Annotated in this window: 452 protein-coding genes, 3 pseudogenes, 3 riboswitches and 4 other annotated features (2 of these 462 cut by a window edge); of the genes and pseudogenes, 62 read left to right on the top strand and 393 right to left on the bottom strand. The window is 47.1% G+C overall.

Translation table 11 applies throughout. The annotated features are described in order from the left end of the window. Nucleotides 1-228: the 5' portion of an IclR family transcriptional regulator gene (locus K6T23_RS11190; RefSeq protein WP_056536679.1), read on the bottom strand. It extends 522 nt beyond the left edge of the window; only the first 228 of its 750 coding nucleotides appear in the window; it begins with the start codon at nt 226-228; its stop codon lies off the left edge, out of view. A 220-nt stretch (nt 229-448) separates the two neighbouring features. Then, nucleotides 449-702 (top strand) — a binding site (T-box leader). 66 nt (nt 703-768) lie between these two features. On the opposite strand from K6T23_RS11190, the gene lysS reads away from it, so the two are divergent. Next, nucleotides 769-2304, top strand: coding sequence for a lysine--tRNA ligase (gene lysS / locus K6T23_RS11185; RefSeq protein WP_238284353.1), 1536 nt, complete (start codon nt 769-771; stop codon nt 2302-2304). Between the two features lie 63 nt (nt 2305-2367). Here lysS and K6T23_RS11180 read toward each other — a convergent pair whose 3' ends face one another. The 7 genes from K6T23_RS11180 to K6T23_RS11150 form a co-directional block, all read right to left on the bottom strand. Further along, nucleotides 2368-3846, bottom strand: coding sequence for a glycoside hydrolase family 32 protein (locus K6T23_RS11180; RefSeq protein WP_238284352.1), 1479 nt, complete (start codon nt 3844-3846; stop codon nt 2368-2370). A gap of 20 nt (nt 3847-3866) precedes the next feature. After that, entirely contained in the window at nt 3867-5480 is a 1614-nt protein-coding gene (locus K6T23_RS11175; RefSeq protein ID WP_238284351.1) for an ABC transporter substrate-binding protein, read from the bottom strand. A gap of 20 nt (nt 5481-5500) precedes the next feature. Next, a complete protein-coding gene (locus K6T23_RS11170; RefSeq protein WP_079516063.1) occupies nt 5501-6379 on the bottom strand; it encodes a carbohydrate ABC transporter permease in 879 nt (292 codons plus the stop codon). A 16-nt stretch (nt 6380-6395) separates the two neighbouring features. After that, the gene (locus K6T23_RS11165; RefSeq protein ID WP_079516062.1) at nt 6396-7361 is read right to left on the bottom strand and encodes an ABC transporter permease; all 966 of its coding nucleotides are present in this window, start codon (nt 7359-7361) and stop codon (nt 6396-6398) included. Nucleotides 7362-7760: 399 nt separating this feature from the next. Then, nucleotides 7761-9089: an ABC transporter substrate-binding protein gene (locus tag K6T23_RS11160; protein ID WP_238284350.1), complete on the bottom strand. Its 1329-nt coding sequence runs from the start codon at nt 9087-9089 to the stop codon at nt 7761-7763. Next, nucleotides 9086-10657 carry a response regulator transcription factor gene (locus K6T23_RS11155; protein ID WP_238284349.1) on the bottom strand — a complete coding sequence of 524 codons (1572 nt, stop codon included), beginning with the start codon at nt 10655-10657 and terminating at the stop codon, nt 9086-9088. The genes K6T23_RS11160 and K6T23_RS11155 overlap by 4 nt, the downstream gene beginning before the upstream one ends. Next, nucleotides 10654-12411, bottom strand: a complete 1758-nt coding sequence (locus tag K6T23_RS11150; protein WP_238284348.1) for a sensor histidine kinase — start codon at nt 12409-12411, stop codon at nt 10654-10656. Before K6T23_RS11150 ends, K6T23_RS11155 begins: the two co-directional genes overlap by 4 nt. A gap of 154 nt (nt 12412-12565) precedes the next feature. Between K6T23_RS11150 and K6T23_RS11145 the strand changes: the two genes are divergently transcribed. After that, nucleotides 12566-12940, top strand: a complete 375-nt coding sequence (locus tag K6T23_RS11145) for a hypothetical protein (protein WP_179125803.1) — start codon at nt 12566-12568, stop codon at nt 12938-12940. 39 nt (nt 12941-12979) lie between these two features. Here the strand turns inward: K6T23_RS11145 and K6T23_RS11140 are convergent, their stop codons facing one another. From K6T23_RS11140 to K6T23_RS11130, 3 genes are all read right to left on the bottom strand, one after another. Then, a complete protein-coding gene (locus K6T23_RS11140) occupies nt 12980-13348 on the bottom strand; it encodes a nucleotide excision repair endonuclease (RefSeq protein WP_056536709.1) in 369 nt (122 codons plus the stop codon). Nucleotides 13349-13417: 69 nt separating this feature from the next. Then, complete coding sequence (locus K6T23_RS11135; RefSeq protein ID WP_079516057.1) at nt 13418-13729, bottom strand: iron-sulfur cluster biosynthesis family protein; 312 nt, start codon at nt 13727-13729, stop codon at nt 13418-13420. Then, nucleotides 13726-14613 (bottom strand): diacylglycerol/lipid kinase family protein, encoded by an 888-nt coding sequence (locus K6T23_RS11130; protein WP_079516056.1) that lies wholly within the window; start codon nt 14611-14613, stop codon nt 13726-13728. Before K6T23_RS11130 ends, K6T23_RS11135 begins: the two co-directional genes overlap by 4 nt. A gap of 182 nt (nt 14614-14795) precedes the next feature. Here K6T23_RS11130 and K6T23_RS11125 point away from each other — a divergent pair, with 182 nt between their 5' ends. Next, nucleotides 14796-15821, top strand: a complete 1026-nt coding sequence (locus K6T23_RS11125; protein ID WP_056536718.1) for an STAS domain-containing protein — start codon at nt 14796-14798, stop codon at nt 15819-15821. Nucleotides 15822-15836: 15 nt separating this feature from the next. Here K6T23_RS11125 and ileS (K6T23_RS11120) read toward each other — a convergent pair whose 3' ends face one another. After that, nucleotides 15837-18923 (bottom strand): isoleucine--tRNA ligase, encoded by a 3087-nt coding sequence (gene ileS / locus K6T23_RS11120; RefSeq protein WP_238284347.1) that lies wholly within the window; start codon nt 18921-18923, stop codon nt 15837-15839. Between the two features lie 51 nt (nt 18924-18974). Next, nucleotides 18975-19189 (bottom strand) — a binding site (T-box leader). A 63-nt stretch (nt 19190-19252) separates the two neighbouring features. Further along, nucleotides 19253-19660 carry a hypothetical protein gene (locus K6T23_RS11115; protein ID WP_238284346.1) on the bottom strand — a complete coding sequence of 136 codons (408 nt, stop codon included), beginning with the start codon at nt 19658-19660 and terminating at the stop codon, nt 19253-19255. Nucleotides 19661-19822: 162 nt separating this feature from the next. Here K6T23_RS11115 and K6T23_RS11110 point away from each other — a divergent pair, with 162 nt between their 5' ends. The 3 genes from K6T23_RS11110 (at nt 19823) to K6T23_RS11100 (ending at nt 22953) form a co-directional block, all read left to right on the top strand. After that, nucleotides 19823-20212, top strand: a complete 390-nt coding sequence (locus K6T23_RS11110) for a tautomerase family protein (protein ID WP_238284345.1) — start codon at nt 19823-19825, stop codon at nt 20210-20212. Between the two features lie 198 nt (nt 20213-20410). Beyond that, nucleotides 20411-21649, top strand: a complete 1239-nt coding sequence (locus K6T23_RS11105) for an MFS transporter (RefSeq protein ID WP_238284344.1) — start codon at nt 20411-20413, stop codon at nt 21647-21649. Further along, nucleotides 21646-22953: an amino acid permease gene (locus K6T23_RS11100; RefSeq protein ID WP_238284343.1), complete on the top strand. Its 1308-nt coding sequence runs from the start codon at nt 21646-21648 to the stop codon at nt 22951-22953. The genes K6T23_RS11105 and K6T23_RS11100 overlap by 4 nt, the downstream gene beginning before the upstream one ends. Here the strand turns inward: K6T23_RS11100 and hemG are convergent. Further along, nucleotides 22939-24327: a protoporphyrinogen oxidase gene (gene hemG, locus K6T23_RS11095; protein WP_238284342.1), complete on the bottom strand. Its 1389-nt coding sequence runs from the start codon at nt 24325-24327 to the stop codon at nt 22939-22941. The genes K6T23_RS11100 and hemG overlap by 15 nt on opposite strands. 154 nt (nt 24328-24481) lie before the next feature. Continuing rightward, a riboswitch (SAM riboswitch) is annotated at nt 24482-24586 on the top strand. Between the two features lie 79 nt (nt 24587-24665). Between hemG and fbpA the strand changes: the two genes are divergently transcribed. After that, the gene (fbpA, locus tag K6T23_RS11090; RefSeq protein ID WP_238284341.1) at nt 24666-24866 is read left to right on the top strand and encodes a Fur-regulated basic protein FbpA; all 201 of its coding nucleotides are present in this window, start codon (nt 24666-24668) and stop codon (nt 24864-24866) included. Between the two features lie 83 nt (nt 24867-24949). Here fbpA and K6T23_RS11085 read toward each other — a convergent pair whose 3' ends face one another. The 3 genes from K6T23_RS11085 to K6T23_RS11075 all read right to left on the bottom strand — a co-directional run bounded on the left by K6T23_RS11085 (nt 24950) and on the right by K6T23_RS11075 (nt 26925). Further along, nucleotides 24950-25411 carry a hypothetical protein gene (locus K6T23_RS11085; protein WP_056536742.1) on the bottom strand — a complete coding sequence of 154 codons (462 nt, stop codon included), beginning with the start codon at nt 25409-25411 and terminating at the stop codon, nt 24950-24952. Beyond that, nucleotides 25411-26199 carry a hypothetical protein gene (locus K6T23_RS11080; protein WP_238284340.1) on the bottom strand — a complete coding sequence of 263 codons (789 nt, stop codon included), beginning with the start codon at nt 26197-26199 and terminating at the stop codon, nt 25411-25413. The genes K6T23_RS11085 and K6T23_RS11080 overlap by 1 nt, the downstream gene beginning before the upstream one ends. A 144-nt stretch (nt 26200-26343) precedes the next feature. Next, nucleotides 26344-26925, bottom strand: coding sequence for a lysophospholipid acyltransferase family protein (locus tag K6T23_RS11075; protein ID WP_238284339.1), 582 nt, complete (start codon nt 26923-26925; stop codon nt 26344-26346). A gap of 153 nt (nt 26926-27078) precedes the next feature. Here K6T23_RS11075 and K6T23_RS11070 point away from each other — a divergent pair, with 153 nt between their 5' ends. After that, entirely contained in the window at nt 27079-27327 is a 249-nt protein-coding gene (locus tag K6T23_RS11070) for a hypothetical protein (protein ID WP_238284338.1), read from the top strand. Nucleotides 27328-27364: 37 nt separating this feature from the next. Here the strand turns inward: K6T23_RS11070 and K6T23_RS11065 are convergent, their stop codons facing one another. The 5 genes from K6T23_RS11065 to K6T23_RS11045 form a co-directional block, all read right to left on the bottom strand. Next, nucleotides 27365-27799, bottom strand: a complete 435-nt coding sequence (locus tag K6T23_RS11065; RefSeq protein ID WP_238284337.1) for a DUF2512 family protein — start codon at nt 27797-27799, stop codon at nt 27365-27367. Nucleotides 27800-27856: 57 nt separating this feature from the next. Beyond that, nucleotides 27857-28630 (bottom strand): aminoglycoside 6-adenylyltransferase, encoded by a 774-nt coding sequence (locus tag K6T23_RS11060; protein ID WP_238284336.1) that lies wholly within the window; start codon nt 28628-28630, stop codon nt 27857-27859. A 106-nt stretch (nt 28631-28736) separates the two neighbouring features. Further along, nucleotides 28737-29801: a stage II sporulation protein P gene (gene spoIIP / locus K6T23_RS11055; protein ID WP_238284335.1), complete on the bottom strand. Its 1065-nt coding sequence runs from the start codon at nt 29799-29801 to the stop codon at nt 28737-28739. 208 nt (nt 29802-30009) lie between these two features. Further along, nucleotides 30010-30378, bottom strand: a complete 369-nt coding sequence (locus K6T23_RS11050; RefSeq protein ID WP_142245921.1) for a CotD family spore coat protein — start codon at nt 30376-30378, stop codon at nt 30010-30012. A 100-nt stretch (nt 30379-30478) separates the two neighbouring features. After that, the gene (locus K6T23_RS11045) at nt 30479-31948 is read right to left on the bottom strand and encodes a flavin monoamine oxidase family protein (RefSeq protein ID WP_238284334.1); all 1470 of its coding nucleotides are present in this window, start codon (nt 31946-31948) and stop codon (nt 30479-30481) included. Nucleotides 31949-32113: 165 nt separating this feature from the next. On the opposite strand from K6T23_RS11045, the gene K6T23_RS11040 reads away from it, so the two are divergent. Together K6T23_RS11040 and K6T23_RS11035 are read left to right on the top strand one after the other, a co-directional pair. After that, entirely contained in the window at nt 32114-32335 is a 222-nt protein-coding gene (locus tag K6T23_RS11040) for a hypothetical protein (RefSeq protein WP_079516044.1), read from the top strand. A gap of 54 nt (nt 32336-32389) precedes the next feature. After that, nucleotides 32390-33139 carry an AAA family ATPase gene (locus K6T23_RS11035; RefSeq protein ID WP_238284333.1) on the top strand — a complete coding sequence of 250 codons (750 nt, stop codon included), beginning with the start codon at nt 32390-32392 and terminating at the stop codon, nt 33137-33139. A 270-nt stretch (nt 33140-33409) separates the two neighbouring features. Here K6T23_RS11035 and K6T23_RS11030 read toward each other — a convergent pair whose 3' ends face one another. The 7 genes and pseudogenes from K6T23_RS11030 to K6T23_RS11000 form a co-directional block, all read right to left on the bottom strand. Beyond that, entirely contained in the window at nt 33410-34855 is a 1446-nt protein-coding gene (locus K6T23_RS11030; RefSeq protein ID WP_238284332.1) for an N-acetylmuramoyl-L-alanine amidase, read from the bottom strand. Nucleotides 34856-35242: 387 nt separating this feature from the next. Continuing rightward, nucleotides 35243-36649: an MDR family MFS transporter gene (locus tag K6T23_RS11025; RefSeq protein ID WP_056536781.1), complete on the bottom strand. Its 1407-nt coding sequence runs from the start codon at nt 36647-36649 to the stop codon at nt 35243-35245. A gap of 47 nt (nt 36650-36696) precedes the next feature. Continuing rightward, nucleotides 36697-37284, bottom strand: coding sequence for a TetR/AcrR family transcriptional regulator (locus K6T23_RS11020; protein ID WP_238284331.1), 588 nt, complete (start codon nt 37282-37284; stop codon nt 36697-36699). A gap of 235 nt (nt 37285-37519) precedes the next feature. Further along, a pseudogene (locus tag K6T23_RS11015) lies at nt 37520-38390 on the bottom strand (sulfite exporter TauE/SafE family protein). A gap of 72 nt (nt 38391-38462) precedes the next feature. Beyond that, nucleotides 38463-39665: a glycosyltransferase family 4 protein gene (locus K6T23_RS11010; protein ID WP_238284330.1), complete on the bottom strand. Its 1203-nt coding sequence runs from the start codon at nt 39663-39665 to the stop codon at nt 38463-38465. Between the two features lie 31 nt (nt 39666-39696). Next, a complete protein-coding gene (locus K6T23_RS11005) occupies nt 39697-40437 on the bottom strand; it encodes a glycosyltransferase (RefSeq protein ID WP_079516039.1) in 741 nt (246 codons plus the stop codon). Nucleotides 40438-40576: 139 nt separating this feature from the next. After that, nucleotides 40577-40765: a hypothetical protein gene (locus K6T23_RS11000; RefSeq protein ID WP_056536796.1), complete on the bottom strand. Its 189-nt coding sequence runs from the start codon at nt 40763-40765 to the stop codon at nt 40577-40579. Between the two features lie 136 nt (nt 40766-40901). Between K6T23_RS11000 and K6T23_RS10995 the strand changes: the two genes are divergently transcribed. Continuing rightward, complete coding sequence (locus tag K6T23_RS10995; protein ID WP_079516038.1) at nt 40902-41402, top strand: DinB family protein; 501 nt, start codon at nt 40902-40904, stop codon at nt 41400-41402. Nucleotides 41403-41435: 33 nt separating this feature from the next. Here K6T23_RS10995 and K6T23_RS10990 read toward each other — a convergent pair whose 3' ends face one another. The 9 genes from K6T23_RS10990 to K6T23_RS10950 form a co-directional block, all read right to left on the bottom strand. Then, nucleotides 41436-44489, bottom strand: coding sequence for a DEAD/DEAH box helicase (locus K6T23_RS10990; protein ID WP_238284329.1), 3054 nt, complete (start codon nt 44487-44489; stop codon nt 41436-41438). A gap of 102 nt (nt 44490-44591) precedes the next feature. Next, entirely contained in the window at nt 44592-44876 is a 285-nt protein-coding gene (locus tag K6T23_RS10985) for a CotD family spore coat protein (protein ID WP_273546621.1), read from the bottom strand. A gap of 500 nt (nt 44877-45376) precedes the next feature. Next, on the bottom strand, nt 45377-45760 hold the full coding sequence (locus tag K6T23_RS10980) for a nuclear transport factor 2 family protein (protein ID WP_079516036.1): 384 nt from the start codon (nt 45758-45760) through the stop codon (nt 45377-45379). A gap of 70 nt (nt 45761-45830) precedes the next feature. Further along, complete coding sequence (locus K6T23_RS10975) at nt 45831-46130, bottom strand: putative quinol monooxygenase (RefSeq protein WP_048003552.1); 300 nt, start codon at nt 46128-46130, stop codon at nt 45831-45833. A gap of 37 nt (nt 46131-46167) precedes the next feature. Continuing rightward, the gene (locus K6T23_RS10970) at nt 46168-46806 is read right to left on the bottom strand and encodes a nitroreductase family protein (protein ID WP_235563647.1); all 639 of its coding nucleotides are present in this window, start codon (nt 46804-46806) and stop codon (nt 46168-46170) included. Between the two features lie 15 nt (nt 46807-46821). Further along, the gene (locus K6T23_RS10965; RefSeq protein WP_152915544.1) at nt 46822-47256 is read right to left on the bottom strand and encodes a MarR family winged helix-turn-helix transcriptional regulator; all 435 of its coding nucleotides are present in this window, start codon (nt 47254-47256) and stop codon (nt 46822-46824) included. A gap of 368 nt (nt 47257-47624) precedes the next feature. Then, on the bottom strand, nt 47625-48689 hold the full coding sequence (gene rlmN / locus K6T23_RS10960; protein ID WP_056536815.1) for a dual-specificity RNA methyltransferase RlmN: 1065 nt from the start codon (nt 48687-48689) through the stop codon (nt 47625-47627). A 97-nt stretch (nt 48690-48786) separates the two neighbouring features. Further along, complete coding sequence (locus tag K6T23_RS10955; protein WP_056536818.1) at nt 48787-49425, bottom strand: FusB/FusC family EF-G-binding protein; 639 nt, start codon at nt 49423-49425, stop codon at nt 48787-48789. A 299-nt stretch (nt 49426-49724) separates the two neighbouring features. Continuing rightward, nucleotides 49725-49991 (bottom strand): CD3324 family protein, encoded by a 267-nt coding sequence (locus K6T23_RS10950; RefSeq protein ID WP_142245919.1) that lies wholly within the window; start codon nt 49989-49991, stop codon nt 49725-49727. Nucleotides 49992-50538: 547 nt separating this feature from the next. Here K6T23_RS10950 and K6T23_RS10945 point away from each other — a divergent pair. Next, complete coding sequence (locus tag K6T23_RS10945; protein ID WP_056536821.1) at nt 50539-51732, top strand: S8 family peptidase; 1194 nt, start codon at nt 50539-50541, stop codon at nt 51730-51732. 50 nt (nt 51733-51782) lie between these two features. On the opposite strand, the gene K6T23_RS10940 is transcribed toward K6T23_RS10945, so the two are convergent. From K6T23_RS10940 to K6T23_RS22425, 3 genes and pseudogenes are all read right to left on the bottom strand, one after another. Beyond that, the gene (locus K6T23_RS10940; protein ID WP_238284328.1) at nt 51783-53228 is read right to left on the bottom strand and encodes an esterase/lipase family protein; all 1446 of its coding nucleotides are present in this window, start codon (nt 53226-53228) and stop codon (nt 51783-51785) included. Between the two features lie 178 nt (nt 53229-53406). Then, nucleotides 53407-56250, bottom strand: a pseudogene (locus K6T23_RS22385) (collagen-like domain-containing protein); the annotation flags it as partial. Beyond that, nucleotides 56226-56483, bottom strand: a complete 258-nt coding sequence (locus tag K6T23_RS22425) for a hypothetical protein (RefSeq protein WP_337946939.1) — start codon at nt 56481-56483, stop codon at nt 56226-56228. The pseudogene K6T23_RS22385 and the gene K6T23_RS22425, both read right to left, overlap by 25 nt. Nucleotides 56484-56585: 102 nt before the next feature. Here K6T23_RS22425 and K6T23_RS22420 point away from each other — a divergent pair, with 102 nt between their 5' ends. The 3 genes from K6T23_RS22420 to chrA all read left to right on the top strand — a co-directional run bounded on the left by K6T23_RS22420 (nt 56586) and on the right by chrA (nt 58682). Next, entirely contained in the window at nt 56586-56921 is a 336-nt protein-coding gene (locus K6T23_RS22420; RefSeq protein ID WP_222929150.1) for a hypothetical protein, read from the top strand. A gap of 257 nt (nt 56922-57178) precedes the next feature. Continuing rightward, on the top strand, nt 57179-57487 hold the full coding sequence (locus K6T23_RS10930; RefSeq protein WP_056536830.1) for a PadR family transcriptional regulator: 309 nt from the start codon (nt 57179-57181) through the stop codon (nt 57485-57487). Between the two features lie 16 nt (nt 57488-57503). Next, nucleotides 57504-58682: a chromate efflux transporter gene (chrA, locus tag K6T23_RS10925; RefSeq protein ID WP_238284327.1), complete on the top strand. Its 1179-nt coding sequence runs from the start codon at nt 57504-57506 to the stop codon at nt 58680-58682. Nucleotides 58683-58720: 38 nt separating this feature from the next. Here the strand turns inward: chrA and pssA are convergent, their stop codons facing one another. Continuing rightward, the gene (pssA, locus tag K6T23_RS10920) at nt 58721-59395 is read right to left on the bottom strand and encodes a CDP-diacylglycerol--serine O-phosphatidyltransferase (protein ID WP_056536837.1); all 675 of its coding nucleotides are present in this window, start codon (nt 59393-59395) and stop codon (nt 58721-58723) included. Between the two features lie 193 nt (nt 59396-59588). Here pssA and K6T23_RS10915 point away from each other — a divergent pair, with 193 nt between their 5' ends. Next, the gene (locus K6T23_RS10915) at nt 59589-59816 is read left to right on the top strand and encodes a hypothetical protein (protein WP_053427156.1); all 228 of its coding nucleotides are present in this window, start codon (nt 59589-59591) and stop codon (nt 59814-59816) included. 22 nt (nt 59817-59838) lie between these two features. Here the strand turns inward: K6T23_RS10915 and K6T23_RS10910 are convergent, their stop codons facing one another. The 12 genes from K6T23_RS10910 to K6T23_RS10860 form a co-directional block, all read right to left on the bottom strand. Continuing rightward, nucleotides 59839-60726, bottom strand: coding sequence for a GNAT family N-acetyltransferase (locus K6T23_RS10910; RefSeq protein WP_337946946.1), 888 nt, complete (start codon nt 60724-60726; stop codon nt 59839-59841). Nucleotides 60727-60846: 120 nt separating this feature from the next. Continuing rightward, nucleotides 60847-61665, bottom strand: coding sequence for an undecaprenyl-diphosphate phosphatase (locus K6T23_RS10905; RefSeq protein WP_238284325.1), 819 nt, complete (start codon nt 61663-61665; stop codon nt 60847-60849). A 99-nt stretch (nt 61666-61764) separates the two neighbouring features. After that, nucleotides 61765-62604, bottom strand: coding sequence for a YitT family protein (locus K6T23_RS10900; RefSeq protein WP_373921207.1), 840 nt, complete (start codon nt 62602-62604; stop codon nt 61765-61767). Nucleotides 62605-63128: 524 nt separating this feature from the next. Next, the gene (locus K6T23_RS10895; RefSeq protein WP_238284324.1) at nt 63129-64991 is read right to left on the bottom strand and encodes an LTA synthase family protein; all 1863 of its coding nucleotides are present in this window, start codon (nt 64989-64991) and stop codon (nt 63129-63131) included. Continuing rightward, a complete protein-coding gene (locus K6T23_RS10890; protein WP_148985316.1) occupies nt 64984-66594 on the bottom strand; it encodes a GNAT family N-acetyltransferase in 1611 nt (536 codons plus the stop codon). Before K6T23_RS10890 ends, K6T23_RS10895 begins: the two co-directional genes overlap by 8 nt. Nucleotides 66595-66606: 12 nt before the next feature. Beyond that, nucleotides 66607-67173 carry a glycerol-3-phosphate acyltransferase gene (locus K6T23_RS10885; RefSeq protein WP_148985317.1) on the bottom strand — a complete coding sequence of 189 codons (567 nt, stop codon included), beginning with the start codon at nt 67171-67173 and terminating at the stop codon, nt 66607-66609. 68 nt (nt 67174-67241) lie between these two features. Continuing rightward, the gene (locus tag K6T23_RS10880; RefSeq protein WP_238284323.1) at nt 67242-67934 is read right to left on the bottom strand and encodes a YwaF family protein; all 693 of its coding nucleotides are present in this window, start codon (nt 67932-67934) and stop codon (nt 67242-67244) included. Nucleotides 67935-68101: 167 nt separating this feature from the next. After that, nucleotides 68102-69085 (bottom strand): DUF3231 family protein, encoded by a 984-nt coding sequence (locus K6T23_RS10875; RefSeq protein WP_056536843.1) that lies wholly within the window; start codon nt 69083-69085, stop codon nt 68102-68104. 108 nt (nt 69086-69193) lie between these two features. Beyond that, on the bottom strand, nt 69194-69496 hold the full coding sequence (locus K6T23_RS22380) for a TIGR04104 family putative zinc finger protein (protein WP_148985319.1): 303 nt from the start codon (nt 69494-69496) through the stop codon (nt 69194-69196). An 88-nt stretch (nt 69497-69584) separates the two neighbouring features. Then, on the bottom strand, nt 69585-70196 hold the full coding sequence (locus K6T23_RS10870) for an alpha/beta hydrolase (protein WP_056536849.1): 612 nt from the start codon (nt 70194-70196) through the stop codon (nt 69585-69587). Between the two features lie 13 nt (nt 70197-70209). Next, nucleotides 70210-71181: a ring-cleaving dioxygenase gene (locus tag K6T23_RS10865; RefSeq protein ID WP_148985320.1), complete on the bottom strand. Its 972-nt coding sequence runs from the start codon at nt 71179-71181 to the stop codon at nt 70210-70212. Nucleotides 71182-71290: 109 nt separating this feature from the next. Next, nucleotides 71291-72124: an STAS domain-containing protein gene (locus K6T23_RS10860; RefSeq protein WP_148985321.1), complete on the bottom strand. Its 834-nt coding sequence runs from the start codon at nt 72122-72124 to the stop codon at nt 71291-71293. 398 nt (nt 72125-72522) lie between these two features. Between K6T23_RS10860 and K6T23_RS10855 the strand changes: the two genes are divergently transcribed. Then, entirely contained in the window at nt 72523-72741 is a 219-nt protein-coding gene (locus tag K6T23_RS10855) for a hypothetical protein (RefSeq protein ID WP_142245918.1), read from the top strand. A gap of 124 nt (nt 72742-72865) precedes the next feature. Continuing rightward, on the top strand, nt 72866-73672 hold the full coding sequence (locus K6T23_RS10850) for an STAS domain-containing protein (protein WP_238284322.1): 807 nt from the start codon (nt 72866-72868) through the stop codon (nt 73670-73672). Between the two features lie 19 nt (nt 73673-73691). On the opposite strand, the gene metH is transcribed toward K6T23_RS10850, so the two are convergent. Genes metH through K6T23_RS10830 form a run of 4 tightly spaced genes read right to left on the bottom strand, consistent with a single transcriptional unit; the run spans nt 73692 to nt 81286 of the window. Continuing rightward, nucleotides 73692-77138, bottom strand: coding sequence for a methionine synthase (gene metH / locus K6T23_RS10845; protein ID WP_238284321.1), 3447 nt, complete (start codon nt 77136-77138; stop codon nt 73692-73694). Continuing rightward, complete coding sequence (locus K6T23_RS10840) at nt 77119-78969, bottom strand: bifunctional homocysteine S-methyltransferase/methylenetetrahydrofolate reductase (RefSeq protein ID WP_238284320.1); 1851 nt, start codon at nt 78967-78969, stop codon at nt 77119-77121. The genes metH and K6T23_RS10840 overlap by 20 nt, the downstream gene beginning before the upstream one ends. A 15-nt stretch (nt 78970-78984) precedes the next feature. Further along, nucleotides 78985-80172, bottom strand: coding sequence for a cystathionine beta-lyase (gene metC / locus K6T23_RS10835; protein WP_056536870.1), 1188 nt, complete (start codon nt 80170-80172; stop codon nt 78985-78987). Continuing rightward, entirely contained in the window at nt 80165-81286 is a 1122-nt protein-coding gene (locus K6T23_RS10830) for a methionine biosynthesis PLP-dependent protein (protein WP_238284319.1), read from the bottom strand. The genes metC and K6T23_RS10830 overlap by 8 nt, the downstream gene beginning before the upstream one ends. Nucleotides 81287-81361: 75 nt before the next feature. Then, nucleotides 81362-81470, bottom strand: a riboswitch (SAM riboswitch). Nucleotides 81471-81716: 246 nt separating this feature from the next. Here K6T23_RS10830 and K6T23_RS10825 point away from each other — a divergent pair. After that, entirely contained in the window at nt 81717-82850 is a 1134-nt protein-coding gene (locus K6T23_RS10825) for an alcohol dehydrogenase catalytic domain-containing protein (RefSeq protein WP_056536876.1), read from the top strand. Nucleotides 82851-82940: 90 nt separating this feature from the next. Here K6T23_RS10825 and K6T23_RS10820 read toward each other — a convergent pair whose 3' ends face one another. From K6T23_RS10820 to K6T23_RS10760, 13 genes are all read right to left on the bottom strand, one after another. Beyond that, nucleotides 82941-83936 (bottom strand): tryptophan--tRNA ligase, encoded by a 996-nt coding sequence (locus tag K6T23_RS10820; RefSeq protein ID WP_238284318.1) that lies wholly within the window; start codon nt 83934-83936, stop codon nt 82941-82943. Between the two features lie 86 nt (nt 83937-84022). Continuing rightward, nucleotides 84023-84244: a binding site (T-box leader), on the bottom strand. Between the two features lie 55 nt (nt 84245-84299). Next, on the bottom strand, nt 84300-84908 hold the full coding sequence (locus K6T23_RS10815; protein ID WP_238284317.1) for a metal-dependent hydrolase: 609 nt from the start codon (nt 84906-84908) through the stop codon (nt 84300-84302). A gap of 53 nt (nt 84909-84961) precedes the next feature. Next, nucleotides 84962-85588, bottom strand: coding sequence for an NUDIX hydrolase (locus tag K6T23_RS10810; protein ID WP_079516025.1), 627 nt, complete (start codon nt 85586-85588; stop codon nt 84962-84964). Then, nucleotides 85554-85985 carry a hypothetical protein gene (locus K6T23_RS10805; RefSeq protein WP_238284316.1) on the bottom strand — a complete coding sequence of 144 codons (432 nt, stop codon included), beginning with the start codon at nt 85983-85985 and terminating at the stop codon, nt 85554-85556. The genes K6T23_RS10810 and K6T23_RS10805 overlap by 35 nt, the downstream gene beginning before the upstream one ends. A gap of 108 nt (nt 85986-86093) precedes the next feature. Beyond that, nucleotides 86094-87299, bottom strand: a complete 1206-nt coding sequence (locus K6T23_RS10800; RefSeq protein WP_238284315.1) for a phospholipase D-like domain-containing protein — start codon at nt 87297-87299, stop codon at nt 86094-86096. Nucleotides 87300-87373: 74 nt separating this feature from the next. Next, nucleotides 87374-87925 (bottom strand): VanZ family protein, encoded by a 552-nt coding sequence (locus tag K6T23_RS10795; RefSeq protein WP_082529712.1) that lies wholly within the window; start codon nt 87923-87925, stop codon nt 87374-87376. A gap of 535 nt (nt 87926-88460) precedes the next feature. Then, the gene (locus K6T23_RS10790; protein ID WP_238284314.1) at nt 88461-89054 is read right to left on the bottom strand and encodes an SCO family protein; all 594 of its coding nucleotides are present in this window, start codon (nt 89052-89054) and stop codon (nt 88461-88463) included. 81 nt (nt 89055-89135) lie between these two features. Beyond that, nucleotides 89136-89948 (bottom strand): acetate and sugar kinases/Hsc70/actin family protein, encoded by an 813-nt coding sequence (locus tag K6T23_RS10785; protein WP_238284313.1) that lies wholly within the window; start codon nt 89946-89948, stop codon nt 89136-89138. Nucleotides 89949-89956: 8 nt separating this feature from the next. Beyond that, nucleotides 89957-93088: an AAA family ATPase gene (locus tag K6T23_RS10780; protein WP_238284312.1), complete on the bottom strand. Its 3132-nt coding sequence runs from the start codon at nt 93086-93088 to the stop codon at nt 89957-89959. After that, nucleotides 93085-94227 carry an exonuclease SbcCD subunit D gene (locus K6T23_RS10775; protein WP_238284311.1) on the bottom strand — a complete coding sequence of 381 codons (1143 nt, stop codon included), beginning with the start codon at nt 94225-94227 and terminating at the stop codon, nt 93085-93087. The genes K6T23_RS10780 and K6T23_RS10775 overlap by 4 nt, the downstream gene beginning before the upstream one ends. A gap of 110 nt (nt 94228-94337) precedes the next feature. Further along, a complete protein-coding gene (locus K6T23_RS10770) occupies nt 94338-94475 on the bottom strand; it encodes a YvrJ family protein (RefSeq protein WP_048004508.1) in 138 nt (45 codons plus the stop codon). A 99-nt stretch (nt 94476-94574) separates the two neighbouring features. Then, nucleotides 94575-95090: a hypothetical protein gene (locus tag K6T23_RS10765; protein WP_238284310.1), complete on the bottom strand. Its 516-nt coding sequence runs from the start codon at nt 95088-95090 to the stop codon at nt 94575-94577. A 219-nt stretch (nt 95091-95309) separates the two neighbouring features. Then, a complete protein-coding gene (locus tag K6T23_RS10760; RefSeq protein WP_238284309.1) occupies nt 95310-96623 on the bottom strand; it encodes an ATP-binding protein in 1314 nt (437 codons plus the stop codon). A 225-nt stretch (nt 96624-96848) separates the two neighbouring features. On the opposite strand from K6T23_RS10760, the gene K6T23_RS10755 reads away from it, so the two are divergent. Then, nucleotides 96849-97274, top strand: coding sequence for a DUF2621 domain-containing protein (locus K6T23_RS10755; protein WP_053427186.1), 426 nt, complete (start codon nt 96849-96851; stop codon nt 97272-97274). A 139-nt stretch (nt 97275-97413) separates the two neighbouring features. On the opposite strand, the gene K6T23_RS10750 is transcribed toward K6T23_RS10755, so the two are convergent. The 3 genes from K6T23_RS10750 to K6T23_RS10740 form a co-directional block, all read right to left on the bottom strand. Then, the gene (locus K6T23_RS10750; protein WP_238284415.1) at nt 97414-97893 is read right to left on the bottom strand and encodes a CcdC family protein; all 480 of its coding nucleotides are present in this window, start codon (nt 97891-97893) and stop codon (nt 97414-97416) included. Nucleotides 97894-97987: 94 nt separating this feature from the next. Then, nucleotides 97988-98347 carry a response regulator gene (locus tag K6T23_RS10745; protein ID WP_056536912.1) on the bottom strand — a complete coding sequence of 120 codons (360 nt, stop codon included), beginning with the start codon at nt 98345-98347 and terminating at the stop codon, nt 97988-97990. An 86-nt stretch (nt 98348-98433) separates the two neighbouring features. Continuing rightward, nucleotides 98434-99138: a cytochrome c biogenesis CcdA family protein gene (locus K6T23_RS10740; protein ID WP_238284308.1), complete on the bottom strand. Its 705-nt coding sequence runs from the start codon at nt 99136-99138 to the stop codon at nt 98434-98436. Between the two features lie 267 nt (nt 99139-99405). Here K6T23_RS10740 and K6T23_RS10735 point away from each other — a divergent pair, with 267 nt between their 5' ends. Continuing rightward, nucleotides 99406-99579 (top strand): aspartyl-phosphate phosphatase Spo0E family protein, encoded by a 174-nt coding sequence (locus K6T23_RS10735; RefSeq protein ID WP_079516015.1) that lies wholly within the window; start codon nt 99406-99408, stop codon nt 99577-99579. A gap of 91 nt (nt 99580-99670) precedes the next feature. Here the strand turns inward: K6T23_RS10735 and K6T23_RS10730 are convergent, their stop codons facing one another. The 15 genes and pseudogenes from K6T23_RS10730 to yneA all read right to left on the bottom strand — a co-directional run bounded on the left by K6T23_RS10730 (nt 99671) and on the right by yneA (nt 112191). Further along, a complete protein-coding gene (locus tag K6T23_RS10730; protein WP_238284307.1) occupies nt 99671-101467 on the bottom strand; it encodes an ABC transporter ATP-binding protein in 1797 nt (598 codons plus the stop codon). Nucleotides 101468-101471: 4 nt separating this feature from the next. Further along, nucleotides 101472-103214: an ABC transporter transmembrane domain-containing protein gene (locus K6T23_RS10725; RefSeq protein WP_238284306.1), complete on the bottom strand. Its 1743-nt coding sequence runs from the start codon at nt 103212-103214 to the stop codon at nt 101472-101474. 133 nt (nt 103215-103347) lie between these two features. Continuing rightward, nucleotides 103348-104469, bottom strand: a complete 1122-nt coding sequence (locus K6T23_RS10720; RefSeq protein ID WP_238284305.1) for a CamS family sex pheromone protein — start codon at nt 104467-104469, stop codon at nt 103348-103350. Between the two features lie 250 nt (nt 104470-104719). Next, nucleotides 104720-104797: pseudogene (locus K6T23_RS10715) on the bottom strand (YneF family protein); the annotation flags it as partial. 185 nt (nt 104798-104982) lie between these two features. Then, the gene (locus K6T23_RS10710) at nt 104983-105195 is read right to left on the bottom strand and encodes a hypothetical protein (protein ID WP_238284304.1); all 213 of its coding nucleotides are present in this window, start codon (nt 105193-105195) and stop codon (nt 104983-104985) included. Next, nucleotides 105188-105373: a MerR family transcriptional regulator gene (locus K6T23_RS10705; protein WP_238284303.1), complete on the bottom strand. Its 186-nt coding sequence runs from the start codon at nt 105371-105373 to the stop codon at nt 105188-105190. Before K6T23_RS10705 ends, K6T23_RS10710 begins: the two co-directional genes overlap by 8 nt. 576 nt (nt 105374-105949) lie before the next feature. Beyond that, entirely contained in the window at nt 105950-106399 is a 450-nt protein-coding gene (locus K6T23_RS10695; protein ID WP_238284302.1) for a hypothetical protein, read from the bottom strand. A 371-nt stretch (nt 106400-106770) separates the two neighbouring features. Further along, on the bottom strand, nt 106771-107094 hold the full coding sequence (locus tag K6T23_RS10690) for a hypothetical protein (protein WP_337946937.1): 324 nt from the start codon (nt 107092-107094) through the stop codon (nt 106771-106773). Between the two features lie 253 nt (nt 107095-107347). Then, nucleotides 107348-107569 (bottom strand): YneF family protein, encoded by a 222-nt coding sequence (locus K6T23_RS10685; protein WP_048003937.1) that lies wholly within the window; start codon nt 107567-107569, stop codon nt 107348-107350. Between the two features lie 85 nt (nt 107570-107654). After that, a complete protein-coding gene (sirA, locus tag K6T23_RS10680; protein ID WP_238284300.1) occupies nt 107655-108092 on the bottom strand; it encodes a sporulation inhibitor of replication protein SirA in 438 nt (145 codons plus the stop codon). 102 nt (nt 108093-108194) lie between these two features. Continuing rightward, nucleotides 108195-108653, bottom strand: coding sequence for a GNAT family N-acetyltransferase (locus tag K6T23_RS10675; RefSeq protein WP_238284299.1), 459 nt, complete (start codon nt 108651-108653; stop codon nt 108195-108197). A gap of 51 nt (nt 108654-108704) precedes the next feature. Further along, nucleotides 108705-110711, bottom strand: a complete 2007-nt coding sequence (gene tkt, locus K6T23_RS10670; RefSeq protein WP_148985332.1) for a transketolase — start codon at nt 110709-110711, stop codon at nt 108705-108707. Between the two features lie 194 nt (nt 110712-110905). Further along, entirely contained in the window at nt 110906-111136 is a 231-nt protein-coding gene (locus K6T23_RS10665) for a DUF896 domain-containing protein (protein ID WP_053427194.1), read from the bottom strand. Nucleotides 111137-111205: 69 nt separating this feature from the next. After that, entirely contained in the window at nt 111206-111856 is a 651-nt protein-coding gene (locus tag K6T23_RS10660) for a YneB family resolvase-like protein (RefSeq protein WP_238284298.1), read from the bottom strand. Nucleotides 111857-111867: 11 nt separating this feature from the next. Beyond that, complete coding sequence (gene yneA / locus K6T23_RS10655) at nt 111868-112191, bottom strand: cell division suppressor protein YneA (RefSeq protein WP_238284297.1); 324 nt, start codon at nt 112189-112191, stop codon at nt 111868-111870. A 157-nt stretch (nt 112192-112348) separates the two neighbouring features. Between yneA and lexA the strand changes: the two genes are divergently transcribed. Next, nucleotides 112349-112969, top strand: coding sequence for a transcriptional repressor LexA (lexA, locus tag K6T23_RS10650; RefSeq protein WP_053427197.1), 621 nt, complete (start codon nt 112349-112351; stop codon nt 112967-112969). A gap of 52 nt (nt 112970-113021) precedes the next feature. Here the strand turns inward: lexA and K6T23_RS10645 are convergent, their stop codons facing one another. After that, complete coding sequence (locus tag K6T23_RS10645; RefSeq protein WP_238284296.1) at nt 113022-113564, bottom strand: recombinase family protein; 543 nt, start codon at nt 113562-113564, stop codon at nt 113022-113024. A 122-nt stretch (nt 113565-113686) separates the two neighbouring features. Between K6T23_RS10645 and K6T23_RS10640 the strand changes: the two genes are divergently transcribed. Next, entirely contained in the window at nt 113687-115144 is a 1458-nt protein-coding gene (locus tag K6T23_RS10640; protein ID WP_238284295.1) for a SulP family inorganic anion transporter, read from the top strand. A gap of 541 nt (nt 115145-115685) precedes the next feature. Then, the gene (locus K6T23_RS10635) at nt 115686-118088 is read left to right on the top strand and encodes a hypothetical protein (RefSeq protein ID WP_238284294.1); all 2403 of its coding nucleotides are present in this window, start codon (nt 115686-115688) and stop codon (nt 118086-118088) included. 23 nt (nt 118089-118111) lie between these two features. On the opposite strand, the gene K6T23_RS22375 is transcribed toward K6T23_RS10635, so the two are convergent. The 5 genes from K6T23_RS22375 to K6T23_RS10615 all read right to left on the bottom strand — a co-directional run bounded on the left by K6T23_RS22375 (nt 118112) and on the right by K6T23_RS10615 (nt 122761). Then, nucleotides 118112-118327: a helix-turn-helix domain-containing protein gene (locus tag K6T23_RS22375; RefSeq protein WP_420493507.1), complete on the bottom strand. Its 216-nt coding sequence runs from the start codon at nt 118325-118327 to the stop codon at nt 118112-118114. Nucleotides 118328-118529: 202 nt separating this feature from the next. Beyond that, a complete protein-coding gene (locus K6T23_RS10630; RefSeq protein ID WP_238284293.1) occupies nt 118530-118922 on the bottom strand; it encodes an S-Ena type endospore appendage in 393 nt (130 codons plus the stop codon). A 579-nt stretch (nt 118923-119501) separates the two neighbouring features. Then, nucleotides 119502-120836 carry a type I glutamate--ammonia ligase gene (glnA, locus tag K6T23_RS10625; protein WP_053427200.1) on the bottom strand — a complete coding sequence of 445 codons (1335 nt, stop codon included), beginning with the start codon at nt 120834-120836 and terminating at the stop codon, nt 119502-119504. Between the two features lie 39 nt (nt 120837-120875). Next, nucleotides 120876-121292 carry a MerR family transcriptional regulator gene (locus tag K6T23_RS10620; protein WP_056536955.1) on the bottom strand — a complete coding sequence of 139 codons (417 nt, stop codon included), beginning with the start codon at nt 121290-121292 and terminating at the stop codon, nt 120876-120878. 191 nt (nt 121293-121483) lie between these two features. Next, complete coding sequence (locus K6T23_RS10615) at nt 121484-122761, bottom strand: methionine gamma-lyase family protein (RefSeq protein ID WP_238284292.1); 1278 nt, start codon at nt 122759-122761, stop codon at nt 121484-121486. A gap of 190 nt (nt 122762-122951) precedes the next feature. On the opposite strand from K6T23_RS10615, the gene K6T23_RS10610 reads away from it, so the two are divergent. Continuing rightward, a complete protein-coding gene (locus K6T23_RS10610) occupies nt 122952-123560 on the top strand; it encodes a trimeric intracellular cation channel family protein (RefSeq protein WP_238284291.1) in 609 nt (202 codons plus the stop codon). 33 nt (nt 123561-123593) lie between these two features. On the opposite strand, the gene spoVK is transcribed toward K6T23_RS10610, so the two are convergent. From spoVK to K6T23_RS10580, 6 genes are all read right to left on the bottom strand, one after another. Beyond that, nucleotides 123594-124535 (bottom strand): stage V sporulation protein K, encoded by a 942-nt coding sequence (gene spoVK / locus K6T23_RS10605; RefSeq protein WP_053427805.1) that lies wholly within the window; start codon nt 124533-124535, stop codon nt 123594-123596. 334 nt (nt 124536-124869) lie between these two features. Continuing rightward, nucleotides 124870-125106, bottom strand: coding sequence for an RNA chaperone Hfq (hfq, locus tag K6T23_RS10600; protein WP_048003951.1), 237 nt, complete (start codon nt 125104-125106; stop codon nt 124870-124872). A gap of 28 nt (nt 125107-125134) precedes the next feature. After that, complete coding sequence (gene miaA, locus K6T23_RS10595; protein WP_238284290.1) at nt 125135-126085, bottom strand: tRNA (adenosine(37)-N6)-dimethylallyltransferase MiaA; 951 nt, start codon at nt 126083-126085, stop codon at nt 125135-125137. A 70-nt stretch (nt 126086-126155) separates the two neighbouring features. Next, nucleotides 126156-126947, bottom strand: coding sequence for an aminoglycoside adenylyltransferase domain-containing protein (locus K6T23_RS10590; RefSeq protein WP_238284289.1), 792 nt, complete (start codon nt 126945-126947; stop codon nt 126156-126158). 45 nt (nt 126948-126992) lie between these two features. Beyond that, the gene (locus tag K6T23_RS10585) at nt 126993-129368 is read right to left on the bottom strand and encodes a penicillin acylase family protein (RefSeq protein WP_420493499.1); all 2376 of its coding nucleotides are present in this window, start codon (nt 129366-129368) and stop codon (nt 126993-126995) included. Between the two features lie 12 nt (nt 129369-129380). Next, the gene (locus K6T23_RS10580; protein WP_056536970.1) at nt 129381-130391 is read right to left on the bottom strand and encodes a class I SAM-dependent methyltransferase; all 1011 of its coding nucleotides are present in this window, start codon (nt 130389-130391) and stop codon (nt 129381-129383) included. Nucleotides 130392-130540: 149 nt separating this feature from the next. Between K6T23_RS10580 and K6T23_RS10575 the strand changes: the two genes are divergently transcribed. Further along, entirely contained in the window at nt 130541-130987 is a 447-nt protein-coding gene (locus K6T23_RS10575; protein WP_079515996.1) for a DUF4385 domain-containing protein, read from the top strand. 41 nt (nt 130988-131028) lie between these two features. Here K6T23_RS10575 and mutL read toward each other — a convergent pair whose 3' ends face one another. The 3 genes from mutL to K6T23_RS10560 form a co-directional block, all read right to left on the bottom strand. After that, nucleotides 131029-132861 (bottom strand): DNA mismatch repair endonuclease MutL, encoded by a 1833-nt coding sequence (mutL, locus tag K6T23_RS10570; protein ID WP_238284412.1) that lies wholly within the window; start codon nt 132859-132861, stop codon nt 131029-131031. 9 nt (nt 132862-132870) lie between these two features. Further along, nucleotides 132871-135465, bottom strand: coding sequence for a DNA mismatch repair protein MutS (gene mutS, locus K6T23_RS10565; RefSeq protein ID WP_238284288.1), 2595 nt, complete (start codon nt 135463-135465; stop codon nt 132871-132873). A 128-nt stretch (nt 135466-135593) separates the two neighbouring features. Further along, complete coding sequence (locus tag K6T23_RS10560; protein ID WP_238284287.1) at nt 135594-136385, bottom strand: hypothetical protein; 792 nt, start codon at nt 136383-136385, stop codon at nt 135594-135596. 164 nt (nt 136386-136549) lie between these two features. On the opposite strand from K6T23_RS10560, the gene K6T23_RS10555 reads away from it, so the two are divergent. Then, nucleotides 136550-137443 (top strand): VanW family protein, encoded by an 894-nt coding sequence (locus K6T23_RS10555; protein ID WP_238284286.1) that lies wholly within the window; start codon nt 136550-136552, stop codon nt 137441-137443. 44 nt (nt 137444-137487) lie between these two features. On the opposite strand, the gene K6T23_RS10550 is transcribed toward K6T23_RS10555, so the two are convergent. From K6T23_RS10550 to miaB, 6 genes are all read right to left on the bottom strand, one after another. After that, entirely contained in the window at nt 137488-138828 is a 1341-nt protein-coding gene (locus tag K6T23_RS10550) for an aspartate aminotransferase family protein (RefSeq protein ID WP_238284285.1), read from the bottom strand. 168 nt (nt 138829-138996) lie between these two features. Further along, on the bottom strand, nt 138997-140439 hold the full coding sequence (locus K6T23_RS10545) for a carbon starvation CstA family protein (protein WP_148985340.1): 1443 nt from the start codon (nt 140437-140439) through the stop codon (nt 138997-138999). Between the two features lie 136 nt (nt 140440-140575). Then, nucleotides 140576-142738: a DNA topoisomerase III gene (locus tag K6T23_RS10540; protein WP_238284284.1), complete on the bottom strand. Its 2163-nt coding sequence runs from the start codon at nt 142736-142738 to the stop codon at nt 140576-140578. Nucleotides 142739-142882: 144 nt separating this feature from the next. Continuing rightward, nucleotides 142883-143419 (bottom strand): outer spore coat protein CotE, encoded by a 537-nt coding sequence (locus tag K6T23_RS10535; protein ID WP_048003961.1) that lies wholly within the window; start codon nt 143417-143419, stop codon nt 142883-142885. A 471-nt stretch (nt 143420-143890) separates the two neighbouring features. Beyond that, on the bottom strand, nt 143891-144322 hold the full coding sequence (locus tag K6T23_RS10530) for a YlbF/YmcA family competence regulator (RefSeq protein ID WP_079515990.1): 432 nt from the start codon (nt 144320-144322) through the stop codon (nt 143891-143893). Nucleotide 144323: 1 nt separating this feature from the next. Then, the gene (gene miaB / locus K6T23_RS10525) at nt 144324-145880 is read right to left on the bottom strand and encodes a tRNA (N6-isopentenyl adenosine(37)-C2)-methylthiotransferase MiaB (protein WP_238284283.1); all 1557 of its coding nucleotides are present in this window, start codon (nt 145878-145880) and stop codon (nt 144324-144326) included. A 303-nt stretch (nt 145881-146183) separates the two neighbouring features. Between miaB and K6T23_RS10520 the strand changes: the two genes are divergently transcribed. After that, entirely contained in the window at nt 146184-147146 is a 963-nt protein-coding gene (locus K6T23_RS10520; protein ID WP_238284282.1) for a coiled-coil domain-containing protein, read from the top strand. Between the two features lie 279 nt (nt 147147-147425). On the opposite strand, the gene K6T23_RS10515 is transcribed toward K6T23_RS10520, so the two are convergent. Beyond that, the gene (locus K6T23_RS10515) at nt 147426-148589 is read right to left on the bottom strand and encodes a hypothetical protein (protein ID WP_238284281.1); all 1164 of its coding nucleotides are present in this window, start codon (nt 148587-148589) and stop codon (nt 147426-147428) included. Between the two features lie 119 nt (nt 148590-148708). On the opposite strand from K6T23_RS10515, the gene K6T23_RS10510 reads away from it, so the two are divergent. Continuing rightward, complete coding sequence (locus K6T23_RS10510) at nt 148709-149590, top strand: glycosyltransferase family 2 protein (protein WP_238284280.1); 882 nt, start codon at nt 148709-148711, stop codon at nt 149588-149590. A gap of 34 nt (nt 149591-149624) precedes the next feature. On the opposite strand, the gene K6T23_RS10505 is transcribed toward K6T23_RS10510, so the two are convergent. The 8 genes from K6T23_RS10505 to K6T23_RS10470 all read right to left on the bottom strand — a co-directional run bounded on the left by K6T23_RS10505 (nt 149625) and on the right by K6T23_RS10470 (nt 156522). Beyond that, a complete protein-coding gene (locus K6T23_RS10505) occupies nt 149625-150506 on the bottom strand; it encodes an NAD-dependent epimerase/dehydratase family protein (protein ID WP_238284279.1) in 882 nt (293 codons plus the stop codon). Further along, entirely contained in the window at nt 150488-151303 is an 816-nt protein-coding gene (locus tag K6T23_RS10500) for an SDR family oxidoreductase (protein ID WP_056537013.1), read from the bottom strand. The genes K6T23_RS10505 and K6T23_RS10500 overlap by 19 nt, the downstream gene beginning before the upstream one ends. Beyond that, entirely contained in the window at nt 151300-152292 is a 993-nt protein-coding gene (locus tag K6T23_RS10495) for an SDR family NAD(P)-dependent oxidoreductase (protein ID WP_048003969.1), read from the bottom strand. Before K6T23_RS10495 ends, K6T23_RS10500 begins: the two co-directional genes overlap by 4 nt. Further along, nucleotides 152282-153376: a non-hydrolyzing UDP-N-acetylglucosamine 2-epimerase gene (gene wecB / locus K6T23_RS10490; protein WP_079515983.1), complete on the bottom strand. Its 1095-nt coding sequence runs from the start codon at nt 153374-153376 to the stop codon at nt 152282-152284. The genes K6T23_RS10495 and wecB overlap by 11 nt, the downstream gene beginning before the upstream one ends. A gap of 97 nt (nt 153377-153473) precedes the next feature. Then, on the bottom strand, nt 153474-154682 hold the full coding sequence (locus K6T23_RS10485) for a glycosyltransferase family 4 protein (RefSeq protein ID WP_238284278.1): 1209 nt from the start codon (nt 154680-154682) through the stop codon (nt 153474-153476). Between the two features lie 4 nt (nt 154683-154686). After that, nucleotides 154687-154845, bottom strand: a complete 159-nt coding sequence (locus K6T23_RS10480; protein WP_179125796.1) for a hypothetical protein — start codon at nt 154843-154845, stop codon at nt 154687-154689. A 19-nt stretch (nt 154846-154864) separates the two neighbouring features. After that, a complete protein-coding gene (locus K6T23_RS10475; RefSeq protein ID WP_238284277.1) occupies nt 154865-155824 on the bottom strand; it encodes a hypothetical protein in 960 nt (319 codons plus the stop codon). Further along, entirely contained in the window at nt 155821-156522 is a 702-nt protein-coding gene (locus tag K6T23_RS10470) for a glycosyltransferase family 2 protein (RefSeq protein WP_079515980.1), read from the bottom strand. Before K6T23_RS10470 ends, K6T23_RS10475 begins: the two co-directional genes overlap by 4 nt. 175 nt (nt 156523-156697) lie before the next feature. Between K6T23_RS10470 and K6T23_RS10465 the strand changes: the two genes are divergently transcribed. Further along, nucleotides 156698-157765: a glycosyltransferase family 4 protein gene (locus tag K6T23_RS10465; RefSeq protein WP_238284276.1), complete on the top strand. Its 1068-nt coding sequence runs from the start codon at nt 156698-156700 to the stop codon at nt 157763-157765. A 76-nt stretch (nt 157766-157841) separates the two neighbouring features. Then, a complete protein-coding gene (locus tag K6T23_RS10460; RefSeq protein ID WP_056537031.1) occupies nt 157842-158747 on the top strand; it encodes an NAD-dependent epimerase/dehydratase family protein in 906 nt (301 codons plus the stop codon). A 150-nt stretch (nt 158748-158897) separates the two neighbouring features. Here the strand turns inward: K6T23_RS10460 and K6T23_RS10455 are convergent, their stop codons facing one another. From K6T23_RS10455 to K6T23_RS10440, 5 genes are all read right to left on the bottom strand, one after another. Beyond that, nucleotides 158898-159596, bottom strand: coding sequence for a glycosyltransferase (locus tag K6T23_RS10455; RefSeq protein ID WP_238284275.1), 699 nt, complete (start codon nt 159594-159596; stop codon nt 158898-158900). Nucleotides 159597-159729: 133 nt separating this feature from the next. Beyond that, nucleotides 159730-160140, bottom strand: a complete 411-nt coding sequence (locus tag K6T23_RS10450; RefSeq protein WP_197082247.1) for a M67 family metallopeptidase — start codon at nt 160138-160140, stop codon at nt 159730-159732. Beyond that, nucleotides 160124-160258, bottom strand: a complete 135-nt coding sequence (locus K6T23_RS22190; RefSeq protein ID WP_258523385.1) for a hypothetical protein — start codon at nt 160256-160258, stop codon at nt 160124-160126. Before K6T23_RS22190 ends, K6T23_RS10450 begins: the two co-directional genes overlap by 17 nt. Before the next feature lie 23 nt (nt 160259-160281). Next, nucleotides 160282-161337, bottom strand: coding sequence for a hypothetical protein (locus K6T23_RS10445; RefSeq protein WP_238284274.1), 1056 nt, complete (start codon nt 161335-161337; stop codon nt 160282-160284). A gap of 96 nt (nt 161338-161433) precedes the next feature. After that, complete coding sequence (locus K6T23_RS10440) at nt 161434-162615, bottom strand: BMQ_0737 family morphogenetic spore coat protein (RefSeq protein WP_142245911.1); 1182 nt, start codon at nt 162613-162615, stop codon at nt 161434-161436. Between the two features lie 470 nt (nt 162616-163085). On the opposite strand from K6T23_RS10440, the gene K6T23_RS10435 reads away from it, so the two are divergent. Next, nucleotides 163086-163601 (top strand): hypothetical protein, encoded by a 516-nt coding sequence (locus K6T23_RS10435; protein WP_238284273.1) that lies wholly within the window; start codon nt 163086-163088, stop codon nt 163599-163601. A gap of 67 nt (nt 163602-163668) precedes the next feature. Here K6T23_RS10435 and K6T23_RS10430 read toward each other — a convergent pair whose 3' ends face one another. The 137 genes from K6T23_RS10430 to K6T23_RS09750 form a co-directional block, all read right to left on the bottom strand. Further along, nucleotides 163669-164535 carry a 2-oxoacid:ferredoxin oxidoreductase subunit beta gene (locus K6T23_RS10430; protein WP_238284272.1) on the bottom strand — a complete coding sequence of 289 codons (867 nt, stop codon included), beginning with the start codon at nt 164533-164535 and terminating at the stop codon, nt 163669-163671. Next, entirely contained in the window at nt 164522-166273 is a 1752-nt protein-coding gene (locus tag K6T23_RS10425) for a 2-oxoacid:acceptor oxidoreductase subunit alpha (RefSeq protein ID WP_238284271.1), read from the bottom strand. The genes K6T23_RS10430 and K6T23_RS10425 overlap by 14 nt, the downstream gene beginning before the upstream one ends. A gap of 129 nt (nt 166274-166402) precedes the next feature. Further along, nucleotides 166403-167332: a dipeptidase gene (locus K6T23_RS10420; RefSeq protein WP_238284270.1), complete on the bottom strand. Its 930-nt coding sequence runs from the start codon at nt 167330-167332 to the stop codon at nt 166403-166405. 81 nt (nt 167333-167413) lie between these two features. After that, on the bottom strand, nt 167414-167674 hold the full coding sequence (gene spoVS, locus K6T23_RS10415) for a stage V sporulation protein SpoVS (RefSeq protein WP_034760060.1): 261 nt from the start codon (nt 167672-167674) through the stop codon (nt 167414-167416). Nucleotides 167675-167807: 133 nt separating this feature from the next. Beyond that, nucleotides 167808-168611, bottom strand: a complete 804-nt coding sequence (locus K6T23_RS10410) for a TIGR00282 family metallophosphoesterase (protein ID WP_056537045.1) — start codon at nt 168609-168611, stop codon at nt 167808-167810. Between the two features lie 107 nt (nt 168612-168718). Next, nucleotides 168719-170278 carry a ribonuclease Y gene (rny, locus tag K6T23_RS10405; RefSeq protein ID WP_048003983.1) on the bottom strand — a complete coding sequence of 520 codons (1560 nt, stop codon included), beginning with the start codon at nt 170276-170278 and terminating at the stop codon, nt 168719-168721. A gap of 407 nt (nt 170279-170685) precedes the next feature. Continuing rightward, a complete protein-coding gene (recA, locus tag K6T23_RS10400; RefSeq protein ID WP_053427238.1) occupies nt 170686-171723 on the bottom strand; it encodes a recombinase RecA in 1038 nt (345 codons plus the stop codon). Between the two features lie 213 nt (nt 171724-171936). Next, on the bottom strand, nt 171937-173175 hold the full coding sequence (locus K6T23_RS10395; RefSeq protein WP_238284269.1) for a competence/damage-inducible protein A: 1239 nt from the start codon (nt 173173-173175) through the stop codon (nt 171937-171939). A gap of 63 nt (nt 173176-173238) precedes the next feature. Next, nucleotides 173239-173817 carry a CDP-diacylglycerol--glycerol-3-phosphate 3-phosphatidyltransferase gene (gene pgsA, locus K6T23_RS10390; RefSeq protein ID WP_053427240.1) on the bottom strand — a complete coding sequence of 193 codons (579 nt, stop codon included), beginning with the start codon at nt 173815-173817 and terminating at the stop codon, nt 173239-173241. Nucleotides 173818-173870: 53 nt separating this feature from the next. Further along, nucleotides 173871-174779, bottom strand: coding sequence for a helix-turn-helix domain-containing protein (locus K6T23_RS10385; protein ID WP_238284268.1), 909 nt, complete (start codon nt 174777-174779; stop codon nt 173871-173873). A gap of 19 nt (nt 174780-174798) precedes the next feature. Then, nucleotides 174799-175590, bottom strand: coding sequence for a DUF3388 domain-containing protein (locus K6T23_RS10380; protein WP_048003988.1), 792 nt, complete (start codon nt 175588-175590; stop codon nt 174799-174801). A gap of 172 nt (nt 175591-175762) precedes the next feature. Further along, the gene (locus K6T23_RS10375) at nt 175763-176020 is read right to left on the bottom strand and encodes a DUF3243 domain-containing protein (protein WP_048003989.1); all 258 of its coding nucleotides are present in this window, start codon (nt 176018-176020) and stop codon (nt 175763-175765) included. Nucleotides 176021-176391: 371 nt separating this feature from the next. Further along, on the bottom strand, nt 176392-177105 hold the full coding sequence (gene ymfI, locus K6T23_RS10370; RefSeq protein WP_056538572.1) for an elongation factor P 5-aminopentanone reductase: 714 nt from the start codon (nt 177103-177105) through the stop codon (nt 176392-176394). Nucleotides 177106-177163: 58 nt separating this feature from the next. After that, nucleotides 177164-178453 (bottom strand): EF-P 5-aminopentanol modification-associated protein YfmH, encoded by a 1290-nt coding sequence (gene yfmH / locus K6T23_RS10365; protein ID WP_238284267.1) that lies wholly within the window; start codon nt 178451-178453, stop codon nt 177164-177166. A 4-nt stretch (nt 178454-178457) separates the two neighbouring features. Further along, nucleotides 178458-179729: an EF-P 5-aminopentanol modification-associated protein YfmF gene (yfmF, locus tag K6T23_RS10360; protein WP_056537059.1), complete on the bottom strand. Its 1272-nt coding sequence runs from the start codon at nt 179727-179729 to the stop codon at nt 178458-178460. A 186-nt stretch (nt 179730-179915) separates the two neighbouring features. Beyond that, entirely contained in the window at nt 179916-180875 is a 960-nt protein-coding gene (locus K6T23_RS10355) for an ABC transporter permease (RefSeq protein ID WP_056537062.1), read from the bottom strand. Next, nucleotides 180876-181925, bottom strand: coding sequence for an ABC transporter permease (locus tag K6T23_RS10350; RefSeq protein ID WP_056537065.1), 1050 nt, complete (start codon nt 181923-181925; stop codon nt 180876-180878). Then, nucleotides 181918-183453 carry an ABC transporter ATP-binding protein gene (locus K6T23_RS10345; protein ID WP_056537068.1) on the bottom strand — a complete coding sequence of 512 codons (1536 nt, stop codon included), beginning with the start codon at nt 183451-183453 and terminating at the stop codon, nt 181918-181920. Before K6T23_RS10345 ends, K6T23_RS10350 begins: the two co-directional genes overlap by 8 nt. 206 nt (nt 183454-183659) lie before the next feature. Further along, the gene (locus tag K6T23_RS10340) at nt 183660-184751 is read right to left on the bottom strand and encodes a BMP family lipoprotein (RefSeq protein ID WP_056537071.1); all 1092 of its coding nucleotides are present in this window, start codon (nt 184749-184751) and stop codon (nt 183660-183662) included. A gap of 43 nt (nt 184752-184794) precedes the next feature. After that, on the bottom strand, nt 184795-185520 hold the full coding sequence (locus K6T23_RS10335) for a GntR family transcriptional regulator (RefSeq protein ID WP_048003997.1): 726 nt from the start codon (nt 185518-185520) through the stop codon (nt 184795-184797). A 394-nt stretch (nt 185521-185914) separates the two neighbouring features. Next, on the bottom strand, nt 185915-188260 hold the full coding sequence (locus tag K6T23_RS10330; RefSeq protein ID WP_238284266.1) for an FtsK/SpoIIIE family DNA translocase: 2346 nt from the start codon (nt 188258-188260) through the stop codon (nt 185915-185917). Nucleotides 188261-188438: 178 nt separating this feature from the next. Then, nucleotides 188439-188645 (bottom strand): YlzJ-like family protein, encoded by a 207-nt coding sequence (locus K6T23_RS10325; RefSeq protein WP_053427250.1) that lies wholly within the window; start codon nt 188643-188645, stop codon nt 188439-188441. Then, nucleotides 188642-189382 carry a ClpP family protease gene (locus K6T23_RS10320; RefSeq protein WP_148985356.1) on the bottom strand — a complete coding sequence of 247 codons (741 nt, stop codon included), beginning with the start codon at nt 189380-189382 and terminating at the stop codon, nt 188642-188644. Before K6T23_RS10320 ends, K6T23_RS10325 begins: the two co-directional genes overlap by 4 nt. Before the next feature lie 115 nt (nt 189383-189497). After that, on the bottom strand, nt 189498-191174 hold the full coding sequence (locus K6T23_RS10315) for a ribonuclease J (protein ID WP_056537079.1): 1677 nt from the start codon (nt 191172-191174) through the stop codon (nt 189498-189500). Nucleotides 191175-191710: 536 nt separating this feature from the next. Next, nucleotides 191711-192580 (bottom strand): 4-hydroxy-tetrahydrodipicolinate synthase, encoded by an 870-nt coding sequence (dapA, locus tag K6T23_RS10310; RefSeq protein WP_273546620.1) that lies wholly within the window; start codon nt 192578-192580, stop codon nt 191711-191713. After that, nucleotides 192577-193833: an aspartate kinase gene (gene dapG / locus K6T23_RS10305; RefSeq protein WP_056537082.1), complete on the bottom strand. Its 1257-nt coding sequence runs from the start codon at nt 193831-193833 to the stop codon at nt 192577-192579. Before dapG ends, dapA begins: the two co-directional genes overlap by 4 nt. 84 nt (nt 193834-193917) lie before the next feature. After that, entirely contained in the window at nt 193918-194964 is a 1047-nt protein-coding gene (asd, locus tag K6T23_RS10300; RefSeq protein WP_273546617.1) for an aspartate-semialdehyde dehydrogenase, read from the bottom strand. A 147-nt stretch (nt 194965-195111) separates the two neighbouring features. Then, nucleotides 195112-195705: a dipicolinate synthase subunit B gene (locus tag K6T23_RS10295; protein ID WP_048004004.1), complete on the bottom strand. Its 594-nt coding sequence runs from the start codon at nt 195703-195705 to the stop codon at nt 195112-195114. Beyond that, a complete protein-coding gene (gene dpaA / locus K6T23_RS10290; RefSeq protein ID WP_238284409.1) occupies nt 195702-196601 on the bottom strand; it encodes a dipicolinic acid synthetase subunit A in 900 nt (299 codons plus the stop codon). Before dpaA ends, K6T23_RS10295 begins: the two co-directional genes overlap by 4 nt. 171 nt (nt 196602-196772) lie before the next feature. Next, nucleotides 196773-197006, bottom strand: a complete 234-nt coding sequence (locus K6T23_RS10285; RefSeq protein ID WP_048004006.1) for a YlmC/YmxH family sporulation protein — start codon at nt 197004-197006, stop codon at nt 196773-196775. An 87-nt stretch (nt 197007-197093) separates the two neighbouring features. Further along, nucleotides 197094-198335: a M16 family metallopeptidase gene (locus K6T23_RS10280; protein WP_056537088.1), complete on the bottom strand. Its 1242-nt coding sequence runs from the start codon at nt 198333-198335 to the stop codon at nt 197094-197096. A 47-nt stretch (nt 198336-198382) separates the two neighbouring features. Beyond that, the gene (locus K6T23_RS10275; RefSeq protein ID WP_148985510.1) at nt 198383-199351 is read right to left on the bottom strand and encodes a polysaccharide deacetylase family protein; all 969 of its coding nucleotides are present in this window, start codon (nt 199349-199351) and stop codon (nt 198383-198385) included. Nucleotides 199352-199466: 115 nt separating this feature from the next. Then, on the bottom strand, nt 199467-201587 hold the full coding sequence (pnp, locus tag K6T23_RS10270; protein ID WP_056537091.1) for a polyribonucleotide nucleotidyltransferase: 2121 nt from the start codon (nt 201585-201587) through the stop codon (nt 199467-199469). Nucleotides 201588-201829: 242 nt separating this feature from the next. Then, complete coding sequence (gene rpsO, locus K6T23_RS10265; RefSeq protein ID WP_053427258.1) at nt 201830-202099, bottom strand: 30S ribosomal protein S15; 270 nt, start codon at nt 202097-202099, stop codon at nt 201830-201832. A 133-nt stretch (nt 202100-202232) separates the two neighbouring features. Continuing rightward, entirely contained in the window at nt 202233-203177 is a 945-nt protein-coding gene (gene ribF / locus K6T23_RS10260; RefSeq protein WP_079515966.1) for a bifunctional riboflavin kinase/FAD synthetase, read from the bottom strand. 18 nt (nt 203178-203195) lie between these two features. After that, the gene (gene truB, locus K6T23_RS10255) at nt 203196-204104 is read right to left on the bottom strand and encodes a tRNA pseudouridine(55) synthase TruB (protein WP_238284265.1); all 909 of its coding nucleotides are present in this window, start codon (nt 204102-204104) and stop codon (nt 203196-203198) included. 62 nt (nt 204105-204166) lie between these two features. Then, nucleotides 204167-204535: a 30S ribosome-binding factor RbfA gene (rbfA, locus tag K6T23_RS10250; RefSeq protein WP_048004012.1), complete on the bottom strand. Its 369-nt coding sequence runs from the start codon at nt 204533-204535 to the stop codon at nt 204167-204169. Nucleotides 204536-204575: 40 nt separating this feature from the next. Beyond that, nucleotides 204576-204854 (bottom strand): DUF503 domain-containing protein, encoded by a 279-nt coding sequence (locus tag K6T23_RS10245; protein WP_053427261.1) that lies wholly within the window; start codon nt 204852-204854, stop codon nt 204576-204578. Next, entirely contained in the window at nt 204851-207001 is a 2151-nt protein-coding gene (gene infB / locus K6T23_RS10240) for a translation initiation factor IF-2 (RefSeq protein ID WP_056537101.1), read from the bottom strand. The genes K6T23_RS10245 and infB overlap by 4 nt, the downstream gene beginning before the upstream one ends. Before the next feature lie 4 nt (nt 207002-207005). Continuing rightward, nucleotides 207006-207323, bottom strand: coding sequence for a YlxQ family RNA-binding protein (locus K6T23_RS10235; protein ID WP_056537104.1), 318 nt, complete (start codon nt 207321-207323; stop codon nt 207006-207008). Between the two features lie 10 nt (nt 207324-207333). Further along, on the bottom strand, nt 207334-207603 hold the full coding sequence (gene rnpM / locus K6T23_RS10230) for an RNase P modulator RnpM (protein WP_053427264.1): 270 nt from the start codon (nt 207601-207603) through the stop codon (nt 207334-207336). A gap of 11 nt (nt 207604-207614) precedes the next feature. Continuing rightward, entirely contained in the window at nt 207615-208745 is a 1131-nt protein-coding gene (nusA, locus tag K6T23_RS10225; protein ID WP_053427265.1) for a transcription termination factor NusA, read from the bottom strand. A 36-nt stretch (nt 208746-208781) separates the two neighbouring features. Beyond that, nucleotides 208782-209252: a ribosome maturation factor RimP gene (gene rimP, locus K6T23_RS10220; protein ID WP_048004018.1), complete on the bottom strand. Its 471-nt coding sequence runs from the start codon at nt 209250-209252 to the stop codon at nt 208782-208784. 185 nt (nt 209253-209437) lie between these two features. Beyond that, complete coding sequence (locus K6T23_RS10215; protein WP_238284264.1) at nt 209438-213757, bottom strand: PolC-type DNA polymerase III; 4320 nt, start codon at nt 213755-213757, stop codon at nt 209438-209440. 93 nt (nt 213758-213850) lie between these two features. Next, on the bottom strand, nt 213851-215557 hold the full coding sequence (locus K6T23_RS10210; protein ID WP_238284263.1) for a proline--tRNA ligase: 1707 nt from the start codon (nt 215555-215557) through the stop codon (nt 213851-213853). Between the two features lie 111 nt (nt 215558-215668). After that, entirely contained in the window at nt 215669-216934 is a 1266-nt protein-coding gene (gene rseP / locus K6T23_RS10205; RefSeq protein ID WP_056537114.1) for an RIP metalloprotease RseP, read from the bottom strand. A gap of 101 nt (nt 216935-217035) precedes the next feature. After that, nucleotides 217036-218178 (bottom strand): 1-deoxy-D-xylulose-5-phosphate reductoisomerase, encoded by a 1143-nt coding sequence (locus tag K6T23_RS10200; RefSeq protein ID WP_218245899.1) that lies wholly within the window; start codon nt 218176-218178, stop codon nt 217036-217038. Nucleotides 218179-218216: 38 nt separating this feature from the next. After that, nucleotides 218217-219005 (bottom strand): phosphatidate cytidylyltransferase, encoded by a 789-nt coding sequence (locus K6T23_RS10195; RefSeq protein WP_056537117.1) that lies wholly within the window; start codon nt 219003-219005, stop codon nt 218217-218219. Beyond that, a complete protein-coding gene (locus K6T23_RS10190; protein WP_056537118.1) occupies nt 219005-219796 on the bottom strand; it encodes an undecaprenyl pyrophosphate synthase in 792 nt (263 codons plus the stop codon). Before K6T23_RS10190 ends, K6T23_RS10195 begins: the two co-directional genes overlap by 1 nt. 222 nt (nt 219797-220018) lie before the next feature. Then, complete coding sequence (frr, locus tag K6T23_RS10185) at nt 220019-220576, bottom strand: ribosome recycling factor (RefSeq protein ID WP_048004025.1); 558 nt, start codon at nt 220574-220576, stop codon at nt 220019-220021. Next, a complete protein-coding gene (gene pyrH, locus K6T23_RS10180; protein WP_048004026.1) occupies nt 220576-221301 on the bottom strand; it encodes a UMP kinase in 726 nt (241 codons plus the stop codon). Before pyrH ends, frr begins: the two co-directional genes overlap by 1 nt. 78 nt (nt 221302-221379) lie before the next feature. Next, nucleotides 221380-222261 (bottom strand): translation elongation factor Ts, encoded by an 882-nt coding sequence (gene tsf, locus K6T23_RS10175; protein WP_056537119.1) that lies wholly within the window; start codon nt 222259-222261, stop codon nt 221380-221382. A 122-nt stretch (nt 222262-222383) separates the two neighbouring features. Next, nucleotides 222384-223091 carry a 30S ribosomal protein S2 gene (gene rpsB, locus K6T23_RS10170; protein ID WP_048004028.1) on the bottom strand — a complete coding sequence of 236 codons (708 nt, stop codon included), beginning with the start codon at nt 223089-223091 and terminating at the stop codon, nt 222384-222386. A 174-nt stretch (nt 223092-223265) separates the two neighbouring features. Further along, the gene (locus tag K6T23_RS10165; protein WP_148985360.1) at nt 223266-223715 is read right to left on the bottom strand and encodes a hypothetical protein; all 450 of its coding nucleotides are present in this window, start codon (nt 223713-223715) and stop codon (nt 223266-223268) included. A 93-nt stretch (nt 223716-223808) separates the two neighbouring features. Then, nucleotides 223809-224078 (bottom strand): hypothetical protein, encoded by a 270-nt coding sequence (locus tag K6T23_RS10160; RefSeq protein WP_079515960.1) that lies wholly within the window; start codon nt 224076-224078, stop codon nt 223809-223811. Between the two features lie 4 nt (nt 224079-224082). Beyond that, nucleotides 224083-224853 (bottom strand): FliA/WhiG family RNA polymerase sigma factor, encoded by a 771-nt coding sequence (locus K6T23_RS10155; protein ID WP_056537122.1) that lies wholly within the window; start codon nt 224851-224853, stop codon nt 224083-224085. A 34-nt stretch (nt 224854-224887) separates the two neighbouring features. Continuing rightward, nucleotides 224888-225385 (bottom strand): chemotaxis protein CheD, encoded by a 498-nt coding sequence (locus K6T23_RS10150; protein ID WP_056537123.1) that lies wholly within the window; start codon nt 225383-225385, stop codon nt 224888-224890. Next, entirely contained in the window at nt 225382-226005 is a 624-nt protein-coding gene (locus K6T23_RS10145) for a chemotaxis protein CheC (RefSeq protein WP_056537124.1), read from the bottom strand. Before K6T23_RS10145 ends, K6T23_RS10150 begins: the two co-directional genes overlap by 4 nt. Nucleotide 226006: 1 nt before the next feature. Continuing rightward, entirely contained in the window at nt 226007-226447 is a 441-nt protein-coding gene (locus K6T23_RS10140) for a chemotaxis protein CheW (RefSeq protein ID WP_056537127.1), read from the bottom strand. 13 nt (nt 226448-226460) lie between these two features. Then, complete coding sequence (locus K6T23_RS10135) at nt 226461-228503, bottom strand: chemotaxis protein CheA (protein ID WP_238284262.1); 2043 nt, start codon at nt 228501-228503, stop codon at nt 226461-226463. 15 nt (nt 228504-228518) lie between these two features. After that, on the bottom strand, nt 228519-229565 hold the full coding sequence (locus K6T23_RS10130; protein WP_273546616.1) for a protein-glutamate methylesterase/protein-glutamine glutaminase: 1047 nt from the start codon (nt 229563-229565) through the stop codon (nt 228519-228521). Then, a complete protein-coding gene (locus K6T23_RS10125; protein ID WP_238284260.1) occupies nt 229552-230406 on the bottom strand; it encodes a MinD/ParA family protein in 855 nt (284 codons plus the stop codon). The genes K6T23_RS10130 and K6T23_RS10125 overlap by 14 nt, the downstream gene beginning before the upstream one ends. Further along, nucleotides 230403-231473 (bottom strand): flagellar biosynthesis GTPase FlhF, encoded by a 1071-nt coding sequence (gene flhF / locus K6T23_RS10120; RefSeq protein ID WP_238284259.1) that lies wholly within the window; start codon nt 231471-231473, stop codon nt 230403-230405. The genes K6T23_RS10125 and flhF overlap by 4 nt, the downstream gene beginning before the upstream one ends. Then, a complete protein-coding gene (gene flhA, locus K6T23_RS10115) occupies nt 231470-233506 on the bottom strand; it encodes a flagellar biosynthesis protein FlhA (protein WP_056537138.1) in 2037 nt (678 codons plus the stop codon). Before flhA ends, flhF begins: the two co-directional genes overlap by 4 nt. A 5-nt stretch (nt 233507-233511) precedes the next feature. Beyond that, on the bottom strand, nt 233512-234609 hold the full coding sequence (flhB, locus tag K6T23_RS10110) for a flagellar biosynthesis protein FlhB (RefSeq protein ID WP_238284258.1): 1098 nt from the start codon (nt 234607-234609) through the stop codon (nt 233512-233514). 1 nt (nt 234610) lies between these two features. Continuing rightward, a complete protein-coding gene (gene fliR / locus K6T23_RS10105; protein WP_053427287.1) occupies nt 234611-235387 on the bottom strand; it encodes a flagellar biosynthetic protein FliR in 777 nt (258 codons plus the stop codon). 4 nt (nt 235388-235391) lie between these two features. Continuing rightward, nucleotides 235392-235661, bottom strand: a complete 270-nt coding sequence (gene fliQ / locus K6T23_RS10100; protein ID WP_056537141.1) for a flagellar biosynthesis protein FliQ — start codon at nt 235659-235661, stop codon at nt 235392-235394. Nucleotides 235662-235674: 13 nt separating this feature from the next. Beyond that, on the bottom strand, nt 235675-236340 hold the full coding sequence (gene fliP / locus K6T23_RS10095) for a flagellar type III secretion system pore protein FliP (protein WP_053427288.1): 666 nt from the start codon (nt 236338-236340) through the stop codon (nt 235675-235677). Further along, a complete protein-coding gene (locus K6T23_RS10090) occupies nt 236333-236932 on the bottom strand; it encodes a flagellar biosynthetic protein FliO (RefSeq protein WP_238284257.1) in 600 nt (199 codons plus the stop codon). Before K6T23_RS10090 ends, fliP begins: the two co-directional genes overlap by 8 nt. Before the next feature lie 26 nt (nt 236933-236958). Further along, nucleotides 236959-237321, bottom strand: a complete 363-nt coding sequence (locus tag K6T23_RS10085; RefSeq protein ID WP_048004044.1) for a response regulator — start codon at nt 237319-237321, stop codon at nt 236959-236961. Nucleotides 237322-237345: 24 nt separating this feature from the next. Beyond that, on the bottom strand, nt 237346-238455 hold the full coding sequence (gene fliY, locus K6T23_RS10080; protein ID WP_056537158.1) for a flagellar motor switch phosphatase FliY: 1110 nt from the start codon (nt 238453-238455) through the stop codon (nt 237346-237348). Further along, nucleotides 238448-239443 carry a flagellar motor switch protein FliM gene (gene fliM, locus K6T23_RS10075; RefSeq protein WP_238284256.1) on the bottom strand — a complete coding sequence of 332 codons (996 nt, stop codon included), beginning with the start codon at nt 239441-239443 and terminating at the stop codon, nt 238448-238450. Before fliM ends, fliY begins: the two co-directional genes overlap by 8 nt. A 36-nt stretch (nt 239444-239479) precedes the next feature. Next, complete coding sequence (fliL, locus tag K6T23_RS10070) at nt 239480-239905, bottom strand: flagellar basal body-associated protein FliL (RefSeq protein ID WP_056537162.1); 426 nt, start codon at nt 239903-239905, stop codon at nt 239480-239482. Then, complete coding sequence (locus K6T23_RS10065) at nt 239895-240116, bottom strand: flagellar FlbD family protein (protein WP_056537165.1); 222 nt, start codon at nt 240114-240116, stop codon at nt 239895-239897. Before K6T23_RS10065 ends, fliL begins: the two co-directional genes overlap by 11 nt. A 49-nt stretch (nt 240117-240165) precedes the next feature. Continuing rightward, entirely contained in the window at nt 240166-241392 is a 1227-nt protein-coding gene (locus tag K6T23_RS10060; RefSeq protein ID WP_238284255.1) for a flagellar hook protein FlgE, read from the bottom strand. Between the two features lie 25 nt (nt 241393-241417). Continuing rightward, complete coding sequence (gene flgD / locus K6T23_RS10055) at nt 241418-242053, bottom strand: flagellar hook assembly protein FlgD (protein WP_238284254.1); 636 nt, start codon at nt 242051-242053, stop codon at nt 241418-241420. Next, a complete protein-coding gene (locus tag K6T23_RS10050; protein WP_238284253.1) occupies nt 242050-243225 on the bottom strand; it encodes a flagellar hook-length control protein FliK in 1176 nt (391 codons plus the stop codon). Before K6T23_RS10050 ends, flgD begins: the two co-directional genes overlap by 4 nt. After that, nucleotides 243222-243812, bottom strand: a complete 591-nt coding sequence (locus K6T23_RS10045; RefSeq protein ID WP_056537179.1) for a MotE family protein — start codon at nt 243810-243812, stop codon at nt 243222-243224. The genes K6T23_RS10050 and K6T23_RS10045 overlap by 4 nt, the downstream gene beginning before the upstream one ends. 6 nt (nt 243813-243818) lie before the next feature. After that, entirely contained in the window at nt 243819-244277 is a 459-nt protein-coding gene (gene fliJ, locus K6T23_RS10040; protein WP_337946936.1) for a flagellar export protein FliJ, read from the bottom strand. Beyond that, nucleotides 244270-245589, bottom strand: a complete 1320-nt coding sequence (gene fliI, locus K6T23_RS10035) for a flagellar protein export ATPase FliI (RefSeq protein ID WP_238284252.1) — start codon at nt 245587-245589, stop codon at nt 244270-244272. Before fliI ends, fliJ begins: the two co-directional genes overlap by 8 nt. After that, the gene (fliH, locus tag K6T23_RS10030; protein WP_056537194.1) at nt 245586-246323 is read right to left on the bottom strand and encodes a flagellar assembly protein FliH; all 738 of its coding nucleotides are present in this window, start codon (nt 246321-246323) and stop codon (nt 245586-245588) included. The genes fliI and fliH overlap by 4 nt, the downstream gene beginning before the upstream one ends. Further along, a complete protein-coding gene (gene fliG / locus K6T23_RS10025) occupies nt 246316-247326 on the bottom strand; it encodes a flagellar motor switch protein FliG (RefSeq protein ID WP_053427301.1) in 1011 nt (336 codons plus the stop codon). Before fliG ends, fliH begins: the two co-directional genes overlap by 8 nt. A gap of 10 nt (nt 247327-247336) precedes the next feature. After that, nucleotides 247337-248932 carry a flagellar basal-body MS-ring/collar protein FliF gene (gene fliF / locus K6T23_RS10020; RefSeq protein ID WP_056537200.1) on the bottom strand — a complete coding sequence of 532 codons (1596 nt, stop codon included), beginning with the start codon at nt 248930-248932 and terminating at the stop codon, nt 247337-247339. Nucleotides 248933-248962: 30 nt separating this feature from the next. Next, nucleotides 248963-249223 carry a flagellar hook-basal body complex protein FliE gene (gene fliE, locus K6T23_RS10015; protein ID WP_048004520.1) on the bottom strand — a complete coding sequence of 87 codons (261 nt, stop codon included), beginning with the start codon at nt 249221-249223 and terminating at the stop codon, nt 248963-248965. Between the two features lie 53 nt (nt 249224-249276). Continuing rightward, complete coding sequence (flgC, locus tag K6T23_RS10010) at nt 249277-249732, bottom strand: flagellar basal body rod protein FlgC (RefSeq protein ID WP_056537203.1); 456 nt, start codon at nt 249730-249732, stop codon at nt 249277-249279. 2 nt (nt 249733-249734) lie between these two features. Continuing rightward, nucleotides 249735-250124, bottom strand: a complete 390-nt coding sequence (gene flgB / locus K6T23_RS10005) for a flagellar basal body rod protein FlgB (protein ID WP_056537206.1) — start codon at nt 250122-250124, stop codon at nt 249735-249737. Between the two features lie 589 nt (nt 250125-250713). Further along, nucleotides 250714-251493, bottom strand: coding sequence for a GTP-sensing pleiotropic transcriptional regulator CodY (gene codY, locus K6T23_RS10000; protein ID WP_048004060.1), 780 nt, complete (start codon nt 251491-251493; stop codon nt 250714-250716). Nucleotides 251494-251586: 93 nt separating this feature from the next. Continuing rightward, the gene (gene hslU, locus K6T23_RS09995; RefSeq protein ID WP_056537207.1) at nt 251587-252996 is read right to left on the bottom strand and encodes an ATP-dependent protease ATPase subunit HslU; all 1410 of its coding nucleotides are present in this window, start codon (nt 252994-252996) and stop codon (nt 251587-251589) included. A gap of 37 nt (nt 252997-253033) precedes the next feature. After that, the gene (hslV, locus tag K6T23_RS09990) at nt 253034-253576 is read right to left on the bottom strand and encodes an ATP-dependent protease subunit HslV (protein WP_053427813.1); all 543 of its coding nucleotides are present in this window, start codon (nt 253574-253576) and stop codon (nt 253034-253036) included. 20 nt (nt 253577-253596) lie between these two features. Continuing rightward, nucleotides 253597-254490, bottom strand: coding sequence for a tyrosine recombinase XerC (gene xerC, locus K6T23_RS09985; protein WP_238284251.1), 894 nt, complete (start codon nt 254488-254490; stop codon nt 253597-253599). Nucleotides 254491-254827: 337 nt separating this feature from the next. Then, nucleotides 254828-256906 carry a type I DNA topoisomerase gene (gene topA, locus K6T23_RS09980; protein WP_056537210.1) on the bottom strand — a complete coding sequence of 693 codons (2079 nt, stop codon included), beginning with the start codon at nt 256904-256906 and terminating at the stop codon, nt 254828-254830. A 249-nt stretch (nt 256907-257155) separates the two neighbouring features. Continuing rightward, nucleotides 257156-257965, bottom strand: coding sequence for a DNA-processing protein DprA (dprA, locus tag K6T23_RS09975; protein ID WP_187443096.1), 810 nt, complete (start codon nt 257963-257965; stop codon nt 257156-257158). A 125-nt stretch (nt 257966-258090) separates the two neighbouring features. Beyond that, the gene (sucD, locus tag K6T23_RS09970) at nt 258091-258993 is read right to left on the bottom strand and encodes a succinate--CoA ligase subunit alpha (RefSeq protein ID WP_053427309.1); all 903 of its coding nucleotides are present in this window, start codon (nt 258991-258993) and stop codon (nt 258091-258093) included. Nucleotides 258994-259009: 16 nt separating this feature from the next. Then, entirely contained in the window at nt 259010-260170 is a 1161-nt protein-coding gene (sucC, locus tag K6T23_RS09965; RefSeq protein WP_056537217.1) for an ADP-forming succinate--CoA ligase subunit beta, read from the bottom strand. Nucleotides 260171-260353: 183 nt separating this feature from the next. Further along, nucleotides 260354-260635, bottom strand: coding sequence for an EscU/YscU/HrcU family type III secretion system export apparatus switch protein (locus K6T23_RS09960; RefSeq protein ID WP_056537220.1), 282 nt, complete (start codon nt 260633-260635; stop codon nt 260354-260356). Next, nucleotides 260632-262293 (bottom strand): hypothetical protein, encoded by a 1662-nt coding sequence (locus tag K6T23_RS09955; protein ID WP_238284250.1) that lies wholly within the window; start codon nt 262291-262293, stop codon nt 260632-260634. Before K6T23_RS09955 ends, K6T23_RS09960 begins: the two co-directional genes overlap by 4 nt. A gap of 14 nt (nt 262294-262307) precedes the next feature. After that, the gene (locus K6T23_RS09950) at nt 262308-263081 is read right to left on the bottom strand and encodes a ribonuclease HII (RefSeq protein WP_238284249.1); all 774 of its coding nucleotides are present in this window, start codon (nt 263079-263081) and stop codon (nt 262308-262310) included. 85 nt (nt 263082-263166) lie between these two features. Further along, on the bottom strand, nt 263167-264027 hold the full coding sequence (gene ylqF, locus K6T23_RS09945; protein WP_159641275.1) for a ribosome biogenesis GTPase YlqF: 861 nt from the start codon (nt 264025-264027) through the stop codon (nt 263167-263169). Nucleotides 264028-264052: 25 nt separating this feature from the next. Beyond that, nucleotides 264053-264592 (bottom strand): signal peptidase I, encoded by a 540-nt coding sequence (lepB, locus tag K6T23_RS09940; protein WP_238284248.1) that lies wholly within the window; start codon nt 264590-264592, stop codon nt 264053-264055. Between the two features lie 204 nt (nt 264593-264796). Next, complete coding sequence (gene rplS, locus K6T23_RS09935) at nt 264797-265141, bottom strand: 50S ribosomal protein L19 (RefSeq protein WP_048004072.1); 345 nt, start codon at nt 265139-265141, stop codon at nt 264797-264799. A gap of 131 nt (nt 265142-265272) precedes the next feature. Beyond that, nucleotides 265273-266001 (bottom strand): tRNA (guanosine(37)-N1)-methyltransferase TrmD, encoded by a 729-nt coding sequence (gene trmD / locus K6T23_RS09930; protein ID WP_079516720.1) that lies wholly within the window; start codon nt 265999-266001, stop codon nt 265273-265275. Next, entirely contained in the window at nt 266001-266516 is a 516-nt protein-coding gene (gene rimM / locus K6T23_RS09925) for a ribosome maturation factor RimM (protein WP_056537234.1), read from the bottom strand. Before rimM ends, trmD begins: the two co-directional genes overlap by 1 nt. A gap of 19 nt (nt 266517-266535) precedes the next feature. After that, nucleotides 266536-266919: a YlqD family protein gene (locus K6T23_RS09920; RefSeq protein ID WP_079515937.1), complete on the bottom strand. Its 384-nt coding sequence runs from the start codon at nt 266917-266919 to the stop codon at nt 266536-266538. 144 nt (nt 266920-267063) lie between these two features. Then, a complete protein-coding gene (locus tag K6T23_RS09915; RefSeq protein WP_056538584.1) occupies nt 267064-267297 on the bottom strand; it encodes a KH domain-containing protein in 234 nt (77 codons plus the stop codon). Between the two features lie 12 nt (nt 267298-267309). Continuing rightward, complete coding sequence (gene rpsP, locus K6T23_RS09910) at nt 267310-267582, bottom strand: 30S ribosomal protein S16 (protein WP_048004076.1); 273 nt, start codon at nt 267580-267582, stop codon at nt 267310-267312. A 118-nt stretch (nt 267583-267700) separates the two neighbouring features. Continuing rightward, nucleotides 267701-269044, bottom strand: coding sequence for a signal recognition particle protein (ffh, locus tag K6T23_RS09905; protein ID WP_238284247.1), 1344 nt, complete (start codon nt 269042-269044; stop codon nt 267701-267703). A gap of 12 nt (nt 269045-269056) precedes the next feature. Beyond that, nucleotides 269057-269389, bottom strand: a complete 333-nt coding sequence (locus tag K6T23_RS09900) for a putative DNA-binding protein (RefSeq protein WP_048004078.1) — start codon at nt 269387-269389, stop codon at nt 269057-269059. Nucleotides 269390-269527: 138 nt separating this feature from the next. Beyond that, complete coding sequence (ftsY, locus tag K6T23_RS09895; RefSeq protein WP_053427321.1) at nt 269528-270517, bottom strand: signal recognition particle-docking protein FtsY; 990 nt, start codon at nt 270515-270517, stop codon at nt 269528-269530. A 57-nt stretch (nt 270518-270574) separates the two neighbouring features. After that, nucleotides 270575-274141 carry a chromosome segregation protein SMC gene (gene smc, locus K6T23_RS09890; protein ID WP_238284246.1) on the bottom strand — a complete coding sequence of 1189 codons (3567 nt, stop codon included), beginning with the start codon at nt 274139-274141 and terminating at the stop codon, nt 270575-270577. Nucleotides 274142-274152: 11 nt separating this feature from the next. Then, nucleotides 274153-274896 (bottom strand): ribonuclease III, encoded by a 744-nt coding sequence (gene rnc / locus K6T23_RS09885; RefSeq protein ID WP_053427323.1) that lies wholly within the window; start codon nt 274894-274896, stop codon nt 274153-274155. A 203-nt stretch (nt 274897-275099) separates the two neighbouring features. Next, a complete protein-coding gene (gene acpP, locus K6T23_RS09880) occupies nt 275100-275333 on the bottom strand; it encodes an acyl carrier protein (protein WP_048004082.1) in 234 nt (77 codons plus the stop codon). Nucleotides 275334-275408: 75 nt separating this feature from the next. Next, nucleotides 275409-276152, bottom strand: a complete 744-nt coding sequence (fabG, locus tag K6T23_RS09875; RefSeq protein ID WP_238284245.1) for a 3-oxoacyl-[acyl-carrier-protein] reductase — start codon at nt 276150-276152, stop codon at nt 275409-275411. Next, nucleotides 276149-277096 carry an ACP S-malonyltransferase gene (fabD, locus tag K6T23_RS09870; protein WP_238284244.1) on the bottom strand — a complete coding sequence of 316 codons (948 nt, stop codon included), beginning with the start codon at nt 277094-277096 and terminating at the stop codon, nt 276149-276151. Before fabD ends, fabG begins: the two co-directional genes overlap by 4 nt. Further along, a complete protein-coding gene (gene plsX / locus K6T23_RS09865; protein ID WP_238284243.1) occupies nt 277089-278087 on the bottom strand; it encodes a phosphate acyltransferase PlsX in 999 nt (332 codons plus the stop codon). Before plsX ends, fabD begins: the two co-directional genes overlap by 8 nt. A gap of 8 nt (nt 278088-278095) precedes the next feature. After that, the gene (gene fapR, locus K6T23_RS09860) at nt 278096-278671 is read right to left on the bottom strand and encodes a transcription factor FapR (protein WP_048004086.1); all 576 of its coding nucleotides are present in this window, start codon (nt 278669-278671) and stop codon (nt 278096-278098) included. Nucleotides 278672-278764: 93 nt separating this feature from the next. Further along, nucleotides 278765-280816 carry an ATP-dependent DNA helicase RecG gene (gene recG / locus K6T23_RS09855; protein ID WP_238284242.1) on the bottom strand — a complete coding sequence of 684 codons (2052 nt, stop codon included), beginning with the start codon at nt 280814-280816 and terminating at the stop codon, nt 278765-278767. Next, a complete protein-coding gene (gene sdaAA, locus K6T23_RS09850) occupies nt 280800-281696 on the bottom strand; it encodes an L-serine ammonia-lyase, iron-sulfur-dependent, subunit alpha (protein WP_053427328.1) in 897 nt (298 codons plus the stop codon). Before sdaAA ends, recG begins: the two co-directional genes overlap by 17 nt. Nucleotides 281697-281738: 42 nt before the next feature. Continuing rightward, nucleotides 281739-282401: an L-serine ammonia-lyase, iron-sulfur-dependent subunit beta gene (gene sdaAB / locus K6T23_RS09845; RefSeq protein ID WP_053427329.1), complete on the bottom strand. Its 663-nt coding sequence runs from the start codon at nt 282399-282401 to the stop codon at nt 281739-281741. A 71-nt stretch (nt 282402-282472) separates the two neighbouring features. Continuing rightward, on the bottom strand, nt 282473-284134 hold the full coding sequence (locus K6T23_RS09840) for a DAK2 domain-containing protein (RefSeq protein WP_159641304.1): 1662 nt from the start codon (nt 284132-284134) through the stop codon (nt 282473-282475). A gap of 15 nt (nt 284135-284149) precedes the next feature. Further along, nucleotides 284150-284512, bottom strand: a complete 363-nt coding sequence (locus K6T23_RS09835; RefSeq protein ID WP_048004090.1) for an Asp23/Gls24 family envelope stress response protein — start codon at nt 284510-284512, stop codon at nt 284150-284152. A gap of 185 nt (nt 284513-284697) precedes the next feature. Next, the gene (gene rpmB / locus K6T23_RS09830; RefSeq protein WP_048004091.1) at nt 284698-284886 is read right to left on the bottom strand and encodes a 50S ribosomal protein L28; all 189 of its coding nucleotides are present in this window, start codon (nt 284884-284886) and stop codon (nt 284698-284700) included. Between the two features lie 904 nt (nt 284887-285790). Continuing rightward, the gene (spoVM, locus tag K6T23_RS09825; protein ID WP_032088878.1) at nt 285791-285871 is read right to left on the bottom strand and encodes a stage V sporulation protein SpoVM; all 81 of its coding nucleotides are present in this window, start codon (nt 285869-285871) and stop codon (nt 285791-285793) included. Nucleotides 285872-285946: 75 nt separating this feature from the next. Beyond that, a complete protein-coding gene (locus tag K6T23_RS09820) occupies nt 285947-286594 on the bottom strand; it encodes a thiamine diphosphokinase (protein WP_238284241.1) in 648 nt (215 codons plus the stop codon). Nucleotides 286595-286618: 24 nt separating this feature from the next. Then, nucleotides 286619-287287: a ribulose-phosphate 3-epimerase gene (rpe, locus tag K6T23_RS09815; protein ID WP_238284240.1), complete on the bottom strand. Its 669-nt coding sequence runs from the start codon at nt 287285-287287 to the stop codon at nt 286619-286621. Then, complete coding sequence (rsgA, locus tag K6T23_RS09810; protein WP_053427333.1) at nt 287287-288168, bottom strand: ribosome small subunit-dependent GTPase A; 882 nt, start codon at nt 288166-288168, stop codon at nt 287287-287289. Before rsgA ends, rpe begins: the two co-directional genes overlap by 1 nt. A 96-nt stretch (nt 288169-288264) precedes the next feature. After that, on the bottom strand, nt 288265-290304 hold the full coding sequence (gene pknB / locus K6T23_RS09805) for a Stk1 family PASTA domain-containing Ser/Thr kinase (protein ID WP_238284239.1): 2040 nt from the start codon (nt 290302-290304) through the stop codon (nt 288265-288267). Nucleotides 290305-290308: 4 nt separating this feature from the next. Continuing rightward, nucleotides 290309-291058: a Stp1/IreP family PP2C-type Ser/Thr phosphatase gene (locus K6T23_RS09800; protein ID WP_056537263.1), complete on the bottom strand. Its 750-nt coding sequence runs from the start codon at nt 291056-291058 to the stop codon at nt 290309-290311. Between the two features lie 125 nt (nt 291059-291183). Further along, on the bottom strand, nt 291184-292521 hold the full coding sequence (rsmB, locus tag K6T23_RS09795) for a 16S rRNA (cytosine(967)-C(5))-methyltransferase RsmB (protein ID WP_238284238.1): 1338 nt from the start codon (nt 292519-292521) through the stop codon (nt 291184-291186). Beyond that, nucleotides 292514-293467 carry a methionyl-tRNA formyltransferase gene (gene fmt, locus K6T23_RS09790; protein WP_056537270.1) on the bottom strand — a complete coding sequence of 318 codons (954 nt, stop codon included), beginning with the start codon at nt 293465-293467 and terminating at the stop codon, nt 292514-292516. The genes rsmB and fmt overlap by 8 nt, the downstream gene beginning before the upstream one ends. Further along, nucleotides 293464-293949, bottom strand: coding sequence for a peptide deformylase (gene def, locus K6T23_RS09785; protein ID WP_053427338.1), 486 nt, complete (start codon nt 293947-293949; stop codon nt 293464-293466). Before def (K6T23_RS09785) ends, fmt begins: the two co-directional genes overlap by 4 nt. Before the next feature lie 38 nt (nt 293950-293987). Then, entirely contained in the window at nt 293988-296405 is a 2418-nt protein-coding gene (gene priA, locus K6T23_RS09780) for a primosomal protein N' (RefSeq protein WP_238284237.1), read from the bottom strand. Continuing rightward, nucleotides 296405-297598, bottom strand: a complete 1194-nt coding sequence (gene coaBC / locus K6T23_RS09775; protein ID WP_420493498.1) for a bifunctional phosphopantothenoylcysteine decarboxylase/phosphopantothenate--cysteine ligase CoaBC — start codon at nt 297596-297598, stop codon at nt 296405-296407. Before coaBC ends, priA begins: the two co-directional genes overlap by 1 nt. A 145-nt stretch (nt 297599-297743) precedes the next feature. Next, the gene (rpoZ, locus tag K6T23_RS09770; protein ID WP_056537277.1) at nt 297744-297965 is read right to left on the bottom strand and encodes a DNA-directed RNA polymerase subunit omega; all 222 of its coding nucleotides are present in this window, start codon (nt 297963-297965) and stop codon (nt 297744-297746) included. Further along, complete coding sequence (gmk, locus tag K6T23_RS09765) at nt 297966-298580, bottom strand: guanylate kinase (RefSeq protein ID WP_053427342.1); 615 nt, start codon at nt 298578-298580, stop codon at nt 297966-297968. Continuing rightward, nucleotides 298581-298853, bottom strand: a complete 273-nt coding sequence (remA, locus tag K6T23_RS09760; RefSeq protein ID WP_048004103.1) for an extracellular matrix/biofilm regulator RemA — start codon at nt 298851-298853, stop codon at nt 298581-298583. Nucleotides 298854-298909: 56 nt separating this feature from the next. Beyond that, nucleotides 298910-299785 carry a YicC/YloC family endoribonuclease gene (locus tag K6T23_RS09755; RefSeq protein WP_218245863.1) on the bottom strand — a complete coding sequence of 292 codons (876 nt, stop codon included), beginning with the start codon at nt 299783-299785 and terminating at the stop codon, nt 298910-298912. Nucleotides 299786-299915: 130 nt separating this feature from the next. Further along, complete coding sequence (locus K6T23_RS09750) at nt 299916-302597, bottom strand: cation-translocating P-type ATPase (RefSeq protein ID WP_238284236.1); 2682 nt, start codon at nt 302595-302597, stop codon at nt 299916-299918. A 187-nt stretch (nt 302598-302784) separates the two neighbouring features. On the opposite strand from K6T23_RS09750, the gene K6T23_RS09745 reads away from it, so the two are divergent. Next, on the top strand, nt 302785-304491 hold the full coding sequence (locus K6T23_RS09745) for an Rqc2 family fibronectin-binding protein (RefSeq protein WP_238284235.1): 1707 nt from the start codon (nt 302785-302787) through the stop codon (nt 304489-304491). Nucleotides 304492-304552: 61 nt separating this feature from the next. Here the strand turns inward: K6T23_RS09745 and pyrE are convergent, their stop codons facing one another. The 47 genes from pyrE to K6T23_RS09510 form a co-directional block, all read right to left on the bottom strand. Further along, on the bottom strand, nt 304553-305185 hold the full coding sequence (pyrE, locus tag K6T23_RS09740) for an orotate phosphoribosyltransferase (protein WP_238284234.1): 633 nt from the start codon (nt 305183-305185) through the stop codon (nt 304553-304555). Continuing rightward, nucleotides 305166-305879: an orotidine-5'-phosphate decarboxylase gene (gene pyrF, locus K6T23_RS09735; protein WP_238284233.1), complete on the bottom strand. Its 714-nt coding sequence runs from the start codon at nt 305877-305879 to the stop codon at nt 305166-305168. The genes pyrE and pyrF overlap by 20 nt, the downstream gene beginning before the upstream one ends. Beyond that, complete coding sequence (locus tag K6T23_RS09730; RefSeq protein WP_148985378.1) at nt 305854-306792, bottom strand: dihydroorotate dehydrogenase; 939 nt, start codon at nt 306790-306792, stop codon at nt 305854-305856. Before K6T23_RS09730 ends, pyrF begins: the two co-directional genes overlap by 26 nt. Continuing rightward, nucleotides 306789-307562 (bottom strand): dihydroorotate dehydrogenase electron transfer subunit, encoded by a 774-nt coding sequence (locus tag K6T23_RS09725; RefSeq protein ID WP_238284232.1) that lies wholly within the window; start codon nt 307560-307562, stop codon nt 306789-306791. Before K6T23_RS09725 ends, K6T23_RS09730 begins: the two co-directional genes overlap by 4 nt. Then, nucleotides 307559-310768, bottom strand: a complete 3210-nt coding sequence (gene carB / locus K6T23_RS09720; RefSeq protein WP_238284231.1) for a carbamoyl-phosphate synthase large subunit — start codon at nt 310766-310768, stop codon at nt 307559-307561. The genes K6T23_RS09725 and carB overlap by 4 nt, the downstream gene beginning before the upstream one ends. After that, the gene (locus K6T23_RS09715) at nt 310761-311852 is read right to left on the bottom strand and encodes a carbamoyl phosphate synthase small subunit (protein ID WP_056537302.1); all 1092 of its coding nucleotides are present in this window, start codon (nt 311850-311852) and stop codon (nt 310761-310763) included. The genes carB and K6T23_RS09715 overlap by 8 nt, the downstream gene beginning before the upstream one ends. Continuing rightward, a complete protein-coding gene (locus tag K6T23_RS09710; protein WP_056537304.1) occupies nt 311852-313132 on the bottom strand; it encodes a dihydroorotase in 1281 nt (426 codons plus the stop codon). The genes K6T23_RS09715 and K6T23_RS09710 overlap by 1 nt, the downstream gene beginning before the upstream one ends. After that, on the bottom strand, nt 313107-314021 hold the full coding sequence (locus K6T23_RS09705; RefSeq protein WP_238284230.1) for an aspartate carbamoyltransferase catalytic subunit: 915 nt from the start codon (nt 314019-314021) through the stop codon (nt 313107-313109). The genes K6T23_RS09710 and K6T23_RS09705 overlap by 26 nt, the downstream gene beginning before the upstream one ends. Nucleotides 314022-314162: 141 nt before the next feature. Beyond that, the gene (locus K6T23_RS09700; protein WP_218245852.1) at nt 314163-315488 is read right to left on the bottom strand and encodes a solute carrier family 23 protein; all 1326 of its coding nucleotides are present in this window, start codon (nt 315486-315488) and stop codon (nt 314163-314165) included. 130 nt (nt 315489-315618) lie between these two features. After that, nucleotides 315619-316164, bottom strand: a complete 546-nt coding sequence (gene pyrR / locus K6T23_RS09695; RefSeq protein ID WP_238284229.1) for a bifunctional pyr operon transcriptional regulator/uracil phosphoribosyltransferase PyrR — start codon at nt 316162-316164, stop codon at nt 315619-315621. Between the two features lie 178 nt (nt 316165-316342). Further along, nucleotides 316343-317254, bottom strand: coding sequence for an RluA family pseudouridine synthase (locus tag K6T23_RS09690; protein WP_056537311.1), 912 nt, complete (start codon nt 317252-317254; stop codon nt 316343-316345). Next, the gene (gene lspA / locus K6T23_RS09685; RefSeq protein WP_053427815.1) at nt 317229-317720 is read right to left on the bottom strand and encodes a signal peptidase II; all 492 of its coding nucleotides are present in this window, start codon (nt 317718-317720) and stop codon (nt 317229-317231) included. Before lspA ends, K6T23_RS09690 begins: the two co-directional genes overlap by 26 nt. Nucleotides 317721-317822: 102 nt before the next feature. After that, the gene (locus K6T23_RS09680) at nt 317823-318104 is read right to left on the bottom strand and encodes a hypothetical protein (RefSeq protein ID WP_238284228.1); all 282 of its coding nucleotides are present in this window, start codon (nt 318102-318104) and stop codon (nt 317823-317825) included. A 206-nt stretch (nt 318105-318310) separates the two neighbouring features. After that, the gene (gene ileS / locus K6T23_RS09675) at nt 318311-321082 is read right to left on the bottom strand and encodes an isoleucine--tRNA ligase (RefSeq protein ID WP_238284227.1); all 2772 of its coding nucleotides are present in this window, start codon (nt 321080-321082) and stop codon (nt 318311-318313) included. A 69-nt stretch (nt 321083-321151) separates the two neighbouring features. Continuing rightward, nucleotides 321152-321372, bottom strand: a binding site (T-box leader). Nucleotides 321373-321424: 52 nt separating this feature from the next. Then, nucleotides 321425-321940 carry a DivIVA domain-containing protein gene (locus tag K6T23_RS09670; protein WP_048004120.1) on the bottom strand — a complete coding sequence of 172 codons (516 nt, stop codon included), beginning with the start codon at nt 321938-321940 and terminating at the stop codon, nt 321425-321427. 87 nt (nt 321941-322027) lie between these two features. Continuing rightward, nucleotides 322028-322798, bottom strand: a complete 771-nt coding sequence (locus K6T23_RS09665; protein ID WP_238284226.1) for a YlmH family RNA-binding protein — start codon at nt 322796-322798, stop codon at nt 322028-322030. A gap of 63 nt (nt 322799-322861) precedes the next feature. Further along, nucleotides 322862-323125 (bottom strand): YggT family protein, encoded by a 264-nt coding sequence (locus K6T23_RS09660; RefSeq protein ID WP_159642172.1) that lies wholly within the window; start codon nt 323123-323125, stop codon nt 322862-322864. 8 nt (nt 323126-323133) lie between these two features. Next, nucleotides 323134-323580, bottom strand: coding sequence for a cell division protein SepF (locus K6T23_RS09655; RefSeq protein WP_053427360.1), 447 nt, complete (start codon nt 323578-323580; stop codon nt 323134-323136). A gap of 16 nt (nt 323581-323596) precedes the next feature. Next, complete coding sequence (locus K6T23_RS09650; protein ID WP_420493497.1) at nt 323597-324271, bottom strand: YggS family pyridoxal phosphate-dependent enzyme; 675 nt, start codon at nt 324269-324271, stop codon at nt 323597-323599. Continuing rightward, nucleotides 324261-325076 (bottom strand): peptidoglycan editing factor PgeF, encoded by an 816-nt coding sequence (gene pgeF, locus K6T23_RS09645; RefSeq protein WP_056537361.1) that lies wholly within the window; start codon nt 325074-325076, stop codon nt 324261-324263. Before pgeF ends, K6T23_RS09650 begins: the two co-directional genes overlap by 11 nt. Before the next feature lie 54 nt (nt 325077-325130). Continuing rightward, entirely contained in the window at nt 325131-325427 is a 297-nt protein-coding gene (locus K6T23_RS09640) for a YlmC/YmxH family sporulation protein (protein ID WP_056538588.1), read from the bottom strand. Between the two features lie 180 nt (nt 325428-325607). Continuing rightward, nucleotides 325608-326384 (bottom strand): RNA polymerase sporulation sigma factor SigG, encoded by a 777-nt coding sequence (sigG, locus tag K6T23_RS09635; protein WP_053427364.1) that lies wholly within the window; start codon nt 326382-326384, stop codon nt 325608-325610. Between the two features lie 224 nt (nt 326385-326608). Next, nucleotides 326609-327328, bottom strand: a complete 720-nt coding sequence (gene sigE / locus K6T23_RS09630) for an RNA polymerase sporulation sigma factor SigE (RefSeq protein WP_056537364.1) — start codon at nt 327326-327328, stop codon at nt 326609-326611. 44 nt (nt 327329-327372) lie between these two features. Next, entirely contained in the window at nt 327373-328296 is a 924-nt protein-coding gene (spoIIGA, locus tag K6T23_RS09625) for a sigma-E processing peptidase SpoIIGA (RefSeq protein WP_238284224.1), read from the bottom strand. A 210-nt stretch (nt 328297-328506) separates the two neighbouring features. Then, nucleotides 328507-329664 (bottom strand): cell division protein FtsZ, encoded by a 1158-nt coding sequence (ftsZ, locus tag K6T23_RS09620; RefSeq protein ID WP_053427367.1) that lies wholly within the window; start codon nt 329662-329664, stop codon nt 328507-328509. A gap of 82 nt (nt 329665-329746) precedes the next feature. Then, nucleotides 329747-331045, bottom strand: coding sequence for a cell division protein FtsA (ftsA, locus tag K6T23_RS09615; RefSeq protein ID WP_053427368.1), 1299 nt, complete (start codon nt 331043-331045; stop codon nt 329747-329749). Between the two features lie 114 nt (nt 331046-331159). Next, complete coding sequence (locus tag K6T23_RS09610; RefSeq protein ID WP_053427369.1) at nt 331160-331522, bottom strand: small basic family protein; 363 nt, start codon at nt 331520-331522, stop codon at nt 331160-331162. Nucleotides 331523-331524: 2 nt separating this feature from the next. Then, entirely contained in the window at nt 331525-332253 is a 729-nt protein-coding gene (locus tag K6T23_RS09605) for a DUF881 domain-containing protein (RefSeq protein WP_053427370.1), read from the bottom strand. Nucleotides 332254-332297: 44 nt separating this feature from the next. Next, the gene (locus K6T23_RS09600) at nt 332298-333008 is read right to left on the bottom strand and encodes a DUF881 domain-containing protein (RefSeq protein WP_235563579.1); all 711 of its coding nucleotides are present in this window, start codon (nt 333006-333008) and stop codon (nt 332298-332300) included. Next, a complete protein-coding gene (locus K6T23_RS09595) occupies nt 332983-333768 on the bottom strand; it encodes a cell division protein FtsQ/DivIB (RefSeq protein WP_238284223.1) in 786 nt (261 codons plus the stop codon). The genes K6T23_RS09600 and K6T23_RS09595 overlap by 26 nt, the downstream gene beginning before the upstream one ends. 738 nt (nt 333769-334506) lie before the next feature. Beyond that, nucleotides 334507-334701: a hypothetical protein gene (locus K6T23_RS09590; protein ID WP_238284222.1), complete on the bottom strand. Its 195-nt coding sequence runs from the start codon at nt 334699-334701 to the stop codon at nt 334507-334509. 281 nt (nt 334702-334982) lie between these two features. Beyond that, the gene (gene spoVE, locus K6T23_RS09585; RefSeq protein WP_056537375.1) at nt 334983-336083 is read right to left on the bottom strand and encodes a stage V sporulation protein E; all 1101 of its coding nucleotides are present in this window, start codon (nt 336081-336083) and stop codon (nt 334983-334985) included. Between the two features lie 97 nt (nt 336084-336180). Next, complete coding sequence (gene murD, locus K6T23_RS09580) at nt 336181-337533, bottom strand: UDP-N-acetylmuramoyl-L-alanine--D-glutamate ligase (RefSeq protein ID WP_238284221.1); 1353 nt, start codon at nt 337531-337533, stop codon at nt 336181-336183. Then, nucleotides 337534-338508: a phospho-N-acetylmuramoyl-pentapeptide-transferase gene (gene mraY / locus K6T23_RS09575; protein WP_053427375.1), complete on the bottom strand. Its 975-nt coding sequence runs from the start codon at nt 338506-338508 to the stop codon at nt 337534-337536. A 38-nt stretch (nt 338509-338546) separates the two neighbouring features. Next, a complete protein-coding gene (locus K6T23_RS09570; protein ID WP_056537391.1) occupies nt 338547-338873 on the bottom strand; it encodes a hypothetical protein in 327 nt (108 codons plus the stop codon). Nucleotides 338874-338875: 2 nt separating this feature from the next. Further along, entirely contained in the window at nt 338876-340336 is a 1461-nt protein-coding gene (locus K6T23_RS09565) for a UDP-N-acetylmuramoyl-L-alanyl-D-glutamate--2,6-diaminopimelate ligase (RefSeq protein WP_238284220.1), read from the bottom strand. 193 nt (nt 340337-340529) lie between these two features. Further along, on the bottom strand, nt 340530-342446 hold the full coding sequence (locus K6T23_RS09560) for a stage V sporulation protein D (RefSeq protein WP_235563581.1): 1917 nt from the start codon (nt 342444-342446) through the stop codon (nt 340530-340532). Between the two features lie 132 nt (nt 342447-342578). Next, nucleotides 342579-344741, bottom strand: coding sequence for a penicillin-binding protein (locus K6T23_RS09555; RefSeq protein ID WP_238284219.1), 2163 nt, complete (start codon nt 344739-344741; stop codon nt 342579-342581). A 17-nt stretch (nt 344742-344758) separates the two neighbouring features. Continuing rightward, the gene (gene ftsL / locus K6T23_RS09550; RefSeq protein WP_048004141.1) at nt 344759-345118 is read right to left on the bottom strand and encodes a cell division protein FtsL; all 360 of its coding nucleotides are present in this window, start codon (nt 345116-345118) and stop codon (nt 344759-344761) included. 37 nt (nt 345119-345155) lie between these two features. Further along, on the bottom strand, nt 345156-346091 hold the full coding sequence (gene rsmH, locus K6T23_RS09545; RefSeq protein WP_053427379.1) for a 16S rRNA (cytosine(1402)-N(4))-methyltransferase RsmH: 936 nt from the start codon (nt 346089-346091) through the stop codon (nt 345156-345158). Nucleotides 346092-346131: 40 nt separating this feature from the next. After that, complete coding sequence (gene mraZ / locus K6T23_RS09540) at nt 346132-346563, bottom strand: division/cell wall cluster transcriptional repressor MraZ (RefSeq protein WP_053427380.1); 432 nt, start codon at nt 346561-346563, stop codon at nt 346132-346134. Nucleotides 346564-346772: 209 nt separating this feature from the next. Further along, complete coding sequence (gene bshC, locus K6T23_RS09535; protein ID WP_238284218.1) at nt 346773-348392, bottom strand: bacillithiol biosynthesis cysteine-adding enzyme BshC; 1620 nt, start codon at nt 348390-348392, stop codon at nt 346773-346775. A 103-nt stretch (nt 348393-348495) separates the two neighbouring features. Further along, complete coding sequence (locus tag K6T23_RS09530) at nt 348496-348882, bottom strand: DUF3397 domain-containing protein (RefSeq protein ID WP_056537416.1); 387 nt, start codon at nt 348880-348882, stop codon at nt 348496-348498. Then, nucleotides 348883-349767: a ketopantoate reductase family protein gene (locus tag K6T23_RS09525; RefSeq protein ID WP_238284217.1), complete on the bottom strand. Its 885-nt coding sequence runs from the start codon at nt 349765-349767 to the stop codon at nt 348883-348885. Nucleotides 349768-349944: 177 nt separating this feature from the next. Further along, entirely contained in the window at nt 349945-351483 is a 1539-nt protein-coding gene (locus K6T23_RS09520) for an acyl-CoA carboxylase subunit beta (RefSeq protein WP_238284216.1), read from the bottom strand. Between the two features lie 22 nt (nt 351484-351505). Further along, nucleotides 351506-351721, bottom strand: coding sequence for a biotin/lipoyl-containing protein (locus K6T23_RS09515; protein ID WP_056537424.1), 216 nt, complete (start codon nt 351719-351721; stop codon nt 351506-351508). A 15-nt stretch (nt 351722-351736) separates the two neighbouring features. Then, nucleotides 351737-353092 carry an acetyl-CoA carboxylase biotin carboxylase subunit gene (locus K6T23_RS09510; protein WP_238284407.1) on the bottom strand — a complete coding sequence of 452 codons (1356 nt, stop codon included), beginning with the start codon at nt 353090-353092 and terminating at the stop codon, nt 351737-351739. Nucleotides 353093-353287: 195 nt separating this feature from the next. Here K6T23_RS09510 and K6T23_RS09505 point away from each other — a divergent pair, with 195 nt between their 5' ends. Then, on the top strand, nt 353288-353764 hold the full coding sequence (locus tag K6T23_RS09505; RefSeq protein WP_048004149.1) for an N-acetyltransferase: 477 nt from the start codon (nt 353288-353290) through the stop codon (nt 353762-353764). Nucleotides 353765-353813: 49 nt separating this feature from the next. Here K6T23_RS09505 and K6T23_RS09500 read toward each other — a convergent pair whose 3' ends face one another. From K6T23_RS09500 to K6T23_RS09485, 4 genes are all read right to left on the bottom strand, one after another. After that, entirely contained in the window at nt 353814-354410 is a 597-nt protein-coding gene (locus K6T23_RS09500) for an RsfA family transcriptional regulator (RefSeq protein WP_056537427.1), read from the bottom strand. 70 nt (nt 354411-354480) lie between these two features. Continuing rightward, entirely contained in the window at nt 354481-355224 is a 744-nt protein-coding gene (locus tag K6T23_RS09495; RefSeq protein WP_056537430.1) for an enoyl-CoA hydratase/isomerase family protein, read from the bottom strand. Nucleotides 355225-355325: 101 nt separating this feature from the next. Further along, on the bottom strand, nt 355326-355499 hold the full coding sequence (rpmF, locus tag K6T23_RS09490) for a 50S ribosomal protein L32 (protein WP_034755898.1): 174 nt from the start codon (nt 355497-355499) through the stop codon (nt 355326-355328). A gap of 60 nt (nt 355500-355559) precedes the next feature. Beyond that, the gene (locus K6T23_RS09485) at nt 355560-356102 is read right to left on the bottom strand and encodes a YceD family protein (protein ID WP_056537433.1); all 543 of its coding nucleotides are present in this window, start codon (nt 356100-356102) and stop codon (nt 355560-355562) included. 239 nt (nt 356103-356341) lie between these two features. Between K6T23_RS09485 and K6T23_RS09480 the strand changes: the two genes are divergently transcribed. After that, a complete protein-coding gene (locus K6T23_RS09480; protein WP_148985392.1) occupies nt 356342-357562 on the top strand; it encodes a nucleotidyltransferase in 1221 nt (406 codons plus the stop codon). 12 nt (nt 357563-357574) lie between these two features. On the opposite strand, the gene K6T23_RS09475 is transcribed toward K6T23_RS09480, so the two are convergent. Together K6T23_RS09475 and K6T23_RS09470 are read right to left on the bottom strand one after the other, a co-directional pair. After that, a complete protein-coding gene (locus tag K6T23_RS09475; protein ID WP_056537436.1) occupies nt 357575-358627 on the bottom strand; it encodes a SepM family pheromone-processing serine protease in 1053 nt (350 codons plus the stop codon). A 5-nt stretch (nt 358628-358632) separates the two neighbouring features. Continuing rightward, nucleotides 358633-359412, bottom strand: a complete 780-nt coding sequence (locus tag K6T23_RS09470; RefSeq protein ID WP_053427819.1) for a patatin-like phospholipase family protein — start codon at nt 359410-359412, stop codon at nt 358633-358635. 157 nt (nt 359413-359569) lie between these two features. Here K6T23_RS09470 and ylbJ point away from each other — a divergent pair, with 157 nt between their 5' ends. After that, nucleotides 359570-360784, top strand: a complete 1215-nt coding sequence (gene ylbJ / locus K6T23_RS09465; RefSeq protein ID WP_148985393.1) for a sporulation integral membrane protein YlbJ — start codon at nt 359570-359572, stop codon at nt 360782-360784. 85 nt (nt 360785-360869) lie between these two features. On the opposite strand, the gene coaD is transcribed toward ylbJ, so the two are convergent. Together coaD and rsmD are read right to left on the bottom strand one after the other, a co-directional pair. After that, nucleotides 360870-361358 carry a pantetheine-phosphate adenylyltransferase gene (gene coaD / locus K6T23_RS09460; RefSeq protein ID WP_053427391.1) on the bottom strand — a complete coding sequence of 163 codons (489 nt, stop codon included), beginning with the start codon at nt 361356-361358 and terminating at the stop codon, nt 360870-360872. A gap of 22 nt (nt 361359-361380) precedes the next feature. After that, the gene (rsmD, locus tag K6T23_RS09455) at nt 361381-361935 is read right to left on the bottom strand and encodes a 16S rRNA (guanine(966)-N(2))-methyltransferase RsmD (protein WP_238284215.1); all 555 of its coding nucleotides are present in this window, start codon (nt 361933-361935) and stop codon (nt 361381-361383) included. Between the two features lie 339 nt (nt 361936-362274). Between rsmD and K6T23_RS09450 the strand changes: the two genes are divergently transcribed. Further along, the gene (locus tag K6T23_RS09450; RefSeq protein ID WP_056537445.1) at nt 362275-362664 is read left to right on the top strand and encodes a DUF7147 family protein; all 390 of its coding nucleotides are present in this window, start codon (nt 362275-362277) and stop codon (nt 362662-362664) included. A gap of 27 nt (nt 362665-362691) precedes the next feature. On the opposite strand, the gene K6T23_RS09445 is transcribed toward K6T23_RS09450, so the two are convergent. Further along, nucleotides 362692-362967, bottom strand: a complete 276-nt coding sequence (locus tag K6T23_RS09445) for a YlbG family protein (protein WP_053427394.1) — start codon at nt 362965-362967, stop codon at nt 362692-362694. A gap of 66 nt (nt 362968-363033) precedes the next feature. Between K6T23_RS09445 and K6T23_RS09440 the strand changes: the two genes are divergently transcribed. Beyond that, nucleotides 363034-363384 carry a hypothetical protein gene (locus K6T23_RS09440; RefSeq protein ID WP_162244145.1) on the top strand — a complete coding sequence of 117 codons (351 nt, stop codon included), beginning with the start codon at nt 363034-363036 and terminating at the stop codon, nt 363382-363384. A gap of 41 nt (nt 363385-363425) precedes the next feature. Here the strand turns inward: K6T23_RS09440 and K6T23_RS09435 are convergent, their stop codons facing one another. From K6T23_RS09435 to K6T23_RS09420, 4 genes are all read right to left on the bottom strand, one after another. Then, complete coding sequence (locus K6T23_RS09435) at nt 363426-363875, bottom strand: YlbF/YmcA family competence regulator (protein ID WP_056537451.1); 450 nt, start codon at nt 363873-363875, stop codon at nt 363426-363428. 55 nt (nt 363876-363930) lie between these two features. Beyond that, the gene (locus tag K6T23_RS09430; RefSeq protein ID WP_056537455.1) at nt 363931-364311 is read right to left on the bottom strand and encodes a hypothetical protein; all 381 of its coding nucleotides are present in this window, start codon (nt 364309-364311) and stop codon (nt 363931-363933) included. A 63-nt stretch (nt 364312-364374) separates the two neighbouring features. Next, nucleotides 364375-364611 carry a YlbE-like family protein gene (locus K6T23_RS09425; protein ID WP_056537458.1) on the bottom strand — a complete coding sequence of 79 codons (237 nt, stop codon included), beginning with the start codon at nt 364609-364611 and terminating at the stop codon, nt 364375-364377. A 14-nt stretch (nt 364612-364625) separates the two neighbouring features. Then, nucleotides 364626-365030: a YlbD family protein gene (locus tag K6T23_RS09420; RefSeq protein WP_235563585.1), complete on the bottom strand. Its 405-nt coding sequence runs from the start codon at nt 365028-365030 to the stop codon at nt 364626-364628. 135 nt (nt 365031-365165) lie between these two features. Between K6T23_RS09420 and K6T23_RS09415 the strand changes: the two genes are divergently transcribed. Next, entirely contained in the window at nt 365166-365645 is a 480-nt protein-coding gene (locus tag K6T23_RS09415; protein WP_238284214.1) for a PaaI family thioesterase, read from the top strand. 29 nt (nt 365646-365674) lie between these two features. On the opposite strand, the gene K6T23_RS09410 is transcribed toward K6T23_RS09415, so the two are convergent. Next, entirely contained in the window at nt 365675-366727 is a 1053-nt protein-coding gene (locus K6T23_RS09410; protein WP_238284213.1) for a CAP domain-containing protein, read from the bottom strand. A 315-nt stretch (nt 366728-367042) separates the two neighbouring features. Between K6T23_RS09410 and K6T23_RS09405 the strand changes: the two genes are divergently transcribed. Beyond that, nucleotides 367043-367402, top strand: coding sequence for a YugN family protein (locus K6T23_RS09405; protein ID WP_056537465.1), 360 nt, complete (start codon nt 367043-367045; stop codon nt 367400-367402). 144 nt (nt 367403-367546) lie between these two features. Continuing rightward, entirely contained in the window at nt 367547-368605 is a 1059-nt protein-coding gene (gene ytvI, locus K6T23_RS09400) for a sporulation integral membrane protein YtvI (RefSeq protein ID WP_079515899.1), read from the top strand. A gap of 44 nt (nt 368606-368649) precedes the next feature. Here ytvI and K6T23_RS09395 read toward each other — a convergent pair whose 3' ends face one another. From K6T23_RS09395 to cyoE, 8 genes are all read right to left on the bottom strand, one after another. Next, nucleotides 368650-369771 (bottom strand): GNAT family N-acetyltransferase, encoded by a 1122-nt coding sequence (locus K6T23_RS09395; RefSeq protein WP_238284212.1) that lies wholly within the window; start codon nt 369769-369771, stop codon nt 368650-368652. Nucleotides 369772-369916: 145 nt separating this feature from the next. Then, nucleotides 369917-370378 (bottom strand): DUF420 domain-containing protein, encoded by a 462-nt coding sequence (locus K6T23_RS09390; RefSeq protein ID WP_048004168.1) that lies wholly within the window; start codon nt 370376-370378, stop codon nt 369917-369919. 40 nt (nt 370379-370418) lie between these two features. Continuing rightward, a complete protein-coding gene (gene ctaG / locus K6T23_RS09385; protein WP_056537474.1) occupies nt 370419-371327 on the bottom strand; it encodes a cytochrome c oxidase assembly factor CtaG in 909 nt (302 codons plus the stop codon). Between the two features lie 162 nt (nt 371328-371489). Continuing rightward, entirely contained in the window at nt 371490-371822 is a 333-nt protein-coding gene (gene ctaF / locus K6T23_RS09380; RefSeq protein WP_053427405.1) for a cytochrome c oxidase subunit IVB, read from the bottom strand. Nucleotides 371823-371826: 4 nt separating this feature from the next. Further along, nucleotides 371827-372456, bottom strand: a complete 630-nt coding sequence (locus K6T23_RS09375) for a cytochrome (ubi)quinol oxidase subunit III (RefSeq protein ID WP_053427406.1) — start codon at nt 372454-372456, stop codon at nt 371827-371829. After that, nucleotides 372456-374327, bottom strand: a complete 1872-nt coding sequence (ctaD, locus tag K6T23_RS09370; protein WP_053427407.1) for a cytochrome c oxidase subunit I — start codon at nt 374325-374327, stop codon at nt 372456-372458. The genes K6T23_RS09375 and ctaD overlap by 1 nt, the downstream gene beginning before the upstream one ends. 29 nt (nt 374328-374356) lie before the next feature. Next, entirely contained in the window at nt 374357-375433 is a 1077-nt protein-coding gene (coxB, locus tag K6T23_RS09365; RefSeq protein ID WP_056537477.1) for a cytochrome c oxidase subunit II, read from the bottom strand. A 98-nt stretch (nt 375434-375531) separates the two neighbouring features. Continuing rightward, nucleotides 375532-376440, bottom strand: coding sequence for a heme o synthase (gene cyoE / locus K6T23_RS09360; protein WP_056537480.1), 909 nt, complete (start codon nt 376438-376440; stop codon nt 375532-375534). A gap of 480 nt (nt 376441-376920) precedes the next feature. Here cyoE and K6T23_RS09355 point away from each other — a divergent pair, with 480 nt between their 5' ends. Beyond that, complete coding sequence (locus K6T23_RS09355) at nt 376921-377826, top strand: COX15/CtaA family protein (protein WP_056537483.1); 906 nt, start codon at nt 376921-376923, stop codon at nt 377824-377826. Between the two features lie 48 nt (nt 377827-377874). Here the strand turns inward: K6T23_RS09355 and pyc are convergent, their stop codons facing one another. From pyc to glsA, 4 genes are all read right to left on the bottom strand, one after another. Then, nucleotides 377875-381318, bottom strand: a complete 3444-nt coding sequence (gene pyc / locus K6T23_RS09350) for a pyruvate carboxylase (RefSeq protein WP_238284211.1) — start codon at nt 381316-381318, stop codon at nt 377875-377877. Between the two features lie 165 nt (nt 381319-381483). Beyond that, nucleotides 381484-382695 (bottom strand): FtsW/RodA/SpoVE family cell cycle protein, encoded by a 1212-nt coding sequence (locus tag K6T23_RS09345; RefSeq protein WP_056537489.1) that lies wholly within the window; start codon nt 382693-382695, stop codon nt 381484-381486. A gap of 98 nt (nt 382696-382793) precedes the next feature. Beyond that, entirely contained in the window at nt 382794-383075 is a 282-nt protein-coding gene (locus K6T23_RS09340) for an Fpa/YlaN family protein (RefSeq protein WP_056537492.1), read from the bottom strand. A gap of 139 nt (nt 383076-383214) precedes the next feature. Then, nucleotides 383215-384138 carry a glutaminase A gene (gene glsA, locus K6T23_RS09335; RefSeq protein WP_056537495.1) on the bottom strand — a complete coding sequence of 308 codons (924 nt, stop codon included), beginning with the start codon at nt 384136-384138 and terminating at the stop codon, nt 383215-383217. Between the two features lie 125 nt (nt 384139-384263). On the opposite strand from glsA, the gene K6T23_RS09330 reads away from it, so the two are divergent. Further along, nucleotides 384264-384761, top strand: a complete 498-nt coding sequence (locus tag K6T23_RS09330; protein WP_238284210.1) for a peptidyl-prolyl cis-trans isomerase — start codon at nt 384264-384266, stop codon at nt 384759-384761. Nucleotides 384762-384820: 59 nt separating this feature from the next. On the opposite strand, the gene K6T23_RS09325 is transcribed toward K6T23_RS09330, so the two are convergent. Continuing rightward, nucleotides 384821-386149, bottom strand: coding sequence for a PhoH family protein (locus K6T23_RS09325; RefSeq protein WP_056537501.1), 1329 nt, complete (start codon nt 386147-386149; stop codon nt 384821-384823). A gap of 174 nt (nt 386150-386323) precedes the next feature. Here K6T23_RS09325 and K6T23_RS09320 point away from each other — a divergent pair, with 174 nt between their 5' ends. Further along, nucleotides 386324-386920: a YhcN/YlaJ family sporulation lipoprotein gene (locus K6T23_RS09320; RefSeq protein ID WP_238284209.1), complete on the top strand. Its 597-nt coding sequence runs from the start codon at nt 386324-386326 to the stop codon at nt 386918-386920. A 24-nt stretch (nt 386921-386944) separates the two neighbouring features. Here K6T23_RS09320 and K6T23_RS09315 read toward each other — a convergent pair whose 3' ends face one another. Further along, entirely contained in the window at nt 386945-387400 is a 456-nt protein-coding gene (locus K6T23_RS09315) for a pyridoxamine 5'-phosphate oxidase family protein (RefSeq protein ID WP_238284208.1), read from the bottom strand. A gap of 173 nt (nt 387401-387573) precedes the next feature. Between K6T23_RS09315 and K6T23_RS09310 the strand changes: the two genes are divergently transcribed. Together K6T23_RS09310 and K6T23_RS09305 are read left to right on the top strand one after the other, a co-directional pair. After that, nucleotides 387574-387774, top strand: a complete 201-nt coding sequence (locus K6T23_RS09310; RefSeq protein WP_053427418.1) for a YlaI family protein — start codon at nt 387574-387576, stop codon at nt 387772-387774. Continuing rightward, the gene (locus K6T23_RS09305; protein WP_238284207.1) at nt 387774-388217 is read left to right on the top strand and encodes a hypothetical protein; all 444 of its coding nucleotides are present in this window, start codon (nt 387774-387776) and stop codon (nt 388215-388217) included. Before K6T23_RS09310 ends, K6T23_RS09305 begins: the two co-directional genes overlap by 1 nt. A gap of 74 nt (nt 388218-388291) precedes the next feature. Here the strand turns inward: K6T23_RS09305 and K6T23_RS09300 are convergent, their stop codons facing one another. Further along, nucleotides 388292-388600, bottom strand: a complete 309-nt coding sequence (locus K6T23_RS09300) for a YlaH-like family protein (RefSeq protein ID WP_048004185.1) — start codon at nt 388598-388600, stop codon at nt 388292-388294. A gap of 27 nt (nt 388601-388627) precedes the next feature. Further along, nucleotides 388628-390469: a translational GTPase TypA gene (typA, locus tag K6T23_RS09295; RefSeq protein ID WP_053427420.1), complete on the bottom strand. Its 1842-nt coding sequence runs from the start codon at nt 390467-390469 to the stop codon at nt 388628-388630. A 203-nt stretch (nt 390470-390672) separates the two neighbouring features. Between typA and K6T23_RS09290 the strand changes: the two genes are divergently transcribed. Next, the gene (locus tag K6T23_RS09290; protein ID WP_056537512.1) at nt 390673-390858 is read left to right on the top strand and encodes a YlaF family protein; all 186 of its coding nucleotides are present in this window, start codon (nt 390673-390675) and stop codon (nt 390856-390858) included. Between the two features lie 54 nt (nt 390859-390912). On the opposite strand, the gene K6T23_RS09285 is transcribed toward K6T23_RS09290, so the two are convergent. Continuing rightward, entirely contained in the window at nt 390913-391704 is a 792-nt protein-coding gene (locus K6T23_RS09285) for an inositol monophosphatase family protein (RefSeq protein WP_238284206.1), read from the bottom strand. A gap of 201 nt (nt 391705-391905) precedes the next feature. Next, the gene (locus tag K6T23_RS09280) at nt 391906-392100 is read right to left on the bottom strand and encodes a hypothetical protein (protein ID WP_053427423.1); all 195 of its coding nucleotides are present in this window, start codon (nt 392098-392100) and stop codon (nt 391906-391908) included. A 173-nt stretch (nt 392101-392273) separates the two neighbouring features. On the opposite strand from K6T23_RS09280, the gene K6T23_RS09275 reads away from it, so the two are divergent. Next, on the top strand, nt 392274-392894 hold the full coding sequence (locus K6T23_RS09275) for a YktB family protein (protein WP_056537518.1): 621 nt from the start codon (nt 392274-392276) through the stop codon (nt 392892-392894). Nucleotides 392895-392961: 67 nt separating this feature from the next. On the opposite strand, the gene K6T23_RS09270 is transcribed toward K6T23_RS09275, so the two are convergent. After that, nucleotides 392962-393231, bottom strand: coding sequence for a UPF0223 family protein (locus K6T23_RS09270; protein ID WP_079515892.1), 270 nt, complete (start codon nt 393229-393231; stop codon nt 392962-392964). Nucleotides 393232-393244: 13 nt separating this feature from the next. Beyond that, nucleotides 393245-394201, bottom strand: coding sequence for an NAD(P)H-dependent flavin oxidoreductase (locus K6T23_RS09265; protein WP_238284205.1), 957 nt, complete (start codon nt 394199-394201; stop codon nt 393245-393247). A gap of 200 nt (nt 394202-394401) precedes the next feature. Between K6T23_RS09265 and K6T23_RS09260 the strand changes: the two genes are divergently transcribed. Further along, the gene (locus tag K6T23_RS09260; protein WP_056537523.1) at nt 394402-395871 is read left to right on the top strand and encodes an aminotransferase class I/II-fold pyridoxal phosphate-dependent enzyme; all 1470 of its coding nucleotides are present in this window, start codon (nt 394402-394404) and stop codon (nt 395869-395871) included. Between the two features lie 55 nt (nt 395872-395926). On the opposite strand, the gene K6T23_RS09255 is transcribed toward K6T23_RS09260, so the two are convergent. From K6T23_RS09255 to K6T23_RS09245, 3 genes are all read right to left on the bottom strand, one after another. Beyond that, nucleotides 395927-396046, bottom strand: coding sequence for a GapA-binding peptide SR1P (locus tag K6T23_RS09255; RefSeq protein WP_079515891.1), 120 nt, complete (start codon nt 396044-396046; stop codon nt 395927-395929). A gap of 362 nt (nt 396047-396408) precedes the next feature. Next, nucleotides 396409-397236: a polysaccharide deacetylase family protein gene (locus K6T23_RS09250; RefSeq protein ID WP_056537526.1), complete on the bottom strand. Its 828-nt coding sequence runs from the start codon at nt 397234-397236 to the stop codon at nt 396409-396411. Nucleotides 397237-397328: 92 nt separating this feature from the next. Continuing rightward, nucleotides 397329-397577, bottom strand: a complete 249-nt coding sequence (locus tag K6T23_RS09245; protein ID WP_056537529.1) for a hypothetical protein — start codon at nt 397575-397577, stop codon at nt 397329-397331. A 230-nt stretch (nt 397578-397807) separates the two neighbouring features. Between K6T23_RS09245 and K6T23_RS09240 the strand changes: the two genes are divergently transcribed. Beyond that, a complete protein-coding gene (locus K6T23_RS09240; RefSeq protein ID WP_142245906.1) occupies nt 397808-398176 on the top strand; it encodes a hypothetical protein in 369 nt (122 codons plus the stop codon). 40 nt (nt 398177-398216) lie between these two features. Here K6T23_RS09240 and lpdA read toward each other — a convergent pair whose 3' ends face one another. From lpdA to K6T23_RS09215, 5 genes are all read right to left on the bottom strand, one after another. Further along, nucleotides 398217-399623: a dihydrolipoyl dehydrogenase gene (gene lpdA, locus K6T23_RS09235; protein ID WP_056537535.1), complete on the bottom strand. Its 1407-nt coding sequence runs from the start codon at nt 399621-399623 to the stop codon at nt 398217-398219. Nucleotides 399624-399627: 4 nt separating this feature from the next. After that, a complete protein-coding gene (locus K6T23_RS09230; protein ID WP_056537538.1) occupies nt 399628-400929 on the bottom strand; it encodes a dihydrolipoamide acetyltransferase family protein in 1302 nt (433 codons plus the stop codon). 123 nt (nt 400930-401052) lie between these two features. After that, nucleotides 401053-402030, bottom strand: a complete 978-nt coding sequence (locus K6T23_RS09225) for an alpha-ketoacid dehydrogenase subunit beta (protein ID WP_053427432.1) — start codon at nt 402028-402030, stop codon at nt 401053-401055. A 3-nt stretch (nt 402031-402033) separates the two neighbouring features. Further along, nucleotides 402034-403149 (bottom strand): pyruvate dehydrogenase (acetyl-transferring) E1 component subunit alpha, encoded by a 1116-nt coding sequence (pdhA, locus tag K6T23_RS09220; protein WP_053427433.1) that lies wholly within the window; start codon nt 403147-403149, stop codon nt 402034-402036. Nucleotides 403150-403577: 428 nt separating this feature from the next. Continuing rightward, nucleotides 403578-404234, bottom strand: coding sequence for a YkyA family protein (locus K6T23_RS09215; RefSeq protein ID WP_238284204.1), 657 nt, complete (start codon nt 404232-404234; stop codon nt 403578-403580). A gap of 287 nt (nt 404235-404521) precedes the next feature. Between K6T23_RS09215 and def (K6T23_RS09210) the strand changes: the two genes are divergently transcribed. Next, a complete protein-coding gene (gene def, locus K6T23_RS09210; protein WP_053427435.1) occupies nt 404522-405073 on the top strand; it encodes a peptide deformylase in 552 nt (183 codons plus the stop codon). A 50-nt stretch (nt 405074-405123) separates the two neighbouring features. Here the strand turns inward: def (K6T23_RS09210) and K6T23_RS09205 are convergent, their stop codons facing one another. Then, the gene (locus K6T23_RS09205) at nt 405124-405894 is read right to left on the bottom strand and encodes a Cof-type HAD-IIB family hydrolase (protein ID WP_056537544.1); all 771 of its coding nucleotides are present in this window, start codon (nt 405892-405894) and stop codon (nt 405124-405126) included. 611 nt (nt 405895-406505) lie between these two features. Here K6T23_RS09205 and K6T23_RS09200 point away from each other — a divergent pair. Then, nucleotides 406506-406712 (top strand): DNA-dependent RNA polymerase subunit epsilon, encoded by a 207-nt coding sequence (locus K6T23_RS09200; RefSeq protein WP_053427437.1) that lies wholly within the window; start codon nt 406506-406508, stop codon nt 406710-406712. Nucleotides 406713-406716: 4 nt separating this feature from the next. Then, complete coding sequence (rnjA, locus tag K6T23_RS09195; RefSeq protein ID WP_053427822.1) at nt 406717-408384, top strand: ribonuclease J1; 1668 nt, start codon at nt 406717-406719, stop codon at nt 408382-408384. Nucleotides 408385-408610: 226 nt separating this feature from the next. Here the strand turns inward: rnjA and K6T23_RS09190 are convergent, their stop codons facing one another. The 5 genes from K6T23_RS09190 to K6T23_RS09170 form a co-directional block, all read right to left on the bottom strand. Next, nucleotides 408611-409273 (bottom strand): potassium channel family protein, encoded by a 663-nt coding sequence (locus K6T23_RS09190; RefSeq protein ID WP_056537547.1) that lies wholly within the window; start codon nt 409271-409273, stop codon nt 408611-408613. Nucleotides 409274-409349: 76 nt separating this feature from the next. After that, complete coding sequence (locus K6T23_RS09185) at nt 409350-410363, bottom strand: cytochrome d ubiquinol oxidase subunit II (RefSeq protein ID WP_056537550.1); 1014 nt, start codon at nt 410361-410363, stop codon at nt 409350-409352. A gap of 3 nt (nt 410364-410366) precedes the next feature. Continuing rightward, nucleotides 410367-411692 (bottom strand): cytochrome ubiquinol oxidase subunit I, encoded by a 1326-nt coding sequence (locus tag K6T23_RS09180; RefSeq protein WP_238284203.1) that lies wholly within the window; start codon nt 411690-411692, stop codon nt 410367-410369. A 190-nt stretch (nt 411693-411882) separates the two neighbouring features. After that, nucleotides 411883-413694, bottom strand: a complete 1812-nt coding sequence (locus tag K6T23_RS09175; RefSeq protein ID WP_179125864.1) for an ABC transporter ATP-binding protein — start codon at nt 413692-413694, stop codon at nt 411883-411885. Nucleotides 413695-413710: 16 nt separating this feature from the next. Beyond that, nucleotides 413711-415465 carry an ABC transporter ATP-binding protein gene (locus K6T23_RS09170; RefSeq protein ID WP_238284202.1) on the bottom strand — a complete coding sequence of 585 codons (1755 nt, stop codon included), beginning with the start codon at nt 415463-415465 and terminating at the stop codon, nt 413711-413713. 320 nt (nt 415466-415785) lie between these two features. On the opposite strand from K6T23_RS09170, the gene K6T23_RS09165 reads away from it, so the two are divergent. Beyond that, entirely contained in the window at nt 415786-416610 is an 825-nt protein-coding gene (locus K6T23_RS09165; protein WP_056538608.1) for a mechanosensitive ion channel family protein, read from the top strand. Between the two features lie 41 nt (nt 416611-416651). Here the strand turns inward: K6T23_RS09165 and K6T23_RS09160 are convergent, their stop codons facing one another. The 14 genes from K6T23_RS09160 to K6T23_RS09095 all read right to left on the bottom strand — a co-directional run bounded on the left by K6T23_RS09160 (nt 416652) and on the right by K6T23_RS09095 (nt 433404). Further along, nucleotides 416652-419402, bottom strand: coding sequence for a VWA domain-containing protein (locus K6T23_RS09160; protein ID WP_238284201.1), 2751 nt, complete (start codon nt 419400-419402; stop codon nt 416652-416654). Then, nucleotides 419383-421122 carry a vWA domain-containing protein gene (locus tag K6T23_RS09155; RefSeq protein ID WP_056537563.1) on the bottom strand — a complete coding sequence of 580 codons (1740 nt, stop codon included), beginning with the start codon at nt 421120-421122 and terminating at the stop codon, nt 419383-419385. Before K6T23_RS09155 ends, K6T23_RS09160 begins: the two co-directional genes overlap by 20 nt. Nucleotides 421123-421126: 4 nt before the next feature. After that, complete coding sequence (locus K6T23_RS09150; protein WP_238284406.1) at nt 421127-421999, bottom strand: DUF58 domain-containing protein; 873 nt, start codon at nt 421997-421999, stop codon at nt 421127-421129. A 5-nt stretch (nt 422000-422004) separates the two neighbouring features. Further along, nucleotides 422005-422991 carry an AAA family ATPase gene (locus K6T23_RS09145; protein WP_238284200.1) on the bottom strand — a complete coding sequence of 329 codons (987 nt, stop codon included), beginning with the start codon at nt 422989-422991 and terminating at the stop codon, nt 422005-422007. 5 nt (nt 422992-422996) lie between these two features. After that, on the bottom strand, nt 422997-424514 hold the full coding sequence (locus tag K6T23_RS09140; RefSeq protein WP_238284199.1) for a DUF8809 domain-containing protein: 1518 nt from the start codon (nt 424512-424514) through the stop codon (nt 422997-422999). 4 nt (nt 424515-424518) lie between these two features. Beyond that, nucleotides 424519-425370 carry an ABC transporter permease gene (locus K6T23_RS09135; protein ID WP_238284198.1) on the bottom strand — a complete coding sequence of 284 codons (852 nt, stop codon included), beginning with the start codon at nt 425368-425370 and terminating at the stop codon, nt 424519-424521. Continuing rightward, nucleotides 425367-426302 carry an ABC transporter ATP-binding protein gene (locus K6T23_RS09130; protein ID WP_056537578.1) on the bottom strand — a complete coding sequence of 312 codons (936 nt, stop codon included), beginning with the start codon at nt 426300-426302 and terminating at the stop codon, nt 425367-425369. The genes K6T23_RS09135 and K6T23_RS09130 overlap by 4 nt, the downstream gene beginning before the upstream one ends. Beyond that, nucleotides 426299-428683, bottom strand: a complete 2385-nt coding sequence (locus K6T23_RS09125; RefSeq protein ID WP_238284197.1) for a DUF8725 domain-containing protein — start codon at nt 428681-428683, stop codon at nt 426299-426301. The genes K6T23_RS09130 and K6T23_RS09125 overlap by 4 nt, the downstream gene beginning before the upstream one ends. A gap of 388 nt (nt 428684-429071) precedes the next feature. Next, on the bottom strand, nt 429072-429476 hold the full coding sequence (locus K6T23_RS09120; protein ID WP_238284196.1) for a bleomycin resistance protein: 405 nt from the start codon (nt 429474-429476) through the stop codon (nt 429072-429074). Nucleotides 429477-429505: 29 nt separating this feature from the next. Continuing rightward, entirely contained in the window at nt 429506-430624 is a 1119-nt protein-coding gene (locus K6T23_RS09115) for an N-acetyldiaminopimelate deacetylase (protein WP_238284195.1), read from the bottom strand. Nucleotides 430625-430679: 55 nt separating this feature from the next. Beyond that, nucleotides 430680-431390 carry a 2,3,4,5-tetrahydropyridine-2,6-dicarboxylate N-acetyltransferase gene (dapD, locus tag K6T23_RS09110; RefSeq protein ID WP_053427452.1) on the bottom strand — a complete coding sequence of 237 codons (711 nt, stop codon included), beginning with the start codon at nt 431388-431390 and terminating at the stop codon, nt 430680-430682. Between the two features lie 80 nt (nt 431391-431470). Next, entirely contained in the window at nt 431471-432349 is an 879-nt protein-coding gene (locus K6T23_RS09105; protein WP_048004220.1) for a transcriptional regulator CcpC, read from the bottom strand. Between the two features lie 117 nt (nt 432350-432466). Next, nucleotides 432467-432916: a cyclic-di-AMP-binding protein CbpB gene (gene cbpB, locus K6T23_RS09100; RefSeq protein WP_238284194.1), complete on the bottom strand. Its 450-nt coding sequence runs from the start codon at nt 432914-432916 to the stop codon at nt 432467-432469. A 242-nt stretch (nt 432917-433158) separates the two neighbouring features. Continuing rightward, nucleotides 433159-433404, bottom strand: coding sequence for a YkuJ family protein (locus K6T23_RS09095; protein ID WP_053427455.1), 246 nt, complete (start codon nt 433402-433404; stop codon nt 433159-433161). 223 nt (nt 433405-433627) lie between these two features. Between K6T23_RS09095 and K6T23_RS09090 the strand changes: the two genes are divergently transcribed. Beyond that, complete coding sequence (locus K6T23_RS09090) at nt 433628-433900, top strand: glutaredoxin domain-containing protein (protein ID WP_309300046.1); 273 nt, start codon at nt 433628-433630, stop codon at nt 433898-433900. Between the two features lie 367 nt (nt 433901-434267). Here the strand turns inward: K6T23_RS09090 and K6T23_RS09085 are convergent, their stop codons facing one another. From K6T23_RS09085 to K6T23_RS09065, 5 genes are all read right to left on the bottom strand, one after another. After that, nucleotides 434268-434774, bottom strand: a complete 507-nt coding sequence (locus K6T23_RS09085; protein WP_238284192.1) for a DUF3993 domain-containing protein — start codon at nt 434772-434774, stop codon at nt 434268-434270. A gap of 329 nt (nt 434775-435103) precedes the next feature. Further along, complete coding sequence (locus K6T23_RS09080) at nt 435104-435346, bottom strand: hypothetical protein (protein ID WP_148985411.1); 243 nt, start codon at nt 435344-435346, stop codon at nt 435104-435106. Between the two features lie 510 nt (nt 435347-435856). Beyond that, complete coding sequence (locus tag K6T23_RS09075) at nt 435857-437080, bottom strand: EAL-associated domain-containing protein (RefSeq protein WP_238284191.1); 1224 nt, start codon at nt 437078-437080, stop codon at nt 435857-435859. A 204-nt stretch (nt 437081-437284) separates the two neighbouring features. Beyond that, a complete protein-coding gene (gene fadH / locus K6T23_RS09070; RefSeq protein WP_079515878.1) occupies nt 437285-438052 on the bottom strand; it encodes a 2,4-dienoyl-CoA reductase in 768 nt (255 codons plus the stop codon). Between the two features lie 133 nt (nt 438053-438185). Further along, entirely contained in the window at nt 438186-438404 is a 219-nt protein-coding gene (locus tag K6T23_RS09065) for a hypothetical protein (protein ID WP_079515877.1), read from the bottom strand. A gap of 177 nt (nt 438405-438581) precedes the next feature. Between K6T23_RS09065 and K6T23_RS09060 the strand changes: the two genes are divergently transcribed. Both K6T23_RS09060 and K6T23_RS09055 read left to right on the top strand, forming a co-directional pair. After that, nucleotides 438582-438884 (top strand): hypothetical protein, encoded by a 303-nt coding sequence (locus K6T23_RS09060; RefSeq protein ID WP_235563592.1) that lies wholly within the window; start codon nt 438582-438584, stop codon nt 438882-438884. A gap of 132 nt (nt 438885-439016) precedes the next feature. Then, nucleotides 439017-439478 (top strand): YkyB family protein, encoded by a 462-nt coding sequence (locus tag K6T23_RS09055; protein ID WP_056537609.1) that lies wholly within the window; start codon nt 439017-439019, stop codon nt 439476-439478. Nucleotides 439479-439556: 78 nt separating this feature from the next. Here the strand turns inward: K6T23_RS09055 and K6T23_RS09050 are convergent, their stop codons facing one another. Beyond that, nucleotides 439557-440462: a chemotaxis protein gene (locus K6T23_RS09050; RefSeq protein WP_148985515.1), complete on the bottom strand. Its 906-nt coding sequence runs from the start codon at nt 440460-440462 to the stop codon at nt 439557-439559. A gap of 140 nt (nt 440463-440602) precedes the next feature. Here K6T23_RS09050 and K6T23_RS09045 point away from each other — a divergent pair, with 140 nt between their 5' ends. Beyond that, nucleotides 440603-440767 (top strand): hypothetical protein, encoded by a 165-nt coding sequence (locus K6T23_RS09045; protein WP_179125792.1) that lies wholly within the window; start codon nt 440603-440605, stop codon nt 440765-440767. A 37-nt stretch (nt 440768-440804) separates the two neighbouring features. On the opposite strand, the gene queE is transcribed toward K6T23_RS09045, so the two are convergent. From queE to corA, 4 genes are all read right to left on the bottom strand, one after another. Continuing rightward, nucleotides 440805-441527 (bottom strand): 7-carboxy-7-deazaguanine synthase QueE, encoded by a 723-nt coding sequence (gene queE, locus K6T23_RS09040; protein ID WP_053427463.1) that lies wholly within the window; start codon nt 441525-441527, stop codon nt 440805-440807. Further along, nucleotides 441524-441952, bottom strand: coding sequence for a 6-carboxytetrahydropterin synthase QueD (queD, locus tag K6T23_RS09035; protein WP_056537612.1), 429 nt, complete (start codon nt 441950-441952; stop codon nt 441524-441526). The genes queE and queD overlap by 4 nt, the downstream gene beginning before the upstream one ends. Then, nucleotides 441949-442611: a 7-cyano-7-deazaguanine synthase QueC gene (gene queC, locus K6T23_RS09030; RefSeq protein ID WP_056537615.1), complete on the bottom strand. Its 663-nt coding sequence runs from the start codon at nt 442609-442611 to the stop codon at nt 441949-441951. Before queC ends, queD begins: the two co-directional genes overlap by 4 nt. Nucleotides 442612-442735: 124 nt before the next feature. After that, a riboswitch (PreQ1 riboswitch) is annotated at nt 442736-442780 on the bottom strand. A gap of 77 nt (nt 442781-442857) precedes the next feature. Next, nucleotides 442858-443853, bottom strand: a complete 996-nt coding sequence (gene corA / locus K6T23_RS09025; RefSeq protein ID WP_053427466.1) for a magnesium/cobalt transporter CorA — start codon at nt 443851-443853, stop codon at nt 442858-442860. A 199-nt stretch (nt 443854-444052) separates the two neighbouring features. Here corA and K6T23_RS09020 point away from each other — a divergent pair, with 199 nt between their 5' ends. Together K6T23_RS09020 and K6T23_RS09015 are read left to right on the top strand one after the other, a co-directional pair. After that, a complete protein-coding gene (locus K6T23_RS09020; protein ID WP_238284190.1) occupies nt 444053-445204 on the top strand; it encodes an aminotransferase A in 1152 nt (383 codons plus the stop codon). Between the two features lie 310 nt (nt 445205-445514). After that, the gene (locus K6T23_RS09015) at nt 445515-446192 is read left to right on the top strand and encodes a GNAT family N-acetyltransferase (RefSeq protein ID WP_238284189.1); all 678 of its coding nucleotides are present in this window, start codon (nt 445515-445517) and stop codon (nt 446190-446192) included. A gap of 106 nt (nt 446193-446298) precedes the next feature. Here K6T23_RS09015 and ptsP read toward each other — a convergent pair whose 3' ends face one another. From ptsP to K6T23_RS08975, 8 genes are all read right to left on the bottom strand, one after another. Next, nucleotides 446299-448020, bottom strand: a complete 1722-nt coding sequence (ptsP, locus tag K6T23_RS09010; RefSeq protein ID WP_053427469.1) for a phosphoenolpyruvate--protein phosphotransferase — start codon at nt 448018-448020, stop codon at nt 446299-446301. Further along, nucleotides 448020-448286, bottom strand: coding sequence for a phosphocarrier protein HPr (locus K6T23_RS09005; RefSeq protein ID WP_048004236.1), 267 nt, complete (start codon nt 448284-448286; stop codon nt 448020-448022). The genes ptsP and K6T23_RS09005 overlap by 1 nt, the downstream gene beginning before the upstream one ends. A 230-nt stretch (nt 448287-448516) precedes the next feature. Next, the gene (locus K6T23_RS09000) at nt 448517-448777 is read right to left on the bottom strand and encodes a hypothetical protein (RefSeq protein WP_079515872.1); all 261 of its coding nucleotides are present in this window, start codon (nt 448775-448777) and stop codon (nt 448517-448519) included. A gap of 80 nt (nt 448778-448857) precedes the next feature. Next, nucleotides 448858-450117, bottom strand: a complete 1260-nt coding sequence (locus tag K6T23_RS08995; protein WP_079515871.1) for a hypothetical protein — start codon at nt 450115-450117, stop codon at nt 448858-448860. Next, nucleotides 450069-451283, bottom strand: coding sequence for a DUF58 domain-containing protein (locus tag K6T23_RS08990; protein ID WP_238284188.1), 1215 nt, complete (start codon nt 451281-451283; stop codon nt 450069-450071). The genes K6T23_RS08995 and K6T23_RS08990 overlap by 49 nt, the downstream gene beginning before the upstream one ends. Nucleotides 451284-451288: 5 nt before the next feature. Beyond that, nucleotides 451289-452221: an AAA family ATPase gene (locus K6T23_RS08985; RefSeq protein ID WP_079515869.1), complete on the bottom strand. Its 933-nt coding sequence runs from the start codon at nt 452219-452221 to the stop codon at nt 451289-451291. Between the two features lie 438 nt (nt 452222-452659). Next, nucleotides 452660-453391 carry an SDR family NAD(P)-dependent oxidoreductase gene (locus K6T23_RS08980; protein ID WP_056537638.1) on the bottom strand — a complete coding sequence of 244 codons (732 nt, stop codon included), beginning with the start codon at nt 453389-453391 and terminating at the stop codon, nt 452660-452662. Nucleotides 453392-453480: 89 nt separating this feature from the next. Further along, complete coding sequence (locus K6T23_RS08975; protein WP_056537641.1) at nt 453481-453675, bottom strand: hypothetical protein; 195 nt, start codon at nt 453673-453675, stop codon at nt 453481-453483. A 164-nt stretch (nt 453676-453839) separates the two neighbouring features. Between K6T23_RS08975 and K6T23_RS08970 the strand changes: the two genes are divergently transcribed. After that, nucleotides 453840-454019, top strand: coding sequence for a YkvS family protein (locus K6T23_RS08970; protein ID WP_048004243.1), 180 nt, complete (start codon nt 453840-453842; stop codon nt 454017-454019). 52 nt (nt 454020-454071) lie between these two features. Here K6T23_RS08970 and K6T23_RS08965 read toward each other — a convergent pair whose 3' ends face one another. Next, a complete protein-coding gene (locus tag K6T23_RS08965; RefSeq protein WP_238284187.1) occupies nt 454072-455115 on the bottom strand; it encodes a YkvI family membrane protein in 1044 nt (347 codons plus the stop codon). A gap of 224 nt (nt 455116-455339) precedes the next feature. Here K6T23_RS08965 and K6T23_RS08960 point away from each other — a divergent pair, with 224 nt between their 5' ends. Then, nucleotides 455340-458363, top strand: a complete 3024-nt coding sequence (locus K6T23_RS08960; protein ID WP_079516712.1) for an efflux RND transporter permease subunit — start codon at nt 455340-455342, stop codon at nt 458361-458363. 50 nt (nt 458364-458413) lie between these two features. Here the strand turns inward: K6T23_RS08960 and K6T23_RS08955 are convergent, their stop codons facing one another. From K6T23_RS08955 to K6T23_RS08940, 4 genes are all read right to left on the bottom strand, one after another. Then, nucleotides 458414-460111 carry a M3 family oligoendopeptidase gene (locus tag K6T23_RS08955; RefSeq protein ID WP_238284186.1) on the bottom strand — a complete coding sequence of 566 codons (1698 nt, stop codon included), beginning with the start codon at nt 460109-460111 and terminating at the stop codon, nt 458414-458416. Nucleotides 460112-460228: 117 nt separating this feature from the next. Beyond that, entirely contained in the window at nt 460229-460678 is a 450-nt protein-coding gene (locus tag K6T23_RS08950) for a MarR family winged helix-turn-helix transcriptional regulator (RefSeq protein ID WP_079515865.1), read from the bottom strand. Nucleotides 460679-460873: 195 nt separating this feature from the next. Beyond that, nucleotides 460874-461098, bottom strand: a complete 225-nt coding sequence (locus K6T23_RS08945; RefSeq protein WP_056537650.1) for an aspartyl-phosphate phosphatase Spo0E family protein — start codon at nt 461096-461098, stop codon at nt 460874-460876. Between the two features lie 178 nt (nt 461099-461276). Next, nucleotides 461277-461373 carry the 3' end of a 1,2-dihydroxy-3-keto-5-methylthiopentene dioxygenase gene (locus K6T23_RS08940; RefSeq protein WP_238284185.1) on the bottom strand. The gene runs 416 nt beyond the window's last position, so only the last 97 of its 513 coding nucleotides appear in the window; its start codon lies off the right edge, out of view; it ends in the stop codon at nt 461277-461279.

Genomic DNA, 461373 nt, shown 5'->3' with positions numbered 1-461373 from the left:
GCTTTCCATCGCTACAGTACCCAGATTGATCAGTCTTGCTCCCAAGCGATATTTTTTCATCTCATCCTGATACAGGTATCCTTCTTGAGTAAGGGTCTTGATGAGATTAAATGTACTACTTTGAGGGAGCCCAAGTTTGAGACTTACCTCATTGATCGTTAAACCGCTTGGGAAATGAGATAGGATTTCCATAATATCCAGCGCCCTCTTTGCCGACTTGACAGACATATCTTTCACCTCTTAATCACATATGTGATTTCAAATTCTATTTGTGATTTTCATTGCCTTAACCTTAGCATTTGATAACGCTTTCGTCAATGAAAAATCTGAAAATTCCACTTGCATCCAGCTATGCATTGTATGAAATCGTCTCACCATGGATTCTCCTGCGAAAAAAATCCCTGCGGACCTTGTCATATCGGGAATATTCTGATATCATCAATTCAATCTAAAAGCGATGATGAGACGAGTAGCTAGGGTAAATACAGTAAAGAGACCTCCGGTAGCTGAAAAGGAGGCTGTGGAATCCTAATGAAAAAAACCTCTGAGCTCCACAAGGAATTGAGTTCTCAAGGATGATGTGGCGGATTCCACCGTTAAAAGGATAGGGTATCGCATAAAGCCGTACCTGATAAGGCCGTACAGGTGACTGTAACGGTAAACTGAGGTGGTACCGCGGATGTGTAAGCTTCCGCCCTCAAGATTTCGATCTTGGGGGTGGGAGCTTTTTTGTTGAAAGCAAGATCGTAGATAAAGGAGGATTTCATCATGCACTGGGCTTATGAAATAGCCAAAAGGATCATACTTACTGATCCTGATCTTGAAACCTATACACTCGCTTCAGGTATCAGCCCATCAGGAACCGTTCATATGGGGAATTTCAGGGAAGTAGTAACAACTCATTTTGTGGCACAAGCGTTGAAGGCTATGGGGAAAAACGTCCGTTTCATCTTCTCTTGGGATGATTATGATCGGTTAAGGAAGATCCCCGCCAACATTGATGTTGCCTTTTCTGAACACATAGGAAAGCCATACTCTGAAGTACCTAATCCATTTGGAGAGGGGTCATGGGCGGCTCATTTCGAAAACGAATTTGAAACATCCCTCGAAACGTTCAACATACACCCTGAGTTTATTTATCAACATAAGGAATATTCGTCCGGGAGATACCTTCCCTCGATTGTACGTGCATTGAAAAAACGGAAGGAAATCTACGATATTCTTATGGAGTTCAAGACGAATGAACCGTCCAGGGAAGAGCGCGATGCCTTTTACCCTGCGACTGTTTATTGCAAAACGTGCGGAAAGGACCACGTTCATATCGACTTATTTTCTGAAGAAGCTTTGACACTTACGTATCACTGCAGATGCGGAGTGAAAGAAACGGAAAAACTTGATTCAATTCTGCTTAAATTGAATTGGAAAGTGGATTGGGCAATGAGATGGTCTGTTGAAGGCGTGAAGTTCGAGCCTGGTGGAAGGGATCATTCCTCTGAAAACGGCAGCTTTGCGGCCTCGAAGGTGATTGCCGACAGAATCTTTGATTACAAGGCTCCCCTTTATACCTCATACGAGTTCATCACCCAGAAGGGATCACACAAGAAAATGTCAAGTTCTTCAGGACAGGTCTTAAAGGCTGAAGATCTATTGGATGTATACCCCCCGGAAGTGGTTCTGTTCCTGTTCGCCCGTCACCGCCCGGAATCTGCTTTTCATATAGGGTTGGATGATGATGTGATCAAAAACCACGCCGAGTTTGCAAGAGTTCTTACTGCCTATCAAGATGGTTCACTGTATGATCCTATCATGAAGCAAGTAGTGGACCTTACCTCTTCCAATGTAACGATGCCAATGGTCTCCTTCAATCAGATCGCTGGCCTGCTTCCCTTGATTTCATTCCGCACCGATCTACTTGCCTCCATATTGAGCGATCAGGGAATCGCGGTCCAATCTGAAGAACTTGAAGGGGTCTGCTCAAGGGTAAAGAACTGGATTCAGAAATGGAATCCAGATAAGGAATTCAAGGTAAATCCCGACAAGGATGTGGCATACTTCCTCACGCTCCCTGATGATGTAAAAAGGCAAGTTCAACTCTTCCGGTCCTCTATCGCAACTGGAGCCGACCCCATGCATTCTGTTTATGAAATCTGTCGTCAGGAAGATAAAAAGAAAATGAAATCAGCACAAAAAACGTTGTTCCAATCCATCTACATGCTTATCCTTGGAAAGAAAAATGGCCCCAGGCTGCCTCTTCTCCTTTCGGCTGTGGGAAAAAACCGGTTCATGGCATTGCTGACATTTTGAACGCATAAAAGACTGCAGGACACCTGCAGTCTTTTGTTTGCGAATGGTGATATACACACTCTCTTAAGACCAAATGGACTTGAGTGCAGAAGCCTTCCATTCTTTTAAAACGACTTTACCCGTCAAGCTCTTAAATTCAAAATCTAAGCTTTCACCTTCCGGGAATATCAGACTGGTTATCGCCAGTTCACCGTCTGTACTAAACACCTCGATCGATGAAGTATCAATGTAAAGATGGAAACCACCCCGTTCACTCCCTGCATATTCCGCCAGTTGTACTGCCGGAAATGACGTGGAGAATGCATGGATTCCTGATCGACGCCTGTCCAGGGTGAGGGTTCCTTCATCGACGTGACAGGTTAAGATTGACACTTCTTCCTTTCCATGACGGATTGTGAGGACCCAGACTGAATTTATATCTGACTCCGTTTCAAAATGGAGATGAGCAAGATTTGTCTGCATCTGTTCTTGATAAGTTTCTCCTTCATTTAATGAATGTGGCATCATCATCTCTTTTCCGGATCCTGAGATTACAGCCAGTTCACACACTGGATGCTGGACGAGCCGATATCCCGAAAGCGACCTCTTCAAACCAAGCTCCCTTGGCAGCGTCATGGCGCTCCTCCACCCTTGCGTGGGAACATCATTTGCATAACGCCAATTGCTCATCCATCCTATATAGATCTTCCTCTCATCCTGCAGGTCGGACCAGCTCACCCCTGCATAATTATCCCTGCCATGATCTAGCCATAAAATGAGATCGGCTGGATTTTCATTGATGAATGTCTTCCCATCAAAATCCCCTATGAAATACTGGGTCCTAGAACCTTCAATGGTATCTGGATGATCTCCTATGCTTACGAGCATAACCCATCGCTCTTTCCCATCACATTCAAGACGGAACAAGTCAGGACATTCCCACACCCCTGCATGGGACCCTTCTCCATGACCGAATGCGCTTGCATACGTCCACTGCAACAGATCAGGAGAATGATAGATGGTGATGGATTGACCGGTTGCCAGGACCATCACCCATTGTCCTGATTCCCCATGCCAGAACACTTTCGGGTCGCGGTAATCTGGTTCGCACGCATTTTCCAGAACAGGGTTCCCCTCATATTTTGACCAACTCCGTCCTTTATCTACACTATAGGCGATACTTTGCCGCTGTTTGACGTCTCCCGATATAGGATCGGTATCGTGATTGGTATAGATCGCGACGAGCCCCGGCTTACCATCCTGGAAAAAGCCAGAGGTATTGTGCCAATCCACCACCGCACTTCCGGAAAAGATCGTCCCGAGTTCGTCAGGATAAAGGGCGATGGGAAGTTCCTCCCAATGGACCAAGTCCTTACTGACTGCATGCCCCCAGTGCATCGGGCCCCATGTGTTTCCATCGGGATGATATTGAAAGAACAAGTGATACTCTCCTTCGAAATACACCATTCCATTTGGATCATTCATCCACTTTTCTCTAGGAGAAAAGTGGAATTGAGGACGGAATTTTTCAGTATAGACTTCCTTTTCAGTCTGATTTTTCATCTTCATGACTCTCCTTTATCTTATTCCTGATTTCGATCATACCCGGCCTGCTTGATTTCCAACCATTCTTGGAGTCCAAGCCGGTCCAATTCCTTCAGATACGCTTCCCACTCCTTATCGATCTTGCCGTTTGTAATCCATTCGGCTTTTTTACGGTTGATATAAGCAAAAAGATCAGTTTCAATCTTGGATAACTTATCGAGGTCCTCCAAGGAGAAAAATACTTTAGGGTAGATATTTTCTGCCTTCATATGAGGGACCATTACATCTTTCATAAGCCCCAGTCTCCATGCAGCATCATCCGGCTTGGTGGTCACAGGTCCATAATACTCATCCAATATGGCAAGAGGACCACCGATGGAGGTTTTCTCACGGAGCTCAACAGGGGCCGTCCCTTCCAAAGGAAGATGTTTCAATGCTTGATCAGCTTCATTGAATTCAAAGATATTCTGCTGTTTTTCATCACCATACGTTCCCCAATTATCCTGTACGGATTGGAGCGGGTCATACAATTGGTCGATCCATTTTGCGGTAAGCTCCAGATTTTTGTTGGCCGATGTGATGACCATTTTATTCCGGTCGAACCCCATATTATTTGTTCTTGTCACGTTTTTCTCCCCATCAGGCCCTTCTAGTGGAGGCAGAAGTTCATATGTGTCGTTCATCCCAGTGATGTTGGCCTTGTCCCAGGTGAAGTACATTCCATACCGCCCTTCTTTTCCTTTTGAAAGGTAGGTGTTCCAGTCTTGTTCAAATGCCTCTACATCCATCAGTCCTTCCTTGTAAAGCTCATTCAAATAACGGATTGCCTCCTTATAGCCGTCTTCAGAAGCCGTCATTTTGATTTCACCATCATCGGTCACTACAGTATGGTCCCCGTTCTCCCCAAGACCGAATGCACCGAAAAGATGTGATACATCTTCTCCTCCATGGTTGATAATGAACGACATCGGGATTTCATCTGCTTTTCCATTTCCATTTGGATCCTGTGTTTTAAACGCTTTTAAAACATTTTTAAGCTCTTCAGTATTTGTGGGCATATCGAGCCCCAACTTATCCAGCCACTCCACATTGATCCATGGGAAATCATCGACAGAGTGGATGCTTTCTTTTCCTGCACCAAGCTCCTCTATCCATGGGAACGAATAGATATGTCCATCCGGAGCTGTCATCATTGCTTTATATTCAGGGGCATCCTCAAGGACCTTTCTCAAGTTTGGCATATGTTTTTCAATCAGGTCTTCCACCGGTACTATCGCTCCGTCTTTTGCGAGTTTCAGGATTTCATAATCCCCGTACCCTGTGTTCATGATGGCGTCGGGCAAATCACCGCTTGCAACAGCAAGATTCCGTTTCTCATCGAAGGTTTCCCCTGCCGTATAATTGGTCCAATCGATTTCCACGCCTGTTTGCTTCTGCAGCCTCTTCAGGATCAATTTTTCATTTGGGTCATTCGGTGCCAGTGGCGAACTGGAGGTCATGATTTTCAGACTGACGTCTTCTTTCAAAGGAAATGTGACATCCTTCAGCTCGTAATCTTCGGACGATGCACTTTTACTGTTGTTGCTGCACCCGGCAGTAACAAGGATCCCTGTCAACACTGCAGCTGACATTGTTTTTGACCATTTCTTCATTTTACATTTCCCCCTTGAGATTATTTGAGTGAACCGACCATTACACCCTTTTCAAAGTACTTTTGGAAGAATGGATACATAATGATAAGCGGTAGACTCGCCAGTACGATGGATGAATATTTAATCATTTCTGAAATCCTCTGCAGCTCTGCGGCCGCCTGCTGATCCCCGATCATTCCAGGCTGTACTTCATTTTGTATAAGGATTGATCGCAGGACTAGTTGTAGTGGATAAAGGTCCCTGTCTTCGAGATAGATCATGGCATCGAAATAGGAATTCCACTGGCCGATGAACGCATACAGTGCAATAACAAAAATGATCGGTTTTGATAGCGGAAATACAATTTTCAGGAAGATTTTGAATTCAGAAGCTCCGTCGATCCTTGCCGCTTCCTTCAGTTCATTGGGTATTGATTTGAAATAGGTTCTCGATAGAATGATGAACCATACATTGATGGCGTTCGGGATGATGATGGCCCAAACGGTATTCAGCATGCCGAGGTTCTTGATCACAAGGTAGGTCGGAATCAGTCCACCATTGAAGAACATCGTAATCAAGAAGAAGATCATGATGAATCGCTTCCCGACCAATTCATCTGATGATAGAGAATAGCCTGCGAGAATGCAGACCGTCACTGTCACCAAGGTGAAACCCGCTGAATATAGCATGGAGTTTATGAATCCCCTTACAATGGACCCATCTTCGAAAATCTTCCGATATCCCTCAAGTGTCCAATCAGAAGAATTGAAGGACAATCCCTTACTCAGCAACACATTCGGTTCCAACAGGGAGGCCAGGAGCACATAGAGTAATGGAAACAGTACTACGACGACGATGCCGCATAACAGGATCTTATTAGTGAATAGAATGAATCGATCTGATTTTGAATAGTTGTTCATCTCAATGCTCCCCTTTCTAAAGGAGTCCTTCCCCCTCATTCAGCTTCTTGACGACGCCGTTGACGAAAACAAGGAGGATGACGTTTACCAGCGCATTGAATAACCCAACAGCCGTTGCAAAGGAATAATCCCCCGCCTGCAGTCCCCGCTTGTACACATAGGTTGAAATGATTTCAGAGGATGGGATATTCATAGACGTCTGCAGCAAGTATGCTTTCTCGAATCCGATGGCCATGATCCCGCCTGCAGCCAGAATGAACAGGACGGCCATTACCGGTTTTAGTGTTGGCAAATCGATATGCCAGATCCTCTGCAGAAGGGATGCTCCATCGACCGTTGCGGCATCATGGAGCTGCGGATCCACATTGGCCAATGCAGCCACATAGATAATCGACGCCCATCCCGCACCTTGCCATACACCTGACCATATATAGATGCTACGGAACGCATCGGGGTCTGACATGAATGAGACGGGCTTATCCATAAAGAAGGAAAGCATGGCGTTGATCGGGCCCGTTGGAGAAAGGAAAAGGAATACCATCCCTGATATGACCACCACCGAAATGAAATGGGGTGCATAGAGAACGAGCTGTATATTCTTCTTCACACCCGCCCTCCTGATCTGATTAAGCATCAAGGCAAGGATGATCGGAATCGGAAACCCGATCAACAGTTCAAACGAACTCAGTTTGATCGTGTTAAGGAGGATCTCCATGAAATTCGGGGAAGAAAGAAAACTAGTAAAATGCTTCAACCCTACCCATTCACTCCCCATGATCCCACGGATCGGGCTGAAGTCCTTAAAAGCGATGGATGCACCGTACATCGGTACGTATTTGAATACAATGGTTAACAAAATGGCCGGTGCCAATAACCAATAAAGAAGATGATTTCTCTTAATGGAAGACCACTTGACCTTCAAGCGGCTCTGAGGCTTTGCTGACACGGCAGGTTCGGTACCTGCCTTTGCTATTTCCTGCACATCGTTTCCCCCTTTTTCTCTATAATGTAAGCGATATCACCCTCTACAAATCTCACTTTAAAGGATACCCCACCTAAAAACGTCCACTATTTTCGGCTGATACATTACAAGATTTTCGGGTGTAAAGAAAAGTGAAGGGTGCTTGCCCTGAGGCGACAAGCATAAGGCGAAGATCTCGGAAAGGCGTCCCTGGCCTTTTTGAGATCTTTGACTTATGACCTCGAGCCTCAAGCACCCGGAGCTGGACATGAAGAAAAGTGGAGGAGGGTTGGGCTGACCCGACAAGCATAAGGCAAAGGCTCCGGAAAGGCGTTCTGTGCCTTTTTGAGGACTTGGACTAGAAAGCCCTGGACAAATAAAAAAAGAGACCATCCAGGTCCCTTCCCTCTATAGCTATCATCATTCTTCCATATCCTTGATGCCGTCCTCGATCTTCTTTACGGCTTCATCGGCCGCAGAACCAACATCTTTATTGGCGATTCCCACATCTTCAAACAAGATGCGCATGGCCTCACTCACTACAGGATAAGCGGCTGTAACTGGCCTGTTCCTAGAGTACTCCTGTGCCTGATGGACAAATATATTCTTGGGGTACTCTTTCAGCTCTGGAAAGCTTTTAGCAACAGAATACCTTGCCGGCACATCCCCTGTAATCTCAATATAGCGTCTTGAACCCTCATAGCTCGTCGCATAACGGATGAATTCCCAAGCTTCGTCGGGATGTGACGCCTTCGACGAAAGACCAAGGGCCCACCCGCCATTTGGCACGACCCGCTGAACTCCTTTTGGTAAGGATGTGATGCCATATTCTTTTCCAAGCTTGAATTTAGGGTTTTCCTGTTCATAGCTATCTGTCATCCACGATCCTTGTATGACCATACCCAACTGACCATTTTCAAATACATCCGGCGGCATTTCAACTTTCGCTATACCCCGTTTTTGATACATATCCTGATAAAACTGAAGTGCCTGCAGGCTTTCGGTCGAATTTAGATACCCTTCTACCGTATGGTTGTCAGGGTCCATGATTTCCCCGCCGAACTGCCAAATGAGCGGAATCTTGTAATATGCGGGGGATTCACCGTCGGGAAACCCTTGAGCAGGATCGATACCTATGATCTCATCTGATAGCGCAGAGATTCGTTCGGCGGCTTCGGCTACCTCATCCCATGTCATGGGATCCTCCGGGTCCTTCGAAGGAAGAGGAACGCCGGCTTTTTCAAATAGCCGGATGTTGTAGAACAATCCGACGCTGGACTCCGCGATGGGAGACAAGTAGATGTCCCCCTCATACATCAATCCTTTCAAAGTGGGCTCAGCCAGATCTTCCACCCGTCCCTCCTTTTTCATATAATCATCGATGGATGTAAGGGCACCGGCACTCGCATACAGGGCCAGCGTCGGCGTATCAATCGTCATGATATCCGGCGGACTCCCTGCAGCAATGGCCGTCCGGAGCTTTAGTTCATAATCTCCGTATGGGATCTGGGTCATCTTCACCTGAATAGTGGAGTGCTCTTCGTTAAACGTCTTGACCAGTTCTTCATACGCCTGATTTTCAAGAGCCGTCCCCTTATTCCTCCAGAAGTTCAGGGTGGTTTCAGGTGTATGCTTGGGGACGGTCGCCACTTCTTTTCCTCCCTCATTGAAAATCGGTTCAATGGAAAGATACCCGGCTGCCCCCAATACAAGGATGAGTACCAGTAGGATCGGAAGCTTCCATTTCACTTCTCTTCCCCTCCTTGAGTGCCCAGGCCTTTTCTGTAATCGATCGGTTTCACACCGAATTTCTTCTTAAACACCGTACTGAAATAACCTGAACTTGAAAATCCACAAATATGGGCGATATCAATGACTTTCAGCCCGGTATCAACAAGAAGTTCCTTGGCTTTTTTCATGCGCAGAGAAATCAGATAGTCCGTAAAATTTTGCCCTACCTGGGCCTTAAAGAGTTCCGATAAATAGGCTGCATTAATATGGAATTGACCTGCCAGTGTCGCAAGGGACATGTCAGTGGCATAGTGGATGTCCATATATGCTTTGACCTGGGAAACGACCTCTTCTCCGTTAGCCGGCGTCTTCAGCTTGCTGGCCATTCTCATGATACGGTTGGATAGCTCCGTCAATTGATGGATTACTTCCTGATATGAGGTCAACTCCCATATGCTTATCTGGCATTTCCAAACCTCTTCCCCTACCTCGGCCCTTTTGGGGTCATACTTTCCAGCAAGGAGATTGAGATGCAGGAGGATTCGATTCGCTGTCAGTGTAAAATCCATTACCGATGACTGTCTTTCAAGCAGATTTGTAAGAAACGACTGCAGAAGACTTTCATTACCCTGTTCAATATAAGCGTTAAGCACTTTTACAGCTTCATCGGGAAAATCGGGGTCATTTTCCCTCTTGTTATCATCGATTAATTGTGATTCTATATTGATCGAGCTTTGCCCCCATGCGAGGATGGATGATTCATAGCCAGATTTAAGAGCCATCGCCCCCCTCACCGGCTTCCCTAATCCTATCACTGATTCAAGCCCGAGAAATTCCTTTGCAGCTCGTTGTACATCTGTTGCCAGTGTGTTCACATCATCGATCCTGCTTATGTAATGAACCATATGGGGATAGCTCGCGTCTACAAATGAAAGGGCCCTTTCCTCGGCAAGTTCCCGACAGATCATCCGGAAAGGCAGGAAGAGGGCCCTAAGGTCGGACCTGGACATGCTTCCCCTGATCTCAACTGACAGGAACCTCACTTCCTGGTTGCAAAATGTTTCCAAACCCAGGTACATCAACTTCTCTTCACTGATGGAGAGGCCTGCCCATTCATCCCTCACAAGTTGTAGGAGATATTGCTCTCTTATATCCGCAAGCTGATCTTCCATCAATTTTTTTGCTCGTTCTTCCCTATATTCTTCAGCCTTTTCACGGATTAATTCGTCTTTAATATCCTTTAAGGCTGAAGATAATTCCTCGGGATCCACGGGCTTCAGCAAATATCGCTTGACTCCCTCATGCATTGAGGCTCTGACATATTCAAAGTCAGCATATCCCGAAAGGATGATGGTCCTGATCTTCGGATAGCTGCTGGCCAATTCTTTCACGAGCGCAATCCCGTCCATGATCGGCATCCTTACATCCGTCAAGACAATATCAGGCTCTTTTTCCTCCATGAGACGCAGAGCTTCTCTTCCGTTTGACGCCTCCCCGACAACCGTGAACCCCTCCTTCTCCCAATCAAGCTTCCATAGCAGCCCCTTTCGAACCTGAGCTTCATCATCGGTTATCAGCACCTTCATTCTTCACTCTCCTCCTTCTCCATTGCAATTATAAGGGTGATCCGAGTCCCACCGGGATCCTTATTTTCAATCGAATATGAAAAGCGGTTTCCATAGGAAAGCTTCAATCTTCCAAGCACGTTCTTCAGTCCTATGCTCTTGCCCCTGCTGTCCAGTACATTATTTTCGTTTCGATCAATCTTCGCAAGTTCCTTGATGACCGTTCCAGGTATGCCGACTCCATTATCCTCCACAATCAAAACCGCCTCATCTCTGACTTTTCGGGTGGAAATTCCGATGGAAGCCACATCGTTCCGTATAAAGCTATACTTTACTGCATTTTCGACGAGAGGTTGCAGGACGAACTTGATCATCGGTACATTATCGAGTGCTGGATCCTCCTCAATCTGTATATGTAGGGCATCTTCATGGCGAAGTTTCAATACTTCCGTATATCGGCGCATATAGTTTATTTCTTCCCTTATTGTGACAACATCCCTTTCAGTATCAAGGGAATACGAGAGCATCCTCCCCAAATGGACGGTCACATCAATGACTTTACGATTTTCCCCTTGAGCAGATAGTCCTCCTATCACTTCAAGCGTATTGTTCAGGAAGTGCGGATTGATCTGTAGCAGCAGTGCTTTGTACTCCGCGTCCTTCCTCCTGATCTTTTCCTGATACTCCGTTTTGATCAGTTGGTCCAATGTCTTGGTTGTATTCTTGAATGCCTTTACGGCATAACCGATTTCATCGTTCCTCGTGCGGATCGCCGGAAACCCTTTTTCAGCCTCTGAGAACTTTCCCTTTTCGACAAGTTTCATAGATTCCGTCAATTTCCATAGCGGCTTGACGATATTCGAAGACAGGATGTAAGAAATCAAGATTGTCAGTAAAAAGATCCAGCCGCTGATCAATAAAAGATTCCTTTGCAGTGAGTGGACAGGCGCGTAGAGATCGGATTTTTTTATTTCGCTCATCAGGATCCAACCGCCAACCCCCATTTTTTGATAAAAGACCAGATGCTTGGTTTCCCCCTTAGTCACTTCCACTACACCCGTCCTTCCAGAATGATCCTTCATCTCGTGCAGGCTCATCTTCACGATATCGGATGATATATCCGGATTCCCTCCCAACACGTCTCTCCCTTTAGCATCCAGCAATGATACGTGCCCCTCATCTCCAAGCTTTACTTTTTCAAGTGACTCCTCCAGCTGGATGGTAGGAAAATTCACTTTGATGACGCCGGAAAGGTCCATCGTATTCAAATCAAAAAGAGGGAGAAGGTAACTGTTGACTTCATCCTCATTCCACTCATGATGTGACCTCATCCAACGTTGATCATAGTCATAAAATTCCTTGAACCATACAATCTCCCTAAGAGGAGGAAGCGTCTGTGAAGTACCTGTTCCATCATTTAAATAGACAGATACAGACATTGATTTTGAATTATTCACCATCATCGAGGACAACTCTGTTTTCAGCTGATTCTTCATATAGAGAAGATCTGAATCGGACAACCCGTTCTCCTCTGATCGCACCCATTCCTGTGTAGCTGGATTCACCAGAACCTGTTTCCCAAGGTCTTCAACCTGAGAGGTCAGCGAATCGGAATATTGAGAAAATTGATCCATCATCTCTACGGTCGCTTCGGTCGTTTTCTTTTCCATGATGGTACCGAACCACTCAGGTACCAGAAGGGACAGGGTAAGGAAAGGAATGGTCAGGACAAGTGTAAAGATCAGTAATAGTCGAATTCTGAGTGATATGTACATGGCCGCTCCCTTTCAACGTTTCTGTCTACTAAATGTATCATAGATCAATAAATTCCAGTAGATACATTTACAGGGCTCGTTCTACCTCCGTGCTTCTCTACATAGGATGGGATAATTGATTTTACGGGGAGGGAAAAGGATGGAAGGCTGCGTCATGGCAATGGAAATCGGAGACGTATTTTATGAAGGCGGCTATACAGGCACCGTGGTGGGATATTGTTACGAGATGTCTCAAGCGGGAGCCCAACTATTTTATATGATTGAAAACAATGGCCGGCTACATATTAATGTGGCTTCCAGTGAATCTAACGGTGTGCCCCGTTTCTTTCAAACCCGATTTGACCTGCTTGATAGGGTACATCTGCATATGGCCGGAATGCTCAGGACAGCTCTCATTAAAGGAATGGCACTAACTTGGCATGACAACGGCACAAAGGTGACCTACCATGTAGAAGACGGGAATGGAACCCTCCATACCCATATTCCAGAGGAGGATCTCCTGAAATGGGACACATATCACTCGATATAAAAAAAGAAGCCCCCATCTTGAGGAGCTTCCGATCACGCATTAAAAGAATGCTTTTTCCACATTGTACCTTGCCCTAAGCGCATTGATGATATATGTTTCGTAGATTTCACGCTCCATTGCATCCTCTACAAACAAGACATCGATGCGATGAACTTCCTTCCTGTGTTCACGAAGGGGTGAAACTTTATCTTCCAGATGCTTTTTGACACGTTGTCTCAGCTTTCTTGCTTTTCCAACAAACAGGAGTTCGTCCTGGTTATCATAAAAGAGGATGATTCCTCCTTTATCACGTGGAATTTCATGAAGGTCGATAAAACCTTCGATCGGTTGGATTTTGATTTCTTCATTTTCGTTCTGCTTGCGTTCTGTAATGGATACATCCGCTTTTGGAATGGTAATATTGATCATTGAACGTCACGTCCTTTTTATACTGTAAGGGCTAATAGTATCATATAACGGGATAGAAAGCCATCTCATTCACAAAAAACGGAGGCCTACCCGATTGTTGAAGGTTTGATTCTTATTCTTGAAGACAAATGCATTTTTCTGAAAATCGATGGTGAGTTCATGATCGTAGGTATCTTCAAAATCATCGTCCACAATGAAAATGACACCTTTATATTCGATGCTGCGTTCATGGTCTTGAAGCTCTCTGGACGGGACCACTTTCATTTCGTATACATTATTCACAATATCACAGCTCCCCCGGTCGAGGGCAAGCTGCACCAAATGGTCAGGGGGTATGTCTGTCAGCTTATTTAATGCAGGCTCTGTCAAGGTTAAATTCATGCTGATCCTCCTTCTGGAATTCTTATCTTCACGTGACGGGGAAGACTTTTTACAGTCAACGGCAATGTACATCCTTCATCCCCATCAATATTCGCCTTCATATCGAATGATGAGGACGCCTGGATTTCCGATGCTTTCAGGTGGTGAACCTGAGGGCTTTCTGTCAGTTTACCCGCCAATATTTTGGGAAGTAATAAGAGGAACTTGGGTATCGGCATATCTTCGATGATGTAGACATGAAGTGATCCATCATCGACCTCCGCTTCCGGGGCGATGGATTCGAATCCCCCGATGGAATTCGTCATGGCGATGAGGGTCAATAAGGAATCCCCACTCCAGTTCTGCTCGCCTGACAGTTCTAAAGGAAATGGCTGTTTTTCCTTCATTTTTTTCATACCTTCCACAACATACGCGAGAGGACCGAGCTTTGATTTCTGCTCTGCAGTCGTAGAGAATGAAGCTTCAGCCAATGCACCCACGGCGATGATGTTAATGAAGTAGCGGTCATTCACTTTTCCTATGTCCGCTTCCCGGGTATTGGTTGATTTCAGAACCTCGAGGGCCTCCTCAGGTTCGAGCGGCAGTGATATCGCCCTCACAAAATCGTTCACCGTTCCAAGTGGCACCAAGGCAAGCTCTGGGCGATGGGGTTTCTCAGCCATGCCATTGATCACTTCGTTCACGGTTCCATCTCCCCCCATGCAAATGATGAGGTCAAAGCCCCTCTTGCATGCTTCCTCCGCAAACAATGTGGCATCCCCTTCTCCCTTCGTTTCACGCACGAAGACCTCATAGCCTTCGAGATTATGTATAGCTTTTTTCTTGTAGTCCACCGCTTCTTCTTTGCCCGAAGAAGGATTGATAATAATCATCGCCTCTTTCATGCTTTCTCCCCCTGACTGTCATTTCCCATACTATACCCCCTGCACCTATTGATAAATCCTTAAATAATCATTGGGAAGATGTTTACTCACATTAAAAGGAGGGTAATCATATTTAGGTTTGCAGATTTTTGCACTCTCTTCTATACATATGAAAAGAAATCATCTTGTTGGAGGCGTCAATCATGAAACATGCAATCGATATAAGCGGCTCTTTATTCGACTGGGACCTTGTAAACGGGGAAGTTCATTTTGAAAATGAACGGGTCGTATTGTTCTGGGTGGATACGGCTTTCAAAACCCTTTTTGATACGATCGAAGAGATAGCAGGCCATAAAGAGTCAAGACTTGTACTGGAAACTTCGGGATACAGGACCGGAACCATCGTAAGTGATTTTTACAAGCGCTCCCTCGGGAAAGTAGATGACATCCTCGGCAAGCTTCCGACCACTTATGTAACAGCGGGCTGGGGTGATACAGAGATCGTATCCTATTCAAAAGAAGAGCTTCATGCAGTGATTCGCGTCCGGAACAGCTGGGAATATCAGGTCAATAAAGAGCAAGGGAAAAATCAAGAAGGCACATTTCTTCCAGGTCACTGGGCCGGGGTCCTGACGGGCTTATTCGGGGAGAAAATGTGGTACAAGGTGAACAGGAGCCAACTGGAAGGCGATCAATATAGTGAGTATGAATTCAATCACTCTGACATCACACCTTCATTGAATGTCAGCGCGTTAATCGAAGAACAAACAAATGAAATGCAGCAAAAGATGGAGCTTGCAGCAGCCGAGAGAACACATACTCTTTCCAGTATCATCAAGGAGATTTCTTCTCCGATCATACCCGTCCTCGATTCCATCCTGGTAGTGCCATTGGTTGGTCGCTATGATGAGACGAGGGGTGAAGAGCTCCTTAACCGTACCCTCCTCAATCTCCCAGGGTATAAGGCGGATTACCTCATCCTCGACGCTACAAGCTTAATCGGTGTGGATGAATTCACTTTGAATTTCATTCAAAAATTTGTAGCAGCCACCTCCCTTCTCGGGACCCGCTGCCTACTGGTAGGGATTTCAGCTGAATTCAGTATCCAAATTGCACAAAGCGGACATGACATTAAGCGGATCCCATGTTTTTCTGTCCTTCAGCAAGGCATCCATTATGCCCTCGATCAAATGGGGCTGTTCATCACAAAGAAGAACCCCGTTTCTTGAACGGGGTTCTTCTTTTTAACCGATGTCGATGATCAATTTCCGGTCATTCAACGTTACTTCCTTTCCACCAGATAATGCTTCTATTTTCATCTCCTTCACCAAAACACTTTCACGTATCAGTGATTCATTGTTTTCGATCGCCTTCCGTATTTCCGGGTCTCCGTCCAACCGAAGGGAAATCCTAGCTTCAATTGGGAGATCGCGTTCTTTCCGCTCGGTCTGGATGGCCCGTATGACCTCACGAGCCAGACCTTCAAGCTTCAATTCCTCTGTGATTTCCGTATTGAGGATAACCTGATAAGAAGCATTTGCTCCCATGGAAAGCCCTTCATCTGCCACCCTCTCCACAAGAAGAAGCTCAAATGGAACAGTCAATTGCTCGCCTTCGATATCCAGATGTAACGTTTCCGCTTGGACAATCTGTTCTGCTTCACTTTGACTTAATTGATCTAAATATTTCTTGACTGCGCCGACTTTTTTTCCTAATACAGGACCGGCTTTTTTGAAATTAAGCTTGACTTCATACGATACAAGATCATTGGATGTTTCCTGCACAAGGACCCGTTTGACGTTGATCTCTTCTTGAATGATCCTTTGATGTTTTTTTAACGCTTCACCGTTATGTGGTTCGGTGGCAATGACGGTCATTTCCGATAGAGGTTGCTTCGTTTTGATCGATTTTGCATTTCTGACGCTCCGAGCGAGTTCAACCACCTGAAGGACGGCAGCCATTTCCCTCTCGATCGATGGATCACTGTAACCTGTTCCTCCTTTCGGATATTCGGCGAGATGTACGCTCTTGCCCGTGAGGTTAAGGTGGATATCTTCGGCAAGGAACGGGATGTAAGGCGCAGCCAATTTACTCGTTTCTACCAGCACATGATGGAGTGTGGAGAATGCAGCAAGTTTTGAATCTGATACGCCCTCCTCCCAGAAACGATCCCGAGAACGGCGGATATACCAGTTACTGATTTCCCCGATGAATACTTCAAGAGCCTGTGCTCCCTTGGTAAAGTCATAGCGATCCAGCGCTTCACTCATAGTTTGTGATACGCTGTCCAATCTTGAAAGGATCCACCTGTCCAGCAGAGTCCTTTGTCCTTGGCCTAGATCTGAATAGGTGAATGAATCGATTTTTGCATACATGGTGTAGAACGAATGAACATTAACCAGAGTGTCGACAACCTTCGATTTCGCTTCGAGCACTACTCTTTCAGAGAAACGTTTATTATTCCAAGGTGCGCTATCGGCAAGGAGAGACCATCTTAGAGCATCGGCACCGAACGTAGTGACAAAGTCCATCGGATTCAATGCATTCCCTTTACTCTTCGACATCTTCCTGCCCTCGCCGTCTAATATATGGCCTGTAGCAAGTACCCTCTTATAAGGAGCCTTACCCGTGAACAAGGTGGAAACAGCCAATAAGCTGTAGAACCAGCCCCTGGTCTGGTCGATCCCTTCACAGATAAAGTCTGCCGGGAATTGCTTTTCAAATCGTTTCTGATGCTCGAATGGATAATGCTGTTGTGCATAAGGCATGCTTCCACTGTCGAACCAAACATCAATCACCTCGGGTACCCGTGTCATGGAGCCTTCACATTGATCACAGGAGAGATGAATGTGATCGACAAATGGTTTATGCAGCTCAACGGAATCAATCTCTTCCACAGAGCGATTACGCAAGTCTTCGATGCTTGACGGTGCGTATTGATGACTGCAAGATTCGCAGATCCAGACAGGAAGTGGTGTGCCCCAATAGCGATTCCTGCCGATATTCCAATCCACCATATTTTCAAGGAAATGACCGAAACGACCTTCCTTAATATGCTCAGGGTACCATTCAACTTGTTCATTATTTTGGATGAACTGATCCTTCAAAGCCGTCGTGCGGATGAACCAGCTCTCAATTGCGTAGTAAAGAAGCGGTGAATCACAGCGCCAGCAATGGGGATAGCTATGCTCATATTTCTCTTTATGGAACAGGAGCCCTTCGGCTGCAAGATACTTCACGATATCCACGTCGCAGTCTTTGACAAACCGCCCTTGGAATGGGGGGACGGCATCCGTATACTTTCCTTGTCCATCTACGACATTCACAAATGAAAGTCCATGATCTTTCACCAGCTGGTAATCATCTTCTCCGTAAGCAGGAGCGATATGCACGATCCCTGTTCCACTATCGGCAGTGACAAATTCCCCTGAAACTACGATATGTCCTTTTTTAGGACTCACAAATGGAAAAGGTGGGACATAGGCAGTTCCCTCCAATTCACTGCCCTTGAATCGGGATACAATGGGTGCTTCTTCAGAAAAATGCTTGTTTTTCAGGCTTTCGGCAACGATGTACGTATCGCCGTCACTTTTTACTTTTACATATGTGAGCTCCGGATTAACAGCGAGGGCAATATTCGCCGGTAGCGTCCAAGGCGTGGTCGTCCAGCCGAGGATGAATTCATTATCGCTTCCCTCGATGCGGAATTTTGCGGTAGCAGAGAGATCCTTGACATCTTTATAGCCTTGAGCAACTTCATGGGAACTGAGGGTAGTCTGACAGCTCGGGCAATACGGCGTGACCCGATGACCTTTATAAAGGAGATCCCGTTTGTGAAGGTCGCTGAGGATATGCCACACACTCTCGATATAGTCGTTCTCCAAGGTTACATACGGATCATCCATATCTACCCAATATCCTATTGCCTCCGTGAACTCCCTCCACTGTTTCTCATAATGAAAGACGCTGTTCTTGCATTCATTGATGAACTTTTCCACTCCGTAGTCTTCGATCTGCTGTTTACCTGAGATGCCGAGCTGCTTTTCCACTTCCAGCTCAACCGGTAATCCATGGGTATCCCAGCCTGCCTTGCGATGCACCTGGTACCCTTGCATCGTTTTGTATCTTGCAACAAAATCTTTGATGACCCGTCCCAGAACATGACCGGCATGGGGCAGGCCGTTGGCTGTCGGTGGTCCCTCATAAAAAACAAATGTTTCTTTTCCTTCCCGCTCCGAAATTGACTTCTCAAACGTATTTGCTTCCTTCCAATAGTTCTGGATCCGCTCTTCACGCTTATGCGCTTTTTCTTTTACATCGACTGTTTTCATCTTTTACCCTCTTCCTCCTGGATAATGAAACAAAAAAATCCGCCCCTTATGAAAAGGGACGGATGTTATTCCGCGGTACCACCCATCTTCCGTACATCTGTACGGCACTCGGTCAACACAGTAACGGCTGTGCACCGATCCTGCCTATACTTCCTTCAGCAGGACTTCTCGGGGGTGATTTTCCGGAAGGTTCTCCACCGCTTCTCACCACACAGCGGCTCTCTTAAGAAGGTTTCCTTCTGTACTCTTCCCGTCATGGAATTTAAATATTTCCAAAAGAATACACCCTCGTCTTCTAAAAGTCAATCAATTTTTCCTTATTCATCCTTTCAGTATTTAAGAAAGGTGGTCACACTACGGTCTGTCAAATACCTTTTGGTGGCCAGGTCATTCAGCCATTTTTTTTGATTCAGCTTATAGGTCCCATGCTGATCCTGGTAGGTCTTTTGATGAAGATTCACCGTTACGGCTTCCTCTCTTCTATTCATGGCCACTCCTCCCTTTTTCCCTTCACAATATTCATACAGCTCGACTACATCACCTATTGTCATGAGCTCATTCAACAACATCAACAAAGGAAGATCATCATCATATGCCTCATAGAGATACGGCAAGGTGACAGGTACATCCTCCCTATATTGTTCCGCGGATGTCAAACCGACCCCGAACTCTTCTTCCCATCTGGCAGATTCGGCGTCGATATTCCTGATTGTGGCAATCAAAATGTGACAGGTCACACACATCTTCCTCTCAACAATTCTAAATATAAATGGATTTATTTCCATTATGTATGGAATGACCCGTAATTTTCAAGTAATTCGTGCCGTCATTCATTACCATGTTTAACGTTGCTCTAAAGTGGTATCTTATCGTTATCATCAAGAATAGGAGGCGATTGTATGCCATTGCTTACATTCGATATAATCGAGGGAAGAGACCCTTCGAAAGTAAAAAAAATCTTGGATAGTGCCCATCAAGCAGTCCTTGAGGCTTTTGGTGTTCCAGAAAGGGACCGCTATCAGATTGTCCACCAACATCCGAAGCATGAGATGATCATTGAAGATACGGGACTCGGTTTCAACAGAAGTGATGATGTGGTCGTCATCACCATCACGAGTAAACAACGGACCGATCAACAGAAAAAGAAATTGTATCAATTGTTGGCTGAAAAGCTTGAGAAGGATTGCGGCATCTCTCCAGACGATCTAATGGTCTCTCTCGTGACGAATCGTGATGCCGATTGGAGTTTCGGTAAAGGGGAAGCACAATTCCTTACAGGAAAGCTATAAGAACGATTGAAGAGGCTGCCCGGCTGCAGCCTCTTTTTTTTGTGCTCCTTTAGACGAAAAGGAAGACGATGGCTTCTACAAATCGATATCAAGATGCCACTTGGAATAATTTTCGACGGATTGCTCGTGAAGCCGTGCCGCATACTTGTAAGAAGGAACAGTATTTGTGATAAACCATAATGACTATGAGGTGTCAAAATGAACGATCAATCAAAAGTGAGTAACTGGTGTGTCGTCAGTATGGCCTCCATCCCGCTCGTCATGACGCTCGGGAACTCCATGTTGATACCAGTGCTTCCGATTTTTGAAAAGAAGGTTGGCATCTCATCCTTCCAAACCAGCATGATCATCACGAGTTACTCAATCGCTTCAATCTTCCTGATTCCCATTGCCGGCTATTTATCGGATCGATTCGGACGGAAAATGGTCATCCTCCCCAGTCTTGTGTTCTCTTTGATCGGAGGTCTGATTGCAGGGTACGCATCTTGGAAAATGAGTGATCCTTTCCTTTGGATCATTATCGGAAGGGTCCTGCAGGGAATCGGAGCTGCAGGAGCAGCCCCCATCATTCTTCCACTGGTGGGTGACCTGTACAAAGATGATGATGAGAAAACAAGCTCTTGCCTTGGCATTATTGAAACGTCCAATACTTTTGGCAAGGTGTTGAGTCCAATATTAGGAGCGGCTTTCGCGGCTTTCTTGTGGTTCCTGCCGTTTTTCTCCATCTCTTTTTTCAGTCTCATTTCCATCCTCCTTGTCATTTTTTTCATTAAAGTACCCAAGAAGAAGGATCCACCCATGGAACTTAAGGAGTTCATCCAGAAAACGAAAGGGATCTTCAAAGAGCATGGCAAATGGATTTTCACCGTATTTACCATTGGGGCGTATGTGATGCTGGTCCTATTCGGCATTCTTTTTTACTTAAGTGATTCATTCGAAAAGATTCACCACTTGTACGGTGTGAAGAAGGGATTCGTTCTGGCAATCCCTTTGCTCGCTCTTTGCATCGCTTCTTACATTTCAGGAAAAAACATCAAAGGAAATGTAAAAATCATGAAAGGCATTATCTTGGGTTGTCTTGCCATTTTGACTCTTTGCGTACCATTTGTCGGGTTTCTCAGGGATCAATTGGTCTTCCTTCTCTGCCTTACAGGTTTTATCGGAATTGCCATTGGGGCCCTACTGCCTACCTTGGATGCGTTGATCACAGAAAACATTGAAAAAGAGGAACGCGGGACTATTTCTTCCCTCTACAGTTCTTCCCGTTTTATTGGGGTGGCAGCTGGTCCCCCCCTGGTTTCGCTGGTTATGAAAAATGGATTGAATGTGAGTTTTATCGGGGCGGGACTGTTTGCTGTGGTCATCATAGCATTGGTTATGTTTTGGATCCACACAAGTGAAAAGAAGAAACCGCAGCCGGCTGAAGGTTCATCATGAAGCATTCTTCAGCAGAACCTGCACTTTCGTGGTGGCACCTATCCTTGATCGGTGCTGGGGGTACGGTAGGGACCGGGTATTTCCTGGGTACAGGCATAGCCCTTAAATCGTCGGGGGGCTTCATCATCCCTGCTTTCCTAATCGCAGCATTTGCAACATGGATTGTGTACAAGCGACTTGCCACGATGACCATGGCCGATCCTTGTGAAGGATCTTTCTGTACCTACGCTGGAAAAGCATATGGAAGTTGGGCTGCCTTCCTGTGCGGCTGGATTTACTGGATTTCTACGATTTTGATCATGGGAGGGCAGTTGACCGCCCTTGGGATTTTGTCCAGGTACTGGTTCCCTTCCATTCCGCTATGGGTTTTCACCCTTATCTTTGCGGTGCTATCCATTTCAGTCGTATTACTCGGAGCAAGGGGATTTGATATAGCGGAAGACTTTTTTTCCATCATCAAGCTCTCAGCGCTTGTGATCTTCCTATTCATCGGTGCAGCGTTGTTATCAGGGACCGGAAACCACTTCCATTTGAATAGTTCAATGCATTTTGATGAAGGATTCAATCGGATGAGAACTTCTCTGATCTTTGCCTTCTACTCCTTCGCCGGCATCGAAGTCATCGGTCTGATGGCTTCTAGGCTCTCCAATACTAAAGATATACTTAAAAGTGGAAGGGTACTGATCATGTGCCTTGGCTCATTGTATGTATTGGCACTTTGGATCACAATGAATCTGCAGGCGCCCAAACACTTTTCCAGTGAGGAAAGCCCCTTCATATCTGTCCTGAATCAGGGGAATGTTCCGATTGTCGCATCATGTTTTAACGGCGTGATTCTGTTTGCCGGTTTATCCGCATTGGCTGCAGCGTTATTCAGCGTCACCCGACTCCTACGGTCTATGGCGGATGAAGGTGAAGCCCCTGCAATCTTCAAAAAAAGATGGAAAAGGGATATCCCTCTTCCATCGCTTTTACTAGCCATTGCCGGCATGGCGTGTGCCATCATCGCTTCTCAACTATTGCCGGGAATCATTTTTGAAGCATTCATCACGGCCGCCGGTATCCTGTTGCTTTGTAATTGGGCATTCATTCTGCTTTCTTCCTTCAAGCTTCTTGACAGGGACGTCATGAGGAACGGAGTGAGCCTCGTTGCACTGGGAATCTTGGTGTTGGCCATCAGCGGAACGTTCACATTGAAGGAGAGCAGATACGGATTCTATCTGAGCATGGTGCTACTAATGGTGATCGGCCTGGCCTCCCTGTTGTTCAGGAGCATGACCTCGCACCGCTCAACGAAGTCGTGAAGACAGCTGCTCTGCTGTCTTCTTTCCATTTTGAATGCAGGCACCAATGCCCACACCGTAATAGGAAGCACCCGCTAACATGACCCCGGGGAATTCAACAGCCAGGCTTGATTCCAATTGTCTTACTGATTGTGCATGTTCCAGGTTGTAATTGGGCATCAGGCCGGACCAGTCTGTTACTTCTTTTCGAATAGGCTGTACCCCTTTGAGTCCCATCGTCGCTTCTATATCCCTAAGAGCTGTGTGAAGCAACTCTTCCTGGGTGAGATGTTTAATTTCTGCCCAGTGGGGATTGGAATCCTTATAGAAAAGCCTGACGAGGAGCTGACTATCAACAGACGTGTGTTTCCATTTTCTGCTTGTCCACGTGCAGGCGTCGCTTTTCACTCCACCTTGTTCTTTTGCGACGATGAACCCTGTACCATCTGCAGGCAATACGGTATCAGGAAAGTCGAATCCAAGGTAAATGCTTTTTAACGATTTCGTTTTAAGAAGGGAAAAGCCTTCATTCAGTTCCGGGTGGTTGAGAACTCCCCTTGCACGATTGTGTGGAATGGCAAGGACGGTTGCATCCGCGGATATGGTTTCACCATTGGTGAGTTCCAATGAATACATACGACCCGATTTTTTCAGGCTCTCGAGGCCGATCCCCTTGTATTTTTCTGCGTTCGGCGTGCATTCATCCAGCCGATTGATGATGGCTGATAATCCGGTTTTAAACGAAACAAATTTCTTGTTGGATTTCCCCTGATGTTTTTCACGGTTGATCCATAGCCCCTTCATGATACTGCCATAAGCATTCTTATAATCTAATAAGTATGGCAGTGTGGAAGACATGCTCAGTGTATGCAAGTCCCCTGAATATACCCCTGATAGAACAGGTGCAATCTGGTTTTGTACGAGCTCTTTTCCTAAGAAAAACTCCAGGAAATCCCCTATGGAATCTTCCTTTGTGAACGTGTCATTCTCCGTTTCATAATCCAGTAGTGCAGCCCTTTTTCCCGCGTCGGAAATCAGCGTACTCTCCATCAGGGAAGTTCTCGTCATGGGAATTCCAAACACTGAATCTGTTGGAATCTTATGTAGTGTGTCCTGCGTGTAGATGAACGATGTACCCGTTTCGTTATATACAAGTTCATCCATGAGCCCTAATTCCCCGATAAGCTCGAGGACCCCCGGGTGTCTTGACACAATTGAATCGGCACCGACTTCCATGATGAAGGGATCCGAAGAGATCGACTGGATTTTACCTCCAAGCATATCTTCTCCCTCAATCAATATCAGTCTTACGTCCTCACCTTTCAAGTATTCCTGAAGGTAGTATAGTGTCGTAAGGCCGGTGATACCTCCACCCACAACTGCCACTGTCTTCATCTCGTTCACTCCAAACCGCTTTATTCATTCTATACATACGGTACCATGATTGACCGGGTTATACGAGTGATTCACTTCATTTTGTGTGTCTGAAATCGCACATTAAACCAAGTTGACAACTTGGTATACTTGGTTTATACTATATTTCATATAACGCTTATCAAGAGAGGCAGAGGGAATGGCCCTATGAAGCCTCAGCAACAGGTTCCAAATCGGGATACTGTGCTAATTCCACAAGCAGGTGCTTGAAAGATGAGTCGAAGAGTCCGGGCAATCCTTCTTCTTATCCTGAAGAGGGATTTTTATATCCTCTTCCCAACCATTCATGAGGAGTGAGTATGATGGAAACCACGCAAAGAAGGAATGAATTGATCAATAAGTTGATCGTGCACAAAGTGTACAAAAAAGGAGAAAGACAGCTGTTCGAATTGACCCTCGAAGAATTGGAAGAAGAGTTTAGAAGCGTAAAAAAAGAATGCCATCCACATACGGAGTCGGGCTCCATCCATTGGATCAATTGCAACAAAGTAACCGTTTAGACCGACGATGTCTTCCACATAAAGTAAGGTTGAACCATTCAATGATGAGGCATTGAATGGTTTTTTATCGTTTGGTCCGTCTTTCACTCTTTTCCGACCGCGGCAATCCCCAATGCATGATGTTCCCATAGCGTCCTGGTCACCCATTCTTCATCCTTTGACCTACAGTTAATAATGAGGATGATTTCAGATGGTTGATGATGATCTGCCAAAATCTGATTCCTCTCTTTGATCTTCACCAGGAACAAGTCGATGAGGAAACCAAGGACCAATCCGCTCCCTGCCCCGATCAACCCCCAATAGATCGGCCCCCATTCCAAAGTAAACCCACGACTTGTGGCAATAACCGAAAAGATCACGGCAAGGAACATGCCTTTATTGAGAAGGGAATGACCATCTGAATAATGAATGGAGTCAAAGAGCCTTGTTTCTCTCTGCCTGCTTTCAAGTGGAATGGCATATAGATCATCCACCCCCTTCTCTTCAAGCTTGACGATGGTCATTTCGATGTAGGAAGAATGATTGAACGATGCGATGATTTGCACTATCTAACCCTCCATCCTTTGCCAATCAACAAGGATCCTTTTTGGTAATACTCTTTTAAAAGGGCAGACTGTTCCCTGTCAAAAAGTTTATTATTCTCTACGACCCCCACATACGCGTCATAAATAGTGAAAAAGTAAAAGGATGGCATGTACAATAACCATTGTTTATCGAGTACGTTCACAGAGGTTTCCAATCTTCCTAAGATAAGATAATGAATCCCTTCCAATATATGGGAATTATAGACATAAATAACAGTGGTCACAAGCGTGAAAAGCCCCGATATGATCCGGTGATTATAAAAATGTCCAACACTCGGTACGGCCATGGACCAAAAAAAAGCTGAAACAGGGCATCTCTTATCAAGATAGTTGATTTCAAGCGGTCGAATCACGAGCCTCCTGTTGACGGTCGACTTGTTTCCTTTATGGCTTAAATAAACTTTATTCAGGTCGACGGCGGTTCTGTGGCTATCCCATATGGCAAACAAGTACACCGGAATGTATAAATGCATGAACTGGATATCGAGAACGCTTTTTGCTGCGTCGATATCACCCATGAACGTGTAAACCATGGCTGTATTCAAGTGAATGGTCTGGTTGATATAGATCTCCCATATCACCAGGGCGAAACCTCTGAGGTATTTTGAAAGCAGAAGATGACCGAATCCTGGAAAGGCCATGGACCAGAGCGCAACAATCATGGGGTTCCTCAAATGAATCTGAGTGGTACCGAATATGCTGACGTACGCAAGATTCCCTTGTTCACCTGCATTATTCAACCGCCTCATAAGATCCCCTCCCTGCTTCATTCTTTGGTTAGTTTCTGCCATGGAAAAGGATTCATACCTAATCAAATGAAAATATGGTATGAATCCTTTTCAAAATAAAAAGCTGTCCGTACAGATCTATTGTCAAATCTGTACGGACAGCTTTCAGCTTATTTTTTGAGCTTCTTTGATCAACTCATTGATTTTCCCTGATAACACCTTTGTCTCTGCTGTCATTTGTTCCTTGTCCTTTGCACGTACGGTGTATGGTTGGCCGATGACGATAACGGCTTTATGACGGTTGCGCAATAATTCTTTAAACGATGTCGGCCCGTGATAGGCTGCCGGTACAATGGGCATCCGGGAGAGGTTTGCTATCGTAATGGCTCCACGTTTCGCTTCGACATCCTCATCTGAACGGGTCCCTCCAGGGAAGACTCCTACGATTGCCCCTCCCCTAAGTAGTTTAACAGGCTTTTTGATACTTGAAGGAGAAGGGTTCTCACGGTTCACAGGAAAGGCGTGAATCTTATGTAAAATAAAGGCGGGGATTCTCCGGTCGAATAGTTCCTTCTTTGCCATAAAGTGTACGGGTCCGGGCATACTGAAGCCAAGGGCGACGACATCAAGCCATGTTTTGTGTGAACAGGTCACAATGTAGCCTCCATCTTTTGGAAGGAGATGGGCATTGCGGATTTCCACTTTTCCAAAAATCAATTTTGCCAGATTGGCGAGAAATGAGTACATGAGATCACCCCATCATCTAGTTTTAATACCTGGTACTAATTATAGTGGAAATCCTCGACTTTACAACTACTAATTATATTTTCCGCTTTTATGGGCAATGAAGGTGGTACAATAAAAAGGCTTATCAAATCATGTACTCAAGGAGGACGTGTAATGGATTCACAAGGGCAAGAAAAATTTTTATCTTTCATTTTACAACGCGTTCAAGATGGCAAGGAAGAAGAGGCAAAACTAATTCTAATGGAGAACTTCAAAAAGCAACAAGAAGGAACCTTCTCAGAAGAAGACGCACTCTCTTTCCTCCCCAGGATCACGCCATTATTAAAAGATGAAAAAACACATGAGGTACACGCTGTAGTAAAACAGTTCTCGAAGACATTCAATCAAGGCGACTCACGCTGAAACATGCAAAAGGACGGTATGGGGGCATACCGTCCTTTTACCTTTCGTCCCGATCGAGGTCAGGTTGAAACTCTTCTGATGCCTCAGTTTGATAATCCTGCCGGTAAACGGGTGCAGAGGAATCAGGCAAAAAAACATTTTTCCTAAGATGATGGTGAAAAAACCACTCAAATGAGCTTACAGCCACTGCTGCCACAAAAGACCTTACAAGAAAGGTCTGAGAACCAGCCACCATGGCCGAACTGAGAAAATAAACCACAATCGAGCTCAACCCGAAGTCTGCAAGCACCGCCCAACCGTTCGTGGTCCTTGGCAGGAGATACAAATCACCAAGTAAATAACCGATCAGAACGAGCACACCAGTCAACGCAATGATGGAACCCATCGATAGACCTGTGACCCCTGCCAAAACCGTGTAGAGAATCAGGAATGTGACGACCAGTTTTAATAGAAATGCTGAAACATACTTCAAGAACATCCCTCCTGCCTTTAGGATTTGCAGGGACGAAGGGATTATGTATCCGACTTCCTACTTTATTTCGCCTTCCAATGTACTGAGCATGGTATCCAACAGTCTGTTTCCTTGTTCGTCTTTCCACTTTGACCTGATCCATCCCCTCTCAGCTTCAATCAACCGCACCATTTCACTGGCAGCCTGTTGATGAGTGAAGGGTCCTATGAGTCCCATGATTTCTTTCACATTCCCGACAAGTTGGCCTGGAAGACTCGCTTCAAGGGTTTTATAGCCAAGCTGTGCCCTCTCTGGCTTGTATCGTTGCAAAAGGACACTGGAGAAATTCCTCATTGTGTGCTGAAGCATTTCTGCTGCCCACAGATCATTTCCCCTTCGCATGGCTTTGAGGTATTGAAAGAGGAACCACCCGGTGTCACCAGCGAATTCATTGAATTCGGCATCGGATAATAAAAGGTTTTGACTTCTCGCGAATGGGCTCAATCTGTCTTCAGGATCATAAATGACCTTGAAATAATCTTTCTGCTTGAATGTCTTTTCCGTAACCGTGAAGAGATCGACATGAAGCAAATCCTCATAAACCGCGATGATCTGTGGTGCGATGATGAACAAGTCATCATGGAACAGGAGTTTCCCATAGGCTTCCAAATGTCGAATCCGGTCCTGGACGAAAGACTCCAGATCCCCTTCCTCGACAAGGCAATAAAGGTCCACATCGGAGAACTCATCTTCCTCTCCCCTCCCCATCGATCCCTTCAAAAAAATACTTTTCACCCTCTTATCTTTTTTCAAGCTTTCTGTGATGGCTTCGACAGCGATCCTTTGCTTCATCCTCGACACACTTCCTCTTTTTTGGATATTACGCCATTATATTCATTGTTTACGCTTTCTTCAATTCTTTTTTTTCACAAAAAAAGAACGAGCCAGTAAGGCCCGTTCAATTGTTTACTTCAACCGCATCTTTGTGATAATATTCTGCAAAGATTTCTGCAAAAGCCTCTGTAGAATTGTACAGTTCCACCAAGTTATTTTCAACCCCGCCGAATTCGAGTAGCAAAGCCCTTTCCGTCAGATCCTGATTGTAAACTCCATTCCCTTCTGCTTTTGTTTTGACGAATACCCCCCTACTGATACCCGGATACTCTTTTTCAAGCTTTGCGTGTAGGTCCCTGGCAATTTTCAAGTTCTTTTCATAATTCTTATTTTCCTTCCCGACGATAAAGAATAGGCGGGCGTATGCTTTTCCGTTAATGGTTTTAGTGGTTACTTTCTTCGGTTGTGAGTCGCGGTGTACATCGATGATATAATTTAGATCTTCGTCTTGGGCGATGGCTTCCTGGACGAGCCCTCTTGATAATTTATAGGATTCGTAATAGCTCCAACTCTTTTCTTTCAGTGCCTGGTTTACATCAGTTTTGTCTTGGATGGTCCCGATCCCTCTTGATTCCAATTCCTGTTTCAGCTTGGCGCCGACTGCGATGACGTTGACTTTTTCGTTCGTGCTGGCCGGGTCGCTCGATTGATTATTCTTTATGAGTGGGCTGAATGCTTCCCAGCTGTGGGAGTGATAGATGAACACTGACTTCTTGTCCACTTCCTTGACCCCGTCATCCTTCGAGTCATTCGCCTGATCAATCTGATCCTGATCAACTTCCTGATTGGTCAGCTGCTCATCGGTTGGGGCTGGTGATTCGTACGGTAGATTTGTAATATCTGTCCCTTTACCAGCTACCGCTATATGTGTATGATAATTTTCAATTCCGGGTATTTCCCTTCCGAATAAACTCCTGGGATCCAATAGGGATACATTCGTGACACTTTCAAGCCAATCGAAATCATGATTGAGCTGATCTTCATTGGCTATCCTCAGTCCCGTCATCTCTTGTGAAAGGAGCATAAGAAAGGTCTGTTTCGGAACCATTTCCGAGACAGAGGAGTACAGGAGGCTATCGACCTTAAGTTTGATGGCCATGGTGGAAATAAGCCAGATAGAGGCATACATCACGACGATTCCAATTATGACGACCCTTATGATTGCTTTCAATGAGACGGCAACGAGTGGAACTAAATTGTTTCGATTTCTAGGAAAATTCGGCATCATAAGATCTCCCATTTTTTAGTTTTACTAGTTCAATCTATGCTCCATTGATGAATAATAGAAGGGATAATTCCCAGCAAATGAAAAAAGCACCCCGAAGGATGCTTTTATACTAGAACCACCTGCAGCCACAACGGCGGTTGCGGTTCCCACATCGATGGCCGCCGCCATCATATCGATCGCGGTCATCATTTGCCGGACGGACCCAGCCGCTTCCAGGACTTACCCTTCTGCAGTCAGGACGATTGACATCTCTTCCACAGTCGTAGTTTTCAACCACTGTTTCGTTGACTTCCCTCGTACGTACAGGGTAGTAGTTTTCATTACGGATAATGGTACGGTTGACATTGATGATTTCAGTCGGGTGGATATTTTTGACGGTACGCGTTTTGGTACGGGTATTCACAACGCGCTGAGTAGGGTTGACGATTACTTCATCACGATCAGGTGAAACTCTTCTATTGTGTTGGTAATTTCCCACTTTTTTTCCCCCTTTCCTACGAAAATACCTTACATGATAGAGTATGCTTCATAGAAAGAAAGGTGTGGGATAAGCTCCTTTTTTCATAGATTTGGGCATGCTACCTCCCATTCAACTCGTAGGCAGCCCTGATTCCTGATTCGATAGCCCCCTCCATCCACCCATGGAAAGAAGAGGTGTGCTCCCCTGCAAAATGAAGCCTACCCTCAGGATGCTGGATATAGTCTGCAAAATCCGTTTCTTGCCCGGGAGTGAATAATGTAAAGCAACCCGCTGAAAATGGATTGACGCTCCAATTGTATACAGCATAAGAGCTGACTTCCGAATATACCCTCGGGCCATAGAACTTTTCAAGATCCTTCATGACATTGGCAAAGATCTCCTCTTTCGACATGGAGTTGAATAGAAGTGCATTCTGACCCCAGCTGTAACTGGCGAGGAGAACCCCCGGACGTCCACTTCCGATGCCGTTGCTCGGCACATAGGTGAATCTGGACGGGAGATCTGAGATGATATTGCCGATCTTCATTTCTTCCCAAAACCTGTTTTTGAACTCAATGCCGACCTTGACCGCTGGAACATTCGTCAGTTCCGTAATGGCTTGCCACTTTTTAAAAGAGATGGACGAATAGGGTTCAATATCGATGGACTGCAATACCGTGAAAGGAACGGTCACTAGGGCATAATCCCCCCGATAGATGCCAGGTTTGCCGTTTCGTGTATATACCTCAACCCCGTCCCGGTCCTGCACGATGCGGTAAACTTTCTGATTCATCAACAGGTTGTCTTTGAGCCCTTCTTTGAAGGCGTATGGAAGTCGATCATTCCCCCCTGTAATCTGATTGAATGTCGTTTCTTTCCTGAAAATCGGATAAATGATATCGGTCAAAATATCTGAGAAAGAAAACTCCGGAAATCCCTCTATCCCCTGTAGCACGCTAATCATTCTGATGGCATTGAGCGAAAGGGGATTTCCGTAAGGACTCTCTCTAAGGAACCTGCCCATTGAGTAATTCGAGAATTTCTCAATGAGTCGTTTCCGCTCCTCCTTGCTTCCACTCTGATAGGCATCGATGAAGGGTTTGGTTGTCTCCAGGAAAAGGTGTTCCGCCGTCTTACCCTTTTCGGATTGTGTCAGTGGAAACCCTAAAATATCCGGATTCCCTTCATATTCATCAACCGTTGTATAGACTCCATTCACATAAAGTTTATCGTATGGAGTGGTATTCAAAAAGGGATTGGTCGGCAGGTTGAACCTGCGGATGTACTCCATGACCAAACGGTGATTATCGGGAATTCTCATGGCTCCCATGTCAAGATAATTCCCTTCAGAGAATGGGGAACGTTTCGTATATACCCTTCCACCGATGCGATTATTGCCCTCTAATAACGTGACCTCATGGCCAGCTTTCTTCAATAATGTTGCCGATACCAGGCCACTGAGCCCTGCGCCGATGATCAAGATCTTTTTCTTTCCTTTTCCCTGCGGCAATCCGTCTTTTATGATAGCGATCATGTCGTCAGGATACTCCGGAGACGGTGTCCCTGTCCTGATTCCCCACTGATTCAAAGCCACTCCCCCTTTCCTTAACACATCATATGTGCATGCAGTCATCCCTATACGCAAGAGAACATGCGTTTCTTTTTGCAGGGATCTTTGTTATACTAAAGATAGTCATTGGGTCTAAGAGACTGTATTTAGTCAATCCCTTTAGTGAACAAAGGGGGGAAATCTATGACACGTGATGTTGTAGTAAAATTATTAAGAACGATGAAGGAGTTCGGTGAGAGTGAGATCACTCATACCTTTACGGGCAACGAACCGCATGAAATCTCCATTTCGTTTGACAGGGAAGGGCAGCTGTTCCTGCTGAAGACCGAATCCCATTCTGTAACCTATTATTCAGACATCGAGGACCTCACTTCCATGATCCTGGAATTGACGTCATCTTCATAAGAACCAGTGGGCATCATGCGAAATGATGCCTTTTTTTATTAGAAGGAGGATTTTATGGAGTCATTCCGCTACCTGAAAAGTATCATGTTAAAAAGAGAAGAAGTTCCTGCATTTGACCGGTACCCTTTTACCATCCCTAGCATCCGCACTCTCGACGAACTCCATCTGGACCGTGATGTGACCTTCATTGTGGGTGAAAATGGCATGGGGAAGTCCACCCTCCTCGAATCTGTAGCTGTGGCCCTTGGATTCAACCCTGAAGGCGGATCTCTAAATCTTCAGTTTTCAACTTATGATTCACACAGTGAACTTGATCAATACCTCCGCATCGTCCGTGCTCCAAAAAAACCAAACGATGGCTATTTTCTACGTGCTGAAAGTTTCTACAATGTAGCCACCCAAATCTCGAAACTCGACGAAGACACTTTCGGCCTACCGATCATTGATTCGTATGGCGGGACATCACTACATGAACAGTCCCACGGGGAAGCTTTCTTTTCCACCTTTATGAATCGTTTTCGCGGTAATGGAATCTACATACTGGATGAGCCTGAAGCAGCCCTCTCACCTTTGAGACAAATGGCGATGCTGACAAGGATCCATGAGCTCATCAGACAGAACTCACAGTTCATCATTGCTACCCACTCCCCCATTTTAATGGCTTATCCCTCCTCTACCATCATTGAGTTGTGCGAAGACGGTATGAAGAAGAGAGACCTTGAAGAAGTAGGACATTACCGTATCATGCAACAATTCTTCAATGATCACGAAAGAATGATCCACCATTTGTTGAAAGACGATTAATATTCTTCTAAACAAAGCTGAGACAAAACTAAAAAAGTACAGGTAGGGGTTCTTTAAACGGATTATGATTGCCACGCAAGGCTTCGCTTTCCGCGGGTAGCCCATGAGCCTCCTTGGGCTCGCAGCAGTCTAGTCATTCAACCACTGAAACAATAAAATGCAAATGGTCATGAAACAAATAGAAAACCCGAACTAACGTTGCCTCGTCTCCAGCAAGTAGTTCGGGTTTTACTATGACTAAGACATGTTTGTCCCAGCCCTTTTGTGCATTTATTTAATCATCAGCTGTTTCATCGCATCTTCCATCAACAAGATCTGCGCCTTTGCCGACGCAATGGCATCGCTCAAATTCCGTTCATGCAGAGCCAAAACCATTTGACCGTAAGTGGCTCCGGGCACGGCCCATTTACCGTTTAACTCTATCCAATCTCGGGCGATCCCCCTTTTAACAAGGTTAAAACGTGGATCTACTAGTTGAGTGCCCGCTGGCAATGGAGAGATGGTCGTATAAGCGAATAGATGCTGAAGGTGGGCGTGGACTCCTTCTTCGGCTGTTTTGAATTGAGCACCATCCACACCTGGACCAGTCGTCCCGATACCGGCATAATTATTTTGAGAAGCTTTGACTTGTCCAGTAAATCGGAAGAAGTTCGTCTCATGCAGAGCTTGGGCAAACGCTACATCACCCCGAATGCCATACAATCTTCCCAGGGTGATATAATAGGTTCCCAGAAGAGGTGCAGCCGGGTTCACCTTCCTTGCAAACTCATCAAGTTGATAACCTTTCAACACACTTTCACCCAGGATGGAATACCCCGGTTTTGAAGGAGACTGTGGCGGTGGGGTCGGTTTTGGGGTGGACGTTGGCGGAAAGGTCGGCTTCGGCGTATTTGTTGGTTTTGGTTGGGAGACGGGAGGAATGGATGAAACGGCTCCTTCAACAACCAAAAAGGCATCAATCTTATACCCCTTCAACGTTTGAACAAGATTTTCAGCATTCTGCCGATCGGCAAATGCCCCTGCTTGAACCCGGAAATATGTTTTTCCATCTAGAAGAAAAGACGTGATGAAAGAATCGATTTTTCTGTTCGAAAGCTCTTCCACCCTCTCTTCAGCGTTCTTCCGATCACCGAAGGACCCCGCAATCACTTTGAAGATGGCCTTTTGTACATCAGGCAGCGCCAAGGCTTTGGCAATCCCTTTTCCTAATCCGGAGACTACATCTGATCGGAATGCCGCTGACTGCATCAAAGCGACGTCGGTATCACGATCGATGAAGAGAATCTCCACTAATAGAGCATTCATGGTTGTTTCCCTCAATACATGAAAGTTCGCCCTTTTCTTTCCTCGGTCCACCACATTATATTTGCTGATTGATGAAACGATTTCATTGTGTATGGTTGATTGGAGGGATACCATGTCATTTGATACCTTTCCATCATAAATATAGCTTTCGAACCCTGTTCCTCCCCCTGCGTTATGGTGGATGGATAAAAAGAAATCAACGCCCCTGGCATTCGCAAGTCGGCTTCTTTCCTCCAAAGATAATTCCCGGTCGGATTCACGGGTCATGATCACGTTGACCTGATAATGTTTCAGCAGGAAATCTCTCAGTCCGAGAGCTATAAGCAGATTATAATATTTCTCTTCATGGCCTTTATAGCTTGCCCCGGGATCGCTTCCACCATGACCGGGATCAATCATTATGACCTTCACTTGTTATTTCCTCCTTTAATCGTTACTACTATAGTATATGCAGGATTATACCAGCTTGTTCGGACAAGCTGCCAATCATTTAGAAACGTAGAGGGCGTGTAGCGAAGCCGAAGTTTGCCATCCTCGGTATCTCCTTTGCCTTTTCCAGATCGTGCAGGGGATCTGGATTGGAGGAAAGCGGATTTCTTATGTGTTTCCAAAATGCTTTCACAAGTCTATCACCTCCTCCTATACCATATGAACCGGAGGAAGAGTTGGTGTGGATGATTGGATAGTTACTAGATTCGGAATACTTCGCGGTTTGGAAAAAAAGTAAAAATCCGAGCGACCATTCTCAAATGGCCGCTCGGATTAATGTGCTAGGTATTGGATTTCGTGTATTGTGTGTTACGCACTCCCCTTAATTCTTCTGGAACCTGGATTCCTCACAAAGAAAGATAGGATCAGTGCCAAGATTGCGGTGATGCCCGCCACCACGAAGGAGACGTTGACCCCGTGGATCATTCCCTCCAACCCTTTTGTTGGAATGGCGCTTGTGGTCATGACGGTCACGAGCATCGCCGTACCCATAGCGCCGGAAACCTGACGCATCGTGTTGTTCATGGCCGTACCATGAGGGATCAGATTAGAAGGCAGCTGATTGAGTCCTGCTGTTGTAACAGGCATCATCACCATGGCCACCCCGAACATCCTTACTGCATTCCATGTTGCCAAATAAGCAAATGTGGTTTCTGCAGATAAATTAGTGAACATGAATGTCGATAGAGATAAGATTGTAAGGCCAATGATCGCGAGCCACCTGGCTCCGAATTTATCGAATAATCGGCCGGTTATCGGGTTCATCAATCCCATGATCAAGGCACCCGGCAGGAGCATCAAACCGGATTCAAGCGCTGAAAATCCAAGCATATTCTGCATGTAGAGTGGAAGAACCGTGGCTGCACCGATCATGGCTATGAACACAATCATGCCTAAAGCTGTTGTCAGCGTGAACATTGAATTTTTAAATACTCGGAACTGAAGCATCGGCTCTTTCAACCGTAGCTGCCTAAGGATGAACCAAAGAAGTGATAATCCACCCACAATCATGGATAGGTCCACCTGGTAGCTTCCCCATCCCTTGGATCCTGCGATACTGAATCCATATAGCAAACCGCCAAACCCGAATGAAGACAAGATGACAGAAAGGATGTCCAATTTAGGGAATGTACGTTTTGTCACATTTTTCAATAGGAAATAGGCTACAATGAAATCCACGATTACGATCGGCAGGATCACATAAAACAGACTCCTCCAAGGCAGTTCTTCCACCATCCACCCTGAAAGGGATGGTCCGATAGCGGGCGCAAATGAGATAACAAGCCCGAACATCCCCATGGCCGCCCCTCTCTTTTCGACGGGATAAATCATGAACAGGATGGTCTGCATCAACGGAATGATGATACCTGCACCAGAGGCCTGGATGATTCTTCCTACCATCAAAAAGCCAAAGGAAGGCGCGACAGCACAGATGGCTGTACCAACCGCGAAGAGACCCATTGCACTTAGGAATAAAGCCCGTGTCGTAAAACGACCGATCAGGAATGCGGTAACCGGGATCATGATCCCATTGACCAGCATAAAGATCGATGTCAGCCACTGGGCTGTACTTTCATCAAGGTTTAAGTCTTTCATAATATGGGGCAAAGCCGTACCTAATAATGTTTGATTGAGAATGGCGGCAAACGCACCGGAAATCAAGACGATAAGAAGTGGTGTTTTGTTGAATGTTTGTGTTTGTTGCGAATCCTCCATTTTCGATTCTCCCTTCTTTCTTCTGGTCTTATTTCATAGGAGATACTTCACATGGAAACCCCTTTCCTTATCATGTGGATCTCCCTGTCATATTTATTCAGCGCTTCCTCTACAGTCAGTTCATCCGATATGCTTTTCACGAGGTTATGGAAGGTTATCGCAGTGTTGATCTGGAGGAGATGGTACAGATCCTCCCTCGTCTGGATGTTGAGAAGACTGCGATCTATCAGATGATACACTTCTGCATAGCGCTGATCCAACGTTTCTTTGGTCAAATGCTGGGTAAAGGTCTTTTCAATTTTATAATTCATGTTCAGGAGTACATTCCGCATGAAACGGTTTTGGTCACTTGCCCTGGAATGCTGCAAGACCATCCTGAATAATTCCCTGCTTGCTTCAAAAAGGTCGCCTTTATGTTCACGCAATAAGGATGTGAAGTGTTCGAACCTCTCCCTTGCATGTTCTCCCACCAGGAAGAAGAATGCGTCTTCCTTATCCTCAAAATACTGATAAAAGCTTCCCCTCGGTATGCCCGCCATTTTTAGGATATTTGAAATGGACGCTTCATAAAGAGATACCCGTGAAAACTCTTCACGAGCAGCATCGATCAATCTGCTCCGTTTCTCTTCACGCAAATTAAAAAAAGTCGGTTTGGGCAATTGAGACACTCCTTCTGTGACGGATGTTTGCCACGAAGAAAACTTCAATGGTCTATACCCGCAATGCAATAAAATTAAGACAAAACCCCTCAAGAACTTCCCAATACAAAATGACACGATGTCACATGGAACCTTATCCACTTTATGTGACATCGTGTCATATGTCAACAACTTTGCTCACTTATGAACAATGTTGTTGGATTTTTATGTTTTATTTTTTTACCTTTCCCTTCAGACAGTAAATGACCCCGATGATCCACGTGGCCAAGATGAATATGCAGACCCCAAGGATGACGGTGCCTGGTTGATTGAACACAGTGAGTAACGTATAGGAATTCGTAAGAATAATGAATCCACCTACAAGCACGCCCAAAAGAAACGAAGGAAGTTTCTTGACCAACAGTGCCGCAAGAGGTGCTGCTGCAACGCCACCTATGACGAATGCCGCCACCCACTGCCAATCAAAATTCTCCCACCCTAAAAATAGGACAAACCCTAATGTAGCGGATAACGTCACGGCAAACTCACTTGTATCCACAGTACCGATGACCTCCCGTGGTACAGCTTCCTTCCCCGACAACAAAACGGGTGTATTGATCGGCCCCCACCCACCTCCTCCTATTGCGTCAAAAAAGCCTGCAGTGGCTCCAAGAGGCAATAAGATCCGTTTTCGCACAGAAGGAGCAGGTTTCGCGCTGTGTTTATCATCAGATGGAGAAGGCCAAAAAAGAAATCGGACGAAGATATACAATCCCAATAAGCAAAAAGGAAGATATATAAGGTCTGATTGCCTCTCCTGGAATACTGCTTAAAAATGCTGCCCCGATAAAGGCACTGATACTACCAGGAATCATAAGAAGGAAGGCCATCCGTTTGTTGACATTACCGAACTTCCAATGTGCCATGCCTGAGGCAGCCGTCGTTGCGATCTCAGACATATGGATGGAAGCCGATGCAATAGCCGGGGCAACACCATAGGCAAGAAGCAGGGTGGAAGACGTCAGTCCGAACGCCATCCCCAGTGAACCATCTACAAGCTGTGCAAAAAAACCGACGATGGCAAAAATGATTAATTTACGCATGGCATTCACTTAACACTACAAAAGCACATACGGAAATACGGCACACGATTTCTCCAAAATAGCTCTTAGCGATCATGTCAAAGCTCTCTTATAAAGCGCCAATGTCTGAGAGACCATGGCATCCAATGTCCAACGCTCATTGGCCCATGCAATCGCGGCCTGCCCCATCCGGCAGCGTCGGTCATCATCATTCAGCAAGGCCTCTATTGCATTCTGTAGGGACTTTGCATCACCCGTCGGAACAATCAGTCCGTTCAATCCATCCTGAATCATCTCCGGAAGCCCGGCAGCATCACTGACGATCGCCGGCAATCCGGCAAACTGACCCTCCACAACCGAAAGGGGCTGTGTATCCTGAAGACTCGGCTGGATGAGAAGATCGCCTTGAGCAAGGATGTCTTCCATGTTCTGCTGATGTCCTAGGAATGACACGCGGTCATTCAATCGAAGCCGTTTTGCCAACGCCTTTGCCGCCGGTAGGTAATCCCCGTCCCCGACAATCAGGCATTCCCAGTCCTGACGGCCCAATTCGACCTGAGATAAGGCTTCAAGTAAAAATGTGATTCCCTTTAGATAAATAACCCTTCCAGAGAAAATGAGCACCTTTGACCGATCTTTCTTAGAAACCGGGGTGCCGGTTTGCTTGTTATGGATTCCCAATGGGTATGAGATGACCTTTATTGGATTCACACGGAAATCCGTCTCAATTTGGGACTTCATCCATTTTGATTGGGTATGGATATACTTGCTCTCCTTATATGCTTCTTTTTCAAGTCGTTTATAATAGTTGAAATCCCTTCCTGTCAGGATGGAATGATCAGATAGGTGGGGATAAACGGATTTTAATACAAGGAAGATTTCTTTGGTGAGACTGCCATGGGCACTTGTGACTAACGGAATATGAGCAGGCTTGATCGATCCGATGATTTGAGCAGCGGTAACATCTTGTGCATGAATGACATCATATGATTCCAATCCATACTCCCTTAATGTCATTTCAAAATTGAGGCGATAGATCTCTGCTTTCTGAATAATAGGATGCTGTTGGTGAAATGGTAGTTCTCTGTTTATTCTTGTCATGATCTTCGGGCGCATGGACTCGAGCATCATCCCATGATCAAGATGGTGCATGCGATACCCACTCAAGTCGGGCCGTTGGGAAAACAAATCAACCTGATGACCTAGTGAAAGTAGCTTTTGTTGAAGGTTCGAAACAACCGTCCAAATCCCCCCCGCATAAGGGAGAGGATAATAGGAAACCAATAGGATTTTCATTCGGATTCACCTTTCATGTCCGGGTTTGCCTTCATTCGAACACCACTCGCTTTAACCTGTTGCCTTGGAAGTTGAGGAAATTTTCAAGCCTAGGGATATAATGATGTTTGATCATAAAGATCTCTTTCTTGATTCCTTCCTGGTTTTTACTGGTACCTTGATTGGGGTGGGCGCGATAGTTCAACAGGACTTGGTCAAGATAGTAAAATGGAATGCCTTTCAGTAAGATGCGGTACCACATTTCATAATCCTGAGTATAGTTGAACTCCGTAGAAAAATAGCCTACGCGATCGAAGACTTCCCTGTGAAGGATAACGGTGCACCCGTTAATCGGGTTGGATGTCAAAAATGAGCGATATACTCCTTCTGCATGCTGGAATTGTTCTCCGCATTTAGGGATAAGGAGATTATTATCAGGCCCAATGTAGTCATAGTTGGTAAAGCTTGCCTTTGCATGGTGCTTCTTCATGAAGTGGATTTGCTGTTCTACCTTGTGCGGCAGGAAAACATCATCCGAACTCAACCAGGCGATATACTCCCCATTTGAATGGTGGATACCTGTGTTAATGGCAGATGCTGTCCCCCCATTTGCTTTCCTTACATAGTTAATCGAAGACAGATAAGGATGAATCCGTTCTACTTCTCGATCAGATCCATCGTCCACAAGAATAACCTCGATGTTCGGGTATGACTGTTGCAGGGCGCTCTCAATGGCTTGATCGACGAACGCACAGTTATAAAAAGGGATGATGATTGAAACCAAGGGCTGCATAAATTAATCCTCCTCATTCCGGACAAGTTTTTACATCCTATTCATCCAACGCATCATCTGATTAGACCTTTGCCCATAAGAAAAAAAACTGACCACTGTTGAATGGAAATCATTCAAAGTGGCCAGCAAAGGTACATATTCAGTTCGGCTTAAAATAGAAGTTTACCCTATCATAATGAGCGTGATAATAGACAATCACGTAATCATTCTTTAAAGGTTCATTTATTTTCCTGCCGTGGGGAAGGTATGGATATTCTTCGATGATAACATCTTCCCCGGAAAAGTGTTCAGCAATCCATTGTTCAATGTCGTTCTTGATCGTATCCATCCCTCCACCCCTTCAGCGTAATCTACATTCATATCATACATTACCCTCAAGAAACGCTCTGAAACCCATTTACTGTACGGATAAGGGTTGAAGGTCTACAATGAAGGTAGGCTACAAACCTATTGGAGGTCTAATAATGAAAGAATCCATTACGTTAATTACAGATATCCGTAAAGAACTTCTCGACGAAATACAAAATCTTACGGATGAAGAGCTTAACCGAACCATCCACCCAAATCGGTGGACGATCATGCAAGTTGTCGATCACCTCTATCTAATGGAAAAGGCTATTACAGCCTCATTGATTCAAACACTTGAACAGGGTGATGAACAAAGTGTCGACGATAAACCGGTGCATCTTACCGTCGACCGCTCGAAAAAAGTTCAAGCCCCCTCATATGTAGAACCTTCTGATGAAATGAAAACGCTCGAGGAGATGAAGGACAGACTTGAAAGCTCGCGCCTGGACCTTCTTCATTTCCTTGAATCAATCTCTTCAGAGGATGACTTGAAATCAAAGGCAAACCCTCACCCAGTATTCGGAATGGTACGATTGGATCAATGGGTGCCCTTTATCGGGTACCATGAAAAACGGCATATCGATCAGATTCGTGAATTAAAAGCAGATCTGATCTGATTGTAAAAGAGCGCCTGGCAGCCAGGCGCTCTTTTACTCTTCTACTAAGATCTTTAAATCCTCCAGACTCCAGCGGTAATCCTGATCGATCACCTCATGATATAACGCCTTCTTCTTCAACTGTAGTTCATTCATCTTTGCTTCGATTGTCCCTTTAGATAGTAGTCTGATGACTTGGACTTCTTTCGTTTGCCCCATCCGATGGGCACGGTCCATTGCTTGATTCTCTACTGCCGGATTCCACCATGTATCATATAAGATGACGGTATCGGCTCCTTGCAGATTCAAACCTGTGCCTCCCGCTTTCAGGGAAATCAAGAAGAAATCTCGTTCACCCTCATTAAAGCGCCTTGAGAGCTCAACCCTCTCTAGAGGATCGGTTTCACCGCTGAGGTAGAAATACGGCGTGCGTTGTTTCAGCAGCTCGCCCCCGATGATTCTCAGCATACTTGTGAATTGGGAAAAAATCAGGACCCTCCTTCCCTCCGCTTTGGCATCCTTAACGAGAGAAAGGAGATGAAGGAGTTTGGCAGATCCTCCCCGATAGCCCTCTACAAACAGACCCGGATGACAGCAAAGCTGGCGTAGCCTTGTAAGGCCCGAAAGGATCTTGATTCGATTCTTGTCCAATGTATGGCGGTCAAGATGCTTTAATTCATCGTGCTTCAGCTTTGCTAAGTAAGACGCATACAATGCCTTTTGTTCAGGTAATAGGTCAATCATTTCAACCGACTCATGTTTTTCTGGCAGCTGTGATAATACGTCCTTCTTCATTCGCCTCAAAATGAACGGGCGCACCTTCCTTGATGCTTCTTTAGGTTGCAGATGGCTAAAATTAGTAATCCCTCCCAAAACACCTGGTGAGATCACATGGAAAATCGACCATAGTTCTTCTAAAGTATTTTCAATCGGGGTGCCCGTCATGGCAAAGCTCCGCTGAGATCGGAGTTTCTTCACCGCCCTGCTGGTCTGAGTGAATGGATTTTTGAATGCTTGAGCTTCATCGAAAAATACTGTGTGAAATTCCATTTTTTCATACTGCCTATGGTCCATTCTTATGAGGGGGTAAGAAGTAATCCATACATCTGCCTCTGTATTCAACATGAGTTTTTTTCGATTTGTTGGTGTCCCTCCGATTACCTGCACCCTCAAAACGGGGGCGAATTTCTCAACTTCCCTTTTCCAGTTATGAACCAAAGAAGACGGGCACACCACTAGGATCGGACTTTTCGTTTCATTGGATCCTGTTTTTTCAGAGAGGATATAGGCGATTGCCTGCAAGGTTTTTCCAAGTCCCATATCATCAGCGAGCAAGCCACCAAATCGGAATGAAGCCAAATATTTTAACCAAGCAAAACCCGTTTCCTGATAGGGCATCAAAATCCCTTTCAATTCTTCGGGAACAGGATAATGCAATGTTTCAGGATGATGGATCCCTTGAATGAATGCAGCATATGATTCCTCCCGATGATAGAGGTCACTATCTTCTACGAGGTCAAGAAGTTCAGATGTTGGCGGGACGGCTATGCCTATTCCATTCAAGAGATCTTGACGATCGGCTTGGACGGTATGAAGAAACTTCTCCATGTCACGTATTTCTTTCGATTTCAAGGATAGGAGTGACCCGTTGTTCATCGGATAATAGGTGCGCTTCTCCTCTAATGCCTCCAGGATCCCTTCAATTTCTTTATGTGGGATCCCGTTCATATCAAATGAGAAATGAAGCCAGTTCCCCCGTTCCTTATTCACCTTCACTCGAAGCCTCGGTAATGCCTTGCGCTTATATAGTCGATTGCGGACTGCGGTGGTCGCAAAGATGTTCACATACCCTTTTAGGTCGTTCACCCCGTATGTCAAAAAATCAAATTCCAATTCTTCATTCTGAAGGTATAAACCTTCCTCTGTTCGCGTGAATGGGGTCTCATCGATTTTCTCGAGAATGCGCTGTTCCCGGACCCGATCTCTCAGGAATTTTCCATCCTCTTGATCAGGAGCAAGAGGATTAATGGAGAGGTGCCCATATTGAAATTCCAATCCAGCCAACAACCTATTCCCTACTCGATCAAGGTATAGCTTCGCTTCCAATGGGGTGCGAGAGAGCAAGGCCATCATCGTTTCAGAGAACGTGACTTCCCCCAGATCTTTCAAGCCTACTGCGACCTTATCAACGAACAGATTGATCTGAGTCTGAGGAATCCTGATCACATCAGAAGATGACGTAAGCAGTTTCTTCATCTCAATCAGTTTCCGTCCATTTTGTGCAGACAATGCCCTGAAGGTCCCGTGATCGATGGCCACTCCATAAGAAGGAATGATCTCCAAATCCCGTACACCCCTGATATGAAGGGTAAAGCCTAGATCTGATTGATCAAAATGAAAACCAATGTCCGGCAACTCATGGTTGATAATAAATTCTACACACTCTCCCTTTGGATATTCGAAGAAAACCTTAACTGCCTCTAAAAGAGGAAGAATGTCCCTCCATATAGGAACCGTAACCACAAGTGATCCCGCTTTTTGATTGCCTTCTCTCCCACGCTCTAAACAATTTAACAGTTTCATGTCTTCATGCTTTAAGCAATGGGAGGAAGGGAGATAATCGAAATCGTCTGAGATCCTGAAACACTTTCCCTCCTTAACTGCTTGAGTGAAGCCGTGGATGTCATGAACGGGCCTACCTTCGATTCCAAGAGATAGATATAAGATTTCTTCATACTTTATGTACCAAGACAACTGCAGAGTTTCCCTGGTTTCAAAATGCGACTTGACGGTGGGGACACTTGTATCCTCATTGAAGAGTGCGATCAGTTCTTCAGCTGCCGCCTCATCTTTCATGGTCAGCCACACCGCGGCAATGTGTTGGCATTCTTTTTTAAACGATGCCAGTTTGGGGCATGAACAAGATGCAGAGTCATTGCTCAGGTCGATCATCACAGAAAAGTCCTCATCGCCCTTCACCGTTGCGCTCACATGCCCATCCCCCATAGAGAGGATGGAGACGCGATTGCGTCTAACATACTCTTGCCCTTTTTTATATGATTGATCCCCACAACGATCTTTGATCTTGCGGTCTGTTATTCTGTACATATCCCGATTCCTTTCAACATTCTACTCCTCATAATACCAACTATCCGTTTGGAACGAAACCAAACAATAAAAAATGGTGCCCTTTTAGGACACCATCAAATTTCACCAGAAGAATCCTGGTCTAGGCCTTCCACATGGACGTGGTGGGCATGGACGAGGCGGGCATGGCGGTGGGCAGTGATGCATCGGCATCATTTGTTGCGGCTCTGCGCATACATGTTCTTCCGAAGCGGAATTGACCACCGATTGTGTGTGTGGATAAGAGTGTATATATTTATAATGTGTGTGATTCACCTGCGTCGTGTGGCTCGGGTGAACCATAGGGATTTGAACTTCCTGGTTTACATTTTCAGTGTATTGTTTTGTTGGGCTGGTCTGGGCAGGCATCATCTGTGTTGGTTTTGTTTGGGCTGGAGAAACCTGCGGATAGCCGCAGTTCATTGGTTGCTGTCCGCTTTGGGCACCTTGAACTCCTTTATTTCCTTTATACATAATCTGTATCCTCCTCTCTTTCTCTGGGTCTAAGATAGTATAAGCAGGACAAGCGTCCATTGTCTGTATGAATACCCATTTCCTAAAGATTTTCATAAAAAAAGCAGCGCTTCTCACTGCTTGATGATGAATACCCTTTTGCTTTCCACTCATGGACATGCTAATCCCTACCCCCGAAGAAAGACTGGATGCTCTCCAACGCCAAGGTGACTACGTATATGTCAGCTTTAGGATTTTTTTATTGCTACCGTAGTGGTCAACAGCTCATCCTATTCGATACACGGCAATAGACGTATGGAGATGGTTCAAACTTATAAAATATAGTAAAGGACAAAAAATTCCCTGCCCATTAAAAAAACACCTTCTTATTGTAGAAGGTGTCAATCCATGCCGCATTACTTCTTATAATCCGAGAACATGTCTGTGTTGTCAGGCACATTGGCAAGATACGTGATTTTCCCTGAAGTGTCTAGCTTGGCAAAATCTTTCCCTGTCTGGGTGTAGACTTCACCCGATTTACGTTTTCCACAAACCGCCCATGGTGTTACATACAGATCTTCTTTCTCATCGTATACCCAGCCTTCAAACATATGCTTGAGGTCGACATTTTCTTGGAACACCATCTTTACGAATTGATTCCATTGATCGATGCCATGTTTTTCATGCCCATTCAATACAAACATCATGTCTTCTGTAAATAGTCCGCTCAATTCCTCAAACGCTTTTTCACTTGTTCTGGATTGATCGAATAGATCAAAGTATTTTTGTAAATTTTCCATTTTGTACATCCTCCATTTTCCCAATAAGAAAAGCAGTCCCAAGTGGAACTGCTTCTTATTGATTCATCAATTAAGAAAGTTTCAATTCTTGTCCTTCGAACATGCGCACTGCAAGAGGGCCGGCAAGGAAAGCTTGTGCTTTCGCACCAAATGCCTTGAAGTGCTCACTATTGTTATGGCTTTGGACTGCGTCCATGTCTTTCCACATTTCGATCATAGTGAAATGATTTGGGTTTTCAACATCGCGTTTAAGTGAGTAGTCCACGTTTCCTTCTTCTTGTTTAGAAGCAGCGATGAGTGTGCGGATCTCAGCTAGGAATTCTTCTTCTTTTGCAGGGTTCACTTGTAGTTCAGCGTGTGTAATAATCATGGTTCATTCTCCTCTTATGGTTAGTGTTGGTTTTGTATTATTTCCATTCAGTGATTTCATCGATTGGAAGGCGGACTGATTGGTACCCGGCGTCTGCAGCTTTACCGATTGAAATCAACATAACTGGATAGTAGCGTTCTTTATCCATTCCATAGGCTTCGGCAATTTGATCTTTTTCATACCCACCGATTGGGTTGGTGTCATATCCGTGGTGACGTGCTGCAAGCATAAGTTGCATGGATACAAGACCGGCATCGATCAGGTTCATTTCACGCATTTCCTGAACAGGAACCTGACTTAACATTCCTTTAATCCCAGGAATCTGCCTGTCTCTTACTTCTGCAGGCATAAGGCCTTTTTCTACTGCATCGTTGTAGATGCGATCCGTGTAGTCAAGGCTGTTCATATCCACGAAAACAGCAATGACTGCTGAAGATGTATTAACCTGAGTTTGGTTGAATTTTGCAAGAGGTGCAAGAGTGGCTTTTCCTTCTTCACTATCAATGACAAGGAAGCGCCAAGGTTGAAGGTTCACAGAAGACGGAGCAAGTGTTGCTTCTGTTAAAATCTCCTTCATTTCTTCTTTGCTGATTTTCACACTCGGATCATAGTTCCTGATGGAACGGCGACCGGTAATGAGGTCTTGGAAGTCGTTATTGCGAACTGAATTCATGATGAAATTCCCCTTTTCTTAATAGTTGATTTTATTGACGTTGTCCTGAATCCTAGAAAGACTGTCGGAAAGATTCTTCATCTCGGCCTCTGAAAAACCGTCCAGGACCCTGCTGATAAATTGTTCTTTCTCCCGCTTAAAGGAATCGATTTTTTCTCTTCCTTCTTTCGTCAGACGGACAAATGTAAAACGATTGTCTGCAGGATTCTTCCTGCGTGAGACCATGCCTTGAGCTTCAAGCTGTTTCAAATGTCTTGTAACGGCCGCGCCATCTATACAAACCTCTTTTTGTAGCTGGGTCTGACTGATTTCGTCAACATCAAATAATTTATGGAGAAGTTCGAGACGTGACTGACTGATACCGGTACAGCGTTCGAACTTGGGACTCATTAATTTATAGATGTCATTCAGCTGATAGATGATCTTACCTTCTTCTGAACAGTGATTCGGCAAAGCATCCCCCTCCTTTAACAATTGATCACTCAATAGTTGATACATCAATTAATATACTATAAAGCGACCTGACTGTCAAGGGTGCAGCCTATATTACATGACCCGTCAACCATAGTGTGTAATCTCTTTAAAACAATGTTTTAAAAGGTTACAAGCATGATCATACTACGATATATTTGACGCGTCAACTAATAAGTTTCATCCAAATACTCAATCGTTGATGCATCAATTGTATTCTCATTTGGTGTGAGGCTTCTCCCTCATCTTCTGGAGTAATGTCACAGAAAAAAAACCGGACGATCTCGATATGAATCAACATATCAACTGATCGACCGGTCATGTATTGTATTTTCACGGCAGTCCTTCGATTACGCCATGGCTTTCTTAATTTGTTTACTGCGCAATTGACCGCATGCGGCATCAATATCTGAACCTTGTTCCACACGCACTCCGCAATTGATCCCATTATCCAGGAGAGTTCCGTAGAACTTCACGATGGCATCCTTCGTGCTCCTTTGATATTGATTGTGCTCATCAACCGGATTATATGGAATCAGATTGACGTATGACAGGTGTCGCTTGTCCTTCAGAAGCTTGGCAAGTTGCTTCGCTTCTTCGACATGATCATTCACGTCACTCAAGAGGATGTACTCAAACGTAATCCTTCTGTTTGTCTTCTCAAGGTAATAATCAATCGCCGGCATCAGTTTCTCTAGTGGATAGGCACGGTTGATCTTCATGATCCTGGTCCGTAGTTCGTTGTTTGGAGCATGAAGGGATACAGCCAGGTTGATCTGGATGTTTTCATCGGCAAACTTATAAATCTTATCAGCTAAACCACTTGTTGAAACGGTAATGTGACGTGCACCGATGGATAGGCCCTTCTGGTCATTCACGACCCGGAAGAAGTCCATCATATTGTCATAGTTATCAAACGGCTCGCCGATTCCCATAACCACAATATGACTGACCCTCTCATCCTTGCCGGCAGCATCAAGGTGATGCTGTACATTCATGATCTGCTCCACGATTTCACCACTGGATAGATCGCGGTTTTTCTTCAGCAAGCCGCTTGCGCAGAACGTACAACCGATGTTGCACCCTACCTGAGTGGTCACACATACGCTCAGACCATAATTAAAGCGCATAAGCACGGTCTCAATCAGGTTCCCATCCTGAAGCTTGAATAGAAATTTGATTGTTCCGTCCTTGGACTCCTGCTTGATTTCCTGTTGAAGGGTTTGAATGTGGAAATGGTTGTCCAACAGTTCGATGCAGGTACTATTCAGGTTTTTCATTTGAGAGAATTCCGTTACTCTCTTCTTATATAACCAGTCCCACACTTGGGCGGCACGGAATTTCTTCTGGCCGTGCTCGACTAGCCAATCTGTGAGCTGATCTATCGTTAATCCGTATATGGATGTTTTCTCCATTTTTATACCCTCATTTCAAAACATTACGATTTTCTACTTATCTATACTACTGAAAGTATCGCAATGTTTCAAGGGATTTATACACAGTCCCTGAGGATTACGACTTCATCCGCTCTTGAAAATCGTTTAGTCTTTCAAGACCTTTTATTCGAGTATTGCAAACCGTGCTATCCTGACAGACATAGTTCCCTCTGTTCACATAGGTTCCTTGTTGGGATTTTTTTGATTCTGACATGAACATTCCAATCTCACTGAATGAATGACAGATGGCACAGATCCCTTTTTTATTAGAAGGAGTAAATCTGCCTTTTAAACCTGTCAGCTTCCCCTCCCGTTCAATCACCAAATATTTGCGTTCCTGACCGTAATCATTCCACCCGAGATACGAAAGGTTCGTTTCGTTCAACTCCAAAAGATCCGGTATCTTCAGCTTCTTCACTTTTGGAAACAACTTCTTCAGTTTTGCCTCGGTCAGTGGTGGAAACGGGATCACATAGGGTTCAAGTCCTGAAAGAAAGTCCTCTGCCTGCTCAGGGTCCTTTACTGCCTCGATTGCTTCAAGCATTCCCTCCTGAGAAACGGTCAGATCCGTAAACAGCCCTGTCACTTTGTCTTTCACAAGTCCCCTTAGGGCGTGCAGAACATTCAGGTCATTCACAGTGGAATAACCATTCAGTAAGATTTGTGTTTGATTTGATATTTCATTATATTGATCATTTCGTATGAATCGTTCCATTACGACCTCTCCTTACGTCTTTTCACCTCTACTATATCCCATTCGTCCACATGTTCATAGGTAGAGAACAATGTTAGAAAGAACGTCACATATATGAAAAAAACGATTTCGGACTACATGAAAGGTGAGTCAAGTTGTCATGAATGATCTTCTGCTTTATGCACGAGGACCCAAGCACCATTTTCGCTCGTAGCCTAAGCCAGTAAAGGTTGTCTCATTTTAAAAAACAGCCTGCTCAGACCCCTTTAGGTCAAAGCAAGCTGTTTCTTATGAAAGCTTGATTATCCCGATGTATCGCCTCAGCGCTTACCGTAGACGATTTTCTTTATAGTCTCGATGGATAAAAAGTACCTATCTGAAATGGAAGCAATCGACTCTCCTCCAGTAAAGGCTTCAAGGATCGACGTGTTTCTCCGTTTAAGCGCTTCCCTTCCTCCTGACTTTGAGCCCCAGGCATTATACTCTTCTTTTCGCTTTGGGATATAAATGGTTTGGCCTTGAACATAGTTTTGTAATTCTCTCATTAAGTAATCAGGAATTTGATTTACTGCTTTCAATCGTGTCAGCTCCTTATCATTATTGGATCAATAAGGGACAAAGCCGACATATGAATGGCGATTCATCTATAACTACCGCCCCATGCAAAGGATCGCCGAATCATACAGGCTTTGCATGAGATGCTGCAGATTTCGGAAAACGGATTTCCATATGATCACCTCCTAGTATCAGTATACTGATACTAGCAGAAAGATTTCCATAAGTTTCTTATAATTACCATAATATTATTATAGAAACCTACTATATTTGATTTTCAATTTGAGAAAATAAGTGACCATTCACCTATCCTTAAAGTTGCTCAACCCCATACAATCATGAAACTTTTCATGCCAAACGTTCATTATGCGAAATCTATCAAAAACTGAGAGTGAATTCATTTTTTGATAGAAAATTAAAACTATTCAATATTTTGTCACAACCTGCTAGAATCCTAGGTAATAAGGGTCCCCTACATATCTATCATTCATCACAATGACCTTTGTTCATCTTGAATTCTGAAGGGAGGATCGACCTGCTAATTTGTCGTAAAAAAATAGAAAATGGAGGAATGCTTTTATGAAGTTCAAAAAAATAGCCGCTCTATCCTTAGCAACTTCCCTTGCTTTATTCCCTGCCTTCGGAGGTAGTTCACTGGCCAAGGAAGCACCGAAACCGTTCCAACCTATCAACAAAACAGTGGATAAAGGCGCTTTCGAATCCGGTGAAGTCATCGTCAAATTCAAAGATGGTGTATCCAAAAAGGCACAAGGTTCTGCTCTGAACAAAGCGGAGGCAAATGAACAGAAAGCATCAGCAAAAGATCCATTTCAGGTATTGGAAGTAGCGGACGTCGATCAAGCTGTTAAAGCACTGGAAAACAATCCGAATGTAGAATATGCTGAACCAAACTATACCTTCCAAGCGACTTGGTCACCGAATGACCCTTACTATTCTGCTTACCAGTATGGACCACAAAACACCTCAACCCCTGCTGCCTGGGATGTAACCCGTGGAAGCAGCACTCAAACGGTGGCGGTCCTTGATTCCGGAGTGGATTATAACCACCCTGATCTTGCAAGAAAAGTAATAAAAGGGTACGACTTTATCGACAGGGACAATAACCCAATGGATCTTAACGGACATGGTACCCATGTTGCCGGTACTGTTGCTGCTGATACGAACAATGGAATTGGCGTAGCCGGTATGGCACCAGATACGAAGATCCTTGCCGTACGGGTCCTTGATGCCAATGGAAGTGGCTCACTTGACAGCATTGCCTCAGGTATCCGCTATGCTGCTGATCAAGGGGCAAAGGTACTCAACCTCTCCCTTGGTTGCGAATGCAACTCCACAACTCTTAAGAGTGCCGTCGACTATGCATGGAACAAAGGAGCTGTAGTCGTTGCCGCTGCAGGGAATGACAATGTATCCCGTACATTCCAACCAGCTTCTTACCCTAATGCTATTGCAGTAGGTGCCATTGACTCCAATGATCGAAAAGCATCATTCTCCAATTACGGAACGTGGGTGGATGTCACTGCTCCAGGTGTGAACATAGCATCAACCGTTCCGAATAATGGCTACTCCTACATGTCTGGTACGTCCATGGCATCCCCTCACGTGGCCGGTTTGGCTGCTTTGTTGGCAAGTCAAGGTAAGAATAACGTACAAATCCGCCAGGCCATTGAGCAAACCGCCGATAAGATCTCTGGCACTGGAACAAACTTCAAGTATGGTAAAATCAACTCAAACAAAGCTGTAAGATACTAATAGATAAAACAAGAGCCCACCGTGAATGGTGGGCTCTTTCATTATGTTCACTACTGTTTTACGATCTGGCCGTTTTGGTTCAGGTAAACACTCTGGATGATGGTTCTATTAAACGGTTTCCCTTTATAATCAGACTTAATATCCGTTGTCAGGTTGTAGGTTCCTTCTCCTCCATTGAACACTGCACCACTCCCCTTGACAGACTGGGACAAAGGTTTCCCCTTAGGGTAGAACTCAAACCTTGTGTGCTCGGTGAATCCACTGACGATACTTGATTGCACGCTGACTCCCTTCTCAGTCGTCGTTACCACCAAGTCATCATTCAATGGACTTGTGAAACCAACATTCAGTAAATACGCCCCAGGTTCTTTTGACAAAGATGACACCTTCCACTCGCCTTCAATAGGGTTTTCAACCGTGCCCACATGATGAAACGCACCGTTGAAATAACTTTCCTGATCCTTTCCAGATGGTTTCAGTGCCGTTACCTTGTTATCTGGGCTTGTAAGGTAGACATCTTCCATCGAGTTCGAAGCCAACCAGTCAATCGTAATGCGTTTTGCCCCAACCTCTACCCAGAAAGTTTCATCCGCATGCTCTTTATACTCACCTCCGCGGATGAAGGATGAAGTATTGGTCTTGAGAGCAGATTCCTTTCTGGACATCGCATCATGAGTGGAGGATGACGATAATAATGACTGAAAAATAGAGAATGTCGAAGATCCCTCTTTGACTGTTTTATGATCCCACTTCCCTATGGCAACCTCCTGAGCATTCGGTAATCTTGAACTTGCTGTGGTCACAGCCCCATCGTTGCTTCCATATCCAGATAAGTACAGGCCTCCCCAGTATAGTGATCCCCCGAATCCTCCCCAGGAGGTTCCACCCATCGTATAAAAAGGTACCTTCCCACTACTTCCATCAGTTTGTGACCTGAACTGACTCATATATCCAGTCTGTAAAGATGCGGTCGCCTCATTCTTGCTTCCTATGATGGCTGCCAGCCAGCCGGCCCAATTGCTATAAGCCAAATCAGCCAGCTGTGACCCATGATGCGGACTCGATAGCGTGATCACTTTGGAGACATAGCGATCAGCACCAAAATGTACTAGAGCTGATTGAGTATCGATTCCTCCTTTACTATGAGCCACCACCACCACTTTTACCCCGAAATAATCATAGATCTCTTTTAGTTTCGAAGCTAACAATGCACCATTGGCCCACATATCTTTTTGTGGATATAAATCGATGAATGCGGTCTTATAACCGCTGCGATAAGCAACATCATACATATCATTCTCATTCCACCAAGTATTCGAGGAGCTATTCAATCCATGCACAAACAAAATCGGCTGCTTTGGTACAGCTGGATTCGTTCCGACATACCACTCACCGGGATTGCCCGAAGGATCATCTTTACCAAAGTCACCCGCCAACGTCCAAGAAGGAAACAGGAACATGAGAAGTAAACAGGAATAACCAATCTTTCTTTTCAACTTCCTCACCCCTTATTCTGACTATTGTGTCTACTTACTATTATCGTCTATTTTTTGCCAATATGTTGAGCGAATATAGAAAAGAGAAGAAAGAACTAGCCATTCTTGATCATTTCATCCCATGGACCTAATAAAGCCCCTACCTACAGGCAGGGGCTTTATTCGTATCCTTTCTACGTTATGCGATTCGATATACCGACCATACAATTCCTTGGCCAGCCCCAAGATTAAGGTTGACTGTTAGACCGTCGGATACATAAAACAATCCAATTGTATCGTTGGCATTCAGCTGAACATCTCCAGCAAGCGTAACAGTCCCATTTCCCAATATGGTCCTTAGGGTCAATACCAAAGCAATGTTTACGTTGAGCACCGGGAACAAACCTGATACGAGTGTCGTACTATCTGTAATCCTTCTTACCACGAATGATGGATTAATCCCCCCACCCAGAGTTACCGAAATGGCAGCTGTCGTCGTATAATTGATGGTCGCCTTTATTGAGTATCTTCCAGTTGCAGGTACTGTATAGGTCCCTGTTGTGGCGTTAAAGTTCGCGTTGCTATAATATGGTGCCGCTACCGAGAAGTTAGCAATCTGTTGGGACGCAGCTGTTGTAATGCCATCCGCTCTGCCTGAAAAACCTTCTGCCGCGAAAGCTGGACCCTGTGCGCCCTGCACACCTTGTGGCCCTTGAGTACCTTGAGGACCTTGTGCTCCGGTAGTGCCTTGCGGTCCCTGAGCTCCTGTTGCACCTTGGGTTCCTTGTGGACCTTGTGCTCCCGTTAAACCTTGAGTTCCTTGAGGTCCTTGAGCCCCGGTTGCACCTTGGGTTCCTTGTGGACCTTGTGCTCCCGTTAAACCTTGTGCTCCTGTTAAACCTTGAGTTCCTTGTGGACCTTGAGCTCCCGTTACACCCTGGTCCCCTTGAGGACCTTGAGCTCCCGTAACTCCTTGGTCTCCTTGTGGTCCCTGAGCTCCGGTTAAACCTTGAGTTCCTTGTGGACCTTGAGCTCCCGTTACACCCTGGTCCCCTTGAGGACCTTGAGCTCCCGTATCTCCTTGGTCTCCTTGTGGTCCCTGAGCTCCGGTTAAACCTTGAGTTCCTTGTGGACCTTGAGCTCCGGTTGCGCCTTGATCTCCTTGTGGTCCTTGAGCTCCCGTTACGCCTTGGTCTCCTTGTGGGCCTTGTGCCCCCGTAACACCTTGATCCCCTTGTGGTCCCTGTCCTCCGGTTGCACCTTGATCCCCTTGAGGACCTTGAGCTCCCGTTACCCCTTGCGTTCCTTGTGGGCCTTGAGCTCCGGTTGCGCCTTGATCTCCTTGTGGGCCTTGTGCCCCGGTTGCACCTTGATCCCCTTGAGGACCTTGAGCTCCCGTTACCCCTTGCGTTCCTTGTGGACCTTGAGCTCCGGTTGCGCCTTGGCCTCCCTGTGGACCTTGAGCTCCGGTTACGCCTTGGTCTCCTTGTGGACCTTGAGCTCCGGTTGCGCCTTGGTCTCCTTGTGGGCCTTGAACTCCGGTTGCGCCTTGGTCTCCTTGTGGACCTTGAACTCCGGTTGCGCCTTGGTCTCCTTGTGGACCTTGAACTCCCGTAACACCTTGGTCCCCTTGTGGACCTTGAACTCCCGTAACACCTTGGTCCCCTTGTGGACCTTGAACTCCCGTAACACCTTGGTCCCCTTGAGGTCCTTGAGCCCCCGTTACGCCCTGATCTCCTTGAGGTCCTTGAGCCCCGGTTGCACCTTGGTCTCCTTGTGGGCCTTGAACTCCGATTGCGCCTTGATCTCCTTGCGGTCCCTGAGCTCCTGTTGCGCCTTGATCTCCTTGCGGTCCCTGAGCTCCTGTTGCGCCTTGATCTCCTTGCGGTCCCTGAGCTCCCGTAACACCCTGGTCTCCTTGTGGTCCCTGAGCTCCCGTAACTCCTTGCGTTCCTTGTGGACCTTGAGCTCCTGTTGAGCCTTGATCTCCTTGCGGTCCCTGAGCTCCCGTAACTCCTTGCGTTCCTTGTGGACCTTGAGCTCCGGTTACGCCCTGGTCTCCTTGTGGACCTTGAACTCCGGTTGCGCCTTGGTCTCCTTGTGGACCCTGAACTCCCGTAACACCTTGGTCCCCTTGAGGTCCTTGAGCCCCGGTTGCGCCTTGATCTCCTTGCGGTCCTTGAGTTCCAGTTAACCCCTGCGTCCCTTGTGGTCCTTGAGCTCCGGTTACGCCTTGATCTCCTTGTGGTCCTTGTGCCCCCGTAACACCTTGATCCCCTTGTGGTCCCTGTCCTCCGGTTGCACCTTGATCCCCTTGTGGACCTTGAGCTCCCGTTAAACCTTGAGTTCCTTGTGGACCTTGAGCTCCCGTAACTCCTTGGTCTCCTTGTGGTCCTTGAGCTCCGGTTACACCTTGGTCTCCTTGTGGTCCCTGAGCTCCCGTAACTCCTTGCGTTCCTTGTGGTCCTTGAGCTCCGGTTACACCTTGGTCTCCTTGTGGTCCCTGAGCTCCCGTAACTCCTTGCGTTCCTTGTGGACCTTGAGCTCCAGTTGCGCCTTGATCTCCTTGCGGTCCCTGAGCTCCCGCAACACCTTGCGTTCCTTGTGGACCTTGAGCTCCGGTTACGCCTTGGTCTCCTTGTGGGCCTTGAACTCCGGTTGCGCCTTGGTCTCCTTGTGGGCCTTGAACTCCGGTTGCGCCTTGGTCTCCTTGTGGTCCCTGAGCTCCAGTTACACCTTGGTCCCCTTGAGGACCTTGAGCTCCCGTAACTCCTTGGTCTCCTTGTGGACCTTGAGCTCCCGTAACACCCTGGTCTCCTTGTGGTCCTTGAGCTCCTGTTAAACCTTGAGTTCCTTGTGGACCTTGTGCTCCTGTAGCGCCTTGGTCTCCTTGTGGACCTTGAGCTCCGGTTACGCCTTGGTCTCCTTGTGGGCCTTGAACTCCGGTTGCGCCTTGGTCTCCTTGTGGACCTTGAGCTCCCGTAACACCCTGATCTCCTTGTGGTCCTTGAGCTCCCGTTAAACCTTGCGTTCCTTGAGGACCTTGTGCTCCTGTAGCGCCTTGGTCTCCTTGTGGTCCTTGACCTCCGGTTGCGCCTTGGTCTCCTTGTGGGCCTTGACCTCCGGTTGCGCCTTGGTCTCCTTGTGGACCTTGAGCTCCCGTAACACCCTGATCTCCTTGTGGTCCTTGAGCTCCCGTAACTCCTTGGTCTCCTTGTGGACCTTGAGCTCCCGTAACACCCTGGTCTCCTTGTGGTCCTTGAGCTCCAGTAACACCTTGATCTCCTTGCGGTCCTTGGGATCCGGTTACTCCTTGAGCTCCAGTGACACCTTGATCCCCTTGTGGACCCTGTGTTCCAGTAACACCCTGGTCTCCTTGTGGTCCTTGTGCCCCCGAAACACCTTGATCCCCTTGTGGTCCCTGAGCTCCCGTTGCACCTTGGTCTCCTTGCGGTCCTTGAGCCCCTGCTGCGCCCTGATCCCCTTGCGAACCTTGAGCTCCTGTTAAACCCTGTTCTCCTTGGGGGCCTTGAGCTCCTGTTTCTCCCCGACTACCTTGTAGTCCCTGTGGCCCTTGTGCACCTTGTGGCCCCTGGGGTCCTGAAGGACATGGAGATGAACCTTTTGGAAAAATGGAAGGGCAGCCAGCTGGAACATGATACGGATCCAAATTTATCGATTTTACATAATCAAAACTTTCATTCACATCCATAGGACCGTTGTTTTTAAAATCACCATTAATTTTCATAAACAATACCCCACTAAACAGTTTCATTATCATATTCAATTCAAAAAAAATAGCTTGGATATCTGCCACAGGAGAATATTTTTTTGTCCGTCTTCTGAATTATGGATTGTTAAGATTGTGTAAAATTCCACAACCGAATAGAAAGGATCGATAATTCCTGATATTATTATTACGAAAACCGATATCGAATTTCGATTTCACCGACAATAAGGAGGTGTACAGTTTGGAAGATCGAGTACTCAGGAAGCTCTTTCTAGGATTCATTCATATACACATTCTTCACCATGCCAAAGAAGAGCCCCTATATGTAACGTGGATGCTTCATGAACTTCAGGAGCATGGCTATCAAATGAGCTCGGGAACGTTATACCCTATCTTCCATTCCATGGAAAAAGATGGGCTGTTGGAGCGTGAAGACAAAAAGGTGGAAGGTAAAATCAGAAAGTATTACAGCATCACCCTTAAAGGAATCATCGTGCTGGATGAAGCCAGAAATAAAGCTTTTGAACTCTTTAAAGAAATAAAGGATTAACGAGGTGATAAGGAAAATGAAATCTAAAATCGTGACTTGGCTTGAACTATTACTGATCTCTACCAGACTTGGTTTGACTTCATTTGGCGGTCCGATCGCCCATCTGGGTTATTTCCATGAAGAGTATGTGAGAAAAAAGAAATGGATCGATGAAAAAACGTATTCGGAACTAGTTGCCCTTTGTCAGTTCCTCCCCGGCCCCGCCAGCAGCCAGGTTGGGATCGGAATCGGAATTCTTAAAGGTGGGAAATTCGGGGGGATCATCTCCTTCATAGGATTCACACTTCCCTCTGTAATCGTTTTAACGCTATTTGCTATCTTCCTTGGAAACACGGGCGTAAGTGATGCGGGGTGGCTAAAAGGTCTTAAGATCGTTGCTGTGGCAGTTGTTGCTCATGCCATAATCGGAATGTCCTCTAAACTTACCCCTGACTTAACCAGGAAAGGGATTGCCCTTTTGGCTATTCTTTTCACTTTATTATGGGGATCAGCCTTTTCTCAGGTTACCGTCATCATCCTTGCCGGAGTATGTGGCTTCCTACTTTATAGGAAACACGACGAGCATACTAAACAGCACACACACTCACAGTTCCCCATCAGTAAAACATTCGGGACCGTATGCCTTGTTCTCTTCTTCGTATTATTGGCTGGGCTTCCACTATTAAAAGAAGCCACCTCAACCATGGCGGTGACGGTATTCGATAGCTTCTACCGTGCAGGAGCATTGGTATTCGGTGGGGGGCATGTTGTCCTTCCACTACTGGAAAGAGAATTGGTTCCATCCGGTCTCATATCCGGTCAGGAATTTTTGGCGGGGTATGGTGCTGCACAGGCAGTCCCAGGTCCTCTCTTTACATTTGCTGCGTTCCTTGGAGGAGCGATTGGCGGATGGGAATATGCTTTATTGGCGACAATCGCCATTTTCCTACCTGCTTTCCTTCTCATCTTCGGAGCCCTTCCCTTCTGGAATGCCCTAAGGAGAAGTCCCGGGATGAACGGAGTTTTAATGGGAGTAAATGCTGGTGTAGTCGGGATATTGATCTCTGCATTCTATGATCCCATTTGGACGAGTTCCATAACGTCTCCCTTTCATTTCGGCATGGCTGCCATTCTCTTCAGCATGCTTATGTTTTGGAAGCTTCCTCCATGGTTCATCGTTGTGACCGGAATTGTTGCCGGTTCACTATTTTTATAGAAAAAAGAGCATGATCCGGGGATCATGCTCTTTCTTCTTCATCTTTTTACAAATTTGTAGGCGAGATAGGCGATATAGAGTGGAGTCGCGATATAGATAAGGTAAGGGAATTGCTCATACGTACCTTTATAGATGACATATAGCATGGCTCCTAGAAAGATGGTTACAATCGTCCCGTACTTCGGCAGAGGAACCTCTTTTAAACTCGGGATGCGGATCCTGCTCACCATCAAGAAACACATGGCCGTGAAAATCACGGTAATGACGATATTCGGTATCATCGATCCGAACAATGTCAATATGGCCATGATTCCACCGGCAGCGGTGATCGGGACCCCGACAAAATAATGGAGAGATGCTTTTTTTGGACTGGTATTGAATCTGGCAAGGCGATATCCGCCAAACAAGGGGAACAATCCGGCAACAATGAAACCGAGCAACCCATAATGGTAAAAAGAAGTATAATACACAAGGAAAGAAGGAGCCACACCGAACGTCACGATATCCGCCAATGAGTCCAATTCTTTTCCTAGCTCACTGTCGGCGTTCAGCATCCTGGCAAGTCTTCCGTCCATACTGTCGAGCATCATGCCGATAATGATCAACACGGCGGCATTCTTAAACTGACCGCTGGCAGCAAAACCTATTGATAAAAAACCACAGTACAGATTCCCAAGGGTGAACATATTGGGTATCATTTTTTTCAATCGCATACATGTCCTCACTATTCTCTAATTTTTAGTACTAGCATATCATGAAATTAGCAGGAAAAGTTCAGGGTGACTTATAAATTATGAAACCAAGACTGCTTTTGATTCGTAGAAATACATGAAACCACTGTCTACTATACGGAGTAGTCTGGTATACTCTTGATAACGGAAGAAAAAGCCGAAAGGAGAAATGGATATGACCGGCACAATCGCAGTAATCATGGTGTTTGCCATACCGATCATTGCAATCATCTCAGATCATTTTACAAAACAAACAAAGTATAAACAAAAAATGCTTGAAGATCAGCTCAAGCTCGAACAAATGAAACATGAAAACTTTGTTCTTGAAACGGAGAAAATGAAGCTTGAGCTTCAAAAAATGGAATTGAACAGCCCGTCCTCCAAAAAGGATCAAATCATCTGATAAGCACTGTATCCTCCGGTGCTTATTTTTCTTTTATGAGGTACTCCTTTTCAAGTTTCTCATTTCTATACCTGGCCATACCTGTTTTCAGTGGGGACAGTCCTTGCTTTAAATAAAATCCTTCATTTCCTGTCGTCGCAATCAGATGAACACACGAAACGGGCGCAAGTTGGTCAAGCAAATCGTCCATTATGCGTGCTCCCAATCCCTGTTGTTGAACATCCATGTGGGTCACCACATCATAAATGGCTGCGTTGAAAACCCCGTCTGATAACGCTCTTCCCATGCCCCTTACCCGTCCGTCCACATACACCATACTGAAAACATTACTCTTTCGATAGATCTCAAGTATTACGTCCAAAGAATGCTTATTCCACCCGACGGAATGATATACTTCTTGAATTTCCATCAATCTTGATTGGTCAAAGTCCCTGGTTACTATAACTCCGGTATGGGGTGGCAAAATCATGTTGATAAACTCGTACTCTCCCCCGTTTGTTCTCTGAACAAAGCTTCCATTCAGTACAAAGCCAACATGAGAATAAAGGGATATGGCCCTTTGATTGAATGACGCCACCGAGAGGGTCAACGCATCAAACGTGTAGTGAGACTGGATAAACGAAATGGCGGACTGTAAAAATCCACGTCCTTTCCCTTTTCCTGTCCAATCCGGTTTAAGTCCAAGACCGATATCGATCATCCCATCCAGAACATCCAAGCTAAGAAATCCAATCAGCTCCCCATTTACATGCGAGGAAAAAACGTGCTCTCCCCTGGTGTGAGCATCTGTGAATTCGAGCAGGTCTTCTTCATCTTCTGTCATATCATAGAATGAATACATACCTTCGTACTTCCATGAATAAGCAATTTCCTCAGCCTCTTTCTGAGTCAACTGTTGAAATGTAATCATCATTCGTACCCCCTCATATCTATCAAACTAGTTTAAGGTAAAATAATCCAACTGTAAAGAGGATTACTGTATTCCCCTCTTTATAAAAAAAACTGCCTAGGCAGTTTTTTTGTTAAGTATTTACATGAAAAAAATCACAATGACCGCCACTAGGACCAACCTATAGATGGCGAAAGGAATAAGCTTGATACGGCTGATGACCGTTAAGAAGAATCTGATCGATAAGTAGGCAAAGATGAATGCACTAATGAATCCGGTGATGAGGAAAGGGGCAAATTCCGGCGTCATATACATCCAGTTCTTCAATAAGGAAATCCCGCTCGCTCCTGCCATGATTGGTACGGCCATGATGAACGTGAAGTCAGAAGCTGCCCTGTAGCTGAGACCGAAGAGGACTCCGGCAGAGATCGTTGAACCCGATCGTGAGAATCCAGGCCAAAGGGCGATGCACTGCATTAGGCCGACCAAGATTGCTTTTTTATAGGTCAGTTGGTCGACGGTCTCGATAACGGGAACCTTTGGGCGAAACATATCGGCGGCTATCATCAGGATTGATCCCGCTGCAAGGCCGATGAGAACCGTTTTAAGGGAAAATAAATGTTCATCGATAAAGTCGTCGAATAATAGACCGAGGACCATGGCTGGCAAAAGGCCAACGATGATGTGACTGAGCTTTAATGTATGTGTTTTTTCTTTTTTTCTTCTTAAACCGAGCATCTCGATGAATCGATCTCTGAATACAATCACAACGGCAAGGATGGATCCCAACTGCACTACGACTTTAAATGTATTAGCCGGATATTTGCCCAGTATCTCCTGTGATTTGATAATCAGGTCATCCACTACGATCAGGTGTCCAGTGGAAGAAACGGGGGCAAATTCGGTCAATCCCTCGACCATTCCAAGAATTAGAGCTTTCAACAGTGTCAACCATTCCATATGTCAGTTCTCCTCTATTACTACATAATAAGTAAGACTTATATAGTTTACGATTTAAGAGGGGCACTGGGCAATAAGAATTTTGGTCGAAGTTGTGAATTAATGAATCGCCTTCTTTTTGAATCTTCCACCCTTTACTTCTGCGATATCAGCGATGGCAAGGAACGCGGTGGGATCGTGTTCCGAAACGATATCTTTCAGTTTTGCCTCTTCAAGTCTTGTGATGACGCAGAAGATCACTTTTTTATCGTCACCTGAAAAGGCACCTTCCCCGGACAGATAGGTGACTCCCCTGCCAAGTCTTGAAAGGAGGGCATCACCGATTTTTTGATAATTATCGCTTATGATCCAAACGGATTTGGACTCATCGAGCCCTTTGATGGTGATGTCAATCATCTTGAAGGCTACAAAATACGCAAGGAGGGAATACATGGCCCGGTCCCAACTGAACACAAAGCCGGCACTGGCCAATATAAAGAGATTGATGAACATGATAATTTCACCGACTGAAAACGGTAGACGTTTTGTAAAGAGGATGGCGAGTATTTCTGTACCATCAAGGGATCCTCCATAGCGGATGACCATCCCGACACCGATTCCAAGAACGACTCCCCCGAATAAGGTAGCGAGCATTACATCGCTTGTCAGGGCGGGTACAGGATGAAGGAAGGTGGTAAATGCTGATAACACGGCAATGCCGTATAAGGTGGAGAGGGCAAACGTTTTACCGATTTGTTTGTATCCAACGAAGAAAAAGGGGATGTTCAGGATGAAGATAAATAGCCCCAACTTGAAGCCTGTAATATGGGCAAGCATAATGGATATGCCGACGATCCCTCCGTCTACGACCTGGTTTGGAACGAGGAAGATTTCCAGCCCTACAGCCATGATAATGGCACCAAGGGTAATGAAGATCCCCCGTTTGATGATTTCTTTCATTGGAATTTTTTTATGGTTTATTGGCAAATAGTCTACTGAATTTTCCATAGGACCTCCTGGTAAAGTTTAAGACTCGCTCTGTACGATGCGGGTTCTATTAATTAATCTATTCGTTGTGGCGCATGGAAATTCCTTCATTTTTCGACAAATCTCTTCCTAACCTCCCTGATCGTTAACAGAATGGCTGTATTTGATAGGTGAACGTTTCTTATTCTTGGGCATGTTCACCTTGGTAATAGGAAAGTCGACGGCTAAATACAGTGCCCGCTGTAAAAGCAGCGCTTTGCTTTCCGCGGAGAGCATGTCAAGCCTTCATTTTCCCAGGAATCAGATCCCTACCGCTCCAATCCAATCAATGCTATTCGACTTGGGTATGCAATCGTTTAACTATAAGGAGTAAAAGTCACGCTAACATGAAAACAAGATTGTGATGTTTTGCTTCGAATGAGCCACTTCCCCTATCATATGCACAAAGTCCAGTAATATAGTAAAAGCTCTCTCCACATTGGAAAGAGCTTTATACGTTATTCCGCTTTTATGAACCGCAGCAGATCACCATAGATAATATCATCAGATAGCCCAAGTTCCTTCCTTACAATTTCTTTGTAAGGATCACATTTGCTCGTGTTTTCGCTTTCTTCAGATTTCCTATTGTAGCAAACGTTGTTTTTGTAAAGGAATTTTTCAGTGATAAAATCACCATTCCTAAAGATCACCGGGTGATTTTCCACCCTGGTGAAGAGATTATGCCCGAAAGACAGATTCGACTGTGATTCGATCCCCATTAAATGAAGAATCGTCGGTCTGATATCGATTTCTCCCCCAAGCGTATCGATTGTTCGTCCTTCCTCACCCGAAACGTGGATGATGAGAGGCACCTGTTGAAGCTTCATATGATTGATGACGGTGTCCTCCATACCAAGGAGTTCGAAGGCACCCGTTTCATACTTTTCGGAGATTCCATAATGATCACCGTAAAAAACAAAGACTGTGTCATCGTAGAGTCCCTTCTTCTTGAAATCCTCAATGAGATTCTTGATCGCTTCGTCTTCATATCTTACGGTCGTCACATAGCGATTGACTACTCCTTCACTCGTATCCGCTTCTTCTATGAATTGATCCTCTTCATCAAGAAGAAACGGAAAGTGATTCGTGAGCATGAGGAACCTGGCGTAAAAAGGTTGAGGAAGATCTTCTACATAATCCATGGACTGTTGAAAGAATGGAATATCTTTGATGCCGTAATTCACGGAATTATCATCCGTTACTTCATATTCGTCTTTGGAATAGAATCGGTCATAACCCAGTGCTTCGTACATCTTGTCCCGATTCCAGAAAGTTTTATCGTTCCCGTGGAAAACAGCCGTGTAGTAATCCTCCTGTTCATCCAAAAGGTGCGATAGGGCCCTATAGGTATTTTCAGGTCGTTGCACGAAGGTAGACCCGCTGGCAAGGGGATATAATCCATTATCCACCATGAATTCTGAATCAGAGGTTTTTCCTTGGGCCGTTTGATCATAGATTTGACTGAAATAAAAGCTATCCTCGATCAACGAATTGAGAAAGGGAGTAATCTCTTTTCCATTAACCTTTTGACCGATCACGAAATTCTGGGTGGATTCCATACTGACCAGAACAAGATTTTTGCCTTTTGCAATTCCGAACAAGTCGGATTCTTCTTTGTCGGTGGAGTCGATGTAACGAATGGTTTCCTTTGTATCTGCCTTAGTGGCAAGTGTCCTTGAAAACGGCTTGCCTGCTGCGATGCCAATGTCATAAAGATGATAATTATAAGGGCCGATCGCCTTCACCATCTGCTCCCTATCATAGGATTCAGCGAACATATAGGGCGACTTCAGCAGACCGATTCCGATCGTGACAAGTAAAACGAGGACACTCCCAAGGATGTACCCTGCTTTTTGCTTCCTTTGAACATCCACCCTCATAGCCCGAGTCTTCCAGAGATAAACACCGACCACAATCAGATCCAGGAAGAAGAGGATGTCCCAGCCGCTGATCAATTCGAATGTACTGGGTCCGATGCCTCCAACGTTCTTGAACTGAAACAGGATAGGTACCGTCACATAATCGGAGTAAAATCGGTAATAAAGAAGGTCTCCATACAGAATTCCACTCGCAATGATCATGACGATAAAGATGGTGATGCGACTGATTTTTTTAGTGAAGTAAAAGCTTACTCCCAAGAGGAGGAGAATCGATGCGATCGGATTGATGAGCACAAGCAGTGCATCATGGAGATTGTCGATGTGCAGGGAAAAACCGACGAAAAGCACGATGACGGCCTTGATCCATAAAGCGAATCCCGGGATGAGAACCGGGATGAAGGTAAACTTCCAATCATTTATCGTACTCTTTCGATCACCCATGGGAAACAAACTCCCTGTGATACGTATCCATGCATGACTTGATCCGACCAAGAGCTTCGTTGATTTCAGATTCCTGATAACTTCCCATCAGGGCAAGCTGAATCCAATTCCGCTTCATGAGGTAGTCGCTTTCATAACTCAGGATCAACCCCCTCTTCCGGCATTTATCCCCAAATTCCCTTGAAGGGATTTCCGCTGGTAATGCCACCGTAACGATTCCCGGTGAATAGGTGTCTTCACCCATCACTTGGTAACCTTCGCTGATCAAATGGCGCCTCAGCTGTTCCATTCTTATTGGCCTGGAAGCTGTATCCACCCCATCCAGCGCCGTATTCAGGGCGTTCACCAGGTTGGAAGAGTGAGTAAAGGGGATGCTTGCATTCTTATCGTACTGGCCAATGTCCAGATAACGCGGGAGACGTTTGTCGGGTTCGATCGGGTCTCGGTGGAATACGATCGCAAGTCCTGGATAAGCCCCGATCCCCTTGCCGCTCACAGTGGTGGCAAGGTATGCACGGCCGAAATCCGAGGGAATGATTCCGACCGAACTGCACGCGTCGATGCACAGGTGTACACCATAACCCACCGACAGGTCAGAGAGACTCTCCACATCATAGACAAACCCTGTCGATGTTTCACAGTGTACCGTCCATATCCATTTGATTTCACTATTCTGCTTCAGAATCCCTTCCACTTCTTCAGACGAGATTGGTTGTCCCCACTCTTTCGAAATGGTGGTGTACTCCAGACCAAAGCGGTCTGCATGATCCTGAAGACGGTATCCAAATTCACCGTTCGATAAAATCAAACCTGGTCCGGGAAGGGTTGAAAGCTGGGCAGCTACCATATCATTAGACAGAGTGCCCGTACCTACCGCAACCTGTACATGGTTTGCATTTACAAGTTTCTTCAATTTCAAGCAGACTTCGTCCATGTTCTCAATGAATTCTATATTACGATGGGATACCGTCGCATCCTCGAAAGCATCCATAACCTTCTTTCTCATGGGCACAGGGCCAGGAAGAAATGACAGCTCCCTCACACGGTTCTTTCGTTCCATCATCCGGATGAATGCTTTTGTCGATGATTCAAAGCTTTCTTTAGTAAGATACATAGGCTGATAGACGGCATCCCCACTTCCAACCCGTTCACCAAAGGGAATGAATCCCATTCTCTTATAGAGTTTCAGCTGTCTCACGGTACCCGATATGAGGGCCATATCATATCCATGGTCGAGACAATGAGTTACGAGCTGATCGCAAAGGGAAAAGAAGACCCTTGTACTCCTGAATTCTTCTTTCACCGATAGAAGGCGGATTTCACAGGTGCTTGAACCCTTTGGTAAGAATCGATCTAGATCCTCGATCTTGCCGTCAAGGGAGTAAGGGCGATTGCTCCTAAGGGCGATCATGCCCACAACCTCACTGCCCCATTTGGCAATGATATATGTATTCTCGTCATGGAAACGGTCCACGAGGGCCTTCTCCTCATTGGATGTGTGCTGAGGAATTTCTTCTACGAATGTACGATAATTCAACCGGTTAATCTGCTCCATCTCTTCTTTTTCAGTTGCCACTTTATAGACGAGAGAATGGCTTTCCATTCTGATTACCTCCTACGCTTTTACATGATGTGATGGTTTCAAATGCATGAGCATTACCACTATGAATAGTCCTGCCAATGAGAGCGATATCTCTGTGGGGTCACCCTTCAAATAGGAAGTGACGGGTATGGAGGTCATGGCGATGAAGCCTGCGACCTTGTATTTCCTCAAAGCGAAATAGCCTATCCCCATCAACATGATGAAACCGGCAATGGCGAGAGGGGATAAAAATAAGGAGGCAGCCAAGTAGACGACCACCCCTTTCCCTCCGTGAAATCCCAGTTGAAAGGGGAACAAGTGACCGATTATTAAAAAGAATGACGAACCAATCAAATACATATTTCCGTCTGTCATTGCACTCACAATGAATAAGGTGGCAATTACTTTTGCGATATCCACGATCACAGCCAGGACAAATGCCTTTCTGCCTGAGACCCTTAGAGCATTGGTGGCCCCGACGTTTCCGCTTCCTTCCTGCCGAATATCAACGCCAGATCCCCGTACCGAATAGTGGGCACCCATGATCCCCCCTGCTAAGTAGGAAAGAACCACTACAGTGATTCCGATGATAAAATTCATGATTTAACGCCTTTCTTTACATAATAGTAGACGAAGAGTAAAAGAAAAAGTTTCCTATTTTAACAAATTCACCTTTTATTATAAAGAAAGAAAGGTTGGTACAAAAGCAGAAAAACAAAAAAAGAAACAAATTCCAAAGATAGGAGATACCACGGATACGGACCCAGGTAGTCGATCGGACTTAAATTGTATGGTTTATGCGCAAGGAACATATAATTGGCGCCCGTGACCCGATCGATGAAGTACACCACCACTGCGATGGCGTTGAGGGAAATAAACGCCCTTAAAACGGAAGTGAATCTGACGTGGAATCCTTCCATCCAGATCATGTAGAAGGCAGACAGAATGATTGCCGCATGGGCAATGAAGAATTGAAAGTACCTTATATGAGGAAAACCATAAAAAAGCTCGGGAGTAATCATGGCAATGAGCGCACCCGCCATGCTTGCAAAGTAGGTTACCTCAAATAGCCTGTAGCTTTTGGTCAATAGCATGATCACACAAAGGTAAATCGACAGAGAGCATAGCTGGAAAGGAAGATTCGTTTCAATTGTCCATTCCCCTTTGATGAGATACCACAATTGGAACGTCAATTCAGATAGGAATAGACTGGCGATAAGACAGATTTTAAGGACCCTTTTTCCTTTGTGTCCTATTTTGTTACGGACCAGGAATAGGAACAGGATTCCGACAAGTGTCAACAAGATCGCGGTGATATGGGAAACAGAGAATAATTTAAATGGATAGATGATTACCAGCATGACAGCTCCCCCAGATATGTATGATGTGCATCTGTCCAGCCTGATGCGAAATCTGAATGAGGCTCAATCACTCTGCGCATCAAGTAGGGTTTCAAGATGGACCGGATATATTTATAGTAGCATAAAACCCCCTTTCCACTGAAAGAGGGTTGAACCAATCATTCCGATTATTTTTTCTTTTGCGGCGGCTCTTCCATCCATCCTCTTCTTACGAATAGATCCAATCCAGTAGACCCAAACTTTAATATCTCGGTCACGAACATGGCGAATTGTACTCCGAGGTCCTTTCTTGTGGACATGGTAATGGCGTGACACATCGTACTTAGTCCCACTGCATTCGAGCTTGTAATGAAGAACACAAGAAGCTTATCGGAAAATGGTGATTCAGTGGAATTCGTTACTTCCATTGTTACCGGATACGTCGGGAATGCATCATCTTCCATAATGATCTTGTTGAACGCGGTGATCTGTTTTTCACTGAGCTTCTTCCCTTTTTTCAAATAGTCACTTACTTCCCGGTCCTTTACGACCTGCAGGAAACCCTTTAATAGGACAAGGCCGATGCAGTTACGCTCAATGATGAAAAACAGTTCGCTCAATTCGAGTACATTTAACGGCCGGTTTTCACCAAGAATCTGACCGATCAAGGAAGGGTTCTCTTTTACAAACCCAACACGATCCGGATAGGGGATCTTCGGAGGACGGTCATACACACCTTTTTCAAGCATAAGATTCAACGATGACTTATAGAGCTTCACACTTTTTGCCAACGAATTCTCAAAAAAGGACAGCACATCGGCTCGAGCCACGGTCTCTAGCAAGGAAGTGAAATGTTCGTTGGTCACTTGCCCTCCTCTGTACACAAAGCTCAATACGAAGATATCGGTGAAGAGAGGCGGGACAGTCAGATCTACATCACCAGATGAAAATCCCTTAGGCACAGGAAACCCTTCACATTCGAATATGGTCTTTAACTCCTGGATCCACCCTGTATTGGCCTCTGCGTGTTGAACGAGAATATCCCTTATGGCGTCATCCTCCATATGTATGAGGAAATGCTGGTAAAAGCAATCCATCGCCGTACATTTCATATATGTGGTCCAAAGGGCAGCAATCTCAGCCGTTGTGAGTTGAATATCTTTGATGCTCATGGGGAGTGCTCCTTTATCCTTTTTCTATAGTGTTATCTTTTTCCCTACATGTATTCGTATCAGTTACTTCAAATAAAAAAGGCGCTTCTCGTAAGAAGCACCTTGTTGCTATCGTTTAGTTGTGGGAACCTCGTAACGTACAAAGGTCGGAAGTGTGAAAGTGATACAGAAAACCACGACCAGTGCGACTCCGAATGTGGCTGGTTTTGACCAACCATTGGCGGGAGCCAAATAAAAAATGACCACCAGCGCCAGGAGCAGAACCATAAAGGAAACGATGAATTTCGAAGTGAAGTTGATAGTATGTTTGGTGTTGCAATGACTGCATGTAATCGGTTGATAGGATTGCCAAATGGAAAATAAAACATCTTTCCAACGGAATGACCGACCGCATTTTTCACATTTTTGCATATCTATTGAAGCCTCCTACAATGATACCCTCTTCTTAGATTGTACCACTACAATAGGCCGGGGGATAGATGGAATCCCGACTGTACTCCTATTTAACGAAATGGTCATGGAACCAACGGGATGCCTCTTCCACTTCATCTCTCCTAAGCTCATGACCGCCATTTGTCCAGTAGTCGGTTACATCTGCACCTGATTCCCTCAAGTTCCGGACCAGCTCTTCCGTTTCCGGCTTAGGGATGATCGGATCCACTGTGCCTGCGCCGATGAAGACTGGTAGTTTTTCAAGTGCGGGAATTGCTACTCCTCTTCTCGGTACCATGGCATGAAAAAGGATCGCGCCCGCAAGAGAATCTTCATGATGATAGATCATGCTTCCTGCGATGTTCGCTCCGTTCGAATATCCGATAGCGACCACCTGATTCCGATCGAACCCATACTCTTCCGCGCTATGATCAATAAAGTCTTTCAATTCCTTTGTCCTGAAAACGAGATCCTTTTCGTCAAAAACCCCCTCTGCGAGCCGTGCGAAGAATCTTGGCATCCCGTTTTCACTGACATTCCCCTTCACGCTGAGAACAGATGCGCCGGGGTCAATCATATCAGCGAGAGGCAATAAGTCCCGCTCGTCCCCTCCTGTTCCATGCAATAGCAGAAGTGTCGGTGCATTTTCTTTCGTCCCTTTTTGATAAATATGTTTCATGGTCTCATCCTCCTTAGGATAAAGGTTTTAATGACTGTTCAATCTCATTGCGTCTTGGTTCAAGATGCGGGGGAAGTGCCAGTGATTCCCCCAGCGATTCAAGTCCTTCGTCTTGGTCAAATCCCGGTCCGTCCGTCGCCAGTTCAAATAAGATCCCATTTGGATCACGGAAGTAAAGGGACTTGAAGTAGTACCTGTCAACGAATCCCGAGTTCGCATATCCAGACTTGTCGATGCGTTCCACCCATTTACGTAGTTCCGCTTCATCTTCCACCCTCAGTGCCAGATGGTGAACGCTGCCTCGCCCCGGTCTTTCACCTGGGAGGTCCTTACGTTCTTCCAGGAAAATTTCACTACCCGTTCCCCCTTCCCCTGTTTCGAATACCCTTATATCCTCTTGACCATCCACCGTGGAAGGAAATGACCTTGTTTCCCTATATCCAAGGATTTCGGTTAACACCCGGGCTGTCCGTTCACTCCTCGATACCGTCAGCTGGACCGGCCCGAGACCGGTGATGCCAAAGCGAGCAGGCACTGACGCCTTTTCCCATGGGATTCCTCCAGAGACACCCGTATTTTCTTCATCCGAAACGAGCATCAATCTCTGACCTTCGGGATCCCGAAAGGAAATCGACGCACGCCCGGTAAAGACTGAAATGCTTTCATGATCAACCCCAAGCTGTCTAAATCGATCTTCCCAATAAGCCAGCGCTTGATCATCCTTTACCCTAAGGGAGGTCATAGATATACTATTCGTGCCGTAATGGGTCCTGGCCGCAGGAGGTATTTCAAAAAAAGTAAAATCCGTACCGGGGTTCCCACGTTCATCTGCATAAAAAAGATGATACACCGATGGATCATCCTGATTTACTGTTTTCTTGACTAACCTCATGCCGAGAACACCAGTATAAAAATCCAGGTTTTTGCGCGCGTTCGCTGTGATGGCTGACACATGGTGATGTCCTTTGATTGCTTTTACCTCCATGTTGTCCCCTCCTTTTAGTAAAAGTATAACCGAAAATTATCTTTAATTCAAGATATCAGAAGTCAAAATAAAGAGAAAGCAGAATTGCTTTCTCTAATTTCAACCATTTTCAGAGCCTGTTTAGCGCTTGGGAAAGGGTGGAGGTGATGGTGAGATTATCAAATTTCAATCCCAACTGAACGGCTGTCTGGGCGATTTCAGGCCGGAGTCCGGACAGAATGGGTTTGACACCTATGAGCTGAAGAGCGTCCATGAGATTGAACAGCTGATGCGCCACCATCGTGTCGATCAGTACCACTCCCGATAAATCGATAAATAGTTGAGAGACACCCTTCTCGACGCATTGTTCAAGGGCACTTTCAAGAATATACTCAGCTCTCGTGGGTTCGATATTGCCCACAAGTGGAAGCAGGGCAGTCTGATCATTCAGCTTGATCACAGGAGAACTCAGCTCATTTATGACTTCCTGCTGAGCCTGGAGCTGTTTATTCACTACGGCCGTCTGCATTTCTACGAAGCGGACCATTGCGTGATCGAACGATTGAACCAACAGTTTCCACCATTCATTAAAAACATCAAATCCGTCTTCTTCAGAGGACCACCTATCTTTGAATTCTTGTAAAAAGCCGAGGTATTGCTCCCTTACCCTGACAAACTCTTTTAGGATATGATGATTCGGCGTGTCGATGTGTTCTTTGTCTTTTGCAATCGATAGAATCCATTCATCCAGATCGTGTTCGAACTCAAGTCGCTCTTTAATAAAAATACTGCAAAGAATTCCATGGAATTCGAAATTTTGATTTTTAAGATTTTCGATTACTTGCGGATTCGATGAGGAATACACCCCGGATGTATTGCTTTTATCAAGTGAATTATACCAGTCGTCCGTTAACTGTTTTGCCCTCTCGATTAAAAATTCGTAAAAATCCTGATTGCTTGGCATGGTGCTCCTCCTTTAAGGCAGCTCTTCCTGAAACCTTTTGCAGCGACCGGGGGATCTCCCTAATCGTGTATGTATGAACTATATAAGCATTGCGGCTTTTATCCTCTACCCTGCAGGTTCATTAAACTAACCGGTTTGATGATATTAGTATATCTGAAGTCTTTCACATTTTACCAGCATCAAACTCTTTAATACTAGCCTGACATTGAACTTTCGACAAATTTTTTTTAAAACCGAGAGAATTTGAAAATACTTCTCTACAATTCCAATTATAAAGTATATAATAGAGATAATAGATTGAATATTTAAACGAATCCCTGTATGGTGTTTGATGATACCTTTCCTTCCTGCATCGGGGTAGATCTCCATCCTGAAGACGGCCAATCCAATGAAGGGGGATGAAACAATTGAAAGAGAAGCTGTCGAGACACTATATCGAATTATTGGCCATCCAAAGCGCCTGCCGATTTTGTAAGTCGCTGGAATTAGCACCCACCCTTGAAAACCTCGCGATGATCAGCGGTTTTTCAGAAGAAAAAATTTTGATCATCATGGAATCATCGTATCAATCACCTGATTTTCTAAGACTTCCCAAAAAGAATCTGACATCCCACTGACCCCTATTTACCTTCACGAAAGACTATATTCCCTATTTAAAAATTACAATTATATTGTGTTTATTTATTCCCCCGACGGGTATAGATAACGAGAGATCGAACTCTATACGAAAGCGAGAGACATATGGACACAAACCTCATCCATCAACACCTCACCCTTGAATTGTGCGATCAGATCGCCGAGGAGTGGGCAAAAGGTTCACCTCAAAGCGACAAACTGAAGGAGGGACTGATCGAGTTCATCCTTCTTCTTCGTTCCACGCCTTTGCCGTCCGATGAGAAAATTATTGCTTGGGCTGAAAAAGCAGTCGATGAAAGACTGGGTCTCTTAAGGCCACACCGTTTGGAAATTCACGAGCTGAATAGGTTCAAGCGCAACTTTGTTGATAAGGTAAAGGAAACCCTACCTGATGCATTCGTAGCAGACCCTGTCTTCCTGGAATGGTTGATAGGGGTCAACCGAATATTCGACAAAGTGGCCGATGTGTTCCTCGGCACTTTTGAAATCCATTCCGACCGGATTTTGTCGGGTCAACAGGATTTGATCAGTGAGTTGAGCAGCCCGATCATTGAAGTAGCTCCAAAAGTCGGCATCCTCCCTTTGATCGGGGACATTGACACTCACCGGGCTAAAGCAATCCTCACCCATTCTCTCGAGGACAGTTTAAAAAAAGAGCTGGACCTTCTATTCATCGACTTATCAGGCGTAGCAATCGTTGACACAATGGTGGCTCAACAGCTTTTCCGGATCATTTCCGCACTCAACCTCATCGGTGTGGACATCGTTTTATCAGGAATCAGGCCGGAAGTCGCTCAAACAGCTGTTCAAATGGGCATTGATTTTTCATCGTTGGAAGTGAAGCCGACCATCGCCATCGCGCTTCAGGAAATGGGTTTTACATTTGTACATAAAACAACGGAAATCCTTTAAAGGATTTCCGTTGTTTTTTCTATAGGACATTAAAATATCGCGCTTCCGGATGGGCGAATACCATGGCAGTGACGGATGCTTCGGGTTCCATCATGCATCCATCGGTGAGGTGGATGCCGATGCGCTCGGGCTGGATCAGTTTGAAAAGCTTGCTCTGATCTTCCAGATCGGGACAAGCGGGATAACCAAAAGAAAATCTTTGTCCCTGATACTTTGTCCTGAATCGATCTTGCATGCTCATATCGACTGGGTCGGGGAACCCCCATCTGCTTCTCATCATTTCATGAACTCTCTCCGCCAAACCTTCAGCGGTTTCCAGTGCTAACGCTTGGAGGGCGTGGCTTTCGAGGAATCTTCCTTCCTCCTTTAGTTTTTTGGCCCACTTCCGGATTCCATATCCTGCTGTGACGGCAAAGAAGCCTACGTAGTCCATCTCTCCACTTTCAACCGGCCTCAAGTAATCTGAAAGGCAAAGATGCTGATTCCCTTTTTGTCTAGGGAAATGGAATGTTTCGATGACCTTCTGATGATCTTCGGGATCATAAATCAGAACGTCCTCCCCTGATGCCTGTGCCGGGAAGAACCGATAGAGAGCAGACGCTTGGATCAGTCCGTCCTCTTTCGCTTTTAAAAATAAATCATCAACCATTTTCTTAAGTCCAACCGTCCGCTCGTCTCCTTCAGCCAGAAGTCTTGTAATTTTCCCTTTAATTCCGAGGTGGTGGCCGAGAAGCATCTGCTCATTGATATATGGACGGATATGATCGAGTGAAAATTCCCGGATAATATGATCGTTATAGTCTGACGGGATGAAGACCTCGACGTCGGTTGATACCTCCGAACGGACCTTTATCGCGAGACCCCCGCCTTCCTCCTCTTTTATGGCAACCGGTTCAGTATGTGCAGCGAGGTCCAGTGACCGTTTTTGTTCCAGCTCTTTTCTTTTATCCACATCTTGAATACCATTCATGATGCTGAGACCATCCATGGCATCCTTGGCATATAACACCAGGCCGGCATATTCTTTGGCAATTTTCGTAGAGGTGAATTTGCGGGTAAGAGCGGCCCCTCCGACGACGATGGGAACATCGATTCCAGTTTGCATCATATCATGGGCAGTAATGACCATCTGCTGAGCTGATTTCACAAGGAGTCCCGATAAACCGACGATGTCGGGTTTTTCTTTTTTTATGACCTCAATGAGCTCCTGAGGCGCCACTTTGATCCCGAGGTCATGCACCTCATACCCGTTGTTACTGAGGATGATGTCAACAAGATTCTTACCAATATCATGTACATCCCCTTTCACAGTGGCAAGGATGACCTTTCCTTTAGAAGATGAAGATTCGCTTTGCTCCATGTGGGGTTCAAGGAAGGCTACAGATGCTTTCATCACTTCTGCACTCTGCAGGACTTCTGCAACTATGAGTTGATTGTCGTTGAAGAGCCTTCCCACTTCACTCATGCCTGCCATCAAAGGGCCATTTATGATGGATAGGGGCGAGTCATATGTTTGTAGTGCTTCTTCCAGATCCGGCAAAAGTCCTTCTTTTGTGCCCTCCACTACATAGTGTCCAAGCCTCTCTTCAAGGGTCATGGTATTGACGGGGACCTTCGATTCTTTCTTCTTACCTCGGTAGAAGGCAGTGAATTCTGCAAGGTTGGCATCGGTCGTATCAAAAAGCAACCGTTCCGCCATCTTCACCTCTTCTTCGGGAATGGATGCAAATCGTTCGAGTTTTTCCGTATTGACGATGGCGTAGTCCAGTCCTGCCTTCGTACAATGATAAAGATAAACAGCATTCAGGACTTCCCTCCCCACAGGCGGGAGCCCGAAGGACACATTGCTTACACCGAGAATATGGGGGCACTCAGGGAGCACTTCTTTGATCCTCCTGATCCCTTCGATCGTGGCTGAAGCAGAACCGATATACTGTTCGTCCCCTGTACCTACAGGGAATACGAGGGGATCGAATATAATATCTTCTGAACGGATACCGTATTTACCGGTCAAAAGCTTGTGTGAGCGCTGTGCAATCTCCACCTTGCGCTCTGCACTGACGGCCATGCCTTCCTCATCAATCGTTCCCACCACTATGGCTGCTCCGTATTTTTTCACAAGTCCAGCCACCTTTTCAAAACGCTCTTCCCCATCCTCAAGATTGACTGAATTGATGATCACCTTCCCTTGTATGAACCGGAGGGCGCCCTCTATCACTTCTTCATCCGTTGAATCGATAACGAGGGGAACCTTCACTTTTTTAACAGCTTCCTGGATGAAAATGTTCATATCTTCAGCTTCATCACGGTCAGGGTCGGCAAGACAAATATCGATTACCTGCGCCCCATTCTTCACCTGTGCACGGGCGACTTCCGATGCTTCTTCGATCTTCCCTTCTGAAATCAACCTTTTGAATTTTCTTGACCCGATAACATTGGTTCTTTCCCCTACCAAGATGGGGCGATTATCGGGATCGTCGTAGATAAATGGCTCGATGCCAGATACCGCGTGGGGATGGATCTCTTCCGGTAGTCGCGGTGGCAGATCCTTCACTGCTTCACGAATGGCACGGATGTGTTCTGGTGTCGTACCGCAACAACCTCCCACAAGATTCAACCAGCCTTTTTCTGCAAATCCTCTCATCTTGACGCTTAAAGATGCAGGAGTTTCGTTGTAATGGCCTTCTTCATCAGGAAGCCCTGCGTTTGGGTAGCAGCTCACATACGAGGATGAAAGTCCCGAGAGCGTCCTCAGGTGATCGGTCATGAATTCTGGTCCCGTTGCGCAATTCAAACCCACTACAAGGGGATTCAAATGCTCTAGTGATAAATAGAACGCTTCGATATTCTGACCCGCAAGCGTCGTGCCCATAGGCTCGATGGTACCGGAAAGAAGGATCGGGATTTCTCTACCTGCAGTGGAAAAGGCCTGTCTGATCCCTAAGTTTGCCGCCTTGACGTTCAGGGCGTCCTGACTCGTTTCGAGGAGAAGGACATCCACTCCACCAGCAAGTAGGCCTTCTGCCTGAACTTTGTAATCATCGGCCAGTTCATCGAATGTGATCCCGCCCGTGACAGATAACGTTTTCGTGGTCGGCCCCATCGCTCCGGCAACGAATCTTGGCCAATCTGGCGTGCTGAATGCGTCTACTGCCTTCCTTGCAAGTTCTGCAGCCACACGGTTGATCTCATACGCCTTATGTCCGATTCCGTATTCTTCCAAAACGACAGGGGTCCCTCCGAATGTATTGGTCTCTACAATATCCGCACCTGCACGCAAGTATTCAGAATGAATATGGGTGATGACGTCTGGTGCCGTCAATACCAGATGTTCATTACATCCGTCAAGATCTTCCCCACCGAAATCACCCGGAGAGAGATTCGCTTGCTGAAGCATCGTGCCCATCGCTCCGTCAAGAATCATGATATTCTTCTTGAGCTGTTGTTCAAACAATGTTGTGGTCATATGGTACTTCCCTCTTTTCCTTTTCAATCAAATTGGCATGCCTGATCAACTCAATGCTCATATCATAGCGCATGAACGGAGTGATGATGTACAAACCGTTGAACAGTTCCATTGCCGTTTCCACTAATTCCTTCGCAATTTCCATGCCCACCGCCCTGGATTGTAGCGGATCCCCCTCTGCTTCTTTCATCAATTTCCGTGCTTCATCCGGCACCTTGATCCCCGGGACCTCATGATGAAGGAATTCGGCATTGCGCGAACTGATTAATGGCATGATTCCGATGAATAATGGCGCTTGTAAATGACTGGTCGCTTCTGCAATTTGTACGAGGTGTTCACAACTGAAAACCGGTTGTGAAATGAAATAGTCCGCTCCGGCGTGCTGTTTTTTCTCGAGACGCTTTACGGAAGCATCCAAATGCCTGAAGTTAGGATTGAAGGCTGCACCGACAGAAAAATTCGTCCGTTGTCTCAGCGATTTACCAGAAAAAGATAATCCGTCATTATTTTGCTTGATGAGCTCGATCAGTTCGATCGAGGAAAGATCGTATACCGAGGCAGCACCTGGAAAATCACCAATCTTTGCGGGATCGCCCGTTATCGCCAGAATATTATGAATACCAAGGGTATGCAGGCCCATTAAGTGGGATTGCAGGCCGATGAGATTACGGTCACGGCAAGTGATATGCACAAGGGGATCAAGGCCAAATTTTTGTTGGACAAGGGTTCCCATTGCATCATTGCTGACCCTGGGGGAAGCAAGTGGATTATCCGCAAGGGTTATCGCATCGATTCCCTCTTCTTTTAACGCTTTTGCTCCTTGGAAGAACAATCCGGTGTCGAGATGCTTCGGGGGATCCAGTTCAACAATGAGCGTTTTTTTCTCCTTTACCTTTCTATGGAGGAGGTTTTTTTGAATATGGGGATCTTTGAGCTTAATCAGCTCTTGCGTTATCACCTTTTTTTCTTTTATCGGTTCTCTTGATATCAACCGTTCCTTTACGGCTTTTATATGGGCGGGTGTCGTTCCGCAACAGCCCCCGATGATTCTGGCACCCTGGAGGCGCAATTCATTGCTTATGTCTCCAAAGTAGTCAGGCTCTGCCGCATAGTAAAAACGACCTTCCTCATAGTTTGGAAGACTTGCGTTCGGATAGACCGACAAAAAGGACGACTTGGGCAAAGGAACTCCCTCCAGGGACTTTACCATATGGAAAGGACCCATCCGGCAGTTGATTCCGACAATATCGGCACCGAGGAGTTCCAATTCCCCAAGGGCGTCCTTTATATCCATCCCGTTTTGCAATACTCCGGTTTCATGCATGGATACCTGTGCGATGACCGGCAGATTGGTTTCTTTCTTCACGATTTGCAAAACAGTTTTGAGCTCTTCAAAGTCGTAATAGGTTTCGAGGAGGATCCCATCAACCCCTTCAAGGAGCAAGCAGTATAGTTGTTCTCTAAAGCCCCTTTTCACTTCTTCAATGCTGATATGCTGATTGATGGCCCGGATCCCCCCGATGGTCCCGAGGATATACGTTCCTTGCCCGGCTGCCTTTTTCGCCAGTCGTACGGCTGCTTCATTGATCTCTTTCACCTGATCTTGAAGACCGTATCTGGAAAGTTTCGCATAATTCGCACCATACGTATTGGTCTGGATAATATCGGCGCCTGCATCTATATATTGCTTATGCACATTGATGATTTCTTCAGGATGGGAAAGATTCAATTCTTCAAAACATCGGTCCACCCCATACGAGTATAGGAGGGTTCCGACCGCACCATCCGCAATCAGTATGTTTTCAGATAGTGCATCCAATAAAGCTCTCATTTTGTTCCATCCCTCCTATAAGTTAATGATCTTTGACGGTTTGTTTGATGCAATGGCATCCAGACCTTTGGAAAGATCCCCAATCAGTTCATCGACATTTTCCAGCCCTACCGAAAGTCTGAGAAGACCATCGGTGATCCCTCTTCTTTCCCTTTCTTCACGAGGCATGGAAGCATGCGACATCCTTGAAGGATAGGATAAAATCGACTCCACTGCCCCCAGGCTCACAGCAAATACCGGAATATGGATATGGTCGATGAGCTGCTTTACTTCATCTGCTCCCTTGAGCCGGAAGGAAAGCACCGCTCCGGGCCCTTCGGCCTGCCTTACTTGGATTTCATGACCCTGGTGATACGTGAGGCCCGGATAATATACATGCTCCACTTCACCCCTTTTCTCAAGGAATCTGGCAATCTTAAAGGCTGATTCGGACGACTCTTTCAATCTCACATGAAGAGTCTTCATCCCGCGAAGCAACAGCCAGCAGTCCTGGACACCAAGGACTGCCCCAAAGGAATTCTGCAAAAATGCGAGCTTTTTGGCAATCTCTTCATCTCCTGTGACGGCGAGTCCGGCCAAGACATCACTGTGGCCGGCAAGGAACTTTGTGGCACTGTGAAGGACCACATCCACTCCGAGACTGAGCGGTCTTTGGAGGAGGGGCGTCATGAATGTATTATCAAGGAACGTCATACACCCATGGGCTTTAGCAAGCTTGACGACCCCTTCAATATCGGTGATATTGAGCAGCGGATTGGAGGGGGTCTCCATATAGATCACCTTAGTATTCGGGCGAATGGCGCAGGCGACTTCGTGAAGATCTTTCATGTCGACGAATGAGTACTCGATCCCGAATTTGGTCAATACTTCCGTGATCATCCTATACGTGCCTCCGTACACCTCTTCAGATACCAGGACATGGTCTCCGCCTGATAACAAAAGGAAGCTAGTAGAAATGGCTGCCATACCCGATGAAAAAGCAAACCCTCTTACACCGCCCTCAAGTTCCGCGATGGCTTCTTCGACTTTCTCACGAGTGGGATTACCCGAACGGCTGTAATCATAGTTTCCATACTGATCAAAATCCGATTGGTGGAATGTGGTCGCATGATGAATCGGCGTACTGACGGCGCCGGTCTCTTTATCCACTCCATTACTGTGGATGAGGGATGTCTGGATGCTGAACTCCTTTTTATCACTCATATAAAAACACCTCTTTCTCCAGATTCGTCAAAACTTGCTCAAGGTCTTGAATCAGATCGTCTGCATTTTCGATTCCCACTGAAAATCGTAGTAGCCGGTTGCATATTCCGAGAGCGATCCGTTCTTCTTCGGGAATATCCGCGTGCGTCTGGGTAGCCGGGTATGTGATGAAACTCTCCACTCCCCCAAGACTTTCAGCGAATGTAATCAACTCCAGGCGCTCCAGGAACGGCCCGACCCACTCCTCTTTCCTCAGACGGAACGAAAGCATTCCGCCTTTCCCTGTATACAGGACATCAGTGATGGACGGGTGACTTTCAAGATACGAAGCAATTTGTTTCGCATTTGATTCGTGCTGTTTCATCCTCAAGCCAAGCGTCTTCATTCCTCTTATCAAGAGCCAACAGTCCAATGGTGCAAGAGTGGCACCGATAGAATTCTGAACCGTATAGATTCGGTCGGCCAGAGATTCTGAGTCGACCACCACTACACCGGCGAGGACATCGTTATGACCTCCAAGATACTTCGTTGCACTATGGACGACGATATGAGCACCCTCTTCAATCGGCCTCTGAATGACCGGGGTATAAAAGGTATTGTCCACAATGAGCAGGACATCATGTTTCCTTGCCACCCTGCTGATTTCCCGGATCGGTGCTTCATTCATCAGGGGATTCGTCGGAGTCTCTACGAATATCCCCTTCGTGGATGGCGTGACAGATGCTTCCACTTCTTCGATGCATGCTGTATCCACAAAGCGGAATTTCATCCCATACTGTGCTTCGTATTGCTTAAACAGCCTGTAGCTCCCCCCATAAAGATCTTTGGAAACGACCAGTTCGTCCCCGCTTTGAAATAGCGATAGAACGGCGTGGACCGCAGCCATGCCGGATGAGAAGGCATATGCTTTCTGTCCCCCTTCCAGTTGCGCAAGGATTTCTTCCAATGCACTTCTCGTTGGATTCCCCGTACGGGAATAATCGAAGCCCGTCGACTGCCCGATGCCCTTATGTTCATACGCTGTCGATAAGTGGATGGGGAGACTGACAGCACCTGTTCCTGCATCCTTTCTGTTCCCCGCCTGCACCAGTAATGTTTCAATATGTCGGCTCATCGTGACCTCTCCTTTAATCCTATTTACATCAAAAAACCTTCTTATACGAATAAGAAGGTTTGAATGGTTAAGTCCCTCTTATCGCCCAAGCCTGTATCAGCTTGCTGGAATTAGCACCATACCTTGTTCATGGCTGGTTGCTGAGGTGTCATCGGGCCAGTCCCTCTACCTCTCTTGATAAGAATTGCGTATATGATTGTTTAATGGCTTTCCCATAATTTATACCAGTAAAGGGAAAATGTCAATGCGAATTGACGAATTTTAACCAAAACTCAGACTTCTTTCATGGTCATAGATGCATTTTTCACCGCATTCACTTTTTTATGAAGAAAAGGTGGATGACGATGAAATGCAGTTCTTAGGTTTACCTCACCCCTATTACGTCTAAACAACTACAATAATCATACAAAATATGAATGGAGTGACATCGATGAAAGCAGTAACGTTCCAAGGCAAAGAAAACATGTCGGTGAAGGAAGTAGAGGCTCCTGATATCCAGGAAAGCACAGATATGATCGTAAGAATCACGGCAAGCGGAATTTGCGGATCGGACCTGCACTTATATAAGGCAGGAATCGAACCACCACGGGATTATGTGGTCGGTCACGAACCGATGGGAATCGTCGAGGAAGTGGGAGCAGACGTCAAGACATTGAAAAAAGGAGACCGTGTCGTGATCCCTTTCAATATCGGCTGCGGAGAATGCTTCTTCTGTCAGAACCAGATGGAAAGTCAATGTGATGAATCGAACCCCCATGGTGAAGTCGGCGGGCTTTTTGGTTTTACCGAAATGAACGGGAATTACCCTGGTGGACAAGCCGAATACCTGAGGGTCCCTTACGCAGATTTCACCTCGTTCAAAGTCCCCGAAGAAAGTGAACTTTCTGATGAGAGTGTGCTTTTCCTTTCAGATGTCATTCCTACTGCTTATTGGAGCGTTGAGAACAGCGGTGTGAAGGCTGGTGATACCGTCATCATCCTCGGCAGTGGTCCAATCGGACTCATGGCTCAAAAATTCGCCAAGTTAAAAGGGGCAAAAAGAGTCATTGCCGTTGATCAGGTAAGGCATCGCCTTGATCATGCCAAGAAAACGAATGGAGCAGAAATCTATGACTTTTCGGGAAATCCGGACATCGGACAGTTGTTGCACGAAGATACGAATGGAGGAGCAGACGTCGTGATCGACTGCGTCGGGATGGACGGGACTGTTGCTTCCGGTGAATCATTCGGATCTGATTTTGACAATCAGTTCGGCACGATCCGTCCTATCATCACTGCTTCTCAGGCGGTACGCAAGTTCGGTACTGTTCAGTTGACGGGCGTCTATGCGACTGAGGCAAATGGTTTTCCGATCGGTGACTTCTTCAGCAGGAACGTTTCCCTGAAAATGGGACAGGCTCCAGTGATTCATCTGATGCCAAAACTCTACAGCATGATTGAAGACGGAGCTTTTGACCCGACTGATATCATCACCCACTCGCTTCCTCTGGAACAGGCAAGCGAAGGGTATAAAATTTTCGACGAGAAATCCGATGGTAACATCAAAGTGATTCTGAAGCCGTAAAGAAGCTCACCCATTAAATCGACCAAGCCCGGACTTCCTGGTAATAAGGATGTCCGGGCTTTTGATTTAAGCTAAAGGGATGGGTTCGCGTTAAAGAATCCCTATTTTCTTCTTGATTTCTGTCAGAAAAGGAGCGGTTGTCTCCCTTGCCCGTTGTGCTCCGCGGGCCAGTACAGCCTCCATCTTTTCCGGAGAGTCCATCAGTTCCAAGTACCTTTCCCTCGGCCCGGTCATTTTTCCATTGATGGCGTGGAACAGTTCCGCTTTCGCCTCTCCCCAGCTGATTCCATCCCTGAACCGGTCCTTCATCACGATGACCTCTTCCGGAGAGGCGAATTCCCTGTACAAAGCGAAAATCACAGATTGATCATGGTCCTTAGGGTCTGTCGGAAGCGAAGAATCGGTCTTGATCTTATTGATCAACTTCTTCAGTTTGGCGGGTTCTTCGAAAAGGGGAATGGTATTATTGTATGATTTGCTCATTTTCCTTCCATCCAAACCAGGTACTACAGCCGACTGCTCCTGGATGAAATGTTCAGGAAGTTTGAAGATTTCTCCGTACTGCTTGTTGAAGTATCCGGCAATATCGCGGGCAATTTCGATATGCTGTAGCTGATCTTTTCCCACAGGGACCTTGTCTGCTTGGAATAACAGAATATCGGATGCCATGAGGACAGGGTATGTGTAGACACCCATGTTCACACCATGATCAACTTCCTGTCCAGCCCCCTTGTTGCCATCGGTCATGGCTTTATAGGCATGTGCGCGGTTCATGAGTCCTTTTGGCGTAATACAGGAGAGGATCCATGTGAGTTCAAAGATCTCCGGTACGTCAGACTGTCTATAAAACGTCACCTTTTCAGGGTCAAGACCCAGTGCTAGCCACGCTGCTGCAATCCCCCTTGTAAGGTTTCTCATCTCTTCCGCATCCTGTACCTTGGTCATCCCATGATAGTCGGCGATGAAGTAAGATGCCTGATATTCCTTAGATTCCGCCAGCTTCAGTGCAGGCTTGATGGCACCCACGTAGTTCCCTAAATGAATTCTCCCTGTAGGCTTGATACCTGTTAACACCCTTTGTTTCATTTTAGTCTTTCCCCCCTGTGATTGTCGGCTTCTCTAAATGCTGATGACATTGATTTCTCTATAAACAAAAAAGCCCCCCGTCCTCGGAAAAGGACGGGAGACCCGTGGTGCCACCTTCATTCATGCATCAAGCATGCGCTTATCGGCCAACGGTGACCATCCACCGCCGGACTCCCTTTTATCGGTGGGAAATCCGCCCATTTCGGGAAGCTCCAAAGTCCATTCAACGGCCATATGCACTGATTCACACCAACCATCAGCTCTCTGGGGCATCTGTTCCGTTTACTACTCTTCATCGACGCTCAACTATCGTTTTCATTATCATACAGAATCAGGATCGACCAGTCAATCTTTTCCATCATTTTAAATTTCTTTAGAAGAGAGGGGAAGAAAAAGTTTCACTCCCTTTTTATTGAATGGGAGAAACTTCATATCCCCGATCAGATGGCTGATATAGCCGATCATGGCTGCCTGAAACAAGCCATCCACCATCACAGCACCCTGAAATGCAAGAGCCACGAAATAAAAATAGATGATCCCCAGGATGGAATGGGTATACGTCCGGTGTGAAACCAACGAGGCGATGATCACGTAGATACCCATCAGCCACATCCATGATGTATCAAGCTGAAAACCGCAGGCAGCTATCCCAATGCCGGTGATGGTGAGCATCCTTCTTTGAGTGATGAATGTCGAGAAGATCAGGATGAGAACACCATACCCGATCCCAAGCCACCTTTCATTTCCCGTTCCTTCTAAGTAGCTGTATAGCATCACAAACAATGAAACCACCTGGACCGCAGACCTCACCATTTTGGAGGAGAAAGTCACTTTATTGCTGAGCTTGCCATTCACATCAAGATCCGGAATAAGCGCAGACACCCCTCCTGCAGCGACAAGTGAGGCAGTATCGACTGCATCCGCACCGTACGTTTGGGCAATGATGAAACCGACAGCCGCTCCCACTGTCATATGTGCCGTTCCATTCAAGTCATTTCCCTCTTTCTCTATAAAAATATGTAGGATTACTCTCTTAATCTATCACGTATGCGATCAATCACCTGCAGCATGTAAGAGGATTCGTGTGGAACAAATGCTTCCCACGCTACCTTTGAGCTGATGTATTCCTTCTTCCCTTTTCGAATCCTGAATCCGTCCACTGGGATGGAATCTTTCCCGCCTTTGATCAGACTCTCCACATCATCAAGACCGGCAGCAAATATCCCTACCACTTCCTCTTCTTGAAGATGAAATGCTTCAAATGGGACATGCTGTTCAAGAAGGAAAACATTCGTCCATTCCCTATCGATCAGTGGCCCATCGATCAATTCCTCTTTCAACGCTCCCAGAGGGTTAAGCTCTTCAAATGTAAGCGCAAGCCCAAGCTCCTCATAGACTTCCCTGATCCCATCCGAAACTTCCTCATGGTCCAAGAGATGCCCGGCTGCGGTTATATCGAGCAGACCAGGAAAGTCCCTCTTCCCCATGCTTCTCAGTTGAAAATAAACCATGTCCCTTCCTTGATCCCGGAAGGCAATCCAACAGTGAAACGTCTCATGCCAAAATCCTTTTGAGTGGATCTCTTCACGATCAGCGCTTCCGATACGATCGTATCGATCATTGAATATGGAGAGTATCTCCTTTTCTTTCATACTGTACCCCTTCCCTTATCGCCTCTAAGTAGGATTTGAGTTGTATCGGCCTTTCTAGAAAAACATCCGCCCCATCCTGTGAAGACAGATCCCCGATACAGATGGTCATACAGTCCATCTCTGAGAGCTTTGTTCCAGTTCCTCCCACAAGGATTCCTTTGGAAGAGTCCGTCAACTCTAAGGGAAGAGATGCATCCCTATCATAAAAATCACTTACATATTCCAGCAAGCCAAGTTCATGAAAATAATCCTTCGCCTGTTTCATCATCGGACAGTTCACGGCCAATATCCTATACCCGCTTGCGGATAGATAGTGAATAAGCTCTGGAGCTTCTTCTTTCCACACCTCTTTCATGTCGTCCTCTCTCATAAATGTTTCATTCATATCAAATATCACTGCCGAGTCCATTCATATTCTCCTTTTGTTGCGTTTCAATCTTCTTTCTGCTCCCGACAATTGATCACGGGCAGAAAAAACCATTTATACATTGTAACACATTCCCTTCTAAAAGTAGCGAAAAACCCACTTTGGTGTGTATTGGAGGCCTTTTTGCCACAGGGGAATTCTTTCAAAATCCTTGAATGACAGCCGGCGGCCATCCTCCATATCCTTCAGAACCAGCTGTTCGAGTTCTGCTGCCTTCTTCCCTTTGATTATACAGTTGCTTTCGTCATTCAGGAACAAGCTTCGCGGGTCCCAATTTGCTGTTCCAACGTCTGCCCACTGATGGTCGATGATCATGACCTTCCCATGAAAGAAGCCTTTCTCATACAGATATACACTTGCTCCTGCCTCCAGGAGCTCTTTTTCGATTTTATAACCTGGTGGCTTCGTGAACCAGGCATCAGTCTCATCCGGGACGAGGATGCTCACATCCACTCCCCTCGAAATGGCACGTTTCAGAGAGTGCATGAGGGAATCAGTCGGAATGAAATAGGGAGTGGCGACAATCAGGCTTTCCTCTGCGTCATCAATCCAATCAATCATCCGTCCTTCCAGATCCCCACCTGTACTGAATAGCAGAGAATAACGGGAATCCCCGGAACGTATGGTCGATTTCCCTTCTGTTAGTTGCTTTCCCTTGCCACCATCTTCTTTCCAATCACGATTAAATTGAAGGGAAGCTTCCCTGGAAACACCACCTTCGATCCGAAGATGATAATCCCTCCAGTAGCCAAGGTCGGGATCTTTCCCAATATACTCTTTACCCAGATTAAATCCACCTATATAGGTGATGGCATCATCAATGACGATAATGCGCCTATGGTTCCGGTGATGCAGCCGATAAAATATATGTTCCGGTTTGACGGATCGGCTTTTGAGGAATTTCACCCCGCTTGCTTTCAATCCTTCGATCGTCCTGCCTTTCATATCTGATCCGATCGCGTCCACCGATAACCGAATATCTACTCCTTCCTCTGCCTTTCTTTGTAGCAAAGAGAAGAAGGGGCGGGTCACTTCATCATCCCGTATGATGAAGAAATGAATGCTCACGGATTGACTGGCTTTCTCCACATCTGCTGTTAAGGAAGAGTAAAATGATTTTCCATCATTCAAAATGGATGCCTTACCATGATAAAAGGACGTCTGGACCGGTGGATGATTTTGTTCATATTCTGCCGCTCCTTTTTTCACATCCACATTCATCAGCCAGAGTAAATACGATAGGAACAGGCAGAGGCTCAGAATCCAAATCATCCATTTTTTCATTTTATCCCTCCTCCTTTTTCCTATAGCATTTGTCTTATGGAGGGGCGTGATACATAAGAAAGGAAGGCCGTAGTCTACGGCCTTCCCCTTCTCCAGTTGTTCTTTACTATTCTATATAGGCTCTTGCCGACCTGAAACAAGAGGACCCCCACCAAGGCACCCAGGGTGTTCATCATCCAATCATCGATATCTGTCGCCCTTCCGAGAGGGAACACATACTGACATACTTCAATGATCAAGGATAGAAGTGCTCCAGCACCCGTCACTTTCCACCACAATGCCTTTTTCCGTTTCATCCACCAGGCTGCGAAAAAACCGAACGGGACGAACAAAAGGACGTTAGCCAATAGATTCCGAATTGGAACTTCAATGTGCGCCCCATGGAGATTCAACTTCAAGTTTGAAAACGGCTCAAAATTGGTTTGTCCTTCCGATATATTCGGTCCATCCAGAGGGGTCAATGTCAGGAGGCAGACGGCACCGATTGAGAGAATCGTGAACACTTTCGGAAGAAGATCCCTCTTTCGGGATCGCCCTTGATTCGTGATGATGATCATGATCAAGGCGGTGGCGGCCGTAAGCAAGATCGGCACCGACCAGCCGAATGAACGCCAAAGCTCCATCATATTACTCCATCACCATCCTCATTTCTTCTGCCTGAAGCGAAAAAGGAACACTCCGGCCATGATGAGAAAACATAGTACAAACAAGCTCCCTTTAATGACTTCTCCATTCAAAAAAGCATTCAATCCCCAAAGTAGAATAAAGAATGTTATAAGACAATCCACAATAAATATACCATTATTCCTCATGTTCCTTCACCTGCGCTTTTCAAACTATCTTCATTACTCTATCATACCGAAACCGCAATCGGCCACTTTTACCACGTCGTCCACTATCCAGTCTATGACAGTCCACACCATGATAGAAATATCTTTCATGAGACAGATTTAAAAAGGTATCACTTCATGACGGACAGGATCCGTATAGGTACTTCCTATCGCTGATGTTTTCCGTTCAGGACTAAATCTTGCACATCGATCGAACGCTAGAAACGATGACACAGCATAATAAAAACCCGACCTATTCTGCTTTTTCTCAAGCAAATACAGTTCGGGTTTTACTATGTCTACTATGCATTTGTGTCGGCCTTAATCAGGCTTATTTTTTCCCTTCTTTTATAAGGGCTTTCATATCTGAAACCATTTCATCATATGGAACATCCGAATTCCCACTATAGGTTTTCACGACGGTCCCCTCTTGGTCAACCAGGTAGAAACTGGTCCCATGTATCTTTTGATCCGAATCTGATACATTGGCCACGACCGATTTGAAGGATTTCTCGGCCAGATTTTTAATATTGTCGAATTCATAGCCTGTAAGAAGATCCCATTTATCGGTATTTGCTTCAAAGTTGCCTATGTAATCCGTTAATTTCTCGGGCGTATCATTCTCGGGATCAACGCTGAAGGATACGATGCGATAATCCTCTACCCCTTCATCCTTCAGTTCCTTTTGAAGCTTGGTGAGATTGAATGTCATCGGTGGACAGACCGTTTCACAATTGGTGAAGATAAAATCAGCAATCCACACCTTTCCCTTCAGATCATCCAAGGACACGGTATCACCCTTTTGATTGATGAATGAAAAATTCCCCACTTTATAATTGGTATCTGCTTGGAAACCGCTGTTACTACAAGCTGACAGAAGGATCATGATAAGTCCGATTACCGATAAAAACGCTTTCCTTTTCAAAGCCATACCCCCTCTGATTCTGTTCTCCACATTCTATGTTAGTAAAGAATGGGTACAAATACAATCACCGCCAGCTGATTATCATTGACCATTTTGTGAATTCAACCCTTTGATATAGGATCCGATGGCTCCTGCATACCCACCGTTATCAGGGAATACAGGCTCATACCCTAACCATGCCTTGAAACTTCCCAAATCTGCTTGAAGCGCTGCATTTCCCTCCACACCATTTCCGACAAACACAAGTACGGGCTTGGGCAAATGGGTGGCGATGCTCATTGATAAAAGGATTAAGGTTTCCGCCATCATATTCGTTAACGATCTCAGTCGATCTCCCGGGCTTTCAGTGGAAGAAGGAGATTTCCCGAAATTTGCCGCCGTCAAATGCGGTGCGATGCCCACCTCTTCTTCCCTGTATATATCCCCGACGAGAAGGTCGGCATTATGCCGTGTACCTCCTCCGGCAAGTCTCGCCAGTTCCTGAAAGTCGGTCACCCCTGTTAACCTCGTGCCTAATCCCATGAACATCCCACCGCCGATCCCACTGCCTAACATCCGTTCATACTCGTCTTTTTTCACTTGGAAGAAGGATGTCCCTGTTCCGATATTCACCAATATGAACTCTTCCAGGGATTTCCCTTGAAGTTTCAGCAGCTCACGGGTTCCCTGTGTGACGGCATCAAATTCATGAAGAGGGACGCATTGCGCTTCCCTCCACAGGTCTGCCCTTCCACCTGTCACCACCACTGAATCAGCAGCACCAAGCTTAAGGAAATTCCGGATTGAAAGATGATCATACGTAGGGAATTTTTTGTAGTGCATTCTTCCATCCTCTTCATAAACAAGCTTGGTCAACGTACTGCCTGCATCTACTCCGATCACCCGCTTCATCATACATCCTCCTATCCTGAAATCCTGAATTCTGTGTGGCTCCCATTCTGGGAAGAAATGACCTCAAGTCTTGCATCGATGCGTTCCTTCAATTCAGGGACGTGTGATATGATCCCGACGAGTCTTCCGCTGCTTTGAATATCCATTAGAGCTTCGATGGCATGATCAAGTGATTCAGGGTCCAGGGTACCGAATCCTTCATCTATGAACATGGTCTCAAGGGACACTCCCCCTGCATGCTGTTGAACGATATCAGCAAGCCCCAACGCCAATGCGAGGGACGCTTTGAAACTCTCTCCACCAGATAAGGTCTTCACATGCCGCTCCTGTCCTGTGAACTGATCGAAAACCAGCAGCTCAAGCCCGCTCTGCACGTTCCCCTTACTTCTGTCATTTTTCCTGATCAACTCATATCTGCCCGAAGTCATCTTCCTCAGTCGGTCATTTGCCACCAATAAGATATCTTCAAGGAAAGAAGCGAGTACATACCGTTCAAACGTAATACGATTCGTGTTCTGTCCACGGGCGATTTCCGCCAGGTGACCCACGGTAAGATATTGTGCCTCAAGTTCCTTGATTCCTTCATTGATGTCATTGACCCTATGAAAGATTCCTTCATTCTGGGATATATCGGTCTGAATGCGATTAAGTTCTTGATTGGCCGTTTTCCATTCTTCGGTACAGAGGATGAGGCTTTGATTCAAGGACTCGAGGTCAGGACGTTCCCTCCCATCAAGATGCTTCATGAGGTCAGACAGACGATCATGGACCGACCGCATTTCTTCTCCGTGCTTTCTCACCTGATCAGTAAGATGAAGGATTTGTTCTTCATTTCTTTTGGCTTCTATATATGCACCATAGTCCTTGAAGCCTTGCTTATCCAACATATCTTTGAAATGTTGCCTTTCTTCCTTCATTTCTTCCTGCAAGGAAGTGAGCAATTGTTGTTTATCCGCAATCTGCCCTTGTTTGATCTGTTCTTCGTTTTGAAGTTTGTTAAAGGCTTCTTGGGCCAGCTCATGAGCGCGTTGCAGTTCTTCTTTTTGTTTTTTGGCTTTGGATAATTCGGTCCTGAATGCATCAGGGGAGCGAAGATTCTCCGGTATGGAGGAGGTGATCTCCACCAGTTTCGCATGAGAGGTAACATACGCAGATTTTGCGTTTTCCAGTTGATTCTCAGCGTCTAGGATCACCTTTTGGAGTTCTTCAAGCTTCACTCTCTGATGTTTCACTTCCTCTTTAAGGACCCTCACCCTCTCTTCACGTGATTTCAAGTGGTTCAGTTTTAAGCTGAGGTTAATGATTTCTTCACGATTCTCCTGTGATTTCACTTGGATTTCATCCCGTTCAAATGGACCCATCCGCTCTTTCAAGCGCTCAGACCTGTCCCGGCACTGATCCTGGATTCCTTGTAGCCTGCCTTCTTCCCGGCCGATTTCGATGGAGAGCCTCCCTTTCACTTCCTCGAGGGCTTCCTTTGCTTCCCTTGCTGCCTCCAACTCTGATTCTGAAGGTAATTCTGATTGACCTGTTGCAGGTTCAGGGTGGTGAAGGGACCCGCAGACCGGACAGGGCTGGTTCGTTTCCAGCAGAGCCGCGAGCCGGTCTGCATGAGCGGAATTACGTTTGTCCTCAAGGTAAAGGAAGGTGGACCGTGCATCGGACAAACGGGCATCATTAGAAGCCTCGTCCCTCCTGAGTGCCCTGACTGAATTCAATAGTGCTTCTTCCTTTTGAAAAAGGCTGGACAACTCTTCTAAAAGGTCCTGCTTTTCCTTCTTCTCACGGATAGTCTCTTCGACACCATGAATCTCTTTAAATAGTTCATCCTCCCTTTCAAGCTCAGCTTCCCGTTCTTTGATTCCTTCCCTGACACCGTCGGCCTGTTTTTTTGTGGTATGGACATTGTAATGGAACTGATCCTGTTCTTGCTTCAACTTGGCTGTGTTCCTTTGAAGGTCATCGATGGATTGGACCTGTTTTTCCATTCCTTCAAGTTCCAGCACATAACGTGCCACCTGATCACGCTCTTCCTGTCTTTTTGCCTCTTCTTCAAAATACGCTTTGGCCTTTACGAGACGGGCATCAATTTGTTTCTTCGCGTCCGTAAGCTGCTGGAGTATGTCTTCTTCCGCTTTCAGCTTTTTGTTCAGTTTTTTACAGTAATCATCCTGCTGTACAAGGAGAGCTGCATAGTTGGCCAGTTTGATTTCCCTTTCCAACTGCTCTATACGGGGTTTACCCCCTTCCAGTTCTCCTTTCTTCTCGAGGAGGGTTTCTTTTAAATTGAACTGCTCGTCCAGTGACTTGGCCTCGGCAAGTTCCCGTTGGAGGGCATCCCTTTTTTCTTGGATTCCCACCAGTTCCACTTCGATCTTACCCTTTGACTCGTTCAATGAATCGATGTGGGCCGGGAGAAGCTCCATAATGGCCTGATCCTTCAGGGGATCGGAGAGGAGCAGTTCTCGCATGCTTTCATTGTCAACAAAACGAATGTTCAATAACTCCCGGGTGCGATCCTCAACGGAGGAAGATACCCGATTCTTGAGGAGGTCGGCTTCTTCCTTCAGTTGTTCTTGGACAGCTCTGTACAATTCAGTATGGAAAAGCCTTTGAAGGATGATTTCTTTATCCTTACTGTCCGAAGTGAGAAGCTTCCTGAATTCTCCCTGTGGAATCATAAGGATTTGACGGAACTGGTTGGCATCGAGTTGAATCATACTGCGGATCTTTTCGTCTACCTCACGCACATTTGCCGCAAGCAGTTCATCTCCATCGCCACCGAGTCGATAAAGCTCCGAGCGTGCATTCATAGTCGTGAATCCTTCTCCTCTTGCCTTCTTTTTCTCTTGCTGCGGGGAACGCCATATTCTATAGGTTTCTCCACGCAGGGTGAATAGAAGCTCCACTTCCGTCAACTCTTCTTCCTTGGCAAATTGACTTCTCAGATCAACGGGATTGCGGTCTTCCCCACTTGCTTTTCCGTATATGGCATATGAAATCCCATCGAAGATCGTCGTCTTTCCTGCACCCGTCTTACCGGAGATGACAAACATCGTCCGATTCTCCAGTTCCCTGAAGTCGATGACTTCCCTGGATGCATATGGACCGAAAGCCTGCATGGTCAGCTGTAATGGCTTCATCGTGCTTCAACCTCCTTTGTGGCTTTCTCCAGGACCTTTTGGATGAGGACTTCTTTTTCATGAGTAAATTCACTGCTGGTCATTTCGTTATAAAAGTCTTTGAACAGGTCGATACCCGATGTCTGTTTATGTTGCTGTAGACGTACGAGTTGCTTCTTTTTTTCGTCTGTACGTTCAATCTTCCGTTCCAGATGAAGGACATTTGGATATACTTGACGCAATTTATTGATGGGGTCGATCAGGGCTCCCTGGTCTCTCAGAGTTATTTTGAGGTAATCCCCCACTTCCTGTTCTGTATAAAAAGCGGGATCGAGGAGCTCATCCAGATACCCTTCAATTTCCCTCATATCATTACGGGGTTTAAGGATCTTCTCTTTCAGTTGAAATTCCCCATCACGGTCCATCTCAACAATGGTGACGCATTTTCTTTGGGCCGCTTCGGAAAATGAATATTTCATCAAGGACCCCGAGTAGCGGATTTTATCATGCTTAATGGCATCAGGACTGTGAAGATGTCCCAAAGCCGTGTAATCGAAGGCATCAAATAATTCAGCCCCGACACACCCTGAACCTCCCACTGACAATATCCTTTCTGAATCAGTGGTTTGGCCGCCAAGTACAAAAGCATGTCCGACCAGTACATTGGGTCCATCCCCCAGATTTTCTTTGATGCGCGATACGATTGCTTCCATGGCCGTATGGTGAGAAGTGATACGTTCATCCTTGAGTTGATGTTTGACCGTACCAGGCTCACAGTAAGGTACACAGTGAAAATGCACTCCGTTGATCGTCACAGGGGTGAAATCGTCCGTCAGCTTCCCCTTCAAGTGAAAACCGCTATGTTTATACCACGAAGAACCGAATGACAGCCTTTCTGCACTATCGTGGTTACCTGAAATGGCCACAATGGGGGTATTCAGATCCACATTGATTTTGTATAAGGTTTGATCCAGCAGCTCGACTGCTTCTGTCGGAGGGACACTGCGGTCGTATAAATCACCGGCGATGACGACGGCATCCGGCTTCTCCCCCTCTACAAGCTCAACGAACCTGTCCAGGACGTAGCGCTGTTCTTCTGTCATATAGATACCGTGCACAAGCTTGCCGAGATGCCAGTCGGCAGTATGTATGAACTTCACATGATCTCTTCCTTTCTCGTAATCTGTTATCTCAAATTATATCAGACAGTACAAGCCCCTGTCCCACTATCAGCAGGAGGCCATAACAAAAAGGGGATCACTCCCCCTTTTCAATCCTTCATCCGGTCGGGCAGCGTCTGCAACGAGGTAATGACAGCATCTAGCTTGGTTTCGATCCGATACAGCAGATACATGGTTACGACGATGGGAAAACCGACTTCCGATATGAATGAAATGAACGCATCCATCTTGAGCACCTCCTTTCCTTTACTATAGGAAGCTTTGCAGATTGAAGGTACCCTTGAAACAAAAAAAGGACCTTCCTGTAATAGGAGGTCCCTTCTGTATTAACCGTTAAGATCAGTTGCAAGACTTGGGCTTGATAGTCCTTCATCTTCAAGGATCTTGGAAATTTGAGATTCTGCTTCCGTAAATTTCTTGTCGGCTTCTTCAGTGTTGGCATCATCTTTCGCCAATTCTTCCGACTTCATTTTGTATGATTCAGCTAGGGTAGATTGGAATTTCTCCAAGTCTGCCTTCTGGTCTTCCAGTCCTTTCGGGATGTCCATTCCCTCTACCGCTGTGGCTGTCTCTGTAGCCGATGCTGCAGCAGCGTCTTGAAGGGTTTTGAGCTCATCGCCTTTAGGTGGCTCTTCGCCTGCAATCGCACCCTCATACGCGTTCAAATCTCCATCCACACCATTTACAGTTGTGGTAAGGTTCAAGTAGTAATCCATTAGATCGCCTTTAGCGTCTGCTTTTTCTTCTGATTTGTTTGTGCTTTCCTTTTTGTCTTCATCGGCATTGGAACAACCGACAAGTGCAAGTGAAAGTCCCAATCCTGCAATCAACCATTTTTTCATGTTTGTTTCCCCTCTCGTACATTCATATGTAAGGTCTTACACCCTGATCATCCAATGCCTGATCCTGCACTGGAACATTGTGTAAACTCCACAAAATGTATAGTATCATGGGGTCAGAGCTGAAGTAAAGGAATATTTCCTAATTTCTCCAAAGTTATAATTTTAAGAATATTCAATTCATACCGGGGTTTAAGAGTGACCTTTTTCCTATGCTTATTTTCACCGCACAGATGCCTGAGCATCAGATTTTTCACGCTTTTTTCGAGTGGGAGGGCCTGCGGATTCAAAGGATAGGAAAAATTTTGTTCCTTCTCCCGGCTCACTGTTCACCCTGACATCAGCCCGGTGATCCCTCAAGATCCTGAGGCAGATCGTCAAACCCAGCCCAGTCCCCTTCGTTTTGGTTGTGAAAAAAGGTTCCCCGAGCTTATCGAGGATATCCCGCTTCATCCCCACACCCTGGTCCTCAAACGTCAATACGACCTTATTGTGTTTGTTCAGAAGCCCTTTAAGGGTTATGGTCCCTCCCCTGGGCATGGATTCAATCCCATTTTTTATCAGGTTGATGAACACTTGCTTCAACTGGTTTTCATCCCCTTTAATAAAGAGATCGTCAGGTGAAAATTCCGTTCGAATATCGATGTTATAGAGGATGGCATTGGTATTCAACAGTTTCTGCACATGCACAAGCGTTTCTTTGACATCAATATGGCGATATGAAACGGTCTGGGGCTTTGCGAGGATCAGTAACTCACTCAGGACCAATTCGATTCGCTTGATTTCCGAAAAGATGATTTCAAGATAATCTTTCGTCTTTTCATCTGCATCATCCCTTATAAGCTGTAGAAATCCGTTAATGGAAGTAAGGGGATTCCTCACTTCGTGGGCGATGCCCGCAGCAAGCTGACCGGCTACTGAAAGCTTTTGCGATTCAATGGCCAGTGTTTCATTCAGCTCCTTCAACTCTTCTTCCGTATGGATGCGATCTGTCACGTCGGAAATCGTTCCCACCGTCCCCACAAGCCTGCCTGCCTGATCATAGTTCAGCTTGATGTTCATTTCTCCCCAGCGTTGTGTTCCATCGCGCTTCTGATAGGAAAAATCCATTTTGAATTTTGGTTTGCCCTGATCGATATGCTGTCTGATCATTCGCAACACTTCATGTCTCTCATGCAAGGAAATAAAGTGAAGGGCATTTTTCTGTAGGCTTTCCTTCACCGAATATCCGCTGAATTCTGCCCAGGATCGGTTTAGGAATTGAAAGCACCCCTTTGCGTCTGTATGAAAAACAACTTCTTCAATGCTTTGAAGCACATGCTGCATCTCTTCATTGATGATCTTCATCTCATCTTTACTATCTTTATAGGATGCTATTTTCTCTGATTTCTTATCCAGATAACCTCCCACCCAATACAAGACGATTAATAAGATGCATGAGGACATGATATTCAATACCGCATCCATCTGCAGATTCATCTCGATATAGTAAACAATATCCCATATAAGAATGAAGATGATTCCGATCAATGTCATTGATACCCTTCCCCGATACCTCATCACAGAACGACCCCTTCTCCTAACACTTCGTAAATTAAAAAATGTCATTAATAGAAAGAATTTACATGAACGCTATCATCAGTATATCATTTCTTATTGAGAACATCATACAATTCGTCGAATTTTGCGCATCATCTTGTCACATTTCACCAGCTTGATTATAATAATGTAAGGGAATACACAAAATGTTGAGGTGATCACGTGCTTGAAGGATGGTTTCTCTACTTTATTTTGTTTTGGGTCGTATTTCTCACAGCCTCATTTGCCATCGGGGGATTCTTCATGTTCAGAAAATTCCTTAAACGTTTTCCTAAGGAAGATGGAAAGTCGGATATGGACTGGGAAGAGCATTATGTGAATGAAACGATTCATCTATGGAATGATGATGGGAAGAAAATGCTCAATGAACTCGTCACTCCGGTACCTGAGTTGTTCCGAGATGTGGCGAAGCATAAAATAGCTGGCAAGATCGGGGAACTAGCCGTTTCAGAACATGCAGAAGATATATCGGAGGATCTGATCATCAAGGGATATATTATGGCGACACCGAAAAGGGATCATAAATTCCTTCTGAAGAAACTGGATGAAATGGAAATCGATGCATCTCCATACAGGCATCTGTTTTGAATATAGGCCCGATCCTTCTACTACCGATTTTACTTTATTTGCTCATTCTCACTTCTGGTGGAATCTTCTTCTACCGAAAGATCAAGAAGGACAGAAAATGAAAAAAAGGCTGTCGCATCTGGTTGCGACAGCCTTTTTTTTAAATCGTTGAAAAGCTCTGGTGTTCCTGATGGATCTTCTTATATTGGATATACATCACTATGCGCCACGGCACGATCATTCCGAATGCGAGGATCCAGAACATACCGCTTAATTCCCCATAGTCGATGGAGGTGCTCAATAAGACTTTACCGACAATCCTGATAATCAGCAACCCGATTAAAATAAATGCGAATGCCTTTGACCGCTTAAGGTAAATATCATCATCCCTGATCTCAAATTTGGACGTTTTGATCAATAGGATGGAGAAAACCATTCCTACAAACAGCGCCTCTATGATTTGAGGAGGATGAACCCTGAAGAAGGGGGATATGAACATAAGGGCCCCTGTACTCATGAACACCGGAGGCAATATGATTTTTTTTGCGCTTACTGGTTTCTTTTGGGCTTTCGTGCGGATAAAGATCACCATGAACCCCATAATAATCGCTGCTATGGATGAAGCAATCACCATAACCATCATCATCCTTTATCTTCTACTTTCTAGCTTATCATCAGTATAACATGATTCTTCCATAAAACGAAAACACTTCAGCCGTATTTTATGTAAACCCTTACGAAAGTATGCGCCCTATTGCTTCTAAGACCCTGCTCTCTTCAAAGGGCTTGACGATGAAGTCTTTTGCCCCGGCCTCGATTGCGTCCATTACTACACGTTGTTGACCCATGGCAGAACACATGATAATCACAGCACCTGGATAGTCATCAATGATCCGTTTCACTGCTTGAATCCCGTCCATCTCCGGCATTGTGACATCCATGGTGACAAGATCGGGTTGAAGATCCTTGAACTTCTCTACCGCCTCGAGTCCGTTCTCTGCTTCCCCCACCACGACATGTCCTCCGGAGCGTACCATATTCCCCAAGGTGACCCTCATGAACTTTGCATCGTCCACAATCAGAATGCCCGCCACGTTTCGCCCCCCTCTCTTCCTTGTTCTATCTAAATGTGTAACTTATTGGAATTTATCGCTTTCACTATATCATAGATTGGAAAGGATTAGAAGCCTGTGAAATCAAAGACGTAAATCAGATATCCAAGAAGTCTGGTCATCCAATCGAAGAATAGCATGACCCCCACGACAATCATGATGTATCCGCCGATTTTCATAATCCGGCCGGTATTTCTTCTGATCCACTGCATTTTCCCCAAGAAGAATGATAAAACGAAGAACGGGATGGCAAAACCCAGAACGTAGGCCAGCATATAAATCATACCCGACCCAGGATTGCTCGACGCCAGCGCGATAACAGAAGCTAGGATTGGTCCCGTGCACGGTGTCCAGCCGGCAGCAAACGCCATCCCGATCAAGATCGACCCTAAAAAACCGGCAGGACGATTCTTGAATTCAAATCGTCTTTCCTTCATCAGACTCTCAGGCTTGAATACACCGATCACCATCAAACCGAAAATCACAATAAAGATCGCACCGATTTGCCGGATGAGGTCCTGATATTGAGTGAAGAAACCACTGACAAATGAAGAAGTGAATCCGATGGCGATGAAGATAACGGAAAAGCCGATCAAGAAGAACAGTGTATGGAGCAGGCTCCTTTTTTGAAGCATGGCGTTTTCGGCTTTCAGCTCGCTTACACTCATTCCGGTTATGTATGATAGAAAAGCCGGATAGAGCGGAAGGCAGCACGGGGAAATGAAGCTAAGGACCCCCGCGCCGAACGCAAGAAAAATATTTACATCAGACAAGTTGACATCCCCCTTATATTTATTTTATATTTCTATTCTATCAGACAAAAATGAACTTTATGAGAAATGTTCATGTGAAAGGTTTATGTCGGTATGATTACAGGGAACAAGCATTGTTAACAAAAACATTAAAGACTCTTATCTTTTTAATAAAAACGAATTTTTACTTTGAAAAAACTTCGTTTTTCGATATACTAATAAAAAAGTTACAGTTATTACTAGTTTTGTATAGACCTTGTCAGGTTATACAAAAGAAAGGAAACAGCCGTGTCTAAAAAAGAGCTACTTGATCGAATTGAACTCAAACGCGCCCAACTCATTGCCATCGTCGCCGAGAATGGATTGACGTCTCCTCAAGCCATCCAGTTCAGCCAGGAACTCGATCGCCTCTTGAACCGTTATAATGCGCAATACATAAAAAATGCTGTTGTCCTTCATTGAGCCGGCCATCCCTATTAAAATTTTTGATTAATAGTATTCTAATATACGAAAAAAACAGGCAGCCCCGAAAGGGCTGCCTGTTTGAATCCCATCAGATCATGGCATCTTCCATTCCTTCAACCATCCCATTCTGGAGCAGATACATTTTGTGATAGATTCCCCTGCGGTCCAGTAATTCCTTATGGGTACCCCTCTCGACGATCTCCCCTTTATGGAGGACAAGGATCAGATCGGCATCTTGAATAGTGGAGAGTCTGTGGGCAATGGCAATGGTCGTGCGTCCTTCTCTCATCTTGGAGAGTGCTCCCTGGATGGCTTCTTCCGTTTCCGTATCAATATTCGCCGTCGCTTCATCCAATATAAGGATTTTCGGTTTGGTGGCAATCGTGCGTGCAAAGGCGATAAGCTGCCGCTGACCGCTTGAGAACGTCGAGCCTCTTTCCACCACAGGATCATCATACCCCTGAGGTAGGTTTCGGATAAAGCTGTCTGCCTGGACGAATTCCGCTGCCGCTTTTACCTCTTCATCACTTAATTGCTCATTGTACAACCGGATATTCGTTTTCACATCACCATAGAATAGAAACGGATCTTGTAAGACGAGCCCGAGCTTTCTTCTTATTTCTTGAACGGGGTATGACTTGATGCTCTCTCCGTCAATCAAGATCCTTCCCCGCTCGAATTCATAGAATCTCATCAAAAGATTGATAATCGAGCTCTTTCCACTTCCCGTATGACCGACGAGGGCTACAGTTTCCCCAGGGTTTGCTGTAAACGAGATGTTCTTCAACACATCCTGCTTCCCGTCATACGAGAAAGATACGTTATCAAACACAATCTTCCCATCGCCGATTTTCAACGATTGCCCGTCTTTTCCCTGGGAAGGATTCAATTCTTGTTCATCCAGAAGGGTGAACACCCTGTTCGAGGCGATGATGGCCTGCTGGAACAGACTGAGCCTCATCATGATCTGGTTGACGGGTTCAAAGAAACGATCCAGATAGTTCACAAATGCATACAAAACCCCGATTTCAATCGGACGATCCCATGAGGCCACCCCGAAATAGGTCAATACCACCATCAGGGCCGCTGCATATACCAGGTCGATAGCCGGTCTCAGAAGAAGACCATCCACTTTGATATTTCTCATATTCGCATTGAAGTGCTGTTCATTGGTTTCTCCGAATTCTTCCCTCATCCGCTTTTCCTGCCTGAATATTTGAATGATGGACATCCCGGAGAGAGATTCACTCAGCTTTGCGTTCAACTGGCTCAGTCTCTCCCTCATATCTTGATAAAATACGGAGCTATACTTCCTGTACAGGCTCATGATCCAGATCAATACAGGGAGGATGAACAAACAAAAGACTGCGAGCTTTGCATTGAGGACAAACATGGCAATGAAGATACCGATGATCAAGAATCCTCCCTGGATGAAAGAAGCGAGGACGCTTACGAACATATCCTTTATCGCTTCCGTATCATTGGTGACCCTCGAGACAATGCTGCCTGCAGGAGTATGATCAAAATATCTCATCCCGAGGCCTTGGACTTTGGTGAACACATCGACCCTTAGCTGCTGGATGATCTTGAGGGCGATTTCTTGGAACTTCAGCAGTTGAAAGTAAGAGACCACGACGTTCCCCAGTTGAATGAGGAGATAACCCGTGCCCAGGGCTACTAGTGGGCCATATGGGAAAACTCCCGGTGTCAGATAGTCATCGATGAATACCTTTATGAGAATGGGACCGAACACATCCCCGATTGTTGTTAATAAGAGTAAAAAGAAAGCCAAATAAATCGTCTTTCGATGCGGCGTTGCATACCCCATCAGGCGGAAAAAGATCTTTCGCTGATCCTTGGGGCTAAGTGCAGGTATCGGTTCCATCTGCTCACCCTCCATATTCTACAATATCCTCTAATTGCTGACGGAGATACATCTCCTTGTACCAGCCGTCTTCCACCATCAGCTCTTCGTGTCTCCCCCTTTGGATCACCGCCCCTCCATCCATGACCAAAATCAGATCGGCATGAACGATGGCGCTCAGGCGATGGGAGGTGATGATGGTGGTCTTTCCTTCACGTTCTTTCCTCAGTGAAGTAAGGATGGCTTCTTCCGTCTTCGCATCGACAGCAGAGAGGGAATCGTCGAGTATCAACAATTCCGGTTCCATCAGCAACGCCCGGGCGATGGATATCCGCTGTTTTTGTCCTCCTGAAAGTGAGACTCCCCTTTCTCCGACAACGGTATCGTACCCTTGAGAGAACCCTTCTATATCATGATGGATCTGGGCAGACTCTGCGGCTCGTTTCACCTTATCCATGGATGACAGCGGATCAGTGAAGGCGATATTTTCCTTGATCGTCGCAGAGAACAAGAAGTGATCCTGAGGAACATATCCAATCGATTGCCGTAATGAGTCAAGCGTATACGCTGTAATTGGTAGACCTGCAAAGTGAACTTCTCCGGAATAGCCTTCGAATTCCCTGAGTAGAAGTTTCAGAAGAGATGTTTTTCCTGATCCGGTTTTTCCGACCACCCCGAGGGTTTCGCCCTTTGCCAAAGTAAAGTGGATATCTTTAAGAGCGGGGTGCTTTTCTCCTGGAAAAGCGAATGATCCGATGGTAAATTCGATATCACCTTTCGGCTGCTCCCTAACCGTTCCATCTGCAATTTCGACTTCTTCCCCCAATAATCTCGACACCCGGTCGTAGGAAGCCCTCCCACGCTCGACGATATTGAATAACCAACCAAATGCAAGCATCGGCCAAATGAGCAAACCAAGATAGGTTGTGAATGATATGAGCTCTCCTATCGTCAGTTCACCGCTCAGCACAAACCTCGATCCGAATACAATGGAAAGGAAAAACGAAAGACCTACAATGATGGAAATGGTGGGATCGAACAATGAGTCTACCCTTGCCACACTCATATTTTTTTGCACGACGTCTTCCGACTCACGCTTAAAGGATTGGATATCCTCTTTTTCTTGACCAAACGTCTTCAACACCTTGACTCCAGTCACACTTTCCTGAGTCTTATCATTCAGTGATGAGAACGCTTCCTGTGCCTTATGGAAGCGTTTATGAAGAAGCGTTCCATAGTAACTTGTCAATATGGCCATGAAGGGCATTGGGATCAATGCTATCAGCGTGAGTTTCCAACTGATCGTGAAGGCCATGGCGATGATGACGAATCCACCTGTTGACAAGGAATCAACCAGGGTCAATACGCCCGAACCGGCCGTTTGCTGGATGGCTTGCAAATCGTTGGTGGCATGAGCCATAAGGTCTCCAACACGCCTTTTCTGAAAAAACGAAGGAGCCATCCTCGTAAAATGGTGATAAAGCTTGTTCCTGAGAAGCTTTGAAAGTCGATTCGCTGAACCGAATATCATGATTCTCCACACATATCTCAACCCGTACATAGCCACTGCCGTTCCCGCAAGAAGCAGCATCCACCTTATCATATCGGAACGCGTCAGGGTACCGTCCTTGATCCCGTCCACGACGATCCCGACGACTTTGGGTGGGATCAACTGCAGGAAGGCTACCATCAAAAGGATCAAAATCCCGGTGATATATGACTTTTTCTCTTGGAGAAAAAACCACTTTAAATCTAAAAATACCCTCATATCTACTCCCCCATAATTTTCTTAAGACTCTTTATTTTACCAAATACTCAGGCAGTAATAAACGAAAAAAACAGCCATTTCAAAAGAAATCACCACGGATTACAGCGCAAAAAAAGCACCTCCGAAGAGATGCTCATTGAATGTCGACGAACGGTTCCTGGTCCACTTCTTTTACCATCGTGGCCTTGACCCCTTTAGGTGTTTTAACGTACACATACACAGGGATATTAGGGAAATAATCGACGATTTCAGTGCCGAACACTTGGGAAAATCCGATCAGTTCTGCCTCTTTGACCATACCTGTGTTCACCTCGATCACAAGCTTATTGATTGAATCATTGGAGTACAGGGCTTTACCGACAAGTTTGATATCTTGGTGCGAGAAGTACTTGGCTACCTCATCTTCAAGGTTCAACAGGTTCTTCGCCAGGTCCCGGTTTTTCTCTTCCCCTTTGTCACTTGGGAAGTAATAATATTCTTCATCGAGGTCACTCCACTTCTTGATGGAGTTGTCGTTGCCATCGATAAATGCCGTGGTGAAGTAATTTCCGGGCACGACGCTATTGGTCGGCTGGAGTTTATAAAGGGAAATCATAATAGGAACATCTTTTAGTTTCGAGTTTTTCCTGATTCGCTTCACGATCGTTTCGGCTGCCTTTTTCCCGTATGCAGCCATTTCTTTTGAACTGATTTGCTTTTCGTCAAAGTGCATAAGCTTTTGACTGTCCTGCACCCTGATATAATCGACCGAATTCATGGCTAGTCCCAAGGAAATCCCTTGAATCTTTCCATCAGAATCTACGTAGTTTTGTTCATGTATGTAAGCAAGATAGGCAGGATTGTCCTTTTCGAGCTTCACCTGCTCCTCCCATCCCATACCGTCCTTTATCTCCAATTCAGGATTCAAACCTGTTTTATTTGAAGAAGACTTACGTTTGATCCAATCCTTGATGCCGGTCAGGTATTGACCTTCCTGATAGTTCACTTTATCGGGGGGAAAGTATTTAATCGACTGAGACATCAAGCCCGTTTCAATTTCATCCATATCGCTGCGGTTATTCACCGTCTGCGTGATCAGTCCGCGATTGACGGACTTTTTTTCTTGATCAATTTTATAGGTTAAATATTCTCTCGCCTTACCGGCTGCCTTGCTTTGTGCTTCAAGTGTTTCATCATTAATAACTTCAGAAGGCTTATTCGCGCATCCTGATGCGAAGATCAATAGTGAAAGTGAAGCAATCATCCATTTTTTCATACAACAACCTCCGGACTATAGTTTACCACAAATCAAATTGGTTGAAGAATGATATTCATCCTAATTTGTGAAATCCATCATTTTAGAGAACCTTCACCTTTCCTTCCCTCAAAAAAGCCACTTCCCGATGGAAAGTGGCTTTTTGCGATAAAACGGATAAACCAATCTGACAGCAATTCCAGTAGAAAAGTCTTACTCTCCAATAAAACGTAGCGAAATGATTTATCTCAGTCCCATCGAACAGGGATGATTATTTCATGTTTTTGTTCATAGCATTCATCATTTGATTGATTTTTTTCTGAGACGGTTTCTGTCCCATTTGCATCAAATATTGTTAAATCAACATTAATAAGGAATCCAAAGTCACTTTTCCTATTTTAAAGAATATACCATGGAAGTAGGTAAGTGTCCATTAAGAATCAAGGTACTAGCTTTATTTCGGTTAATCTTTCTTCTATTAATATCTAGATTGCCTCTATATCCATTCCAAAAGAAACTCCCTTGTCTTTTCAGCTAGAACATCCACTTACCACCAAGTTTATATTTAGCGAAACCTTCTTCATCAAAGAATGTTTTTTGAATCGTACTTAGAGAAAATTTAGTTTGCCTTACTAGTTCCTTAGTATCCCAGAATATTGCCTCCTTCTCTGCTTCCTCAATAGCCTTCTTTAATTCATCTAGATAGATTTCTTTTACTTCTTCCTGGTTTACTTTTACATCAATCATTTGATTCACCTTCCAACCATTTAAGAAACACCAGTTTTGATACTTTATAAAGTCGTCCTGTTCTCGCTACATGAAACGGTGGTTTTTCCATGAAATCATAAGCACCACGCCTACTCATTCCTAATATCTCTTGTATATACTTGGTTGTTAATACTTCCGGTAAATCTTCAATTTTCATCTGATTCATTTTCCTTTCCATCCAACCAATCTAAGAATACTTTCTTTGACACTTTATATAGTTTGCCGACTTTAACTACAGGAAATGGTGCATCACCTATTAACTCATAAACCTGTCTCCTACCAATCCCCTGGACCTCTTGTACATGTTTGGGTATTAGCTCCTAAGGTAGATTCTCATCATTTCGTAAGTTTGCTTTTTTCCAATTCCCAGAAAGGATTTTACATGAATCGGTCCCATTACATCTGGGAGTTCTTTCCGTATCATTCTGTGCTCGCTTATGTTGTCGCCTCCATTACAAGACACGATTCTAGAATAATAAAGAAGTCAAAATGTTTTAATTATCAAAAATAAACTAATATAAATCAGCATGAATATTTAGACTGATTTTTCCATACTCACTCTCACCATTGCTATTATATAAAGGTTAATTTAATTACTTAAAATAAATCATTATACACATTTCCGTAAAATTGTATGAAAAATAGATAAAAATTATTATCACTACTATTTCAAGGTTCCCACTAAATAAGTCCAAAAAAAATACCCTCATGGTTGAGGGTATTTACTATCTATTTAGCGATTAATAATCACTTTTGTATCTGTTGAACCAATCTTGTTAGTTTTAGCTGAGTTAGAGTAAACATCGATCCATACTCTGTAAGTATTGGACGGTTCTGCTTTACCAATTCTACTAATCGAGAATGCCTTTGCAGGGGATTGGAAGCTGAAGCTTCCCGTATGGATCTGCGTGCCTGCGTTATGTCCAGAATCGCCATATTTGATTCTCATTGTATAATACATAGTGTTACATGTTCCTGATGCGGTTGCCCAAGCGTCAACAGTGGATGCTGTTTTGGAATAAGTGTAGTAATCCGAATATAAACGGACTGTACATTTACCACCATTTGTCTTAATGTAACCTCCATTGCTGCTTGCTGCTTCGGCTTTGCTCCCAACAACGCCGAAGAACCCACTACCTACTAAAGCGAAGATAAACAAAAACTTGACTAGCTTCTTTCCCATTCTACAATCCTCTCCTCTTTTTGTATTATTTTGTAACATTGTAAGACTAACACTATTTAAGGGATAATTGTCCAAATAGTCGCAAAAGAATATTTTAATGATAAACTTGAGATAATACTTATGACACTATACGTTTTAATAATTTGAAATGGGTGAAAATTTTCGATTCACAGTGGATTTCAAGTATGAAGTCGTTGGGTTTGGTGTAACTCAGTTTACGGATATCAACACTACCCGAGAAAAGCTACCAGGTGAAATTCAGAAATGGATCCATAAGATTAGAGTGAAGAATGGATATAGAGATTTAACGATTTCCATAGCCCTTAATCCAAGATCAGTCATCATAGATAACACTGCTCTGTTTCTTGCCTCTAAATAGGTCTATAAGAAAAAGCGTTAATCATCCTATAAACTTCATCAGTAGTAAGTACTTCAACTATCCTTTTCGGTACTTTAGGTAACTCAACTTTAATAGATGGGTTTACTCTAATATATTCCTCTTTCTCACACCAAGAAAAAAACGCCCTTATTACCTTGAACAGAGTCACAGTACTTTGCAGTTTTAAACCAATTTGAACCTTGAACCTTACATAAGCCCTTAAATCATGCACGGTTACACTATCAAGGCTCAATATCCCTCTTTTGTCTTGAAGGTAACACTGAGCTTGTTTCAATTCAAAACGCTTATTTTTCATTGTCTTCTTTCAATATCCCTTTGCTTGGCAGTGATAGAGATACTTATTAATCACATCTTCTAAAAGCAACAAAAAAACCACTCCCCCTGCTTAATTTTTCACAGGAAAAGTGGTTGTTTTTGGATTATACGAAAGATTAACCATATCAAATGCAATAAATAGAAGAAGGTTTAACCTTTCTGTAAAGATTATCTTCAATCTATATAAAAATCATCAAATGAAGTGCAGTCAACCCTTGGTATATCAGCGATGATTATTTCATGTTTTTGTTCATAGCATTCATCATTTGATTGATTTTTTTCTGAGATGGTTTCTGTCCCATTTGCATCATCATCATGCGTAGCATTTGTTCGTTAATCGGCGGGTTTTTCTTAAGATAGCTCATCATGTACTTACGAGCGATGAAGAACCCTAGCGCAACTCCGGCAAGCAGTGCGATCACGCCGACCAGAATAGCTATAGCGGTCGTTGACATACGATTACTTCCTCCTTCATGTTGTCCTTATAAAAGTGTACTAAACCAAAGAAGATTATACAATATTTCTGTCATAATTTCTTAATTAATATATAAATTTTCTTTGTTTTATTGGCTTTAACCATCCAAAACGTTCATTTTGGATGTCTACAGCCAATAAGTATCCCATATGTCTTCTTAGGATTTCAAAGAAAATATACTCTGATTCATCCAGACCCCATGCATGAATCGTCAACGCTCTCTCTTTTAATTCGAGAGAGACCCCGGATGACTCCTGTAGGATCATGGCTCTATCATCGTCCCAACCGGAACCTTGTACCGATAGTAATTCATTTTGTATAAAGCGTCTCGTCGGGAGGTATGGAATCGGTCTTGTAATATACTCCACTTGTTTTGAAATGATGGTGTGCAGTTCCCCGGTGGAACTCTCCATTTCGTTGAAAAGCTGGTGAAACATCCGTTCCCTACCGTAAAAATGCTGGGCAAACTCCTCTGCAATCCAATAGACCTGATAGCGTCGCACAGTTACTCCCCCTCCCATTATACTATTCAGTATACCCAAACATAGAAAGGGGAGTTGTCAGAATTTGTTGAGAAGATGGACTAGTTTTGTCGAATCGCCGTTTCATACCAATTCTTTTTTCAGCATCACCATGTCCAACCCTCTTATTCCATTTTCATAGAATGGCTGCGGATAGTCGAGGAAGAAGTCCTTTTTGATGGCTTCGAATCGGAAACCGCATTTTTGATAGAACATCAGATTGCCGATGGACGAATTGGATGTCCCTACAAGGATGGTACGATATCCTGAATTCCTGACCTTCTTTTCTATCGACTCGATCATCTGCCGGCCGATCCCCTTTCCACGGAATGAGGCTACGACTGCCATGTTTTTTATCTCGATCATGGTTGAATCCAATTCCACTAAGAGCATGATCCCGACGTTTTCTCCATCGCATGAGAAGCTGTATACTTCCCCATCTTCAAGATAACTTCTTACTGCAGCTTCTGATTCATCGGCAAGCATCAACAGGGGGACGAAGGCACTCCGCTCTTTTTGATGTTCACATTTGATCTCCATCATGTACACCACCTAAAAAAAGCCGGCTCAATGGATGAGCCGGCTCAGGATGTTTTACTTTTGAAGTAAGGCTTTAATACGGGACACAACATTATTTGTTGTAAATCCGTACTCTTCCATCACTTTTTCTCCAGGCGCTGAGGCACCGAATCCGTCAATAGCGAGGATGTCACCTTCATCACCGACGTAACGGTCCCATCCGAGTGGAGAGCCCATTTCGATGGCAAGACGTTTCTTCACGCTCTTCGGAAGGATGGATTCCTTGTATTCCGCAGATTGTTTTTCGAAACGGTCCCATGAAGGCATGCTGACAACCGATGCATTGATCCCGTCTTTTTCAAGTGCTTTTTGAGCGTCCATGGCAAGACCCACTTCCGAACCGGTAGCAATCAAAATCGCATCAGGCTGTTCCTTACCAGCCGGAGATGCTACATACGCACCCTTACTTACACCGTTATACGCTTTATCAGCAGAAGACTTCATGGTCGGCAGATTCTGACGTGAAAGGACAAGCATGGTCGGCTGATCTTTGGACTCAACAGCAAGCCTCCACGCAGCCGCTACTTCGTTGCCATCTGCCGGTCTGATGACAGATAGATTCGGAAGTGCACGAAGTGAAGCAAGCTGTTCTACAGGCTCATGCGTAGGTCCATCTTCTCCAACTGCGATACTGTCATGAGTGAATACGTATGTGACCGGTAGTCCCATCAGAGCCGCCAAACGGATGGCAGGACGCAGATAATCACTGAACACAAAGAATGTTCCGCCAAACACCTGCAGGCCGCCGTGAAGGGCCATACCGTTCATAGCCGCACCCATGGCAAATTCACGGACACCGAACCAGATGTTTCGCCCATCATACGATTCTGCAGAGAAGTCTGCTTCACCCTTGATGTTCGTTTTGTTTGAACCTGCAAGGTCAGCAGATCCACCGATGAACGTCGGCAGGTTTTTAGCGATGGCATTCAGTACGTCTCCTGAAGAAGCACGACTTGCCAATGAACTGCCTTCTTCGTAGACAGGGATTTCTTTATCCCATCCTTCCGCCAATTCGCCTCTGATGGCTGTTTCAAGCTGCGCTGAAAGTTCTGGAAGAGCATCTTGATATGCTACGAATTTCTTCGCCCATGCTTCCTCTTTCTCACTTCCAGCCTGTTGGATTTTCTCTTCAAAACGGGCGTAGACTTCATCTGGAACATGGAAGTCTTGATCGAACGTCCATTTATAGTAATCCTTGGTGAGTTTCATCTCGTCTTCCCCTAGTGGAGCACCATGAACAGCAGACTTACCTGATTTATTAGGTGCACCGTAGCCGATGACCGTTTTAACTTCGATCATGGTAGGGCGGTTTGTATCACCCTGTGCTTCTTCAATGGCTTTAGAGATTTCCTCAAGATCATTTCCATCTTCCACGCGGACATATTGCCAGCCGTAAGATTCGAAACGTCCTTTGACGCTTTCAGAGAATGATTTGTCAAGTTCCCCATCAAGGGAAATATCATTTGAATCATAAAGAACGACCAATCGGCCCAATTTCAAGTGAGCAGCAAGTGATGCTGCTTCAGCTGAAACGCCCTCCATCAAATCTCCGTCTCCACAGATGGAGTATGTAAAGTGATCGATGATGTCGTGGCCCTCTTTGTTATAAGTAGCTGCCATATGTCTCTCAGCCATAGCCATACCAACCGCCATCGCGATTCCTTGTCCAAGCGGGCCTGTTGTAGCTTCTACACCTGCTGTATGTTTATACTCAGGGTGTCCAGGTGTTTTACTTCCCCACTGACGGAAATTCTTCAAGTCGTCCATGGAAACATCGTAGCCTGAAAGGTGAAGCAAGCTGTATAAAAGCATTGACCCATGCCCTGCAGAGAGAACAAAACGGTCACGGTTAAACCAATGAGGATTTTTGGGGTTATGGTTCATGAAACGTGTCCATAAGGCATACGCCATAGGGGCTGCACCCATCGGCATTCCCGGATGACCGGAGTTTGCCTTTTCGATCGCGTCGATCGATAACGTTCGGATTGTGTTAATTGCTAATTGATCTGTTTTATCAAACATGTCAGACATCCTTCCTTTTCAATCTCTACTTAATATTAATCTTCTTTGGCTGTTTATACAACTATCTTGAATGATACCACGTCTCTCTTTTTGTTAAAACCGATATCCATTCTGAATTCACCACTGCCTCATTCATTCGACGTAATAAAAAGGACCACGCTTAAAAGGCAGCGTGATCCAGTATGGACTTACAATCAGTGTTTCTTTTTGTTTTGAATATCTTGTATTTTCTTGGGCGTCACTTCATTCCCATCAGGATCAAAGATTCTGGTATTCTCTATGGTCCCTTTCATGGATTGACGGAACGTCTCAAGATATTCTTTCCTCAACCTGGTCTGTTCCTTCGCTTCATCTGCTGAAAGCCCGGTAGACTTGGATTTTTTGGACAATTCATTGATCCGGTTCATTTTTTCTTTTGAAAGCATCTATAAAACCCCTTTAATTTCGGTAACGTATAACGACATGTTACTAAATATAAAGGGTGATGACAAGGGTTACGCTTGATCGATGGAGTCCATATGTTCTTTATAGCGCCGATGAACGGTTGCCTTCGAAACGTCGTAGCCAAACCCACGCAAAGTAGCGGCAATTTCTGCAAATGTCAGCTCATTTTTGCGAAGCCTGACGATTTCTTCGACGGGGACTTCCTTTCGTTCCCTGCCTTCGATATTCCCTTTGTTCTTCAGATTCTTCTGGGGACGGAACCCGTTCGCAACTGCCCTTTTCATCCCCCTTTTAATCTTCAGGTTATGCAGCTTGCGCTGATATTCCTCCACCATGCTTACGATATTGATGACCATGGAGTCGGAGTCCGACAGGTGGAGCTCGCCGCTGTGGGATTGACTGATAATTTTGACCTCTTCTTTCAACAGGCAATGGATCAGGGCAATCTTCGCATTGCCCCTTCCAATCCTCGTCTCATCCTGGATCAATACCGCATCGATCGACTGATCCCTTACTATGTCCAGCATCTCGAGGACGCCTGGCCGGTCAAGATCATAACCACTTGCCTGATCCTTTATGACCGATGCCACCTGCATCCCATACTCCAGCGCAAGCTTGGACAGTTCTTCTTCCTGACGTTCGAGTGATGTTTCCTGTGTATCTTTCTTCGTACTCACCCGACAGTAGATGATTGCATTCATTAAAAATCCCTCTATTCCTCGTTCATGACATACTGATAATCCCCGTTGATCCCGAGCTTCTTTTCGACTGGAAGCACTAGTGAATCACCCGCAGAAATTGTATAAGTGGAAAGATTATTCCTTTCTCCCACCCACTTGATAAATTCATCGGTGGACATGGAAGAGTCGCTGCTGTATTCCTCTGCGATGGTCCAGAGCGTATCACCATCCTGTACCTCGATACTATGATAAGATACTCCGCCTCCCATTTGAAGAATGAAATAGATTGAAGCCATAAGTGCCAAACCAAAAAATACGAGTATATATGAGTAATTCGCCCAAAGTTTGCCTACCATAATGTTCCCCTCCATACGAATGTTTGTTCTGTTTGTTGTATCCATCATAATACGAACATCCGTTTGGAGTCAATCAAAAATTCGAACTTATGTTTGTATCGTTCCCATCCCCATGTTATAATGGGAACATAAGATCGATAGATTGAGGTGCGTGACTATGACAAAACTATCCAAACGGCAGCAGGATATCTTGGAATATATCAAAAGCTCCGTAAAAGAAAAGGGCTATCCGCCTTCCGTACGTGAGATCGGGGAAGCCGTTGGACTTGCCTCAAGCTCCACTGTCCACGGCCATCTGGCCCGACTCGAAAGCAAAGGCCTCATCCGCCGGGATCCGACCAAGCCAAGAGCCATCGAGATCCTCGACCTGGTGGAAGACTCGATCCCCCGCCATAATGTTGTGAATGTTCCCCTCATCGGGAAAGTCACAGCCGGTCAACCGATCACAGCGGTTGAAAATGTCGAAGAGTACTTTCCTCTCCCGGAAAGAATGGCTCCTGCTGACGAGCATACTTTCATGCTGGAAATCATGGGTGACAGTATGATCGAAGCCGGTATCCTCGACGGGGATTTCGTCATCGTAAGGCAACAGCAAACCGCCAACAATGGGGAGATCGTAGTCGCCATGACGGAAGAAGATGAAGCGACCGTGAAACGATTCTTCAAAGAAAGAGATTTCGTGAGGCTTCAGCCTGAAAATTCCTCCATGGATCCGATCATCCTACGCAATGTATCCATTTTGGGCAAGGTCGTCGGTGTCTACCGTCAAGTTCATTAAAATGACAAGCTAAAAGGAGCTTCCGTCACATGTGGCGGAAGCTCCTTTTCTTCTATCTTTCAAGATAGCGGTATAAAGTGGACTTACTGATGCCCGTTTTTTCTTTTATTTCTGCCAGGCTGTAGGTTTTTGATTCATACATGGCTATGGCCTTTTTTACGTTTTCATCAGGCTTTCGCGGTCGCCCCGTACTGACTCCCTTTTCTTTCGCTTCTCCTATGCCCTTTTTTGTCCTTTCACTGATCACATCACTTTGAAAGCTTATAAGATGCTCCAATACCTCCTGAAAACGGTACGTCTTCCCAGGACTGGTCGACAGCCCTTCAGATATGGAAATGAACTGTGTCCCTTTCGTTTCTAACTCGTTCAACAGTTCCAATAGCTGCCGGGTGGAATCAGCAAAGTCGATTAAAGAAGCCACGACGACCGTATCCCCCTGCCCTGCTTCTGCAAGCAGTGCTTCCAAGTTCACTCTCCTCTTCGGTGAAGAATGTTCCTCCTTGTATAGAACCGTACATTTTTTTCCCAGCAGTTTTTTCTCCTGAATCCGTCCTTCAGGATCATCATTGCTCGGTCTGTAGTATCCGATGATCATACCTATCTCCTTCCCCCTCTCCTGTTTGGAATTGTTTTTCCCGAAAAGGTTCACTTTTGGGAAAAACGGTGATAAACTGTTTTCTATTGAATTAAAATTTATGATTTTTTAGAGGTGACAATATGAAGAATACCATAAAACAACAATGGTTTTCGAATGTCAGGGGAGACATCCTTTCGGGAATCGTCGTAGCCCTTGCGCTCATTCCTGAGGCCATTGCCTTTTCCATCATAGCCGGTGTCGATCCAATGGTCGGGCTATACGCTTCTTTTTGTATTGCCGTCATCATTTCCTTTGTCGGCGGAAGACCTGCCATGATTTCTGCTGCTACCGGTGCCATGGCCCTTGTCATGGTCCCTCTTGTCAAAGATTATGGGTTAAACTATCTGTTGGCAGCCACTATCCTGACAGGAGTCATCCAACTCCTGTTCGGGGTATGTAAAATCGCAAGGCTCATGAAATTCATCCCACGCGCTGTGATGATCGGATTCGTGAATGCTTTGGCCATTCTGATTTTTTCAGCTCAAGTGCCTCACTTTTTCAACATTAATGGGATGACCTATGTATTTGTGGCGGTGACATTGGTGGTTGTGTATGTGCTCCCCCGATTCGTAAAATCCATCCCCTCACCCCTAGTGGCTATTGTGGTGCTTACTGCCATTGCCTTGATTTCAAAAGCAGACTTGAGGACCGTGGGAGATCTCGGGACGATACGTCAGACCTTGCCATCGTTCTTCCTTCCCGATATCCCGTTCTCACTTGAGACATTGAGTATCATTTTACCCTACTCACTCGCCCTCGCGATTGTAGGATTACTCGAATCCCTTATGACGGCTTCCATCGTAGATGACATGACGGATACGGACAGCAATAAAAATCAGGAAGCAAGGGGTCAGGGAATCGCCAATATTATCAATGGATTCTTCGGTGGGATGGCCGGATGCGCGATGATCGGTCAGTCGGTGATCAATGTAAAATCAGGTGGACGGGGGCGATTATCCACCTTTGTTGCAGGCTCTTTCCTGATGTTCCTAATCATCGTACTTGGGGATTTCGTCGTGAAGATCCCCATGGCGGTTCTCGCCGGAATCATGATCATGGTCTCTATCGGTACGTTCGACTGGTCATCATTCCGTTACATCAGGAAAGCCCCTAAAGCAGATGCCGCAGTGATGCTCATCACCGTCGCCATCGTGGTTGCCACTCACGACCTCTCAAAAGGGGTCATTGCAGGGGTATTGCTCAGCGCCATGTTCTTTGTGGCCAAGATATCCAAGCTGAAGGTGACGGAAAAAGTGGAGGGTGTGAATCGTCATTTTAAAGTGGAGGGTCAATTGTTCTTTGCATCCGTGGATACGCTTGTGGGTGCATTCCAATTGTCTGATGAGGTACAACATGTCAAAATCGATTTTACCGGTGCACAGATCTGGGATGAGTCCGCTGTGGCAGCCCTTGCCAAAGTTTTGACGAAGTTCAAAGACCAGGGGTGTGAAGTAGAAACGATCGGACTTAGCTCATCAAGTAAAAAGATTCAGGACTCCTTACTGTTGATAGACCAAAAAACGACTTTAACAGCTTAATGAATCAATGCAAAACGGATGCCCAGGCATCCGTTTCCCCTATGATCATCCTTTTATTAGCGGACAATTTCCTTTTACTCTCATCGAAACCATTGGTTATATAGTAGTCGTTCCAATTTCAAATACTCTAATGAGCATTCACAACCTGTTGCAGCTGGAGTTTGCGATAAACTCATTTTGGCTAAACTGCAAAAATCCCCCAGAAGGATGAGATCCTTCTGGGGGATTTTTCAATAGATTAATACATTTGGATATATTGCTCGCGCTTCCAAGGGTTACTTGAGTACGGATTAGATTTCCTGGGAGAATTCCATATAATAACTTTGATTAATTGTTGATATAATGGGGCTTCAAAAAAAATCTTTCGATATTATATAGTAACTTCTATTAAAAGTGTGGGTGTTTTGTGGGTGGATTCACCCGTAATTCCACCCTTTTTTTCTTATAGCATTGGAACATATAAAAAGGGCGTACCTACGTTTCTCTATCTTCATATGTTGATGGTGAAGATTTGACTTATTTACTGAGAGGAGAAACGCAATTGTTTAATGAAGAAAAAAAAGATAACGTTGAAAATTTATGTATTCAAAGGTTAGCTCCAAAAGGCTGTCCTGACATTTTTCCTGCGGATTGTATAAACCCCATGATTCAGTTGGATCAAATCGTAGCCATTAGCTGCACTGGGACCATTACTGGACGGGTGTTATGTGATATGCGACCTCTGAGTTTACAAATTGTAGAGTTGTCATCGTCTTTTCCAGGGTTGATTTTTGCTAATCCACGACCTGTTACTAATCGTTTTGGTCAATTCACCACAACCGTTACCATTCCGAGAGGTACTCCCATTACTCCAAATGTCATCATCACGGCTTCCACTGAAATAAATGGACAAACCGATACGACAAGTATCACCACCAGGGTCGGGTGTATAGTATGTCAAAACCCTACGTTAACGATTAACGCCATTACTGAAGTAGTTACGTGTCAAGGAGCTCAAATCAGTGGAAGATTGACATGTGATGGCCAATCTATACCAAGTGCAGCTATTAGCTTCACTGTTCAGAGCTCTTCGGGAAGGGTCGTTGTCAATCCCAATCCAGCTACCACTGGAGTTAACGGGGAATATACAGCCACCCTCCTTCCATTTAGGGGAGTAGATGAAACCATTATATTAACAGCCACAACAACTGTAGGTGGCATAGTCGTCAGTACCACTCCCCAATCCATTCGAGTCATCTGCCCACCATGTGATAATCCGACCATTGATTTGGATGAGGTTATGCAAATCAGCTGTAATGGTACCCTTTCAGGTCGCTTAACATGCAACGGCACTCCAATACCGAATGTACCCGTCACTTTTTCCGGAAATCCTATCTTAAACTTCACGACTCCGACCTCTGTGACAAATCAAAACGGTGAATTTTCAAGTGTTGTCACGGTTGCACCAGGAACCCCAAATCAAACCGTTTCGTATACGGCAACTGCAACCCCTTTTGGTATTCCTGTATCTGCTACTGGCACGGTCATTGCTGGGTGTGAAAATTGCACCAATCCAATTCTTACGTTAAACGTACCGGCAGAGACAGTAGGATGTGAGGGGGATCAAATCACCGGCCAACTTACTTGTGATGGTCAGCCGATTTCAGGCGCACCGATTTCATTCACCATTTTCCCACCTGAAGCCGAAGTTATCATATCACCAAATCCGGTCATAACCGGGGCTGACGGAACATATACAGCTACAATCCTTCCAAGTGTCGGAGCTAGCGAGCTTATTACCATCCAAGCCTCTACAATAGTAGGTGGCATTCCGACTTCATCCCCTACAAGAAATGTCCTAGTCGATTGTGAATGCGTGAATCCAATCATTCAGCTCGATAACCCATCTCCAATCAGTTGCAGCAAGCCAATCACTGGTCGAGTGTTATGTGAAGGCACACCGGTTCCAAATGTTGAAGTAACGCTTTCAAGTTCCTTGGTCGAGTTTACACCATCTCAAGTCTTAACCGATCAAAACGGAGAATTCCAAAGTCTAGCTACGGTTCCATTTGGCACAGATGTGCAGGAGGGAGTACCGATCACTGCCAGTGCTGAAGTCAATAATATCCCGATTTCCACGACAGCTTACGTCCGCGCCAGTTGCCTTGAATGTGCGAATCCTTCCTTAACCCTAGTTCCTCCAGGTATCGTAGTGGGGTGCGACGGAGCTCCTATAAACGGCACTTTATTATGTGACGGTTCTCCAGTGGCTGGCATACCGGTAATCTTCACGGTCGCTTCCCCTGGCAACAATGTCTTTGTTAATCCTAATCCAGCCATCACTCAGGCTGACGGGTCTTACACCGCCACCGTTCAACCTGCAGTTGGTGCTGTGGAGACGGTGACAATTACAGCCTCTGCAACAGTCGGTGGGCAAGACGTTACTGCCGGTCCTGTAAACGTATCGGTTGATTGTCCATTTCCTCCGGAAGATTGTCCATGTCGTTTCAGGTTAAACACACAAGGCGGGGCTCAACCGGGTGCGCAAATCCGTGTTACCCAATTTGGCAACACAACCGATTACACCGGCACACTCAACATTACAGTCGTTGAGTGTGGAGAAGGAATACAGGGTATATGCAATCCAGCAGTCGATAATTTCAACTTCGTCTTTAACGCGGGTAACGGAGAGAACTTTCAGTTTACACAGGGACGACGCACCTCAATTACTTGTGGGGCCGGGTTAACGATCGCTACTGTTGAGGGGGTTATTAACGGGCGGATAAATAATGGTCCTTCACGAACATTCGAAGCGCAAGTGACCGCTACTCTGAATACAGTAACTGGTCAGATTACTTGGGAAATCCTCGCTACCGATAATACAACCACTACTTTCCAAACCCTTGTTCCGTTTGTATCGCAAGGCAGTCCAACCTCATTTATTACAAACTGCGACTTAATTTAAATAAGAAAGAGAATGCAAACTAATTAATTGCATTCTCTTTTATTTACATTTAAAATTTCATCAAATACGCTCAAACAAGTCTTCCCAACCAATTTGTAAGTGAAAAAAATTATAGTCAATTTCTTTAATGAGGGATTCTTTTTTCCATTTTCAATTTGTGATAGGTAATTGAGAGATATACCTGTCATTACACTTAATTCCCTAATTGTAATGTCCTTTGACCTTCGAGTCCTTTGAATATGATTGCATCTTAACTCACCTATTTAAGCAAATGAAATCATTTATGTCATTTTATAGTCTATACTAACTTCAATATCCTAGTTAACAATCACATTATAATGTAATTATTATTTCTTACCAACCCTCTTTTGTTATTCCTGAAATCCTTCTATTAAAAATTCAAGATTAAAAAGCCCCGAAAGAGTTCGAGGCTCAAATTTATTAGTACTTTTTACAAACTCTTTCAAAGGTATAGTGCAATTGAATCTTTAACGAACCATTATAGGTTCTCTCAGGAGCAGTACCAGTAGTCGTAATTCTAATTAGATTATCGTAGACAAAAGTAATAGAACTATGGGGTGCTACTAGAATAATTATTGGAGCACTATTCTCTCTTTCAAAACGAACGTTAAATGATTGATCACTGAAATTTTCGATAGTCCCCGCAGCCGTTACATGAAGACTATTGGGGTCAACATCAAAAATTACATTTACGTCCCTGTTTCCACTACCAGAAATAGGAGCACAGTTCTCAAAATGAGCGTCTTTACATTCCCTTTTTGGCCTTTGAGGACATTTAACATCTTTTCCTAAAGGTTTACTGAAGCAATCCATATTATTTCACCACCTTTCTTTTCTATAGAATATGTGGTGAAATATTTTATGCTTGTACGCTTGCCCCATTTACTCTCAATTACCTTAATAGAATAGTCTTAATTTCTACTTACAAATTCAAAATAATAGTTAATGAACGAAAAAAACTCTTTCTCTAATATAATTAGAGAAAGAGTAAAGATCTGGCCGATCCCTAGCAAACTTGCAAAAGGATTGATGACCAATCAATCCTTACATTAAACATTTTATGCGACTTCATGAAAATTGTTTGTAAGAATTTACTATCCAAATATTAAGGATGTTATTTTTACTCTTCTGGTCAGAATTCTGGTACTCTCTAAACAATCCGTTACAATTAGTGAATAATTTACAAGCAATCCTTTTTCGGACGAATATGGATAAGAATTTAGGGTGAAATATCGTTCAACATCTTTAAGTTTTACTGAATTTTGGTAGTTATTTTAATCATTACAGACAAACAGGGTGTTTGTGGGTGCTCTGTGGATCGTTAAAAAAAATCGACTTTCACCCACAAACTAAAAACCCCTCAATACCAGTGGTATCAAGGGGTTTGATAGATTAATACATTTGGATATATTGCTCGCGCTCCCAAGGATGAACTTGTGTACGGAACATATCCCACTCGATTTCCTTTGCTTCCACAAAGTGTTCGAAGATATGCTCACCAAGAGCACCGACGATGACTTCATTTGTTTTCAACTGTTCAAGGGCAGCATGAAGGGTTGCCGGAAGGTCAGTGATTCCTGCTTCTTCACGCTCTTTTTTGTCCATAACGTAGATGTTACGATCGATTGGCTTTGGCGCTTCCAGGTTATTCTTGATTCCATCAAGACCTGCGGCAAGCAGTACACTCATTGCAAGGTATGGATTGGCAGCCGGATCGACGCTTCGCACTTCAACGCGCGTGCTGAGTCCGCGTGATGCTGGGATACGAATTAGAGGGCTACGGTTGCGAGCTGACCACGCAACGTAACATGGTGCCTCATATCCAGGAACAAGACGTTTATAAGAGTTGACCGTAGGGTTCGTGATGGCCGTGAAGCTCGTAGCATGCTTGATGATACCGGCGAGGAATTGACGCGCTGTATCGCTCAATTGAAGATCGCCTTTTTCATCGAAGAATGAGTTCACTCCGCTTTTGAATAGTGACATATTGCAGTGCATTCCAGAACCGTTCACTCCGAACAACGGTTTTGGCATGAAGGTAGCATGCAGACCGTGTTTGCGGGCAATGGTCTTAACAACCAGCTTGAATGTTTGAATATCGTCACATGCCTTGAGTGCATTGGCATATTTGAAATCGATCTCGTGCTGACCAGGAGCAACCTCATGGTGGGAAGCTTCGATTTCAAAGCCCATTTCTTCAAGCTCAAGGGCAATATCACGACGGCAGTTTTCTCCAAGATCCGTAGGTGCAAGATCGAAGTAGCCTCCGTTATCATTCAATTCAAGAGTAGGTTCACCATTCACATCCAGCTTGAATAGGAAGAATTCCGGTTCAGGCCCGAGGTTGAAATCCGTAAATCCAAGCTCTTCCATCTGGCTTAGAATACGTTTGAGGTTATTACGCGGATCTCCTTCAAACGGAGTCCCATCTGGGTTATAGATGTCACAGATCAAACGGGCAACCTTCCCTTTTTCAGCTGTCCAAGGGAATACCAACCACGTATCAAGATCAGGGAAAAGATACATATCCGATTCCTCGATACGTACAAATCCTTCAATGGAAGAACCATCGAACATCATTTTGTTGTCTAGCGCCTTTTCAAGCTGACTGAAAGGGATTTCTACGTTTTTAATTGTTCCCAGGATGTCTGTGAACTGGAGACGGATGAATTTTACACCTTCTTCATTCGCCAATCTTAGTACATCTTCACGAGTATACTTTGCCATTTTGCGTAATTCCTCCTCAGGTTTAGTAAAGGTTTTTATTTAATGAAAGAAGCGTGACATGTCACCTTGACGAAGAGATGTTTTACTGAAGCGCCCGGAGTGCATCAATTCATTCCGGAGCAGCTTGCGGAGATCATCGTCAGAAAGATCCTGCCGTGCTTTTTCTTCCTTCTTGCCATTAACGTCATCAGATGCTACTTTCGTTTCCTGACCCGAGACAGCGAAAATCCTTTTGATTCCGGCCATGTTGATCCCTTGTTCCAAAAGATCTTTGACCTCCAGGAGTTTATCGATGTCGTTCAGGGAGAAGAGCCTGCGATTTCCTTCCGTACGAGCCGGATTGATCAATTCATGCTCTTCATAGTATCGAATCTGACGAGCCGTCAAGTCCGTGAGCTGCATGACAATGCTGATTGGAAACAATGCCATCGTTCGACGAATTTCACTTCCGCTCATCGTGATTCCCCCTTTTGTTGTTCGTTCATGTGTTCATTATATTCAATGTCAGGAATTCTGTCAATAATATGTTAGCTTTCCTTACATATTTTTTGAGAGTCCTTTTTGAATAGTTCGATTCTTTCACCTGCACTCCGCTGAACAATCAAAAAGGATAGCCATTGATCGACTATCCTTTTGTACATATCTTATTAACCTTTTATATGGGTCATAAAACCTTTTTCGATCAATTCATCGACGGCCGTGCATACCGCGATCTTCACATGGGAGTAGGTTAGTCCTCCCTGTACATACGCAACGTATGGTGGCCTCAATGGTCCGTCTGCCGATAATTCGATGCTCGCCCCCTGTATGAACGTGCCTGCAGCCATGATGACATCGTCAACATAACCCGGCATATAGTTCGGATAAGGGGTGAAATGAGAGTTCACCGGGGATGCGAATTGAATCGCCTGGCAGAAGGCGACCATCCGGTCTCTGTCCCCGAATTGGACAGATTGTATCAGATCGGTCCGTGGAGCATCGGGTGCCGGATTCGTATCCATCCCGAGCTCTGTCAGGAATGCGCTGGTGAAGACGGCCCCTTTCAAGGATTGGGCCACCACGTGGGGAGCGAGGAAAAATCCTTGATACATTTCCTGGAGACTATAGAGGGAAGCACCCGCCTCAGCACCGATACCAGGTGAGGTCATCCTGTACGAACACGCTTCGACCAGTTCTTTTTTTCCTACGATATATCCTCCCGTTTTGGCAAGTCCGCCTCCGGGATTCTTAATGAGCGATCCCGCCATAAGATCGGCACCGACATGGCATGGTTCACGGTCTTCAACAAATTCACCGTAGCAGTTATCAACGAAAACGACGATCGATGGATCGATCGCTTTGACGAAATCAATCATGGCTTTGATCTCTTCCACTGTGAAGGAGGGACGGTTGGCGTATCCCTTCGAACGCTGGATCCCCACCATTTTCGTTTTCGTGCCCAGCGCAGATCTTACTGCCTCGAAGTCTACTTTCCCGTCGGAAGTAAGGTCGATGCTCCGGTAGTCGATATTGAAGTCCTTCAGGGAGCCTGCACCCTTCCCTCTGATCCCGACGATTTCTTCAAGGGTGTCGTAAGGTTTTCCTGTTATGTATACCAATTCATCTCCAGGACGGAGGATGCCGAAGAGCGCGATGGATATCGCATGTGTGCCCGAAATGATCTGGGGACGGACGAGTCCCGCCTCTCCGCCGAACACATCTGCGTATATGCTCTCTAACGTATCCCTTCCTGCATCATCGTACCCATATCCTGTCGAAGGGTTGAAATGGGAGTCGCTCACCCGATGCTTCTGAAAAGAAGTTAGTACGTTGAATTGATTTCGTTCTGCCCGCTCATCGATGGCTGCATGGATGTGGGCTATGGATTGTTCAACGGATCGGGCTAGCGGCTGCAGGACCTCTCCGTGTTTTAATTGATCAAACATGTCTATAAAATCCCTTCTGCTTTCAAATTCCTTTGCGCCGGCTCACAGTCTATCTGAATGCTGCGGGCCAACAGACCAATCATATCAAATATTCCTTCCAAACACTATGGCAAAAATGGTTGCAAATCCATGTTGCCATGATACAATCAGATAGGTTTAAAGAGTACGAGCAGGAGAGGAAGACCAGGGTATGACATGGGAAGTATTGAGTATCATCGGCACTGTTGCCTTCGCGGTGTCAGGTGCGATTGTAGCGATGGAAGAAGAATATGACATATTGGGTGTATACGTACTCGGTATTGTCACGGCTTTCGGTGGCGGAGCAATCCGGAATTTATTGATCGGAGTACCCATTTCCGCCCTATGGGAGCAGGGCATGCTTTTTCAGATCGCCCTCCTTGCCATTACCGCCGTCTTTCTATTCCCCCACAATCTATTGAAGCATTGGAAACGGTGGGGCAACTTCTTTGATGCCATCGGTTTGTCTGCCTTCGCCATCCAGGGTGCCTTGTATGCCGTCAACATGGATCATCCCATGAGCGCAGTGATCGTGGCCGCTGTGCTGACGGGTACGGGAGGCGGGATTGTCAGAGATTTGCTTGCCGGCAGGAAACCCCTTGTATTCAGATCTGAGATTTACGCGGTATGGGCCGTCGTCTCAGGTGTGGCTGTCGGGTTCGGGATGGCCGAATCACCGATTGAATTATATGCTCTCTTCGTCATTACCACGGCGTTACGTGTGTTTTCCTATCTATATAAATGGAAACTGCCGAATAAGAGGATCCAATCGGAAGCCTGAAAAAACATGCATTCATCACGAATGCATGTTTTTTTAATCGCTGTCCTTCCGTGTGAAGACAAGATCGTTGCTCCTCAGTGTCATTAACTCGTGCCGATCATAATTATTTTCCATGAGAAGACGCATGGCATGGGCACGAATGGATTTCTCAAGGATATTCCGTACATACCTGCCATTGGAAAATGCGTTTGCGGTAATGGCATTCTTCACCCCGTGAAGATGCTCCCGTATTTTCCGTTCGGCATCATGGCTGAGCATATATTCCTTTTCCTTCAGCATGAGCTTGCTGATGTCCATCAACTGATCGACGGAATAATCGGGAAAATGAAACACGAGGGGGAACCTTGACTGAAGACCTGGATTCAGCGTAAGGAAATGATCCATTTCCTTGGAATAGCCCGCTAGGATCAAGATGAACTCATGCTGTTTATCCTCCATATGCTTTACCAGGGTATCGATGGCTTCTTTCCCGAAATCCTTCTCTCCCCCGCGCCCAAGTGAGTAGGCTTCATCAACAAACAAAATCCCGCCCAGCGCTTTTTTGACCAGATCACGGGTCTTCTGAGCAGTATGACCAATGTATTCTCCTACCAAATCCGCTCTCTCGGCTTCTATAAGATGTCCCTTCGACAGCACGTTCATCTTCAGGAACAGCTTGCCTATGATCCGTGCCACGGTTGTCTTCCCTGTTCCAGGATTTCCTTTGAACATCATATGAAGTGCTTGCTTGCCCGCTTTCAACCCCATCATTTCCCGTTTTTTATTCACGTATATCCAAGCATAGATTTCCTTCACCATTTTCTTCATTTCGTCCATTCCGATGAGCGTACCCAATTCTTCTTCTATTTCCTTCAAAGCAGCATGCTCCTGAGGCATGGATTGTGGTATGGATTCCTGTATCATCGTATCCCGCAGCGGATTCCGTTTTTGTGAATTGAGGACGATGCTGATCTGACCGTTGTTCTTCATTCGCATCGGTTGTTGGTCCAAAGGGTTCACCTCGCCATTCTATATGCAAACACATTCTGCGGATTTTCACCCCCGGTACGCTTCGACAAAGGAACATTCTTTTGTCAGTTCCTGCGCTTTCCCGAGAAATAAATCGTCCGTCATTCTTGAGTCAAGGCAGCAATTATCGTATCCCCCTCATATCATTCTATTCAATAGATGAGGATTCATTAATCCTATTTTCATCAGGAACTATATTTTCCACGGGTACAACCGGCCGGTACGAACACATAAGGCTGGGCACGCCATTTTTTAAAAATGAAAAAAGGACCGCTTAGCGGCCCCCATTCCTGAACTATGATCACACGTTTTGCTCATCGAAATTCAGTTGAACATTTCGCTGAGGTGCAAAAGTGGAAATGGCATGCTTATAAACAAGCTGTTGCTTCCCTTCCGTTTCAAATAACACGGTGAAATTATCAAACCCTTTCACCTGACCTCGGATTTGGAAACCATTCAATAGGAAAACAGTAACTGGTGACCCATCTTTACGCAGTTGATTCAAGAATTGATCCTGAATGTTAATGGATTGTTTCATCGAGCATCCTCCTCTATATCTCTATATACTAATTATTCGACTCTAAGTCGAGCTTTCCTGCAATGAATTTCGAAATGTCGGCGATTATTTCATCACGGTGCTCCGATGCAGTCATATCGAACCAGTCGACATCCATTTTGTTCCGGAACCACGTGAGCTGCCGTTTTGCATACCTTCGAGAGTTCTGTTTCAGATTCTCCACGGCCTCTTCAAGGCTCACCTTACCGTCAAAGTAGTCGTAGATCTCTTTGTACCCGATCGCCTGCACCGATTGGACACCCCTGATCCCATCTTCATACAGGGATCTCACCTCGGGTAAAAGCCCGTCGGCCATCATCATGTCCACCCTGAGATTGATCCGCTCGTAAAGCTTGTCCCTATCCATTGTCAAGCCGATGAGAGCCACATCATACTGGAGATCCCGGGATTGCTGCTTTTGATACTCTGTCATGGTCTTTCCTGTAGTGTGGTGGATCTCCAGGGCACGGATCACCCGGCGTATATTGTTCGGATGGATCTGAGAGGCCGCTTCAGAGTCCACATCAGCCAATCTGCGATGCATGGCTTCATGACCGAGCTCACGTGATTCGGCCTCCAAGCGCTCCCTGAACGCTTCGTCTCCCGGCGTTTCAGTGAATCGGTAGTCATAGAGGACCGATTGTATGTAAAGACCGGTCCCTCCGGCGATAATGGGCATTTTACCCCTCGCATGGATCTCTGTGATCAATTTCCTGACCGTCTGCTGAAACTCAGCAGCCGAATACGATTCAACAGGATCTTTAATATCGATCAGATGGTGGAGGATTCCTTCCGTCTCATCATGGCGGATTTTCGCCGTGCCGATATCCATTCCCCTGTAGATCTGCATGGAGTCCCCACTGATGATTTCGCCATCGAATGCCTTGGCCAATTCGATGCTCGTCTTCGTCTTCCCTACGGCCGTCGGACCGATCAAGACGATTAGCTTTTCTTTGTTCAACGTCTATCCACTGCCTTCTATGTAGTCATTCCTCATTCGCTATCGTACCATAATGATACGTAAAGATGTATTATATCTTCAAATTATCGTCATGATCGAGAAAATTGATACTCTTTTCCCTGATGGAAGAAGTCATATAAACAGCAAAATCCGTCAAAGAAGCCTCTTCCTCAACGGCTGTTTGCCACATTTTCCCCGTTTCATACACCTTCAGTGCCTTTTGGATGATGGAATGAAAACGTACCGGTAGGGATTGGAGTCCCCACTCTCCTCCCTCTTTTTTTGAAGCGACAGACTGTTTGATACAAAATTGATACACCCGGCACAGGTTAAGGATCATATAGGTCGGCTGTTTCAAAATATCCGCTTCCGCATCGTGAATGTCGTAATAAATGGACTTCATATAGTAATTGTATGGAACTGGGGCAAAAACCGCTTCGATCGGCTCACCAATCAATGCCTTCCCCCGTGTGCGGATGACGGCGATATGGGCGGCAATGTCTGGGTCTGTTGCTGGGAAAGTAGCCGCTCCCCGTCTTATGGCGTCTATATGCATATCTGAAAAGTGATACTCAAAAGGTGTCGGATACAGCAATGGGCGGACATTCCTCCTTCTCAAGACGCTGGCTTCCAACCCTTTTGCTGGAAGGCGATCGCCTACGTATTCCTTTAGGAACAAGTCATCGAGCGCCTTTTTTTCATCGTTACTGATTCCATCCTCCACGATGATGAGAAGATCGACATCACTGATTCTGGGATTGAAGCAGTCCATGGCCAATGAGCCATGAAGATAGACCCCCGTCAGCTTATTCCCGAACAGCCCACTGATCCGTTTTGCAAGTGATGTTGCATACTCCTCCATTAACATTCCTCCCGTTGGACAGGGACCGGACTCTCCGGCCCCACTTTATGTTTTCGGTACCAAACGGAGCTGTTTGCCGTCCGCAGGTGATTTAAGTGTCGTTTCATGATACTTTCCTTCTATCCAGTCATCGATTTGATCATCATACCAAGGGCTTTTAAAATGACCGGACTGACCAGGTCCCACGATATGGTCGGCCTTAGACATATCTACTGTATCAATGATGAATCGCCACGAGCCCCCGTGATTGACGATCCCTTCATCATTATAGCTTGCAGCCCCCACGGTGACCCGACTACCTCCGACTGGTTCAGGGCTTCTCCGGTTCAGGAACCATTCAAGGATGGATGAAACCGAGGAAAGGGGATTTTCAAAGTAGACTCTGTGATAATCTCCCCATGCCCACTCGTCCATATTTGAACCGTATCGATCAAAACCATCCTCGAGTGTATCGGACAGACTTTCGACAAGAAATGATTCGAATCCACCCTGTTCCGTAAACCATGGGGAAACCTTCCCTTTCGCTGCCTTCCTGATCAGTTCGTCCACTACGTTCTGTTTTCCTTCAAACAGCTTCATCATATCGTTCGGGATACTGTCATCAAAAAGCTCATTGCTCATCCGGTCCATCCAATGATGGAATAAAAGCGGAGCGGCTTCATCGGCATCATCCTCATAATCCCAATCCGCGAGCAGCTGAAGGGCTTCCCGGGATTGCACAGAAACCTCCTTTCCTTCCAGTGCATCCAAGAGGAGAGGAACGAACTCCCTTGCCTGTAAATTCATATGATCATGTTGCAGGTCCTTCATATCCTGCTTCGTCAGCTTCTCTTTTGATTCAAGTACCTCGCTTATCCTCATGTACCGATAAGGACCCGCCCAATGATGACTGATATGATAAGGATACTCATCCCCGATTACCTTATTGTTAGCGGTGGCGATGTATCCTTCGGCTGGGTTCACGACCCTAGGCAGTTCTTCATACGGAATGAATCCCGTCCACTCATAATCCGATGTCCATCCTGGTACCGGCAGGAGTCCGTCCCCTTTCTTCCGGATGGGTATTTTGCCGTTTGCTTTGTATGCGATCGTCCCATCGTTGTCAGCGAATACGAAGTTCTGGGTAGGCGTATGAAAATCTTCCATTGCCTTTTCGAATTCGGTCCAATTGGACGCCTTATTCATGTCGATGATGGCTTGCAACTCGAGACTCGGATCAAGGGCGGTCCATCTCATGGATAGCGCGTTTTCGCTATCATCCTGATTCGCGAATTCCGATACGATCGGGCCGTGGCGTGTAACCGTGACCTCATACGGAATCGTCTCGCTGTCTTTTACAGCAATGGGCTCCTTAATCACCTCGGCCTCTTCCCATTCCCCATCATAGAGGAAGTGATTTTTCTTATCTTTGTGGCGCTTTTCAATGTAAAGGTCTTGGACATCCGGACCGGTGTTGGTCACACCCCATGCAATCGTTTCATTATGACCGAGTATGATGCCTGGGATCCCCGCAAAGATCACCCCGCTCACATTCACGTCTGGCGATTCAAGATGCATCTGATACCAAATGGACGGGCTCCCCAACGAAAGATGGGGATCATCCGCAAGCATGGGATATCCACTTTCCGATTTCGAACCGCTCACCACCCAGTTGTTGCTTCCGTTCATCTCAGGTGGAATGACAGGCTCGGAAATGGCGTTTCCCCATTTCATGGAAAGCTCTTTGGTTTCATGTATGATCGTGGGGGCATCCTCGGGATAGGAAGGGAAAAGGTTCATTGCCTTGTCCTCCGGTAATGATTGCAGAGCCCAATACCTGAAAGCCTGACCTTGCCAGTGGCCACCAAGATCAAAAGCCATATACTTCCCGATTGTCAATGAGTCTACTTCCGTCCATTTCTCAGGCTCATACCCCAAGAGGGTGAACTCGGCCGGCAAGGATTTTGTCACCTTGGAATCTTGGATATAGGCATTCACCCCATCTGCAAACCATCCCAGGATTTCCTTGACTTCAGGTGAATACCCTTCAAGAGAAGCTTCTGCAGCACGTCTGAGGCCGAGGGTACGGAAAAACTTATCCCGGTCAACGGCCTTTTCTCCTACTACCTCGCTCAGTCGGCCTGACGCTTGCCTTCGACTAAGGTCCATTTGGAACAATCGGTCCTGCGCTTGAATATACCCTTGGGCCATATAAAGGTCCCGGTCACTCGAAGCAGAGAGATGGGGGACCCCTTTGCTGTCCCTCACCACCTCTACATCACCCGAGAGGCCGGGAACAGCCAGTTCCCCTTCAAGCTGAGGAAGCGAGCGTCCGATGAACGAGTCGGCATAGAAGATGAGGGAAGTCATGCATAGAAACAGGAAGGCGATCCCTCCTATGATGATTGTTCTTTTCCGATTCTTTTTAAGCTTTATTTCCAACTTAACCCCTCCCTATCTCGTCTTTGCAATAATTCCGTTATGCACTTTGATGTATCCATGCTGGAGGATGTCGGCCCCGTTTTCATACAAATAGAGTCCCATCTGTTCTACCGTCATGAGCTCACGATACGTATGATTCATCACATCTGCCATAAGATTGTAATACACCTTCGACTTCCACTGGGCTCTTGGGGTCGTAAGGATCATGTACCCTCCAGGCTTAAGGAATTTCCGGTGCCAATCGACGACTTCAGGCTTATGCTCATCAGGGAAATGCTCCAATAACCCGACACTCAGGACGATATCAAACTCCTTAGCATAGGAAAGCTCCCTGATATCACTGATTACATAGTCTGTAGGGAAATCGCTCTTATGGTAGACTTTCATCCCGCCGGTATCGGGATTTTCTCCTAGAAAGGGATAGGATTCAGGGAAATCCTCATACCGGGTGTCCTTACAAAAAGGATCATAATCTACCATCACGATGCTGCTTCCCGGGTACATGGCGGCCAACTGCATCGCTTCATACCCTTCTGCTGCACCAAGAAATAAGATTTTTGGCTTCTTGACATCCAATCCCTTGAACAACTCCCGTTTCCCCCTGGGGTCCCATATTCCATCCTGGATCCGGTGGACATAATTCCATAAGTGCAGGCGCAAATGATCGTTCATCGCTTCCACAGATGATGTCAGATGAAGCTTTAGGGCATCCCCAACAATCTTCTTTCTGTTGTGACTCAGACTGTCCGGTACATCTTTCACGAACCACTCATGGAAGGAACGATTGAACATCTCCCATGAAGCATGGACGGGCAAGGCTTTCCCTTCCCTCAGCTCCCACTCTTTCTTCTCTTTGGAAACCCGGGTCACCTCGAACGGTCTTCCCACCTGATCCCACGAGACGCCTGACCAATCCCTCACTCCTTTCAGCTTCACAAAACGATTGTGCTCCCTTTTTGTAAAACTGCGCTTGTCCACTCGATAAGAAGGTTCCATATATGTATCTTTGTTCTTTCCATTCATCTCCTACACCCCTCCCGCTCATAATAAAGCGTTCTCATTCCTTCTATATACTATTATCCTTTCATTCTCTAAATTCCTCCAAAGGAGAAAGAGAAGAATCTGTTTCCCACCTGGGAGGATGGGGTAAATGGGCCGTAGGAGGTGGAGTGATGGCTTTTGACTATTCGTTAGACTATAAACAGATCGATTTCAGAGAGTCCCCTGAACTGTACCGCGTCGGGCGAGGAGAACAAGGAGTATTGATGGTCGAACCTTATAAAAGCGAGATCCTGCCTCATTGGAAGTTCAAGACGCCGGCGATTGCACAGGAATCATCTGAGAAAATCCATGCTATGTTCCTGGACTATCAGAAGAAAGATGATTTTGTGGGGATGGATATGGCCCGGAAGTTCCTGCAGATGGGGTATACAAGGGCAAGGAGGTATGCCAACTACCCTGGTGGTAAGAAATACGACAAAGATGGAAATGTGAATGATAGGGAAATAGATGATGAAAAAGCAGAATCCGCTTCTATTTTCGAAGAAAAGTGGATACAAGTAAGAGAGGATCAAGATTACCTCAAGAGGAAAAAACAGCATCAGAAAAAGTACGGATAAAAAGAAAGCAGGGGGATGCGGCGCATCTCCCTGCTTTTCTATTACATAATCCGTTTAAACATTTTTTCCATCTCATAGACGGAGTAGTGAATGATGATCGGTCGTCCGTGGGGACAGGTGAATGGATCTGTTGTCCTTCTCAGCTCATCAAGGAGGGAAAGGATCTCGTCATTCCGAAGATGATGGTTTGCCTTGATGGAACCCTTACAACTCATCATGATGGCCGCTTCTTCACGTAGCTTCTTGATATCGACACGGCTCATCTTCAGGACCTGTTCAATCATATCCTCGATCGTTTCCTGCTCCTCACCTTTAGGGAACCACTGTGGGTGGGACCTGACGATGAAGCTATTATGACCGAAGTCTTCAAGGAATACCCCGACCTCTTCGAGCATACCCCTGCATTCATCGATCTTGATGAATTCATCAGTGGAGAACTCCAGGGTCATGGGCACAAGCATTTCCTGCAGTTCCTTGGCAACTTCGCCTACTTTTTCTTTAAAGAATTCATATTTGATCCGCTCCTGAGCGGCATGCTGGTCGATGATATACAAACCTTGGTCATTTTGTGCAAAGATATAGGTGCCGTGCATCTGTCCGACTGGATAAAGGGGCGGGATCCTTGAGTGTTCCTCTCTTTCATCCGGTTCCAAAACTGTTTCGACGGGAACAGTGTTCAGGAATTTCTCCACCTCATGAGGGACTTCCATGGAGACTGGCTTTGAGTATGCCTCTTCCTTGGTCACAGTCTCCACCATCGCCGGCTGCTGTTCCTTGACCGTATCAGGAATAGTCGGCTTCGGGCGAGAAACGTGGTCGAGGGTCATGAACGTTTGCTCAGACTTGGCGGCCATCGATTTTGGTGCGACAGACCCGGTCGGAATGAGCTCTTTCTTTTTGAATACGGCTTTGATCCCCTCACTGATCAAGGTGTTAAGCTCCTGCTCCTTGCTGATCCTTACCTCCATTTTGGAAGGATGGACGTTGACATCGACAAGGACTGGATCCATTTCAATATTCAACAGGACAATGGGATGCCGGCCAATCGGCAGAAGGGTGTGATATCCTTCCCCGATCGCTTTAGCCAGTGCATAATTTTTTATGAATCGTCCATTGATCATGGTTGAAATATAGTTGCGTGAAGCTCTGGTGATCTCAGGCATGGATACATAGCCTGTGACCTTAAAATCCAGGGACTGCACGTGAATCGGCACCATATTCTTCGCAATGGCGAGTCCGTAGATCGATGCCAAGACCTGCCTCACATCTCCGTTCCCATTCGTATGGAGGAGCGACTTTCCGTTATGGAGGAGTTTGATGGAAATCTCAGGGTGAGATAGAGCAATACGGTTGACCACATCGGTGATATTGCCCAGTTCCGTGTGAATCGTCTTCATATATTTCAACCTTGCCGGCGTATTGAAGAACAGTTGGGACACCGTGATATCGGTGCCTTTGCGAGAAGAAGTCTTCTCAAACGCTTCTTCAATACCACCTGCAAGTTCTATTTTGGTTCCTGGCCCATTTCCCGTGCAGGTCTTCATTGTGAAGTAGGAGACGGAGGCGATACTTGGAAGGGCCTCTCCCCTGAACCCGAGGGTGCGGATACGGAAAAGATCGTTCTCATCCTTGATCTTTGATGTGGCATGTCGCTTGAATGCCGTTTTGACATCTTCTTCATCAATCCCATCCCCGTTATCAATGATGCGGATGGAGTTCAGTCCTGCCTCCTCCACATGGACTTCGATGATGGTGCCGCCTGCATCGATACTATTTTCAAGGAGCTCCTTCACCACGGATGCAGGGCGCTCCACCACTTCCCCGGCTGCTATTTTATTTGATAGGGAGTCATCGAGCTGAAAGATCTTCACGATACTGCCTCCTTATTTCTTCAGTTTCTTATGGATTCCGTAAAGGGTGTTCATGGCATCAATCGGAGTCATATCAAGAATGTCCAATTTCTTAAGCTCATCCAGAATTTTTGTTTCCTTTGTGGATAGCTCTTTTGAAACGGTCTTCTGTTTCTTTCCTTCTTCGAAGAAAGAAAGCTGGCCAGGCTCATCCTCCTTTACAATGGTCGCTGCTGATTCTTCCATCCCTTTTTTGCTTTCTAAGGCCGAAAGGATCTCATTGGCTCTTGTAATGAGGATCTCCGGAAGCTCGGCAAGTTCCGCCACATGGATCCCGTAGCTTCGATCTGCCGCCCCTTCTTTGATTTTGTGAAGGAACACCAATTTCCCACTCTGCTCCATGGCACTCACGTGAACATTTTTGACTTTAGGCAGTTCGGTTTCCAGTACCGTCAGTTCATGATAGTGAGTCGAGAACAACGTCTTGGCACCGATATGCCCATGGATGTACTCGATGATCGCCTGAGCCAGGGCCATTCCATCGTAAGTGGACGTCCCGCGTCCGATTTCGTCAAACAGGATCAGACTTGCCTCCGTCGCATTGATGATGGCATTCCTTGCTTCAAGCATTTCCACCATGAACGTGCTCTGTCCTGATATCAGATCGTCTGCCGCTCCGATCCTCGTGAATATCTGATCGAATATCGGAAGATCTGCTTCAGCAGCCGGGACATAGCAGCCAATCTGGGCCAGGATGCTTGTAAGGGCAAGCTGCCTCATATACGTACTTTTCCCAGACATATTCGGTCCGGTTATCAGGAGGATTTCCCGCTCGCTGTCCATATAAGAATCATTGGGCACATACCCATCCGCCCCCATGACCTTTTCAACCACCGGGTGGCGGCCATCCTTGACGGCGATCCGTCTTTCATCATTGAAGGCAGGCTTGCTGTAGTGCCGCTTTTCGCTGACTGTGGCAAAACATTGAAGAACATCGAGTTCACTCACAACTTTTGCCAGTCGTTGAAGGCGCGGGATGAATTCCTTCACCTGTTCCCTGATCCCGATGAATAACTCATATTCAAGGTCCACGCTGCGTTCGTCTGCCTGCAGGATGAGCGCTTCTTTTTCTTTCAGCTCCGGTGTGATGAAACGCTCAGCGTTTGTGAGCGTCTGCTTCCTTTCATACCTTCCTTCTTCAAGGTGGTGAAGGTTTGCCCTTGTTACTTCGATGTAATAGCCGAACACTCGGTTAAAGCCGACTTTCAGGGAACGAATCCCTGTACGTTCGCGTTCATCCCGTTCAAGAGCGGCAATCCACGACTTTCCATTGCGGCTGGCATCACGATATTGATCCAGCTCCTCGTGATACCCATCCCGGATCAAGCTGCCTTCCTTGATGGAAAGCGGAGGATTTTCAACGAGGGCAAGCTCCAGAAGATCCGTCAGTTCTTCACACGGATCAAGTTCCTTACTGTAGCGATCGATGGAGTGATGATCCAGTGATGCGATGAGGGATTTCAAAATCGGAATCTGCTGGAGGGATTTCTTCAACTGGATCAAATCCCTTGCGTTCACGTTTCCAAATGCCACTCGCCCTGCGAGTCTTTCAAGATCATAGACTTCTTTCAGCCTTTCCCTCAGATCCTGTCTTTCAAAGAACCGTTCAAGGAATACTTCGACGACCATCTGCCTCTTTTCAATCTCCCCGCGTGAGATGAGAGGCCGGTCGATCCATTGCTTGAGAAGGCGCGCTCCCATTGCGGTCATGGTTTCATCCAGAAGCCAGAGGAGAGATCCTTTCTTGCCTTTGGAACGAATGGTTTCCGTCAGCTCAAGATTTCGTTTGGAATAGTAATCCATTTTCATGAAATGGTTCAATTGATAAGTCTCAACTTTCTGCAGATGATCCAGGCTCCGCTTTTGAGTCCTGAACAGATAATGCATGAGAAGGGCTGCCGTCTGTTTTAATTTTTCCTGTTCCAGCCCTTCGAGTAAGTGCTCGAATGCATCACGTGGTCCTTGACCTGCCTCGAATGAGAGAGTCACGTCAAGACGTTCTTTGAGCTTAAGCTGTTGCTCCTCCTCCATATCCGGCGTTATGACTACCTCCTTGGCCCCAATGGTGGACAGTTCATTCAATAGCTGCCCCGCGCCATCGGCTACAAGGGTGACGTTGGTTTCACCCGTCGATAGATCGCTGTATGCAAGGCCGTATGTGTCATCTTCAAAGGAAACCACTCCGGCGATATAGTTATTCTCTTTATCGCTCAACCCTTTCCCTTCCATCACGGTACCCGGGGTGATGAGCTGTACGACTTCACGCTTAACGACCCCTTTGGCATGCTTCGGGTCTTCTGTTTGTTCACAAATGGCGACCTTGTATCCTTTATTGATCAGTTGCTCTATGTAATTGGGCGCAGAATGGTATGGAACTCCGCACATCGGGATCCGTTCTTTCCCTCCACCGTCCCTGCTTGTCAGGGTGATTTCCAGTTCCTGAGAAGCTGAAATGGCATCATCGAAGAACATTTCATAAAAGTCCCCTAAACGAAAAAATAAAAAGGCATCTTGATATTCTGCCTTCACCTGTAAGTATTGTTTAATCATTGGCGTGTATTGAGTCATGGGTTCATTCAAACCTTTCCGTATTCTGCTAGACGTCTCATTATATCATATCCCACCGTGTGGTTTCATTCCGGAAAGAATGGAAACAGGCGGATGAGAGTATATCATCCGCCTACTGCCAGTCATGATCAAAATGAACCGTTCAGTTCATTCCCGTCAACCTTCCAACCTGATATTCCTTCCGGCTGATGGAGAGTTAAATCCAAATCAGAATGATGAACTCCACGTTTCCCATCCGTCCACTTCAACTTGATTGTGATACTGGCCAGGAACGGGTTTAGTTCTTTCGCTTCATATGAAGATATCTTCATCGTTTTTACTTTTTTCAGAAGGGTCTCCGACTCCATCCCCCTGCCTTCAAGGAGCATTTTCCCAAGCAGCTCTTCATCGCGTTGTTTCACCGCCATCTCAACGGCCTTCATGGCTCCCTCTGGTTCCAAGGACGCAAGGAATTCCGGAAGTTCTCCGGCAGCTTTATGGATCATCAGGGTATGAGCGAAATCCGGGCGAGGCGTCTTATGGGTTGTACTTCCGAGGAAATGGACGCAGAAATGACCCGGGAACCCATTTTGAAGAGCTCCTCCCCCGTGGGGCATTCCGTTCATGGAAGCAGGGATGAGGAGATTGCCCGACTTCACCAGGATCGCTCTTCTGTTCCAGCTCCAATGTCCGCCGTAGATTTCTTTCATCACTTTCGTGTCCGCCTCTGTCACCGGTTGTACATCCGCATGTTTATTCCCCGCACGGCGTTGGACTTGAAAATTTTTGCCTGTTTCCACGTCGATGACCTCGAAATAAGAATACTTGGGGAGAAGCAGGTTCGTCTCTTTCCAAGGAAGCGTGTCGGTCATATAGTCCATTCTTAAGGGTACCACCCCTATAATGGTGGCGGTTATGAGTACTTTCATCATCAATGCCATCAGAGGCCTCCTTTTTTGTTAATTACATCCATATGTTTGCCCGCACTCTTCCTTCTACTTTTTCGTTAATTGACCTGTTCCATAACCATTAATTTTTGGAAATCAGCCTTCACCCGCATGACCGTATACGTGGGGACCATACTAAAAGGGAAAGGGTGATAACGATGGCATGGACCACTTTTTACCTTGCTGCCATGATCGGACTATCGAATCAGCAGCCCCTTGAACTCGATACGGGGAATGAAATCATTACCGTCAAGGAAGAATCGCTTACACTTCCCTACCTGGATGTACCGATACTTAATGAAAACCATTTTAATCATCTTGTTTCACTTCTTCAGGAAAAGGCTTATAAAGCCCCGGTCAATGCCAAAATTGACGAACATAACCGGATCATCCCCGGGCAAACCGGCCTTATCCTTGACAGCACCGCATTCAAAGAAGCCGTTATGAACTACCTTTACAGAGGGGTGACTCCCACAGAGGTCCCAACCCTGAAAACCTACCCGAAGGTTGATACCGAAATCCTCGCCCATATACGAACGAATCGCATTGGCTCCTATGTAACGTATTTCAATAAAAGAAATGAAGAACGAACGAACAATATTATCCTTGCTTCCGATCAAATCAACAATACGGTCATCTTTCCCGGCGAAACGTTTTCATTCAATAAAACGGTGGGTAAACGTACAAAAGGAAAGGGCTATATGAAGGCTCCCGTCATCGTCAAGGGAGAATTATCAGAAGATATCGGGGGAGGGATCTGCCAGGTTTCATCTACTCTGTTCAATGCTGTTGATCGTGCTGGGGTGAAGATTGTGGAGCGCTATCACCATTCCAAAAGGGTTCCCTATGTCCCGAAAGGCAGAGACGCGACCGTCAGCTGGTATGGACCAGATTTTGCGTTCCGCAACCCTTATCATCAGCCAATCCTGATCCGCTCAAAAGTCATCGGGGGTCAGATGATCGTCACCATTTTTTCATCCGACCAAGTGGAAGCCGACAAGAGGAGCGTTCCAGGCGCATCGCCTGTCAAACCATCGGAAGAGCGCCCTTGATTGTAACGGTAAAAGCCCTCGCAACCGCGAGGGCTTTTACGGTATTATAGACGGCTGATCCCTTCCACTACGGTTTCAAGCATCAGCTCAAGATCGTTCTCTTCAATGACAAGGGGTGGCGAGAGGGCAAGTACGTTATTGAATCCCGCTACGGTGGCTCCATTTTTACCGATCAGGATACCCTTTTGTTTACAATAATCCACTACGCTGCTTACGGATTTCCCGTCAAGGGGCTCTTTTGTCGACTTATCCTTCACCAGCTCGATTCCAAGGAGCAAGCCTTTTCCCCTAACATCACCGACCCGGGCATGAGTGGCCAGTTTTCTACGTAGGTAGTTTAAGGCCTTCTCTCCAAGCCTCGCAGACCGGTCAATAAGCTTTTCCTTTTGGATTATGTCGATGTTTTTCACGGCCACTGCACATGACGCCGGGCTTCCCCCGAATGTATTGATATGCCTGAAGTAATCGTATTCTTCACTACCCTTGAAGGCCTCGTACACCTCTCTCCTGACTGCCGTCGCAGAAAGTGGAAGATATGCTGAGGTGATTCCCTTCGCCATCGTGATGATATCCGGCTTGATCCCGTAATGCATGAATCCGAATGCCTTTCCAGTGCGGCCGAATCCTGTAATGACTTCGTCCACGATCAACAGTGCCCCGTGGGCTTCACATACCTCTTTCGCTGCCTTCATATAGTCATCCTGGGGCATGACGATCCCACCACCTGTGATGATCGGTTCCATGATGACAGCTGCAATGGTTTCACTGAGCTCCCATGTCAGTGTTTCGTCCAGCGCCTGAACGGCAGGGAGATTTTTTCCGGTAGATCCGGTTGCATCCCTGTAAGCATCCGGCGGTCTCACATGGATGAATCCCGGTGCCAGTGGTTCGTACTTATATTTCCTCTGGGCCTGACCGGTTGCAGATAAAGCCCCAAGGGTATTCCCGTGGTACCCCCTGTATCTTGCCACAATTTTATATCGATTCCCTTCACCCTTTTGCTGATGATACTGACGGGCTATCTTGAATGCCGTCTCATTTGCTTCTGAACCGCTGTTGGAAAAGAAGAACACATAATCATCCCCGATGAGCTCGGTCAGCTTTTCCGCCAGTTCGATTGCTGGCCGATGACTTTGAGTAAGGGGATAATAGGGCATTTCCCTTAGTTGTTCATAAGCTGCAACCGCAAGCTCCTCTCTTCCGTATCCTATGTTCACACACCATAACCCCGCCATTCCATCGAGGAAACGTGCCCCTTCATGATCGGTCACCCACGCACCGGCTGCTTTGGTCACCACCATGGTCGAATCTGGATTATATGGCTTCATGGAATGCCATACCCTTCGCTCATCTTGTAACAAATCTTTGTGTTGATCCACCACCATCGCTCCTTCCTGATTGGTATTCCCCTACTCATCTTTATTCGGGGCTGTCCACCTTTAGAAGCGGTGGTTTCCGAACAGGTTCTCCCGTTGACGGGCTTCGGGGATAAACTGAGACACATTAAGAAGCCGGACGGTTTGACTAACCGTCCGACTCTATGACCAATCCCTTCAGGAATGAAGTGTTTCAGGGCTGAGGGAGCGGATCGGCCGGCTCATCTTCCATTGACGGAGGAACCAGATCAGGACTGCCACCCAAATCACCGATCCAAGAATCATGGACAGCTTATAATCGAGTCCGAATCCTTCAGGCGCATAAAAGATATACACACTCACGACCGCGGTCATGAATAGGGCAGGAATCGTGCATATCCAGTGGAATGCAGCCTTCCTCAGTAAATAAATGGAACCCGTCCACAGCATGACCGTCGCCACCACTTGGTTGGACCATCCCACATATCGCCATAAGAAGCTGTAGTCGATCTGCGTCAGGAGGAATGTGGGGAGCGCTACCGGGATCACCAACAGGACAGGGAGCCACTTATTGTCCGTATCCTGCTTTCGGATATCGCGGATCAATTCGGACAGCATCATCCTTGATGAGCGTAGGGCAGTGTCTCCTGTTGTTATCGGGAGGATGATGACACCCAATACAGCAAAGACGCCGCCAACGGTACCAAGGGTTGTGGTACTGATCTCGTTCACCACACCTGCAGGTCCTCCTGCGGCAAGGGCCTCTTGAAGACCCGGCGTACCGTTGAAGAAAGCCATCCCGGCAGCTGCCCAAATCAGAGCGATGACGCCCTCAGCCACCATGGCACCGTAAAACACCTTCCTCCCCTCGCTCTCTTTCTTCAACGTTCTTGAAAGGATCGGGCTCTGTGTGGAATGGAACCCCGAAATTGCTCCGCATGAAACGGTTACCATCAGCAACGGCCAGATGGGGAGGTCTCCGGGATGTAAATTTGCCAACGTAAGATTCGGGATCGGATGTTCAAAAAAGAATAAACCGATGCCGATAGATACGGCCATGAAGATCAAGATAGCACCGAAGAATGGATAGATCCTTCCGATGATTTTGTTGACTGGAAGAACCGTAGCGACCACAAAGTAAATGAATATGAGAATGAGACATGTCATGAATGATAAAGGAGTCAGCTCGGTAAGCAGTTGGGCAGGTCCCGCCGTAAAGGCTGCGGCTACTAGGATCATGAGAACTATGGACAGTAGATTCATCGCCACCTTCACCGGTTTCCCAAGGTAATTCCCCACGATGGCAGGGAACTGAGCACCTCCATGCCGCAAAGACAACATACCTGAAAAGTAATCATGTACAGCTCCTGCAAATAAACAGCCGATGACGATCCAGATGAATGCAACTGGTCCGTACAGAGCACCCATAATGGCACCGAAGATCGGTCCAAGTCCCGCTATGTTCAGAAGCTGGATGAGGCTTGCCTTCCACCAGCTCATCGGTACATAATCCAAATCGTCCCGTTTTGAATAGGCCGGGGTGATCGTTCGGTCGTCGATGACGAAAATCTTTTCGACCACCTTTGAATAAACGAAGTAGCCTGCAATCAGAATGAATAATGCCGTGATGAAAGTCAGCATATGCCGATCCCCCTTTTAATTGAATATAACCGCAATCTTAATATGATTCGACAAGTAAATCAACCAAATATTCAAAATAATTAAACTTGTTGCTTTTTACCCATAGAAAAAGACGGCCCAAAGGCCGTCTTTACAGTTATTGATCAAGCTTTAATTTAGCAAGTGCATCGGCAAGAGCCGTATTGACCGGTTCGTCCGTCTGCTGGGTTTTCAAGTACTGATTGACATCCCTTTTTGTTGCTTTACCGCCCTTTTCCTTCTTCCTCCGCTGATTGAAGGTAGAAAGCTTTTCTTTGTGACCGCACACGCATACGAACAGTTGTCCATCGCCTTCTCCCTTAAGTTCAAGGCGCTTGTGGCAGTTCGGGCAGCGTGCATTCGTCTTTTTACTGACGTTTTTGCGATGTCCACACTCACGATCCTGACAAACGAGCATTTTCCCATTGCGATTCTTAATTTCAAGCATGAGATTCCCGCAATCCGGGCATCTCGTTCCTGTGAGATTGTCATGGGAGAATTTTTTAGTGGATTGCTTGATTTCATGGACCGACTTTTTCGTATATTCCTTGATTTCCTTCATGAATTCTTGTTTGCTCAGTTTGCCACCGGCAATCTGCTCCAGCTTCATTTCCCATTCTGCAGTCAGTGTTGGAGACCTCAACTCAGAGGGCGCCAGATCAAGCAGCTGTTTCCCTTTAGACGTTATGGTGATTTCTTTCCCCGTCTCTTCGATGAGAGCCGTGTGGAATAGCTTTTCAATGATGTCGGCACGAGTCGCCACGGTACCAAGTCCCCCGGTTTCCGATATGGCCTCCAACAAATTCTGATCGCTGCCTTTCATGTACTTGCGTGGGTTTTCCATGGCGGTCAGAAGGGTTCCTTCATTGAATCTTCCCGGCGGCGTGGTCCTGCCTTCCGTATGCTTTACCGACAACAGGGGCAGACTCTCCCCTTCAGCTATCGCGGCCTTCAACCCTTCAACGATTTCATTCTCATAAACGGCCTTCCAGCCTTGATCCAGTACCCTGTTCCCCTTGAGTTGGAACCGGTTCTGATCGATCCTAGCCGTGACGGTGGTCTGCTCATAAGAATACGGAGCGTAGAAAGCAGCGACGAAACGCTTCACGATCAGATCATAGATTTTCCGTTCCCTGTCCTGGAGCTTCTGAAGAAAAGGTGTTTCCTCCGTTGGGATGATGGCATGGTGATCACTTACCTTGGTGTCATCTACATACGCTTTTGAAAGGGTAAGCTTTCCTTTCAATGCATGATGCACGATTCCCCTGTACTCTTGGACATTGACGGCCATCAGACGATCTTTCAGTGTATCGATCATATCACTCGAGAGATGCCTGCTGTCGGTCCTGGGATATGTGACCAATTTATGCTGTTCATAAAGCTTCTGCATGATCGACAGCGTTTCCTTTGCCGAAAAACCATATACTTTATGGGCATCCCGCTGGAGCTCAGTCAAATCATAAAACGAAGGTGCAGGATTCTTTTTCGTTGCTTTTTTGACCGTATCGATCGTAAGCGGTTTTTTTTGCGCTTTCAAGGCAGCTTCTACCCGTTCCACTTCTTCTTTTGAAAACGACCTTGATTCTTGACCTTTAAGCCATGTAAAGGTCCCTTTTGAGGTGACCGCTTGGATCTCATAGTACGGGACGGGCTTGAAGTTCCTGATTTCCTCTTCCCGCTGCGCGATGATACTGAGCGTCGGAGTTTGTACACGACCACAGGAAAGCTGGGCATTATGTTTGGTTGTCAAAGCCCTTGTGGCATTCATGCCGACATACCAATCCGCTTCTGACCTTGCCTCTGCAGCCCTATAGAGATTTTCATAGGCTTTTCCATCTTTTAAACGGCTGAAACCTTGCTGAATGGCTTTGTCGGTTACGGATGAAATCCATAAACGCTTCAACGGCTTTTGCGGCTTCGCCTTTTCCAGGATCCACCTTGCGACGAGTTCTCCTTCACGCCCGGCATCCGTTGCTATGACGATTTCTTTTACATCCGGCCGATTCATCTGGGTTTTTACGGCATTGAATTGTTTTCCTGTTTTTTTGATCACTACCAGCTTAAGATCTTTCGGAAGCATCGGCAGGTCTTCTATCTTCCACGTTTTATACTTGTCATCATAGGTTTCGGGGTCTGCAAGGGTAACGAGATGCCCAAGGGCCCAGGTTACGATGTACTCTTTTCCTTCCAAGAATCCGTTCCCTTTTTGTGTGCAGTTAAGCACCCGTGCGATATCTCTTCCGACAGAAGGCTTTTCTGCCAGAACCACTGTTTTTTTCATGTTTAAAAATCCTTTCATGATCGGTCTTCCCACCCATTTTAGCATACTTCCATGCAATCGGGCAGGTGCTTGCCACAAAGAAGAAACCATCCGTTCGGATGGTTTCATAAAAAAACTAGGAAGAGGCCGTCTTCCTAGCAATCTTTACTCTTCGATGCCTTCAAGGAATTCCGGATCCAGTTCTTCAAACTCTTCGTCATCCAGGTCGCAGTCCCAATCATGATCATCACAGCCGTCAGGATTCACCAGGACACATACTTTTGTTTCACCGATCACTTCCACCAGGAATTCACGTTCTACATGAACGATGATTTTATTCCCATTCGGTGAGATGACCGCTTCGCAGCAGTTCGGCTGTTGGAGTACGCGGGCGCACACTTCAAGATCATCCGAGCAATCAGGATCGCGGTATTTCAATTTGATGACGTCTGTATATTCGACTCGCTCAGTGACCACGGATGTCTTCGTGTTGTCGCTGTGGGAGTACCATACGTTGATATCATAACAACCCTGAATCTCTACTTTTTTCCCTACTTTGTGTGCCTTGTACTCGTGATTGATGATCCAGCAGCCTAAAATGCTCGATGGGTGATGCGGCGGGCAAATCGTATGATGGGACTGAGTGAATTTGCGTCCCTTCGCTACGACCGCTTTTGTAATGATCTCTCTATATTCTGCCATTCGAGCGTACCTCCTCATTCATTTTCAATTCATCTTATGCGATGACTTAGGTGTTTGTGCGAGTAAATTGGATTGCATGAAAGGATTGTTGCGAGATACTGTATTGTATGCGAATACCCAAGGGATGTTACGAAAAGGAGAGCGTATGCGAGGCGCAGCGATGGAAGAAGAGGGTTGGGATAAAACAAAAAAGGGACAATCTAATGACGGACACGCGATCCATTTAGGTTCTTTAAACCGATTTCTCTGCAAGTTTTCGCTTTCTGCGGGGAGCTGGCGATCCACCCCACATGCCTTCAGGGGGCGATGCTTCCCGCAGTTGTCTTTTCCTTGCTCTCCAGTCCACCGTTAGACACCATGAAAATGTTCATTAAATAAATGAAAAACCCGAATTGTTGCCTTGCAGCAGGCAAAAATTCGGGTTTTTCGATGACTAAAACAGGTTTGTTTAAGCCTTATCTAATGGGAAACTTATGAGCAGCTGCCCGGCATGGAATTACGGACCTGAGACCCGGTTTCTCCCCTTAGGATGTCCCCGCCGGTCGTTTCAATGATGTGGTCGGTCACATTGTTGGAGATGACCGATGCTACGATCTGAAGCAGATCATTCACATCCTCTTGAGATTCTTTAAACTGCTGGACAATAGGAATAGCGTCAATTTCATTTTCCAGGTTCTCAATTTTTGCTTCAACCATCTTCAGTGCTTCACTTTTGCCGTAGTGTTGGAAGTTGACCGCCTGCTTTTGAAGGCTCTTGATGCTTGCAATCATTTCTCTCACTTTTTGATTTTCGTGAATCTGTGCCTCTGCACGTTTGAAGAAGTCCACTTCTTCTGTATCTGCGATCATTTGTGCAAGATCGCCTGCATGCTTGATAATATCGTCTTTTGTATATTTCGCCATATCAGTTCACCTCTGCCGGTATTTGAAATTCAGATCCGATTAGACCTTCTTCGATCATTTCCCCATCGAGCGACCAGCTTTTGGTATCGGTGATCTTCACCTTCACGATTTTGCCAATGGCCGTCTTGGGTGCCTTGAAATTCACTAGTTTGCTCCTTCTTGTATATCCGGCGAGCACCTCCGGATTCTTCTTACTCTCTCCTTCTACAAGGACTTCCACGATTTCGCCTTTATAGGGCAGGAGTGATTTCCCGGAAAACTCATTGACCACTGCATTCAGTCTGCGCAGACGGTCTTTTTTTACATCGTCAGGAACATTATCCGTCATTTTGGCCGCAGGGGTCCCTTCCCGCGGGGAGTAGATGTACGTGTAGGCCGATTCGAAGCCCACCTCCCTGTACAAGGAGAGGGTCTCTTCGAATTGCTCTTCTGTTTCATTCGGATAACCGACGATGATGTCTGTGGTCAGGGCAACATCCGGCATGGCCGTCTTGATCCTCGCCACGAGGTCAAGAAAGACCTCACGTGAATACTTTCTGGCCATGATCTTCAGGACAGAAGTGGAACCGGACTGAACAGGTAGATGGATGTGTTCGACGAGATTCCCTTTCTTCGAAAGGACTTCGATCAGATGATCATCAAAATCGCGTGGATGACTGGTCGTAAAGCGGATCCTAGGGATATCGATCTTCCTCAATTCGTCCATCAGGTCCCCGAGTCCGTAGTCCATATCTTCAATATCCTTACCGTATGCATTGACGTTCTGGCCAAGAAGGGTGACTTCCTGATACCCCTGAGCAGCCAGCGACCGTACTTCCTGAATGATCTCTTCCGGTCTTCTGCTCCGTTCTTTCCCGCGTGTATAGGGTACGATGCAGTACGTGCAAAACTTATCGCAGCCATACATGATATTCACCCAAGCCTTGATGTTTCCCCTGCGCACCTTCGGAAGGTTCTCGATCACATCCCCTTCCTTTGACCAGACCTCTACGACCATGGCCTTGGACATATATGCCTCTGAAAGGATTTCAGGGAGTCTGTGGATATTATGGGTACCAAAGATCATATCGACTTGCTGATACGTTTTCAAAATCTTTTTGACGACGGATTCTTCCTGTGACATGCACCCGCATACGCCGATGAGCAGTCCCGGATTCTCCCGTTTCAGCGCTTTAAGGTGACCGAGCTCCCCGAACACTTTGTTCTCCGCATTCTCCCGGATGGCACATGTATTCAGAAGGATTACATCCGCATCATTTGTGTTATTCGTTGCCTCATAGCCCAGGGCCATGAAGATCCCGGCCATGACCTCGGTATCGTGTTCGTTCATCTGACAACCGTATGTACGTATGTAGAATTTCCTTCCTGTTCCAAGGCCTTTGAATTTATCATCAATGGTGAAGTCATTATGATACTGGACTTCCTCTTTCCCGCGTTTTTTTGCTTCTTTCAACGAAGGCGGAATATAGACGCTCTGAAAATATTGACTGTAATCCTTCTCGCTTTTAGCTGATGTCGGATTAGCCTGCTGTCCATGTTTTCGCTGTTCCTCATTCATGAGTAGTCCCCTTTCAAGCTTTGTAACGAGAGAACGACCTCCCCGAACTGTAACCGCTTCAATAAGAAGGTATTCTGCTTGTTTAAGTATATCGGTTTTTGGAAGATCATACAATAGCCCCCTGCATCTATCAACAATGCAGCACAAATTGGGCATTCTCCCCGGTTGCGCCGCGAGGAGGGGTGCATACGGTAAAATTAACGAACGATCGAGGAGGAGAAGGTCATCAGACAGGAAGAAAAACAACCCTCGTATTATATCGAAAACGGGGAAACCGTCTATTTAAAATCACAGTTGCACCTATTGAAACAAGAGATTGCCCGTCTGAGTCGGGGGGTATTGTTTGCAGAAGCAGCTTTTTATAAGAAGCGCCTATCAGAAGTTCAGTTACAATGGGAAGCCTCTCTGGACGAAATCGCATCTCAGCAGGCGATCGAGGAAGAATTAATCAGGGATCGGAATCATTTCCTCCAAATATCAGAGGAGATCACCGCAGAAGCAGCCAATCTACGTGAGCAATTATCAGCCTCTGAAACATCCCTGCATCATTGGAAGGAAAAATCCCTCACCATTCAGAGTGAAGTCAACATCCTGAAGGAGAAAAATGCTCAACTGAACGGAACGATCTCAACATGGGAGCAGGAAGTCTCTGCTCTTACTGATGAAAATGATACATTGAGAGAATGGTATGATCGCATCAAAACCGATGCGTTGAAGAAGGATGAGAAATTGCTCAATCAACAAGCCCATATCGAAGATTTGAGAAAAGCTCTCTGCCGTTCGGAGGATTCCAAGAATGACCTTTTCAAAAGCCTGATTACCAAAACGGAACAGTTCGAGGAGTTGGTATCGGAGCGTACCATCGCCCTAACTTCCCTTGAACGAGCAAAAGAACAGTTGAAAGTAGCCGAAATCGAAAAGATGACGTTCATCAAAGAAATGATGGCAGGGATCCAGCAGGAAATGAAGGATTACGAATGGCTCATGGAATCAAGATTCGGGGATATAGATCAAAATAGGAAAGAACAGGAAGGGCGGTTGGATGATATAGAAGCTCTCCAGATACTCGGCATCCAGCGACAGCATGTATTCATGCAGGAGCTGATCGAAGAAACGGATCGACGATTCTTTGACGAAATCCAGTCCATCCGCTCAACGAATCATTCCCTATCCTCTCAGGTCCAAGAACTGAGGGGGATGATCGAGCATCATCGCAGGCGCCAGATCAAACCCAGTACCATACGGACCTCCAATTCCGAATCATAAAAGAAGAGGCTGTCGAACTAGGTACCATTTAATAACACCTACGATCCCTATATTCCTGAAAATCCCAGGGAAAGACCTGCCTTTCAGCCTGTGAGCCTCCTCTGCAATCCTACGGTGCGTCACCCTTTTCCCAGGATTCTTCGCCTTGCACTCCAATCATGCACAAGAAGCAATGTAGATGTTCTTAAAGAAAGGAAAGACCCGAATTCATTCACCTTATTTCTGGTGAATGAATTCGGGTCTTTCCATGACTTAAACTCGTTTGTCCCAGCCTATCTATTAAAATGTAATGAGGATTTTGTTTTGTGACTGGATCTGTAGATTCTCCCCTTCCACATATACAAACCCCACGATCGTGGCAGCAGTTTGTTCATCGAGAGATTCGATTGAAAACTGCACGCCTTCCACCTTGATGGTCTCCCCCGGAGCCATTTGAAGAGGTTGAATGGATTCAATCCAGTATTCCCCTGTTTCATACGCCTTTTCAAGCCAATCCTTGCCTGCATACTGCCATCCTTGCGCTCCGGTCTGGCCTTGGAGGGAGAAAAGCTCACTCATTTCAGGAGGCAGGATTTGACCGCCGATTTCGACCCGGTCATGAGGATCGACCCTAAAACAGAGCTTTGGATTTTGGAGAACGGCTGTCCCTGTATTTTTAATGAAGAAATCTGCTTTCACCGTATACTTATCCAGCTTCCGATTCGGCAAAACATTGTAATCAAAGTAAGAATGAGCGCTCACGATTTTCTCGGTGCGCTGTTGCTGTTTCCTTCTCTTCGCTTCTTCATATTGCCTGTCTTCGATTTCCTGCACCCTTGCTTCTTTTACCGGGGGGTCGCTCGGCTTCATAGGTGGAGGCGATCCTCCGATGGACAAAAGGGTCAGGTATGGAATCAAATCCGTCTTCAAGATGGATTTCAGCATGCAGTTCGCCACGATGGACGGGGCTTCCACAGAAAGGAATTCATCCCACTCCCTGCCTTTGAAAACAAAGCGATATCGATGGTCAAAAGGTCTTCCTGGCAGCACGTTGATGCTCCCGAATTTAATATCTCCTTGATAGATTTTAATAAGACTTTTCACATCGACTGCCTCCACAGCATTGGAAAACCCGAACGAGAGTGATCGTTCTTTATCTTCCGTCTGAGCAAATTGGACATCTATGAATTTGTCCGGTGGTTCCTCTTCCTTGTTATTTGCTGTGCGAACTTTCATTCCATTAAACTCCATAATGGATTTGAACACACGAAAAAAAGCTTCTTCTTTGATCCCGGTTACAGCTACCTCCACTTTTTTTCCAAACAATGGTGAAAATACCTCCATCTCTCCTGATGGATCCCTTTTATACTCGAACTTATACTCTGCGCAAAACCATTGAATATACGGAAGGAGGTGATCTGCAAGCTCCCCCATCTCTCTTCCGTCCACTTTCCATTTCACCATGTGCATCACCCAATACTCATCTTATGAACTCATCCCCTGACTTATGTTATCTGCATGATTCACGGTCGGACCGAAGCCACATACACTGATTCAGAGGCATGTAGTAAAGGAGCGTCGAGATGAGCAGGCATATACCCAAAGTTTCCGTTGTATTCCCTGTGAAGAACGAAGGAAAGAATGTTAAGATGACGTTGGATTCCCTTTTCAACGTCAAGACGAATGTCGAGGTCGAGGCGATCCTTGTGGACGATGCGTCCACCGATGACGGCTTCGCCTTTCTCTCAACCTATGAACATAAACAAAAAGTGATCTATGTACGGGCAGAAGGGGTAGGTCCCTCTGTTGCCAGGAATCTGGGGGCGGAAGCTGCGCACTACCCTTATATCGCTTTTTGTGATGCCCATATGACCTTTGAACATTTCTGGTTGGACCGTCTTGTCTATCCACTGGCAAGCGGGGTGACAGATGCCGTTTGTCCAGCCATCGGTTCACTGGAAGACCCCTCCATCGTAGGATACGGACAATCCTTGACTCCTTCACTGAAGATTAAGTGGAACCCCAGAGGGAGGGGGCTTTTTGAAACAGCTATTCTTCCCGGTGCATGCATTGTCATGAAGAAAGAGACATTCGATGATATCGGCGGTTTTGAACCTGGATTTTATTCGTGGGGGCACGAAGATGTAGAAATTTCGATCAAACTTTGGCTTTTCGGATACCGATGCCACTGCGATCCTACGGTGACCATCCTTCATTTGTTCAGGACGGCCCACCCGTACAGTGTGAACTACGAGGGGATCTACTACAATCTCATGAGGATGGCCTATCTTCATTTTGATGATGCCAGGATCGAAAGGGCCAAATCCCTGATTGTGCATGGTTCATCCATCAAGATTGACCGAAAGGTGCTCCAGGATGGGGTGCTCCAAAAAAGAACAGAGTATATGAAAAAAAGGAAGACCAGCATCGATACACTATTCAAGAAATTTTCGATTTACTTCTGACCTTGCGAAAACAACAAAAAGGTAATCATCCCGATTACCTTTTTGTTGTTTTCATATAGTCATGGATATCTTCCAATGTTTGTGTGAACGGAATGGCCGGTTCCCATCCCAGACCCCGGGTTTCTACCGCAGGGTACAGCTCCTGGACAGTTCGCTGAAAGAGGTCTGTACTGAAGGTGATTCCGCTTCCAGCTATATCCCTTATAGCCCTCGCTACTTCCAGAAGGGTCCGGTTCCGACCGGAGGCCACTGTATAATTCCCTCCGCGCTCTCCGTTTGCAATAATCCTCTCATAGGCACAAACCGCATCCCTGACGTCTAGGAAATCCCTTTGATCGAGTATATTGGCGAAGTGAAAAGCTTCCTTCTCTTCCACACAGCTCCTTGCTAAAAGGGAACAGATTCCTGTTGATTCTCCCGGACCGCATAAGTTAGAGGAGCGGGCAATCCGAACATCCAATCCGAAAAGTGTGCACCAGGAGGAAGCAAGGCCCGTCTGCATGAGCTTGGATACGCCATATGGATGCGCCGGCTGATAGCCGGCGTTCCATTCCAGTACCGAACCCGTGATCAATATGATAGACTTCGGTGCGCAGATCCTCAAAGCTTCCAACAGATTCAAGGTTCCCAGTACATTTATGCGGAATGTGAAAGCAGGCTTCTCCCAGGCAACACCACCGTGATTCTGAGCAGCAAGATGAAGCGTGATGTCGGGATTCACCTCTTGCACCACCCGTTTGACTTGCTGTTCATCCATAATATCGCATGGTACAAGCGTCACATCTTTCATCATTGTCGGTTTCCTCACTAGACCGTACACTGTGTATCCCATGCCTGCAAACAAGGCACAAGCGTGACGTCCCGTGAATCCCGAGGCTCCGGTCACAAGGACCCGTTTCATTTTTGTCGCATCCATTCGACCATTTCTATGAGCATGTTTTTGTAATCCTGAACAGGATAATGAACGTCTTTCCGGGTATGCACGAGCGTCTTATCATGAACCGGAGTCAGTGACGCTGTGATGGTCACGTCATCTTTTTTGAGAACTTCTTTGAAAAGTTGAAGGAGCTCATACTTACTGATTCTTCCCGGTGTGCACAGATGATAGAGTCCTGTTGCACCAGTGGGGATCAAGTGATCGATGGCTTTGGCGAGTTCGAGGGTGGTCACACCGTTCCAAAATACATTCGCATATCCTTTCACTTCACCTTGTTGCTTTAAGAACCAGTGAAAGAGACCGATTCCATTCTCCTTCAATTCAGGTCCGATGATCGAAGTCCTGATGGTCAGATGAGGTGAGCGGGTCACCTCACCGATCGCCTTCGTCTTGGAATAGGCAGTGGTGCCATCCTTCTCATCATTCTCTACATAGCTTCCCTTTTCTCCTGAAAAGACGCAATCCGTACTGATATGGATAAGTTTTCCACCGTATTCATCCAGTACTTCCGTCAAAAAATGGGGCAGAAGGCCATTGACGATGATGGCGTCCTTGAGTCTGGCCTCTGCATCCCCATTCAGGAGTCCGACGGCATTGATGAGCACATCCGGCTTGTGATGCAAGATGACGTTCCTTACACCGGCAAGGCTTGTTACATCAAGTTGGATCCCGTCTTCATTCCTGGTGGTGTAGAGGACGTCATGTCCCTGCTTTTTCATATAGGAGGTGATGACATGGCCAGCCATGCCCCTGCCCCCCAATACGAGGATCCTCATTCCAGAAAGCCCCCGTCCTTCAGCATGGACTTGATCTGATCGTAATTGATGATATTATCACTTGAGGAATACGTATCAAGATCAACCTGCGGGAAGTCTTTGTAAAATTCTGTTAATCCTTCGATGTGAATCGTCGGGAGAATGACGAAGTATTCGTTGTCATACACGATGGTATTGTGGCTTTCAAACTCCGTCAGAAGCAATTCATGCAATTTTTCCCCCGGTCGGATCCCTAGTTCCTCCACTGTGACTTCTTGATCAGGGGAATATCGATCGATGAGAACTTGAGCCAGATCCATGATCTTGCACGTCGGCATCTTCATGACGAAGATTTCTCCCCCATGGCTTTCGTAAGTGGCTTTGAACAACAGTTTGATGGCATCTTTGATGGTGAGGAAGAAACGGGTCATGTTTTTATCCGTTATCCCGATTTTCGACTTTTCCTTGATGCCATGCTTGAAGACGTGGATGACGCTTCCATTTGTCCCCAGTACATTCCCGCCCCGTACACAAACAAATTTCGTTTTATCAGTCAGCACATTGGCATTGATGATCAGTTTTTCTCCCATGGCTTTCGTGAATCCATAGAAATTGGACGGATTGGCCGCTTTGTCAGTGGAGATATTGATTACCTTCTCCACTTCATTTTCAATGGCGGCGTCGATGATATTCTGGGTACCCATCACATTCGTTTTAAGTGCTTCAAGTGGCTGATGCTCACATACCGGTACATGTTTAAGTGCCGCAAGATGGAAGATATAATCGACTTTCTGAGCCGCCTCCATCACCGCTTCCTTATCACGCACATCCCCGATCAGGAACGTCAGGCGCGGGTCGTTCTCGAATTTTTGCTTTGTCAGTACCTGACTTGTTTCATTCCGGGAGAAGATCCTGATTTCCTTCGGATTTTTCTCAAGAAGCTGGGATACGAGTTCGTTACCCCATGATCCCGTTCCTCCCGTTACTAAGATTGTTTTATTAGTAAACAATTTCTGTCCCTCCTAAAAGTATATTGATCACTTTATCCGACACATGTTCATCCAAGTATTCTGCAGGACACTTCCAATTCGCAGCCTTGGAACACATGACGTTCACACCGTTCACGATGTTCGCTTCCACCAGGCCGGAAATGAAGTTACTGCCACAGTCAACCGTTTCCGGTCTTTCGGTCGTCTTCCTGACTGTTACGGCCGGCACATGGAAGATGCAGCACTCTTCCTGGACCGTTCCGCTATCGGTCAATACGCAATACGCCTTTTTTTCGAGCTGTATGAAGTCAAAGAATCCGAATGGTTCATGGAATTCAATTCTTGGATCGATGGATAGATCAGGCATGGCCAATAACTTGGAGCGTGTTCTCGGATGTGCGCTGAAGATGATTCTTTTTTTGTGGGTGGTCGCAATGGTGTTCATGGCTTGGATGATGGAGGTAAGGTGGTGGGGGTTGTCTACGTTTTCTGCCCTGTGGATCGTAGCCAGGAAATAGTCCCTTTCTTCTAATGAAAGGTCTTTAAGTATGGTGCTGGAATCAATGTCCGTTTCATAATGCTTCAGAACTTCATAGATGGGATTGCCGGTTGTGATGATTTTGCTTGGTGTCATCCCTTCATTGAGAAGATTGGTTTTGCTATACGGAGTATAAACGAGATTGAATGATGAGACGGAATCGATGATCTTCCGATTCTTCTCTTCCGGTACATTCAAATCGAAGCAGCGGTTCCCTGCTTCCATGTGGACGACAGGAATCATCATCCGTTCGGCCAGGATGGCACTCAGCCCGCTATTCGTGTCGCCAAGCACAAGCACTTTATCCGGCTTCTCACGGATCAGTATCTCTTCAAGTCCTTCATATAAGGCAGATAGCTGCTTGCCAAGTGACTGCTGCTTATCCGACAGGACGTAGTCGGGTGCACGCAGGCCAAGCTCCTGATAGAACACACCGTTCAATGAGTGGGTGAAGTTCTGCCCTGTATGCACGATGACATGCCGATCCGCAAGCTGATCGAGCTTTTTCATGATGAGGCTCAGCCTGATGATCTCCGGCCTCGTCCCCAGTACTGTAACGATTTTCACCTGTGACCTCTCCTTTCTGTTTCGTCTTAATACTCTATGATAGAATGCGGGAGCTGTCCTAGACTCATCACCATGTTTTGGTAAAAAGGCGCATCCATCAGGTATTCAGGTTCATCGCTGATTGATAGAATGCCCCAGCATTCTCAATGAGGGATGGGAGACCCCATTTTTCCCTGCTCCGTTTCCAAGCTTGCTGCCCCATACGATCCCGTTCCGCTGGGTGTCGGATGATAAGATCCAATGCATTGGAAAGCTGGAGGCTGTTCCCTTTCTCCACGATCAGACCCGTTCCCTGATGATCGACCATTTCCGGAAGACCTCCAGCGTTGGAGGCAATGACCGGTACCCCCATCATTTGCGCCTCGATGACGGCGAACGGCTGATTTTCCTGAAGGCTCGGAATGACCAGAACGTCTGCCTTCTGCAGAATCTGCACAACATCATTCCGGTTACCAAGGAAGCTTACCTTGGACTCAATCCCAAGCTGCCTTGCCTGAGCCACCAGTCTCTCCTGCATCTCACCTTCTCCTAGGATCAGGCATTCCCATTCCAGTGAGGGAGAAAGCATTTCGAGCGACTCCAGAAGGTGGTGGAGGCCTTTCAGGTACACTAATCTGCTGATGGCCACAATGGTACACTTTCCTGAAGGACGCTCTCCGGGATAGGCAGGGAATTGTTCGATTGGAACCCCATAGTTGAAGGTCATGATCTTATAAGAAGGTACGCTGTATTGATTCAGCAGGATGCCCCTCATCCACCTGCTTGACGTATGGAGAGATGTACTGCTGTCATAGCCGATTTTCTCCAACCTGGCGTAATACTGAAGGACGAAACTGCTCCAGATGTCACCATCGGATTTGCCGGGATTAGTCGCTTTGATTTGATGGAAGATCGCTCCGGACAAAAAGCCATGGATGGATGTAACCATGGGGATATGGGCAGGTTTCATCCTGCTTATCGATACCGCCGACAGAACATCCTGACAGTGGATAAGGTCATATTGCGACAAATCATGTTCTGCCAGTCCACGTTCAAAAAGATATCTGTTCACTTCTGCATGATACACCCATGGATCCTCAATCAATCTCGGAATGGACTTCCTGAGTTTCCGCTCGATCATGGGCCGGAAGGGTAAAAGTTCGATCGTATTCCCTTTTAAGAGGTTCAATACCTGAGTGTTTGTAGAGTTCGAGCAGATGATATCGACAGAGTGCCCTTTTGCAACAAGACCATCATGAAGATTGGAGACAAATGACCAAATGCCGCCTCCGGGTAATGGGAAGATGGTAGCAATCAGGATTTTCATCGGTTCACCATCCCCCTGCATGCCGTTCGAGCAGTTCTCTCAGCCGTGGATCTGGGATGGCATACTTCGGCTGTGTATTCGAATGGGGTCTCGGGAGCGGTTTTTTAGCCGAAATGGGCGTGCTCCTGACAGGGAAGCGATACGTATTTTTTCTGGGCAACAACTCTTCCACTCTCCTTTAATCAGCTAATTGAATAGATGGCATTCATTCCATGGGGCTCAAGATCTTTCTCCCACATCAAAGCCATCTCCTTGATGTTATAACAGGCTATACGGGTTGGAAGGACTCCGTGCTGTCCGTAATACTCCCTAGAGCCGTCTTCATTCACCCTGCTTGACGGTCTGATCCGTGTGAATCCCACCAGGATGATGTCTTCAGTAAGCGGTTTGATGCCCCTGCACCAACCCAGTTTTTTCTCATGTGAGCCCACGGTTGTGAGGTCGATATCCTGAACGACCTGCAGGCTCCCTGCATTCACTTTGATGATGTGGCCGTCCACCTGCGTGAAATACAAATGGTTTTTATAAAGGACTCCGTCATGAATGAGCTGTCTGCCGATCGTGATTTCTTTCCAAGGATCGGTCAAACAGATCGCGTCTTTCTGCAGGCATCTTGTGACCCATATTTCATCCTCCAGTTCAAACACAAAGTTCGGGTGGTGCTTATGGGGTTTGGTCGTAGGGACTTTCCGGTAGTCAATCGATGGATCAAACGCTTTCCACGGCCCTCCCCTGCCAACATTCCACTCGTTCAAGATCACACCTTTAGGGGACGTTTCAATCACCATATCAAGCCCTGTGTTACAAATAAGTAGATTCCCGTTGTTTCTTGGATACACGTGATGAACATCATTCAATGAAGGATAGGTGAAATACTTCTCGAGCTGATAGGTGTTCAAATCGTATACCAATATTTCGGTATGCGTCGGAACATAGAGCTTGTTCTTCCTCAGCGTAGCGGCCGTAAACGATATTGAGGGGTCATCATCAGCACACACGCCCGGTGGTGAGATATATTCAATCACTTTTTCAATCTGCTGCGATTTTGTGTGAAACGAAAGGACGAGTCCTTTTTTAAATTGTTCCCAATCCTTCTTCAGACCGGCTTTCTGGGTGGCACCCGAAAGTATGAGTTCTCTCAATCTTCTTCACTCCTTTTCTCTCTATATAGCAACTGCAGTTCATTCATTTCCCGACGGATATCGACTTGATGGTTCATACTACCCGATGCCGGATGGGTGCGATACTTGATGAGGGGCAAATGAAGATAACCAAATGAGTATCCCCTCATCATCAGCCGCATCCACATCTCATAATCATGGGTGAAACGGTACTTCGGCTCGAAGAATCCTGCTTCCTTGAAGATCTTCCTCTTCATGAGCATCGTAGAACCGTTAATGGGATTACGATGCGCCAGAACGTCTTTCAGCCTTTTTATATCCTCGAAGGATTCATTGACCGACCACATCCATTCTGTTCCTGTATCCGTAATGAGAAGATAATCACTGAAGCAAAGGTCGATCCGGTTCCGCTCCATATACTCTACTTGCAGGGATATCTTCTCCGGGAGGAACAGATCATCTGAACTGAGCCAGGCGGTATAGGTCCCAGTAGCAGTATCCATCCCCCAGTTCAATGCTGTTGCCGTTCCTCCGTTGACTTTGTGGAGGACCGTAATCCGATCGGCATAAGGTTCAAGCTTTTCCAGATGCAATGTGGAGCCATCGTCCACCACAATCACTTCGATTGACGGATACGATTGATTGAGGGCGCTCTCGATTGCCTGATCCACGTAAGCACAATTATAGAACGGAATAATAATAGACACTTTTGGAATCATCCTTTCACCCCCTCATAAGCTTTTCTTCTCCATACTATGTAATGCTTGTTTCCGTTGACAGTAAAATCAGGAATTTCAGCGGTTATTCCCTGAATGTCCTGTACAACTTCCCGCCTCTTACATATACCTGATAATAAGGACCTACAAGTCCATTCGGTTAAAGGAGGATACTATCTTGAATGTTTTATTTGTCTTCTATGTCCCAAGTGGCGGCGTAGAAACGCTGAATCGACAGAGGGCTGCCGCTTTGCGTTCTGCAGGGATCCAGAGCGACTTTCTCTACTACAGCAAGAAAAGGGATCTGTTGAACCACGAAGAAAGCAATGTGTATATCGCTGATCAGGATGCAGACATCCAGAGGATCCTAAAAAAAGGCCGGTACGATGCCATCATCATCACATCCGACTACAGAGGCATGGAACGATTCCGGAAACTTGGTTACAAGGGGAAGATCCTATTGGAGATACAAGGATATGGTCCCCAGGCAACAGCACGGGCTGAGATGAAAAATGCCATTCCCTATGTCAATCAATTCTGCGATGGGTTGCTCTATCCGAAAACACCGCATATCGGAGCTATATTCAATGAGTTTTTCCCTGGTACCCCAACATTCGGATTCAATAACTGCTTTGATGCGGATGCCTTTGCCTACAGAGCGCTCCCGAAGCACCCATCCCCGATCATCGCATGGATCGGCAGGCTCGAGGATAATAAAAACTGGAGGGAATTCCTGCACATCGGGCACGAGATGATCAAAAGGAAGCCTGGAGTCCAGCTATATATGTTCGAAGATCCAAGTCTCTCCACACCAAAAGAACGTCAGGATTTCAACACGCTGAAATCGATTTTAAAACTTGATGACCACCTTCACCTCCTTCAGAATGTCCCCCATTCCCAGATGCCTCATTATTTCTCGAGGATCGGTGATTCCGGAGGATTCCTGTGCTGCACGTCCAAGGTCGAAGGAGCCCCTTACTCCCCTTTGGAAGCGATGAGTTGCAGATGTCCCGTCCTCACATCAGATTCAGACGGGATCAGAAGCGCCGTGCTCCATAACCAAACGGGAAAATATTATTCAATCGGGAACGTCCAGACAGCAGTCGAGCAGGCGGTGCAGCTGATGGATGATGGACAGCTGCGTTCGTACATCATCGAAAATGCCCTTCTCCACCTCAAATCGCAGTTTGGGCACGAAGCTTATAGAATTCACTTCTATGGCATGCTCAAAACTTTAGGCATCTAAAACACCCTTACATGGGCGTGCTGTTCAACCCGAATCATCTTTTTTGCATAGGGTATTAAAAACAGAGGTGAATACTATGGAAAAAGCTATTGTTACCGGTGGAGCGGGTTTCATCGGCTCTCATCTGGCAGACAATTTGATCAAAGAGGGCTTGGACGTTCATATCATCGATGATCTAAGCAGCGGAAAAGTAAAGCATCTGCCTGCTTCCGCTTCGTTTCATCAGTTGGATATAAGATCTCAAGAAGCAAGGGAACTCATCACTTCCATTAAACCGGATGTTATCTATCACCTTGCAGCCCAGGCAGATGTGAACCGGTCATTGAATGATCCGCACATGGATATGTTGGTGAATGTGGGAGGCACAATCAATATCTTGGAAGCATGCAGGAATTTGTCCCTGAAGAAATTTGTCTTTTCTTCCACTTCTGCTGTATACGGAAATTCATCCGAGTCTGTGCTCACCGAAGATGTGCCTGCTTCTCCCCTTTCATTTTATGGCCTCTCCAAGCTAGCAGCTGAACGATATATCACCCTCTATCACGACCTCTTTTCTATCCCTTACACCATTTTGAGATACGGAAATGTTTATGGTCCTAGACAGACGGCCAAAGGGGAAGGCGGTGTCATCGCCGTCTTTACCGACAAACTCTCTAAAGGAGAATCGTTAAAGGTGAATGGAGACGGATTGCAGACAAGGGACTATGTATATGTGCAAGACATCGTATCTGCCAACATCGCGGCTGGTAAGGCACCGGATGTGGGAACGTTTGTAGTAGGGACCGGTATCCCCACATCACTGCTCGATGTTATCAAGATTCTTGAGACTACCACAGGGAAATCCATTCCCTATATCCACGGTCAGGACCGGCCGGGGGATATTAAACACAGCTGTCTGGATCCTGCTTTAATCAGCCGGGTCCTCGGCTGGACTCCCCGATTCAACATGGACATGGGCATTTCCGAAACGGTCTGTCGTTAATGGAATGACAGAGATCATCCACTTCAACTACCCACTAGGAACAAGTAATTCTTAATAGTCATAGCAGAAATGAAAAAACCCGAACTCCTTTGCCTGATAAAAGGAGTTCGGGTTTTACTATGACTAAAATATGTTTGTCCCAGCCTCTTTCTATTTTTTCCGTCTGGGAGATTGAAAGAGTTTGCTGTACGTTTGTTGAATCTGTTGTGCTTCATTTGCTATCCCGCCTGCAAAACGGGCCGTTCCCATCCCCGGGTGCACACGGTATAACACGAGGGATTCATCAAAGTAATGCATGGGCGTAAACAAACTGAGTCGGCACCACATTTCATAATCCTGTGCAAATTTGTATCCTTCATCAAACCAGCCTGCCTGCTTCATGAGAGAAATTTCTGCCATGACCGTACACCCATTCACCGGGCACCCTTGAAGCAGCCGCTGTTTGAATGTCCCATGCCTCATGGGGGCAGAACGTATTTCGCTAATAATCGTATTGTTTGAATCAACCGTTTTAAATGCCGTATAGGAGAGTCTTGATCCATTCCTCTGCATAAACGTCACTTGCTTTTGTACTTTATCGGCGACAAATTGATCATCGGAGCTCAGCCAGGCGAAGTAATGACCTGTTGCATGCCGCAATCCTTCATTAAGTGCCGAGGCGGTTCCTCCGTTCGATTTCCGGATGTATTTGATTCGGTGTCTGTAAGGGGCGATCTTCTCGGTGAACTTGGTAGAACCATCGTCCACTACAATGACTTCTATATCAGGATAGGTTTGATGGATGGCACTTCGTATCGCCTGATCGACATATGGACAATTGTAAAATGGGATGATGATTGAGACTTTCACATAATCACCTCTTTCCTGCTTGTCTCCCTATACTATATGCATTCATTGGTTAACCCGCTTGTGCGTTTCACCGTCTCTCGTAATCTACTCTTTCAAATAAAAGACAAATGGGAATAAGAGTGCCGATGCACTCTTATTCCACAATGATGGTCAAATGCATGACCTGCCTTCCGCGGATTCTATAGCAGCGGATCCCTTCTTCCGCTCCTCCAACGGAAATGATGAAGTAGAATACATCTGGTGCATGATCGATATCATCTTGAGAAGGGACAGGCAGTCCATTCGGATGAGAATGGTATAATCCGATAAATGCCTCATTGCGTTCATGCATTTCCCTGACCGCACGTTCCTTTTCCCCTTCATCAATGGCAAAGGAAAACGGGGACGGTTCAGTATTTCTCATCGGCCATACCCTTGTGCATTTGGATCCGCTTCCTGATAAGAGTCCGCATGCTTCATTCGGCATGGAAGATTTCGCCTCCAGGATCAACCTGCTATAGAGATTCTTTGAAAGAAAGACTGACTCTTTACGCGTTGCACCCACACCCTTTAAACTTGAACTTGGTGCGCTCTGCTGCGATTTTTTCCCTTTGTTCTTTTTTGATGCCGATGGGTATGCTTTTTTTCTGTCTGTATATTTGGTTTTGATCTTTTTTCATCATGGTGGTTCACCCCCTTCCATGGGTCATCGAAAGTACTTTTGCGGATTGAACATCGTCTTCTTGGAATCGGAGGGCAGGGGAATGTTTCCATACTCATCAAATTCCGGGTTCACCTGCGGGACTTCCGCTTTTTTCTGGGATTTCATATGTTTATACAGATCATTTTTTTTGTTCGATTGTTGTTTGATTCTACCTTTTAATGCTTCATCCTCAGATTCCAATTCAAGCTCCCTTGCACTTTGTTTAGGAGCCCTTTGTTTCTGATCATGCAGAAGGGTGATCTCCCTTTCCAGCTCCCCTTCCCGCTCCTTGAAGTGGTCGATCTGTTGCTTGAGGCTTTGGATTTCTTCCTCATAATAGGTTTCAATTTTATTGATTTCTTCCTGTATCTTCTTCACTTCGGTGAGATGATTTTGAGCGGATTCGTTTATGCTTTGCTGCTCGGCTATCGCACCCTTCACTTCTGTGAACTTTGCTGAATACTCTCGAAGCTGCCCATCGATTTCCTCCAGCCTCTTTAAGATCTCAGCATTCATTTCTTCGTGCTCCCTACCGGATAAAAAATGCCACATCGTATATCTCCACCTTTCCGAATGAGATTTCAGCTGTTGATAAATCAGCTCCACCATCTTTCTATTCGTCTCCAACCCCATGAGGATACCACCGCAGTCAATCCTTACAACACCACTGGATGGAGTTTCACATACGAGTTTAACCACCCTCTCCTTCACTGCTTTCAGCATTTCGGGTCCCTTGGTCTCGATCATGATGACTTCCACTGGAGGGGGAGATGGCCTTCCTCCTTTCACTCTTTCCTGATGAATCGTATCCTTTAGCTGCTCCATTTTTCTTTTCAGGGTAAGGATCACTTCACCTTGTTCCCTTTCCCGGGTCTTCCATTCTCTCAATTGAGCCTGTAGGGATTCAACGCCACGGTGGCCACCTGCTTCCTCCGGCATCCTTGCCTTCTCCATGCGGCCTGGACCGCGTTCTGCCAATTCCCCGAACAACGATTCCACTTCTTCCGATATGACCCGAATATCATCAAGTGCCTTCAATGCTTCACCTTTATCCACCATCCGCAAACACCCCCATCAATCTCTTTCCTTTATCATATGTACAGATTCTTTCCATGTTAAAAAAAGGAGGGAGAGTTTCCCCTCTCTCCCTAATCATTAGCCGTTCAATAGGTCATTAAATGTTTGACACTCGCTGAATTCAACGAGGGCTTCTACAACTCCGCTGTCGAAGATAACGGCATTGGCAGTGTTACGAAGGATCAGGCGGAAGCCTTCTGCAATCGGTCCAAGCAGGCCTGTGAAGATTTGAAGTTCGTAGAACAATTGCTCAGGGGCGCCATCGAAGTAGCGGATCCCTTCTCCAACTGCAGTCAATGCATCTGTTCCGCAAGTTACGCGGTCGATGGAAGACGGGTTGAAGCTGAAGCTGAAGTCCGGTTGGAATCCAGTTGCAGTCGGTGCAGGAGTCGGTCCGACCTCAGTATCAACAAAGGAGTAAGACCATGTGCTGTCCCCAAGGGAACATTCTTGACAGATTTCCGCTCTGAGAGTGGATAGACCTGTAACAAGTTCTGCCGCTGCTCCGGTACCGAATGTGGCTTCGGTATCTTCATTTCTTGCAAGAGCTGTACCTTGACACTCACAGTTGGCAACCGGGAACAAGCCAGGGCATTGACGTGGGAACTCAAGAAGGCTCAGGTCACACTGAAGTTGCTCTTCTGGTACTGGAATGTTATTTGGACGTGGGAAGCAGAACTTAGCCAATACTTCCAACTTCACAGGGAATTCCACTTGAACATCTTTACAAAGGACAACACGAAGCGGAATCATCGGTCCGAATGGATCTGGTCCCATAAGGACGCCACCGGAAGAGGCGATGACTTGCGTTGCACGGATGTTCAGGTTGGCATTCGTGATGCCAGTCGGCACACAAAGCATGATTTCATCAGTGAATTGAGTGCGGACTGTGAACGTACAAGCTGGTACACCTGCGATAAGGATGGTGACTTCTACTGGAACTGTCCATACGATCAGGACGCGGCCAGGGTTACCATTTTCAAGGATGGTACCAGTCACACTGACGCTTGCAGGATCAACCGGAGCTGTCTGTACTTCCACACGTTGACCGGCCGCTAGTGCTGCACTGACGGCTGCACGGCAGTCTTCATCAGGGATGAAGTTTTTGTTTTCGTATCGATTGGCATAAAACACCCAATCATACACTTTGTCGACACGAATACATTCTGGAGCCAGATCATTTGGATCCAATGGAATTGGAGATGGTGATGGTGTTGGCGTAGGAGTCTGGGAACCCCTAAGTTGTTTACGCTTATTCAAACAAATCCTTCCTTTCGTCTACATGAATATTTATTTAACACTACATCCTATGGGGGCATCGCGAATCGGTATAGAGAAAACACCTAGATTCCCAAAAAAAAATATAAACGGCATGATTTTCAGCATGTGAAAAAAAGGCGCAGTCCCCCCTGACACCTATCCAACAATTTTCCGTTGGACGTGCATAGGATGTAAAAGGAAGGTGAAGAACAACCTCTTATGAATGGATTCCATACATGCGCCCGCATCGGGAATAACAATGGTCGCATCATTCAAAGAGATGATGAGATTAAATAAGAAACATCAAACGTTTACGCTTAGAATGAATATTCGTGTGCGGATAAAAATACAGAAAGAAAGCCGAGTAAACGCTGGGAAGTTTACTTGGCTTTATTCATTGGATGGACGAATGACCCGGTTCATACATATATATAGAAGTAAAAGAAACCAGCGAAAGAGAGGTGACCCGCATGAATCGGCTCGATCCCATCCAGCTCAATCAGCTGATCATCCATTATAAATCGGAAATGCAAAGGTTCAAACAGGAATATGAGGCATTGGAGTCCACTTTATCAAGAAAGGCAATCCTGACACTGAAGCGCCAAGTCGAGGAGCTGAAGGAAGAAAACAGGCAGCTGACCGAACGAATCGCCAAGGAAGAAATCGGACGCCACAGCCTTTCTTTCCTTATCAGGGATAATGAAGGCATCGTGAAGATCGATAAGGAAGAGATCGAAAGGCTGAAAGAGACAGTCCTACAACTGGAGGCCGAACTCGCGAAGGAAAGGCATCATAAGGAATCAACACACGGAGAGTTTACAAAGATCATTGATGAGAAGAATGAAGAGATCAGGAAGTTGATCACCTCTATAAACGAGGAAAAGAAAAGACAAAACGAAGTAGCCGAGGCACTGGAACGCTTGAAGCAAAGATTCCTGGTTCTAAAAGCGGGCTATATGAGAAGCATGCAACGTGGTCAGCGATGAGCAGAGCCGGATGTTCCGTTCTGTGCACATAAAGAAACCGGACTCTTCCGTGAGAGCCCGGTTTGTTTTACATAAATTCCTTCACCAATTGATCGAACGTAGCTTCTTCGAGACGAATATCATGAGAACTCAATGGTTCTTCCGAGTAGTCGGGGATCAATTCCTGATAGGAAGGTTGATAGCTATTCTGATAGATGAGACCCGTCACGAGTCCCTGTTTCTCCATTAGGAGGCTCATGGCTTCTTCCTTATTTGAAGGATCATATCCTTCCACATCGGAAAGCTTGGTGAGGTTTTCCTTGAACCAATCGTACGTATTAATCTTATTATAGGTCACACATGGACTGAATACGTTGATCAGAGAAAACCCTTCATGGTTCAACCCTGCTTCAATCAGTGCAGTCAGTTCCTTCAGGTCAGAAGAAAAGCTTTGTGCGACAAATGTGGCACCGGCGGTCAAAGCCATCTCCATTGGTGCAAGAGCAGGTTCGATGCTCCCTTGAGGAGTGGATTTTGTTTTAAAACCGGTAGAAGACCTTGGGGAAGTCTGTCCTTTAGTCAATCCGTATATTTGGTTATCCATGACGATATACGTAATGTTGACGTTTCTCCGGATTGCATGGATCGTATGACCGAGCCCGATGGCAAAACCATCGCCATCACCTCCGGATGCAATTACCGTCAACTCCCTATTTGCCATTTTCAGCCCCTGGGCTATAGGCAGGGAACGACCATGGATCCCGTGGAAACCGTATGAATTGATATAGCCGGAAATCCTGCCGGAACAACCGATACCTGAAACGACGGCCAGCTGTTCCGGATCCAGTCCTACATTCGCAGAAGCACGCTGTATGGCGGCCTGGACAGAGAAGTCACCGCATCCGGGACACCAGTTCGGCTTGACATTATTCCTGAAATCTTTAAATGTTGCCATTTTGCGTCAGCTCCTTACATCTTTCATGTATTTCATGCGGGAGGAAAGGTGTCCCGTCATATTTGGTCATATTGACGACCTTTTGGCCGTATCCTGCATTCATCTTCAAGATATTCGCCAGCTGTCCGGTAGCATTATTCTCGATGACAACCACTTTTTTCGCGGCTGCAAGCTGAGGCTGTATGGCTTCCGTAGGGAAAGGGTGAATCAGGCGGATATGGGCATGGTTGACAGAGATCCCCTCTTTCTCCAAACGCACCATGGCTTCTTCGATCGCTCCCCTGGTGGAATTGAATCCCACGAGGAGGAGATCGGGCTCCTCATGTCGTGCCTGAATATGAACCGGTGTGTCAAAGCGGATATCATTCAGCTTGCGCATCCTCTTATCCATCTGTGCCTGCCTGTTCACCGGCGATTCCGACGGTTTCCCCGTTTCGTCATGCTCCACCCCGGTAACATGATGAATGCCGTTTTTCATTCCTGGGATTACCCTTGGAGACACGCCATCTCCGGTCACTTCATAGCGCTTGAAGTAGTGCTTCGGCTCAAGTTCATCCAGCTCTTTGTCCGCAAGCTTCCCCCTCTTGATCTCCACTTTTGAATAATCAAGCGGCTCCACGGTCTGTTTACCTAATGAAAGCTGCAGGTCAGAAAGGATGATGACAGGGCACTGATACTCCTCGGCGAGATTGAAGGCTTCAACCGTATCATAAAACGCTTCCTGCACCGTACTTGGAGCGAGGACGATTTTAGGAATTTCGCCGTGCGTCCCGTAAATCATCGCCATCAGATCGGATTGTTCCTGCTTTGTAGGAAGTCCGGTGGACGGTCCTCCCCTTTGCGTATCCACCACGACTAGAGGCTGTTCGGTCATGCCGGATAATCCGATAGCCTCCATCATGAGTGAAAGGCCAGGTCCTGCAGATGCCGTGAATGATCGGATTCCGCCATAGTTGGCACCGATCGCCATCGTCGCCGCAGCAATCTCATCCTCGGTCTGAATCACCGTCCCGCCAACGAGTGGCAACTTCTTGATCAGATACTCCATGATCTCCGAGGCCGGCGTGATGGGGTAAGCAGCCATCAAGCGAACTCCTCCTGCAAGGGCACCGAGAGCAATGGCGTCATTCCCGATCATGAACATACGCTTATTCCCATCTGCCGCTTCCAACTGAAGGGAACCGGCTTTGTCACCTAGATCGGCATTCATCTTCTCAAACCCCTGCCTGATCGCCTCCATATTCTTCTCGACCACGGCATCCCCTTTACGACCGAAGATTTCAACGACCACTTCTTTGAATACAGATGGGTCCAGGTTCATCACTGCGCAAGTGGAGCCGACCGCAACCATATTCTTCATCAGGGAAGTCCCAAGCTCTGTGGCAAGCTCCGTGAAAGGCACCACATATAGTTCTGCGGCTGTATCCTCAGGCTTGACCGGTTTGAACTTCGCATCGGCAATGATGATGCCTTCATTATGTAATTCCTTATAGTTCACATCGATCGTCTCTTGATCGAATGCAACGAGAATATCAAGATCATCGGCAATCGCCCTTACCTGCGTGGTTGAGACGCGAATCTTGTTATTCGTATGTCCTCCCTTGATCCTAGAGGAGAAATGACGATATCCATATAAATAATAACCGAGGCGGTTCAAAGCCATGGAGAAGATTTCTCCTGTACTCTCGATCCCTTCTCCCTGTTGTCCGCCGACCTTCCAGGAAAGCTGATGCTTCATTCCATTCAATCCCTTCCATAGCAATCTATTAAATGGGAAAACGGTCTCCCCCTATACCTTACTCACTTAAACAGTGTATCACTTTTACCTAAAAATCACTACCTGCAATTCGCACCATTCCACTGTGGATTACACGATTTCAGGAAGCCTTTTCAGCGCATTTCCACCAATGAATTTTCGCACTTGAGCTTCTGAAAAATAACGAAGAAGCATACCGACCATCGAGCCATAATCAGAAAAGCTGCTTAACCCGCTCACCGTTTGGTCGATCCCGTCAAAATCAGAGCCAAAACCAATATGGTCCTCGCCACCTAGACTGCACACATGATCGACATGGCGGATCACGTCATACATGGAGGCCTCTTTCGCTGTATTCAAGAATGGAGGGACGAAGGTGATGCCGATGAATCCGTCCTTTGCAATCAGTCCCTCTATTTGATCATTCTTTAAATTTCGTGGGTTTTGACAAATCGTATAGGCGTTTGAATGGGAAGCGATAGGATGTTCGGCAACAGACAGTGCATCCCAAAATGCTTTTTCACTGAGATGTGACATGTCCGTCCACATCCCATGACCATTGAGGAACGTGATGATCTCCATCCCGAACTTCGTCAGGCCAGCCCCCCTCGGTTCAAGAGCCCCGTCTGCTGCGGCATTGGCCCAGTTCCAGGTCAGACCGACTGACGCCACCCCCAGGCGATAGAGAATCTCCAATTTCTCCATATCCTCTTCGATTGCTTCAATGCCTTCCAGAGACAGCATGGCACCGATTTCACCTTCTTGCAAGGCGAGTACGTCCTTCCTTGACCGTACCATCACCATCTTCTCATTAGGAGCAATCACTTGACGGTGAAAGAGATTGACCATCGTCAGGGCAGCCTGAAACCGTTCGCCAGGCTTCAGATGGGTAGGTACAAATATGGCGAAGAGCTGTACCCGACTGTTTTGCTGCTTCAGCTGTGGGTACGTGATCATCAATCCATTTTTTGTATTGAATAAATGTCGACCCGGATCCATGTACAGTTTCATTAGTACGTCACAATGTGTATCGATGATCATACAAGCACCTCCCGGTAGTTATATCTATCGTAATCAACGAAATAAGGGCTGTCCACCTTGGCGGACAGCCCTTGACGTTCTTTATCTTGGTTCTACAATCAACTTGATCGCGGTTCGTTCTTCTCCGTCGATCAGGATATCTGTGAATGCCGGAATACAGATCAAATCTAAACCACTCGGAGCCACAAATCCGCGGGCGATGGCAACGGCCTTTACAGCCTGGTTCAGTGCACCGGCACCGATTGCCTGGATTTCAGCTCCCCCTCTCTCACGAAGAACACCGGCAAGTGCACCTGCTACAGAATTAGGATTAGATTTTGCTGAAACTTTTAATATTTCCATTCCTTTTCCTCCTTGTCATTTCCCCTATACCGTATGCTTGTGGTAAAGAACAAACTTGGTATAAACAATTCCACTGCTACTATATTCAGGAAATGGACAAATCATTCCGGTATGGATGAAAAAGGAGTGAATTTTAGTATTCAGTCATGAACGGATGATCTTGATTGATGAGGATGCGTTCAATCTTCGATGCCTTTCCGGTTTTTTGATCAATATCGATCAAGCAGGCACTCAGGGTTTTCCTACCGGTCTTAGGTACTTCGAAGCGCACAGGAAGACTCGTCTGGAATCGTTTGATCACCGAGTCTTTGTTCATTCCGAGTACTTCATCATAGGGACCCGTCATGCCGACATCACACATGAATGCCGTCCCGTTCGGCAATATCCGGTTGTCTGCTGTCTGCACATGGGTGTGTGTTCCGATGACGGCAGATACCCTGCCATCGAGAAACCAGCCCACCGCCTGTTTTTCACTTGTTGCTTCGGCATGAAAATCAACGAAAACGATCGGCGTCCGCTTCCTTGCTTCGGTCACCAAGTCGTCGAGAACAGCAAAAGGATCATCGAGTGGGGGCATGAATGTCCTACCCTGTGCATTGATCACCGCAACTTCCTTGCCGTGTACGTGGGCAAATACCAATCCTTGCCCAGGTGTACCCTCAGGGAAATTCGCAGGACGAACAATCTGCTTTGCTCCGTCGATGAAGTCAAAAACATCTCTGTTATCCCATGCATGGTTCCCAAGGGTCACCATGTTGGCTCCATCCTGAATGAACTGCTTGTATATCTTTTCCGTGATTCCCCGGCCTGAGGCTGCATTCTCCCCGTTTACAATCGTAAAATCCGGAAGATGTTTTTTCTTCAATTTAGGTAAATATTCAGAGATCATTTCCCGGCCCATTGAGCCTACGACATCTCCTACAAATAATAATTTCATAAAAAAATCCCTTCTGTTTGCTTCATTACGTTATTGTATCACATCCGGAAGCATTTGAATCAATAAAAAAGCTGACTCAGAAAGGGGAGCCCTCCTGAGTCAACCTGTTATTTCGCGTATTCTACTGCCCTTGTCTCACGAATCACCGTGACTTTAATATGTCCCGGATAATCCAATTCACTTTCGATCCGTTTTCGGATGTCCCGTGCAAGTCTGTGAGATTCCAGATCGTCGATGGCTTCCGGCCGGACCATGATCCGGACTTCACGCCCTGCCTGGATGGCAAATGACTTCTCGACCCCTTCATAGGACTCTGAGATCTCTTCAAGTTTCTCAAGGCGTCGGATATAGTTCTCAAGGGTTTCGCTTCTTGCGCCCGGTCTTGCTGCAGAAAGAGCATCTGCTGCAGCGACGAGGACTGCAATGATAGACGTTGGCTCAGTATCCCCGTGATGGGATGCGATACTGTTCACGACAACCGGATGTTCCTTGTACTTGGTGGCAAGTTCAACGCCGATTTCAACGTGACTTCCTTCCACTTCGTGGTCAATTGCCTTACCGATATCGTGAAGAAGGCCTGCCCGTTTTGCCAAACGTTCATCTTCACCAAGTTCTGCCGCCAATAGCCCGGATAGATGAGCTACTTCGATGGAATGCTTCAAGACGTTCTGTCCATAGCTCGTACGGTACTTCAAGCGACCGAGGATCTTGATGAGGTCAGGATGCAATCCGTGGACACCTACTTCGAATGTGGTCTGCTCACCGATCTCGCGGATGTACTCATCCACTTCACGACGGGATTTGTCGACCATTTCTTCGATGCGTGCCGGATGGATACGACCATCCTGGACCAATTTCTCAAGTGCGATTCGAGCAGTCTCCCTGCGGATCGGGTCGAATCCTGAAAGAATGACCGCCTCTGGGGTATCATCGATAATGAGATCAATTCCTGTTAGTGTTTCCAGAGTACGGATGTTTCTTCCTTCCCTTCCGATGATACGACCTTTCATCTCATCGTTAGGCAGGTTCACGACGCTGACTGTCGTTTCAGCCACATGTTCTGCGGCACAACGCTGAATTGCGAGGGATAGAACTTCCTTCGCCTTCTTGTCTGCGTCTTCCTTAGCACGGGTTTCGTGTTCGCGAACCATGATGGCAATATCATGGGACAGTTCATTTTCCACACGCTCAAGAATGATGCCCTTCGCTTCTTCTCGCGTCAGGCTCGAGATGCGTTCAAGCTCCGTTTGCTGCAATCTTACCATCTCGTCCACTTTGCTTTCCATCTCTTCAATATGTTGTTGTCTCTCGTTTAGAGTACCTTCTCTGCGTTCAAGCTGAGATTCCCGTTTGTCGAGCGTCTCATCTTTACGGTCCAGATTCTCCTCTTTTTGCATCAAACGATTTTCTTGTTTTTGCAGTTCATTTCTTCGTTCACGGAGTTCATTTTCCATTTCAGTGCGAAGTTTATGATTTTCGTCCTTTGCCTCAAGCAAGGCCTCTTTTTTCAGAGCATCCGCTTCACGCCTGGCCTCTTCCAAAATCTGCTCTGCGGAACCTTTGGCTCCTGCAATCTTCGCTTCGGCAATGGATCTGCGAATAAAGTATCCAACAACGACACCGACGATAAGGCTAAGCAAAATGGAGATGAGTGTTATAGGTTGCATCATTTCACCTCCTCTTGCTATCACTTTCATCATGTTTTTTACATGTCGGCTTGTACATTGCACAAATTGATCTCAACATACAGCGCAAGGCTTTCAAATGTCATTCGAAAATATTGTAAAATATACATGTTAATTTTAAATCTCAGAAAATTTATTGTCAAGGGGTTGGGAGCTTTGTGTCCAGATTTATGAAGCAATCCCATCAATCGGCACGTTTTATACTCCTGAACGAATGACATTAGTATCATTGTGGTCACTTCCCGGACAATTCATTCCTTAAAAAGCAGAAAAGCAGACTGGCCATAACCAGTCCGCTTTTCATAAAGCCGTGATCTGCCCTTTCCCCGGCAAACAAGGTACGATGACTCTTGGGGTGGAAAGGGCAGCCAAAGCCAAGGAGGAGTGCATCAGTCGTCTAACAGACTCATTTCTCCCGTCTCCTCTGTCTCGGCACGGCCTGTATCCAACCCATAGTGATCACGAATCTTCAGCATGATTTCATTGCGGATGTCCGGATTCTCTTTGAGGAATACTTTTGCATTTTCACGTCCTTGACCAAGACGCTCTTCATTATAGGAATACCAGGCACCGCTCTTGAGGATGATATCAAGTTCTGAACCGAGGTCGACGATCTCACCTTCTTTGGAAATCCCTTCTCCGTACATGATATCTACTTCTGCAACACGGAATGGAGGAGCAACTTTGTTCTTGACGACTTTGATCTTTGTCTTGTTCCCTACCATTTCATTTCCCTGTTTAAGGGTCTCAGCACGACGGACTTCAAGACGTACGGAAGAGTAGAATTTAAGTGCGCGTCCACCAGGTGTCGTTTCCGGGTTTCCGAACATAACCCCGACCTTTTCACGGATCTGGTTGATGAAGATGGCGATGGTCTTGGATTTGTTGATGGCACCAGAAAGCTTCCTCAAGGCCTGGGACATGAGACGAGCTTGGAGACCAACGTGGGAATCCCCCATCTCCCCTTCAATCTCGGCTTTAGGCACCAGGGCTGCCACAGAGTCAATAACAATCGCATCGACTGCACCGCTTCGTACGAGGGCTTCAGCGATTTCCAATGCCTGTTCACCTGTATCCGGCTGTGAAAGCAGGAGTTCGTCGATATTGACTCCCAATTTTTGTGCGTAAACGGGATCCAGGGCGTGCTCAGCATCAATGAATGCTGCTTGGCCACCTTGGGCCTGTACTTCTGCAATGGCGTGAAGGGCAACGGTTGTCTTACCAGAAGATTCCGGTCCATAGACTTCGACAATCCTACCACGTGGGTAACCGCCTACCCCAAGCGCTGCGTCAAGGGCAAGTGATCCACTTGGTACCGTTACGATTTCCCTGTCGGTCTTTTCTCCCAATTTCATAATGGAACCTTTACCGAATTGTTTCTCTATTTGTTTTAAAGCCATATCCAAGGCTGCTTTACGTTCACTCACAAATGATTCCTCCTTCAGAATGGTTAACTGGTTAACAATCTATACGCTTGTCTCACTTCCAACCTATCTATAACTATAAAGGTTTTTTTAATAGAAAACAAGCAAAAAATCGAACATTCATTCGGTTTTTTATCCATCGGCCATTTTAAGGGTTCTCTTACTTTTTCCAATCCTACGAAAAAATGGGTGCCCTTCAGGCACCCATACGATTTCTTATGCTTTGTATTCCTTCACCAAGTAATGCCACCCGTATTTTACTGTCCGGCTGCGATTCCCGTTTCGGCTTCCAGCCAGTGTGAGCTTGTATGCCCTCGGCTCTCCATCACCTGAAGCGATGCCGATCCAAACGGTTCCAGGAGGCAGATCCCCTTGCGCTTCGGGTCCTGCTACACCAGTGAAACTGATGCCTATATCGGATTTGAACAAGGTCCTCACATTGGCCGCAAGCTCGATGGCGCATTCACGACTGACCGCACCGTGATTCTTCAACGTTTCCTCCCGTACGTTCAGCACATCCCTCTTAACAGAATCCTGATAGCAGACCACTCCCCCCTCAAGGACGGAAGAAGCGCCTGCGATCGAAGCGAGGCTGGATTGAAACAAGCCTGCCGTGAGGCTTTCAGCTGCAGCAAGTGTAAGGCCTTTTTCTTTCAGGAGCCTGAAGCCCACCCCCTCAAGGGAGTCCTGGTCGTATCCGTATAGGTACTCCCCGACTGTTTGCCGAATTTCCGATTCCAACTCATTCAAGAGAGTCTCTGCGACATCTTTTGACTCGTGCTTTGCCGTCAATCGCAAGGTAACCTCTCCGTCCCCGGCAAGAGGTGCGATCGTCGGATTCGTCTGCCGGTCGATGAGTTCTTCAAGGTCGGCTTCGAGCTGCGACTCCCCTATCCCGAAGAATCGAAGTACACGGGAATGGATCACTTCTTTTCGTTTCATGAGGCCCATGACGGCAGGAACCCCGTACGTACTGAACATCGGCCTCATCTCAGAAGGCGGGCCAGGTAGCAGGATATATGCTTTCCCGGACTGTTGAAACACCATACCGGGTGCCATGCCGAAATCATTTTTCAATGGTACCGAACCTTCGAGAATCAGTGCCTGCTTTTCGTTGTTGGGAGTCATCACCCTGCCGACTTTTTCGAAATAAGCCCTGATGGAGTCCATGGCTTCTTCATCCATGGAGAGGCTGACACCCAGACTCCTTGCAATGGTCTCTTTGGTCAGATCATCCTTGGTCGGTCCGAGACCTCCCGTGAAGATAAGAAGGTCCGCCCTCTCTTCTGCATGCTTGATGACCTCTTCAAGTCTTTCCGGGTTATCTCCAACGCTTGTATGATAAAACACGTTCACTCCGATCTCGGCAAGCCTTTCTGAGATGAACTGGGCATTGGTATTAGCGATCTGCCCCAAAAGTAATTCCGATCCAACTGCGATAATTTCTGCATTCATGATTATTTCCTCCCGGTGAAAGAAGAAAGGGATGATTCCAATTGAATCAGCCCCTTCCATCCGTTATTTTGAATTAACAAACGCTTTGCGATTATGGTAAAAATAGTCCCAACCGGACCAGATGGTGAAGAACATGGCAATCCAAAGGGCAATGACATCGAACGGCAAGTTCATGAGCTCGAAGATGGCATTATTCAACAGCAATGCCGATATGGCAATGATCTGTGCCCACGTCTTGATCTTACCGAGCTGACCTGCAGCTACCACTTCGCCTTCTCCTGCCAGCACAAGTCGTAGACCCGTCACGGCAAATTCACGGCTGATGATGATGATGACGATCCATGAAGGCGCCACTCCCATTTCAACCAGTACGATCAAGGCTGCAGATACAAGTAGCTTATCCGCTAGGGGATCAAGGAACTTCCCGAGATTGGTGACGAGATCCAATTTCCTCGCATAATATCCATCGATCCAGTCTGTCGTAGACGCGATGATGAATATGAGGGCCCCTACGAATTGATTGACCGGAAGATCCGCCCCAAGGAAGCGCATATCCCCCCAGTTCCAGGGAACCAGCATAATAATGAGGAATAGCGGGATCAGAATGATCCGGGAAATGGTGATTTTATTAGGTAAATTCAATGTATTGCCTCCAATCCAGTGCACTAGAAGAAAGGGAAGGCGCCCCTTTCTCCTTACTCTGAAGATTCTTTGCTGTAATTAATGATAACATCCTGCCTGACCACATCGGTTGGGATTCCATACTCGACTTCCTCCCCATTGATGGTGATACCTGTATTGGCAGCATTCCCGATGATGAGATAGGCCTGGGATTCTCCGGAGAAATCGAAATCCTCTTTGCTCCCTTTCGTCAAGGTGCCTTCAAATAACACCTTATCCTTTTCATTATATACACCGATCCACGAATCACCGTCAGCAGATAACGAAAGTTTGAATCGATCTGTTCCATTCAGTTCGTAAGTGGTCTTATATCCCTGGACAGATGTCTGCTTGAGTGTTTGTTCATCTCCCTTTTTAGTATCTTTTGAATCATCTTCTTTATCCTGCTTTTTATCCTTATCGGCTGCAGGCTTTTCTTCTTTGTCAGATGATGTTTTTTCACCATCATCTTCCTTCGGTACATCCTTCTCGTCCACCGCTACCTGACTGTTTTTGTTCGTATCATTCTCTGCAGCATTATCATTGCCCATTTTTCCTTGGATGAATACCCACAGGACAAAGAGGATGCCGATGATCACCACCACGATAAGCAACGTCGGGATGAAATCGAGGACCTTCGAGGAACTCTCGGAGACCGTCTTTCTTGTCTGGACCCTTGAAAGGGAATCAGGAATTTCTTCGTGCTGTGTGACAGGGATTTCGGACTTGTACTCTTCAAAGATTTCTTCAGGTGGCAGGCCGACTGCTTCACAGTACTGCTTGATGAAGGCCCTCACATAAAATTTACCGGGCATGGAATCATACGAACCTTCCTCGATTCCGGTCAAATAGCGTTTCTGGATCTTCGTGATCCGCTGCAGATCGTCGAGGCTATAGCCTTTAGACTCCCTTGCATCCTTTAAACGTTTTCCTAATTCAGACACTTTTTAACACCTTCCAATATCAAAAATCAAAACCGCCGAAATCGGAATTTTGAAATAAATTATTTTGTTCAACCAACTCATATGTAATTTCCTCTTCAGGATTGTTCCGCAATTCGATGATGTAATCGAAATCCTCCAGGGTATACTCGGAGTTTTGTACAAACACATCAGGGTGCTCGATCACTTTGACCGCCGGCATGCGCATGATTTCCCTGACAAGCTGCCAATGCTGTTCATTTGCCCTCCGGGTAGAGACGATTCCGTCAATGATGAAGAGATTATCGTCTGAATATTCATCTTCGATCAGTTTGCTTCTGATGGTCTGCTTTAATAAAGTTGAAGATACGAATAGCCATTTTTTGTTGGCACAGACGCTCGAAGCGACGATGGATTCCGTTTTCCCCACGCGGGGCATACCACGCAGCCCCACAAGCTTGTGTCCTTCCTGCTTGAATAGTTCTGCAAGGAAATCGACAAGAAGTCCGAGCTCATCCCGAACGAAACGGAACGTCTTTTTATCATCTGCATCCCGCTGGATGTAACGTCCATGCCTGACAGCCAGGCGATCCCTCAGTTTTGGTTCTCGAAGCTTGGTTACATTGATGGTATCCATCGTCTGCAGGATCGATTCGAGTCTTCCGATCTGCTCATCCGTGTCAGCAAGGAGCAGCATTCCCCGTCTCCCTTCGTCCACCCCATTGATGGTGACGATATTGATCGAGAGCATCCCAAGCAGGGAAGAAATATCCCCCAACAGGCCGGGGCGGTTCTTTTGAATCTCATATTCCAGGTACCATTCTTTCCTTTCCATCGGGTTTCCTCCTTCAAAGGCAATGATCCAGATTCGGGGATTTTAAACTCTAGGTATTATAATAAAGTATTTTTTTCTAATATAAAAGAAAAACCTACATAATTGCCTACATTTTCTCTATTTTTCACGTTGGATGGGACAATGTAAAAAAGAGAGGGAAAATCCCCTCTCTTTAGCGAGTTCCGTTATTGTTGACAAGCTTGACCATCATGTTGGCGATAGCATGCTGCTCATCAGGTGAAGCAACAGACCAAAGATCTGCAAGGACTCTTTCTTGATCGTTCTTAGCTTCCACCTGTTTGGAAAGGTAGTCACCGATTTGATAAGCAAGATCATTCACGGTTTCGTTTTCCATACCGCTGTGCTGAGCCTGGTGCAAGCGATCACCCAAGAAGTTTTTCCAATCAGACCAGTTTTCTAATACTGACATGTCATATGACCTCCTTTATTGAGATACAAGCTTAGTTTGCATCTTTTCAAGGGAATTATGCGTCCGGTCTCAAATTTCAATGGAGGCATTGTCGGGTCAGATTTCCCCGGCTCCGCTTTTCTCTTGTCCAGCTCCTCCGGGGTGACCCTCGAGGTCATAAGTCCCTCAGACCATAAAGGCAAGGGACGCCTTTATGTCCTGACGTCCTTATGCTTGTCGGGTCAGTTCTCCCCGGCTCCGCTTTTCTCTTTGTCCAGCTCCCCCGGGGTGACCCTCGAGGTCATAAGTCCCTCAGACCATAAAGGCAAGGGACGCCTTTATGTCCTGACGACCTTATGCTTGTCGGGTCAGTTCTCCCCGGCTCCGCTTTTCTAGGTGTACCAGCCCCCGTTGACGGATAGGGTTTGGCCGGTTATGTATGCTGCTTTTGGTGAGAGGAGGAAGTCCACGGCGTCTGCTATTTGGTCGGGGTGGGCGAGTTCCCCCATGGGAATTTCGTCTCTGATTCCCTGGACGTCTTCTTCTGTAAAACCGGAGAGCATATTGGTGCTCACAGCACCGGGGGCCACGGCGTTGACCCTTACCCCGCTAAGGGCGACCTCTTTGCTAAGGGCCTTTACAAATGAAAGCTGGGCTCCTTTCACAGCAGAATAAACGACTTCGCAGGATGCACCCGTCTGGCCCCAGATGGAGCTCATGAGTACAATGGATCCTTTTTTCCTGACCAACTTCGGAAGTAAGGCTTGTACTAGGAGCATCGGGCTCTTTACATGCAAGCTGATCATCTCATCCATGCTTTCTTCGGACTGATCTTGGAACAGTCCCCAGTGAGACGTTCCGCTGCAGTACACAATGGCGTCCAGATCAAAGATCTGTTCAGTCAATTTCCCCACTCCCCCGGAGGAAGTGAGATCCGCTTTGACCGGTATTACATCCACTCCTTTAATCTCCTCCATCAATGTAGTGATGGCTTCTTCATTTCGATGATAATGGAGATAGAGACTCCATCCCTCACTGGCAAGCTTCTTTGCCGTGCTTTTACCGATACCTCCAGAAGCACCGGTAATGAGAGCGAATTTCATGATCGTTCCTCCTTTACACAAGAAGGGGAACTGCCGGTTATGGACAGTTCCCCTTCAAGCATCATGAATTTGGTACAACCTGGCATACGGTCATCCGTTTTTCATCAATCAGACCTGCAGCTGCATTGGTGATGTCGTCCACTGACAGACTTTCAAGTGTCGGTACGACATCGAATAGATCCATTTCATTGAATGCATAGCGGGTAAACTGATTGGCAATGAACTCGGGAGAATTGATGGCACGGAGAAAGGCTCCGATTTTCTTCTTCTTCGTCCTCGCCAGGTTTTCTTCGGTTACGATCGGTTCGTTCACAGCCTTCAGAAGGAGACCCTGAATGCGTTCGGCCAATTCATCCGGCTTCTCCGTATCCCCACCGGCAGTTAGGAAACCAAACCCATTTTCCTGGGTATAATCATAACTGAACGTTTCATCGATCAGTCCGTCGTTATAAAGGTCCGAATAGTGATTTGAACTTTTCCCGAACAAAATATCAAGGAAAACGTTAATGGAAAGCTCCTGCTTCAGCATTTCCTTGCCTTGCTGATGGGGATCGGATGCCTTCAGGCCAACCAAACATTTTGGGCTTTGCACGTTCATTTTCAGGACTTTTTTCTTTTCTGCCACTTCATCGGGTTCCTGATCGAATTCCCTTTTGATTTCAGGCATCTTTTCATAATCCTTTTTGCCTTGATTTTCCCTGACCTGATTCATAATAGCCTCAGGGTCCACGGAACCGACAACGAACAGCAACATATTACTCGGATGATAGAACGTGCCGTAGCACTGATAGAGCATGTCTTTCGTGATAGGTGTAATGGACTCGATCGTCCCTGCTATGTCAATCTTGACAGGATGATTTTTGTACATATTTTCAATCACGCCGAAATACAGGCGCCAATCGGGGTTATCATCATACATGGTGATTTCCTGTCCGATGATACCCTTTTCTTTTTCAACTGTTTTTTCCGTAAAGTAAGGATCCTGCACAAAGTCGATCAGTGTTTCCAGATTCCGCTCCACGTTAGTGGTACTGGAGAAAAGATAGGCTGTGCGCGTGAATGACGTGAAGGCGTTGGCAGAAGCGCCTTGCTTACTGAACTGCTGGAACACATCTCCGTCTTCTTTTTCAAAAAGCTTATGCTCGAGGAAATGGGCGATGCCGTCTGGAACTTTGACCAATTCTTCCTCTCCGAGAGGGGCGAAATGGTTATCGATGCTTCCATATTTTGTCGTAAAGGTTGCATAGGTTTTATTGAATCCTCCCTTAGGAAGAATGTACACATCCAACCCGTTTGCCATCTTCTCATAATAAAGGTTTTCCTGCAGCTGATCGAAGGTAATCTTCTTCATATCATTACCCCTCCGTTCCTGTTAAAAAGTAAATCGTATCAAGTTCGACTTTATTGGCCGCTTTCACCACTTCATCCTTTGTGGCTGCGTCGATTTTTGCGAGCCAGTCATTCAAGCCGATATCGATCCCGGCAAAGGCGTTTTGGTACAGGACTTCCACAAGACCACGCGGAGTATCGATGGTTTCAAGCATTTGATTGCGCATGACTGCTTTGGTTTGATCCAACTCATCACTAGTGAAATCACCAGCCTTCATGGCTTGAAGCTGCTCATCGATGATTCCCACCGCTTGATCATAATTCTTCGACTCGATTCCACTCATGACCATGAGTAGCCCTTTATGGCTTTCGAGGCGACTTGCTGCATAGTAGGCAAGGCTTGCTTTTTCACGTACATTGATGAACAGTTTGGAGTGGGAAAATCCACCGAATATCCCATTGAAGACCTGAAGCGCAAAATAGTCCTCATCGCCATATTGAGTATGGGTACGGTAGCCGATATTCAATTTCCCCTGTTTGACATCCTGCTGTTCCTTGATGACATTTTCCTTCTGGATTTGCTTTTGAATACCTTGGTCGACACGCTTAGGATCCCGTTCGGAAAGATTCATGAGACCATCGCACAGCTTTTCTACTTCATCCGCATCGACGTCGCCGATCACATAAAGATCAAATTGATCTTCCTGCATGACGCGCTCATAGTAATCATAAAGCGCCTTCGGTGTAATCGCATCGACTTCGTCCTTCTCTCCGTTGACGTGAAGGGCGAATCGCTCGCCTTTACACATTTCCTCCACCAGACGGGAGTTCGCATACCTCATTTTGTCATCGTAGACCGATTGAATCCGGATTTTTTGATTCCGCTTCTCTTTCTCGACCGTTGCAGGGTCGAATTCATCGGTGGCATGGGGATTGAAAAGGACCTCCGTTAAAAATTCGATTCCTTTTTGAAGGAGTGGTTCAGAATCAGCGAGAAACTTTTCATTGGCTATCTCAACAGACATGCTGACGATATGGTACTCGCCCTTCTTTCCAAGGTCGACAAAAAAGTTCGCCCCATATAGTTCATCAAGGTGGGAACGCAGTGTAGTCGTGGACGGGTAGGATTTAGTACTGCTTTGCATCACATGCGGCAGCAGCCCTCTCAATGTCACGGTATCTTGATCCAAAGGCGCCTTCATTTTAAAGACGATGCTGTTTGTTTTGAATTTTTCAGTTTTGACGATATGTAGCGTATATCCGTTCTTCTTCTTGATCACTTCATTAATATCAGACATTCGGCTCAAGCCTCCTTCATATCTTGCATAAACACCTTTATTTTACGGGTATTTACGTCTAACTATACATGTTTGCCGCACGCGTTTTCAAGCATCTTCCTCCGCTGGTAAAACCTTAATGGGCTATTATATGAAAAAAACACGAAAAACATGCAAAAGGAGCCCTTGATGAAGGGCTCCTTTCCATTAACGACTTCCTTTGATATAAGGTGTTCCAAGAGCTTTTGGTGCATCTGCACGTCCGATGAACCCTGTCAAAGCCAGGATCGTAAGAACGTAAGGTGCGATCAAGAGGTACACGCTCGGAATATTTTCGAATAGCGGAAGGCTGCTTCCGATAATGCTGAGGCTCTGAGCGAATCCGAAGAAGATCGCTGCACCCATGGCACCAAGTGGATGCCATTTTCCGAAGATCAGTGCAGCCAGGGCCATGAAGCCTTGTCCACTGATGGTAGCATGACTGAAATCGGATGAAATTGACTGGGCATATACCCCGCCCCCGATTCCAGCGAAGGCTCCAGAGAGGATGACTCCGATATATCTCATACGTGTCACGTTGATGCCCATCGTGTCGGCAGCCATAGGGTGTTCCCCGACAGAGCGCAGACGCAAACCGAATGGCGTTTTGAACATGATGAACCACACAAGGAATGCCGCAATGATCGCCACAAACGGTGGCCAGTACGTATTACTGAAGAAGATGTCTCCGATCACCGGTATCTTATGGAGAACAGGCACATCGATTTTCGAGAAGCCTTCTGAAATGATGTCTGTCTGGCCTTTTCCATAAATGCGCTTTACGAGGAAAAGCGTCAAACCGACAGCAAGGAGATTGATGGCCACACCTGATACAGTTTGGTCTGCCCTGAAGCTGATCGATGCGACAGCGTGCAGGACGGAGATCAATGCTCCGGCAAGCATACCGACAAGAAGGGACACCCACGGGGTGGCAGCTCCGAAGGTATCAGCAAATGCAAGGTTAAAGACGATGGAGGAGAAGGCTCCGATGACCATCAATCCCTCCAAGCCGATATTGACGACCCCTGATCGCTCTGAAAATGCTCCACCAAGTGAAGTGAAAATAAGTGGTGACGCCCACAATAATGTTGATGGAATAAGTATGGTTAAGATATCGATGAACCCCACTTATTTCACCCCCTTTTTTCTGAATCGTTGAATCATATAGCGGATGATATAACCTGATGCCACAAAGAAGATGATAAGGGCGATAATGATATCGACCAGCTCATTCGGAATGCCTGCATCAAGCGGCATATTCAGGGCTCCGACCTTCAAGCCACCGAAAAGCAGTGCCGCGAAGATGACCCCGATCGCTGCATTTCCGCCCAAGAGCGCTACCGCGATTCCATCAAAACCGACTCCTGTGAAGCCTCCCTTGATGGAAGCATAACCGAATGTACCGAGAGCTTCCATGGAACCGGCAAGCCCTGCAAACGCTCCTGAAATCACCATGGACAGAATGATATTTCCATTCACGTTCATTCCTGCATATTGAGATGCGTTCTGATTGTATCCTACAGCACGCAATTCATATCCACGTGACGTCTTCTCAAGAAGGAACCACATGATGAATGCACACGCAAGGGCAATGATGATTCCCCAGTGCAGGCGTGAGAAGTCTGTGATGGATTCAAGGAATGGCGACTTCAGGGAAGCTGATTCCGCTACATAATCCGTCCGTTCCTTCCTGTCAGTCAACACATCACGCACAATAGCATTCGATGCCTGCAGGGCGATATAGTTCATCATGATGGTTACGATGACTTCGTGCACCCTGAACCGGGCTTTCAAAAGTCCTGGCACGAATCCCCATAAGGCCCCGGCCAGTGCAGCTGCGATGACAGCGAGCGGCAGATGGATGAACTTTGGCAGATCGCCGAAGGATGTACCCACCCACACGGCTGCAAGCCAGCCCACGATAAGCTGTCCTTCAACCCCGATATTGAACAAGCCTGTCCTGAATGCAAATGCAACGGCTAGACCCGCTAGGATCAGAGGGGTCATCTGACGGAGGGTTTCCCCGACGAAGTAGACTTCCCCGAAGATCCCGTCCCATAGGGCGGAATACCCTTCGATCGGATTATACCCGCTCACGAGCATGATGATGGTACCGGCAAGGATGCCAAGGACCACTGATATGATAGGGATCAATATATTAGTTAGACGATTAGACATGTGATGTTTCCCCCGTTCCTTTCCCTTTCGAACCAGCCATCAAGAGGCCGAGCTCCTGTTCCGTCGTGTCTTTTGGATCGACGATCGCGACAATCTGTCCTTCATAAATCACAGCAATACGGTCGCTTACATTCAGGATTTCATCCAGTTCGAAAGAAAGCAGCAATACGGCTTTTCCGTTGTCCCGCTGTTCGATGAGACGCCTGTGAATGAATTCGATCGCCCCTACGTCCAACCCGCGGGTAGGCTGTGCAGCGATGAGAAGATCCGGATCTTTATCCACTTCCCTGCCGATGATGGCTTTTTGCTGATTCCCCCCGGACAAAGATCGTGCCAGGGTGTATTCAGACGGCGTACGAACATCAAACTCTGCGATGATCTTCCTTGCATGATTGTAAATATTTTTATAGCTCAGAATTCCCTTATTTGAATACGGTTTTTTATAGTAGTTTTGAAGAACGATATTTTCACCGATCGGGAAGTCCAGTACCAATCCGTGCTTATGACGATCCTGCGGGATATGTCCGACACCCGCTTCATAGATTTTCCTCGGTCTCATGTTCAAAATCTCTTTACCATTCAGTTTGATCGAACCGCTGTCTGCTTTCATGAGGCCGGTGATGGCTTCGATCAGTTCACTTTGACCGTTACCATCGACTCCTGCAATACCGAGGATCTCACCTGCTTTCAGGTCCAGATTCAATCCTTTCACGACCGGAACATTCCGGGAGTCCTTCACTTGAAGGTCGCGAACCTCGAGAACCACTTCCTTAGGGGATGCAGGGATCTTTTCCGTTTTGAACGTGACTTCCCTTCCGACCATAAGGCTTGCCAGATCATTGGGGTTCGTGTCTGACACGCTGACAGTCCCGATCCCTTTTCCTTTTCTGATAACGGTTACATTATCACACACTTCCATGATTTCCTTCAGTTTGTGAGTGATAAGGATGATGGATTTCCCTTCTTTGATCAAGGTTTTCATGATCTGGATCAGCTCTTTGATTTCCTGTGGCGTCAGGACGGCGGTCGGCTCATCGAAGATCAGGATTTCAGCTCCGCGATAGAGCGTTTTAAGGATCTCCACCCTCTGCTGCATCCCTACTGATATATCTGATATCTTGGCAGAAGGGTCGACCCTAAGGCCATATTTCTCAGATATATCCGATATTTCTTTTTCAGCTTTTTTAATATCCACCGTGGCACCCGATTTTGGTTCCCTGCCGAGGATAATGTTCTCAGTTACAGTGAACGTATCAACGAGCATGAAATGCTGGTGGACCATTCCGATCCCGAGATCATTTGCAATGTTGGGATTCGTGATGTCCACCTTTTTCCCTCGCACGCGGATCTCACCCTGTTCGGGTTGGTAGAGACCGAACAACACGTTCATCAACGTGGACTTACCGGCTCCATTTTCACCAAGAAGCGCATGAATTTCACCTTGTTTGAGCTGGAGAGTAATATTGTCGTTAGCTACGATGCCAGGGAACTCCTTGCGGATATTCAGCATCTCGATTACATAATCCATTTTATTCACTCCTTGCGATAGGCTAGGGACAATTTATCTAGTAGTTAGAGGTCAGACCTTAAGATCGATTTCCCTTGTAAAAAACTAAGTGAAAGATAGAATGGGCTTCTACCCTTCAATTAGATTTTCAATTTTCTTATATTTTGCTGCAAAAAAGGGATAAGAGACCGGCTATCCTTGGCCCGCTTATCCCCAATGAACTATAATCAGTTAGCTTTGAAGCTTTCGGCGTCTTTGATGGAAGAAGGAACTTCCACGTCACCGCTCTTGATTTTTTCTTTCCACTCATCAACGGCTTTCACGACTTCGTCTTTGTTGGAAAGTTCTTCATTCACTTCCGCAAGACCTACACCGTCTTCTTTAAGACCGAACAAGATTTCTTTCCCACCAGGGAAATCCCCGTCCTTCGCTTGAGTCGCGACATCTTTCACTGCGTTGTCCACTCGCTTAAGGGCAGAAGTCAGGACGATGTTGTGGTCTCCCACTTTTCCTTCGTCTACCTGGTCAGAGTCGACACCGATCGCCCAAAGCTCACGGGAAGGATCTTTTGCTTTCAGATCACGTGCTTCTTTGAATAATCCGTTACCTGTTCCACCAGCTGCGTGGAAGATGACATCTACTTTAGAAGAGTACATTTTTGAAGCAATCGTTTGACCAAGCTCTGCTTTATCGAAAGCACCTGCATAGTCTGCAACGATTTCTGCATCAGGGTTGCTTGCTTTGACACCGGCGATGAATCCTGAATGGAAGCGCTCGATAACCGGGCTTTCCACTCCGCCGATGAATCCGATTTTATTGGTTTTGGTTGCAAGACCGGCCGCTACTCCCGCTAGGAAAGAAGCTTCCTGCTCTTTGAACATGATGCTGGCAACATTCGGTTGATCTACAACTTCATCCACAAGGGCGAAGTGAGAATCCTTCTGTTGGCTGGCGATATCTTCGATCGCACCTTTCATCATGAATCCAATTCCATATATCAAGTCAAAGTCTTGGCGAGCCAAGTTGTTCAGGTTGGTAGCATAATCAGCATCGGATTGGGATTGAAGGTAATCGAATCCTTTTTTCCCTTTTTCCAAGTCATTTTCTTTACCATAAGCTTGAAGGCCTTCCCAAGCTGATTGGTTGAATGATTTATCATCAACACCGCCGACATCTGTTACCATTGCCACTGTGAAGTTATCATCCTTGCCTTTCCCGTCACTTGCATTATCTTTGTCATCGCTTGTTCCACATGCACCTAGAATTGTTCCTGCAGCCAACACGAATGACATCGCCATACCAAATTTACGCTTTTTCACCTGAGTACCCCCTAGTATTGTTATAAATTAGTAGAAAGGCGGATCATACACGCTTCCTAAGCACGTGAAAGCTGAACTTATCCGAGCGGAAGTAGTTCACCGAATAGAGGATTGGTTCATCATTCTCACTGAAGTGCATCTGTTTCAGCACAAGAAGTGCCGTTTCAGGCTCGCAGTTCAGGATCGGGGAGATTTTATCATGATACCCGAGAGGCTCGATATGTGCCCCCGCATATGTGATTCTCTTATTCTCCCTTTTCTCCAGAACGGAGAAGATGGAATTGTCTTCATGGGTGAAGTTCCGCGGCATGATTCTAGCCGGTATCTTATCCATGCAGTAGACGACAGGTTCCCCATTCGCCGTACGCACCCTCTCGATGAGGATGACATCCTCCGGTTCTTCCAATGAGAAGCGTTTCATATCTTCCTCGGTTGCTTCCTGGGTCGTCGAGCTCAAAAAAATAGTCCCCGGATCCATCCCAGCCTGCCTGATCATATTGGTCACGCTGCTGAGCTGTTCGATGCCCGAAGTGAAGAGGGGTTTGGCATTGACAAATGTACCGACTCCATGCCGCCTGACGATGACACTCTCTTCCTCAAGGATCCTGAGTGCCTCCCTCAGCGTAGCGCGACTAACGCCGAGCTGTTTGGAAAGGTCGAATTCGGAAGGAAGTTTTTCTTTCTCTCTGTACATCCCCGCTTCGATGTCTTTCTTCAAGCGATCAATGACCTGCAAATACAAATGCCGATTGTCTGTCTTAATTGTCAACGGAACCACCACCAAATTTTCTCAAGTCATCAGACCTCTGATGTATATCTTTCCTACTAATCGAAAATACTATAACACTTTTCAAAACATAAATAAATAGCATTGTGTGATTTTGTCGAAAAAAATGATTTATTAAAAAATTTATCTTCCAAATGCCCTTCTTTATGGAAAAACCCCTTGATTTTTTCATGTTTTTATCATTAAACGTCCTGTTTTTTACATTTCCAACGCCTATATGTAGCAATGTTCACACTAATGAAATAATGCATGTTTTTAGGAAGCGTTACCAATAGTATAACTCATTGGTGGATAACTTTTTGATTTTAATAAAAAAACCGCTTGAGCAGATGCTCAAGCGGGGTCTTTCAGCTCATGTCTCAAGAGGTATGGGCTCTTAGGAGGATTGTTCTTCGGAGGGCTTGCCGACAAGTACGGTCCGTGGCTTGCTTCCTTCATAAGGTCCGACTACTCCCCGTACCTCCATTTCATCGATGATCCTGGCGGCTCTCGTATAGCCGATCCTGAACCGGCGCTGCAGCATGGAAACAGACGCAGTCTGCATTTCAGCAATCAATTGGACTGCATCATCATACAGCTCATCTTCCGCTTCCCCGCTGCCGGACTCTTCCTGGACTTCATCCGGGATCATTTCTTCCTGATACTGTGCTTTTTGCTGCGATATGACGAAGTCGACGACTTCTTCTACTTCTTCATCGGATAAGAAGGCCCCCTGTACCCTTGTCGGCTTGGAAGCACCGACAGGCATGAAGAGCATATCCCCCCTTCCAAGGAGTTTTTCTGCGCCTCCAGAATCTAGGATGGTTCGTGAATCGGTCATGGAAGAGACAGCAAAGGCAATCCTTGAAGGGATGTTTGCCTTGATGACACCGGTAATGACATCCACCGACGGTCGCTGTGTGGCGATGATCAAATGAATCCCTGCCGCACGGGCCATCTGCGCAAGGCGGGTGATGGCATCTTCTACATCATTCGATGCGACCATCATCAAGTCAGCGAGCTCATCGACGATGACGACGATATAAGGAAGAAGGGGCTGTTTGTCTTCGTTCTCAAGGTTTTGTCTTTTGACATAATCATTGTATCCTTCAATATTACGTGTGCCTGTATGGGAGAAAAGCTCATATCTTCGCTCCATTTCATTCACGACTTTTTTTAACGCCTGAGAGGCACGCTTCGGCTCCGTCACGACGGGTGCCAGCAAGTGGGGAACTCCGTTGTACACATTGAGCTCCACCATTTTGGGGTCGATCATCATGAGTTTGACTTCATGGGGCTTGGCCCTCATGAGGATACTCGTGATGATGCCGTTGATGCAAACACTCTTCCCGCTACCCGTGGCTCCCGCTACAAGGAGATGGGGCATCTTATTCAGTTCGGCAAGTACGGCTTCCCCTGTAATATCCCTGCCCAGTCCGATCTGGAGTTTTGACTCAGGCTTGTTTTTTTCCTTTGATTCGAGCACTTCCCTGAGGGATACCATGGCCACTTCCGAATTCGGCACTTCGATTCCAATGGCCGATTTCCCCGGTATCGGTGCTTCGATCCTGATGTCTTTAGCAGCGAGCGCCAATGCGAGATCATCGCTGAGATTGACAATACGGCTCACCTTCACCCCGACATCCGGGTGCACTTCATATTTGGTTACGGCTGGCCCTAGATGGACCTGAGTCACCTTCGCTTTGACGCCAAAGCTTTGGAAGGTGCGTTCGAGCTTCGCTGCATTGGCATGGATCAGCTGATATTCATTGCTCTGATCTGTCTTCTTCGGACTTTTCAACAGCGAAATCGACGGAAGCTTATAATCTTTATTCTCGACTTCGGTGAAGGTGATCGGAGGAGCATCGTCTTGAACGCCCTTATCAGTTGAATCATCTTTCGACTCCCCTGCTGCCGGCTCTTCTTTATCGGTCCGTTCATGGGCATAGGCCTTCTCGGCAAAATTCGATATGATCGGTTCCCGGGTATCGACCTGAGGCTCAACATCTGGTATCGGATCGACGGAAGGCACCTTCGTTTCCTTTTCCTGCACTTTCTTTTCAAGAGCTGGCTTTTCCAGCTTCTTTTTTGCTTTTTCTTCTTTCCATTCTGCCATATCCACCTTGAATGCTTCCCACTGGGAGGTGATGAATGCCCCGAATCTTTTTCCGATCCGACCGAGTACATCCCCAAGGGATCGACCGGTCACCAGGATGATCCCGATGATGATGAAGGTCGCACTCATGATCCGTGCCCCCTGTGAATCAAAGAGGAAATAGGACACGGCGAACAGGACGCTGCCGATCATCCCACCTCCGATGTCGGAGGTACTGGATTCTCCCCTGATATCCATCCAATAGAGATCCCATGTGTTCATGATGACACTCGGGTGCTCAAAGGCACCATCATTGCTCAGCAGATCGAAAAGCTTCACGTGGCTGAGGAGCAGGAAGCTCGCCACGATGATATATATCCCTACCAATCTCCTGCTGAAGAGAAGTGGTACTTCCCGTTTCACCATCAGGTATCCCGCGATGTAGATCATTAGAAGCAGAGCTGCCATATACCATTCTCCCATGAAGAACCTGAAGAAATGGACGACGGCCCTACCCACCGCCCCCAACTTGATGACTGAGATCAAACTGAGCGTCAACAGCATCAAGCCGGTAATTTCATATTTTATAGTCTGCTTCAGTGCGTTGGTGTTCGGTCCCTTTTTTTTCCTTTTCTTTTTTTTCGCCAATTCAATTCACCTAAATTCTTAAGAAGTCTTACGGATTATGTACGTGAAGATGAAGAAAGGGCTGACCCTTATCGGCATCCTTCTTCGCCACAGGTGTCAGTCCCCATCCGTCATGTTCATCTTATGTCTCTTTTTTAGTATACCATACCCTACATGGTGAAAGAATCCTCTTTATGCCTTAATTACCAAGGATCATACCAGGAGAAAAGCGATTGTCGAGGAAATGGGAAGGATCACTGCTCATCACCCTCAATACCCGGTAATTCTCCTCTTCCTTCTGGACCATCAGCGGCACTCCTTCGTAGTCGATCATCATCTGGGAGGCATATACTTCTGGGTCCGTCGCGAATACGGCTTCCTGGGGAATGATGGTGTAGAGGATCATTGGATCAGTCCCTCCCCTTCATCCGTGTGGTTCAGTTCGATCAGCTCATTGATTTTCTTGATGGCTTGACCGATCCCTCCGATCCCATTGATGAGTCCGTATTTGACCGCATCATCACCAACGACATTCGTTCCGATATCCCGTGTCAGGTTCCCCTTTGCGAACATAAGGTCCTTGAAATCTGTTTCAGAAATGTTACTGTGCTTGGTTACAAAGCTCACGACGCGATCCTGCATCTTGTCCAGATACTCGAATGTCTGCGGCACTCCGATCACAAGACCGGTCAATCGCACAGGATGGATTGTCATGGTGGCAGTGCTCGCGATGAATGAATAGTCACACGAAACGGCAATTGGGACACCTATGCTGTGCCCTCCACCAAGAACAAGGGATACTGTCGGCTTAGAAAGCGATGCGATCATCTCTGATATGGCAAGACCCGCTTCCACATCTCCGCCGACGGTGTTGAGTATGACGACGAGCCCTTCGATTTTAGGATTCTGTTCAATGGCCACGAGCTGAGGAAGGATATGCTCATATTTCGTTGTTTTATTTTGTGGTGGGAGCTGCATATGACCCTCGATCTGTCCCACGATTGTCAGACAGTGAATATTTGAGTCCTGTGAAAGCTGTGGCACATTGGTTTGTCCCAGCTGTTGGATCTTCTCCATCAAGCCTGACGGTTTATCTTTATCATCCTTGCCCGGCTGATCTTCCTGTTCCATTCTTGTATCCATAAGTCCAACTCCTTTTCGCTTGGTGCATACCATTATTATTCAATAAAGGAGAGGATTTATACCCCTGCGTAAAACGGAAAGGCTATCTGCATGGACAACAGATAGCCTTCTTGGATTAAACTTCCATGATGATCGGGAGAATCATCGGTCTTCTTCTGGTTTTATTGTATAAGAAGTAGTTGAGCTGGTCCCTTACATCCTGCTTGATGGTCGTCCATTCGAATGACCCTTTCTGCAGATAATTATGGACCACACTTTCGACGATTTCTGACGCTTTCTCGATGAGAGCTTCCGATTCCCTCACATATACGAACCCTCTAGAGATGATTTCCGGGCCTGCTACAATGCTCTTGGACTTCCGGTTGATCGTGACGACGACAGTGAATACACCATCTTCAGATAGGAGTCTTCTGTCCCTGAGGACGATATTGCCGACATCTCCTACTCCGATCCCATCGATCAGTACATTGCCGGCCTGGACCCGGCCGCCCATCCTCATCTTCCCGTCTTTATACTGTAGGATATCTCCCTTGTCGAGGATGAAGATTTGCTTGAAAGGAAGGCCGATATCATGAGCGATTTTACTATGGGCAATAAGCATCTTATATTCCCCTTGGATCGGAACAAAGTATTTCGGTTTCATGATATTGAGCATAAGTTTCAGATCTTCCTGTGACCCATGACCGGACACATGTACTTTCTTATCAGCGGTCAATACTTCTGCTCCCGCTCTGTACACCATGTCGATCGTTCTTCCAGCGATCACTTCCATGCCAGGTGATGGCGTTGCCGTAATCAATACGGTATCACCCTTCTCGATGTTCACATGTCTGTGGGAACGCTTGGCCATACGCTGAAGGGCCTCGAATGGTTCTCCGTGTGAACCGGTGGCAAGGATGACCACCTCGTCACTTGAGAAGTCACCGATCTGGTCGATGCCTATGATCAAGTCTTCGCGGACATGGAGATACCCGAGCTTCAGCGCGATATCGTAAACTCTCTTCAGGCTTTTGCCTACAACCACGACTTTCCGCTTGTTCTGTTCAGCTGCATCAAATACCTGTTGGAGCCTGATGAGATTTGATGCAAAGCAGGCAACGATCACTCTGCCCTTGGCTTTTCTGAATGCACTATTCAGATGCGTTTCAATGACCGATTCCGAGGTGGTAAAACCAGGTCTTTCTGCTTCAGTACTGTCCGATAGGAGACAGAGGACCCCCTTCTCACCAATCTGCGCCATCTTTCCAAGGTCGGGACGATAAAAGTGCTTAGCAGATTGATCGAATTTGAATTCACCTGTATGCACGATGGCTCCTTGTGAGGTATGGATGCAAACTCCCACAGAGTCCGGTATACTGTGAGTCGTCTTGAAGAACGTCACATCCACACCGTTGAACTGGAGCCTGCTGTCCGAGTGAATGGTGTAGAACTTTACATCCGTGCGCACCTGCTCATCTTTCAGCCTTGCCTTCACGAGTGCATTGGTCAATCTTGTACCGTAAACCGGTGCCCTCACTTTATCCAATAGGTAAGAAATGGCCCCGATGCTGTCTTCATGACCATGGGTAAGGAAAATTCCTTTTACTCTCCCGCGGTTTTGTTCAAGGTATTGGATGTCCGGTATGACGATATCGATCCCGAGCATTTCATTTTCAGGGAACATCAGCCCTGCATCGATGACGAAAATATCTTCATCGACTTCTACAATATACATATTTTTACCGATTTCCCCTACTCCGCCCAAGGGGATGATCTTGATTTCTTCATGTTTCACTTTGCTATTACTCACCATTATGTCCTCCTATGTTGTGCTTTCCCCGATCTTATATCAGTTAAAATCATTATAAAGGAAACCCTTTTCATAATACAACCAAAATTATCCTCTACCTTCTGGTTGACGTCTATGTAGAAAAGTGCACGTTCGAATATGTACTATTTCGAGAATGGCTGTGAGGAATCCTTCTTTGACCTAGAAATTTATCACAGAGTACACCTCTATGAGATGAATGAGAATGGGATAAAACTAAAAAAGGCCCCTTTAATGCCGAACACGATCAGTATAGGATCTTAATGCCGCTCATGATCTCCGTGCAAGACTTCGCTTTCCGCGGGTAGCCCGTGAGCCACCTCGGCACGCCTGCGGGGTCTCACATCAGCTACTCTTCCCGCGGGAGTCTTCGTCTTGCACTCCGATCAACCGCTAGAAACGATGAAATTTGAATGTTCATTAAACCAATTTAAAACCCGAATCATTTGCTTTATCGTAGGCAAAAATGATTCGGGTTTTACTATGACTAAAACATGTTTGTCTCAGCCTCACTTGAGTTTTCATGATAAAAGTTTGCTGAGGTTCTTCCTTTCATCTTCCGTCAGTGGAATCAGCGGAAGGCGGACAGAACCGACATCAAGACCCTTAAGCTGCAGGGCGGTTTTGACAGGTCCTGGGCTCGGGGTTGCAAATAGACCTTCCATCAAAGGTAGCAACTCCTGATGCAGTTTCGCTGCACGACTTGTATCTCCAGAGAGATGGGCCTCTGCCATCTGCTGCATTTCTTTCCCGATGATGTGGGAAGCAACAGAAACGATTCCATCGGCACCGATCGATAGGGCAGGCAGGGTCAAACCATCATCTCCACAATATACGAGGAAGTCGTCAGCTGTGGACGCGATGATCTTCGTCATGGCACCAAGGTCGCCGCTTGCCTCTTTTACCGACATGATATTCGGAACCCCCGATAGTCGGATGATGGTGTCCGGTGAAATGGTGACGGCGGACCTTCCAGGAACATTATAGAGCATGACCGGCAATGAGACGGCGTCAGCCACTTCTTTAAAGTGAAGGAACATGCCTTCCTGACTTGGTTTACTATAATATGGTGCTACAAGCATGATGGCATCGACACCGATTGCTTCCGCTTTTTTGGACAGATCGATGGATTCCTTCGTATTATTGCTTCCGGTACCTGCAATGACAGGGATCCGGCCATCTGCGATTTTGACTGCATGACGGAATAATGCAAGCTTCTCTTCCTTTGTAAGCGTCGGGGATTCTCCTGTTGTCCCGGCAATCACGAGAGAATCAGTCCCATGTTCGATCAGGTAGTTGATCAACTGTGTCGTTTTATTAAAATCGATATTCCCTTTACGATCAAACGGTGTGACCATCGCTGTTGATACACGGCCAAAATTCACAACTATTCACTCTCCTCAAATTGATGCGCTAACCAGGCAGCATCCCTCTCTTGCAGTTGAAAGGCATCATGAAGGGCATTGATGGCATTCACAAGATCATGCTCTTTTACGAGTACCCAGATGGTTGTATGGCTATCGGCAGACTGCAGGATCCTGATACCAAGATCAGAAAGGGAGGACACGATGACGGATGTGATACCCGGAACACCGGTCATTCCCGCTCCAACCACGGATACCTTGGCGCACTCCCGTTCCACATGGGGAACATGACCGAGATTCTTAAGAACGGTAATGGCACGGTCGCTCAAAGTGGAAGAAACCGTATAAACGACTCCCCGAGGGGAAATGTTGATAAAATCCACGGAGATGCCTTCCCTCGCCATCGCCTTGAACACTTCCGCCTGCAGATCATATTGATCCTCCCGTGCGAATACCTTGATCTGTGTAAGAGACTGTACATGGGCTATGCCTGTGACGGGGTGACTTCTGAAATGTTCATGATCCTTCATGAAGCCCGGTGTGGTGACAAGGGTACCCGGATCTTTCGAATACGTGGACCGGATCCTGATGGGTACATTCGAGTTCATGGCGATTTCAACCGCTCGCGGATGAATGACCTTTGCTCCCTGGTACGCCATATTGCATACTTCATTATAGGATACGACCTTAATGGGCCGCGCCCTGGATGAAATGCGTGGGTCCGCCGTCATGATTCCCTCCACATCGGTGAAGATATCGATAAACTCTGCCTCCAATGCGACGCCGAGTGCGGAGGCGGAGGTATCGCTCCCACCCCTGCCGATCGTCGTAATATCACCCCTGGGGGTCGCTCCTTGAAACCCGGCTACCACTACGGCGTCATGAAGATCAAGTTCTTTTTTAATCCTTTCGCAATCCATTTCCATGATCCTGGCATTGCCAAAGTCATCATTGGTGCGAAAGCCTGCCTGAGCCCCGGTCAGCGCCGTGGAACACACCCCATTCTGCAGGAGCATATTGGAAAAGACGAGACTCGAAATGATTTCTCCGCATGATAATAATAAGTCCTGTTCCCTTTTGCTGATTCTCGTGTTCCCTTCTCCTATGAGTCCGAGTAGGGAGTCGGTTGCGTACGGCTCACCTTTTCTGCCCATGGCGGAGACGACCACGACCACCTTATACCCTTCACTGATGGCTTCTTTTGTATGAGCAATGGCTTTCAGCCTTGTTGATTCATCCCTTACGGAAGTACCTCCGAATTTCTGGACGATCACTTTCATGTCTACACCTCTTCATCAATGGTCAAGAGGTAGGGGGATGGTTGCTTGAGTTAGTCGTCGTATGTTGTTATGATCCTCTTCTGCTTATTTAACCAGACCCAATTTCAATAGGCTTTCAGCAATCTGCACTGAATTCCAGGCAGCGCCTTTCAAAAGGTTATCGGATACGATCCACATGTGGAATCCGTTGTCCTCATCAAGGTCTTTTCTCACGCGTCCGACAAAAACATCCGGCTTCCCTACTGCATCGGCAGGCATCGGATAAATTTGTTCTTCGGGTACATCCTGAAGGGTTACACCCGGAGCTGCCGTGAGTTGCGCATGAATATCCCCCACCGAAATGGAGTCCTTATCAATCTCAATATATACACTTTCAGAGTGACCTGTTACTACTGGGAGTCTCACACATGTGGCTGACACCTTCAAATCAGGTTGATGCATGATCTTTTTTGTTTCATTGATCATCTTCATTTCTTCGAATGTAAAACCATTTTCCTGGAACAGATCAATCTGAGGGATCACATTATAGGCTATCTGATAATGTTTTTTATCCCCTTTGACCGGCAGGACATTCGGCTCAAAGGAATCGCCCGACAGGATCGCCTGCGCCTGATCATTTAATTCATCTATGGCGACTGCACCGGCGCCGGATACAGCTTGATAGGTAGAAACGATCACCTTTTTCAGTCCATAGGCTTTACGCAGTGGCTCTAGAGCGGCAACCATCTGGATTGTCGAACAGTTGGGATTGGCAATGATGCCTTTATGAAGTTTCAGATCTTCCTCATTTACTTCAGGTACAACGAGCGGAACTTCGGGATCCATACGGTAGGCACTTGTATTGTCGACTACGATGGCCCCTCTTTTCACTGCCTCGGGAGCAAGAAGCTTTGATACGCTTCCCCCTGCACTGAACAAGGCAATATCCACCCCTTCAAAGCTTTCGGGCTTCGCTTCTTCCACCGTATACTCTCTTCCTCTAAAAGATACTGTTGAACCTGCCGAACGGGCAGAAGATAGTAAGATCAGATTTTTTATCGGAAAATCCCTTTTTTCTAATGTTTCCAGCATTTGTTGTCCGACTGCCCCGGTTGCACCGACGACTGCCACGTTTAATTCCGTTGTATTCAAAATCCTCTCTCCTTCCAAAACTTTTCATAATAGCAATTTAGCCATTTACTATAATAAAGTATATTCTAACATAAAGAATCTTCTTTCAATAGACTCTTTTTCGTACAAGGAAAAGAAGGCTATCCATGCGGAAGCCTTCCCTTGCGATCAATCCAGATACCGTTCAATCACGACAGGTTGGAGCTGCCTTCCCTCCATCGCGGCTTCGATTGTCTCCTGAGTCAAGCTCATCCGTGCCACCATGGATTTCGGTTTTTGCTCCGGTGCATCTTGGCCGAATGGGATGAAATAGATATCCTTTGTGGAAATCAGCCTCATCAAATTGATACCGTTAAGCCCCAAGGCATCATTTGTTGAGATCCCAAGTACAACGGGACGATGATTTCTCAAAGTAGCCTTTGCCGCCATCAGGACCGGGGAGTCGGTCATGGCGTTGGCGAATTTACTCATGGTATTGCCTGTAAGGGGTGAAATCACCATACAGTCCAGGGGAATCTTCGGACCGAGCGGCTCTGCTTTCACAATTGAATCAATCACTTTGTGCCCCGTCACGTCTTCAATTCTCTTGACCCAGTCCTCCCCTTTTCCGAACCGCGTGTTCGTATTCATCATGGTTGATGATACGACTGGAAGAACATCCGCGCCCCCGTTGACCAGTTTCTCGATTTGCGGAAATACTTCATCATAGGTACAGTGCGAACCAGTCAGACCAAATCCGATTCTTTTTCCTTTAATGCTCACGTAGAACTCCCCTTTCCTTTGTTTCGATCATCCATCAGCTTGCATAGAACATTGGCCAGTATCTGACCTGCCGTCTTCGGTGCCACAATACCCGGGAGACCCGGGGCAAGGAGCGCCTTGATCCCACGCTTCTCGGCAAATCTGAAATCGGTCCCTCCCGGTTTGGAAGCAAGGTCGATAACAAGGATATGAGAGGGCATCTTTGCAATGACCCCGGGTGTGATGATGGGAGCCGGAATCGTATTGATGCAGATATCACATTGTCCGACATGCTTTTCCAGCTGACCTAATTGGAAGGAATCCAGTCCCATCTCTGATGCCCTTGCCAAGTGCTCCGTTTTCCTGGCGCCTACTTTCACCCTGCCCCCGAGATGATGGAAGGTCCTGGCCACGCTCATCCCCACACGACCAAGCCCGAGGATGACGATATTCGAACCATGGATGGTGAAATCCGTATGTTGAATGGCCATCATGATTGTGCCTTCTACTGTCGGGATGGAATTATAGATGGCGACGTCATCCCTTTCGAACAGCTGAATAAGATCGCGTTTTGACGCATCCACGATCCCGCTTAAATAATCATTGGTGATTCCGGAGTAGATTGTGCAATGGTCAGGGGTCCTGCTTAAGATTTCTTCTGTCAACACGACTTTTTCATTTGAAAAGATGGTTTCGATCTCCCCTTGAAGATTGGTACCCGGAACCGGTAAAATGATGGCGTCCATCATGGAAAAATCAATTTCACTCATTTTCTCTTTCGTAGCCCCGGTGAATGCATGATCCAATTGTTCAAAACCGACAAGGGATATCTTCGCATCCAACTCAGTAAGTTTACGGATAATCTCCAATTGGCGAGCATCTCCACCCAGAACTGCGATGTGCATTCCGGTCAACATCAGTGCTTTCACCTACTTTTACCATAATCGCATCTTCATGAAGCCTTTCACTTCTTCAGTCTATGTATAGAGCACGTAAAGGGTGAGGAGATGCCTCTTGCATTCCTTCCTTACACTTTTGGGAGCGCGTCACAAGAAAGCAAAAAAAAAAAAACGGGCTTCCCCGTTTTTTCATTCCCTTGCCACTTCCAGTATGATCATATCCGTTCCGATGGTCCTGATCATATGCCATGGGACCCGTATTTCACCGCTTTGCTTGCGCATCCACTTGCCCATGGGAATGATCAAGGCATCGATCTGACCCGATCGATGATCGAATTCGAGATCAGTATGTCCCAGAACCCCCAATCTTTCAGCCCTTCCGTAGTCCACGATTTCCTTTCCGCTCAGTTCACTCAATCTCACTGGCTTCCCCTCCCTTTATTATTAATGTATACAACCCTCTTCACAATCAGAATCAAAAAAAAGGCCAGCATGTGCTGACCTTTTTGATTATTTTCTCATATTGGACGGCAGGTTCCCATCAGGACTGATCAACGCTGCTGCATAGTCGTCCGTGAAAATCTCATGGGTCAATTGATTCACTTTATCGATGGTGACGCCATCGATTTCATCGACGATCTCATCCAGCGTCCGGTGCTGTTTCAACAACAGTTCATTTTTCCCGTTGCGGCTCATCCGGCTGTTGGTGCTTTCAAGGCTCAGCATCAGATTTCCTTTCAACTGTTCCTTGCTGTTAAGGAGTTCCTTTTCCGTGATGCCCTCTGCCTTGAGGCCTTTCAATGTGGAGTCGATCGTATCGAACAGCTCATCAAGCTGATTGGCTCCTGTCCCTCCATAGATGGTGACCATTCCACTATCTTCATGGGAGGAGTGATAGGAGAATACTGAGTATGCCAGTCCACGCTGCTCCCTTACTTCTTGGAAGAGGCGTGAGGACATGCTGCCTCCTAGTACATTGTTCAGGATGATGAGGTTATAGATGTCGGGATGACCGATTTGAAGGCCGTTATACCCAAGGCATAAATGAGCCTGCTCCGTATCCTTCTTCCGTGCAAGTTTATTATAGAAGAATTGGGGCTGGTCACGATCGTCGCGGCCTTTTCCTCCCTCATAGGATCCGAAAAGCTTCTCCACCTCTTTGATGAAGGACTCGTCGACGTTGCCTGCAATGGACACCACTACCTGATCCGGAGTATACATATCATGCATATACTGCTTCAACTTTGCCTGGTTGAACGTGTCCAGTGTTTCTTCCGTTCCGAGGATCGGATAGCCCAGTGGGTGATCTTCATATACGGCTTTACTCAAGAGATCATGCACGATGTCATCAGGTGTATCTTCGTACATTTTGATCTCTTCGTATACAACATTCTTTTCCTTTTTCAATTCCTCTTCCACATAAGTGGAATGGAAGAACATATCCGCAAGCGTATGTAAGGCGTAGCCGGCATGGTTATCGAGCACCTTCGCATAATAGCACGTGTATTCTTTTGATGTGAAGGCATTAACCTGACCGCCTATACTGTCGAATGATTCGGCGATTTCCCTTGCCGTCTTCGTTTTCGTCCCCTTGAAAAACATATGTTCAAGAAAATGTGAGATCCCATTGTTTTCTTTTGTTTCATTACGTGAACCTGCACCGATCCAAACCCCGATGGCAACCGATCGGACCGTCGGGATTTGTTCGAGCACAATTCGCAGTCCATTTTGGCAAGTATATTTCTTAATCAAAAAAGTTCCTCCTAGTCTTGATGTACCTGTCCTTACTATTTCCTCACTCAAGGAGAATTATCTCCTTCTTCCAGGATTCTTTCTTCTTTCATTAAACTAGAGACCGTCCCTAGTCTCAATTCCTTTTCTTTCACCTGAACGATGAGGGCGTTCAGGGCGTTTGCCGTAGACGCAGTGGGATGCATAAGGACGATTGCCCCTTTATGCATTTTTCCCATCACGCGGTCGATCAACACATCCGGACTCGGTTTTTGCCAATCAATCGTATCCACACTCCACATGATGGTCCTCATATCCATTTCATCGGCAATTTCGACCACTTCGTCCCGATAGCTCCCGCTCGGAGGGGCAAACCACTTAACCTTTTCTCCAGTGGTCACCTCGATGATATCATTCGTACGTTTCAATTCATCTCTCACCTTGGAGGTTTGCAGGGATTTCATATCAGGGTGGGAATAGGAATGATTCCCTACTTCATGACCCGCCTCGACAATCATCCTGGCAAGCTTCGGATTATTCTTTACCCACCGTCCTTCAAGGAAGAAGGTGGCGTATACCTGGTGCTTCTTGAGCGTCTCCAGCATATCAGGGATATACTCGTTACCCCAGGCAACATTGATGATAAATGCAGCCATCGGTTTCTCCGGATTCCCTCTGTACACAGGGGAAGGCGGAAGGTCCTCCAGGTGCTTAGAAGGCTTCAACTGCTTCCACACAAGTTTATCATCATCAAAGGTTCCTGTCTTCTTCATTTGCTTATAGGAAGCATCAATGTCCAGATCGATACCATTATAGCCGGGTGTTGCCTTCCATACCGGATCAATCATGGCATCTTGTGGCTTGATCCCCCCGGATGCCTTTTCCTCGATTTGTTGCATGAGGTTGCTCTTATTAGAAGTTGTCGTCACCGACTGGCCTTTAAGATGCGCGACATACTGATTGGTCCAAGGGTTTTGTACAGCCGCTAAAGTCAGAATAGCAATTACAGGTAGTGCTATCAAGTATTTTCTCCCCATTTGCATTCACCGTCCTCCCTATTAATAGTATGAAGGACTGGGACAAGGTAGAACGCGGGCAAAAAAAAGCCGCCTTGCGGGATGGAATCCCAGCAAGACGGACTGATCAGCAACATTATGCCTGGTTTTGCTCTTCTTTTTCACGCTGTTCTTTAAGGACGGCCTTCCTTGATAGGTTGACACGGCCTTGATTATCGATATCCAACACCTTCACAAGAAGCTGATCACCGACAGCGACAACGTCTTCCGTTTTACGGACGCGCTCTTCAGCAAGCTCTGAAATGTGTACGAGTCCATCTTTTCCTGCGAAGATTTCGACGAACGCTCCGAACTTCTCTACGCGCTTGACTTTCCCAAGATACATTTGGCCAGGCTCGACTTCCCTGACAATATCTTCGATCGTCTTTTTCGCTTTTTTGTTGCTCTCTTCATCAGTGGACGAGATGAAGATGGTTCCGTCCTGCTCGATGTCGATCTTCACGCCTGTCTCATCGATGATCTTATTGATTTGCTTACCGCTTGGCCCGATGACGTCGCGGATCTTATCCGGATTGATATGCATCGTAAGGATCTTAGGAGCATAGGCGGATAGGGACGTCCTTGATTCTGAGATCGTTGCAAGCATGCTGTCCAAGATCTGCATACGGCCTTTTTTCGCTTGTTGGAGTGCTTCCTCAAGGATTTCCCTTGAAAGTCCATCGATTTTGATGTCCATTTGCAGGGCAGTAACCCCTTTGGATGTACCTGCCACCTTGAAGTCCATGTCTCCAAGATGATCCTCCATGCCCTGGATATCAGTCAGGATAGAATAATGTTCGCCTGATTTGATCAGACCCATTGCAATACCTGCAACCGGTGCCTTGATCGGAACACCCGCATCCATCATCGCCAGGGTGCTTGCACAGATACTTGCCTGAGATGTGGATCCGTTGGATTCAAGTACTTCGGATACAAGACGGATTGTATATGGGAAGTCGGATTCATCCGGGATGATCGGATCAAGAGCTCTTTCTCCGAGCGCTCCGTGTCCGATTTCACGACGGCCAGGGCCACGGATCGGACCAGTTTCTCCCACACTGAATTGAGGGAAGTTATAGTGATGCATGAATCGCTTGGATTCTTCGATACCCAGACCATCAAGGACCTGAACGTCACCAAGTGCACCAAGCGTACAGATGCTGAGGGCCTGGGTTTGTCCACGTGTGAACAAGCCTGAACCATGCGTTCTAGGAAGAAGGCCGACTTCAGAGGAAAGGGGACGGATTTCATCCACTCCACGCCCATCAGGACGGACTTTATCTTCCGTGATCAAACGGCGCACTTCGTTTTTCACAAGTTTGTCCAATACCTTTTTGACCTGTTTCAACGTAGCGTCATCTGCTTCTTTTTCTTCGTAAACAGAGATGACTTTATTTTTCACTTCTTTGATTGCTTCTTCACGTGCGTGTTTTTCCTGGACCTGGATCGCCGGGATCAATTCGCTCTCACATAGGGAGCGCACTTCCGTTTCGATGACTTCATCCAGTTCGAACAGTTTGATCTCAAGTTTTTCTTTACCCATCTTTGCGATGATTTCTTCCTGGAAGGCAATCAGCTTTTTGATCTCTTCATGCCCGAACATGATCGCCTCAAGCATCGTCTCTTCAGGAACTTCATCTGCCCCTGCCTCAACCATGTTGATGGCGTCTTTCGTACCAGCTACAGAAAGGTGGATTTCACTCTTCTCAAGCTGCGCGACTGTCGGATTGATCATGAATTCTCCATCGATCAGCCCGACGACCACTCCTGCGATCGGTCCTTCGAACGGGATATCCGATACAGAAAGCGCCAAAGAAGACCCGAACATAGCAGCCATTTCGGATGAGCAGTCCTGATCGACACTCATGACCATGGAGATGACTTGGACTTCATTACGGAAACCATCGGCAAATAGCGGTCGGATCGGTCTATCGATCAGTCGGCTGGCAAGGATGGCTCTCTCACTCGGCCGTCCTTCACGTTTGATGAAGCCTCCAGGGATTTTACCTACTGCATATAGTCTTTCTTCATAGTTAACTGTCAAAGGGAAGAAATCAAGTGGTTTCGGTTCCTTTGACGCTGTAGCACTGCTCAGGACAGCGGTATCTCCATATCTTATCAGTGCAGCACCATTGGCTTGCTTGGCAAGCTGGCCGACTTCGACGGTCAATTCACGTCCGGCCCAATCAATGGAAAATGTTTGTTTGGTCTGTTCCATCTTTTGTACCCCTCTCTTTATATATCACTTAAAGGCATAGATGACGCATGCCTGTATGATTGTTACGAACATTTTTTATAAAAAGGAGCCTCGTCACCTCAGGTACGGATCAGGCGGAAGGCTTACCTCGTTCATCCTATTATGTATTGTAGACAAAATCGATTGCTTTCTTTCATGATGAATGGATAGGATTATGAAAACTAAAGAAAAAGCGGGAAAAATTCCCGCTTCCTTTTGTCTGATTATCGACGTAAACCAAGTTTTGTGATTAACTCACGGTAGCGTTGTACATCTTTCTTACGTAGGTAAGATAGAAGATTACGACGGTGACCTACCATTTTAAGAAGACCGCGACGAGAGTGGTGGTCCTTCTTGTGAACGCGCAAGTGATCGTTCAGGTTGTTAATTTCTTCTGTTAGGACAGCAATTTGAACTTCTGGAGATCCAGTATCGTTCTCATGTGTTTTGTACTCACTGATTAGTTCGTTTTTACGCTCTTTAGTGATAGCCATCCTTTTCACCTCCATTCATTTCTTTCAAATCCCCTGTTACCCAGCAGTCGTTGGTGAATCGATGTGCCAAGCAAAGGTTCATTTCATACGCTTTTAAGAATACTACTATTCCAGTCAAAAATCAAGGGCAATCTCAAATTCCTTTAAAATAAGCAATGGCTGAGTCCTTATCTTTCTGGATCTGGGCGATCAGTTCTTCTATTCCATTGAACTTCTTCTCATCCCTGATCCACTTATGCCACTGAAGATAAATTTCTTCCCCGTATATGGAAGAGTCGAAATCGAACACATGGGTTTCAATCGAAAGACTGTATTCATCGGGATTTTTAAACGTCGGTTTGTACCCGATGTTGCATACTCCGTCATACCACCGGCCTTTGATCTTCATCTTGACGGCATACACGCCCACCTTTGGTGTAAGATAGTCATCGGCCAGGTCGATATTTGCCGTGGGGAACCCGATCTTCCGTCCCCTCTTCTCCCCGTGGACGACCATTCCCCTCATCGTATAGGGCCTTCCAAGGAGTTTATTCACTTCAGCGATGGCTCCTTCATCAAGGGAATGGCGGATCAAGGTCGAGCTTACCTTCGTATCGGATTCAGTCAGCTTATTCACTACCGTAGAACCGAAATGATCCCGGGAATGGAATGGCAGGCTGTCCATCGATCCCTTGCCGAGGCGGCCGTAGGAATAATCGAATCCGGCCACTACGTGGATGGCATTCATCCCGATCAGATACAGGTCCACGAATTCCTGCGGGGTGAGATCGGCGAACTCGGATGTGAACCGGACCACAAACAGATAATCCACGCCCAACCCCTCGATCTGCTCAATCTTGTCTTCCATCGGAGTAATGTATTTTATATGCTTCCGTTTATGTCCAAGGACCACGGAGGGATGGGGATCGAACGTCATGACTGCACTTGAGGCCCCAAGCTCCCCTGCTTTCTCGACGGCAGTGGTGATGACCTGTCGATGCCCCCGGTGAACCCCATCGAAATAACCGAGTGCCACTACGAGCGGCGGAAGGTCCAGTCCATCGAACGATGGGGGATGATGTAGCGTTATCACTTTCACAGCAGTTCACCTTTTTCATTAGTCATTGAACAGGACTTTGACAGGCTTGATGATCCCACCCTTTGACGGATGATGCTGATAGATGGCGATCGCCTTTCCTTCATGCACCATCATCACCTGTTCCTCTTGCGGCCATTCAGCCGGTTCTTCCAAGCGTGCCCCGTTCTTTACTTTCAATGCTAATGTATCATTTATCACCCATTTCGGCAAATGAGAAAGCCCGAATTCGAGAGGGATCAGCAGCTCTTCCGGTTGGCTAGTTTTCAGCGCTTCTTCTACCTGGGCAAGACTCAGGCAGTCCTCTTTGACGAAGGAGGCCGATCTTGTACGGGTTAGGGATGACATATGTGATGGGTAGCCAAGCCGTTGCCCGATTTCGACGGCAAGCGTACGTACATAGGTCCCTTTTGAACACCCTACCTTGAACGTGAACGATGGTTGTTCTCCTTCGAGGGTTTCCCATTCTCCGATGATCTCGAAGTGGTGGATCGTCACTTCACGTGATGGTCTGTCCACTTCGATCCCCTGCCTGGCATACTCGTAGAGACGCTTGCCGTTTACCTTGATCGCCGAGAACATGGGAGGCGTCTGTCGGATGACCCCGGTCATGGCGCCAAGGACCTCTTCCACTTCCCTTCGGGTGATGCTCCTTTCCACAGGGGCTTCCTCCACCTTTTCACCCGTCGCATCCTCGGTTGTCGTAGAGAAGCCAAGGGTCACTTCACCCACATATTCCTTGCCGGAATCCGTGATATATTCTGCAACCTTGGTCGCCCTTCCGATGCAAATGGGGAGGACGCCTTCGACTTCGGGATCGAGCGTACCTGTATGCCCCACCTTTTTCGTGCGCAGCAGCTTCCTCAGCTTGAACACGCAATCATGCGACGTCATTCCCCGTTCCTTCCATAGAGGCAAGATGCCATTCATGTTCCTTCACTCCTTCATAGGGAAAATGAAAGGGCTGATCCGATTTGGATCAGCCCCATGCATTACTTATCGGTATTCGTTGAATCTCCTGGTTCGTCCTGAACGCTTTTCAACAGGGATTCGATATGATTGCCGTAGTCGATCGATTCGTCGAACTCAAAAATGATCTCTGGCGTCTTGCGGAGCCGGATCCTTTGTCCCACTTCGGAACGGATGAAGCCTTTCGCTTTGGCAAGACCTTTTAAGGTATCTTCCCTTTGAGCTTCACCACCAAGGACGGTAATATACACTTTGGCCTGCTGAAGGTCCCCGGTTACCTGAACATCCGTGACCGTTACAAACCCGATGCGCGGATCTTTGATCTTGCGCCCGATGATATCACCCAGCTCTTTTTTCATTTGTTCGCCAACTCGATTAGCACGATGGCTCATACTATCACCTCAAAAAACGGATTATGATGAATCACTGGTGCTACAGTGATTCGATTGTTGTACGCAGTCTCTCCCACTCAGGGAAGGAATCGACAAAGGCAAGCGCCCTGTCCACTTCCTTTTGACTGGCCGCTTTCGTGGAAGCCACAGAGACGATGGCAAGGGACGTCCGCTGCCATGCATCCTGATGCCCCACTTCAGCAACTGAGACATTATACTTTTGCTTGAGCCTGGTCATGATCCGCTGCAGGACCGCCCGTTTTTCCTTGAGCGACCCTGATTGATGGATCATGCATTCGAATTCGGCGCAGGTGATCATGAACGGGAGATTTCCTCCATGACGAAGGCTTCGATGACGTCCCCTTCTTTTACATCATTGAAGTTTTTGATGGTAATCCCACACTCATATCCACGAGCTACTTCCTTCGCATCATCTTTGAAACGCTTGAGTGCATCAAGCTCCCCTTCGAAGATGACAATTCCATCACGGATCAGACGCACGCCGCTATCACGGGAAATCTTCCCTTCTGTTACATAGCTTCCTGCAATTGTACCCACTTTGGATACTTTGAAGGTTTGACGCACTTCTGCCTGACCGATGATTTTCTCTTCAAATTCAGGATCAAGCATCCCTTTCATGGCTGCTTCGATCTCTTCCATCACTTTGTAGATGATACGGTGAAGACGAATTTCAACACCCTCTGCTTCAGCCGTACGTTTAGCATTCACATCCGGACGGACGTTGAATCCGATCACGATGGCGTTGGAAGCTGAGGCAAGTGTGATATCAGACTCATTGATGGCCCCTACACCGGTATGGATGATGCGGATATTGACACCTTCCACCTCGATTTTAAGTAGGGATGCAGCAAGTGCTTCAACAGAACCTTGAACATCTGCTTTAAGAACAAGGTTCAGGTCTTTCATTTCCCCTTGTTTCATTTGTTCAAACAGAGTTTCCAGGCTGACTTTGGATTTTTCGCCACGCTGTGCCTGAAGGGCCTGTGTAGCACGTGCCTCACCAACAGAACGAGCCGTTTTTTCGTCTTCGAATACGACGAAGCGGTCTCCTGCTTGAGGTACATCGTTCAGACCAGTGATTTCAACAGGCGCAGATGGACCGGCATCCTTCACACGGCGTCCGAGATCATTGACCATGGCACGAACGCGGCCATACGTGTTACCTACCACGATAGGGTCCCCGACTTTGAGCGTTCCATTCTGTACGAGGAGTGTCGCGACGGAGCCACGTCCTTTATCAAGCTGTGCTTCGATGACCGTACCCAGTGCAAGACGTTTTGGATTCGCTTTTAGCTCCTCTACCTCAGTCACAAGGATGATCATTTCAAGAAGGTTGTCGATCCCTTCTCCAGATAGGGCGGATAATGGAACGAAGATCGTATCCCCACCCCACGCTTCCGGAACCAGCTCATACTCTGTAAGTTCCTGCATGACACGGTCAGGATTGGCTGCTTCTTTATCCATTTTGTTCACGGCAATGATAATTGGAACTTCAGCGGCTTTCGCATGGTTGATCGCTTCGACCGTCTGTGGCATTACACCGTCGTCTGCAGCTACTACGATGATCGCGATATCAGTCACTTTCGCACCACGTGCACGCATTGTAGTGAAGGCTGCATGTCCAGGGGTATCAAGGAATGTGATTTTCTTCCCTTCCACTTCCACTTGATAAGCACCGATATGCTGCGTGATTCCTCCTGCTTCTCCTGCCGTCACTTTCGTATTACGGATGGAATCAAGCAATGTCGTTTTCCCGTGGTCAACGTGTCCCATGATGGTCACGACGGAAGGACGTTCCTGTACCTGCTCTGCATCATCTTCTGTGAAGTAGACTTCAAGATCCGTTGCATCGATCCTGATTTCCTCTTCGACTTCCACTCCGTACTCACCGGCGATCAATTCGATGGAATCTTTGTCAAGTTCCTGATTGATCGTAGCCATGACTCCGAGCATGAAGAGTTTTTTGATGATTTCAGAAGGCTCTTTATAAAGCTTTTTCGCAAGCTCTGCTACCGTCAAGGAATCCGTGAAGGTAATTTTGGCTGGAAGCTCTTTTTTCTTCACAGGTTGTTGCTGTGGCGCAGGCTTTGTGTTGCGATTCTGTTTATTTCGGTTGTTATTATTCTTGTTATTGCGGTTAAAGTTGTTCGGACCTTTTTTATTGTTGTTGTTGCCGCGATTCTGTGGTCCTTTGTTGTTTTTCTGAGCCGCAGGAGCAGGTTTTTTGCTGTCGCCTTGGCCAGACTGTGCTGCAGGTTTTTGATCTTTGCTCCCTGCTGCGGGCTTTTTGCCTTCGTATGTTTTATCCAATTTTTTGATTGTACCGTCTTCTAAAGTTGCCATATGATTTGATACCTCAATATTCAATTCCTTTAATTTGTCGATCACGTTTTTACTTGAAACATTATGTTTTTTCGCATATTCATATACACGGATCTTGCTCATATGTTCACCCCCACTGAGATTCATCGAGCATTTCGGAAAGCTTTCCGGCAAACCCCGCTTCCATGACCGCGACGACCACCCTTTGATCCTTCCCTATGGCCTGGCCAAGAAGGGATCGATCCGGGGCGAACCGGACCGGGACCTTATAATGGGTACATTTATCCGTCACTTTCTTACGGGTGTTTTCGGAAGCATCCCGGGCCAGGATCACAAGCTTCGTCCGACCCCTGCGGACTTCCCTGATCACCAGTTCTTCACCGGATACGGTCTTACGTGCCCGATTGGCCAATCCTAAAAGGGACATCCAACGATTCTGCTCCATACGCTAAATGTTACTCCTTTTCTACAAGACGTATCAACTCATCATACAATGAATCATCTATCTTCGCTTGAAGTTGATTGGCTAACGTATTCTTCTTTTTCGCTTGTAAAATGATGTCCCGATCTTTAGAAAGATAGGCGCCGCGCCCGGACTTCTTACCGGTCGGGTCCACGGACACTTCCCCCTCTTTCGATCGGACGATTCGGATCATGTCTTTCTTCGGTTTCATTTCACCGGTCGCTACGCATTTGCGGAGCGGGATCTTCTTATTGGTACTCATGTGTCCACCTCTTAATCTTGATCGTTGAAATCAATATTCAAAGGCTCATCCGCGTCGTACTCTTCTTCTTCTGGAAGGAAGGATTCCTCGCGGGGATAGAGACCAAGTTCCCTGGCATCTGTTTCACTTTTGATATCAATTTTCCAGTTTGTGAGCTTGGCGGCAAGACGGGCATTTTGACCGCGCTTCCCGATGGCAAGGGAAAGTTGGTAATCCGGCACGATGACGCGTGTGGACTTCTCTTCCTCATTCACCTGTACATCAAGTACCTTGGAAGGGCTCAATGCGTTCGCAACGAATGTGACAGGATCTTCGGACCATTGCACGATATCGATCTTTTCCCCTTTGAGTTCGTTGACGATTGCCTGAACCCTAGCACCCTTGGTTCCGACACAGGCACCGACGGGATCGATTTCACCATTATCTGCGTGAACGGAGATCTTGGAGCGATCTCCAGCTTCGCGTGCAACAGATTTGATTTCGACCGTACCATCGAAGATTTCAGGCACTTCGATTTCGAAGAGGCGCTTCAACAGACCTGGATGAGTACGGGAAACAAAGATCTGAGGTCCCTTGGTCGTCTTCTCGACTTTGGTGATGAAGACCTTGATGCGGTCATGGGGCTTGTAAGTCTCATTCGGCATCTGTTCGCTTACAGGAAGCAATGCTTCGATTTTACCTAGAGCCACATAGATGAAGCGGTTATCCTGACGCTGGACGATGCCTGTCATGATATCCTCTTCACGATCTACGAACTCAGAGTAGATGATGCCGCGTTCCGCCTCGCGTACACGCTGTGTGACGACCTGCTTGGCCGTCTGGGCTGCGATCCGTCCGAAGTCCTTCGGAGTGACCTCAAGCTCCACCACATCGCCCACTTCATAGCTTGGATTGATGTCTGTTGCATCCGGCACGGAAATCTCAAGACGGGAATCGAATACTTCATCCACGACTTCCTTGCGGGCGAAGACCCTCATGGTACCTGTGTCCAGGTTTAAGTCCACCCTTACATTCTGTGCCTGATTGAAATTCCGTTTATAGGCCGATACAAGAGCGGCTTCGATCGCTTCGATGATCACATCTCTCGCAATGCCTTTTTCTTTCTCTAATACAGTTAGAGCATCTAATAACTGCGTGCTCATGACGGTTTTATCCCCCTTTATTTTGCGGTTGTTCAGTTAGGAAAAGGTTACGGCAAGTCTTGCAGCCGCGACTTTATCCATCGGTATTTCAACCTTCTTTTTACGCGTTTTGATCGTCAGTTCAAGTTCTAGCTTCTCGGGCGTATATGATAACAGCAAACCTTCGAATGCTTTTTCTCCATCCATCGGTTCATATAGTTTCACGTATACATTCTTTCCGATGGACTTCTCAAAGTCCTTCTCTTTTTTGAGAGGGCGCTCTGCTCCCGGTGAGGAGACCTCCAGGAAATAATTGTGCTGGATCGGGTCGAGCTCATCCAGCTTCTCGCTGAGGCGTTCGCTGACGATTCCGCATTCCTCGATATCAACACCGCTGTCCTTATCGATAAAAATGCGAAGGAACCAGTTTGATCCCTCTTTCACGTACTCCATATCGATCAGTTCCAGTGAAAGATCATCCAATATGGGTGTGACAAGTTCTTCTACAAGTGTTGTAATTTTACTCATACTTACCTCCTGGTCTATATGAAAAATCTTGCACCAAGACTATAAAAGATAGAAAAAATCTCCAAGTAATAACGAAAGAGTGGGGTGCGACCCCACTCTTCGACGTTAGAGCTATCCTTAGTATTTCCAATAAAAATATACCATAACCGATATTTTTATGCAAATAAATTTCCCTTACATCATGGTCAGAACAAGGACAGCTGATTTTTCTCCGGCAGGGACTCCAGACATCCGTGATTATCCAGATATTCGATGATGGTCTTGGATACCCGTCCCCTTTGCTGTAGATCCTCTTTCGAAAGGAATTCTCCATTTTCCCTCGCCTTCACGATATTGAGGGCGGCATTCGTCCCAAGACCCGGAATCGCATTGAATGGTGGGATTAGGGTATCGCCGTCAATGAGGAATTCGGAGGCTTCCGAGCGGTATAGATCCACCTTCTGGAATTGGTAGCCCCTCTCACACATCTCAAGGGCAAGCTCAAGGACGGTGAGCGTGTTCTTTTCTTTTGGTGAGGCGTCCAGTCCTTTGGCATTGATCTCTTCGATCTTGGCCCTTACAGCTTGAGAGCCCCTCACCATGGCTTCGATGTCGAAGTCTTCAGCACGAACGGTGAAGTAGGCGGCATAATACAGAAGGGCATGGTGGACTTTGAAGTATGCAATCCTCACTGCCATCAGAACGTAGGCGGCAGCATGGGCTTTCGGGAACATGTACTTGATTTTCAGGCAGGAGTCGATATACCAATCCGGTACACCGTTATTCTTCATTTCATCCACCCATTCATCCTGAAGCCCTTTTCCTTTTCGGACGAACTCCATGATCTTGAATGCCAATGAAGGATCAAGACCCTGATAGATGAGGTAGACCATGATATCATCACGGCATCCGATAACCTCACTGAGATTGCATATTTTATTATGAATCAATTCCTGTGCATTCCCAAGCCATACATCGGTCCCGTGGGAAAGACCGGAGATCTGCACAAGTTCAGAGAATGTTGTCGGCTTCGTATCCTCAAGCATCTGCCGGACGAATCTGGTTCCGAACTCTGGAATTCCCAGGGTCCCCGTTTTACACATGATCTGCTCTTCGGTGACTCCGAGGGACTCCGTGCCACTGAATATCTTCATGACTTCAGGATCATCCGTCGGAATCGTCTTAGGATCGATCCCCGATAAGTCCTGGAGCATCCTGATCACCGTCGGATCATCGTGTCCAAGGATATCGAGCTTCAGGAGATTATCATGGATGGAATGGAAATCGAAGTGAGTGGTGCGCCACTCCGAATCACTCGCATCCGCAGGGAACTGGATCGGTGAGAAATCATAAATATCCATATAATCCGGTACAACGATGATCCCCCCGGGATGCTGCCCGGTGGTCCGCTTCACGCCTGTACACCCGCTGACGAGGCGATCGACCTCTGCGCCGCGGATCTGCAGGTTATTGTCTCCTGCGTACCCTTTAACATATCCATAGGCTGTTTTCTCGGCTACTGTACCGATCGTCCCCGCACGATAGACGTTGTCTTCTCCGAACAGCACCTTCGTATAATCATGGGCTTTCGGCTGGTATTCCCCCGAGAAGTTCAAATCGATATCGGGAACCTTATCCCCCTTGAATCCCAGGAATGTCTCAAACGGGATATCGTGTCCGTCTTTTTTGAATGGAATCGCACAATCCGGACAGTCTTTGTTCGGCAGATCGAATCCTGAACCAACGGAACCGTCATCGAAGAACTCCGACTTCTTGCAGGACGGGCACACGTAATGCGGAGGAAGTGGATTCACTTCTGTGATCTCCGTCATGGTGGCAACGAATGATGAGCCGACGGATCCACGGGATCCAACAAGATATCCGTCCTCCAGTGACTTCTTAACGAGTTTAGCAGAAATGAGATAGATGACGGCGAATCCATGGCCGATGATGCTCTTCAGCTCTTTTTCAAGGCGCGCTTCGACGATTTCAGGAAGGTCTTCCCCGTAAATGCTTTTGGCCATCTCATAGCTCATGCGACGCATTTCCTCGTCTGCCCCTTCGATCTTAGGGGTGAAAAGGTCATCTTTGATCGGTTTGATGGAGTCGATCATGTCAGCGATCTTATTTGAGTTCTCGACCACGATCTCCTCGGCCTTGTCTTTCCCGAGGAAGGAGAAGGCATCCAGCATCTCATTCGTTGTACGGAAATGGACATCGGGAAGTTCATGACGATTAAGCGGGTTTGCCCCACCTTGGGAACTCACGAGGATCTTCCGATAAATCTTGTCTGTTTCATTCAAATAATGCACGTTCCCTGTTGCCACAACGGGCTTATTGATCCGTTCTCCGAGATCGACGATATTCTTGATGATGTCTTCCAGATTCTTCGTACTCTGCACGAGATCCAGTTCAATCAGATGCTGATAGACTTCTTTCGGATGAACCTCAAGGTAATCATAGAATTCAGCTGTTTCGAGCACTTCCTCGATGCCTTTTTGCATCATCCCTTCGAACACTTCCCCTTTATCGCAACCCGAACCAACCAGGATGCCAGCGCGATATTTTTGGAGCTGTGACCGCGGGATGCGGGGGACACGGAAGAAATAATGCATGTGGGAAATCGATACGAGCTTGAACAGATTCTTCAGTCCTTCTTCCGTCTGGGCAAGCAGGGTACAGTGGTAAGGTCTTGAACGCTTATAGGCGTCCCCTTTCCCCATGTAATCATTGAACTGATTATGATTCATGATCCCCTTCTCCGATGCATCCTTCAGCATTTTGAGAAGTAGATATCCAGTGGCTTCCGCATCATAGATCGCCCTGTGATGCTGGGTGAGCTCGACATCGAATTTCTTCGCCAGGGTATTCAAGCGGTGATTCTTGAATTGAGGATAAAGGAGCCTTGCCAGTTCCAGCGTATCGATGACCGGATTTGACGCTTTGGGAAGGTCTGCTTTCTTGTATCCTGCATTCAGGAACCCCATATCGAATGATGCATTGTGGGCAACCAGGATATCATCTTCCACCCATGCATGGAATTCCTTCAGCACATCGTTGATCTCAGGGGCATTCCTCACCATATCATCGGTGATGCCAGTCAGTTCGATGGTTGTAGCAGAAAGGGGATGATGAGGATTGGCAAAGCGCTCGAACTTGTCGATCACTTCCCCGTCCCTGATCTTTACGGCTGCGAGTTCGATAATCGTATCGTATACCGCGGAAAGACCTGTCGTTTCCACATCGAATACGATATACGTGCTGTCTTCTAGTATGCGGTCCCTGTCGTTATAGGCGATGGGGACCCCGTCATCGACGAGGTTTGCCTCGATGCCGTACAGCACCTTGATATCATTCTTTTTACTTGCACTGAACGCTTCCGGGAAGGATTGTGCCACGGCATGATCCGTGATGGCAACCGCCTTATGACCCCATTTCTTTGCTTGCGAAACAAGGGAACTGACGGACGATACTGCGTCCATTTGACTCATCGGGGTATGCATGTGGAGTTCTACCCTCTTCTTGTCTTCAGGTGCCGTATCGAGTCTCAGAACCGGTTTGATTTCATTGACATCGTTGGCGATCATGACGAGGTCGCGGACGAATGTATCATTTTGGATGCTTCCCCTGCAGCGGACCCACATCCCCTTCTTCATCGTATTCATAATGGCTGCATCGTCTTTGTCACGGGAGAACATCTTCACAAGGATCGAGCTTGAATAATCCGTCACCTTGAATGTGAGGAGGGTACGGCCGCTTCTCAGCTCACGCGTTTCACAGTCGAACACATAGCCTTCGACGGCAATGCGCCTCTCCTCATCGAGGATGTCTTCGATCTTCCTGAACTCAGCGTCATCCTTGATCGATAAACCAAGCATGAAGGGCCCGCTCGGAATCCCTGCGGCTTCTTCCTTCTCAGCTTTCTCCATTTCAATGAGAGCCTGTTTTGCCCGCTCTTGATCTTCCTTGAGCTTTTCTTCAAGAAATTTCTCATAGTCACTGTTTTGAGCTTCAGCCTGTCCTACCTCTGCATCCAGCATGAGGCGGGGAAATCCAAACTGTTCGAATGCCGAACAGATGATATCACTATATTTTTTCTTCAACTGTGTCGCTTCTGTATCGTTGGAAGCCTGCACGACAATTTTATTACCCTGTATCTTAGGCTTCTGTGTATTGAGGATCTTCAATAATGGCGGTGATATGCCCTGCACTTCCTTGATGCATTCTGTCCAGTAATCAAGGATATGCTGTTCGGTTGCTTCCGTATTGAGGACCTTCACCGAAAATCCTACCTGGGCGATATGCTTGAACGAAGACCTTAGAGCATTTGAAAACTGGTTCATCACCTTGCAGGGAATGATCTGATCCAGCGCGAAATGAAAATGCCATTTTTTCTCTTTTCTATAAACGGATAATTTTTCAATTTCAGCATTGTTGAAGTACTGAACCACATCATCCCCGGTCATCCCTAGCTGGGATAGTAATACTTGAAATCGCTCTTTCTTGCTCAGGGATCTCTCTTCCATTTCTCTTACTCCCCCTTTAGTGCCTTTCTATATCCTCAGAGGAAAAGGGCCGACGGCAGAGGTACAACCACTGGAGTCAAGCCCTTCATCCCTTTAATTTGTTTCAGAAAGTTCTTGAAGTGTTTTCACTAATTCATCTTTATGAACTTCAAGCATATCACCTGTTTTCCTGACTTTCAATTCAATGATTCCTTCAGCAGCCTTCTTGCCGACCGTGATGCGGTACGGGAGGCCGATCAGATCGGAATCTGCGAATTTAACGCCCGGCCGCTCCGCACGGTCGTCCATTAGGACATCATATCGTGCGTGTTTTAGCGTACCGTATAATTCTTCAGCAAGCTCTCTCTGGGCATCATCTTTCATATTGACCGGAATTACATGGGCATCATATGGAGCTAGGTCCAGCGGCCATACAAGACCTCTATCATCGTTGAACTGTTCAGCTACCGCCGCAACCGTCCTTGAAACCCCGATTCCATAACAACCCATGATAATGGACTGTGAACGGCCGTTTTCATCCAGATAGGTGCTGCCCATGCTGTCGGAATACTTTGTTCCAAGCTTGAAGACATGTCCTACTTCGATGCCTCTTGCAAATTGGATCGTTCCCTTACCATCCGGTGAAGGGTCTCCTTCTTGAATGAAGCGCAGATCTGTGAATGTGATGGCATCCACATCTCTTTCCACATTCACATTCAAGTAGTGGAAGCCTGTTTCATTGGCACCTGCCGCACCATTGCGGACATACTTCACGGCCTGATCGGCGATGATCTTCACTTCAGCAGGAAGGGAGAACGGACCTACGGAACCTACTTCGCTACCAAGTAAGCTTACTGTTCCTTCAGCTGTGGCAAGCTCGACCTGATCAGCACCGAGAAGGTTCTTCAGTTTGATGTCATTGATTTCATGATCACCGCGCACCAGGACGAGTACATACTCTTCATCCGCTTTGAACAAAAGGCTTTTGATGCACTCTTCAGGCTGCTTATCAAACAACGCACAAACGTCATCGATGGTCTTCGTATCAGGCGTTGAAATCTTTTCGAGATCCAGCATGTCTTCCTTTGAAAGCTCATACGTATCTGCGACTTCCGCCATTTCAATATTGGCAGCAAAATCGGATGTATCAGAATAAGCAATCGTGTCTTCACCGATTTCTGAAAGGACCATGAATTCATGGGTATCCTTACCCCCCATGGCCCCTGAATCTGCGATAACGGCCCTGAAATCCAATCCACAGCGTGTGAAGATATTCGAATAGGCTTGGAATAGTCGATCATAGGTTTCATCGAGACTTTCCTGTGAAGAGTGGAAGGAATAGGCATCTTTCATGATGAATTCCCTTCCTCGCAGAAGGCCGAATCGTGGACGCTTTTCGTCACGATATTTCGTTTGGATCTGATAAAGGGTCAAAGGAAGTCGTTTGTACGATTTTATTTCGTCCCTGATCAGGCTCGTGATCATTTCTTCATGGGTTGCTCCCAGTGCGAACTCACGGTCATGGCGGTCGTTCATCCTCATCAGTTCAGGACCATATGTCCCCCAGCGTCCAGATTCCTTCCATAGTTCAGAAGGTTGTAAGGCCGGCATCAACAGTTCTGCTGCTCCCGCTGCTTCAAGCTCCTCGCGGATGATTGCTTCTACCTTCTTCAATACTTTCGTTCCGAGTGGCAGGTAGCTATAGATTCCGCTTGCATTTTGCCTCATATATCCCGCGCGAAGGAGAAGCTGATGACTTTTGACCTCTGCATCGGCCGGAACTTCCCTCAAGGTTGGGATCAACGTTTGTGATTGTTTCATTCAGAGCACCTCAGTTACCATAATATTTTTATTGTTTATTTGTATGTACCCGTTTTTCCCCGAGCAATGCAAGAGGCAGTATCACCCACTAGGATGAAACTGCCAAACATGCTAATTCTGTATAAAGAATCGTTGTATATCATTCCATGTTACGACGAGCATCAGGACCATCAGGAGGGCGAACCCTACAAAATGAACCATTCCTTCCATCTTGCGGTCCACCGGTTTTCCCCTCAGCGCTTCCACTGCGAAGAACAGGAGTCTTCCTCCGTCCAAGGCCGGGATCGGCAGGAGGTTCATGATGCCGAGGTTGATGCTGAGTATGGCTGCCCATCTCATCAAATCATAGATACCCGACTGTGCAACGACATCGGTGGACTGATAGATCCCAACCGGTCCGCTTAAGGCATCAATGGAGAATTCACCCGTAACAAGCTTGCCTAAGAGGACGAAGATCAGCTTGCCCATTTCGTAGGTTTGCTCCGCACTTGAAGATACGACCTTCAGCGGCGATTTTTCCATAGGATTGTGAACGCCGATCTTTCCGATTTCTTCTTGCCCTTCTACCTTCTGAGGCTCTGGCGTTACAGAGATATCCTGTGTCGCTCCTCCCCTTTCGACGGTGAAGACGAGTTCATCACCGGGGTGCTTCTGGATCACACCGACAATATCTTCCCAAGTGGAGATTTCACTGTCGTCGATGCTAAGGACCTCGTCTCCTTTTTGAAGGCCTGATTCCTTGGCTGCGCCATCATCCGTCAGATCACCAAGGACGGGATCATTGGTCGGTACCCCTTGAAGGAACCCGACCAGAATGAAAATGAAGAAAGCCAGGATGAAGTTGAACAGTGGACCTGCGAAAATGGCCATCGCCCTCTTCGGCAGGGATTTTGAACCGAATTGACGATCCCATGGCGCAATCAATGATTCTGTACCGTCTTCGACGATGACAGCGTTTCGTGAAATAGGGAATGTTTTCAATTCTTCTTCGTCATCTTCATACCCTTTGATGATGAGTTCCCTTTCAAGATCCGCCGTTTCCACCTCGATGACGCGGATGTTCGGATAGCGGTCCTTGTTGTTCAGAACAATCTTGGAAGCTTTCTCATCCTGATCAAATAGGAGACCGATGCGATGGCCCGCCTTCAGTTCGACCATTTCTGGATCTTCACCCGCCATCCGGACGAAACCTCCCAATGGAAGCAGGCGGATCGTATAGACGGTTTCATTTTTCTTGAATGAGAACACCTTTGGACCGAAACCGATGGCAAACTCGCGGCAGAGGATCCCTGCACGCTTGGCAAAAATCAGATGCCCCAGTTCATGGAAAAAAACCAATGCCCCGAAGATCACGATAAAGGCTATGACTGTCTGCATGTAAATAACCACCTTTGTAACCTGTCAAACTGCACAGATTTAAATGTAAATGAAGGGTTGTACATAATCATCATACGTATCATCGCGGGAAAACATACCCTTTACACCCAGGAATCGACCAGCTTCCTCGTGTTCCGGTCGATCTCATGGATCGTCCCGAGGTCCGGCCTTTGTATCGTGACGTGCCCGTTCAATGCCCGCTCCACGAGGTCGTCGATTTGCAGGAATGAGATAGCCCCTTTAAGGAAGAGTGCCACAGCTGCTTCATTGGCTGCATTCAGGACTGTCGGCATGCTGCCGCCTTCCCTGCCGGCTGCATAGGCAAATCCGAGGCATTTGAACCGGTCCGTATCCATTTCTTCGAAGTGAAGCTTCCCGATTTCCACCAAGTCCAGTCTCTTCCCTTTAGGATGGGGCATCCTGTCTGGATACGTGAGGGCATATTGGATCGGTACCCTCATATCAGGTGTTCCCAGCTGAGCCATGACCGAAGAATCGTGGAACTGGATCATAGAATGAATGATGCTTTCACGGTGAAGTACCACGTCAATCTGATCATAAGGCAGATCAAAGAGCCAGTGGGCTTCGATGACTTCAAGTCCTTTATTCATCATGGTTGCCGAATCGATGGTGATTTTCGCCCCCATGGACCAGTTCGGATGATTCAGCGCATCGTCTACCGTCACGCCGACAAGCTCATCTCTTGATTTATCACGGAAGCTCCCTCCGGAAGCGGTAATGATGAGTTTTTCGATATTTTTCGGATTCTCCCCTTGAAGTGCCTGAAAGATCGCGGAGTGTTCACTATCAACGGGAAGAAGCTGTACACCCTTCTTCCGAGCCGCTTCCATGACCAGATGCCCTGCTGTTACGAGGGTCTCCTTGTTGGCGATGGCGATGGTCTTGCCCGCATCGATTGCCTTCAAAGTCGGATGGAGGCCCACGCTACCGAGCACCGCGTTGACCAAGACGTCGGCTTCATGGAAGCACGCTGTCTCGATCAGACCATCTTCTCCATGGAGAACGGTGATATCACCAAATTCTGAGCGGAGCTTCTCTGCATCCTCTTTCAGTTGGACAGAGACGAGTGACGGCATGAACTCACGGATGATGTCCCTTGTCTTTTCCATGTTGCGGCCTGCCGATACAGCCGATAGATGGAACTCTTCGGGGTGCTGCCGGATGACATCGAGTGTCTGGATCCCGATGGAACCGGTGGCCCCCATTAAACTAATACTCTTCAATGACTCCACTCCTTACAGATGTGTTGCTCTCTTTATCTTTATAATAGAAAATGCAGCAGTGGCAGTACGAATAACAAACTGTCGAAACGATCGAGCATCCCACCGTGTCCCGGAAGGAGATTCCCGGAATCCTTGACTCCGTAGTGCCTTTTAAGGGCAGATTCCACCAGATCCCCCATTTGACCGAATACGGAAAGTATCGCCGTGATGATGATTAGCTTTGGCATCGAGATGCCGAGGTCGGTGAAAAATGTGATGATGATACCGACAATGACAGCCGAAACGATTCCGCCGATGAACCCTTCAACTGTTTTATTCGGAGAAATATGCGGCCAGAGTTTTTTCTTCCCCATGGCCCGTCCGATAAAGTAGGCTCCGGAATCCGTAGCCCAGATGATGAATAGGGCATAGAAGATGAGCTGTGCGCCATTCGACAGCATGCGGATCTCGATGAAATAGAAATAACCGATTCCTACATATAATAGGCTCAATAAGTGAAAACCGACGTCGTCATAGGTGAAGCGGTTCTTCGTGATCACCGTATAGACCAGCAATAATAAAACGGCGATGAACACAAACTCCATTTTGGAGTATCCGAAGTCCGCAATGACATCGATGGTTTCATTCGGGATCAAAAAGATCCATAGGAGGGCAAGGGATAATAAACCTGGTATCGTCATGATCCCGTGGCCCCTCATTTTAAGTGCTTCATAGAGACTGATGGATGCAATGGCATACATCAGGATGATGAATGGTATCTTACCAACCAAGATGATCGGCAAGAAGATCGCCGCTGCGACGACCGCTGTAATAATTCGCTGTTTCATTAGGACTCCTCGCTTTGTAACCCGCCGAATCTCCTTGAGCGGCCCTGATAGGCCTCAATGGCTTCCACAAGCTCTTCCTTGCCGAAGTCGGGCCACAATACATCCGTGAACCAGAATTCAGTATATGCGAGCTGCCAAAGCATGAAATTACTCAAACGTATTTCTCCGCTTGTCCGTATGAGCAGATCGGGATCCTTGAGGTTCTTTGTCATTAAATAAGTGGAAAACACGTCTTCTGTCAATTGTTCTTCATCCAGTATTCCACTTCTTACATCATTTAAGACATGCTTCACACCGTCGAGGATTTCAGATCTGCTTCCATAGTTCAGAGCGAAGTTCAAGATAAGGCCGTCATTCTCTTTAGTCTCTTCGATTGCTTTCTGTACTGCCCGCTTGGTGTGCTCAGGGATGGCGTCTGTTGCACCCATCATCTTCACCTGAACGTTTTCCTCGATCAACTCCGGAAGGAATGTTCCAAGGAATTCTTCGGGAAGCTTCATCAGGAACTCTACTTCCATTTTCGGGCGCTTCCAGTTTTCTGTAGAGAAAGCATATAAAGTCAAGGTGCCAACGCCGAGCTCATTTGCCAGCCTGGTCACCCTCCTTACACATTTCATTCCTTCATGATGGCCGGCAACCCTGGGCATGGCCCTTTTCTTGGCCCATCTCCCGTTACCATCCATGATGATGGCGATATGTTCCGGGATCGGGTGATTCCTCAACTCCCTATACCGTTCATCATAGTCTTCTGAACCTTGCTGCCGCTTCCATTGCTTAAGCTTGTTTAGCATAAAAATCCTCCACCAACAATCCTAAAAATATTTACCTCTACTATCATAACAAAAATCACAAAAGATATCTCCATGAAATTCGATTATACCATTCCCTGCCAGTCCTGTTCAGACATTTTTAAGGGGAAAGATCCAAGGGATGCCGGTGGGTGTGCAATCAATATGTAGTGTAAAAAAAGCCGACCAAGCGGGTTTCGCTTATAGGTCGGCGGTACTCGTTCATTATACTTCTAGCATTTCCTGCTCTTTATCTTTTGCGATACCGTCAATCTTCACAATGCTTTCATCCGTTGCCTTCTGGACATCTTCTGAGTAGCTGCGAAGATCATCTTCCGTGATCTCGCCCGCTTTTTCCTGTTTCTTCAGTTCTTCATTTGCATCGCGGCGAATGTTACGGATGGCAACTTTCGCATCTTCCGCTTCTTTCTTCACACGTTTGACCAGTTCTTTACGACGCTCTTCAGTCAAAGCAGGAATGATGATGCGAAGGATATTCCCGTCACTGTTCGGAGTGATACCGAGATCGGATTTGAGGATCGCTTTCTCGATGTCGCCCAATGCTGTTTTATCATAAGGTTGGATGACAAGCATACGGGCCTCAGGAATCGAGATACCTGCCAGTTGGTTCACCGGTGTAGGCGCACCATAATAATCGACGGTGATCTTATCAAGTAGGGATGCGTTCGCGCGTCCCGCCCGGATTGTCGCCAGTTCACGTGAATACGTTTGGATTGCTTTAGTCATTCTTTCCTTTGCGTTTGAAATGATTGCTTCTGCCATTATTCTTTCCCCCTTACGATTGTACCGATATTTTCGCCTGTTACGGCTTTTTTGATGTTTCCATCTTCCATAATAGAGAATACAATAAGCGGTATATCATTGTCCATACATAGGGATGAAGCCGTTGAATCCATGACCGCCAAGCCCTCTTTCAACACATCAAGATAGGAAAGCTTGTCATATTTCACTGCATTGGCGTCCTTCATCGGATCGGCAGAATAGACGCCATCCACATTGTTTTTCGCCATCAGGATGACTTCTGCTTCGATTTCTGCTGCACGAAGAGCCGCTGTGGTATCTGTTGAGAAGTAAGGGTTTCCGGTACCGGCTGCAAAGATGACTACCCTCTTCTTCTCCAGGTGGCGGATTGCTCTTCTTCTGATATATGGTTCGGCTACCTGACGCATATCGATGGAAGTCTGCACCCGCGTTTCGACACCGACCTGCTCCAGGCTGTCCTGAAGGGCCAATGAGTTCATGACGGTCGCCAGCATCCCCATATAGTCGGCGGATGCACGGTCCATACCCATCTCACTGCCGATTTTCCCTCTCCAGATGTTTCCGCCGCCAACGACGACTGCGACTTCCACACCTAGTTCGGCAATTTCTTTTACATCTTCCGCCACGTTTTTGATCACGGACGGGTTGATGCCGAAGCCGTCTTCACCGGCTAAGGCTTCTCCACTTAATTTAAGCACGACACGTTTATATTTTGGAACGCTCATGGGAACCTCCGTATGTAAATAAGATTTTTCTTGAAAAATAGGGAACACACGATGTGTTCCCTACAGCGAATCGGTTGATTATTTCTTCACTTGGCTCATAACTTCTTCAGCGAAGTTTTCTTGACGTTTCTCAAGGCCTTCCCCTACTTCATAACGAGTGAAGTCTGTAAGGGTAGCTTTGTGAGACTCTAGGAATTGACGTACTTTTTGATCTGGATTCTTAACGAAAGGCTGGTCAAGGATGCAGATATCTTCGAAGTACTTGCTTAGGCGACCTTCCACCATTTTTTCAACGATGTTTTCAGGTTTGCCTTCGTTAAGCGCTTGTTGTTTAAGCACTTCACGCTCATGTGCTACTTCTTCAGCAGACACTTGATCACGTGAAACGTATTTAGGGTTAAGGGCTGCAGCATGCATAGCCACGTCTTTTGCTACAGCAGCATCAGTTGTGCCTTCAACTACAGCAAGAACAGCGATGCGTCCACCCATGTGGAGGTACTCACCGAACGCTGCGTTGTCATCTTTAGTGCGGATTTCGAAGCGACGAAGAGTGATTTTCTCTCCGATTTTCGCGATTGCCGCATTGATGAACTCACTAACAACTGAACCGTTCTCCATTTTTTGATCCATCGCTTCTTCAACAGAAGCAGGCTTTGTAGCCAATAGGTGAGAAGAAAGTTCTTTAACAAGGTTTTGGAAGTTTTCGTTTTTCGCAACGAAATCCGTTTCAGCATTCACTTCAAGGATGATTGCTGTGTTTCCTTCGCTTGCGATGAACGTTGTACCTTCAGCTGCGATACGATCAGCTTTTTTAGCTGCTTTCGCGATTCCTTTTTCACGAAGGAAGTCGATTGCTTTCTCCATGTCTCCGCCAGTTTCTGTTAGCGCTTTTTTACAGTCCATCATTCCAGCGCCGGTTTTTTCACGAAGTTCTTTAACCATTTGTGCAGTGATTGCCATAGTAGGTTTCCTCCTTAGATTATCTATCGCAGGTTTCCCTGCTGTGAACTACCTGAAAAGATAGTCTGATTCCTCTTTAAAAAAAGGTGATAAGGGTAAGCCCTCTTATCACCTTTTCGTCATTACTCAGCTGCTACAGCTGCTTCTTCACCTTGTTTCGCTTCAAGGATGGCATCTGCCATTTTCCCTGTAAGAAGCTTAACCGCACGGATCGCGTCATCATTCGCAGGGATGACAACATCGATTTCATCCGGATCACAGTTTGTATCAACGATACCTACGATAGGGATGTTAAGCTTGCGTGCTTCCGCAACAGCGATACGCTCTTTACGAGGATCGATGATGAATAGTGCATCAGGCAGTGTGTTCATATCTTTGATTCCGCCTAGGAATTTCACAAGACGTTCATGTTCTTTTTTCAGTTGTACTACTTCTTTCTTAGGTAGTACTTCGAACGTACCGTCTTCTTCCATCTTTTCGATTTGCTTAAGACGTGAAATACGTTTTTGGATTGTTTCGAAGTTAGTAAGTGTTCCACCCAACCAACGTTGGTTGATGTAGTACATACCAGCGCGCTCCGCTTCATCTTTAACAGATTCTTGCGCTTGTTTTTTTGTTCCTACGAAAAGAACTTTACCGCCGTTACCAGCTAGTTCTTTCACGAAGTTGTAAGCTTCTTCAACCTTTTTAACGGTTTTTTGAAGGTCGATGATGTAGATGCCGTTACGCTCTGTGAAGATGTATCTCTTCATCTTAGGGTTCCAACGGCGAGTTTGGTGTCCGAAGTGTACACCAGCTTCAAGCAATTGTTTCATTGAAATGACTGACATGTGTGGTTCCTCCTAATGGTTTTTGTTTTTATCCTCCGTCTCCTTCATCTTGGGGCAGAAACTATTAAAAATAGCACCATCCACCTCAATCAGGAAACGTGTGTAATCACACCATGAATACTATAGCATACCTCTTTTATCCAATCAAGGGCTTGCCGCGATTTTTGAAGAAAATTATTCGATATTCTTGTTGAATTTCAGAAAAAGCTCTACTTCCGTCCTCCCAACACCAGCGGCTTTTGCGATTTCATCAATCGAAAAGCCGGCACGGTGCATACTCACCATATCAAGTTCTGCCATATCTGTATGCTCGGACGGATCGATGGTAGGGTCGATGGTGGGAACCGACTGATAGGCTTCCATTGCTTTCATCCGAACCTTGGAAGGAGGTTCTGCCACACGTTCCTTTGCAACAGGCTCATCCTTTGTCAGTGATAAGAGAAAAGCATCATTCTCTTCCTTCAATTCTTCCATATAAGCAGACATCAGCTCTTCCATTTCTGCCACCCTTCTCTTTTGCTGGTTGTCAAGGGCCAGGAGGCGGTTCTGCCTTACGTATAGCAGGATGATCGCAAATAAAGCGACGAGATTCAATAAAATGGATAGTACTATTGCGAAAATCATTAATGTATCACCCTGTTATCTTTTCATATTTGAGTTCTAACGCCAGCTCAACAAGGAAAAACTGTCCCGGTTTCCTCCGGAACAGTCGTTCTATCATCCACTGTAATCGATTGCCTTCCCTTTAAACGGATGATGCCCTTCGCGTTTCCCCTCTTCGTAACGGGGATCTTTCCCGCTGCGTGACAAGGGAGCCTTCCCTTTCATGCGATTGACCGTATGGCGTTCTTTATATGTCTTCTTTTCCATCCCGAGGGATGCGGCATGATTGACTGACTGACCGAGCTGCTGTGCTTGTTCTGTCATTTTTCCCGCTTCGAATGTCCTCGGCAGTGCCACCTGGAGTTCGATCGCCTTAAGAGTCACCTTATCATCCCCCTGCTTCAGGTTTCAGGAAATTCCTCAACTTGAAAATGGCCTTGGAGTGAATCTGCGAAATGCGCGATGTGGATAAATTCATAACATGACCAATTTCGGTCAAAGTCAGTTCTTCTTTATAAAACAAGCTTAGCACGAGCTGCTCTTTCTCTGAAAGTTTTAAAATCATCTTTTCAAGCTCTTCCATGTTCTCTTGTTTGACGGTCGCTTCTTCCGGGGAAAAGACCCGTTCATCCTTCAGAGAAAAGGAGGAAGATTCACTTTCATCAGCAGAAAGCTGTTCATCCATGGATAAGACATTTGCAAAGAAATGCTCATTGGCTGCCTGATAGACTTCATCGGTTGTCATTTCAAGCGATGCGGCAACTTCTTCCGGTGTCACGTGGCGTAAAAGGGATTGTTCGAGCTCCAATGTCCTTGCTTCGATCTTTTTCGCCTTATCCCTTGTGGAGCGTGGAAGCCAGTCTTCTTTCCTGAGGCCGTCCAGGATGGCTCCCCTGACCCTGAAGGATGCATATGTATCAAACTTGAGATCTCTCGTGGGATCGAATTTTTGCAGTGCATCCAATAGGCCCATGAGACCGAGGCTTTTGATATCTTCTCTTGAAACGTTTTTCGGGAGGCCGACTGAAATTCGTTGAACATGATAAGAAACAAGGGGCATATATTTCTTCACGAGCATATCCCCTGCCTCTGTATCGCGGTTGTGGATCCATCTATCCCAGTAGGGTTGTTCTTCGTTCCGATCCGGTTGTCGGGACATGTTACCCCTCCTTTCCAAGAGCTAGTCTTCGTCCTCACATTTCCTTTGTTCCTGCATACACCGTCCTCACATGCATCATTCCGGTTTCAGGGAAAAATTCAATGGTTCTTCCTTTATTACCCCCGAGGTCTTCAGCGATGATGCTGATATTCAGTTTGTGGAGCTGCTCCTTGACCGCTTCAACATTCCTGGGGCCTATCCGCATGATATCGCTCCCGGATGCCGCCTGGAACATCTGTGCGCCGCCTGCCATTTTGCATACGAGCCTCGAAGTGTCCGCACCATGTCGATTCAAGAGGGCTACAAGACCTGGTATGGCCAGATCTGCATATTTGCCTGGGTTGATTGTCGCTTCTTTTGTAAAGGATGAGTCCGGTAGCATGACATGGGCCATACCTGCCAATCGAAGCCGTCCATCATAGAGGACAAGCCCTACACAAGACCCAAGACCCGTCGTCCGAATCGACCCTTTATCCCTGACGAACTTCATGTCAGCAATCCCTACTTTGACAACCGAATCCGTCCCCATCATGCGTCCACTCCCAAGGAATTGAACACGATGGAGAATGACTCGGGATCAAGAATTAGGTAGAAGTTCCCCTTGACGCCCTGTGTACCCTCTTCATTGAGAGCGGTATCGATGACAAGGGCGTGATCACCGACCTTGGATATCTCGAGAAGACCGTAACCGACCATTGCCCCTGCCATGTCGACCGAAACGGCAGGTACGGAAGATTGGATCGATAATCCCGTGAAGTCGGATAGAGAAGAGAGATAGGCGCCGGATACGATGTTGCCAAGCTCCTGGATGGCAGATAGGGCGATATCTTCGTATGGTGGTTCCTGGAATGTGTGGGACGGATCTTTCAGCATGATTTGAACATAGCGGGTGGCCTGTTCCAGAGGAAGCAGGAAGAACATGTTACCCGTTACCTCCCCCTGGATCCTTAGAAAGATTCCGACTACAATCGTTTCGGCCCCTCCTGCAAGCTCCGTCATCTCATCAAAAGAAACCATGTCGACCGCTGGCACCTTCATATCAATCTTCTTATCTAGCAGGAACGAGAGGGATGTTGCTGCGTGGCCAGCCCCGATGTTCCCTATCTCTTTCAATACATCCAGATGCCCTGATGTAATATGGTGATATCCCACGTCAGAGTGCCTGAAGGACCTTATCCAAGTGAAGTAGTATCAAGAGCCTCTTATCCAACTTCACCACGCCGGCCACATAATCTGCTTCCTGGACACCTGCCACATCTGGAGAATCCTCGATATCTTCAGTGTGAACATCAAGGACATCGTTTGCAGCATCGACAATGAGCCCGACCTCCTTATCATCGAGAATCACCATGATGACGCGCGTATGTTCCGTATCCTGAATGGACGACAGTCCGAAGCGAACACGCAGATCGACGATGGGTGTCACTACACCCCTGAGATTGATGACTCCCTTTACGTAGTCAGGTGTTTTCGGTACCCGGGTGATGTGCTCCAATTTTTCAATGGAGCGGACATTTTCCACTTCCAATGCATATTCCTTATCATGAAGCTGAAACACGATGAGTTTGGTTTGTTCTGTCATGACATCGGTCATAGAGCCGACCTCCTTAATTGATTAATGCGTTGCAATCGATAATCAAAGCCACTTGCCCATCTCCGAGAATCGTAGCTCCGGAAATGGCAAAGATATCGTTTAGATAATGACCGAGTGATTTCAGTACGACCTCCTGCTGTCCGATGAATGAATCGACCACCAACGCAGCCGTCTTCTCTCCCTTGCGCACGAGTACGATGGAATATTGATCAGCTTCATCCTCTTCAGAAGGGACTTCGAACACTTCTTCGAGGAATAAGAGCGGAACGACCTTGCCCCTGAAGTCGATGACTTTTTGATTGTGCGCATGGAGGACATCTTCTTTTTTGATGATGGCCGTTTCGATTATGGATGACAGTGGAATAGCATACTTTTCAGACTTCACATCGACGAGCATTACGGCGATGATTGACAGCGTAAGAGGCAGCTGGATGGAAAATCTTGATCCCTCTCCACCAGTCGAATCAATCGTGATGGAACCTCCAAGTGATTCGATCGTAGATCTTACAACATCCAAGCCCACTCCACGTCCGGAAATATCCGATAATTTTTCCGCAGTTGAGAATCCAGACGATAGGATCAGCTCATAAATTTGACGGTCAGAAAGCGTCAGTGCCTGCTCAGAAGAGACAATGCCTTTATCGATCGCTTTTTGTAGGACTCTTTCTTTATTGATTCCAGCCCCATCATCTTCCAGTTCGATGAACACATGATTTCCGCTGTGATAGGCTTTCAGTTTGACTGTTCCGAAAGGCTCTTTTCCGTGTTTCGTTCTGACTTCTGGTGTCTCGATTCCGTGATCAATGGCATTCCGGATCAAGTGGACGAGTGGATCGCCGATTTCATCGATGACCGTGCGATCGAGCTCCGTCTCTGCTCCTTCGATTTCCAGTTCGATCTGCTTGTCAAGGTCCTTGGCGAGCTGGCGTACCATTCGGGGGAACCGGTTGAATACGGTCTCCACCGGAACCATCCTCATGTTCAGGATGATGGATTGCAAATCGCCGGAAATCCTCGTCATCCGTTCAACCGTTTCATTCAGTTCCGGATTATCAAATTGTTTGGAGATTTCCTCAAGCCTTCCACGGTCGATGACCAGTTCCTCGAATAGATTCATGAGGATATCGAGCCTGTCGATGTTGACTCTGATTGTCTTTGAGGAAGGTGCTGCCTTCTTCACGTTTTCTGCACTCTCTTCCTTTGAATGGGGATCCGGCTCGCCTGAAAGATCCTGCTGGATTTTCTCTGTAACAGGTTTCACGATGTTTTCTTCAGCGCTTCGGAAACTTCCCGATTCGATAGGAGAAATGCTCACCCTCTCGATTTCAGACACCTTTTCAACTTTCCCGCCAATGCTTTCAGCCGTTTCCATCGTGAGGATCGAGACCGTGAAATCCCGATCGAACCGCTCTTCTTCCAGTTGATCCACCGGAGGATCTGACTTGATCACTTCCCCGTCTTTCTCAAGGAGCTCGAATACCATATATACGCGAGCAGCCTTCAGAAGGCAGTCCTCTCGAAGGGACACCGAGATTTCATAGCATTTAAAACCTTGTTCGATCGCTTCCTCGATCACAGTCTGTTCATATGCTTCATATGTAAGTCGTGCGGAAAGGGCTGTTGCTGTTGCTGTTGCTGTTGCAGCCACTTCCTGTTTTGCTGCAGTCACCGGGGTTTCTCCACTCTCGATTTCCTGCAATAAACGGACCACATTGGAGACATCCCGCTTGCCATCTCCGCCGTCGGCAATGGAAAGTACCATTGCTTCCAGATCATCCACGGCCTGAAAAACAACATCCAATACCCCGGGTGTCACGGCCAGCACACCGTTTCTTATCCCGTCCAGAACGTTTTCCATCTTATGAGTGAGATTCGCCAGATCATCGTACCCCATCGTTGCGGCCATTCCCTTTAGTGTATGAGCTGCACGGAAAATCTCATTGACAATCGAAAGATCATTCGGATGCTTCTCCAGTGCCAGCAATTGTTCGTTGCACGCCTGAAGATTTTCTTTGCTTTCTTCTATAAATATTTCCAGGTATTGACTCATCTCCATCAGCTTTACACTCCCTTACCTCAAATAATTCAGGATGGAATGAGAAATCTCTCCCAGTTCCACCGATTGATCCACATACCCGCCTGCCACGGCAGCCTTAGGCATTCCATACACGATACAGGTTTCTTCCGCTTCTGCGATGACTCTTGCCCTTCCCATTCTTTTCAAGGAGGCTAGTCCTTTCGTTCCATCAGAACCCATGCCCGTCATAATGACCGCAATGGTGTTCTGATGGCCAAGGGCGGCAATGGATCCAAATAATACATCAACGGAAGGCCGGTGCCCGTTTACAGGCTCTCCCCCATCAAGATGGGCAAAAAGGTCGTCTCCCTTGGAAACGATTTTGAGATGTTGCCCGCCCGGGGCGATATATGCCGTCCCCTTTTTCAGCTTCTCTCCTTGCTCTGCTTCCTTAATGGTGATGTCACTCAGACCGTCAAGCCTGGTAGCAAGTGACTTCGTGAATCCCGGGGGCATATGTTGCACGATGACGATTGGAGCCGGGATGGCACGCGGCAGTTCCCCAAGGACCTTTTGGAGAGCCCGCGGTCCCCCCGTAGAGGTCCCGATGGCAATCAGGGCGTTTTTGGCAGACAGCCCTTTAAGCTTCGGGCCTTCAACGGGACTGATACGGCTCTTCTCTGGCACCAATTTCCCTATATTCACCTTGCTCGCTTCAATGACCTTACTGACTATATCGGATTGCACTTTATACAAATCAAGGGAAATCGTGCCCGAAGGCTTGGCAAGAAAATCCACAGCCCCGATGCTCATGGCTTTCACGGTTTCATCCGCGCCTTCTTTCGTCGTAGAAGAGAGCATCACAACGGGGACTGGATGTTCATCCATGATGACCTTGAGTGCTTCCAGCCCGTTCATGACGGGCATTTCGATATCCAATGTCACTACATCTGGCCGCAGCCTTTTGATCTTCTTGATGGCATCCTCCCCGTTGCGGGCGGTACCGATGACTTCAATCGAACTTTCGGACCGGAGATAGTCGCTGATGAGCTTCCTCATGAACGCAGAATCATCCACCACCAACACGTTAATCAACAGCATCCACCCCTTTGAAAAACTTTCGGAATCCTTCTATAAAAGAAGACTTCTTCACCTGTGCACCCGCAGGGATCAGACAATCGAGCACGTCCATGAGACTTTTCGATACGGCGGAAGAAGGATATCCGATGACCAGGGGCACCTGATTGATCACGGCTTTTCGTACAGTAGGATCTTCAGGGAGGAATCCGAGGTCAGATACTTCCTTCAAGAGGAACTTTCCGACTGTATGTTTAAGCCTGAGCAGTGTTTCCCTTCCTTCTCTTTTCGTCGCGGCGCGATTGCATATAATCGAAATCTCCTTCGATCGGTCTTTAAGGAAAATATACTTCATCATGGAATATACATCGGTCATGGCCGTTGGCTCAGGTGTGGTCACGGCAATGATTTCATCGACAGACAGCAGGAATTCAATGGTCGCACTCGTTGCCCCGGCGCCCATATCGAATAAAATATAATCATAATGCCGCATGAGCTCTTTCAAGCCTTCGAAGAATCGTTCCATCCGTTCACCGTGCCATTCCACCAGGTCTTTCAATCCATTGCCCCCGGAGATATAGGAAATACCGTGCACGTCTTTACATACCACATCGTGAATCGTCTTATGTCCATCTTCTATATAATCCATCACGGAGTACTTCCTGTGGCTACCCAGGAGAAGATGCACATTCCCCATGCCGATATCCATATCGAATAGAAGGACCCGATTCCCTCTTTTCGCCATAAGGATGGCCAGGTTCGTCGTGATATTAGACTTCCCGACTCCACCCTTGCCGCTCACGACGGCAAAGGTCCTCGCACTCTCATTCATCCTTTGTCTGAGTTTATGTGCCTGATCACTCATGGACGGATCCCTTTCATCAGTAGCCGTGCAATGTCTTTGGCCAAGAGTGGTTCAATGTCTTCAGGAACATCCTGCCCTGTCGTCACATATGCGGCACCGATCCCCGTCTCAAGGATAAGGTTGAAAATTGCCCCCATACTCGATGTTTCATCCAGTTTGGTAAATATGAACCGGTCGATCTTCATAGACGAGAACGCTGTGGCGATCTCCCTCATATCTTCTTCCTTGCTGGTGAGCGAGAGAACGAGGTATGATTCCATATCGGTACTGAAGTCAATCAGGTTATGAAGTTCCGTCACATAATTTTCTTCCCGGTAGTTCCGGCCTGCCGTATCGATGAAGAGATGATCGTAGTCCCGGAACTTCTCAATCGCAGCACTGTAATCATCTGCCTTATAGATCACTTCAACCGGAACGTTCAGCAGGGAGGCATAGGTTTTCAACTGTTCGATCGCAGCGATTCGGTAAGTATCGGTCGTCAGGAAAGCAACTTTCTTCCTTTTCTCGATCACGGCTTCTGCCGCCAATTTCGCAAGGGTCGTGGTCTTTCCTACCCCGGTCGGTCCCATGAGATTGATATATTTATGAGTGAAGGTCATCCCACCCATGGGTACAGTATCCAAACGCTCGCTTAGGAAAGCTTCTGTGCTTTCGATGTAGGTTTCTTCAGGAAGCCGCTGAAGCCGGTTCCCGAGCTCCAACAGATATTCTTCCTTCATCCCCTGTTTTTTTAAGGAATCAAGGATATCCGATACAGGAGAAGGGAAATGGTCCGTCATCGATGAGGACAATGCTGCGATCATGCCTTTCAGTTCACCAAGCTGCTGATTGATGACCGGGTGGGGCGTGGGATCCTGAATTCTTTCCATTTTTACGTGATCCTCCGTCTCCGTGTGATCGGGATCGAGAGCAGCAATGACCTCCACGCCTCTTTTCTTGAATAAACCGAGGATGCCCCCTGAATGAATCTGTTTCGAATGAAGAATCACTGCATCTGATCCAAGATCCTTTCGAACCTTCGCCATGGCATCATTCATTGAATCGGCTCTGTATTTTTTGACCATCATGAGATATTCACCACCCCTAGACTTTGTACTTCGACGTTTGCTTCGAGCTCATTATACGAAAGGATCGGAACGTGCGGGAAGTAACGCTCGGTCATTTGTCTGACGTACATACGGACAGCCGGGGAACAGAGAATGACCGGTGATTCTTCCATGAGGGAAACCTGTTCGACCTGAGATGCCACACTTTCAAGAATCTCTTGTGAGTCACCGGGATCAAGGGACAGGAAGTTTCCATGCTCGGTCTGTTGAATACTGTCGGCAATTTTCTTTTCGACCTTCCCTGAAACGGTCACAACCTTAAGCATGGCATCACCGCCTGCATACTGGCTTGTGATCTGTCTAGCCAGGGCTTGTCTTACATACTCTGCCAACAAATCGGTATCGGAGCTCATTTTTCCGTAATCGGCGAGGGTCTCGAAGATCACCGGTAGATTCCTGATTGAAACATGTTCCTTCAATAATTTGGCCAGCACTTTTTGTATCTCACCTATGGAAAGTGGATTCGGTGTTACTTCCTCCACCAGGATCGGATAGGATTCCTTCAGATGATCGATCAGCTGCTTTGTTTCCTGCCTTCCAAGAAGATCATGTGCGTTCGTCTTGATGATTTCCGTTAAATGCGTGGAAACGACAGAAGGCGGGTCGACCACCGTATAGCCGAAGATTTCGGCCTGTTCCTTCATTTCTTCGGAGATCCATTTGGCCGGGAGTCCGAATGACGGTTCAATCGTATCAATTCCTTCAACTGATCCATCATCGATCCCTGGACTCATGGCGAGATAGTGATCGAGAAGAAGTTCACCCTTTGCCATTTCATTTCCTTTGATCTTCAGACGGTACTCATTCGGCTGAAGCTGGATATTATCCCTGATTCTCACAACCGGGATCACGAGGCCCATTTCGATGGCAAGCTGCCTCCTGATCATGACGATGCGGTCAAGGAGGTCCCCTCCTTGATTGGAATCTGCAAGGGGAATGAGCCCGTACCCAAATTCGAATTCGATTGGGTCTACATTCAACAGGTTTACAACACTCTCGGGACTTTTCATTTCTTCATGTTCCATCTCTTCTTCGAGCTCCATCAGATCGGATTCATCCTCCTTTGGTGCTCTCGAGACCATGTAGCCGCCAAGTGCAAGGGCGGCTGCTATGGGCACCGTAACGAGGAATGAAATTGGTGTGAACACACCGAGTAAAAAGATCGTTGAGGCCGCCACATAAAGCATGACCGGGTAAGCCAAGAGCTGATTCATGATATCCTGCCCGAGGTTCCCTTCAGAGGCAGCACGTGTAACGACGATTCCTGTTGCCGTTGAAATCAATAGGGCCGGAATTTGACTAACGATTCCATCACCGACGGTCAAAAGTGAGAATTTTGTGGCAGCATCTGCGATGGGAAGACCCATCTGGGTCATCCCGATGATGATCCCCATGATCAGATTGATCATGACGATGACGATTCCGGCAATGGCATCCCCTTTGACGAACTTGGATGCTCCGTCCATGGCTCCGTAGAAGTCTGCCTCCCTCCCGACTTTTTCACGCCGGGTTCGGGCATCTTGTTCAGATATCATCCCGGCATTCAGATCGGCATCGATGCTCATCTGTTTTCCTGGCATCGCGTCAAGGGTGAAACGGGCAGCCACTTCGGATACACGCTCTGATCCCTTTGTAATGACAATGAACTGAATCACGATCAAGATGACGAATACCACGAGGCCCACCAGGACATTTCCTCCGACCACAAACGTTCCAAATGTTTCCACAACGCCTCCTGCTTCCCCTTTACTAAGGATCGACCTCGTTGTGGAAACATTTAGACCTAGTCTGAACAGCGTCAGTAGCAACAGAAGCGACGGGAATATCGAGAATTGCAATGGTTCATTCATATTCATGGAGATCAGGAGCACAAGGAGGGCAAGTGAAATATTGATAATGATCAATACGCTCAGCAGCCACCCCGGAAATGGGATGATCAGCATGGCGACGATCAAGATGACACTTGCTAAAACGGATAGATCTCTTGCTGGCATAGTTCTCACTCCTTATGTAGGGCATGTGTTTTTTTGGTTTTGTATACGTACGCAAGGATTTCTGCCACAGCCTTAAAAAATTCTTCCGGGACAGCATCCCCTATATCAGCTGCATCATAGAGGGCTCTTGCAAGCGGTCGATTTTCAATGGTGACAACATCATGCTCACTTGCGATGAATTTGATTTTTTGCGCCAGGAAGTCAACACCCTTTGCCACAACGAAAGGAGCGTCCATTTTCGTTTCATCGTACTTAAGGGCGATGGCAAAATGCGTCGGATTCGTGATGATGACGTCCGCCTGGGGAACCTCCTGCATCATCCTTCGCATGGCCATTTCCCGCTGTCTCTGCTTGATTTTCGACTTGATCAGCGGATCGCCTTCGATGTTTTTATGTTCATCCTTCAGATCCTGCTTTGACATCCTGATATTCTTCTCGAAGTCATATCTTTGATAGAGGAAATCGAACAGAGAAAGGAACAGGAGCGCAATCGAGGCTGCGATACCCATCTGGACGGTAAGCTTTCCCATTGTGAGCAACGAATCACCGACTGATTTAAATGAAAGGCTCAGTACCTTATCGATATTGATCCAGAGGATCACGAATGTAATGGTTCCCACGAAACCGATCTTGAGGATCGATTTTACGAGCTCAACGATCGCCCTCAGGGAAAAGATCCGTTTAAATCCCTTAATCGGATCGATCTTTTCCAACTTTGGTTGGATCGGCTCAACCGTGAACATCACTCCCACCTGGATATAGTTCGCCACAAGTCCGGCAAGCAATGCGACAAGCATGATGGGGCCGAGAAGCAAAGCGAGCTCTTTCATTATATCCAGGGTGATTACACGAATGCTTTTCTCCGTCAGGTCCATGAGCATGTACTCCTGAAACGTCTGATGGAACAGATCGAATACAACATCTCCAAGGAAGGATGCCCCGAAAAGCATAAACATGAATACCGACAGGAGGATGATCGCCGTATTCACATCCTGACTCTTAGCGGTCTGCCCTTTCTTGCGTGCATCGTCCCTTTTTTTCGGTGTTGCCTTCTCGGTCTTCTCCCCACTGAAAAACTGCAGGTCCAGTTTCAAAAGCTTCAATTTATGTGCCTCCAATGATGTTCATTAAGTCCCTCATGGTGACGAGCATCATCCCGAACAACTTTTGCATCACGGCAAACATGACGCCCATGACAATGAAGAGAATGATAAACGAAACCGCAATCTTGATCGGGAATCCGACTACAAAAATGTTGAGCTGCGGGACGGTACGTGCCACGATCCCCAACGCCACATCGACAAGGAAAAGTGTGGCAACAACGGGAATCGACATTTGAAAGGCGACGATGAACATGGAATTGAATGCCTTCAGAACGTAATCCACCATATCTTCGTTGCCGAAGGGGATCCACGCCTGATCGATGGGTATGAGCTTATAGCTGTAAAAGATCCCATCGAGCAAGAGATGATGACCGTTCAATGTCAACAACAGCAACAGGGCGAATGTATAGAGGTATTGCCCCATGAGCGGACTTTGAGCACCCGTCTGAGGGTCAATCACATTCGCGATGGCAAACCCCATCTGAAAATCAATCAATCCCCCGGCAATCTGCACGGCGGATAGGATCATATAGGCGATAAATCCGATCAGGAGGCCGACAAGGGCTTCCTTCATAATCAACAGGATGTATTCACCGTTGATATCAAACGCCGAAGCTTCCACGGAATAATACATCACCCATGAAATGACAGCAGAAAACGCGATTCGATGCTGAGCAGGTATGGTTCTATAGGAAAACAGGGGCATGGTAATAAAAAAAGATGAAACCCTGACAAATATCAATAAATATACCGATAATAACGGGACAAGCTGCTCCATGCCCTTAGCCTACGAACCTGGTTAAATCTGAAAATATCTGTGATGTATAGGTCAACATCTTTGTCAGCATCCAGGGACCGAAAAAGATGATCCCCAGGAGCACGGCCACAATCTTCGGTATGAAGGCAAGCGTCTGCTCCTGTATCTGCGTCGTTGCTTGGAAAATACTCACGATCAGCCCCACGACCAGTGCCAATAATAGCAATGGTCCAGAGACGATCAAGGTCGTATAAATCCCTCTTTCAGCCAAGGAAATTACGGATTCTACACTCAATTGCTTCACCTTCTTAAAAACTTTGTAGGAGAGATTTCACGACCAGATACCACCCGTCTACAAGTACGAAGAGGAGAATCTTGAACGGAAGGGAAATCATCACCGGTGGGAGCATCATCATACCCATGGACATAAGGATGCTCGCGACCACCATATCGATCACCAGAAACGGTATGAAGATCATGAACCCGATCTGAAAGGCGGTCTTGATTTCACTCAGTGCGAAAGCTGGTACCAGGGACGTAAGAGGAATCTCTTCGATCGACTCGGGTTGCTCAGCACCTGAATAGTTCAAAAACAACTCCAGGTCCTTTTGCCGGGTGTGGCCGCTCATGAATTCCTTGAATGGCACCGATGCCCGGTCATACGCCTGCTCCAAGTTGATCTCTTCATTGAATAACGGTGTCAAAGCGTCTTTATTCACCTGTTGGAACGTCGGAGCCATGATGAAGAAGGTCAAGAAAAGCGAAAGACCGATCAACACCTGATTCGGGGGCATCTGCTGGGTCGCAAGGGACGTCCTCACAAATGAAAGCACGATGATGATCCTGGTAAAACACGTCATGAGGATCAGAATGCTCGGTGCAAGGGACAGCACGGTAAACAATAAGAGAAGTTTTACGCTGGTGGAGACATTATCTGCTGAACTCGTATTGAAGAACTCCATGAATTCATTCATCTGACTGATCCCTCTTCTTCTTCCACTCACCAAGCATCGTCTTTCGTCCCCGCTTCATTTCTTCCAGCTGTTCTTTCAAATGGGCTTGAAACGATCCTGTCCCTTTTGGGGTTGTGAATTTAGATACCCAGTTTGCGGGAGAGACTGATTTGTCTTCATAAAAAGAGAGGATTTTCTCTTTTTGAGAGGGATCCTCTACCTCTTTTAACAACTGGATGTTCTCTCCGACCCCGACCACGAGGATCTCATCCCCCACTTTTATGAGCTGTACGGAACAATTACCTCCCAGGGTGGTCCCCCCAAGGTTATGGATCAATTTTGATTGTTGATACGATTTCCCTTTTTGATTGATGAACTTCAATAGGCCGTAGATCAATGCGATGACAAACAGCAAGGCACCGACCATTTTGACGTAATCCACGAATGTAACAGACGTATCGCCTGCCAGATTCCCGGGTGTTTCATCGGATTGATTGCATTTATCCGGATTCTCGATGCAAAATTTCGTGCTATCCTCCACCGCAAGGGCCGTATGCCCCCAGATGGCCACAAGGGCCATCATGATGCATAGGGTTACTAATAGTTTTCTCACTGCATGCACACCTTCTTAAATCACCTTTAGCTCAATGCTTTTTGGATTGCTTCGATTACACGGTCTGCCTGGAACGGTTTGACAATGAAGTCCTTTGCCCCCGCCTGGATAGCATCAATGACCATGGCCTGTTGACCCATGGCCGAGCACATGATGATTTTAGCGCCGGGATCACTCGCTTTGATTTCTTTCAACGCGGCGATACCGTCTTTTTCAGGCATGGTGATATCCATCGTCACAAGATCAGGCTTCAACTCTTTATACTTGTCAACTGCCTGGGACCCATCTGCTGCTTCTCCCACTACGTCAAAACCATTTTTTGTTAAAATATCCTTGATCATCATTCGCATGAATGCTGCATCATCTACAATAAGAATTTTATTAGCCATTCTGGTCTACCTCCATCATTCTTTTTACTTTAATCGCTTTAGACGATCGCTTTGGCTGACGATATCAGTGATCCTCACGCCGAAGTTCTCATCGATGACTACGACCTCGCCTTTGGCCATGAGCTGGCTGTTGACGAGGATATCAACCGGTTCTCCTGCAAGCTTATCAAGTTCAATGATGGAACCCGATGACAGCTCAAGGATTTCCTTGACAGATCTGTTCGTCCTTCCGAGCTCGACTGTCACCTGCAGCGGGATATCCAAAAGCATATTCAGGTTCTGGGCTTCATGAGCTCCGAGCTGCGGTGATTCAAAATCTGCAAATGAAGCAGGCTGAACGTTCACGCTCGGCTCCTCCACCCTCGGCGCTTCCACTGTCTGGGCTGCTGCCACTTCTCTTTCTGCCTGATACGGTTCCTCGATTGGTACAGAGGGAGTATGTATGTCCACTTCTTCTGGAGCCATAAGCTCATCCACGAGACTTTTGGCGAATTTCAAAGGAAGGAGCTGCATGATGCTCGAATCGATCAGTTCTCCGATCTTAAGGGCAAACGATACCTTCACGAGCAAATCTTCTTCAGGAAGATTTTCCTTTCCTTCTCCTTTCGGGATAAACATGAGATTGATGGAAGGTGGTGAAATGTCCACCTTTTTCCTGAACACCGTCGACATGGACGTGGCTGCGGAACCCATCATCTGGTTCATCGCCTCCTGCACAGCACTCAATTGAATCTCTCCGAGGTCTTGTGACGGGGAAATGCCATCACCACCAAGCATCAGATCCGCGATGATCGAAGCATCGGACTGTCTGATGACGAGCAGATTGGCGCCAGAGAATCCTTCGGTGTACTGTACTTGAATCGCAACATAAGGATGCGGGAATTCTTCTTCAAGCAGGTTGCGGTCTACAATCGATACCTTCGGGGTTGTGATTTCCACTTTTTGATTCAAAAGAGTGGATAGTGCTGTTGCTGAACTTCCGAAAGAGATGTTCCCGATTTCCCCCAATGCATCGACTTCTACCGTGGAAATGTGGTCATCGGTCCGGATCTCAGGTTTTTCATTCGTTTCATCGGATTCGGCAGAGCCCCTTAGCAACGCATCAATTTCATCCTGTGATAGCATGTCACTCATCACCGTCTCCTCCTTTCAATGTTTCCAAAATTTGTACAGCCAGTTTTTTCTTGGAGCGGCCAGGTTGTGCAATGAATTTAGGCACATTCCCGACGCAGACGGTCAAGGGATCTCCTATGCCGGTACCCAGATCAAGGACATCGCCGACTCCCATGGATAGGAAGTCCTCGATGGTGACCTCCGTCTTCCCGAGCTGGGCGACAACGGGCACCATCGCCTTCTTGATGCCCTCACGGAGTTGGGTCACATCAGTAGAGCTGCTTTCTTTCCGCTTGCTCTCCATCCAGTAGCTTCCTGAGAGTTTCGGCAAGATCGGTTCAAGGACGACATGAGGGATGCAGATATTGATCATCCCGCTTGTTTCTGCAATCGTCGTGTTCAACGAAATGACCACCACCGTTTCATTCGGGGAGACCATCTGCAGGAACTGGGGATTCACTTCGAACTCATCGAAGACAGGATCAACGTCTACGACAGTACTCCAGGCTTCCCTCAAGCTCTCGAAGGCTTTTTCGAAGAGCTGGCTCATGATGCTTGTCTCGATTTCCGTGAGATTCTCCACCTTGTTGATGGACACTCCTTTTCCACCCATGACGCGGTCCATCATCGAGTAAGCAATATTGGGATTGATCTCGATGAGGATTCGCCCATCGAGTGGAGGCAGTTCATACACATTCAATATCGTCATCTTCGGGACAGACCGTATGAACTCCTCATATGGAATCTGATCGGCCGATGCAACATTGATATGGACGTAGGTCCTTAACTGTGCAGAGAAGTAAGTAGTCAGTATTCGTGCGAAGTTTTCATGTATCCTTGTCAAACTCCTGATTTGATCCTTGGAAAAACGGAGTGCCCGTTTAAAATCATAGACCTTTACTTTTCTCTCTTCTTCTTCTTTTTTAAAATCATCCGCACTCATTTCCCCGGTATTGATCGCGGAAAGGAGGGCATCGATTTCACTTTGTGATAAGATTTCATTGGCCAAATTCATTCACCTCCCTACCAATCAAAACAGGTATCCCTATTGGATCATCATCGATGTAATATAAACTTTTTCGACGGATCCTTCCTGCATAAGGGAGTCGACTCTTTTACGAATGGTTGTTTCGATCAGTTCTTTGCCTTTCTTGCCTTTCAGATCGCTTGCATTCAGCTCGGATAGCTCCTCGATGATGATATTATTCACCATGAAGTCCCGCTGCTGTAATTCCTCTTTTGCCTTCTTTCCATCGGTCTGGATCTTGAATGAGATACGAATGAAATCATTGCTCGACAGATTGGTCGTCAGCTCCGGTACATCAACCGAGTAAGAAAGCACCTCTTCAATGCTCGGCTCCTTGGCTTCTGCTTTCGGTGACATCTGCTTCACGACCACCCAGCCTACAGCCCCCAGAAGGACACACGTGACGACAATGACCATGGTGATGGTGACGGCTTTACTCTTCATCGTTCATCCCTCCCTTGTGTCCATTCCCGAGGAGCTGGACACGTCGATAAAATTCTGTTGAGAGGGCTTGCACCTCCACCACCGATTCCTTGACCACATATCGTCTACCATTTGTGAGAAGAATGGCCGTGTCTGGGAAGGATTCAATGGTTTCAATGTATAATGCATTGATCGTGAGCGCTTTGCCGTTCAACCTAGTTAACGTAATCATATTATGTGACCGAGGGGAACCTCAGCCCTTCCCTCCTTATGTCAGACGATTATCGTTTCAGGTTTACAAGTTCCTGAAGGATTTCATCCGAAGTGGTGATGATTCTTGTGTTAGCCTGGAAACCACGTTGTGCCGTGATCATTTCCGTGAATTCTTCGGAAAGATCGACGTTGGACATTTCCAGTGCCCCTGCCTGAAGCATCCCGCGACCTTCCCCCGGTACACCGGTATTCGGAAGCCCGGAGTTATTCGAAGCCTGGAACAGATTGCCCCCTGCTTTCATCAGTCCCCCCGGATTCGAGAATGTTGCGACCGCGAGCTGACTCAGAACCCTTACTTCACCGTTCGAGAATACGCCGTTCACTTCACCGGATGACCCGATATTGAAGCTTTCCAGGTAGCCTTCTGCATTTCCATCCACCGTGTCGGTATTGGCGGAAGATGAGCTGTCGAACTGGGTGATCTTGGAGAAATCGAGCTCGATCGGCTGGGTAGGATTCGCTCCTGTCGTATTATTGAGTGAGATGTTGGAAGATGTAGGGTTCGTCAGCTTTCCTTGATTATCGAATGTGAAGGACCTGGTCGTACCTGTCGCGACGGTCACACCAGGTGTAAGGCTCGAAATGGCTACATCCCATTGGTTATTGACACCGGTCTTCGTCATCGTGATCTTCAGGCTCACATCCTTGCCGAGTGAATCTTTCACCTTTGTTTCTGCTTCAACCGTGGTACCTGTTGCAGCACTCGCTTTTAAATTACCGTTATACGTGGCAAGTGAGGATGCTTGAGGAGCCATCGTTGCATTGGTATCCACCTTGATATTAGTTGCTCCACTTCGGTTAACTACACCCTGAGCATTGACGGGATAGCCTTGTACGAGGTTACCCTGTGCCGTGACGAGACTTCCGTTCGAATCAAGATAGAAGTTCCCTGAACGGGTATACATCGTGTTATTACCGGTCTTGACCACGAAGAACCCATCTCCCGAGATGGCGACATCAAGGTCCCTTGCCGTCGTTTGAAGGCTCCCTTGGGTTTGGATCGAGTCAATGGTTGCAAGGGACGTACCAAGGCCCACCTGCTTGGCATTTTGACCACCACGGTCATTTGTAGCACGACTGGCACCGGAAACCGTCTGGCTCATAAGATCCTGGAAGGTTACCCTGCCTTTTTTGTAGCCGAACGTATTGACATTGGCGATATTATTACCGATTACATCCAGTTTCGTTTGGAAATTCTTCATTCCGCTGATACCTGAGTACATTGAGCGTAACATGTTTTTTCCCCTCTCTTTTTCTCTCTTAGGCTTTAGGCGTCTCGATTGCCGTCAAATCGCCTGACTTGATCTTCTCTCCGGAGGCCAAATGGATCCAGATGGCCGAATCTTTCTTGGAAACGGACTGGACGACTCCTTGTTTGACCTCTTCACCGTCCTGCCAGGATACCAATTTGCCGATCAGCATCGTAGCATTTACTAGCGTGGTATCACCTGGTGCAGTCTGATTCACCTGTGAGATATTGGCCGGCGTCAGGATACTATCGTCTTCCATGATGAATTCAACCGATTGGTTCTTGAAACGCACTCCCTTGATGATTCCATCCCCCTGCTCGATGGACGCAGCTTCTCCTTCACCTGAAAGCTTGTGCCAGGTGACATGCTTCCCGACGAATGAATTATAGGAAATCAAGCGGCTCTGAGCCTCTGCTTCCACAAACCCTTCCATCGTCTTATTCAGATTGGTCATTTGCTCTAGAGAAGAGAAAGTGGCCATCTGAGCAATGAAATCTTTATCCTGCATAGGATTCATGGGATCCTGATTCTGAAGCTGGGTCATCAGGATTTTGAGAAAGTCATCTTTGCCGAGGATATCATTCGCTCCGGAACGTTTCTCCGGTTGAAGATTTGAGTAAAGTAGACCGGGATCGATTTTCGTCATGTTATCACCTGTTCATTCTTTATGAGTAACTCCTTGAAATCCGTGTCTATATCTGCATCTTGTTCCCTATCGTGTCCGCCTTGTTTTTGACCATGTTCTTTGGGCTGCTGGTGTGATTGACCCTTGAACGCCCTTTCAGGATCGCTCAGACTCTGTGACACTTCGATTTTATCGACTTGGATATTTTGAGAGTGAAAAGCCTGCTTCAATCCTTGCAGATGGGAATCAAGCATTTCCTTTGCCGATGCCGAAGATGCCAAGATCTTTGCTGTCATCACACCGTTTTGCTGAAGCAGCTCGATCCTGACGGAACCCAAATGCTCGGGGTAAAGCTTGATGAACAGCTTGCTCATCGAGCCCATGGAAGAAAACTGTGACTTGCCTAACAGGCTCTGAAACTGCTGAACCACACTCTCAGGCTGTTCGGGTTTTATGAATAAACTCGCTTTCACTGTGGCTGTGGATATACCTTGTGAAGAAGTGGCAGGTTGAAAAGCATTCAAACCGGCCGGCACATCTCGTGATACCTTGTCTCCCTGGTTCCCGGCCTTCAGTTCGGGTTCTTTCCGAGTTACCGCTTGACCTGTTCCTTCTATCCTGATCAGAAGCTCCTTGAGCGCCTCTTTGATCTGGGCCGATTCAAACGTGTCATTCCACTCTGATTTACCCGAAGCGCTCAAAAGCTGCATTGCCCGGATCAGTTTGACTGCCTGTTCAAGTGGCTGAGACTTGATGTCCGAGGGAAGCTCCTTCGAAAGATGCAGGATTCCGGCTACGAGCTCTTGAAGATCATCAGGGGGTTCGACACTGCCTGAGGTGATGTGCATCTCTTTCAGCAGTGCAGCATGAAAGGCCTGGAGAGCTTCCACATCGATTCCAAGAAGCTCTGCCATGTCTTCCATCGTCACCTCTTCACCATCTGACTGTGCATCCAACTCTCCTTCAGGTACTCCGAGTCCCGACAGGCTATCTGATTGAAGGAGAAGTTCAAGGTTCTGCAGGAGTGAAGGCTGTTCAGCTTCGTCGGGCTTAGCTCCACCAACCTGCACTTGTCCCAGGAAGCCCAGAAGCTGAGAAGTGAAGAGCGCATCCCCACCTGCTTCTACTCCAGGAGCTTCGGAGGAAGCTGATAGGGCACCTAGCTGATTCATCAATGGAGTGATTTGCATCATTGGCTCGCTCCTTCTTCCGCAGTGATCAAGGCCGTATATTTTGCTGCATCAGCCGGGGGCATTTTTTCAAGGATGGATGCCAATGTCGCCGGCTTGACGCTAGACAGAATCCTGACGGCATCATCATCTTTTAAATTCAGGATGACCGGTGCCGCATTTTTTGCCGACATTGCTTCATAGGTAGAGATGATCTCTTTAAAGGAACGCTTGCTTTCTTCTCCCGTTTGACGGAGTTCCTCCATTTCGGAAGCTTGTTGCTCAAAGGATGCATTCAGCCCGTCCGCTTCTTTCGTTTTCTGCTCCAGGGAAGAGTTCAACTGAGCGATTTCAGCTTTTTGATCTTCTATTACCACCTTGAGGGCATTCGTATCTTCTTTCTCAGTATCAGCGGATGCTGGTTCCTTATCGTTGGTAAACGGAAGATGAACTCCCAGTGATTGTGCTTTTTCGAATACGTTTGTTCCCGTTGCCGTCAATACCACCAGCGTCACGACAATGATGAACAGGATCGGGATCAGGACGATGAATACAAATTTCTGGAATCGTCCGTGAGGCTGTGGGTTGTCGATTTCTTTTGATTTAGCCATTTTTCGTCACCTGACTTCCTGTTTCATGTACTGGGTCACGGAAACTTCGTCCAGCTGCTTATTTTCTTCCGCCTGAAGACGCCCCAAGAAGGCTTTGAAATCCTTTTCTTTCAATCTTTCATACTTCTTAACTTCCATATTCATCTCGATCATTTTTTCTTCATACCAGTTCATCCGGTTCCTGGCCTGGACCACGAGGTTCTGAAAGTAAGAAATGCTCTTCTCGAGATTCGTGATGAACTGCTGGTGATGCCTGATGTCGAGGATCGATAACCCTGTTGAAAGCTTCTCTACCTGCATGGCCTCCAGGGTTTCTTTCTTCTTCAACGCCCCATATAATTGTTCCGCAGCTTCTTGGAATTTTGACACACTGGATTTGTACTGCTCCTGCATGTCTTCTTTTTCCTGCTCCTTTAAAGTAAGGATCCGCTCGAATCGATATTCATAGGTCATTCTTTCATTCACCCGTTTCCGCCAGTTGTATTAGCTCTTCCACACTTTCCTTGAAAGAGCGCTTCTCCATGACATCCTGTTTCAAATAAGAAATGATGTTCGGATAATAGTCGATCGCTTCATCCACTTCTTTGGACGAGCCTTTTTTGTATGCTCCGATTTGAATGAGGTCTTCCGATTTCAAATACGTACTAAGAAGTTCCCTAATACGGGTTGCAGCTTGTTTATGTGAGGGATCGGTAAGATGATTCATCAATCTGCTGACGCTTTTCAGAAGATTGATGGCTGGGTACTGCCCCCTATTGGCAATGTCCCGATCAAGGACGATATGTCCGTCCAAGATCCCCCTCACCGTGTCGGAGATCGGCTCGTTGAGGTCATCTCCGTCCACCAGTACGGTGTAAAAAGCCGTGATGCTTCCGTTTCTATTGGTCCCGGTCCGCTCCAAAAGTTTTGGAAGGATGGCAAATACAGAAGGGGTGTATCCTTTTGTCGTGGGTGGTTCTCCCACGGCAAGGCCGATTTCACGCTGTGCCATCGCCACCCTTGTGGCGGAGTCCATCATCAACATCACATTCATCCCCTTATCACGAAAATATTCCGCGATGGCCGTAGCCGTAAAGGCACCTTTGATCCTTTTAAGGGCGGGCTGATCCGAAGTAGCTGCTACGACGATGGTCCGCTTCAGACCTTCCTCGCCAAGGTCTCTCTCAATGAATTCCCTCACCTCTCTGCCTCGCTCCCCGACGAGGGCGATGACGTTCAGGTCAGCTTTCGTATTCCGGGCAATCATTCCTAGCAAGGTGCTTTTCCCAACCCCGCTCCCAGCAAAAATACCGATCCTTTGTCCTTTCCCAACCGTAAGCATACTGTCGATCGCTTTGACGCCGACTTCCATTACTTCATCGATTGGGGGACGGGACAGGGGATTAGGGGAATCTTTTTCTGTATGGACCGAACTCAGTCCATATGGGAGGGTGCTGCCGTCGAGGGGATTTCCAAGGGAGTCGATCACCTTCCCGATCAAGGAAGGGCCGACCTTGATTTCAAGTGGCTTTTCGGTGGCTTCCACTAGGCTACCCGGGGCGATATCCTGCATACTCGTGTACGGCATCAAAATGACCAGTTCCCCATTGAATCCGACCACTTCCGCCGGGATGATCTTCTCTTTCCCCCTGCTTTTCATATGGATATGGCATACTTCTCCCACGGAGCTTTCGGGTCCTTGTGATTCAATCATCAATCCTACAACCCGATGGACTTTTCCGTATTTTTTGAATGTCGGCGTCTTCGGGATGAAATCGAGAAGTTCACTTGCTTTCATCCTTCCTCCTCCATCCGCTCGAGAAGCTTCCTTTTCAACTCTTCAAGCTGGGAATCAACGGAAAGAACGATTCTACCCTGCTTGGTTTCCATGTAACACTCCAATGGATCGAGATCATCGTTTGCATAAACGAATAATTGCACGTCTGCCGGAAACATCGCTTCCAGTTCACTTTTATGCTCCATGAGAAGGTGGTGCCTGGATGGATGGATATGAATTCGCACTTCAGGAAGATCCCTGACTTCCTTCAGCCCCCTCTGAAGGATAGGGATGAAACGCTCTTCGTCTTCCAGTTCCTGATGGAGGATTGTCTCTGCACTACGGACAGCGAGGGAGAGGATGACCTTCTCAGCACGCTCGATGTAAGAGTAATAGTGTTCTCGGTTTTCCTCGACAATGCGGTTCGCTTCTTCGATGATTCCAGTGTAAGCACTGTAACCAGACTGTTTCCCTTCCTGCTCCCCCAGCAAGTAGCCTTCGTTATATGCTTCTTCCATCAGTCGTTCCCTTTCCTTTTCCCATTCGCTTCTCGCCGTCTGAATCGATTCTTGGGTCCGTTGATGTTCACGACGTGCGTTTTCAAGGACACGGTCTGCTTTGATTCTCGCATTCTCCAGGATGGCATCGGTATCAGCACTGTGTTCTTGACTATCACCAACCCGTGAAAGGAGGATTCTTCTCGGTTCGATGATCTTACTGCCAAGCTCAGAGACATTTTTGATGATCTTAGACAATGATATCGTCTCCCCCGCCTCTGGCGATGATGATTTCTCCCGAGTCCTCGAGTCGTCTGATAATGGATACGATCCTTGATTGAGCTTCTTCTACATCTTTCAAACGAACTGGTCCCATGAATTCCATCTCTTCTTTGATTGTTTCGACCATACGACTCGACATATTCTTGAACACCACATTCTTCACATCATCAGCCGAGACTTTAAGGGCAAGAAGAAGGTCTTCATTTTCACAATCCCTTATGACGCGTTGGATGGAGCGGCTGTCAAGGGTGACGATATCTTCAAAGACGAACATCCGCTTCTTGATTTCTTCAGCCAACTCCGGATCTTGTATTTCCAGTGAATCGAGGATCGTTTTTTCCGTGGCACGATCTACTCCGTTCAACACTTCCACTACTGCCTCGACTCCGCCTGTCTGCGTATAATCCTGTGTGACTGTAGCCGATAGTTTTTTCTCGAGAATGGCTTCCACTTCACTGATCACTTCAGGGGAGGTCCCATCCATCAGGGCGATCCTGCGCGCAATATCCGCTTGTACCTCTTGAGGAAGTTCAGATAGGATCTGACCTGCCTGCTGCGGGTCAAGATAGGAAAGAATGAGTGCAATCGTCTGTGGATGTTCATTCTGGATAAAATTCAGTATTTGCGCAGCATCGGCCTTCCGTGCAAAATCGAATGGCCTGACTTGTAGGGAAGACGTTAGGCGATTGATGATGGCCGTCGCTTGATCAGCCCCCAACGCCTTTTCTAAAACGGTCTTCGCATATCCTATACCGCCCTGAGAGATATAATCCTGTGCCATGGCGATATGATGGAACTCTTCCATGATCCCTTCCTTTGCTTCGGTCTCCACCTTTTTCACACCGGAGATCTCAAGGGTCAGCTTTTCAATTTCTTCCTCTGACAGATGCTTGTACACCGATGCCGATACATCCGGCCCAAGGGAGATCAGGAGAATTGCTGCTTTTTGCTTACCTGTTAGTCCTTTTTCTCTTCTCATACCGATCCCCCTATTCTTCCGCTAGCCACGTGCGCAGTAATTTTGCAAATTCTTCAGGTTTATCCTTGGCCATCTTTTCAAGTTGTTTCCTCCTGATGGTGGCCTCTGTTTCCTGTTTAGGCTCTATATCAGGGATGGGTGCGAGCTCCACTTTCTCTTCTACGATCAGCTCTTCCACTTCTTCTTCGTTTTTCCTTGAACGAATGATCATGATGACGAGGAGAATGATCACTAAGAGAAGCACCCCTCCGACTGCATAAATCCACCAAGGTAGGCCAGTGGTTTTCTCGTCGTCCATCTCCACCTTGCCGTTGAAGGGCTGGACAGAAACGACGACCTTGTCACTCAGTTCCTGATCCGTAAGGTCTGGAACTTCATCTTTGTCGATGGACGTGCGGATGATCGTTGAGAGAACCTGCTGAATGTCGTCCACCCGTGATTGCGGAAGTGAGTTCAAGTTATCGGGCTCGGGTGGTTCGACCATGACTTGGATTCCGATATCCCTTACCTTATAGGGACTCTCGGTAATTTCTTTCTTGATTCTGTTCACTTCGTTATTGATGGTTTCTTCCATTTTTTCGTAGTCACCATTGGACTCGCTACCAGCTCCATATGTGACACCGCTGTTGGTCGGTTCATTGCCGTCACCCGCACCAGGTGTCCCCCCGTCGGCTGCGCCTTCACCGGAGTATGTTTCATTGATCCGCTGTGCACTAACTGCAATTCCTTCCATATTTTCTTCATCTACCGGAGTTACGAGGTTTTCTTCCCTATTTTCCTGGGTAAAGTCAATATCAGTTGTAACGGAAACGACGACCTTATTGAAGCCGATCATCGTGCCAAGCATATTCTGGACCTGGCGCTGAAGATCACGCTCCACTTCCTTTTTGATCTCCATCTGGCCGGCGACTGCATTGCTACCTGCATTTTGTGAATCAAGATCAAAGTACTCGAAATTTTGATTCATGATCACGATATTGTCTGTAGGAAGTTTGGGTACGCTTTTTGAAACCAAATGATAAAGGGATTTGATCTGTCTCTGGTCCATCGTGAATCCTGGGTTGGTATTCAATACGATGGATGCAGAGCCCTGCTGATTTTCATCGCTCACGAATACCTGCTCGGCCGGCATGTTGATCATGACCTTTGCATCTTTCACCCCGTCGATGCTTTTCATTAGATCCGCCAGTTCGGTCTGCATGGCATCCAGTTTCAATACATTGAATTCATTATCCGTCATTCCGAAACCGGCGTTTTGACTAAAGAAGGAATAATCGATGCTTCCTGAATTGGGGATCCCCTCTGCGGCAAGCTCCACCTTCAATGTGTCCACCTGTTCCTTCGGGACCATGATCGTCGTTCCACCGTCTGAAATTTCCGAAGTGATTCCCCGCCCGTCAAGGTTTTCCTTGATCGTACCCGTTTCGGACACAGAGAGATTGCTGTATAAAGGCACCAGATCTGTTCTGGTGGCAAAGAAACTGATGATAGCGATCAAGATGAGGATAAGCAGTAGACCGATCCCCATCCCGGCTTTTTGTTTTCGGGAACGACTGCCCCAAAACGTTTTTATCTGATCTTTATATTTCGTAAGCGATTCATTCATTACAATCCTCCGGTACTATAGCCAATCTACTTACATTGGCATTCTCATGATTTCCTGATAGGCTTCAATCACTTTGTTTCTCACTTCCATGGTAGTCTGCATGGTGATGCTGGCTTTTTGGGATGCAATCATGACGGAATGCAGGTCCACATTTTCCCCCATCACCAATTTTTTGGTCATTTCATCGGATTGAAGCTGGCTCTTGTTCACTTCATCGATCGTATCCTTCAGTAACTTGCCGAACCCCGCTTCTCCGGTTTTCGTTTCATTTATCTTGACTGACGGTATCATCATACCGCCTTGTACAGAATTGACTCCTGAGATCGCCAAGTGCTTCCCCTCCTTTATTTACCTATTTCAAGTGCCTTTGACAGCATGGATTTATTGGCATTGAACACCGTTACATTCGCTTCATAAGAGCGAGTAGCCGAGATGAGATCGACCATTTCACGCAAAGGGTCGACATTCGGCAGCCTTACATACCCTTCAGCATCGGCGTCCGGATTTTCCGGGTCATACTGCATCTTATAGGGCGTTTGCGTGTCTTCTTCAATTCTCGAGACCTGAACACCGCTTCCAGGAGAATCCGTCTTGCCCATCGCCTGGTTCAAGAATGACGTGAACCCTCCACCTTTACTTTCCATCACGACGCTCTTGCGCGTATAGGGTTGCCACACTCCATCTACCATCTTTCCTCTGGTAGTATCAACATTGGCCATATTGGACGAAATCGTATCCATCCTGAGCCTCTGGGCAGTAAGGGCAGAGGCCGTGGTGTTCATCCCTGCAAAAATGGTCATGCTCATTTCCCTCCTTTAATTACTGACTGGAGGCTGTTGAATTTACCGCTCAGTCTATCTGTCACGGCATTATAATAGATTTGATTGGAAGCAAGGTCTGACATTTCCCGATCCAAGTCGACCCCGTTCCCGTTATGATTGTATTCATTGGGTTGTTTGATTGAAATTCGACTGCTAGAGGGCTGTGATTGGAAGGCGAAGTGCCTGGAGTCCGTCCTTGTTGCTTCTAAGGCATTCATTGAATCCTGAAGCACTTGACTGAACTCTGCTTTTTTCGCTTTATAATTCGGGGTATCCACGTTGGCGATGTTTTGCGATATGGTCCGCTGATTAAGCGAAGCATAGTCAAGGCCCCGTTCAAGAACTGAAAATGTATTGGAAAAAATGTTCACTATATCCACCTCTAACTAGTTATTTTACAAATTACTACTTAGTTTGACATATTTATCATGCAACAGTATTTATTGTAATGTTTCACTCGAGTAGTGTCTATGAAATTTCCGTAAAAATGATAGAACTTTGTCGATAATTGAAAAAATATGACTTATATACTATGTAAAATCCTTTTGTTCCCATCGTATCCACTTGGAAAATCAGCTCATCAGTACAAAAAAAGTTCCCTCACTCCTTATTACACGTGGTTTTATGTTAGTAAATGCTCTCTATGTCATGCCATTAAATGTAATTTTATAGCTTTCACAGTCGAATGCCGTCGTACAAGGAATTAATTTAATTGTACTATTCAACAAATGTTTAACAAGGGCTAAAGATTCACCTCGTCTAGTACTTTTGCTTTATTTTAGAGAACTGATATTTGATTTCCGTATGGTTTTACAAAGAAGAATCTGAATAAACGCTGTCATAATAGTCATATTCCTGATAAATCTCATAAATAGTTTTTTAAGCATATAATAGGTGTACCCAACGCAAAAAACCCCATCACCGGATAACGATGATGGGGTTTTAGTAATTGCGGAACTATTAATTGGTACGAAGCTTATCCAATTCCACGAGGAATTTGTTGTTCAGCACTTTGATGTACGTTCCCTTCATACCAAGGGAACGTGACTCGATCACACCGGCACTTTCAAGCTTACGGAGTGCATTGACAATGACTGAGCGGGTAATCCCTACACGATCGGCAATTTTGGATGCTACAAGCAATCCTTCGTTGCCATCAAGTTCTTCGAAAATGTGCTCGATTGCTTCCAACTCACTATAGGAGAGGGAGCTGATGGCCATTTGAACAACCGCTTTGCTTCGGGCTTCTACTTCGATCTCATCTGCTTTCTCACGAAGGATTTCCATCCCTACGACCGTTGCACCATATTCTCCGAGAATGAGGTCATCGTCTTCGAATGAAGCCTCCAAGCGGGCTAGGATCAGTGTCCCAAGACGCTCTCCTCCACCGATGATCGGGACGATCGTTGTAAGACCGCTATTGAACAATTCTTTGTTCTCTACTGGGAACGCAGTATATTCACTGTTCACATCTAAGTTTGGAGATGTTTCCTGGACATTGAAGAGGTTTTGAGTATACTCTTCAGGGAATTGTCTGTCTGCAAGCATCTGCTTCATGCGTTCATTTTCGATTTGTTGGTTGATTGCATAGCCAAGAAGTTTCCCTCTTCTGCTTACAACGAAGACATTCGCTTCGATGACCTGGCTCAATGTTTCGGACATTTCTTTAAAGTTAACTGGTTTACCCGCTGCATTTTGCAGCATGGCATTAATGGTTCTTGTTTTCGCTAGTAAATTCATACTATTTCCTCCTACTACGGCTAAAGTGTTTCTTCTTCAATATATAATGGAATGAATTCATGTTTCTTTACCCACATTCACACTAAAAAAAACTTATAGTATAAATTGGCTGAGGTCTTTATCCTTTGCGATGGCTTTCAGTTTTTCGTCGACGTAGCCCGGAGTGATCGAAACGGTTCCCATCGAAATATCAGGGGCTTCGAACGACAGATCTTCGAGAAGTTTCTCCATGATGGTATGAAGCCTCCTTGCACCGATATTGTCTGTTTCCTGATTCACGTCATAGGCGATTTCGGCGAGTCTACGAATAGCATCGTCAGAAAATTCGATTTGTATACCTTCTGTTTCCAGCAACGCAATATATTGCTTGATGATTGCATTATCAGGTTCAACCAGGATCTTCACGAAGTCATCCGTGGACAGCTTTTGAAGTTCCACCCTGATCGGGAAACGTCCCTGAAGTTCGGGGATGAGATCAGACGGCTTACTCATATGGAAAGCACCCGCTGCGATGAATAGGACATGGTCCGTTTTCACGGAGCCATACTTGGTAACGATCGTGGAGCCCTCGACGATCGGCAGGATATCACGTTGTACGCCTTCTCTCGATACATCTGCTGAAGACTGACCGGAACCCTTGCTCGCGATCTTATCGATCTCATCGATGAAGATGATACCCGACTGCTCTGCCCTTAGGACGGCATCCTGCGTCACCTCATCCATATCGATCAGTTTCTGGGCCTCTTCACTCGTCAATACGGCACGTGCTTCCTTCACCTTGAGCTTCCTCTTTTTCTTCTTTTTAGGAACAAGATTGCTCAAGGCATCCTGCATGTTCATCCCCATCTGTTCCATTCCGGAACCTTGCAGCATATCGAACATGGATGCCTGTTGTTCTTCCACCTCAATGGTGACATACTCTTCTTCGAGTTCACCGTTGCGAAGCTTTTCCTCAATGACCTTCCGTTTTTCCTGGAGGGACATCTCTTCCTGCTTTTCCTGATCATCATCAGACGGCTGGGCTTGGTTCCCTCCAAAGATCATTTCGAAGGGATTTTTATAGGATGAAGATTTTTTCTTTGAAGGAACGACCAGCTCGACGAGGCGTTGATCAGCGTTTTTCCTCGCTGCCTCCTGCACGCCTGCCATCTTCTCTTCCTTCACGAGACGCACCGACGTTTCCACCAGGTCCCTGACCATTGATTCAACATCTCGTCCTACATACCCAACTTCAGTGAATTTTGTTGCTTCCACCTTAATAAAAGGTGCACGAACCAGCTTGGCGATCCTTCTGGCAATCTCGGTTTTCCCGACTCCGGTAGGGCCCATCATCAGGATATTCTTCGGGATCACTTCGTCCTTCAGTTCATCTGAGAGAAGACTTCTCCGGTATCTGTTGCGAAGAGCGACTGCTACAGCCCTCTTGGCATCTTTCTGACCGATGATGAATTGGTCGAGACGCTCAACGATTTGCCTCGGCGTTAAATGTTCCGAATTCTTCATTCTCTACACACTCCTTTGCCCCATACGGGAATCTATATCAAAGCTCTTCAACGATGATTTGACTATTCGTATAAACGCAAATTTCAGATGCAATATTCAGAGATGACCGGGCAATTTCCTTTGCCGTCAGGTGCTCACCGGCATACTGCTTCAGTGCGCGTCCAGCGGAAAGGGCGTAATTGCCCCCTGATCCGATGGCAAGGATCCCGTCATCCGGTTCAATGACTTCCCCAGTTCCTGATATCAACAATAGGTGTTCCTGATCCATCACGATAAGCATGGCCTCTAGCTTTCTCAGGATTTTGTCGCTCCTCCATTGCTTTGCAAGTTCAACGGCAGCCCTGGGGAGATTTCCGTTAAACTCCTGAAGCTTTCCTTCGAACATTTCAGAAAGGGTGAATGCATCGGCAACCGATCCGGCGAATCCAGCAAGAACCTTACCATTGAAAAGCTTCCTTACTTTCCTGGCCGTATGTTTCATGACGACTGCATTACCGAATGTCACCTGACCGTCACCGCTCATGGCACATTGACCGTTATGTTGAACGGCGAATATCGTTGTTGCATGAAATTGTTCCATCCTACTCATTCCCTTCTCCATTATGCACGTGGATGATGCGCGAGGTATGACTTCCTCAATTGGTCCTTCGATACATGCGTATACACCTGGGTGGAAGAAAGAGAGGCATGCCCAAGGAGATCCTGCACAGCCCTCAGATCCGCACCGTTGTTCAATAAATGCGTGGCGAATGTGTGCCTGAGCATATGAGGGTGAATCTTCCTTGTCAGGGAGGCTTTGTCGATCAGCTTGGTCAGGATCAGTCTGATCCCCCTTTGAGTCAGGGGACCGCCCCGATGATTCAGGAAGAGATGTTTCTCTGACGCATGTTTGGTCAAAGTCGTCCTCGAACGGTTTATGTATTCCTCCAGTGCGTCATGGGCAAAACTACCGAACGGCACATACCTCTCCTTTCCCCCTTTCCCTTGGACCAAGAGGATCGACAAGGAGAAATCCAGATCATCCAGCGTAAGACCCGAGCATTCACTTACCCTCATGCCCGTTGCGTACAGAAGCTCGAATAATGCCCTGTTCCTGATTTCGAGCGGAGTGGAATCCCCACAGGCATCAAGGAGTGCTTGTATTTCTTCTTCATAAAAAAACTTCGGCAGCCTTTGCTCCCGCTTTGGAAGGTTCACATAAGAAAATGGATTTTCCAGGATACGGGCCTCCCTGTTCAAGAAACGATAAAAGCTTCTTATGCTCGATACTTTCCTCGCGACAGAAGCTCTCTTCAAACCTTGATCATGGAGTTTGGTCAAAAACAGCCTTGCATCAGAATACTCGACATCTTTCAAAGAACCTATACCCTGCTCTTTCATAAATACGTAAAACTCTTCAATATCATGACGATAATGTTCAAATGTATAAGAAGAATAATGCTTCTCTATTTTCAGATAATCGATAAAGGATTGTAGTGAATGTTCTTCATTCATTCGTTAAACACCTCACAAGGGCTACTAAATAGTAACACAACCCCATGGGGCTTGCAATTCATTTCACCCTTTTTTCACAAAGTTCTGAATTGTTTATCCCAACGGGCCACCTTTTCACATCCAACCCCTTAAAACAGGGTCCACGGGCTGGTCGTCTACCATGAAGAATTGTACACCAATTGCGTAAAATAAAAAAGTTTTAAGTATTTTGTAAATTTATGTATAAGGTGGAAACAACAAAAGAACTGACCTGAAATGGCATTGAGCTTTCAGGACAGTCCCTTGTTTATTCTATGCTTTTAGAATGCATTCTTCAATAGGAAGAATGACCCTCTGATCACTTTTGTTCTTCTTCCTTGTAATCACAGTTGACACATTGGATCTGATTTCCTTTTTTAAGCTTCTTCTCCACGAGCATTTCGGAACATTTCGGACATTTCCGCTCAATCGGCTTATCCCAGGAAAGGAAGTCACACTCAGGATATTGGTCACATCCGTAGAAGATTCGCTTCTTCTTGCTCTTCCTCTCGATGATATTCCCTTTTTCACACTTTGGACATTTCACGCCGATTTCCTTGACGATCGGCTTTGTGTTCCGACAGTCAGGGAAATTGCTGCACGCCATGAACTTCCCGTAGCGTCCCATTTTGAATACCATCGGGTGACCGCACTCTTCGCAGTCTTCCCCGGCCGGTTCATCCCGGATTTCGACTTTTTCCATTTCATTCTCGGCGATTTCAAGATGCTTCTCGAAATCTTTATAGAAGTGCTCAATGATTTTTTCCCATTTTTCATTGCCTTCTTCTATATTATCCAGGCTTTTCTCCATATTGGCGGTAAATTCAACATCGATGATATCCGGGAAGAATTCCCGCACGAGTTCAAGGACGATCTCACCAAGTTCGGTAGGGATGAATCGCTTGTTATCAAGGGAAACATATCCCCTTCTCTGAATGGTGTCCAAGGTCGGGGCATATGTGGAAGGACGACCGATCCCCAACTCTTCAAGGGTCTTGACGAGCCTTGCCTCTGTGTATCTTGGAGGTGGCTGGGTGAAATGCTGATTCGGGTCGATGGCTTCCGAAGTCACTTTATCTCCTTCTTTAAGAGCGGGAAGGATATTATCTTTCTCTTCCTTCTGGTCATCCGATCCTTCTACGTAAACCTTCATGAATCCTGGGAACTTCACCTTGGAACCCGTCGCCCTGAAGAATACTCCACCATTGACGAGGTCTACACTCATTGTATCCATGACGGCAGGTGCCATCTCGCTTGATATGAACCGCTCCCAGATCAGCTTGTAAAGGCGATGCTGATCCCGTGAGAGGAATTCCTTCACCGATGAAGGGTCCCTCAGGGTGCTGGTCGGACGGATTGCTTCATGGGCATCTTGGGCTTTCTGCTGCTTTTTATCCTTACGAGGGCTGGTTTTGAGGAACTCTTCCCCGTATTTCCCCGTGATGTACTCACCGGCCTCTTTTTGAGCGACTTCGGAGATCCTGGTCGAATCGGTTCTCATATAGGTGATGAAACCGACGGTTCCTTCTTTGCCGCCCATCTCGATTCCTTCATAGAGTTGCTGTGCGAGCATCATGGTTTTCTTTGCCCTGAAGTTGAGTTTACGAGCTGCTTCCTGTTGGAGGGAAGAAGTAGTGAACGGAGGAGCGGGATTACGCTTTCGTTCCTTCTTTGTCACCTTATCAACAGAGAACGACTTCCCTTTCATCTGTGAAAGGACGTCTTTCACTTCATCTTCATTCTTCAGTTCCACTTTCTTACCATCGATTCCGTAGAATGCTGCCGAGAAGATGTCTTTCCCTTTTTTGAACTGAGCATCGATGGACCAGTATTCTTCAGGAGTAAACTCTTTGATCTCATTTTCCCTGTCGATGATCAATCGGACCGCAACCGACTGTACCCGTCCTGCACTCAGCCCCTTCTTCACTTTTTTCCATAGGAGCGGGCTGATATTGTACCCGACGAGTCGGTCGAGGATTCTCCTTGCTTGCTGTGCATCGACCAGGTCCATATTGATGGCTCTCGGGTGCTTGAATGATTCCTTGATGGCATCCTTCGTGATTTCATTGAATACTACCCGGCAATCTGATGCGACATCAAGGTCCAGACTATGGGCGAGGTGCCAGGCTATGGCTTCCCCTTCCCTGTCGGGGTCAGCCGCGAGATAGATTTTCTTCACTTTTTTTGCGGCTGTTTTCAGTTCTTTCAACACGGGGCCTTTCCCGCGGATTGTAATATATTTCGGTTCGAATTCATTTTCAACGTCGACACCCATCTGGGACTTCGGCAAATCCCTGATATGCCCCATGGATGCACGTACTTTATATTTTTTTCCTAAGTAACGCTCAATTGTTTTTGCCTTCGCTGGCGATTCTACGATTACCAAATAATCTGCCATTCATGGGCCTCCTTAAAGAGGAAAATGATCCTTTTTCAATCTTAATTCCCTTAATCTCCCTCCATCATACAATTGAGGGAAACGTTTTCAGCAATTGTTGCAAAGCTGGAATAGGGATCCGATTTCTTCATTATGTCTCTCTTCTATTGTTTTTGATACCTGATGCAAAATGTATAACAGTTTCATCATAAATGCAACCATTTTGTACAAAAACCTGTTAAATCATCGCACCGAAAGGTCCGGTCTTCATCACATTCGAGCCAATTCTACAAGAATATCTTCAGCTGAAACCACCATTTTGGCACCCTCCTGGATGAGGCTGTTCGTCCCTTCGGACATGGGTGCGAATAGGGGCCCGGGGATGCAGAATACATCTCTCCCCTCATTCAGTGCATAGTCTGCCGTACTATAGGTACCACTCTTCCGCTGTGCCTCCGTCACCAATACGGCATGGCTCAAGCCGCTGATGATCCGATTTCGTAGTGGGAACTGCCATTTTTCAGGTCTTGTATGGGGAGGGAATTCACTGATCATGAGATGGTGATCCATCATGTGATTCGCTAGGGGCACATTTTCTTTCGGATAAATATTATCGAACCCCCCGGCAATGACTCCGATGGTTTTTCCACCGCTTCGGATTGATGTTTCATGAGCAATCGTATCGGCACCCCGGGCAAGCCCGGATATGATCGTCACGCGGTGTTGAGTAAGGGATGGAATGAGATGGGAGAGGACTTTCCCAGTGTAGGGTGTGCATTTTCTAGCCCCGATGATAGCTAGTTTCATAGGAGCGTGCATGAGCTCGGTATCCCCCTTACAGAATAGGAGCAGGGGCGGATCATAGACCTCCTTGAGCAGATCAGGATACCCTTCATCGGCAATTGTGAACCACTTTATCCCTTTATCTGCATAGTGCAGCTTGAGTTTGGTAAAAGGGATGGAATGAAATTCTTTATGGAGTTTAGATGCTTTTTCAATGGAGATGGAGAGTATCAGTTGGAGTGCGGAAATGTGGGGGAGGACTGATGTGGGGGCTTGCAGTGATGAAATAAGCTTCAATTTTCGTGAGGTGCCGATCTCTCGGCAATGAGACAAGCGGAATATTGCTTCACGTATTTCCAGTGAAAGGACCTCCTTTAATAGGTATGGTAAAAAGGGCTGAGTCCATCAGCCCTTTCCCTTGATTAATGAGTTTTACATTTATCGTAGATGCCTTTGTCCTTCAGTACGGATATGAGGGTTTCACCCATCTCGGAAGGAGTCGGCGACACTTCGATCCCGCACTCATTCATGACGCGGATCTTTTCGTCAGCTGTCCCTTTACCACCTGAAATGATTGCCCCTGCATGTCCCATACGCTTTCCTGGAGGTGCAGTGCGTCCACCGATGAATCCGACGACCGGTTTGGTCATATTCGCCTTGACCCACTCAGCCGCTTCTTCTTCTGCCGTTCCACCAATCTCACCGATCATGATGACAGCATACGTTTCTTCGTCTTCATTGAAGGCTTTCAACACATCGATGAAGTCCGTTCCATTGACGGGGTCTCCTCCGATACCGACTGCCGTCGTCTGACCGATTCCGGCCTGTGACAGCTGATGAACCGCCTCATACGTCAATGTACCGGAGCGGGATACCACACCGACGTGACCTTTTGTATGAATATATCCAGGCATGATACCGATTTTACATTCATCCGGAGTGATGACACCAGGACAGTTAGGGCCGACAAGACGGGTCTTCTTGCCTTCCATATAACGTTTCACCTTCACCATATCAAGTACCGGGATATGCTCTGTGATACAGATGGCAAGATCCAGTTCAGCATCGACCGCTTCGAGGATCGCGTCCGCCGCGAACGGGGCAGGAACATAAATGACAGAAGCATTGGCATTGGTTGCCTTTTTCGCTTCTTCGACTGTATTGAATACAGGCACGCCTTCGACTTCTGTTCCGCCTTTACCAGGAGTCACACCAGCTACGATCTGAGTACCGTACTCAAGCATTTGCTTCGTGTGGAAAAGCGCTGTTGAACCGGTAATTCCCTGTACGATGACTTTTGTATCTTTATTAATAAATACGCTCATTTTTCTCCCGCCTTTCTCAGCCTACTTGCTCAACGATTTTTTGTGCGCCGTCAGCCATTGATTCGGCTGCAATGATATTCAAGCCTGATTGATTCAGGATTTCTTTACCGAGGTCTACGTTCGTACCTTCAAGACGTACAACAAGTGGAACGTCCAGGCCGATTTGTTTTGCCGCTTCCACGACACCAGTTGCAATGACGTCACACTTCATGATTCCTCCGAAGATATTGACGAAAATCCCTTTTACGTTCTCATCGGAAAGGATGATTTTGAAGGCTTCGGTTACTTTCTCTGCCGTTGCGCCGCCCCCAACATCAAGGAAGTTGGCGGGATCTCCACCATAATGCTTGACGATATCCATTGTGGCCATGGCAAGTCCAGCTCCATTGACCATGCAGCCGATATTTCCATCAAGGGAGATATAGCTTAAATCATATTTCGATGCTTCGATTTCTTTTGCGTCTTCTTCTTCCAAGTCACGAAGTGCAAGGACGTCTTTTTGACGATATAGAGCATTGGAATCGAAGTTGAATTTTGCATCTAGCGCCATCACATTGCCGTCACCCGTAACAACCAGAGGGTTGATTTCTACAATGGAAGCGTCTTTTTCAAGGTACACCTGATAAAGCCCGAGCATGAACTTGGCTGCTTTACCGACCAATTCCTTCGGGATATTGATGTTGAATGCAATGCGTCTTGCCTGGAAACCAGTAAGACCCACTACCGGATCGATGTACTCTTTGAAGATTTTTTCAGGTGTTTGTTCCGCTACTTCCTCGATCTCTGTACCGCCTTCTTCAGATGCCATGAGCACGACTTGAGAAGTTGCACGATCAAGAACAAGACCGACATAATATTCTTTTTTGATGTCGCAGCCTTCTTCGATAAGTAAGCGCTTTACTTCCTTCCCTTCAGGACCTGTTTGGTGTGTCACCAATGTTTTTCCTAGAAGTTCATCGGCATATGTACGAACATCATCCAAGCTTTTCGCTATTTTGACTCCGCCCGCTTTTCCGCGGCCGCCTGCATGGATCTGAGCTTTTACTACATACACACTTGATTCGAGTGTCTTTGCAGCTTCAACCGCTTCATCGGCAGTGAAGGCCACTTTACCGTTTGGCACGGATACCCCGTTATTTCTGAGGATTTCTTTACCTTGATATTCATGGATATTCATTTTCCATCCTCCTATCGAACTCTTCAAAAAATAGACTGCGCTTTCATTGTATAAAATGATAGATTAGATGTCTACCATTATACTAAAAATATTATATTAATTTAAAAATTCCAACATTTTAAGCCAGGCAGAGGCGCCTGTCGAGGAAGTGTCCTTCAAGAATATATTATACTTGAAAACCAATTACTTCTCTTCGTGGAATGATTTATCCACGCGATAAATGAAGGCGAACACCTCGGCAACCGCCCCGTAAAGCTCCTCAGGTATCGACTCATTGATATCAAGCTGTCCCAAGAGACCTACCAGCGTTTCATCCTCCTGAACAGGGATGTCATGCTCTACAGCCCTCCTGAGGATCTCTTCGGCAATCAGGCCATTCCCCTTGGCCATGACACGGGGAGACCCGTCGATAGTACGGTCATATCCAAGCGCTACTGCCGCTTTACGCTTTTGTTCCCTGCTCATATGCGGATATCCACTCCTTTGTGCACGCCTGGGTGCTGATCGGTCACGCTTGCAGGTCCCGGACGCGAATCCGGGACTTTGAAGAGTATGGAGGAGAATGTATAACCGTTCTCTTCAATGCCCTTTTTAAGGGCAGGCAGGAATTCGCGGGCAAGATCCTTTATATTCGGATGCTCATTCCATACGACGATTTGCAGGACCCCCTGCTGAATCTGCAGGTCGACGATGGTCTCGTCCAAATGACCGAGATGAAGGTAGAACATCACTCTGCATTGGCTGCTGTCGATCTGGCCATAATTGGTTTTCTTCCCGCTCCACTGGATGGTCACATCGGTCTGGCCCCCTGCGTGATAGAGGGGGATCTGATGGACAATGGTGAGAAAACCGGACTGATCCTGTGACATGAGGGCAGGGTGATTCATTTTCAGGACAATTTCATCGGCACTTTCCCTAATGGCAGCCACCGGATGCCCTTGACTGAGCTGAATCAGCTGCCGCTTGGCTGAATCCACGAAGGGATCTGTTTCATAATTCAACCCGAGGGATGAGACTGCCCTTTTAAGCAGCTGTGAAATGTCCCGGCCATGAATGGCATCTTTCAGTTCATCAAGCACGATGGTCCGGAGCTGTGAATGGAGCGAATCCTTGTTCGTCATGCTATCATGCCCTTCAAATTGTCCCGCAGCGGTTCTAACCACTATAGGTGAATGCACAGATGAGATGAGTTCCTTTTTTGCCGTGATGATGGCATCTATCACCCTGAGAGCAGTAACGTTCAGGTCCTCAGGCGAACGGGGGACTGACGGTTGCTTGGATACTTCACGATCTCCCGTAAGTCCGGCTCCCAGTTTGGCCAACCCTTCTTCAGCAGCTACCGCATCAGGGAAAGACTTCAGAATGGTTTTCAGCAGTTCTTCCTTCCATTGACCCATCCTGCTATGATTGTGCAGGACACCAAGCTCCCTTAAAAGGTCTAGGGCAGCCAGCCGCTGCGGGAAAGGCTGCGCATCGTCTGCCAATATCCACAATGCCCGGTCAGCAACCTTCCCCCCTACCAGGGTTTCAAGGGGTGCTTGAACGTTCTTCATGAGCTTCTCTGCCTCTGAAGTCGAGCCAACAGCAATCAGTTGATTCTTCAATTCTTCAATGCCGGTCAAAAGTGTTGGTTGTTTCCCACCAGCCTCTAGTGACCTATATACTCGATCTACAAATGGGAGATGCTGTCTCTCCATCTTCAGGATAATGTCGGGGTTCAGACGATCTCCGACTGACGCAGCAAATTCAATCATGGCCCTTGAGATCGGTACATTGAGCCGCAGGGCCTCTCCGATCAGCTCCTTGATTGGCCCTTCTCGTTTAAGTGAATAGTGCGAGAGGAGGGAATCCAAGGTGTGTCCTCCCCCTTCTTGGGAGCGGTCCGTAAGAACCGAGAGACCGATTCCATTTCCGGTCTGCTTCGTCTCCACCCAGTAGCTTTCCCCTGCTTTTAAGCCGGTCTGGACGCTGGCGATGAAACGATGTCCACCCGCGGAGACTTCTGCAGTCCCATCTCCAAGCAAGCGGTTGACACGGATGAGCAGGACCCGTCCTGGTGAAAAGCTCAAGGGTTTGGGTTCTTGACCCAGTATTTGTTCTCCCCTTCCTTGGATCCGTTCCATAGCATCAGCTCCCTTTACGTGATTCTATCTCTAACCGGTGCAAAACTGGCTCTATGTATGGGTGTCACTCCGTACTGATCCAACCCGCTCAAGTGATCCGCCGTTCCATACCCCGCATTTTTTTCAAAACCATAGCCAGGATAGGTGACGGCATACTCCTTCATCAGACGGTCTCTTGTCACCTTCGCGATGATGGAAGCAGCCGCAATCGAGATGCTGGTGGCATCTCCCTTGATGATGGACCTGCTCGGGTATGGTGTCGTAAGCGGCATGGCATCGATCAATAGATGATCGGGCTGTACCGAAAGTTCACCGATCGCTGCACTCATCGCTTTTTTTGTCGCTTCATATATATTGATATCATCGATTACTTCCGGTCCGATGATACTGATACCGGTCGCGATCGACTGCTCCATGATCGTGTCGAAGAATGCTTCGCGTTTCCGCTCATGCACCTTTTTGCTGTCCGTGAGTCCCGGGAGGTGGAAATCGTGAGGAAGGATGACAGCAGCGGCCACTACGGGCCCAGCAAGTGGTCCCCTGCCGACTTCGTCTATTCCGGCAATATGATCATACCCAGCGTTCCATAATTCGTTTTCATGGATGGACATGCGCGTAAACTCGGCAATCTCCTTCGCCTTTTTCTCACGGGAGGTTTCCGCACTTCTGACCAACTGACGGACACCCTTGCGCGGGTCGAGCTTCAGTTGGTCCCATAGGGGATCATCTTCTGCCAGTTGTTTAAGTGTTTCTTTTATCTCGGACACTGTCATATCAATTCGTTCCATCGGTTGTACCTCTCTTCTCTTTATCGGTTGGATCTCGGCAAATTAAAGAGGCTGCAGCAGGGTCATCCCTTTTGCAGCCTGTTTATCAATCTTCGACCTTGACTTCCACACGGTCTAACGTAATGGGACCCAGTTGAACGTTCCGGATGTCCCTGACGATCACTTCGGCCGTCTTATCATAGTTGATTTCTCCTCCGGCCATGAGGCATCCCCTTCTGGCACCGATATGATTGAAACATTCCACCACATCTTCATGGATTTCTTTGATCCCGTAACGAGACTCCAATCGGTCGGGATAGGTTGCTTCCAGGAACCTGAGGGCATAGACCGCTATATCCTGCAGATTGAGGATCGTATCTTTGATGGCTCCTGTGAGGGCCAGCTTGTAGCCTACTTCCTGATCTTCGAACTTCGGCCACAGGATACCCGGCGTATCGAGGAGCTCCAGTTCCTTGCCGACTTTTATCCACTGTTGGGCTTTGGTCACTCCCGGTGTATTTCCGGTTTTGGCTATGTTCTTCTTGACGAGACGGTTGATGAGGGTCGACTTCCCTACATTGGGGATGCCGACGATCATCGCCCTGATGGCCCTCGGGCGCATGCCTCTTGACTTCATGCGGTCGAATTTCGCCTTCAGGATCTCTTTTGCACCACTGACGATCGCTTGCAGCCCTTTTCCAGCCTGGGCATTGACTGCCAGGGCCATGATCCCTTGCTCTTCGAAATAGTGGATCCACTGCTTCGTTTTAGCCGGATCCGCCATGTCGGCTTTGTTTAATAGGACAAGCCTCGGCTTTTCACCGATGATCTCCTCGATCATGGGATTTCGGGATGACAGGGGGATGCGCGCGTCCACCAGTTCAATGACGATATCTACGAGTTTCAGCTTTTCCGTTACCTGTCTTCTTGCTTTTGCCATATGGCCTGGAAACCATTGAATGGTCATATGACCACCTCCAAACGTTCTTTGCTTATTTCACCATGCCCATGTCTTTGATCGGCCATACTACCACGCTTGTAATGCCGACCACCTCTTCAAGGGGCACTGTGCCGATATGCCGGCTGTCTTTACTGTATCTGCGGTTATCACCCATCACGAAAATCTCTCCATCGGGAACCGTCTCTTGATCGATGATCTCGTCTAATGTGAAATCATCCGTCAGGAGCCCTTCTTGGAGCGCAGCTTTACTATCTTTTAAATAAGGTTCCTCATATGCTTTCCCATTTATATATAGGGTATCATCTTTGTATTCGATTTTATCACCTGGCAAGCCGATCACGCGCTTGATATAGTCTTTACGCTCCGGTGCATGGAACACCACAATGTCGAATCGATCGGGCGTGCCGAACTTGCTGACGATCATACGATCTCCATTATGGAGTGTAGGAGTCATTGAAAGGCCGTCCACTACGATGGGCGCGAACAGGAAATACCTAATTACGATGACCAGTATCAACGCTATTCCCAAGGCTTTTGCCCATTCCCGCCACTCACTATTCTCCTTCTCCACATTCCCACCGCCTTATGTATGGATACCATCTTTTGTTCATTCTACTAGAAAACCACCCTGTTCTCATCAAAAAAGAGAGGTTTAGTTCGAAATACACAGAAAGCCGGCAACAGGAACATGCTCACCGGTCCATTTGAACGTCAGTAAGACCAAAAAAACCCTAAAGAAAAGGAGCTTGTCTCCAAGCTCCTTCTTCTTCGTTCATTATCGAATTTCTTTAATCCGAGCCTTTTTACCACGTAGGTTACGCAAGTAGTAAAGTTTCGCACGACGGACTTTACCGCGACGAATGACTTCTAGTTTAGCGATTTTTGGTGTGTGTACAGGGAATGTACGTTCAACACCTACACCGTAAGAAATTTTACGAACTGTGAATGTTTCGCTGATACCGCCACCGCGGCGTTTGATTACGACACCTTCATAAACCTGGACACGTTCACGAGTACCCTCCACGATGTTAACGTGTACGCGTACTGTATCACCAGGACGGAAAGATGGTAGATCAGAGCGAAGTTGTTCTTTCGTAATATCTTCGATTAATTTGTGCATCTTATTCAACTCCTTCCAACAGATGCTCATACAAAAGCGATGTATTGCAGCGGAACATCGGGATCAGTGGTCAAGCTTTCGCTCAAGCCACAAAGAATATAATAGCATAAACCAATGGGCGTTGCAATAGGTCACTTCGACTTTTTCAACTCTTCCACCAAGGCTGCCTGCTTTTCAGTCAGAGGATAGTTTTCAAGTAGATCCGGACGCCTCTCAAGGGTCCTTCGGAAGCTTTCCTTCTCCCGCCATTCTTCAATCAGCTTATGATTGCCGGATAACAGCGGCTGCGGGACTTCCATCCCCCTGAAGTCAGAGGGTCTCGTATAATGCGGATGCTCGAGTAGACCCGAAGAGAAGGAATCAAGGACAGGTGAATCTTCATTCCCGAGTACCCCCGGGATCAGCCTCACCACAGAATCGATGACCACCATGGCCCCCAATTCGCCCCCGGTCAGGACATAATCGCCGATGGATATCTCATCCGTCACCACATGCTCCCTGATGCGTTCATCGTACCCTTCATAGTGGCCGCAGATGAAGATGAGATGCTCTTCCTTTGCAAGCTCCTCGGCCTTAGCCTGGGTATATCGCTCACCCTGAGGGCACATGAGGATCACACGAGGTTTAGCATCCCCCTTCAGGGAATCAACGGCATCGAAGACAGGCTGCGGCTTGAGGACCATTCCTGCTCCACCACCGTATGGATAATCATCTACCTGCTTATGCTTGTTGTCCGAGAATTCCCGGAAATTGACGACCTGATAGTTCACAGCTTCCTTTTCAGCTGCTTTCTTCAGAATTGATTCTCCGAATACCCCTTCGAACATGGCAGGGAAAAGGGACAATACATCGATCTTCATCATGACAGAAGCCCTTCCATCGGTTCAATGATGATCTCCTTTTGAGCAATATCGACCTTTTTTACGATATCCTCGATATAAGGGATGAGATGCTCTTTCCCCCGGGGGGCTTTGACCACCCAAACATCGTTTGCACCCGGGCTGAGGATTTCCTTTACGACACCGAGCTCTTCGCCAGACGTCGTCCTGACCACACAGCCAATGATTTCATGGAAATAGAACTCTCCTTCATCAAGGTCTTGAAGCTGACTTTCATCGACTTTCAAGATCCCTTGCTTGAACCCTTCCACTTCATTGATATCGCTGTAGCCTTCAAACATCAACAAGTCGAAATTCTTGTGTTTACGGTAAGAAGCGATCGTCAGTGATTTCGGTTCCTTTCCTTCGATGAAGAGGGTCAGTTCATTTCCCTTTTGGTACCGCTCTTCAGGAAAATCGGTCATGGAGAGGACTTTAAGCTCCCCTTTTATCCCGTGAGTATTTACAATCTTGCCGACATTGAACCATTTTTCCATATCCATTCACCTCTTGCATTCAGCGTATTTCTTTGATAATCCCATCTTCAATGATGATCGTCCTTTGAATCTCGTCATTCCAATTGTCACCCACCTGCACCCTCGATATACCCTGAACTTCCTTCTCTTTCAGTTCACTCCCGAGGGGCAGGAGGTCCAGCTGATCGAGCTGGAATTCAAGCAGCTTGATCTTCTCGGCTCGCTCATCCAACTCTTTATCGAAATGCTGCCTGAGCTTTTCTGACGGATACTTCTTTGCCCGTTCGATCTTTTTCATCTCGAACCTCAGCTGATCGCATTCTTTCGCTAGTTGCGCTGCCTGTTCTTGATAGCGCGTCACAAGACGCCCCTTGCTTGTTTCAGTCAGGATTTGTTTAACCGTCACCTTATGTATGATATCCAATCGGCCACTCCTCCTCATTGATTCCGCCGCATCACCAAGAACATCGGCGAATGATAAAAAAAGGACTGACAAAGTAGGGGCAAGCTTTCACTCCTTCGCTGGTCAGTCCTTTGTTCCCGGAAGCGGGACCCGATCATGACCGGGTCATTCCACAATCTCCAGGAAGATTTTCTTCTGTTGTGAAGATCCTGCTGCAGCGTATACCACAGTTCGAATCGATTTTGCTACGCGCCCTTGCTTGCCGATGACTTTACCCATATCCTCCGGATGTACCGAAAGTTTGTATGTCATTCCATTAGGTCCTTCCTCCGTCTCGATCGAGACAGCGTCAGGATGGTCGACCAGGGGTTTCACAATCGTCAGAATAAGATCTTTCATCAAATCAGTCGATTACTTGCTGTTTTTGGCATTGTGGAATTTTTCCATGATGCCTTGTTTTGAGAATAGGTTACGGACTGTGTCAGATGGTTTCGCACCATTTGAAAGCCATTTAAGAGCCAATTCTTCGTCGATTTTAACTTCAGCTGGTTGAACAACCGGGTTGTATGTTCCAACTGTTTCGATTTGACGACCGTCACGTGGTGAACGAGAGTCTGCAACTACGATACGATAGAAAGGAGATTTTTTTGCTCCCATACGTTTTAATCTGATTTTAACTGCCATTATTAAAGCACCTCCGAATAGTTTCACACAAGATAGTATGATATCAAAAACCTAATTTGTTTGTAAAGGGTTTTTTCTTAACAGTTCTTTTTTTCTTCAAAAAAAGTGCTAAGATCGGTTACATGAACGGGAATTTCATTCCCTTTTTCTTGCCTTTACCCTGCATACCGCTCATTTGTTTCATCATTTTTTTCATGTCTTCAAATTGCTTCAGCAAGCGATTGACCTCCTGGATGGATGTCCCGCTTCCTTTCGCAATCCGTTTGCGCCTGCTCGCATTGATGACTTCAGGATTGGTTTTTTCTTTCTTGCTCATGGACTGGATGATTGCTTCCACATGGACGATCTGTTTGTCATCCACCTGAAGCTTATCGAGCCCTTTCATCTTGTTGGCGCCGGGCATCATCTTCAGGAGTTCATCCAATGGCCCCATCTGCTTCACCTGTCCGAGCTGCTCGAGGAAGTCATCGAACGTAAAGGACATGGTACGTATCTTTTGCTCCAGTTCCTTCGCCTTCTCTTCATCGACGTTGGCTTGTGCCTTCTCGATCAGGGATAGGACGTCACCCATCCCGAGGATCCTTGACGCCATGCGCTCAGGATGGAACGCCTCGAGGGCATCCATCTTTTCACCCATACCGACGAATTTGATCGGCTTTTCCGTGACGGAACGAATCGAAAGGGCTGCTCCACCACGGGTATCACCATCCAGCTTCGTCAGGACCACCCCGCTGATGCCAAGGGCTTCATTGAAGCTTTCAGCTACGTTGACGGCATCCTGACCGGTCATGGCATCGACAACGAGGAAGATTTCATCCGGGTTTGACAGCTCTTTGATATCCTTGAGCTCCCCCATGAGGTTTTCATCGATGTGAAGACGGCCGGCCGTATCGATCAGCACATAATCATGGTGTTCTTCTTTCGCCTTTTCGATTGCCTGCTTGGCAATTTCGACGGGGCTGACCTGATCTCCCAGTGAGAATACCGGCAGGTCAAGCTGTTTACCGACGGTTTCAAGCTGCTTGATGGCAGCGGGACGGTAAATATCAGCCGCGACAAGAAGAGGTTTTCGATTGTGTTTCTTACGAAGCAGGTTCGCAAGCTTCCCGGTGGTCGTCGTCTTACCGGCACCCTGTAGTCCCACCATCATGATGACGGTCGGAGGGCGTTTGGAGACAGCAATCTGACTCTGTTCGCCGCCCATCAGTTCGGTCAGTTCTTCCTTGACCACCTTGATGACCTGCTGGCCGGGTGTAAGACTCTTCATGACTTCCTGCCCGACAGCCCGTTCGCTTACTTTTTTGACAAATTGCTTGACCACTTTAAAGTTAACGTCTGCTTCCAAAAGGGCGAGACGGACCTCACGCATCATTTCTTTAACATCCGCTTCGGAGATCTTCCCCTTACCGCGGATTTTCTGTATTGTGCCTTGCAGTCGGTCGGCTAATCCTTCAAATGCCATTCATGCCGCCTCCTAATCCAAAATTTCAAGGTCGTCAATCAGTTTTAAACAGTCCGCAGAATCGATATCCGACTCTTCAAGGCTTTTTCTCAACCGATTCAGGATGAGATTCCGCTCTTGGAACTTGTTGAATAATAAAAGTTTCTCTTCATACTCTTCCAGCATGGCCTCAGTACGCTTGATATTATCATAGACCGCCTGACGGCTTACGCTGTACTCTTCTGCAATCTCTCCAAGGGAGAAATCATCGAGGTAGTAAAGGGACATGTAACTCCGTTGCTTGGGAGTCAGTAGTGACTGGTAGAAATCGTAGAGATAGTTCATCCTGGTCGTTTTCTCCAGCATGGTCATCCCTCCTTGTTAAGTGAAAAACCTTTACATATGAAGAATACAGATTTCAAGCGACTTTGTCAAGGTTGCCCCATGAAAAACTTTCACTTTTAGAGATAAAAAGTCCGGTCGATTCATCGACCGGACTTTCCCTTATTCTTCGTTATTGTCTACTTCATTTGAAAACAAGCCGTACACATATTTTTCGGCATCGAATGGCTGCAGATCGTCCATCTGTTCTCCGAGACCGACAAATTTCACGGGAATATCAAGTTCGTTGCGGATCGCAAGGACGATCCCGCCTTTGGCTGTCCCATCGAGCTTCGTAAGGACGATTCCCGACACATCCGTGGCTTCTTTGAACGTTTTCGCCTGCACCATGGCATTTTGACCCGTCGTCGCATCCAATACTAGCAGGACCTCATGCGGGGCTCCCGGAACTTCACGCTCGATGACGCGCTTGACTTTCTCGAGTTCCTTCATCAGATTGACCTTATTCTGCAGTCGACCTGCCGTATCGCAGATGAGGATGTCGGCCTTCTTCGCCTTGGCCGATTGTACGGCATCATACATGACCGCTGCGGGATCACTTCCCGCCCCCTGTTTGATGACAGGCACACCGACCCGCTCACCCCACACTTCAAGCTGTTCGATGGCACCGGCCCTGAACGTATCTCCTGCTGCAAGGATGACATTCTTCCCTTCACTCTTGAGCATATGGGCCATCTTGCCGATCGTCGTCGTTTTCCCCACGCCGTTTACCCCGACGAAAAGAAGGACGGTCAGTTCACCCTCCTGGATATTCAGCTCACTCGATACCTCGGCATCCCCCTGATAGATATCAACCAGTTTCTCAGAAATGACGGACTGGACTTCAACAGGATCGGAGATATTCCTCCTCTTGACTTCGAGCTTCAGTTCATCGATGAGCTCCATGACCGTATCAAACCCGACGTCCGCACCGATGAGGATTTCTTCGAGTTCTTCAAAGAACTCCTCATCGATCTTACGGTATCTTGCGACCAGGTCATTCACCTTTGTAGTGAAGTTGCTCCGGGTTTTGCTCAGCCCGTCTTTAAACTTCCCCGTCACACTGTCGCTTGATTGTGTGAATTTGTCTTTCAGCTTTTTGAAGAAACTCACAATCCATCTACCCCATTCTTTGAATATTCATACTTTCCGGCCTGTTTGCCGCGGCCTTTATGCTTCCAATAGCTCTTGTGTTTCCTGAAGCCTTACTGATACAAGTTTTGAAACACCTGACTCTTGCATGGTCACACCATATAGCACATGTGCTTCCTCCATTGTCCCTTTGCGGTGGGTGATGACGATGAACTGGGTGTCATCACTGAACTTGCGCAGGTACTGGCTGAATCGCTGCACATTGGCTTCATCGAGGGCAGCCTCCACTTCATCGAGGATGCAGAATGGCACCGGTCTTACCTTCAGTATGGAGAACAGCAGGGCAATGGCCGTGAGCGCACGTTCTCCACCCGACATCAATCCGAGGTTCTGAAGTTTTTTACCGGGCGGTTGGGCTACGATATCCACCCCGGTCCGAAGAAGGTCTTTCGGATCGGTCAGTTTCAGCTCTGCCCGGCCACCGCCGAACAACTCCCTGAATACCTGCCCGAATTGGGCTTGGATCGACGCAAATGTTTCCCCGAACCGCTTCACCATCTCTTCATCCATTTCATGGATTACCTGATAGAGGGTATCCTTGGCCTCGGTGAGATCATTTTTTTGATCAAGGAGGAATTCATATCGTTCCTTCACCCTGTCATACTCATCAATCGCCCCGAGGTTGACGGTTCCCAATTCTTCCAGGGCAAGCTTGATCAGTTTCACTTTTTTCCTCGCTTCATCGATATCGACGGTCAGAGGGTAATGCTCCTTGGCTGCTTCGAACGATAGCATATACTCTGTACGTAAATGCTCCAAGCGATTCTCAAGCTCTACATCGAGACGGTTGATCTTGACTTCCTCATCCTTCAAGGCATTCAAGAGACCTTTATGCCTTCGTTTCAGCTCTGACAATTCCTCATCTTCCTGTTCTGCCTGTTGCTGCAAACGGGATCGTTCATCCCTTCTTGCCGTGATAAGCTCAGACGTTTCCCGTTTTTGTGTGGCACATTCTTTTGCCTTGACGGTCAAATCCTCTTCTCCAGAGAAATTGTCTTTCATCTGACTCTGAAGCCACTCGAGGTCATCCAGGAGGGCAGACAGTCGTTTCTCAGACTCAACAACGGCTGAGTCCACCCTTCCAAGACGGTCCGCAACACTAAGAAGCTGCTGATTCTTACCTGCGAGATGGGCTTTCAGGTCGCTTATGGCATTTGTCAGGACGTCCTTCGATGAACGGTCGCTGTTTTTTTGCAGCGTCAATTCTTCAATTTTCCCATCCAGTGCTGCAATGTCTGCGCCGATTTGTGCCAGTAGTGACTCGAGTTCTTCTTTCCGTGCGTGATGTCGCTCCTTCATGGAACTGAAATCACGCTTTTCCATGTCGTATAGAGACAATCTTTCATCGAGGTTTTTCGTGCTCAGTTCGTTCTCCCGGAGCCTGGATTGAAGATCCTGTTCTTGAAGCCGCAATTTCTCTCCTTTGACCCGGAGCTCTTCAAGCTTTTTCGACCTGTACGCCGTCTCTTCTTTCAAATCCTTGACGGATTGCTGAAGTGTACGGGTCTGCTCTTCCATATTCTCGAGCTTCACCTTCATGTCTTCCAGCTCGGTTTTCCGTGATAGAAGCGAGTTTTTCTTTTGCTTGACCATACCGCCCGTCATGGATCCCCCCGGGTTGACGACATCCCCATCAAGGGTCACCAGCCGGTAACGATATTGGATGAGCTTTGCGATTTCATTGGCACCCTTGAGGTCCTCTGTGATAATGACATGACCTAGTAAATTGGAGACGATCCTTTCGAAGCGTCCATCGTACTGAACGAGATCACTTCCGATCCCAACGAAGGAAGGGTGGCCCTTCAGCATGGAGAGCTGTGCCCCCTGAAGGGTTTTCCCTTTGATGATATTCATCGGCAGGAAAGTAGCCCTTCCATATTGATTCTGCTTGAGATATGCGATGGCTTTGCGACCGTCCTGCTCGGTTCCGACAACGATATGCTGCATGGACGCGCTTAGGGCGGTTTCCATGGCAGCCTCATATTTCTTCGGTACTGAAATAAGCTCTGCAACGGCTCCTTCGATTCCATCCAGAATCCCGTCCCTTGCCTTCAAGACTTCTTTGACCCCTTGGAAGAAACCACTGTAATCGTCTTCCATCTCCTCAAGCATTTCCTTTCGGGACTTGGCCTGTTGCAGGTATTGATAGGCTTGATAGAGCGTTTTTTCCTGTTTCTCATACTTCAGTTGGGCAGATTCTAGATTCCGTTTCTCATCCCGGTACGCTTGGATATGCTGATCCATGTCGATTTGATGGCTTTCGCGTTCTGCTTTCAGCTTTTCATGATCGCGATATAGCTCTTCACGCTGAGTGATGTATTTTTCGTTTTCGGCTTCAAGACGGCCGCTTCGTCCCGATTGCTGGGTGAGCTGCTGCTCGATATATTGAATCTCGTTTTTGGCGGATGCCTGTTGATTCAATTTTTCAATATAATCACTTTTGTGGGATTCAATTACGTCCTCGATATTTTCACTGAAGAGGGAGAGCTGATTCTGCTTCTCCTTTAGAGCTATCCTTGATTCGTCGACTTCCAGCTGAAGCCCGGCCCTTTCCTCTTCAAGACGCTCTTTCTCTTGTTTCATTTCCCGGATCTGGTCTTCAAGCTCCACGATGGACTGTTTGAGCTGTGTTTCATTCGTGGAAGAGTTCTTTTTCCTCTCAACGAGGACCTGCTTCCTGCCTTCAAGCTTTTCGAGCTCCTCACTTGTGGACAGAAGCACCTCCTGAAGTCCGGTGATCGATTCATCCAGGGCGGAAATTTTATCCCTTGCTCCTGAAAGGTCCGCTTCCTTGCCGTGAATCACAGCCGACAGATTGCCTTCTTCACGTCCGTGCCTTTCAAATTCTTCGCTCAGGGATTCCCACTGCTTATGTAGATCTTCAATATCATAGACTGTCAAGGACACCTCGAATGTCTCGAGCTCTTCCTTCTTCTCCAAATAATCCTTCGCCATGGAGGCCTGGATTTTAAGGGGTTCAACCTGCCCTTCAAGTTCGTGGAGGATATCGTTGACACGATTGAGGTTTTCTTGGGTTTCAAACAGCTTATTCTCGGCTTTTTTCTTCCTGGTTTTGTACTTCAGGACACCAGCCGCCTCCTCAAAGATCGTCCGGCGCTCTTCAGGCTTACTGTTCAGGATCTCCTCGACCTTCCCCTGACTGATGATGGAGAACGCTTCCTTCCCGAGTCCGGAATCCATGAAGAGTTCAATGATATCTTTCAGTCTGCAGGGCTGCCTGTTCAATAGGTATTCACTGTCCCCTGATCGGTATACCCGTCTTGTGACACTCACTTCACTGTAATCGATCGGAAGGGTCCCATCTTCATTGTCAAGCACCAGGGTGACTTCTGCTATATTGAGAGCCTTCCTAGAATCACTGCCTCCAAAGATGACATCTTCCATCTTCGAGCCCCTGAGGCTTTTGGCCGACTGCTCGCCAAGAACCCACCTGACTGCATCGATGATATTGCTTTTGCCGCTTCCGTTGGGCCCGACTACCGCCGTCACCCCAGGTACGAATTCCACAGAAATCTTTTCTGCGAATGATTTAAACCCCATCACTTCTAGTTGTTTGAGGAACATCTTCTTTCCCCCTATTTCACATCAAGCTTTTGTTTTAACTTTTCGAGCGCCTTCTGGGCGGCTTTCTGTTCTGCTTCTTTCTTCGATCGACCTTTGCCGACCCCGAGCTCCTCGCCGTTCAAGCATACTCGTGAAATGAACTCACGGTTATGGGCAGGACCGCTCTCATCGAGGATGCTGTACATGATCGTACCCGCGCTTCCTCTCTGTACAAGTTCCTGCAGTTGACTTTTGTAATCCATCACATGAGAAAAAGCACCGGCATTGATCTTCGGATAAACCACCTTTTCAAGAATCGAGACAACCGTTTCGAGTCCCTGATCGAGGTATAGAGCCCCGATGAAGGCTTCGAATACATCTGCGAGGAGAGCGGGACGCTCCCTTCCACCGGTCATTTCTTCCCCTTTTCCGAGAAGGATCAATTCCCCAAAATTCATTTCCCTGGAGAACTTCACCAGGGACGGTTCGCATACGATCGCCGCCCTGAGCTTTGTCAGTTCCCCTTCACTCATCATGGGATATTTTTTGAAAAGGAATTGTGATACGGTCAATTCCAGTACCGCATCCCCAAGGAACTCGAGGCGTTCGTTGTCTTCATAAGGCTTCCGGCGATGCTCATTCACATAAGATGAATGAGTGAACGCTTGCTTTAATAATTTTTCATCTGAGAAATGGATTTGGAGTTCATCCTGAAAGGCTTTGAACTTTCCATCATATTTGTTTGCTAATCCTTTATTTCTGCTTTGTTTGCGCATGAGGCACTCCACCTTGCTATAAATGTTCTCACTATATACTAATCAAGTTTATGCTAAAAAAAACATTTTCGCAAAAGTTAATTTTACGGGATTGCCGGACATAAAGAAACTTGGTAGAAAGTAGCTTCTACCAAGTCATTGTGTCTTGTACCAAAGATTTATGAAGTTCACATGAAAGCAAACCATCTTGGTCGACCCCAAAATTATGTGTTTGCTTTTATGTAGTTCACAGCATCACCGACTGTGCCGATTTTTTCAGCATCATCATCAGAGATTTCCATGTCAAACTCATCCTCAAGCTCCATAACAAGCTCAACTACGTCAAGGGAGTCAGCTCCAAGATCTTCTTTGAAAGAAGCTTCAAGGTTCACTTGTGATTCATCTACACCTAGACGATCAACGATGATCTTTGTTACGCGATCTAGTACTTCTGCCATTATTGTCACCTCCCCTCAAGGTATTATAGTGCATAACCTCCCCGATTGAAAAGGAGAATATCAATTTTTCCGCAATTACATCACCATTCCGCCGTCAATATGAAGGGTTTGACCCGTCATATAGGCAGCTGCATCGGATGCAACGAATGAAACGGTCTTGGCGATGTCTTTCGGTTCCCCGAATCTACTCAAAGGAATTTGGGAAAGCATTCCATCACGGACCTCTTCCGGCAGTTCATCTGTCATATCTGTAGAGATAAAGCCTGGAGCGATGGCATTTACAGTGATCCCACGAGGGGCAAGTTCACGTGCAGACGTTTTCGTAAGGCCGATCACACCGGATTTGGCGGCCACGTAGTTTGCCTGTCCGGCATTCCCGCTTACGCCCACGATGGATGAAATGTTGATGATCCGACCGCTGCGCTGCTTCATCATTTGACGGGTGACTGCCTTCGTGCAAAGAAAGACACCTTTGAGGTTGATGTTGATGACATCGTCCCATTCCTGTTCCTTCATGCGCATGAGGAGATTGTCACGCGTCACCCCTGCGTTATTCACAAGGATATCAATGCGCCCGAAGCGTGCAACCGTCTCTTTTACCATTGCCTGTACCGCTTCACTCTCTGATACATTGCATTGATAGGCTACAGCATCCCTGCCAAGGGCTTTGATCTCATCCACAACCACATGGGCCTTTGCTTCGCTTCCGGCATAGTTTACGACAACATTGCAGCCTTCACGTGCAAGCTCCATGGCAATCTCCCTGCCAATTCCCCGGGAAGCCCCGGTAACCAGTGCCACTTTACCTTCTAAGTTCATTGCGCTTCCTCCTTCAATGCTTCGATCGTCTGGATGCACGTTTCCTCATCCTGAACGGCATATGTCTTCACTCTTCTGTTCACTTTTTTGATAAGACCTGACAACACTTTACCTGGGCCCACTTCGATGAATGTATCCACACCGAGATCAAGCAATTTTTCGACTGTATCCTCCCAAAGGACAGGAGAGTACAATTGCTGAACGAGTAGGTCTTTGATTTCTTCACCCTTTGTCACTGGTTCGGCCGTCACATTGGCAATGACCGGAACACCCGCTTCATTGAATGTTTTACTGTCGAGCACGCCTTTGAAATCCTCTGCAGCGGGTTTCATCAGGCGGGAGTGGAAAGGACCGCTTACTTGAAGGGGGATCACACGTTTAGCTCCCGCTTCCTTGGCTTTTTCCGATGCGATTTCCACTCCTTTGACCGTACCGGAAATCACGATCTGTCCCGGACAGTTCATGTTGGCAAGATCTACGGCATGACCCTCAGCAGACACTGCTTCCGTTACCTCTTGAAGGGCTGTGCGCTCCATGCCTAGTACAGCAGCCATCGTGCCCTCTCCGCTCGGTACGGCTGCTTCCATGAGTTCCCCGCGTTTCCTGACGGTTACCACGGCGTCCTCGAATGAAATCGCACCTGAAGCCACAAGGGCAGAATATTCACCGAGACTATGTCCTGCAGTGAAATCAGGACGGATGCCTGCTGATGTCAGACGGTCCATGATGGCCATGCTCGTTGTGAGGAGGGCTGGTTGAGCGTTGAATGTGGCCGTCAATGTTTCCTGTGGTCCGTCGAAGATGACGGAAGACAGATCGATGCCAAGAGCCGCGTCAGCCTTAGAGAAATACTCCTTTGATTCTGGATGGGCATCGGCTAATTGCTGACCCATCCCTACTGTTTGTGAACCTTGCCCTGGAAAAACGAAGGCGATTTTACCCATGATCTTCTTCACTCCTTATTACAGCTTCTTTTATCGTTTGTGCGACCTGATGGCGCACCATTTCCCGCGCCTGTCTCATGGCATTATAGAATGCCGTTTCATTGGAGGAACCATGCGCTTTGATGACAGGGGCTTTCAGACCGAATAGTCCGGCTCCACCATACTCCGAGTAATCCAGCATATTTTTCAGGCCTTTTAGATCGTTTTTGATCATACCTGCCGCAATCTTGTTCTTCATTGATGATGTGAGCGTCTCTTTAAGCAGGGAGAAAACCGACAATGCCGTTCCTTCGATGGTCTTAAGGACCATGTTCCCTGTGAATCCATCTGTCACGACTACATCGGCGGGACCGTTCAAAAGATCACGGGACTCAATATTCCCGACGAAATTCACCGGTGTTTCCTTGATGAGCTGGAAGGCCTTCTTCGTGAGTTCATTCCCTTTTTTATCTTCGGTGCCGATATTCAGGAGACCCACCCTTGGACGGTCGATTCCCCTGACCTTCTCTGCATAGATGCTCCCCATAATGGCATATTGAACGAGATGTTCAGGCTTTGCATCGACGTTAGCCCCAAGGTCAAGCATAAGGAAGCCTTTTCCGTCCAGTGTCGGGAGTGTCGGTGCCAGCGCCGGCCTTTCTATGCCTTCGATCCTTCCGACGATAAATAGCCCTGCTGTCATGAGCGCTCCCGTATTACCTGCTGAAATGCATGCATCGGCTTCCCCGTCCTTGACGGCTTGGGCCATCAGCACCATGGAAGCATTCTTCTTTCTTTTAACGGCACGGACCGGTTCATCCGTCCCCTCGATCACTTCATCCGTATGTACGATCGTCAAGCGGTCACCTGGTGTGATCCACTCTTTGATTTGTGTTTCATTCCCATATAATAAGACTTCGATATCATCGAATTCGTCCAGGGCACGCTTCACCCCCAGGACGATTTCTTTGGGTGCATGATCTCCACCCATTGCATCAACGGCCAGTTTCATTCTTTCATTCACTCCTTCTCCGGTTTGGTGGAGTGATACATATCAAATTCACCCGTGAACACCAATTCCCCGCCAACGAAGCTATTCACTTCCACCATTGTACGGTCTTTTTGGTCATGGGCATGTACCACCTTCGCTTTCGCTACCACGCGGTCCCCCTGTTTGACGGAACGTGTGAACCTGATCGACGACTTGGCCGTCAGCGCCAGGTCATCATTGATCACGGCAACCGCCAATGAATTGGCCTGTGCGAACAAATGATGCCCACGGGCAATTCCGTTCCTTACAAAAACGTGTTCGGGCTTCACGTCAAATATGGAGATGGCACTGTCCCCCAGATCGATATCGATGATTTCACCGATGATTTCTTCGATTGGAAGTGCCTTTACTTCATCTTCAAAAGACTTCTCAGCTACATGTTTAATTCGTTCCCTGAGTTCAGGGATGGATAATTCCATGCGATCAAGGCGGATCGTCTGTACGCTGACTCCAAACCGCTCGGCCGATTCTTCATCGGTGATGAACGGATTTTCCTTGATTGTATTCACAAGTGCATTCTGCCGCTCTTTCTTAGAAAGTCTCATTATATACACCGTCCAGTATTAGTACTAGGTACTAATAGTAGTATATAGACAAAAAAAGCAGATTGCAAGAGATAATCTTGCAATCCGCCCTGTCTAATCAAGCTTCTCCCCTTCAAGGATCCCCGAGTCTTCCAGGTACCTTCTGAGAGGTGCATATTCGTCGTCTTTCCAAAAAGCGTCTGAATTTGCGAGCGTTGCCGCATCGTCTCTCGCGACCTCCAGTGCTCTATAGTCATGGATCATATCGGCTACCTTAAATTCAGGCATCCCGCTTTGCTTCCTTCCGAAGAAATCCCCGGGACCGCGAAGTTCAAGGTCCTTTTCACTAAGGACGAAGCCATCATTCGTCTCGGTCATGATCTTCATCCGCTCCTTGCCGACTTCGGTCTTAGGGTCTGCCAAGAGAATGCAGTAGGATTGATCATCCCCCCGTCCTACACGTCCCCGCAGCTGATGAAGGGTCGACAGCCCGAATCGCTCTGCGTCATAGATGAGCATGAACGTGGCATTCGGAACATTGACCCCGACTTCCACCACCGTCGTGGATACGAGGACTTGTACTTCATTCCGACTGAAGCTCCTCATGACTTCTTCTTTTTCATCCGGATGCAGTCTCCCGTGCATGAGGCCTACTGAGAATCGTCCCTGGAAATGCTGACTGAGCTGGTTGTACACATCGATGGAGTTCTGCACGTCCAGTTTGTCGGACTCTTCAATTAGGGGGCAGATGACGTACGCCTGCCGGCCGGCTTTCAGTTCCTTTTCCATGAAGGCAAGGACCCTGGTGAGCATATCTTCCTTAGCCCAATAGGTTTCGATGGCTTTCCTCCCTGCAGGCATTTCATCGATGATGCTCACATCCATCTCGCCGAAGACAGTAATGGCAAGAGTCCTCGGAATCGGGGTCGCCGTCATGAATAGTACATCAGGGCTCCCGCCTTTTTCCCTTAGCACGCGTCGCTGATTGACGCCGAACCGATGCTGTTCATCGGTGACGACAAGACCCAAGTTCTCGAATTCCACATCTCCCTGGATGAGGGCATGGGTACCGATCAGGATGTCGATCTCCCCTTCCTTCAATTTTTCCAGGAGGAGAGCCCTCCGTTTCCCCTTGACCGAGCTTGTCAAAAGGGCGACAGTTGTGCCGGTCGGTTCAAGGAGCGCACTGAGGGAGTCTGCATGCTGCTCTGCTAGGATCTCAGTCGGAACCATGAGGGCACCCTGATATCCTGCTGTAACCGAGGAATACAGGGCGATGGCAGATACGACGGTCTTCCCTGACCCTACGTCACCTTGAAGGAGACGATTCATGCGATAAGGGCTTTTCATATCCGCTGAAATCTCATTGACCACACGTTTTTGAGCATTTGTCAATGGGAATGGCAACGTATCCGTGAAGGATTGGATCTTTTCAATATCATATTGCTGGCTGATCCCGTGTGAATGTTCCCTTTCAAATTTCCGGAGCGCCTGCATCTTGAGCTGGAACAGCAAAAACTCTTCGAATACGAACCTTCTCCTTGCTTGTTTCATGGCTTCCGGTGAGTCTGGAAAGTGCATCTGATAAAGGGCATCGAGGCGACCTGAGAGCTTATACTTTTCAAGATAATAGTTTGGGAGAATCTCTTCGATCAGGTCACTGAAATCATGGAACGCCGCCCTGATATACTTGGTCAGGGCATTTCCTTTGATTGTCCCTTTCAACGCATAGACCGGTTCGAAGTCTCCTTGCTTGTTATGCGGTCCAAGCTGGTGGCTTTGAACCGTGATGATTTGACGATTCTTATCCCATTTCCCTGTGACCGTCACGGTATCATGAAGATTGATTTTCTTTTTCAAATAAGGCTGGTTGAAGAATACGGCCTGAACGAGGACCCTTCCTACGAGGATCCTCAATGTGAGGCGGGATTTTTTCCTGCCGTAAAACATCAGGGCGGGTTCCGAGTGGACCTTCCCTTCTACGGTGACGCGTTCGTCATGAGCGACCTCTTCCAGGTCCCTCAATCTGAAATCATCATAGCGATAAGGAAGATATTCCATCAGATCGACAACGGTCCGTATGCCCATGGCATGTAATTGAACCGCCGTTTCTGACCCTATCCCTTTGATGGATTCAACCGTTGGTGCTTCACTCCACGTCGTCACGTTTATTCAGTGCCACGCCGAAGATTTTCGCCTCTAGCTCCCGCCCCGTCGGTGTAGCAGCCAATCCTCCCAGTGCTGTTTCACGGAGAGCGACCGGCATGGTCTGACCGATCTTGTACATGGCATCAATGACTTCATCACATGGGATCCTGCTCGTAATTCCTGCAAGAGCCATATCGGCTGCCACCATTGCATTTGCCGCTCCCATTGCATTCCGCTTCACGCACGGAACTTCAACAAGCCCTGCTACCGGATCACAAACAAGCCCCAACATGTTTTTCAATGTGATCGCCATGGCTTCAGCAGACTGACTCGGTGTCCCCCCTGCCATTTCGACGATGGCAGCCGCGGCCATACCACTCGCAGAGCCGACCTCCGCCTGACAACCTCCAGCCGCACCAGATATCGAAGCATTATTCGCCACGACAAAGCCAAATGCTCCGGAAGTGAATAAGAAGCGGATCATTTCTTCCTTCGTAGGGTTCAATTTGTTTTTGACAGCGAACAACGTACCGGGTACGACGCCGGCAGAACCTGCAGTCGGTGTGGCACAGATTGTGCCCATGGCCGCATTCACTTCATTGGTGGCGACCGCTTTACTTACTGCGTCAAGGATGGTTTCACCTGTCAACGACTTGCCCGATTCAATATATTTTTGAAGCAGGACAGCATCCCCACCGGTCAGTCCTGAGTGGGATTTTACACCTTCAAGCCCCCTGGCAACGGCCTTTTCCATCACTTCCAGGTTGGTTTCCATCTGCTGATAAACTTCTTCGTAGGTTTTACCAGTGAATTCGATTTCCTGTTCAATCATGATATCTGAAATCTTTTTATTTTGACTTTCTGCGAGTTCAATCAACTCTGCGACATTTCGGAACATAAGTCTACCTCCATAATGTAAACGCTATCATATTTCAATTCTTCAATCGGTGATTTTGGTCACCTGGGTAATATGGGAAAGCGACGACAGCTCCTTGAGCACAGCCTCATCAATCGGCTGATCGACCTCGATCGTCATCAAAGCCATTTTTCCCTTTTCCTTTCTTGAAACATCCATGTGTCCGATGTTCAATTCGTGCTTGGCAATAATATTTGAAACAGCGGCAATTGCACCAAACCGGTCGTCATGGACAACGAGAATGGCCGGGTGATGTCCAGAGAGCTTTAGTTCGAATCCATTCAATTCAATGATCTCTACTTTTCCGCCGCCGATGGATATTCCAACGAGCTCTATTTCCCCCTCGTCATCACCCATGTGGATCCTAGCTGTATTGGGATGATCCGTTATGGCCTCTTCTTCCCTGAATCTGATTTTGATTCCTTTTTTTCTGGCAGTCTCGATTGAATTGATGATCCGTTCATCAAATGTATCATAATCGAGGACCCCGCCGATGATGGCCACGTCGGTTCCGTGCCCTTTATACGTTTTTGCGAATGAACCGTAAAATGAAACATTGACCCATTTCGGTTCTCGACGGAACAGCTCCCTGGCAAGTCTTCCGATGCGGGCGGCTCCCGCAGTATGAGAACTTGATGGCCCGATCATGACCGGTCCAATAATATCAAATACGCTTTTATACTTCATCGTCCTCTATCCCTTCATTTTGAGATAATTGAAGGGGACGAGCCCAATCGGACTGTCCCCTTCCTTTCATCCTATTCGACCGAGAAGATATAGGAGTAAAGTGGCTGCTTCCCGTTATGAACTTCCACTTCCACTTCCCCATATTTTTGTTCGATATACTCTTGCAGTGCCTCAACGTCTTCTTCAGAAACATCTTCTCCGTATATGATGGTCAGAATCTCTGAATCTTCATCAAGCATTTGCTCAAGCAGGCCGGTTGCCGCCTTCTTAAGGTCTTTCTCTGCAATCACGATCTTTCCTTCATCGATCCCCATGAAATCATCTTTGGAAATCGTGATGCCGTCAATGCTTGTATCCCTGACAGCAAATGTCACCTGACCGCTTTTCACCTGTTTGGCTGCTTCAGACATCCCTGCCTGGTTTTCCGATACGGATGCACCCGGATTAAAAGCCAGTAGGGCAGACATTCCTTGAGGAACGGTTTTCGTCGGTACGACAGCCACTTCCTGTGAAAGGACTTCCGCCGCTTGCTCCGCTGCCATGATGATGTTCTTATTGTTCGGCATGATGATGACTTTCTTGGCATTGACCTCTTCCACTGCCTTGACGATATCTTCCGTGCTTGGATTCATCGTTTGTCCGCCTTCGATGACGACAGTGGCACCGATACTCCTGAATAATTCTGCTACACCTTCACCCATGGCAACGGTCACGATGGCAAAGTCGACTTCCTTTTTAGGAGTCTCGGCCTTTGCAACAGGACGTGATTCACCTACGATGGAGCTGTGCTGCTCCCTCATGTTTTCGATCTTGATCTTGATGAGGCTTCCGTATTGGTGACCATAGCTTAGGACATTACCCGGCTCCTCTGAGTGGATATGGACTTTGGCCAACTCCTCATCACTGATGACAAGGAGGGAATCCCCGTAACCGCTCAGGTCCTGACGGAATGTTTCCTCGTCAAACGACTTCTTCCCCTCTTCGAATTGCACCATGAATTCCGTACAGTAGCCGAATTCGATATCTTCCGTGCTCATGAAGTCCTGTGCAGACTTGTGATGTTCCGCGCTCACAAGATCATTCATGGATGGAAGGTTCACACGTTCGGATACCTTCTCCCCCTTCAATTCTGCAAGAAAGCCTTCATAGACGAACAGCAGACCTTGACCGCCACTATCCACTACCCCAACTTCCTTCAAGACAGGAAGGAGATCCGGTGTCCGGTTCAATGAGGCCTGTCCTTCTTTGACAATGGACTCCATCAGCTTTATGAAATCGCTCTCGTTTTTCGCAACGGAAACACCTTTTTTCGCCGCATCTTTCGCCACTGTCAAAATGGTTCCTTCAACAGGTTTCATGACAGCTTTGTAAGCTGTATCCACTCCGGTCTGAAGGGCTTGGGCAAACTCTTCAGTCGTCAGGCTGGATTTGCCTTCAATCGCCTTGCCGAATCCCCTGAACAGCTGGGACAGGATGACCCCCGAGTTACCGCGAGCCCCCATCAACAGTCCCTTAGAAAGGGAGATGGATACGTTCCCGATGTGGGATTGTATATTTTTTTGAACTTCCTTCGCACCGGAAGTCATGGATAAATTCATATTTGTTCCAGTATCTCCATCAGGAACAGGAAAAACATTCAGTGCATCAACTAACTGTGCATTCGCAGACAAAAGACTTGCCCCCTGAAGCACCATTTCTGCAAAACGTTTTCCATCCAAAGATGTAATCGACACGAATCTTCCTCCTCACTACGGGTTCGTTACGCGAACCCCTTGTACAAAAATATTTACAGAATCGACCGCCAAGCCGACGGTTTTATCAAGGGTATATTTAACCTTGGATTGTACGTTGTGAGCAATCTCGGAAATCTTCGTACCATAACTCACAATTATATACATATCAATATGTACTTCCTCTGCTTCCTGACGAACGATCACTCCTCGAGTGAAGTTCTCTTTACGCAGAATATCAGTGAAACCGTCCTTGATCTGGTTTTTTGAAGCCATCCCAACAATTCCGTAGCAATCCACCGCTGCACCTCCAGCAATCATTGCAATGACATCATTAGTAATATCAATTTGTCCGTACTGCGTTCTCATTTCGATGGACATGGAATGTGATCCCCCTTCGTTTACATGCTTGGCTACAAACATTTTACTATATAATACCCTATTTTAAAAGCTAAACTGTCAGGTGCCCCATCCGGGAACCCATTCTTTCATTATCTCCAAGCATCATCCGGCCGCAAACATGAAAAAAAGACGTCTAGCAGCTAGACGTCTTTTCAACTTGATTATTAAACGCGTTCAACTTTACCAGATTTCAATGCTCTTGCAGAAACCCAAACCTTTTTAGGTTTACCGTCTACAAGAATACGAACTTTTTGCAGGTTAGCACCCCATGTACGCTTATTCGCATTCATCGCGTGAGAGCGAGCATTACCTGAGCTAGCTTTACGGCCAGTAATTACGCATTGTTTCGCCATAATATATTCCCTCCTCACTAACAAGAAGCTGAAGTAAATTTCAGATTCACATTTCGCTTTTTTTTCATAAAAGATACCTTAATAATTTATCACACAACAAACCACAATGCAATACCACAATCAAACCTTTCAAGAAAAAATACTTTACACACAGAAAAGCGCAGGCGGGTTGGTCTGACCCGACAAGCATAAGACGAGAACCCGGAAAGGCGTTCTGTGCCTTTTTGGGTTCTTGACTTATGACCTCGAGGGTCAACCCGCCGGAGCTGGACACCAAGAAAAGCGCAGGCGGGTCGCCCTGACCCGACAAGCATAAGACGAGAACCCGGAAAGGCGTTCTGTGCCTTTTGGGGTTCTTGACTTATGACCTCGAGGGTCAACCCGCCGGAGCTGGACACCAAGAAAAGCGCAGGCGGGTCGCCCTGACCCGACAAGCATAAGACGAGAACCCAGAAAGGCGTTCTGTGCCTTTTTGAGATCTTTGACTTATGACCTCGAGCCTCAAGCCCCCGGAGCTGGACATCAAGAAAAGCGGAGGGGGCTTGCCCTGAGGCGACAAGCATAAGGCGAAGATCTCGGAAAGGCGTTCTGTGCCTTTTTGAGATCTTTGACTTATGACCTCGAGCCTCAAGCCCCCGGAGCTGGACACCACGAAAAGCGGAGGCGGGTCACCCTGACCCGACAAGCATAAGACGAGAACCCGGAAAGGCGCTCTTTACCTTTTGAGCTCCAATCAATATCACTTGGACTCCAAGCACAAGACCAGGCATTAAGACGCCCTGCGGCTATGTATAACTCTCTCAGTGATCTCATTCTGAGCAGATGATGTTGCAGGTTAACACCTACCTCTGACCTTCCCTTACTGCAGAAGACAAAAAAAGAGACGGTTTCCCGCCTCCAGGTGCTATTCTTTCTTGAACGTCCCCAGCATGGCCCTGACAAGGCCTCCAAGAAATTTCGGTAATTTGATTGTATAGAAACGCATTTTCAAGTCCCTCCCCACAATCTATAGAACATACTCATTACAAATCGCTTATACAAGCCGATCTACACGTTTGGGTCAAGAAGCATCATTGCTTCTTATCACCATTATTATGCCGTCGGAAAAAGAAAAAGTACCATGCGATTGTATAAGTTCATTACTAATACATAGTGTGGATCCCCAGTAAATATTCCGGTTGGTGAGGGGATATTTGAAGCCGGACAGGGTCAACCCCTTCACAATAGGGCTGATCGGGACGAACGAAATGTACGTGTAGCGGGGGTTCATTTCCACCTCATGCTCTCCCGGTCTCTTTATAGACATTTCATTCAGCGAATCAACGAGACGAACTGAGATCCCCTTCAAGTCATCTTTAAGAAGAAGCTGCACATTTCCCATAAAATGATCCAGACGGCCGCCGGTTGCACCGTAAATGGTGATTTCTTCGGGCTCCTGTTCAGCGGCCCAGTTCAAAGCGAGTTCGAGGTCGGTTTCGTCCTTCTCCGGCCTATAGCGATTCACTTCTTCAACACGGGAAGAGATCAGTTGCCATTCACGCGGGCTGACCGAATCAAAGTCACCGAAAGCGACATGAGGCTCCATTCCCTTTTCCAGGAGAGTGAACACCCCCCTGTCCACCCCTACCCATATATGACCATCCATAGGGACATCGACCAGGGGAGGAAGGTAGGGTGTCGGTCCTCCAGCTAAAATTGAAATTTTCATAGGGTCCTCTTTCCAGCAGAGATGCTACTCTGCTTTCCCCACAGAAGCCGCTGCTTTAAGATCTTCAATTGCTTTTTTACGATCGCTTTGATTGTAGATGGCTGATCCGGCAACGAATACATCTGCGCCAGCTTCGGCACAAACTGCGATGGTCTCGGGATTGATTCCGCCGTCGACTTCGATCTCTAGGGCTGGATTCAGTTCATCGGCCCACTTCCTGATTTCTTTGATCTTAGTGACCACGGATGGAATGAACGCCTGACCACCAAAGCCTGGATTGACTGTCATGAGGAGCACCATATCAATATCCGCTATGAGCGGTTTGATCAGCTCTGAGGCTGTGCCTGGATTAAGGACAACACCTGCTTTCACTCCCCGATTTTTGATCAACTGGATGGTCCTGTGAATATGCGGATCCGCTTCTACATGCACAGTGATATAATCTGCCCCTGCGTCGGCAAATGCGTCCACATACTTGGCCGGTTCCGATATCATCAGATGGACGTCGAGGGGAAGGCCTGTGATGGGACGAATGGCTTTGACGATCGGCGGTCCAAGAGTGATGTTCGGTACAAAGTGACCATCCATCACATCCACGTGAATGTAATCCGCTCCACCCGCATCAACCTCACGGATATCCTCCCCTAGTTTAGAAAAATCTGCTGACAGAATCGATGGTGCAATCTTCATCATTAATACCTCGGCTTTCTTTCTTTGATTTCCTGATGAAAGGATAGATAATGATCGTATCGATAGGCCGGGATGTCTCCCGCCTCCACTTTCTCTTTCACCGCGCACTTTGGTTCATTCACATGCAGGCATCCCCTGAATTTGCAAGCTTCAGAAGCCGTCACCATTTCTGGAAAGCATAGAGGCAGATCGGATTCATCAAGCTCCGTGAAGTCCAGTGAACTGAAACCGGGTGTATCTGCCACGAGGCCTCCGTCTACATGGATCAGCTCCACATGACGTGTTGTATGTTTTCCCCTTCCAAGGTGGCTTGAAATCATGGCGGTCTTCAGATCGAGTTCGGGATCAAGTGCGTTGAGCAGAGAGGATTTCCCGACCCCTGACTGACCTGCAAACACCGAAATCTTATCCCTAAGATACGGGGCGAGTTCTTTGACGCCCTGTTCCGTTTTCGAAGAAGTCGTCAGCACTTCATACCCCATCCTCCGGTAGTCGTCTGCGTATCGGTGGATCCTGCCCATCTCCTCCTCCGTAAGAAGGTCCATTTTCGTAATGCAGATGAGCGGGTCGATTTCCTTACTCTCGATAAGTACGAGGAATCGGTCAAGAAGTGTCGTGCTGAAATCCGGCTCGCTCGCCGAAAAGACGAGGATCGCTTGATCCACATTGGCGATCGGTGGCCTGACGAGCTCATTCTTTCGTTCAAAAACCTTCAATATGTATCCATCGGTCACATTGTCCGCCTGGAACTCAACGTGATCCCCAACAAGGGGCGTGATTTTATTTTTCCTGAAGTTCCCTCTACCCCTGCATTGAGTGACGGTCCCTTCAGAAAGTACGTAATAGAAACCGCTGAGCGCTTTCACAATTTTCCCTTCAGCCATTCGCTACCTCCGTTCTGGTTTACATCCTCATTATAATCGAAAATAATGGGACTGTCCCGTCTAAGACGGAGACAGCCCCAACAAGGACTACTCTTATCAATCATTAGGATATTCCACTGTATCTTCTTTATACTCCTTGCCATCTAAAAGGATCCTATACTTTCCTTCTTGCCCTTCTTCAAGAGTGAAGGTCAATGTAACAGAGGTTTCTTCCGTGATGGCCAGAAGTTGATCGCTATCATCCAATTTCTTGTTGGCATCCTCGATATAAATATCGACGGATTGAGGGGTCCCATCTTCCTTTTCATAAGGAATCGAAAGTTCTAGAGGCACTTCTTTCGTCGTTTTAGACGCTGCTGCCTCTTCTTCTTCCTTCTGTTGAGTCGGGTCCGGACCTTTAGAAATCGTCACATAGATGACGTCCCCTTCAAATATCGGCGTTCCCGCTTTGGTTTCCTGGGAGACGACGCTTCCTTCCGGGATATTATCGGAGTAGGCTTCTGCACCTTTTTCGATCGAGATGCCTCTCAAATCCTCGTACTCTTCAAGAAGTTTGCTATCAAAACCGGTCAGGTCCCTGAGATCGAATGAAACGGGGCCCAGACTTACGGTTAGTGTGACTGTCGTTTCGTCCGGTATGACTTCCTCACCTTCCGATGGGTCCTGCCTGAGGATGGTTCCCTCCTCCGCCTGGTCATTCACTTCTTCCTTCTCTACCTCAAACCCAAGCTCCTCGAGATCTTTTTTCGCCACATCATACATGGCATCCGTATAGTCCTTCATCTCGATTTTCTCTTTTCCCGAACTGACATAGAGATCAATGGTGGAGCCTTCTTTAGCCGTCCTCCCTCCCTTGGGGTTCGTTTTGATCACTTCCCCTTCAGGTACGGTCTCGCTCGGCTGCTTTTCGGTCTTGCCCACTACAAACCCTTGAGACACGATGAGGGATGCTGCTTCAGCTGATTCCTTGCCGGATACATCCGGAACCTCGATTTCCTTGGGTCCGAGGAGATCGGGGATGAAATAAACGGCCGCCGCACCCAGCAGCACCAAGAGGAAAAAGAGTGAAACAATCAGGATCGGCCACTTCTTTTTATTTTTGTCTTTCGATTTCTTCTTTTTCTGCTTATCTTTCTTGCCCTTCTTCGCTTCCACTACTGGAGCCGACGGCTTTGTATCCATTTCTTCAGGTGTTGATTGATGATGGACGATCGTATCGTCCAGATTGGAGTGTGCATTCTGGTCGGTTATGACCGGAATGGCCTTCGTTGCTTCATCATCCAGAGGCACGCTGAATCTTGGTTCGTCCAAGCGACCGGGCTCAAGGCATGTCTTTAGCTCTTCCTGCAGTTCATCCAGATTTTCATATCTTCTGAAAGGATCTTTGGCTGTAGCTTTCAGGACGATATTCTCGACGCTCTGTGGGATATGCGGTGCCCACCGCTTCATGGAAGGCGTCTCGGACTGCAAATGTTTCAAAGCAATAGAAACCGCAGATTCTCCAGAAAACGGGAGGCGTCCGGTCAGCAATTCGAACATGACGATCCCAAGAGAATAGATATCCGATTTCTTTGTTGCCATTCCCCCCCTTGCCTGCTCGGGAGACAAATAGTGAACGGACCCGAGAACCGAGTTCGTCTGGGTGATGGAGGTGGCACTCAAGGCCATGGCAATCCCGAAATCGGTAATTTTGACATTGCCTTCTTCGTCCAGAAGGATGTTATGGGGCTTGATATCCCTATGGATGATATGATTCTGGTGGGCGTGTGCGATGGCCATGGTCAACTGCTTCATGATATCGATCGCTTTTTCCACATCCACGGGAGAATGTTGCTGTATGTACTGCTTCAAGGTCATGCCATGGACGTACTCCATCACGATATAAGACAGGTCATCCTCCTCACCGACGTCGTATATGCTGACGATATTCGGGTGAGTAAGGCTTGTGGCAGATTGTGCCTCACGCTGGAAGCGCTTGATGAATTCTTCTTCATTAGCGAAATCCAACCGCAGCGTCTTGATGGCGACTTCCCGGTCAAGGATCATATCATGGGCAAGGTATACATTGGCCATGCCGCCCCCGCCGATCAGTTTGATAATTTTGTAGCGGCCACTGATGCGCTTTCCATTCATCATACGATCACCCGCTTTCCGTTACAGCGGCATACTCAACGATCACTACAGTAATATTATCTTCTCCGCCGTATTCATTGGCGCGATCTACCAGAGCTTCCCCTTTATCCGAGAGTGGATGATCTTCAACCAAAATCCGCTGCATCTCTCTTTCCGATACTTTATTGGATAACCCATCGGAGCATAATAGCAGCACATCTTCTTCTTCAAACATGATTGTCTTGATATCCATGCTGATGGTTTCTTCTGTGCCGATCGCCCTCAGGATGACATTCTTCCTTGGATGATGCTCTGCATCTTCCTTAGTGATTTCTCCGCTCCTGACAAGCTCGTTGACAAGGGTGTGATCTTCCGTCAGCTGATGGAACCCGTTTTCATTAAGGATATAGCCCCTGCTGTCCCCGACATTCACCACAGTGGCGAATAGGGATGTACAGATGGCACCGACAAGCGTCGTACCCATTCCTTCACAATCAGAATTGGACTGCGCATAAGTGAAAACTTCATGATTGACGTCTGCAATGGTCGACCTCAACCAATTTTCAGCTTCATCAGCTGTATGGAACTTTTCTGTCTTCCCCCAGCGTTCATCGAGGAATGATATGGTCAACTGACTGGCAACGTCACCAGCACGATGGCCGCCCATCCCGTCCGCTACCACTGCCAGGTAGTCTCCATGTCCATTGACAAATACACCTGCACTATCTTCGTTAAGCTGTCTCACTTTCCCTTTATCCGAATAATATACCGTTTTCACATAGGTCACCTCGTCTCTACTGGCACTTCCCGGTGAAGGAAAGGGGCTTCCCCTCTTTCCTCCGTCAAAGAAGGCTTTACTACTCTTACGACTCCGATGGCGAATTTTCCTGCTTTACAATACGCTTATCCATTTTTCTTCCTGAAGCATGAGATAAAGAATCCATCCCCTCCGAAATCCTGCGGGAATACCTGCAGCATATGGCCTTGGATGAATGGTTTTACCGCTTCCGGCATGTCATCAAGGTGGTGGGGTTCGAATTCAGGATGATGCCTCAAGAATTCCGTCACGGTACCTTCGTTTTCATTTTGGTCAACTGTACACGTACTATATACAAGGATCCCATCCGTTTTCAGCAGTTTGGATGCAGCGTCTAGAATATCAAGCTGGATTTTCTGCAGGGAGTTCAAATCCTGTTCCTTCTTCACATACTTGATATCGGGCTTCCTTCTCAGGACACCAAGTCCTGAACACGGAGCATCAACAAGGACTCGATCAAAGCTTTCTTCTGCGAACACCTCTCCGGCTTTGCGGCTGTCGAGGGTACGTGCATGGACATTGGAGAGACCGAGTCTACCGGCATTTTCAGCGATGAGCTTCACTTTATGGGCATGAAGGTCTAGGGCGTGTACCTCACCTGTATTCTTCAACATCTCGGCGATATGGGTCGTTTTCCCACCTGGTGCCGCACAAGCATCGAGTACCTTCATACCTTCTTCTAATTTAAGGGCATGAGCCACGAGCATGGAACTTTCATCCTGAACCGTCAACCTTCCATTCCGGTATTCATCCGTCTTGGCCAGGTTTCCCCTGAGTGACTGGATCGCTTCGGGAACGATGGGACTTTCTTGAACGGAGTGCCCATGCTCGGTGAGAATTTCCAACAGTTCTTCCCTTGTCCCTTTGAGCGGATTGACCCTTGCCGTCTGATTTGGTGCAAGGAGATTCGTTTCACACATGGCCTTCGTTTTCTCGAGACCGAATTGATCGCTCCATCTTTTCACAAGCCATAGAGGGTGACTCGTTTCAACGGATACTCTCTCGATGGGATCTTGAATGTCTTCAAGCGACGGAAGCCCCTTCCGCTGTACCGAACGGAGCACACCGTTCACCATCCCGGAGATTCCTTTGTGACCTCGTTTTTTAGCAATTTCGACTGCTTCATAAAATACGGCCCGATCGGGGATGCGATCCAGATACACAAGCTGATAAAGGGACATGCGCAGGAGCTGTCTGACCCAGCTTTCGACCTTTCCTCTTACGAACGGCTTCAAATAATAATCCAGCGTCATCTTCCGCTGGATCGTTCCATATGTAAGCTCGGTAAGGAGACCGACATCCCTTGACGGGATATCGTTCTTCTCGATGACATGATTGAGCAGCAGATTGCTGTAGGATTGGTTTTTTTCAACGGCTTCAATGACTTCCAGTGCGGCTTCCCTGACCGTTTTCTGCTTACTCATGTTCTTCACCGATCCTGTCCCCGACTGTGAGGTGAGAGCCCGCGCCCCTTAAATAGTCCTTGGCACTCATCCGCTTTTTGCCCGAAGGTTGAAGGTCGGTCACTTTGATGGATATATCATCACCTGTAGAAACGATGAATCCATCCTCTTCGATCGCGAGGACCTCCCCGGGTACCGATGAACCATGACCCTTCACCTTTTCACCCCACCAGATTTTCATAACGGCTCCAGCGAGGGTCGTATAAGCCACTGGCCAAGGGTGCAGACCGCGGATATGGTTGTACACTTCCTTCCCGGATTTTGTCCAATCGATCTTTTCCTGCTCACGTTTGATGTTCCACGCGAAGGTGGCCTGTTCTTCGTCTTGTTTGACCGGTGAGACGGATCCATCCAGAAGCTTTGGAAGTGTCTCGATCAGAAGGGCTGAACCCGCTTCGCTCAACTTATCATGGAGGGTCCCCACATGATCCGTTTCTTCGATTTCAACTTCAACCTGGCTGATGATATCGCCTGCATCCAGCTTTTCTACCATATACATGATGGTGATACCTGTGGAGGATTTCCCCTGAAGGATGGAGTAATGGATCGGAGCCCCTCCCCTGAGTTCTGGCAGCAGTGACGCATGGACGTTGATACAGCCATGCTTGGGTGCGTCGAGGAGGCGCTTCGGAAGAATCTGACCGAATGCTGCCGTTACGATCAAATCGGGTTCTAATGCGAGCACTTCTTCCAGTTCATCGGAATTCTTGATCTTTTCCGGCTGGTAGATGGAGATACCGTGCTTTTCAGCCTCTACCTTGACGGGTGGGGGCGTGAGGATGCGTTTTCTTCCCACGGGACGATCGGGTTGGGTTACAACAGCAACCACTTCATACTCGTTCTCGATCAAGGCTTTCAGGACCGGGACGGAAAAATCCGGGGTCCCCATAAAAATCACTTTGGTCATTCTTCTTCAAACCTTTCTAATTCATCTTCCGTCAGGAGCTTTTCAGTCTTTGTATTGAAAAGGACACCGTGCAAATGATCGATTTCATGCTGGATCGCCCGGGCAAGGAACCCTTCTGCCCTGCCTTCAAGCCATCTTCCCTTCCGGTCCTGCGTCCTGAATGAGATGCTATATGGACGGCTCACTTCCCCGAAAAGACCAGGGAAACTCAGACATCCTTCAAGATCGGTCTGCTCCCCTGAGTGTTCAAAGATTTCGGGATTGATGAGTTCGATCGTGCCTGTCTCATCCCCGATATCCACGACGGCTACTTGGAGGTCAACTCCCACTTGTGGTGCAGCAAGTCCGACACCATCTGCTTCGATCATCGTTTCGTACATATTATCAAGAAGCTTCTTCAATTTTTTATCAAACTCCTTCACCGGTTCACATCGCTTTACGAGGATCGGATCGGGATGCATGACGATCGGTAATACAGCCATTCAAATTCCAACTTTCTATAATTGTTTCGCCAGTAAGGTCACATCATGACATAAGGATTCACATCGATGCTGACCGTGAGGCCTTGTGAAGCGTACTGCTGATGAAATTGTTCAAGCAGCGTCTTCAGCGTCTCCGCCAGTCGCGGTTCCCGCTTGTATTTTATCAAACATTGGTATCGATATCTATTTTTGATTCTGGGGATGGGTGAAGCAACGGGACCAAGGATCTTCGTCATACCGGATAATCTACTCCTGATGAAGCCCGTCATTTTCTCCGATACATCCACTACCTTCATCAGGTCTTCATGACTGATCGTGACAAGGGAAATATAATAAAATGGAGGATAAGATCCCATTTTCCTCATCGCCATTTCCTGTTCATAAAATCGCTCATAGTCATGACTCGAAGCGAGTTCAACCGAGTAGTGCTCCGGCGTGTATGTCTGGATGACGACTTCACCCGGGAGGGAGTGACGCCCCGCCCTGCCGCTCACCTGGGTCAGAAGCTGGAACGTCTTCTCCGCAGAGCGGAAATCGGGGATATGGAGCATCGTGTCCGCACTGAGGACGCCCACAAGGGTGATGTTGGGAAAATCCAATCCTTTCGCTATCATCTGGGTACCCAATAGGATATCGGCCTTTCCTTCCCCGAAGGAAGTCAGCAGCCTTTCATGGGATCCCTTCCTTGTGGTGGTATCCACATCCATCCGGATGATCCGTGCTTGAGGGAGCAGCTTAGTGAGCTCCTCCTCCACTTTTTGCGTTCCCGTGCCGAAATATCTGATATGTTCGCTGGTACACTCCGGACAGGTCTCCGGTACACGCTCTTCGTATCCGCAATAATGGCATTTCATTCCGTTGGAGAAGCGATGGTACGTCAACGAGATATCACAATTCGGACACTGCACGACATACCCGCAGTCCCGGCACATGATAAAGGATGAGTGGCCCCTTCTGTTGAGGAAGAGGACCGTCTGCTCTCCTTTAGAAAGGCGGTCCTCCAGTTTTTCAAACAGATTCCTCGAAAACATCGAGCGGTTCCCTTCGCGGAGTTCCTCCCGCATGTCGACAATGTCTACTGAAGGCAGGGGCCCGTCATTCATCCGTTTGCTGAGGTTCAACCGGGTGTATACCCCTTTTGAAGCCCTGGCGAATGATTCCAATGATGGTGTCGCACTTCCTAGAACCACCGGGCATCCATGGTATTCACTTCGCCAAATGGCGACATCACGGGCATGGTATCGGGGATTTTCTTCTTGTTTGTAGCTGGTTTCATGCTCTTCATCGATGATGATGATACCTAGATTTTCAAACGGTGCGAATACGGCAGACCTAGCCCCGACTACAACCCGGACTTCCTTCCGCTCGATCTTTCGCCACTCGTCATATTTCTCTCCTGAAGATAGCCCGCTGTGAAGTACGGCAACCTCATTGCCGAATCGCCCTTTGAAGCGATTCACCATTTGAGGAGTCAGGGCGATTTCAGGAACAAGTACGATGGCTTCCTTTCCCTGTTCAAGCACCCGTTGGATCGATTGAAGGTAGATCTCTGTCTTCCCGCTCCCTGTCACACCATAAAGGAGAAAGGTTTCCTGTATACCGGATTCGATTTTTTCAAGAATGGGGGTGATTGCTTCCCCCTGTTGATCAGTTAAGGGAAGTGGAGTGGTTTGCTTGAACGTCCGATCTTCGAATGGATCCCGGTAAATCTCTTCATCCTGTTGGACGAGGAGTCCCTTTTTCACCAAGGATTGAATGGTGGAAGCCGTCGTCCCCGCCCGCTCCGAAAGCTCTTTCATTGAGAACCCCTGATCGGCATGTTCCTTCCACAACATGAGGACATCACGTTGTTTCTTAGCCTGCGCCGGGAGGGCGGAAGCTTCCGTTTCGACGGTTTCAGGGGCTATACCAAGATATAGTTTCCTGATCATCTTTTTATTCGTTTTCCCTTTTACCTTATACACGACTTCCAGTATGCCGTTTTTCACTTCATGCTGAGCCAGCGGGAGCAAGCCAGCGGTCTCGATGGATTTCCAAGTGGCGGTCCCTTTAAGGAAATGGGGTCTGAGGGGTTCAGACAGGTTCTCGACGTGAATACCCTTTTCCACTACCAACTGTTTCTCATATTTTGCTTTCATGGCTGCAGGCAGCATAGCCTGGAGGGCAGAGATCTTAAAGCATAGCGTATTCTCCGTAAGCCAATCTGCCATCGTAAGAAGCTCATTGTTGAGTACCGGTTTCAGATCCATCGGTTCCGCAATCGGTTTGAGTTTCGCCACCTCACTCTTTTCTTTCAGTTCCATGACGAATCCCTGTACTTTTCTGGGACCGAATGGAACGACGACCCTCATCCCCGGCACAATGCTCCCTGTCCATTCAGCAGGTATGAGATAATCAAAGCAGCGGTCCGTCTGCATGGCAGCAACATCAACGATGACGCTTGCTACATTTTTCATCAAGAATCCATCCGTCTCAATGCTTCAAGAAGTATTTCTTCTGCCACTTTTGACTTTGAGAGCATCGGCAATTCACGTATGCCGTCTTCTGTCACAATGGTTACTTTATTTGTATCTGTCCCGAAGCCTGAACCTTCTTCGCTCACATTGTTTGCAACGATCATATCAGCTCTTTTTCTTTCGAGCTTACCTTTGGCGTATTCACCGATTTTGGACGTTTCGGCAGCGAACCCGATAAGGTATTGCCCGTTCTTCCTTTTTCCGAGCTCCATGAGGATATCCTTCGTCCGCTCGAATTCTATGATCAGATTGCCATCTTGTTTTTTCATTTTTTCCTTATGGACTTCCTTTGGACGATAATCGACGACCGCGGCACTCTTCACCACGATGTCTGCACCCTCGAATTTCGCGAGTACTGCCTCATACATGTCCTCTGCTGTCGTCACCTCGACGAGATGCACCCCACGCGGTGGAGACAGATTGACCGGACCTGATACCAGGGTCACATCGGCGCCCATATTTGCAGCTGCCTCTGCCACGGCAAATCCCATTTTCCCAGTAGAGCGGTTTGAGAAATATCGGACAGGATCAATGATTTCCCTTGTCGGACCGGCAGAAATAAGGACGGTCTTCCCTTTAAGTGGCTGTTCTGTCGGAGAGTGAAAGTGAGCGGCAATCAGTTCTACGATCTTTTCAGGTTCTTCCAGTCGGCCTTTGCCGACGTATCCGCATGCCAAGTACCCTTCACTCGGTTCAACGAACCGGCAGCCATCCTCATGCAGTGTGGCAATGTTCCTCTTGACTGCAGGATGGTCATACATATGGACGTTCATGGCAGGAGCAATCCAAATCTCGGCCTCTGTCGCAAGTAACGTGGTGGAGATCATGTCATCTCCGATACCGCCGGCAAGTTTCCCAATCATATTTGCCGTAGCAGGTGCCACTAGTACAAGGTCTGCCCAATCTGCCAAGTCGATATGGGCGATCTTCGCTGGAATTTTCTCATCAAATGTATCCCAGTAGACATCCTGGCGCGACAATGCCTGGAAGGTGAGCGGGGAAACGAACTCCCTCGCGGATTCCGTCATCATGACCTTTACCTCGAAGCCCGCCTGCACAAGCTTGCTCGTGAGTGCTGCTGCTTTATATACTGCGATCCCACCGGTCACGCACAATAGTATTTTTTTCCCCATATCGTTCATTGCCTCCATTATCTAATCTATTCGTAGCCTCTATTATGAAGGATATTGCCGCAAAAAGAAAATAGGGCTGTACCGGAAAAGTTCATCACTTCCCGGTTCAACCCTCTTCATTTCCTATTTGCCGTACAGATGGGATTTATTCATCCTCATAGATGGCTTTTTCGTCTCTTTCTTTCATGGACAAGTGGCCGGAGTGGATTTCTTCAAGGGCCTTACCAACGAACTTTTCCGACACATATTGTTCCATGCGGAAGTCCTTTTTATCCTGTAGATCACGCGCTCTTTTGGCAGCCACGCTGACCAACGAATATTTCGAATCGATCTTTTTCATTAGTGAATCAATAGATGGATATAACATTCACTCAACCTCCAGCATATTTAGATAGCGTTGTTGTACACGTTCGCGCTTGCAGTGTTCAGCCTGTACGATGGACTTGATCTTACCGACGGCATGTTCGATTTGATCATTTTCAACGATGTAATCATAAAGATTCATCATTTCGATCTCCTTGCGGGCTGTATTCATCCTGCCCTGAATCAGGTCATCTGTCTCAGTCCCACGTGTGACCAGCCGATTCTGAAGCTCCGACAAGCTTGGCGGAGCAAGGAATATGAACAGGCCTTCAGGGAATTTGTCCCTGACCTGCTGCGCACCCTGAACCTCGATTTCAAGAAAAACATCATTTCCTTCTTCAAGGGTCTGGCGGACATAGTCAACAGGCGTGCCATAGTAATTGCCGACAAACTCAGCATACTCCAAAAGTTTGCCCTGCTCGATCAGTGCTTCGAATTCTTCTCTTGTCTTGAAGAAGTAGTCCACACCGTCCACTTCCCCTTCACGCGGATGACGCGTTGTCATAGAAATGGAATATTCGAATTTTGTATCTTCCTGGGAAAAAATCGCCTTTCGAACTGTCCCTTTCCCTACTCCGGAAGGTCCGGATAGAACGATCAGCAATCCTTTTTCTTTCATTTATTTACCCTGCCCTTCTTCTATTAAATCCTCTTTATCAGTCACTCGATGGGCAACGGTCTCGGGTTGGACGGCCGACAGGATGACATGATCGCTGTCTGTGATGATCACGGCCCTCGTCCTTCTTCCATATGTAGCGTCAACTAATGTTCCCCGATCCCTCGCATCCTGCATCAGGCGCTTAATGGGCGCTGATTCCGGACCGACGATCGATATGATTCGGTTTGCTGATACAATATTCCCAAAGCCTATATTGATGAGCTTGATTGACATGACGCTCCTCCTAATCAATAGTTTAGTTTCGCCCGTTCACGTGGAAACTAAACTTCTTATTCAACATTTTGGACCTGCTCCCGCACTTTCTCCAGTGCCGATTTCAACTCGACCACCAGTGTGGAAATGCTGGAGTCATTTGCCTTGGAGCCGATCGTGTTCACTTCCCGGTTCATCTCCTGGATGATGAAATCCAGTTTCCTCCCCATCACACCATCTTGATTCAATGTGGCATGAAAGTACTGAAGATGACTCCCGAGACGCGTCAACTCTTCGGTTATATCAGATTTATCTGCAAATATGGCCACTTCGGAGAGGAGTCTTGCCTCGTCGGGATCTCCTTCACTCCATTCCCGGATCCGCTTGCGGAGCCGTTCCCTGTATTGCAGGGTCACCGCGGGTGCATGGGCTGAAAGTTCGTCTAGACAGATCCTTATTTGATCCAGATGGATAAGGAAGTCGGCATGAAGCGCCTTCCCTTCCTCCACCCTCATCTTCCTTAATTCATCTGAAGCCTTCAGGACTGCCTCCATGACCAGTTCGTCAAGTTCGGCATTCTCCTCTTCCGTTTCTTCCACCGTAACGAATTCCCCTCTGCCGAGAAGGTCCGAGAGGGCGATATCACCCTTGAGTGAGTAAGTATCCTTCACTTTATTTACTAACTGATGATAATCCTCAATGAGTCCCCAGTCAATATGTAAATTCTTATGTATGAGACCTCCGCCGGAAATATCGATGAACAGATCGATTTTCCCCCTGTTAATAAAGGTGGAGAGCTGCTTCTTGATCTTATCTTCAAGCTTCATGAGTTGGCGCGGCATGCGGATATTGAGCTCGCTGAATCGATGGTTCACGGTTTTCATTTCAACAATGACGGTATGTCCCCCCGACTCAATCCGGCTCCGTCCGAAGCCTGTCATGCTGATGACCATTCCAATCACACCCAATCTATGCGACGTGCCTGTCGAATTTCATTCTCGGAACACCTAAAGGCGGCCCGCACTTGCTTATAAAAAAGGTAATAGAGAGCAAACTCTATTACCTTATGGATTATATCATATTCTATTGTTTTTTTCTTGCAAAAAATGAACCTGCCAGTAAAAACGTCGGAATGGAGCTCAAGCCGACAATCAGCAGCCAGTCCCTCGGCTCGATGGACACGGTATGGAAGATCGGTTGAAGACCCGGCAGATAGATCACGACCAGCATCAACACCAGGGATGAAAGCACGGCCCAGACCAAGTACATATTGCCGAATGGATTTCTCGAGAACACCGATACCTCACTGCGGCAATCGAATACATGGATAAGCTGGGCAAGGACCAGGGTAGCAAATGCAATCGTCTGGGCGTACTCAAGCTGATTCGGATGCTGATGATAGGCGATGATGAAGGCAAGAAGGGTGACACCCCCGATAAGGAATCCCCTAGAGACGACCTTCCAGCCGAGTCCCCTTGCAAAGACTCCTTCTTTCGGATGCCGCGGTTTCCGCTTCATCACATCTCCTTCGGGCTTATCAAGGCCGAGGGCCATGGCCGGCAGTCCATCCGTCACTAAATTGACCCACAGGATCTGGATCGGGACCAACGGAAGCGGTAGGGCCAAGAGCATGGCAAACAGCATGACCAGGATCTCACCCACGTTAGAGGCAAGGAGATAGCGGATGAATTTACGGATATTTTCGTAAATGTTCCGCCCTTCCTTGATGGCCGATTTGATGGTTGCAAAGTTATCATCAAGTAGGACGAGGGATGAAGATTCCTTCGCCACATCGGTACCGGTTATGCCCATGGCGATCCCGATATCGGACGTCTTGATGGCCGGTGCATCGTTGACCCCGTCTCCGGTCATTGCAACAATGTGACCGCGGTTCTGCAGGGCTTTTACGATTTTCAATTTATGCTCTGGCGATACCCTGGCGAATACGGAGACATCTTCGACGATTTCTTCAAGTTCTTCAATTTCCATCTCATTCAGCGCCTTACCGTCCATCACCCTGTCGTTTGATTTCAAAATACCGAGCTGTTTGGCAATGGCTTTGGCCGTCAGTACATGATCCCCCGTGATCATCACCGTCTTGATTCCCGCATCACGGCATTCCCTGACCGCCTGTTTGACTTCGGGACGAGGAGGATCGATCATTCCTTGGAGCCCTATGAACGTCACTTCCTTTTCTACCGCAGCCTCTGTGAGCAGATCCAATGATTGACCGTTCAAAGGCTTATAGGCGATGGCGATGGTCCTGAGGGCATTCGAAGACATACCGGAAATCGCCTCTTCCACTGCTTGAAAAGCGGCTTCATCCGCTTTTTGAACCTTTCCGTCCCATATGATGGACGCACTTTTCCCTACTAGGACATCGGGAGCCCCCTTGGTGACTGCAAAAAGCTTTCCAGCAGCATCCTCTGCCACGACCGTCATCATTTTCCGAGTGGAGTCAAACGGGAATTCCTTCACGATCCTGAAGGAGGTCGACAATGCGTCCCGGGTCAATCCCGCCTTCATCCCCGCTACGAGAAGGGCACCTTCCGTCGGGTCACCGTCAAGTATGAGCTCGCCGTCCCTTTCCACTAGTTCTGCATGGTTGCAGAGCATTCCAAACGTCAGAAGCTGTTTCAGTGATTGATCAGAAGACGGGGAAACCCTTGATTCTCCGTTGAAGAAATCACCTTGCGGAACATATCCGGTGCCAGACACATCCCACAGCCTTCCTGCACTCCATAACTTGGTGACAGTCATTTTATTCTGGGTGAGGGTCCCTGTCTTATCGGAACAGATCACCGAAGCACAGCCCAGTGTCTCCACGGCAGGAAGCTTACGGACGATCGCCTTTTGCTTGATCATCCTCTGGACGCCGAGGGACAGGGCAACCGTCACGATCGCCGGAAGCCCCTCAGGTATGGCGGCCACCGCAAGAGATACCCCTGCAAGGAACATGGAGTAGATGTCATGTCCCTGGAGCACACCGATTCCAACGACAAGGGCCGTCAGGATGAGGGCAACTGTAATCAAGATCTTGCCGAGCTCCTCGAGCCTGCGCTGAAGCGGGGTAGTCATCGTTTCAGCTTTTTGGATCATATCGGCGATCTGCCCCATGGCCGTATTCATTCCGATGGAAGTGACGACACCCAACCCGTTCCCCCTGGTGACGAGTGTGCCCATGAACGCCATATTTTCCATGTCCCCGAGGTTCAACCCTTTACCGTGGAGAGGCTTGGTCGTTTTAAGGACGGGAAGGGATTCTCCTGTCAGTGCAGACTCTTCGATCTCCAGGTTATTCGTTTCGATCAAACGGATGTCGGCACCGATCCGATCGCCGCTTGAGAACCGGATGATATCTCCGATTGTCACTTCTTTGGAGTGCACCTTCATCCATGATCCATCCCGGAGGACAGAAACCTGGGGTGCTGATAATTCCTTCAGTGCCTGCAGCGATTTCTCAGCTTTTCTTTCCTGAAAGAAACCGAGGAAGCTGTTGACCACTACGATGGCGATGATGGCAATGGCATCGATATACTCACCCAGAAGTCCGGATATGAGGGTCGCCGCCAGCAGCACAAGTACCATGAAATCCTTAAACTGACTGAAAAACACCAATAGGGCCGATTGTTTTTCGGCTTCCTCCAACTGGTTATATCCATACTGCTTCTTCCGGTTTTCGGCGTCTGCAGACGAAAGGCCTTGTTGATAATCCGTATTGATGGCCTTCTCTATATCCTCCTGTCTCATCTCATGAAATTTCATGCACCCATCTCACTCTCCTTCTACGAATACGAAAAGTTGTCCTTCTCTTAGCATTCTTATTCAGACTCGTCCCGAAAAATGATATGATTTAAAGAGGTTTCATTCGTCTCCCGTTCCTTTGTTTTGTAAAAGGAGCCAAGAGGCGCTACAATCAAATGGATGAGTAAAAAAGAAGAGGATGTTTTGCATGTCATTCGACGGACTATTTACAAAAGCCATGACTGAAGAGCTGAAAGAAGCCCTCCTTCACGGCAGAATCAATAAAATACATCAACCTTATAAAAATGAAATCATCATGGTGATCAGGGCCAATGGGAAGAATCATAAGCTCCTCCTATCCGCCCATCCAAGCTATGCCAGGGTTCAACTGACAGGAGAGGAATACGAGAATCCCTCCGTACCCCCGATGTTCTGCATGCTCCTTCGGAAGCATCTAGAAGGCTATATGATCGAGGACATCCACCAGGTCGGCCTCGACCGTATGATCATCCTGGAAGTAAAGGGTAGGAATGACATCGGCGATGTATCCTACAAACAACTGATCATCGAAGTGATGGGAAGGCACAGTAATATCATCCTGGTCGACAAAGCCCGCAATATGATCCTTGACAGCATCAAGCATCTGTCACCAAGCGTGAATTCCCACAGGACCGTGCTCCCTGGGAACGAGTACATCTTCCCACCAAGCCAAGATAAGCTCAATCCCCTGGATGCAGAAGGAGAAGATGTCCTGCGTTCACTCGATTTCAATTCAGGTAAATTGGACAAGCAGATCGTGGGGTCCTTCTCAGGTGTTTCTCCCCTTGCAGCCAAAGAAATCGTCCATCGTGCCGGCCTCGGGACACAGGCTGCCATTGCCGACTCGTTCTTGCACTTCATGACGGACCTCAAGGAACACCGTACGTCTCCCACCCTCATCACGGGAGACAAGGAAACATTCTACTGGTGCCCGCTGAATCACGTCGAAGGAGAGCATCAAACCTTCACCACCCTTAGCGGACTTCTCGATCGCTTCTTCTACCAAAAGGCATCAAGGGACCGGGTGAAGCAACAGGGCAATGACCTTGAGCGTTTCATCCGGAACGAGCGCGATAAAAACGAGAATAAGATCGTCAAGCTCGAGCGTACCCTTCAGGAGGCGAAGGATGCCGATCGCTACCAGCTCCTCGGAGAACTGCTCACATCCAATCTATATGCAGTACAAAGAGGAATGGAAGAAGTTTCGGTCGTTAACTACTATGACGAAGAAGGCGGATCGGTGACGATCCCTCTGAATCCTCAAAAATCACCTTCTGAAAATGCTCAGGGTTATTTTTCCCGCTATCAAAAAGCGAAGCACGCTGTACAGGTCGTGCAGGAACAAATCGAAAAAGCAACAGATGAGCTCGCTTATTTCGAGCAGCTCCTCCAGCAGCTCGAATCCGCCTCCACCAGGGACATTGAAGGGATACGTGAAGAGCTCGAGGAAGAAGGATACCTGCGCGTCCGGAAGAACCAGAAAAAGAAAAAGGCAAATGAAAAGCCGATGCTCGAATCCTATACAGCGACAGACGGTACCAAGATCCTCGTCGGCAAGAATAATAAACAGAATGATTATCTGACCAATAAAGTAGCGGCGAAGAGCGACATCTGGCTCCACACGAAGGATATACCCGGTTCTCACGTCGTCATCCGGGATCCTTCCCCTTCAGATGAAACTCTACTCGAGGCCGCCAATCTTGCCGCATACTTCAGCAAGGCGAGGGAGTCGGGATCGGTTCCCGTCGATTACACAGAAGTGCGTCAGGTTAAGAAACCTCGTGGTGCCAAGCCGGGATTTGTCATCTATGAAAATCAGCAGACGGTCTATGTCACCCCTGACCTTGACCAGGTCAGGGCCATGAAAGATCGTTGAATTGCACACATAAGAAAACGCCGGAATCGTTTTGATTCCGGCGTTTTTCATGTTTTTTATATCAATTCACTTGTTTCTTCCAACCCTCGGGATCCCGTCGCCATTCTTTCAATTCAACGAGATCAGCTCCTGAAATCAGTCCTTCTTCCCCTGCTGCTTCTAATAGACTTGAATAGTCGGAGAGGGATACAGCCTCAATCCCATGTTCGCTGAGGGCATCCGTTCCCTTTTGAAGCTCATATGTAAAGATGGCGGCAACCCCCAAGACTTCACATTCCGACTCTCTCAGGGCCTCGACCGCCGTAATGCAGCTGCCACCTGTTGAAATGAGATCTTCTATGACTACCACTTTTTGCCCAGGAAGAACCTTTCCTTCGATCTGGTTCCCTTTTCCGTGTCCCTTTGCCTTGGATCTGACATAGCACATAGGGAGATCCATGCGCTCTGATACCCACGCTGCATGAGGAATTCCGGCAGTTGCCGTTCCTGCGATGACATCGACTTCCGGGAAATGTTCACGGATCATGGAGACAAGTCCATCTGCAATCTGCTTTCTCACGGCAGGGTAGGATAAAGTCAATCGGTTATCGCAATAAATTGGTGATTTAATCCCTGAAGACCATGTGAATGGTTCAGTAGGATTCAAGAATACCGCTTTGATGTTCAACAATTCCTTAGCGATTTGTTTTTTCATAGATGCTTCCCTCCCAATCTTGGCAAATCATTCGGTAAGCGGCAACAGGATCGGCTGCCTTCGTGATGCTCCTGCCCACGACAATATGAGTTGATCCCAATCCCTTAGCATTTCCAGGGGACGTGATGCGCTGTTGATCATCCGCGGCATCGGAGTTCATCCTGATACCCGGTGTGACGCGAAGGAATTCTTCTCCGCAATACTCCTTGATCAAGCCAGCCTCGTGCGGGGAACATACCACCCCTTGAAGTCCGGCGTCTTGAGCAAGGCGGGCATAATGGATGACGGATTCCGTCAGTGGATTCGGGATGAGCTGCTCGGATTGCATCTGCTGTTCAGACGTCGAGGTGAGCTGGGTGACAGCAATGAGCTTCGTCTTGCTGCCCTGAGACTGTATGGCCTCCATCGCCCTCTCCATCATCTCTTTGCCTCCTGCAGCATGGACGTTGATGAGTTCCAGATCCCACTGTCCAAGTCCTTTCATGGCCCCAAACACGGTATTCGGGATATCATGGAGCTTCAGATCAAGGAAGATCCGATGATCCTTTTTCAAAAGGGACTCTACGATGCGAGGTCCATTTTGGAGGTAGAGCTCCATTCCCACCTTGACGTTCAAGGGCTCGTCGAATCGAGATAAAAATGTTTCTGTCATTTCCCATGTTGGGAAATCAAGGGCGATAAACGGCTTGTTCATGCTTCCCCCAGCTCCTTCCGGTCAATTGAGAAATATGGTCCACGTTCAATTCGGCAAGCAGTGCAGGCAGTTCGCGAATGATTTTCTTACAGATGAAAGGATCTACGAAATTGGCCGTGCCGACTGCCACAGCGCTCGCACCCGCATAGAAATATTCAATCACATCCTCTGCAGACTCTACTCCGCCCATTCCGATGATCGGCAGATCGACTGCCTGACTCACCTCATAGATCATCCGGATGGCAACCGGCTTGATGGCAGGACCCGATAGCCCTCCCGTCTTATTGGCAAGGATCGGTCTTCCCGTCTTGAGATCAAGCCTCATGCCGAGTAGCGTATTGATCATCGTCAATCCGTCGGCTCCTCCGAGTTCAACGGCTTTGGCCATCTCCACGATATTGGAGACATTCGGTGAAAGCTTGACGTAAAGGGGAACCTCTGACACGGCTTTCACCTTTCTTGTCAACTCCATTGCAACCTCGGGGATCGTCCCGAAGGCGATTCCACCGGTTTTCACATTCGGACAGGAGATGTTGAGTTCAAGGGCATGTACATTCGGTGCTTTGGAGATTTCACGGGCCACATGAACATAGTCTTCCATCTGCGATCCCGCCACATTGGCGATGATGGGCACATCGAACTGTGAAAGCCACGGAAGCTCCTTTTCCATTACCGCTTCCAGACCGGGATTCTGGAGGCCGATGGCATTCAGCATCCCGGCGTTGGTTTCTGCCACACGGGGCGTCGGGTTGCCGAAACGGGCATGTTCCGTTGTCGCTTTGATCATAATGGCACCGAGTTCGCTCAAGTCATAGAATTGGCTGTACTCCCTGCCGAATCCAAAACATCCTGATGCCGGCATGATCGGATTCTTCAAACTCAAGCCTGGCAGCTCAATCTGTAATTGTTTCATAACGCCACCACCCCTACAGGAAATACCGGTCCGTCGCTGCATACTTTCACATAATCCGTGCCTTCAGGATCATCGGCCAGATGACACACACATGCGAAGCAAGCGCCGATCCCACATCCCATACGTTCTTCGAGTGACAGGTATCCACTTCCCGAAAGGCGATTTTGCAGAGCCTTCAACATCGGATTCGGTCCGCATGCGAAAAATTGATCATACTGAATTGATTCTTTTTCAATCACATCTGTCACAAAGCCTTTCCGTCCAAGGGAACCATCCACCGTGGCGATATGCGTCGGTCCGAGTTCCCGGAACTGGTCTTCATAAAAACTGACGGCCTCGTCCTGAAACCCAAGGACATGCGTCACCCTCCATCCATTTGATCGAAGGACTTTTGATAGTCCATAAAGTGGCGGGACGCCGATTCCGCCTCCAATAAGCAGTGCCGTCCTACCGTCACCCCGTTCAACACCAAACCCGTTTCCAAGGGGCCCGAGAACATCGACCCTGCCTCCCGCCCCGACAAGGGACAATTGCATTGTCCCTTTGCCTTCGGCGCGGTAAATCAGGCTCATCTTCTTTTCATCCTGATTATGATCGGATATGGAGATCGGCCTTCTTAGAAGGGGATCGATGCCGCTACCTACCTTGACATGTACAAATTGTCCCGGTGCAGAAATCTCCTTTACCAATTCACCTTCCAGGATGAGCTCATAGATGTTCCTGGCAATGAGGCGGTGACTCACCACCATCATCGATTCGTTGACGATCATGAATGGACCGCCTTTCTTGATGGCTTCGCTGCAATTGCCTCGGCGGAGAAGGTCATAGATTCGTAGACTCTCAGGATGGCTTCGGCTGTATCCAGGGAGGTCAGGCATGGAATTCCGTTCTCCACCGATTCCCTTCGGATCCGGAAGCCGTCACGTGCCGGTTGCTTTCCTTTGGTCAGGGTGTTGATGACGAGCTGTGTTTCCCCGCTTTGGATGATATCGAGCAGAGTCGGTCCGGTCGAGCCGATCTTATCCACTTCGCGGACCTGAATGCCTTGAGAGACAAGGTACGATGCCGTCCCTTTCGTGGCAAGGATCTGATACCCGATGCTTACGAAACGTCTTGCCAGAATGGCCGCTTCTTCCTTGTCCTTGTCTGCTACTGTCATGAGAACCGAACCGTGATCTTTCATCTGCATGCCTGCAGCTACCATGCCTTTGTATAGTGCCTTCTCCAAGGTCTGATCTTTCCCCATGACTTCACCGGTCGATTTCATTTCAGGTCCGAGCGTGATGTCCACCCTTCTCAGTTTGGCAAAAGAGAAGACTGGTACTTTGACATAGACGCCTTCTGCTTCTTCCACGAGACCCGGCTCATATCCCAGTTCACGCAGGGAGATGCCGAGGATCGCCTTTGTGGCAACGTTTGCCATCGGCACGTTGGTGATTTTCGAGATGAATGGAACCGTCCTGCTCGAGCGTGGATTCACTTCGAGTACGTAGACTTCGCCTTTTGAAATGACGTATTGGATGTTCAGAAGCCCGATGATATTCAATCCTTTGGCTAGCCTGGTTGTATAGTCCACGATTGTCCTTTTTTGCTCTTCAGTCAGCTGCTGGGGCGGATAGACGGCGATGGAATCCCCAGAGTGGACCCCTGCCCGTTCGATATGCTCCATGATTCCCGGGATGACGACATCCTCCCCGTCACAGACGGCATCCACTTCGATTTCCTTCCCGATCAAGTAGCGGTCGATAAGGACGGGATGCTGCGGGTTCACTTTCACGGCATTTTCCATATAGTGGAGAAGCTCCTCTTCTCTGTATACGATTTCCATGGCTCTTCCGCCAAGTACATACGATGGTCGGACGAGAACGGGATATCCTATTGAATCTGCGATGGCGATGGCCCCTTCCACCGATACAGCCGTCTTGCCTTCAGGCTGTGGAATGCCGAGTTCCTGGAGGGTCTGCTCGAATTTGTCCCTATTTTCCGCCCGGTCCAGATCTTCCAGTGATGTGCCCATGATGCGCACACCGCGATTCACAAGTTCATCTGCCAGATTGATGGCGGTTTGGCCCCCGAACTGTACGACGACCCCTTTCGGCTTTTCGAGATCGATGATATGCATCACATCTTCCACCGTCAACGGTTCGAAGTATAATTTATCCGAGATGGAGAAGTCCGTAGAAACCGTTTCGGGATTGTTATTGACGATGATTGCTTCGTAACCAGCTTCCTTGATGGCCCAGACGGAGTGGACGGTAGCGTAGTCGAATTCGACTCCTTGACCGATCCGGATCGGTCCGGACCCAAGCACGATGATGCTCTCGCGCTCTGTTACTTCCGATTCATTTTCATCCTCATACGTTCCGTAGAAGTACGGCGTTTCGGATTCAAATTCCGCGGCACAGGTATCCACCATCTTATAGACCGGTGTGAGTTTCTCCTGCTTCCTCCACTCATATACTTCCCTCTCCGTCACAGACCAGAGGGAGGCAATGGCAATGTCCGAGAAGCCCATGCGCTTTGCTTTGTATGCGATGGAATGATCGAATGGGTGGGTTCTCAGTTGTTCTTCAAAACGGATGATGAGGTCCATTTTATTCAGGAAGAAAAGGTCGATCTTGCTCCAGTCATGAATCGTCTCGATCGTGATGCCGCGCCTGAGGGCTTCGCCGATGAAGAACAGCCTTTCATCCCCTGCTTTGCGGATCCGTTTTTCGATCCATTCAGCTGACTTGCCTTTCAGCTCATCCAATCCGAGGTGATACGTATTGCTCTCGAGTGAACGGATCGCTTTCAGCAGCGACTCTTCAAGGGTCCTTCCGATGGCCATCACTTCCCCTGTAGCCTTCATCTGGGTGCCCAAATTCCGTTTCGCCGATTCAAACTTATCGAATGGCCATCTCGGAATCTTTGTGACCACATAATCAAGGGCAGGTTCGAATGCCGCGTATGTTTTTCCTGTCACAGGATTCATCATTTCATCCAATGTCAACCCGACAGCGATCTTGGCAGCAAGCTTTGCGATCGGATAGCCTGTTGCCTTCGAAGCAAGGGCAGAGGATCTGCTCACACGTGGATTAACCTCAATGATGTAATACTGGAAACTATCAGGATCTAGCGCCAGCTGCACATTGCAGCCGCCTTCGATCCCGAGGGCACGGATGATCTTCAGGCTCGTATTCCGGAGCATCTGATATTCCCTGTCGCTCAGCGTCTGACTCGGGGCGACGACGATGGAATCGCCTGTATGGATCCCTACCGGATCGATGTTTTCCATATTACAAACCACGATGGCGTTATCGGCAGCATCTCGCATCACCTCATATTCAACCTCTTTGAATCCTGCGATGCTTTTCTCCAGGAGACACTGGGTGACAGGACTGTATTTCAATCCGGAGCTGACGATTTCATTCAGTTCTTCTTCGTTGTGGCAGATCCCGCCTCCTGTTCCACCAAGGGTGTATGCAGGGCGAACGATGACCGGGAAGCCCACCTCCTCGACGAATGTGTACGCTTCTGACACCGTGTGGATGATTTCGCTCTGAGGTACCGGTTCCGAAAGCTCATTCATCAGTTTCCGGAACAGATCACGGTCTTCTGCTTGTTCGATGGCGGAAAGCTTGGTGCCGAGAATCTCGACTCCGCATTCTTCCAGTATGCCTGATTGATGGAGTTCGACGGCAAGATTGAGGCCCGTTTGGCCCCCGAGGGTCGGAAGGAGTGCATCCGGTCGTTCTTTACGGATGATGCGGGATACGAATTCAAGGGTCAGGGGCTCGCTGTAAACCTTATCGGCCATTTCTGCATCGGTCATGATGGTGGCGGGATTCGAGTTCACGAGGATGACCCTGTATCCTTCCTCTTTCAGTGCGATGCAGGCCTGTGTGCCCGCATAGTCGAATTCTGCTGCCTGGCCGATGATGATCGGGCCGCTCCCGATTACAAGGATGCTTTTAATATCTGTACGTTTAGGCATGTTGAATCTCCTTCCTTTTCTCTTCATTCATGAGTGTCAAGAAATCGTCGAACAAGTAATTGGAATCTTCTGGTCCCGGAGAAGCCTCTGGATGGTATTGAACCGTGAAGGCAGGATATTTTTTATGCTTCAACCCTTCGATTGTCCCGTCATTGATGGCGATATGTGTAACTTCTAAATCAGTATCGTCAAGTGATGCTTCATCCACTGCGTACCCGTGGTTCTGGGAAGTCAGGGCCACTTTTTTCGTCAACACATCTTGAACAGGATGATTTCCTCCCCTGTGTCCGAACTTCATCTTGAAGGAATCAGCACCGCATGCGAGAGCGAATAATTGATGACCGAGGCAGATTCCGAACAGTGGAATCTCACCTAGAAGTTCTTGTACCGTCTGGATGGCTTCCGGTACATCCTTCGGGTCTCCAGGTCCATTCGATAGCATGATGCCATCAGGTTGGAGTCTGCGGATCTCTTCTGAAGATGTGTTGTGAGGGACAACGATGACATCACAGTTCCTCTTGTTCAGTTCCCGCAGGATTCCGTGCTTCATCCCAAAGTCCATCAATACGACCCTGAATCCGCGACCGGGACTTGCATACGCGGTCTTTGTGGAAACCTGCGCCACCTGATCGGTTCTCAGGGCGGAGGCGTTCAATCTTTCAATCATAAGGGCCGGATCTTCTTCCACGCTGCAAAGGATACCTTTCATCGATCCCGATTTCCTTATCAGACGGGTCAGCTTCCGTGTATCTACACCGGCAATCCCTGGGATCCCTTTGATTCTGAGCAGCTCATCAAGTGTGGATTCATTTCGCCAGTTGGAGGCGAAGTCTGCCGATTCCCGCACAATGAATGCCTTGACTGCTGGAGAAATCGATTCGAAGTCGTCACGATTCACACCGTAGTTTCCGATCAAAGGATAGGTCATGGTGACGAACTGGCCGCAATAAGAGGGATCGGACAAGATTTCCTGGTACCCTGTCATGCTTGTGTTGAATACGACTTCCCCTATGGCCTCACTGTCTGCACCGAATCCTTCACCGATAAAAATCGTTCCGTCTTCCAGAATGAGCTGTCTGTTCATTATGCTTCTCCTCCATTCCAAACTTGTTGACCTTGATAAAATGTCGCTTGCGGATATCCTGTGCATTCCCACCCCGAGAATGGTGTGTTCTTGCCTTTTGACAGGAAGGATCCCGTATGAATGGTTTCCTTCTTTTCCAAATCGATCAGCGTGAAGTCTGCGTCGCCTCCAACTTTAAGCGTGCCAAACGGTAGATTGAACGCTTCTGAAGGTTTGACGGTCATCCAATCGATGAGCTGCTTCAACGTGATGATTCCTTTTTGAACAAAATGCGTATGGAGTAAAGGAAATGCCGTTTCAAGCCCGACAATCCCGAATGGCGATAATTCCATGCCCTCTCCCTTTTCTTCTGTTGTATGCGGTGCATGATCGGTGGCGATAAAGTCGATGGTGCCGTCCAGAAGCCCTTCGATGAGGGCGTCCCTGTCCTCTTTCCCACGGAGAGGTGGATTCATCTTAAAGTTCGTATCCATCCCCGGGATGTCATCTTCACATAGCAGGAGATGATGCGGGGTCACTTCTGCTGTCACCTTGATCCCGGCCCTCTTTGCATCCCTGACCACTCTGACAGATTCTTTTGTTGAGATGTGGCAGACATGATAATGGGTACCCGCTGCTTCCGCAAGGAGCACATCCCGAGCGATATGAACCGCTTCACATACAGACGGGATCCCATTCAGTCCGTTCAAGGCTGAAAACCTGCCTTCATGGACGGACCCTTTATTGATCAGGGTGTTCTCTTCGCAATGGGCCACGATGGAAGCTCCGATAGCTGCGGCTTTTTTCATGGCTTCGAGCATCATGGCGGCTGACTGCACTCCGACACCGTCATCTGTGAAAGCGAAGGCCCCATGTTGCTTCATCGCTTCGAGGTCGTTCAATTCCTTCCCAGCCTGTCTCTCTGTGATGGCTCCGTAAGGTAGGACCCTGACCGAGGCCGTTTCGTTAATCCGTTTATGTAACCAATCCAGTGTTTCGGTATCATCCGGTACGGGGCGTGTGTTGGGCATCGCCGCAATTGTCGTGTAACCGCCTTTTGCAGCAGCTTTCGTTCCGGTTTCGATCGTTTCTTTATGTTCTCCCCCTGGTTCGCGGAGATGAACGTGGAGGTCGACGAAACCAGGTGACAGCAACATGCCCCGCGCATCATATTCCATCTCACCCGTGTTGGAGAGTTCGGTTCCTATTTCAGCAATCTTATTCCCCTTTGTCTTTACCTCGACCGGTTCCAATTCCCCTTTTGCATTCAGAATGTTAGCATGTTTGATCAACCAGTTCATGTTGACGTCCTCCTTGTAATTGGAATGCTCTTTTTAGTACCGCCATTCTGACGTATACGCCATTTTCCATTTGTTTGAAGATCCTGGACCGTCCGCATTCCACGAGGGAATCGGCGATCTCGACCCCACGGTTGACAGGTGCCGGGTGCATGATGATGCTTCCATGCGCCATCTTCCTCTCCCTCTCCAAGGTAAGGCCGTATGCCTGGTGATAATCCGCCTTGGACGCAATCGGCGTTCCATGATGCCTTTCGTGCTGGATGCGCAGTAGCATCACGACGTCGGATGAACTCATCGCTTCCTCGATCTCTACATATCGATCCCTGTAGCGCTCTGGGAACCATTCCTCTGGACCAGAGAACCTGACCGCTGCCCCGAGTGCGGTAAGGGCTTCCGCATTGGATCTAGCCACACGGCTGTGGGCGATATCGCCGATGATGGCGACCCGGAGACCCTGGAACCCTCCGAATTCCTGACGGATTGTCATCAGGTCAAGGAGGCATTGAGTCGGATGATTTCCGCATCCATCCCCTCCATTGATGATCCTGACGTCCAAACCTTTGAGCTCATCGAAGTAGCGGTCCCTGCTATGACGGATGACCACGGCTCCCACCCCGATCGATTCCAGTGTTTTCACTGTATCGTAAAGGGTTTCTCCCTTTTGGACGCTCGAGGCATGGGATTCAAACGGAATCACTTCCAGGCCGAGACGCCTTTCCGCCATTTCAAAACTGCATTTCGTCCGTGTACTGGCTTCGAAGAAAAGGTTGGCCACGAAATGATCTGATCCATCTTCCCACCTTTCTCCTGCCTTGAAGCGTTCTGCCTGATCCAAGATTGAGAGGATCTCTCTTTCAGATAAATCCTTCATGGTTAATAAGTGCCCCATCGTACACGCCGCCCTTCTGACTTTTTGTATAAAAAAACACCCTGTGCCTTCTGCTCAGGGTGTTTTCAGCCATAGAGGAACAGACTCGTCCCTATACAGCATCACCCTTATGGACTCTCTGGACCATTGTTAAAAGGTGTTCTATGCTACTTCGTCATTTGCTTGTTTTTGTTCTTCGAATAGATTTCCTGAAGTTTCTTCCCGTCCCGGAAGGACTAGATTCAGTACGACTCCGATGATGGCTGCTAAGGCCATTCCGGAAAGTGAGACGTTTTCTCCCAGTTCCACATAGGCGCCTCCTACTCCGATGACGAGTATGACAGATGAGATGATGAGGTTTCGGTTCTTCCCAAGGTCAACCTTGTAGTCAATGAGCATCCTGAGACCGCTCGATGCGATGATTCCGAAGAGAAGGATGGATACCCCTCCCATGACGGCCGTCGGGATGGAACTGATGAGGGCAGTGATTTTCCCGATGAAACCGAACACGACTGCCAGCACCGCCGTACCCCCGATCACATAGACGCTGTATACCTTCGTGATGGCGAGTACACCGATGTTCTCACCGTATGTGGTAACCGGCGGACCCCCGATGATGGAAGCAATGACTGTCGCCGCCCCGTCACCGAGGATGGATTTATGCAAGCCCGGTTTTTCGATGAAGTTCCTTCCGACAACCTTGCTGAGGACCATCTGATGACCTGTGTGTTCCGCCATCGTCACGACGGCGACCGGCACCATGATCGACATGATGGACCAGGAGAAGGAAGGTGTGTAGTCGACGAATGGAATGAAGAAGTCTGGCATTTTGAATAGTGGTGCATCAAGCACCGGTTGGAAGTCGACGAGCCCGGCGAATATGGCAATGATATAACCGCCTGTTATGCCCGCAAGGATCGGGACCATACCGAGAAAGCCCTTGAAGTAGACCGAGCAGATGATGGTGATAAGCAAGGTGGCGAGCGCCACAAGGATATGCTTGCTGCTATATACCAGGGTATCGGCATAAGGATCGGCGTACATGGCCATGTTGACGGCCGTTCCTGCAAGACCCAGTCCGATGACCATGATCACCGGTCCAACCACGACCGGCGGCAGGATTGTGGACAGCCATTTCACTCCGAGCTTCGCGATCAAGAGGGCGACTAGGCCGTACACAATTCCAGCCATGAAGCTCCCCATCATGGCTGCACCGGGACCTCCGAATTGCTTGGCGGCGATGATCGGTGCGATGAACGCAAAGGATGATCCAAGGTAGGCCGGGATCTGACCCCTCGTGATGATGATGTATGCCAGTGTTCCAAGGCCACTCGATACGAGTGCAACCCCGGGGCTCAAATCGACGAGGAACGGTACGAGGACCGTGGCGCCGAACATGGCGAACAGATGCTGAAGGCTCAGGGTGAGCCATTTTCTTGCTGGTGGGACTTCATGTACATCAAGTACGATATCTTGTTTGGTAGTCATATCATTTCCTCCTTGTTTCACCTATTAAAAAAACCCTCTTATCCAAGAGGGCACAAAGAGGGCAGGAGACGGCCATACGCCTTCCCCACCATCCTTTGTCAGCCTCACTGGACCACTCTTAAAAGGATACTTATTCGTTTTCGTAGATGGATACTTCATCCCGGTCATCGACCTCGGACAAAGCAACCGTGATTTTTTCAGAGCTTGAAGTCGGGATATTCTTCCCGACATAGTCGGCACGGATCGGGAGTTCCCGGTGACCGCGATCGACGAGTACGGCTAGCTGAATCTGACCCGGTCGGCCAAGATCCATGAGAGCATCGAGTCCAGCTCTTACCGTTCTCCCTGTAAAGAGGACATCATCGATCAGGATGACTTTTTTGTTGGCGATACCCACTGGAAGATCCGAACCCTTCACTTCTGGTTCCTGGTCTGATGTTTTGACAGACAGATCGTCGCGGTAAAGTGTGATATCAATCTCCCCGACTGGAACCTTCTGTCCTTCAATATCATGAATCCGTTCCGCAAGCCTGCGTGCGATGTGGATGCCCCTTGTTTTGATTCCGACAAGGACGATCTCATCAATCCCTTTATTGCGCTCGATGATCTCATGTGCGATCCTGGTCAGGGCCCTGCGGATGGCAGGCTGGTCGAGAACCGTTGCTTTTTTAGTCATGAGTGGTACCTCCTTCATTGCCATAAAAAAATCCCCTCACCCATGGATGAGAGGATACACTTATCGTATATAAATCTTTGCACACCTAACCTGGTATACAAACTCCTTCTCAGTCTCACGGGACTGTATTAAAGGTCTTATTCAATTACGTTTATCATACAGGTCCCCTGCCCATTTGTCAACGACTATTTTCAAGGCGGGCAATGAGCTTCGTGAATTCTTCAGGAAGCTCTGCGTGGAACTCCATGTATTCTCCAGTACGGGGATGGACGAATCCAAGTGTTCCCGCGTGAAGGGCTTGTCCATTGAGTGGCAGCGTCTTCCTCGGCCCGTATTTCGGATCTCCAGCGAGGGGATATCCGATGTATTTCATATGAACACGGATCTGATGGGTCCTGCCCGTCTCCAGCTCACACTCAACGAGGGTGAAATCCTCATACCGATCCCGCACCCTGAAATGCGTGACAGCTTTTTTACCGTTATCCACGACGGTCATCCTCTGGCGGTCTTTGGGATCCCTGCCAATCGGTGCATCGATCGTACCGTACTCATGAGGAATGTTCCCATGGACGATGGCCGTATATTTACGTGTGACGGTCTTCTCCACTAGCTGGTTGACAAGATGCTCATGGGCCTGGTCGTTCTTTGCAACCATCAGGAGACCAGACGTATCTTTGTCGATCCGGTGTACAATACCAGGGCGCATGACACCGTTGATACCGGAAAGATCTTTGCAGTGATGCATCAGACCGTTCACCATGGTTCCTGAAGAATGTCCGGGTGCCGGATGCACGACCATGCCTTTCGGTTTGTTGACAACGATGACATCCTGATCTTCATATGCAATATCGAGATTGAGATCCTCTGCCTCGACATCCAGCTCTTCTGGGTCAGGGATCGCGATTTCGATCGATGCATCGAGAGGGCATTTGAAGTTGGCCTTCACCACTTCCCCGTTTACTTTCACATGCCCATCCTTGATCCATAATTGAACAAGGGACCGGGACCAGTCTTTATTTAGGGAGCTGACAACTTTGTCGATGCGCTCTCCTTGATTATTTTGATCAATGCTGTGTTGAATGACTTCCATGTTTGTTCTCCTTCTTTGCTTTTCTTTCATCCATGAACATATGCAGGAGCAATAAAATTACACCTATCGTGAGTGATGCATCGGCGATATTGAATATGGGGAAATCGTAAGTGAAAATATATGTATTAAGGAAATCCACCACTTCCTGCCTTGAAACCCGATCGATGAAGTTCCCGATGGCGCCTCCGAGCATGAAAGCAAGACTTGTGCTGAAGAGTGAATGGCCTTTCGCATGCTTTTGCATGTAATACACGATCCCGACAATCACGGCAATGGTAATCACATAGAAAAACCACATTTGACCTGGCAGGATCCCCCACGCCGCACCCGGATTTCTGTGCGAAGTGATATAAAATACATCAGGGATGACCGTGATGCTTTCACCTTGCGTCATATTTTGTACAACCAGCCATTTGGTAAGCTGATCGATCCCGATGACCACTAAAGCGAGAAGATAATAATACACAAAGGCAACCTCCGTATCCATTAGAGATGATTACCTTTGAATTTTAGCATAAACCCGGTGATAAAGACACTTAATCCCTTGTTTTTTAAAAAACAAGGGATCTTATAAATGGAGATGGACTTTCCCATATTTACGCCAATCGTTCATTTCTTGAAGTGTTGATGATGTAGGATTCATTTTCATCAGCTTGAATGGGATCAATTCCCCGCTCATTTCACATGTCGCAAATGAATTCATGTCTGCCCGTCCAAGTGCATAGCGTACATCCCTGATTTCTTCTTCAATCATTTTCCTTACGATCGGATGGCTTGTATCTGCCGACTCCAATTCCTTCAATGATGATTCCAGTTCTTCAATGATTGCCGGGTATTGGTCATCTGTCATCTTCATCCCTCCATTCATAGTATGGAGGAAAACTTGCCGTTCCCATCTTGCAAGATCTAGCAATTATGGAATGTCAAACGCTCATCTGCCCGTGCATCAAGGTACCGCTGATCCCTAATGACGAATCAGGAAATATCTTATAGATCCATCCAGCAATGACCGGAATAACAAAAAGGACCGCCTCATTAAGAGACGGTCCTGTTCAATCATGCTAAATGGGAATAGTTTTCTTTGACCACAGATGCACAGCGTGGGCAAAGGGTCGGGTGATCCTGGTCTTCTCCTACGTGAGGAGAAACAGTCCAACAGCGCTCGCAAGTTTCGCCTGCTGCTTTTTCTACCACGATGCTATTCGCACCGAGTGATAAGGCTTCTGCAGGGGCTTCTGACGTGCGTCCGCCGATTTCGAAGGCAGAAACGATGAACAGCTGTTTCAGGTCCTCCTTGATGCTTGAAAGGAGGGCTTCCGTCTTTTCATCCACATAAAGCGTGACTTTAGCGGTGAGGGACTTCCCGATCACTTTTTCATTCCTTGCTTCTTCCAAAGCCTTCAGGACGTCATCGCGGACGTCAAGGAAGGCATTCCATTTTTGCTTCAGCTCTTCCGCACCGTCGAATGACTGTACTTCAGGCATATCAGTCAGTTGTACGCTCTCCCCATCGACACCCGGAATATGAACCCATACTTCGTCAGCCGTGTGAGCAAGGATCGGTGACATGAGCTTGGTCAACGCTACGAGGCACTCGTACAGGACGGTCTGAATGGCTCTTCGATCATGTTGATCGGCAGATTCGATGTAGAGAATATCTTTCGCAAAATCGAGATAGAAAGAACTCAAATCGAGGGTACAGAAATTATTGACTGCATGATAAATGCCGGCAAACTCGTACTTATCATAAGAATTTTTCACGTTTTTCACAAGGTCATTCAACTTCACGAGCATGAAGCGGTCGACTTCCCTGAGATCGCTGTACGAAACGGCATGCACGCCCGGATCAAAGTCGGACAGGTTACCGAGAAGGAAACGGAATGTGTTACGGATCTTCCGGTACACTTCAGCCACTTGCTTCAGGATTGGATCAGAAACCCGCACATCCGCCTGATAGTCGACGGATGCAACCCAAAGGCGAAGGATATCTGCACCAAGCTGCTTCATGACTTTTTCAGGTACGACGACATTGCCGAGGGATTTACTCATTTTGCGCCCATTGCCATCAAGAGCGAACCCGTGGCTTAAAACGCCTTTATACGGTGCTTTGCCTGTCACGGCTACGCCGGTAGTCAATGAAGAGTTGAACCAGCCGCGGTATTGATCGGATCCTTCGAGATAGAGGTCCGCAGGGCGCTGAAGGCCATCACGTTCTTCAAGGACGGCCTGATGTGAGGACCCTGAATCAAACCAAACATCCATGATGTCGGTTTCTTTCGTGAAGTGGCCGTTCGGGCTTCCTTCATGAGTGAATCCTTCGGGAAGGAGCTCTTTTGCTTCACGCTCAAACCAAATGTTCGATCCATGCTTGCGGAATAGGTCTGACACATGACTGATCGTTTCATCAGTGATGATTTCCTGTCCATTTTCAGCATAGAAGACGGGAATCGGTACGCCCCATGCACGCTGACGTGAGATACACCAGTCTCCACGATCGCGGACCATGTTGTAAAGGCGCGTCTCTCCCCACGCAGGGATCCACTCTGTCTCATTGACTGCCTGTAGCAGTTCGTCACGGAATTTATCAATGGACGCAAACCACTGTGCTGTTGCACGGAAGATGACCGGTTTTTTTGTACGCCAGTCGTGTGGGTAGGAGTGCGTAAAGAACGAAATCTTCAGAAGGGCCCCTACCTCTTCCAGTTTTTCAGTAATCGGTTTATTCGCCTTATCATAGAAGAGACCTTCGAATCCTGGTGCTTCATCTGTCAGTACGCCCTTGTCGTCTACAGGACAAAGAACATCCAGGTTGTATTTTTTCCCGATGATGAAATCATCTTCACCATGACCCGGTGCGGTATGGACACAGCCTGTACCAGAGTCTGTTGTCACATGGTCACCAAGGATGACAAGAGAATCACGATCATAGATCGGATGCTTGGCAACAATGTACTCAAGATCTGATCCCTTGACTGTCTTCTCGACAGAGTGATTTTCCCACTCAAGGACAGAGGCAACTTCCTCAAGGAGATCCTCCGCCACGATGAAGCGCTCGCTTCCAACGCTTACGACCGAGTAATTCAGTTTCCCGTTCACCGCGATGGCGAGATTTGCCGGAATCGTCCAAGGAGTCGTCGTCCAGATGATGAACTTATCACCAGTTGCAAGGACATCCTTACCGTCAGCTACAGGGAATGCCACATAAATCGATGGTGACTTTTTGTCCTGATATTCAATCTCAGCTTCTGCAAGCGCAGACTCACTTGAAGGTGACCAATACACAGGTTTTTTCCCTTTATAGATATACCCTTTTTTCGCCATATCACCGAATACCTTGATCTGCTGAGCTTCGTATTCCGGTTTCAGTGTGATATATGGATTCTCCCAGTCGCCGCGAACGCCGAGCTGCTTGAATTGCGCGCGCTGATTGTCCACCTGCTCATATGCATACTCTTCACAAAGCTTCCTGAATTCCGCTACGGTCATTTCCTTGCGCTTGACTCCTTTATTGGTCAAGGCCTGCTCGATCGGCAGCCCATGAGTATCCCAACCTGGTACATACGGTGCATGGAAACCACTCATGGATTTATAGCGGACGATGAAGTCCTTCAAGATCTTGTTGAGGGCATGGCCCATGTGGATATTACCATTTGCATATGGAGGTCCATCATGAAGGATGAACAGAGGACGGCCTTTTGTCCGTTCCTGTACTCTGTCATAGATCGACATATCGTTCCACTGCTCCTGCATCTTCGGTTCACGATTTGGCAGGTTGCCCCTCATGGGGAATTCTGTTTTTGGCATTAATAACGTTTCTTTGTATTCCAATTCAATGGTCCTCCTTCTTCAATTGAACCTGTCATCCAAACCATGAAAAAAAAGCTTCCTCATCCCTAAGAAAGGGACGAGAAAGCTTTTCCCGCGGTACCACCCTCATAAGGGCATGATTGCCCTCACTCGAAAATCCGTAACATGGATCAGTCGCCGTCCGCTAGCATATGTTCACAGACAGGGCTCAAGGGTGATCTTCCGCTTCATTTCCCTACCGGGCTTGCACCGCCCCCGATTCGCTGATAAAGGTTATTGCTGAAACGTACTCTCCCTGTCACAGCCTTTTGATGACAGGTATTCTTTTGGTTTTTCAATTATATGAAAAGACCTGCCTATCCGTCAAGTCAGTGTCTCTTCTTCTTTCAAGGTCTTCAGATCCGTTGCGTCCACATCGAATTCCATGAGCTGATCCCAATCATTCGTATCGAGGAGGTCAAGCTGAGCTTCTATGAGCATTTTGAAGCGTGTGCGGAACACTTTGGACTGCTTTTTGAGCTCTTCGATTTCAATGGCAATCCTGCGGGCTTTCGAAAGTGCTTCATTGACGATACGGTCGGCGTTCTTCTCGGCTTCCTTGATGATGAGCTTCGATTCCTTCATCGCATTGCGCTTCACTTCTTCACCGGCTTCTTGGGCTACGACAATGGATTTATTCAACGTTTCTTCAATCGTCGTGAAGTGTCCAAGGCGTTCGTTCAGGGAATCAAGGCGTTCTTCTGTTTCCTTCTTCTCACGGATCAGGATCTCATAATCCTTGATGATCTGGTCGAGGAATTCATTTACTTCGTCTTCATCATATCCGCGGAATCCACGGCTGAATTCTTTATTATGTATATCTAACGGCGTCAAAGGCATGGGCGCCACCTCCAAAACTTGGTTGATTACTATCATTATAACTAATTTTACGACAGCTTGTACCGAATTTCCTTTAATTTCGCAAAATTATTTCAAAACACCGAACGTGATCCGCCATTTATCCCGCTTCGTCTTACCGTCGATGGTCAGCAGTTTGCTTCTGCCGAACCCCCGCGTCGAGATGACATCCCCCTCTTCCACCTCGAAGGACGTACTCTCGGTTGCCCTCCAGTTTACCTTCACGAGTGAAGCTTTAATGAGAGCCTGAGCCTTTTGCCGGGAAACCCCCTGAATGGCGGAGAGGATCACATCAAGTCTCAGGGAGCTTACCGTTGTGGTATTTTCACTCCACTTCTCATCCGTGATGAATAGTTCTGCCACCTGACGCTTTTCGAGTGAGACCCTCGCTTTCCCGATCTGTTGCAGCTCCATTTCCAAGCACCCTGAAATTTCATCGGCCGCCACGAGCTGATACCGTTCCCCTTCAGTAGGGATATCCCCGAATTTTTCCCTTTTAAGACCTAGTGACATAAGCGTCCCGAGGATCTGCCTATGCTCTATTGTAACAAACTTAGCAGGGTAGTGAATCTCATACAGGCATATTCCATAATCTTCTTCAGAAGGCTCATAATAGTCGGGGTAGATCAGCGCACGCTTGCGCTCCCCTGTTTTCGGAAAAAATGCGACCCTGACGCTGCCTTCGGTCCCGATGATGCTGAGGAGGATGTGCTGCTCCCGGGGATCGAGGAAATCGGTCCGTTTCTGGGCATACTGGCTCTCCACCTGCTCCTTCCATTCGACCACCTGGTCGATGAACCCCCTCTCTTCCGGTCTGAAATGCTGATAAAGTGTCGACATAGGTTTTAACTCCCTCCATGCAAAAGGACTGAACCGGCAAGGGTATCAGTCCTTTAAAGCTTACTACAAAATCCATAAGAAAAGTTGACTAAGGCCTTTGTCGGCCAGTCTAAGTACGATGAAGGCGACAATCGGTGAAATATCGATCATCCCAAGGGGAGGGATGAACTTCCGGAACTGTTCCAGATAAGGCTCGCATATGCGGGCGAGGATCTGGCCAATGGAGGTTTCCCGGGCATTGGGGAACCACGACATCAGGATATAGATGATGAGCGCCCACATATAGATATTCAATAGGGACGATAATATTTGATATAGAAGGAACATGATTCAGCTTACCACCTCGATTCTGTAAAGTCTTCTTCACTGAGGAGTTCAGAAATGTTTCCGCTCACCTCGACGTTATCTGGCGTGCACAGGAAAATGTCACTCCCCACCCGCTGGATATCGCCACCGATGGCATATACGGTGCCGCTCAGGAAATCAACGATCCGTTTCGCCTGGTCATGCTGGATTCGCTGCAGGTTCACCAAGACAGAACGGCGATTTTTGAGATGGTCGGCAATTTCCTGGGCCTCTGCGTACACGCGTGGCTCAACAAGGATCACCTTGGATGACTTTTGAACGCTCTGCAGGCTGACAACGTTTTGTTTCGTCTGTGCCGGTGACTGGGATTTCATGGGCTTCTTCTCCTCATGTTCTTCGTATTTCTCTTCCTCTTCGTATTCGTACTCATCTTCATCAAGCAGGAAAAACGTTTTAAATTTTGATTTGATACCCATTTCTACTCATCTCCTCTCAGTCATTTCCAACTAATGCCGTTCCGAGACGGACAAATGTGGCTCCTTCTTCGATGGCGATATGAAAATCATTACTCATTCCCATGGACAGTTCCGTACAGGGGGCATGCGGCAGACCAAGTGCCTTGACCTCCTCCTGCAGCCCTCTGAGGCTTCGGAAACAGCTGCGAAGGAATGCTTCATCCTCCGTATGAGGGGCCATCGTCATCAAGCCTATGACGTTGATGTTTTCGAGTTCTTGCAATGATTGGATGAATCCAGATGTTTCTTCCGGGGATATACCGTGTTTTGATTCTTCACCAGACACATTGACCTGAACGAAGCAATTTACTGGCTTGTCCGCCCGCTTGTCGATTTCCACGGCCAAGGAATGGCGATCCAGTGAATGTATGTATGAAACCTTATCGATGATCTGTTTGACTTTCCTGGTCTGGAGGGAGCCGATGAAATGCCAATCGACACGGTTTCCAATGGCCTCATATTTTTCAGTGAGACCGGTGTCCCTGTTTTCCCCAAGATGTGTGATTCCTGCGGTGACGGCTTCTTCTGCCCGTTCAATGCTCACATACTTTGTCACAGCCACGACCTTCACGTCCTCAGGGGACCTGCCGGCATTTTCACATGCCTGCTCTATACTGCTGTTTATTCTATGAAGTCGTTGTTCAACGTTCATGTACATTCTCCTTCCAGCCTATGAAACTCATCATCCTTCCTGTCTTTCCGCCGTCTTGGCGGTACGAATAGAAGTCGTCATGACAGAATGAACAATGACCGGAAGTCCTGATCTGTTCAGCGGAAATACCACTTTGGATCAATAAGAGCCGGTTCAACTGTTTCAAATCCAGATGATATTGACCCTCTTCCTTTAGATTATAGGGGATGTGGGGTCCATCTTCTAGTACTTTTTCAATTTTTCCGATGACAAAATCATCTACCACATAGCAGTCTCCACAAATCGAAGGACCGATTACAACTTCGATATCCGCCTTGGAGGAGCCTGCTGTGACCATGCGATCGATCATGGATGGACCGATTTTGGCCACGGTCCCTTTCCACCCTGCATGGGCAAGACCGATCCGCCTCTTCACTGGGTCATAGAAATACAGGGGCACACAATCTGCATAGCACATCGTCAGGAGCAGATCACCAGAGGAAGCAAGAAAACCGTCCGTATCCGGGACCGCATCGTCATAGATTTTTGAGCCTTTTCCTGCCTGCAAACCATCGATTAGCTCGATGCAATCTCCATGGGTCTGCTCTGCTGCAACCCAACGTGCAAGGGGGAAGCCGATCAGTTCAGAAAGCCGTCGACGGTTTTCCACGACTGACTCACGATCATCCCCTACATGCAGACCCATATTAAAGGAATGAAAGGGTCCACTGCTTACGCCCCCGTTCTTCGTCGTAATACCGGCGGTGACGCCTTTCCATCCGGGAATCGTATAGTAGGATTCATGTTCTCTTTTGAAAGGTTCCACAGAATGAATCTCCTTTTTTTCTTTTCCTAAGTGTATCATATGCCCGGCAGTGCGTCATTTATCAGTGGAGGATTCCGGCCCCTCGAGCTGAGCCTGTTTGTAATAATGGTCTTGTTGCTCCTTATACCTCACAAGGATGACGTCTTCGCCGATTTTGACGATATTGTTCCATGGAACGACCACTTCTTCGTCCTTCCCGAAGAACCCAAGGAGCTTTCCTCCCCCTCCTATGACGATCGCCTCGATCCTTCCACTGTCGAGATTGATTTCGATATCGGTGATATTCCCGAGTTTCCGTCCATCTGAAACACTGACAACATCCTTCACTTGAAATTCAGAAATCCGTACCACCTGTTCCTTCCCCCTTTTCAGAAAGCACACATTCTCTCTTCTATCTATATGCAAAAAAAAGAAAGACAGACCGGATCCGGTCTGTCTTTCTTGACGCTTCCCCTCTTTACAGGAGGCACGGAAGCGTATGTATGCAGTGAGGTGGGCATATCCCGACACTCCCCGCTCTCTAACGGGCACTTATTGGATATTTTTGTTCATCTGCTTGATGGCTGCCTTCTCAAGACGGGACACTTGAGCCTGCGAAATCCCGATCTCATCCGCTACTTCCATCTGCGTCTTACCCTGGAAGAAGCGCTTACTGATGATCAACTTCTCACGGTCATTCAGCCGTTTCATTCCCTCTTGAAGGGCGATTTCCTCCACCCAATGGTAATCCCTGTTCTTTTCATCACTCAACTGGTCCATTACAAATATGGGGTCTCCGCCATCATTATAGATGGGCTCGAATAGGGAAACCGGATCCTGAATCGCATCGAGGGCAAAAACGATTTCTTCATGGGGTACATCAAGCACCTTGGCAATTTCTTCTGCTGTCGGTTCCTTCGATGTTTCTCCCATCAACCTCTCCCTCACCTGCAGTGCCTTATAGGCAATATCCCTGAGGGAACGGGAAACCCTGATCGGATTATTATCCCGAAGATACCGGCGGATCTCCCCGATGATCATCGGAACGGCGTAAGTGGAAAAACGTACATTCTGGCCAAGATCGAAGTTATCGATTGATTTCATCAAACCGATGCAGCCGACCTGGAACAGGTCGTCAACAAACTCCCCACGATTGTTGAATCGTTGAATTACACTTAAGACGAGGCGTAAATTCCCATTGACGAGTTTTTCCCTTGCAGAAATTTCGCCAGATTGCATTTGCTTGAAAAGCACTCTCATTTCATCGTTCTTCAGCACGGGTAATTTGGAAGTATCCACACCACAAATTTCGACTTTATTGCGTGTCATTCTTTCCCCTCCTTGTAGGAGCTGTTGTACAAAGTTCAGTATTTCCCCGGGCAGGAAAAATATGCATGTCGGGAAATGCAATCAAGGAGGGATCTTCCAAAAAGGTTGCCACGCAGGGCTTAGACAGATGAAAAAAATTTATGTATGACATTTTTCGTCCCCTGATGGCGATAAGGACACAAAAAAACGACTCCTTTGTGCCATAAAAGGAATCGTTCAATCAGTCAAACCATTTTATTGAATTCTTTTTTTAATCGTTTGATAATCCGCTTTTCAAGCCTCGAAATATAGGATTGAGAGATACCGAGCATATCTGCTACATCTTTTTGCGTTTTCTCTTCTTCCCCCATCAAGCCGAACCGGAGTTCCATGATCTGCTTTTCCCGGTCATTGAGCTGATGAAGTGCGCTGAATAGAAGCTTTTTATCCACTGTTGCTTCGAGGTCTTTTGTAATAATATCCTCTTCCGTTCCTAACACGTCGGAAAGAAGAAGTTCATTCCCATCCCAATCGATGTTGAGGGGCTCATCGAATGAAACCTCTGAACGGATTTTATTGTTCCGTCGAAGATACATCAGGATTTCATTTTCAATGCAACGGGACGCATAAGTCGCCAGCTTGATTTTCTTCTCGGGATTGAACGTATTGACGGCTTTGATCAAACCGATGGTTCCGATACTGATCAAATCTTCTATATTGATTCCTGTATTCTCGAACTTCCGCGCGATATAGACAACAAGGCGAAGGTTTCTTTCTATGAGGAGGGATCTTGCCGCTTTATCGCCACTGGGCAGTTTTTGAAGGAGCACTTCCTCTTCGTCTTTCGAAAGGGGTGGTGGGAGGGCTTCACTTCCACCTATGTAGTGGATTTCGTCCGTCTTGAGTCCCAGTTTCAATAAGAGTTTGTACCAATAATACTGTAGTTTCAGCTTAAGTTTCTTCACAATGGGTCCCCCTTATAAGTGCTGTAATAATGAAAGCCGATTTTTTAAGATGCATGATCGACAGGCTTTCTTGCTGCCATTTGCGGATGGAGAATCGCTTCAAATTGATGGTCGGGAGACAATGGTTCTTCCCGGAAGGCGATGAGACCATTGGAAACTTCCCATTCTGCTCCGGAATCTTTCAGCATGATGCGATCCGGTTTCAGTGCCGCCAAGAGCTGTCCGGTCTTTCCGATGGACTGCGCTGGTATCAACCGCATTCTGTCGGACCATGTGGACTCAATTGAATCATCACTCAAGAATTCGGTAACGTCCCCGGCAAGCTTGATAAATTCTCCCGGAACTTCGTCCTTCAGATGAGAGAGCGAGAGGATCATGACCGGGTTCTTCCCAATTGGATCCTGCAGCCCGTTCCCGCTATCAATCAGCCCTTTGACACTGATGATATATTCTCCGAAATGGATCGTGACGTCTACCAATTGGTCATACTGAATCTTGGCATACTCCAAGTGGTCTACCCTGCTCTTGGAGAAATACCAGGCAAGGGGCAATACTAGCATGACGAACACCCAACTAATCGGATCACCGAATCCCCTTACAGATGCAATGAGGGTCGAAGCCTCGGCACCCGGGTCGAAGGAGATGAAATAGTGTACCCCGATGAGGATTCCCCCTGTTAAAAATGTTACGAAATAGAACATGAGCAGATTGGCAAGGAAGAATTTCATCCGTTTGAATCCGAATGCAACCCATACCATCACGACGGAGAATGAAAGCTTCACCAACGGACTACCCGATAGATGACTGAGCGGGGAGAACGCCATAAGGATGATGACCGAGCCGATGAGCCCGCCTGAACCGACCCGCCATAAAGCATATTTCCTCTTCAGGATGATTCCGGTCAACCACAGCAGCGCACAATCCACCAGCATATTCAATAACCATATGACATCAAGGTATAAGGTCAATCTCTGCCCTCCTCATCGATGGTTCCTACGACTTACGAGAAGTATATCGCACCTACCATTCGGAAGGTTGTCACTTTTTGTACCAGATAACGGAAAACTTTTCAGGGATTAGTTCGAATCTTGTCAGTAAAAATAGAGGCGTAATAGGAGGAGGATTGCCGGGGAAAATAAAAAAACCTGACAGGAAACCCTGTCAGGTTCTATCACCAATTAGCGGCGACGGTTACGGTTGCGAAGGAACGTAGGGATATCCAACGTCTCTTCTGCAGCCTGATTATTATGGTTCGTATTCGATCGAACAGGCTCTTGCTGTTGTGGTTCCTCGCGTTTAGGTTGCTGCTCGCGCTTAGGAGCCTGATTCGTGTTTGGCTTAACGCCTCCAAACGTAGGTCGCGTCTGCTTCGGCTGGATCACTTCTTCATTGAAACCAGTCGCGATGACGGTGACAATGATATCGTCTTTCAATTCTTCATTGATGACGGATCCGAAAATCATATTGACCTCCTGATCGGATGCTGAAGCCACGATATCGGCAGCCTCCTGCACCTCGTACAGGCTCAATGAAGTACCACCGGTGATGTTCATCAGGACCCCTTGTGCCCCGTCGATGGACGTTTCAAGCAATGGGCTTGAAACAGCCTTCTTGGCAGCTTCCGTTGCCCGGTTTTCGCCTGATGCGGCACCGATTCCCATAAGGGCTGAACCCTTGTTGGACATGATGGTCTTTACATCGGCAAAGTCAAGGTTGATAAGCCCTGGTGTTGCAATCAGATCCGAGATACCTTGTACACCTTGGCGCAATACGTTATCTGCTTCACGGAAGGCTTCAAGCATCGGTGTGCTCTTATCTACGATTTCAAGCAGGCGGTCATTCGGGATGACGATCAGGGTATCGACCCCTTCTTTCATCGCAGCGATCCCACCGCTTGCCTGGTTGGAACGCTTCCTTCCTTCGAAGGTGAACGGACGGGTGACGACCCCGACCGTCAAGGCACCGATCTCGCGTGCAATCTGAGCGATGACTGGAGCAGCACCTGTGCCTGTTCCCCCACCCATTCCAGCGGTAACGAAGACCATATCTGCTCCACGGAGCGCTTCTTCGATCTGTTCCTTGCTTTCTTCCGCTGCCTTTTTACCGACTTCAGGATTGGCACCTGCACCGAGACCCCTTGTCAATTTTCCACCGATCTGCATTTTGATTTCTGCTTTTGATAGGTTCAGAGCCTGGGCATCCGTATTGACGGCGATGAATTCCACACCTTGTACACCATGTTCGATCATGCGGTTAACGGCATTGTTACCTCCGCCACCGACACCGATTACTTTAATTGTCGCTAATGAATCTAAATTTGTATCAAACTCCAACATGACAAATCCTCCTAACTCATCGAATCCATGGATTCCTATTTAATTCCAGGCTATCTTGATTGTTTTCAGTTTTTAGAGACTGTTATTCAAAGAAATATCCGAAGAATTTTTTCATCTTAGACATTGGTTTATCTTCTTCGTTCACTTCTTCCCTTACCTTTGCAGGCTTGGGCTTTTTAGGGCTGGGCTTTTGCTGTCTTTTTTCACCGGCTTCCACTGCAACCGGCTCTGCGCTTACGACTCTTCCTTGCAGTCTAGCATTCTTTTGAGCGTATTTGATCAATCCCACTGCAGTAGTGTACTGCGGCTCCCTCACCCCGATATAATCAGGGATCGCTACGCGCACACGATTTTGGAAAACGATTTGTGCTAATTCTAACACACCAGGGAGATTAGATACACCTCCAGTCAGAACATATCCTCCAGGAAGATCCCTGATCCCCATACGACGCATTTCATGGCTGATGAGATCGAGAACCTCTTCAAGCCTCGCTTCTATGATATCAGAAATTTCCAACTGATTGAACTGCTGATGTTGATCGCTGCCGATGATCGGCACAGAGAAGACTTCATCTTCAGATGCATGGTCGTAGTAGGCATGACCATACTTCACTTTGATCTTCTCCGCATCTTCCGTCGACGTTCTAAGGCCGATGGACAGATCTTTGGTGATGTGTTCCCCGCCTACAGGGAGCACCGTGGTAGCTTTCAAGTGACCTTGTTCGAATACGGCTATGGTAGTCGACCCCCCGCCGATGTCGATCAAAGCTGCACCAAGGCTCTTCTCATCCTTGGATAGGGCAACCGATCCTGCTGCCAACGGCTGCAGGACGATATCCACTATTTCCAATCCTGCTTTTTCAACACATCGGAGCGTATTATGTAAGATGGTCTTTGATCCCGTGATGATGGTTCCTTCCATTTCAAGCCGGACACCGATCATCCCTCTCGGATCAGTGATTTCATCCAGTCCGTCCACGATGAACTGCCTCGGGATGACGTTGATGATCTCCCTTTCAGGGGGGATTGATACGACCTGTGCCGCATCCATGACCCTTAGTACATCTTCATCCCCGATTTCCCTGTTATCACTGGAGACGGCCACGACACCATGGCAAGATTGAAGGGAAACATGATTACCCGTGATCCCAACGATGACCTGGCTTATGGAGAGGCCGACCATCCTTTCTGCTTGCTCAACCGCCTTTTTGATTGTATGAACAGTTTCGTCTATGTCTACGATGGAACCTTTTCGGATCCCTTCTGAGTTCACATTCCCTACACCGATAATGTTCAGAGAATCATTTGTCATTTCGCCGATGATCACTTTCACTGTGGATGTACCGATGTCTAGGCTAACGTAAATTTCATTGCTGTTCACTCTGTGGCACCTCCTTAAAGAATGTTTGTTTCGAACAACAAGCTTAGAATAGTTGATTCTAAGTATATCTTATTATGATATTCGCTGTAATAAAAACGATTCCCTTTTAATATTCTAATTTTTTTCTCTTTTTTCTCGTTTATTTGTCCAATTGCTGATCAGTAGTCGTCGAATGACGGCAATGTTCTGGAACAACCTCACTCCAAAGGCAAAGACCGCCGCCAAGTACAAGTCTACACCAAGATGTACCCCCAGAAAAGCTAAACCTGCCGCTAGGAGGATATTGAAAAAGAAGCCAGAAACAAAGACTTTATCGTCATAGATATTTTGCAGGTGCGCGCGTATCCCTCCGAATAATGTATCAAGGGCAGCCAGGACGGCTATGGAAAGATAGTTTGAATACTCATCCGGTATGCGGATGTCCGTCGCAAGGCCCAAAAAGACTCCCACCAGCAACCCTAATAGGGGTAGCCACATCGTTAACCGTTCCCTCCTGTTTCTTTGACTGGTTCCATGAGGCGGACCCTGATCGTATCTTCATAAGCCGGGATCTTAAGATCTTCCAATGGCTTCGAGATATTGACCCTGAGATTATCGATGAAGAAATCCTCCAGCGACTGTGAAACCTGCATCCGGTTATAAAGCTTTTCAGCCGTTGCATAGTCAGCTGTGAGCACCCTCACCTCAAAGGGCAGGGAACGGATCGAGTACCCGTCGACCTTGGTCTCTCCGTTGATGTCCCGGATGACGGATGTATTGACAAGGCGATGTCCGTCTATGGAAATATCCGTCGCATCATATTTGTTGAGCTCATTGATGAGCCTTTCAAGAAGCTGTGGTGATACGTTCTTAACCGGTTCACCAAGGAGGAGTTCTTCCTCCACGGGCTCAATCGTGAGTGTGAGCCCGGGCCCTTCTTTTTCTGTCAGCCCCGCTTCGGCCTTAAGCTCCTCGAGGGTCTGCTTCAATGCTTCCTCGGGGCTGGATTCTTGCTGTTCCTTGTACTGTTCAAGCTTCCCTTCCACCGAACGCATTTCTGTATTCAGATTCGAATTGAGCTCTTTTTCTTTCAACAAGGCCTCTCTCAGCTCCCAAACGTCCCTCGTATCCCTTACAACGGGTTCCTGGACCGTCTGGAATTGAATGGCCAGCATAAATCCTATGATTACCGTGACGACGGTGAAGCTCACCTTTAATCTACCGCCCATTGCTTGTCACCTTTCCTTCAATACCTGGTCGGACGCCCAGCGGTTCATGAGTCCCCGAGTAGCGGTCCTAATGCAATCTCCTTTTCTTTCTCCATAGAGACGACGATATTCTCATTGAGCAGTTGATCCTTCACTCCACCATTGATATTCAAAGCGGAATTCAGAACGTCAGCGTCCCCGATTGCCGTGATTTCAAACGGAGCGGGGTAGTCCACCCCGTCCACCTGAATCACCGGACCGTTGCAAAGGACATATGAGTTATGCTTCAGACGCTGTCCGTTGATGGCCACCGCGGAGGCCCCGGCTATATATAATTCATTGATCACCTTGAAAACATGGTGTTCGTGAACGATATAGTTGTTGATGTTTTCCTCTTCAGGGTTATAATCCGCATCCGACAGTGTAACCTTGAGACCCGGGCCTTTTACTTTGGTTTTCCCCAGGTACATCCTGTATCGTTCTGCGTCTTCAGCCAGATTAAAGTAAATCTGCTTTTCCTTTGAAAAGGATTTCTCCATGGTTACCACTTTTTCCTGTTTCTCATAAAGATCTTCCTGCAGCTCATTATTTTTGCGCTGAAAATCAAGAAGTTGATCTCTCAGGGCTTCCTCCTGTTTCAGCTGTCCGTCGGTACGGTTCGATCCCTCATCCTGCTTCGAATTGGCAAGACTGTAGGAAAAGGCGAGTATGAAACCGAGGACGAGGCAGACGAGGGACAGGATCACTTGCTTACTCTTGATTTTGACCCTCTTCATCAGTGCCTTCATCCTCCGTTTCATAAGCTTTGAAAAACGAACCTACCTCCAGGTCGATGACCCCTTTCCTTGATGGATCGAGCTGACTGGCGATGGACGGATAGTGAATCATCTTCTCTGAGAACGTGCGTATGGTGGCACTAACTTCAAAACCATCATTCATATAGAGGGTGACATGATACTGATCCGTGTCCTTCGGTGTCAAATTGATCTCCGATATCATCTGTTGAATTTCAGACGGGAGTTTACCCAACTCCTTCATCATCTTCTCAAGGACTTTATCTTCTTTGAATCCTCTAAGGAGGGGTGCATCGACCGGCATGGCATCTGTCCCTTTATCAAGGATCTTCCCGTTTTCCAGAATCACATAGTAGCGTGAATCACGCGAAAGATACGCTTTTTTGTCGTGCTCCTGTATGGAAATCACATACGTATTGGGAAACGTCAGGCGTACTTCGGCCTTCTTTACTTCAGGCAGTTTCTTCAGCTTGGCTGCGACGGAGTTCTTATTGACTCCCCATACGCTTGTACCTGTTGAGATCCCACCGGCTGCAAGCACCTTTTCATCCGGGATGAGTTCATTCCCGGTCACTTCGACCTTTTTGACATGACTGAGGGGTGATTGGAAATACACCACAGACAAAATCAGGATCAGGAACAAAGTTAAGAGGAAGAAAAGCCGCCGATTCGCTTTCTTTTTCCGATGCTGTTTCAGTTTAGGGATCCTGTCTTCAATCGAAACAACGTTTTCTTTTTTCATGTCAAACGATCTCCTAAGCATCACTAATTTCTGTCATGGATTACAATCCCCATAAATGATCTGACCTTTACGGCGGCATTCATGTAGGAGAATGGAGAAAGAGGTATGTAGGATGGAGCCATTGTTTTCTATGTAAGAGAAAGACACCGGGAACAGCGTGTACCGTTATAATGAACACGGGTCGGCCAGTAAAATGTCCATCCCCTATATATACACTCTTTTCATACATTCTAAACGAGAAATATTCCTTTATGAATGCCTGTCATTGAATTGTAAAAGATTTGGTCTGCAATAGTAATAAATTCTCCTAGTTCCAGTAAAGAAAAGGAGCGACACCCACTATCCATATGTAATTTATTGTAACACCATCTAAGGATTTAGCCTATGCTTTTTTTACTGAAAACACCGTTTTCATAGGGCTTTTCGCTCTTTTTTGACGAATCTCTCCCTCCTGCTTCCGGTTTATGGATAGACGTGGAAGATAATTAGGGAATCCTTACGAATTCTACGCGTTCTGAAATGAAATGATCAACCATTGATTCACACCCTTCATGAAGGAGAATGGCTCCCTCCCTTCATCCTAAAAGAAATGAAAGACCGACCACCATCACGGAATGGCGTAAGCAATATTACCCAATATCGAAATAACGTACCCCACCGACCCATTAAAAGGATATAGGGACAGACTCCCCCCATTAAGCTTCAGATGTTTTAGATTATATTCGCGTCGCCACTCCCCTATCCCGAATCCAACAGTGCAGTGCAGCGGAGGTCGATCGACTCCCGCGGGAATAGTGGACAGGTGAGACCCTGCAGGCGCAGCCGAAGCGGCTCACCGTCCACCTCGCAGGAAAGCGGTCGACCGCAGCGAAACGGAACGACCCCTTCCCCACTTACAACCAAAACAGAAAATTGGATGGCTTTCGAATCCATCTATGATGGCACTCCCCTATCCCCATCCAACAGTGCAGTGCAGCGGAGGTCGATCGACTCCCGCGGGAATAGTGGACAGGTGAGACCCTGCAGGCGCAGCCGAAGCGGCTCACCGTCCACCCCGCAGGAAAGCGGTCGACCGCAGCGAAACGGAACGATCCAGATTCGAATCCCCCCTATCAGGAATACTCTACGCCCACTCAAAGCATCAAATATCAGCCTACCTCCTCAATCTACCCACACAAAAAAACCGCCCCTCCTAAGAGAGACGGCTCAATCATCTACGTTTTAGCATACCGGCTGATATTCAACAGCACTCCTACCGCCATCAGCATGAGCGTCAGGGAAGACCCTCCATAGCTCAGAAACGGTAACGTGATCCCCGTCACGGGCATCAGACCCGTCACGACCCCCACATTGATCATCACCTGAATCGCAATCATCGACACGATCCCAAGGGCAAGGAAGCTACCGAACAAGTCCGGTGCACCAAGGGCGATTCGGATCCCCCTCCAAAGGATCAGAGAGAAGAGCAGAAGCACGAGCGTTCCACCGATAAACCCGAGTTCTTCAGCCAAAATGGCAAAAATGAAATCATTTTGAGGTTCCGGGAGATAGAAGAACTTCTGTCTGCTCTGACCCAGACCGAGGCCGAACAACCCGCCCGGCCCGATGGCATATAAGGACTGGATGATCTGAAACCCCGAGTTGAGAGGATCCTGCCACGGGTCTAAAAAGGAAGTAATCCGTTTGATCCGGTAGGGAGCCGATATCACCAGGCCGACGAATCCCAGAAGGCCGATCATACCGAGAAACATAAAGTGTTTGATCCGTGCACCTGAGATGAAGATCATCACGACAGATGTTCCCACCATAACAGTCCCCGTCCCAAGATCCGGCTGCAGCATGATCATCCCGAACGCCGTGAAGACCATGAGGAGGGCCGGCAACACGCCCTTCCTGAAAGAAGTGATGTACTTCTGGTTCTCACTTAAATATTTCGATAAAAAGGCAATCATGGCAATCTTCATGAATTCTGAAGGTTGCACAGAAAAGGCTCCAACACCGATCCAGCTCCTGGACCCATTCCTCAACACCCCTATCCCGGGGATCAGAACCAATACCAGGAGGACGAAGCAGACGATGATCATCACTTTCGACCAGCTTTTCCACGTCCAGTACTCCACATTCATGATGAAGAACATGACGAGCAGTCCCACGCCGGCAAATAGCAGCTGACGTTTGGCAAAGAAAAATGTGTCATCGAATTTATAGTCCGCCCAGACAGCACTTGCACTGTAAACCATGATCAGACCGATGGCAAGCAGGGTCATAGTGACCACGATCAGTATAAAATCGGGTGTCGATTTTTTTAAAGGCAAAGTTATGCACCTCGAATTGACTTATTTGAGCCGTTCGAGCATCCTTCAAGGATTCTGCCTTCCGTACCAGTGTGCGGTTGCTCTATAAGACAAGCTCTTATTTAAGCATATGCACGGCGTCGATAAACATGTCTCCTCGTTCCTCAAAAGTGCGATACTGATCCCAGCTCGCGCATGCAGGCGACAGGAGGATCACATCCCCTGGCCGCGAATGTTCATATGCCACAGGAACAGCTTTTTCAACATTATCGACAGTGATGATGGATTCTATCCCTGCCTTTCTACCTGTTTCTTCGAGCTTCTGGGCCGTTTCACCGAACACGATGAGGGTTGTTACATTTTTCATGTATGGAATAAGATCATCAAAATCATTACCGCGGTCCAATCCACCGGCAAGGAGGATCGTAGGACCTGCGAAGGCATTCAGTGCACTTTTCGTTGCAAGGCTGTTCGTTGCCTTCGAGTCGTTATAGAACTTCCGGCCTTCCACTTCCTTCACGAATTGCGTGCGGTGCTTGACCCCTGCGAAAACGGAAAGAACCTTCCTGATGCTTTCATTCGGCACATCATACAGTTTGCACGCTGCCACTGCGCTCAGGATGTTCTCCAGGTTATGTGCTCCCGGGAGGACGATATCGTCAAGACTCACAATGAACTCATCCTTGAAATAAATCGCGTCTTCCTTGATATAGGCTCCATCAAGGACTTCTTTCGTAGTGGAGAAAGGCACCACTTGTGCCTTTGTATGAGCAACTGCTTGGATCAGATGTGTCTGATCATCATTGATGACGAGGAAGTCATCCTCCGTTTGATTCTTCGTGATGTTCACTTTCGCCTGCCAATAGTCGTGAAGACTGCCATGGTAGTCGAGATGAGCTTCATATAGATTCGTGATAATGGCGATATGCGGTTTGAACTCCTCAATGCCCATCAATTGGAAAGATGAAAGCTCTACCACCATTTTATTATGGGGCCCCGCTTCCTGCGCAACTTCTGAGGCAACCGTACCGATATTCCCGGCAATCAAAGGGTTTTGCCCTCCGTCCGCCAGCATTTCAAATAGCAGCGTCGTAGTCGTGGTCTTTCCATTTGTACCCGTGATCCCGATCATATCGGCTTCCGAGATCAGGTAAGCAAGTTCCACCTCCGTCAAGACCGGGATGCCTTTTTCGAGTGCTTTTTGAATAAGGGGATTGGTATAAGGGATCCCCGGATTTTTGATTACATATTGGAAGCCTTCATCCATAAGTTCGATGGGGTGGCTGCCGGTGATCACTTTGATCCCCTCCTGAAGGAGACCCTGGGCGGCAGGGTTTTCTGAAAGAGGCTTTTGGTCATTCACCGTGACAAAGGCATCCAGCTTATGTAGGAGGGATGCTGCCGTAACACCGCTCTTGGCAAGACCCAGCACTAATACTTTTTTATGTTTGAACTTGACTGATGATTTCACTTATAACCACACCTCGATATAAATTCCCAGGACGGCAAACAATAGGCCCACTGTCCAGAAGGTTACTACTACACGCCACTCGGACCACCCTGATAGTTCATAATGATGGTGGAGTGGACTCATTTTGAAGATTCGCTTGCCCGTTGTCTTGAAGGATGCAACCTGAAGGATGACGGAAAGGGTTTCAATCACAAATACTCCCCCGATCAAGATCAGGATGATCTCGGTCTTCGTCAGGATTGCGACTGTTGCAATCGCTCCTCCAAGTGCAAGCGATCCCGTATCCCCCATGAACACTTTTGCGGGATGGGCATTGAATACGAGGAATCCAAGCACAGCTCCTACAACGGCGACACTGAAGATGGCAACGTCGAATTGGGACTGATTCCATGCAAGTACGGCCATGGCCCCGAAGGCAATGGCGGAGGTTCCCGAAACAAGGCCATCGAGCCCGTCTGTCAGATTGACTGCGTTGGAGAATCCAACAAGCCAGAAGATGATGAATAGGCAGTAGAACCATCCAAGTTCAACGGAGATATCCGTCATCGGGATCGATACGGCCGTTGAGAAGTCATTCTGCTTGAAGATCAGATAAAAGATAATGGAGATGACGATCTGACCTGCCAGCTTCTGTTTCGATGTCAGACCGAGGTTTCGCTTCATGACCACCTTGATGAAATCATCCAGGAATCCAAGCAGTCCGAATCCTACTGTGACAAGGATCATCAGATAGGTTTCTGGACCAATATCGGAGAATCTGCCGGTCATAAGGAAGGTAGTGGCGACGATGGAAAGCAAAAAGACGATCCCTCCCATAGTCGGTGTCCCGGTCTTTTTCTGATGGGACTGGGGACCTTCGTCACGAATGCTCTGACCGAATTTCAACCTTCTAAGGAAGGGGATGAAAATTGGCGCAAGCACGGCTGTTATGATAAATGCTGCGATGATAGTATATAAGATTACTTGTTCCGTCATTCTGAATGTTCGTCCTTTCTCTCTTGCCCCTGGGGATGTTAGCCCCGGGGTGGTTTAATCTGTTTGTCTGATCCACCCTCCCAACAGGCGATCAGCCTCTCATAGGCAAGCTTCATATCATCAACGATGAACAAAGGGAAATGATTGGGGACATGGGCTGGAATGGCCATATCCTTTGGCCACAAGGAAGCGATAGCACCCGATTCGATCGGGCCGAGGAGGTCGGCACCTCCGTCGAGGGGCACATAGAGCCCCTTGCTCATCTTCTCTCCTGGATCAGTTGCGATCATACCGAAGGTCAAACCGGGGAAGCGTATCCCCTTGGCCTCCGGGAAGAGAAGCAGGATATCTTCATAAGAAAGCATGCCTATTCCCCCTTGATGATGAGCTTCGCCACTTCGCGATCATCGAATTCATACACCTGGGACCCGATGATCTGATAGGTTTCGTGGCCCTTTCCGGCAATCAATACCACATCATCGCCTGAAGCCATGGCAATACCGCGGCGGATGGCTTCCTTACGTTCTTCGATCATGACATACTCTTTACCGAATACCCCGGATTCCATATCCTTCAAGATCTGCATCGGATCTTCTCCACGGGGATTATCAGATGTAAAGATGGCAAAATCCCCATACTCGCAGGCGATTTCAGCCATGATCGGTCTTTTGATCTTATCCCTGTCGCCACCGCACCCGACAATGACGATGATTTTTCCTTTTGTAATGGAACGGATCGTCTCCAGGACATTTTTCAATCCATCCGGGGTATGAGCATAATCCACGATTACACTGAATTCCTGTCCGGCAGAAATCGTTTCGAATCTACCCCTCACTCCCGTCGCCCCACTTAGGATCCTTGCGCTTTCAGCCAAGGGTATGCCGGCAGCAGAAGATGAGGCAACGGCAGCGAGTGCATTATAGACATTGAACAGCCCCGGGATGCTGATTGAAAGCTTCTCCGTACCGAAAGGAGTCACCATGGTGAATGAGGTGCCCGATGCCCTAAAGGAGATATCTTTCGCATAAAAATCAGCTTCTTCGGTCAATCCATAGGTGAAAACGTGGGCCGCGGTGGATTTGATATAGTATTCCGCCGTTTCATCGTCCCTGTTAATAATCGCATACTTCGGTGATTTTTTAAAATACGTATTCCCCAATTGTGAAAAAAGCAGGCCCTTTGCGTTCCGATACTCATCCATGGAGCGGTGATAATCCAGATGATCCTGGGTGAGATTGGTAAAGACCGCGATGTCAAAATCACATCCGTGCACCCTTCCCTGGTCCAGCGCATGAGAAGAGACCTCCATGATAGCTGATTGTACGCCTTTGTCCACGAAGTCCTTGAAGGTCCTTTGTAGTGTAAGGCTATCCGGTGTCGTGTTCCGGCTTTTTTGAAGTACATCCCCCACTTTGATATGCAGCGTGCCGATCAAGCCGGTGGTAAGACCGGAACCTGCATAGATCTGTTCAATCAGATGGGTCGTGGTGGTTTTGCCGTTTGTTCCCGTTACCCCGACAAGCAATAAACGGTGGGACGGCTGCTTGAAGAAATAATCAGAGAGGATGGCCAAGGCTTTCCTAGTGTCTGGAACAATTACGACCGGTAATCCTGTCTTCACTTCCTTCTCCGCCAGCACCGCGGCAGCCCCGTTCCGCTCCGCTTCCATGACGAGGGAGTGGCTGTCGATTTCAAGACCATTGATACAGATGAATAAATCGCCTTTCTTAACATCCTTATGGTGATTCACAATATTCGAAATAGATGGATCCCCTTCACCCTGTACTGTGAAAAACGGTAGTACTTCAAGCATTGTGTGCAATCTCATCTTTTCAACTCCTAACAGGCAGAAAGCAACCTTTATATATTTTACAAAAAAAAACGACTGAAAGCTATCAACCTTTTCACTTAGTTCGTGGTTCATCTCGTTTTCTATCGATTTCCCGTCCGATCAAACACAGTAGACTTGACGCGAAAACGCCGGACTTTCACAGGAATCCCTTAAAAAGTCCGGCCGTTCCTTATTCAGACATCTGAACCCTTACTGTCGATCCCTCTTTGATCTTGACGCCAGGGTCCGGTGACTGACTCACGACATGGTCCCCCTCACCGCTCACTTCGAGCTTCAAATTCACAAGCTGCTCCTGGAGTTCACTCTTTGATAAACCGACGAGCTCTGGTGTCTTGATGAGCGGGACATCCAGCCATGTCATCTTCTTCTCGATTTGATCCTTTCTCTTCGGCACGCCCATCGCCTCCAAGCTGTCCCCGATGATACTTCCCGCAATCGGCGCGGCCACGACCCCACCGAATTGCACGGTGCCTTTCGGATTGTCGACGGCCACATACACGACGATTTCCGGATCATCCATCGGTGCGACACCCATGAAAGATACGATATGGTTATTTTCCAGATACTTTCCGTCTTTGGCTTTCTGTGCCGTACCTGTCTTGCCACCGACACGATATCCTTCTACGAATGCCTTCCCTCCCGTACCGAGAGCAACGACACTTTCAAGTGCTTCCCTTATCTGTTTCGATGTATCTTCCGATATGACCTTCCTCTTCGCCTCAGGGGTCTTCCTCATCACTACTTCACCCGTCTTCGGGTCTACCAGTTCTTTAGCTATGAACGGTTGATAGAGTGTCCCACCATTCACCGCAGCGGCTACAGCGGCCACCTGCTGGATGGGCGTGACGGCAACACCCTGGCCGAATGCAGTTGTCGCCTGCTCCACCGGGCCTACGCGATCCAGATTGAAGAGCAACCCTTTTCCTTCTCCCTGAAGATCGATTCCTGTCTTCTGTCCAAATCCAAAATCATCGATGTATTCGAACAGCTTCTCTTTCCCCAGCCGTTCCCCAAGTTCGACAAAACCGGGGTTACACGAGTTCTGGACCACTTCCAGGAATGTCTGTGTCCCATGTCCCCCCCGCTTCCAGCAGTGAAGCGTGGACCCTGCAACCTCTACATGACCTGGATCATGGAATGTATCTTTATGAAGATCCACCTTCTTCTCTTCCAAAGCAGCTGCAAGGGTGATGATTTTAAATGTGGAACCGGGCTCATACGTACTCCAGATCGGCAGGTTCCGGTTATAGACTTCCTGCGGCACGTTTTTGAAGTTGGCGGGATCAAAAGTGGGACGGCTTGACATGGCGAGGATTTCACCACTTTTAGGGTTCATGGCAATGGCAATGATCCCATCCGGATCATACGTCTCCTGCGCGATATCCAGCTCCCGCTCGACGATCGTCTGTACTTTGGTATCAATGGTGAGTTTCAGATCAAGTCCATTGTCAGGCTTTTCGAAGTCATCCGCCATATCCGGCATCCGCTTCCCTTTGGCATCAGAAAAGAACTTCACGTATCCCTTTTCCCCGCTGAGCTCCTCATCATAGGATAATTCAAGCCCCATCAGGCCCTGATTATCAATACCAGCAAACCCTAATACATGTGAAAGGTAGCTTCCATACGGGTAATATCTTTTTGAATCCTCCCCTAGGTAAACCCCTTTCAAGTTCATATCACGTACTTCCTTCGCTTTATCATAAGATAGTTTCCTTGCTTCTTTGATCAAGACCATATTTGCCTTCTGTGTTACATATTTATATGCGGCCTCAACGGAAATATTAAGAGTGGCTGCAAGCTTCTCTGCTGTTTCTTTCGGTTCGGTGATTTGTCTCGGTACGACAAATATGGTGGGGGCGCTTTGATTTGCCGCCAGCTCCACACCGTTTCGATCAAGGATCTTACCGCGCTCAGGCTGGAACGGAATATTCCGGCTCCATGAATCCTTCGCAAGGCCCGTGAGCCAGTCCCCTTTGAAAAACTGGACGTACCCGAGTCTCACATCAATGATGGAGAAGATCAGGATCCCTGCAATAAGTGCAATGGCCAGACGCTTCCTCACTGTTACATTCGATACTCTCTTCACTAATGGAACCTCCCCTTCTATGGCTCGTTCCATTATATGCTTGGACCATCGGACGTATGTTCCATAATTTCCGAATCGGTTCATAGAATAAAAGGGACCCGCCGGCTTCGGCAGATCCCCATATTTCGTACCTTATTCTTTTTTCTTTTCCATCTGTTCTTGAGGCGTCTTGAATGTTACTTCCAGGGCTTGGCCTTCTTTCACCTTGGTCCCCGCTTTGATGCTTTGTTTGACCACATAGCCATTGCCTTCGACCTTCAGTTTCAGGTCGGTCAAACCTGCGACTTTGAAAACGTCCCTGATGGACCAACCCGTCATGTCTGGGAGGGGCGTTTCTCCGTCGGTTTTAATGATGACCCGCTCCCCTTCAAGGATCTTGTCACCAGAAGGCGGCGACTGTTTCGTCACCGTGCTTCCTTTTCCAAGAATGATCGGTTCGACTCCTGCTTTTTCAAGCTCCGCCTTTGCTTCTTTCACCGAAAGGTCCTTTACATCCGGCAGCGATGATTTCTTCAGTGTCACCTTCTCCTGAGGCTTGATGTTCAGGTACTTCAAACTGTTCTGCATGACCGGTTTGAAGACGGCCGCTACTGGATCGGAACCGATTTCCCCTTCCTTCAGCTGCGGCTCTTGAATTCCGACATAGACGATCAGCTCGGGATCATCTGCAGGCGCCATGCCCATGAAGGAGAAGAGATAGTTATTCGTTGCGCCGGATTTGTATCTTCCCGTCGCCGGATCAGGGATTTGTGCAGTCCCTGATTTCCCCGATACCCGGTAATCATCCAGTGCGAATCTTGCTCCGGTTCCTTCAGGAGACGTAACGGTGGTTTCCAAGTACTCCCTCGTTTTCTGGGCAGATTCCTTTGTGATCGGGTTTCCGGCAACTTCCGGTTTTGTTTCTTTGACCACTTTATTCGTATTCGGGTCTACCACTTTGGAGATGACATACGGTTTCATCATCTTTCCGTCATTGGCGATGGCGGACTCCGCCTGAATCATCTGGAGGGGAGTCACGGTCGTCCCCTGGCCAAAGATGGTCGTATACTTCTCGATGGGGTAGTGATACAGAATCGAACCTTCTGCCTCATTCGGCAGCCCCACCCCGGTAGGTTTTCCGAAGCCGAAATCATTCAGGTAGTTTCCGAATGTTTCGAATCCAAGCTTATCAAGGAGGTTCGCAAACGCCACATTGGACGAGTGCTGGACTCCCTCGAGGTACGAGATGGTTCCCCATCCGTTCCCGTAATTATAGTCTTTGATCGGCTGCGGAACTTTGTCCACATAGTACTTACCAGATTCATAGAGTTCATCCGGATTGAATTTCCCTTCATTGACTGCTGCCGCGAGGGAATACGACTTGAACGTGGAACCAGGTTCGAAGGTCTCTTCCACGATCGTATTGGTCCAGTTGTTCAACAGACCTTCCCTGTCATCGGGATGGAAGGTTGGCCGCTGGGTCATGGCAAGGATCTTGCCCGTTTTAGGGTCAGAGACGATGGCGAACATCTTTTTAGGCTTGTATTCTGTCTCGACTTGACTCATGGCCTCTTCAAGGAACGTCTGCACCTTCTTGTCCAGCGTCAGATAAATATCGTCTCCGTCTTTCGGAGGGGTGACATGCTCTTCAGAATTCGGGAGGAGATATCCCCAAACATCACTCTTATACTGCACCGAGCCGTTTGTACCGCTTAGAATATCATTGAAGCTCTTCTCCACCCCCATCATTCCCGTGGTCTCAGAACTTTCTTCATCTTTCTTCTGTGCAAATCCGATCAGATGGGACGAAAACGTTCCATTCGGGTAAAATCGTTTCGATTCTTTCCGGAAGGTTATGCCAGGCAGATCTTCCTCTTTGATCTCGAGCATCTGCTGATGGGAGATGTCTCTTCCCGCAGAGCCGAACTCGACCTGATAGGGAGCTTTTTCACCTTTTTGATTCAACTTCTTGTAAATTTCGCTTTTATCCATATCAATATACCGGGATAGGATTTCAGCCGTTTTTTCCGGATCTGTAACGTGCTTCGGCTTTTTCGGGTCAGTGGTAACCTGTGAATCCAGGACCGCGACTAGCGTATAGGCGGAAGTGTCTTCTGCGATCACGTCCCCATTATTGTCGTAAATCGATCCCCTCTTGGCCTCGAGGATGTGACCCTTTATGTATTTCTTCGCAGCTTCTGCCGTCAGGGCCTTCCCGTCGACTTCACCCGTGACCTGAATCGTGACGAATCGGACCATAATGATAAAAAAGAGCAGTCCGAATATCCCGAATAGGATGGCTGCTCCGATGTTCATGCTGGATCTTTTTTTCATCATTCTTCCACTACCTTGACATTCTTATCTTTCAAGTTGAGACCCAACTCTTTCGCTTTATCAAGGATGCGGTCATATGCACTCAGTTCACTTACCTGGATCTTGAGATCCGTGTTCGCTTTTTCCTGCTTATCGATGACGCCCTCGGCTACTTGCAGTTCCCGATTCACCTGATAGATGGACGCTTCATTCGATACGATTTTCACTGCGAAGAAGCAGAACATGATGGCGAACGCTGCTAGAAGGATTTTTTCTCCGGGAGTGATGACGGATGTCCTTCCCTCACGCAGGCGTTTCGGTTTTGGTTGTGCACTTGTCTCGATCGGTTGTGTTTGATAATTTCTAGCTAAGTTACTCAAGGTGATCCCTCCCATTATTCAATCTTTTTTCTATTTTTTATTTATTTTTTTCTGCTATACGGAGCTTAGCAGAGCGTGCCCTATTATTCATTTCGAGCTCGTCTTCACTAGGAAGGATCGGCTTTCGTGTGATCAGCTTCAACTCAGGCTCGTACCCTTCTGGAATGACGGGTAAGCCGGGAGGAAGCTGCGGTCCTGCAGCCTTTTCCTTGAACATCGTTTTACACATGCGATCTTCGAGGGAATGGAAGGTGATGACGCTGACCCTTCCTCCAGGGGAGAGGATATCGATTGCCTGCTCAAGGGAATCTTCGAATGCACCGAGCTCATCGTTCACGGCAATCCTGATTGCCTGGAAGACACGCTTGGCAGGGTGTCCGCCTTTGCGCCTTGCCGGCGCGGGAATCCCGTCTTTGATCAGTTCGACCAATTCCCCGGTGGTTTCAATCGGTTTCTTTTCGCGAGCCGCCTCAATTTTCCGGGCGATCTGCTTGGAAAACTTCTCTTCTCCGTACCGGTAGAAAATGCGGACAAGATCTTCAAAGGACCAGTGATTCACCACATGGAAGGCACTCAATTCACCTTGAAGGTCCATCCTCATATCCAGTGGAGCATCATGATGGTAGCTGAATCCTCGTTCAGGCGTGTCCAGCTGCGGGGAAGATACGCCAAGATCATATAGCACCCCGTCTACATTATGTACATCCAGATTCGCAAGTTCCGCTTTCAGATTTCTGAAATTGGATTGAACGAATGTGATGCGATCCGAAAACGCTTCTAATTTTTCTTTGGCATGTGCGATGGCCGTTTCATCCTGGTCGAAGCAGTACAGGTGCCCTTGACTGGAGAGTTGCCCTGCAAGGTATTCGCTGTGTCCCGCTCCCCCGAGGGTGCAATCGACGTAGATGCCGTCAGGCTGGATGTTCAATCCATCTACAGTTTCTTTCAATAATACGGTCGTGTGTTTAAACATGTTGGTTTCACCTTTCCAATCGACTGTTAGTGGTGGGGGATCAGATATCGAATCCGATCATATTCTCTGCAAGTTCTGCAAAGGAATCTTCAGACTGTGTGAAATAGTCTTCCCATATAGCTTTGCTCCAAATCTCGATTCGATTGGAAACACCCAATATAACGCATTCTTTATCAAGTTTTGCATAATTCACAAGCGTGGTGGGAATGTTCACGCGCCCGGTTTTGTCCAGTTCGCTTTCCGTGGCTCCTGAAAAGAAGAAACGGGTAAAGGCACGGGCGTCTTTTTTTGTGAGCGGCAGGGCTTTGAGCTTTTCTTCGAGTGCGCGCCATTCATCCATGGGATAACCAAACAGGCATTCATCGAGACCGCGTGTGATGACGAACGCATCACCAAGGTGGTCCCTGAACTTGGCAGGTACGATTAAACGGCCTTTTGTATCAATGTTATGTTGATATTCGCCCATGAACATATGCACTGCCCCCACTTTCTATCACAAATGTACCACATCCCCCCACTTTTCTCCACTCTTTTCTATATTCTTTTCTTGCATATTATTTCCTCTCTAAACCTATCTCTTTTTTCCCTGTTTTCATGACAAGAGACACCATAAAAAAAGGACCGAAATCGCCGTTTCAAGCGAAATCGATCCTTTTATGGTGGTACGTGTCGCTAAATACCTTATAGGTGGACAACTTTATGCGTTCCGTCGAACGTAAAAGGAAGATCGGTGAGCCGGTTAACAAAATCCGGACCAAATCTGTTCATATAATAGAGGATATTCAGCGTCCGCTCTTGGGGACCGCCGTTCGGCCTGATGCTATTCTCAATGAGATCGAACCTGGAAAGCTGTCGCTCATTCTTATCCCTAATGGATTTTTCCGTCCGCTTTCGCAAGAACTCGAATTGCTTCCGGTGGATTTCAAGGTTCTTATCGACGATTGGCTCAAGGTTGCTGTCCACAGCGGACGCTTCTTTTTTGATGCCTTCATACTTCGCCATCAGATAGGTCTCGATTTCCTGTAATTCTCCCTCGAGTTCATTCGGCTTCAGACTGTCCAGGAACTCATTTCGCACATGACTGACTCCGTTCCTTACAACCTCCTGCAAAGAAAGGGAAAGTTCTTCAATCCTTTTGGCAACCGTCCGCTCAAGGATGGTGATGTTCAGTCTCGGCATGACAGGGGGCATATACATTCCCATGAATTCAAATGCCTTTTTCAGTTCTCCCCAATAAGCGATTTCCCCAGGTCCCCCAATAAAGCTCAAAGTAGGGAATAGCCATTCCTGCATGAGGGGTCTCGTGACGACGTTATTACTCAATCTCCCCGGCTGATCATCGAGGATTCCCAGCAGTTCTTCCTTGGTGAAGAAGGAGTCGTTATTCTTATCTTTGAATCCTGAACCATCCCTCTCGAGCAAGGCACGTTCGTTTTGTAGATTCAAGAAGATGTTCGCTGCATCGCTGGAAATCTCAAGCTGCGTATTGAAACCTTCCGCCTGGATGGTTTTCTGTTGCATAAGTACTTGATCTGTGATTTCACGGCTGTTCTCGATAAGGTGGCGGAAATATGGAGCCTCCAGCTTCCTTAAAGCGCCATACGAAGAGTCGATCACCAAGAGCCCGTAGTCCTTGAAAAGGGTCATGATGAAACGGGCAAAAAACGTGACGATATCTTCTCCTTCACGGATAAGGCCGTCCATCTCATCTGCAAGACCAGCTGTGAACTCGGTTTCCCCGAGCACTTTAAGTATGGATGAGATCCAGTTTTTCATCACTGCCGGATCATATTCGACATCGGAAGTCATCCGCTTATCGACGACCTGTTCCGGATAGCCATTCTTCTTAATTTTTCCGTCCTGTTCCAAGAAGATGTGGTTTACTTCCTGATAGTCATGATCTTCCCCTGCAATCCAGAAGACAGGGACGACAGGGTGATTCAGTTTTTGTTCCTGCTCACGGGCAAGTCTGATGACGGACACGATTTTATGTATGGTATAGAGAGGACCGGTCAATAGCCCTGCCTGCTGGCCGGCAACGACGACCACGGCATCGTTTTTTAATTTCCCCATGGATGCTTCTACGGCATCGGACGATGGGAGCGATTCCATATAGGAAGCGATGCACGTTACGAGTCCTTCCCGAGGGAATTCTCTCTCCCCTAGGTCTTCCAGGCGACGGCTGAAGACGTCCTGTTCATTGATATTATAATGAAAGAAAGAAGTGACCGGTTCTTCCTGTTTCATATACTTTGAAGCAAACTGATTGATTGCTGGAATATCCAAGCTTTCCAATTCCATATGAATGACTCCTTTTCTAGCTCATAATTTCCTAACGATGAGTATATCATTCCACAAAAGGAAAAGGAAAAAACTTGCCTAAGACAGGTAAAAAAGTTGAGACTCAGGTGGATTCCATCACCCTGAGAGCGAGACCCGTCACCATAAGGGCAAGATAGGCAAAAGAAAACAAGAGGAAATTGAGCCTCCACGTCCCCCTGATCACCCCCCGGTAATCAACCTCCCCTTTCAGCCTCCAATACACGATGGTGAAAAATAATGCCGAACAGAGTACGGTCAATAGGATCAGCCAGAAATAGGATTGTTCCCAGATGGCGACGATGATGAAATGGACAGAAATCATCAAGAGGATCGTGGTGATATCGATAGAGATGTGGACGGCTTTACGGTGACTTCCAGTGAGCTCCTTCGCCATGATGAAACTGATGAAATAGCCCGCGAACGGAATGAGGACAACGAGCGCCATGATAAAAGAAAATGCAGAAGCCATCTATGTCTGCCTCCCTGCTGATTCCTTCCCCTTCACGAGGAGATAGAGCGTATGGATGACCGGTATATCCAGAGGTGAAGCCATACGGATTATTTCTCCAAGGATGGATTCGACTTCGGTCTTCCTGCCGTTTTCCACATCCGTAAGCATGGACGAACGGTTTTGAGCTGTATTGAAACATATGCTCTCGATGTCTTCAAGGGAAATCACTGTTTCCATATGGGGGTAAAGATGAAGAAGTTCTCCATAAACCTCCCTGATAAGGGCGTTGTAGTGGGGATTCGACCTCATCTCTCCATTCACACAGCCGGTAATGGCCGTCAATGGATTGATGGCTGCATTGATGAACAGCTTCCTGAGGAGCATCGTTTCATAATCTTCCTCTTCTTCAAAAGGAAAAGCCTCATCCCCATCTTTCATCAAACATTGCAACGGCCCGTTCATTCCCCGAACCAAGGCGATTTTCGTAACACCCACGCCTTTATGTAAGACGGTATAATCATTCTCCTTGAGGGCGCCATGTTCAACAGATGCCGCCATGACGGTATCGTGAGGAAGTGTCTTCAGGAAATCCAGATGACCGATTCCGTTTTGGAGGAACAGAAGGGGGATCTCTGTAGGGACGGTGATGAATAGTGACTCATCAAGGTCATACCCCTTTACGGCAAGGATGACAAGATCATGTTGGCTGTCAAGCGAGCTGAGAGACTTTACCCCCACATCGGTCTGCTCTTTTCTCCCTTCGCGCCACACTGTGACACCACTAGCTTCCAAGTGTTCCCTTTGTTCATTTCTCCTTGCATAGACTGTCACGTCATGTCGTTTACCAAGGTAGCCGGCGAACAAAAGTCCGACTGCCCCTGCCCCTATTATTCCGATATCCATCCGATCCCCGCCTTTCAATGTACACTCATTTTACCAAATATTCCTCATTCTTCATACAAAAGGTTTCATATCGACGAGCGCTTGAAAGTACCCCACACTCACGATAAAAAACCCGGAAGAGACATTACTCTTCCTGAGAAGAATAGGGGCTCTTTCCGGGCATGACGCACCGGTCCATCAAACAGGATAAACCGGGTGCTTTCTATGGCTGAACTCGACATCCTTTGTTTGGTACATCTCGAATCGCTGGATGAGGACGGAACGCAATTCATTTGCAGCTACGATCTCATCCACTATCATTTCGGAGGCTAGCTTATAAATATCGATATGCTCCTGATACTCCTTTTGTTTCTGTTGGACGTAGGCAATACGCTCTTTTGGATCTTCAATCGCTTGAATCTTGTTGGAGTAGACTGCATTGACTGCTGCCTCCGGACCCATGACGGCAATTTGGGCAGTCGGAAGGGCAATGCACACATCCGGTTCAAATGCAGGGCCTGCCATGGCATAAAGTCCGGCCCCATAAGCTTTCCGGACGATGACGGAGATCTTTGGTACCGTGGCAGAACTCATGGCTGCAATAAACTTTGCACCGTGGCGTATGATCCCTGCCCGCTCCACTTTCGTACCGATCATGAAGCCCGGTACATCGGCCAGGAATAATAGCGGTATATGAAAGGCGTCACAGAGCTGGATGAATTTCGCCCCCTTATCTGCGGAATCATGGAACAGGACGCCTCCTTTTACCTTCGGCTGATTGGCAATGATCCCGACGACCCGGCCATCAAAGCGGGCAAACCCTGTAATAAGCTCGGGAGCGAATAATTTCTTGACCTCAAAGAAGGTGCCCGCATCGATCAGGGCATGGATCCCGTCGTACATATCAAACGGGGCATTTTGATGCTGAGGGATCAAGTCTTCCAAGACCTTGGACGAGTCTGGCGCCCCACCATCGATCAAAGCAGGCTTTTGCTGATAGTTCGCCGGGAAGTAACCCAGATAGCGGCGGGCCTCCCTGATGGCTTCTTCTTCGGATGCAGCAAGTACATCACCACATCCGCTCACGGAGCAGTGCATCCTCGCACCGCCCATTTCTTCAAGGGTTACTTTTTCTCCAATGACCTTTTCCGCCATTCTCGGAGACCCAAGGTACATGGACGCATTTCCTTCTACCATGATCACCAGATCACAGAAGGCGGGAATATATGCTCCACCTGCGGCAGATGGTCCAAAAAGGAGACAAACCTGAGGCACCATGCCGGACATTTTTACCTGGTTATGAAAAATACGCCCTGCCCCACGTCTATTCGGGAACATATCGAGCTGATCCGTGATCCTTGCCCCGGCTGAATCCACCAGGTAGAGGATCGGCACTTTCAGATTCATGGCCGTTTCCTGGATACGGATGATCTTTTCAACGGTTCTCGCTCCCCATGAACCGGCTTTGACGGTGGAATCGTTGGCCATGACGCAGACGGTCTGTCCGCCCACTTTCCCGATAGCCGTCACCACTCCATCAGCAGGGAGGCCATCGGCCGCTGAATTTGCAAACATCCCATCCTCCTGATATTCCCCCTGATCAAAAAGCTGCTCCAGGCGGTTGCGGACGAAAAGCTTGTTTTGCTCCTTCAGCTTTTGATGATACTTCTCTTCTCCTCCCGTACGGATCCTTTCCCTGGTTTCCTCAAGCTTCTCAGTCGTTTTTGATGTCATCATTACACCTCCTCGTTTGTGAATGTCAGTCTTCCAGCAGAATCAGCACATCATCTTCATTAACAAAATCTCCAATACTCACCTTTACCTCTGCTACCGTTCCTCCAGCTTCTGCTTCAACGGGAATTTCCATTTTCATGGATTCAAGCATGAGCACCATTTCCCCCGCCGAAATGCTTTTACCGGTTTCGGTCAATACATTCAATACAGTGCCTGCCATGGTGGCTTTGATTTCTTTCATATTCGTTCCTCCTCATTATGATTGTTGTTGTGCAGACAGGTAATCCTGAAGCCATTTAGTAGAGTAACCCCCATCGATGAACTCATCGGCTGATATTACTTCCCGGATGAGGGGAATATTGGTTTTGACCCCTTGGATCTCTACCCCCCCGAAAAATCTTCTTGCCGTCTCAAGGCAAGCCGCGCGGTCCTGCCCGCTTACGATGCACTTGGCGATCATCGGGTCATAAAACGGTGTCACCTTGTTCCCTTGTGCATAACCCGCATCGATCCGCACGCCGTCCTGCTTTTCTCCCCAGTCGAGTGTTACAAGGAGACCCGGGGACGGGAAGAACGTTTTTGGATCTTCGGCATAGATCCTGAACTCAATGGCGTGCCCCCTTGAGAAGATTCCCTCTTGAGCTGAGATGGGCAGTTCTTCGCCTTGGGCGACCTTCAGCTGCCATTTGACAAGATCAAGTTCCGTCACGGCTTCGGTCACCGGATGCTCCACCTGAAGACGTGTATTCATTTCCAGGAAATAGAACTGCTCATCACGGTCCACGATGAATTCTACGGTCCCCGCATTGGTGTAACCGACGGCTTTTCCTGCCTTCACTGCCGCGGCAAGCATCAACTCCTTGGTCTTTTCCGAAAGAGCCGGTGAAGGGGATTCTTCAACCACCTTCTGATTCCTCCGTTGGACGGAACAGTTCCTTTCAAACAGGTGAACAAGATTACCTCGTTGATCTCCGAAGATCTGCACTTCGATATGCCGGCTTTCATCTATACATTTTTCAAGAAATACTTCGTCGTTCCCGAAATACGCTTTTGCACGATTCCGGGTCGAATCAAAATGTTGAACGAGCGCTTGCTCATCGGCACACCGGATCATCCCGATGCCCCCGCCCCCACCGCTCGCCTTGAGCATGACCGGATAGCCGATCTCAGCGGCAAGGAGCTTGGCTGATTCAATCGATTCACAGCCTGATTCACTTCCGGGTACGACAGGTACGCCCGCATCCTTCATGATCTTCCTGGCCTTCACTTTATCGCCCATGACCTCGATGGTTTTCCAATCTGGGCCGACGAAGATGAGCCCCTCTTCTTCTACTAGCTTGGCAAATGAAGCATTTTCAGATAATAGACCATAACCGGGATGGATGGCATCCACCCCTTCACGTTTTGCCACTTCCACGATTGCATCCATCATCAGATAAGAACGGTTCACTTGAGACTCCCCGATCCTGAATGAATGGTCCGCCTCTTTGACGAACGGCATCTCTGCATCTGCATCTGAATAGACTGCTACGGTTTCGATCGATAACTGTTTGCAGGTGGAAATGATCCGTGAAGCGATCTCCCCTCTATTGGCGATGAGTATTTTCTGTATCATCTCTCCCCCTCCTTCATAGTAGGAATTCTACAAAAATCGTGGAATTCCTCTCTAAAATGTAAACGTTTTCTTATTTGAGTGCAGAATTTTTTGTTTATTTGTTATATAATAATAATATATCGGGCAATTAAGGGTAAATACATTGAAAGCGGATCATCCGCAATCAATCAAATGTTTCAGGAGGGATTTCAAATGGCAAATAAAGTAGAGAAGCTGAAAGTTAATTACAAAACTCTCGAAGAGTTTAAGAAGTTTAAAGAATATGGTGTACAAGAGCTTTCCATGCTCGACGATCTTCAGGAAAATATCATTGAAAACGATAGCGAATCCCCGTTTTATGGAATCTATTTCGGCGACACGCTCGTTGCCCGCATGAGTCTTTACCAGCGTGATGCAAGGTTCGACCAGTACTTTGATCCAGCTCAAAATTACCTTGAGTTGTGGAAGCTTGAAGTCCTTCCTAAGTATCAGAACAAAGGATACGGCAGCATCCTCGTGGAATTCGCCAAAAGCTTCGGGCTTCCGATCAAAACGAATTCCCGCATCAAGTCCCAGGGGTTCTGGGAAAGGATGGACTTTCATCAGGTCACGTATGATGTCGAACGGGATCTCAGCGAGAATCCTATGGTGTGGTTCCCTGAAGGAGTATCAGAACAAAAGCATGGTTGATCAACGAAAAAATCCGAACCTTCCCGGCATTCCGGGGGTTCGGATTTTTTTACTTATTTAACCGCTGGAGATTCCCGTTTTTATCCATCTGAAATTTGACTTTATCTTCATTTCCTTGCAAAAGGGCCATCTTCCTTGCTTTTTCGAATATGGCCAGAAGGGATTTGTGGTCCTCTTCAAGAAGAGAATATTTCGACTCATAATTAAAGAGCTGCGTTTCAATTTCTTTCATTTTTTCCTGAAGCTGATCGATTTGGTTAAGGAGTTTCTGATTTTCACTCCTGATCTCTTCTTCATGACGTACAGACTCCTCAGCTCTTTGTAAATAATGAATGATGCTCTCAACCGACAGGTCTGTTGCTTCTTTGATCTGTTCCACTTCAGGGGAGGCTTCTTTTTTAACTTGAGGTGCACCCCTCTTCGTTTGTTTCCGCTGGTTCTTCGCTAGTTCGATTCCTGATTTGTATTGCTTTCGCACGAAGGAGTTCCACCGGAATCCACAGGCGGCTGAGGTCCTTGAAAGTTTCTTCCCCACCTCTTCAAAGGCTTGAAGCTGTGTCCCTCCCTCCCTTATATACCTCAAAACCACTTCCGCCAACAACACATCCTCATCTTGGTTCCAAGCGTCCTGTCTATTCGAAGACATCTCCATCTCCTCCTGTAAAATCCATATACCCATACTTATGCCCTTACTAGAGTAGATAGAATCGCTCTTCCTACTTTTTGTTCAAGAATCTTTCCACCGCTTGATGGTGGTCATCTGATGCCCAGAGCTTGGAACAGCGTCGGATCTCCCTCTCTATATTCCCCATCAGGACAGCCTTGTCCCAGCGGTCGAGAAGCTGCTGTTTATATGCTTTCAGTGTCCCTATACTCTTATCTTCCATGCTTGTTATGATCGGGTGCTCTTCCAATCTATGGGTGGAACTCACCAAAGCATTGATGAATCCGTAGTCATACAAGGTTTCTGCACTCTTGATGGTTCCTGTCATCAAAAGCTCCATGGCACGTGGAGAAGAGATCCTCTCATGGAGCAGGGTACCGCCGCCCCATCCTGTTGAAATGCCTAGTCCCCCTTGGACGAACCCCATCTTCACATCATCTGCCGCGATCCGTAGATCACAGGCTGCCGCAATTTCACAGCCTCCACCTACAGCTGCACCATTGACCAACGCCAAGGTTGGAATGGGCAGGAACGCTAGACGGACCAGTACATCCCCCATCTTCCTGAGCATGCCGTAGCTCTCTTCTTCCGTCTTAAGCCCATGGAATGCAGAAAGGTCTCCTCCTGAACAAAATGAGTCTGTTCCCGCACCGGTTAGTAGGAGCATCTTCACCTCCCCTTTTTCACATTCATCCAGGCATCGGGAAAAAGCCTCGATCAAATCGAAGTTAATGGCGTTCCGCTTTTCGGGACGATTCAAGACAAACCTCATGATTCCGCTTTCATTAGTGTGCATTATAAACGATCCCACGTCTGTTCTCTCCTTAAAATCATTTTTGTCTATGCAAAAAAGCGTGAAGAGCCATGGTCTCTTCACGCTTTTGCAGCAGTCGGCAATTATTTGCTTACTACTTCTTTACCTTTATACGTTCCGCACTCTTTGCAAACACGGTGTGCAAGTTTCATTTCACCACAGTTTGGGCATGCTACCATACCTGGTACACTGAGTTTGAAGTGTGTACGACGTTGTCTTTTTGCTGTTTTAGATGTTCTTCTAAAAGGTACTGCCATTCTTCCCACCTCCTTAAAAGATAGTCGTCTATGAAGCCAGAACGAACTGGTACTTCGCTTTTAAGATTTCTTGTTTTGATCAAGAAGTTTTGCCAAGTCAGCGAGACGAGGATCTACTTTCTTCTCTTCCTCTTTATCGACAGCATGAGCCTGTTCTTCCGTCATTACTTCCCAGTCTTTACCGGAAGGCATTTCATTCTGTTCCCTCGCTTCATCACTGAGTACCTGCATGGGAATCTCAAGTATCAGCAATTCTCTTATAGCTGGTTTTAGGTCAATTACGTCCCCTTCAATGCGATGTATTTCCTCTTCCTCATACATGTCGTACTCCCGTTCATCGAGAAGGTACGTTTCAATCGTATGGAGGTCGACAGGCACATCTACTTCGACGAGGGTTCTTGAGCATGGAAGAACCATTTTCCCTTCAATATGCAGGTGGAAAGTGACACGATTTGAAGCGATGTCGGCCCTGCCTGTCACATGGATCGGGGAAACTCTGATGACTTGCGGATCAATCTCTTTAATATCGTTGAGATCAACCGTTTCATCAATCGGCATTCCTTTATCTCTGTACTTTTGTAATTGAATGATTGACCATTTCAATTTGTCATCACCTCAAGGCAACAAAGGTAATTATAGCTTTCATAATACCGTTTGTCAATATTTTTTCTTTACACGCTTTTCAACGTCAGTGTTGTTATTATAACGTTTATATCGGACTGGTTTCAAATATTTTCTCATATTCCTTTACGATGCGTTTTGGAGGTGCTGGACGATCTTCGGGTATAATGGGAAAAGAAGCACCACTTATATCCATGAGAAACGGAAAGGATGATTGTATATTGAATGCAACAGGAATCATAGTCGAGTACAATCCATTTCATAACGGCCACTTGCACCATCTGGAGATGACCAAGGAATTGACGGGTGCCGATGTCACCGTGGCCGTCATGAGCGGTTATTTTCTTCAGCGTGGGGAGCCTGCACTCCTCGGCAAATGGGAGAGGGCCGGCATGGCACTGCACGCGGGAGTGGATCTCGTAATCGAGCTCCCATACAGTTTCGCGACTCAGCATTCATCGGTTTTCGCGAAGGGAGCAGTATGCCTTCTTGATTCTGTCGGGTGTTCAAGCTTCTGTTTTGGAAGTGAGGATGGAAATATTGAAACCTTTGAAGGGACGGCTAATACGCTCCAGAAAAGGCAGACAGAGTACAATGCGGCTATCAGGAAGTATTCTAGGGAAGGATTGAGCTATCCCGCCGCTCTCTCAAAAGCATTCCTTTCTCTCGGATTGAAAGAGCCCTTCATCGATCTGAGCAAGCCCAATAATATCTTGGGCTTCCACTATATCCAGGCAAGGGATGAGATCGACAGCGGGATGAAGGCTTATACCGTTACCAGGAAGGCCGCTGACTATCATGATGAACATTTCGCTTCTCCTTCGATTGCGAGCGCAACGAGTATAAGGAAAGCCCTTTTCGGTGATGGGGACCCGGGGGAGATCCGATCGCTCTTACCCCCTGAAAGCATGCGCGCCCTCAAAGCATATGAAGATACATATGGCTCTCTTCATCGGTGGGAAGACTATTGGCCGCTGCTTCAATATAAGATCCTCTCCACCCCGATTGATCAACTCCGGAGGATATATGAAATTGAAGAAGGAATTGAACACCGGATCGTGGAATGTGCCAGTCGATCTTCAAGTTTCACAGAGTGTATGAACAGGTTGAAATCAAAGCGGTATACATGGACCAGGCTACAACGGATGCTCCTTCATATCCTGATGAACGTCAGCAAAGAAGAAATGAATGCCCGTAGCGGTCGTCCGTCATACATCAGACTTCTTGCCATGAGCGCCTCTGGACGTGAGTATCTGAGGGAGCACAAAAAAGAAATCTCCCTTCCACTCATCAGCAAATTGTCAAGTGCCGACCCTGTCGAGGCCGCTCTTGATATCAGGGCGGCAAACATGTTCTCCATGGGCCTGAAAGGGATGGGTGCCCGGATGGAATCCATGAAAAAGGAATGGTCCACCCCTCCCCTCCAATTACAAAAAAGCTGACCCCTGACGGGATCAGCTTTTTTTTGCTTTTAACGTTTGAAGGAATGCGATCGCCTCATCGAATGACTTGACCGGTATGATCTTCATGCTGGTATCAATATCCTTTGCCGTCCTGACGGCCCCTTTATAGTTCGACTCAAGGTCGGGGTATTCCTTTTTCATTTCTTTTGTGATCGTTTCGTCCGGGGCCAGGAAGTATTCTGCTCCTGCTTTGTCTGCTGCAACAACCTTCTGTTCGATTCCACCGATCCGTCCCACGGTACCGTCTTCAGAAATGGTCCCGGTGCCGGCAATATCATGCCCTTTCGTCAAATCACCTTTCGTGAGTTGATCATAGATTTCCAGGCTGAACATCAAACCAGCAGAAGGACCACCAATATCTTCGGTCTTCAGCTTTACCTTCGGATTGGTGATGATTTCCTTGTCGTCCGTGAGGGTGATCCCGAGACCGACTTTATCTTTCATATCAGGAAACTCCTCCAGGGGGACTTCAGCCGTTTCTGTCTTCCCGTTACGCTTATACGTGATCGCAACTTGATCACCCGACTTCTTTCCTTCGACATACGAGATGAATTCTTTGGAAGATTGGAAGGCCTGATCATCGATCTTTGTGATCCGATCTCCTGCTTTCAATACGTCTTCTGCCGGCATGGAAGGATAGATGCTCAGGACATAGATCCCATTATATTGGTATTCATACGGCTTTCCTGCCTTTTCGAATGCCACTTCGACGGCGTTATTCTGGGAATCAGCCATGAGCTGGAGCTGTCTTATATTGTATTCTTCATCCGTTTCATGAGGGCTTCTGATTTCATCCACGGGATATATATGCTCATACTTACTCAGACTCGCCACGATATAGGCGAAAATATTCGCCTTTCCCATCCTGACAGTCGTGAGCATCAGTTCGCCCTTGCTGTCATATCCATCTTCGACTTTTACAATCGGACTGAGTTCATGGGCATCGCCCGGCTTCGTCACATAATAGGGCAGATAATAGAATGATGCGGCCACCATAAGGACCGTCATGATGATCAGAGTCCTGATCAGTGTCTTCATTTTCATTGTTGCTACTCCTTCCAATCGTCCAGTGCTTTTTTGATGGAGGGGATGATTTTCCTTGCTTCATCCTCTCCGATCTCGATGATTTCCTCTATATTCTTGAAAGCCCTAGTGCTGTACATTTCCACATGGGGACGGATCATGAAGTCGGATGAGATCTCCCTGTGCGCGACAATCTCAAGCTGCAGGATATCAATGCTCTGCATGATGACATCATACACGGTCGTGATGTCGGCATTTCGCTTCACGTGGGATACATCCACTCCGATGACGATATCCGCCCCCATTTCTTTCACCACGGACACCGGGACCCGGTCAATCACCCCGCCGTCCACGAGGATCCTCCCATTGATTCTTTCAGGAACGAACACACCCGGGATCGAGATGCTCGCACGCACAGCTTCGGCGATGGGCCCGGACGAGAATACGACCTTTTCGCCGTTCGTGATATCCGTGGCAACGACGCGGACGGGGAGATTGAGATCTTCGATATTTTTCTGATGGGTGAATAATCGGATGAAATCCTTGATTTTCTTTCCTGAAATAAACCCCATCTTCGGGACGGTGAAATCCAAAAAGTATTTTCTTCTGAATGTGGTGGACAGCTTATACAGATCCTCCATTTGATGGCCGACTCCATAAAAACAGCCTACCAGAGCACCCATACTGCTCCCTGCGATCATATCCACCGGGACCCCTTCGTCTACGAAAGCCTTCAGGACACCAAGGTGGGCAAACCCCCTTGCCCCTCCTGAGCCAAGGGCCAATCCAACTTTCGGTCTGTTCATGGCGATCCCCTCCGCATGCTGTTTGTACATCATATGGTCTATTTACAAGTGCTATGAGTATATTGGTTATTAAGAGGACAAGTTACCTTTATTTTATCAAACTTTCACATTATAAGGAAATCCGTAGACAGGGCAGGACGCTCTAGGAGGGTATCGTTTGACTATGACAAAATGGAAAACCGTATTATTATCAGGCGGCGCTCTCATGATGGCAGCCGCACTGATTTCCATGCCGGGAGAATCGCTGGAAGCTTCCACCCGGGGCCTTGATATCTGGTGGAAGATCGTCTTTCCATCCTTATTGCCGTTTTTTATCGTATCGGAACTATTAATAGGATTCGGTGTGGTCAGGTTGATCGGGATACTCCTCGAACCGTTGATGAGACCGCTCTTCAAGGTACCTGGTGTCGGTGGGTTTGCCTGGTCGATGGGAATGGCCTCGGGATTTCCGGCAGGAGCTCGCCTCACCGCGAGGCTCCGGCAGGAAAAACAGTTATCACGGATTGAAGCAGAGCGACTCGTTTCCTTCACCAACTCGTCCAATCCACTCTTCATCTTCGGGGCCGTATCGGCCGGATTCTTCCAGAATGCCTCATTAGGCATCATCCTTGCCCTCTCACACTATCTCGGCAACGTTGTGGTCGGGCTGACGATGCGGTTTTATGGAGGGAATGATCATGAAGGGGCAGAGCGGTCGGTGCGACGGAAATTCTCTGTCAAAGAAGCCTTTAGAGGGCTCCATGAAAGCCGTATGGCTGATCACCGCCCCCTCGGTAAATTGCTTGGCGATGCCGTGAGTTCTTCCATTCAATCCCTGCTCATGATCGGAGGGTTCATCATCCTCTTCTCAGTACTGAACCAGGTTCTCTATCATTTGCATATCACGACAGTACTATCATCAGGTATCTCTTCCCTGCTCTCTTTCTTCCACCTTCCACCTAACCTGAGCATCCCTGTCATACCCGGGTTATTCGAAATCACCCTTGGTTCACAAATGACAAGCGAATTGGCAGAGGTGAGCTTATTTCAACAGGCTGTCTTGGTCAGTTTTCTATTAGGCTTCAGCGGATTCAGCATCCAGGCTCAGGTGGCAAGCATTTTGGCAGAGACCGACATCCGGTTCAAACCATTCTTTTTCGCCCGGATCCTTCATGGAGTCGCTGCTGCCATCATCACGATCTTTTTATTCAAACCCCTCTTTGGCCGACTGGCCGACGGGGAAGCTACAGGAGCCATTCCTGTATTTTCTCAGCAAACAAGTTCCTTCTGGATCGATGCGATGGATATACTAGTAAAGGCCGGTCCCCCGTTGACGATCAGTTGCCTCCTCCTTTACTGCCTGCTATATGTCAAAAGGCTGGGATCCTCATGAAAATCAAGGTGAAAATAAATAAAATCCGAACGGCCACCGGCATTCATTGAATATCGGTTCCGCTCGGATTTTTTTGTAAGGATCTTTAACGTGCCTGCTTATATTTCAGTTTCAGTGCCTCTTCAACCGGCTTCGGGACGAGCTCCGAAATATCTGCTCCATATTTCGAAACCTCCTTCACGATACTCGAGCTCAAAAACGAATATTGATTGTTGGTCATGATGAAAAAGGTTTCAATTTCATCTTCGAGGACACGGTTCATGGATGTAATCTGCATTTCATACTCGAAGTCGGAAACAGCTCTCAAGCCCCTGATGATGGCACTCGCATGGACCTTCTTGGCGTAATCCACCAGAAGCCCTTGAAAGGATGCCACTTCAACATTGGGTAAATGAGCCGTGGATTGACGGATCAGCTCCATCCGTTCATCAACGGTGAATAATGGCTGCTTAGATGAATTGCTCAACACCACGACGTGAACTTTATCAAACACTTTTGCCCCGCGTGTGATGATATCCAAGTGTCCATATGTAATGGGGTCGAAACTCCCCGGACAAACTGCAATGTTGGTCATGATTCTATCCTCCAGATTTCGTTTAATCTTCCTGTTTAAAGATGGAAATACGGATGATCCCGTAGGTTTCTTCTCTACTCTTATGCAAGCTCCCCACCTGATCGGCCAGTCTGATATCAGAACTGTGCTCACACACTATGGAACCGTTTTCATCCAAAAGAGCATGTTCATCGATGACCGTGAGCAGATCATGGAGCTTCTGCTGCTTATAGGGTGGATCAAGGAAAATATAATCGAATGTCATTTCCCTTTTGATCAACGCCTTCACAGCCCTGACCGCGTCATTGCGATACACTTCACTATGATCCCCGAGCGTCAACTCGGCCAGATTCATTTTGATCGTCTTGATTGCCTGTTGGTCCCTATCCACGAACACGACCTTATCAAGCCCTCTGCTTAAGCCCTCGATCCCGAGGCCACCGCTTCCAGCAAAGAGATCCAGGGCCGTTCCTCCCTCGAAATAGGGACCGATCATATTGAAAAGGGACTCCTTTACTTTATCCGTAGTCGGCCTCGTCCCGCTTCCCGGGACCGCCTTCAACTGTCTACCTTTGAAAATTCCAGAAATTACTCTCATAATCATCCACCATATATGTATTTTTCTTCATTATCCTATCATATTTCAACAAGAATCGCCACAGCCCGATTTTTTCAGATCACAGGTATAATCCAAGGAACATTGGTGATACTGTAGGTAACAGCATCTCTACTGATGTTGTTGCCAACCGCGGAGAAGACTTACGATTCCCCATAAGTTCTTCCTCCGGTTTCTCCTCTCCCTTTGCCTTCGATCCAGAAATGGATATGGAAGGACCCTGCAGTATTGCTGCAGGGCTTTTTATGTTTGGGGCGTCTTTACTATTATGTCCAATTTTGAAATAATGGATTTCAATACATAAAGGAAAAGGGGAATACCATGATTCAACGTTTTATCGAGCTAGGAGAAGGATTTTCTGATATTTATGAGTTGTTGGCACTTGCAGAACACAACCGCGACCGGCTCAAGCATATGATGGCCTTCCATACGGATGTGAAAGACCGCGCCGTGACGTCACTTGCCGTCGTGATGGAGCCCACTACAGAAGGCGGTTTCCAGGCCATTTATATCTGCAGGGAAGGCGTGCCCAATCCACACACCCTACCGAACAAACGATACAGCCTATTTGAAGATACAGCCGGGCGCCTCGGGAAGACGATCATCGAGATGGATGTAAAGCCCTCGACCCTCTATCCTGAAAAAGCTCTCTATTACCAGCATCTGATTGCCATACTCAGATTGAACCATTACATCCCTCCGTTGCAATAGAAAAGAGATGCCGTTTTACGGCATCTCTTAAAAGCCCATCTTATAATCGTACTCCTTCGCCTTATCCGGTCGTGAATTCTCAAACACGGACTTGATAAAAGGCTTGTGAGAAGGATCAACCCGCTTCACATAGGAATATCCCGAAATTTTCTCCATGATGCTTTGGAGATCTTCCTGATTGCAATACAGGACCACATATTTCATCTTCCTTGAAACGTAATGCACATTTCCGAAGCGCCGTAGGGACTTCGCATGCTTCAGACTATGTAAATAAACAACTAAACCTTGTCTCTCCGTCAACATTTTGCTTCCCCTTTAGGAATCACTTTTTTACAAGTCTAGCATAAACCGAATGAAACAATCAAGCGCATGATGATACGTGAACCCAATGCGAACGGAGTGAAATCGATGGACCTCGAAACCATTTGGCAACAGTTCCTCACCCATCTTCAGTCACAAGAGCATATCTTGGACGCAAAGGTCCAAAAGCGAGCCGGAATCCCTTTTTTGTATGTGGAGTCGAAGCTTAGTCGGGAAGAGTTGGATTACCATATCCGCAAATGGTCTGCACGCGCCATGCGCGGAAAAATGCTCCACTCGGAAACCATTTTTTTCAGAGCTTCCGAAGACCTTTCTGTGTACAGGCATCGGTTCTATGTGCCTCAGGAAAAAATGTTCTGTTGCGGAAACCTCTGTCCTGATTGTGTCCGGTTCAAATAAAAAAGATCAGGTGGAATGGGATACATCCACCTGATCTTTTTTTATGCCGAACAACTGCAGCTTCCACCGGATCCACAGCCACCCCCGCAGGAGCCTCCCCCTGAAGAAAAGAAGGGATTACCAGAAGGAACTTTGACATTGGTTGAAACCGAATGCCCGATTAAGTGACTGACTTCATCGAGGAGATCTTGAAGTTCGTTTTCGGCCCTCCGGAACTCCGCTACGTGGTCATCGAGGTCCATTTCCCGCTTGACCTCACGGATCTCTTTCATCACCGTTTTATAATCGGGATGATAGCGGCCAAAACGCTGAACTTCTTCATACAGGTCCTTCATTTTGGTGAAACGTCTTACCTTGAGCTGCGTTTCTTCGTTGTTTTGCATTTTATATAAACACTTGCGATAGTACTCGACCACCTCTGACTGCAAAATCATCTGAGATAGTTCATCTGCAGTGTCCAGGATTTCCATCCTTTCAATAGTAGCAAGCATCATGCCCACCTCCATATCCGTATTCTAACAGATATAGAGGCAGGAAGCGAATATGCTATGAGATGGTCACATAGAATTTTTTCTTCATGCCCAGTGGCTTATTGTCCATCCCCACGACTTCAAGCTCAATCAAATGGGTACCCTTGGGCATACCTTTGATGATAAATGCAGCCGTTCGATGCTCTTCATAAACGTTTGCCGTACCGGACCTGATCACGATCTTTCCAGCCGTCGCACCCTTTTGTTTGTTTGTAAACGTCACGCCCGTGGCGATGCACTCCACGAGCACTTCGTTGCCCCGGGTAAGATGTTTCACTGATAAGCTGTTTTCCACATGTGCAGCAACTGCTATACTTTTCGGCTCAGGCGGGGTATCACGGCATCCCGACAATGTTATGGAAACAAGCCCAATAGCAAGAAGGGTTCTTTTTTTCATCTTCCATCACTCCTTGCTATTAGCCATCCCCATCCTTTTAATATTTATCCGGAGCTCTTCTCATCAACCACTGTTCATGGCCTGGAACATGGAAATCATCATAGTGGCCATCTGCACGCCGTTGGAAAACTTCTGAACCCGATGGGGGATTGTTTTTTCGAAATGATGAATCGAAGCGATCTCAAACTTTTCCAGCTGATCCGGATTCCTGGAAAGCGTACGGTACCACTGTGGCGCATCCCGAAGATACCTCTTCAGATCATCGCTTGCGTGGATGTATTCGATGATATCACTTCTCAACTTTGGTCCCCTCCTTAATCCTGTCTGAATGAAAACGGGTGAGAAGGCCGTTTGGGTGTTTCTTCCCTTGGCGCTGCATCTCCCTTACCGGATTGAAACTGACTGATGACCCCCTGGACAGTCCCCAGGGCTTCACTAAGATTGGTAATATGCTTCTGCAGCTGATTGGCATCCATTTTCTTGACGATTTCCCCGACCTGGTCCATCCATCCATTCTTGGATTCCTCTGCTTTCTTTTCTTCTTTCTGCTCGGATTTATCCCTATAGCTGTTCCACCTCGTATCATCTTCTCCGAGAAGATACCAGTCTTCGAACAATTCCTGCCAGCTTGCCTGGCCACTACGCACATCCTTGATGATCTTAGGGTGTTTCTTGACGAATTCCTTGAACTCATTCACTTTCGGATGTAATTTCCCCACTCCCCACACCTCCCATTCAGGCATTTACCTAGTACAGTGTATGAAAGGAGAAAAAGATTGGTGAAACGATCATGGATATAGTACGATGGACGGGACGTAAAACGATTCATCATGAGGAAAGAAGGATGGAATAAGATGAAAGAAGATTTAGCGAAGCTTTTGAATGAATGCATGGAATACGCATCAGTGGAGGACCTAAACTCCCTTGGTCAGATGCTGGCGGGCATGAGGAAAAAGCAGGAGGATGGGGGACCTCTCCTTGGGGGCGTATTTGGAATGGAATGGGGAGAAGAGGATGAGACCCTCACGCTCACAATACCCATCACCCCCCTCACCCATAATTCTCTAGGGATCGTGCATGGAGGTATCACGGCCACGATCGTGGATACCATCATGGGTACATTGGCCAATCGGGTGCTCCCTTCAGAGTATGGAGCCGTCACAACCAACCTGAATGTCCATTATCTTGCACCGGGAACAGGCGGTGAATTAACTGCGACAGCACAGATTCTCCATCACGGGACGACGACCATGGTCGTCGAAGGAAAAGTGATCAGGTCAGACGGTAAGGTCATCGCCCACTCGACTGGCTCGTTCTTTATATTCAAGAAATGAAGAAAGATCCCGGGGAATCCGGGATCTCTTTAAGGTAGATCGGGCTTTTTGATGAAATTCTGGGTATAGTACCCTTTGTAAACCCCGACACCGATATGGGTGAATGCTTTGTCCAAAAGGATTTTCCTATGCCCATCCGAATTCAACCATCCATGCACGGCTTCAGGACCATCAAGGTACTGGGAAGCGATATTCTCACCAGCCGTTTGATAAGGGACACCCAGTTTATCCAGTCTGTCTTGCAATGAACCCATGGCATCCGATTCATGGGAAAAGTAGTTTTTATCGTGCATTTCCCTGCTGTGGCCCCTGGCGGCGTTCGCCGTGGTTTCATCCCACTGGAGTGTGGATTCTCCATATTGCTTCCTCATGATATTCGTGATGGCATATATCTGCTTTTCGTTCGCTTCGTTTACATTTGCCCACTCTTCTTCAGAAGGCGGCACCTCTTCTGCCAGTTCTCCCCTATACATCATTTCATAAGGATGCATCGCAACAAGGGTTTCACTGTCCATGAATCGGATACTCGATAGTTCACCGGTGAACTTGTCCAGATACAATTGGGCATAAAGATCGCCAAGTGGGACCAACAGCCTCGTATTGAGGTCCTCTTCGTTCAGTTCAAACTGATAGGATCCGGAATCAGATTTAACGACGATTTCAGAGTCGACGATGGTGAATCGATAAATGTCCTCAAGCTTTTGTCCTAGTTTATAAGGGGCAACATCAAGGCCGTTCCCGATGGCATAAAGGGATACCACCTTCTTGTCCCTGACCCCGAATTGTATGTATTCCGTATCCGGCACATTGTAGACCCACCAATCATAATTGAACGCACTGTCATCTATACGGTCTGGTTCTCCGAATTCTTTTATGATTTCACTGACGTTCTTACCGATATAAACGGATAGGCCGGTTTTTGGTCTTTCTCCAGGCGGGGTTTCTGTCGACTGATCCAATTGATCATCTTTGTCCTCCAGCGTCTGGACGTCCGGACCCTTGAGCGGTTCATTTTCCTGTTTTTGATCCTGATAGATTCCAAACACGGTAAAGATGATAAGAATGATACCGATCCTAAGCAAGGTCTTCAGATCTTCCCCCTCCCTTCTCTATTTACTATCATTATATGTTTCAGGTGGTAGAGGTAGTATCCTTTTGTTCAATCTGCCTACAATAAAGGATAGCATATTTTTCACTCTCTCAACACTAAGGATTCTCGGAATCACGAAGTGGATAGTGTCTAAATTCAGAAAATGGGGAAAACATTACGCAAATCGCCATCTTCTTCTACTGGAAGACATTGCATGAAAACGTTTTTTCCACTATTATTAATAGGAGAATATAAGGCACCTTTTCAAAAGGAAAGGCTATCGCTTGACCATCTAGGAGGGAAAACAATGCATTTCACTGAAACGGGTTTTGAAGAGATTAAAGTCGACTTGAATCGACTGGATGACATCATGGAGTCCCACGGCCTCGTCCGTGCCGGTCAATGGGATTATGAACGTGTGACCTATGATCGTAAATTTGAAATTCGAGAAGGGATATTTTACCTTCGTCTGCAGGGCCTCGCCGTGGAAGGGGATGTGGGCAAACACGATGCCGTCATCCAGCTCATGACACCGCTCCTCGGCAAGCACTACTACCCTCATGGCGTGGAATATGGAGAAGGAGAATCCTTCCCTAAGCATTTGATCACGTCATGTGAGAAACTCTTGAACGACGTGAAGAAAGAAGCAGCCGAATTCGCTTGGTAATACATAAGACTGCCCCAGGGCAGTCTTTTATTATGCCCGTGTTCACCGGTTGGGAATTTCTTTTTCACCATTCAAAATGACTGTTCAATCTTTTAACCGTCACATATAATATAGGTATAGTGTGACTTAGGAAGGAGTACTCCATTGGCTAGATTCAAAAACAAAAAATTCCTGATTTATCTTGGGCTGTTCATCGTTTTCATTCTGCTTTGCCTATTCATCCTGCCCATTTCATTGCCATTGATCCTGGCATTCATGACAGCCTTGATCCTCGAGCCTTCAGTCAGAATGCTTCAAGGACGATTCAATTGGAAGCGCAAGATGGCGGTCATGAGCATCTTCATTCTCTTTTTGCTCCTATTGGGAGTTACCAGTTATTTTGTGACAACCAAAGTCGTTGGAGAAGGGGTCAAACTCGTTGAAAACACCCCCCACTATATTTCAAAGGTAGGAGACATCTGGGAAGAGTATGAGGATCGACTTCTTGACTTATCCAAAGATCTGCCCGATACGATCGTAAAAGAATTTTCAAATGATGTGCAGCACTTCCTGGACCGGTCAAAATCCAAGATCCTTCAGTCCTTCAATTTAGAAAAGATAAGTGCGTATCTCACATACATACCCAACTTCCTGGTCAGCCTTCTCGTATTCCTCATTGCACTGTTCCTGTTCATGCTTGATCTCCCCCGCATCAAACATATGATCTACAGTCATTTGACCGATGCGACGGCTGAAAAGGTGAACTTTATGATCTCGAGGATGACCGGAGTGTTCTTCGGATTCTTCAAGGCTCAGTTCCTTGTGAGCATTCTGATCTTTGTCGTGACGTTGATCGGCTTGCTCATCATTACACCTGAAGTGGCCATCATCATGTCGGTCATCATCTGGTTCATTGATTTCCTGCCCCTCGTCGGTTCCATTGCCATACTTGGACCGTGGGCCCTTTATCACTTCATCACGGGAGATATCAGTCTTGGAACACAGCTTTCCGTGCTCGCTGCCATCCTTCTCATTATTAGAAGGACGGTTGAGCCAAAGGTCATGGGGACGCATATCGGACTCTCTCCACTGGCAACGCTTATCGCCATGTATCTCGGACTTAAGCTTTTCGGAGTCATGGGATTTGTCATTGGTCCGTTTTTGTTGATCCTGTTCAATTCCGCCAAGGAAGCCGGCATCATCAAGCTCAACTTCAAATTGTAACACCATGCAAAAGGAGCCCCATAAAGGCTCCTTTTGTCATTGAATCAGAAAAAATCTTGGAAGCAGGTCTTCCTTGCTGTACTGATCGATTCAAGAAAGGTGACCTCACCAGCGTCGATATGGCCCATAGCCTCTAAATCTAACGCACTCAAAAAGCCAAAGGTAAAAGCTGATAATTCCCTGATGCCCAATTCCACATCTGCCGTGCTGCCATCACGTCGTTCCACCCCATTCACAGAAAGATGCCAGACAGCTGAATTCCAAGGTGCATGTTGATCTACTACTTTCAACGTAAAGGCTTCGAATGTTTCTTTATCCCGCAAATACGTTTTTAGGAACGGCTCTACATCCACGACCCTTGTCATGAAATAAGGATAGTCCTCCACCTTGATGCGTGGATTTTTCAGCATCAATGGCAAAACCTCCCCTTCTGCCAGCTTCACCTTAACCGTTAGTACCATGGAATCATGCTGACAAATGAAATTCCAAAGCCCTTTCCTTGCCCCCGGGGTCAGTGGGAGAAATTCATCGACGGTCATCACGCCTTCTGAGATGGTGTATAGTATGTACCCTTGCATTTCGCCTTCATGATAGGTCGCAATGGACCACTGATCTTCTTTCTTCTTCCACCATCCATTCGTCCGAACGAGCATCCCATTATGTTTCTTTGCGTATCGATCATAGGCTTCCATCACTTCTTTTGTAACTCCTCCACGTCGAATGGTACCCGTGGAGGTTGATAAGGGACTCAATTCCTTCTGATCCACTGTCATCTGGCGATAAGATGCAAATACCTCCCAACCGAATTTCCGATAGAAATCAATATAAAACGGATGGAGCATGGATATGATCTGTCCCGCTTCCTTCATTGCTTCTAGAGAGTGAAGGAGGAGCTTCCTAACATATCCGTTCCTTCGATACTCCGGGTAGGTGGCGACTCCGGCCACACCTCCCATTGGGATCATCCGATCTCCAAACCAGGTCTGGAATGGCATGAGGTGAAGCTTAGCCGCCAGGTGATCGTCGTGGAAAATCCCAAAGATCTTCTGATCCCCCATCTGTTCACGTCTTTGTTCCCGCTCCTCTTCAGATAGCTTATATTGAAACGCGTATTCTGACAGCTGCAGGGACTGGCTATAGTCCCGTTCTTCAAGGGTTCGTATCATCGTATATCCTCCTTTCACCTTAAACTATTCGGTACAAACCTATGATATCCTCTAATGAATCTAATCCCTTTAACACAGATTTCGATCACTACCGTTCTGCAATGAGTGAAAATAAAAAACCGCCAATAAGCTGGCGGCTGCTTGATCAATTTCCAAGGATGGCCTTAATGACGGAAGTCGTCTCCCCTCCATGGTAAAAGACGTACAGAAGCAAATAAACTGCTACACCGGTGATCGCGGTAAAGAACCAAATGATGCTCGTGATCGGACCAAGTTTCCTGTGTCTTTTCAGACGATCCTGATAGCCTGTCCATAAGCTCATCAGCCCGAATACCGCACCGATTGTAGCCAATGTGATGTGGAAGACGAGGAAGATCGTGTAATAGATTTTCAGATCATCAGGACCTCCGAAGGAAGTGTTCCCAATGAAAATCGTACGACTGGCGTAGATGATGAAGAAGATGAGGGCAAAGATACCTGCCAACGTCATGGTCTTCTGGTGTTTTTCGAATTCCCTTTTCTTTATCTGCCACCACCCGATGGCAACGGTGATCGCACTGAGGACGATAAAGCTCGTGCTGATCGTAGGTAAGACTGGTAACGACATAATCTCAAATCCTCGCTTTTTCTAGTGTAAATATTGCTTTTTACGATTCGGTTGAAGATGGATCAATGACAGGGTCATATGACAGCTTCTCTTGTTTTTCTTGATCACTCCGGTACCATTGGAAAAACAGATTGAACAGCATCACACCGAATACAATCTCCTGGATGATCTTCATGATGACACCACCGAGCTGCTGGTCGTTTTCGATGGACATATTCGTAAATAATTCGGGACCACTGATGCTTAAGCCATCAAGGGTATTCGCAGGAACACAGAGAGCCAACGCTTTCATGAATTCCTGAGGGTCATAGTACGGAGCATACAAAGGATTCTCAGCAAATATAATCAATCCACAGGCAGGTGTCAATAGGACAGCGCTCCCAAGGATATATCCGATCCTTTTCAGTCCGCTGAGATCAATATCCTCATCTCCCGGATTCAAGAGTGGCCACCACATGAAAAGTGAAAGGATGAAGAGGATCGTCATGGCGAGGCCATGCGAAGTCGGATCCGTCCTAACATGGTCGAATACGATCGGAATATGATAAATCGAGAAAATCACATTGAATGACAAAAGAGATATAAGGGGTTTCGTCATGAACCCGAACACGCCTTTGATGACCGGAAGTTTGATGACGGCCTTCCACACCCACGTGGGGATTCCCAAAATGATAAGCGGGGTGACGACCAGATACAGCAGAGCCATCTGGGTCATATGGGCTGAAAACAAAATGGAACTCAACACCTCGACGGGTGAACCCTTGACTACATAGAGGAGCAGCATTCCCAATATAAAGTACACTGCCTGTTTCTTTTTCAGCGGTTCGCTATCCGGAAAGCTTCTTCGCCATTTCACGGTCAGCAAAAAATACACCGCAGTTAAAAATACAAGAGCCACAATGAAAAATGGACTCCACAACGCCATAAATCCAAAAATACCCAAAGGCATTTTCCACACCCCATTTCACTTATAGCACTTACCCTCATTATACTGACTCCCCTCAGGCACTTCAATGTGACCTGTTGACAAAGTCATGAACATTAAGGCAGTACGGTTCAAACACGAAGAAAAATGACCGGCCACAAACTCCGTGGCCGGTCATTCCCTCTTTTAGATCCAAACGATTGTAAGGAAAGCCAAGATCGTGATAAAGGCCACCAGCGCACCTGAATACAGGAAAAGCGACGGGGCTTCATGTCCTTTATGGCTCATATGCATGAAATAATACAATTGGAATACAAGCTGGACCACGGCAAGAAGCAGGATGAAAGGAAGGACGAAATACTTATCGAAATCCCCTGCAACAGCTATGAACGCAATCAATGTCAAGAAGATCATGAGCATGAAGGCGGTGAGTTGCATCCGCATATCTTCTTTATTCTTCCTGCGTCTGTACTCGTAATCCACGCTTGGGTTACCTGAATTTGATTGTTGATTCGCCATCAGTTTATCCCACCATTCCCATTAAATATACTACTGTAAAGATAAATACCCAAACAACGTCGATAAAATGCCAATAGAGTGACGCTAGATAGAATTTCGGAGCGTTGTAAAGGTTCAATCCCCTTTTAGCATTCCTGAGCATGAGCGTGACGATCCAAAGAAGACCGAAGGCCACGTGAGCTCCATGGAAGCCTACAAGGGTGTAGAAAGAAGAACCGAAAGCAGAACTAGTAAAGGTGTGGCCATATTCATGTACATAATGATTGAACTCATAGATTTCCAGTGCAAGGAATGCTGCTCCAAGCAAGACTGTAATCAATAACCAGGCCTGCATCCTCTTAACGTTGTAGTTCTTCATGTGGTACATGGCATAAACGCTTGTCAGTGAGCTGACCAAAAGGAGCATCGTAGCAAGGAATGCCAGCGGCAGATCGAATATATCCTTTGCCAGCGCATGACTGTCACTTGGTACTTTATCCTTCAGTGCCAAATATGTGGCAAACAATGAGCCGAACAGGACGGTTTCCCCACCAAGGAAAAACCAGAAGCCCATAAATTTATTCTTTCCTTCAAGGGTGGCCTTCTCAGGGGAGGCCGGCCAGGTCTTAGGCGTGAATTTTTCATCTGCATGCATTATGCCTTACCCCCTTTATCATCGTCATCAAGCAGATCTTCCTTATGGACGTGGTACCCATGATCATCCAGAACCGAACGGAAGAACATCGCTCCGAGTGTGATCAGCATGCCGATGATGAGGACAGGAAGAGCCCATGCTTTATCATCCACATGATACATGGCACCGAAAGCCGCAATGAACAGACCGAGTGAGACGATAAGCGGGATGATGGAATTATTCGGCATATGGATATCACCGATTGGTTCCGCAGGTGTCAATCCGTCTTTCCCCTCCATCTTCTCCAGCCAGTACGCATCCAACCCACGGATAAGCGGTGTCTGTTTGAAGTTGTAGAATGGCGGCGGTGAAGGAATGGCCCATTCGATGGTACGTCCGTCGCCCCATGGATCATTGCCGACCCGGACACCTTTCACCTGTGTAGAGATGATATTGATCAGCAGGAAGATGACGGCTACGCCCATGAATCCTGCTCCGATGGAAGATACCAGATTTCCATTGTCAAGACCTTGACCAGGAAGGAACTTCCAGATACGACGTGGCATTCCCATCAACCCAAGGAAATGCTGGATGAAGAACGTAAGATGGAAACCGATAAAGAACAACCAGAACGTGATCTTGCCCAAGAAGTCATTCAGCATGGTTCCAAAGATTTTCGGCCAGTAGTAGTGCGTTCCGGCAAGAAGTGCGAATACGACTCCCCCTACGATGACATAGTGGAAATGGGCAACGACGAAATACGTATCATGGAACTGATAATCTGCTGTCGCAGATGCGTTCATGATCCCGGTTACCCCACCCGCTACGAAAGTCGGGATGAAGGCGACCGCATAAAGCATCGGAGTCGTAAAACTGAGACTGCCGCCCCACATCGTGAGGAGCCAGTTGAAGATCTTGATCCCCGTCGGTACCGCGATGGCCATGGTGGCAACGGCGAAGATGGCGTTTGCGATCGGGCCTAGTCCGACTGTGAACATATGATGGGCCCATACCATGAAGCCGAGGAATCCGATCAATACCGTGGCAAAGACCATGGATGAGTATCCAAATAGCCGCTTCCTCGAGAAGTGAGGAATGATTTCCGAGAATATTCCGAATGCCGGAAGCACAAGGATATATACTTCAGGATGTCCGAATATCCAGAAGAAATGCTCCCAGATGATCGTGTTACCACCATTGGCGACAACGAAGAAGTTAGAACCGAACATGCGGTCGAATAACATCAGGAATAATCCCACTGTCAAAGCCGGGAATGCGAACAAGATGAGAGCGGATGTGACGAATACGGTCCATGTGAACAATGGCATACGCATATAGGTCATTCCAGGAGCCCTCATATTGATGATGGTGACGAGGAAGTTGATCCCCCCGATCAGCGTACCAGCCCCGGAGATTTGAAGCCCGAGGACATAGAAGTCGATCCCATGTCCAGGTGAGTTTAGTGATAAGGACGCATAAGACGTCCACCCTGCATCAGGAGCACCGCCCAGGAACCAGGACATGTTCAGGAACACCCCTCCGGCAAAGAACAGCCAGAAGCCCAATGAGTTCAGGAATGGGAATGCTACATCACGCGCGCCGATCTGGAGCGGGACGACTGCATTCATGAATGCAAAAATCAGTGGCATGGCCGCCAAGAAAATCATGGTCGTACCATGCATGGTCAATACTTCGTTGTACAAACCGGCGCTCACGAAATCATTATTCGGTACCGCCAGCTGTATACGTATGATAAGGGCTTCCAAACCACCGACAAGGAAGAAGAATCCCCCTGCCGCGAGGTAAAGGATGGCGATCTTCTTGTGATCAACTGTTGTCAGGTAATCCCAAAGAGTCGCGCCGAAGCCTTTTTTCTGTGCGTAGCTACTCACGATTAAACCTCCCTTTTACTCTTTCCCCTTTAATCTTGTACCTTCAGACCCATGAGATATTCTGCAAGTGCATCCATCTCATCATCGGTCAATTTGCCGTATGTACCTGTCATCTTATTACCAGGCTTGTATTGGTCCGGATCGCTGAGCCAGTTTTTCAGCTCTTCTTCATTGTGATCCAAGACTCCGGCGATTCTGTTACGTTCACCGAATGTGGCAAGGTTAGGTGCTGTCCGGGCCTGCTCCGGTCGACCGTCCTGTGGTGAAACAGCGTGACAGGCAAGACATTTGTTGTTGAAGATCTCTTGTCCTTCTTTTGCAAGGTCCGAGGAAGGCTCCGGTTCTCCTGCATTTTTCATATCTTCAACCCAGGCAGTGTATTCCTCCTGCGGAAGCGCTTTAACCTTGAAGTCCATCAATGCATGGGACGGTCCACAAAGCTCTGCACATTTCCCGTAGAAGAGCCCTTCTGCTTCCTTCGCTTTTTCCCCATCGAATTGAAGGAAGAACTTATTGACGTTATCCACGTTCGTATCGATCTTTCCGCCTGCTGCCGGAATCCAGAACGAATGCTTCACGTCAGAAGCTGTTACATTGAAGTAAACCCTTTGATCGGTCGGTACAACGAGATCCTGTGAGGTGATGATCTTCTCATCCGGATACTCGAATTCCCACCAGTACAGATTGGCACGGACATTGATTACGAGTGCTTCTCTGTTCCCGTCTGCATCCTTTTTGTCCATCGCCTTTGTATCAGCAAGTTTGAACGTGGATGTAACGGTCGGTACGGCCAGGATCAAAAGAAGGATGATCGGAATGACCGTCCAGATGATTTCGAGTGTGTGACTCCCTTCAACCTGCTTAGGAATCGTTTTGTCCCCTTTTTTCCTGCGAAAACGGATGATGGCGATCATGTAGACGATGACGACCACAATGATGACGAGAACCATGATCAACGTGGACAGGATCATAAGATCGTATTGGTCCTGCGCTACTTCACCCGCAGGCTGTAAAGTGGATAGGAACGGTTCCCCGCAACCTGAAAGGACGAGCGCCACCATCGCGAGGATCGTGAATAGACGCCACTTGGATAGCCTTGCTTTCATAGCTTAATCAAACCCCTCTTTCGTAAAATAGACTCTTGAGTAAAACAAGGACTTAAAAAAAGATCTATTTGGATTTCTTTTAAGAAAGAATTCCTATGTTAAACGACGGTGACAATCACCATCGCTACAAACAAGATGGTCAGGTAGTTCAGAGAATAAACAAACATAAGGCGCGACCATTTGATTTCATCCTTCATCTTATAGCCTGCAAGTCCGAGGGCAAGCCACCCGATATTGAATGCCGTCGCAAGGATAAAGAACGGAAGACCAAGGTCGAGCAGGAAGAATGGAAGCGGAAGAAGGGCCGCCACCCACCAGACGATGTGATGTTTCGTCACTTTAAAGCCTTTGACTACGGGAAGCATCGGGATATTGGCTGCTCGGTATTCTTCAACCCGTTTCATGGCGAGTGCATAAAAATGCGGAGGTTGCCAGATGAACATGAGGAGGAAAAGCACCCATGCTGTCGTACTCAAGCCTCCGTCCACCGCTGCCCACCCGATTAACGGGGGAACCGCACCGGAGATACTGCCCACAATGGTGTTACTGACATATCTCCTCTTCGACCACATCGTATAGAGGAGGACGTAGCAGATGACCCCTATGAGACCGATGACACCTGCTGTGATGGTCGTCATGAATAACATGATGGTGCCGAGTAAGATCATGAACAGTCCGATGGCGAGAGCTTTACCGGAGTGGATCTTACCTGTAACGGTGGGCCTCCCCTTTGTACGGTCCATCACGTGATCGATATCCCGGTCGTACACATTATTCACTGCACAGGAACCGGCAATGATGAAGGATGAACCGACCAGCGTGAGGAAAATGACATCCAAGGATTGAAGAAAATGGGCACCTGAAAAGTAAAAGGCGAGCCACATCCCGGTAAAGGTGGTAATCAGATTGGAATTGACGATCCCAATTTTAATCAATGAAAGGAAATCCTTCCATGCTGAGGACGCAGTCTCCCCCATGGCATCGGTCATCGTTCGACTGTTGCTCATCTACTTCCTCCTCCCCAACGCATGAGGGCCGGGTCCCGACCGCCATAGCAAAGGATATGTTTGACATATTCCTACAATTAAATCGTTTACAAAAACCGACTCGTCTAACCGTAAAGACGCTATCAATATAATATTAAACCATATATATTTCCGTTTTTGGAAGATATTTATCCAATAATGTGAAGAAATTGTGAAGAAAATAAGTTAGGACGGGTCTTTGACAATCATACCATAAATATATGATAAGCGCTTACAGATTTTAATATTCTAGCAATTAGGATAAAACTACTACCGGTTTTCCACTCTTTCTGCATGTAAAGACTTAATCGGCGTTCGTTGGAAAAATGTCGATAATTGCTCGAAATTCTGTAACATCTTATTTATTGAGTTTTCACGCCTGGTCCGGTATCATCGAAGAGGCATATATTTTACTACAATACTGATCATATGTGCATTCTATCAGTTAAGAAGGTGAAGAATTTGCATAAAGGTTTAAAATGGCTTGCTGTTCTTACAAGTCTTGGTATGTTATTTGTCCTACTGGGCGGTGCACTCGTAACGAAAACCGGCTCCGGAATGGGCTGCGGTCGTTCCTGGCCCCTATGCCACGGACAATTGATTCCTGATAATATCACCATCGAGCTCGTCATCGAGCTTGCGCACAGGGTTGTTTCCGGCGGAGTCGGACTCCTGCTACTGGCCCTCTCTATCTGGTCGTGGAAGGCGATCGGCCATAAGCGTGAAACGAAGTTTTTGGCGATCCTCTCCTTTTTCTTCCTTGTCCTTCAAGGATTGATCGGCGCTGCGGCGGTTAAATGGGGACAATCTGATTTTGTCCTAGCCATCCACTTCGGCATATCACTCATTTCATTCGCTTCCGTATTACTCTTGACCCTCCTGATTTTCGAAGTTGATCAAAAGTTCGAAGCAGACAAGGTAATTATCGATAAGCGGATGAGATGGCACACAATCGGGGTGACGATCTATACGTATATGGTCGTCTACACCGGAGCACTCGTCCGACACACTGAATCAAGCCTCGTATGTAAGGATTGGCCGTTCTGTGTGAATTCAAGCATCGGACTCCCGACAAATATGTACGAGTGGATTCAAATGGGGCATCGTACTGCTGCCGCCCTCGTGTTTGTCTGGATTGCATACGTCACAGTCTTGGCAGTTAAGAAATACAAACAGCAAAAGGTAGTATACTGGGGATGGATCATCGCCTTGATCCTCGTGACCCTGCAGGCTACGACAGGGGCGCTGGTCGTTCTGACCAGATTGAACCTGGCAGTTGCCCTCCTGCACGCCCTCATCATCTCCTGCTTGTTCGGACTTCTCTGCTACTTGATCATGCTTGGGTCGAGAAGCAAGAAACGTCAATAAAAAACAAAAAAGATTCCGGTCCTCCATGGACCGGAATCTTTTTTGTTATCAGGATTTCTCTACTTCGATCAATAGATCCCCAGGGGAAATGGCATCCCCGTTTGAAACATAGATTTCTTTCACTGTTCCCGCAAACGGGGCTTGAACCGTCGTTTCCATCTTCATCGCTTCTGTAATCATGAGGTGATCTCCTTTTTGGACCTTTTCCCCTTTTTCAGAAACAACTTTGATGACGGTTCCCGGCATGGATGCACCGAGATGTGATTCTTTTTTAGGATCGGCCTTCATTTTGACGGCAACGGTGGATTTAATGCTTTCGTCCCTGATCACCACTTCACGCGGCTGACCGTTCAATTCAAAATAAACGACCCTTGTACCATCCGCCTGAGCTTGTCCGATTGAGACCAATTTGACAATAAGCGTCTTCCCTGTTTCAATCTCGACTTCGATTTCCTCACCAAGCCTCATGCCGAAAAGGAAGGTCGGCGTATCGAGTACGGAAATATCTCCGAATTGATCCACCATACTGGCATATTCCATAAAGACTTTAGGATAAAGAGCATACCCTAGAGCGTCAAAACTCGTCACCTGACGTTTAAGGTCTTCAAATAGTTTCTCTTTCAAAGCGTTGAAGTCCACGTCATCCAGAAGTTCCCCCGGACGGACAGTAATCGGTGTACGGCCTTTGAGGATGACTCGCTGAAGGTCTTCTGGGAAGCCTCCGTGAGGCTGACCTAGGTAGCCTTCGAACAGTTCGATGACTGAGTCAGGGAAATCGATCTTTTCCCCTCTTTCCAGTACCGTCTCCTCGTCCAATTCATTCTGTACCATGAAGAGGGCCATATCCCCCACCACTTTAGAAGACGGGGTCACTTTGACGATATCGCCAAAGAGCTGATTTACCCTCGCGTACATGTCCTTTACTTCCTCCCAGCGATCGCCGAGTCCGACAGCCTTCGCCTGCTGCTGCAAATTGCTGTATTGTCCTCCCGGCATTTCATGCTTATACACTTCCGAATGAGGCGACATCATCCCGCTTTCGAAGTCTGTGTAATACTTACGAACATCCTCCCAATAATGAGATAGGTTCTCGAGGGATTTGATGTCTACCTTCGGCTCCCGCTCCGTCCCCTTCAACGCGTAATAGAGTGTGTTGGCACTAGGCTGGGAGGTCAGTCCGGACATTGTACTGAGAGCTGTATCGACGATGTCCACTCCTGCTTCAACGGCTTTTGCATACGTATAGATCCCATTCCCGCTTGTGTCATGAGTATGGAGGTGGATCGGCAAGTCAACGGTGCTCTTAAGCTCAGAAATCAGACGATATGCTGACTGAGGCTTGAGGAGACCAGCCATATCTTTGATTGCCAGCATATGGGCCCCGCTTGCTTCCAATTCCCTGGCGATCTCTTTGTAATAATCGATATTATATTTTGCACGCGTTTCGTCTTCAATGTCCCCTGTGTAACAGATGGCTGCTTCTGCGATCTTTCCGCTCTGGCGCACCGCATCGATGGCGACTTCCATTCCTTTCACCCAGTTGAGACTGTCAAAGATCCTGAACACATCGATACCTGCATATGATGATTTTTCCACGAACTCACGGATGACATTATCCGGATAGTTTTTGTAGCCTACTGCGTTGGACGCCCTGAGTAGCATCTGGAAGAGGACATTCGGAATCCGCTCCCTCAAAGTCAGGAGCCTGTCCCATGGATCTTCCTTCAAGAATCGATACGCAACATCAAAGGTGGCTCCTCCCCACATTTCATAGGAGAAGAGATCGGGCAGCAATTCTGCCGTCGGCTCCGCAATGGCCTTCAGGTCGGTCGTCCTCACGCGGGTCGCGAGAAGCGATTGATGGGCATCACGGAAGGTTGTGTCGGTAAGGAGGACCGACTTCTGCTCCTTCACCCACTCGACAAGGCCATCTGCCCCTTTTTCATCAAGGATTTGTTTCGTCCCCCTTGCCGGTTCAGCTACCGGATTTTGCAAGGAAGGAATACGCGGTTTTGCGAAAACCGGTTTTTTCCTTTTCTCTACACCTGGGAACCCATTGATCGTGACATTCCCGATGTAGGTGAGCATTTTCGTACCCCTATCCTTCCGTTTCGGGAAGAGGAAGAGTTCAGGCGTTGTATCGATGAATGAGGTATCATACTTCCCCGTCACAAATTTTTCGTGTTTCACGACATTTTCAAGGAACGGGATATTGGTCTTGATTCCCCTGATCCTGAATTCCTGGAGGTTCCTCACCATTTTGCTCGCGGCCTGCTCGAACGTGAGGGCCCACGTTGAAAGCTTTACAAGGAGAGAATCATAATATGGGGTGATGACAGCACCCTGGAAGCCGTTCCCTGCATCGAGTCTTACCCCGAATCCTCCTCCAGAACGGTAGGCCATGATCTTACCTGTATCAGGCATGAATTGATTCAAAGGATCCTCGGTTGTCACACGGGATTGAATCGCAAATCCGTTCGTCCTCACATCTTCTTGTTCAGGGATGCCGAGTTTGTTTCCGTGAAGCGGGTGCCCTTCTGCAATGAGGAGCTGCGATTGGACGATATCGACGCCGGTCACCATTTCGGTGATTGTATGCTCGACCTGTACCCGTGGATTGACCTCGATGAAATAAAAGCGTCCGTCTGACACGAGGAACTCGACCGTCCCTGCATTTACATAATCGACGTTTTTCATCAATCTTACTGCTGCTTCACAAATCTCTTCCCTGAGGTCATCTCCTAGGGAAACCGATGGTGCCACCTCGACAACCTTTTGGTGCCTTCTTTGGATCGAGCAGTCCCGCTCATAGAGATGGACGATATTCCCTTCTTCATCCCCGAGGATCTGGACTTCGATATGCTTAGGCTTTTCAACGAATTTCTCAACATAGATCTCATCGTTACCGAAGGCAGCTTTTGCTTCGGATTTAGCACGCTCGTACGCCTCTTTCAGGCTTTCAAGATTCCGTACGATCCGCATTCCGCGTCCGCCCCCGCCCAGGGAAGCTTTGATGATGATCGGGAATCCGTTATCCTTACCGAAGCTGATGACTTCTTCGAGTGACTGAACAGGTCCGTCGGTACCCGGGATGACGGGGATATTGGCTTCTACTGCCTGCTGACGGGCCTTGACCTTGTCACCGAACATATCAAGATGTTTGGTGTGCGGTCCGACGAAGATGATGCCCTCTTCCTCGCATCTCCTGGCAAAATGTATGTTTTCGGATAAGAACCCGTAGCCGGGATGGATCGCATCGACATCTGCCGTCTTGGCGATCCTGATGATATCCTCGATATCAAGGTAGGCGTCGATCGGCTTCTTCCCTTCCCCCACAAGATACGCTTCATCCGCTTTATAGCGATGGTAAGAGCCCGAATCTTCTTTACTGTATACAGCGACAGTGCGGATATTCAGCTCGGTGCATGCCCGAAAGACCCGGATGGCAATTTCTCCACGGTTGGCTACTAATACTTTTTGAATCTTCTTCATACAATCTCTCCTTTTGCTCTTCATGGTTGATGTCTTCATCTATCATTCTATGAAAAAAGGACTGACCCGAAAGAAGTATCTTAGGGGGCAGACCCTAGACAAAGCAATCATGTTCAACGCATGAATGAATTGGCATTCAATGAGAAAAACCGCATTTTTCTACATTTACATCTTATAAAAATTCCGATTATTAGACATATTCTCCGAAGGAATGTCATTTTCCTTCTTTGTTTTATATTTTTCTTCATAACGATTGAACATTGCGACGTTCACCAAAACGCCCAGTGAAAGGGACAGGACGAGAAGAGATGAGCCTCCATAGCTGATGAATGGTAGCGGGACCCCTGTAATCGGGATGAGTCCTGATACTCCTCCGAGATTGATGAAAGCCTGGATCCCGATCATGCTGGAAATCCCGATGGCGATCATCGTGCCGAAAGGATCTTGGCATTTGACTCCGATGTAGATTCCCCTGAGGACAATATAGGCAAGTCCAAGGATGACAAATGTCACCCCGAAGATGCCCAGCTCTTCGGCTATGATCGCCATGATGAAATCCGTCTGAGGCTCGGGGATATATCCAAGCTTCTGTACGCTCTGGCCTAGACCGAGTCCCTTGACCCCGCCCGATCCGATGGCAAGGTAGGAATTGACGAGCTGGTACCCGATCCCCTGTGCATCCTGGAACGGGGAAAGGTAGGCATTGATCCTGTTCATCCTTACCTCTGTGAAGATATGTCCCCGGGCAAGGTAGATGATCGGTGAGACGATCACTACCAATGCAGCTGCCATCCCGGCTAGCTTGAAGAACGTCTTATGGTTAATTCCGGAACAAAGTATCACGATCAGACCGATGAGGAAGATAATCGCCGCGGTACCGAAGTCTGGCTCCAGGAAGACGATGAAACAGATGAAACCAAGGAATACAAGGGGTGGTGCCAAGCCTCTGTTGAGATCATTTATGTATGCCTGCTTCTTTGAATAGACGGATCCAAGGTAGATGATGACGGCAAGCTTCGCGAACTCGGAAGGTTGAATCCTCATGACTCCGAGGTCGATCCAGCTTTTTGCGTTATTGACGACGCTTCCGAAGAAGTGAACGGATATAAGAAGGGCGATGACCAGAAGCATGAGTGTCTTCAGGACCTTTCCGATTTTGAACGCCTTGTAAGGAAACCAGGCTGCAGCCAGGAAAGCCACAAAGCTGATGACGAGATTCAGCAATTGCTTCTTATAGAAATAATCACTTTCCATACCGAACTTTTCTACAGCAACGACCATGCTGGAGCTGTATACCATCACGAGGCCGAATATGCACAACAGCAGATAGACCCCGATCAGTGAGTAGTCGTATGATTTCAATATTTTTTTGAACATAGCTCTTCAATCCTTTACCATCTATATCTTTATGTATACCGGTTAATAAAAAAACTCAAACAACAGTATGAGGTATTGTTTGAGTTGTCATGTCTATTTTACTTTTTTGTCGATGCTTCATGAAGGGCAGAAAGTTCCCTTTCCAAAGAATCAATTAACTCTTTGCCATCTCTATCATCCACAAGTCCCAAACGGACCGCGAATTCAATTTCACGGGAAAGGCCGAACATCTGAGTGTCCAATACTTCCTCGTACAAAGGACATTGAGGCATCGTTAAATTGTCCATTTGAACTTTGATCAGTTGCAAGATTTTATCTGCATCGGCCTTCAGTAGCTCGTAGGCCTTTTCTCTATGATTGATGGTCATTTCTGACGCCACAGTCGTCCACCCCATTCCGAACAAATAACATTCTGTCTTAAAATTTTATCGTTAAACAGGGTAAAATGCAAGAGAAAACAGAGATTGTGACACCAGTCTATGACAATCATATGAATGAACGGATCGAAGAAATCAGAGATCAGAAAATACTCCAGGAATATTGGGAGCTCAGCATCTCAAGGATCTTCACACCTGCCACGCTGTTTCCCACGTCATCAAGACTAGGACCGAAGAGGCCGATTCCGCATTTGCCGGGTACCGCACCCATCACGCCTCCCGAAACACCGCTTTTGGCAGGAATGCCTACTTTAATGGCAAATTCCCCTGAACGGTTATACATCCCGCATGTCACCATGAAGGTCTTGCAAATCCTTGCCGTATCCTTCGTGATGATGCGCCTGCCCGACCCCGGCTCCACCCCATCATTGGCAAAGACTGCTCCGATCCGCGCCAGATCCATGCAGTTCATTTCAACTGCACATTGTTTCGTATAGAGATCCAGGAGTTCTTCCACATCGATATCGATCACCCCGTGTTGCTTCATGAAATAACAGAGGGCCCTGTTGAGATCGGCGGTTTTGAGCTCAGATTCCGCCACTTCCCGGTTATACGTCACATCATCCCCCGTCATGTGGTTGATGAATGCAATGAGCCGCTCCCACTTTTCACTGCATGTCCCTCCCTTGATCATGGAGGTCACCGCCAGTGCACCGGCATTGATCATGGGGTTGAGCGGTTTTGACGGCTTGTTCGTTTCTAGCTTTGCAATCGAGTTGAAAGGGTCACCCGTAGGCTCCATCCCCACCTTGGAAAATACCTCTTCCTGCCCACAGTCCATCAGGACCAATGCCAGTGTGATCACCTTGGACACACTCTGCAGCGTGAATCTTTTCATATGTGATCCGGCATAGCATGTCCTTCCATCCAGAAAGTGAATGGAAATCGCCAGATCATCCGCATCCTGCTCTTTCAGTGCAGGAATATAATCGGCGACCCGTCCTTCCTTTGTATACGGGGCAGCTTGCCGAATGAGTTCTTCAAGGATCCTTTGTGCTTGTGTCATCGTATCCCCTCCTAAGTATTCATTATCATTCCCTAAAGCCAGCCCTGAAAACACTTCCAATCCATGTGACAAATAGGGGATCAACCTGTATACTTTAGGTATCATCCAGAAGGGGAGATCAATACATGGAAACCATCGTACCAATCAAGGGGAATGTTACATTTCCCATCACATTAGATGCAGGCGTCTGGATCTTTGACGACCGAAAAGTGGATCTTACCACCTATTTCTTACAGACGACAGAAGCGATCGATGAACTTGAAGAATATACGAAAGCCGTATCCCGCCACTGGTCAAGGGAAATCCAGGAAGGTGCCACCTACCCTCCTACACTGAAGACGGAAAAGAAATATGAAAAGGAAAGGGTCTTGACTGGAACGTTCGGCATCCCATTCGCTCCATTCCTGAAAAACGCAGAGCCTCACGCTGATGCTGCCACTGTTGTCATCGAGACGGATAACGGGGAACATTCGATGGCTATTACAGAAGCCCGGGACCTGATCCTCGGCTTCTCGTTGAACGGACGGCCCCTTAAAGAAAACGGGCCGGTCCATGCCTACTACGGAGACGGATCCAATCAAGCAGATCCCATCACATCGGTGAAGGCATTCCGGATCGAATAAACCATACAAAGACGGCCACGAGGGATACTCCCCTCGAGGCCGTCTTTTGCTTCGCCTTGTTATAACAGGTCCGCCGCAAGCTGGGCGAGACCCGATCGCTCACCCTTCATCAATCTGACATGACCGGCGATCGTCTGATCCTTGAACTTTTCCACCACATACGTAAGTCCATTATTGTATTCATCCAGATATGGATGATCAATCTGTGCGGGATCTCCCATCAGGACGATTTTACTCCTCTCCCCGACCCTGGTGAGGATCGTCTTGACTTCATGCTTCGTCAAGTTCTGAGCCTCATCAATGATGATGAATTGATCCGGGATACTCCTACCACGGATATAGGTGAGGGCCTCCACTTCAATGGAAGCCATGCCGGCAAGGATGTCATCCAGTTCACCGGGCTTCTTGACATTGAACAGATACTCCAGATTATCGAAGATCGGCTGCATCCACGGCCTCAACTTTTCCTGTTTTTCGCCAGGAAGATAGCCGATATCCTTTCCGACGGGCACGATGGGACGCGCCACTAAGAGCTTATTGAATTTGTGAAAGTCCTCGGTCTGAAGCAACCCCGCCGCAAGTGCGAGGAGCGTCTTCCCGGTACCGGCCTTCCCGATCATGGTCACAAGGGAAATGTCGTCCCTCAGGAGCAGTTCCGTCGCCATGAGCTGCTGCACATTCCTCGCCTTGATCCCCCACATATGCTCCTGATCGTATACGAGCTTCCTCAGCTTCTGCCCTTGCTGATCCACCCTCCCGAGTGCCGAAGCCGAACTTCCCAGTGCATCTTTCAAAATGATGAATTCGTGAGGATATAATCTGTGTGCACTGACCTCCGACAGGGGAAGCTCCCCCTTCTCGTAAAATCGATCCAATACCTCTTTGTCTACATACACCTCTTCAAAACCGGTGTACACATCATTCACTTCCACCACCCGGTCACTGAGGAAATCCTCCGCAATCAATCCGATGGCATCGGCTTTCACCCTGACAAGGGTATCTTTACTGACAAGGATGACCGTCTTCCCTCCGGTTTTCGCTTCTTCTTCGAGGGAAAGGTTTTTTGCTACTGCTATGATCCTGTTATCATTTGTTTTTTCCACAAAAATATCTTGAAGCTGCTGGAAGGATCGGTGATTCAATTCGATCCGCAGGGAGCCGCCCGTATAGAGAGGAATTTTTTCATGGAGCTTTCCGTTTTGCCGAAGTTGATCTATGAGTTTCGATACATGTCTTGCGTTTCTTCCGACTTCATCCATATAACGCTTCTTCGAATCCACTTCTTCGAGTACAACGGCTGGGATGACCACCTCATTATCCTGGAAGGAAAAGATGGCCTGTGGATCTTGTAATAAGACATTGGTATCCAGTACATAAATTTTATTCAAATCGATGCCTCCTGCTCCTTATTCTTAACACTATTGTATGTAGCCTCTCGACTTCCGGTCATTCCAGCTACCTAATAGGACGGCCCGTTTCTCAAATATATGTACGAGCGTATAAAGATAGAAGAACATTACACAATAAGAAGAAAGAATGATCCAAATCAGGGAGGTTTGTATATGAACAGATTCATCCTGCTCCTTCTGACCCTCACCTTCATCACGGCTTGTGCCCGAAATACCGATGAAGCTCAGGGTGAGCGTTCCGGTAATCAGCCGATCACCGTTAACGACAGCAACATCCCCAAGCGGGTGGAACGAAAGTCCGGTCAACAGATTTCAGAACATCTTGTCAACCTGAGCACATCAATCCCCAATGTCCATGATGCCACTGCCGTCGTCATAGGGAAATATGCCTTTGTAGGCATCGATGTCGGCGCCAATGTTGAAAGGTCTCAGGTCGGCACGATTAAATACTCCGTGGCTGAAGCCCTTCAGGAAGACCCATATGGTGCACAAGCTGTTATTGTCGCTGATCCCGACATGTATGCCCGCCTGAAAGAAATCAGCAAAGATGTCCAAAACGGACGGCCCCTCCAAGGGATCTTCAATGAACTATCCGATATATCGGGAAGGCTGATGCCCGAAGTTCCGAAGTCCCTTAAGGATACGAATCCCGAAAATGGTCCCGATAACCCTAAAGGGGATATGAACAAGTCTAATGACCGAGAGCTCAAAAAAGAACAAGAAAAGCAATCCTACGACAAGATTGACTGAACAAAAAGAAGCCATGAAGAGGCATCATGCCTTTTTCATGGCTTCTAACACTTGGCGGTCCAATCTTTCCGCCGCAGATTTATCATAGGTTTTTTCATACACCGGTTCTACAGAGATTTTGGAGCCATAAAACATCACGTCCCTCACTTCATGGATCGCCAGTCTGATGAGCGATACCTTCAGTGGGACTCCTTCCAGGCGCGGCAATAGAACGGACGACTTTCCTGAAATGGAATAAGTGGACCCGTTCGCAATGACATTGACCACTGTCAGCGGGTTTTGCCCTATGTTTTGAATGATTCTCGATTTTTGGTCTATCGCAAACAGAAGAGACGTTTCGTCCTTTGCATAAATCCATGAAATCGCACTGACATTCGGTCCACCGGTTTCGAAATCCACCGTGGACAACGTGACGAATCTCTCTGATTGAAAACAATCATATAAATCGGGAAAAAGCGAATGTTCTACCTGGTTTGCCATCCAATCCCCCCTAGACTCTCTAATGTGGCCTCGGAATCTTACACTTTCAGTATATCAGAGCTCTCATACAGTTGCATGTATTTATTTTCCTCATCTTTATGAACCGACGCAAGACGACCGGGACTGCTCATGATATACTATGACTAATGAGAAATTGAATCGAGGTGTCACATATGAGAGTTAAATGCGCACTATGCGATGTAATTGATAACATTGAGGATTATTCGCTTCAAGCAAAACGACTGAGGAATCGCCCTATTCACACATATATGTGTAATCAATGCAATGAACGCATCAAAAAAAGGACCGAAGAACGCGCAGCTTCCGGCAACTTCAAGCTGTACCGTTCCCCTAAAGTGGATGATGACTTTTAATGGGTAAGGGTGCTTTGATCGGGCTGTTGGCAGGAACATTCTTGGGTCTTATATTAAAAGCGTTTCAGTTCATGACCGATATAGGGGTTTATACATTGTTATTGAATGTAGACTTCCTCCCTTTCTTCGGCAGCATCCTTTGGCCAGAATGGATGGAATTTTTGTTTCACCTCATCATCGCCGTCATCATGGGGATGCTCTACGGTTGGGTGCTGGACAAATGGAACCTTAATAAGACTTGGCATTGGTGGTTTTCCTTCATCTTGACAGCACCGACGATCCTCCTGTATTTCCCTTTGTCTTACCTCGCCCTGAAGGAGGTTCCTCCTATGGACGACATGGCAGCTATCGCCTTATGGACGATCGGTCACCTTGCTTTCGGTGTATCCATGCCTATGCTTTACGAGATGTTTACAAAAAAAAGGCGGCAGTCAATTATATGACTGCTGCCTTTTTGGTTTTCCGTCCCCTTTGACGGTGATGCGGGAGTGCTTCAAGATGATGGGGTACGGTTTCGTCAGATATTCCCTTTTCTCTTTTCGTTGTTCAGGCGCACCTTATAGATGATGAGAATGAGTGCCGCGATGACCAATCCCTCCGCCACCGGGAGGAAAATCCCGAGGAACGTCAAGACCGTGCATCCCATCACAAGGAAAAGATAGATCACAATCGATTTGGCAATCGGAAGTTTCTTGGCGAATCCCAGCTTGTACACAAGGATGGATAGACCGATGATGGTCAGATACAATAGCCACATCCCCAGTTCCGCGTTCTGATCCACACGGTAAAGGGATGCAAAAAAGGATAACCTCTCCGTTACATCCATGCCCTACTCCCCCTTAACGCTTATTCCTTACTTATCAGCTGTTTTTTTCTTTTTCTCAGCTCTTTCACGCTCGCTCTTATCAAGGATCTTCTTACGAAGACGGATGGATTCAGGTGTCACTTCGCAATACTCATCATCATTCAGATATTCGAGTGACTCTTCAAGCGTCATGATTCGTGCTTTTTTGATTGTCACCGTTTGATCTTTTGTAGCTGAACGGACGTTCGTCGCTTGCTTCATCTTCGTGATATTGACTGTGATGTCATTTTCACGAGTGTTTTCACCTACGACCATACCTGCATAGATTTCTGTACCGGATTCAACGAAGATCGTACCGCGGTCCTCAACCTGCATGATGCCGTATTGAGTGGTTTTACCTGTTTCCATTGATACAAGGACACCTTGGCGTCTGCCACCTACGCGACCTTGCTGAAGCGGTTGATAGCTGTCGAATGTATGGTTAATGATACCATACCCTCTTGTGAGTGTCATGAACTCAGTAGAGTATCCGATCAATCCACGAGCAGGAACCATGAATACAAGACGAACCTGACCGTTTCCGTTATTGATCATGTCGAGCATTTCACCTTTACGCTGTCCGAGTGATTCGATGACACCGCCCATGAACTCCTCAGGAATATCAATTTGAACGCGTTCAACCGGCTCACATTTCACTCCATCCACTTCACGTACGATGACTTCTGGTTTCGATACTTGAAGCTCATATCCTTCACGGCGCATGTTCTCGATCAAGATGGAAAGGTGAAGCTCCCCACGACCTGATACTGTCCAAGCATCCGGTGAATCAGTCGGCTCGACACGGAGACTTACATCCGTTTGAAGCTGGGATAGAAGTCTTTCTTCGATTTTCCTTGCAGTGACGAATTTACCTTCACGACCTGCAAATGGGCTGTTGTTCACAAGGAACGTCATTTGAAGGGTAGGCTCATCGATACGTAGGACCGGTAGTGGATCTTGATGTTCGACCGGACAAACGGTTTCCCCTACGTTGATGTCTTCCATACCTGATACAGCAATCAAATCTCCCGCATTCGCTTCTTGGATTTCAACCCGTTTCAATCCGAGGAAACCGAAGATCTTGGTAACACGGAATGATTTGATGGATCCATCAAGCTTCATCAATGAAACCTGTTGACCCACTCTCATCGTTCCACGGAATACACGTCCGATACCGATACGTCCCACATAGTCATTGTAATCGAGAAGGGCCACTTGGAATTGAAGTGGGTCTTGACGATTATCAACCGGTGCAGGGATGTTTTCAATGATGGACTCATACAGGCACTGCATGTTCTCATCTTGTTTGGACGGATCCGGATCCGTGCTTGCCGTACCGCTGATGGCCGATGCATAGATTACAGGGAATTCAAGCTGTTCGTCATTGGCATCAAGCTCGATGAATAGTTCCAGTACTTCGTCGATGACTTCTTCCGGACGGGCAGAATCTTTATCGATTTTGTTTACGACTACGATTGGCGTAAGGTTTTGTTCGAGTGCTTTCTTCAGTACGAAACGCGTTTGAGGCATGCAGCCTTCGTATGCATCGACTACAAGAAGGACACCATCGACCATTTTCATGATCCGTTCCACTTCTCCACCGAAATCGGCATGTCCAGGTGTGTCTAGGATGTTGATGCGCGTATCTTTATATTGGATCGCAGTATTTTTCGCAAGGATCGTGATACCGCGTTCGCGTTCAAGGTCGTTTGAATCCATGGCACGTTCCGATACAGTTTCATTTTCACGGAAGATACCGGATTGCTTCAACAGCTCATCAACCAATGTTGTTTTACCATGGTCAACGTGAGCAATAATTGCTATATTTCTAAGATCATTTCTTAAGTTCATATTTCCACTCCTGAATATATTGGATTTCATTCCTGACTTGATTTCTGTTCAACTAGACCATTATAGCACAGCGTTTATAAAACCCCTAATAAATATTTCTCTCGCAAACCCTTACATTTACAGGCTGCAGACATTGCACATTCTTTCCCGCAAGGGTAAAATCATACGTATAGCAAGCATATTCATTCAACGGAGGTATCAAAATGGGGAATATAAAATGGATTTTTGTCCTGTTTTCACTATTAGCGGCCATCTCCCTCATGGGAATTGCCATATCCATAAGTGTTCAAAGCATCTTACTAGCCCTTGGGAGTTTCATCGCCCTCATCATCGTCATGGGATTCGGTTTCAAAACCAAGAAGCGCTATAGGGAAGAAGGAAGATTATAAAAAATAAAGGTGCCGATAGGAGAAATCCCTCCACTCTGCACCTTTTTTATTGAACTACTTTTTGATGTACGTATCCAAGATCGTTTGGTGCAGTTCCGGCTTTCCGACGAACACCGAACTCTTTTTGAGGGGATCCAATTCATTCCCTTCAAGATCGGTCACTACTCCTCCGACCTCCTCGATCAGGATCTTGCCGGCTGCAAAGTCCCAGGGAGCAAGCCTCATGGTCAGATACGCATCAAGCCTGCCGGCAGCGATGTAGGCCATTTCGATCGCCGCAGATCCGTATGACCGGATTCCCCTTGCCTTTTGGACAAGCGGGCCAAGGACTGAAGGGTCGATTCGCTTGTTATCCGTCACCCAAAGGGCGTTGAGGGCAACGATGGCATCCTCTACGGAAACCGCCTCCAGTTCCGGTAGCCTCTGACCATTCATGAACGCCCCTTCCCCTTTACTGGCGAAGTATAGCTCATCATGCACGACATCATAGATATAACCAAGCTTCCCGACAGCTCCATCATAGATGCCGATTGAAATGGCGAAATTCCGCTGCTGATGAACGAAATTCATGGTTCCATCGATGGGATCAATGATCCATGTGACTCCTTCAAGTGTATGTAAATCGTCTCCGAAGCCTTCTTCTCCCATAATCTGATGATCGGGGTATGTATGGCGGATGGCTTCAGTGAAATATTTCTCTGTCGCCTCATCCATATCGGTCACAAGATCGTTACGATTAGACTTCGTTTTAATGCTTAACTCCGAATCAAAAGATGAGCGGATGCGCTCTCCGGCTTCCTTGATCCAGCTTCTCACGTTTTGGTCGAGTTCAATCCAGTTTGTCATGCAAGCAATCCTCCTATGTATCGGATGAGCGTGGGCTTCCTTTAGCTCATAAGTGTAATGGAAAAATGAGGCTCTTTCAAGCAACAGCACTTGGCGTTCCAGGCCCGGGCATAAAAATACGGACCTGAGTGACTCCATTCAGGATCCGTTTTTTAACTTGTATTCATCATTTTTAGTATTTACCTCGTTATGAAAGTGATTCTATAAAGCCTTCAGTTTCATCAATTCTTCACGGATGCCCATCAATTTTTGCTTTGAATTGCTCTGAAGTTGTTCATCATTCATCTGGATGGCTTCAAAAAGGACGGCAAGTTCATAGTCCATTTCCAACCTCAACACATTCATCCTTTGCTGTTGGACATCCCTTTTTTTAGACGTATTCATTACCTGTTTCATTTTCCTACACCCCTTCCGGAAGTTTTATCTGATTGTTCTGATAATATTTACTACATGTTATGAGAAATTCTCCATCTTGTAACTAAAATGTGCCATTACCTATCTGCAAAGCATCCCGGCTACACCCTCCCATTCCTTTATGCTACGATAGCCTTGTACAAGGAGGGTTAAAGATGAAATTCAATGGATTTACAGAAGAAGATTTTAACGTATTCTCGATCGATGGCCTCGATGCCAGGATGGAAGCGATCGTGGAGAAGGTCCGTCCGAAATTGGACCTCCTCGGTCAACATTTCGCCCCTTCCCTTTCGGTTATGACAGGGGATGAAGTCCACTATCATGTTGCAAAGCATGCCAGACGTTCAGTCAACCCGCCCAATGATACGTGGGTGGCATTTGCATCCGATAAGAGGGGGTATAAAAAGCACCCTCACTTCCAGATCGGCTTATGGGGTACCCATCTGTTCATCTGGTTCGCCATGATCTATGAGGCACCAGGCAAGGCTGATTTCGGCAGAAAAATCGAACAGCATGTGGACGAAATTCCAGAGATGATACCAGGGGAATTCGTCTGGTCGGGCGATCACATGAAACCGGGTGCCACCCCCTACGATTCAATGAGCAAGGATGACCTCTTGACCCTTGCCAAAAGGGTTCAAACCGTGAAAAAAGCTGAATTGCTTTGCGGACTCCATCTGGATCGAGATACGGTGACAAAGATGAGCGGTGAGGATTTGATGGACAGAATCACCGTCGCCTTTGAAACACTTTTACCCCTATATAAAATGAGCTAAACCTGTCAGGGACAAGGGAATGGGCTCAAACAAAAGGCGGCCTGCTGAGAAGCAAGGCCGCCTTTTGTTACAATGAGATCCTACCGCTTTCCGGCTGGTCCTTCATCTTTTTGATCACATGATAGGACGAATAACCGCTCGACTGCTGAAACTCGTCGCAGATTCTCTTTTCATCTGCTTTACCTGGTACGATTTCCTTAAAACGCTTGTATTTCTTCATCAATACATCCCGCTCGATGCTTTTTTCATATGCTTGTTCGATTGATTCAAAGAAGGCGATCACGTCTATGACCTCTTCCGTTGTCCAATCAATATCAAAGGGATATTGGTATTCCATTCATCTACACTCCTTACGACCATTTACGACGGATACTCTCAGCTTCGAGGATCATACGGGACATCAATTCGTCCACGGTAGGGATATCTTTGATCAATCCCATCACCTGACCTGCCCATGCAAACCCTTCGGCCGTATTTCCTTCTTGAGCAAACTTCCGGTTGGCTTCACCGCTGATTAAATCCTTCAGTCCTTCATATCCCGCATTCTCTTTTTCTCTATCGAGTATCGCCGAAGTCCAGTCATTCAAGATGACCCTCGCCGGGGCTCCGAGAGTTCGTTTAATCACCACTGTACCATTCTCATCTCCTGCAATCAAGGCGCTTTTATACGCATCGGACGCATGTACACATTCTTTTGTAGCGATGAATCTCGTCCCCATCTCGACTCCTTCGGCACCAAAGGAAAGCGCGGCCATCAACCCTCTTCCATCTCCTACACCTCCACTCGCTACAACTGGAATCGACACGGCATCGACCACCTGAGGGATCAATACGAAGGTCCCGACATCTCCTTTGCCGAGATGTCCCCCTCCCTCTTGCCCCACCACCATGACGATATCGGCACCGAGCTGTTCTGCCTTGACAGCCTGTCGTTTCGAAGCCACAAGAACCAATTTAACTATCTCCGTTCCTTCAAGCCTCTCCAATATCGGAGCTGGATTTCCACCAGTTACTGAGATCACCGGGACCCCTTCTTCAATAGCTGCCTCCACATACTCCTTGTATGGACGGCCAAGCTGACCGATGGCAAAATTCACACCGAACGGTTTATCTGTCATGGTTTTGATCTTTTGGATTTCACTTTTGACCTCCATAGGGGATTCCATAGACATGGCCGTGATCTGACCAAGGCCCCCCGCATTTGAAACTGCTGCCGCAAGCTCTGCGTAAGCGAGATGAGCCAGCCCCCCTTGAATGATGGGGTATGTAATCTTTAATTTGTCTGTCACCCTTGTACTCCATTCCATCCTTTATCCCTCCTGTCTTACTCACCTATTCTTCAATGAAGGCAAAAATCCTTCCCAGAACCTGCTCATTCAGAATGGAAGTCACACACCACTATGCAAAGAATGGGCGAAATGCTATAATTCATATGTTTGTTAGTACAACAGTCTGATTTCTAGTATAATGAAAACTTCAAGAAGACTTTAAAGAGGTGTTTACTACATTGTCCCAGCATGATACGCCGTTATTTACCGGCTTAATGAATCATAGTAAAAAAAACCCTGTACAATTCCATATCCCCGGACATAAGAAGGGGGCAGGGATGGACCCTGAATTCAAGGAGTTCATCGGTGAAAATGCCCTTTCCATTGACCTGATCAACATTGCCCCGTTGGATGACTTGCACCAGCCGAAGGGAATGATCAAAGAAGCCCAGGATCTGGCTGCGAAAGCCTTTGGCGCTGATCATACATTCTTCTCTGTGCAAGGGACAAGCGGCGCCATCATGACCATGGTGATGAGTGTATGCGGACCCGGAGATAAAATCATCGTTCCGCGTAATGTTCATAAATCCGTCATGTCCGCCATCGTATTCTCAGGTGCGACCCCTGTTTTCATCCATCCGGATATTGATGAGAATCTAGGGATTTCCCACGGGATCACAACAGATGCCGTTGCCCGCGCCCTGGAACAGAATCCCGATGCGAAAGGTGTTCTCGTCATCAATCCGACGTATTTCGGAATATCGGCAGATCTGAAGAAAATCGTGGAGATCGCCCACTCATATGATGTTCCAGTCCTTGTAGATGAAGCGCACGGCGTTCATATCCATTTTCACGATGACCTGCCCCTTTCTGCCATGCAGGCCGGCGCAGATCTCGCTGCAACCAGCGTGCACAAACTGGGAGGGTCCATGACGCAAAGTTCGGTACTCAATATGAAGAACGGTCTTGTCTCTCCGAAAAGGGTTCAGACCATTCTCAGCATGCTGACGACGACATCGACTTCCTACCTGCTTCTTGCCTCATTGGATGTGGCAAGGAAGCGTCTTGCCACTGAAGGTCACGAGCTTATCTCAAGAACCATCGACCTTGCCGAACGCATGCGTGACGAAATCAACGGCATTGAAGGGCTGTATTGCGTAGGGAAAGAAATCCTTGGTACAAAAGCAACTTTCGACTATGATCCAACCAAGCTGATCATCTCTGTAAAGGATCTCGGAATCAGCGGATTCGATGCTGAAAAATGGCTGCGGGAATCCCATAATATTGAGGTTGAATTATCCGATCTTTATAACATTCTTTGTATCATCACACCAGGTGATACTGAAAAGGACGCTTCCACATTGGTAAGTGCACTCAAAGAGCTTACTGAAAAGTTGAAACAGGACGGAGCCCGCGATCCAATCACGGTCATGCTGCCTGACATCCCCGTACTATCCATCACGCCGAGGGATGCCTTTTATGCAGAAACCGAAGTCATCCCCATCGATGAAACGGTGGGAAGGACGATTGCAGAATTCATCATGGTGTACCCTCCCGGCATTCCGATCTTCATTCCGGGTGAGATCATCACGAAGGAAAATATCGAATACATCAAAACGAATATTGAAGCCGGACTGCCTGTACAAGGACCTGAAGATTATGATTTACGCCATCTTCGCGTCATCAAAGAACATCGTGCAATCCGTTGATAAAAAAAGGATGAAGAGCCTATGTGGCTCTTCATCCTTTTCTTTATATCATCGATCAATCATCAAGTTCCACATCATGTTCACAGGTACAGCAATTAGAGAATAAAACAGAAACCTTTTCATCCTCATAATGCTCAATGGTGTTCAGACATGATTGACAAACGATTGTTCCCATTACGTTCATTCCCTTCTGTTTTGGTGTAAGCGTTTTATCTGATTCTATAATATTATAACACAATTAGAAAATCAACCTTAAATTGTATAACTTTATTCCTCAAAACCCCATTATTCCTCCATACTAATAAGTGTATGTATGCGATTACATTTTGATGTGTGCGATTTCTTTATTTTTTTGAAAATAGACCAAATGTGCTTATGTCCAACCCCCTCAGATTCCAATCGGGCGATTCCATCTGGTACTTTGTCCGAACCCTGTCATTCCGTGAGTGACTGCCTAGACTCTAATGAAAGGATGATGCCTCCTCAAAGCCAAAAAAATCCGCATCACCTGAATGATGCGGATTTCATGATTTTGGCCTATTCGATTGTTTTGATCTTTGCTGGATTGAGGATTTCAAATCCTTTATCCTGAAGACCTTTCACGATATCGGGAACTGCTTCTGCCGTCCATGTCCGGTCATGCATCAACAGATTTGCTCCATCCCCTAGATAAGGACTGTTGACCATGATGTCCGAGATGGCGGCCTTTGATTGGTACGCCTTCTCCCAGTCATACCCGTATGTCCAGTTCATGAGGGTCATCTTCTCTTCCTTGACTACTTCCCTGCTCTCATCGGTATTCTGTCCGAAGGGTGCACGGAAGAAGACAGGACGTTCACCAATGATCGATTCGACCAGATCATTCAGCTCTACGATTTCCTTCCGTTGCTCCTCAGATGTCAGGTCCTTCAGAGAACTGTGATTATATGTATGGTTGCCGATCTCAAATCCCATATCGTGGATTTTCTTCAACTTTTCCTTTCCTTCATCTGATTGAAGGAAATGTCCGTTCACGAAAAAGATGGCGCCCACACCCATCTCCTTCAAATCTTCGGCAATCTTCACGGCATGCTCGTCGGGAGAATCATCGAATGTGAGGAGGGCGACTTTTTTGTTCGCATCTTTGATGGGATCGATCGTCCACGTGTTTTCATTCACCACGTATTCGGGTTCAACCACTGCAGGAGTTTCTTCTTCCTCTACTTTCTCTTCACTGCTTTCTTCATCCGTGTCTTCCTTTGAAGCAGCCTCTTCTTTTTTCGGTTCTTCCTTTTTTTCTTTTGTAGTGCTTGAAGCCGTTTCACCGTTCGAGCAGGCACCAAGGAACACAAATAAGAACACAATTAATACGACTAATTTCTTCATACCATCAAACACCTTTCCAATGTCACTTTGAACATTTTAACATATACTTGTGACATCTGGAAAATATTCTAATCTTTCCTATCTGTAATCGGTTAAATAAGCTGAAGGACTCCCTCAAACAAAACTTTGAAAGCAAAGAAACAGCAAAGGCTGGAAGAAGTAATGAACAGGGTCAATTTTCTTGATTGGACGATCTTCCCCGCCACGAGGAAGGAAAGATAGAAGAACAGGGCAAACATGATCCATTTATACTCCACATGGTCTTTTGTCGAGAACCATTCGGCAACATAAAAGACGCTCCATAACATCAGCTGAACAAGGAATGCAATATATATTTTCATCCGACGACATCCTTTACCATGAAAATGAAGGCTTACCTCTATACTATATTCTGCCCAAAGAAATATCAGTATGATTGTCTTTTCATTTCTGTAACATTTCCATGACTTTCCGCAAAGAGGATATTTGTGTGATAGAATGGTCCATAAGACATTGTTAATAGTCATTATTTTACATCCCATACCATCCTACATAGAAAGAAGGAAGATGTATGAAGCGCATATGTTTCCTAATGATCGCATCGACAGCTCTCCTCCTAAGTTCCTGCAGTGGGGTTTCTTCTGAAAGAGTGACCCAGGCAACTGATGAAATGATCAGGAAGCAGGTGCTGTTCTTCACGGATGATGAAAATCTTACGAGTGAAATCCCTTATTATGATGCCATCCTGGAACTCAAGTCGAAGCATCCCGAGAGCCTGAAGCACCTAAAAGTCGTCAATACCCGTTCCACTGAGGAGCAGCCCATCCTGGACAAGACGCCTGACTCCCCTGCCATATTAGTCATTGAAGACAATGAAGTCATATGTGAAATCGAAGGATCGACCAATAAAAACAGTATCGTCAAGCCAGTGGCCAAAGCAATCTCCCATTGGTATGATTAAAAAAAGATGACCCTCTGATGAGGATCATCTTTTTTGTGTATTACATGATGTGAATTGGGCTTCCCATTGCTACTTCAGCAGCTTCCATTGAGATCTCACCAAGAGTCGGGTGAGCATGGATCGTCATGGCAACATCTTCAGCTGTCATACCGGATTCGATTGCAAGACCAAGTTCAGCGATCATATCAGAAGCACCGACACCAACGATTTGAGCACCGATGATGAGTCCGTCTTCTTTACGAGTGATCAGCTTCATGAAGCCTTCTGTTTCATTAAGAGCAAGGGCACGTCCGTTAGCTGCGAACGGGAATTTCGCTGCAACCACTTCGATTCCTTCTTCTTTTGCAGAAGCTTCAGAATGACCAACAGTCGCTAGTTCAGGGTCTGTGAAGCAAACGGCAGGAATTCCAAGGTAGTCAACTTCTGCAGGCTCACCAGAAATGACTTCTGCAGCAATTTTACCTTCATATGAAGCTTTGTGAGCAAGTGGAGGACCATCAACGATGTCTCCGATTGCAAAGATATTTGAAATGTTTGTGCGGCATTGTTTATCCACTTTGATAACACCGCGGTCGCTCATTTCAACACCGATCTCTTCAAGACCGATTTCGTCCGTGTTCGGGCGGCGTCCAACAGTTACAAGAACATAATCTGCTTCAACTGTTTTCTCTTCGCCTTTCACTTCGTATTTCACGACTACGCCGTTGTCGCTTTCTTCAACGCCTTTAGCCATTGCTTTTGTTACAACGTCTACACCTTTTTTCTTAAGGCCTTTTTTCACGATGCTTGTCATTTGCTTTTCGAAGCCCATGAGGATATCGTCAGCGCCTTCAAGGATTGTTACTTCAGATCCAAGGTTAGCATAAGCCGTTCCAAGTTCTGTACCGATGTAACCTCCACCGATGACAACGAGTTTGCCCGGTACTTCTTTAAGAGCTAGAGCTCCAGTAGAATCGATTACACGCTTAGAGAACTTGAAGCTAGGAATTTCGATCGGACGTGATCCAGTAGCCAAAATCAAGTTTTTGAACGTATACGTCTGTGCTGAATTTTCATCCATTACACGAAGAGTGTTGGCATCTACAAGGTATGCTTCGCCGCGGACGATATCCGCTTTGTTTCCTTTAAGAAGGCCTTCAACACCACCGGTAAGTTTTTTAACAACGCCGGCTTTCCACTCTTGAACTTTATCGAAGTTCACTTTTACGTTTTCAGCAACGATACCCATATCATCTGAATGCTGTGCGCTGTGGAAGCGGTGACCAGCTGTGATAAGGGCTTTGGAAGGGATACATCCAACGTTCAGGCAAACCCCGCCAAGATTTTCTTTTTCTACGATTGTTACTTTTTGTCCAAGCTGTGCCGCACGGATCGCAGCTACATATCCACCAGGACCTGCACCGACTACTATAGTATCTGTTTCGATTGGGAAATCTCCTACTACCATTGAATTACGCCTCCATTAATAATAGTTCTGGATCGTTCAACAAACGCTTGATATGGTTTAGTGCGTGTTGAGCAGTAGCACCATCAATCATACGGTGGTCAAAGCTCAATGATAATGCTAACACAGGTGCCGCTACAATTTCACCATTTTTCACTACAGGTTTTTCAGCGATACGGCCAACACCAAGGATGGCAACCTCTGGATGGTTGATAACCGGGGTGAACCATTGTCCGCCTGCAGAACCGATATTGGTGATTGTGCAAGATGCACCTTTCATTTCGTCACCGGCAAGTTTACCGTCACGGGCTTTACCAGCTAGTTCATTGATTTCATTTGAAATATTGAACATAGATTTACGATCTGCATTTTTCACGACTGGTACAAGAAGGCCTTTGTCTGTGTCAGCTGCAATACCGATGTTGTAATAATGTTTTTGAACGATTTCGCTTGTAGCGTCATCGATTGATGTATTAAGAGCCGGATATTCACGAAGGGCACTAGTCAATGCTTTTACGATGTACGGTAAGAATGTAAGCTTAACGCCTTTTTCTGCTGCCACTTCTTTGAACTTCTTACGATGAGCCCAAAGTTTTGTCACATCGATCTCATCCATCAGTGTAACGTGAGGAGCTGTGTGTTTAGAATTCACCATTGCTTTTGCGATGGCTTTACGCATACCGCTCATTTTCTCGCGAGTCTCTGGGTATTCACCTTCTGGAGCTTTAACTGCTGCCGGAGCTTTTTCTTCTTTGGCAGGTGCCTCAGATTTAGCTTCAGTAGCTTGTGGAGCAGATCCTCCATTAGCAAATGCATCGATATCTTCTTTCAGTACGCGTCCGTTTTTACCTGAACCAGATACTTCGCGGATTTCAACACCGTTTTCACGGGCATATTTACGTACAGAAGGCATTGCGATGACACGTTTGTTAGGGTCAACTTCTTCTTTGCTCACTTCTTGACCTTCTTCTGCAGTACCTTGAACCTGAGCTTCTGTTTTTGCATCAGCTTTAGGTTCTTCTTTTTTGTCGCTATCGCTGTCACTGCCCTTGAATTGAAGGTCTTCGTAACCTGGTGCGTCGAAACGGATCAATGTATCGCCTACGACTGCCACAGTTCCTTCTTCTACAAGGACTTCTTCAACCGTACCAGCAACTGGTGACGGGATTTCTACGACAGCTTTATCGTTTTGGACTTCACATAGTACGTCGTCCTCTTCTACTGTATCGCCAGCTTTTACAAACCACTTGACGATTTCACCTTCATGGATACCTTCACCGATATCAGGTAATTTGAATTCAAATGCCATGGATCCTACCTCCTGGTTTTATCATGATTGAATAGATGAATGTAATGGATCTTTTTTTCTCTATATAGTAGAAAATAGAAGGGTGTTGCTTCCCTTCTATTTTCTTTTTCTATCCGAATAGGATTAGAATTCAAGTACTTTCTTAGCTGTTTCGATTACATCTTTGTAATTCGGAAGCCAAACTGTCTCAGCTTGAGAGAACGAGAATACAGTATCAGGTGCCGCTACACGTAGTACTGGCGCCTCAAGGCTAAGGATCGCACGGTCATTGATTTCAGCAACGACGTTAGCAGCGATACCTGCTTGCTTTTGAGCTTCTTGGACAACGATCGCACGGTTTGTCTTTTCTACAGATGCCATGATGGTCTCGATATCAAGCGGGCTCACTGTACGAAGGTCGATGACCTCTACAGAATAGCCTTCTTTTTCAAGTTCATCGGCAGCTTTCAATGACTCATGGACCATTGCACCGTATGTGATGATGGAAAGGTCTGAACCTTCGCGTTTCACAGCGGCTTTACCAAGTTCGATTGTATACTCTTCTTCCGGAACTTCTTCACGGAATGAACGGTATAGTTTCATGTGCTCAAGGAAGATGACAGGATCGTTATCACGGATCGCTGAGATCAAAAGACCTTTAGCCTCATATGGAGTTGATGGGATAACCACTTTAAGACCAGGTTGCTGAGCAACAAGTCCTTCAAGGCTGTCCGCGTGAAGTTCAGGAGTATGAACCCCACCACCGAATGGAGAACGAATCGTGATTGGTGAAGAGTAAGCTCCACCAGAACGATAGCGCATACGAGCCATTTGGCCGGAAATTGAATCCATTACTTCGTATACGAAACCGAAGAATTGGATTTCTGGAACGGGACGGAACCCTTCCAATGCTAGACCGATTGATAGTCCGCCGATACCTGATTCTGCAAGCGGCGTATCGAATACACGGTCTTCACCGAATTCTTTTTGAAGTCCTTCCGTTGCACGGAATACACCACCGTTTAGACCTACGTCTTCACCAAAAACTAGTACGTCTTCGTTGTTGCGTAGTTCTGTGCGCAGTGCATCAGTGATCGCTTGAATCATTGTCATTTGCGCCATGGCTTACTTCGACTCCTTCTCTTTGTAGATTTCTAATTGCTCTTTAAGGTTGTAAGGAAGCTCTTCGAACATGTTGTTGATGAAATCTGTCACTTTTTGTTTAGGAGTTCCATCAGCTTCTTTGATCGCCTGCTTGATATCTTCCTTAGCAGATTCGATGACTTCGTTTTCTTTTTCTTCGCTCCAAAGTCCTTTTGCTTCTAGGAATTTGCGGAAGCGTACCAATGGATCTTTCTTTTCCCAGTCAGTATCCATTTCAGAAGTACGGTAACGAGTCGGATCGTCCCCTGCCATTGTATGTGGACCATAACGGTAGCAAAGTGTCTCGATTAGTGAAGGTCCTTGTCCATCAACTGCACGCTTGCGGGCTTCTGCAGTTGCTGCGAATACGGCAAGTGGATCCATACCGTCTACAAGGATACCAGGGATACCAGCTGCAACCGCTTTTTGAGCGATGGTTTTACCAGCTGTTTGTTTATCGCGAGGAGTTGAGATCGCGAATTGGTTGTTTTGAACCACGAAGATTGCAGGGGCAGCATAAGCACCGGCAAAGTTGATACCTTCGTAGAAGTCACCTTGTGATGAACCACCGTCTCCTGTATAGGTTACTGCAACAGCTTTTTTGCCGCGTTTTTTAAGTCCGAGTGCCACACCAGCTGTTTGGATGTATTGAGCACCGATAATGATTTGTGGGGATAGGACGTTCACACCTTCTGGCGCTTGGTTTCCTACGAAATGTCCGCGAGAGAACAAGAAAGCTTTCGTTAGCGGAAGGCCGTGCCAGATGATTTGAGGAACATCACGGTATCCAGGAAGGATCCAGTCCTCTTTCTCAAGTGCAAAGTGTGAAGCGATCTGTGACGCTTCCTGACCTGCTGTCGGAGCGTAGAACCCTAAGCGTCCTTGACGATTCAAGGAGATGGAACGTTGGTCAAGAATACGAGTGTAAACCATACGGCGCATAAGCTCTTGAAGATCCTCATCGGAGATCTCCGGCATTGCGTCTTCATTTACAACTTCGCCTTCTTCGTTCAAAATTTGGAGCATTTCAAACTTGCTTTCAACTTCTTCGAGCGTCTTCACTGCGTCGAATTGTGCCTTCTTTGATTTAGAAGCCATCGAAGTCACCTATCCTTTCTACATGCATTTATTTTGGTTTTTTACATACAAAGTTTAGATTACCCAAATCAAGTATGACTTACCACATATCCGTGGACACACTGTTACTAGTTTTCCACAAATACTCAGAAAGAAAACCCAATTTTAAAATCGGGTTGATCTGTACTACTCAACATTGGATGCTGACTAATACAATATTAAATCACCTCTATTAGTTTACAATACCTATTTTCGGTACGTCAACGACAAAGTGCTATATTTTATAAGTTCTCTTTTATATTCAGACAACTTCGAGATTAACGTCTGAAGCCATCTGTATCACTGAAGTCTGACCACCTGTTATATATAATAGTTTCTTTTTTACGATTCTGTTATAGAGTAACTCCGAAGCAAATAAAAAAGACGGCATTGGATGCCGTCTTCATCAATCAATCCTTTTTCTCTTCGAATGCTTCATTGGAATATAGATCCTTTTTTGCTTCATTGTATTCATTCGTCTTGTCATTGTACTCATCATTCAATTTGGAGACTTTTTTATACTCCTTGTTGATCGAAGTGACCTGCTTTTCCAGTTGTTCCATGGTGAGGTCTTCTTTTTTTAGCATTTCATACAGTTCCTTATCCCCGTCAAGGACGTTCAAGTAGGATTTCGTCAGCTTGCCGTGGAGCTCATAGCGTGCCTTCATCGTTTTCTCCAGTGACTGGGCCTGTTTTTTAAGATCTACGTTGTCTAGTTTTTCTATGTATTTGGATGCATCTGCGAACGTCTCTTTAGCCTCGTCCATGGACGTTTGCTCTTTTTGGATATACTCTTTCCTCTTATCGACATTCTTCAAAGCTTCGTCTGAAAGCTCCTGGATCTTGTCCATTTCCTTCATTCCAAGTCCCATGATGGTCTCATACAGGTTTTGCTCTTTCTTTTCCAGCTCCTGCAGCGGCTTTTGGGCTTCAGCGTACGGTTTTTCCTTGGAAACGGTTTCTTCCATGACATCCTGAAGGCTTTCTTCCGGTGATGATGTCGCTGAACATCCCATCAATAAAAGTGCGACTGCACCTGTAACGATTGCAAAACGAAATTTCGACACGATCAGATCCCCCTAACATTTTTTCCATCTTCTACTATATCGATGTCTGCAGATTTTGACAATAGGGAGTTACCCCTGTCGGAATATGTCTACTCACAGGAAACCCGGTACTCTATTACTATGCCTCGCGCTGCACCGGTATTCATGACTCCTGCTAGATTCGTTAACTTTTTGTGTGTGAAGTGTTAAAATAATTCTATTGCACGCATTCCGCGCATCATATTTTCATGTATCAACGGAAACCTTTCCAGAAAGACCGTTGCATTTCGAGGAGGAATAAAACCATTATGATTACAATGAAAGATATCATCCGTGAAGGCCATCCTTCCCTCACATCAGTGGCACAGGAAGTGACATTGCCGCCTTCAAAGGAGGATAAAGAGATCCTCTCAAGCCTTCTTGAGTATGTTAAAAACAGTCAGGATCCCGAGCTTTCCGCACAGTACGGATTAAGGCCGGGCATCGGCCTTGCTGCTCCACAGATCAATGTCCTTAAACGGATGATCGCCGTTAACGTGAGGGACGGTGAACGCCTGTACAGCTATGCGCTCTTCAATCCGAAAATCATCAGTCATTCCATTGAAAAAGCTTTTCTTACGTCAGGTGAAGGATGCTTGTCTGTTGACCGGAACGTACCGGGATTCGTTCCAAGGTATGCCCGCGTGACGGTAAAAGGGTGGGACGTAGACGGAAACGAAGTCAAAATCCGTCTGAAAGGCCTGGCAGCCATCGTATTCCAGCATGAAATCGATCACCTGAACGGCGTGATGTTCTATGACCATATCGATCATGAACATCCGTTCGAACCGATTCCGGACGCTATCCCCATTGAACGATGATAATCGTGAAAAAGGACTCCCCGTTGTTCAGGGGAGTCCTTTCTTGTTGTTTATATCAGGCCCAGTTTACTTAGCGCTTTAGAGATGCCGTCGTCTGCTACATCCGCCGTCACGAGGTCGGCATGCCGCTTCAGCTCTTCCACGGCATTCCCCATGGCAACACCTGTTCCGACGCCCTTGATCATTTCAATATCGTTCAACCCGTCACCGAAGGCATATACATCCTCCATCCGGAATCCGAGCTTGTCGATCATCCGTTTGATCCCTTCTGCTTTTGATCCTCCGTCAGGCAGAATGTCCATGGAATGTTCATGCCATCTGATAAAAGAGAATTCCGGGTAGTTTTCGCGGTAAAACGTCTCTTCTTCTTCATCACAGAATAGAAGTGATTGATAGATGTCTCTTCCCTTATAGAACTCGGGCTGGCATTCAGGATGGGTGAACTTGAGGCTTGCCATGCTCTTATTGATATATTCATCATCTTCATGATTGGCCTTCATCGTTTCATGATCAAGATGGACGACGGGATGTCCTTTGGCTTCCGAGTCTTCCAACAAGGCTTCAAGACGGCCGGTATCAAGTGGATTCGTATAGATGACGTTATTCTCGAATACAACATACTGTCCGTTGAAGGAAACATATGAATCGATCCCAAGTTCTTCCCTCAAGGGTTCATACATGAACGGCGCACGCCCCGTGGCGATGGCTACAAACGTGCCATTTTCCTTGAGGCGTCTGATGGCCTGCTTCGTGGAGGACGGGAGTTCTTTATCGTGGTCGAGCAGTGTTCCGTCTATATCAAAAAAAACGATCTTCGACATTATGACTCTCCTCTTTCTAGTAATGGAATAACAAAATGGTAAGACGTTGATAAAGGTACGCTTTCACTGCTAAATTGTCAATGGATGCCGCAACCGCTTCATTTACTATATTTAACCATGTAAGAGATTCGAGAAATTCCGTACAATAAAAGGAAGGCATCTTTACTTCAAGCCTTTTTCTCGGTAAAATATAAGTAAGGAGTGATCATCCATGTTCAAGAAGCTGCGCAAAAAGCTTATGAAACAGTGGAAAGAGTTGCTTAAAAAAAAGACGATCGCTTAAATGAAGGAGTCCATCTACATGCATGTCATACTGTCACTTTTCATAAGCAGGGACTGATGCCGTTTTGGGAGTCTTTTCTCCACGAATGGATCCGTTCCTGCTCTTTATGTGCATGGAATCTTGATAAAACTTTATTTAATAGGAAGAATCCTTTATAATTCATACTATACATATTCATGATAGAGATCCCGGGCCGTTGTCGCCCATCGGAATGAAATGATCTATTTATGGGTAAACCGTATGGTAACAACCCACACATTATGTTGATAACTTTTTTATCATAGAGGAAAGTTAAAGTTTTGAAAACGGATAAGGAGAGAGAAAACACATGATTTACAAAGTATTTTATCAAAAGAGTAAAGAAGAAGTGCCTGTTCGCGAATGCACTGACTCTCTTTACATCGAAGCAGATTCAGAGCGTGAGGTACGCCTCAAGCTGAAAGACAAACCGTACAACATCGAATTCGTGCAAAAGCTCGAGGGCGCTTTTCTAGAACACGAGAAAAACCAAGAATCATTCGAGCTGGAGCAATAATCGGATGAAATTTGTCAAGAATGACCAGACTGCAGTATTTGCCCTCGGTGGTCTAGGTGAAATCGGTAAAAACACATACGCTGTACAGTTCCAGGATGAAATCATCCTAATCGATGCAGGGGTCAAATTCCCTGAGGACGAACTCCTCGGCATCGACTATGTGATCCCTGACTATACGTATCTCGTTAAAAACGTAGATAAAATCAAGGGACTTTTCATCACTCACGGTCACGAAGATCACATCGGGGGGATTCCGTATCTCCTTCGCGAGCTGAACATTCCGATCTATAGCGGAAAGCTTGCCATGGGATTGATCAAGAACAAACTTGAAGAGCACGGACTTCTACGCAATGCCAAGCTCAACATCATCCAGGAAGATGATGTGATCAAGTTCCGGAAAACGTCCGTCACGTTCTTCCGAACCACCCACAGCATCCCGGATTCTTACGGGATCGTGGTCAAGACGCCTCCGGGCAATGTCGTGCACACAGGTGACTTCAAGTTTGATTTCACTCCTGTAGGAGAACCTGCGAACCTGACCAAAATGGCAGAAATCGGAAAAGAAGGCGTCCTGTGCCTGCTTTCCGACAGTACGAATGCTGAGGTACCAAACTTTACAATGAGCGAACGCAAAGTTGGCGAAAGCATTGACGATATCTTCAGGAAAGTGGACGGCCGCGTTATTTTCGCTACATTCGCATCCAACATCCACCGCCTGCAGCAGGTTGTCGAAGCGGCAGTCTACCACAACCGTAAAGTAGCTGTGTTCGGCCGAAGCATGGAGGCGGCCATCACCATCGGCCAGGAACTTGGATACATCAATGCGCCGAAGGAAACCTTCATCGAACATAATCAAATCAACCGGTTGCCTGCGAATGAAGTGGCCATCCTTTGTACAGGTTCTCAAGGGGAACCGATGGCTGCCCTATCCCGTATCGCAAACGGTACACATCGTCAGATCCAGATTCAACCGGGTGACACTGTCGTCTTCTCATCTTCACCGATCCCTGGGAACACGATCAGTGTAAACCGTACGATCAACCTTCTATACCGTGCAGGAGCAGAAGTGGTCCACGGACCACTCAGCAATATCCATACATCCGGACACGGTGGACAACAAGAAATGAAGCTTATGCTTCGTCTGATGAACCCTACATTCTTCATGCCTATTCACGGTGAATATCGCATGCAGAAGATGCACGCTCAGCTTGGCGTCGACTGTGGAGTAGACCCTGATAACTGCTTCATCATGGATAATGGTGATGTACTTGCCCTCAGCAGCGACTCTGCTCAGGTGGCTGGGAAGATTCCTTCAGGGAATGTCTACATCGACGGCAGTGGAATCGGTGACATCGGAAACATCGTCCTCCGTGATCGCCGTATCCTTTCAGAAGAAGGGCTAGTCATCGTCGTGGTCAGCATCAATATGAAGGACTTCAAGATTGCTTCCGGTCCGGATCTGATTTCTCGCGGATTTGTTTATATGCGTGAATCCGGGGACTTGATCAACGAAGCGCAAACCTTGATCTCCAAACACCTGAACAAGGTGCTTGAAAGAAGGACTACTCAATGGTCTGAAATCAAGAATGAAATCACAGACACACTGGCTCCATTCTTATACGAAAAAACCAAACGTCGTCCAATGATCCTTCCGATCATCATGGAAGTCTGATCCATTATAATAGAGCCTGAGACACACGTGCTTAAGTCATAATAAAATCCGGACTACTTTCCCCCTCAGATGGGGAAAAGTAGTCCGGATTTTTCATTTGTTTCATGAGCGGTATCAACCACACTGGTTGTGTTCGTCATTACATAGTCACTTTTCATATGCTCAAGTCCCCTATAAAAAGAAGGATGGCCCGCGTAAGCAGTCGGCCATCCTTTTACTATACGCTTTATGTCCACAGGATCTTTTTTTCAAAGCGGTTGATATCGGTGTCCGCTCCGATGACGATGAGAATATCCCCTTCCTGTATCTCTTCTTCGGCCTGGGGAGACACGATGATATCCCGGTCCCTTTTGATTGCCACGATATTGATCCCGTATTTTGCGCGGATATCGAGGTCGATCAAGCTGTTCCCGCTGAGCTTCTCATTGGCAACAAGCTCGACGATGGAATGTTCGTCCGAGAGTTCAAGGTAATCCAGTACATTATTCGAAACGATATTATGGGCGATCCTTCTACCCATATCCCTCTCAGGGTGAACCACCTGATTGGCACCGATCTTCCTCAGGACCTTTTCATGGTAATCATTCTGAGCTTTGACGGTGATCTTCTTCACACCGATCTCCTTCAGCATGATGGTGGTGAGGATGCTTGATTGTATATTATCCCCGATGGCAACAATCACGTGATCGAAGTTGCGGATCCCGAGGCTCTTGAGCACCGACTCGTCGGTGGAATCCGCCACGACAGCGTGTGAAGCGGTGGTGGAAAATTCATTCACCTTATCCTCATCCATATCGATGGCCATCACCTCCATACCCTGCTCGGCGAGGGAGCGTACGATGCTCCCTCCGAAACGACCCAAACCGATGACAACAAACTCTTTTTTCATCTCCCATACCCCCTATTTTGCTATCCTTATTTTAGCATAAAAACCAGGTGAATATGTTTGGTCTACCGCCCGGGGCTTATTTTTTCCCTTTCACATAATCTGCGTCGAATAAAAACAGGCGCATCAACAGATACAGGGACGGGATCAGCAACAGCAAGCCGGCAATGAATACGATGATGAGGGCCGTCCCCATCACTTCGTTCGTTACACTTGAACCGATGGTGATAAAAGGTTTCAGGATATACGGCAAATGGGAGGCACCGTAACCGAAGAAAGCGAAAAAGAATTGAAGCATGACCGAAGTGAACGCAAGGCCGAATTGTTTGCGGCGATAGATAAGCCATGTGGCGAGAACAAAGAATAATAGGGATAGGCCGAACATCCACCAAATATCCATTGCATTCACAAAATGCTCTTCGTTATGATTCTTCAAAGACCAGAAAACCCATAGGCTCGCAATGATCGTAGGCGGGCTCCAGAAAAGGGCAAATTTCCTCAAGATCTCCCTGGAGGCCATATCCCCTGCCCTATTGGCATAGTAGGTCAAAAATGCCGCTGAAATGAATAGGACGGAAACGATTGACAGAAATACGACACTCCATGAGTAGGGACTCGTCAAAAGCTTCCCAGCCAGGAAGATCACGCCGTCATCGGTTTCTTTTAGGAAGCCTCCTTCGGATATGGTGAGCGCAGTGGATAAAGACGCCGGTATCAACAACCCGGTTGCCCCGTAGATGAATAAATACCCTATATTTTCCTTCGAACCATAGTTACTGAATGCGTAAAAACTGCCCCGTATTGCCAGGAGGATGATCGCCACGCTCCCCGGGATAAGGAGTGCGGTCCCATAATAATAAGCGGTATCCGGAAAGAATCCGACCAGACCGACGAAGAAAAACACGAAAAATACGTTGGTCACCTCCCATACGGGTGACAGATATCTGCTGATGAGCGCATTCATCGTGTGTTCCTTCCCTTTCATCCGGGCATAGAAGGCAAAGAAACCGGCACCGAAATCGATTGATGCTACAATGAGATACCCATACAAAAAAATCCACAGGACGGAGATCCCGATCACTTCCAAACTCATATCCTATTCCTCCTTCCGGTCGGTTGGGAACCTTTTCTCAAGTTCCGCTTCTGCAGGTTTGTTTTTGAACATCCTAATGAGGACCACCACACACAAGATGCCGAGCATCAAGTAAAGGGCGAGGAACATGGCGAAAATCCAGGCGACGCCATCTGCACGGGTGGCTGCCTCGGCAATCTTCATATATCCCCTGAGGATCCAAGGCTGTCTTCCGACTTCTGCGTAGATCCAGCCGAATTCAATGGCCAGCATGGCAAGTGGCCCACTCGCAACGATTCCCCAAAGGAGGGGTTTATTGAATTCATTCCCCTTCTTCCATTTCCACAGGAGGACGAATAGGAAGCTGATGAAAATACTGAACATCCCGATCGACACCATCCCATCGAACATATAGTGGATCCAGAGGGGTGGTCGTTCATCTTCGGGAAAATCGTTCAGGCCGATGACTTCCGTATCGAATGAACTGCCTGCAAGAAAGCTCAAGAATCCTGGCAGTCGGATCTCATTGGAGATTTCATTATTTTCATCGATCGTGCCAAAGACAATGAGATCTGCATTTTTCTCAGTTTCAAAATGCCATTCACCTGCTGCAAGCTTCTCCGGCTGATACTCCGCAAGGAATTTTGCGGAAAGATCACCTGCAAGAGCTGCTCCAAGTGAAAAGACCAATACCGCTGTCATAGTCATCCGAAGTGCCTTTTTATGATAGTTCCCTCCTTTTTTCATAAGGATGGAATAGGCGGCGATGGCTGCAAGGATAAAGGCCATAGTCATATAAGACGTCGTAAGCACATGAAAGACCTTGGTAGGGGTAGCAGGATTCAGCATGGCTGCAATCGGGTCGATTTCAATTGCTTTGCCGTCCTTGAGCTCGAACCCTTGAGGCGTATTCATGAACGCATTGACGGTCGTAATGAATAAGGCCGAAGCCGAAGAACCGATCATAATGGGCAGATTGAGGAACCAATGGGTCCACTTTCCTTTGAACCGGTCCCACGTATAAAGGAAAATTCCAAGAAATATAGCTTCAAAGAAGAAGGCGAACGTTTCCATGAAAAGCGGTAGGGCAATGATTTGACCTGCCACTTTCATAAATGACGGCCATAGCAATGAAAGCTGCAGACCGATGGCCGTTCCTGTAACGACCCCTACAGCAACAGTAATGGTGAACCCCCTTGCCCATCTTCGGGCCAGAAGGAGATAGTGGTTATCATTCTTCTTTATTCCTATAAACTCTGCGATGGCGATCATTATAGGCATCCCTACCCCGATCGTTGCAAAAATGATGTGGAAGATCAATGTACTCGATGTAAGCAATCTACTGATCATGACGCTATCCAAAACTGATTCCCCCTCGTACGTTATACCCTTATTATAAAACAAACCAAGAGTATGTGAATTAGTGAACATGACTATTTTGTGACAAACTTCACAAACTAACTGTATTCGATGTTATGGTACCATTTCCCTCTCATAGGTAAAAAAAACATCCCTGCCAGACCGGCCAGGGATGTTTCTTTTATATCGCTTCGATCATTCGGAACTGTGATTCTACGAGGTCGTAATAATCCCCTCTCTGTTCCATCAGCTGATCATGGTTCCCACTTTCTTTTATTCTTCCGTTTTCAAGAACGAAGATATTATCAGAGTCCCTGATAGTAGAAAGCCTGTGGGCGATGATGATGGCTGTACGGCCGTTCAATAATTTTTTCAAGGCCGATTGGATTTTCACCTCGGTTTCCGTATCGATGGACGCCGTTGCCTCATCCAAAATGATGATGCGGGGATTGGCAAGCAGGGCTCTCGCGAAAGAAAGAAGCTGCCTTTCCCCCACAGATAGAACGTTTCCACGTTCTTCAACTTCGGTCTCATAGCCATTGGCGAGTTTCCCGATGAAATTGTCCGCCCCGATCGCTTCCGCAGCGAGTCGAACTTCTTCATCTGTCGCATCGGGACGTCCGAACCGGATATTATCCATGATCGTTCCCGAGAAAATGAACGTATCTTGTAGAACGATGGAGATCTGGTTACGCAGGCTCGCCACCGATACATCCCTTAAGTCATTCCCATCGATTGTGACCGCTCCCGCGGTCGGATCATAGAAACGACTGATCAAATTGGCGATCGTCGTTTTTCCTGATCCCGTATGTCCCACAAGGGCTACGGTCTGACCGGCCTTCATCTCGAGATTGATGCCTTGAAGGGCCTTTCGCTTATCATCATAAGAAAACTCCACATCGTTGAACTGGATATGACCAGCGATTTCTTTCATGGAAATGGCCTCGTCCTTCTCATGAACAATCGGCTTTTCATCAAGGAATTCAAAGATCCTCTCTGATGAAGCCATCCCGATCAAAAGTTGATTATACACCTGCCCGAGACGCGAAATCGGCTCCCAAAACATGCCTAGGTAAAAAGCGAAGGAAACGAATTCTCCCAGCTGCAAAGAACCGGTTTGTATCAGATGGGCACCATACCAGATCAAAACGGCCGTACCAACGGCGTTGGTCATTTCAACCAGTGGTCTGAAGATGGCATTCTTTTTGGTGGCCGTTCTCCAGCTCTCGAAGTTCTCCGTATTGATTCCATCGAAGAACGCCATGTTCTCACGCTCCTGGGTGAAGGCTTGTGTCACCCTGACCCCTTGGATGCTCTCATTCAAATGGGAATTGAGCTTTGCTTGTTTGAGCCGCACCAGCTGCCATGATTTTCGGATGTTCTTCCTCAACGTGGTGGAGATGAAGAACATGATTGGAAGGATGACCATGACGGCGAGGGTGAGCTCAGGGCTTAGAGTGAACAGGAGGACGATGATCCCTGCAAGCAGGATGATATCCATCAATAGATTGATGACCCCGTTTGTAAACAATTCTTGAAGCGAGTTGATGTCGTTCATGATCCTGACAAGGATCGAGCCGGCTGAGCGCTGGTCGAAGAATCGGTGAGACAGGCTTTGCACGTGACTGAACAGATGCTTGCGCAGGTCATAGATCACGCCTTGGCCCAACTGATTCATCCATCGTATCCTGAGGATGTTGGCGAAGTAACTGAGCACATAGAGTCCGGCTATCACACCGATCAAGGTCATCAACAGATTCCCATCCTTCTGGCGGATGGCTTTATCCAGCGTATACACCCCGATCAGAATCGGAATGATCAATCTGACGGCCGTTGTGATCAGGACCGTCAGGATGGACAGAGGCAACAGCTTCTTGGAATACGGTTTCAGATACGTCAGTAGCCGCGAAAGCTGTCCCCAGTTGAATGGTTTGTCGATCACTTGATCGGTTGAGTAGTGGAACCGGTCCATCACTTTTTTGTCATTTTTCATCTTTGTCATACACTCATCACCTCCCAGCCTGCAGAATTTTCTTTTGGTCTTTGTATTGAATATCATAGATGCGCTGATAAGGACCGTTGTTGGCAAGGAGGTCCTCATGTCTACCCCGCTCCGCCACTCTCCCATTTTCAAGAACCAGGATTTCATCGGCGTGCTTCAGTGAAGAAATCCTATGTGCAATGATGAATGTCGTACGGTCGGACATGACGTTCTTCAGTGCTTTTTGAATACGGAATTCCGTTTCCATGTCCACCGCCGATGTTGCATCGTCAAGAACAAGGATAGAAGGGTCGAGGCAGATGGCCCTCGCAATGGCAATCCGCTGTTTCTGACCTCCAGACAGACCGAGTCCCCTCTCCCCTAGCTTTGTCTCATATCCATCGGGAAGAGTCATGATGAAGTCATGGGCCTGAGCAAGCTTTGCGGCCTTCTCTACGTCTTCCTGAGACGCTTCAGGACGCCCATACGCGATATTCGACCTGATGGTGGAAGAAAACAGGAACGATTCTTGGAGCACGACGCCGATGTTCTGACGAAGGGACTTGATGGAATAGTCACGGATATCCATCCCATCTATGGTGATCCTCCCTTCCTGAGGCTCGTAAAATCGTGTCAAAAGCTGAATGACGCTTGATTTACCTGAACCGGTCCCGCCGATCAGTCCTACGATTCTACCGGGTGGTGCGTTGAATGTAATGGACTCCAGGGCGGCATCTTCATCGAGGTCATTATAATGGAAGGAAACATCTTCGAATTTTACTTCCCCTTTCATGCGTGTTGCTTCAACCGCATGTACACCGTCCTTGATTTTCTCATCGACCTCAAGGATCTCAAGTAGCCTCTCTCCAGAAGCTTTCGATTGAGAGAACTGATTGATGGTGAATCCTAGATTCATGATCGGCCATATGATATACCAGACCAGGCTGTAGAAGGCAACCAGTTCACCAGGAGCAAGGTTCCCATTCATCACGAGGTATCCTCCATAACCGAGAAGCAGGATGACACTCACATTGCCCAGAAACTCCATCAGTGGGAAATATTTCGCCCAGATATCAGAGGTGAAGAGATATTTATCCTTGTAGTCCCCGTTTGAACGATTGAACTTACCGTTCTGGAATTCTTCCCTTGAAAGGGATTTGACCGTATTGATCCCGCTGATATTTTCCTGGACATTCGTGTTTAATTTCCCGAATGATTTCCTGATCCCCCTGAAAGCAGGATGGACAGCCTTATCGAACTTAAATACCGAAACCGCCAGGAATGGGAGGGTCGCCAACGTGACGAATGTCAGGGAAGGAGAATAGTAGAACATCACACAAAAACTGACGGACACCAATAGGAAAAAACGGAGTAGTTCCGAAAAGCCGAATGAAAGGAAAAACCTGAATGCTTCTACATCGGCAGTCAACCTCGACATGAGGTCACCGGTCTTCGCATTATCATAGTAGCTGAAAGGAAGGAATTGCAGCTTTTGGTACAGCTCATTGCGAAGGCGATATACCGAAGTAATCCCGAATAGATCTCCGAAGTACTGCTGAATGAACGTGCCGATCCCTTTCAGTGCCATGATTCCGATAAAACCGAAGGCAAGGTAAGGAATCCACTGATAGTCGCCTTTTAGAATAACATCATCGATGGTGATTTGGAGGATGATCGGGTACACGACGGTGATACCCGTGACAAAGATGAGGAAAATCATCGAGATGAGGAATTGCGACTTGTACGGCCAATAAAAATCTTTTAATTTCTTAAACGTATCCATGTATTCTCTCCCTTCAGTAAAAAACAGTGCATTACTAAATATATCGAGTTTCGAAATATTTATCTACCCTTTTTTCACATTTTTTTGTTTTTTTGAAATTGTCCTTCTTTTGTGGAGCAACCTCATTATAATCTTTTCTGTCCCTCCCCTCGAACCGTTTACCGTCAAACGGAATAGGGAATATAGAAAGGGGTTTATGGCAAATCACCCTTTGACATAACCCGGACCCCATTGTGTATACTATAAAAGTTCACCATTTACACAGAAAGGATGTTTTTGCTTTGAATTACATACTAGGAAACAGTGCAGTAGGAAAAATCATGGACTTCGATTGGAATACACTTCTTATGAAGATCGGCATCGGAGCCATCCAAATCATCGCCATCTGGATCGCTTTTCTTGTAATCAAAGGGGCTGCCAATAAAATCATCACGCGCGCCTTTGATCGCTACAGTAAAAGGAATGATGTGTCGACCGGACGGGCCCAGACCCTCCAGAGTCTCACGAAGAATATCATCGGTTATGTTCTTATTTTTATCTTTTTTGTTACCATCCTTCAGATTTTCGGCATTCAAGTGACCGCGATCCTCGCTGGGGCTGGAATTGTCGGTTTAGCCGTCGGATTCGGTGCACAGGGTCTCGTGAGCGATATCGTGACGGGATTCTTCATTCTATTGGAGAAACAGGTCGATGTCGGTGACTATGTGACAACTGGCGGATTCGATGGGATCGTGGAAGAAGTCGGGTTGAGGACAACCCATATAAGGGGATTCGATGGTACCCTCAATTATGTACCGAATCGTGAAATATCAAGCGTCAGCAATCACTCGCGCGGCAATATGCGTGCCCTTGTCGATATCGGCATCTCCTATGATGACAATATTGATGAAGCCATCGTGATCATGCAGGATGTGTGCGACAGGCTGGCGGCAGAAGACGAAAATATCGTTGAAGGTCCGAATGTGGTCGGCGTCCAGAACCTCGGTGACTCGGATGTTGTCCTGAGGGTCCTCTGCAAAACGAAGAATATGGAGCAATGGGGAGTCGAAAGAAAAATACGCAAAGGGATCAAAGAAGCCTTCGATCGCCACGGCATCGACATCCCATTCCCTCATCAGGTCTTCATCGAGAAAAAAGAACAGTAAGCAAAAAGCGAAGGGATCATTCCCCTTCGCTTTTTTGATCTTCATTTATTCCTGCGGTTTTTGGCATCGAGCAGCCTTTTCATCCTGTCAGGATCATGATGGACTTGCGGTTTCGGTTTAAGTTTCGGCTTGGCTGAAGGCTCCGGTTCATCCTGCATGACAGGCACGGGTTCCTCGCGTCTTGAATGTGTATCATCCAAGACTTTTGCTGGCCTTCTTCTCGTTGTTTCCGGTCCATTATTCTTCTGAACCTTCCTCCCGAATTTTTCTCCGACTGTGGCTAAGGCAACAGGCAAACCAAATCGTCTAAGAGCGACCTCCGCAAAGAAGAGCAGGAATGCTAAGAGAATAAGGAATGTCCGAATGGACTGTTCATTATACGGTCGATCGTTCATAGATCTGAACGCGTCTATTCCCGAATCGTACGTCTTTCCTCCGGTCTCCTTTACAATGCCTTCCACTGTCCTGACTGATCCCCCCTGATAAGAATACTCCTCTGAATACGGGACGGCAAAGCCGGTTTCATACGCCTGATTCAGGGCTTGATCTCCGATGCTCATGCTGTACACCCCTGGCGATAGCCTCTCATCGAATTCCACTTCGTGAACGCCCGGTGAAAGGATCCTTGAGGTGGCTTCTACCTGCTTCCCATCCTCAGCCAACACAGAGACTGTCAAAGGCATGGTCCCGCTATCAGGCGAAGTGAGAAGGAGCTTTGTCTTCTCACCACTTCCGTCCAACTCGATGGAATAGGGACTAGATTGAATACTTGGGAACGAACGTGTAACCAATTGGTTGATGAACTCCGGCCAGCCTTTCCATGATGCAAAATCGCCCGCCCACTGCCCCTTTGTGTCAGAGGTGAAGGCAAAGGTGGTTCCCAGTCCATACCTCCATGTGGCGAGAATAGGGTCTTTCTTGTCGCTTGCCAATTCCACCTGTGCAGAATCCTTAGAACTGGTGGCGATGTAGGCATTCATTCGAGGCATACCGCTCTCGAAAAGCTTTTGCCATTTGCTCGATTGAATGGTGGGGTAGAAAGGCTGATCTTCTATATAGGTCCTTGTCGTGATCACGGTCTCCCTGGTGAGGATGCTTGGAATGACCGATGCATCCACCACATCGTAAAATCGGCCATTCCCTATCTGTGAGAGATCCTCCAAGAGATACCTGTCTGCATCTGAACCGATGGCCACTGTGGAAAGGGTGACCCCCTTCGATAACCCACCTTCGATCAGGGTATCATAATCGCCCCCTGCCGCCGACTGCCCATCTGTCAGGAGGATGATATGCTTCCTCTTCAGCGGCCTGTCTTGCAGGCTCACATACGCTTCTTCAAGAGAAGGATAGATGTTCGTTCCCCCACCCGGTGAAATGGTACGTATTTTCTCTTCCGCTTTTTTCCGGTCTTTGATCGGTTCGGTCGGGACGATCTCCCACGGCCGGTCATCGAATGCGAGTACCCCCAGCGTGTCTTTCTCCCTTAAGAGGGAAACAGTCCTCGCAGCAGCTTCCTTCGCAAGGGAAAGCTTCTGTCCATCCATGCTCCCCGAGCGATCGATGACGAGGACCAGTCCCAGTGAAGGAAGTTCTTTTTTCCCTTTGACCTCCATGTCTACGGGCAACAGCTTCTCAATCGGTGTCTTGAAGTAACCACCCAGAGCAAAGCTTTCATCCCCGCCAAACATGATGAAACCCCTTCCGAATTCCTTCACGGCTTGCTCCATCAGGTTCATCTTCTCTTCAGGTATATCCGTGGCAGCGACATTGTCAAATAAAATCGTTTGATAATCAAGATAGGAGCTGAGTTTGTCGGGAAGCTGTGAGGATTGAAGTGCCTCGACCCTGAATCCCGCAGACTTCAACTGTTCCTCCAACCTACTCTTCTTCCCGTCATCATGGACAAGGAGAACGAGGGGATCCCCTTCGGCCCTCGCTATGGAACTCAGCTGGTTATTCTCCGGTCTTGCATCCGTATCCGAGTAGATCTCTGCTCGATAAACGAGCATTCCTGTCTCGTCAACAGTATGTTGGAACTCGAATTCATTGTTGCCCTCTTGAACCTTGACCTGCTTTCTAGCAATCTTATTCCCGTTAAGGTCAAGCTGCAGGTCGACGCTTGTCTGGGTGGTACTGTGGAGTGTGACACTCACAGTCGCCTCCTCCCCTTTATATTGTAAGGCAGGGGAGTTGACGGATGTCACGGCTACGTCGTCTTGCCCATTGGAAGGACGCTTCACCCAATCTACCTCGATTCCATTGTCCTTCAGTTTAGGGATGATATCCTCGCCCGCTCCGAGGGTTTCGATTCCATCGCTATAGAGGACGATCCTTCCCCCATTGGATGAGCCCAATAGATTCGATGCATACTCGAGGCCGTTCTGAATATTCGTTTCGTCTTCTCCGACCTCCCCAGAGAACCCGGGGACTTCACTTTCCTTGGAAGAAAGACTTTGTTCAAGTGCTGCACCCTTGGCAAATGACACGATACCGTAGGCATCAGTTTCTTTTTTCTTCGTAACCTGATCTTCGATGGCAACCATCATGTCATCAGCGCTATCGTTGATTGATGCAGAACGATCAGCAAGGAATATCACATTCTTCCCTTTTTGGGGCAGTGTCAGATAAGGATCCGTCAAGGCCGTTATCAACAGCAGAAACGTCAGGCACCTGATGATCATGATCATCCGCTTCTCTTTGTTGAACCTTCCTCGCTTAACATACAGATACAGGACAGCGATAACAGGGAGAACCAGTAAAAACCATAATGGCTCATGAATGTTGATTCCCACGTCTATACACCTCCCACTCTATGAATAAGAAAAGGACGGCAAGCGCCAGAAACCAGGAAGTGATGGAAGAAGGAGCGCTTTTTCCTTCCACACCCTTTCCACTCACGGTGAACGATTCCCCTTTTCCAATCATCTTTTCTCTATCATCAATGCTTACAGAAAAATACTTCACATCCTCACCACGAACAGCCTGGTAGATTCCCGGTTCGATTGGTGCAGTGAAGGTGGTGCCCATTTTCCACTCACCGATGTAATCCTGGTTCATGCTGTAGAGATCCCATGTACCCTCTGTCTGGAGGGTCCGTCTTTCACCCGGCAGGAAGTTTCCGATCACCTGCTGATTATCACCCAGGTAATGGTAGACATTATATAAAAAAATCGGAAAGCCTGGGTATAGTGGAAAATCTGAATCCTTCACCTGAAAATTCATCAGGACCATTTTTTTGCCTTTGATTTCACCGGCTTGCAGGAGGGGAACACGATCTTGCTCCGCAATCGTTGAAAGTCCGGAGATGTTGTGGTCCATCGCTTTTTCTACAAAGATTTTTTCAACGTCGGCATAGCGAAGCAAGGGATGATCCGTCTTTGAAGAGACCGTACCCCCTATCTTCCTTCCCTTTTCTGCTTCATCCGGGACGATCAGGACCGGCAACCCGGTTTGTTCTGCATCCTTTGAGGAGGCGATTAGGATTCCATTATCATCAAGGATGGATGCTTCTTCCACTGTATTCACATCCATTCCCAATGCCTGAAATCCTTTGATGATGAACGGATTGATGTCTCCCATCGCATAAATTACAGGAGATGAACTCATATTAAGAGCCGTCATGACATTATCATCATGAAAATCATCGTCCACACGGATCTCAGCGGAATACGTTTCTTCCAGGGGAAAACCTGATAGTGGGATGGTGACGTCTTCCCCGGAGGGAATGGTCACAGCATCCTGATGCACGACGGTCGATCCCCCATGGATGATCAGCGTCCCCTTCCGGTCTTCACCACCTTGATTTGAAATGGTTACAACACCTTCCATCTTTCCCCCGTTCTCCTTGATTCCAAAGCTTTTCATACTAATATTGACGGGATTCTCGATCATCTTGTGTACCGTGACCGTGGCATCCGTTCGAAGGTCTTTAAACATGTTTTTTGTACCAGCATCACTGAATAAATGAACGTCCCCGGCTCCTGCAATGGCAAGTGCCATCTGAATGGCCTTCTGCATATCCTCGTGATCATTTGTCATTTCGAGCTCATTCAATGCTTTCAAAGACGTCCGTTTATTCTCCTCTTCGGATATCACTGTCGTAATATTCTTACCCACGCCAAGGATCGTCACGGGGCCTCCAGCTTTCTCAATTACACCCTCTGCTCCCTTCTTGGCAAGATCAAACTGGGTGACTCCACCTTCCACCGCTTTCATGGAAGTGGATGTATCCATGAGGATGACGGTATGACCCGTGGTCCCTGAAAAGCTGGTCAGATAGGGTTTCATCAGAGAAAAGATTAGCAAGGTCAGAATTAGAAGCTGCAGGAACAGCAAGAGATTCCGCTGAAGTTTATGGAACCAGGGTGATGATTGCCACTCGTTCATCGCTTGATTCCACAATAGATTCGATGATACGACTTTCATGTCGTACCGCTTCCTGAAGAAGTACATGAGGACAACAGCGATCAGAAACAGCCCCATCAGGGCATAGAATGGATATTGAATGCCCATGCCCTCACCTCACCATTCCGGACATCTTCAGATCCTTCAGCACCATTTCATTGACCGGCTGTGAAGAAATGAGGTTCCTATATGTAAAGCCATAGCGCTTGCACTCCCGTTCGATTGCCTCGTTGTGCGAATGAAGGGTTTCAAGGTAGCGATCGATGACAGAATGCTGAAAAGATACATCAATCTCTTCACCCCGCTCACTGTCCTTCAGCTTCCAGTCACCCGTATAGGGTGGGGAAATCTCGTCTTCATGGAGGAGTTGGATGAAATATACCCTTTCCTTCTTGGAAGAAAGCCACTTCAACGCTTCGTATATTTCTGACAGAGGTTCAAGCGCATCCGTGATCAATATCGTGACAGAGCTCTTTGACCGCTGCCTCCCTTTCAGGGAACGCATGAACGGTGTTCGACTATCCCTTTCACCTGGATCGTTCTGCACATTTCCCATGGAGTGCAGGATTCCCTTCGCATCCCGCGTCCCCTTCTTCTTCAACGGAACTGCCTGTTGTCCCACCAAATGGAGGCTCAGACGGTCATCGGAGGAGAGGATCATATAAGCAAGGGATGCCGTGAGCTCCGTCGCCCGCTCCCACTTTACGGACTCGGTTCTCATTGATTCAGTACAATCCAGGTATAAGCTGATAGATACTTCCCGCTCATCCAGATATCGCTTCACATATACCTTTTCTGTCCTTGCATAGACGTTCCAATCAATCTGCCTCACATCGTCACCAAGTTCATACATCTGATAGTCCGAGAATTCAAGTGAACTCCCGTGCCGGGTCGATGTCCTGGCGCCTTTATGCTGACCGGTGCTGATCCGTGAAGGGTTTAACCGATGCCTCTTGAGTTGTGATAGGAATTGCGGACTTAACATGGGCTTCAAGAGCCTGCTCCCCTTTTGATGAGGTCCATCAGGATCTCATCTTCTTTCACATTCATTGCCTCCGCCTCGAAGTTCAATGAAATCCGATGCCTGAGCACCGGGATGGCCGTCTGCTTGATGTCTCCGATGGAAACGTGATATCTCCCGCTGACCAATGCTCGTGCCTTCGCCATCAGGATGAGGTTTTGAAGCCCACGCGGCCCGCTTCCATATTCGATATACTGCTTGACGAGCTCTGACGAAGATTCCCGATCAGGGTGTGTCGACTCCACAAGTAAAATGGCAAAGTCCAATACTTCATCGCCGACCATGATTTCTTTTACCAGCCTTTGTATAGCCAGCAGCTCGGCCCGGTCCATGACGGATTGCAAGTGGATTTCTTCTGTCCCCGTGGTTCGTCGGACGATTTCCTTCAACTCCGCTTTTTGAGGATGGGGAACAAGTAATTTGCACATAAAGCGGTCCATTTGAGCCTCAGGTAGTGGGTATGTACCTTCTAGATCAATGGGATTTTGCGTAGCGAGAACGAAGAATGGCTTCTCAAGCTTTATCGTCTCTCCCACTACCGTCACCGTTTGTTCGGCCATCGCTTCAAGGAGGGCACTTTGTGTCTTCGGTGTGGATCGGTTGATTTCATCTGCAAGGACCAAATGATGAAAGAGCGGACCTCTATGAAAGGTGAATGGTTCATCCTTGTCATGGCTCATCACCATGGTCCCTGTAATATCCGTCGGCATCAAATCCGGTGTGAACTGGACCCGTGAAAAACTGAGTTCCATGACGTCGGATAAGGAGCGCACAAGCATAGTCTTCCCGAGACCCGGAAGCCCTTCCAGTAGGGCATGGCCCCCGGCCAGGATCGTCAATAAAAGCGTGTCGATAATATCCTTCTGGCCGACGATATAACGGCCGACCTCTCTTTTTACCTGTTCAATCTTTTCTATGGCTTGTTTATAGGCCAGTTCTTTATCTGCTGCGTCCACCCTTTTCACTCTCCCGGATCAATTTCACTAAAATAGGATTCCACCACAGATTCCAAGTCTTTAGGGATTGTCTGTCGGTCTTCACCTTTGCGATAGGAGGAATAGTAGTCCTGGTACACTTCCTCATATGACCGTACAGAACCCCTTTTGACAGGGCCGTCAGAAGAGAATTGTTCGCCCTTCATTCCCCTGTTAAGCTTGCCTGAATCAGTCTCTGTGTTGGTCTTCCCTTCCATTCGTTCTGGTATCGTCAAAAGATCTCTTGATCCCTGACCCAATCCTGCACCCTTTCCAGAACCGGAGCCACTGCCGCTCCCTGTGCCATTTCCGGTTCCGTTACCATTTCCACTTCCATTTGCTCCTCCACTGCCTTTTCCACTCCCGTTTCCTGCCCCACTTCCATTTCCAGGAGCATTTGAGCCGCTTCCAGAAGACGGATCTTTGGGCTCCTGATCCGATCCCGGATCGGATTGGGTACCACTCTGTTCCTGTGGTGGCTGTGAATCACCCGTATCCGCAAGATTCATGCTTTCAAGGTCTTTGTCATCAAGGTCCGCGGCCAGGTCCGCGGCTTCCTTGGCTAGATTTTCACTCCATTTTGCGAGTGCTTGTGAATCCTTGTCAGCCCCTTCAGCCGCCTTCAATGCGTCTGAGAGTGTCTTTTCCGGATCACTTCCAAGTTGTTTTTTGAGCTGTTCAAGCTGTTCATCGCTCAATGCTTTCACTTCTTTACTCAGTGCTTTTTGGTCGAAGTTTTTCAGAGCTTTCGCCACTCCGTCCGCCTTCGATTGTTTGGCGATCTTCTTGAACCGTTCTAACTCACGCAGTGAAAGATCCGCCTTCTGTTTTTTAAGGTTGTTTTCTTTTACCTTTTTCATAATGGCTTTTTGGCGCTCCACTGGGTCCTTTTCTTTTTTGATTTCCTGAAGCTCCTTTGCCAACTCTTTTTTCTTAACAGAATCTTTTATTGCTTCTTGTTCTAGACGCTTATCCGATTCTTTTGTGATCTCACTCTTTTTTTTCAATTCTGCTGCCGTTTCGAATGATGCGTGACCCTGGGTCAGGATCAGGGCAGATCCCCCATAGAGGAGGAGGGCAGCAATCGCCAATCGGGTGTGGAACGACCAGTATCGGCGGTCTTGTACCTTCTCTGCATGTCTGTTCATGGCATCAAGGGCATCCCGCAGGACAAGAGGAAGCAACGGATGATTGCCCTCAAGCTCCGCATTGGCCGTGCTGATGGTGTTCTCACCTTCTGCCTCATCATATATCTTTACGCTTTGCTCAAAGGTCGCCCTCCTTCTGTAGAGGTGAATCACCATGCCAAAAATCAGCAGGATCCACACCCCCGACAAGTAAGTCTTCCAGAATGGGAAGGGACGGATCCATACAGCCGCTGTTATAAGCAGTGCAGGGATACTTGAACCGAACACGGTCCATTGCACTTGTTCGATGAACTGTGCATACCGCAGTTTCTTTCTTAATCGGCTCAGGTTTCGAAGGAATTTCACTTTCCCTTCCATCGGCTTACCCCCTTGCCCGGGTCTTCATCCGAGGACGTAATTTCCTGATGCTTCCGAACAAAGCAAGGATGGCCAGGATGCTGTACGTGATGATAAAGGATATCCACAATGGGAATGAGATGCCCGTCAAGGAAAGGATTTCATCCATCATACCGGGTTCGAAATGACTATAGAGAACAATGCCCGGGTTGAACATGGCCATGAAGTAAGCGATCGGGTTTGTCGCTTGTGTACCGTTACTCGAAACGCCTGTAAGCGCCATGGTGAGGGCAAACAGGAAAAGTGATCCTCCTACGAGGAACAAGACGCTTCCGTATGCCGTTACCATGGAGACAATCGTTTTCCGGATGATCGTGGAGAAAAAGATCCCGAATGACCCGAAAACGAATACAAGGAAAAGGCTGTAGCCGAAGATCATGAGTACATCCGTCGGTGCAACCCCTCCGAATAAGAACACGAAACTGTATATCGGAAGGCTCGACAAGATGAGCAGTAGCAGATAGGAAACCGATGACACCAATTTACTCAGGATGATGCTTGTGGAGCTTTGTTCAGTTGTGAGCAGCATGCTCAGCGTCTGTTTCTCCCTTTCTCCCGATATTAATCCCCCGGTAAGGCCGGGTGTGATGAATAGGACCAGAATGACCTGCAGGAACGATAGAATCATGAACATCGTCCTGCTTTCGTTCGGACGGAAGTATCCGTTCATGGACATCCGGCTTTGAAAGTAGATGAAACCGATCACAACAATACTGATGGCCATGAGGTAGCATAGGATCCCGATGAATGATTTGAATGACCGGAACCGAAGCTTGAACTCCTTATTCAGCATCGGATTGATGAACAGTTGCTTCATGACGGCTTCACCCCTTTCGTGATCTCCATGAAGACATCTTCAAGATCCGTTTCCGTCTCCTTGAAGCTGACGACCGCGACCCCATTCAATATGGCCAATCGGAGCAGCTCGGCCTGCTGCACTTCGGAACCTTTATAGAGGAATTTGATTGTCTTTTTCTCTTCATCCATTTCAAGGCTCGATAGATTCGGATCATCTTCAAAGAAAGAGGCAGCCGATTCAAGCATCCCCCTTACCTTCACCTCGATGATTTTTTCCGCCTCCAATTGCTGCTGGATGTCTGCGACGGAGCCATGCGCCACTAGCTTCCCATTATCGATAACGCCAATTTCATCACACATCTCGGCAAGTTCAGGAAGGATATGTGATGAGATAAGGATGGTTTTGCCCATTTTCTTCAACTCTCTTAAAATCTCACGCATCTCGATCCTTGCCCTCGGGTCCAGCCCGGAAGCCGGTTCATCGAGAATCAGCACTTCAGGATCATGGATGAGGCACCTGGCAAGGCATAGCCTCTGCTTCATCCCCCTGGAGAGTTCATCCACATAGGAATCCTTTTTATGAGTAAGATTCACAAGTTCCAGCAGCTGCGGAATGAGGGCCTCCCTCTCATCGGCCGGTATCTTGTAGCTCGCACCATAAAAGTCGAGGTATTCCTCTGCCTTCAACTGATCATAAACCCCGAAGAAATCCGGCATATATCCGATTTGACGCCTGACCAACTTCGGTTCTTCACATACATCAAAGCCATTCACTGTCGCCCTTCCCGAAGTCGGTGCAAGAAGGGTTGCCAGAATGGAAAATGTTGTAGACTTCCCTGCCCCGTTCTGACCGACAAAACCAAATACCGTCCCTTTTCCGATACTCAGGGTAAGTCCGTCCAGCGCTTGAAAGGAGCCATATGATTTTGATAGGTTCATAAGTTCAATCATTGTTTTGCTTCTCCTTTCAGTGCGATTTTCGGAAGTTGGGTAAAGGTGTCACCCTGGGTGGATTTCACCAATTTAATGACAATCTCCCCATCTTCATTCAAATAATCCGTCAAACGATCCTTCACTTCGAACGTATTGGCTGATTGTTCTTCCAGTTTCTTTTCCTTCCCATTAGAGGGTGCAATCATGGCGAACTCAAGCGGCGTTTCTGGATATTGCCTGATGCTCAATGAATTCAGTGAAATGTCGGAGTCCTTCATTTGTTCAGGCAATTTAAGGATCATTTCATACGTGCCATCTTCAATTTCCATTTCTCCGGATCCACCCCATGAGTAGTTATCGATGATCTTTCCGTCAATCGGTTTGACCTCTATATCAAGCTGCTCATTCTTAAGTGAAAACGGTCCGTTGAAATCCCCCAAGGATGGAATGGATTGATAGACAAGGGAAAGATTCTCTTTCTTGGGCTTTCGATCCTTCATGGTTACATCCACGACCCCGTCCTTTGTGTAGCCGAAGATGACTGGTCGATTTCCCGACGTTCCATCTTCCATCAGCAAGGAGGCAACTTGTTCAAGGGATTGTTTTCTCTGATCATCCAAACCTTGCTGACCTGTAAATGAAGGTGGAATGGCATTATTGCTGACCGGACTGGAGAGATAGTCAACAGAGACCTTTTGATCCACTTCGAGGGACTGCCCCGCTTTCACGCTTCCAAGGGAATAAGTGCGTGTTCCAGACCAGAGATACACTTCTTCGAAGTCATACGGGAAGTCATTGCCTATGCTTCCTTTCAGAGTCTTATTTTCCAGTGTGAGTCCTGGGGTGAATGAACCTGCATCACTCTTGTAGGCATCCCCCATAACCGTCCTTGTGGACCAGTACTCTACATCTCTCAGCGTCGTATCCGTCGTATTCCTTGTCACTTCGTCCAGGGCGTACTTGTATTGATCGAATTCAGGTGCGTTCATGCTGTTATTCGCATACAGCTCGAGATTATGCCCGGCACTGAGGGTATAGTCACCACTCGAGTTGGAGAAGAATGTGAACGCTGATATCCCTTGAACGGCACCTTTTCCATCCGCTTCAAGGATACTCATCTGATTCATGTGTGGCTTCGTCACGCGGTCTTTAGCCCCCGTAAGGAAAATCCCGAGAGACAGAAGGATAGACACCGTAGGGATGATCCACCACGACTGCTCCCGTTTATCCAACTTACGGAGCAGGAAGTAGAGGACAGGGATCACCAGGATCAGATAGACTGCAACCACCAGGATGAGGGTGCTGACCTTGAATTGATTGGAAGGGAACAGTTCATTGACCATGCCCATCTCATAATAGAAGCCTTGCGCTCTTCCCCCCATGTTATAGAAGTTGGTGCTATATTTGGTTTTTGAATAAAACTCATTGATCCATGGAGTAAAGCCCGCCCAGTCATTCAGCCGGGAATCACTCAATAAGAAGGGTGTCTGCCAGACTTCACCTCGTCCCACGGATTTCTTTGCAAGGAGAGGTGATTTCTTCTCTCCGATCACTGCCTCAGCCTCTTGGGTCAGTTCACCTTCGACGGCGGGTAGCGTTTTGAAATTCACTTTGAGATTCTCCTGGGTTTCCAGGAAAGACAGGTCTGAAAGAGTCTGTTCTCCGCCCACCTTTAGGGGAGCGATATCAGCCAGTGGACCCAGGGTCTTCTGGGCATTCACGTCACTTCCAATGAGTACCGTGCCTCCTTTATCCACCCAGCGATTGAAGGCGTCCAGTTGTTTCTTAGAAAATACCGATAGATCAAACCCATCGATCACGATGAAATCGAACATCTGAAGACCCGTGGCATCTCCCGGGAAATTTTTCTCTGAAAGATTCAACACTTCCACTTTGTTGCCGTTGACCTGACTGGCTTTCAATGATTTCAAGCGATCGGCGTCTTTGCTCAATACACCGATCGAAGCATAGTCCATATAAATAAAACTTGGATTCAGCCGCTTATCACCGGTGAACTTCACTTCCTTTCCGGAATTCCAATCTCCTTGGAATAAGTGAATGGTCTCCTTTGACGTGTTACCCCTCAAAGGATCTCCAAACCCCGGAATGGTTAAGGAAAACGTGCGGGTTTCACCGGGCGGGAGGTCGATGGACAACACTCTCCCCCCTCCGGTTTCATAGGATTGAGCGTAATCAAAGACGATATCCCCCTTGAAGTGATCGGCTCCATTCTGCACGGTAACGGTGATCGGGAATCCCCGCTCTTCCTTGACCTTTCCATCAATTCCTTCGTCCACGGTGATCTTAATGCCTTCAGCTGCGGATGATGTGGTTGGAAATAACGGGAATAAACAAAAACATAATAGAATCAGTGCAATCGATTTGGTCACATTCTTCATGACCCATTCCCCCTCTCTTTCTCTCTATATGGTTTAGACGTAACACGCGATAAAAAGTTTCTCTTCTTTCTACTATCATCTGAAATATTTTCCATCGCGCCGATTCCTACCTGAAGGAACTGGTCAAACCCAAAGAGGTTGGGTTTATACCGTTGATGGTTCCCGTGCAAGACTTCGCATTCCGCGGGTCGCCCGTGAGTCACATCGGCAAGCCTGCAGGGTGCTACTCTTCTCGCAAGAGTCTTCGTCTTGTACTCGAATCAACCGATAGAAACAAGTAACGATAAATGATCATGAAATAAATAAAAAACCCGAATTCATTGTCGGCAAATGAATTCGGGTTTCACTATGATTAGAACACGTCTGTCCCAGCTTTTTTGCATTCCTATCAGAGGGATTGTGCAAATCGCAGGAGATACCCATCGGGATCTTGCACAAGGAACTCCTGTTGCCGGAACCATTCATCCCCGGCAGCATATTCGGAGACGAACGGTTCCCTGAACAACGGAATCCCTTTCTTTTTCAATCTTTTGAAGATCGGTTCGATTGAATCCACCGTGATTTGAAGGTTCATCCCCCTTCCGAATGGCGGGACCAACTCACCTGTCTCCCAATGACCGTTCACTTCCTCGAGCATGAGGGATGCCTTTCCCATCGACAAGTAAACAAAGCCTTCATCCTGTCGTTCATAAACGATGTGAAAGCCGAGCAGCTCCGTATAGAAAGTTGTAGATACGGATGCATCCCTGACAGAAAGTTCAGGAACGAGTACGGGGCCCTCCAGACTTTTCATCGCGAGGATTTCATCATTTGAACCTTTTTTCATAGCTGTCCTATATAGCCGGTCATGAGATTAATGGCATGATCAATTGCTTTTTCATCGGGATCAAGCTTCGCATGGTGAAGTCCGTATGGAGATCCAACACCGAGCCAGAACATGAACCCGGGAATTTCTTTCAGCATGTAACCGAAATCTTCGCCTGTCATGGCCTCTTTGCAAATGATGGCTTCGGTTTTACCGCTCTCCTCAATATAATCCAGGAAATCTTGTGTGCATGCCGGGTCATTATACACCTGATGATACATGCTTCCATAATCGACATCAATGGAACAATCGTAGGTTGTCTCAATTCCCTTGATGAGTGCCTCAAGCTTCGCCTTGACCTTTACCATGGAGGCTTCAGAGAGTGTCCTGATCGTTCCTTCAAGACAGGCGTTCTCTGCAATGATGTTTTGAACGGTTCCCGCCTCCATCTTGCCGATCGTGATGACGGCACTGTCCAGCGGGTCGACATTCCGAGAGACGATTCCTTGCATCTGCGTGACAAAAGCCGAAGCCGCCACGATCATGTCTTTCGTTTGATGGGGGTAGGCGGCATGCCCCCCCTTCCCTTTGAAGGTCAGGAACAGCTCGGACGTATTGGCGAAAAGAAGACCAGGCTTCAGTGCAATGGCCCCTACCTCATACTCCGGTGCGATATGGAGGGCAAAAATCACATCGGGTTTCCACTCCTTCATCTCATCACTGCGAAGCATCGGTTCCGCTCCCCCAGGACCTTCTTCAGCCGGTTGGAAGATGAAGAGAAGATCGTCCTTTATGGGATGATGAACAAAATGAGTCAGGATGCCGAGTCCGATGGCCATGTGGAAGTCATGTCCGCATGCGTGCATACGACCTTCATGACGGGACGGGAACGGCAGTCCCGTTTGTTCCGTGATGGGCAATCCATCGATATCCGCACGGAAACCGATCGTCTTAGACGGCTCGGTCCCGCGGACTTTGACAAACAATCCTGTCTTCCACTGCTTAAGTTCATACCGATCCCTTGGGAGGGACGAAATGTAGTCCATAAGGTATTTCTGAGTCTTGAATTCCTGGAATCCAAGCTCCGGGATCTGATGAAGATCACGCCTGATCATTTTGAAATCGACAGTTGACATTATATTCCCTCCTTACAAGAAAGAACAGACGAAAAATCGTCCGTTCTCTTTTGAATCAGAGCTGTCTGAGCTCTTGTTTAATTTCTGTTTTAGATTTTGTTTTGGCGTCGATATCTTTCAGCTTCTTCGCCGGTGAACCTGCCACCACCGTATATGGTTCAACATCTTTCACCACGATCGCTCCAGCAGCGACAACAGCGCCTTTTCCTACGGTCACACCTTCAAGCACGACGGCATTCGCCCCGATCACGACGTCATCTTCAATGACAACCGGCTTCGCGGATGGCGGCTCGATCACTCCTGCAAGAACGGCCCCTGCCCCTATATGGCAGTTCTTTCCTACCGTTGCACGTCCTCCGAGGACAACATTCATGTCGATCATCGTACCCTCTCCGATGACTGATCCGATATTGATCACGGCTCCCATCATGATGACGGCATTGTCACCGATCTCTACTTGATCACGGATGAACGCTCCCGGTTCGATACGGGCTTTGATCCCTTTCATATCAAGAAGTGGGATCGCTGAATTCCGGCGGTCATTTTCCACTACATAATCTTCTATGTATTCTTTGTGCTCTTCAAGTACCCCGGCAAGCTCACTCCATTCGCCGAATACAACCCCGCTGTCACCATTCAGGAATGTTTGTGACGATTCCCCGAAGTTGATCCCTTCGAGTTTCCCTTTCACATATACCTTTACAGGTGTTGACTTGGTACTATTTTGAATGAACGAAATAATCTCATTGGCATCCATCATTTTCATCTTAATCCCTCCATTATAAGCAGTAAATTCAGAGTTCTTGAATTACTTTATCATGATAAAGAACGTAACACAACCCGTACCTACCGGTTTTCAATGAGAAAATCGTCCACTACTTCCAGAAACGCCCCAACCTGACGGAGCTGGAAGGCCGACTCATAGCCGAGCAGCCACGTATCGCGATGAATAAAACCACCCATCTCATCCTTTAAAGGAATTTTGAAGATGTCCTGTTCCATTCCCGTCAAGGTGATGGCCGGGAGAATGGCATAGCCGATCCCGTTCAGTGTCATCTGTTTGCATGTTTCGATCTGATCGACGACGATGGTTCGTTTCGGCGTGGTCTGAAAATGCTTCAGCCACCATTCCTGGATTTCTTGAAAGTAATTGGAATCGCTTTTGAACTGGATGAAGGGACGATCCGTCTTCATGACATCTTCGATGGATTGTATTTCCCGGTCGACAAGGAACAGCGGATCCTCAAAAAGATGGTGCTTTTTCCCTTTCCAATCAGGCGTCCCCCTGATGATACCGATATGGACCTCATTATCATAAATGGCCTTCAGGATTTCACTACTCCATCCGGTGATCAGGGAAATCTTCGCATGAGGATAGGTTTCCACAAATCGTTTCAGCACTTTCGGAAGCCAGTTTTGTCCCACAATTGAAGCGCATGCGATTTTAAGGGTCCCATGAACCTCCGATTCGAGTGCATGGATCTTTTCCCGGACGGATTCTTCTTTTTGGAGAACGTCTTCTGCAAGCTTCACAATCAACTCGCCTGCTGGTGTCAGGGAGAGGCCCTTCTGTGAGCGAAGAAAAATTTTGGTGCCCCAGTCCTTCTCCATATTCTGCAGCCTCTGAGAAAGGGCAGGCTGAGATACAAAGAGCCTTTCGGCCGCTTTCCGCATATTCATCTCATGTGCCAAAACCTGGAGCAGCTGAAATTCAGAAAAAGCCATCTCTTCACCACATTCATAAGTTTTTCTTATATTATAACGTATTTTTGATTCATTTACATAATACACTCATGAATTTGGGCAAAAGAAAAGACCGGGGGAACCCCGATCTTCGAATCATCACGCTGAATGAATCATTTGATATATATGTTTTTTTAGCTCCTTCAGCACGACACGGCGGGTCATGATGCCCTCAAAGTGCCCTTCACTGGATACAACACATAAAAACGGCTGATCGATCAGCAGATTGAAGGCTTCCTTGAACGTTGAATCGATGGAGATAGTGGAAAGATCCGTCGACATGACACTCTCGACTTTCCTTTCTTCGAGGTTCTCAAATTCGAAGCGCTCCAATCCAAGGATATTATCGGTAATCAACCTGGAGCTGATGAGGCCGTGAAGGCGGAAGGAGGGATCCAGGACAGGAATAGATGAATAGCCGCTCCTAGTCAACAACAAAAGTGCGTGCTCAAGTGAATTACCTACTTGGACATGTGCCACTTTCTCTGACGGAATGATGTACTCTTTTATACTTGTTTCAAGTAACTCTTTACTGCTTAAAGAAATCATGTACAACCCCTCAATTTTTTAAAAATGCATTCCTTACCATTTTAACATACTGGAAGAAAAATGTATGAATCAAATTGTAAGCCTTTTCTACATATTATTTTTCACGAACGAACCATGCAAATTGGAAGATCGCCGGATTGTGGGAATCGGAGGAAAAGAAAACCGTTCATCATAGCTGAAGGAAGAAGAGCGGAGTGTGGATATGAAAAAAGATAACCCGTCAGGTTACCTTTCCAACATATTTATTCTTGAACTGCTTCTTGCAGTAGCTCAAAAATCTCGATAGCCGTAATGTCTATATTATCGAAAGGGTATGTACTCCCATTCTCTTTCATTACTTCGATTTCAAAGGTATCCTGCTTTGGAAGGTATCGTACCTCACAGATTTTTTTTCCATTGTATTCAAAGTATCGTTGTTGTGTTTCTCCTTGTTCCCCTTGTTCTTGCAGAGACTTTAGTCTTTGTATAATTCCAAGAAGCTGAGACATATCAGGTCTCTCCTTTCCTGTTCTAATTCTTTGTCATAGCTTTTGCATTGTAACAGATTCTATCCTGCAAAATCTAATGATACGCCCTGTTAGACAATGAGTTTTTATCACGCATGTCCAAAAGGTCTCTCTAAGTTAACCACTAATCCGGTCCATATTCAATAAATAATTTTATCCACCATATAAGACCTCTTGATTTACACGGGTACTTGCTTCTTGTAAAATGGGTTCACATTACCCGAGAGAGAGGATGATCAGAGTGAAGACTGTCACTTTATATACTCAACCCGAGTGCCCCCCTTGCGAAATCGTGAAATTATACTTAAAAGAACAGCAAATTCCCTACATAGAGGTGAACATCAAAGAAGAACCAAACGCCCGATCCTATATGCTGAACGTGTTGAAAAGCTATTCTACACCAACCGTTACGGTGGACGATCAGGTGATTAAAGGATTTCAGATGGAGGAGTTGGCTCAAGCCCTGGATCTCTCCTAAACAGTATTCTATGTCAACACGACCATCCCTTTTCTTCCCCCCGACCTTTCCTTAAAACACTGAAAAAGAGATTGGGACAACACAATAAAGGTCATGGCGAACAATATCAGTATGGCTTCTTTATACCGCTCATGATTTCCGTGCAAGACTACGCTTTCCGCGGGTAGCCCGTGAGCCTCCTCGGCAAGCCTGCGGGGTCTCACATCAGCTACTCTTCCCGCAGGAGTCTTCGTCTTGCACTCCAATCAACCGCTAGGAACAAGTAAATAATAATGGACATGAAACACATCAAAAACCCGAACGATCTCAGGCAAGATCGTTCGGATTTTACTATGACTTAAACACTCTTGTCCCAACCCCATTTTCTTTAACTCCCTTTTATTCCTGACGGAAGTTCATATGAGATAGAAGAGATTTTCCACTTTCCATCAGTAAAGGATAGTTTGACTACCTCTTCCCCTTGAACCGTGGAAACAGGTCCTTCCTCATCTCCTGATCGTACTTCCCATATGTACCAATGCCCATCATCAAATGCAGCCTTTGTTTCTTTATCAAATGTAAAGAAAGGAATATAGTAAGAGGCAAAATCCGATCCGAATGCACTATACCCATCGCCTTCTTGATAAAGGTTTTCTTCCATGAACCCCTTCACCTGTTCATCCGTGAAATAATCTGAAAGCATCGCTTCTATGTCAGCCTTTCCCCTCGGCTTTTCACTTAAAGAACGTTGAACCTCAAACGCATCTTCCACCAGGGTGACAGCCTGTTTTCCGTCCAATTGATCTACAGTCGTTCCAATTGCCGTGGCCTGTGTGCCAACGGTCAAACTCAACCCAAGGACAAGCGTCAGGATCAACCAGTATTTTCTCACCATATGCCATTCCTCCTTGTATGTATGGTACAAACCTTTTGTCCATTGTCTGACAATTGCTTATTTCTTGTTTTCCCGCTCCCCCGCCATTTAAACATAGAAAAGCGGAGGCGGGTCATTCTGAGGCGACAAGCATAAGACAAGACACACGGAAAGGCGTTCTTTGCCTTCTGAATCAGCACGGCTTATGAACTCGATCCCCAACCCGCCAACAAGGCTTCATCTAAAAATACAAGAGTTCCAACCTTTCCGACTCCACCAAAAATAAAACCCACCGAAAGGCGTCCCTGGCCTTCTTGATGGGTTTTAACTCAGGATCATCAAAACCATGATCAACCGTAATACAGAATGATCTGGTACACAATAAATGCCGTGATCAGAACCGTGGCGATCGCAATCGTCACAAATACCGGGTTCAGCAGGATTGGATGTGCCTTCACTGATTCTTGGACATCGGAATCAAATCCGTTGTCCTTCCCCGATTTCGTCTGCCCCGTCACCCTGAACGTATAGTAAAGAGCGTAACCAGCAAGCCCCACACATAAAAAAGACAAAACCCAAACATAAACACTCACCGAAAGCCCCCCTTTCATCATCTTCCCATAACTTCCCCAGAAAAAAGAATGGGTATACAAGAAAAGCGGAAGGGGCTCGCCCTGAGGCGACAAGCATAAGACAAGAACTCTGGAAAGGCGTCCTGTGCCTTTTTGGAGTTCTTGTCTTATGACCTCGAGCCTCAAGCCCCTGGAGCTGGACATGAAGAAAAGCGCAAGGGACTTGCCCTGAGGCGACATGCATAAGACAAGAGAACCGGAAAGGCGTCCTGTGCCTTTTTGGAGTTCTTGTCTTATGACCTCGAGCCTCAAGCCCCTGGAGCTGGACATGAAGAAAAGCGGAAGGGGCTCGCCCTGAGGCGACAAGCATAAGACAAGAACTCTGGAAAGGCGTCCTGTGCCTTTTTGGAGTTCTTGTCTTATGATCTCGAGCCTCAAGCCCCTGGAGCTGGACATGAAGAAAAGCGCAAGGGGATCAAAAAGGAAAAAGCTCCCGGTCAACGACCGAGAGCGGATGATTCTTCAAATGGATCAATAAAGCAGGCTGTCTTCTTCAAAAAGAAACTCGTAGGATAAGTCCATGAATAGATAATGTTCATTACCGAGAGGAAAGGAAAACGTCCTGATGGATTCGCCGGAATCGATATCAGAATACATATCGGAGAGAAGTCCTTTTTTATCCATCCTCATCCGGATGATATTCTCGAGAAAGTAAGGACGCCAGCTCCAGTTTTTACCGATATAGGAACGGTCCTTCGCCCAGGTGCCTGACACCTTCAAGACGTTGCTGCTCACTTGGAACCCTACTTCGTTGCAAATATAAAGACGGAAGGCTTTGTCGGAAAAATGGTTAGCCAGTTCCATGAGGATGCCGTCGAAATCACCGATTTCTTTCTTGATCCTCAGGAGCTCACTGCCCGTGTCTTTATGTAAAAGATCGGCAAGGTCGTACCCTGCATTGAGGTGCTTGGTTTCGTATCTGATAAAATCACCGTACTTTTGTTTCAGTTTCGGCTTAAGGATATCCGGATCAAGGAAGGTGCTCGACTCCTTGTGAAGGTAGTCCCCTTGATAGAATCGCCCTCCGCTTAGCCAGGCGAATTGAAGCTGGTAATTGATCTCGATTCCTTCATATAGCAAGGATGCCCCAATTTTCCTTGCAAGGACTGATAGGCTGTATAAAATGTCCTTGTACACTTTATTACCTGCATCATTTCTTAGCTGATAAAGGTTGACCCTGAGGATATCAGGTGAGAAGAAGGATAGTTTTTCGAGCTGACCGCCGTTCTCAGCAATATTGTTCATGGAGATTTTGATTCCATAGGTTTTGTAGTAGACGAGCAAATGAACCAATTGTTCAAAATCCCCTGTATAGGCATATTCTGATAGTCCAAGGACAATCCTGTCAAGGGAGAAGCCCCGCTCTTCATATTGCTGAAGGAGCTGCAGGAATGATTCGCCGTGATCAAGCATCAGGAGGCGGGCATCGCGGTGAAGGAAAACGAGTCCCTCCTCTTTTTCATCCAGATATCGTTCGAGTGCAGAGGAAGCAATATGATCGGCGACCTCCACTTTATATTCATCCGGGATTTCATGATCCTCAAAGAAACCTTCGAGACATATTGCAGTCCCGTCCGCCTCAAGGAGCCTCCCCCAGACTTCATACCCAGCGATACGATGACCATCAGCGCTGAAAATCGGCTTAAAGTATGGGATGATTTGTTCTTTGTTGGATAATACGTCCATTGAGTCCATCTCTATCTCCCCCAAAACAATCAGTGTATGTATGCATAATTATAACACAGTATTCATTATGATTTGTATCCATTCCCCTCGTCAACTTTGACATCATCCTTCATAGAACGGTTCATCAGGCATGAGCGGGATCTTAACAGTCACAACGTCAAATATCCCGGGGCTTCCATACCCCGGGTACATACTGCATTTTATTGATTCTTTTTAAAACGGGAAGGGATTAAGCCATTGGCCCCCATCCATTGTCACGCATTCTCCATTAATATAGGCTGCCTGTTCCGAAGAAAGAAAATAGGCCAGCCCTGCAATTTCTTCAGGAGTTCCCAACCTTTTGAGAGGAACGCTGTTCAGCGTCCGTTTGGCTGCTTCTTCCGATTCCCAGAGCTTGTCTGCTCCGCCTGTCCGTTCGATTGGACCCGGTGCGATGGCATTTGTTCTGATGCCATACTTATGTCCCCACTCGACAGCCAGGGTCCTTGTCAATGACAGTACTCCTGCTTTGGCAGCAGCAGAATGGGCAACCCCGGCACCCGCTCCCCATGCGTAGGTAGCGACGATATTGATGATGGATCCTTTCTTCCCTTCTCCGATCCAATGATTCCCAACCGCATGTGAGCACAGGAAGGTACCATTCAGAACGATATCGATTACCGACTTCCAGCCATTGGCCGACAGTTTTTCAACCGGACAGATGAAATTCCCTGCAGCATTATTGATCAAGACATCCACCTGACCAAAAGAGCCCAGACAATGAGCAAGCATGGCTTTTACGTGTTCTTCTTCCCTCACGTCCATCTGGAAGATCTCAACGTTCCCTTTCAGTTGTGAGAATTCTTCTTGGACAGCTTCCAAGCGCTCTTTGTTCCTCCCGGTCACCAAGACATCTGCTCCCTCTTCAAGAAACTTCTTCGCCATGTATTTCCCCATGCCGTTAGATCCACCCGTCACGATTACGACCTGTTTCTCCTCCAGCTTGATCTCCCCCTCCACATATGAATGAATACTCACTCATTATAGTACCATACTCTCGTCACCCTTTGCATTCACTTTCAGATTTTTCAAACACTATAGGGCAAAATAAAAAAGGCTGACGCGTCAGCCTTGATCATATATCCTGATTATTGACGATGGCTTCATGAATCTGTGCCAAAGCCTTGATTATGGTTTTATTCCTCTTGTAACCCTTCAATTCGAACGTGACGTCATGATAAGTTGCAATCACCCGGCCTAGAGATCGAGGAGCTTTAAAGCCGAACACGTATAGCTTTATCGTTCCTTTTTCGGTAGGGAGAAAGAGAACTTCCATTTCTTTTGTCTTTTTCATCGTCCCTCTCCTTTTCAACAAACAGCCTTTATCTGATTGGGGAATGTTCCCTTCCACTAACATAAGACATCAGAAGGCTTCTGTCAAACGCATTGATCCGGAGCCCATTCTATATCAGACATGCTCCCAAGGCATCCTGGGTACATACACTGAAAGGAGTAGAGAGGAGGTTTTCCTATGTATCAAACCTATGCCCCTTACAGAAGCTATCCTTATTATCGAGAATATCAAGGAGATCAACGCTTCTTTCCTTTTTTCGGCCTTCCATTTTTAGCAGGTGGGCTCGCAGGTCTTGCCATCAGCCCATTATTATTCAATCGGCCGCAGTGTTATGGGCCAGGTCCTTGCTATCCCCCTCCGTATCCAGGACCAGGGTATGGACCTTATCCTTATCCACAGGGTCCCGTCCCTTATGGGAACAATATCCAGTCCTCCCCTTATAATTTCACGGAAAACATCAATATTTACCCTCAAAGATAATGCTTGACCCTGGGAGTTTATGACCCCGGGGGAGCTTTTTGGAAGGGACGGGCTATATGCACCACCCCCTTTCCAATCTAAGGAAAATGAGCTATAATAGGTGAGAAATCAATTCTGAAAGGAGATCATCATTTGAACCATTCAAGTAGACAAGCCCCTTCTCCCACATCAACATTAACCCTCTCCCAGGCCATCTTTACCGTGAATCGTCATGCAAAGACAGCCGGCAATCCAAAGTACCTTTACTCTCTGAAAAAACGAGCACTGCTGAAAATGATCAAAGAAGGAAAAGCCAAGAAGGTCGGGTTGCATTTTTCCAACAATCCCCGATTCAGTCAGCAGCAGTCCGATGTACTGGTCACGTGCGGGGAGTATACCTTCCACATCCCGCCAACCAAGGAAGACTTCAAGGAACTTCCACATCTCGGTTCCCTGGATTCCACTCTCAGGAACCCGCGATGCAAGATGGGACTTCAACAGGCCAAGAACACTCTTGAACACTACACGGGCATGACAGATCAATCTTCAGGCGGAGATCGGCGTACCTGTTATCAGAAGCCCGTATTCAAAAAGCTGGGGGACAGCTTCTTTTAATCCCTGTAGATTTTAGTGCACTGACGCAAATACTTTGTAAAGGGGATCAGCAGCAGCTGATCCCCTTTATGTATCCTTCTACAAAATATGTTTATCAATGGTTCTGATAAGTTCTGATATTTCAGGCTTGCTGATTTGATCCTCCGCACCCACCTTATGCCCCTTATGCTTAAGATCATTCGTGATGAGGGAAGAGAAGATGATCACCGGCAAATCTTTCAGCCTTTGATCGCTTTTGATCCTCCTCGTCAGGTGATGTCCGTCCATCTGGGGCATTTCGATATCCGTTATGACCAATTGAACCTGATCCGTGACATTCCCGCCCTGGTCAGCAAGGGATTCGAGATAGGCTAGTGCATCCGCTCCATTTTCGAAAAACTCCACATGGCCGTATCCGCCTTCACTCAATGTATCATGAAGGAGCTTCCTCAATAGCGGAGAATCTTCTGCAGCAACAATCTGTTTGTCGCTGCGTTCACGGTGACCGAGCTTCTTCACTTCCTCCACCCTGATTCCCGTCTGAGGATTGATTTCAAGAAGGATGCTCTCAAAGTCGAGAAGAAGGATCATATCCTCCGTCCTTTTGATGACGCCGATGATCGTCGACTGGTCCCCTCCTTGGTACATGGACGTCGGCTTTTCGATATCATTCCAGGAGATCCGGTGAATCTGTGTCACGTTATGCACATGAAAGACCACTTTCTGCTGATTGAATTCTGCCACAATATATTTTGCTTCTGGTGGCGGCACCTCGGTTTTCCCTAGTACTTTGGCCAGGTTGATGAGGGGCAGTACCTCTCCCCTAAGCTGGATGAGACCTTCCACATGAGGGTGGGAATGCGGGACCGGGATGACGGCCGTTGGGAGGATGATCTCCTTCACCTTGATGACATTTATACCAAATTTTCTTTTTTCAATTTCGAATTCTATGATTTCAAGTTCATTCGTCCCACTTTCGAGAAGAATTGATTGTTGATCGTTCATCATGCTCGTCAGTCCAATCTGTTTTCAGAATAAGATAATCTCCTTCCTTATATCGAACAGATCAGGAAAAACTTTAGTTCCATCTCACACCTCATACATTAAAGTTGTCTGTGCACACTATGTATCAAGGAGGTGATCGAATGAATCGTGATGATAAGCATGGTGATATCAGTGCACATATCCAGCCGTTTCAAGGCCCCGCTCCACTTATATCTTTAGGAAAAAACGCAGAAGGCGTCGATGATCCGGATCACTTTACTTTTGTTGAAACCGGGAAAACCGAAGACAGGGATGCTTCCAAATAAAAAGGCTGTCTGCATTGAAGCAGACAGCCCTTTCGTATTAAACTCCCCTTTTATTCCCCCACACAAGCGTGTGAAGCTGAGGAAGTACCCGTACATCATTCAATTCCTTTTGCTCACATACAACATCAATCAATCGTTCATAGTCAAGAAGCAGATTGGAAACAAGCCTTGGGGTATCTTCCATCGATACTTCGGGATTTCCGGTCTGGATATAAAACGGTACACCCTCATACCTCATATGGATCCCCTTTGCATATTCAAGGTCTTTCTCATCGAATACCACGACTTTCAGGCTGAAGTTGGAGCCGTTCTCTTTTAGGCGGGAGACAATGAGATCCAATCGATCATAATCCGTTTCCATTGTGGAGCTTGGTGGTTTGGGTGAGATCGTCAGATCATTGATATCATAGAACCAATCTTGCCAGCGGCTTCCCTGGGTTTCGAGAGCAGAGCCGATTCCATTGGCTTTCAGAATCTCCAGAAGATCACCGATTTGAGGCAATAGTGCTGGATTCCCACCGGAAATGGTGACATGGGAGAAGCGGTCCCCCCCGATTTCCTTCAGCTTGTCCCACACTTCTGTTGCCGCCATCAATCTGATATCATCCTTGGCTGACCCGTCCCAAGTGAAGGCAGAATCACACCATGCACAGCTGTAATCACAGCCGGCGGTACGGACGAACATCGTCTTCTGGCCGATCACCATTCCTTCACCCTGAATGGTGGGACCGAATACTTCAAGGACAGGGATCTTCCTCATGACCGTCCCCCCTTAGGCCGATAGATGCAGTAGCTCGTCGGGGTTTCACGTAGAAATACTTGAAGGCATTTCGGAGAGTGGGGAAGTGTATCCAAGTGTTCCTGGATAATGTCATACATTACCTTGGCCATGACTTCCGTCGTCGGAAATTTGAGGTCCCCTTGAAACCTCTCGTCATCATTGATGACCGTGTGATCGAAGCGCTTATGGATCAGCTTTTTAATCTGCTGGAAGTTGACAAGGAAACCTGTTTCATCAAGGGCGTCACCGGCAATCGTAATATTGGCGAAATACGTGTGACCATGCATTTCACTGCAGCTTCCTGCAGACTCGGCCGGAATATAGTGAGCGGCAGCAAAGTGCATATCTTTGTTCAATTCGTATTCATACGGATGATTCGGGACAGGGTAGATTTGCTGGATCATTCGATATCCCCCCCTGCTCTTCTCTCAAGATATTGATCAAGACCCCTTTGTCGGAGTTCGCATGCCGGGCACTCCCCGCAGCCTGCCCCCTTGATGCCGTTATAGCAAGTAAGGGTCTTTTCCTGTACATACTCGAAGGCACCAAGCTGATCGGCAAGCTCCCACGTTTCGGCCTTGTCGATCCACATGAGCGGCGTGTGGATGACAAATTCGTCATCCATGGACAGGTTCAACGTCACGTTAAGGGATTTTACAAAAACATCCCGGCAATCCGGATATCCACTGAAGTCTGTTTCACATACGCCCGTCACGATATGCTTTGCACCGATTTGCTTGGCAAGGACCCCTGCAAATGAAAGAAACATCAGATTACGGCCCGGAACAAATGTGGACGGCAGCTCGCCATCCTTCTGCACGATGTCCTCATCCCGCGTCAGGGCACTAGGTGCCAGTTGATTCAAGAGGCTCATGTCGAGAACATGGTGAGGGATATCAAGCTCCTCCGCAATCTCCCTTGCACAATCAAGTTCAGCCACATGGCGCTGGCCGTAGTTGAATGTAACGGCCTCGACCTCTTTAAAATTCTTTTTCGCCCAGAACAGGCAGGTTGTGCTATCTTGACCGCCGCTGAACACGACGACTGCTTTATCATTTTTCATACTAGATTCTCCTCTCTTTTCTAACGGCAGATGCCACGAAAAGAAGAAAAAAGATTCCTGTTCATGCTCTATAATACCGGCTTCCTTCGCCAAAACAAAAAAACAACGACACCTAAGGATGCCGTTTTCCTTAGTTTTTTATAGAGGGTTGTGCTAGAACCTCTCGGGTACGTCCCAATTTTTCTTCTTTTATCCTAAAACAATATAACGCTTTTCGAGGAAAAAATCCAGTGATTTCCCCGAAATTCACTTCAATCGGAGAAACCGCCGTTTCCTATTGCGTTTTTTTGAGGAGACACGAAGCCAACCGACTTTAAGGAATAGACCGAACATGATGATGGCAATCATACCCATCACCCCTAGAACGATGAAGTATCCATACGGACTTTGAAGTTCCGGCATGTTGACGAAATTCATCCCATATAAACCGGCAATGAACGTCAGCGGCATGAAGATCGTGGTGATCACGGTCAGGGTCATCATGATGTTATTCATCTTATCGGAATTGATTGAAAGGTAATTATCACGGATATCCGATGAAAATTCACGATACGATTCAAGCATTTCCACAAGCTTCATCAAATGATCATACACATCATTGAAGTAGAGCTTTTCCTCTTTCAGGGCGTTCAGACGTCCGGAATTGATGATCCGGTATAGTAGATCCCTCATCGGAATTAGTGTCCTCCTCAGTTTTGACATCTCATGGCGGATGTCAAAAAGCTGGTCCATCAGATCACTGTCCGAGTCCTGATTGGTATTGTCTTCGATGATATTCAAACGGTCCTCGATGGCATAAACAAGTGGAAAATAGTCATCTACAAGCTGATCTGCAATTCCATGCATCACCTTGAACGGACTCCAATCGTCCCTTTCTTCTTCCACCTGGCTCCAAATGCGGTCCAGTTCCTTTGTCCGTCCTTTATGGAATGTGACGATAAAGCTTGAATTGACAAACATATTCACTTCACTTGCTGCATGGGTTTCATGATCGATGGTATGCAGTAATACGAATATGTATCGTTCATAGAAATCCAGCTTCGGCCGCTGACTGAAATCGTCGAGGCAGTCTTCTATGGCGAGCGGGTGAAACCGGAAATAAAGCTTGAGTATACGGATTTCCTTTTCAGTGGGAGCCGAAAAGTCCACCCAATACCATTTCACATACGGATCTTTTATCATGGACAGGGAGGCATCTTTTACGATTTCCCCATTTTTCAATATCACACTGGTCCGAATCATCTCGTTCTCCTTACCCTCCACATGGGCCGCCAACCGAAACCATGCTGAGCCTTCTTTATAGGTTCATCTTTCCCTCGGAACGTGCATCCGAAACTTGCGGGCGTTACTGATATACTGTACCAAAACCATTCTCATCTTTAAATAGGGGGATCCTTAGTGATACACTAATAGATAAAAATAAACAAAGCAGGTGTGCAGTTTGGAAGAGAAAATGAATCCTAGAGTATTGGAATTGCAACTATCAGGCATCCGGCGTTTCTTCAACATGGTGGCAGGCACCGAAGGCATGATTTCCCTGACGATCGGACAACCCGATTTCCCCACCCCTCTCCACGTGAAAGACGCCGGGAAGCGGGCAATCGATGAAAACTTCACTTCATATACCCATAATGCAGGGATGGTCGAGCTGAGAAAGGCCGCTTCCGACTTCATGAAAGAAAAATATCGTCTGGACTACGATGAAGATGAGGTCATCATCACTTCAGGGGCTTCTCAGGGTATTGATGTCACGCTCAGGTCGATCCTCGTCGAAGGCAATGAATGCATCCTGCCTGGGCCCGTTTACCCCGGGTATGAGCCCATCATTAAACTGTCTGGAGCCAAACCGATCCATATCGATACAACATCAAACGGCTTTAAGCTGGATGCTTCCCTTTTGAAGACCGCCATCACATCAAAAACGAAATGCATCATCCTCCCCTACCCGTCCAATCCCACAGGCGTCAGCCTGACAGCAGAGGAGCTGGAAGAGATTGCCGAATTGGTCCGAGGGCGAGGGATTTTCGTGGTAGCAGATGAGATCTACAGTGAGCTCACCTTCGATCGCAGCCATCGTTCCATCGCAGAATTCCTCCGTGATCAGACCATTGTCATCAACGGTCTCTCGAAGTCACATAGTATGACAGGCTGGCGTATCGGTATGGTCATGGCCCCAAAAGCGATCAGTCAGCATCTATTGAAGGTGCATCAATATAATGTATCCTCCGCCACCTCCGTATCCCAGAAAGCGGCCCTCGCAGCCTTGACTAAGGGGAAAGATGATGCCATCCCCATGAAGGATGCCTACCGCAAAAGACGTGAATATGTATATGAGCGCCTCGTGGGGATGGGCTTCCGGAATGTGATCAAGCCTGACGGTGCTTTCTATTATTTCGTGGAGATCCCTGAAAGATTCAACGGTGATTCCTTTGCATTCTGCTTGGAGCTTGTACAGAAGGAGAAAGTCGCCGTCGTACCAGGAGAGGCATTCTCGGTCATGGGAGAAGGCTATTTCAGGTTGTCTTACGCCTGTTCAATGGAAGAACTCGAAGAAGGGTTGGATCGCATGGAAAACTTCCTTGCATCCTTTTAAGAAAAGAGAAAGGCCTACGCTTTGAGAAGCGAAGGCCTTTCTTTATTTATGCAAAAAAAAGGAACCAGTTCTCGACTGGTTCAAAAAAAGGAAAAGGGGGTGTTAGTGAGAAATTAATCTCCAATTTCATGCTTACTCTAATTCTACCCAGATATCATCAATGTAAACCCGCATTTTAAAAAAATAAATATTTTTTCGGATTCTCTCCTTTTGCATTGGCTCTCATAGTAAAAACCTATAAAAGGTCTATGAAAAAGCGCTTTCATAAAGTATAATACTATAATGATAACGAAGCGAGGGGGACTGTCGGATGTATGTAAAAAAGCAATATGTCTTCCGTCATGGCAATCCGGTACTTGTGACGATACGAAACTACAGGGAAGAAGACTTTGACTCTTTGATCTCGATCCAACAGCGGGCGTTCCCACCTCCATTCCCCCCGGAATTATGGTGGAATAAAGATCAGCTGCACCAGCATGTTGACCGTTTCCCTCTGGGAGCCATCTGTGTAGAGATGGATGGCCTCGTGGTAGGCAGCATGACCAGCCTGATTGTCTCTTACTCCCCGGAAGATCCGGATCATACATGGGATGACATCACAGATGAAGGATATATCACCAATCATTCGGATGACGGGAATACGTTGTATGTGGTTGATTTGTGCATCGACCCGGCCTACAGAGGCTTGAAGCTCGGGAAATGGATGATGGATGCACTCTATGAAATTGTCGTCCATCTGCGCCTTGAGCGCCTTCTCGGCGGTGGACGCATACCGACCTTTCATTCATATCGCGACCGCTACACAGTGGAAGAATATGTGGAGAAACTAGCCAGGGGAGAACACAAAGACCCAGTCATCACCTTTCTCCTCCAGTGCGGACGGATGCCTGTGCGAGTCATAAAAGATTATCTCGAAGATGAAGAATCCTGCCATTACGGCATTCTGATGGAGTGGAGAAATCCGTTTTCAAACATAAAAAAGGATTGAAGGAATCGCGTCCTTCAATCCAATAAAAAGGGGGAAATGAGAATGAAAAGGCTCTTGGGGAACCTGTTCGATACTTCTCTTTACCCTTTCCCCCTGTTTTGAAACCTTATTCCATTGATGTTGCTTTTTTAACGACTTCTTGAACAGCATCATTCGTATCAAGTGTCAATACATGTTCAGCCATTTCCTTCATTTCGGCTTTGCTCAGGTTTGAGATCTGAGAGCGGGCACGAAGGATTGACGTGGCACTCATGGAGAACTCATCCAGACCAAGTCCAAGAAGGATCGGCACGGCGATTTCGTCTCCAGCCATTTCTCCACACATTCCAGCCCATTTCCCTTCTTTGTGAGCCGCATCGATGACCATCTTCACAAGGCGAAGGATCGCCGGATTATACGGCTGGTACAGATAGGAAACGCGTTCATTCATGCGGTCGGCCGCCATTGTGTATTGAATCAAATCATTTGTTCCAATCGAGAAGAAGTCCACTTCTTTAGCGAACACATCAGCCATGACCGCTGTAGAAGGAATTTCGACCATGATTCCTACTTCGATATGATCCGAAACTTCTACTCCGTTTTCAAGAAGGGCCTTTTTCTCCTCTTCAAGAACGGCTTTGGCAGCACGGAACTCATCAAGATTTGAAATCATAGGGAACATGATTTTGAGATTACCGAAGGTGCTTGCTTTAAGCAGTGCACGCAATTGTGTACGGAAGATGTCTTGTTCATCAAGGCACAGGCGGATTGCACGATAGCCGAGGAATGGATTCATTTCTTTAGGCAGATTCAAGTATGGAAGCTCTTTATCTCCGCCGATGTCCAGCGTACGCACAACAACAGGTTTTCCTTCCATGCCTTCAAGGACGGCTTTATAAGCTTTGAATTGCTCTTCCTCTGTTGGAAGCTCATCGCGGCCCATGTAAAGGAATTCGGTCCTGTACAGACCCACACCTTCACCGCCATTATTTTTCACACCTTCAAGGTCATTCGGAGTACCGATATTTGCCGCCAGCTCGACATGTTCACCGTCTTTTGAAACAGTCGGTTCATTGACGAGTTTAGCCCATTCGGCTTTTTGCTCCTCATAGCGGGCATGTTCTTCTTTGTACTGAGCCACTACTTCAGGAGTCGGATTGATATGTACTTCTCCATTCAATCCATCCACGATGATGAGATCACCGTTTTCCACTGATGAGGTAACCGTTTTCGTACCAACCACTGCCGGGATTTCCATGGAACGAGCCATGATGGCTGAGTGGGAAGTACGACCACCGATATCAGTGGTGAACCCTTTGACGTATTGACGGTTCAGCTGAGCAGTATCAGAAGGGGTCAAATCTTCTGCGATGACAATCACTTCTTCTGTCACCATGCTTGGGTTCGAAATTTGCACGCCAAGTAGATGTGACAGGACACGTTTGGTCACGTCACGGATATCGGCCGCACGTTCTTTCATGTATTCGTTATCCATGGATTCAAACATGGTCACGAACATATCCGCTGTTTCCTTAAGGGCAAATTCAGCGTTTACATTTTCAGATTTCACTTTGTCTTCAATCGGTGTCAGTAGCTCTGGGTCACTAAGAACAAGCAGGTGCGCTTCAAAGATCTGGGCTTTGTCTTCTCCAAGATCCTCCCGTGCTTTATCACGGATAGCTTCAAGTTCGGTTTTTGATGTGGAAATAGCATCCTGAAAACGGGATACCTCTGCCTCGACATTATCAACCGCTTTCTTTTCGAAGCTGAGATCAGGCTCGACCAGGCGGTATGCTTTTGCAATGGCAATCCCGTTGGATGCTGCAATTCCGTTAAGAAGGCTGGACATTACTCAGCAAGACCTTCTTTAGTAAGTGTTTCTTCAAGGCTGTTCAACGCTTCTGCTTCATCGCTACCTTCAGTGATGATTGTGATTTCTGCATCTTTACCGACACCTAGAGACATAACACCCATGATTGATTTCAAGTTTACTTTCTTATCTTTGTATTCAAGATGTACATCGCTATCGAATTTGCTTGCCGTTTGAACCAATAGAGTTGCCGGGCGAGCGTGGATCCCTGTCTCAGCTGTTACTGTGAATGTTTTTTGTGCCATGTGAATCGACTCCTTAATCATATCTGTTTTAGGTTTGATCTATAAAAAGAGTCGGAATGATGATGAAAACGGTTAGCATTTTCTACATTAATCCTTTCTTCCTATAAACCTGTTCAAAAAAAAATAATAGCACGCAATGAGGAGATACACAATTATAAAATCCTGTTTTTTTAGTATTTCTTACATTCAGGGTCAATATGTTCCTTATTATGTTAGAAACTTCAATAATTTTACTTTGTGTATTCCGTTTGTTTCCTTCCTATCATATTGTATCCAATCTTTGCTTTGGCAACCGTCCCTTTTAAGATCCGTTCGGGGTCGCTCTGTTCATCCGCAATGACTGTCACCAGATCACAAATGCATCTTGAATAGACTTCTGCGACTTTCTTCCAATCTTTATCATCCGTAGCGCCACCATCCTTCACAAGCTCTTCCATTCCCTCTAGCACGAGGCTCTTCACCCTCAACGCAAGTTCTGCTTCCCTTTTCATGCTCAACATCCCCTTTTAAGAATTTTGAACCTGATCCAGCTTATTCGGGATCCTGCATCTTCATACAGGATCCCGGGTTCTTACGCTTCTTTTTCTTCAAACAGATTCATGAGGGAGGATGTATGGATCTCCATCCTATGGACAAAGAAATCACCGCCTTCTGGTGGGACTCCTCCCCTGCCGTACCTGACCTGCTCATAAATGGTGAAGAATCGTTCTTCATCCTGGAGGCCAAGCCTCCTGAACCACCCACGCAAGTCCTCATCGGTTTTTCTTCCTGCATTCTTTGAGTGGGCAAAGCGTTCGAATTCTGTCACCGATTCACGGATCCGGTCATCAGCTTGACTGTAGTCGTAATCAGAGCTCAGGTGGCCTTCCACCGGTTTATCAGGATAGGCTTGGACAGAGAACCCTTTCCTTTCCCGTAGGGTGGCGGACGTTCCCCTCCTTTTCATGTAGAAGTACAAAATGATGAGGATGACGGCGATGATACCCGACACCAGCACCAGCCAATCAAGTGACATCCCCTGCGAAATCGGAAGCGGCTCTTCAGCCTCGACCTGCCCTTTTTCGATTGACCCTTCCCCACCATCTCCATACATTTGATTAAACAGGGAAGACGCCACATCCCTCAAATACTCGATGGCATTATAGATGGGATCGACGGCGAAGGAGAATACCCAGAAGATTTTCGAAAACACCCAGTATATCCCTTGCATGAGGACATAGCTCACCATTCCAAGGACCGTTGCCACCCCTGCAATGGCACCCATAAGCGTCAGGGGGACATAATAAGGACGTTTCCCTGACGCATGGGTCATCATCCGCTGAATGGGCGTCACACTGACAGTCAACAACAGGTACAGGAAGATCGAGACAATGACCGGTGTACCGTTCTCCATCCCCCTCATGGGACTCGTCATCATTGACGCTGCGGCAATGGCAAGGAAGATCACCCATGCACCGCTGCTGATTTCAATGTTGGATTCCATGTCCTGTAGGTGGGCATTCATTCTCCAGTAAAGGAACACGAAAGCACCTGCCACGAAGACCAGATTGACCGTGAAAAAGAATACGCCAACCATTAGAATCAGTGCGAACATTCCGTAAAGCGGAAGCGGGTTAACTTTACCCGTGCGTCCAATCATGACTGACCACGCAGATAACGCAATGAAGGATAGCAGCAACAGAGGCAGATAGTCCATAAGAAGAGGATCACTTGGTGCAAAGAAGGTCAAAAGCACAAATGCAAAAAGCGTTTCCACTCCCGCAAAGAAGCAAAGCTTCATGGTCAGGAGCTTTTGGTAATCGGTTGACGCGGAACGGATTTCATATTCCACCGTGACGCCACCCCCTGTTCATTCAATGTAGTAAGCTCAAGGATTTGTGTCCCCCCTGAGGCAATCTGTGTCAGTACACGGTCGATTTCCTGATTCAGCTCTCCGGCAAGAAGGATGACGGGCGGAACCCACTGCCTGCTCCGCATATGCTGAAGGACGAGCTCGAATGGCATGGTGAAGTCATCCGTCGACAGGGTGGATAGTAGTTCCAGCCCCCTCTGCATATGGGGTTTCCCAGATCCCGCTGGCAGGTGGAAGTACGGTGTGGCACCCGGTCCCCTCGTATTGATCACCATGGAGAATGGGATATCCCCTTTTACTGCCAGCTGCATCATGTAGGCAGCTTGGCTTACGATCGACTCCAGCCGGCCCGTGATCGCATAACGGTCGGACAAGTTGATGGCGATCAGCCACTCTTTTTGCGTGGAGGGTGCAAACTGTTTTGTCTGCAGATCCCCGGTCCTCGCTGAAGCTTTCCAGTGGATGTCCTGAAACCTATCCCCTGCTACATACCCCCTGGTACCAACGATTTGAAATGGATCGCTGTACAGGGAATGAGGGGTAAACACATCTCCAAAACGCATCGATATGGGGTGATCCTCCACCATGACAGGAGTAGCATGTGGAAACACCATCAATGTCGAAGGAATCGGATCCATCAGCTGGAGCACAGTCCTCCCGCTCCCGAACAGATGGGGAATATGGAGCTCCATGGAGGTGATCCGGCAGAGTCCCCTCCTTTTCCCAATTACAGGGATGGTGACCTCCACCCGCTCCCCTTTTCCTGCAGAGAACGGTATCGCGACTTCCACCACTCCGGACGATACGTCATATCGCAGCTGTTTGGAGGCGGGTTCTACGATATCCTTGAATTTCAGCTTCAATGAGGCACCCCATACCGGGAGCCCGTCGTTACGGAAGCCTAGCGTCCACTCACCTCCCTCTCCTTCATGCATCCGTACCTTTTTAGGTGTCGAATCAAGCTTCACACCCTCGCCCGCTCTTAAAAGGAACCAGCGGTGGGCGCGCACGTAGACGATGCATAAGAGAAGTACCCCGGAAGCGATGTACGATTGAAAAAATAAGCTTCCGGCCAGCATGATGACAAGAAGCATCGTGCTCATATTCAGATACGGATCTTCCCCGATATCCCGTTTCCACCTCATCCCCCCTACCTCGCTTCTACCGGTACCATGACACGCTCAAGAACCTGCCGCATCACTTCCCCGGTCGTCTTTGTCATGGAAGCTTCCAAAGTGAGGGAAATCCTGTGTTCAAGTACATAAGGCGCCGTCAGCTCGACATCATGAGGGGTCACATAGTCACGACCGTTGATGAAGGCATATCCTTGAGAGGCCTTCAATAAGGCAAGACTGGCCCTTGGACTCGCCCCCACTTCGATCGACTCATGCTCACGTGTCGCCCTTGTGATTTTGAGTATGTAGGTTTCTATATCAGCGGACACATGGGTCTCCTTTACTTCTTTAGACAAACGGCGGATCGTCGCCAGGTCAAGGACTGCCGTTGTGGCATCTTTCGCCAGTGGACGCTTGAATCGTCCGAGGATGCTCCGCTCTTCTTCGAAATCTGGATATCCGAAAGGAATCTTCAACAAGAATCGATCGAGCTGAGCGGCAGGAAGCGGGAATGTTCCCTGCTGAGATTCAATCGGATTTTGAGTGGCGATGACAATGAAGGGCGGTTCAAGTTCAATGGTTTCGCCATCGATGGTGAACTGCTTTTCTTCCATCACCTCAAGCAGACTTGCCTGTGTCCTTGGAGTGGCACGGTTCACCTCATCTGCAAGGAGGACGTTTGTGAGGACGGGTCCGGTCCTTAGTTCAAATTCTTGAGTTTTCGGGTTGAAAAATTGGATTCCCGTCACATCACTCGGCAGTACATCCGGCGTGAACTGAATCCGTTTGAAAGAGCCACTGATTGATTGTGCAAAGGTTTTTGCCATGAGTGTCTTCCCTGTCCCCGGAACACTCTCCAGGAGCACATGTCCATCCTGAAGAAGGGCGATCATCAAGAGATCGATTTCTTTTTCCCTTCCTACCAGTACTTTTTCCATTTCTTTTTTTAATTCTTGTAATGAAGACATCCGTCTTCCCCCTTTTCTCTTCTATGAGAATGTCTTTAGCTTATTGATTATACCCCCTTAAGTGTAAAACAGTATACAAATATTAGCAATAATCAAATAATTATATCCATAAACACAAATAAAATGAGGATGGGAAAAACTAAATAAAGCCCCTTTAATGCCGAACACGATCAGTATAGGATCTTAATACCGCTCATGATCTCCGTGCAAGACTTCGCTTTCCGCGGGTAGCCCGTGAGCCTCCTCGGCACGCCTGCGGGGTCTCACATCAGCTACTCTCCCGCAGGAGTCTTCGTCTTGCACTCCGATCAACCGCTGGAAACGATGAAATTTGAATGTTCATTAAACAAATTTAAAACCCGAATCACTTGCTTTATCGTAGGCAAATGATTCGGGTTTTACTATGACTAAAACATATTTGTCTCAGCCTCCATTTGTTCAATGTTCGTAGATCATCTTTCGTGACATCCCGCCATCGATGATGAGATTCTCTCCGGTTATGAAGTCATTTTCCGGGTCTGAGAGGAAAAGGCAGGCTCTGGCGATATCCTCCGGCTTCCCGACCCTCCCGGCAGGGTGCTGGGCATGATCGATGTCCCTCAGGGACTCATAGTCCTCTGTCGCAATCCACCCTGGACTAATGGAGTTGACACGGATTCCGAACTCACTAAGCGTGATGGCCAAGGAATGGGAGAGACTATAAATCCCTCCTTTCGTGGCTGAGTAAGCTTCTGTATCCCTCTCTGACATAAAAGCGCGAGTCGAGGACAGGTTGATGATGCTACCGCCTCCGTCCTTCATCAGTTTGGCCGCCTCCCTGCTGCAGTGGAAGACGCTTCCAAGATTAACAGAGAGGATGCGGTCCCACTCCTCCGGTTCGAGCTCCCAGAACGACTTGAATTTCGAGACTCCCGCATTATTGATCATGACGTCCACTTTTCCGTGATCGGCACCGATCTTTGAAAATGCACCGGCAACGGCAGCGTGATCTCCTACATCAACTTTATGAAAGCGGGTCTTATGACCTTGTCCGTTCAGTTCCTCGGCAAACCCAAGACCACTTTCGTCTATATCCATGAATTCCACGATCCAGCCTTTTTCAGCGAATGCCTTCACGAGACCACGGCCGATCCCATTTGTCCCTCCTGTGATGCAGATGATTCGTTCCATATCCCTTGCTCCCTTCTGACAGTACATTCTATACAAGCTTACCCGTTATACTGTGAAAGAAACGTCGGCTGCGTACGTGCAGGTGGTCTTTAACTTCTGGCTGTCTCCAGATAATGATAAACGGCGTGTCCCCCTTGTGCAGCTATGCCTCGGAAGTGCTTGAAATCCTTTTGTTTCACAAGGACCGATCGAAAGGACAAAAAGTCTTCTTTTTTCACATACACTTCATTTAGTTCCCCACTTCGCAATCCTTCCACTAATCCTTCAATCTCTTTGACATCCATGGTAGATCCTCCTTTTGATTCTCTTTCCTATTTTATCGGGTCATATTAAAACCTCAAGATTTTTTTCTTGATGAAATTTTCCAAAAACTCTTTACTCTTTCCTCACTTTACGTCAAAATATTAATAATCGTTTGTAGATTTCTGGTAAAAAGGAGATGCCTCTAATGAAAAAAGCGGAGATTGGGAATGTCATTGAATTTAGGAATGGGTTAAAAGGAGTCGTCGAGAAGGTGAACGAAAACTCAGTGATCGTAGATTTAACTTATATGAAGAACTACCGGGATCTTGAGTTAGAGGAAAAGACCGTTGTGAATCATAAAAATTATACCGTCGTGGAAGCATGAGTCGCACAGAACAGGCCGTCAGGGAACTGACGGCCTGTTCTTATCCATATGATCAAGGTACTGACTTATGTCCCTTCTTCCAGGCAACCAAGAGCATAAACAGGATGCTCATATACCCGAATAGCGGATATAAATAGGATAGCAAACGGCTGTATTCAAAAAAGCTCAGGCTGTAAATCACGACAATGATCATAGTGAATACAAAAACTCCCGGGATGGATAGGTAGCCCGAAAGCTGTTTTTCCAGACCGAAGATCCCGCCGATGACCGACGTGAAGATTTCTCCATAAATAATGATGATATAGAGAAGATACATACCTGAAGCAAACGTCTTCATCATGACCGCCATGGGAATCTCATAATGGGTGACATCGGGGATCAGGCTAAGCGTCAGATGACTGGAGATGAGGATGACCGTCAACAGGACACCGCCAAGGTATCCGCCATATTTGATCATCTTCCGGTCCTTTAATTCACCGGCGATCGGAACGAGGACCGCTTGGGCCATGGCAAGGTTGAAAGCCACATAGGCAAAGGGTGAAAGCACCGTCTTCCACCCCAGACCGTCGTCTCCCTTTGAGAGCACCATGCTGAGATCAGGCTGGTGTGTGAAGGAGACATAAAGCAGATACAAATTGAAAATAATCATCAGGGGCACCACGATGGTATTTACTGCAAATAATCCCCTGGTCCCCACAAGCATGGTCACGAACCCTAGACCAAGCGTAAGAACAATACCGAATTGCCTCGATTGACCCAATTGTTCTTCAAAGACTGCTCCCGCCCCTGCCACCATCACCGCTGAAACCCCGATCAGCATGAGCATCATCAACAGATTCATCCCTTTTGAGAACCACTTGCCGAACACATATTCATTGAACTGCTCATAAGATCTCGCTTTGATATCATGGCTGATCACGAGGATTTTCGTACCGAGCATAATGAACAGCCACCCACTTACCAGGATGCCCACTAATCCATAAACCCCGAATCTCGTAAAAAATTCAACAATTTCCCTGCCTGTTGCGAATCCGGCACCGATGACCGTCCCCACATATACGGCGGCGATTTGAAAAGCGCCCGATAATCGTTTCATTCCATCACCTCGTACTTCTACTCTTATAACTGTATGTACAGGCCCCCCGAATCAGAAGTACAGATTACACCCGTTTGTTATGTCTATTTAGAAATAGTGTAAAACGAACATATTCCTACGGGCTTTTTCATGCCTTTGTCATTATAATGAATATAAGTCTTGTGTCCCTTTCCAACATATGAGGGATCACATAAATGAAAACCATACAGAAAAGAGGAATCCACGTGAATTTTTTTACCCGTTTTAGCCTGAGGAATGCAGTAGCGGTCTTTATCATTTCATTCCTTCTCATTCTCGGGGGTTTGTATTCGTTCCAGAAACTTAAACTGGATCTGCTCCCGAATATCGAGTTTCCTCAGCTTTCAGTTGAAATCGTTTACCCTGGGGCTTCCCCCGACGATCTTGACGATAAAGTGACATCGGATCTCGAGGAGAAATTCAAAGGTGTTGAAGGAGTAAAACAAGTATCAAGCTCCACCTACGAAACGATTTCTGTCATCAACCTTGAATTCCCATTCAATACAGACATGGATGAAGTAGAAAGGAAAGTGGACTCCCTCATCTCTGACAGCGACCTTCCGGATGAAGTGACTACCGATATCAGCCGTACCTCATTCGGAGCGCTTCCGATCTTCAATATCTCACTATTTGCAAAGGACAACGCTGATTTACAGTCCCTGTTGGAAGATGACGTCATTCCTGAATTGAAGAAAATCGAGGGAGTCAATTCCGTTTCTGTCGGTGGACTGAAGGAAGAACTTCTTCAAATTACCATCGATAAAGATAAAGCAGCTGAAAATGGACTCAGCTTGACGGATATTAAAGACCAGATCAATGAAAAGGACCTTTCTTTCCCCGCTGGGAATCTCGATGGGGATAACATTCAGGTCCCTGTAAGGGTGCAAGAAAAGGTCGATACCATCGACCAGTTGAAAGAGATTGTCCTAACATCGAAGGTCAATCCACAGGCTCCACCAACATCTCTTGGTGATATTGCCAAAATTGAAGAGGTGACCGACCGTCCTGAAATCACCCGTTATAATATGGAAGATTCATTCTCCATGGCCATCACCAAAAAGCAGGACGCCAACACCGTGGAAGTAGCTGATCAGGTTCTTGACGTAATGAAAGATTACCAGGATGACTTCAGTTATGCCATCGGATTCGATTCGGCAGACGGAATCAAAAAATCCGTTGAGACCCTGGTGAAAGAAGGTCTTCTCGGCGCCGTATTCGCCTCTCTGGCCGTTCTTCTGTTCTTACGGAATATCCGTGCGACAATCATCGCCATCATCTCGATTCCCTTGTCGCTGCTCGTGTCTTCTATTTTCCTGGCTCAGCTCGATATCTCACTCAATATCATGACCCTCGGGGGCATGGCCGTGGCAGTGGGACGCGTAGTGGATGACAGTATCGTCGTCATTGAGAATATATTCAGGCGCGTCAGGAAATCAGGTGAAGAGATCAACGATAAAATCATTGAGGACTCGACAAAAGAAATCCTGAAAGCCATCACGTCGTCAACGTTGACAACAGTGGTCGTATTCCTTCCGCTTGGATTCGTCGGCGGAGTGACGGGAGAGTTCTTCCTTCCGTTCGCATTGACCATTGTATTCTCTCTGCTCACATCCCTGCTTGTTGCCATCACCATCGTTCCGATCTTGTCCAAATTCTCATTCAAGAAAGTTCCGCCAGAGGAAAAGGAAGGGAGACTACAACGATGGTATGCACGGGCAATTGAGTGGTCGCTGAACCATAAAACCGTCATTATCGCCCTATCCCTTGTCACCCTTCTCGGGTCTTTTGCACTTGCCGGTAGGCTGGGCTTCACCTTCATTCCAAATGAAGAGCAAAAGCAGCTCGTGGCAAGTGTCCAACTCCCTTCATCCACTTCACTTGAAAGGACCAATGACGTGTCCATGAAGCTGGAAGAATTCTTCGACGGGGAAAAAGAAATCAAAGAAGTGACGGCAGGTATAGGTAGCCGTGATTTCCAAACTGGATTGAAACGGAAAAACCAGGCCAATTACTTCCTTACCCTCGATGAAGATACGAATGTAAATGCTTATCTAGAAGACTTGCAAAAGAATATGGAAGACATTGTATACAAAGATGAACCAGATGCAAAACTCGGCGTCCAGGAGCAGCAGACTGGTGGGCCTCCAAGCAACAACAACGTGGACATCGACCTCTTCTCCAATAATCTTGATTCCCTTCAATCTGCTGCGAAGGAAGTAGAAGCGTACATGAAGGATCAAGATCAATTGAAATATGTGAACAATAACTTCTCTGAAAAACAAAAGCAGATCATCATCGATATCGATCCTGAGAAGGCCGCAAAAGCGGGCGTGTCCGGATTCCAAGTGCTCGGGACCGTGACGGACCAGACAGAACCCGTATCTGTCGGGACTTTGCCACTGGACGGGACGGATCGAAAAGTACAATTAAGCTATGAGGATCAAACATCCTCCAAAGAAGAACTTGAAGATATCACCCTATTCACTGCGAAGGGGCCTGTCCCACTTACAGATATCGCGAAAATTGATGAAGTCGAAGGCTACACGTCCATCCAGAAGCTAGAAGGAAAGATCTATGCGCGTGTCAGCGCACAGATCTCAAGTGATGATATCCGTACCGTGTCACAAGAAACAGTGGATGGTGTGAAGAAGCTCGATCTTCCTGATGATGTGTCATTCGAAGGTGGAGGCGGAAGCGACGAAACGGTACAGACGTTCCAGGATCTCGGTCTCGCCATGCTGATCGCCATCGGTCTCGTCTACATCACCATGCTAATCACATTCGGGAAAGCAAGGATTCCATTCATCATCCTGTCATCCCTGATCTTTGTGCCGATCGGATCTCTGCTCGGACTGTCGGTCGCCAATGAACCACTCAGCGTATCGGTCATGATCGGCCTGCTCATGCTGATCGGGATCGTGACCACCAACGCCATCGTCCTCGTTGACCGCATAGGGCAAAACAGGGAACAAAAAGGAATGACCATCAGGGATTCCCTGATCGAAGGGGGCAAAACGAGGCTCCGTCCGATCCTCATGACGGCCTTTGCGACGATTACGGCCCTTCTACCCCTGGCGTTCACAACATCATCGGGTACGCTCATCTCCAAGGGGCTCGCCATCACCGTAATCGGCGGATTGACGTCGTCAACCCTTTTGACGCTCATCCTTCTACCGGTCCTGTATGAAGTCTTCTTCTACAAAACAGTAAAGAAAGAATTGAAAAAATAAGTACGACAAAGAGGCAGGCGCCTATTGCGCCTGCCTCTTTTCCTTTGCCCTTATAACGATTGATCATCCACTTCATTAAGCCATTTCCGGATCGGAGCGATCACCTTCTCAACAGTGCCTTCCACAAAAGGAGAGTCGAGCTGGACCGCCTCAAGCAGCTCCAGGAAGGACTTGCTCCCACCTAGCTTACAGAGATCCAAATAAGATGCCCACGCACTCTCACGATTTTCATTCATCTTTTTGAAGAATTGGAAGGCACAGATCTGAGCGAGGGTATAATCGATATAGTAGAACGGAGAGTTGTAAATATGCGACTGCCTCTGCCAGAAGCCACCATCCTCGAGGTATCCGAAGCCGTCATAATCACGGTGGGGCAAATACTTCCGTTCGAGGCTCCTCCACATCTGCTTCCTCTCATCTGGAGAAGCATCCGGATTCTCATAGACGAAATGCTGGAATTCATCCACGGCCACTCCATAAGGAAGGAACATCAACGCTTCACTTAAATGGGTGAACTTATATTTCTCTGTATCTTCTTTGAAGAAGTACTCCATCCACGGCCATGTGAAGAATTCCATGCTCATGGAGTGAATCTCACTCGCTTCATAGGTAGCCCAGTGGTATTCAGGGATATCGTAGCCCCTGCTTTTATATACCTGGAAGGCATGCCCAGCCTCATGGGTCAAAACGTCGATATCAGCAGACGTCCCGTTGAAATTGGAAAAGATGAAAGGGGACTCGTATTCAGCGATGTAGGTGCAATACCCACCTCCTGCTTTTCCCTTTTTCGCTTCAAGGTCCAATAGGTTGCGGTCGAGCATGAACGAAATGAATTCAGCCGTCTCCGTGGAAAGTTCCTCATACATCCGTTTCCCGTTAGCGATGATCCATTGGGGATCCCCTTTTGGATCAGCATTGCCCGAAGAGAATTTAAAGCCTTCATCATAAAATGTAAGATGTTGAAGACCGATACGATCTGCCTGCCTATCCTTCAGCTCGACACAAAGGGGCACGATGAATTCTTCTACTTGACGTCTGAAGATCTCCACCATTTCCGGTGTATAATCCGTCCTTGTCATCCGGTGATAGCCTAGTTCGACGAAGTTATCAAAACCGAGGGTCACGGCGATTTCATGTCGCACCTTCACCAGATCATCAAAAATCCGGTCCAGTTCACTTCTGTTCTCTTCAAAGAAAGAGGTTGTAGCTGTTGCCGCCTGCTTCCTCGTTTCCCGGTTTGGAGATTGGCTGAATGGCCCCATCTGGGCAAGCGTCCTCTCCTCCCCTTCAAAAGGAATCTTGGCCGAAGCCATCAGCTTTGTATATTCTGAGGATAGCTTATTCTCCTTTTGGAGGAGTGGGATGATCTCAGGTGAGAAGGTTCTGATTTCACTTTCTGCCAGTGAAAAAAGTTGGTTGCCCCATTTCTCCTCCAATTCTCTGCGATACGGGGACTCAAGCAGTGCATGATAGAATTCTGTAACCAGACCGTGCATCTCAGGGGACAGTTCATCCATATAGTCTTGTTCCGCTTTATAAAAGCTATCGTTCGTATCGATGGAATGACGGATATACACGAGGTTCTCCATCGTATCGACTTCCATGCGGATCCTATTAATCTTCTCTATAGCTTCAACCTGCTGGGACATGCTTTCACCTTTTTTCAGTTGATTCAAGGCTTCATAGAATCGTTCTTTTATCTCATCGAGTTCCGGTCTGGCGTATGTATACTCTTCAAATTTTTTCATTGTGACCTCCATTTTGTATAGAATCTATCAGGGCTCTCTAGTACTTCGCCAATGATTGTGCATTTCCTTCCCTACCTCTACTTTTTACCATGAAAAAAAGCCTGCTTTTGCAGGCATTCAGTAGGAAAGATCTTTAATCGACAACCCCAATTTCTTGAGGAGTCCAATCGCTTCCTCTTTTTCATCCGGAGTAAGGGTGGACATCAGTTCATGGATCCTGTTCTCATGATCGGGGAAGATACGGTCGATCATTACCCTGCCATCTTCCGAGATTTGAGCGTATGTGACCCTACGATCATTCGGACAGGCTACGCGATTGAGAAGGCCCTTCTTTTCAAGCTTGTCCACGACATAAGTGATACTCCCGGACGCAAGAAGGATCTTTCCTCCAATCTGTTGGAGGGGCTGATCTCCTTTATGATAAAGGAGTTCCAGGACGGCAAATTCCGTAGGATTCAATCCATTTTCCTGGATGTGTTTATTTATTTCCTCATTGATGGCTTTGAAGGCCCTCGATAGAACAATGAATAGCTTAAGGGATTGCTTGGATTCACTCATAGTTTTCATTCCTTTAAATATCTCGGTTTCAAACTATTATACAAATCTGCCGTGTTTTTGTCAAAGGAACTGACATTGTTTTTTCCAATACTTAGGGTCTAACGGAAAAAGGACGCCCTATTATGGACGTCCCTCCAAGGTAGTAGTCGATGTGATGCGTGTTTTCACGGAGTGATTTTTCTGGAGGATTTCTCAGATGTCATGTTACGATGCGGGTCTTTTGAGCAAATGTCTACTATAGTATTCCATTTCGGCCTCGCTTCGATCCAGGGAAGCCTTATCATACTCATTCAAGAGGCGATCAAGTTCCTGACTGCACGCCAAGGTCTCTCTTGCACCAAGACCGTGCGTTTCCCCAAGAGCGATCATTTCCGATCGCTTTTGATTGATCTTCAGCAATAACCACTTTCTTTTCAGCATTTGGTTCATCCATCTAACCCCTTTTGATAGCTTGCTTTATTTGAGCATTATCTCAGGGTTTACCAGAAAAGTAAATAGAACCGCAAAACAAGACAAAACAATCAGTTATAGCCGAAAATTCGACATTGACTGCCATATTAAAACCCGTTCCTATCAAGGAGGGAACGGGTTACAATGTGGGTGACCATCAGTAGATCGGCACCCATCCTTCTTTCGTAACGAAGATTCTCACAGCCACTACCTTCTTGTCATCTGATAGTGTGAAATAATGGCGGATGTTCTCC

The sequence above is a fragment of the Rossellomorea marisflavi genome, from assembly GCF_022170785.1.
GTDB lineage: Bacteria > Bacillota > Bacilli > Bacillales > Bacillaceae_B > Rossellomorea > Rossellomorea marisflavi_B.
The sequence above is the reverse complement of the archived record's forward strand: the minus strand, read 5'-3'. Positions and strand labels throughout refer to the sequence as shown.

Excerpts from the sequence above, each read along its gene's own strand:
- lysS (WP_238284353.1), top strand. The coding sequence starts at position 769 with ATGCACTGGGCTTATGAAATAGCCAAAAGGATCATACTTACTGATCCT.
- K6T23_RS11180 (WP_238284352.1), bottom strand. The coding sequence starts at position 3,846 with ATGAAAAATCAGACTGAAAAGGAAGTCTATACTGAAAAATTCCGTCCT.
- K6T23_RS11175 (WP_238284351.1), bottom strand. The coding sequence starts at position 5,480 with ATGAAGAAATGGTCAAAAACAATGTCAGCTGCAGTGTTGACAGGGATC.
- K6T23_RS11170 (WP_079516063.1), bottom strand. The coding sequence starts at position 6,379 with ATGAACAACTATTCAAAATCAGATCGATTCATTCTATTCACTAATAAG.
- K6T23_RS11155 (WP_238284349.1), bottom strand. The coding sequence starts at position 10,657 with ATGAAGGTGCTGATAACCGATGATGAAGCTCAGGTTCGAAAGGGGCTG.
- K6T23_RS11150 (WP_238284348.1), bottom strand. The coding sequence starts at position 12,411 with ATGTACATATCACTCAGAATTCGACTATTACTGATCTTTACACTTGTC.
- K6T23_RS11145 (WP_179125803.1), top strand. The coding sequence starts at position 12,566 with ATGGCAATGGAAATCGGAGACGTATTTTATGAAGGCGGCTATACAGGC.
- K6T23_RS11140 (WP_056536709.1), bottom strand. The coding sequence starts at position 13,348 with ATGATCAATATTACCATTCCAAAAGCGGATGTATCCATTACAGAACGC.
- K6T23_RS11135 (WP_079516057.1), bottom strand. The coding sequence starts at position 13,729 with ATGAATTTAACCTTGACAGAGCCTGCATTAAATAAGCTGACAGACATA.
- K6T23_RS11130 (WP_079516056.1), bottom strand. The coding sequence starts at position 14,613 with ATGAAAGAGGCGATGATTATTATCAATCCTTCTTCGGGCAAAGAAGAA.
- K6T23_RS11125 (WP_056536718.1), top strand. The coding sequence starts at position 14,796 with ATGAAACATGCAATCGATATAAGCGGCTCTTTATTCGACTGGGACCTT.
- ileS (WP_238284347.1), bottom strand. The coding sequence starts at position 18,923 with ATGAAAACAGTCGATGTAAAAGAAAAAGCGCATAAGCGTGAAGAGCGG.
- K6T23_RS11110 (WP_238284345.1), top strand. The coding sequence starts at position 19,823 with ATGCCATTGCTTACATTCGATATAATCGAGGGAAGAGACCCTTCGAAA.
- K6T23_RS11105 (WP_238284344.1), top strand. The coding sequence starts at position 20,411 with ATGAACGATCAATCAAAAGTGAGTAACTGGTGTGTCGTCAGTATGGCC.
- K6T23_RS11100 (WP_238284343.1), top strand. The coding sequence starts at position 21,646 with ATGAAGCATTCTTCAGCAGAACCTGCACTTTCGTGGTGGCACCTATCC.
- hemG (WP_238284342.1), bottom strand. The coding sequence starts at position 24,327 with ATGAAGACAGTGGCAGTTGTGGGTGGAGGTATCACCGGCCTTACGACA.
- fbpA (WP_238284341.1), top strand. The coding sequence starts at position 24,666 with ATGATGGAAACCACGCAAAGAAGGAATGAATTGATCAATAAGTTGATC.
- K6T23_RS11080 (WP_238284340.1), bottom strand. The coding sequence starts at position 26,199 with ATGAGGCGGTTGAATAATGCAGGTGAACAAGGGAATCTTGCGTACGTC.
- K6T23_RS11075 (WP_238284339.1), bottom strand. The coding sequence starts at position 26,925 with ATGTACTCATTTCTCGCCAATCTGGCAAAATTGATTTTTGGAAAAGTG.
- K6T23_RS11070 (WP_238284338.1), top strand. The coding sequence starts at position 27,079 with ATGGATTCACAAGGGCAAGAAAAATTTTTATCTTTCATTTTACAACGC.
- K6T23_RS11060 (WP_238284336.1), bottom strand. The coding sequence starts at position 28,630 with ATGAAGCAAAGGATCGCTGTCGAAGCCATCACAGAAAGCTTGAAAAAA.
- spoIIP (WP_238284335.1), bottom strand. The coding sequence starts at position 29,801 with ATGTATGCCTCTATCTGGCTTATTTCCACCATGGCCATCAAACTTAAG.
- K6T23_RS11040 (WP_079516044.1), top strand. The coding sequence starts at position 32,114 with ATGACACGTGATGTTGTAGTAAAATTATTAAGAACGATGAAGGAGTTC.
- K6T23_RS11035 (WP_238284333.1), top strand. The coding sequence starts at position 32,390 with ATGGAGTCATTCCGCTACCTGAAAAGTATCATGTTAAAAAGAGAAGAA.
- K6T23_RS11025 (WP_056536781.1), bottom strand. The coding sequence starts at position 36,649 with ATGGAGGATTCGCAACAAACACAAACATTCAACAAAACACCACTTCTT.
- K6T23_RS11010 (WP_238284330.1), bottom strand. The coding sequence starts at position 39,665 with ATGAAAATCCTATTGGTTTCCTATTATCCTCTCCCTTATGCGGGGGGG.
- K6T23_RS11005 (WP_079516039.1), bottom strand. The coding sequence starts at position 40,437 with ATGCAGCCCTTGGTTTCAATCATCATCCCTTTTTATAACTGTGCGTTC.
- K6T23_RS11000 (WP_056536796.1), bottom strand. The coding sequence starts at position 40,765 with ATGGATACGATCAAGAACGACATTGAACAATGGATTGCTGAACACTTT.
- K6T23_RS10995 (WP_079516038.1), top strand. The coding sequence starts at position 40,902 with ATGAAAGAATCCATTACGTTAATTACAGATATCCGTAAAGAACTTCTC.
- K6T23_RS10990 (WP_238284329.1), bottom strand. The coding sequence starts at position 44,489 with ATGTACAGAATAACAGACCGCAAGATCAAAGATCGTTGTGGGGATCAA.
- K6T23_RS10985 (WP_273546621.1), bottom strand. The coding sequence starts at position 44,876 with ATGCCTGCCCAGACCAGCCCAACAAAACAATACACTGAAAATGTAAAC.
- K6T23_RS10980 (WP_079516036.1), bottom strand. The coding sequence starts at position 45,760 with ATGGAAAATTTACAAAAATACTTTGATCTATTCGATCAATCCAGAACA.
- K6T23_RS10975 (WP_048003552.1), bottom strand. The coding sequence starts at position 46,130 with ATGATTATTACACACGCTGAACTACAAGTGAACCCTGCAAAAGAAGAA.
- rlmN (WP_056536815.1), bottom strand. The coding sequence starts at position 48,689 with ATGGAGAAAACATCCATATACGGATTAACGATAGATCAGCTCACAGAT.
- K6T23_RS10955 (WP_056536818.1), bottom strand. The coding sequence starts at position 49,425 with ATGGAACGATTCATACGAAATGATCAATATAATGAAATATCAAATCAA.
- K6T23_RS10945 (WP_056536821.1), top strand. The coding sequence starts at position 50,539 with ATGAAGTTCAAAAAAATAGCCGCTCTATCCTTAGCAACTTCCCTTGCT.
- chrA (WP_238284327.1), top strand. The coding sequence starts at position 57,504 with ATGAAATCTAAAATCGTGACTTGGCTTGAACTATTACTGATCTCTACC.
- pssA (WP_056536837.1), bottom strand. The coding sequence starts at position 59,395 with ATGCGATTGAAAAAAATGATACCCAATATGTTCACCCTTGGGAATCTG.
- K6T23_RS10915 (WP_053427156.1), top strand. The coding sequence starts at position 59,589 with ATGACCGGCACAATCGCAGTAATCATGGTGTTTGCCATACCGATCATT.
- K6T23_RS10910 (WP_337946946.1), bottom strand. The coding sequence starts at position 60,726 with ATGATTACATTTCAACAGTTGACTCAGAAAGAGGCTGAGGAAATTGCT.
- K6T23_RS10905 (WP_238284325.1), bottom strand. The coding sequence starts at position 61,665 with ATGGAATGGTTGACACTGTTGAAAGCTCTAATTCTTGGAATGGTCGAG.
- K6T23_RS10900 (WP_373921207.1), bottom strand. The coding sequence starts at position 62,604 with ATGAAAGAAATCATCAAACGGGGGATCTTCATTACCCTTGGTGCCATT.
- K6T23_RS10895 (WP_238284324.1), bottom strand. The coding sequence starts at position 64,991 with ATGGGTGATCGAAAGAGTACGATAAATGATTGGAAGTTTACCTTCATC.
- K6T23_RS10890 (WP_148985316.1), bottom strand. The coding sequence starts at position 66,594 with ATGGAAAGCCATTCTCTCGTCTATAAAGTGGCAACTGAAAAAGAAGAG.
- K6T23_RS10885 (WP_148985317.1), bottom strand. The coding sequence starts at position 67,173 with ATGAATTTTATCATCGGAATCACTGTAGTGGTTCTTTCCTACTTAGCA.
- K6T23_RS10880 (WP_238284323.1), bottom strand. The coding sequence starts at position 67,934 with ATGCTGGTAATCATCTATCCATTTAAATTATTCTCTGTTTCCCATATC.
- K6T23_RS10875 (WP_056536843.1), bottom strand. The coding sequence starts at position 69,085 with ATGAGCATCAAAGATATTCAACTCACAACGGCTGAGATTGCTGCCCTT.
- K6T23_RS22380 (WP_148985319.1), bottom strand. The coding sequence starts at position 69,496 with ATGCAAAAATGTGAAAAATGCGGTCGGTCATTCCGTTGGAAAGATGTT.
- K6T23_RS10870 (WP_056536849.1), bottom strand. The coding sequence starts at position 70,196 with ATGAAACATATTTATCAAAAAGGGACGAAAGAAAATGCACCGACACTT.
- K6T23_RS10865 (WP_148985320.1), bottom strand. The coding sequence starts at position 71,181 with ATGGAGGTAAAAGCAATCAAAGGACATCACCATGTGTCAGCCATCACA.
- K6T23_RS10860 (WP_148985321.1), bottom strand. The coding sequence starts at position 72,124 with ATGCCAAGCAATCAGGATTTTTACGAATTTTTAATCGAGAGGGCAAAA.
- K6T23_RS10855 (WP_142245918.1), top strand. The coding sequence starts at position 72,523 with ATGAAACAATTGAAAGAGAAGCTGTCGAGACACTATATCGAATTATTG.
- K6T23_RS10850 (WP_238284322.1), top strand. The coding sequence starts at position 72,866 with ATGGACACAAACCTCATCCATCAACACCTCACCCTTGAATTGTGCGAT.
- metH (WP_238284321.1), bottom strand. The coding sequence starts at position 77,138 with ATGACCACAACATTGTTTGAACAACAGCTCAAGAAGAATATCATGATT.
- K6T23_RS10840 (WP_238284320.1), bottom strand. The coding sequence starts at position 78,969 with ATGAGAGCTTTATTGGATGCACTATCTGAAAACATACTGATTGCGGAT.
- metC (WP_056536870.1), bottom strand. The coding sequence starts at position 80,172 with ATGAGTGATAAAAAGGAGTTCAGCATCCAGACATCCCTCATCCACAGT.
- K6T23_RS10830 (WP_238284319.1), bottom strand. The coding sequence starts at position 81,286 with ATGAGCCGACATATTGAAACATTACTGGTGCAGGCGGGGAACAGAAAG.
- K6T23_RS10825 (WP_056536876.1), top strand. The coding sequence starts at position 81,717 with ATGAAAGCAGTAACGTTCCAAGGCAAAGAAAACATGTCGGTGAAGGAA.
- K6T23_RS10820 (WP_238284318.1), bottom strand. The coding sequence starts at position 83,936 with ATGAAACAAAGGGTGTTAACAGGTATCAAGCCTACAGGGAGAATTCAT.
- K6T23_RS10815 (WP_238284317.1), bottom strand. The coding sequence starts at position 84,908 with ATGACAGTGGGAGCGGCTGTCGGTTTCATCATTGCCCAAACGTACGGT.
- K6T23_RS10810 (WP_079516025.1), bottom strand. The coding sequence starts at position 85,588 with ATGAAAGAAAAGGAGATACTCTCCATATTCAATGATCGATACGATCGT.
- K6T23_RS10800 (WP_238284315.1), bottom strand. The coding sequence starts at position 87,299 with ATGAAAAAATGGATGATTTGGATTCTGAGCCTCTGCCTGTTCCTATCG.
- K6T23_RS10795 (WP_082529712.1), bottom strand. The coding sequence starts at position 87,925 with ATGATGGAGCTTTGGCGTTCATTCGGCTGGTCGGTGCCGATCTTGCTT.
- K6T23_RS10785 (WP_238284313.1), bottom strand. The coding sequence starts at position 89,948 with ATGATGAAGCGGGTGATCGGAGTAGATGCAGGCAGTACGTTGACCAAG.
- K6T23_RS10780 (WP_238284312.1), bottom strand. The coding sequence starts at position 93,088 with ATGAAGCCATTACAGCTGACCATGCAGGCTTTCGGTCCATATGCATCC.
- K6T23_RS10770 (WP_048004508.1), bottom strand. The coding sequence starts at position 94,475 with ATGGATGCGTTCATTTCATTCATATCGGAAGTCGGTTTTCCCATCGTC.
- K6T23_RS10765 (WP_238284310.1), bottom strand. The coding sequence starts at position 95,090 with ATGAAAAAATGGTTGATTGCAGGATTGGGACTTTCACTTGCACTTGTC.
- K6T23_RS10760 (WP_238284309.1), bottom strand. The coding sequence starts at position 96,623 with ATGACATTGATCGGAATCATCTTCATTCTTATATGGGATATTGTTTAC.
- K6T23_RS10750 (WP_238284415.1), bottom strand. The coding sequence starts at position 97,893 with ATGGTTATGGTGATTGCTTCATCCATAGCAGCGATTATTATGGGGTTC.
- K6T23_RS10730 (WP_238284307.1), bottom strand. The coding sequence starts at position 101,467 with ATGGAACCGATACCTGCACTTAGCCCCAAGGATCAGCGAAAGATCTTT.
- K6T23_RS10725 (WP_238284306.1), bottom strand. The coding sequence starts at position 103,214 with ATGAGGGTATTTTTAGATTTAAAGTGGTTTTTTCTCCAAGAGAAAAAG.
- K6T23_RS10720 (WP_238284305.1), bottom strand. The coding sequence starts at position 104,469 with ATGAAAAAATGGATGATTGCTTCACTTTCACTATTGATCTTCGCATCA.
- K6T23_RS10710 (WP_238284304.1), bottom strand. The coding sequence starts at position 105,195 with ATGATTGATGTAAAAGTAAACCAGGAAGAAGTAAAAGAAATCTATCTA.
- K6T23_RS10705 (WP_238284303.1), bottom strand. The coding sequence starts at position 105,373 with ATGAAAATTGAAGATTTACCGGAAGTATTAACAACCAAGTATATACAA.
- K6T23_RS10695 (WP_238284302.1), bottom strand. The coding sequence starts at position 106,399 with ATGGGAAAGAAGCTAGTCAAGTTTTTGTTTATCTTCGCTTTAGTAGGT.
- K6T23_RS10690 (WP_337946937.1), bottom strand. The coding sequence starts at position 107,094 with ATGAAAAATAAGCGTTTTGAATTGAAACAAGCTCAGTGTTACCTTCAA.
- K6T23_RS10685 (WP_048003937.1), bottom strand. The coding sequence starts at position 107,569 with ATGTCAACGACCGCTATAGCTATTCTGGTCGGCGTGATCGCACTGCTT.
- K6T23_RS10675 (WP_238284299.1), bottom strand. The coding sequence starts at position 108,653 with ATGATGGAGATCAAATGTGAACATCAAAAAGAGCGGAGTGCCTTCGTC.
- tkt (WP_148985332.1), bottom strand. The coding sequence starts at position 110,711 with ATGTTTGATAAAACAGATCAATTAGCAATTAACACAATCCGAACGTTA.
- K6T23_RS10665 (WP_053427194.1), bottom strand. The coding sequence starts at position 111,136 with ATGCTTTCAAAAGAAAAAATGAACCGGATCAATGAATTGTCCAAAAAA.
- K6T23_RS10660 (WP_238284298.1), bottom strand. The coding sequence starts at position 111,856 with ATGAATGCAATCATCTACTGTCGGGTGAGTACGAAGAAAGATACACAG.
- yneA (WP_238284297.1), bottom strand. The coding sequence starts at position 112,191 with ATGGTAGGCAAACTTTGGGCGAATTACTCATATATACTCGTATTTTTT.
- lexA (WP_053427197.1), top strand. The coding sequence starts at position 112,349 with ATGACAAAACTATCCAAACGGCAGCAGGATATCTTGGAATATATCAAA.
- K6T23_RS10645 (WP_238284296.1), bottom strand. The coding sequence starts at position 113,564 with ATGATCATCGGATACTACAGACCGAGCAATGATGATCCTGAAGGACGG.
- K6T23_RS10640 (WP_238284295.1), top strand. The coding sequence starts at position 113,687 with ATGAAGAATACCATAAAACAACAATGGTTTTCGAATGTCAGGGGAGAC.
- K6T23_RS10630 (WP_238284293.1), bottom strand. The coding sequence starts at position 118,922 with ATGGATTGCTTCAGTAAACCTTTAGGAAAAGATGTTAAATGTCCTCAA.
- glnA (WP_053427200.1), bottom strand. The coding sequence starts at position 120,836 with ATGGCAAAGTATACTCGTGAAGATGTACTAAGATTGGCGAATGAAGAA.
- K6T23_RS10620 (WP_056536955.1), bottom strand. The coding sequence starts at position 121,292 with ATGAGCGGAAGTGAAATTCGTCGAACGATGGCATTGTTTCCAATCAGC.
- K6T23_RS10615 (WP_238284292.1), bottom strand. The coding sequence starts at position 122,761 with ATGTTTGATCAATTAAAACACGGAGAGGTCCTGCAGCCGCTAGCCCGA.
- K6T23_RS10610 (WP_238284291.1), top strand. The coding sequence starts at position 122,952 with ATGACATGGGAAGTATTGAGTATCATCGGCACTGTTGCCTTCGCGGTG.
- spoVK (WP_053427805.1), bottom strand. The coding sequence starts at position 124,535 with ATGCGAATGAAGAACAACGGTCAGATCAGCATCGTCCTCAATTCACAA.
- hfq (WP_048003951.1), bottom strand. The coding sequence starts at position 125,106 with ATGAAACAATCCATTAACATTCAGGATCAATTCTTGAATCAACTGCGT.
- K6T23_RS10590 (WP_238284289.1), bottom strand. The coding sequence starts at position 126,947 with ATGGAGGAGTATGCAACATCACTTGCAAAACGGATCAGTGGGCTGTTC.
- K6T23_RS10580 (WP_056536970.1), bottom strand. The coding sequence starts at position 130,391 with ATGAATGGAAAGAACAAAGATACATATATGGAACCTTCTTATCGAGTG.
- K6T23_RS10575 (WP_079515996.1), top strand. The coding sequence starts at position 130,541 with ATGGCTTTTGACTATTCGTTAGACTATAAACAGATCGATTTCAGAGAG.
- mutS (WP_238284288.1), bottom strand. The coding sequence starts at position 135,465 with ATGACTCAATACACGCCAATGATTAAACAATACTTACAGGTGAAGGCA.
- K6T23_RS10560 (WP_238284287.1), bottom strand. The coding sequence starts at position 136,385 with ATGGCATTGATGATGAAAGTACTCATAACCGCCACCATTATAGGGGTG.
- K6T23_RS10555 (WP_238284286.1), top strand. The coding sequence starts at position 136,550 with ATGGCATGGACCACTTTTTACCTTGCTGCCATGATCGGACTATCGAAT.
- K6T23_RS10550 (WP_238284285.1), bottom strand. The coding sequence starts at position 138,828 with ATGGTGGTGGATCAACACAAAGATTTGTTACAAGATGAGCGAAGGGTA.
- K6T23_RS10545 (WP_148985340.1), bottom strand. The coding sequence starts at position 140,439 with ATGCTGACTTTCATCACGGCATTATTCATTCTGATTGCAGGCTACTTC.
- K6T23_RS10540 (WP_238284284.1), bottom strand. The coding sequence starts at position 142,738 with ATGAAAAAAACAGTGGTTCTGGCAGAAAAGCCTTCTGTCGGAAGAGAT.
- K6T23_RS10535 (WP_048003961.1), bottom strand. The coding sequence starts at position 143,419 with ATGGCAGAATATAGAGAGATCATTACAAAAGCGGTCGTAGCGAAGGGA.
- K6T23_RS10530 (WP_079515990.1), bottom strand. The coding sequence starts at position 144,322 with ATGGCGAAATATACAAAAGACGATATTATCAAGCATGCAGGCGATCTT.
- miaB (WP_238284283.1), bottom strand. The coding sequence starts at position 145,880 with ATGAATGAGGAACAGCGAAAACATGGACAGCAGGCTAATCCGACATCA.
- K6T23_RS10515 (WP_238284281.1), bottom strand. The coding sequence starts at position 148,589 with ATGGTGAAATGGAAAGTGGACGGAAGAGAGATGGGGGAGCTTGCAGAT.
- K6T23_RS10510 (WP_238284280.1), top strand. The coding sequence starts at position 148,709 with ATGAGCAGGCATATACCCAAAGTTTCCGTTGTATTCCCTGTGAAGAAC.
- K6T23_RS10505 (WP_238284279.1), bottom strand. The coding sequence starts at position 150,506 with ATGGATGCGACAAAAATGAAACGGGTCCTTGTGACCGGAGCCTCGGGA.
- K6T23_RS10500 (WP_056537013.1), bottom strand. The coding sequence starts at position 151,303 with ATGAGGATCCTCGTATTGGGGGGCAGGGGCATGGCTGGCCATGTCATC.
- K6T23_RS10485 (WP_238284278.1), bottom strand. The coding sequence starts at position 154,682 with ATGAAAATCCTGATTGCTACCATCTTCCCATTACCCGGAGGCGGCATT.
- K6T23_RS10470 (WP_079515980.1), bottom strand. The coding sequence starts at position 156,522 with ATGATTCCAAAAGTGTCTATTATTATTCCGTTCTATAATTGTGCTTAC.
- K6T23_RS10460 (WP_056537031.1), top strand. The coding sequence starts at position 157,842 with ATGGAAAAAGCTATTGTTACCGGTGGAGCGGGTTTCATCGGCTCTCAT.
- K6T23_RS22190 (WP_258523385.1), bottom strand. The coding sequence starts at position 160,258 with ATGATGAAAAAAGATCAAAACCAAATATACAGACAGAAAAAAAGCATA.
- K6T23_RS10445 (WP_238284274.1), bottom strand. The coding sequence starts at position 161,337 with ATGGTGGATAAAGGTGAAGCATTGAAGGCACTTGATGATATTCGGGTC.
- K6T23_RS10435 (WP_238284273.1), top strand. The coding sequence starts at position 163,086 with ATGAATCGGCTCGATCCCATCCAGCTCAATCAGCTGATCATCCATTAT.
- K6T23_RS10430 (WP_238284272.1), bottom strand. The coding sequence starts at position 164,535 with ATGGCAACATTTAAAGATTTCAGGAATAATGTCAAGCCGAACTGGTGT.
- K6T23_RS10425 (WP_238284271.1), bottom strand. The coding sequence starts at position 166,273 with ATGAAGCATCAGCTTTCCTGGAAGGTCGGCGGACAACAGGGAGAAGGG.
- K6T23_RS10420 (WP_238284270.1), bottom strand. The coding sequence starts at position 167,332 with ATGATCATCGATACACATTGTGACGTACTAATGAAACTGTACATGGAT.
- spoVS (WP_034760060.1), bottom strand. The coding sequence starts at position 167,674 with ATGGAAATATTAAAAGTTTCAGCAAAATCTAATCCTAATTCTGTAGCA.
- K6T23_RS10410 (WP_056537045.1), bottom strand. The coding sequence starts at position 168,611 with ATGAAATTATTATTTGTAGGAGATGTCGTAGGCTCAATGGGCCGGGAA.
- rny (WP_048003983.1), bottom strand. The coding sequence starts at position 170,278 with ATGCAACCTATAACACTCATCTCCATTTTGCTTAGCCTTATCGTCGGT.
- K6T23_RS10395 (WP_238284269.1), bottom strand. The coding sequence starts at position 173,175 with ATGAATGCAGAAATTATCGCAGTTGGATCGGAATTACTTTTGGGGCAG.
- K6T23_RS10380 (WP_048003988.1), bottom strand. The coding sequence starts at position 175,590 with ATGGAAAGGAAAGAATGGTACCTGGAATATGAGATTCAAAAGAACCGC.
- K6T23_RS10375 (WP_048003989.1), bottom strand. The coding sequence starts at position 176,020 with ATGTCAGTATTAGAAAACTGGTCTGATTGGAAAAACTTCTTGGGTGAT.
- yfmH (WP_238284267.1), bottom strand. The coding sequence starts at position 178,453 with ATGAAGAAGATTACCTTCGATCAGCTGCAGGAAAACCTTTATTATGAG.
- yfmF (WP_056537059.1), bottom strand. The coding sequence starts at position 179,729 with ATGTCTGATATTAATGAAGTGATCAAGAAGAAGAACGGATATACGCTA.
- K6T23_RS10350 (WP_056537065.1), bottom strand. The coding sequence starts at position 181,925 with ATGTCTAATCGTCTAACTAATATATTGATCCCTATCATATCAGTGGTC.
- K6T23_RS10345 (WP_056537068.1), bottom strand. The coding sequence starts at position 183,453 with ATGGATTATGTAATCGAGATGCTGAATATCCGCAAGGAGTTCCCTGGC.
- K6T23_RS10325 (WP_053427250.1), bottom strand. The coding sequence starts at position 188,645 with ATGATCCTCTACACCATCATTCCCCAGGAAGCCGTATTCGCGACGGAC.
- K6T23_RS10320 (WP_148985356.1), bottom strand. The coding sequence starts at position 189,382 with ATGGATACAAGAATGGAACAGGAAGATCAGCCGGGCAAGGATGATAAA.
- K6T23_RS10315 (WP_056537079.1), bottom strand. The coding sequence starts at position 191,174 with ATGGTGAGTAATAGCAAAGTGAAACATGAAGAAATCAAGATCATCCCC.
- dapG (WP_056537082.1), bottom strand. The coding sequence starts at position 193,833 with ATGAAAGTGATCGTCCAGAAATTCGGAGGTACTTCCGTAAGGGATGAA.
- dpaA (WP_238284409.1), bottom strand. The coding sequence starts at position 196,601 with ATGTTGACCGGAATGCACATCGCAGTTCTGGGTGGAGATGCTCGCCAA.
- K6T23_RS10275 (WP_148985510.1), bottom strand. The coding sequence starts at position 199,351 with ATGGGGAGAAAATACTTGATAGCACTACCTGTAATTGCTATTCTGACT.
- pnp (WP_056537091.1), bottom strand. The coding sequence starts at position 201,587 with ATGGAACAGACCAAACAAACATTTTCCATTGATTGGGCCGGACGTGAA.
- rpsO (WP_053427258.1), bottom strand. The coding sequence starts at position 202,099 with ATGGCTATCACTAAAGAGCGTAAAAACGAACTAATCAGTGAGTACAAA.
- truB (WP_238284265.1), bottom strand. The coding sequence starts at position 204,104 with ATGAATGGCATCTTGCCTCTATGGAAGGAACGGGGAATGACGTCGCAT.
- rbfA (WP_048004012.1), bottom strand. The coding sequence starts at position 204,535 with ATGAGCCATCGTGCTAATCGAGTTGGCGAACAAATGAAAAAAGAGCTG.
- K6T23_RS10245 (WP_053427261.1), bottom strand. The coding sequence starts at position 204,854 with ATGATCACCTGCGCCGAATTCGAATGCATGATCCATCAATCAGGGTCG.
- infB (WP_056537101.1), bottom strand. The coding sequence starts at position 207,001 with ATGAGCAAGATCCGTGTATATGAATATGCGAAAAAACATAATGTTTCA.
- K6T23_RS10235 (WP_056537104.1), bottom strand. The coding sequence starts at position 207,323 with ATGGAGCAGAATCGTTGGATGTCCCTTTTAGGATTGGCCAATCGGGCA.
- rnpM (WP_053427264.1), bottom strand. The coding sequence starts at position 207,603 with ATGAGTACCAATAAGAAGATCCCGCTCCGCAAATGCGTAGCGACCGGT.
- nusA (WP_053427265.1), bottom strand. The coding sequence starts at position 208,745 with ATGAGCACGCAGTTATTAGATGCTCTAACTGTATTAGAGAAAGAAAAA.
- rimP (WP_048004018.1), bottom strand. The coding sequence starts at position 209,252 with ATGAGTAAAATTACAACACTTGTAGAAGAACTTGTCACACCCATATTG.
- K6T23_RS10215 (WP_238284264.1), bottom strand. The coding sequence starts at position 213,757 with ATGGAAGAGAGATCCCTGAGCAAGAAAGAGCGATTTCAAGTATTACTA.
- K6T23_RS10210 (WP_238284263.1), bottom strand. The coding sequence starts at position 215,557 with ATGAAACAATCACAAACGTTGATCCCAACCTTGAGGGAAGTTCCGGCC.
- rseP (WP_056537114.1), bottom strand. The coding sequence starts at position 216,934 with ATGCAGACAGTCATAGCCTTTATCGTGATCTTCGGGGCATTGGTTTTT.
- K6T23_RS10195 (WP_056537117.1), bottom strand. The coding sequence starts at position 219,005 with ATGAAACAGCGAATTATTACAGCGGTCGTCGCAGCGGCGATCTTCTTG.
- K6T23_RS10190 (WP_056537118.1), bottom strand. The coding sequence starts at position 219,796 with ATGCTAAACAAGCTTAAGCAATGGAAGCGGCAGCAAGGTTCAGAAGAC.
- frr (WP_048004025.1), bottom strand. The coding sequence starts at position 220,576 with ATGGCAGAAGCAATCATTTCAAACGCAAAGGAAAGAATGACTAAAGCA.
- pyrH (WP_048004026.1), bottom strand. The coding sequence starts at position 221,301 with ATGAGCGTTCCAAAATATAAACGTGTCGTGCTTAAATTAAGTGGAGAA.
- tsf (WP_056537119.1), bottom strand. The coding sequence starts at position 222,261 with ATGGCAATCACTGCACAAATGGTTAAAGAACTTCGTGAAAAAACCGGC.
- rpsB (WP_048004028.1), bottom strand. The coding sequence starts at position 223,091 with ATGTCAGTCATTTCAATGAAACAATTGCTTGAAGCTGGTGTACACTTC.
- K6T23_RS10165 (WP_148985360.1), bottom strand. The coding sequence starts at position 223,715 with ATGATTTTCGCAATAGTACTATCCATTTTATTGAATCTCGTCGCTTTA.
- K6T23_RS10155 (WP_056537122.1), bottom strand. The coding sequence starts at position 224,853 with ATGTCCCGACAACCGGATCGGAACGAAGAACAACCCTACTGGGATAGA.
- K6T23_RS10150 (WP_056537123.1), bottom strand. The coding sequence starts at position 225,385 with ATGATGGGGACGGATTCGGTTGTCAAAGTAGGGATTGCTGACATGAAG.
- K6T23_RS10140 (WP_056537127.1), bottom strand. The coding sequence starts at position 226,447 with ATGACCGATGTCATGACAGAACAAACCAAACTCATCGTGTTTCAGCTT.
- K6T23_RS10135 (WP_238284262.1), bottom strand. The coding sequence starts at position 228,503 with ATGGAGATGAGTCAATACCTGGAAATATTTATAGAAGAAAGCAAAGAA.
- K6T23_RS10130 (WP_273546616.1), bottom strand. The coding sequence starts at position 229,565 with ATGCTGTTGATTAACGTGTTGGTGGTGGATGATTCTGCGTTCATGAGG.
- K6T23_RS10125 (WP_238284260.1), bottom strand. The coding sequence starts at position 230,406 with ATGAGTGATCAGGCACATAAACTCAGACAAAGGATGAATGAGAGTGCG.
- flhF (WP_238284259.1), bottom strand. The coding sequence starts at position 231,473 with ATGATGGTCAAAAAATACAGAGCCGATTCAATGAATGATGCCATGGCG.
- flhA (WP_056537138.1), bottom strand. The coding sequence starts at position 233,506 with ATGCCAGCAAGAGATCTATCCGTTTTAGCAAGTGTCATCTTGATCGTC.
- fliR (WP_053427287.1), bottom strand. The coding sequence starts at position 235,387 with ATGGAGCAGCTTGTCCCGTTATTATCGGTATATTTATTGATATTTGTC.
- fliP (WP_053427288.1), bottom strand. The coding sequence starts at position 236,340 with ATGAATGAATTCATGGAGTTCTTCAATACGAGTTCAGCAGATAATGTC.
- K6T23_RS10085 (WP_048004044.1), bottom strand. The coding sequence starts at position 237,321 with ATGGCTAATAAAATTCTTATTGTAGATGATGCAGCATTCATGCGAATG.
- fliY (WP_056537158.1), bottom strand. The coding sequence starts at position 238,455 with ATGAGTGACATGCTATCACAGGATGAAATTGATGCGTTGCTAAGGGGC.
- fliL (WP_056537162.1), bottom strand. The coding sequence starts at position 239,905 with ATGAAGAGTAAAGCCGTCACCATCACCATGGTCATTGTCGTCACGTGT.
- K6T23_RS10065 (WP_056537165.1), bottom strand. The coding sequence starts at position 240,116 with ATGATTACGTTAACTAGGTTGAACGGCAAAGCGCTCACGATCAATGCA.
- K6T23_RS10060 (WP_238284255.1), bottom strand. The coding sequence starts at position 241,392 with ATGTTACGCTCAATGTACTCAGGTATCAGCGGAATGAAGAATTTCCAA.
- flgD (WP_238284254.1), bottom strand. The coding sequence starts at position 242,053 with ATGACGAAAATCGATCCCGGTCTACTTTACTCAAATCTTCAACCGGAG.
- K6T23_RS10050 (WP_238284253.1), bottom strand. The coding sequence starts at position 243,225 with ATGATGCAAATCACTCCATTGATGAATCAGCTAGGTGCCCTATCAGCT.
- K6T23_RS10045 (WP_056537179.1), bottom strand. The coding sequence starts at position 243,812 with ATGGCTAAATCAAAAGAAATCGACAACCCACAGCCTCACGGACGATTC.
- fliI (WP_238284252.1), bottom strand. The coding sequence starts at position 245,589 with ATGAAAGCAAGTGAACTTCTCGATTTCATCCCGAAGACGCCGACATTC.
- fliG (WP_053427301.1), bottom strand. The coding sequence starts at position 247,326 with ATGAGAAGAGAAAAAGGACTAACAGGTAAGCAAAAAGCAGCAATTCTC.
- fliF (WP_056537200.1), bottom strand. The coding sequence starts at position 248,932 with ATGAATGAATCGCTTACGAAATATAAAGATCAGATAAAAACGTTTTGG.
- fliE (WP_048004520.1), bottom strand. The coding sequence starts at position 249,223 with ATGATACCGTCAGTCAAGATAAATGAAACGAAAACCGGAGAAGCGGGG.
- flgC (WP_056537203.1), bottom strand. The coding sequence starts at position 249,732 with ATGACCATTTTTGCAGGGATGAACACCACGGCCTCTGCCCTTACTGCC.
- codY (WP_048004060.1), bottom strand. The coding sequence starts at position 251,493 with ATGAATTTACTAGCGAAAACAAGAACCATTAATGCCATGCTGCAAAAT.
- hslU (WP_056537207.1), bottom strand. The coding sequence starts at position 252,996 with ATGAAGAATTCGGAACATTTAACGCCGAGGCAAATCGTTGAGCGTCTC.
- hslV (WP_053427813.1), bottom strand. The coding sequence starts at position 253,576 with ATGGAACAATTTCATGCAACAACGATATTCGCCGTTCAACATAACGGT.
- xerC (WP_238284251.1), bottom strand. The coding sequence starts at position 254,490 with ATGAATGAAGAACATTCACTACAATCCTTTATCGATTATCTGAAAATA.
- topA (WP_056537210.1), bottom strand. The coding sequence starts at position 256,906 with ATGGCAGATTATTTGGTAATCGTAGAATCGCCAGCGAAGGCAAAAACA.
- sucD (WP_053427309.1), bottom strand. The coding sequence starts at position 258,993 with ATGAGCGTATTTATTAATAAAGATACAAAAGTCATCGTACAGGGAATT.
- sucC (WP_056537217.1), bottom strand. The coding sequence starts at position 260,170 with ATGAATATCCATGAATATCAAGGTAAAGAAATCCTCAGAAATAACGGG.
- K6T23_RS09960 (WP_056537220.1), bottom strand. The coding sequence starts at position 260,635 with ATGAGCAGGGAACAAAAGCGTAAAGCGGCAGTAGCGCTTGGATATGAC.
- K6T23_RS09955 (WP_238284250.1), bottom strand. The coding sequence starts at position 262,293 with ATGGAACGGATCCAAGGAAGGGGAGAACAAATACTGGGTCAAGAACCC.
- K6T23_RS09950 (WP_238284249.1), bottom strand. The coding sequence starts at position 263,081 with ATGGAACGAATTGATATGACAGTGTCCGAGATAAAAGAAACACTTAAA.
- ylqF (WP_159641275.1), bottom strand. The coding sequence starts at position 264,027 with ATGACCATTCAATGGTTTCCAGGCCATATGGCAAAAGCAAGAAGACAG.
- rplS (WP_048004072.1), bottom strand. The coding sequence starts at position 265,141 with ATGCACAAATTAATCGAAGATATTACGAAAGAACAACTTCGCTCTGAT.
- trmD (WP_079516720.1), bottom strand. The coding sequence starts at position 266,001 with ATGAAGATCGATGTATTGTCCCTTTTCCCTGCCATGTTCGAAGGGGTA.
- rimM (WP_056537234.1), bottom strand. The coding sequence starts at position 266,516 with ATGGAAAAATGGTTCAATGTCGGCAAGATTGTAAATACTCACGGGATA.
- K6T23_RS09915 (WP_056538584.1), bottom strand. The coding sequence starts at position 267,297 with ATGAAAGATCTTATTCTGACGATTGTGAAACCCCTGGTCGACCATCCT.
- rpsP (WP_048004076.1), bottom strand. The coding sequence starts at position 267,582 with ATGGCAGTTAAAATCAGATTAAAACGTATGGGAGCAAAAAAATCTCCT.
- ffh (WP_238284247.1), bottom strand. The coding sequence starts at position 269,044 with ATGGCATTTGAAGGATTAGCCGACCGACTGCAAGGCACAATACAGAAA.
- K6T23_RS09900 (WP_048004078.1), bottom strand. The coding sequence starts at position 269,389 with ATGCTGGAGAAAACGACCAGGATGAACTATCTCTACGATTTCTACCAG.
- smc (WP_238284246.1), bottom strand. The coding sequence starts at position 274,141 with ATGTTCCTCAAACAACTAGAAGTGATGGGGTTTAAATCATTCGCAGAA.
- rnc (WP_053427323.1), bottom strand. The coding sequence starts at position 274,896 with ATGCGCAAACAAAGCAGAAATAAAGGATTAGCAAACAAATATGATGGA.
- acpP (WP_048004082.1), bottom strand. The coding sequence starts at position 275,333 with ATGGCAGAAGTACTAGATCGCGTAACAAAGATCATCGTTGATCGTCTA.
- fabG (WP_238284245.1), bottom strand. The coding sequence starts at position 276,152 with ATGAACTTAGAAGGTAAAGTGGCACTGGTTACCGGGGCTTCCCGGGGA.
- fabD (WP_238284244.1), bottom strand. The coding sequence starts at position 277,096 with ATGGGTAAAATCGCCTTCGTTTTTCCAGGGCAAGGTTCACAAACAGTA.
- plsX (WP_238284243.1), bottom strand. The coding sequence starts at position 278,087 with ATGAAACTGGCCGTTGATGCAATGGGTGGAGATCATGCACCCAAAGAA.
- fapR (WP_048004086.1), bottom strand. The coding sequence starts at position 278,671 with ATGAGACTTTCTAAGAAAGAGCGGCAGAATGCACTTGTGAATACAATC.
- sdaAA (WP_053427328.1), bottom strand. The coding sequence starts at position 281,696 with ATGTTCCGAAATGTCGCAGAGTTGATTGAACTCGCAGAAAGTCAAAAT.
- sdaAB (WP_053427329.1), bottom strand. The coding sequence starts at position 282,401 with ATGAAGTATAAAAGCGTATTTGATATTATTGGACCGGTCATGATCGGG.
- K6T23_RS09835 (WP_048004090.1), bottom strand. The coding sequence starts at position 284,512 with ATGTCCATCGAAATGAGAACGCAGTACGGACAAATTGATATTACTAAT.
- rpmB (WP_048004091.1), bottom strand. The coding sequence starts at position 284,886 with ATGGCGAAACAATGCGTAATTACTGGCCGTAAAGCTAGCTCAGGTAAT.
- spoVM (WP_032088878.1), bottom strand. The coding sequence starts at position 285,871 with ATGCGTTTCTATACAATCAAATTACCGAAATTTCTTGGAGGCCTTGTC.
- K6T23_RS09820 (WP_238284241.1), bottom strand. The coding sequence starts at position 286,594 with ATGAAAATTTCAATTTTAGCTGGAGGACCGACACCCTACCTTCCTCCC.
- rpe (WP_238284240.1), bottom strand. The coding sequence starts at position 287,287 with ATGATGAAGATTGCACCATCGATTCTGTCAGCAGATTTTTCTAAACTA.
- rsgA (WP_053427333.1), bottom strand. The coding sequence starts at position 288,168 with ATGGCTGAAGGGAAAATTGTGAAAGCGCTCAGCGGTTTCTATTACGTA.
- pknB (WP_238284239.1), bottom strand. The coding sequence starts at position 290,304 with ATGATGAATGGAAAGCGCATCAGTGGCCGCTACAAAATTATCAAACTG.
- rsmB (WP_238284238.1), bottom strand. The coding sequence starts at position 292,521 with ATGAGTAAGCAGAAAACGGTCAGGGAAGCCGCACTGGAAGTCATTGAA.
- fmt (WP_056537270.1), bottom strand. The coding sequence starts at position 293,467 with ATGACCAAAGTGATTTTTATGGGGACCCCGGATTTTTCCGTCCCGGTC.
- def (WP_053427338.1), bottom strand. The coding sequence starts at position 293,949 with ATGGCTGTATTACCGATCGTCATGCATCCCGATCCGATCCTCGTAAAG.
- priA (WP_238284237.1), bottom strand. The coding sequence starts at position 296,405 with ATGAAAAATGTAGCAAGCGTCATCGTTGATGTTGCTGCCATGCAGACG.
- coaBC (WP_420493498.1), bottom strand. The coding sequence starts at position 297,598 with ATGGGGAAAAAAATACTATTGTGCGTGACCGGTGGGATCGCAGTATAT.
- rpoZ (WP_056537277.1), bottom strand. The coding sequence starts at position 297,965 with ATGTTATATCCATCTATTGATTCACTAATGAAAAAGATCGATTCGAAA.
- gmk (WP_053427342.1), bottom strand. The coding sequence starts at position 298,580 with ATGAAAGAAAAAGGATTGCTGATCGTTCTATCCGGACCTTCCGGAGTA.
- remA (WP_048004103.1), bottom strand. The coding sequence starts at position 298,853 with ATGTCAATCAAGCTCATCAATATAGGCTTTGGGAATATTGTATCAGCA.
- K6T23_RS09755 (WP_218245863.1), bottom strand. The coding sequence starts at position 299,785 with ATGGTCATCAGCATGACAGGCTTCGGACGGAGCCGGATTGAGTCGGGG.
- K6T23_RS09750 (WP_238284236.1), bottom strand. The coding sequence starts at position 302,597 with ATGAAATTTCATGAGATGAGACAGGAGGATATAGAGAAGGCCATCAAT.
- K6T23_RS09745 (WP_238284235.1), top strand. The coding sequence starts at position 302,785 with ATGTCATTCGACGGACTATTTACAAAAGCCATGACTGAAGAGCTGAAA.
- pyrE (WP_238284234.1), bottom strand. The coding sequence starts at position 305,185 with ATGAAAAAACAAATCGCTAAGGAATTGTTGAACATCAAAGCGGTATTC.
- pyrF (WP_238284233.1), bottom strand. The coding sequence starts at position 305,879 with ATGAACAAGCCGTTTATCGCCCTTGATTTCCCAACATGGGAAATGACA.
- K6T23_RS09730 (WP_148985378.1), bottom strand. The coding sequence starts at position 306,792 with ATGAAACAATTACAGATTGAGCTGCCAGGCTTGAGTTTGAAGAATCCG.
- K6T23_RS09725 (WP_238284232.1), bottom strand. The coding sequence starts at position 307,562 with ATGATCGTCAACGAATCGATGATGGTGGTGAGTCACCGCCTCATTGCC.
- carB (WP_238284231.1), bottom strand. The coding sequence starts at position 310,768 with ATGCCTAAACGTACAGATATTAAAAGCATCCTTGTAATCGGGAGCGGC.
- K6T23_RS09715 (WP_056537302.1), bottom strand. The coding sequence starts at position 311,852 with ATGAACAGACAGCTCATTCTGGAAGACGGAACGATTTTTATCGGTGAA.
- K6T23_RS09710 (WP_056537304.1), bottom strand. The coding sequence starts at position 313,132 with ATGAACTGGTTGATCAAACATGCTAACATTCTGAATGCAAAAGGGGAA.
- K6T23_RS09705 (WP_238284230.1), bottom strand. The coding sequence starts at position 314,021 with ATGGGGCACTTATTAACCATGAAGGATTTATCTGAAAGAGAGATCCTC.
- K6T23_RS09700 (WP_218245852.1), bottom strand. The coding sequence starts at position 315,488 with ATGACTACCAAACAAGATATCGTACTTGATGTACATGAAGTCCCACCA.
- pyrR (WP_238284229.1), bottom strand. The coding sequence starts at position 316,164 with ATGACTAAAAAAGCAACGGTTCTCGACCAGCCTGCCATCCGCAGGGCC.
- K6T23_RS09690 (WP_056537311.1), bottom strand. The coding sequence starts at position 317,254 with ATGGAAGTCATTCAACACAGCATTGATCAAAATAATCAAGGAGAGCGC.
- K6T23_RS09680 (WP_238284228.1), bottom strand. The coding sequence starts at position 318,104 with ATGACAGATGACCAATACCCGGCAATCATTGAAGAACTGGAATCATCA.
- K6T23_RS09670 (WP_048004120.1), bottom strand. The coding sequence starts at position 321,940 with ATGCCTTTGACGCCGTTAGATATACATAATAAAGAATTCAGCCGTGGA.
- K6T23_RS09665 (WP_238284226.1), bottom strand. The coding sequence starts at position 322,798 with ATGTCGACACTTTATCAGCATTTCAGACCGGAAGAGAGGGGGTTCATC.
- K6T23_RS09660 (WP_159642172.1), bottom strand. The coding sequence starts at position 323,125 with ATGTTCCTTCTATATCAAATATTATCGTCCCTATTGAATATCTATATG.
- K6T23_RS09655 (WP_053427360.1), bottom strand. The coding sequence starts at position 323,580 with ATGGGTATCAAATCAAAATTTAAAACGTTTTTCCTGCTTGATGAAGAT.
- K6T23_RS09650 (WP_420493497.1), bottom strand. The coding sequence starts at position 324,271 with ATGAACGTTGAACAACGACTTCATAGAATAAACAGCAGTATAGAGCAG.
- sigG (WP_053427364.1), bottom strand. The coding sequence starts at position 326,384 with ATGACACGCAATAAAGTCGAAATTTGTGGTGTGGATACTTCCAAATTA.
- ftsZ (WP_053427367.1), bottom strand. The coding sequence starts at position 329,664 with ATGTTGGAGTTTGATACAAATTTAGATTCATTAGCGACAATTAAAGTA.
- K6T23_RS09610 (WP_053427369.1), bottom strand. The coding sequence starts at position 331,522 with ATGTGGCTACCCCTATTAGGGTTGCTGGTGGGAGTCTTTTTGGGCCTT.
- K6T23_RS09605 (WP_053427370.1), bottom strand. The coding sequence starts at position 332,253 with ATGGGCGGTAGATTAAAGGTGAGCTTCACCGTCGTCACGGTAATCATA.
- K6T23_RS09600 (WP_235563579.1), bottom strand. The coding sequence starts at position 333,008 with ATGAAGAGGGTCAAAATCAAGAGTAAGCAAGTGATCCTGTCCCTCGTC.
- K6T23_RS09595 (WP_238284223.1), bottom strand. The coding sequence starts at position 333,768 with ATGAAAAAAGAAAACGTTGTTTCGATTGAAGACAGGATCCCTAAACTG.
- K6T23_RS09590 (WP_238284222.1), bottom strand. The coding sequence starts at position 334,701 with ATGGATTCGAAAGCCATCCAATTTTCTGTTTTGGTTGTAAGTGGGGAA.
- mraY (WP_053427375.1), bottom strand. The coding sequence starts at position 338,508 with ATGACGGAACAAGTAATCTTATATACTATCATCGCAGCATTTATCATA.
- K6T23_RS09570 (WP_056537391.1), bottom strand. The coding sequence starts at position 338,873 with ATGCTTTCTTATGAAGATATCCTGCTTCTCTTCCCGGAGGCCAAGGGG.
- K6T23_RS09565 (WP_238284220.1), bottom strand. The coding sequence starts at position 340,336 with ATGAGATTGCACACAATGCTTGAAGTACTACCGTTTTTCACAGTACAG.
- K6T23_RS09555 (WP_238284219.1), bottom strand. The coding sequence starts at position 344,741 with ATGAACATCGGAGCAGCCATCCTATTCGGGATATTCGGACTGCTCTTT.
- rsmH (WP_053427379.1), bottom strand. The coding sequence starts at position 346,091 with ATGTTTAAACACACGACCGTATTATTGAAAGAAACTGTAGATGGATTG.
- mraZ (WP_053427380.1), bottom strand. The coding sequence starts at position 346,563 with ATGTTCATGGGCGAATATCAACATAACATTGATACAAAAGGCCGTTTA.
- bshC (WP_238284218.1), bottom strand. The coding sequence starts at position 348,392 with ATGGAATTGGAAAGCTTGGATATTCCAGCAATCAATCAGTTTGCTTCA.
- K6T23_RS09530 (WP_056537416.1), bottom strand. The coding sequence starts at position 348,882 with ATGGCTTCTGCATTTTCTTTTATCATGGCGCTCGTTGTCCTCATTCCG.
- K6T23_RS09525 (WP_238284217.1), bottom strand. The coding sequence starts at position 349,767 with ATGGATATCGGAATAATAGGGGCAGGGGCAGTCGGACTTTTGTTCGCC.
- K6T23_RS09520 (WP_238284216.1), bottom strand. The coding sequence starts at position 351,483 with ATGATGACATCAAAAACGACTGAGAAGCTTGAGGAAACCAGGGAAAGG.
- K6T23_RS09515 (WP_056537424.1), bottom strand. The coding sequence starts at position 351,721 with ATGAAAGAAATCAAAGCCACCATGGCAGGCACTGTATTGAATGTATTG.
- K6T23_RS09505 (WP_048004149.1), top strand. The coding sequence starts at position 353,288 with ATGGCAAATAAAGTAGAGAAGCTGAAAGTTAATTACAAAACTCTCGAA.
- K6T23_RS09500 (WP_056537427.1), bottom strand. The coding sequence starts at position 354,410 with ATGTCTTCGAATAGACAGGACGCTTGGAACCAAGATGAGGATGTGTTG.
- K6T23_RS09495 (WP_056537430.1), bottom strand. The coding sequence starts at position 355,224 with ATGCACACTAATGAAAGCGGAATCATGAGGTTTGTCTTGAATCGTCCC.
- rpmF (WP_034755898.1), bottom strand. The coding sequence starts at position 355,499 with ATGGCAGTACCTTTTAGAAGAACATCTAAAACAGCAAAAAGACAACGT.
- K6T23_RS09475 (WP_056537436.1), bottom strand. The coding sequence starts at position 358,627 with ATGAAAATGAAGACACTGATCAGGACTCTGATCATCATGACGGTCCTT.
- K6T23_RS09470 (WP_053427819.1), bottom strand. The coding sequence starts at position 359,412 with ATGAACAGACCGAAAGTTGGATTGGCCCTTGGCTCAGGAGGGGCAAGG.
- coaD (WP_053427391.1), bottom strand. The coding sequence starts at position 361,358 with ATGACCAACATTGCAGTTTGTCCGGGGAGTTTCGACCCCATTACATAT.
- rsmD (WP_238284215.1), bottom strand. The coding sequence starts at position 361,935 with ATGAGAGTAATTTCTGGAATTTTCAAAGGTAGACAGTTGAAGGCGGTC.
- K6T23_RS09450 (WP_056537445.1), top strand. The coding sequence starts at position 362,275 with ATGATTCAACGTTTTATCGAGCTAGGAGAAGGATTTTCTGATATTTAT.
- K6T23_RS09445 (WP_053427394.1), bottom strand. The coding sequence starts at position 362,967 with ATGTTGACGGAGAGACAAGGTTTAGTTGTTTATTTACATAGTCTGAAG.
- K6T23_RS09440 (WP_162244145.1), top strand. The coding sequence starts at position 363,034 with ATGATGATACGTGAACCCAATGCGAACGGAGTGAAATCGATGGACCTC.
- K6T23_RS09435 (WP_056537451.1), bottom strand. The coding sequence starts at position 363,875 with ATGCTTGCTACTATTGAAAGGATGGAAATCCTGGACACTGCAGATGAA.
- K6T23_RS09430 (WP_056537455.1), bottom strand. The coding sequence starts at position 364,311 with ATGAAAAAAAGAACCCTTCTTGCTATTGGGCTTGTTTCCATAACATTG.
- K6T23_RS09415 (WP_238284214.1), top strand. The coding sequence starts at position 365,166 with ATGAAAGAAGATTTAGCGAAGCTTTTGAATGAATGCATGGAATACGCA.
- K6T23_RS09405 (WP_056537465.1), top strand. The coding sequence starts at position 367,043 with ATGCATTTCACTGAAACGGGTTTTGAAGAGATTAAAGTCGACTTGAAT.
- K6T23_RS09395 (WP_238284212.1), bottom strand. The coding sequence starts at position 369,771 with ATGATACGAACCCTTGAAGAACGGGACTATAGCCAGTCCCTGCAGCTG.
- K6T23_RS09390 (WP_048004168.1), bottom strand. The coding sequence starts at position 370,378 with ATGTCGTTACCAGTCTTACCTACGATCAGCACGAGCTTTATCGTCCTC.
- ctaG (WP_056537474.1), bottom strand. The coding sequence starts at position 371,327 with ATGCCTTTGGGTATTTTTGGATTTATGGCGTTGTGGAGTCCATTTTTC.
- ctaF (WP_053427405.1), bottom strand. The coding sequence starts at position 371,822 with ATGGCGAATCAACAATCAAATTCAGGTAACCCAAGCGTGGATTACGAG.
- K6T23_RS09375 (WP_053427406.1), bottom strand. The coding sequence starts at position 372,456 with ATGCATGCAGATGAAAAATTCACGCCTAAGACCTGGCCGGCCTCCCCT.
- coxB (WP_056537477.1), bottom strand. The coding sequence starts at position 375,433 with ATGAAAGCAAGGCTATCCAAGTGGCGTCTATTCACGATCCTCGCGATG.
- cyoE (WP_056537480.1), bottom strand. The coding sequence starts at position 376,440 with ATGAGCAACAGTCGAACGATGACCGATGCCATGGGGGAGACTGCGTCC.
- pyc (WP_238284211.1), bottom strand. The coding sequence starts at position 381,318 with ATGAAGAAGATTCAAAAAGTATTAGTAGCCAACCGTGGAGAAATTGCC.
- K6T23_RS09345 (WP_056537489.1), bottom strand. The coding sequence starts at position 382,695 with ATGTTCAAAAAAATATTGAAATCATACGACTACTCACTGATCGGGGTC.
- glsA (WP_056537495.1), bottom strand. The coding sequence starts at position 384,138 with ATGACACAAGCACAAAGGATCCTTGAAGAACTCATTCGGCAAGCTGCC.
- K6T23_RS09330 (WP_238284210.1), top strand. The coding sequence starts at position 384,264 with ATGGAAACCATCGTACCAATCAAGGGGAATGTTACATTTCCCATCACA.
- K6T23_RS09320 (WP_238284209.1), top strand. The coding sequence starts at position 386,324 with ATGAACAGATTCATCCTGCTCCTTCTGACCCTCACCTTCATCACGGCT.
- K6T23_RS09315 (WP_238284208.1), bottom strand. The coding sequence starts at position 387,400 with ATGGCAAACCAGGTAGAACATTCGCTTTTTCCCGATTTATATGATTGT.
- K6T23_RS09310 (WP_053427418.1), top strand. The coding sequence starts at position 387,574 with ATGAGAGTTAAATGCGCACTATGCGATGTAATTGATAACATTGAGGAT.
- K6T23_RS09305 (WP_238284207.1), top strand. The coding sequence starts at position 387,774 with ATGGGTAAGGGTGCTTTGATCGGGCTGTTGGCAGGAACATTCTTGGGT.
- K6T23_RS09300 (WP_048004185.1), bottom strand. The coding sequence starts at position 388,600 with ATGGATGTAACGGAGAGGTTATCCTTTTTTGCATCCCTTTACCGTGTG.
- typA (WP_053427420.1), bottom strand. The coding sequence starts at position 390,469 with ATGAACTTAAGAAATGATCTTAGAAATATAGCAATTATTGCTCACGTT.
- K6T23_RS09290 (WP_056537512.1), top strand. The coding sequence starts at position 390,673 with ATGGGGAATATAAAATGGATTTTTGTCCTGTTTTCACTATTAGCGGCC.
- K6T23_RS09285 (WP_238284206.1), bottom strand. The coding sequence starts at position 391,704 with ATGACAAACTGGATTGAACTCGACCAAAACGTGAGAAGCTGGATCAAG.
- K6T23_RS09280 (WP_053427423.1), bottom strand. The coding sequence starts at position 392,100 with ATGAAACAGGTAATGAATACGTCTAAAAAAAGGGATGTCCAACAGCAA.
- K6T23_RS09275 (WP_056537518.1), top strand. The coding sequence starts at position 392,274 with ATGAAATTCAATGGATTTACAGAAGAAGATTTTAACGTATTCTCGATC.
- K6T23_RS09270 (WP_079515892.1), bottom strand. The coding sequence starts at position 393,231 with ATGGAATACCAATATCCCTTTGATATTGATTGGACAACGGAAGAGGTC.
- K6T23_RS09265 (WP_238284205.1), bottom strand. The coding sequence starts at position 394,201 with ATGGAATGGAGTACAAGGGTGACAGACAAATTAAAGATTACATACCCC.
- K6T23_RS09255 (WP_079515891.1), bottom strand. The coding sequence starts at position 396,046 with ATGGGAACAATCGTTTGTCAATCATGTCTGAACACCATTGAGCATTAT.
- K6T23_RS09250 (WP_056537526.1), bottom strand. The coding sequence starts at position 397,236 with ATGAAGAAATTAGTCGTATTAATTGTGTTCTTATTTGTGTTCCTTGGT.
- K6T23_RS09245 (WP_056537529.1), bottom strand. The coding sequence starts at position 397,577 with ATGAAAATATATATTGCATTCCTTGTTCAGCTGATGTTATGGAGCGTC.
- K6T23_RS09240 (WP_142245906.1), top strand. The coding sequence starts at position 397,808 with ATGATCGCATCGACAGCTCTCCTCCTAAGTTCCTGCAGTGGGGTTTCT.
- lpdA (WP_056537535.1), bottom strand. The coding sequence starts at position 399,623 with ATGGTAGTAGGAGATTTCCCAATCGAAACAGATACTATAGTAGTCGGT.
- K6T23_RS09230 (WP_056537538.1), bottom strand. The coding sequence starts at position 400,929 with ATGGCATTTGAATTCAAATTACCTGATATCGGTGAAGGTATCCATGAA.
- K6T23_RS09225 (WP_053427432.1), bottom strand. The coding sequence starts at position 402,030 with ATGGCGCAAATGACAATGATTCAAGCGATCACTGATGCACTGCGCACA.
- pdhA (WP_053427433.1), bottom strand. The coding sequence starts at position 403,149 with ATGGCTTCTAAATCAAAGAAGGCACAATTCGACGCAGTGAAGACGCTC.
- def (WP_053427435.1), top strand. The coding sequence starts at position 404,522 with ATGATTACAATGAAAGATATCATCCGTGAAGGCCATCCTTCCCTCACA.
- K6T23_RS09205 (WP_056537544.1), bottom strand. The coding sequence starts at position 405,894 with ATGTCGAAGATCGTTTTTTTTGATATAGACGGAACACTGCTCGACCAC.
- K6T23_RS09200 (WP_053427437.1), top strand. The coding sequence starts at position 406,506 with ATGATTTACAAAGTATTTTATCAAAAGAGTAAAGAAGAAGTGCCTGTT.
- rnjA (WP_053427822.1), top strand. The coding sequence starts at position 406,717 with ATGAAATTTGTCAAGAATGACCAGACTGCAGTATTTGCCCTCGGTGGT.
- K6T23_RS09190 (WP_056537547.1), bottom strand. The coding sequence starts at position 409,273 with ATGAAAAAAGAGTTTGTTGTCATCGGTTTGGGTCGTTTCGGAGGGAGC.
- K6T23_RS09185 (WP_056537550.1), bottom strand. The coding sequence starts at position 410,363 with ATGAGTTTGGAAGTGATCGGGATCTCCGTCCTGTGGATTTTTTTGTAT.
- K6T23_RS09180 (WP_238284203.1), bottom strand. The coding sequence starts at position 411,692 with ATGATCAGTAGATTGCTTACATCGAGTACATTGATCTTCCACATCATT.
- K6T23_RS09175 (WP_179125864.1), bottom strand. The coding sequence starts at position 413,694 with ATGAAAAATGACAAAAAAGTGATGGACCGGTTCCACTACTCAACCGAT.
- K6T23_RS09170 (WP_238284202.1), bottom strand. The coding sequence starts at position 415,465 with ATGGATACGTTTAAGAAATTAAAAGATTTTTATTGGCCGTACAAGTCG.
- K6T23_RS09165 (WP_056538608.1), top strand. The coding sequence starts at position 415,786 with ATGGACTTCGATTGGAATACACTTCTTATGAAGATCGGCATCGGAGCC.
- K6T23_RS09155 (WP_056537563.1), bottom strand. The coding sequence starts at position 421,122 with ATGGGCATTCAATATCCATTCTATGCCCTGATGGGGCTGTTTCTGATC.
- K6T23_RS09150 (WP_238284406.1), bottom strand. The coding sequence starts at position 421,999 with ATGTTAAGTCCGCAATTCCTATCACAACTCAAGAGGCATCGGTTAAAC.
- K6T23_RS09140 (WP_238284199.1), bottom strand. The coding sequence starts at position 424,514 with ATGGAAGGGAAAGTGAAATTCCTTCGAAACCTGAGCCGATTAAGAAAG.
- K6T23_RS09135 (WP_238284198.1), bottom strand. The coding sequence starts at position 425,370 with ATGAAGCAACTGTTCATCAATCCGATGCTGAATAAGGAGTTCAAGCTT.
- K6T23_RS09130 (WP_056537578.1), bottom strand. The coding sequence starts at position 426,302 with ATGATTGAACTTATGAACCTATCAAAATCATATGGCTCCTTTCAAGCG.
- K6T23_RS09125 (WP_238284197.1), bottom strand. The coding sequence starts at position 428,683 with ATGAAGAATGTGACCAAATCGATTGCACTGATTCTATTATGTTTTTGT.
- K6T23_RS09120 (WP_238284196.1), bottom strand. The coding sequence starts at position 429,476 with ATGAAAAGTCTGGAGGGCCCCGTACTCGTTCCTGAACTTTCTGTCAGG.
- K6T23_RS09115 (WP_238284195.1), bottom strand. The coding sequence starts at position 430,624 with ATGTCAACTGTCGATTTCAAAATGATCAGGCGTGATCTTCATCAGATC.
- dapD (WP_053427452.1), bottom strand. The coding sequence starts at position 431,390 with ATGAAAATGATGGATGCCAATGAGATTATTTCGTTCATTCAAAATAGT.
- K6T23_RS09105 (WP_048004220.1), bottom strand. The coding sequence starts at position 432,349 with ATGGCTTTTTCTGAATTTCAGCTGCTCCAGGTTTTGGCACATGAGATG.
- cbpB (WP_238284194.1), bottom strand. The coding sequence starts at position 432,916 with ATGATTTCTTTAAGCAGTAAAGAGTTACTTGAAACAAGTATAAAAGAG.
- K6T23_RS09095 (WP_053427455.1), bottom strand. The coding sequence starts at position 433,404 with ATGTCTCAGCTTCTTGGAATTATACAAAGACTAAAGTCTCTGCAAGAA.
- K6T23_RS09090 (WP_309300046.1), top strand. The coding sequence starts at position 433,628 with ATGGGTTCACATTACCCGAGAGAGAGGATGATCAGAGTGAAGACTGTC.
- K6T23_RS09085 (WP_238284192.1), bottom strand. The coding sequence starts at position 434,774 with ATGGTGAGAAAATACTGGTTGATCCTGACGCTTGTCCTTGGGTTGAGT.
- K6T23_RS09075 (WP_238284191.1), bottom strand. The coding sequence starts at position 437,080 with ATGGACTCAATGGACGTATTATCCAACAAAGAACAAATCATCCCATAC.
- K6T23_RS09065 (WP_079515877.1), bottom strand. The coding sequence starts at position 438,404 with ATGAAAAAGACAAAAGAAATGGAAGTTCTCTTTCTCCCTACCGAAAAA.
- K6T23_RS09060 (WP_235563592.1), top strand. The coding sequence starts at position 438,582 with ATGTATCAAACCTATGCCCCTTACAGAAGCTATCCTTATTATCGAGAA.
- K6T23_RS09050 (WP_148985515.1), bottom strand. The coding sequence starts at position 440,462 with ATGAACGATCAACAATCAATTCTTCTCGAAAGTGGGACGAATGAACTT.
- K6T23_RS09045 (WP_179125792.1), top strand. The coding sequence starts at position 440,603 with ATGAATCGTGATGATAAGCATGGTGATATCAGTGCACATATCCAGCCG.
- queE (WP_053427463.1), bottom strand. The coding sequence starts at position 441,527 with ATGAGGAAGATCCCTGTCCTTGAAGTATTCGGTCCCACCATTCAGGGT.
- queD (WP_056537612.1), bottom strand. The coding sequence starts at position 441,952 with ATGATCCAGCAAATCTACCCTGTCCCGAATCATCCGTATGAATACGAA.
- queC (WP_056537615.1), bottom strand. The coding sequence starts at position 442,611 with ATGAAAAATGATAAAGCAGTCGTCGTGTTCAGCGGCGGTCAAGATAGC.
- corA (WP_053427466.1), bottom strand. The coding sequence starts at position 443,853 with ATGATTCGGACCAGTGTGATATTGAAAAATGGGGAAATCGTAAAAGAT.
- K6T23_RS09015 (WP_238284189.1), top strand. The coding sequence starts at position 445,515 with ATGTATGTAAAAAAGCAATATGTCTTCCGTCATGGCAATCCGGTACTT.
- ptsP (WP_053427469.1), bottom strand. The coding sequence starts at position 448,020 with ATGTCCAGCCTTCTTAACGGAATTGCAGCATCCAACGGGATTGCCATT.
- K6T23_RS09005 (WP_048004236.1), bottom strand. The coding sequence starts at position 448,286 with ATGGCACAAAAAACATTCACAGTAACAGCTGAGACAGGGATCCACGCT.
- K6T23_RS09000 (WP_079515872.1), bottom strand. The coding sequence starts at position 448,777 with ATGAAAAGGGAAGCAGAACTTGCGTTGAGGGTGAAGAGCCTCGTGCTA.
- K6T23_RS08990 (WP_238284188.1), bottom strand. The coding sequence starts at position 451,283 with ATGAGGTGGAAACGGGATATCGGGGAAGATCCGTATCTGAATATGAGC.
- K6T23_RS08985 (WP_079515869.1), bottom strand. The coding sequence starts at position 452,221 with ATGTCTTCATTACAAGAATTAAAAAAAGAAATGGAAAAAGTACTGGTA.
- K6T23_RS08980 (WP_056537638.1), bottom strand. The coding sequence starts at position 453,391 with ATGGAACGAATCATCTGCATCACAGGAGGGACAAATGGGATCGGCCGT.
- K6T23_RS08975 (WP_056537641.1), bottom strand. The coding sequence starts at position 453,675 with ATGGATGTCAAAGAGATTGAAGGATTAGTGGAAGGATTGCGAAGTGGG.
- K6T23_RS08970 (WP_048004243.1), top strand. The coding sequence starts at position 453,840 with ATGAAAAAAGCGGAGATTGGGAATGTCATTGAATTTAGGAATGGGTTA.
- K6T23_RS08965 (WP_238284187.1), bottom strand. The coding sequence starts at position 455,115 with ATGAAACGATTATCGGGCGCTTTTCAAATCGCCGCCGTATATGTGGGG.
- K6T23_RS08955 (WP_238284186.1), bottom strand. The coding sequence starts at position 460,111 with ATGAAAAAATTTGAAGAGTATACATACGCCAGACCGGAACTCGATGAG.
- K6T23_RS08950 (WP_079515865.1), bottom strand. The coding sequence starts at position 460,678 with ATGAAAACTATGAGTGAATCCAAGCAATCCCTTAAGCTATTCATTGTT.
- K6T23_RS08945 (WP_056537650.1), bottom strand. The coding sequence starts at position 461,098 with ATGAACCAAATGCTGAAAAGAAAGTGGTTATTGCTGAAGATCAATCAA.